The 445,897-nt window shown below is 48.0% G+C and carries 511 protein-coding genes, 2 tRNA genes, 16 pseudogenes and 1 riboswitch (1 of these 530 running past the window's edge); of the genes and pseudogenes, 257 read left to right on the top strand and 272 right to left on the bottom strand.

Annotated features, from left to right (window positions below; translation table 11 throughout):
- Positions 1 to 165 precede the first annotated feature (165 nt).
- The 13 genes from bshA to nth all read left to right on the top strand — a co-directional run bounded on the left by bshA (position 166) and on the right by nth (position 13,111).
- On the top strand, positions 166 to 1,308 hold the full coding sequence (gene bshA / locus EXIG_RS09160; RefSeq protein WP_012370653.1) for an N-acetyl-alpha-D-glucosaminyl L-malate synthase BshA: 1,143 nt from the start codon (positions 166 to 168) through the stop codon (positions 1,306 to 1,308).
- Positions 1,295 to 2,440: a CCA tRNA nucleotidyltransferase gene (locus EXIG_RS09155; RefSeq protein WP_041261641.1), complete on the top strand. Its 1,146-nt coding sequence runs from the start codon at positions 1,295 to 1,297 to the stop codon at positions 2,438 to 2,440. The genes bshA and EXIG_RS09155 overlap by 14 nt, the downstream gene beginning before the upstream one ends.
- A complete protein-coding gene (locus tag EXIG_RS09150) occupies positions 2,401 to 3,372 on the top strand; it encodes a biotin--[acetyl-CoA-carboxylase] ligase (RefSeq protein WP_012370651.1) in 972 nt (323 codons plus the stop codon). Before EXIG_RS09155 ends, EXIG_RS09150 begins: the two co-directional genes overlap by 40 nt.
- Before the next feature lie 238 nt (positions 3,373 to 3,610).
- Positions 3,611 to 4,450, top strand: a complete 840-nt coding sequence (gene panB / locus EXIG_RS09145; protein WP_012370650.1) for a 3-methyl-2-oxobutanoate hydroxymethyltransferase — start codon at positions 3,611 to 3,613, stop codon at positions 4,448 to 4,450.
- On the top strand, positions 4,447 to 5,277 hold the full coding sequence (gene panC, locus EXIG_RS09140) for a pantoate--beta-alanine ligase (RefSeq protein WP_012370649.1): 831 nt from the start codon (positions 4,447 to 4,449) through the stop codon (positions 5,275 to 5,277). The genes panB and panC overlap by 4 nt, the downstream gene beginning before the upstream one ends.
- Positions 5,278 to 5,279: 2 nt before the next feature.
- Positions 5,280 to 5,663, top strand: a complete 384-nt coding sequence (gene panD / locus EXIG_RS09135) for an aspartate 1-decarboxylase (protein ID WP_012370648.1) — start codon at positions 5,280 to 5,282, stop codon at positions 5,661 to 5,663.
- Positions 5,664 to 5,763: 100 nt separating this feature from the next.
- A complete protein-coding gene (gene dinG / locus EXIG_RS09130) occupies positions 5,764 to 8,577 on the top strand; it encodes an ATP-dependent DNA helicase DinG, 3'-5' exoribonuclease type (protein WP_012370647.1) in 2,814 nt (937 codons plus the stop codon).
- A gap of 61 nt (positions 8,578 to 8,638) precedes the next feature.
- Positions 8,639 to 8,809, top strand: a complete 171-nt coding sequence (locus tag EXIG_RS15750) for a YpmA family protein (protein ID WP_012370646.1) — start codon at positions 8,639 to 8,641, stop codon at positions 8,807 to 8,809.
- Positions 8,806 to 9,273 carry a hypothetical protein gene (locus EXIG_RS09125; protein WP_012370645.1) on the top strand — a complete coding sequence of 156 codons (468 nt, stop codon included), beginning with the start codon at positions 8,806 to 8,808 and terminating at the stop codon, positions 9,271 to 9,273. The genes EXIG_RS15750 and EXIG_RS09125 overlap by 4 nt, the downstream gene beginning before the upstream one ends.
- 15 nt (positions 9,274 to 9,288) lie before the next feature.
- Positions 9,289 to 10,470 (top strand): pyridoxal phosphate-dependent aminotransferase, encoded by a 1,182-nt coding sequence (locus EXIG_RS09120; protein ID WP_012370644.1) that lies wholly within the window; start codon positions 9,289 to 9,291, stop codon positions 10,468 to 10,470.
- 29 nt (positions 10,471 to 10,499) lie between these two features.
- Positions 10,500 to 11,789 (top strand): asparagine--tRNA ligase, encoded by a 1,290-nt coding sequence (gene asnS, locus EXIG_RS09115; protein WP_167315848.1) that lies wholly within the window; start codon positions 10,500 to 10,502, stop codon positions 11,787 to 11,789.
- A gap of 71 nt (positions 11,790 to 11,860) precedes the next feature.
- Positions 11,861 to 12,439 carry a DnaD domain-containing protein gene (locus EXIG_RS09110; RefSeq protein WP_012370642.1) on the top strand — a complete coding sequence of 193 codons (579 nt, stop codon included), beginning with the start codon at positions 11,861 to 11,863 and terminating at the stop codon, positions 12,437 to 12,439.
- Between the two features lie 3 nt (positions 12,440 to 12,442).
- Positions 12,443 to 13,111, top strand: coding sequence for an endonuclease III (nth, locus tag EXIG_RS09105; protein WP_012370641.1), 669 nt, complete (start codon positions 12,443 to 12,445; stop codon positions 13,109 to 13,111).
- Positions 13,112 to 13,156: 45 nt separating this feature from the next.
- Here the strand turns inward: nth and EXIG_RS09100 are convergent, their stop codons facing one another.
- From EXIG_RS09100 to EXIG_RS09090, 3 genes are all read right to left on the bottom strand, one after another.
- On the bottom strand, positions 13,157 to 14,047 hold the full coding sequence (locus tag EXIG_RS09100) for a DUF3800 domain-containing protein (RefSeq protein ID WP_148206622.1): 891 nt from the start codon (positions 14,045 to 14,047) through the stop codon (positions 13,157 to 13,159).
- A 397-nt stretch (positions 14,048 to 14,444) separates the two neighbouring features.
- On the bottom strand, positions 14,445 to 14,690 hold the full coding sequence (locus EXIG_RS09095; RefSeq protein WP_012370639.1) for a hypothetical protein: 246 nt from the start codon (positions 14,688 to 14,690) through the stop codon (positions 14,445 to 14,447).
- Positions 14,691 to 14,858: 168 nt separating this feature from the next.
- The gene (locus EXIG_RS09090) at positions 14,859 to 15,152 is read right to left on the bottom strand and encodes a DUF1798 family protein (RefSeq protein WP_012370638.1); all 294 of its coding nucleotides are present in this window, start codon (positions 15,150 to 15,152) and stop codon (positions 14,859 to 14,861) included.
- A gap of 74 nt (positions 15,153 to 15,226) precedes the next feature.
- Here EXIG_RS09090 and recU point away from each other — a divergent pair, with 74 nt between their 5' ends.
- The 6 genes from recU to gpsB all read left to right on the top strand — a co-directional run bounded on the left by recU (position 15,227) and on the right by gpsB (position 23,004).
- The gene (recU, locus tag EXIG_RS09085; protein WP_041261972.1) at positions 15,227 to 15,841 is read left to right on the top strand and encodes a Holliday junction resolvase RecU; all 615 of its coding nucleotides are present in this window, start codon (positions 15,227 to 15,229) and stop codon (positions 15,839 to 15,841) included.
- Positions 15,842 to 15,874: 33 nt separating this feature from the next.
- The gene (locus EXIG_RS09080) at positions 15,875 to 18,568 is read left to right on the top strand and encodes a PBP1A family penicillin-binding protein (RefSeq protein WP_012370636.1); all 2,694 of its coding nucleotides are present in this window, start codon (positions 15,875 to 15,877) and stop codon (positions 18,566 to 18,568) included.
- Between the two features lie 107 nt (positions 18,569 to 18,675).
- Positions 18,676 to 20,940, top strand: coding sequence for a DEAD/DEAH box helicase (locus EXIG_RS09075; protein ID WP_012370635.1), 2,265 nt, complete (start codon positions 18,676 to 18,678; stop codon positions 20,938 to 20,940).
- A gap of 17 nt (positions 20,941 to 20,957) precedes the next feature.
- Complete coding sequence (locus tag EXIG_RS09070) at positions 20,958 to 22,118, top strand: ribonuclease H-like domain-containing protein (RefSeq protein ID WP_234944523.1); 1,161 nt, start codon at positions 20,958 to 20,960, stop codon at positions 22,116 to 22,118.
- Entirely contained in the window at positions 22,115 to 22,675 is a 561-nt protein-coding gene (locus tag EXIG_RS09065; RefSeq protein WP_012370633.1) for an SLOG family protein, read from the top strand. The genes EXIG_RS09070 and EXIG_RS09065 overlap by 4 nt, the downstream gene beginning before the upstream one ends.
- Before the next feature lie 5 nt (positions 22,676 to 22,680).
- Positions 22,681 to 23,004: a cell division regulator GpsB gene (gene gpsB, locus EXIG_RS09060; protein WP_012370632.1), complete on the top strand. Its 324-nt coding sequence runs from the start codon at positions 22,681 to 22,683 to the stop codon at positions 23,002 to 23,004.
- A gap of 75 nt (positions 23,005 to 23,079) precedes the next feature.
- Here gpsB and EXIG_RS09055 read toward each other — a convergent pair whose 3' ends face one another.
- Entirely contained in the window at positions 23,080 to 23,388 is a 309-nt protein-coding gene (locus EXIG_RS09055; RefSeq protein WP_012370631.1) for a hypothetical protein, read from the bottom strand.
- A 33-nt stretch (positions 23,389 to 23,421) separates the two neighbouring features.
- Complete coding sequence (locus tag EXIG_RS09050; RefSeq protein WP_012370630.1) at positions 23,422 to 24,996, bottom strand: FAD-dependent monooxygenase; 1,575 nt, start codon at positions 24,994 to 24,996, stop codon at positions 23,422 to 23,424.
- Between the two features lie 89 nt (positions 24,997 to 25,085).
- On the opposite strand from EXIG_RS09050, the gene yvfG reads away from it, so the two are divergent.
- The 10 genes from yvfG (at position 25,086) to EXIG_RS09000 (ending at position 33,879) form a co-directional block, all read left to right on the top strand.
- Positions 25,086 to 25,307 (top strand): protein YvfG, encoded by a 222-nt coding sequence (gene yvfG, locus EXIG_RS09045; RefSeq protein WP_012370629.1) that lies wholly within the window; start codon positions 25,086 to 25,088, stop codon positions 25,305 to 25,307.
- Positions 25,304 to 25,915 carry an NUDIX hydrolase gene (locus EXIG_RS09040; RefSeq protein ID WP_012370628.1) on the top strand — a complete coding sequence of 204 codons (612 nt, stop codon included), beginning with the start codon at positions 25,304 to 25,306 and terminating at the stop codon, positions 25,913 to 25,915. Before yvfG ends, EXIG_RS09040 begins: the two co-directional genes overlap by 4 nt.
- Before the next feature lie 60 nt (positions 25,916 to 25,975).
- On the top strand, positions 25,976 to 26,182 hold the full coding sequence (locus EXIG_RS09035; RefSeq protein ID WP_012370627.1) for a hypothetical protein: 207 nt from the start codon (positions 25,976 to 25,978) through the stop codon (positions 26,180 to 26,182).
- A gap of 144 nt (positions 26,183 to 26,326) precedes the next feature.
- Positions 26,327 to 27,058 carry an ABC transporter ATP-binding protein gene (locus EXIG_RS09030; protein WP_012370626.1) on the top strand — a complete coding sequence of 244 codons (732 nt, stop codon included), beginning with the start codon at positions 26,327 to 26,329 and terminating at the stop codon, positions 27,056 to 27,058.
- Positions 27,055 to 28,572 (top strand): ABC transporter permease/substrate-binding protein, encoded by a 1,518-nt coding sequence (locus EXIG_RS09025; RefSeq protein WP_012370625.1) that lies wholly within the window; start codon positions 27,055 to 27,057, stop codon positions 28,570 to 28,572. The genes EXIG_RS09030 and EXIG_RS09025 overlap by 4 nt, the downstream gene beginning before the upstream one ends.
- Complete coding sequence (locus EXIG_RS09020) at positions 28,569 to 29,453, top strand: diacylglycerol/lipid kinase family protein (RefSeq protein WP_012370624.1); 885 nt, start codon at positions 28,569 to 28,571, stop codon at positions 29,451 to 29,453. Before EXIG_RS09025 ends, EXIG_RS09020 begins: the two co-directional genes overlap by 4 nt.
- 201 nt (positions 29,454 to 29,654) lie before the next feature.
- Positions 29,655 to 31,001, top strand: a complete 1,347-nt coding sequence (locus tag EXIG_RS09015) for a sodium-dependent transporter (protein ID WP_012370623.1) — start codon at positions 29,655 to 29,657, stop codon at positions 30,999 to 31,001.
- Between the two features lie 278 nt (positions 31,002 to 31,279).
- Entirely contained in the window at positions 31,280 to 32,026 is a 747-nt protein-coding gene (locus tag EXIG_RS09010) for a 5-bromo-4-chloroindolyl phosphate hydrolysis family protein (RefSeq protein ID WP_012370622.1), read from the top strand.
- Entirely contained in the window at positions 32,013 to 33,233 is a 1,221-nt protein-coding gene (locus EXIG_RS09005) for a toxic anion resistance protein (protein WP_012370621.1), read from the top strand. Before EXIG_RS09010 ends, EXIG_RS09005 begins: the two co-directional genes overlap by 14 nt.
- Before the next feature lie 64 nt (positions 33,234 to 33,297).
- Positions 33,298 to 33,879 carry a deoxycytidylate deaminase gene (locus EXIG_RS09000; RefSeq protein WP_041261966.1) on the top strand — a complete coding sequence of 194 codons (582 nt, stop codon included), beginning with the start codon at positions 33,298 to 33,300 and terminating at the stop codon, positions 33,877 to 33,879.
- A 259-nt stretch (positions 33,880 to 34,138) separates the two neighbouring features.
- Here EXIG_RS09000 and EXIG_RS08995 read toward each other — a convergent pair whose 3' ends face one another.
- Positions 34,139 to 34,621, bottom strand: coding sequence for a hypothetical protein (locus tag EXIG_RS08995; RefSeq protein WP_012370619.1), 483 nt, complete (start codon positions 34,619 to 34,621; stop codon positions 34,139 to 34,141).
- A gap of 147 nt (positions 34,622 to 34,768) precedes the next feature.
- Here EXIG_RS08995 and EXIG_RS08990 point away from each other — a divergent pair, with 147 nt between their 5' ends.
- From EXIG_RS08990 to EXIG_RS08980, 3 genes are read left to right on the top strand one after another with little or no spacing between them, the layout of a single operon-like run.
- A complete protein-coding gene (locus EXIG_RS08990) occupies positions 34,769 to 35,959 on the top strand; it encodes an HD domain-containing protein (protein WP_012370618.1) in 1,191 nt (396 codons plus the stop codon).
- An 11-nt stretch (positions 35,960 to 35,970) separates the two neighbouring features.
- Positions 35,971 to 36,930 carry a CobW family GTP-binding protein gene (locus tag EXIG_RS08985; RefSeq protein ID WP_012370617.1) on the top strand — a complete coding sequence of 320 codons (960 nt, stop codon included), beginning with the start codon at positions 35,971 to 35,973 and terminating at the stop codon, positions 36,928 to 36,930.
- A complete protein-coding gene (locus EXIG_RS08980; RefSeq protein ID WP_012370616.1) occupies positions 36,923 to 37,318 on the top strand; it encodes a ribonuclease HI family protein in 396 nt (131 codons plus the stop codon). The genes EXIG_RS08985 and EXIG_RS08980 overlap by 8 nt, the downstream gene beginning before the upstream one ends.
- A gap of 41 nt (positions 37,319 to 37,359) precedes the next feature.
- Here EXIG_RS08980 and EXIG_RS08975 read toward each other — a convergent pair whose 3' ends face one another.
- Positions 37,360 to 38,667, bottom strand: a complete 1,308-nt coding sequence (locus EXIG_RS08975) for a hemolysin family protein (protein WP_012370615.1) — start codon at positions 38,665 to 38,667, stop codon at positions 37,360 to 37,362.
- A 116-nt stretch (positions 38,668 to 38,783) separates the two neighbouring features.
- Between EXIG_RS08975 and fumC the strand changes: the two genes are divergently transcribed.
- Both fumC and EXIG_RS08965 read left to right on the top strand, forming a co-directional pair.
- Positions 38,784 to 40,178 (top strand): class II fumarate hydratase, encoded by a 1,395-nt coding sequence (fumC, locus tag EXIG_RS08970; protein WP_012370614.1) that lies wholly within the window; start codon positions 38,784 to 38,786, stop codon positions 40,176 to 40,178.
- 78 nt (positions 40,179 to 40,256) lie between these two features.
- Positions 40,257 to 41,777: a diguanylate cyclase gene (locus EXIG_RS08965; protein WP_012370613.1), complete on the top strand. Its 1,521-nt coding sequence runs from the start codon at positions 40,257 to 40,259 to the stop codon at positions 41,775 to 41,777.
- A gap of 77 nt (positions 41,778 to 41,854) precedes the next feature.
- On the opposite strand, the gene EXIG_RS08960 is transcribed toward EXIG_RS08965, so the two are convergent.
- From EXIG_RS08960 to EXIG_RS15610, 3 genes are read right to left on the bottom strand one after another with little or no spacing between them, the layout of a single operon-like run.
- The gene (locus EXIG_RS08960; RefSeq protein WP_012370612.1) at positions 41,855 to 42,340 is read right to left on the bottom strand and encodes a dihydrofolate reductase; all 486 of its coding nucleotides are present in this window, start codon (positions 42,338 to 42,340) and stop codon (positions 41,855 to 41,857) included.
- A complete protein-coding gene (locus EXIG_RS08955) occupies positions 42,337 to 43,131 on the bottom strand; it encodes a thymidylate synthase (protein WP_012370611.1) in 795 nt (264 codons plus the stop codon). The genes EXIG_RS08960 and EXIG_RS08955 overlap by 4 nt, the downstream gene beginning before the upstream one ends.
- A gap of 58 nt (positions 43,132 to 43,189) precedes the next feature.
- On the bottom strand, positions 43,190 to 43,807 hold the full coding sequence (locus tag EXIG_RS15610) for a hypothetical protein (RefSeq protein WP_012370610.1): 618 nt from the start codon (positions 43,805 to 43,807) through the stop codon (positions 43,190 to 43,192).
- 210 nt (positions 43,808 to 44,017) lie between these two features.
- Between EXIG_RS15610 and EXIG_RS08950 the strand changes: the two genes are divergently transcribed.
- Positions 44,018 to 45,691 carry a glycoside hydrolase family 13 protein gene (locus EXIG_RS08950; protein ID WP_012370609.1) on the top strand — a complete coding sequence of 558 codons (1,674 nt, stop codon included), beginning with the start codon at positions 44,018 to 44,020 and terminating at the stop codon, positions 45,689 to 45,691.
- Between the two features lie 131 nt (positions 45,692 to 45,822).
- Here EXIG_RS08950 and EXIG_RS08945 read toward each other — a convergent pair whose 3' ends face one another.
- The 3 genes from EXIG_RS08945 to EXIG_RS08935 form a co-directional block, all read right to left on the bottom strand.
- Positions 45,823 to 46,179 carry a PilZ domain-containing protein gene (locus tag EXIG_RS08945; RefSeq protein ID WP_012370608.1) on the bottom strand — a complete coding sequence of 119 codons (357 nt, stop codon included), beginning with the start codon at positions 46,177 to 46,179 and terminating at the stop codon, positions 45,823 to 45,825.
- A gap of 81 nt (positions 46,180 to 46,260) precedes the next feature.
- A complete protein-coding gene (locus tag EXIG_RS08940; protein WP_012370607.1) occupies positions 46,261 to 46,959 on the bottom strand; it encodes a queuosine precursor transporter in 699 nt (232 codons plus the stop codon).
- Between the two features lie 95 nt (positions 46,960 to 47,054).
- The gene (locus tag EXIG_RS08935) at positions 47,055 to 47,534 is read right to left on the bottom strand and encodes a GNAT family N-acetyltransferase (RefSeq protein ID WP_012370606.1); all 480 of its coding nucleotides are present in this window, start codon (positions 47,532 to 47,534) and stop codon (positions 47,055 to 47,057) included.
- Between the two features lie 215 nt (positions 47,535 to 47,749).
- Here EXIG_RS08935 and EXIG_RS08930 point away from each other — a divergent pair, with 215 nt between their 5' ends.
- Together EXIG_RS08930 and EXIG_RS08925 are read left to right on the top strand one after the other, a co-directional pair.
- The gene (locus tag EXIG_RS08930) at positions 47,750 to 48,064 is read left to right on the top strand and encodes a hypothetical protein (RefSeq protein ID WP_012370605.1); all 315 of its coding nucleotides are present in this window, start codon (positions 47,750 to 47,752) and stop codon (positions 48,062 to 48,064) included.
- A 57-nt stretch (positions 48,065 to 48,121) separates the two neighbouring features.
- On the top strand, positions 48,122 to 48,904 hold the full coding sequence (locus tag EXIG_RS08925) for a class I SAM-dependent methyltransferase (protein ID WP_041261962.1): 783 nt from the start codon (positions 48,122 to 48,124) through the stop codon (positions 48,902 to 48,904).
- 54 nt (positions 48,905 to 48,958) lie between these two features.
- Here the strand turns inward: EXIG_RS08925 and putP are convergent, their stop codons facing one another.
- Together putP and EXIG_RS08915 are read right to left on the bottom strand one after the other, a co-directional pair.
- On the bottom strand, positions 48,959 to 50,431 hold the full coding sequence (gene putP, locus EXIG_RS08920) for a sodium/proline symporter PutP (protein ID WP_012370603.1): 1,473 nt from the start codon (positions 50,429 to 50,431) through the stop codon (positions 48,959 to 48,961).
- Between the two features lie 338 nt (positions 50,432 to 50,769).
- Positions 50,770 to 51,948 (bottom strand): MalY/PatB family protein, encoded by a 1,179-nt coding sequence (locus tag EXIG_RS08915; RefSeq protein WP_012370602.1) that lies wholly within the window; start codon positions 51,946 to 51,948, stop codon positions 50,770 to 50,772.
- 148 nt (positions 51,949 to 52,096) lie between these two features.
- Between EXIG_RS08915 and EXIG_RS08910 the strand changes: the two genes are divergently transcribed.
- From EXIG_RS08910 to EXIG_RS15605, 4 genes are all read left to right on the top strand, one after another.
- Positions 52,097 to 52,294 (top strand): hypothetical protein, encoded by a 198-nt coding sequence (locus EXIG_RS08910; RefSeq protein WP_012370601.1) that lies wholly within the window; start codon positions 52,097 to 52,099, stop codon positions 52,292 to 52,294.
- Positions 52,295 to 52,406: 112 nt separating this feature from the next.
- Positions 52,407 to 52,477 (top strand) — tRNA-Thr (locus EXIG_RS08905).
- A 94-nt stretch (positions 52,478 to 52,571) separates the two neighbouring features.
- Positions 52,572 to 53,456, top strand: coding sequence for a helix-turn-helix domain-containing protein (locus EXIG_RS08900; protein WP_012370600.1), 885 nt, complete (start codon positions 52,572 to 52,574; stop codon positions 53,454 to 53,456).
- A 46-nt stretch (positions 53,457 to 53,502) separates the two neighbouring features.
- Positions 53,503 to 54,381, top strand: coding sequence for a helix-turn-helix domain-containing protein (locus EXIG_RS15605; RefSeq protein ID WP_012370599.1), 879 nt, complete (start codon positions 53,503 to 53,505; stop codon positions 54,379 to 54,381).
- Here the strand turns inward: EXIG_RS15605 and EXIG_RS08890 are convergent.
- Positions 54,378 to 55,007 carry an FMN-dependent NADH-azoreductase gene (locus EXIG_RS08890; RefSeq protein WP_012370598.1) on the bottom strand — a complete coding sequence of 210 codons (630 nt, stop codon included), beginning with the start codon at positions 55,005 to 55,007 and terminating at the stop codon, positions 54,378 to 54,380. The genes EXIG_RS15605 and EXIG_RS08890 overlap by 4 nt on opposite strands.
- Positions 55,008 to 55,162: 155 nt before the next feature.
- Between EXIG_RS08890 and EXIG_RS08885 the strand changes: the two genes are divergently transcribed.
- Positions 55,163 to 56,995 (top strand): putative bifunctional diguanylate cyclase/phosphodiesterase, encoded by a 1,833-nt coding sequence (locus EXIG_RS08885; RefSeq protein WP_012370597.1) that lies wholly within the window; start codon positions 55,163 to 55,165, stop codon positions 56,993 to 56,995.
- Between the two features lie 478 nt (positions 56,996 to 57,473).
- Here the strand turns inward: EXIG_RS08885 and EXIG_RS08880 are convergent, their stop codons facing one another.
- Together EXIG_RS08880 and EXIG_RS08875 are read right to left on the bottom strand one after the other, a co-directional pair.
- On the bottom strand, positions 57,474 to 58,160 hold the full coding sequence (locus EXIG_RS08880) for an amino acid ABC transporter permease (protein ID WP_012370596.1): 687 nt from the start codon (positions 58,158 to 58,160) through the stop codon (positions 57,474 to 57,476).
- Positions 58,157 to 58,999 (bottom strand): transporter substrate-binding domain-containing protein, encoded by an 843-nt coding sequence (locus EXIG_RS08875; RefSeq protein WP_012370595.1) that lies wholly within the window; start codon positions 58,997 to 58,999, stop codon positions 58,157 to 58,159. The genes EXIG_RS08880 and EXIG_RS08875 overlap by 4 nt, the downstream gene beginning before the upstream one ends.
- A gap of 284 nt (positions 59,000 to 59,283) precedes the next feature.
- Between EXIG_RS08875 and gltB the strand changes: the two genes are divergently transcribed.
- The 24 genes and pseudogenes from gltB to EXIG_RS08755 all read left to right on the top strand — a co-directional run bounded on the left by gltB (position 59,284) and on the right by EXIG_RS08755 (position 86,285).
- On the top strand, positions 59,284 to 63,762 hold the full coding sequence (gltB, locus tag EXIG_RS08870) for a glutamate synthase large subunit (RefSeq protein ID WP_012370594.1): 4,479 nt from the start codon (positions 59,284 to 59,286) through the stop codon (positions 63,760 to 63,762).
- The gene (locus EXIG_RS08865; protein ID WP_012370593.1) at positions 63,759 to 65,228 is read left to right on the top strand and encodes a glutamate synthase subunit beta; all 1,470 of its coding nucleotides are present in this window, start codon (positions 63,759 to 63,761) and stop codon (positions 65,226 to 65,228) included. The genes gltB and EXIG_RS08865 overlap by 4 nt, the downstream gene beginning before the upstream one ends.
- A 177-nt stretch (positions 65,229 to 65,405) precedes the next feature.
- Complete coding sequence (locus EXIG_RS08860; protein ID WP_012370592.1) at positions 65,406 to 65,693, top strand: PTS sugar transporter subunit IIB; 288 nt, start codon at positions 65,406 to 65,408, stop codon at positions 65,691 to 65,693.
- The gene (locus EXIG_RS08855; RefSeq protein ID WP_041261634.1) at positions 65,686 to 66,285 is read left to right on the top strand and encodes a BglG family transcription antiterminator; all 600 of its coding nucleotides are present in this window, start codon (positions 65,686 to 65,688) and stop codon (positions 66,283 to 66,285) included. The genes EXIG_RS08860 and EXIG_RS08855 overlap by 8 nt, the downstream gene beginning before the upstream one ends.
- Complete coding sequence (locus tag EXIG_RS08850; protein WP_081432753.1) at positions 66,200 to 67,720, top strand: BglG family transcription antiterminator; 1,521 nt, start codon at positions 66,200 to 66,202, stop codon at positions 67,718 to 67,720. Before EXIG_RS08855 ends, EXIG_RS08850 begins: the two co-directional genes overlap by 86 nt.
- Before the next feature lie 172 nt (positions 67,721 to 67,892).
- Positions 67,893 to 69,327, top strand: a pseudogene (locus EXIG_RS08845) (PTS mannitol transporter subunit IIBC).
- A 24-nt stretch (positions 69,328 to 69,351) separates the two neighbouring features.
- Positions 69,352 to 69,789, top strand: coding sequence for a PTS mannitol transporter subunit IIA (locus EXIG_RS16070; protein ID WP_012370590.1), 438 nt, complete (start codon positions 69,352 to 69,354; stop codon positions 69,787 to 69,789).
- A 3-nt stretch (positions 69,790 to 69,792) separates the two neighbouring features.
- A complete protein-coding gene (locus tag EXIG_RS08835) occupies positions 69,793 to 70,938 on the top strand; it encodes a mannitol-1-phosphate 5-dehydrogenase (RefSeq protein ID WP_012370589.1) in 1,146 nt (381 codons plus the stop codon).
- A gap of 269 nt (positions 70,939 to 71,207) precedes the next feature.
- Positions 71,208 to 71,978, top strand: coding sequence for a hypothetical protein (locus tag EXIG_RS08830; protein ID WP_234944522.1), 771 nt, complete (start codon positions 71,208 to 71,210; stop codon positions 71,976 to 71,978).
- Between the two features lie 85 nt (positions 71,979 to 72,063).
- Positions 72,064 to 72,585: a TraR/DksA C4-type zinc finger protein gene (locus EXIG_RS08825; RefSeq protein ID WP_012370587.1), complete on the top strand. Its 522-nt coding sequence runs from the start codon at positions 72,064 to 72,066 to the stop codon at positions 72,583 to 72,585.
- 210 nt (positions 72,586 to 72,795) lie between these two features.
- The gene (adh, locus tag EXIG_RS08820) at positions 72,796 to 74,316 is read left to right on the top strand and encodes an aldehyde dehydrogenase (protein ID WP_012370586.1); all 1,521 of its coding nucleotides are present in this window, start codon (positions 72,796 to 72,798) and stop codon (positions 74,314 to 74,316) included.
- 21 nt (positions 74,317 to 74,337) lie between these two features.
- The gene (locus EXIG_RS08815; protein ID WP_012370585.1) at positions 74,338 to 74,706 is read left to right on the top strand and encodes a DUF779 domain-containing protein; all 369 of its coding nucleotides are present in this window, start codon (positions 74,338 to 74,340) and stop codon (positions 74,704 to 74,706) included.
- Between the two features lie 130 nt (positions 74,707 to 74,836).
- Positions 74,837 to 75,178 carry a thioredoxin family protein gene (locus EXIG_RS08810; protein WP_012370584.1) on the top strand — a complete coding sequence of 114 codons (342 nt, stop codon included), beginning with the start codon at positions 74,837 to 74,839 and terminating at the stop codon, positions 75,176 to 75,178.
- Between the two features lie 29 nt (positions 75,179 to 75,207).
- Positions 75,208 to 76,224: a S66 family peptidase gene (locus EXIG_RS08805; RefSeq protein ID WP_012370583.1), complete on the top strand. Its 1,017-nt coding sequence runs from the start codon at positions 75,208 to 75,210 to the stop codon at positions 76,222 to 76,224.
- A gap of 20 nt (positions 76,225 to 76,244) precedes the next feature.
- Entirely contained in the window at positions 76,245 to 76,586 is a 342-nt protein-coding gene (locus tag EXIG_RS08800; RefSeq protein ID WP_012370582.1) for a hypothetical protein, read from the top strand.
- 22 nt (positions 76,587 to 76,608) lie between these two features.
- Entirely contained in the window at positions 76,609 to 77,553 is a 945-nt protein-coding gene (locus tag EXIG_RS08795; RefSeq protein WP_012370581.1) for an alpha/beta hydrolase, read from the top strand.
- Between the two features lie 62 nt (positions 77,554 to 77,615).
- A tRNA-Leu gene (locus EXIG_RS08790) sits at positions 77,616 to 77,699 on the top strand.
- Between the two features lie 192 nt (positions 77,700 to 77,891).
- Positions 77,892 to 78,656, top strand: a complete 765-nt coding sequence (locus tag EXIG_RS08785; RefSeq protein ID WP_012370580.1) for a transporter substrate-binding domain-containing protein — start codon at positions 77,892 to 77,894, stop codon at positions 78,654 to 78,656.
- Positions 78,657 to 78,692: 36 nt separating this feature from the next.
- Positions 78,693 to 79,337, top strand: a complete 645-nt coding sequence (locus EXIG_RS08780; protein ID WP_012370579.1) for an amino acid ABC transporter permease — start codon at positions 78,693 to 78,695, stop codon at positions 79,335 to 79,337.
- Positions 79,334 to 80,062: an amino acid ABC transporter ATP-binding protein gene (locus EXIG_RS08775; protein WP_012370578.1), complete on the top strand. Its 729-nt coding sequence runs from the start codon at positions 79,334 to 79,336 to the stop codon at positions 80,060 to 80,062. Before EXIG_RS08780 ends, EXIG_RS08775 begins: the two co-directional genes overlap by 4 nt.
- A 355-nt stretch (positions 80,063 to 80,417) precedes the next feature.
- Positions 80,418 to 83,279: a 2-oxoglutarate dehydrogenase E1 component gene (locus EXIG_RS08770; RefSeq protein WP_012370577.1), complete on the top strand. Its 2,862-nt coding sequence runs from the start codon at positions 80,418 to 80,420 to the stop codon at positions 83,277 to 83,279.
- A gap of 51 nt (positions 83,280 to 83,330) precedes the next feature.
- Positions 83,331 to 84,581, top strand: coding sequence for a 2-oxoglutarate dehydrogenase complex dihydrolipoyllysine-residue succinyltransferase (odhB, locus tag EXIG_RS08765; protein WP_012370576.1), 1,251 nt, complete (start codon positions 83,331 to 83,333; stop codon positions 84,579 to 84,581).
- Between the two features lie 177 nt (positions 84,582 to 84,758).
- The gene (locus EXIG_RS08760; RefSeq protein ID WP_012370575.1) at positions 84,759 to 85,649 is read left to right on the top strand and encodes a glycerophosphodiester phosphodiesterase; all 891 of its coding nucleotides are present in this window, start codon (positions 84,759 to 84,761) and stop codon (positions 85,647 to 85,649) included.
- 189 nt (positions 85,650 to 85,838) lie between these two features.
- Positions 85,839 to 86,285, top strand: coding sequence for an Rrf2 family transcriptional regulator (locus EXIG_RS08755; RefSeq protein WP_012370574.1), 447 nt, complete (start codon positions 85,839 to 85,841; stop codon positions 86,283 to 86,285).
- Between the two features lie 50 nt (positions 86,286 to 86,335).
- Here the strand turns inward: EXIG_RS08755 and mnhG are convergent, their stop codons facing one another.
- The 7 genes from mnhG to EXIG_RS08720 are packed head-to-tail and all read right to left on the bottom strand — an operon-like array spanning position 86,336 to position 92,128.
- Positions 86,336 to 86,716, bottom strand: coding sequence for a monovalent cation/H(+) antiporter subunit G (gene mnhG, locus EXIG_RS08750; protein WP_012370573.1), 381 nt, complete (start codon positions 86,714 to 86,716; stop codon positions 86,336 to 86,338).
- A complete protein-coding gene (locus tag EXIG_RS08745; protein WP_012370572.1) occupies positions 86,700 to 86,984 on the bottom strand; it encodes a Na(+)/H(+) antiporter subunit F1 in 285 nt (94 codons plus the stop codon). The genes mnhG and EXIG_RS08745 overlap by 17 nt, the downstream gene beginning before the upstream one ends.
- Positions 86,984 to 87,460: a Na+/H+ antiporter subunit E gene (locus EXIG_RS08740; protein WP_012370571.1), complete on the bottom strand. Its 477-nt coding sequence runs from the start codon at positions 87,458 to 87,460 to the stop codon at positions 86,984 to 86,986. Before EXIG_RS08740 ends, EXIG_RS08745 begins: the two co-directional genes overlap by 1 nt.
- A gap of 3 nt (positions 87,461 to 87,463) precedes the next feature.
- Complete coding sequence (locus EXIG_RS08735; RefSeq protein WP_012370570.1) at positions 87,464 to 88,948, bottom strand: Na+/H+ antiporter subunit D; 1,485 nt, start codon at positions 88,946 to 88,948, stop codon at positions 87,464 to 87,466.
- Positions 88,941 to 89,282: a Na(+)/H(+) antiporter subunit C gene (locus EXIG_RS08730; protein ID WP_012370569.1), complete on the bottom strand. Its 342-nt coding sequence runs from the start codon at positions 89,280 to 89,282 to the stop codon at positions 88,941 to 88,943. The genes EXIG_RS08735 and EXIG_RS08730 overlap by 8 nt, the downstream gene beginning before the upstream one ends.
- Before the next feature lie 3 nt (positions 89,283 to 89,285).
- A complete protein-coding gene (locus tag EXIG_RS08725; protein ID WP_012370568.1) occupies positions 89,286 to 89,726 on the bottom strand; it encodes a Na(+)/H(+) antiporter subunit B in 441 nt (146 codons plus the stop codon).
- Entirely contained in the window at positions 89,723 to 92,128 is a 2,406-nt protein-coding gene (locus tag EXIG_RS08720) for a Na+/H+ antiporter subunit A (RefSeq protein WP_012370567.1), read from the bottom strand. Before EXIG_RS08720 ends, EXIG_RS08725 begins: the two co-directional genes overlap by 4 nt.
- A 350-nt stretch (positions 92,129 to 92,478) precedes the next feature.
- Between EXIG_RS08720 and EXIG_RS08715 the strand changes: the two genes are divergently transcribed.
- The gene (locus tag EXIG_RS08715) at positions 92,479 to 92,751 is read left to right on the top strand and encodes a hypothetical protein (RefSeq protein WP_012370566.1); all 273 of its coding nucleotides are present in this window, start codon (positions 92,479 to 92,481) and stop codon (positions 92,749 to 92,751) included.
- Positions 92,752 to 92,794: 43 nt separating this feature from the next.
- Here the strand turns inward: EXIG_RS08715 and EXIG_RS08710 are convergent, their stop codons facing one another.
- The gene (locus EXIG_RS08710) at positions 92,795 to 93,088 is read right to left on the bottom strand and encodes a hypothetical protein (protein WP_012370565.1); all 294 of its coding nucleotides are present in this window, start codon (positions 93,086 to 93,088) and stop codon (positions 92,795 to 92,797) included.
- 331 nt (positions 93,089 to 93,419) lie between these two features.
- Positions 93,420 to 94,133 carry a YebC/PmpR family DNA-binding transcriptional regulator gene (locus EXIG_RS08705; protein WP_012370564.1) on the bottom strand — a complete coding sequence of 238 codons (714 nt, stop codon included), beginning with the start codon at positions 94,131 to 94,133 and terminating at the stop codon, positions 93,420 to 93,422.
- A 203-nt stretch (positions 94,134 to 94,336) separates the two neighbouring features.
- Between EXIG_RS08705 and EXIG_RS08700 the strand changes: the two genes are divergently transcribed.
- Positions 94,337 to 96,121: a glycoside hydrolase family 13 protein gene (locus EXIG_RS08700; RefSeq protein ID WP_012370563.1), complete on the top strand. Its 1,785-nt coding sequence runs from the start codon at positions 94,337 to 94,339 to the stop codon at positions 96,119 to 96,121.
- A 66-nt stretch (positions 96,122 to 96,187) separates the two neighbouring features.
- On the opposite strand, the gene EXIG_RS08695 is transcribed toward EXIG_RS08700, so the two are convergent.
- The 9 genes from EXIG_RS08695 to EXIG_RS08655 form a co-directional block, all read right to left on the bottom strand.
- A complete protein-coding gene (locus tag EXIG_RS08695) occupies positions 96,188 to 97,390 on the bottom strand; it encodes a DUF1015 domain-containing protein (RefSeq protein ID WP_012370562.1) in 1,203 nt (400 codons plus the stop codon).
- Between the two features lie 12 nt (positions 97,391 to 97,402).
- On the bottom strand, positions 97,403 to 98,560 hold the full coding sequence (locus EXIG_RS08690; RefSeq protein WP_012370561.1) for a phosphoglycerate dehydrogenase: 1,158 nt from the start codon (positions 98,558 to 98,560) through the stop codon (positions 97,403 to 97,405).
- The gene (gene serC, locus EXIG_RS08685) at positions 98,561 to 99,625 is read right to left on the bottom strand and encodes a 3-phosphoserine/phosphohydroxythreonine transaminase (RefSeq protein ID WP_012370560.1); all 1,065 of its coding nucleotides are present in this window, start codon (positions 99,623 to 99,625) and stop codon (positions 98,561 to 98,563) included. It lies immediately after the preceding gene.
- 194 nt (positions 99,626 to 99,819) lie between these two features.
- Positions 99,820 to 100,206 (bottom strand): nuclear transport factor 2 family protein, encoded by a 387-nt coding sequence (locus tag EXIG_RS08680; protein ID WP_012370559.1) that lies wholly within the window; start codon positions 100,204 to 100,206, stop codon positions 99,820 to 99,822.
- 88 nt (positions 100,207 to 100,294) lie between these two features.
- Entirely contained in the window at positions 100,295 to 100,495 is a 201-nt protein-coding gene (locus tag EXIG_RS08675; RefSeq protein WP_012370558.1) for a cold-shock protein, read from the bottom strand.
- A 202-nt stretch (positions 100,496 to 100,697) separates the two neighbouring features.
- Positions 100,698 to 100,898 (bottom strand): cold-shock protein, encoded by a 201-nt coding sequence (locus tag EXIG_RS08670; RefSeq protein WP_012370557.1) that lies wholly within the window; start codon positions 100,896 to 100,898, stop codon positions 100,698 to 100,700.
- Positions 100,899 to 101,100: 202 nt separating this feature from the next.
- Positions 101,101 to 101,301, bottom strand: a complete 201-nt coding sequence (locus EXIG_RS08665; protein WP_012370558.1) for a cold-shock protein — start codon at positions 101,299 to 101,301, stop codon at positions 101,101 to 101,103.
- 378 nt (positions 101,302 to 101,679) lie between these two features.
- Positions 101,680 to 101,880, bottom strand: coding sequence for a cold-shock protein (locus EXIG_RS08660; RefSeq protein WP_012370557.1), 201 nt, complete (start codon positions 101,878 to 101,880; stop codon positions 101,680 to 101,682).
- Between the two features lie 284 nt (positions 101,881 to 102,164).
- Positions 102,165 to 102,419, bottom strand: a complete 255-nt coding sequence (locus EXIG_RS08655; RefSeq protein ID WP_012370556.1) for an RNA polymerase sigma factor — start codon at positions 102,417 to 102,419, stop codon at positions 102,165 to 102,167.
- 157 nt (positions 102,420 to 102,576) lie between these two features.
- On the opposite strand from EXIG_RS08655, the gene EXIG_RS08650 reads away from it, so the two are divergent.
- From EXIG_RS08650 to EXIG_RS15745, 5 genes are all read left to right on the top strand, one after another.
- Complete coding sequence (locus EXIG_RS08650) at positions 102,577 to 103,119, top strand: GNAT family N-acetyltransferase (RefSeq protein WP_012370555.1); 543 nt, start codon at positions 102,577 to 102,579, stop codon at positions 103,117 to 103,119.
- 254 nt (positions 103,120 to 103,373) lie between these two features.
- A complete protein-coding gene (guaC, locus tag EXIG_RS08645; protein WP_041261628.1) occupies positions 103,374 to 104,357 on the top strand; it encodes a GMP reductase in 984 nt (327 codons plus the stop codon).
- 135 nt (positions 104,358 to 104,492) lie between these two features.
- A complete protein-coding gene (gene egtB / locus EXIG_RS08640) occupies positions 104,493 to 105,764 on the top strand; it encodes an ergothioneine biosynthesis protein EgtB (protein ID WP_012370553.1) in 1,272 nt (423 codons plus the stop codon).
- Positions 105,765 to 106,727, top strand: coding sequence for an L-histidine N(alpha)-methyltransferase (egtD, locus tag EXIG_RS08635; RefSeq protein ID WP_012370552.1), 963 nt, complete (start codon positions 105,765 to 105,767; stop codon positions 106,725 to 106,727).
- A 112-nt stretch (positions 106,728 to 106,839) separates the two neighbouring features.
- Positions 106,840 to 108,401 (top strand): IS3 family transposase gene (locus tag EXIG_RS15745; protein WP_234944521.1). Its coding sequence is split into 2 segments (ribosomal slippage): positions 106,840 to 107,470 and positions 107,470 to 108,401, totalling 1,563 coding nucleotides; the frame shifts between segments, so codons are not numbered across the junction.
- A 98-nt stretch (positions 108,402 to 108,499) separates the two neighbouring features.
- Here the strand turns inward: EXIG_RS15745 and EXIG_RS08620 are convergent.
- Positions 108,500 to 108,838 (bottom strand): hypothetical protein, encoded by a 339-nt coding sequence (locus EXIG_RS08620; protein ID WP_012370550.1) that lies wholly within the window; start codon positions 108,836 to 108,838, stop codon positions 108,500 to 108,502.
- A 100-nt stretch (positions 108,839 to 108,938) separates the two neighbouring features.
- Positions 108,939 to 110,039, bottom strand: a complete 1,101-nt coding sequence (locus tag EXIG_RS08615; protein WP_041261951.1) for an NAD(P)/FAD-dependent oxidoreductase — start codon at positions 110,037 to 110,039, stop codon at positions 108,939 to 108,941.
- A 270-nt stretch (positions 110,040 to 110,309) separates the two neighbouring features.
- Between EXIG_RS08615 and EXIG_RS08610 the strand changes: the two genes are divergently transcribed.
- The 3 genes from EXIG_RS08610 (at position 110,310) to EXIG_RS08600 (ending at position 112,894) form a co-directional block, all read left to right on the top strand.
- The gene (locus EXIG_RS08610; RefSeq protein ID WP_012370548.1) at positions 110,310 to 110,858 is read left to right on the top strand and encodes a hypothetical protein; all 549 of its coding nucleotides are present in this window, start codon (positions 110,310 to 110,312) and stop codon (positions 110,856 to 110,858) included.
- Positions 110,859 to 110,969: 111 nt separating this feature from the next.
- Positions 110,970 to 111,926, top strand: coding sequence for a magnesium/cobalt transporter CorA (gene corA / locus EXIG_RS08605; protein WP_012370547.1), 957 nt, complete (start codon positions 110,970 to 110,972; stop codon positions 111,924 to 111,926).
- 14 nt (positions 111,927 to 111,940) lie between these two features.
- Positions 111,941 to 112,894: a LysR family transcriptional regulator gene (locus EXIG_RS08600; RefSeq protein ID WP_012370546.1), complete on the top strand. Its 954-nt coding sequence runs from the start codon at positions 111,941 to 111,943 to the stop codon at positions 112,892 to 112,894.
- A gap of 45 nt (positions 112,895 to 112,939) precedes the next feature.
- Here the strand turns inward: EXIG_RS08600 and EXIG_RS08595 are convergent, their stop codons facing one another.
- Positions 112,940 to 116,527: a dynamin family protein gene (locus EXIG_RS08595; protein ID WP_012370545.1), complete on the bottom strand. Its 3,588-nt coding sequence runs from the start codon at positions 116,525 to 116,527 to the stop codon at positions 112,940 to 112,942.
- A gap of 261 nt (positions 116,528 to 116,788) precedes the next feature.
- Positions 116,789 to 118,243, bottom strand: coding sequence for an NAD(P)H-binding protein (locus EXIG_RS08590; RefSeq protein WP_012370544.1), 1,455 nt, complete (start codon positions 118,241 to 118,243; stop codon positions 116,789 to 116,791).
- A gap of 198 nt (positions 118,244 to 118,441) precedes the next feature.
- On the opposite strand from EXIG_RS08590, the gene EXIG_RS08585 reads away from it, so the two are divergent.
- The 5 genes from EXIG_RS08585 (at position 118,442) to EXIG_RS08565 (ending at position 123,511) form a co-directional block, all read left to right on the top strand.
- On the top strand, positions 118,442 to 118,831 hold the full coding sequence (locus EXIG_RS08585; protein ID WP_012370543.1) for a hypothetical protein: 390 nt from the start codon (positions 118,442 to 118,444) through the stop codon (positions 118,829 to 118,831).
- 268 nt (positions 118,832 to 119,099) lie between these two features.
- Positions 119,100 to 120,458, top strand: a complete 1,359-nt coding sequence (locus EXIG_RS08580; protein WP_012370542.1) for a phenylacetate--CoA ligase family protein — start codon at positions 119,100 to 119,102, stop codon at positions 120,456 to 120,458.
- A 230-nt stretch (positions 120,459 to 120,688) separates the two neighbouring features.
- Positions 120,689 to 122,035 carry a phenylacetate--CoA ligase family protein gene (locus EXIG_RS08575; protein WP_012370541.1) on the top strand — a complete coding sequence of 449 codons (1,347 nt, stop codon included), beginning with the start codon at positions 120,689 to 120,691 and terminating at the stop codon, positions 122,033 to 122,035.
- 96 nt (positions 122,036 to 122,131) lie between these two features.
- Complete coding sequence (locus EXIG_RS08570; RefSeq protein WP_012370540.1) at positions 122,132 to 122,863, top strand: DUF5694 domain-containing protein; 732 nt, start codon at positions 122,132 to 122,134, stop codon at positions 122,861 to 122,863.
- Between the two features lie 12 nt (positions 122,864 to 122,875).
- A complete protein-coding gene (locus EXIG_RS08565) occupies positions 122,876 to 123,511 on the top strand; it encodes a VOC family protein (protein ID WP_012370539.1) in 636 nt (211 codons plus the stop codon).
- On the opposite strand, the gene EXIG_RS15600 is transcribed toward EXIG_RS08565, so the two are convergent.
- Together EXIG_RS15600 and EXIG_RS15595 are read right to left on the bottom strand one after the other, a co-directional pair.
- Positions 123,485 to 124,078, bottom strand: a complete 594-nt coding sequence (locus tag EXIG_RS15600) for an MDR/zinc-dependent alcohol dehydrogenase-like family protein (protein WP_148206620.1) — start codon at positions 124,076 to 124,078, stop codon at positions 123,485 to 123,487. The genes EXIG_RS08565 and EXIG_RS15600 overlap by 27 nt on opposite strands.
- Positions 124,005 to 124,397: an alcohol dehydrogenase catalytic domain-containing protein gene (locus EXIG_RS15595; protein ID WP_052294387.1), complete on the bottom strand. Its 393-nt coding sequence runs from the start codon at positions 124,395 to 124,397 to the stop codon at positions 124,005 to 124,007. Before EXIG_RS15595 ends, EXIG_RS15600 begins: the two co-directional genes overlap by 74 nt.
- A gap of 230 nt (positions 124,398 to 124,627) precedes the next feature.
- On the opposite strand from EXIG_RS15595, the gene EXIG_RS08555 reads away from it, so the two are divergent.
- The 3 genes from EXIG_RS08555 (at position 124,628) to EXIG_RS08545 (ending at position 126,236) form a co-directional block, all read left to right on the top strand.
- A complete protein-coding gene (locus tag EXIG_RS08555) occupies positions 124,628 to 125,203 on the top strand; it encodes a hypothetical protein (protein WP_234944520.1) in 576 nt (191 codons plus the stop codon).
- Positions 125,204 to 125,522: 319 nt separating this feature from the next.
- Positions 125,523 to 125,720 carry a hypothetical protein gene (locus tag EXIG_RS08550; protein ID WP_012370537.1) on the top strand — a complete coding sequence of 66 codons (198 nt, stop codon included), beginning with the start codon at positions 125,523 to 125,525 and terminating at the stop codon, positions 125,718 to 125,720.
- Positions 125,721 to 125,840: 120 nt separating this feature from the next.
- A complete protein-coding gene (locus EXIG_RS08545; protein WP_012370536.1) occupies positions 125,841 to 126,236 on the top strand; it encodes an RDD family protein in 396 nt (131 codons plus the stop codon).
- An 81-nt stretch (positions 126,237 to 126,317) separates the two neighbouring features.
- On the opposite strand, the gene EXIG_RS08540 is transcribed toward EXIG_RS08545, so the two are convergent.
- The gene (locus EXIG_RS08540; RefSeq protein ID WP_167315847.1) at positions 126,318 to 127,193 is read right to left on the bottom strand and encodes an aldose epimerase family protein; all 876 of its coding nucleotides are present in this window, start codon (positions 127,191 to 127,193) and stop codon (positions 126,318 to 126,320) included.
- 193 nt (positions 127,194 to 127,386) lie between these two features.
- Between EXIG_RS08540 and EXIG_RS08535 the strand changes: the two genes are divergently transcribed.
- The 5 genes from EXIG_RS08535 (at position 127,387) to EXIG_RS08515 (ending at position 134,050) form a co-directional block, all read left to right on the top strand.
- Entirely contained in the window at positions 127,387 to 128,379 is a 993-nt protein-coding gene (locus tag EXIG_RS08535; protein ID WP_012370534.1) for a LacI family DNA-binding transcriptional regulator, read from the top strand.
- Positions 128,380 to 128,509: 130 nt separating this feature from the next.
- The gene (gene ganS / locus EXIG_RS08530; protein ID WP_012370533.1) at positions 128,510 to 129,784 is read left to right on the top strand and encodes a galactooligosaccharide ABC transporter substrate-binding protein GanS; all 1,275 of its coding nucleotides are present in this window, start codon (positions 128,510 to 128,512) and stop codon (positions 129,782 to 129,784) included.
- 57 nt (positions 129,785 to 129,841) lie between these two features.
- Entirely contained in the window at positions 129,842 to 131,098 is a 1,257-nt protein-coding gene (locus tag EXIG_RS08525; RefSeq protein ID WP_012370532.1) for a carbohydrate ABC transporter permease, read from the top strand.
- Between the two features lie 5 nt (positions 131,099 to 131,103).
- Entirely contained in the window at positions 131,104 to 131,952 is an 849-nt protein-coding gene (gene ganQ, locus EXIG_RS08520; protein WP_012370531.1) for a galactooligosaccharide ABC transporter permease GanQ, read from the top strand.
- Between the two features lie 46 nt (positions 131,953 to 131,998).
- Positions 131,999 to 134,050, top strand: coding sequence for a beta-galactosidase (locus EXIG_RS08515; RefSeq protein WP_012370530.1), 2,052 nt, complete (start codon positions 131,999 to 132,001; stop codon positions 134,048 to 134,050).
- Positions 134,051 to 134,119: 69 nt separating this feature from the next.
- On the opposite strand, the gene EXIG_RS08510 is transcribed toward EXIG_RS08515, so the two are convergent.
- Positions 134,120 to 135,001: a LysR family transcriptional regulator gene (locus EXIG_RS08510; RefSeq protein WP_012370529.1), complete on the bottom strand. Its 882-nt coding sequence runs from the start codon at positions 134,999 to 135,001 to the stop codon at positions 134,120 to 134,122.
- A gap of 112 nt (positions 135,002 to 135,113) precedes the next feature.
- Between EXIG_RS08510 and EXIG_RS08505 the strand changes: the two genes are divergently transcribed.
- Genes EXIG_RS08505 through EXIG_RS08490 form a run of 4 tightly spaced genes read left to right on the top strand, consistent with a single transcriptional unit; the run spans position 135,114 to position 137,311 of the window.
- Positions 135,114 to 135,851, top strand: coding sequence for an SDR family oxidoreductase (locus EXIG_RS08505; protein WP_012370528.1), 738 nt, complete (start codon positions 135,114 to 135,116; stop codon positions 135,849 to 135,851).
- Positions 135,852 to 135,856: 5 nt separating this feature from the next.
- Positions 135,857 to 136,432, top strand: coding sequence for a sugar O-acetyltransferase (locus EXIG_RS08500; protein WP_041261622.1), 576 nt, complete (start codon positions 135,857 to 135,859; stop codon positions 136,430 to 136,432).
- A 1-nt stretch (position 136,433) separates the two neighbouring features.
- The gene (locus tag EXIG_RS08495) at positions 136,434 to 136,904 is read left to right on the top strand and encodes a cyclophilin-like fold protein (protein ID WP_012370526.1); all 471 of its coding nucleotides are present in this window, start codon (positions 136,434 to 136,436) and stop codon (positions 136,902 to 136,904) included.
- Complete coding sequence (locus tag EXIG_RS08490; RefSeq protein ID WP_012370525.1) at positions 136,901 to 137,311, top strand: cupin domain-containing protein; 411 nt, start codon at positions 136,901 to 136,903, stop codon at positions 137,309 to 137,311. The genes EXIG_RS08495 and EXIG_RS08490 overlap by 4 nt, the downstream gene beginning before the upstream one ends.
- Before the next feature lie 75 nt (positions 137,312 to 137,386).
- Here EXIG_RS08490 and EXIG_RS08485 read toward each other — a convergent pair whose 3' ends face one another.
- Both EXIG_RS08485 and EXIG_RS08480 read right to left on the bottom strand, forming a co-directional pair.
- A complete protein-coding gene (locus tag EXIG_RS08485; RefSeq protein ID WP_012370524.1) occupies positions 137,387 to 137,857 on the bottom strand; it encodes an NUDIX hydrolase in 471 nt (156 codons plus the stop codon).
- Between the two features lie 44 nt (positions 137,858 to 137,901).
- Complete coding sequence (locus tag EXIG_RS08480) at positions 137,902 to 138,651, bottom strand: SDR family oxidoreductase (protein ID WP_012370523.1); 750 nt, start codon at positions 138,649 to 138,651, stop codon at positions 137,902 to 137,904.
- A gap of 147 nt (positions 138,652 to 138,798) precedes the next feature.
- Here EXIG_RS08480 and EXIG_RS08475 point away from each other — a divergent pair, with 147 nt between their 5' ends.
- Together EXIG_RS08475 and EXIG_RS08470 are read left to right on the top strand one after the other, a co-directional pair.
- Positions 138,799 to 139,341: a DUF402 domain-containing protein gene (locus EXIG_RS08475; RefSeq protein WP_012370522.1), complete on the top strand. Its 543-nt coding sequence runs from the start codon at positions 138,799 to 138,801 to the stop codon at positions 139,339 to 139,341.
- Between the two features lie 323 nt (positions 139,342 to 139,664).
- A complete protein-coding gene (locus EXIG_RS08470; protein WP_012370521.1) occupies positions 139,665 to 140,327 on the top strand; it encodes an HAD family hydrolase in 663 nt (220 codons plus the stop codon).
- Positions 140,328 to 140,391: 64 nt separating this feature from the next.
- On the opposite strand, the gene EXIG_RS08465 is transcribed toward EXIG_RS08470, so the two are convergent.
- Genes EXIG_RS08465 through EXIG_RS08455 form a run of 3 tightly spaced genes read right to left on the bottom strand, consistent with a single transcriptional unit; the run spans position 140,392 to position 142,231 of the window.
- Positions 140,392 to 141,096 carry a class I SAM-dependent methyltransferase gene (locus EXIG_RS08465; protein WP_012370520.1) on the bottom strand — a complete coding sequence of 235 codons (705 nt, stop codon included), beginning with the start codon at positions 141,094 to 141,096 and terminating at the stop codon, positions 140,392 to 140,394.
- Positions 141,097 to 141,098: 2 nt separating this feature from the next.
- A complete protein-coding gene (locus EXIG_RS08460; RefSeq protein WP_012370519.1) occupies positions 141,099 to 141,881 on the bottom strand; it encodes a creatininase family protein in 783 nt (260 codons plus the stop codon).
- Positions 141,878 to 142,231, bottom strand: coding sequence for a YciI family protein (locus EXIG_RS08455; RefSeq protein WP_012370518.1), 354 nt, complete (start codon positions 142,229 to 142,231; stop codon positions 141,878 to 141,880). Before EXIG_RS08455 ends, EXIG_RS08460 begins: the two co-directional genes overlap by 4 nt.
- Before the next feature lie 217 nt (positions 142,232 to 142,448).
- Between EXIG_RS08455 and EXIG_RS08450 the strand changes: the two genes are divergently transcribed.
- Together EXIG_RS08450 and EXIG_RS08445 are read left to right on the top strand one after the other, a co-directional pair.
- The gene (locus EXIG_RS08450; RefSeq protein WP_012370517.1) at positions 142,449 to 143,150 is read left to right on the top strand and encodes a hypothetical protein; all 702 of its coding nucleotides are present in this window, start codon (positions 142,449 to 142,451) and stop codon (positions 143,148 to 143,150) included.
- A gap of 92 nt (positions 143,151 to 143,242) precedes the next feature.
- Positions 143,243 to 143,611: a PH domain-containing protein gene (locus tag EXIG_RS08445; protein ID WP_012370516.1), complete on the top strand. Its 369-nt coding sequence runs from the start codon at positions 143,243 to 143,245 to the stop codon at positions 143,609 to 143,611.
- Between the two features lie 117 nt (positions 143,612 to 143,728).
- Here EXIG_RS08445 and tnpB (EXIG_RS08440) read toward each other — a convergent pair whose 3' ends face one another.
- The 4 genes from tnpB (EXIG_RS08440) to EXIG_RS08425 form a co-directional block, all read right to left on the bottom strand.
- On the bottom strand, positions 143,729 to 144,820 hold the full coding sequence (gene tnpB / locus EXIG_RS08440) for an IS200/IS605 family element RNA-guided endonuclease TnpB (protein ID WP_012370515.1): 1,092 nt from the start codon (positions 144,818 to 144,820) through the stop codon (positions 143,729 to 143,731).
- A gap of 5 nt (positions 144,821 to 144,825) precedes the next feature.
- Positions 144,826 to 145,224 (bottom strand): IS200/IS605 family transposase, encoded by a 399-nt coding sequence (gene tnpA, locus EXIG_RS08435; protein ID WP_012370514.1) that lies wholly within the window; start codon positions 145,222 to 145,224, stop codon positions 144,826 to 144,828.
- 370 nt (positions 145,225 to 145,594) lie between these two features.
- Positions 145,595 to 145,912: a YjcN family protein gene (locus EXIG_RS08430; protein WP_012370513.1), complete on the bottom strand. Its 318-nt coding sequence runs from the start codon at positions 145,910 to 145,912 to the stop codon at positions 145,595 to 145,597.
- Positions 145,913 to 145,997: 85 nt separating this feature from the next.
- Positions 145,998 to 146,618, bottom strand: a complete 621-nt coding sequence (locus tag EXIG_RS08425; protein WP_012370512.1) for a hypothetical protein — start codon at positions 146,616 to 146,618, stop codon at positions 145,998 to 146,000.
- 144 nt (positions 146,619 to 146,762) lie between these two features.
- Between EXIG_RS08425 and EXIG_RS08420 the strand changes: the two genes are divergently transcribed.
- Genes EXIG_RS08420 through EXIG_RS08400 form a run of 5 tightly spaced genes read left to right on the top strand, consistent with a single transcriptional unit; the run spans position 146,763 to position 150,957 of the window.
- Positions 146,763 to 148,241: a carboxypeptidase M32 gene (locus EXIG_RS08420; protein ID WP_012370511.1), complete on the top strand. Its 1,479-nt coding sequence runs from the start codon at positions 146,763 to 146,765 to the stop codon at positions 148,239 to 148,241.
- Entirely contained in the window at positions 148,238 to 148,969 is a 732-nt protein-coding gene (locus EXIG_RS08415) for a glycerophosphodiester phosphodiesterase (protein ID WP_012370510.1), read from the top strand. The genes EXIG_RS08420 and EXIG_RS08415 overlap by 4 nt, the downstream gene beginning before the upstream one ends.
- Positions 148,970 to 148,981: 12 nt before the next feature.
- Complete coding sequence (locus EXIG_RS08410; protein ID WP_012370509.1) at positions 148,982 to 149,458, top strand: hypothetical protein; 477 nt, start codon at positions 148,982 to 148,984, stop codon at positions 149,456 to 149,458.
- Positions 149,448 to 150,017: a guanylate kinase gene (locus EXIG_RS08405; RefSeq protein ID WP_012370508.1), complete on the top strand. Its 570-nt coding sequence runs from the start codon at positions 149,448 to 149,450 to the stop codon at positions 150,015 to 150,017. The genes EXIG_RS08410 and EXIG_RS08405 overlap by 11 nt, the downstream gene beginning before the upstream one ends.
- A gap of 55 nt (positions 150,018 to 150,072) precedes the next feature.
- A complete protein-coding gene (locus EXIG_RS08400; protein WP_012370507.1) occupies positions 150,073 to 150,957 on the top strand; it encodes a phosphotransferase family protein in 885 nt (294 codons plus the stop codon).
- 79 nt (positions 150,958 to 151,036) lie between these two features.
- Here EXIG_RS08400 and EXIG_RS15590 read toward each other — a convergent pair whose 3' ends face one another.
- The 3 genes from EXIG_RS15590 to EXIG_RS08385 form a co-directional block, all read right to left on the bottom strand.
- The gene (locus EXIG_RS15590; RefSeq protein WP_012370506.1) at positions 151,037 to 151,960 is read right to left on the bottom strand and encodes a tetratricopeptide repeat protein; all 924 of its coding nucleotides are present in this window, start codon (positions 151,958 to 151,960) and stop codon (positions 151,037 to 151,039) included.
- 68 nt (positions 151,961 to 152,028) lie between these two features.
- Positions 152,029 to 152,472 carry a MarR family winged helix-turn-helix transcriptional regulator gene (locus EXIG_RS08390; protein ID WP_012370505.1) on the bottom strand — a complete coding sequence of 148 codons (444 nt, stop codon included), beginning with the start codon at positions 152,470 to 152,472 and terminating at the stop codon, positions 152,029 to 152,031.
- A 63-nt stretch (positions 152,473 to 152,535) separates the two neighbouring features.
- Positions 152,536 to 153,615, bottom strand: coding sequence for a GTP pyrophosphokinase (locus tag EXIG_RS08385; RefSeq protein WP_234944519.1), 1,080 nt, complete (start codon positions 153,613 to 153,615; stop codon positions 152,536 to 152,538).
- A 133-nt stretch (positions 153,616 to 153,748) separates the two neighbouring features.
- Between EXIG_RS08385 and EXIG_RS08380 the strand changes: the two genes are divergently transcribed.
- Positions 153,749 to 154,888 carry a hypothetical protein gene (locus EXIG_RS08380; protein ID WP_012370503.1) on the top strand — a complete coding sequence of 380 codons (1,140 nt, stop codon included), beginning with the start codon at positions 153,749 to 153,751 and terminating at the stop codon, positions 154,886 to 154,888.
- 202 nt (positions 154,889 to 155,090) lie between these two features.
- On the opposite strand, the gene EXIG_RS08375 is transcribed toward EXIG_RS08380, so the two are convergent.
- The gene (locus EXIG_RS08375; protein WP_012370502.1) at positions 155,091 to 155,513 is read right to left on the bottom strand and encodes an organic hydroperoxide resistance protein; all 423 of its coding nucleotides are present in this window, start codon (positions 155,511 to 155,513) and stop codon (positions 155,091 to 155,093) included.
- 105 nt (positions 155,514 to 155,618) lie between these two features.
- On the opposite strand from EXIG_RS08375, the gene EXIG_RS08370 reads away from it, so the two are divergent.
- Complete coding sequence (locus EXIG_RS08370) at positions 155,619 to 156,053, top strand: MarR family winged helix-turn-helix transcriptional regulator (RefSeq protein WP_012370501.1); 435 nt, start codon at positions 155,619 to 155,621, stop codon at positions 156,051 to 156,053.
- A gap of 22 nt (positions 156,054 to 156,075) precedes the next feature.
- Here EXIG_RS08370 and EXIG_RS08365 read toward each other — a convergent pair whose 3' ends face one another.
- Positions 156,076 to 156,531 carry a hypothetical protein gene (locus tag EXIG_RS08365; RefSeq protein WP_012370500.1) on the bottom strand — a complete coding sequence of 152 codons (456 nt, stop codon included), beginning with the start codon at positions 156,529 to 156,531 and terminating at the stop codon, positions 156,076 to 156,078.
- 133 nt (positions 156,532 to 156,664) lie between these two features.
- Here EXIG_RS08365 and EXIG_RS08360 point away from each other — a divergent pair, with 133 nt between their 5' ends.
- The 4 genes from EXIG_RS08360 (at position 156,665) to EXIG_RS08345 (ending at position 160,438) form a co-directional block, all read left to right on the top strand.
- The gene (locus tag EXIG_RS08360) at positions 156,665 to 157,168 is read left to right on the top strand and encodes a PH domain-containing protein (protein WP_148206618.1); all 504 of its coding nucleotides are present in this window, start codon (positions 156,665 to 156,667) and stop codon (positions 157,166 to 157,168) included.
- Positions 157,165 to 158,619, top strand: coding sequence for a PH domain-containing protein (locus tag EXIG_RS08355; RefSeq protein ID WP_012370498.1), 1,455 nt, complete (start codon positions 157,165 to 157,167; stop codon positions 158,617 to 158,619). Before EXIG_RS08360 ends, EXIG_RS08355 begins: the two co-directional genes overlap by 4 nt.
- Before the next feature lie 37 nt (positions 158,620 to 158,656).
- Positions 158,657 to 159,583 carry an alpha/beta hydrolase gene (locus EXIG_RS08350; RefSeq protein WP_148206617.1) on the top strand — a complete coding sequence of 309 codons (927 nt, stop codon included), beginning with the start codon at positions 158,657 to 158,659 and terminating at the stop codon, positions 159,581 to 159,583.
- A 66-nt stretch (positions 159,584 to 159,649) separates the two neighbouring features.
- Complete coding sequence (locus EXIG_RS08345) at positions 159,650 to 160,438, top strand: PP2C family serine/threonine-protein phosphatase (protein ID WP_012370496.1); 789 nt, start codon at positions 159,650 to 159,652, stop codon at positions 160,436 to 160,438.
- A gap of 49 nt (positions 160,439 to 160,487) precedes the next feature.
- On the opposite strand, the gene EXIG_RS15935 is transcribed toward EXIG_RS08345, so the two are convergent.
- Positions 160,488 to 160,637, bottom strand: a complete 150-nt coding sequence (locus EXIG_RS15935; RefSeq protein WP_012370495.1) for a hypothetical protein — start codon at positions 160,635 to 160,637, stop codon at positions 160,488 to 160,490.
- A 145-nt stretch (positions 160,638 to 160,782) separates the two neighbouring features.
- Between EXIG_RS15935 and EXIG_RS08340 the strand changes: the two genes are divergently transcribed.
- Together EXIG_RS08340 and EXIG_RS08335 are read left to right on the top strand one after the other, a co-directional pair.
- A complete protein-coding gene (locus EXIG_RS08340; protein WP_012370494.1) occupies positions 160,783 to 161,376 on the top strand; it encodes a hypothetical protein in 594 nt (197 codons plus the stop codon).
- 19 nt (positions 161,377 to 161,395) lie between these two features.
- Positions 161,396 to 162,598: a hypothetical protein gene (locus EXIG_RS08335; protein WP_012370493.1), complete on the top strand. Its 1,203-nt coding sequence runs from the start codon at positions 161,396 to 161,398 to the stop codon at positions 162,596 to 162,598.
- Between the two features lie 58 nt (positions 162,599 to 162,656).
- Here the strand turns inward: EXIG_RS08335 and EXIG_RS08330 are convergent, their stop codons facing one another.
- Positions 162,657 to 164,120: a potassium/proton antiporter gene (locus tag EXIG_RS08330; RefSeq protein ID WP_012370492.1), complete on the bottom strand. Its 1,464-nt coding sequence runs from the start codon at positions 164,118 to 164,120 to the stop codon at positions 162,657 to 162,659.
- Positions 164,121 to 164,282: 162 nt separating this feature from the next.
- On the opposite strand from EXIG_RS08330, the gene EXIG_RS08325 reads away from it, so the two are divergent.
- The 9 genes from EXIG_RS08325 to EXIG_RS08285 all read left to right on the top strand — a co-directional run bounded on the left by EXIG_RS08325 (position 164,283) and on the right by EXIG_RS08285 (position 174,492).
- Entirely contained in the window at positions 164,283 to 165,155 is an 873-nt protein-coding gene (locus EXIG_RS08325; RefSeq protein WP_012370491.1) for an SDR family NAD(P)-dependent oxidoreductase, read from the top strand.
- A 233-nt stretch (positions 165,156 to 165,388) separates the two neighbouring features.
- Positions 165,389 to 165,874 carry a GNAT family N-acetyltransferase gene (locus tag EXIG_RS08320; RefSeq protein ID WP_012370490.1) on the top strand — a complete coding sequence of 162 codons (486 nt, stop codon included), beginning with the start codon at positions 165,389 to 165,391 and terminating at the stop codon, positions 165,872 to 165,874.
- Between the two features lie 73 nt (positions 165,875 to 165,947).
- Positions 165,948 to 166,997, top strand: a complete 1,050-nt coding sequence (locus EXIG_RS08315; RefSeq protein WP_012370489.1) for an oxidoreductase — start codon at positions 165,948 to 165,950, stop codon at positions 166,995 to 166,997.
- A gap of 174 nt (positions 166,998 to 167,171) precedes the next feature.
- On the top strand, positions 167,172 to 168,254 hold the full coding sequence (locus tag EXIG_RS08310) for a C39 family peptidase (RefSeq protein ID WP_012370488.1): 1,083 nt from the start codon (positions 167,172 to 167,174) through the stop codon (positions 168,252 to 168,254).
- Between the two features lie 146 nt (positions 168,255 to 168,400).
- Positions 168,401 to 170,065, top strand: a complete 1,665-nt coding sequence (locus tag EXIG_RS08305) for a DUF2339 domain-containing protein (RefSeq protein WP_012370487.1) — start codon at positions 168,401 to 168,403, stop codon at positions 170,063 to 170,065.
- Positions 170,066 to 170,194: 129 nt separating this feature from the next.
- Positions 170,195 to 171,025: an iron uptake system protein EfeO gene (efeO, locus tag EXIG_RS08300; protein WP_012370486.1), complete on the top strand. Its 831-nt coding sequence runs from the start codon at positions 170,195 to 170,197 to the stop codon at positions 171,023 to 171,025.
- A 3-nt stretch (positions 171,026 to 171,028) separates the two neighbouring features.
- Positions 171,029 to 172,270, top strand: a complete 1,242-nt coding sequence (gene efeB, locus EXIG_RS08295) for an iron uptake transporter deferrochelatase/peroxidase subunit (protein WP_012370485.1) — start codon at positions 171,029 to 171,031, stop codon at positions 172,268 to 172,270.
- The gene (locus EXIG_RS08290) at positions 172,254 to 173,936 is read left to right on the top strand and encodes an FTR1 family iron permease (protein WP_012370484.1); all 1,683 of its coding nucleotides are present in this window, start codon (positions 172,254 to 172,256) and stop codon (positions 173,934 to 173,936) included. The genes efeB and EXIG_RS08290 overlap by 17 nt, the downstream gene beginning before the upstream one ends.
- A gap of 94 nt (positions 173,937 to 174,030) precedes the next feature.
- Entirely contained in the window at positions 174,031 to 174,492 is a 462-nt protein-coding gene (locus EXIG_RS08285) for a general stress protein (protein ID WP_012370483.1), read from the top strand.
- A gap of 119 nt (positions 174,493 to 174,611) precedes the next feature.
- On the opposite strand, the gene EXIG_RS16170 is transcribed toward EXIG_RS08285, so the two are convergent.
- Positions 174,612 to 174,734, bottom strand: a complete 123-nt coding sequence (locus EXIG_RS16170) for a hypothetical protein (RefSeq protein WP_268741706.1) — start codon at positions 174,732 to 174,734, stop codon at positions 174,612 to 174,614.
- 392 nt (positions 174,735 to 175,126) lie between these two features.
- On the opposite strand from EXIG_RS16170, the gene EXIG_RS08275 reads away from it, so the two are divergent.
- Complete coding sequence (locus EXIG_RS08275) at positions 175,127 to 175,795, top strand: hypothetical protein (protein WP_012370482.1); 669 nt, start codon at positions 175,127 to 175,129, stop codon at positions 175,793 to 175,795.
- Here the strand turns inward: EXIG_RS08275 and EXIG_RS08270 are convergent.
- Positions 175,781 to 176,629 carry an alpha/beta fold hydrolase gene (locus EXIG_RS08270; protein WP_012370481.1) on the bottom strand — a complete coding sequence of 283 codons (849 nt, stop codon included), beginning with the start codon at positions 176,627 to 176,629 and terminating at the stop codon, positions 175,781 to 175,783. The genes EXIG_RS08275 and EXIG_RS08270 overlap by 15 nt on opposite strands.
- 112 nt (positions 176,630 to 176,741) lie before the next feature.
- Between EXIG_RS08270 and EXIG_RS08265 the strand changes: the two genes are divergently transcribed.
- Together EXIG_RS08265 and EXIG_RS08260 are read left to right on the top strand one after the other, a co-directional pair.
- The gene (locus tag EXIG_RS08265) at positions 176,742 to 177,767 is read left to right on the top strand and encodes a helix-turn-helix transcriptional regulator (RefSeq protein WP_012370480.1); all 1,026 of its coding nucleotides are present in this window, start codon (positions 176,742 to 176,744) and stop codon (positions 177,765 to 177,767) included.
- Between the two features lie 142 nt (positions 177,768 to 177,909).
- A complete protein-coding gene (locus tag EXIG_RS08260; protein ID WP_012370479.1) occupies positions 177,910 to 178,236 on the top strand; it encodes a hypothetical protein in 327 nt (108 codons plus the stop codon).
- A 174-nt stretch (positions 178,237 to 178,410) separates the two neighbouring features.
- Here the strand turns inward: EXIG_RS08260 and EXIG_RS16065 are convergent.
- Positions 178,411 to 178,701 (bottom strand): annotated as a pseudogene (locus tag EXIG_RS16065) (transposase); the annotation flags it as partial.
- Positions 178,702 to 179,605: 904 nt separating this feature from the next.
- Here EXIG_RS16065 and EXIG_RS15585 point away from each other — a divergent pair.
- Complete coding sequence (locus EXIG_RS15585) at positions 179,606 to 180,391, top strand: polymorphic toxin type 44 domain-containing protein (protein ID WP_052294386.1); 786 nt, start codon at positions 179,606 to 179,608, stop codon at positions 180,389 to 180,391.
- 267 nt (positions 180,392 to 180,658) lie between these two features.
- Here the strand turns inward: EXIG_RS15585 and EXIG_RS08250 are convergent, their stop codons facing one another.
- The 12 genes from EXIG_RS08250 to EXIG_RS08195 all read right to left on the bottom strand — a co-directional run bounded on the left by EXIG_RS08250 (position 180,659) and on the right by EXIG_RS08195 (position 192,908).
- Positions 180,659 to 181,636, bottom strand: a complete 978-nt coding sequence (locus EXIG_RS08250; RefSeq protein ID WP_012370475.1) for a hypothetical protein — start codon at positions 181,634 to 181,636, stop codon at positions 180,659 to 180,661.
- Positions 181,633 to 182,679, bottom strand: a complete 1,047-nt coding sequence (locus tag EXIG_RS08245) for a DUF58 domain-containing protein (RefSeq protein WP_012370474.1) — start codon at positions 182,677 to 182,679, stop codon at positions 181,633 to 181,635. The genes EXIG_RS08250 and EXIG_RS08245 overlap by 4 nt, the downstream gene beginning before the upstream one ends.
- Before the next feature lies 1 nt (position 182,680).
- A complete protein-coding gene (locus EXIG_RS08240; RefSeq protein WP_012370473.1) occupies positions 182,681 to 183,589 on the bottom strand; it encodes an AAA family ATPase in 909 nt (302 codons plus the stop codon).
- A 159-nt stretch (positions 183,590 to 183,748) separates the two neighbouring features.
- Entirely contained in the window at positions 183,749 to 183,964 is a 216-nt protein-coding gene (locus tag EXIG_RS08235; RefSeq protein WP_012370472.1) for a DUF3006 domain-containing protein, read from the bottom strand.
- 15 nt (positions 183,965 to 183,979) lie between these two features.
- Positions 183,980 to 184,852, bottom strand: coding sequence for a ComEC/Rec2 family competence protein (locus tag EXIG_RS08230; protein ID WP_012370471.1), 873 nt, complete (start codon positions 184,850 to 184,852; stop codon positions 183,980 to 183,982).
- Positions 184,853 to 184,854: 2 nt separating this feature from the next.
- Entirely contained in the window at positions 184,855 to 185,406 is a 552-nt protein-coding gene (locus EXIG_RS08225) for a histidine phosphatase family protein (protein WP_012370470.1), read from the bottom strand.
- 75 nt (positions 185,407 to 185,481) lie between these two features.
- Positions 185,482 to 186,276 carry a DUF3307 domain-containing protein gene (locus EXIG_RS08220; RefSeq protein WP_012370469.1) on the bottom strand — a complete coding sequence of 265 codons (795 nt, stop codon included), beginning with the start codon at positions 186,274 to 186,276 and terminating at the stop codon, positions 185,482 to 185,484.
- The gene (locus tag EXIG_RS08215; protein WP_012370468.1) at positions 186,273 to 186,920 is read right to left on the bottom strand and encodes a hypothetical protein; all 648 of its coding nucleotides are present in this window, start codon (positions 186,918 to 186,920) and stop codon (positions 186,273 to 186,275) included. Before EXIG_RS08215 ends, EXIG_RS08220 begins: the two co-directional genes overlap by 4 nt.
- A gap of 239 nt (positions 186,921 to 187,159) precedes the next feature.
- Positions 187,160 to 187,630, bottom strand: coding sequence for an NUDIX domain-containing protein (locus EXIG_RS08210; protein ID WP_233494529.1), 471 nt, complete (start codon positions 187,628 to 187,630; stop codon positions 187,160 to 187,162).
- Between the two features lie 340 nt (positions 187,631 to 187,970).
- On the bottom strand, positions 187,971 to 190,376 hold the full coding sequence (gene parC / locus EXIG_RS08205) for a DNA topoisomerase IV subunit A (protein WP_012370466.1): 2,406 nt from the start codon (positions 190,374 to 190,376) through the stop codon (positions 187,971 to 187,973).
- 1 nt (position 190,377) lies between these two features.
- A complete protein-coding gene (gene parE, locus EXIG_RS08200) occupies positions 190,378 to 192,339 on the bottom strand; it encodes a DNA topoisomerase IV subunit B (protein WP_012370465.1) in 1,962 nt (653 codons plus the stop codon).
- A 167-nt stretch (positions 192,340 to 192,506) separates the two neighbouring features.
- Entirely contained in the window at positions 192,507 to 192,908 is a 402-nt protein-coding gene (locus EXIG_RS08195) for a CoA-binding protein (protein ID WP_012370464.1), read from the bottom strand.
- 424 nt (positions 192,909 to 193,332) lie between these two features.
- Between EXIG_RS08195 and EXIG_RS08190 the strand changes: the two genes are divergently transcribed.
- The 8 genes from EXIG_RS08190 to EXIG_RS08155 all read left to right on the top strand — a co-directional run bounded on the left by EXIG_RS08190 (position 193,333) and on the right by EXIG_RS08155 (position 203,702).
- The gene (locus EXIG_RS08190) at positions 193,333 to 194,373 is read left to right on the top strand and encodes a tyrosine-type recombinase/integrase (RefSeq protein ID WP_234944518.1); all 1,041 of its coding nucleotides are present in this window, start codon (positions 193,333 to 193,335) and stop codon (positions 194,371 to 194,373) included.
- Between the two features lie 41 nt (positions 194,374 to 194,414).
- Positions 194,415 to 197,045, top strand: a complete 2,631-nt coding sequence (locus EXIG_RS08185) for a DEAD/DEAH box helicase (protein ID WP_012370462.1) — start codon at positions 194,415 to 194,417, stop codon at positions 197,043 to 197,045.
- A 350-nt stretch (positions 197,046 to 197,395) separates the two neighbouring features.
- Positions 197,396 to 198,073 carry a 50S ribosomal protein L25/general stress protein Ctc gene (locus EXIG_RS08180; protein ID WP_012370461.1) on the top strand — a complete coding sequence of 226 codons (678 nt, stop codon included), beginning with the start codon at positions 197,396 to 197,398 and terminating at the stop codon, positions 198,071 to 198,073.
- A 91-nt stretch (positions 198,074 to 198,164) separates the two neighbouring features.
- Positions 198,165 to 198,264, top strand: a riboswitch (TPP riboswitch).
- 105 nt (positions 198,265 to 198,369) lie between these two features.
- Complete coding sequence (locus EXIG_RS08175; protein ID WP_012370460.1) at positions 198,370 to 198,945, top strand: ECF transporter S component; 576 nt, start codon at positions 198,370 to 198,372, stop codon at positions 198,943 to 198,945.
- Entirely contained in the window at positions 198,945 to 200,504 is a 1,560-nt protein-coding gene (locus EXIG_RS08170; RefSeq protein ID WP_012370459.1) for an ABC transporter ATP-binding protein, read from the top strand. The genes EXIG_RS08175 and EXIG_RS08170 overlap by 1 nt, the downstream gene beginning before the upstream one ends.
- Positions 200,470 to 201,195: an energy-coupling factor transporter transmembrane component T family protein gene (locus EXIG_RS08165; RefSeq protein WP_012370458.1), complete on the top strand. Its 726-nt coding sequence runs from the start codon at positions 200,470 to 200,472 to the stop codon at positions 201,193 to 201,195. Before EXIG_RS08170 ends, EXIG_RS08165 begins: the two co-directional genes overlap by 35 nt.
- Positions 201,196 to 201,283: 88 nt before the next feature.
- Positions 201,284 to 202,315 (top strand): FAD-dependent oxidoreductase, encoded by a 1,032-nt coding sequence (locus tag EXIG_RS08160; protein ID WP_234944611.1) that lies wholly within the window; start codon positions 201,284 to 201,286, stop codon positions 202,313 to 202,315.
- Positions 202,316 to 202,628: 313 nt separating this feature from the next.
- Positions 202,629 to 203,702: a hypothetical protein gene (locus EXIG_RS08155; protein WP_167315846.1), complete on the top strand. Its 1,074-nt coding sequence runs from the start codon at positions 202,629 to 202,631 to the stop codon at positions 203,700 to 203,702.
- Positions 203,703 to 203,840: 138 nt separating this feature from the next.
- Here the strand turns inward: EXIG_RS08155 and EXIG_RS08150 are convergent, their stop codons facing one another.
- Complete coding sequence (locus EXIG_RS08150; RefSeq protein WP_012370455.1) at positions 203,841 to 204,659, bottom strand: alpha/beta fold hydrolase; 819 nt, start codon at positions 204,657 to 204,659, stop codon at positions 203,841 to 203,843.
- A 209-nt stretch (positions 204,660 to 204,868) separates the two neighbouring features.
- Complete coding sequence (gene tnpB / locus EXIG_RS08145) at positions 204,869 to 205,960, bottom strand: IS200/IS605 family element RNA-guided endonuclease TnpB (protein WP_041261938.1); 1,092 nt, start codon at positions 205,958 to 205,960, stop codon at positions 204,869 to 204,871.
- A gap of 294 nt (positions 205,961 to 206,254) precedes the next feature.
- Here tnpB (EXIG_RS08145) and EXIG_RS08140 point away from each other — a divergent pair, with 294 nt between their 5' ends.
- Positions 206,255 to 207,415: a hypothetical protein gene (locus EXIG_RS08140; protein ID WP_012370453.1), complete on the top strand. Its 1,161-nt coding sequence runs from the start codon at positions 206,255 to 206,257 to the stop codon at positions 207,413 to 207,415.
- Between the two features lie 2 nt (positions 207,416 to 207,417).
- Positions 207,418 to 208,641 (top strand): hypothetical protein, encoded by a 1,224-nt coding sequence (locus EXIG_RS08135; RefSeq protein WP_012370452.1) that lies wholly within the window; start codon positions 207,418 to 207,420, stop codon positions 208,639 to 208,641.
- A gap of 1 nt (position 208,642) precedes the next feature.
- On the opposite strand, the gene EXIG_RS08130 is transcribed toward EXIG_RS08135, so the two are convergent.
- From EXIG_RS08130 to EXIG_RS08100, 7 genes are all read right to left on the bottom strand, one after another.
- Positions 208,643 to 208,873 carry a hypothetical protein gene (locus EXIG_RS08130; RefSeq protein WP_012370451.1) on the bottom strand — a complete coding sequence of 77 codons (231 nt, stop codon included), beginning with the start codon at positions 208,871 to 208,873 and terminating at the stop codon, positions 208,643 to 208,645.
- Between the two features lie 108 nt (positions 208,874 to 208,981).
- On the bottom strand, positions 208,982 to 209,305 hold the full coding sequence (locus tag EXIG_RS08125) for an antibiotic biosynthesis monooxygenase (RefSeq protein WP_012370450.1): 324 nt from the start codon (positions 209,303 to 209,305) through the stop codon (positions 208,982 to 208,984).
- A 71-nt stretch (positions 209,306 to 209,376) separates the two neighbouring features.
- Entirely contained in the window at positions 209,377 to 209,988 is a 612-nt protein-coding gene (locus EXIG_RS08120; protein ID WP_012370449.1) for a hypothetical protein, read from the bottom strand.
- Positions 209,985 to 210,437, bottom strand: coding sequence for a GNAT family N-acetyltransferase (locus EXIG_RS08115; protein ID WP_012370448.1), 453 nt, complete (start codon positions 210,435 to 210,437; stop codon positions 209,985 to 209,987). Before EXIG_RS08115 ends, EXIG_RS08120 begins: the two co-directional genes overlap by 4 nt.
- Before the next feature lie 17 nt (positions 210,438 to 210,454).
- On the bottom strand, positions 210,455 to 211,168 hold the full coding sequence (locus tag EXIG_RS08110; protein ID WP_012370447.1) for a nucleotidyltransferase domain-containing protein: 714 nt from the start codon (positions 211,166 to 211,168) through the stop codon (positions 210,455 to 210,457).
- Positions 211,161 to 211,643 carry a hypothetical protein gene (locus tag EXIG_RS08105; RefSeq protein ID WP_012370446.1) on the bottom strand — a complete coding sequence of 161 codons (483 nt, stop codon included), beginning with the start codon at positions 211,641 to 211,643 and terminating at the stop codon, positions 211,161 to 211,163. The genes EXIG_RS08110 and EXIG_RS08105 overlap by 8 nt, the downstream gene beginning before the upstream one ends.
- Positions 211,644 to 211,794: 151 nt before the next feature.
- A complete protein-coding gene (locus tag EXIG_RS08100) occupies positions 211,795 to 212,199 on the bottom strand; it encodes a hypothetical protein (protein ID WP_012370445.1) in 405 nt (134 codons plus the stop codon).
- Between the two features lie 143 nt (positions 212,200 to 212,342).
- Here EXIG_RS08100 and EXIG_RS08095 point away from each other — a divergent pair, with 143 nt between their 5' ends.
- Positions 212,343 to 212,726 carry a hypothetical protein gene (locus EXIG_RS08095; protein ID WP_012370444.1) on the top strand — a complete coding sequence of 128 codons (384 nt, stop codon included), beginning with the start codon at positions 212,343 to 212,345 and terminating at the stop codon, positions 212,724 to 212,726.
- On the opposite strand, the gene EXIG_RS08090 is transcribed toward EXIG_RS08095, so the two are convergent.
- The 7 genes from EXIG_RS08090 to EXIG_RS08060 form a co-directional block, all read right to left on the bottom strand.
- Positions 212,723 to 214,060 (bottom strand): MATE family efflux transporter, encoded by a 1,338-nt coding sequence (locus tag EXIG_RS08090; RefSeq protein ID WP_012370443.1) that lies wholly within the window; start codon positions 214,058 to 214,060, stop codon positions 212,723 to 212,725. The genes EXIG_RS08095 and EXIG_RS08090 overlap by 4 nt on opposite strands.
- Before the next feature lie 158 nt (positions 214,061 to 214,218).
- The gene (locus EXIG_RS08085; protein WP_234944517.1) at positions 214,219 to 215,139 is read right to left on the bottom strand and encodes a methyl-accepting chemotaxis protein; all 921 of its coding nucleotides are present in this window, start codon (positions 215,137 to 215,139) and stop codon (positions 214,219 to 214,221) included.
- A gap of 167 nt (positions 215,140 to 215,306) precedes the next feature.
- Positions 215,307 to 216,065 (bottom strand): SDR family oxidoreductase, encoded by a 759-nt coding sequence (locus EXIG_RS08080; RefSeq protein WP_012370441.1) that lies wholly within the window; start codon positions 216,063 to 216,065, stop codon positions 215,307 to 215,309.
- Positions 216,066 to 216,221: 156 nt separating this feature from the next.
- Positions 216,222 to 216,665, bottom strand: coding sequence for an Asp23/Gls24 family envelope stress response protein (locus tag EXIG_RS08075; protein WP_012370440.1), 444 nt, complete (start codon positions 216,663 to 216,665; stop codon positions 216,222 to 216,224).
- Between the two features lie 47 nt (positions 216,666 to 216,712).
- On the bottom strand, positions 216,713 to 216,919 hold the full coding sequence (locus EXIG_RS08070) for a DUF2273 domain-containing protein (protein ID WP_012370439.1): 207 nt from the start codon (positions 216,917 to 216,919) through the stop codon (positions 216,713 to 216,715).
- 15 nt (positions 216,920 to 216,934) lie between these two features.
- Entirely contained in the window at positions 216,935 to 217,477 is a 543-nt protein-coding gene (amaP, locus tag EXIG_RS08065; RefSeq protein ID WP_012370438.1) for an alkaline shock response membrane anchor protein AmaP, read from the bottom strand.
- Positions 217,478 to 217,768: 291 nt separating this feature from the next.
- Complete coding sequence (locus EXIG_RS08060; RefSeq protein WP_012370437.1) at positions 217,769 to 218,212, bottom strand: hypothetical protein; 444 nt, start codon at positions 218,210 to 218,212, stop codon at positions 217,769 to 217,771.
- Positions 218,213 to 218,318: 106 nt separating this feature from the next.
- On the opposite strand from EXIG_RS08060, the gene EXIG_RS08055 reads away from it, so the two are divergent.
- Entirely contained in the window at positions 218,319 to 219,047 is a 729-nt protein-coding gene (locus EXIG_RS08055; RefSeq protein WP_012370436.1) for an SDR family oxidoreductase, read from the top strand.
- 37 nt (positions 219,048 to 219,084) lie between these two features.
- On the opposite strand, the gene EXIG_RS08050 is transcribed toward EXIG_RS08055, so the two are convergent.
- The 4 genes from EXIG_RS08050 to EXIG_RS08035 form a co-directional block, all read right to left on the bottom strand.
- Positions 219,085 to 220,074, bottom strand: coding sequence for an LLM class flavin-dependent oxidoreductase (locus EXIG_RS08050; RefSeq protein WP_012370435.1), 990 nt, complete (start codon positions 220,072 to 220,074; stop codon positions 219,085 to 219,087).
- A gap of 62 nt (positions 220,075 to 220,136) precedes the next feature.
- The gene (locus EXIG_RS08045; protein ID WP_012370434.1) at positions 220,137 to 220,829 is read right to left on the bottom strand and encodes an ABC transporter ATP-binding protein; all 693 of its coding nucleotides are present in this window, start codon (positions 220,827 to 220,829) and stop codon (positions 220,137 to 220,139) included.
- 93 nt (positions 220,830 to 220,922) lie between these two features.
- Positions 220,923 to 221,321, bottom strand: a complete 399-nt coding sequence (locus EXIG_RS08040) for a hypothetical protein (RefSeq protein ID WP_012370433.1) — start codon at positions 221,319 to 221,321, stop codon at positions 220,923 to 220,925.
- Between the two features lie 55 nt (positions 221,322 to 221,376).
- Complete coding sequence (locus EXIG_RS08035; RefSeq protein WP_012370432.1) at positions 221,377 to 221,793, bottom strand: Rrf2 family transcriptional regulator; 417 nt, start codon at positions 221,791 to 221,793, stop codon at positions 221,377 to 221,379.
- Positions 221,794 to 221,921: 128 nt separating this feature from the next.
- Between EXIG_RS08035 and EXIG_RS08030 the strand changes: the two genes are divergently transcribed.
- The 3 genes from EXIG_RS08030 to EXIG_RS08020 all read left to right on the top strand — a co-directional run bounded on the left by EXIG_RS08030 (position 221,922) and on the right by EXIG_RS08020 (position 223,886).
- A complete protein-coding gene (locus EXIG_RS08030; protein WP_012370431.1) occupies positions 221,922 to 222,548 on the top strand; it encodes an NAD(P)-dependent oxidoreductase in 627 nt (208 codons plus the stop codon).
- A 254-nt stretch (positions 222,549 to 222,802) separates the two neighbouring features.
- The gene (locus EXIG_RS08025; RefSeq protein ID WP_326930229.1) at positions 222,803 to 223,330 is read left to right on the top strand and encodes a recombinase family protein; all 528 of its coding nucleotides are present in this window, start codon (positions 222,803 to 222,805) and stop codon (positions 223,328 to 223,330) included.
- Between the two features lie 22 nt (positions 223,331 to 223,352).
- Positions 223,353 to 223,886 carry a DUF4256 domain-containing protein gene (locus EXIG_RS08020; protein ID WP_012370429.1) on the top strand — a complete coding sequence of 178 codons (534 nt, stop codon included), beginning with the start codon at positions 223,353 to 223,355 and terminating at the stop codon, positions 223,884 to 223,886.
- A gap of 50 nt (positions 223,887 to 223,936) precedes the next feature.
- Here EXIG_RS08020 and EXIG_RS08015 read toward each other — a convergent pair whose 3' ends face one another.
- Positions 223,937 to 224,461: a transcriptional regulator gene (locus tag EXIG_RS08015; protein ID WP_012370428.1), complete on the bottom strand. Its 525-nt coding sequence runs from the start codon at positions 224,459 to 224,461 to the stop codon at positions 223,937 to 223,939.
- A 181-nt stretch (positions 224,462 to 224,642) separates the two neighbouring features.
- On the opposite strand from EXIG_RS08015, the gene EXIG_RS08010 reads away from it, so the two are divergent.
- The 4 genes from EXIG_RS08010 to EXIG_RS07995 all read left to right on the top strand — a co-directional run bounded on the left by EXIG_RS08010 (position 224,643) and on the right by EXIG_RS07995 (position 227,624).
- Positions 224,643 to 224,885: a PLDc N-terminal domain-containing protein gene (locus EXIG_RS08010; RefSeq protein WP_012370427.1), complete on the top strand. Its 243-nt coding sequence runs from the start codon at positions 224,643 to 224,645 to the stop codon at positions 224,883 to 224,885.
- Positions 224,869 to 225,759, top strand: coding sequence for an ABC transporter ATP-binding protein (locus EXIG_RS08005; RefSeq protein ID WP_012370426.1), 891 nt, complete (start codon positions 224,869 to 224,871; stop codon positions 225,757 to 225,759). The genes EXIG_RS08010 and EXIG_RS08005 overlap by 17 nt, the downstream gene beginning before the upstream one ends.
- Positions 225,756 to 226,520 carry an ABC transporter permease gene (locus tag EXIG_RS08000; RefSeq protein WP_012370425.1) on the top strand — a complete coding sequence of 255 codons (765 nt, stop codon included), beginning with the start codon at positions 225,756 to 225,758 and terminating at the stop codon, positions 226,518 to 226,520. The genes EXIG_RS08005 and EXIG_RS08000 overlap by 4 nt, the downstream gene beginning before the upstream one ends.
- 207 nt (positions 226,521 to 226,727) lie before the next feature.
- Positions 226,728 to 227,624, top strand: coding sequence for a sensor domain-containing diguanylate cyclase (locus EXIG_RS07995; RefSeq protein ID WP_012370424.1), 897 nt, complete (start codon positions 226,728 to 226,730; stop codon positions 227,622 to 227,624).
- A gap of 1 nt (position 227,625) precedes the next feature.
- Here the strand turns inward: EXIG_RS07995 and EXIG_RS07990 are convergent, their stop codons facing one another.
- Positions 227,626 to 228,501, bottom strand: a complete 876-nt coding sequence (locus EXIG_RS07990) for an alpha/beta fold hydrolase (protein WP_012370423.1) — start codon at positions 228,499 to 228,501, stop codon at positions 227,626 to 227,628.
- Positions 228,502 to 228,629: 128 nt separating this feature from the next.
- Here EXIG_RS07990 and EXIG_RS07985 point away from each other — a divergent pair, with 128 nt between their 5' ends.
- Positions 228,630 to 229,187 (top strand): HAD family hydrolase, encoded by a 558-nt coding sequence (locus tag EXIG_RS07985; RefSeq protein ID WP_012370422.1) that lies wholly within the window; start codon positions 228,630 to 228,632, stop codon positions 229,185 to 229,187.
- Between the two features lie 133 nt (positions 229,188 to 229,320).
- Positions 229,321 to 229,716 (top strand): GNAT family N-acetyltransferase, encoded by a 396-nt coding sequence (locus EXIG_RS07980; protein WP_012370421.1) that lies wholly within the window; start codon positions 229,321 to 229,323, stop codon positions 229,714 to 229,716.
- 5 nt (positions 229,717 to 229,721) lie between these two features.
- On the opposite strand, the gene EXIG_RS07975 is transcribed toward EXIG_RS07980, so the two are convergent.
- Positions 229,722 to 230,549, bottom strand: coding sequence for a hypothetical protein (locus tag EXIG_RS07975; RefSeq protein WP_012370420.1), 828 nt, complete (start codon positions 230,547 to 230,549; stop codon positions 229,722 to 229,724).
- Positions 230,546 to 231,073: an RNA polymerase sigma factor gene (locus EXIG_RS07970; RefSeq protein ID WP_012370419.1), complete on the bottom strand. Its 528-nt coding sequence runs from the start codon at positions 231,071 to 231,073 to the stop codon at positions 230,546 to 230,548. The genes EXIG_RS07975 and EXIG_RS07970 overlap by 4 nt, the downstream gene beginning before the upstream one ends.
- Positions 231,074 to 231,166: 93 nt before the next feature.
- Between EXIG_RS07970 and EXIG_RS16165 the strand changes: the two genes are divergently transcribed.
- Positions 231,167 to 231,295, top strand: a complete 129-nt coding sequence (locus tag EXIG_RS16165; protein ID WP_012370418.1) for a hypothetical protein — start codon at positions 231,167 to 231,169, stop codon at positions 231,293 to 231,295.
- Positions 231,296 to 231,390: 95 nt separating this feature from the next.
- On the opposite strand, the gene EXIG_RS07965 is transcribed toward EXIG_RS16165, so the two are convergent.
- Positions 231,391 to 231,738, bottom strand: coding sequence for a potassium channel family protein (locus tag EXIG_RS07965; protein ID WP_012370417.1), 348 nt, complete (start codon positions 231,736 to 231,738; stop codon positions 231,391 to 231,393).
- 161 nt (positions 231,739 to 231,899) lie between these two features.
- On the opposite strand from EXIG_RS07965, the gene EXIG_RS07960 reads away from it, so the two are divergent.
- Positions 231,900 to 232,424 carry a shikimate kinase gene (locus EXIG_RS07960; protein WP_012370416.1) on the top strand — a complete coding sequence of 175 codons (525 nt, stop codon included), beginning with the start codon at positions 231,900 to 231,902 and terminating at the stop codon, positions 232,422 to 232,424.
- Positions 232,425 to 232,591: 167 nt separating this feature from the next.
- On the opposite strand, the pseudogene EXIG_RS16255 reads toward EXIG_RS07960, so the two are convergent.
- From EXIG_RS16255 to EXIG_RS07945, 3 genes and pseudogenes are all read right to left on the bottom strand, one after another.
- Positions 232,592 to 232,694: pseudogene (locus EXIG_RS16255) on the bottom strand (YkvA family protein); the annotation flags it as partial.
- A gap of 139 nt (positions 232,695 to 232,833) precedes the next feature.
- Positions 232,834 to 233,631 carry a phosphotransferase gene (locus EXIG_RS07950; protein ID WP_012370415.1) on the bottom strand — a complete coding sequence of 266 codons (798 nt, stop codon included), beginning with the start codon at positions 233,629 to 233,631 and terminating at the stop codon, positions 232,834 to 232,836.
- Positions 233,628 to 233,867: a hypothetical protein gene (locus tag EXIG_RS07945; protein ID WP_234944599.1), complete on the bottom strand. Its 240-nt coding sequence runs from the start codon at positions 233,865 to 233,867 to the stop codon at positions 233,628 to 233,630. Before EXIG_RS07945 ends, EXIG_RS07950 begins: the two co-directional genes overlap by 4 nt.
- Positions 233,868 to 234,002: 135 nt before the next feature.
- Here EXIG_RS07945 and EXIG_RS07940 point away from each other — a divergent pair, with 135 nt between their 5' ends.
- From EXIG_RS07940 to EXIG_RS07920, 5 genes are all read left to right on the top strand, one after another.
- Positions 234,003 to 235,001 carry an NADP-dependent oxidoreductase gene (locus EXIG_RS07940; protein WP_012370413.1) on the top strand — a complete coding sequence of 333 codons (999 nt, stop codon included), beginning with the start codon at positions 234,003 to 234,005 and terminating at the stop codon, positions 234,999 to 235,001.
- A gap of 160 nt (positions 235,002 to 235,161) precedes the next feature.
- Complete coding sequence (locus EXIG_RS07935; RefSeq protein ID WP_012370412.1) at positions 235,162 to 235,401, top strand: hypothetical protein; 240 nt, start codon at positions 235,162 to 235,164, stop codon at positions 235,399 to 235,401.
- 447 nt (positions 235,402 to 235,848) lie between these two features.
- Complete coding sequence (locus tag EXIG_RS07930; RefSeq protein ID WP_012370410.1) at positions 235,849 to 236,613, top strand: hypothetical protein; 765 nt, start codon at positions 235,849 to 235,851, stop codon at positions 236,611 to 236,613.
- A 119-nt stretch (positions 236,614 to 236,732) separates the two neighbouring features.
- The gene (locus EXIG_RS07925; RefSeq protein ID WP_012370409.1) at positions 236,733 to 237,080 is read left to right on the top strand and encodes a DUF2200 domain-containing protein; all 348 of its coding nucleotides are present in this window, start codon (positions 236,733 to 236,735) and stop codon (positions 237,078 to 237,080) included.
- A gap of 21 nt (positions 237,081 to 237,101) precedes the next feature.
- Positions 237,102 to 237,281 (top strand): hypothetical protein, encoded by a 180-nt coding sequence (locus EXIG_RS07920; protein WP_012370408.1) that lies wholly within the window; start codon positions 237,102 to 237,104, stop codon positions 237,279 to 237,281.
- A 44-nt stretch (positions 237,282 to 237,325) separates the two neighbouring features.
- On the opposite strand, the gene EXIG_RS07915 is transcribed toward EXIG_RS07920, so the two are convergent.
- Entirely contained in the window at positions 237,326 to 238,030 is a 705-nt protein-coding gene (locus EXIG_RS07915) for an alpha/beta fold hydrolase (protein ID WP_012370407.1), read from the bottom strand.
- A 104-nt stretch (positions 238,031 to 238,134) separates the two neighbouring features.
- On the opposite strand from EXIG_RS07915, the gene EXIG_RS07910 reads away from it, so the two are divergent.
- Positions 238,135 to 238,605 carry a site-2 protease family protein gene (locus EXIG_RS07910; protein ID WP_012370406.1) on the top strand — a complete coding sequence of 157 codons (471 nt, stop codon included), beginning with the start codon at positions 238,135 to 238,137 and terminating at the stop codon, positions 238,603 to 238,605.
- Positions 238,606 to 238,619: 14 nt separating this feature from the next.
- Positions 238,620 to 238,820 (top strand): hypothetical protein, encoded by a 201-nt coding sequence (locus tag EXIG_RS07905; RefSeq protein WP_012370405.1) that lies wholly within the window; start codon positions 238,620 to 238,622, stop codon positions 238,818 to 238,820.
- A 74-nt stretch (positions 238,821 to 238,894) separates the two neighbouring features.
- Here the strand turns inward: EXIG_RS07905 and EXIG_RS07900 are convergent, their stop codons facing one another.
- The gene (locus EXIG_RS07900; RefSeq protein ID WP_012370404.1) at positions 238,895 to 239,338 is read right to left on the bottom strand and encodes an Lrp/AsnC family transcriptional regulator; all 444 of its coding nucleotides are present in this window, start codon (positions 239,336 to 239,338) and stop codon (positions 238,895 to 238,897) included.
- Between the two features lie 20 nt (positions 239,339 to 239,358).
- Between EXIG_RS07900 and EXIG_RS16225 the strand changes: the two genes are divergently transcribed.
- On the top strand, positions 239,359 to 239,646 hold the full coding sequence (locus EXIG_RS16225) for a DUF1272 domain-containing protein (protein ID WP_148206614.1): 288 nt from the start codon (positions 239,359 to 239,361) through the stop codon (positions 239,644 to 239,646).
- 47 nt (positions 239,647 to 239,693) lie between these two features.
- Here the strand turns inward: EXIG_RS16225 and EXIG_RS07895 are convergent, their stop codons facing one another.
- Positions 239,694 to 240,158, bottom strand: a complete 465-nt coding sequence (locus EXIG_RS07895) for a DUF4188 domain-containing protein (protein WP_012370402.1) — start codon at positions 240,156 to 240,158, stop codon at positions 239,694 to 239,696.
- Positions 240,155 to 240,562: a PadR family transcriptional regulator gene (locus tag EXIG_RS07890; protein ID WP_052294385.1), complete on the bottom strand. Its 408-nt coding sequence runs from the start codon at positions 240,560 to 240,562 to the stop codon at positions 240,155 to 240,157. Before EXIG_RS07890 ends, EXIG_RS07895 begins: the two co-directional genes overlap by 4 nt.
- Before the next feature lie 333 nt (positions 240,563 to 240,895).
- On the opposite strand from EXIG_RS07890, the gene EXIG_RS07885 reads away from it, so the two are divergent.
- Positions 240,896 to 241,981: a hypothetical protein gene (locus EXIG_RS07885; RefSeq protein ID WP_012370401.1), complete on the top strand. Its 1,086-nt coding sequence runs from the start codon at positions 240,896 to 240,898 to the stop codon at positions 241,979 to 241,981.
- 56 nt (positions 241,982 to 242,037) lie between these two features.
- Here the strand turns inward: EXIG_RS07885 and EXIG_RS07880 are convergent.
- A pseudogene (locus EXIG_RS07880) lies at positions 242,038 to 242,457 on the bottom strand (SRPBCC domain-containing protein).
- A 163-nt stretch (positions 242,458 to 242,620) separates the two neighbouring features.
- On the opposite strand from EXIG_RS07880, the gene EXIG_RS07875 reads away from it, so the two are divergent.
- The 3 genes from EXIG_RS07875 (at position 242,621) to EXIG_RS07865 (ending at position 245,017) form a co-directional block, all read left to right on the top strand.
- Positions 242,621 to 243,229, top strand: a complete 609-nt coding sequence (locus EXIG_RS07875) for an ArsR/SmtB family transcription factor (protein WP_012370400.1) — start codon at positions 242,621 to 242,623, stop codon at positions 243,227 to 243,229.
- On the top strand, positions 243,216 to 244,424 hold the full coding sequence (locus tag EXIG_RS07870; protein ID WP_012370399.1) for an MFS transporter: 1,209 nt from the start codon (positions 243,216 to 243,218) through the stop codon (positions 244,422 to 244,424). The genes EXIG_RS07875 and EXIG_RS07870 overlap by 14 nt, the downstream gene beginning before the upstream one ends.
- A gap of 140 nt (positions 244,425 to 244,564) precedes the next feature.
- On the top strand, positions 244,565 to 245,017 hold the full coding sequence (locus EXIG_RS07865) for a GNAT family N-acetyltransferase (protein WP_041261931.1): 453 nt from the start codon (positions 244,565 to 244,567) through the stop codon (positions 245,015 to 245,017).
- Between the two features lie 132 nt (positions 245,018 to 245,149).
- On the opposite strand, the gene EXIG_RS16220 is transcribed toward EXIG_RS07865, so the two are convergent.
- The 5 genes and pseudogenes from EXIG_RS16220 to EXIG_RS07840 all read right to left on the bottom strand — a co-directional run bounded on the left by EXIG_RS16220 (position 245,150) and on the right by EXIG_RS07840 (position 248,068).
- Positions 245,150 to 246,061 (bottom strand): methyl-accepting chemotaxis protein, encoded by a 912-nt coding sequence (locus tag EXIG_RS16220; RefSeq protein WP_012370397.1) that lies wholly within the window; start codon positions 246,059 to 246,061, stop codon positions 245,150 to 245,152.
- A 299-nt stretch (positions 246,062 to 246,360) separates the two neighbouring features.
- Positions 246,361 to 246,837 (bottom strand): VOC family protein, encoded by a 477-nt coding sequence (locus tag EXIG_RS07855; RefSeq protein ID WP_012370396.1) that lies wholly within the window; start codon positions 246,835 to 246,837, stop codon positions 246,361 to 246,363.
- A pseudogene (locus EXIG_RS07850) lies at positions 246,834 to 247,655 on the bottom strand (hypothetical protein). The gene EXIG_RS07855 and the pseudogene EXIG_RS07850 overlap by 4 nt, the downstream one beginning before the upstream one ends.
- A gap of 18 nt (positions 247,656 to 247,673) precedes the next feature.
- The gene (locus EXIG_RS07845; protein WP_012370395.1) at positions 247,674 to 247,853 is read right to left on the bottom strand and encodes a hypothetical protein; all 180 of its coding nucleotides are present in this window, start codon (positions 247,851 to 247,853) and stop codon (positions 247,674 to 247,676) included.
- Positions 247,854 to 247,879: 26 nt separating this feature from the next.
- The gene (locus tag EXIG_RS07840) at positions 247,880 to 248,068 is read right to left on the bottom strand and encodes a PspC domain-containing protein (protein WP_012370394.1); all 189 of its coding nucleotides are present in this window, start codon (positions 248,066 to 248,068) and stop codon (positions 247,880 to 247,882) included.
- A gap of 142 nt (positions 248,069 to 248,210) precedes the next feature.
- Between EXIG_RS07840 and EXIG_RS07835 the strand changes: the two genes are divergently transcribed.
- Entirely contained in the window at positions 248,211 to 248,420 is a 210-nt protein-coding gene (locus tag EXIG_RS07835) for a hypothetical protein (RefSeq protein WP_012370393.1), read from the top strand.
- A gap of 70 nt (positions 248,421 to 248,490) precedes the next feature.
- Here the strand turns inward: EXIG_RS07835 and EXIG_RS07830 are convergent, their stop codons facing one another.
- Positions 248,491 to 249,801, bottom strand: a complete 1,311-nt coding sequence (locus tag EXIG_RS07830) for a right-handed parallel beta-helix repeat-containing protein (protein ID WP_012370392.1) — start codon at positions 249,799 to 249,801, stop codon at positions 248,491 to 248,493.
- A gap of 93 nt (positions 249,802 to 249,894) precedes the next feature.
- Here EXIG_RS07830 and EXIG_RS07825 point away from each other — a divergent pair, with 93 nt between their 5' ends.
- Complete coding sequence (locus EXIG_RS07825) at positions 249,895 to 250,509, top strand: hypothetical protein (protein ID WP_012370391.1); 615 nt, start codon at positions 249,895 to 249,897, stop codon at positions 250,507 to 250,509.
- A gap of 44 nt (positions 250,510 to 250,553) precedes the next feature.
- Here EXIG_RS07825 and EXIG_RS07820 read toward each other — a convergent pair whose 3' ends face one another.
- Both EXIG_RS07820 and EXIG_RS07815 read right to left on the bottom strand, forming a co-directional pair.
- Positions 250,554 to 251,057 carry a DUF1572 family protein gene (locus EXIG_RS07820; RefSeq protein WP_012370390.1) on the bottom strand — a complete coding sequence of 168 codons (504 nt, stop codon included), beginning with the start codon at positions 251,055 to 251,057 and terminating at the stop codon, positions 250,554 to 250,556.
- 20 nt (positions 251,058 to 251,077) lie between these two features.
- Positions 251,078 to 252,265 (bottom strand): hypothetical protein, encoded by a 1,188-nt coding sequence (locus EXIG_RS07815; RefSeq protein ID WP_234944598.1) that lies wholly within the window; start codon positions 252,263 to 252,265, stop codon positions 251,078 to 251,080.
- 189 nt (positions 252,266 to 252,454) lie between these two features.
- On the opposite strand from EXIG_RS07815, the gene EXIG_RS07810 reads away from it, so the two are divergent.
- The 3 genes from EXIG_RS07810 to EXIG_RS07800 all read left to right on the top strand — a co-directional run bounded on the left by EXIG_RS07810 (position 252,455) and on the right by EXIG_RS07800 (position 255,513).
- Positions 252,455 to 254,203, top strand: a complete 1,749-nt coding sequence (locus EXIG_RS07810) for a methyl-accepting chemotaxis protein (protein ID WP_012370388.1) — start codon at positions 252,455 to 252,457, stop codon at positions 254,201 to 254,203.
- 92 nt (positions 254,204 to 254,295) lie between these two features.
- A complete protein-coding gene (locus tag EXIG_RS07805) occupies positions 254,296 to 254,697 on the top strand; it encodes a VOC family protein (protein ID WP_012370387.1) in 402 nt (133 codons plus the stop codon).
- 45 nt (positions 254,698 to 254,742) lie between these two features.
- A complete protein-coding gene (locus tag EXIG_RS07800) occupies positions 254,743 to 255,513 on the top strand; it encodes a hypothetical protein (protein ID WP_012370386.1) in 771 nt (256 codons plus the stop codon).
- 68 nt (positions 255,514 to 255,581) lie between these two features.
- On the opposite strand, the gene EXIG_RS07795 is transcribed toward EXIG_RS07800, so the two are convergent.
- Genes EXIG_RS07795 through EXIG_RS15925 form a run of 4 tightly spaced genes read right to left on the bottom strand, consistent with a single transcriptional unit; the run spans position 255,582 to position 257,192 of the window.
- Entirely contained in the window at positions 255,582 to 255,947 is a 366-nt protein-coding gene (locus EXIG_RS07795) for a hypothetical protein (protein WP_012370385.1), read from the bottom strand.
- A gap of 33 nt (positions 255,948 to 255,980) precedes the next feature.
- Entirely contained in the window at positions 255,981 to 256,523 is a 543-nt protein-coding gene (locus EXIG_RS07790) for a nucleotidyltransferase family protein (protein WP_012370384.1), read from the bottom strand.
- Between the two features lie 14 nt (positions 256,524 to 256,537).
- Positions 256,538 to 257,014 (bottom strand): hypothetical protein, encoded by a 477-nt coding sequence (locus tag EXIG_RS07785; RefSeq protein WP_012370383.1) that lies wholly within the window; start codon positions 257,012 to 257,014, stop codon positions 256,538 to 256,540.
- A 16-nt stretch (positions 257,015 to 257,030) separates the two neighbouring features.
- Positions 257,031 to 257,192, bottom strand: a complete 162-nt coding sequence (locus EXIG_RS15925; RefSeq protein ID WP_167315834.1) for a hypothetical protein — start codon at positions 257,190 to 257,192, stop codon at positions 257,031 to 257,033.
- A gap of 334 nt (positions 257,193 to 257,526) precedes the next feature.
- Here EXIG_RS15925 and EXIG_RS07780 point away from each other — a divergent pair, with 334 nt between their 5' ends.
- Positions 257,527 to 261,237, top strand: coding sequence for an ABC transporter permease (locus EXIG_RS07780; RefSeq protein WP_012370381.1), 3,711 nt, complete (start codon positions 257,527 to 257,529; stop codon positions 261,235 to 261,237).
- Between the two features lie 127 nt (positions 261,238 to 261,364).
- On the opposite strand, the pseudogene EXIG_RS07775 reads toward EXIG_RS07780, so the two are convergent.
- The 4 genes and pseudogenes from EXIG_RS07775 to EXIG_RS07760 form a co-directional block, all read right to left on the bottom strand.
- A pseudogene (locus EXIG_RS07775) lies at positions 261,365 to 262,915 on the bottom strand (IS1182 family transposase); the annotation flags it as partial.
- A 167-nt stretch (positions 262,916 to 263,082) separates the two neighbouring features.
- Complete coding sequence (locus EXIG_RS07770; RefSeq protein WP_012370380.1) at positions 263,083 to 264,045, bottom strand: DMT family transporter; 963 nt, start codon at positions 264,043 to 264,045, stop codon at positions 263,083 to 263,085.
- Between the two features lie 104 nt (positions 264,046 to 264,149).
- Complete coding sequence (locus tag EXIG_RS07765; RefSeq protein WP_012370379.1) at positions 264,150 to 264,587, bottom strand: hypothetical protein; 438 nt, start codon at positions 264,585 to 264,587, stop codon at positions 264,150 to 264,152.
- A 61-nt stretch (positions 264,588 to 264,648) separates the two neighbouring features.
- The gene (locus EXIG_RS07760) at positions 264,649 to 264,951 is read right to left on the bottom strand and encodes a putative quinol monooxygenase (RefSeq protein ID WP_012370378.1); all 303 of its coding nucleotides are present in this window, start codon (positions 264,949 to 264,951) and stop codon (positions 264,649 to 264,651) included.
- A 119-nt stretch (positions 264,952 to 265,070) separates the two neighbouring features.
- Here EXIG_RS07760 and EXIG_RS07755 point away from each other — a divergent pair, with 119 nt between their 5' ends.
- Positions 265,071 to 265,418, top strand: a complete 348-nt coding sequence (locus tag EXIG_RS07755) for a hypothetical protein (RefSeq protein ID WP_012370377.1) — start codon at positions 265,071 to 265,073, stop codon at positions 265,416 to 265,418.
- 10 nt (positions 265,419 to 265,428) lie between these two features.
- Here EXIG_RS07755 and EXIG_RS07750 read toward each other — a convergent pair whose 3' ends face one another.
- The 6 genes from EXIG_RS07750 to EXIG_RS07725 all read right to left on the bottom strand — a co-directional run bounded on the left by EXIG_RS07750 (position 265,429) and on the right by EXIG_RS07725 (position 269,087).
- Complete coding sequence (locus EXIG_RS07750; RefSeq protein ID WP_012370376.1) at positions 265,429 to 265,749, bottom strand: hypothetical protein; 321 nt, start codon at positions 265,747 to 265,749, stop codon at positions 265,429 to 265,431.
- Between the two features lie 214 nt (positions 265,750 to 265,963).
- The gene (locus EXIG_RS07745; protein ID WP_012370375.1) at positions 265,964 to 266,737 is read right to left on the bottom strand and encodes an ABC transporter permease; all 774 of its coding nucleotides are present in this window, start codon (positions 266,735 to 266,737) and stop codon (positions 265,964 to 265,966) included.
- Positions 266,734 to 267,438, bottom strand: a complete 705-nt coding sequence (locus EXIG_RS07740; protein WP_012370374.1) for an ABC transporter ATP-binding protein — start codon at positions 267,436 to 267,438, stop codon at positions 266,734 to 266,736. Before EXIG_RS07740 ends, EXIG_RS07745 begins: the two co-directional genes overlap by 4 nt.
- Positions 267,439 to 267,547: 109 nt before the next feature.
- A complete protein-coding gene (locus EXIG_RS07735) occupies positions 267,548 to 267,922 on the bottom strand; it encodes a YciI family protein (RefSeq protein ID WP_012370373.1) in 375 nt (124 codons plus the stop codon).
- A gap of 248 nt (positions 267,923 to 268,170) precedes the next feature.
- A complete protein-coding gene (locus tag EXIG_RS07730) occupies positions 268,171 to 268,635 on the bottom strand; it encodes a GNAT family N-acetyltransferase (protein ID WP_012370371.1) in 465 nt (154 codons plus the stop codon).
- 14 nt (positions 268,636 to 268,649) lie between these two features.
- On the bottom strand, positions 268,650 to 269,087 hold the full coding sequence (locus EXIG_RS07725; RefSeq protein WP_012370370.1) for an NUDIX domain-containing protein: 438 nt from the start codon (positions 269,085 to 269,087) through the stop codon (positions 268,650 to 268,652).
- A gap of 163 nt (positions 269,088 to 269,250) precedes the next feature.
- Here EXIG_RS07725 and EXIG_RS07720 point away from each other — a divergent pair, with 163 nt between their 5' ends.
- Genes EXIG_RS07720 through EXIG_RS07710 form a run of 3 tightly spaced genes read left to right on the top strand, consistent with a single transcriptional unit; the run spans position 269,251 to position 270,767 of the window.
- Positions 269,251 to 269,721, top strand: a complete 471-nt coding sequence (locus tag EXIG_RS07720) for a GNAT family N-acetyltransferase (RefSeq protein ID WP_012370369.1) — start codon at positions 269,251 to 269,253, stop codon at positions 269,719 to 269,721.
- Positions 269,722 to 269,742: 21 nt separating this feature from the next.
- The gene (locus EXIG_RS07715; RefSeq protein ID WP_148206611.1) at positions 269,743 to 270,312 is read left to right on the top strand and encodes a hypothetical protein; all 570 of its coding nucleotides are present in this window, start codon (positions 269,743 to 269,745) and stop codon (positions 270,310 to 270,312) included.
- A 23-nt stretch (positions 270,313 to 270,335) separates the two neighbouring features.
- Complete coding sequence (locus EXIG_RS07710; RefSeq protein WP_012370367.1) at positions 270,336 to 270,767, top strand: hypothetical protein; 432 nt, start codon at positions 270,336 to 270,338, stop codon at positions 270,765 to 270,767.
- 46 nt (positions 270,768 to 270,813) lie between these two features.
- On the opposite strand, the gene EXIG_RS07705 is transcribed toward EXIG_RS07710, so the two are convergent.
- Positions 270,814 to 271,140, bottom strand: a complete 327-nt coding sequence (locus EXIG_RS07705) for a hypothetical protein (RefSeq protein WP_012370366.1) — start codon at positions 271,138 to 271,140, stop codon at positions 270,814 to 270,816.
- A 26-nt stretch (positions 271,141 to 271,166) separates the two neighbouring features.
- Positions 271,167 to 271,673, bottom strand: coding sequence for a GNAT family N-acetyltransferase (locus EXIG_RS07700; protein ID WP_012370365.1), 507 nt, complete (start codon positions 271,671 to 271,673; stop codon positions 271,167 to 271,169).
- A gap of 208 nt (positions 271,674 to 271,881) precedes the next feature.
- On the opposite strand from EXIG_RS07700, the gene EXIG_RS07695 reads away from it, so the two are divergent.
- Positions 271,882 to 273,108: an MFS transporter gene (locus EXIG_RS07695; RefSeq protein WP_012370364.1), complete on the top strand. Its 1,227-nt coding sequence runs from the start codon at positions 271,882 to 271,884 to the stop codon at positions 273,106 to 273,108.
- On the top strand, positions 273,105 to 273,593 hold the full coding sequence (locus EXIG_RS07690) for a hypothetical protein (RefSeq protein WP_012370363.1): 489 nt from the start codon (positions 273,105 to 273,107) through the stop codon (positions 273,591 to 273,593). Before EXIG_RS07695 ends, EXIG_RS07690 begins: the two co-directional genes overlap by 4 nt.
- A 43-nt stretch (positions 273,594 to 273,636) precedes the next feature.
- Here EXIG_RS07690 and EXIG_RS07685 read toward each other — a convergent pair whose 3' ends face one another.
- Positions 273,637 to 274,284 (bottom strand): hypothetical protein, encoded by a 648-nt coding sequence (locus EXIG_RS07685; RefSeq protein ID WP_012370362.1) that lies wholly within the window; start codon positions 274,282 to 274,284, stop codon positions 273,637 to 273,639.
- A gap of 151 nt (positions 274,285 to 274,435) precedes the next feature.
- Between EXIG_RS07685 and EXIG_RS07680 the strand changes: the two genes are divergently transcribed.
- The 4 genes from EXIG_RS07680 to EXIG_RS07665 all read left to right on the top strand — a co-directional run bounded on the left by EXIG_RS07680 (position 274,436) and on the right by EXIG_RS07665 (position 276,815).
- On the top strand, positions 274,436 to 274,729 hold the full coding sequence (locus tag EXIG_RS07680; protein ID WP_012370361.1) for a hypothetical protein: 294 nt from the start codon (positions 274,436 to 274,438) through the stop codon (positions 274,727 to 274,729).
- Between the two features lie 21 nt (positions 274,730 to 274,750).
- Positions 274,751 to 275,638: an NAD-dependent epimerase/dehydratase family protein gene (locus EXIG_RS07675; RefSeq protein WP_012370360.1), complete on the top strand. Its 888-nt coding sequence runs from the start codon at positions 274,751 to 274,753 to the stop codon at positions 275,636 to 275,638.
- Positions 275,639 to 275,678: 40 nt separating this feature from the next.
- Positions 275,679 to 276,050 (top strand): hypothetical protein, encoded by a 372-nt coding sequence (locus EXIG_RS07670; protein WP_012370359.1) that lies wholly within the window; start codon positions 275,679 to 275,681, stop codon positions 276,048 to 276,050.
- 111 nt (positions 276,051 to 276,161) lie between these two features.
- The gene (locus tag EXIG_RS07665; RefSeq protein ID WP_012370358.1) at positions 276,162 to 276,815 is read left to right on the top strand and encodes a homing endonuclease associated repeat-containing protein; all 654 of its coding nucleotides are present in this window, start codon (positions 276,162 to 276,164) and stop codon (positions 276,813 to 276,815) included.
- A 25-nt stretch (positions 276,816 to 276,840) separates the two neighbouring features.
- Here EXIG_RS07665 and EXIG_RS07660 read toward each other — a convergent pair whose 3' ends face one another.
- The 5 genes from EXIG_RS07660 to EXIG_RS07645 form a co-directional block, all read right to left on the bottom strand.
- Positions 276,841 to 277,281, bottom strand: coding sequence for a DUF4362 domain-containing protein (locus EXIG_RS07660; protein WP_012370357.1), 441 nt, complete (start codon positions 277,279 to 277,281; stop codon positions 276,841 to 276,843).
- A 13-nt stretch (positions 277,282 to 277,294) separates the two neighbouring features.
- Positions 277,295 to 278,587: a globin-coupled sensor protein gene (locus tag EXIG_RS07655; RefSeq protein ID WP_012370356.1), complete on the bottom strand. Its 1,293-nt coding sequence runs from the start codon at positions 278,585 to 278,587 to the stop codon at positions 277,295 to 277,297.
- A 170-nt stretch (positions 278,588 to 278,757) separates the two neighbouring features.
- Positions 278,758 to 279,009: an SRPBCC family protein gene (locus tag EXIG_RS16160; RefSeq protein WP_268741716.1), complete on the bottom strand. Its 252-nt coding sequence runs from the start codon at positions 279,007 to 279,009 to the stop codon at positions 278,758 to 278,760.
- The gene (locus EXIG_RS16155) at positions 278,919 to 279,272 is read right to left on the bottom strand and encodes an SRPBCC domain-containing protein (RefSeq protein ID WP_268741714.1); all 354 of its coding nucleotides are present in this window, start codon (positions 279,270 to 279,272) and stop codon (positions 278,919 to 278,921) included. The genes EXIG_RS16160 and EXIG_RS16155 overlap by 91 nt, the downstream gene beginning before the upstream one ends.
- Before the next feature lie 6 nt (positions 279,273 to 279,278).
- Positions 279,279 to 279,617 carry an ArsR/SmtB family transcription factor gene (locus tag EXIG_RS07645; protein WP_012370355.1) on the bottom strand — a complete coding sequence of 113 codons (339 nt, stop codon included), beginning with the start codon at positions 279,615 to 279,617 and terminating at the stop codon, positions 279,279 to 279,281.
- 143 nt (positions 279,618 to 279,760) lie between these two features.
- Here EXIG_RS07645 and EXIG_RS07640 point away from each other — a divergent pair, with 143 nt between their 5' ends.
- Entirely contained in the window at positions 279,761 to 280,627 is an 867-nt protein-coding gene (locus EXIG_RS07640) for a LysR family transcriptional regulator (RefSeq protein ID WP_012370354.1), read from the top strand.
- Here the strand turns inward: EXIG_RS07640 and EXIG_RS07635 are convergent.
- On the bottom strand, positions 280,609 to 281,241 hold the full coding sequence (locus tag EXIG_RS07635; RefSeq protein WP_012370353.1) for a hypothetical protein: 633 nt from the start codon (positions 281,239 to 281,241) through the stop codon (positions 280,609 to 280,611). The genes EXIG_RS07640 and EXIG_RS07635 overlap by 19 nt on opposite strands.
- 120 nt (positions 281,242 to 281,361) lie before the next feature.
- On the opposite strand from EXIG_RS07635, the gene EXIG_RS07630 reads away from it, so the two are divergent.
- The 3 genes from EXIG_RS07630 (at position 281,362) to EXIG_RS07620 (ending at position 284,506) form a co-directional block, all read left to right on the top strand.
- Positions 281,362 to 282,129: an SDR family NAD(P)-dependent oxidoreductase gene (locus EXIG_RS07630; RefSeq protein ID WP_012370352.1), complete on the top strand. Its 768-nt coding sequence runs from the start codon at positions 281,362 to 281,364 to the stop codon at positions 282,127 to 282,129.
- Positions 282,130 to 282,213: 84 nt separating this feature from the next.
- Positions 282,214 to 283,026 carry an SDR family NAD(P)-dependent oxidoreductase gene (locus EXIG_RS07625; RefSeq protein WP_012370351.1) on the top strand — a complete coding sequence of 271 codons (813 nt, stop codon included), beginning with the start codon at positions 282,214 to 282,216 and terminating at the stop codon, positions 283,024 to 283,026.
- Positions 283,027 to 283,654: 628 nt separating this feature from the next.
- Complete coding sequence (locus EXIG_RS07620; RefSeq protein ID WP_167315845.1) at positions 283,655 to 284,506, top strand: phosphotransferase; 852 nt, start codon at positions 283,655 to 283,657, stop codon at positions 284,504 to 284,506.
- Positions 284,507 to 284,535: 29 nt separating this feature from the next.
- On the opposite strand, the gene EXIG_RS07615 is transcribed toward EXIG_RS07620, so the two are convergent.
- The 3 genes from EXIG_RS07615 to EXIG_RS07605 form a co-directional block, all read right to left on the bottom strand.
- Positions 284,536 to 285,525, bottom strand: coding sequence for a hypothetical protein (locus EXIG_RS07615; RefSeq protein ID WP_012370349.1), 990 nt, complete (start codon positions 285,523 to 285,525; stop codon positions 284,536 to 284,538).
- A gap of 24 nt (positions 285,526 to 285,549) precedes the next feature.
- Positions 285,550 to 286,536 carry a hypothetical protein gene (locus EXIG_RS07610; RefSeq protein WP_012370348.1) on the bottom strand — a complete coding sequence of 329 codons (987 nt, stop codon included), beginning with the start codon at positions 286,534 to 286,536 and terminating at the stop codon, positions 285,550 to 285,552.
- A 153-nt stretch (positions 286,537 to 286,689) separates the two neighbouring features.
- A complete protein-coding gene (locus EXIG_RS07605) occupies positions 286,690 to 287,934 on the bottom strand; it encodes a polysaccharide deacetylase family protein (RefSeq protein ID WP_148206610.1) in 1,245 nt (414 codons plus the stop codon).
- Between the two features lie 190 nt (positions 287,935 to 288,124).
- On the opposite strand from EXIG_RS07605, the gene EXIG_RS07600 reads away from it, so the two are divergent.
- Entirely contained in the window at positions 288,125 to 289,540 is a 1,416-nt protein-coding gene (locus EXIG_RS07600) for an NAD-dependent succinate-semialdehyde dehydrogenase (protein WP_012370346.1), read from the top strand.
- 44 nt (positions 289,541 to 289,584) lie between these two features.
- Here the strand turns inward: EXIG_RS07600 and EXIG_RS07595 are convergent, their stop codons facing one another.
- Together EXIG_RS07595 and EXIG_RS07590 are read right to left on the bottom strand one after the other, a co-directional pair.
- Complete coding sequence (locus EXIG_RS07595) at positions 289,585 to 291,597, bottom strand: Na+/H+ antiporter (protein WP_012370345.1); 2,013 nt, start codon at positions 291,595 to 291,597, stop codon at positions 289,585 to 289,587.
- 82 nt (positions 291,598 to 291,679) lie between these two features.
- Complete coding sequence (locus EXIG_RS07590; protein ID WP_012370344.1) at positions 291,680 to 292,567, bottom strand: helix-turn-helix transcriptional regulator; 888 nt, start codon at positions 292,565 to 292,567, stop codon at positions 291,680 to 291,682.
- Positions 292,568 to 292,651: 84 nt separating this feature from the next.
- Between EXIG_RS07590 and EXIG_RS07585 the strand changes: the two genes are divergently transcribed.
- Positions 292,652 to 293,173 (top strand): dihydrofolate reductase family protein, encoded by a 522-nt coding sequence (locus EXIG_RS07585; protein ID WP_012370343.1) that lies wholly within the window; start codon positions 292,652 to 292,654, stop codon positions 293,171 to 293,173.
- Positions 293,174 to 293,260: 87 nt separating this feature from the next.
- Here the strand turns inward: EXIG_RS07585 and EXIG_RS07580 are convergent, their stop codons facing one another.
- The 4 genes from EXIG_RS07580 to EXIG_RS07565 all read right to left on the bottom strand — a co-directional run bounded on the left by EXIG_RS07580 (position 293,261) and on the right by EXIG_RS07565 (position 296,276).
- A complete protein-coding gene (locus EXIG_RS07580; protein ID WP_012370342.1) occupies positions 293,261 to 294,193 on the bottom strand; it encodes an NAD(P)-dependent alcohol dehydrogenase in 933 nt (310 codons plus the stop codon).
- A gap of 100 nt (positions 294,194 to 294,293) precedes the next feature.
- On the bottom strand, positions 294,294 to 295,514 hold the full coding sequence (locus tag EXIG_RS07575) for a cation:proton antiporter (protein WP_012370341.1): 1,221 nt from the start codon (positions 295,512 to 295,514) through the stop codon (positions 294,294 to 294,296).
- Positions 295,515 to 295,517: 3 nt separating this feature from the next.
- Entirely contained in the window at positions 295,518 to 296,018 is a 501-nt protein-coding gene (locus tag EXIG_RS07570; RefSeq protein ID WP_012370340.1) for a cation:proton antiporter regulatory subunit, read from the bottom strand.
- A 39-nt stretch (positions 296,019 to 296,057) separates the two neighbouring features.
- Positions 296,058 to 296,276: an AbrB/MazE/SpoVT family DNA-binding domain-containing protein gene (locus EXIG_RS07565; RefSeq protein ID WP_012370339.1), complete on the bottom strand. Its 219-nt coding sequence runs from the start codon at positions 296,274 to 296,276 to the stop codon at positions 296,058 to 296,060.
- A 203-nt stretch (positions 296,277 to 296,479) separates the two neighbouring features.
- Here EXIG_RS07565 and EXIG_RS07560 point away from each other — a divergent pair, with 203 nt between their 5' ends.
- The gene (locus EXIG_RS07560) at positions 296,480 to 296,959 is read left to right on the top strand and encodes a DUF2975 domain-containing protein (RefSeq protein WP_012370338.1); all 480 of its coding nucleotides are present in this window, start codon (positions 296,480 to 296,482) and stop codon (positions 296,957 to 296,959) included.
- Positions 296,960 to 297,152: 193 nt separating this feature from the next.
- Positions 297,153 to 297,815, top strand: coding sequence for a hypothetical protein (locus EXIG_RS07555; RefSeq protein WP_012370337.1), 663 nt, complete (start codon positions 297,153 to 297,155; stop codon positions 297,813 to 297,815).
- 47 nt (positions 297,816 to 297,862) lie between these two features.
- Here the strand turns inward: EXIG_RS07555 and EXIG_RS07550 are convergent, their stop codons facing one another.
- Positions 297,863 to 298,468 carry a GNAT family N-acetyltransferase gene (locus EXIG_RS07550; RefSeq protein WP_012370336.1) on the bottom strand — a complete coding sequence of 202 codons (606 nt, stop codon included), beginning with the start codon at positions 298,466 to 298,468 and terminating at the stop codon, positions 297,863 to 297,865.
- Between the two features lie 90 nt (positions 298,469 to 298,558).
- On the opposite strand from EXIG_RS07550, the gene EXIG_RS07545 reads away from it, so the two are divergent.
- Positions 298,559 to 299,029, top strand: a complete 471-nt coding sequence (locus EXIG_RS07545; protein WP_012370335.1) for a GNAT family N-acetyltransferase — start codon at positions 298,559 to 298,561, stop codon at positions 299,027 to 299,029.
- Between the two features lie 39 nt (positions 299,030 to 299,068).
- Here EXIG_RS07545 and EXIG_RS07540 read toward each other — a convergent pair whose 3' ends face one another.
- The 4 genes from EXIG_RS07540 to EXIG_RS07525 all read right to left on the bottom strand — a co-directional run bounded on the left by EXIG_RS07540 (position 299,069) and on the right by EXIG_RS07525 (position 303,822).
- Complete coding sequence (locus EXIG_RS07540; protein ID WP_012370334.1) at positions 299,069 to 299,776, bottom strand: 5'-methylthioadenosine/S-adenosylhomocysteine nucleosidase family protein; 708 nt, start codon at positions 299,774 to 299,776, stop codon at positions 299,069 to 299,071.
- Entirely contained in the window at positions 299,767 to 300,264 is a 498-nt protein-coding gene (locus EXIG_RS07535; protein ID WP_012370333.1) for a hypothetical protein, read from the bottom strand. Before EXIG_RS07535 ends, EXIG_RS07540 begins: the two co-directional genes overlap by 10 nt.
- Before the next feature lie 172 nt (positions 300,265 to 300,436).
- Complete coding sequence (gene bglA / locus EXIG_RS07530; RefSeq protein WP_012370332.1) at positions 300,437 to 301,897, bottom strand: 6-phospho-beta-glucosidase BglA; 1,461 nt, start codon at positions 301,895 to 301,897, stop codon at positions 300,437 to 300,439.
- Between the two features lie 26 nt (positions 301,898 to 301,923).
- Complete coding sequence (locus EXIG_RS07525; protein WP_012370331.1) at positions 301,924 to 303,822, bottom strand: beta-glucoside-specific PTS transporter subunit IIABC; 1,899 nt, start codon at positions 303,820 to 303,822, stop codon at positions 301,924 to 301,926.
- Between the two features lie 166 nt (positions 303,823 to 303,988).
- Between EXIG_RS07525 and EXIG_RS07520 the strand changes: the two genes are divergently transcribed.
- The 4 genes and pseudogenes from EXIG_RS07520 to EXIG_RS07505 all read left to right on the top strand — a co-directional run bounded on the left by EXIG_RS07520 (position 303,989) and on the right by EXIG_RS07505 (position 306,008).
- A complete protein-coding gene (locus EXIG_RS07520; protein WP_012370330.1) occupies positions 303,989 to 304,699 on the top strand; it encodes a GntR family transcriptional regulator in 711 nt (236 codons plus the stop codon).
- Positions 304,700 to 304,712: 13 nt separating this feature from the next.
- Positions 304,713 to 305,159, top strand: a complete 447-nt coding sequence (locus EXIG_RS07515; RefSeq protein WP_012370329.1) for a hypothetical protein — start codon at positions 304,713 to 304,715, stop codon at positions 305,157 to 305,159.
- A gap of 33 nt (positions 305,160 to 305,192) precedes the next feature.
- A pseudogene (locus EXIG_RS07510) lies at positions 305,193 to 305,513 on the top strand (YnfA family protein).
- Positions 305,514 to 305,567: 54 nt separating this feature from the next.
- Positions 305,568 to 306,008: a hypothetical protein gene (locus tag EXIG_RS07505; RefSeq protein WP_012370328.1), complete on the top strand. Its 441-nt coding sequence runs from the start codon at positions 305,568 to 305,570 to the stop codon at positions 306,006 to 306,008.
- Positions 306,009 to 306,052: 44 nt separating this feature from the next.
- On the opposite strand, the gene EXIG_RS07500 is transcribed toward EXIG_RS07505, so the two are convergent.
- Positions 306,053 to 306,406 carry a hypothetical protein gene (locus EXIG_RS07500; RefSeq protein WP_012370327.1) on the bottom strand — a complete coding sequence of 118 codons (354 nt, stop codon included), beginning with the start codon at positions 306,404 to 306,406 and terminating at the stop codon, positions 306,053 to 306,055.
- Between the two features lie 329 nt (positions 306,407 to 306,735).
- Between EXIG_RS07500 and EXIG_RS07495 the strand changes: the two genes are divergently transcribed.
- Positions 306,736 to 308,121, top strand: coding sequence for an MFS transporter (locus tag EXIG_RS07495; protein ID WP_012370326.1), 1,386 nt, complete (start codon positions 306,736 to 306,738; stop codon positions 308,119 to 308,121).
- A 97-nt stretch (positions 308,122 to 308,218) separates the two neighbouring features.
- Here EXIG_RS07495 and EXIG_RS07490 read toward each other — a convergent pair.
- Both EXIG_RS07490 and EXIG_RS15995 read right to left on the bottom strand, forming a co-directional pair.
- A pseudogene (locus EXIG_RS07490) lies at positions 308,219 to 308,947 on the bottom strand (glycoside hydrolase family 1 protein); the annotation flags it as partial.
- Positions 308,892 to 309,107 (bottom strand): hypothetical protein, encoded by a 216-nt coding sequence (locus EXIG_RS15995; RefSeq protein WP_200859022.1) that lies wholly within the window; start codon positions 309,105 to 309,107, stop codon positions 308,892 to 308,894. The gene EXIG_RS15995 and the pseudogene EXIG_RS07490, both read right to left, overlap by 56 nt.
- Positions 309,108 to 309,126: 19 nt before the next feature.
- Between EXIG_RS15995 and EXIG_RS07485 the strand changes: the two genes are divergently transcribed.
- The 3 genes from EXIG_RS07485 (at position 309,127) to EXIG_RS07475 (ending at position 311,849) form a co-directional block, all read left to right on the top strand.
- Complete coding sequence (locus tag EXIG_RS07485; RefSeq protein WP_012370325.1) at positions 309,127 to 309,948, top strand: hypothetical protein; 822 nt, start codon at positions 309,127 to 309,129, stop codon at positions 309,946 to 309,948.
- A 105-nt stretch (positions 309,949 to 310,053) separates the two neighbouring features.
- The gene (locus EXIG_RS07480; protein WP_012370324.1) at positions 310,054 to 310,632 is read left to right on the top strand and encodes a TetR/AcrR family transcriptional regulator; all 579 of its coding nucleotides are present in this window, start codon (positions 310,054 to 310,056) and stop codon (positions 310,630 to 310,632) included.
- A gap of 32 nt (positions 310,633 to 310,664) precedes the next feature.
- On the top strand, positions 310,665 to 311,849 hold the full coding sequence (locus EXIG_RS07475) for an MFS transporter (RefSeq protein ID WP_012370323.1): 1,185 nt from the start codon (positions 310,665 to 310,667) through the stop codon (positions 311,847 to 311,849).
- A gap of 73 nt (positions 311,850 to 311,922) precedes the next feature.
- Here the strand turns inward: EXIG_RS07475 and EXIG_RS07470 are convergent, their stop codons facing one another.
- The 6 genes from EXIG_RS07470 to EXIG_RS15920 form a co-directional block, all read right to left on the bottom strand.
- A complete protein-coding gene (locus tag EXIG_RS07470) occupies positions 311,923 to 312,528 on the bottom strand; it encodes an HAD-IA family hydrolase (protein WP_012370322.1) in 606 nt (201 codons plus the stop codon).
- Positions 312,513 to 313,025 carry an NUDIX hydrolase gene (locus EXIG_RS07465; protein ID WP_012370321.1) on the bottom strand — a complete coding sequence of 171 codons (513 nt, stop codon included), beginning with the start codon at positions 313,023 to 313,025 and terminating at the stop codon, positions 312,513 to 312,515. Before EXIG_RS07465 ends, EXIG_RS07470 begins: the two co-directional genes overlap by 16 nt.
- Entirely contained in the window at positions 313,022 to 313,144 is a 123-nt protein-coding gene (locus EXIG_RS16150) for a hypothetical protein (protein WP_268741713.1), read from the bottom strand. Before EXIG_RS16150 ends, EXIG_RS07465 begins: the two co-directional genes overlap by 4 nt.
- Before the next feature lie 78 nt (positions 313,145 to 313,222).
- Positions 313,223 to 313,756 carry a flavin monoamine oxidase family protein gene (locus EXIG_RS15580; protein WP_081432748.1) on the bottom strand — a complete coding sequence of 178 codons (534 nt, stop codon included), beginning with the start codon at positions 313,754 to 313,756 and terminating at the stop codon, positions 313,223 to 313,225.
- A 5-nt stretch (positions 313,757 to 313,761) separates the two neighbouring features.
- Complete coding sequence (locus EXIG_RS15575; protein ID WP_052294381.1) at positions 313,762 to 314,106, bottom strand: FAD-dependent oxidoreductase; 345 nt, start codon at positions 314,104 to 314,106, stop codon at positions 313,762 to 313,764.
- A 120-nt stretch (positions 314,107 to 314,226) separates the two neighbouring features.
- Positions 314,227 to 314,403, bottom strand: coding sequence for a hypothetical protein (locus EXIG_RS15920; protein WP_012370320.1), 177 nt, complete (start codon positions 314,401 to 314,403; stop codon positions 314,227 to 314,229).
- Positions 314,404 to 314,570: 167 nt separating this feature from the next.
- On the opposite strand from EXIG_RS15920, the gene tnpB (EXIG_RS07455) reads away from it, so the two are divergent.
- The 3 genes from tnpB (EXIG_RS07455) to EXIG_RS07445 all read left to right on the top strand — a co-directional run bounded on the left by tnpB (EXIG_RS07455) (position 314,571) and on the right by EXIG_RS07445 (position 316,659).
- Positions 314,571 to 315,662, top strand: a complete 1,092-nt coding sequence (gene tnpB / locus EXIG_RS07455) for an IS200/IS605 family element RNA-guided endonuclease TnpB (protein ID WP_012370319.1) — start codon at positions 314,571 to 314,573, stop codon at positions 315,660 to 315,662.
- Between the two features lie 314 nt (positions 315,663 to 315,976).
- Positions 315,977 to 316,186 (top strand): helix-turn-helix transcriptional regulator, encoded by a 210-nt coding sequence (locus EXIG_RS07450; RefSeq protein ID WP_012370318.1) that lies wholly within the window; start codon positions 315,977 to 315,979, stop codon positions 316,184 to 316,186.
- A complete protein-coding gene (locus tag EXIG_RS07445; protein WP_012370317.1) occupies positions 316,183 to 316,659 on the top strand; it encodes a hypothetical protein in 477 nt (158 codons plus the stop codon). The genes EXIG_RS07450 and EXIG_RS07445 overlap by 4 nt, the downstream gene beginning before the upstream one ends.
- A 4-nt stretch (positions 316,660 to 316,663) precedes the next feature.
- Here the strand turns inward: EXIG_RS07445 and EXIG_RS07440 are convergent, their stop codons facing one another.
- The 5 genes and pseudogenes from EXIG_RS07440 to EXIG_RS07415 all read right to left on the bottom strand — a co-directional run bounded on the left by EXIG_RS07440 (position 316,664) and on the right by EXIG_RS07415 (position 321,343).
- Positions 316,664 to 317,083, bottom strand: a complete 420-nt coding sequence (locus EXIG_RS07440; RefSeq protein ID WP_012370316.1) for a GNAT family N-acetyltransferase — start codon at positions 317,081 to 317,083, stop codon at positions 316,664 to 316,666.
- Positions 317,084 to 317,204: 121 nt separating this feature from the next.
- A protein-coding gene (locus tag EXIG_RS15730) for an IS3 family transposase (protein ID WP_234944597.1) occupies positions 317,205 to 318,766 on the bottom strand; the annotation gives its coding sequence in 2 pieces (ribosomal slippage) (positions 317,205 to 318,133 and positions 318,133 to 318,766; 1,563 coding nt in all).
- Positions 318,767 to 318,852: 86 nt separating this feature from the next.
- A complete protein-coding gene (locus tag EXIG_RS07425) occupies positions 318,853 to 319,356 on the bottom strand; it encodes a YusW family protein (RefSeq protein ID WP_012370314.1) in 504 nt (167 codons plus the stop codon).
- Positions 319,357 to 319,443: 87 nt separating this feature from the next.
- Positions 319,444 to 319,863 (bottom strand): annotated as a pseudogene (locus EXIG_RS07420) (universal stress protein).
- Positions 319,864 to 319,880: 17 nt separating this feature from the next.
- Positions 319,881 to 321,343 (bottom strand): annotated as a pseudogene (locus tag EXIG_RS07415) (SulP family inorganic anion transporter).
- Positions 321,344 to 321,682: 339 nt separating this feature from the next.
- On the opposite strand from EXIG_RS07415, the gene EXIG_RS07410 reads away from it, so the two are divergent.
- The gene (locus tag EXIG_RS07410) at positions 321,683 to 322,240 is read left to right on the top strand and encodes a hypothetical protein (protein ID WP_012370313.1); all 558 of its coding nucleotides are present in this window, start codon (positions 321,683 to 321,685) and stop codon (positions 322,238 to 322,240) included.
- A gap of 48 nt (positions 322,241 to 322,288) precedes the next feature.
- On the opposite strand, the gene EXIG_RS07405 is transcribed toward EXIG_RS07410, so the two are convergent.
- The 6 genes from EXIG_RS07405 to EXIG_RS07380 all read right to left on the bottom strand — a co-directional run bounded on the left by EXIG_RS07405 (position 322,289) and on the right by EXIG_RS07380 (position 327,095).
- The gene (locus tag EXIG_RS07405; RefSeq protein WP_012370312.1) at positions 322,289 to 323,950 is read right to left on the bottom strand and encodes an FAD-dependent oxidoreductase; all 1,662 of its coding nucleotides are present in this window, start codon (positions 323,948 to 323,950) and stop codon (positions 322,289 to 322,291) included.
- Positions 323,951 to 323,969: 19 nt separating this feature from the next.
- Positions 323,970 to 325,274 carry an arsenic transporter gene (locus EXIG_RS07400; protein WP_012370311.1) on the bottom strand — a complete coding sequence of 435 codons (1,305 nt, stop codon included), beginning with the start codon at positions 325,272 to 325,274 and terminating at the stop codon, positions 323,970 to 323,972.
- 103 nt (positions 325,275 to 325,377) lie between these two features.
- On the bottom strand, positions 325,378 to 325,695 hold the full coding sequence (locus EXIG_RS07395; protein ID WP_012370310.1) for an ArsR/SmtB family transcription factor: 318 nt from the start codon (positions 325,693 to 325,695) through the stop codon (positions 325,378 to 325,380).
- 89 nt (positions 325,696 to 325,784) lie between these two features.
- Positions 325,785 to 326,069, bottom strand: coding sequence for a hypothetical protein (locus EXIG_RS07390; protein ID WP_012370309.1), 285 nt, complete (start codon positions 326,067 to 326,069; stop codon positions 325,785 to 325,787).
- Entirely contained in the window at positions 326,059 to 326,520 is a 462-nt protein-coding gene (locus EXIG_RS07385; protein ID WP_012370308.1) for a VOC family protein, read from the bottom strand. Before EXIG_RS07385 ends, EXIG_RS07390 begins: the two co-directional genes overlap by 11 nt.
- Positions 326,517 to 327,095 (bottom strand): GNAT family N-acetyltransferase, encoded by a 579-nt coding sequence (locus EXIG_RS07380; protein ID WP_012370307.1) that lies wholly within the window; start codon positions 327,093 to 327,095, stop codon positions 326,517 to 326,519. Before EXIG_RS07380 ends, EXIG_RS07385 begins: the two co-directional genes overlap by 4 nt.
- Before the next feature lie 191 nt (positions 327,096 to 327,286).
- On the opposite strand from EXIG_RS07380, the gene EXIG_RS07375 reads away from it, so the two are divergent.
- Complete coding sequence (locus tag EXIG_RS07375) at positions 327,287 to 328,045, top strand: bacteriorhodopsin (protein ID WP_012370306.1); 759 nt, start codon at positions 327,287 to 327,289, stop codon at positions 328,043 to 328,045.
- Between the two features lie 52 nt (positions 328,046 to 328,097).
- On the opposite strand, the gene EXIG_RS07370 is transcribed toward EXIG_RS07375, so the two are convergent.
- Both EXIG_RS07370 and EXIG_RS07365 read right to left on the bottom strand, forming a co-directional pair.
- Complete coding sequence (locus tag EXIG_RS07370) at positions 328,098 to 328,538, bottom strand: hypothetical protein (RefSeq protein ID WP_012370305.1); 441 nt, start codon at positions 328,536 to 328,538, stop codon at positions 328,098 to 328,100.
- A gap of 110 nt (positions 328,539 to 328,648) precedes the next feature.
- Positions 328,649 to 330,355, bottom strand: coding sequence for a methyl-accepting chemotaxis protein (locus tag EXIG_RS07365; RefSeq protein ID WP_012370304.1), 1,707 nt, complete (start codon positions 330,353 to 330,355; stop codon positions 328,649 to 328,651).
- Positions 330,356 to 330,516: 161 nt separating this feature from the next.
- Between EXIG_RS07365 and EXIG_RS07360 the strand changes: the two genes are divergently transcribed.
- Positions 330,517 to 331,569 (top strand): C45 family autoproteolytic acyltransferase/hydrolase, encoded by a 1,053-nt coding sequence (locus EXIG_RS07360; RefSeq protein ID WP_012370303.1) that lies wholly within the window; start codon positions 330,517 to 330,519, stop codon positions 331,567 to 331,569.
- Positions 331,570 to 331,620: 51 nt separating this feature from the next.
- On the opposite strand, the gene EXIG_RS07355 is transcribed toward EXIG_RS07360, so the two are convergent.
- The 3 genes and pseudogenes from EXIG_RS07355 to EXIG_RS15725 all read right to left on the bottom strand — a co-directional run.
- Positions 331,621 to 332,094 (bottom strand): GNAT family N-acetyltransferase, encoded by a 474-nt coding sequence (locus EXIG_RS07355; protein ID WP_012370302.1) that lies wholly within the window; start codon positions 332,092 to 332,094, stop codon positions 331,621 to 331,623.
- An 18-nt stretch (positions 332,095 to 332,112) separates the two neighbouring features.
- Positions 332,113 to 332,694: a GNAT family N-acetyltransferase gene (locus EXIG_RS07350; protein ID WP_012370301.1), complete on the bottom strand. Its 582-nt coding sequence runs from the start codon at positions 332,692 to 332,694 to the stop codon at positions 332,113 to 332,115.
- Between the two features lie 50 nt (positions 332,695 to 332,744).
- Positions 332,745 to 333,053, bottom strand: a pseudogene (locus EXIG_RS15725) (VLRF1 family aeRF1-type release factor); the annotation flags it as partial.
- A gap of 29 nt (positions 333,054 to 333,082) precedes the next feature.
- Here EXIG_RS15725 and EXIG_RS15720 point away from each other — a divergent pair.
- Positions 333,083 to 333,295 (top strand): annotated as a pseudogene (locus EXIG_RS15720) (zinc ribbon domain-containing protein); the annotation flags it as partial.
- A 219-nt stretch (positions 333,296 to 333,514) separates the two neighbouring features.
- The gene (locus EXIG_RS07340) at positions 333,515 to 334,387 is read left to right on the top strand and encodes an AI-2E family transporter (RefSeq protein WP_012370300.1); all 873 of its coding nucleotides are present in this window, start codon (positions 333,515 to 333,517) and stop codon (positions 334,385 to 334,387) included.
- Here EXIG_RS07340 and EXIG_RS15915 read toward each other — a convergent pair.
- Both EXIG_RS15915 and EXIG_RS07335 read right to left on the bottom strand, forming a co-directional pair.
- Entirely contained in the window at positions 334,337 to 334,546 is a 210-nt protein-coding gene (locus tag EXIG_RS15915) for a hypothetical protein (RefSeq protein WP_167315843.1), read from the bottom strand. The two genes, EXIG_RS07340 and EXIG_RS15915, sit on opposite strands and share 51 nt — an antisense overlap.
- Positions 334,537 to 334,902, bottom strand: coding sequence for a hypothetical protein (locus EXIG_RS07335; RefSeq protein WP_041261597.1), 366 nt, complete (start codon positions 334,900 to 334,902; stop codon positions 334,537 to 334,539). Before EXIG_RS07335 ends, EXIG_RS15915 begins: the two co-directional genes overlap by 10 nt.
- Before the next feature lie 53 nt (positions 334,903 to 334,955).
- Between EXIG_RS07335 and cls the strand changes: the two genes are divergently transcribed.
- Together cls and EXIG_RS07325 are read left to right on the top strand one after the other, a co-directional pair.
- The gene (gene cls, locus EXIG_RS07330) at positions 334,956 to 336,395 is read left to right on the top strand and encodes a cardiolipin synthase (RefSeq protein ID WP_012370299.1); all 1,440 of its coding nucleotides are present in this window, start codon (positions 334,956 to 334,958) and stop codon (positions 336,393 to 336,395) included.
- A 272-nt stretch (positions 336,396 to 336,667) separates the two neighbouring features.
- Positions 336,668 to 337,711, top strand: a complete 1,044-nt coding sequence (locus EXIG_RS07325; RefSeq protein WP_041261595.1) for a Fic family protein — start codon at positions 336,668 to 336,670, stop codon at positions 337,709 to 337,711.
- 124 nt (positions 337,712 to 337,835) lie between these two features.
- On the opposite strand, the pseudogene EXIG_RS16235 reads toward EXIG_RS07325, so the two are convergent.
- The 3 genes and pseudogenes from EXIG_RS16235 to EXIG_RS07310 form a co-directional block, all read right to left on the bottom strand.
- Positions 337,836 to 338,201: pseudogene (locus tag EXIG_RS16235) on the bottom strand (NUDIX domain-containing protein); the annotation flags it as partial.
- Positions 338,202 to 338,321: 120 nt separating this feature from the next.
- A complete protein-coding gene (locus EXIG_RS07315; RefSeq protein ID WP_012370297.1) occupies positions 338,322 to 338,861 on the bottom strand; it encodes a YdeI/OmpD-associated family protein in 540 nt (179 codons plus the stop codon).
- Between the two features lie 15 nt (positions 338,862 to 338,876).
- Positions 338,877 to 339,539, bottom strand: a complete 663-nt coding sequence (locus EXIG_RS07310; protein WP_012370296.1) for a Type 1 glutamine amidotransferase-like domain-containing protein — start codon at positions 339,537 to 339,539, stop codon at positions 338,877 to 338,879.
- Between the two features lie 276 nt (positions 339,540 to 339,815).
- On the opposite strand from EXIG_RS07310, the gene EXIG_RS07305 reads away from it, so the two are divergent.
- The 3 genes from EXIG_RS07305 to EXIG_RS07295 are packed head-to-tail and all read left to right on the top strand — an operon-like array spanning position 339,816 to position 342,404.
- The gene (locus EXIG_RS07305; RefSeq protein ID WP_012370295.1) at positions 339,816 to 340,823 is read left to right on the top strand and encodes an ROK family transcriptional regulator; all 1,008 of its coding nucleotides are present in this window, start codon (positions 339,816 to 339,818) and stop codon (positions 340,821 to 340,823) included.
- Positions 340,820 to 341,998, top strand: coding sequence for an MFS transporter (locus EXIG_RS07300; protein WP_012370294.1), 1,179 nt, complete (start codon positions 340,820 to 340,822; stop codon positions 341,996 to 341,998). The genes EXIG_RS07305 and EXIG_RS07300 overlap by 4 nt, the downstream gene beginning before the upstream one ends.
- A gap of 25 nt (positions 341,999 to 342,023) precedes the next feature.
- Positions 342,024 to 342,404: a VOC family protein gene (locus tag EXIG_RS07295; protein WP_012370293.1), complete on the top strand. Its 381-nt coding sequence runs from the start codon at positions 342,024 to 342,026 to the stop codon at positions 342,402 to 342,404.
- Positions 342,405 to 342,495: 91 nt separating this feature from the next.
- Here the strand turns inward: EXIG_RS07295 and EXIG_RS07290 are convergent, their stop codons facing one another.
- The 4 genes from EXIG_RS07290 to EXIG_RS07275 all read right to left on the bottom strand — a co-directional run bounded on the left by EXIG_RS07290 (position 342,496) and on the right by EXIG_RS07275 (position 346,582).
- Positions 342,496 to 343,437 (bottom strand): sensor domain-containing protein, encoded by a 942-nt coding sequence (locus EXIG_RS07290; RefSeq protein ID WP_012370292.1) that lies wholly within the window; start codon positions 343,435 to 343,437, stop codon positions 342,496 to 342,498.
- A gap of 186 nt (positions 343,438 to 343,623) precedes the next feature.
- The gene (locus EXIG_RS07285) at positions 343,624 to 344,604 is read right to left on the bottom strand and encodes a FecCD family ABC transporter permease (protein WP_012370291.1); all 981 of its coding nucleotides are present in this window, start codon (positions 344,602 to 344,604) and stop codon (positions 343,624 to 343,626) included.
- Positions 344,605 to 345,597 carry a FecCD family ABC transporter permease gene (locus EXIG_RS07280; protein WP_012370290.1) on the bottom strand — a complete coding sequence of 331 codons (993 nt, stop codon included), beginning with the start codon at positions 345,595 to 345,597 and terminating at the stop codon, positions 344,605 to 344,607.
- A 55-nt stretch (positions 345,598 to 345,652) separates the two neighbouring features.
- Positions 345,653 to 346,582 carry an ABC transporter substrate-binding protein gene (locus EXIG_RS07275; protein WP_012370289.1) on the bottom strand — a complete coding sequence of 310 codons (930 nt, stop codon included), beginning with the start codon at positions 346,580 to 346,582 and terminating at the stop codon, positions 345,653 to 345,655.
- A 169-nt stretch (positions 346,583 to 346,751) separates the two neighbouring features.
- Between EXIG_RS07275 and EXIG_RS07270 the strand changes: the two genes are divergently transcribed.
- Together EXIG_RS07270 and EXIG_RS07265 are read left to right on the top strand one after the other, a co-directional pair.
- Positions 346,752 to 347,513 (top strand): arylamine N-acetyltransferase family protein, encoded by a 762-nt coding sequence (locus EXIG_RS07270; RefSeq protein ID WP_234944596.1) that lies wholly within the window; start codon positions 346,752 to 346,754, stop codon positions 347,511 to 347,513.
- 14 nt (positions 347,514 to 347,527) lie between these two features.
- Positions 347,528 to 348,007 carry an NUDIX hydrolase gene (locus tag EXIG_RS07265; RefSeq protein ID WP_012370287.1) on the top strand — a complete coding sequence of 160 codons (480 nt, stop codon included), beginning with the start codon at positions 347,528 to 347,530 and terminating at the stop codon, positions 348,005 to 348,007.
- 64 nt (positions 348,008 to 348,071) lie between these two features.
- Here EXIG_RS07265 and EXIG_RS07260 read toward each other — a convergent pair whose 3' ends face one another.
- From EXIG_RS07260 to EXIG_RS07250, 3 genes are read right to left on the bottom strand one after another with little or no spacing between them, the layout of a single operon-like run.
- Positions 348,072 to 348,782: a DUF554 domain-containing protein gene (locus EXIG_RS07260; RefSeq protein ID WP_012370286.1), complete on the bottom strand. Its 711-nt coding sequence runs from the start codon at positions 348,780 to 348,782 to the stop codon at positions 348,072 to 348,074.
- Between the two features lie 51 nt (positions 348,783 to 348,833).
- The gene (locus EXIG_RS07255) at positions 348,834 to 349,751 is read right to left on the bottom strand and encodes a DMT family transporter (protein ID WP_012370285.1); all 918 of its coding nucleotides are present in this window, start codon (positions 349,749 to 349,751) and stop codon (positions 348,834 to 348,836) included.
- Positions 349,736 to 350,404 (bottom strand): GntR family transcriptional regulator, encoded by a 669-nt coding sequence (locus tag EXIG_RS07250; RefSeq protein ID WP_012370284.1) that lies wholly within the window; start codon positions 350,402 to 350,404, stop codon positions 349,736 to 349,738. Before EXIG_RS07250 ends, EXIG_RS07255 begins: the two co-directional genes overlap by 16 nt.
- Positions 350,405 to 350,569: 165 nt before the next feature.
- On the opposite strand from EXIG_RS07250, the gene EXIG_RS07245 reads away from it, so the two are divergent.
- Complete coding sequence (locus tag EXIG_RS07245) at positions 350,570 to 350,755, top strand: hypothetical protein (protein ID WP_012370283.1); 186 nt, start codon at positions 350,570 to 350,572, stop codon at positions 350,753 to 350,755.
- Positions 350,756 to 350,798: 43 nt separating this feature from the next.
- Positions 350,799 to 351,041, top strand: coding sequence for a hypothetical protein (locus tag EXIG_RS07240; RefSeq protein ID WP_012370282.1), 243 nt, complete (start codon positions 350,799 to 350,801; stop codon positions 351,039 to 351,041).
- 70 nt (positions 351,042 to 351,111) lie between these two features.
- Here EXIG_RS07240 and EXIG_RS07235 read toward each other — a convergent pair whose 3' ends face one another.
- Together EXIG_RS07235 and iscB are read right to left on the bottom strand one after the other, a co-directional pair.
- Positions 351,112 to 352,347, bottom strand: a complete 1,236-nt coding sequence (locus EXIG_RS07235) for an MDR family MFS transporter (protein WP_041261590.1) — start codon at positions 352,345 to 352,347, stop codon at positions 351,112 to 351,114.
- A gap of 34 nt (positions 352,348 to 352,381) precedes the next feature.
- Positions 352,382 to 353,638, bottom strand: a complete 1,257-nt coding sequence (iscB, locus tag EXIG_RS07230; protein WP_012370280.1) for an RNA-guided endonuclease IscB — start codon at positions 353,636 to 353,638, stop codon at positions 352,382 to 352,384.
- 326 nt (positions 353,639 to 353,964) lie between these two features.
- Between iscB and EXIG_RS07225 the strand changes: the two genes are divergently transcribed.
- Together EXIG_RS07225 and EXIG_RS07220 are read left to right on the top strand one after the other, a co-directional pair.
- The gene (locus EXIG_RS07225; RefSeq protein ID WP_012370279.1) at positions 353,965 to 355,590 is read left to right on the top strand and encodes an ABC transporter substrate-binding protein; all 1,626 of its coding nucleotides are present in this window, start codon (positions 353,965 to 353,967) and stop codon (positions 355,588 to 355,590) included.
- Positions 355,591 to 355,768: 178 nt separating this feature from the next.
- Positions 355,769 to 356,923, top strand: coding sequence for a globin domain-containing protein (locus EXIG_RS07220; protein WP_012370278.1), 1,155 nt, complete (start codon positions 355,769 to 355,771; stop codon positions 356,921 to 356,923).
- Between the two features lie 300 nt (positions 356,924 to 357,223).
- Here EXIG_RS07220 and EXIG_RS07215 read toward each other — a convergent pair whose 3' ends face one another.
- Genes EXIG_RS07215 through EXIG_RS07205 form a run of 3 tightly spaced genes read right to left on the bottom strand, consistent with a single transcriptional unit; the run spans position 357,224 to position 358,392 of the window.
- The gene (locus EXIG_RS07215; RefSeq protein WP_012370276.1) at positions 357,224 to 357,568 is read right to left on the bottom strand and encodes a hypothetical protein; all 345 of its coding nucleotides are present in this window, start codon (positions 357,566 to 357,568) and stop codon (positions 357,224 to 357,226) included.
- A 21-nt stretch (positions 357,569 to 357,589) separates the two neighbouring features.
- The gene (locus EXIG_RS07210) at positions 357,590 to 358,102 is read right to left on the bottom strand and encodes an MFS transporter (RefSeq protein WP_012370275.1); all 513 of its coding nucleotides are present in this window, start codon (positions 358,100 to 358,102) and stop codon (positions 357,590 to 357,592) included.
- Positions 358,103 to 358,128: 26 nt separating this feature from the next.
- Positions 358,129 to 358,392 (bottom strand): hypothetical protein, encoded by a 264-nt coding sequence (locus tag EXIG_RS07205; protein WP_012370274.1) that lies wholly within the window; start codon positions 358,390 to 358,392, stop codon positions 358,129 to 358,131.
- Positions 358,393 to 358,627: 235 nt separating this feature from the next.
- On the opposite strand from EXIG_RS07205, the gene EXIG_RS07200 reads away from it, so the two are divergent.
- Positions 358,628 to 358,924, top strand: coding sequence for a hypothetical protein (locus EXIG_RS07200; protein ID WP_234944595.1), 297 nt, complete (start codon positions 358,628 to 358,630; stop codon positions 358,922 to 358,924).
- A 78-nt stretch (positions 358,925 to 359,002) separates the two neighbouring features.
- On the opposite strand, the gene EXIG_RS07195 is transcribed toward EXIG_RS07200, so the two are convergent.
- Complete coding sequence (locus tag EXIG_RS07195) at positions 359,003 to 359,761, bottom strand: SDR family NAD(P)-dependent oxidoreductase (RefSeq protein ID WP_012370272.1); 759 nt, start codon at positions 359,759 to 359,761, stop codon at positions 359,003 to 359,005.
- Positions 359,762 to 359,845: 84 nt separating this feature from the next.
- Here EXIG_RS07195 and EXIG_RS07190 point away from each other — a divergent pair, with 84 nt between their 5' ends.
- The gene (locus EXIG_RS07190; protein WP_012370271.1) at positions 359,846 to 360,226 is read left to right on the top strand and encodes a MerR family transcriptional regulator; all 381 of its coding nucleotides are present in this window, start codon (positions 359,846 to 359,848) and stop codon (positions 360,224 to 360,226) included.
- On the opposite strand, the gene EXIG_RS07185 is transcribed toward EXIG_RS07190, so the two are convergent.
- Positions 360,223 to 361,293: a threonine aldolase family protein gene (locus EXIG_RS07185; protein ID WP_012370270.1), complete on the bottom strand. Its 1,071-nt coding sequence runs from the start codon at positions 361,291 to 361,293 to the stop codon at positions 360,223 to 360,225. The genes EXIG_RS07190 and EXIG_RS07185 overlap by 4 nt on opposite strands.
- A gap of 132 nt (positions 361,294 to 361,425) precedes the next feature.
- Between EXIG_RS07185 and EXIG_RS07180 the strand changes: the two genes are divergently transcribed.
- Both EXIG_RS07180 and EXIG_RS07175 read left to right on the top strand, forming a co-directional pair.
- Entirely contained in the window at positions 361,426 to 362,097 is a 672-nt protein-coding gene (locus EXIG_RS07180; protein WP_012370269.1) for a hypothetical protein, read from the top strand.
- A 206-nt stretch (positions 362,098 to 362,303) separates the two neighbouring features.
- Entirely contained in the window at positions 362,304 to 362,600 is a 297-nt protein-coding gene (locus EXIG_RS07175; protein ID WP_012370268.1) for a hypothetical protein, read from the top strand.
- A 79-nt stretch (positions 362,601 to 362,679) separates the two neighbouring features.
- Here the strand turns inward: EXIG_RS07175 and EXIG_RS07170 are convergent, their stop codons facing one another.
- The 5 genes from EXIG_RS07170 to EXIG_RS07150 all read right to left on the bottom strand — a co-directional run bounded on the left by EXIG_RS07170 (position 362,680) and on the right by EXIG_RS07150 (position 366,031).
- Positions 362,680 to 363,822, bottom strand: a complete 1,143-nt coding sequence (locus EXIG_RS07170) for a GGDEF domain-containing protein (RefSeq protein ID WP_012370267.1) — start codon at positions 363,820 to 363,822, stop codon at positions 362,680 to 362,682.
- A gap of 165 nt (positions 363,823 to 363,987) precedes the next feature.
- The gene (locus EXIG_RS07165) at positions 363,988 to 364,254 is read right to left on the bottom strand and encodes an SPP1 phage holin family protein (RefSeq protein ID WP_012370266.1); all 267 of its coding nucleotides are present in this window, start codon (positions 364,252 to 364,254) and stop codon (positions 363,988 to 363,990) included.
- Positions 364,251 to 364,913, bottom strand: coding sequence for a M15 family metallopeptidase (locus EXIG_RS07160; RefSeq protein WP_012370265.1), 663 nt, complete (start codon positions 364,911 to 364,913; stop codon positions 364,251 to 364,253). Before EXIG_RS07160 ends, EXIG_RS07165 begins: the two co-directional genes overlap by 4 nt.
- A 15-nt stretch (positions 364,914 to 364,928) precedes the next feature.
- Positions 364,929 to 365,732 carry a helix-turn-helix domain-containing protein gene (locus EXIG_RS07155; protein WP_012370264.1) on the bottom strand — a complete coding sequence of 268 codons (804 nt, stop codon included), beginning with the start codon at positions 365,730 to 365,732 and terminating at the stop codon, positions 364,929 to 364,931.
- Positions 365,733 to 365,881: 149 nt separating this feature from the next.
- Positions 365,882 to 366,031, bottom strand: a complete 150-nt coding sequence (locus tag EXIG_RS07150) for a hypothetical protein (protein ID WP_234944594.1) — start codon at positions 366,029 to 366,031, stop codon at positions 365,882 to 365,884.
- 172 nt (positions 366,032 to 366,203) lie between these two features.
- On the opposite strand from EXIG_RS07150, the gene EXIG_RS07145 reads away from it, so the two are divergent.
- A complete protein-coding gene (locus EXIG_RS07145) occupies positions 366,204 to 366,992 on the top strand; it encodes a hypothetical protein (RefSeq protein WP_041261587.1) in 789 nt (262 codons plus the stop codon).
- A gap of 9 nt (positions 366,993 to 367,001) precedes the next feature.
- Here EXIG_RS07145 and EXIG_RS15910 read toward each other — a convergent pair whose 3' ends face one another.
- From EXIG_RS15910 to EXIG_RS07125, 4 genes are all read right to left on the bottom strand, one after another.
- A complete protein-coding gene (locus EXIG_RS15910) occupies positions 367,002 to 367,205 on the bottom strand; it encodes a hypothetical protein (RefSeq protein WP_041261585.1) in 204 nt (67 codons plus the stop codon).
- A gap of 135 nt (positions 367,206 to 367,340) precedes the next feature.
- Positions 367,341 to 367,757, bottom strand: a complete 417-nt coding sequence (gene arr, locus EXIG_RS07135; RefSeq protein ID WP_012370261.1) for an NAD(+)--rifampin ADP-ribosyltransferase — start codon at positions 367,755 to 367,757, stop codon at positions 367,341 to 367,343.
- 176 nt (positions 367,758 to 367,933) lie between these two features.
- A complete protein-coding gene (locus EXIG_RS07130; protein ID WP_041261583.1) occupies positions 367,934 to 368,200 on the bottom strand; it encodes a Txe/YoeB family addiction module toxin in 267 nt (88 codons plus the stop codon).
- A complete protein-coding gene (locus EXIG_RS07125; protein ID WP_012370260.1) occupies positions 368,193 to 368,447 on the bottom strand; it encodes a type II toxin-antitoxin system Phd/YefM family antitoxin in 255 nt (84 codons plus the stop codon). The genes EXIG_RS07130 and EXIG_RS07125 overlap by 8 nt, the downstream gene beginning before the upstream one ends.
- A gap of 158 nt (positions 368,448 to 368,605) precedes the next feature.
- Between EXIG_RS07125 and EXIG_RS07120 the strand changes: the two genes are divergently transcribed.
- Together EXIG_RS07120 and EXIG_RS07115 are read left to right on the top strand one after the other, a co-directional pair.
- Positions 368,606 to 369,730, top strand: a complete 1,125-nt coding sequence (locus EXIG_RS07120) for a GGDEF domain-containing protein (RefSeq protein ID WP_012370259.1) — start codon at positions 368,606 to 368,608, stop codon at positions 369,728 to 369,730.
- Between the two features lie 26 nt (positions 369,731 to 369,756).
- Positions 369,757 to 369,990 (top strand): hypothetical protein, encoded by a 234-nt coding sequence (locus EXIG_RS07115; protein ID WP_012370258.1) that lies wholly within the window; start codon positions 369,757 to 369,759, stop codon positions 369,988 to 369,990.
- A gap of 63 nt (positions 369,991 to 370,053) precedes the next feature.
- On the opposite strand, the gene EXIG_RS07110 is transcribed toward EXIG_RS07115, so the two are convergent.
- Positions 370,054 to 370,599, bottom strand: coding sequence for a GNAT family N-acetyltransferase (locus EXIG_RS07110; protein ID WP_012370257.1), 546 nt, complete (start codon positions 370,597 to 370,599; stop codon positions 370,054 to 370,056).
- Between the two features lie 166 nt (positions 370,600 to 370,765).
- On the opposite strand from EXIG_RS07110, the gene EXIG_RS07105 reads away from it, so the two are divergent.
- The 6 genes from EXIG_RS07105 to EXIG_RS07080 all read left to right on the top strand — a co-directional run bounded on the left by EXIG_RS07105 (position 370,766) and on the right by EXIG_RS07080 (position 374,840).
- Entirely contained in the window at positions 370,766 to 371,053 is a 288-nt protein-coding gene (locus EXIG_RS07105) for a hypothetical protein (protein WP_012370256.1), read from the top strand.
- Between the two features lie 128 nt (positions 371,054 to 371,181).
- A complete protein-coding gene (locus EXIG_RS07100) occupies positions 371,182 to 372,417 on the top strand; it encodes an MFS transporter (RefSeq protein ID WP_012370255.1) in 1,236 nt (411 codons plus the stop codon).
- A gap of 113 nt (positions 372,418 to 372,530) precedes the next feature.
- A complete protein-coding gene (locus tag EXIG_RS07095) occupies positions 372,531 to 373,031 on the top strand; it encodes a DinB family protein (RefSeq protein WP_012370254.1) in 501 nt (166 codons plus the stop codon).
- Between the two features lie 56 nt (positions 373,032 to 373,087).
- The gene (locus EXIG_RS07090; RefSeq protein ID WP_012370253.1) at positions 373,088 to 373,525 is read left to right on the top strand and encodes a MarR family winged helix-turn-helix transcriptional regulator; all 438 of its coding nucleotides are present in this window, start codon (positions 373,088 to 373,090) and stop codon (positions 373,523 to 373,525) included.
- Between the two features lie 61 nt (positions 373,526 to 373,586).
- Positions 373,587 to 374,108 carry an NAD(P)H-dependent oxidoreductase gene (locus tag EXIG_RS07085; protein WP_012370252.1) on the top strand — a complete coding sequence of 174 codons (522 nt, stop codon included), beginning with the start codon at positions 373,587 to 373,589 and terminating at the stop codon, positions 374,106 to 374,108.
- 27 nt (positions 374,109 to 374,135) lie between these two features.
- On the top strand, positions 374,136 to 374,840 hold the full coding sequence (locus tag EXIG_RS07080; RefSeq protein WP_012370251.1) for an SDR family NAD(P)-dependent oxidoreductase: 705 nt from the start codon (positions 374,136 to 374,138) through the stop codon (positions 374,838 to 374,840).
- Between the two features lie 84 nt (positions 374,841 to 374,924).
- Here EXIG_RS07080 and EXIG_RS07075 read toward each other — a convergent pair whose 3' ends face one another.
- Together EXIG_RS07075 and EXIG_RS07070 are read right to left on the bottom strand one after the other, a co-directional pair.
- Positions 374,925 to 375,455, bottom strand: a complete 531-nt coding sequence (locus tag EXIG_RS07075) for a GNAT family N-acetyltransferase (protein ID WP_012370250.1) — start codon at positions 375,453 to 375,455, stop codon at positions 374,925 to 374,927.
- 5 nt (positions 375,456 to 375,460) lie between these two features.
- On the bottom strand, positions 375,461 to 375,922 hold the full coding sequence (locus EXIG_RS07070; protein ID WP_012370249.1) for a MarR family winged helix-turn-helix transcriptional regulator: 462 nt from the start codon (positions 375,920 to 375,922) through the stop codon (positions 375,461 to 375,463).
- 170 nt (positions 375,923 to 376,092) lie between these two features.
- Between EXIG_RS07070 and EXIG_RS07065 the strand changes: the two genes are divergently transcribed.
- The 4 genes from EXIG_RS07065 (at position 376,093) to EXIG_RS07050 (ending at position 377,871) form a co-directional block, all read left to right on the top strand.
- Complete coding sequence (locus EXIG_RS07065; RefSeq protein ID WP_012370248.1) at positions 376,093 to 376,635, top strand: hypothetical protein; 543 nt, start codon at positions 376,093 to 376,095, stop codon at positions 376,633 to 376,635.
- Between the two features lie 23 nt (positions 376,636 to 376,658).
- Positions 376,659 to 376,880, top strand: coding sequence for a PLD nuclease N-terminal domain-containing protein (locus EXIG_RS07060; protein ID WP_012370247.1), 222 nt, complete (start codon positions 376,659 to 376,661; stop codon positions 376,878 to 376,880).
- A 174-nt stretch (positions 376,881 to 377,054) separates the two neighbouring features.
- Positions 377,055 to 377,480 (top strand): MarR family winged helix-turn-helix transcriptional regulator, encoded by a 426-nt coding sequence (locus EXIG_RS07055; RefSeq protein WP_012370246.1) that lies wholly within the window; start codon positions 377,055 to 377,057, stop codon positions 377,478 to 377,480.
- A 19-nt stretch (positions 377,481 to 377,499) separates the two neighbouring features.
- Positions 377,500 to 377,871 carry a hypothetical protein gene (locus tag EXIG_RS07050; RefSeq protein WP_012370245.1) on the top strand — a complete coding sequence of 124 codons (372 nt, stop codon included), beginning with the start codon at positions 377,500 to 377,502 and terminating at the stop codon, positions 377,869 to 377,871.
- 34 nt (positions 377,872 to 377,905) lie between these two features.
- Here the strand turns inward: EXIG_RS07050 and EXIG_RS07045 are convergent, their stop codons facing one another.
- The 10 genes from EXIG_RS07045 to EXIG_RS07000 form a co-directional block, all read right to left on the bottom strand.
- Positions 377,906 to 378,265 carry a hypothetical protein gene (locus EXIG_RS07045; RefSeq protein WP_012370244.1) on the bottom strand — a complete coding sequence of 120 codons (360 nt, stop codon included), beginning with the start codon at positions 378,263 to 378,265 and terminating at the stop codon, positions 377,906 to 377,908.
- Complete coding sequence (locus EXIG_RS07040; RefSeq protein ID WP_012370243.1) at positions 378,265 to 378,480, bottom strand: helix-turn-helix transcriptional regulator; 216 nt, start codon at positions 378,478 to 378,480, stop codon at positions 378,265 to 378,267. The genes EXIG_RS07045 and EXIG_RS07040 overlap by 1 nt, the downstream gene beginning before the upstream one ends.
- A gap of 113 nt (positions 378,481 to 378,593) precedes the next feature.
- Positions 378,594 to 378,845 (bottom strand): hypothetical protein, encoded by a 252-nt coding sequence (locus tag EXIG_RS07035; protein ID WP_012370242.1) that lies wholly within the window; start codon positions 378,843 to 378,845, stop codon positions 378,594 to 378,596.
- Positions 378,846 to 378,948: 103 nt separating this feature from the next.
- Positions 378,949 to 379,743 carry an ABC transporter ATP-binding protein gene (locus tag EXIG_RS07030; RefSeq protein WP_012370241.1) on the bottom strand — a complete coding sequence of 265 codons (795 nt, stop codon included), beginning with the start codon at positions 379,741 to 379,743 and terminating at the stop codon, positions 378,949 to 378,951.
- Positions 379,740 to 380,534, bottom strand: a complete 795-nt coding sequence (locus EXIG_RS07025) for an ABC transporter ATP-binding protein (RefSeq protein ID WP_012370240.1) — start codon at positions 380,532 to 380,534, stop codon at positions 379,740 to 379,742. The genes EXIG_RS07030 and EXIG_RS07025 overlap by 4 nt, the downstream gene beginning before the upstream one ends.
- A 14-nt stretch (positions 380,535 to 380,548) precedes the next feature.
- Positions 380,549 to 381,403, bottom strand: a complete 855-nt coding sequence (gene nikC, locus EXIG_RS07020) for a nickel ABC transporter permease subunit NikC (protein WP_012370239.1) — start codon at positions 381,401 to 381,403, stop codon at positions 380,549 to 380,551.
- Positions 381,400 to 382,344: an ABC transporter permease gene (locus EXIG_RS07015; protein WP_012370238.1), complete on the bottom strand. Its 945-nt coding sequence runs from the start codon at positions 382,342 to 382,344 to the stop codon at positions 381,400 to 381,402. The genes nikC and EXIG_RS07015 overlap by 4 nt, the downstream gene beginning before the upstream one ends.
- 15 nt (positions 382,345 to 382,359) lie before the next feature.
- Positions 382,360 to 383,973: a nickel ABC transporter substrate-binding protein gene (gene nikA, locus EXIG_RS07010; RefSeq protein WP_012370237.1), complete on the bottom strand. Its 1,614-nt coding sequence runs from the start codon at positions 383,971 to 383,973 to the stop codon at positions 382,360 to 382,362.
- A gap of 182 nt (positions 383,974 to 384,155) precedes the next feature.
- Positions 384,156 to 384,719, bottom strand: coding sequence for a DUF1349 domain-containing protein (locus tag EXIG_RS07005; RefSeq protein WP_012370236.1), 564 nt, complete (start codon positions 384,717 to 384,719; stop codon positions 384,156 to 384,158).
- Positions 384,720 to 384,770: 51 nt separating this feature from the next.
- Positions 384,771 to 385,157, bottom strand: a complete 387-nt coding sequence (locus EXIG_RS07000; RefSeq protein ID WP_012370235.1) for a DUF3139 domain-containing protein — start codon at positions 385,155 to 385,157, stop codon at positions 384,771 to 384,773.
- Between the two features lie 60 nt (positions 385,158 to 385,217).
- On the opposite strand from EXIG_RS07000, the gene EXIG_RS06995 reads away from it, so the two are divergent.
- Complete coding sequence (locus EXIG_RS06995) at positions 385,218 to 385,727, top strand: hypothetical protein (protein ID WP_012370234.1); 510 nt, start codon at positions 385,218 to 385,220, stop codon at positions 385,725 to 385,727.
- Between the two features lie 24 nt (positions 385,728 to 385,751).
- Here EXIG_RS06995 and EXIG_RS06990 read toward each other — a convergent pair whose 3' ends face one another.
- Positions 385,752 to 386,432, bottom strand: coding sequence for a toxoflavin lyase-like VOC family protein (locus tag EXIG_RS06990; protein WP_012370233.1), 681 nt, complete (start codon positions 386,430 to 386,432; stop codon positions 385,752 to 385,754).
- Positions 386,433 to 386,562: 130 nt separating this feature from the next.
- On the opposite strand from EXIG_RS06990, the gene EXIG_RS06985 reads away from it, so the two are divergent.
- Both EXIG_RS06985 and EXIG_RS06980 read left to right on the top strand, forming a co-directional pair.
- Positions 386,563 to 387,417 carry an alpha/beta hydrolase gene (locus tag EXIG_RS06985; RefSeq protein ID WP_012370232.1) on the top strand — a complete coding sequence of 285 codons (855 nt, stop codon included), beginning with the start codon at positions 386,563 to 386,565 and terminating at the stop codon, positions 387,415 to 387,417.
- A 22-nt stretch (positions 387,418 to 387,439) separates the two neighbouring features.
- On the top strand, positions 387,440 to 387,991 hold the full coding sequence (locus EXIG_RS06980; RefSeq protein WP_012370231.1) for a hypothetical protein: 552 nt from the start codon (positions 387,440 to 387,442) through the stop codon (positions 387,989 to 387,991).
- Positions 387,992 to 388,052: 61 nt separating this feature from the next.
- Here EXIG_RS06980 and EXIG_RS06975 read toward each other — a convergent pair whose 3' ends face one another.
- Genes EXIG_RS06975 through EXIG_RS06965 form a run of 3 tightly spaced genes read right to left on the bottom strand, consistent with a single transcriptional unit; the run spans position 388,053 to position 389,957 of the window.
- Complete coding sequence (locus EXIG_RS06975) at positions 388,053 to 388,559, bottom strand: DNA topology modulation protein (RefSeq protein WP_012370230.1); 507 nt, start codon at positions 388,557 to 388,559, stop codon at positions 388,053 to 388,055.
- Positions 388,560 to 388,581: 22 nt separating this feature from the next.
- Positions 388,582 to 388,833 (bottom strand): hypothetical protein, encoded by a 252-nt coding sequence (locus EXIG_RS06970; protein ID WP_012370229.1) that lies wholly within the window; start codon positions 388,831 to 388,833, stop codon positions 388,582 to 388,584.
- A gap of 50 nt (positions 388,834 to 388,883) precedes the next feature.
- Entirely contained in the window at positions 388,884 to 389,957 is a 1,074-nt protein-coding gene (locus EXIG_RS06965) for a DUF871 domain-containing protein (RefSeq protein ID WP_012370228.1), read from the bottom strand.
- A 134-nt stretch (positions 389,958 to 390,091) separates the two neighbouring features.
- Between EXIG_RS06965 and EXIG_RS06960 the strand changes: the two genes are divergently transcribed.
- A complete protein-coding gene (locus EXIG_RS06960) occupies positions 390,092 to 390,586 on the top strand; it encodes a DUF4825 domain-containing protein (protein ID WP_012370227.1) in 495 nt (164 codons plus the stop codon).
- A gap of 83 nt (positions 390,587 to 390,669) precedes the next feature.
- Here EXIG_RS06960 and EXIG_RS06955 read toward each other — a convergent pair whose 3' ends face one another.
- The 3 genes from EXIG_RS06955 to EXIG_RS06945 form a co-directional block, all read right to left on the bottom strand.
- Complete coding sequence (locus EXIG_RS06955) at positions 390,670 to 392,043, bottom strand: PTS transporter subunit EIIC (RefSeq protein WP_012370226.1); 1,374 nt, start codon at positions 392,041 to 392,043, stop codon at positions 390,670 to 390,672.
- 12 nt (positions 392,044 to 392,055) lie between these two features.
- Entirely contained in the window at positions 392,056 to 392,949 is an 894-nt protein-coding gene (gene murQ, locus EXIG_RS06950; RefSeq protein WP_012370225.1) for an N-acetylmuramic acid 6-phosphate etherase, read from the bottom strand.
- Positions 392,950 to 393,089: 140 nt separating this feature from the next.
- Positions 393,090 to 395,030 carry a glycoside hydrolase family 3 protein gene (locus tag EXIG_RS06945; protein ID WP_012370224.1) on the bottom strand — a complete coding sequence of 647 codons (1,941 nt, stop codon included), beginning with the start codon at positions 395,028 to 395,030 and terminating at the stop codon, positions 393,090 to 393,092.
- Positions 395,031 to 395,344: 314 nt separating this feature from the next.
- Here EXIG_RS06945 and EXIG_RS06940 point away from each other — a divergent pair, with 314 nt between their 5' ends.
- The 3 genes from EXIG_RS06940 (at position 395,345) to EXIG_RS06930 (ending at position 397,422) form a co-directional block, all read left to right on the top strand.
- Positions 395,345 to 396,007, top strand: a complete 663-nt coding sequence (locus EXIG_RS06940) for a type 1 glutamine amidotransferase domain-containing protein (RefSeq protein WP_012370223.1) — start codon at positions 395,345 to 395,347, stop codon at positions 396,005 to 396,007.
- 55 nt (positions 396,008 to 396,062) lie between these two features.
- The gene (locus EXIG_RS06935) at positions 396,063 to 396,350 is read left to right on the top strand and encodes a putative quinol monooxygenase (protein WP_012370222.1); all 288 of its coding nucleotides are present in this window, start codon (positions 396,063 to 396,065) and stop codon (positions 396,348 to 396,350) included.
- A gap of 247 nt (positions 396,351 to 396,597) precedes the next feature.
- Positions 396,598 to 397,422 (top strand): dihydrodipicolinate synthase family protein, encoded by an 825-nt coding sequence (locus tag EXIG_RS06930; RefSeq protein WP_012370221.1) that lies wholly within the window; start codon positions 396,598 to 396,600, stop codon positions 397,420 to 397,422.
- 238 nt (positions 397,423 to 397,660) lie between these two features.
- Here EXIG_RS06930 and EXIG_RS06925 read toward each other — a convergent pair whose 3' ends face one another.
- Positions 397,661 to 398,524, bottom strand: coding sequence for a LysR family transcriptional regulator (locus EXIG_RS06925; RefSeq protein ID WP_012370220.1), 864 nt, complete (start codon positions 398,522 to 398,524; stop codon positions 397,661 to 397,663).
- Positions 398,525 to 398,640: 116 nt separating this feature from the next.
- Between EXIG_RS06925 and EXIG_RS06920 the strand changes: the two genes are divergently transcribed.
- On the top strand, positions 398,641 to 399,153 hold the full coding sequence (locus EXIG_RS06920) for a hypothetical protein (RefSeq protein ID WP_012370219.1): 513 nt from the start codon (positions 398,641 to 398,643) through the stop codon (positions 399,151 to 399,153).
- A gap of 144 nt (positions 399,154 to 399,297) precedes the next feature.
- Complete coding sequence (locus tag EXIG_RS06915; protein ID WP_012370218.1) at positions 399,298 to 400,167, top strand: AraC family transcriptional regulator; 870 nt, start codon at positions 399,298 to 399,300, stop codon at positions 400,165 to 400,167.
- A 197-nt stretch (positions 400,168 to 400,364) separates the two neighbouring features.
- Here EXIG_RS06915 and EXIG_RS16145 read toward each other — a convergent pair whose 3' ends face one another.
- Both EXIG_RS16145 and EXIG_RS06910 read right to left on the bottom strand, forming a co-directional pair.
- Complete coding sequence (locus EXIG_RS16145; protein WP_268741712.1) at positions 400,365 to 400,487, bottom strand: hypothetical protein; 123 nt, start codon at positions 400,485 to 400,487, stop codon at positions 400,365 to 400,367.
- A gap of 70 nt (positions 400,488 to 400,557) precedes the next feature.
- The gene (locus EXIG_RS06910) at positions 400,558 to 401,481 is read right to left on the bottom strand and encodes a LysR family transcriptional regulator (RefSeq protein WP_012370217.1); all 924 of its coding nucleotides are present in this window, start codon (positions 401,479 to 401,481) and stop codon (positions 400,558 to 400,560) included.
- A gap of 131 nt (positions 401,482 to 401,612) precedes the next feature.
- On the opposite strand from EXIG_RS06910, the gene EXIG_RS06905 reads away from it, so the two are divergent.
- From EXIG_RS06905 to EXIG_RS06895, 3 genes are all read left to right on the top strand, one after another.
- A complete protein-coding gene (locus EXIG_RS06905) occupies positions 401,613 to 402,188 on the top strand; it encodes a LysE family translocator (protein ID WP_012370216.1) in 576 nt (191 codons plus the stop codon).
- Positions 402,189 to 402,280: 92 nt separating this feature from the next.
- Complete coding sequence (locus tag EXIG_RS06900; protein ID WP_012370215.1) at positions 402,281 to 402,535, top strand: hypothetical protein; 255 nt, start codon at positions 402,281 to 402,283, stop codon at positions 402,533 to 402,535.
- A gap of 15 nt (positions 402,536 to 402,550) precedes the next feature.
- Entirely contained in the window at positions 402,551 to 402,844 is a 294-nt protein-coding gene (locus tag EXIG_RS06895; protein ID WP_012370214.1) for a hypothetical protein, read from the top strand.
- A gap of 80 nt (positions 402,845 to 402,924) precedes the next feature.
- On the opposite strand, the gene EXIG_RS06890 is transcribed toward EXIG_RS06895, so the two are convergent.
- Complete coding sequence (locus EXIG_RS06890; protein ID WP_012370213.1) at positions 402,925 to 403,254, bottom strand: winged helix-turn-helix transcriptional regulator; 330 nt, start codon at positions 403,252 to 403,254, stop codon at positions 402,925 to 402,927.
- A 210-nt stretch (positions 403,255 to 403,464) separates the two neighbouring features.
- Between EXIG_RS06890 and EXIG_RS06885 the strand changes: the two are divergent.
- Both EXIG_RS06885 and EXIG_RS06880 read left to right on the top strand, forming a co-directional pair.
- Positions 403,465 to 404,666: pseudogene (locus tag EXIG_RS06885) on the top strand (MFS transporter).
- 320 nt (positions 404,667 to 404,986) lie between these two features.
- Positions 404,987 to 405,892, top strand: a complete 906-nt coding sequence (locus EXIG_RS06880) for a TerC family protein (protein WP_012370212.1) — start codon at positions 404,987 to 404,989, stop codon at positions 405,890 to 405,892.
- A 126-nt stretch (positions 405,893 to 406,018) separates the two neighbouring features.
- Here the strand turns inward: EXIG_RS06880 and sstT are convergent, their stop codons facing one another.
- Complete coding sequence (sstT, locus tag EXIG_RS06875; RefSeq protein WP_012370211.1) at positions 406,019 to 407,290, bottom strand: serine/threonine transporter SstT; 1,272 nt, start codon at positions 407,288 to 407,290, stop codon at positions 406,019 to 406,021.
- A 469-nt stretch (positions 407,291 to 407,759) separates the two neighbouring features.
- Positions 407,760 to 408,023: a type II toxin-antitoxin system RelE family toxin gene (locus EXIG_RS16230; RefSeq protein WP_012370210.1), complete on the bottom strand. Its 264-nt coding sequence runs from the start codon at positions 408,021 to 408,023 to the stop codon at positions 407,760 to 407,762.
- A gap of 106 nt (positions 408,024 to 408,129) precedes the next feature.
- Between EXIG_RS16230 and tnpB (EXIG_RS06870) the strand changes: the two genes are divergently transcribed.
- Positions 408,130 to 409,302, top strand: a complete 1,173-nt coding sequence (gene tnpB, locus EXIG_RS06870) for an IS200/IS605 family element RNA-guided endonuclease TnpB (protein ID WP_041261889.1) — start codon at positions 408,130 to 408,132, stop codon at positions 409,300 to 409,302.
- 107 nt (positions 409,303 to 409,409) lie between these two features.
- Here tnpB (EXIG_RS06870) and EXIG_RS06865 read toward each other — a convergent pair whose 3' ends face one another.
- The 12 genes from EXIG_RS06865 to EXIG_RS06815 form a co-directional block, all read right to left on the bottom strand.
- Entirely contained in the window at positions 409,410 to 409,727 is a 318-nt protein-coding gene (locus EXIG_RS06865) for a hypothetical protein (protein WP_012370208.1), read from the bottom strand.
- A 237-nt stretch (positions 409,728 to 409,964) separates the two neighbouring features.
- Positions 409,965 to 410,135, bottom strand: a complete 171-nt coding sequence (locus EXIG_RS15905) for a DUF6440 family protein (RefSeq protein WP_012370207.1) — start codon at positions 410,133 to 410,135, stop codon at positions 409,965 to 409,967.
- A gap of 207 nt (positions 410,136 to 410,342) precedes the next feature.
- Positions 410,343 to 411,194: a hypothetical protein gene (locus EXIG_RS06860; protein ID WP_012370206.1), complete on the bottom strand. Its 852-nt coding sequence runs from the start codon at positions 411,192 to 411,194 to the stop codon at positions 410,343 to 410,345.
- A 126-nt stretch (positions 411,195 to 411,320) separates the two neighbouring features.
- Positions 411,321 to 411,533, bottom strand: a complete 213-nt coding sequence (locus EXIG_RS06855; protein ID WP_012370205.1) for a hypothetical protein — start codon at positions 411,531 to 411,533, stop codon at positions 411,321 to 411,323.
- A 37-nt stretch (positions 411,534 to 411,570) separates the two neighbouring features.
- Positions 411,571 to 412,347, bottom strand: a complete 777-nt coding sequence (locus EXIG_RS06850; protein ID WP_012370204.1) for an ankyrin repeat domain-containing protein — start codon at positions 412,345 to 412,347, stop codon at positions 411,571 to 411,573.
- Positions 412,348 to 412,418: 71 nt separating this feature from the next.
- Positions 412,419 to 412,652: a hypothetical protein gene (locus EXIG_RS15835; RefSeq protein ID WP_012370203.1), complete on the bottom strand. Its 234-nt coding sequence runs from the start codon at positions 412,650 to 412,652 to the stop codon at positions 412,419 to 412,421.
- Between the two features lie 18 nt (positions 412,653 to 412,670).
- The gene (locus EXIG_RS06845) at positions 412,671 to 412,979 is read right to left on the bottom strand and encodes a hypothetical protein (protein WP_012370202.1); all 309 of its coding nucleotides are present in this window, start codon (positions 412,977 to 412,979) and stop codon (positions 412,671 to 412,673) included.
- Between the two features lie 127 nt (positions 412,980 to 413,106).
- Positions 413,107 to 413,790, bottom strand: coding sequence for a hypothetical protein (locus tag EXIG_RS06840; RefSeq protein WP_012370201.1), 684 nt, complete (start codon positions 413,788 to 413,790; stop codon positions 413,107 to 413,109).
- Positions 413,780 to 414,406: a hypothetical protein gene (locus EXIG_RS06835; protein ID WP_012370200.1), complete on the bottom strand. Its 627-nt coding sequence runs from the start codon at positions 414,404 to 414,406 to the stop codon at positions 413,780 to 413,782. The genes EXIG_RS06840 and EXIG_RS06835 overlap by 11 nt, the downstream gene beginning before the upstream one ends.
- 108 nt (positions 414,407 to 414,514) lie before the next feature.
- Complete coding sequence (locus tag EXIG_RS06830) at positions 414,515 to 414,772, bottom strand: hypothetical protein (protein WP_012370199.1); 258 nt, start codon at positions 414,770 to 414,772, stop codon at positions 414,515 to 414,517.
- A gap of 149 nt (positions 414,773 to 414,921) precedes the next feature.
- Positions 414,922 to 416,094 (bottom strand): IS200/IS605 family element RNA-guided endonuclease TnpB, encoded by a 1,173-nt coding sequence (gene tnpB / locus EXIG_RS06825; RefSeq protein WP_012370198.1) that lies wholly within the window; start codon positions 416,092 to 416,094, stop codon positions 414,922 to 414,924.
- Positions 416,095 to 416,866: 772 nt separating this feature from the next.
- The gene (locus EXIG_RS06815; protein WP_148206605.1) at positions 416,867 to 417,586 is read right to left on the bottom strand and encodes a hypothetical protein; all 720 of its coding nucleotides are present in this window, start codon (positions 417,584 to 417,586) and stop codon (positions 416,867 to 416,869) included.
- 59 nt (positions 417,587 to 417,645) lie between these two features.
- On the opposite strand from EXIG_RS06815, the gene EXIG_RS15900 reads away from it, so the two are divergent.
- Complete coding sequence (locus tag EXIG_RS15900) at positions 417,646 to 417,798, top strand: hypothetical protein (RefSeq protein WP_167315842.1); 153 nt, start codon at positions 417,646 to 417,648, stop codon at positions 417,796 to 417,798.
- 21 nt (positions 417,799 to 417,819) lie between these two features.
- Positions 417,820 to 418,176, top strand: a complete 357-nt coding sequence (locus EXIG_RS06810) for a hypothetical protein (protein WP_012370196.1) — start codon at positions 417,820 to 417,822, stop codon at positions 418,174 to 418,176.
- A 65-nt stretch (positions 418,177 to 418,241) separates the two neighbouring features.
- Here the strand turns inward: EXIG_RS06810 and EXIG_RS06805 are convergent, their stop codons facing one another.
- Both EXIG_RS06805 and EXIG_RS06800 read right to left on the bottom strand, forming a co-directional pair.
- Positions 418,242 to 418,859: a hypothetical protein gene (locus tag EXIG_RS06805; RefSeq protein ID WP_012370195.1), complete on the bottom strand. Its 618-nt coding sequence runs from the start codon at positions 418,857 to 418,859 to the stop codon at positions 418,242 to 418,244.
- 218 nt (positions 418,860 to 419,077) lie between these two features.
- Entirely contained in the window at positions 419,078 to 419,512 is a 435-nt protein-coding gene (locus EXIG_RS06800) for a hypothetical protein (RefSeq protein ID WP_012370194.1), read from the bottom strand.
- A 199-nt stretch (positions 419,513 to 419,711) separates the two neighbouring features.
- Here EXIG_RS06800 and EXIG_RS15710 point away from each other — a divergent pair, with 199 nt between their 5' ends.
- Positions 419,712 to 420,650 carry an IS30 family transposase gene (locus EXIG_RS15710; protein WP_012370193.1) on the top strand — a complete coding sequence of 313 codons (939 nt, stop codon included), beginning with the start codon at positions 419,712 to 419,714 and terminating at the stop codon, positions 420,648 to 420,650.
- Here EXIG_RS15710 and EXIG_RS06795 read toward each other — a convergent pair.
- The 12 genes and pseudogenes from EXIG_RS06795 to EXIG_RS06745 all read right to left on the bottom strand — a co-directional run bounded on the left by EXIG_RS06795 (position 420,554) and on the right by EXIG_RS06745 (position 427,582).
- Complete coding sequence (locus tag EXIG_RS06795) at positions 420,554 to 421,366, bottom strand: hypothetical protein (RefSeq protein ID WP_012370192.1); 813 nt, start codon at positions 421,364 to 421,366, stop codon at positions 420,554 to 420,556. The genes EXIG_RS15710 and EXIG_RS06795 overlap by 97 nt on opposite strands.
- 111 nt (positions 421,367 to 421,477) lie before the next feature.
- On the bottom strand, positions 421,478 to 421,957 hold the full coding sequence (locus EXIG_RS06790; protein WP_012370191.1) for a hypothetical protein: 480 nt from the start codon (positions 421,955 to 421,957) through the stop codon (positions 421,478 to 421,480).
- Positions 421,958 to 422,116: 159 nt separating this feature from the next.
- Positions 422,117 to 422,287, bottom strand: a complete 171-nt coding sequence (locus EXIG_RS15895; protein ID WP_012370190.1) for a hypothetical protein — start codon at positions 422,285 to 422,287, stop codon at positions 422,117 to 422,119.
- Positions 422,284 to 422,820 (bottom strand): hypothetical protein, encoded by a 537-nt coding sequence (locus EXIG_RS06785; RefSeq protein ID WP_041261574.1) that lies wholly within the window; start codon positions 422,818 to 422,820, stop codon positions 422,284 to 422,286. The genes EXIG_RS15895 and EXIG_RS06785 overlap by 4 nt, the downstream gene beginning before the upstream one ends.
- A gap of 172 nt (positions 422,821 to 422,992) precedes the next feature.
- A complete protein-coding gene (locus tag EXIG_RS06780; protein WP_012370188.1) occupies positions 422,993 to 423,559 on the bottom strand; it encodes a hypothetical protein in 567 nt (188 codons plus the stop codon).
- A gap of 29 nt (positions 423,560 to 423,588) precedes the next feature.
- Positions 423,589 to 423,981: a DUF5412 family protein gene (locus EXIG_RS06775; RefSeq protein ID WP_012370187.1), complete on the bottom strand. Its 393-nt coding sequence runs from the start codon at positions 423,979 to 423,981 to the stop codon at positions 423,589 to 423,591.
- Positions 423,982 to 424,156: 175 nt separating this feature from the next.
- Positions 424,157 to 424,441 (bottom strand): annotated as a pseudogene (locus EXIG_RS06770) (DUF2750 domain-containing protein); the annotation flags it as partial.
- 21 nt (positions 424,442 to 424,462) lie between these two features.
- On the bottom strand, positions 424,463 to 424,936 hold the full coding sequence (locus tag EXIG_RS06765) for an SMI1/KNR4 family protein (RefSeq protein ID WP_012370185.1): 474 nt from the start codon (positions 424,934 to 424,936) through the stop codon (positions 424,463 to 424,465).
- A 38-nt stretch (positions 424,937 to 424,974) separates the two neighbouring features.
- Complete coding sequence (locus tag EXIG_RS06760) at positions 424,975 to 425,631, bottom strand: hypothetical protein (RefSeq protein ID WP_012370184.1); 657 nt, start codon at positions 425,629 to 425,631, stop codon at positions 424,975 to 424,977.
- A 36-nt stretch (positions 425,632 to 425,667) separates the two neighbouring features.
- The gene (locus tag EXIG_RS06755) at positions 425,668 to 426,135 is read right to left on the bottom strand and encodes a hypothetical protein (protein ID WP_012370183.1); all 468 of its coding nucleotides are present in this window, start codon (positions 426,133 to 426,135) and stop codon (positions 425,668 to 425,670) included.
- 236 nt (positions 426,136 to 426,371) lie between these two features.
- Positions 426,372 to 426,953, bottom strand: a complete 582-nt coding sequence (locus tag EXIG_RS06750; RefSeq protein WP_012370182.1) for a hypothetical protein — start codon at positions 426,951 to 426,953, stop codon at positions 426,372 to 426,374.
- Positions 426,954 to 427,012: 59 nt separating this feature from the next.
- Positions 427,013 to 427,582 carry a suppressor of fused domain protein gene (locus EXIG_RS06745; RefSeq protein WP_012370181.1) on the bottom strand — a complete coding sequence of 190 codons (570 nt, stop codon included), beginning with the start codon at positions 427,580 to 427,582 and terminating at the stop codon, positions 427,013 to 427,015.
- 203 nt (positions 427,583 to 427,785) lie between these two features.
- On the opposite strand from EXIG_RS06745, the gene EXIG_RS06740 reads away from it, so the two are divergent.
- Positions 427,786 to 428,220, top strand: coding sequence for a hypothetical protein (locus tag EXIG_RS06740; RefSeq protein WP_012370180.1), 435 nt, complete (start codon positions 427,786 to 427,788; stop codon positions 428,218 to 428,220).
- A 277-nt stretch (positions 428,221 to 428,497) separates the two neighbouring features.
- Complete coding sequence (locus tag EXIG_RS06735; protein ID WP_234944593.1) at positions 428,498 to 429,520, top strand: DUF2268 domain-containing putative Zn-dependent protease; 1,023 nt, start codon at positions 428,498 to 428,500, stop codon at positions 429,518 to 429,520.
- 208 nt (positions 429,521 to 429,728) lie between these two features.
- On the opposite strand, the gene EXIG_RS06730 is transcribed toward EXIG_RS06735, so the two are convergent.
- Genes EXIG_RS06730 through EXIG_RS06715 form a run of 4 tightly spaced genes read right to left on the bottom strand, consistent with a single transcriptional unit; the run spans position 429,729 to position 431,987 of the window.
- Positions 429,729 to 430,604, bottom strand: coding sequence for an SMI1/KNR4 family protein (locus EXIG_RS06730; RefSeq protein ID WP_012370178.1), 876 nt, complete (start codon positions 430,602 to 430,604; stop codon positions 429,729 to 429,731).
- Between the two features lie 26 nt (positions 430,605 to 430,630).
- Positions 430,631 to 430,906, bottom strand: a complete 276-nt coding sequence (locus EXIG_RS06725; protein ID WP_012370177.1) for a hypothetical protein — start codon at positions 430,904 to 430,906, stop codon at positions 430,631 to 430,633.
- A gap of 46 nt (positions 430,907 to 430,952) precedes the next feature.
- Positions 430,953 to 431,279, bottom strand: coding sequence for a hypothetical protein (locus EXIG_RS06720; protein WP_234944592.1), 327 nt, complete (start codon positions 431,277 to 431,279; stop codon positions 430,953 to 430,955).
- A gap of 42 nt (positions 431,280 to 431,321) precedes the next feature.
- Positions 431,322 to 431,987 carry a hypothetical protein gene (locus EXIG_RS06715; protein ID WP_234944591.1) on the bottom strand — a complete coding sequence of 222 codons (666 nt, stop codon included), beginning with the start codon at positions 431,985 to 431,987 and terminating at the stop codon, positions 431,322 to 431,324.
- 158 nt (positions 431,988 to 432,145) lie between these two features.
- Here EXIG_RS06715 and EXIG_RS15830 point away from each other — a divergent pair, with 158 nt between their 5' ends.
- Complete coding sequence (locus EXIG_RS15830; protein WP_012370174.1) at positions 432,146 to 432,367, top strand: hypothetical protein; 222 nt, start codon at positions 432,146 to 432,148, stop codon at positions 432,365 to 432,367.
- Positions 432,368 to 432,580: 213 nt separating this feature from the next.
- On the opposite strand, the pseudogene EXIG_RS06705 reads toward EXIG_RS15830, so the two are convergent.
- Positions 432,581 to 433,474: pseudogene (locus EXIG_RS06705) on the bottom strand (RNA-guided endonuclease TnpB family protein); the annotation flags it as partial.
- 359 nt (positions 433,475 to 433,833) lie between these two features.
- Here EXIG_RS06705 and EXIG_RS06700 point away from each other — a divergent pair.
- Positions 433,834 to 434,589: a geobacillin-26 family protein gene (locus EXIG_RS06700; RefSeq protein ID WP_012370173.1), complete on the top strand. Its 756-nt coding sequence runs from the start codon at positions 433,834 to 433,836 to the stop codon at positions 434,587 to 434,589.
- Positions 434,590 to 435,323: 734 nt separating this feature from the next.
- Here EXIG_RS06700 and EXIG_RS06695 read toward each other — a convergent pair.
- The 4 genes from EXIG_RS06695 to EXIG_RS06680 form a co-directional block, all read right to left on the bottom strand.
- Complete coding sequence (locus EXIG_RS06695) at positions 435,324 to 435,590, bottom strand: hypothetical protein (protein WP_012370171.1); 267 nt, start codon at positions 435,588 to 435,590, stop codon at positions 435,324 to 435,326.
- A 21-nt stretch (positions 435,591 to 435,611) separates the two neighbouring features.
- Entirely contained in the window at positions 435,612 to 436,028 is a 417-nt protein-coding gene (locus EXIG_RS06690; protein WP_012370170.1) for a hypothetical protein, read from the bottom strand.
- A gap of 74 nt (positions 436,029 to 436,102) precedes the next feature.
- Positions 436,103 to 437,059, bottom strand: a complete 957-nt coding sequence (locus tag EXIG_RS06685; protein WP_012370169.1) for an SMI1/KNR4 family protein — start codon at positions 437,057 to 437,059, stop codon at positions 436,103 to 436,105.
- Between the two features lie 15 nt (positions 437,060 to 437,074).
- A complete protein-coding gene (locus EXIG_RS06680; RefSeq protein ID WP_012370168.1) occupies positions 437,075 to 438,022 on the bottom strand; it encodes an SMI1/KNR4 family protein in 948 nt (315 codons plus the stop codon).
- A 170-nt stretch (positions 438,023 to 438,192) separates the two neighbouring features.
- Here EXIG_RS06680 and EXIG_RS06675 point away from each other — a divergent pair, with 170 nt between their 5' ends.
- The gene (locus tag EXIG_RS06675; RefSeq protein WP_012370167.1) at positions 438,193 to 439,098 is read left to right on the top strand and encodes an EamA family transporter; all 906 of its coding nucleotides are present in this window, start codon (positions 438,193 to 438,195) and stop codon (positions 439,096 to 439,098) included.
- A 15-nt stretch (positions 439,099 to 439,113) separates the two neighbouring features.
- Positions 439,114 to 439,578, top strand: a complete 465-nt coding sequence (locus EXIG_RS06670; protein ID WP_012370166.1) for a hypothetical protein — start codon at positions 439,114 to 439,116, stop codon at positions 439,576 to 439,578.
- A gap of 84 nt (positions 439,579 to 439,662) precedes the next feature.
- Here the strand turns inward: EXIG_RS06670 and EXIG_RS06665 are convergent, their stop codons facing one another.
- Complete coding sequence (locus tag EXIG_RS06665; protein ID WP_012370165.1) at positions 439,663 to 440,142, bottom strand: glutathione peroxidase; 480 nt, start codon at positions 440,140 to 440,142, stop codon at positions 439,663 to 439,665.
- A gap of 72 nt (positions 440,143 to 440,214) precedes the next feature.
- The gene (locus EXIG_RS06660; RefSeq protein WP_012370164.1) at positions 440,215 to 440,433 is read right to left on the bottom strand and encodes a hypothetical protein; all 219 of its coding nucleotides are present in this window, start codon (positions 440,431 to 440,433) and stop codon (positions 440,215 to 440,217) included.
- Between the two features lie 236 nt (positions 440,434 to 440,669).
- Here EXIG_RS06660 and EXIG_RS06655 point away from each other — a divergent pair, with 236 nt between their 5' ends.
- From EXIG_RS06655 to EXIG_RS06630, 6 genes are all read left to right on the top strand, one after another.
- Complete coding sequence (locus tag EXIG_RS06655) at positions 440,670 to 441,641, top strand: DUF2268 domain-containing putative Zn-dependent protease (protein ID WP_012370163.1); 972 nt, start codon at positions 440,670 to 440,672, stop codon at positions 441,639 to 441,641.
- Between the two features lie 50 nt (positions 441,642 to 441,691).
- A complete protein-coding gene (locus EXIG_RS06650) occupies positions 441,692 to 442,129 on the top strand; it encodes a hypothetical protein (protein WP_012370162.1) in 438 nt (145 codons plus the stop codon).
- Positions 442,130 to 442,206: 77 nt separating this feature from the next.
- Complete coding sequence (gene relB / locus EXIG_RS06645) at positions 442,207 to 442,431, top strand: type II toxin-antitoxin system RelB family antitoxin (RefSeq protein WP_012370161.1); 225 nt, start codon at positions 442,207 to 442,209, stop codon at positions 442,429 to 442,431.
- Entirely contained in the window at positions 442,428 to 442,697 is a 270-nt protein-coding gene (locus EXIG_RS06640) for a type II toxin-antitoxin system RelE family toxin (RefSeq protein ID WP_012370160.1), read from the top strand. Before relB ends, EXIG_RS06640 begins: the two co-directional genes overlap by 4 nt.
- Positions 442,698 to 443,073: 376 nt before the next feature.
- Entirely contained in the window at positions 443,074 to 443,313 is a 240-nt protein-coding gene (locus tag EXIG_RS06635) for a hypothetical protein (RefSeq protein WP_012370159.1), read from the top strand.
- Between the two features lie 15 nt (positions 443,314 to 443,328).
- The gene (locus EXIG_RS06630; protein ID WP_012370158.1) at positions 443,329 to 444,246 is read left to right on the top strand and encodes a DMT family transporter; all 918 of its coding nucleotides are present in this window, start codon (positions 443,329 to 443,331) and stop codon (positions 444,244 to 444,246) included.
- Positions 444,247 to 444,471: 225 nt separating this feature from the next.
- On the opposite strand, the gene EXIG_RS06625 is transcribed toward EXIG_RS06630, so the two are convergent.
- From EXIG_RS06625 to EXIG_RS06615, 3 genes are all read right to left on the bottom strand, one after another.
- Positions 444,472 to 445,275 carry an SMI1/KNR4 family protein gene (locus EXIG_RS06625; protein ID WP_012370157.1) on the bottom strand — a complete coding sequence of 268 codons (804 nt, stop codon included), beginning with the start codon at positions 445,273 to 445,275 and terminating at the stop codon, positions 444,472 to 444,474.
- A 150-nt stretch (positions 445,276 to 445,425) separates the two neighbouring features.
- Positions 445,426 to 445,779, bottom strand: coding sequence for a GNAT family N-acetyltransferase (locus tag EXIG_RS06620; RefSeq protein WP_326930245.1), 354 nt, complete (start codon positions 445,777 to 445,779; stop codon positions 445,426 to 445,428).
- A 35-nt stretch (positions 445,780 to 445,814) separates the two neighbouring features.
- Positions 445,815 to 445,897, bottom strand: the final stretch of a protein-coding gene (locus tag EXIG_RS06615) for an SMI1/KNR4 family protein (RefSeq protein WP_012370156.1). The gene runs 532 nt beyond the window's last position; the window shows 83 of its 615 coding nt (coding positions 533-615); the start codon falls outside the window, past its right edge — the gene reads right to left on this strand; it ends in the stop codon at positions 445,815 to 445,817.

Genomic DNA, 445,897 nt, shown 5'->3' with positions numbered 1-445,897 from the left:
GACTCTTTCTCTAGGGTAACGGCAGACGTCAAAAAAGACTAGCTTTTCTGACGAAAATCGTTCGAAAAGTGGCGGATGTAGTTTTTAGTCGGCAATTTGATTACAATGAGCAGGGACAAGACATTACTTACAGGACATTATTTAATGAGGAGAGAGTGACTAGATATGAAAAAAGCGATTGGGATTCTCTGTTATCCATCGGTCGGCGGCAGTGGTGTCGTGGCGACGGAACTCGGAATGAAGTTAGCGGACCGGGGGCATGATGTTCATTTCATCACCTCGAGCATTCCGTTCCGCTTGACGGAATATCGTCCTAACATTACCGTTCATTTGGTTGAGGTGAATCAATATTCGGTCTTTAAATATCCCCCGTATGACATTACCCTGGCGTCAAAAGTCGCGGAAGTGATCGATCTGTTTGATCTTGACATCATTCATGCGCATTACGCGGTCCCGCATGCGGTATGCGCGGAACTTGGACGGAATATGGCGAAGAAAAAAGGGGTTGGTGTCGTGACAACCTTACACGGGACAGACATTACCGTCATCGGTCAGGACTTGGAAATGCAACCGGCCATCCGGTACGGAATCGAAAGTTCAGATGCCGTCACGGCGGTTTCAGAAAGCCTGGCCCTCGAAACGAACATAACATTAAACGGACAGTATGCGATCGAAGTCATCCCAAACTCGATTGACGAAAGTATGTATTATCCGATGCGGGATGAACGGTTGAAGCGGCATTACGGTATCGAGCCGGATGAAATCGTCGTCATTCATATTTCGAATTTCCGACCGGTCAAACGAATCGACGATACGATTGCCGCGTTTGCAATCGCTTCAAAAGACCGGGCGATGCGGTTATTGTTGGTCGGGGACGGTCCGGAAATGGGACAGACGAGACGCCGGGCAAAGGAACTCGGAATTTACGACAAAATCATTTTCGCCGGGAAACAGGAGCATGTCGCTCAGTTGCTGGCGATCAGCGATATTCATTTACTGTTGTCGGAAAAAGAAGCCTTCGGACTGGTTGTTCTTGAGGCGATGGCCGTTGGTGTCCCGAGTGTCGTCTCGAGCGCCGGAGGATTACCGGAAGTGATTCAGGACGGAAAAACAGGATTCATCGTTCCGACGTATGATGTCAAGACGGCAGCGGACCGAATCGGGAAGTTGGCTGATGACGCGGCCTTGCGGGAAGAATTGGCGGAGGAAGGAATCCGCGATACCCGGAGACGGTTTGATTCCAATCAGGTCGTTCGTGCTTATGAACTGTTATATGAACGGGTGTGTGCGCAATATGAAAATGCTTGAGTCTGCGAATCAGATCATCCAAACGATTGAAGCGGCAGGCGGCGAAGCCTATATCGTCGGGGGAGCGGTTCGGGATATGTTGCTTAAACGCGAACCCGGAGATTATGACTTGGCAACGTCGCTGCTTCCGGAAGCGGTCATGCACCTGTTTCCGGTCGTGATTCCGACCGGACTGGATCACGGAACCGTCACGGTTGTCCTTGATCATGTACCGTTTGAAGTGACGACCTTTCGTTCGGAAAGTACGTACAGTGACCGGCGGCGTCCGGACGAAGTGACGCTAGGTGTCAGCCTGGAGGAAGATCTGACGCGCCGTGATTTCACCATCAATGCGATGGCGCTGAAGCCGACCGGTCTCGTCGATCTGTTCGGCGGTCAAGCTGATCTGGCGACGAAAGTCGTCCGGACAGTCGGTCGGGCGGAAGACCGGTTTGATGAAGATGCCCTGCGGATGATCCGGGCGTTCCGTTTTATGAGTCAGTTGGAGTTTACACTCGATCCGGAGACAGAACGGGCCATCGAAAATAAAAAACAGCACCTTTCATCCGTTGCCGTCGAACGGATTGCCATTGAATTTGAAAAACTGCTGTTAGGTCCCGGACGCAAAGCTGCTTTAGCGGCGATGCGTCGGACGGGAATCGGACACTATATGCCGCACATGAACGATGTGATACTGCATCAGTTGATGCTGTTGCCGTTTAATGGGGTGTCGCCGGACGACGTATGGACGCTCGTTTTGGTGGCCGGACTCCATCCCGAATCTTTACGGGCATGGAAACGGTCTAAAAAACAAGAGGGACGGGCGAAGACATTCGCTCCGCTCGTTCATGAACAGACGTTATCCGATTGGCAACGTTACCGGCTGTCGGATGAAGAGTTGGACCATTTGAATCAGATGACGGGGTACCGTCACGAAGGCCGGGCGTCCTTGCCGATTCGGCGCCTACAAGACTTGACGGTCAACGGACGGGACATGATGGACCTTGGTTTACGAAAACATCAGATTAAAGAAGCACTCCATCATTTGGAGCAGCAAGTCGTGCACCGTCAGTTGGATAATGAACGCGAGATTCTGTTAAAGGAAGTGATGAATTGGAAAAATCAACACGGGACCGGGTCCTCCAGGCATTGATGAAGGCTGACTGGATATCCGGTCAAGAGTTGGCGGATCAATTTAATATTTCACGTACCGCTATTTGGAAACAAATTGCGGCATTGAAAGAGGACGGCTATATCATCGAAGCCCATAAGAAAACCGGGTATCATTTGGCGGATCGGGGTGACCGGTTGACACCGCTTGCGATTCAGCAGTATGTACGAACGGACACTTTGGGACAACAGATCATTCATCTCGAACAGACGGAAACCACCCAACGGATTGCGCATGAGCAGGCGCAACAAGCGGCAAGTGAAGGGACGTTAATTGTCTGTGACTTTCAAACCGACGGACGGGGACAACTTGGACGGACCTGGCACGAGACGCGGAGTGCAGGTATTGCAATGAGTTTAATTTTGCGTCCCACAGCACCGCTTCACCAGGCCGGGCAATTGACCTTACTTGCCGGAATCGCTTTAGCCGAGACATTACGGACACTAGACGTCCCGGCGACGATTAAATGGCCAAACGATTTGTTGATTGCCGGAAGAAAAGTTGCCGGAATCCTAACGGAAATGCAGACGGAAGCCGATCGCATCAATTCCGTCATCATCGGAATCGGTATCAATGTCCACCACACGCAATTTCCGGAACTCTTATCGGATCGGGCGACCTCTTTACATTTAGCAACAGGAAAATTAATCGCCCGCGCTGAAATCGTCGGATTGTTTTTAAACACGTTTGAACCGATGTACAAGAAATGGTTGACAGAAGGATTCGCATCGTTTGTCCCGGCATGGGAGAAATACGCCGACCGGTTAAACGATTTAGTGACGTTGCGGACCCGGCAAGAGACCGTGACCGGAATCTTACGCGGAATTCAGGCGGACGGTACCTTACAAATTGAAACAGAGACAGGACTGAAAGCATTTCATTCCGCCGAACTGGTTTACTGGACGGAGATGTAAGCTCGGACGTTTGCAGTCTGCTTTTTGAATCATGTATAATAAGTGCGAGGATGATAGCCACTTGGAGTCATACCGGTTAGAGGCTTATATTCATATTGTTTATTTGACTGCCTTGATCCTACTCGGACAGGGACAGAAGGATGATTTTGCACTTATTCATGCCTTCTTTCCTATGCTATTTTTTAGGAAGGAAGGCATTTCCTTTTGTCCTCTCTAAACTACGAAGGAGAGAACACACATGCATACGATGACACCTTTACTAAAAAAACAACAGGCGGGCGAAAAACTCGTCATGCTCACAGCGTACGATTATCCGTCCGCAAAATTAGCGGAAGCCGGACACGTCGATTTGCTGCTGGTCGGGGATTCGCTCGGGAATGTCATTCTCGGATATGATTCGACGATTGCCGTGACAGTAGACGATATGGTCCATCACGCAAAAGCTGTCCGTCGCGGAGCACCGGCAACCTTTATGGTCGTTGACATGCCGTTTGCCAGCTATCACGGTTCGTTTGACCGGACGCTTGAGGCGGCAGCCCGTATCTTCCAGGAAAGCGGAGCAGACGCCTTGAAACTCGAAGGGGCCGGAGACATCCTGACAACGATTCGTCGTCTGACGGAGGCCGGTATGCCTTGTGTTGCCCACTTGGGGCTGACACCACAATCTGTCGGAGTGCTCGAAGGATTTAAAGTTCAGGGGAAATCGCTTGCAGCAGCGGAACAGTTGATTGCCGACAGTTTGGCCGCAGAACAAGCGGGAGCGAAGATGCTTGTTCTTGAGTGTGTACCGCATCCGCTGGCGAAACGTGTTCAGGAACTCTTAACGATTCCGGTAATCGGAATTGGGGCAGGTGCCGATGTTGCCGGACAAGTATTGGTCTACCATGATATCTTGACGTACGGTGTCGGACGGTTGCCAAAATTCGTTAAAGCATATGCCGACTGGAACACATCCGGTACGGAAGCGATCGCCCGTTACGTCGAAGACGTCAAAAACGGGACGTTCCCTGAACTCGCCCACTCGTTCCTGATGGATGAAGAACTGATCGGGGCGTTATATGGAGGATTTAAAGAATGAAAATCATGCAGAGTGTGACACAATTGCGCGAAGCATTGGCAGGACAGACATCGGTCGGATTCATTCCGACGATGGGCTTCCTGCATGAAGGGCATGCTTCCTTACTCGAACAGGCACGGCAGGAGAATGACATTGTCGTATTAAGTATCTTTGTCAATCCGACACAATTTGGTCCAAACGAAGATTTAGACCGTTATCCGCGGGACGAACAGCGTGATCAGCAATTGGCCCAAGCTGCCGGTGTCGATTATCTCTTTTATCCGACGAACGACGTCATGTATCCGCTTGATATGGCGCGGGTGACGGTTCGTTCGGGTGATGACGTCTTATGTGGCACGTCGCGACCGGGACATTTTGACGGGGTCTTGACGGTCGTCAGTAAATTGTTTAATATTGTCCAACCGACGCGTGCCTATTTCGGATTAAAGGATGCACAACAACTGGCATTAATTGAAGGGTATGTCACAGATTACTTCGTCCCGGTCGAAATCAAGCGGTGTCCGATCATTCGTGAAGCGGATGGACTGGCGAAATCGTCGCGAAATGTCTATCTGTCGGAAACGGAACGGAAGCAGGCACCGGGTATCCAGCAGGCGCTCCAACAAGCCAAACAAGCGCTCGATGCCGGAACGCCGCTCGAAACGGTTCTGGAGCAAACACGGGCGTCGCTTCACTTTGAAGGCACGACGATCGATTATGTCGAAGCTGTCGCCTATCCGACACTCGGTCCGGTCGATGCGACTACGGACACGATTTTACTGGCGGTTGCCGTTCAATTTGAATCGGCCCGATTGATTGATAACTTACTATATACGAGAGGAGCATGATCATGTTACGTACATTCATGCATGCAAAATTACACAAAGCCCGTGTCACGGAAGCGAATCTGCATTACGTCGGTTCGATTACGATCGATGAAGATTTACTGGACGCGGTCGGGATTCTTGAAAACGAGAAGGTCCAAGTGACGAACAATCAAAACGGGGCCCGGATTGAAACATACGCCATTAAGGGAGCCCGTGGTTCTGGTGTCATTTGTCTGAACGGAGCAGCAGCCCGTCATTTCCAAATCGGTGATGAAGTCATCATCATGGCTTATGCGCAATTGACAAACGAAGAAATTGCGACACATGTTCCGAAAGTCGCGGTTCTTGATCAAGAGAATTCGATTAAGCAGATGTTATCGCAGGAAATCGCACATACGATCTTATGATTTTGAGGGACCCGAGATACATTCGGGTCTCTTTTTTGTTAAGATGGAACTTGAGATGCCATATACTTAAGATATGGATGGTTAAAGGTGGAGATGAGTCGTGGAAAAGAAGTTTGTTGTAGTGGATTTAGAGACGACCGGACATTCGATTAAATCCGGCGATGAGATGATTGAAATCGGAGTGGCAGTAATTGAAGATGGTCAGATTACAGAGCGTCTGTCGGCATTTGTCCGTCCACAAAAACCGATTCCGCCGTTTATTTCTCAATTGACCGGCATTACGGATGAGGATGTGGCACAGGCGGAATCATTCGCGACCATTGCACCGCGCGTACTTCAATTACTCGATGGTGGTGTGTTCGTCGCACATAATGTGCAGTTTGATCTGACCTTTTTGAACGAAGCTTTGGAAGAAGAAGGCTATTTGCCGTATACGGGTCCTGTCATCGATACAGTCGAGTTAGCGAGGATCTTGCTGCCGACTGCTGAAAGTCATTCGTTGTCGCATTTGACGGAAGCGTTACAGTTGACGCACCACGAAGCGCACCGTGCCGGGAGCGATGCAGAAGCGACGGCGGAACTGTTGCTTCATTTACTTACCCGTCTACAGGATTTACCGCTCGATACGTTACGCCACTTACGTCGGTTGGCCGGAAAGCTGTTTAGTGCGATTGAACAGGAGGTTGATCAGGCGATTCAAACGGTCGGACTGGAGCCGGATGACCGGTTTGATTCTTTTCGTAAGCTGGCTTTAAAGAAGCGAACCGAACCGGTAGAATGGGATACACGGACCGAGCTGGAACCGTTCAGTCCGTTCGTTGACCGATTGAACGAAACCGTGTTTCCGCAACTGTTCCCTGGGTACGAACCGCGTACGGGACAGCTTGAAATGATGCGTCATGTTTATCAATCGCTTGACCAAGAAACACCGCTACTTGTCGAGGCGGGGACGGGAACTGGGAAATCCCTCGGCTATCTTGTACCGGCGGCGCATTATGCGATTGAACATGAGACGCCGATTATCGTCAGTACCCACACGATTCAATTACAGGAACAGTTATTTGCCCGGGATTTGCCGCTTTTACGCCAACTGTTTGAAGCACCGGTCGACATTACCTTATTAAAAGGGCGCAGTAATTACATGGATTTACGCAAGTTTGAGTTTTTCCTCAGCGAAACGGAAGAACCGTATAATTTTACGTTGGCGAAAGCCATCTTGTTAGTCTGGTTGACACAGACGGAAACAGGCGACCTGGAGGAAGTCAGTTTACCCGGAGGGGCAGCGCAAGGAAATATCGCCATTAAGCAGCTGATCCAGTCGGACAGTCAGTCGCAACTCGGACGATTTGATCCCTGGTACAGCCGGGACTTTTTCCATCATGCCGTCCGGCGGGCGAAACAGGCGACGATCATCGTCACGAATCATGCCTTGTTGTTCAGTGATATTCAATATGAAGCCGGTGTCCTACCAAAGGGATGTCCGTTGATTTTGGATGAGGCTCACCAAATCGAAGAAGTGGCCAGTCATCATTTCGGTCTGGTTTTTGACGGCCATTCCTTTGACCGGATATTCAGACAGCTCGGATTCTCTTCCGATAAAAAACTGTTGACGCGGCTGATCAGTCTATCGGATCAATACGACTTGACGGAACTGGTCGAAGCGCACAGTGAAACGATCGATGAGACATTGACAAAATTACTCGAAGAAGCCGACGGACTGTTAACAATCATTCAAGCGTACGGTTTGGAACTGGCTTCCCGGAAAGAACGGCGGGAAGGACGTGTCACCGTTCGCTTCAAACGACTTGATCAGTCGATGCGGGCGGTGCAGGAGAGCGCGAAACGTGTGGAACTGGTTTTACGGCGTCTCCGCCAGGCAATCCGGGCAATTCATAAATTGTTCCATGATCAACGGGAACATATGAGTTACCGGGAACGGTCCGTCGTGGCGGATTTAAAGACGGTGATCGGTCAGTTGGAAGAAGTCGAACAAGCGATCTTTGAGACGATGCTCGCCCCGCATGATGAGACCGTCTCCTGGATTGAAACAACGGCTAAAAATCGGAAACTGACGCGTATTTATACGCAACCGATTGATATTTCAAATCGTCTGCATCGGGAAGTTTTTTCGAAACGGACCTGTATCTTAACGTCCGCGACTTTGACGGTATCAAATAAATTTCAGTTCATCGAACAGCGGCTAGGGCTGTCGGAGCTCGAGACACGGCGGTTCATCGTTCCGTCGCCGTTCGGATACGCCGAAAAAGTCCGACTGATGATTCCGACGGACTTACCGTTATTACAAGATGTACCGCAAGCCACGTATTCTGAAGTCATTGCGGATGCCATCATCCGGATTGCCGAAGTGACGGAAGGCCGGATGTTGGTGTTATTCACATCAAACGAAATGTTACGCCAAACACATGATGCAACGAAAATGGCATTGCCGGAACGGTTTACGTTACTTTCCCAAGGGATCACCCAAGGATCACGGCAGCGTCTGATGAAACAATTTAAACAACTTGATGCCTGTATCCTGTTCGGTACAGCGAGCTTTTGGGAAGGGGTCGATGTTCCGGGTGACGACCTGAGTTGTCTCGTCATCGTGCGACTGCCGTTTGCACCACCCGATCAACCGATTGTGCAGGCGCGTTCAGAACAAATTGAACAACAAGGAAAATCGTCGTTCTTCGAATACAGTTTGCCGCAAGCCATCATTCGCTTCAAACAGGGATTCGGCCGCTTGATCCGGACGACGAATGACCGGGGTGTCGTCTTCGTCTTTGACCGCCGTATCGAGACGACCCGTTACGGAAAACGATTTGTCACAAGTCTGCCTAACGTGCCGCTTTTGGCTAAACCGCTCGACGAATTAACGGCCGAGTTGGAATTGTTCTTAAATGAGACGGATTGAGTCTGTTAAAATAAGCATTATCGCATTATAATAGATGTAGAAAAATGAGGGAGGATATAAGATGGATTCGAAAATCGAGACGCTAGCAACCGTCAAGGTCAACCGCCATGACGATACGTACAAGATTGTAGACTTATTGAATCGCACGCTGAAAACAGAAGATTTGATGTTTGGTCTGGCACTGGACGAAAAAGATAAGGAGCAGATGGTCTTTACCATCTACCGCACATGAAGTGGAAGATCGTCATCGGTCTGATCGGCTTCATCCTTCTGATTACGCTGATTGGGACGGGCGTGTATCAATTCACCGTCGCTGAAGCGAAAGAACGTGAACAAACCGTCGCCATTCAAGCGGAAGCACGCTTGAAAAAAGAATTGGCGCTGAAACAGATTCAATTTGACCATGTATTTAACGGAAAAACCCAGTATAGTGTCTTTACGATTGAACAAGATGGTCAAGCGTTACGGGCATTCGTTCCGAAGACAGGAAAAATCGAGACGAGACGTGTCAAAGATGGAATGAAGATTGCCGATGTCATTCGACAAGCGGGTAATCCGGAAAACATCGTTTCAGCGAAATACGGTTTTGAAAACCGGGCGCTGATTGAAATTGTCACCAAAACGGCGACCGGCTACGACTATTCGTACTATACCTATCAAGAGGGATCCTTCATCAAACGATTACGGATCAATTAAAAAGGAGTGGACAGGATGTTATCGAAACGGGTACAACAACTGACACCGTCAACGACACTGGCGATTACTGCAAAAGCGAAAGCATTGCGTGAAGAAGGACAAGACATCATCGGACTCGGTGCAGGCGAACCGGACTTCAACACTCCAGAATTTATCATTCAAGCGGCCTTCGCAGCTGCGGAAGCGGGCGATACGAAATATACCCCGTCCGGCGGAACGGTTGCCTTGAAAGATGCCATCATTGAAAAAACACGCCGTGATTTGTGGGTATCCTATGACCGTTCGGAAGTCATGGTCGCGTCAGGCGCGAAACATGCCTTGTCGACGTTGTTCCAGGCGATTTTAGATCCGGGCGACGAAGTCATCGTCCCGGCCCCTTACTGGGTCAGCTATCCGGAACAAATCAAACTGAGTGACGGTGTGCCGGTCATTCTTGAGACGACGGAAGCCTCGCGCTTTAAAGTGACGCGTGATCTACTCGAACAGCACATCACACCGAAGACAAAAGCGCTTGTCTTAAACTCTCCTTCAAATCCAACAGGGATGGTCTATACGAAGGAAGAGCTTGAGATGGTGGCAGAAGTAGCGATTGCCCATAATCTGTTGGTCATCAGCGATGAAATTTATGAAAAACTGTTATACAACGGCGTGACGCACTTATCAATTGCAACGTTACCGGATATGCGTGAGCGGACAGTCATCATTAACGGCGTTTCGAAATCGCACGCGATGACGGGCTGGCGGATTGGTTATGCCATCGGACCGAAAGACATCATCAGCGCGATGACAAATCTCGCCAGTCATTCGACGTCGAATCCGACATCGATCGCCCAAGCAGCATCTGTCGCTGCCTATGCGGAAGGGGATGCACCGGTCGAGGCAATGCGTGTCGTGTTTGAAGAACGGTTGGAACAGATTTATGACCGCTTGATTCAGATTCCGGGTTTGACCTGCCTGAAGCCAGAAGGTGCCTTTTACCTGTTCCCGCACGCCTTACAGGCAGCAAAAATGTGCGGATTCTCAAATGTCGATGACTGGTGTACGGCTGTGTTATCCGAGGCGAAAGTCGCCTTGATTCCGGGCTCAGGCTTCGGAGCACCAGAATATGTCCGGTTATCGTATGCGACAGACCCGAAACGGGTACTCGAGGCATTAGACCGGATTGAAGGATTTATCACGGCGCATACTGCCGTTTAATAGAGAGAGGATGTTGACTTTTGAAAGCAATGATTCGGGATGTAGAAAAACACGTAGGTGAAGAAATCACGATCGGTTGTTGGCTCGCGAACAAACGATCAAGCGGGAAAATCGTGTTTCTTCAATTACGGGATGGTTCAGGGTTCATGCAAGGTGTCGTTGTCAAAGAAACAGTCGGTGAAGAACTGTTTAAGACGGCTAAAGGATTGACGCAGGAAACATCGATGTGGGTAACGGGTACAATCAAATCGGACGGCGGACGGACTGCCATCGGCCATGAAATGGAAATCACAACGATTGAAGTGATTCATGAAGCAGTCGATTATCCGATTACACCAAAAGCTCACGGAACGGACTTCCTCATGGATAACCGTCACCTCTGGTTACGGTCAAAACGTCAGCATGCCGTCATGGTCGTTCGGAACGAATTGATTCGGGCGACATATGAATTCTTTAACCAGGAAGGATTCATCAAAGTCGATCCGCCGATTTTGACAGGAAGTGCACCGGAAGGAACAACGGAATTGTTCCATACGAAATATTTTGATGAAGATGCGTACTTGTCGCAATCAGGACAACTGTACATGGAAGCGGCCGCAATGGCACTTGGAAAAGTCTTTTCGTTTGGTCCGACTTTCCGGGCGGAAAAATCGAAAACACGCCGTCACTTGATCGAGTTTTGGATGATGGAGCCGGAGATGGCGTTTTACGATCATGACATGAACCTCGAAGTCCAGGAAAACTATGTATCGCATCTTGTTCAGTCGGCGTTGAAAAACTGCCGTCCGGAACTCGAATTGCTTGAGCGCGACCTGACCGTTCTTGAAAACATCCAAGCGCCGTTTCCGCGTGTGAAGTATACGGAAGCGATTGATATGTTGAAAGAACAAGGATTTGACGACATCGAGTTCGGAGATGATTTCGGAGCACCACACGAAACGGCAATCGCCAATACATTTGCCCGTCCTGTTTTCATCACACACTGGCCAAAAGCCATCAAACCGTTCTACATGAAGGAAGATCCGGAAAACCCGGGCTTCGTGTTATGTGATGATTTGATTGCGCCGGAAGGCTACGGTGAAATCGTTGGTGGTTCACAACGGGAAGAAGACTTCGAGAAGTTACTTGCCGGCATGAAAGAACATGATTTGGATGAAACCGGTGCTTATAAATGGTACTTGGAAACACGTAAATATGGATCAGTGCCGCACAGTGGTTTTGGACTCGGACTCGAACGGACAGTCGCCTGGATCACAGGAGTCGAACACGTCCGGGAGACGATTCCATTCCCACGTCTGCTGAACCGGTTGTATCCGTAATAGTGATCGAAATCGACCCATCCCTCGGACGGGTCGATTTCTTGCTTACTTTAAAGAATCGAGGAAGTATCATGGATCATAATTTAATTCAGCTTTTTGAGGAAGGAACGGTTGTCCTCCCTAAGCGATTGTTCACAGAAGCAAAACGTCTTGGCATCAGTTTCGTCGAGTTTACGCTGATCGGACAATTGTTTGCCTGCCGTGCCGAAGGGATGGAGATGCCGTCACCAGAGGAACTCAGCAACCGGCTTGGACTCTCGGAGACGGAAACGATCGAGACGACACTTGGATTGCTTCAAAAAGGATTACTCGCGATGGAAAACGTCGCCGGTTCGGAACGCTATTCGCTGGTGCCGCTCTATGAAAAATTGATGGCACCCCCGGAACAGGAAGCACCGAACTTCGATACGATCAATCCATCGGTCTTCCAACATTTTGAGCGCGAACTTGGGATGATGTCCCCGTTTCAGATGGAACAGATCATTCAGTGGTTGACGATTGAAAACATTGCAGAAGAGCTTGTCTTGGCCGCATTACGGGAAGCCGTTTATCATAACGTCCGGAAAATGACCTACATCAATCAGATTTTGCGGACATGGGAACGGGAAGGGATCAAGACGCTCGAAGATTTGGCAACGAGAGGGGGCTGACACATGTTACGAAAATCAGATATTGAACGGATTGAATCCACCCTGGAGGAGATGTTTCCGGAAGCGTTTTGCGAACTGATTCATCAAAATCCGTTTGAACTGGTCGTTGCCGTGGCCCTCAGTGCGCAAGCGACCGACGTTTTGGTCAACAAAGTGACGCCGGGTCTGTTTGCCGCTTATCCGACGCCAGACCGCTTGGCGGCAGCGCCGGTGGAAGAGATTGAAGAAAAGATTAAGCGGCTTGGTTTGTACCGCAATAAAGCCAAAAACATCAAAGCGTTAGCGGAGCAATTGCTGGTTCTTCATGGTGGGGAAGTCCCGACGGATCGGGCGGGACTTGAAGCGTTACCGGGTGTCGGCCGGAAAACGGCGAACGTCGTATTGTCCGTTGCCTTTGATGTTCCGGCCTTTGCAGTCGATACACATGTCGAACGGGTCTCGAAGCGTCTTGGGATTTGCCGCTGGAAAGACAACGTTATGCAAGTGGAACAGACACTAATGAAACGGTTTAAGCGGGAACGGTGGTCGAAGTTGCACCATCAGTTCATCTTTTTCGGACGGTATCACTGTAAGGCACAACGACCGAACTGTCTCGAGTGTCCATTGCTCGATATGTGTCGGGAAGGGAAAAAGCGTACGAAAGGGTTACTGCCGCCTCTTGAGGGAAAATGACAATACAGCGTCCTGCCATTTTCGGCAGGACGCTGTATTTTTGTATCATCCGTTCCACGGTGTATCGGACCACTCGCGGCGCTTTTTCGTAATCGGAACCTTTTTGAAACCCCAGTTTCGGAAATCTTGGTCCGGACTGTCACGGCGGATATAAATCTTATTTTTGATGGCTTTGAAAATTCGGTTTTCGTCCCCATAATGGACAAACCGCGGTTTTACCTCAATCACGCCGCGGCGGACGCGGGAGAGAGGGAGACAGACAAGATCAGCAATCTCAAGACCGGATTGGTAGAGGTCGCTATCTTTTTCAGCAAAAATAAATCCTTTGATTTTTTGACGGCTTTTCTCCACGTCCAGATGAACGGTACCGGAATTGAAAATATCAAAAAATGCTTTTTGAATCAATAGGTTCTGATAATCGTCCCGGCTTTCGAGTACGACACGGGCGCTTGTCGCTTCCGTCTCCTCGAGAAACGCGTAAAACGATTTCATCAAATGGGCAAAGGCAACGACGTATGGATCTTTTGGTGTCGAATAGAATTCCTGCAATTTTTGTTTATCGACTTCGACACTGACAATCGTACAGTCGATATCGACCAAGAAGTCCGGCAAAGCGACCCAAAAATGACGTAACATATCAATCGTAATCCCGTCTTCTTTTCCATATGGGTGTTCCGCCTTTAAGATTTCTTTCAGGTGCAACGGAATATGCGGATCTTCGAAAACAGACGATTTGAATGCCATTAATCGTTTGCGTAATGGACTCGGTTCACCGGTTTCGTCTGAGTCGATGGCGTATTTATATTCCATCAAGACACCGGTCAGGTTAAATTGGGTGTTTCCTTTTGGTGTCCCGGTCTCATCGACGAACATGACATATTTTTTGGCTGTTGGGTTTGTAGTCCTAGGAAATCCTTTGACATCAACGTTTTTCACGTTTTTGGGTTCTCTTTTATTCAAGCGAATCTCCTCCAATTGCACACATACTGCACACTTTTATTAAAACCAAGCACATTTATTACCTCTTTATGTAACTTTACACTGACACGGCTATATAAATCCATGGTTATTACATAACTTGTATACCTGAATCTTTCCAGGACGACGCTTGATGATCGGGTGTTCAGGTAATCCATGTGGCCGGTAGTGGGGTTCGTTATTTTATATTCGTTATGGCGCCTGTCCTTCCTGCATGACGACACACGATTCTTGTTGAGTTCAATCAGCAGATTTCATGCGAGATGATGATTTTACAAGATGGATGATAAAAAAAGAGAAGATATTTCGGGAAATTTATTGTACAAAAAAAGCCGTCATCTAGACGGCCCGGGTGTTACCATTCGAATCCTTCATCACTGTAAGATCCGTTGGAATTGAAGAAACGTTCTTCTGTTTTACCGTTTACGGTATTCGTGTAAATGACATAGACGTCGAGGTGATCGAATGTATCCGCCATTTTTTTAGCCGCTTTACGCGCGTCGGCCTCGTTCGTAAACGATTCCGTCTTACTTGCTTTACGATGGGTTTCTACACCATTGTCTTCATAACCTTCTACTGACCAGACTTTTTTTGATGACATGAACAACATCCTTTCATAGCAAAGGGTATAGTAACGCTTTGCTGTTTTTCATTATGCTTTGTTTGATTGAAATCCGTCAAATTATCATCCTGATCCTTCATGAACCTTTCAAAGCATAGGATTATGAAACGTTCTAAATTTTCTATCTGAAAACAGGCGTCCTCAGACTCATTGCATCAGTTGATCAATATAACGGACCGACTTGATCGTTTCATTAAAGCGTTTTAAACTGGTTTTTGGCTGGAACGCTTGGACGGACAGCTGCTTCAGCTGATCGACGGCACTCTCGACCATTGCCGGACGTAAATAGGGGCTATTTTGTGCGTTCTGTTGCCAATCGGCAATCAAAGTGTCGGCTTTTGCGACGAAAGGTACAACCTCTGTCTGAAAGTCATATTCCTGCCCATTGCGGCCAGCCTGATAAATACGTTCTATCTCTTGAAGTAACGGTTCTATTGTCATTTGTTTTTAACTACTCCTCTCGGCCGATACGATACAATCACATATCATGGTACAATAAACGCGTTAGGAGGGGAATCCTTTTGAATTACCCGAATGGTAAGAAATTTCAGAAGCCTGCTGAGCCGCATGGTCTGGCGATTCAGAAAGCCCGCACGACAGGTTCGACCTTTTCGAACCGCGGGATGAAGCTTGAAAAATTGATTAACGAAAGTAATATGTTTTATCTGACCCATAATCGGGCAATCATTCACAAGAAACCGACTCCTCTTCAAATCGTTCAAGTCGATTATCCGAAACGGTCCGCTGCGGTCGTCAAGGAAGCCTATTTCAAACAACCGTCAACGACCGATTACAATGGAGTATACCGTGGAAAATACATTGATTTCGAAGCGAAGGAAACCAACCATAAAACGTCGTTCCCGCTGAAGAACTTTCATCTCCATCAAATCGAACATATGCGCCAATGCATTGCACATGGAGGAATTTGTTTTGTCATCATTCGATTCAGTATGTATAATGTGCAATATGTGTTGTCTGCCGAGCATCTGTTCCCCTGGTGGGAGCAACTGGAAACGGGCAGAAAATCGATTCCGCTAGATGAAATCGAACGGCACGGAAAAAAACTCGAGACAGGTGCGTTTCCTGCGATTGATTATTTACCGGCAGTGGACGAGTTATATTTCACTTGAGAAACTTTACAGATTGAAGGAGAAGGATAGCGTATGGAAAGAAGTCGTGTCGCACGTCGTGAAGAAACAAAGACGTCAGCCAAGCAAACGAATCGGACAAAGCGTCCGAAAAAGAAAAAATCAGGCGGGACCGGTGGTAAAGGTCCGCTTTGGAAAAAACTCCTATTAATCGCGACAGGATTATTTATCCTGATGATGATAGCAGGGGGCGGATTTGCGGCCTATGCCGTCGCTACTGCACCGGAGCTTGATGAGTCGAAGTTACGGGATGCCCTGCCGCTAAAAATTTATGCGAGCAACAAAGAAGAAATTAAAAAGGGCGGGACGAGCCGGGAATATGTCTCGATTAAAGAAGTACCGGATGTCGTTAAAGACGCATTCATCTCGATTGAAGACCGGCGTTTCTACCAGCATAACGGAATCGATTTCCGACGGTTAGGCGGCGCCATCATTGCTAATATCACCGATGGTTTCGGTTCTGAAGGAGCTTCAACGATTACGCAACAGGTCATCAAACAATCATTTTTAAGTTCAGACAAGACCATTACCCGGAAAGTTCAGGAACAATGGTTGGCAATTCGTCTGGAGCGGGACTATACGAAAGAACAGATTCTTGAGATGTATTTGAATAAAAACTATTACGGTCAAGAATCTTACGGAATTCAGACAGCATCAAAAGCCTACTTCAACAAGACAGTCGATAAGCTGAACTATGCTGAAGCAGCGATGCTTGCAGGACTTCCGCAACGTCCGTCCGCATACGATCCGATTCAAGGAGATCCGAAGTTGACGAAATGGCGTCAGACGCAAGTCTTGAACGCGATGTTAACGACCGGCGTCATCACAGAAAAGCAACGAGATAAAGCAGTCGATCAACCGATTTCGAAATTGATCAATCCGGCACCAAAATCGAAAGACGACGCGGCTTACGACAGTGTCATCTTTGACATGGTGTCGCAAGAGTTAGAAGATGTTTTTGGTCTAGAAGGTAAAGATATTTACGGTCAAGGATTAAAAGTGTATACGTCGATCGATAAGCCGATGCACGATTATATGAACGAAGCAATCAAAAAAGACCAAGTCGTCCAGTTGCCGGATTACGCGGAAGCAGCAGCGACAGCGGTCAATACACAAACAGGTGAGATTTTAGGAATCGTCGACGGGAAAAAGCCCGGTACGGGTACTGCGCGACGTAACTTTGCTAAAGAACCGCATCAACCCGGTTCATCGGCAAAACCATTTTTCGCATACGGACCAGCCATTGAAAATGAGAAATGGTCGACAGCTAAAATGCTGACGGACCAGGAAACAGAAGTAAACGGTAAAAAGATCGGTAACTATTATGACGGGTACCGGGGCACCAACACGATTCGCTACTGGCTGAAGATTTCTGCTAATACGCCTGCTATCCAGACGTTCCAACAAATTGGCGGCGATACCATCGAAAGCTTTGCCGCTAAGTCCGGATTGGGCTTAGAAAAAGATGAATCGATTTCACCGGCGTATGCGATTGGCGGGATGAAACACGGATTCAACACGACGCAAATGGCCTCTGCCTATGCGACGCTTGGTAATGGGGGAGACTACATCAAACCGCACATCATCAAAACGATTGAATACAGTGACGGCTCAAAAATCAAATCACCGGTCAAACCGAAAAAAGCCATGGAAGACTATACGGCTTACATGTTAACCGACATGCTACGTGATGTTCTAAAACCAGGCGGGACGTTCCCGAGTGCTGTGCTTGCTTTTGACGCAGCGGGTAAAACCGGAACAACCAATGCTTATAAAGATGTCTGGTTTGCTGGTTATACATCAGATGTCTCGATCAGTGTCTGGACCGGAACAACGAAGTCGGGCAACAACAATGGTGCCGGCTTAAGCGGACCGACCAACAGTACGATGGCACAAAACATTTGGAAAGATTTTGTCACGAAAACACGTGACCGGACACCTGCTCCGTTCGAACAACCGAGTTCTGTCCTCAGTATCGGTGAGGAACTGTACGTTAAAGGGACAAAAGAGCCGGTTGTCGAAAAAAAGGCAGTACCAGCTCCGACTGGCTTACAAGCATCCTACAATGAAGACTCGGAGTCTGGTGAACTGACATGGAGTTATAATGATTCGGCACTTCGGACGAACGGCTATGACAGTGTATCGTTCGAAGTATCGATGACCGATCCTGACGGAAAACAATCTGTACTCGGCACCAGCTCAACAAACCGGATCGGGATCAATCGACTTGATCCGGGACGGACGACATTTACAGTCGTCGCGAAAGCATCCGGAGAAAAATCCGGTCCTGTATCAACGACGGTAACTGTGGCAGACGTTGAAGCAGATCAACCGACAACGGACGAGCCGACAACGGACGAGCCGACAACGGACGAGCCGACAACGGACGAGCCGACAACAGATGAGCCGGAAACAGATGAACCGACGACGGATGAACCGACGACGGACGAACCGGCAACGGACGAACCAACGACGGATGAACCGACGACGGATGAACCGGCAACGGACGAGCCGACAACGGACGAACCAACGACGGATGAACCAACAACGGACGAGCCGACGACGGATGAACCAACGACAGATGAACCGGCTGCAAGTGACGGGGCATCTACTCAGTCAAACCGGGGGAATTCGTCGAACGGCAATCAAGGCCGAGGACAAGATAATTCGCCTGCTGATCAACAGTCCGAATCGGAAACACAGCAATAAATGAGTCAATGGATCAGGAGAAGAAGATAAGACCGGAGAAACGGGTGTGTTTCTTCGGTCTTGCTTCTCTTTTTTTGTATAATGGAGGTCAGGAAGGAAGTGGGGCAATGGAATCCAAACAATCACTTGTCACCTATTTAGAAGAACTAAAAGCCGATCGTTCGTTTATGGAACGTGTCACATATATGAAAACGATGGAAGCGACTGCCGGACGGTATGCACCGTTTCCAAAAGAAATGCCGGAACGGTTGCGTCAAGCGCTCGAAAACAGAGGCATTACGTCGTTGTACCGCCATCAGGAGTTAGCGTTTCGGACCGTCCAAAGCGGTGCTTCAACGGTAATTGTCACACCGACGGCATCAGGGAAAACCTATTGTTTTAACTTACCAATCCTATCGCATCTCTTAGAGAATCCGAATGCAAGAGCCCTGTATCTGTATCCGACGAAAGCGTTGGCTCAGGATCAAAACAGTGAATTGTTGGAACTGATCGATGAAATGGAAGCATCCATCCGTTGTTTTACCTATGATGGGGATACATCGCCGACGATACGGACAAAAGTTCGAAAAGCCGGGAATATCGTGATTACGAATCCGGATATGCTTCATTCCGGAATCCTGCCGCACCATACGAAATGGATCGAACTGTTTGAAAATCTGTCGCATATCGTCATTGACGAGCTGCATACGTATCGAGGGGTATTTGGAAGCCACGTCGCCAATGTCATCCGGCGGTTACGACGGATTTGCCGGTATTACGGCAGTGATCCGATTTTCATCATGACAAGTGCGACGATTGCCAATCCACAAGAACTGGCGGAACGGTTGACCGAAAAAAAAGTCCAATTGATTGATGACAACGGGGCTCCGACCGGCCGAAAACATTTTATCGTCTACCAACCGCCGATTGTCAATGCACAACTCGGCATACGCCGTTCGGCAACACTTGAGACGAAACAATTGGCATCACGTTTTATTAAAAAGAAGTTTCAGACGATTGTTTTTGCGAGGTCGCGTGTCCGGGTCGAAGTCTTATTAACCTATCTTCGTAGTCTCATCCGATTCGAATTAGGGCCGAAGTCGATTGAAGGCTACCGGGGCGGTTACCTGCCGAGTGAACGGCGTGATATTGAAAGACGATTGCGTAAAGGAGAAATCACGGGAATTGTTTCGACCAATGCGCTCGAGCTCGGAGTGGATATCGGGCAACTGCAGGTCTGTATTATGAACGGATACCCGGGAACGATTGCTTCGCTGTGGCAACAAGCAGGCCGGGCCGGACGCCGTCAGGATGATGCGCTCATCATTCTCGTCGCCTCATCCGGGATGCTCGATCAGTATGTTGCGGAACGTCCAGAATTGTTTCTAAATCAGTCACCGGAAGCCGCGCGACTCGATCCGGATAATCTGATCATTGCAGTCGATCATATTAAATGTGCGGCATTCGAACTGCCGTTTCGTCAGGGAGAGTCATTCGGAACACTGGAGACGGAGGACATTCTCGAGTATCTCGTCGAAGAACGTGTCTTACATCAACGTGGGGATCGGTATTACTGGATGAATGATGCGTTTCCGGCTCACGGTATTTCCCTGCGCTCGAGTGATCAGGAAAATGTCATTATCGTCGACCAAACCGAGGTTCCGAATCGGGTCATCGGCGAAATGGATACGTTCAGTGCGATGACTCTGTTACACGACGAAGCCATCTATTTACATGGGGCTGACCAATACCAAGTCGAAGTATTGGATTTCGAAGAGAAAAAAGCATTCGTGCGTGCAGTCGACGTCGATTACTATACGGATGCTAATTTTTCGGTCGAACTGTCTGTTCTCGATGAGGATGACAGCTATACGAACGGAGACTTCAGTGTCGCCCGAGGGGATGTCAGTGTCCGCGGGATGGCGACGATGTTCAAGAAAATCAAGTTCGGAACACATGAAAATATCGGATCGGGTCCGATTCATCTTCCGGAACGAGAAATTCATACGACAGGCGTCTGGTTTTCTTTACCGGAAGAAGCGTCCTCAAGCACGGAACTGGAGCAAGTCATCGAAGGCGTGGCAAACAGTCTGCGTAGGGTCGCACCATTGTATTTGATGTGTGATGCAAGCGATGTCTTCGTCGTACCTCAAGTCAAAGCGACGCACACGCAAAAACCGACAATCTACCTGTATGACCGTTATCCGGGAGGGGTCGGACTTGCCGAATCCATCTACAAACAACGCGGCATCATGCTCCGGGCCGCACGGGACTCGATTGAGACCTGCCCTTGCCAGGATGGTTGTCCGGCATGTATCGGAATGATCGGCTTGGCAGATGAAAAAGAGCGGACGGTCAGAATGCTAGCTGAAATGGAGAAGGAACTATCATGAAAAATAAGTTGAGACGGATGTTGAAGACGACAGAGAATGAACCGACAGCAAGCCCGTCAACCAATGAGGCGCAAAAGACAACAGCGGAACAAACCGCCTGGCTGGACCGAGGAGCAGACATTCTTACGTTTGAAGACGAATGGATTGTCCGGTTGGACCACCGGTATGCTCTTGAGGAAAAACATGGACACCGGTCATATGCGGAAGTATTTGAATCGTTGCAGTTGCCGCATCCGCCGCTTGCACTTGATGTCCCGCTCAATCAAGTCATCTTTTTTGATACCGAGACGACCGGCTTAAAAGGAACGGGAACAACGATTTTTTTACTGGGATTCGCCCGTTTTGAAAAAGGTCAGCTGCTGATGCGGCAGTATTTTTTACCGCACCCGCATTATGAAGCAGCACTTTATCATCATTTCCTGCATGATATCGGGGAAGATGTCCGTTTCATCACGTATAATGGAAAAAGTTTTGATTGGCCGCAGATTAAGACCCGGCACGTCTTCGTGCGGGAACGTGTTCCCCGTTTGCCGAAAGTCGGCCACCTGGATTTACTGCATGTCTGCCGGCGGATGTTCAAAGGATTGTACGATTCATTCCGTTTGACGGCGATGGAAGAACGGATTGGATTTGAACGTACCGATGATTTACCCGGATTCCTTGCGCCGATGCATTATTTTCAATATGTCGAACACCAGAATCCGGCAATCATGGAAGGGGTGCTTGAACACCATCTGCATGACTGTCTGACTTTGGTGAGTCTGTATGACGAATGCAACCGGCTCGTGACCCATCGTCAGGAAGCACCGTCACGTGTACGTGAGAACATCGGCATCTGGTTAGCCGATTTAGGTATTCATGAACAATCAGCGGAGCATTTCGGACAGGCGGACGAATTGACGGCCGAAGGTTGGTTGCGTCAAGGGCGGTTGTATAAAAAACTGCAGCAACACGAAAAAGCCAATACTTGTTTTGAAAAAAGTAACACTTATGAAGGATTCATCGAACTGGCAAAATGGGCCGAGCACATTGCCAAACAACCATCCGTTGCTTATGATTATACTGAACGAGCCAAACGTCTATTAGAAAATCGACAGTTGTTAGCTTCGCGGCGAGAACGATTATTTGCCGAGCTAAATCATCGGAGCTTACGCCTGCAAAGGAAGTGTCGCGAATGAACGTCGTCGCAGTAACCGGATATAAACCGATAGAACTCGGGATCTTTGATCAAAAACACCCGGGAATCAACATCCTGAAAGCCGCCTACCGGGAACGTATGATCCGCCTGATTGAAGACATGGGAACAACCTGGTTCATCACCAGCGCTGCACCGGGATGTGAACTTTGGGCGTGTGAAGTCGTTTTGGAACTCAAACACGACTATCCGGAAATCCGCTTAGGCATCCTGCTTCCTTTTCTGGAACAAGAGTCAAAATGGAAAGAGCCGGTTCAAGCCCAGTATCTGGCCGTGCTGAATCAAGCGGACTTCGTGGATGCCATCAGTCAAAAACCGTATGAAAATCCATCCCAGTTCCGAAATAAAACGGAGTTCATGATTCAAAAAAGTCAGGGATTGTTATCCGTTTATGATGAAGAGCACGGCGGATCTGCCAAGTATTTAGTGGAACGTGCTAAACTAGAGATGGAACGTTCGGATTATCAATTGTTTCTGATTACGCAAGATGATTTAGCGATGATGGAGCAAGAGCAGAACTACAATGAACAGTGGGAGTGAAGCATATGTATAAGCCGTTATTGACAGCAGATGATATTTACAAAAAAGAGTTCAAAACCGGATTACGCGGATATGTGATTGAAGACGTCGATGGTTATCTCGATCAAGTCATCAAGGATTATGAAGGATTCGAACGGGAAATCGAGCGGTTGACACGAGAATTAGCAGAAGCGAAATCTTCATCATCTTCCATCGGTTTCAAACGGGATGAGCGGAGAGCAGAACCAGAAGTGACAGCGCCACCTTCGAATTCGTCCAATTACGATATGTTGCGTCGAATTTCTAATCTTGAAAAAGCGGTTTTCGGACGTCCTCATCAAGAAGATTAATCTTGTCTTACTTAAAAAACACGTTGCTATGTAATAAAACACGGAATCTCCGGACGGAGATCCCGTGTTTTTGTGTTACGTCCGATGCAGAATCACTTCGGCTTCGGGCAACTCTTCTTTTAAGACATACAGCGCCACCCGATCGTCTAAATCTTTACTGAAGCGACGGAACAGAAATGAGGTTTTGACGCCTCGTTCCATCCGGACATGAAGTCCTGCTTGTTCGAGCCGATCGTGATCGCGTGCCAACCGTTCTCCTTTTTCACCAAACTCTTCGCCGAGTAAGACCCAACGTAAGGATTCTTTTGTACGTCGTGTAACGATGAAGAGGAAGCATAAAACAAGTACAACAATCAATAGAATTCGAATCGTGTTAAAGTCCATATAAAAACCTCACCTCATCTTTATCATACGTCCTTAACGGGCATAAAGTAAACGTTCAAGATAACGTGAGAAGGATTGAATCTTTAAACCCTGCTGGCGGTAAGCAATGTATCCGTCCGGGCGAATCAAATACAGGCCGGCTTGTTTAATCCCAAACTTTCGTGCCAGTTCGCCGCCCTGATCGACGACGCCGTCATCTTTCAGTTCCTGGTGAATCGAAACGGTTTCGAACAGGTCCGGATACGAATAGGCGAGTTCCTTAAACGGCAACAGTGTCTGTTCACCGGCTTCACGCGGCAGGAACAGCAGGAGCAGGAAGTTACGATCTGCCCGTCGCAACAACAGTTCATTTTTTTTCGTGCGCGGATTGACAACTTCACTGTACGGCATCGGTTCTCCCGGACGCGGCGTCAAAAGCGGGAAATTGCCTTGTGTGACAAACAACCGCGATGATTGATAATTACTGTTGAGTTGTGCAATCCGGTTCGTGACGTAATGGTGTAACGGTGTAATCTTTAAACTGTTTCGAATGACTTTTTCCTGAAGCGGCAATAAGAAGGGAACATTGATCTGTAACAGCTCAGTCGCGAGGTTCGTAGAACGTAAAATACCGCGCGCTGCTTCGCGTCGCTCGACGCTGTACGAATCAAGTAACGGGAAACTGGCTTTAAACCGGTGGACGCACCACAGTTTCCAGGCTAAATTCATCGCATCGGCAATGCCGGTGTTCATTCCTTGTCCGCCAACCGGTGAATTGATATGCGCGGCGTCACCAATCAAATAGATCCGGTGGTGTCCAAACTTCTCGATGATTCGATTATGAACGCGGAACATGGAATACCAATGGACTTTCTTTAAAGTGAACGGCACCTTCGCCCGATTTTTTAAGAAGTCTTCGATAGCGGAATGGTCGGTCGGAACGGTACCATTCGTTAAATTACCGGTAATTCGGAAAAGATTCGACTGTAGCGGGAAGGATTCGATGACACCGTGATCAGAGAAGAAAATATGCACTTCTTCCGATGACAACGGCCAATCGACTTCAATGTCGGCCAGTGCCCAGGATTCTTTAAAAGATTTCCCGCTGAACGGGAGTCCGAGTTCACGCCGGACAAAGCTGTTGGCCCCATCTGCCCCGATGATGAAGGAAGCATCGACCGTTTCCGTGACATCATGTTTTCGAATCGATGCGGTGACGAATGTCGGAAATTGTGCGAAGCCGGTCAACTCAGTTTCACGTTCGACCGTATGACCGTCTTCTTTTAAACGTGTCTCAAGAATTCGTTCTGTTTCACTTTGCGGCAACAAGGTGACGAAAGGAAACGGTGTATTTAAATCCGTAAAGTCAAGTTTTGCCTGCCAGGCACCATTGACATATAAGTTACCTTGATTGATTTTAATGGCGTTCTCCATTAAGGCATCGGCTACACCAAGACGTGCGAACAACTCGAGTGATCGTGCCTGAATACCGATGGCTTTTGAAACGACAGATGGACCGCTTGCGCGTTCAATGATCCGAAACGTCAGTCCGTAACGCGATAAGGCAAGCGCTAATGTCAAGCCGGTCGGTCCGGCACCAATAATCAATACATCTATTTTTTTCTTCACGGATAGCCCCCCTTATTTTACTTCTTAGCCGAAACTCGCTACCATTAAACTATCGACTGGACGGCAAACCGTCTGAAAGGATGAGAGCAGTGAACGAGCAATTATTTACGACAGAACGTCTGATGAGTAACTTCAGAGAATACATGCAGCAAAATGAAGCGTACATGACAAAAATCCAAGCATTAAACGCCTATTACAAGGTCGTCGCCGGATCGATTCTGGCGGATCGTATCGCCAAAAATGCCGATTTGATCGTTCGGATGCGTCATCTCGAAGAAGCGTATCAGAAAGTGGCGCAGGAAACACGATGAAAGAAATTCGATTACATGACGTCAAACGCGTGTTTGCGTCTTCTACGGAACAGCTTCCTAAAAATGCCGCAGCCGTTTTAGTCCCACTAGTAGAGCGGGACGGGGAAGTGCATCTCTTATTCCAAGTACGGGCGAAGACGTTGCGTTCGCAACCGGGAGAAATTGCATTTCCCGGCGGTCGGATTGATCCCGGAGAACAGCCGAGAGCAGCGGCAGTGCGGGAAACAACGGAAGAATTGAATATTCGCGAAACTGAAATTGAAATCATCGGAACATTGGAACCGCTCGTCACGCCCAATCGTTCCATCATCTATCCGTATCTCGGCATCCTGACAGCGGAGGATATTCAGCCGTCGCCGATGGAAGTCGACCATATCTTTTATGTGGCGCTTGCCGACTTGCTTGCAGCAGAACCGATTCAAGGTGAAATGGAGTGGCGGATTCGTCCCGGTAAAACCGTTCCAACGGATCGTCTGGCGAACCGGGATGCATATGTCGACCGGACATATAAAACAGTCGAACATTTTTACGAACATGAAGAGTATTTGATTTGGGGACTGACTGCGAAGATTTTACGGCAGATGTTACGTACCTTGACGCAATACTAGCTTTTTCACAGGTTCTTTTATATGATTAAGACTATCTGAACGTGTCAGGAGATGAAGAAGATGGAAGAAGAAGAGTTATTTGATTATATCGTCGGTGATATGGTAAAAACAAAAGAAGGTTGGGTGGCGGAAGTCACGGCTGTATTAACAAATACGGTAGTAGGCGATCTCTCGCATACAAAAAACTTCGAATCTCTTGGGTTTGAATTTGAGAAACAAGTTTTAATCAAATCAGAGATTGAATTATTAGAGCGTAAGACAAAATAAACAGTAAACCGGACAGAATCTTCTGCCGGTTTTTTTGTGTCTTCCAATCGTGTAAAGCAGGTTTCAGAACGGTTAAATCAGGGAAATTTTACAAAGATAATAAAGAATAGACTTGACTACATTAAGGTGCTGGAGGGATCGTACGTGATTGAATTTAAAGCAGTTGGAAAAACATATCCAGATGGAACGAAAGCGGTCCGCGATTTAAACTTTACAGTCGATCAGGGGGAAATCTTTTGTCTGATCGGTCCGTCCGGTTGCGGGAAAACGACGACGATGAAAATGGTCAATCGATTGATTGATCATACGGAAGGGCAAATTTGGATCAACGGTCAACCGATCATGTCAATCAATGAACACGAGTTGCGTCGTCAAATTGGTTACGTCCTTCAGCAAATCGCCTTATTTCCGCATATGACGATTGAAGAAAACGTAAGTGTCGTTCCGCATTTATTGAAGTGGGACAAAAAGAAGGTCGAAGAACGTGTCCATAACCTCTTCCAGTTAACCGGTTTAAATGAGAATTTAAGAAAAAAATATCCGGGGGAACTTTCGGGCGGCCAGCAACAGCGGGTGGGTGTCATGCGGGCTTTGGCGGCAGAACAAGACGTCATCTTAATGGATGAACCGTTCTCAGCCCTTGATCCGATTTCAAGAGACCAATTACAAAACGATTTGTTGCGCTTAAACGCAGAACTCGGGAAAACCATTTTATTCGTCACCCATGACATGAATGAAGCGTTAAAGCTCGGCAGCCGGATCTGTTTAATGAATGACGGCGAGATTGTTTTGATTGGGACAAAAGAAGAGATTTTGGCCAGCAAAGATGAATTTGTTCAAGAATTCATGGGTCAAGTCAGGGGGACTGTCCAATGACAGGATTGTTTGAGACGTACCAAGACCGAAAGACGGAATTGTTGCAGGCGTTGATTGAACATATTCAACTGTCTGTTTTATCACTGGTGATTGCCTGTGTGATTGCCATTCCCCTCGGTATCTATCTGTCGCGCCACAAAAAGTTCAGTGAATGGTCGATCGGGGTCACTTCAGTCATCCAAACGATTCCTTCACTCGCGTTACTCGGTCTGATGATTCCGCTCGTCGGCATCGGGACAGTCCCATCCGTCATCGCTCTTGTTTTATATGCCCTTCTTCCAATCGTCCGAAATACGTATACGGGCTTAGCGGAAGTAGACCCTTCACTGAAGGAAGCAGCGCGGGCTTGCGGGATGACACCGATGCAGAGTTTGATGAAAGTTGAGCTTCCGCTTGCCTTGCCGGTCATGATGGCCGGGATTCGGACGGCGATGGTTCTGATTATCGGGACGGCTACGATTGCCGCCTTGATTGGAGCCGGCGGACTTGGTTCGATCATCCTGCTTGGGATTGACCGCAATGACAATTATTTGTTATTACTTGGTGCGATTCCTGCCGCCTTGCTCGCTCTTTTGTTTGACGGATTGTTAAGACAGACAGAAGTCGCGACTAAAAAACGTCAAACCGGTCGACTTGTAGTCGCTCTAGCCTTGATTGCAGCATTAATCATTACACCATTCGCCCTCGGAAGGACGGAACAACCGGATCTGGTCGTTGCCGGTAAATTAGGGGTCGAACCAGAAATTCTAATGAATATGTATAAACTGGTCATTGAAGATCAGACGGATTTGAACGTTCAAGTCAAACCGAACTTCGGGAAGACGACATTCGTCTATAAAGCCTTACAGTCCGGTGATATTGATTTGTATCCGGAATTCACGGGCACAGTGCTTGCCAGTCTGACGAACGAAAAGCCGGTCTCGAACGATAAACAAGCTGTTTTTGAGCAGGCACGCGATGGTCTTGCTAAACAAAAGCTGGCACTGTTGCCTCCGATGAACTATAACAACACCTATGCTGTCGCCGTTCCGAAAAAGGTGGCAGACCAATATCAATTAAAGACGATTTCCGATTTACAGCAAGTAGCGGATCAATTAAAAGCCGGATTTACATTAGAGTTTAAAGATCGGCAAGACGGCTATAAAGGAATTCAAGAAAAATACGGTGTCAATTTCAAAGAAGTGGTGACGATGGAACCGAAACTACGTTATAAAGCCGTCCAGTCGGGTGATATTCAAGTCATCGATGCGTATTCGACCGATCCGGAAATCGCCAAATATAACATGGTTGTGTTAGAGGATGATCAGCAACTATTCCCGCCTTATGAGGGGGCTCCTCTTCTTCGACAAGAGACGTTAGACGAATATCCGGAAGTCGAACAGGCATTAAAGCAGTTGAATGGAAAAATTTCCGACAGCGAGATGTCAAAAATGAATGAAGCGGTCGCTTATGGCGGGAAAACAGCCAATCAAGTCGCACGCGACTATTTACAGAAAGAAGGAATTCTGAAATGAGATTGCTATTGATCAGTAACCCGACGGCCGGGTCCAACCGCGCCGGACTTTTACAGGATGTGATTGATCCGTTGGCAGCGATGTTTGACGAAATCGTCATTCGGCAAACTGCCAAAGTCCTTGATGCCTTACATTTTGCAGAAGAAGCGGACGGTTTTGATGCCCTCGTCGTCATCGGCGGGGACGGGACTGTTTTTGAAGTCATCAATGGAATCGCGAAACTTGAGACCCGTCCGGTTCTCGGTATCATCCCGGGTGGTACGTGTAACGACTTTGCCCGGACGCTCGGATTACCAATGGTGCCACGGTTAGCTGCCGGAATGATTGCGACCCAGCAAATCGTTGAAGTCGATCTCGGGCAGGTCAATGATACGTACTTCTTGAACTTCCTTGGTTTAGGTCTGATTGCGGAAGCTTCCATCGGAATTGATACAGAAGAAAAAGCCCGTCTCGGTAAGATGGGATATTATCTCTCAACGATTCGATCCAGTATGGAGGCAGAACCGTTTTCTTACGAGCTCAAGTTAGCGGAAGGTCAAAAAATGACGGGAGAAGCCGTGCTGATTTTAGCTGCGAACGGGGAATCACTGGGTGGCATCGGAACCAATCTGTCAGAAGGCGCTTATAACGACGGAAAACTTGATCTTGTCATCGTTGATGAAGTGAACTTGACGACAATCCGCGATGTCATCTTACAAAAAATAGGTCTGGCGACAGAACCGTCGTTTACACATATTTTGACAAGCGGCTTCACGTTAAAAACCGACTCTCCGAAAGTCATTGATACGGATGGAGAAAAAGCGATGCATTCGCCGATCGAAGTCAAAGTATTACCAGAGTTTTTGAAGATGTACAGTGGACGGATCGATGCATTAACATGAAACGAATCATCAATTAAATAAAGTGTTTTCGGATCGAAGTTCCTCATACGGACTTCGATTTTTTTTAGGATGAAACATCGTTAATTCAGCGCGGATATGCGGTTATGCTTTGGCGCTTTAAAGAAAATGTTTGATAAAGGATGACTTCCTGGATGAACTTTTGTACAATGGAAAAGTATTTTTGAAAAGGAGGGTGAGCACATGAAGGGAAATGCATGGGCTTCAAAGATTGGATTTATTTTGGCGGCAGCTGGATCAGCGATCGGGCTGGGCGCAATTTGGAAGTTCCCATACACAACGGGAACAAACGGAGGCGGGGCATTTTTATTATTATTTTTGGCCTTTACGCTTTTGCTCGGATTACCGGTATTGATTGCCGAATTCTTAATCGGGCGGACGAGTGGCAAAACCGCCTTACGAGCTTTTTCAGAGCTTGGTCATAAAAAATATACGTTTATTGGTTGGCTCGGTGTTATCGCGTGTTTTCTGTTGCTCTCATTCTACAGTGTCATCGGCGGCTGGGTTCTCATCTATATCGTGCTAGGGTTTTCCGGAAATTTAACGTCGATGAATGGGGCGGACTTGGGTGAATTATTTGCGACAGTCTCCGGTTCGCCCGGTTATGCCATTACAGGACAGTTAATTTTTCTGATCATTACGTGTGTGATTGTCTTACGCGGAGTGCAGGCCGGTATTGAAAAAATGAGTAAAATCATGATGCCTTTACTTTTCCTCTGTTTCATCGTTCTTGTCGTTCGTTCGTTGACACTCGAAGGAGCAGGCGCGGGAGTCCGCTTCTTCATCGAACCGGACTTCTCGGCCCTGAACCGGACATCGGTCCTTAGTGCGTTAGGGCAAGCGTTCTTTTCTTTATCGTTAGGCGTATCAGCGATGCTGACTTATGCTTCGTACATGAAGGAACGGGGACAAATCAATCGTTCCGCGATCTGGATCGTGTCGTTGAATGTGGTCGTCTCCTTGCTTGCAGGATTCGCCATTTTCCCGGCTGTTTTCGCATCCGGTCTCGATCCGGCGGAAGGCCCTTCGTTATTGTTCATCGTCTTGCCGACGGTGTTTAGTCAAATTCAATTCGGATCGTTGTTTTTGATCCTGTTCTTCCTCTTGTTCGCATTCGCATCGATCACTTCCTCTATTGCGATGCTTGAAGTGGTGGTGTCCGCTATTACGGACCGGAAAGAAACCACTACGTTCCGGGATAAAAAACGAAATACTATTATTGCCACGATATTAATCGGGGTAATCGGTATTCCATCAGCTCTATCATTTGGTATGGCATCTGACATCACATGGATGGATAAAACGGTTTTTGACTGGATGGACTTTACCGTTTCCAATATCCTGATGCCGATTGGTGCCTTGTTGATTTCATTTTTTGCCGGATTTAAATTGGACCGTGCTCTAGTCGAACAAGAACTTGTCACAAGTCCGCTGATGAAACGGCTTCTTCCGTTCTGGCGCTTCAGTATTTGTTATTTGAGTCCGCTCGCCATTTTGATTATCTTGATTTGGCCGCTGTTTGGTTCTTAAAAAGAAAAGGATAGTGACAGATCATAGTAAAAAGTTCGTCTGCAGTGTTTTGCGGACGGACTTTTTTTGGTTGCCGGTATGATGGCAGAAATCAAACTTGAGACGGATGTCACGCTCGATAGATTATGGTGAAATAAGAAATAGAGAGGACTAACATTTCTCTAAAACGGGAAACTTTTTGTTATATGATGCGTAATGGTAAGATATAAGTAACAAATAATTAAAGTGCAGACAGTGAAGACAGAATAGAAGAAACAATCAAAAGGGGTGGTGATGAGGTGAAGTCTTCTACATGGTGGATCTTTGGTTCCATCGGTCTGATGTTCGTATTTCTTCAAGTGGCGGATGCCTTGAATTTTTCCGGCATTTTTATTGCACTGGGTCTCTGGTTCATTTGGAGCGGTTATCGTGCAAAACCGGGAAAACGGTATCGGACTGAACGGAAATCAACGGAATTAAAACGAAAAAATGTGAAAAAGAAACTGTTGCTTGATGATGAAGATGAGTTTGTCGGAAGTGTCATCTTAAAACCGGAACAAGCAACGCGAAGGTTCGATGAAACGGATGATTTAGAGCTTCAGGTCTTACAGCGGACGGTCGAAGAAGGATTTGCTAAACTTCAATCCTTCGATAAAATCATTCCGGCGATCCGGGATAGTGAAGTCCGCTCTGAAATGCGGATTGTTTCCCGGGAAGCCCATGTCCTGTTTGAAGAATTGTTCACGGCGCCGCGTGAAGTCAAAAAAGTCCGTGATTTCTTTACATTTTATCTGGATTCGCTGCTCTCGATTTCAGAAAAGTTTGCGGATCTCGAACGGCGAGGAGCGCAAGTTCAACTTGACACACGGGAACAGTTGCAATCCAATCTGAAACTGATCGCCGAGAAGTTAAAACAACAGCAATCGTTGTTGTTAGAAGGCGATACAGTAGACTTAGAACGTGAATTGTTAACGATTGAAAAGGTTTTGGCACAAGAGTCAGAACAACGAAAACAGGAGGAGAGTTATAAACATGACCCATTCTGATAACAACAGTTGGCAACAATGGCCGGAAGAAGAATCAACGACACAACCGACAATTTCGGATCCGTCCGTTGACTTGAACCTTGCGGAAGCGACATCCCGTCCGGCTGCACCGGTCCGGCCGGTCGAAGACATGATCCCGAGTGACGTTTCGGCAGAACAACGCCAAAAAATTGAACGGTTGCTCCAAGTCATCGATTTAAACAAATCAGATGCCGTCATGCAGTACGGGGCACCGGTTCAACGCGAATTGTCACAGTTTTCAGATCAAGTGTTGAGTGAAGTGAAAATGAAAGACGGCGGCGATGCCGGCAAACTTTTGTCGGATTTAATGCAACGGGTCCGTCAGATGGATCCGGATACATTACAGGAAAAGAAAAGTTTCTGGTCCAATGTTCCGGTCATCGGCCGGGCGAAGAAAAAAGCAGAGACGTACTTTTTACAGTACGAAAAAATGAGTGCTTACCTGGAAGAAGTCGTTCATAATCTGGATCGTTCAAAATTCGGTTTGATGAAGGATATCACGCTGCTTGATCAGATGTATCAAAAAAATAAACGGTACTTCGAAGAACTGAACCTCTACATCGCTGCAGGGGAAACAAAGATTAAACATGTCAGAGAACATGAAATCGAACCGTTACGTATGGAAGTCGAACGGTCACAGGATCAGACGCGGATACAGGAACTCAATGACATGATTCAGCTCGCTGATCGATTTGAAAAGAAAATCCATGACTTAAAACTGTCACGGACAATTAGTTTACAAATGGCTCCACAAATTCGTGTCATTCAACAAAACAATCAGATTTTAGCGGAGAAGATTGAATCAGCGGTCGTCAATACGATTCCGCTTTGGAAAAACCAAGTCGTTCTCTCGCTCAGTCTGTCGCGACAAAAAACAGCCCTGCAGATGCAAAAAGACGTCACGAATACGACGAATCAATTGTTGGAACAAAATTCACGACTGCTCAAAGATTCATCAATCGAGATTGCAGAAGAAAACGAAAAAGGAATCGTGTCTGTCGAATCCTTGAAAGTGGCGCATCAAAATCTGATCGAAACGTTGGATGAAACGCTTCGGATTCAACAGGACGGAAAACAAAAACGTCGTGATGCGGAACACGAGCTTGAACGAATGGAAAATGAGTTGAAACAAAAAGTCATGGAAGTGGCTTCAAAAAATCGCGAATTACCAAACCGCCCTTACTAAGGAACACATTTATGTGTTCCTTAGTGGTTTTTTTAAAATAGTTATTCAGGGGGAGAACGTTATGATGAAAAAACAACATCAATGGGATACGACCTGGCTTTTGTTTGCACGGATGATGGCGGATCGCCATTCAAAGTGTGCTTCAAAGTCCGTTGCCTGTGTCATCGTCAAAGATGAGAAACCGATATCGATCGGAATCAATGGAACACCGAGTCAGCACGTGAATTGTAATGAAATCTATTTAAAGCAGGACAACATCCTGTATAAAGCCGAAGCTGAAAGACAACAGGAAAAGGCCGATGCCTTGTCAATCGTACATAACGGTCAAGTATTTTACCGCTGTGACAATCAGGAAGAACACCACGAGTGGTCGAAGATGAACGAGATTCATGCTGAAATCAATGCACTCGGAAAACTGGCAGCCGACTCGACGAGCGCCCGCCATGCGACAGCCTATGTGACCCACAGTCCCTGTCATGCCTGCAGTTTAGCCTTGATCGCCTCAAAGATTGACCGCGTCGTCTATTCGACAGGCTACGAATACGGGGATGGTTTGACACTGATGCGTCAAAGCGAGATCGAAGTTCTTCATCGTCCGTTAACAGAAGAATATTTTCTTGAAAGAATTTTCGATAAAGACTTGTAAACGCTTCCATTGCATTGTATTATGAAATTAAGCATTGCCATGGTAATTATTCACTCTTCCATTCGGGATAACTTCAGACGAAGTTATCCCACTTTTTTTTGAAAAATAAATTGACATATTTCCAATATTCTGCAATGATGTATATAGAATATGACGAAGCGGAATGCCGCATTTTCATTAGAAATGTCCATCAAGGAGCTGGAATGCCAGGTCGTTGAAAAAAAGTCCTGACTCATTTGAGTCAGGACTTTTTGTATGCTTAATGCAGGATGGCCCAAGCAGTTTGAAGGCGTTCGGCTCGAATGCGTGCCTTTTTCGCTGTCGCGCCGGCTAACACGGTCATCAAACGTTGGCAGAGAATGTCGGGTTGTGTTTGATGAAGAAATAGTTGCTGGATAAACCGCGAAAAGACGACATCGTTCGTTGCGAGTTGCCGTTTTAATGTCTCATGGGACATCCGATCGATTTCTACCGCATCAAAGCCCGCTCCCGGATTAAACGACGAAACAACCAATAGCTTAACAGGGGCTGCTTCAAGTGATAAACCAAGTGCCTCCACTTGCCGGCATGCTAAGACCATTTCTTGATCAATGAGTTGGTGTAATAAACAAGGATTTTTCAGAGCAAGCGGATCATAAACCGAAACGGCCTGACGAAGCTGTTCACGAGTTACAGTAATGAGTTCCGGCTCCAGTTCGGAAGCTCGAACGGTGTCGTAACAAGTCGATAATGAAAAAATCATCCGGCAATCCTCCTTATCATGGATAATTTATCTTCACTTGTCATTTTAAATCATAAATGAAGCGCTTACAATGAATGTTTTAGCATATGCAGGAATCAGGAAGATTTGTTATCATGAGAGGCAGAGTAAATGAGAGGAGTGTTGACGATGATTCGATTATTTAAAGCGATTCCCGAGCTTGAATTGCCGGTTTACAGCGGAGAAGATTCTCCGGTCGACGGAACTGAGAAGACGACCGGCTTTCTGATCTCGAACCATGTTCCTGGAGAACAGGTGGAAGAAACCTTGCTTGTCGCATCAGCTGAAATTAAAACAAGTCAGACAGGTCGTGAATGGTTACAGTTCACCTTCAACTCTCCAAGTGGTTCCTGCAAAGGGAAACAATGGTTGAACCAGGGAACAGCAGAAGAGGCAATGCGTCCGTATCTTGAAACCGGAATCGTCCATGTCTCGGCCAAGGTAGATGAATATCCCGTTGATTCCGGAAACAAATCTTTAACGGTCCAGACGGTGAAAGCTGTGCACGATCAATCGGGTACTGCCTATTTACCGCAAATGCCAGCAGGTGAATCCGCAAAAGACTACCGTGATCAATTGATTGGACTGATTGAGAAAATGGAGACACCACTCCGGCAAGTCGCACATCGTGTGGTATCCGCCTATTGGGACGATTTTTCGACTCGTCCGGCAGCCTTGTATCATCATCATGCCTATATCGGTGGATTGTTAAAGCATACGGCGTGTATGATGACGATTGGTTTTGGCATCTGTCAATCGGAACGGCCCGATTTGACGCTGTTACAATGTATTCAGGAAGCCGAAGCGGATCACAAAAATGATTTATTCCAAGCAGGTGAACGGGACATGCGCCAATTTGCCTGGGACGACAGCTTTGATGCGTTGTATCAGTCTGCACGTTCGATTGCCCTGTTAAACGAACGACCGCATCAGGATGAATTACTGTTGGGTATTTTATTGCACGATATTGGAAAAATCTTTGAATATACCCATCTCGGAGCAAGCGGAGACCGTTTTTCCCGTCTGGTCCAAACGGAACCGGCCAGTGAAAAATTATCCGGGATCGCTCTAGATCCGAACGGTGTGTTGATCGGTCATATGCCGTATGGATGTTTTGTCTTGGAACAAGCATTACAAACCGAAGCTGTCCGGCTTCCGGTTGATCAGTATCACCGGTTGATGCATATGATTTTATCCCATCATGGTAAAAAAGAGTGGGGTTCAAGTGTCACCCCGCAGACGACGGACGCCTGGTATTTGCACGCCATCGATTTACTCGATGCGCGAAAAGAAAAATGGCGCCAGTCGCAGTTAACGTAAGGAGTGAACCTATGTCTGAACGTATTCAAACGACCCTCGTCACCGGCTTTTTAGGCGCAGGGAAAACGACATTATTAAACCGGATTGTTTCGAATCCGATTGAAAAAGTAGCACTACTCGTCAACGAAGTCGGTGCGGTAAACATTGATGAGGCCTTGATCGAGCGAAGTGACGAAGAAGTCATCGAACTGACGAACGGTTGCATTTGCTGCTCCATTCGCGGGGACTTACGGGAGGCGTTACTTCGGATTGCGAAAAAAAGACGGCATGGTGAAATGATTTTTGATCGTTTGATTGTCGAAACGACAGGGATTGCCGATCCGGGCCCAATCCTACAGACGTTCTATTTTGAACCGGCAGTCGAACAGCAGTATCAAATATCAAGTGTCATTACGGTCGTCGATGCCTATCAACTGGAGCGACAGTTAACATTTGAAGAAAATGTCCGCCAAATCGGTTTTGCCGATACTTTGTTGCTGAACAAAACGGATTTAATTTCGGTGAATGATGTGACGGTTGCCATTAAACGTTTATCCGAACTGAATCCAACGGCATTAATTTTGCCGACGGTCGAGTCTGACACGCCGATCGAACAGTTATTTGAAACGTTCCATTTTCCGAAACAGGAAGAAGAACGGTTGGCCCAACAAACGGATGGTTTGCAGAAGGCGGCTGATTCCTTTACCGCGTTAACGATTACAGAACCAGTCCCGTTGCATCGGCAACGTTTCGGTGCTGTCCTGCGAGAAATTCTTGAGGCGTATGCGGAAGATTTATACCGTTATAAAGGTATTCTTCATTTCTCGGATACGGATCGGAAAACCATTTTACAAGGAACGGGCATGATTTACGGAACGGCAACACGCGGTGAATTTGAAGGACCTAAACAAACAACGCTGGTCTTCATCGGGAAAAATCTAGATGAACAAGCGATTCGAAAAGGTGTAAAGGCGGCGAGAGAACATGGTTGAGTTGTATTTTGACGGAGCGGTCCGTCCTTCGAATGATGATGCAGCAGTCGGTATTTTCTGCAAAAATTCAGAAGGTCAGGTCATTGAACGGACATTTCGGATTACGGCTGAAAATAATCACGAAGCTGAATTTCAGGCATTTTTAAAAGCAGTCGAATTAGCGGAAGAATTAGCCGCGCAAGGAGAAAGTGTGTTTTCTTTCCGGACGGATTCGGAAGCTGTTTCGTTGGCAGTCGAACGCGAGTTTGCCAAAAATAAGCGGATTCAGATTTATTTTGATCCGGCATTCGAACGGTTTTCCCGTTTACCGCTGGCATTCGTCAAATGGATTCCACGGTCGGAAAATAAAGCCGATCGAGTGGCAAAAGATGCTTTAAATGAATATTAATCAAAAAAACTGACCGGATCGCACAGATCCGGTCAGTTTTTTCATAGAGACGTCTCATCGACCGGATCTTCCAGTCGTTCGATTAAGATTTGATCGATCCGCCGACCATCCAAGTCAACCACCTCGAAACGATAACCATTGCTCGTCACGTGACTTCCGCGAACCGGAAACTCGCCGAGCAGATATAAGACGAGCCCGGCGACGGTATGATAACTGTTTTTTGCTTCGCCAGGTAACTCTGTTTTAATATCGAGTACCCGTTTTAAATCATCGATATGCAGTAAGCCGTCTGCTAAATAAGATCCATCCGTCCGCTGGACAAGTTCCGGTTCCTCTTCGACCGTCGAGATTTCACCGACAAATGCTTCCAAGATATCAAATAATGTAATGATTCCCAAAAAACCGCCATATTCATCGAGTACAAAGGCAATGGAAACCGTTTCCTTGCGCATCCGTTCGAGCAGGACAGTCGCTTGCAACTGTTTCGGGACGATGAGCGGAGTGTGAATCATGGACTCGATGACAGCGATCGGCTGCTCGGAAGCTAGAATTTCCTTGGCATCGACGTATCCGACGAAGTGATCCAAATCACCGTGACCGACAGGAAGATTCCGGTGTTTTGCGCTTCGTAAATCAGCTAAAATCTCATCGGGAGAATCCGTCAAATCAATCCATTCCGTCACCGTACGCGGTTCCATCAATTCATACGCCAACTGATCGTGAAACGCGAATACACGCGAGACTTGTTCTGCTTCTGACGTTGCGAACGTTCCTTCTTTTGTCCCGCGAATCAACAACTGTTTGACTTCATCTTCCGTCTCGTCTTCCGTTTGAAGCCGGTCAAGTCCGATCATCCGGAAAATAACGCTTGTTGACTTACTTAAGATGAAGATGAACGGCTTTAAGACACTTGAGAATATCCGCATCGGTTGTGCCAGAATCATCGTGACACGCTCCGGACTGACGAGGGCAATTCGTTTTGGGACCAGTTCACCGACGACAAGCGATAAATAAGTAATGATCGTGACGACGACGACATAGCCGATCGTACTGGCGTAAGGTGCCAGCCACTCAAAACCGGCGAGCCAGTCAATTAACGGAGCGGATAAAGCAGCACCGCCAAAGGCTCCGTTGATGATGCCAATCAAGGTAATGCCGACTTGAACCGTCGACAGCAAATCCGTCGGACGTTCCAAAAAGTCGAGGGCGATTTGAGCGGATTTTTTTCCATCGTCCGCATATTGTTGCAACTTGGATTTTTTGGAGGACAGTAAAGCCAGTTCCGTCATCGCAAAGATCCCATTCGCCAGAATTAAAAGTAAAACGATTGTTAAGTTAATCAACCACATCAAGCATTCACTCCTTTTCGATAACAAACTATTCCCCAAACCGGCGTCTATCATTCCCATTCGAGTCGGTTTCCGTTAAACTATTAATGTATCAGCAGATAAAGGGGGAAATGATTATGGAATACCGTTTAGAACATGACACGATGGGGGAAATTCGTGTCCCGGAAGCACAGGAATGGGGAGCACAAACACAACGCAGTCTGGAAAACTTTAAGATTGGCACGGAAAAGATGCCGATTGAAATCATTCGGGCATTCGCCGTTCTGAAAAAGGGCGCAGCACTAGCCAATCGTGATCTAGGGGTCTTGGATCAAGAAAAAGCGGAAGTGATTGCGGAAGTCTGTGACGAAATCATCGCCGGACAGTTCGATGCAGAATTTCCACTGGTCGTTTGGCAGACGGGTTCCGGTACACAATCGAACATGAACGTTAACGAAGTGGTTGCCCGGGTCGCAACACGGAAACTTGCCGAGCGGGGAAGTGACAAGGTCATCCATCCGAATGATGATGTCAATAAATCACAAAGTTCAAACGATACATATCCGACTGCGATGCATATTGCAGCGAAGACGATTGTCATCGATCAATTGTTGCCGGCAATCGATGCGATCCACGCAACGCTTGACGAGAAAGCCAAAGCCTTCTCAGACATCGTCAAAATCGGCCGGACCCATCTACAGGACGCCACACCGATTACACTGGGTCAGGAAATCAGCGGCTGGGTCCGTATGTTACAACTTTCGAAAAAAATGATTGAATTGACATTAGAACCGTTGACGGAACTGGCAATCGGCGGAACGGCTGTCGGTACCGGCATCAATGCCCATCCGGAATTCGGAGACCGGGCAGCTGAAAAAATGAGTGAAGAAACCGGAAAATCGTTTGTCAGCGCAGAAAATAAATTCCATGCCCTGACGAGCCATGATCAACTCGTCTTTTCCCATGGAGCCATCAAGGCACTCGCGATGGATGCGATGAAAATCGCCAATGACGTCCGCTGGCTCGCATCCGGTCCGCGTGCCGGAATCGGTGAGATTACGATTCCGGAAAATGAACCGGGAAGCTCCATCATGCCGGGAAAAGTTAATCCGACTCAAAGCGAGGCGTTGACGATGGTCGCTGCTCAAGTCCTTGGAAATGATGCGACAATCGGATTTGCTGCAAGTCAAGGGAACTTTGAACTCAATGTCTTTAAGCCGGTGATTATGTATAACTACATCCAGTCGGTTCGGTTATTGACGGATTCCCTTCAGTCGTTTAATGATCACTGTGCCATCGGAATCGAGCCGGAGCGGACTGTCATCGCTGAGAACGTCGAACGTTCCTTAATGCTTGTCACGGCACTCAATCCGCATATCGGGTATGAAAATGCAGCTCGGATTGCTAAAGCTGCGCACAAAGAGGGTACAACTTTAAAAGAGGCGGCACTTGCCACCGGTTTATTGACAGAAGAACAATACGATCAATGGATCGTTCCGGCGGACATGGTCCATCCGAACTTAAAAGCATAATCGAAAACGAGGGCCTTCCCTCGTTTTCTTTTCAGTCGAACGGATGATTTCGGCTGTATAGAAAGAGAGGGAAGACTCGTGGAAACAACCAAACAACAAATTGAAAAACAAATCGATCAGACGATTCTGATGGTCGAACGTTTACTCCGGATGGATACGGTTCCGAAATCGGAGTTGCTTGTTTTCGCACAATGGCTGAACCGATTCAGCGAATATGATCAAGCAAATTTCTTTGAGCGGCAGACAGCAGGCTGGGGAAGTGAATTGAACGGGGCAGCGGAAGAAGTCACGCATGAACAGATCGTGAAGCTGCTCGCACCGGTCATCGATCATTTGTCAGAACGGGGACGGAAGAAAGTCGTACGCAAGGAAATGATTCTTTCGGTCACGAAACGGTTTTTGGATAACATTCAATGGAAAAAAGCACTGGAGCATGAACGTTACATGACACGTTTTTTTGGTTCAATCGAAGATACACTGGAAGTCGGATACGATTTGCATGTCGATGCGATGCTGATTGATTACGAAATCATTCGCATGACAGAAGATACATTACTGAAGAAGCTGATTAGAAAATTGGAAACCGCGTTCATTCCGCTGATTTTGATTGGTCCGAATGACCCGACGGTCCGTCAGGTGTGTTATGCACTTGGAGCAGATGATTACTGGGATGAGACGGTAGGGATTGACGAACGTAAGATTCGCCTTCAACGGCTGCTACGGAAATTACGTGCCGTGTCTTCATCGATATTAGTTGATGAGTTAACGGGTGCCTTCAACCGGAAATACCTTCAAAATGCCTACCGGAGACGGACATCGCGGTTGGAACGCGATCATCAGCTGTTTGCTCTGGCCATTTTCGATTTAGACCACTTCAAACGAATTAATGATTTGCATGGACATCCAACAGGGGATCTTGTGTTGACCGAACTGGCAGCTTTGACGAAACAAGCTCTCCGACAAGACGACGAGTTGATCCGCTTCGGAGGCGAAGAATTTATGGTGCTGTTTAGTGCAGACAATTCGAAACATGCCGCAGAGATGATGGAAAGGGTTCGGTCACGAATTGAACGTCATACCTTTCCGAACGGGTTGAAAGTAACGGTTTCAATCGGATTAACGATCATCGATGATGTTCTGATGGATTTAGAAGAGATGACGTCTGAAGCAGACGAAGCTCTCTATCAAGCCAAGCGAAACGGACGGAACCAGGTCATCCTGTACGCGACGGCAACTGCCAAGGAGAAGCTAGAGGTCGTCATTAAGGTCGAAAAGACGTTACTGCCATCTCTTTCACGGATTGAGCTACCGTTTCATCCGAAATACGATTTTAATCTTGTAGCTGACGATCAAAAAACAACCGGATCGATTCAGCTTTACGTGATGCCGCTCGAACGGCTGGCAACGTCAGATTTTAAGCTGGTTAAGCAGTGGAAGCAGGCGCGTGAGGCCCTCATTGACGTGATTGCGATTGCCGATGAAGAAAATCAACTGCTGGGACAGGCGCTGGAACGCGGCGTTACGGATTATTGTTTATCTCCGCTTGATCCACATCAGTTGGAAGAGCAGATTCGCCAATGGGTGATTCGCCTGCCTTAAAAAGACCGAATTAAAAAAGCATCCTGACTTCTTGAAAGTCGGGATGCTTTTTGCTTGAAACGTCAATCGAATGATGTTTATTCAGGAACACGATCAAATTGCTTAATCGTAAAAGCTTCTGCATGTTGCGTATCCACAGGGTGGTACGTCTCGGAGGAACAAACGAAATGATCAGGAAGAACGGGATAGTAAACATCCCCTTCGATGTGGGCATCGATTTCAGTCGCATAAATCCGCTCGATAAGAGGCAGTGTCTGCTGGAACAATTCGCCGCCGCCAATTAAAAAGACTTCCTCGTCCGACTCCGCGTAATCCGCCAGTCTGTCTAAGTCATGCCAGATGGTGATGCCTTCCGCATGAAAGTCCGGATCACGTGTGATGACGATATTCTCGCGTCCCGGTAATGGGCGTCCGATTGAGAGGAAGGTTTTTCGACCCATGATGACCGGTTTGCCGTAAGTCGTTTTCTTGAAATGGGCTAAATCAGCCGGCAAGTGCCAAGGCATCTCGTTATCCCGTCCAATGACCCGGTTTTTTGTATAGGCAACGATATGCGAAATCATACGGCGACGACTCCTTTAATATGCGGATCAGGGTCGTAGCCTTCGATGATGATATCGTCAAACGTAAAGTCTTCAATGCGCTCGACTTCACGGGCAAATCGAATCGTCGGCAAAGGTTTCGGATTCCGGCTCAACTGGAGATTCACTTGATCCAGATGGTTCGAATAAATATGGGAATCTCCTAAAGTATGAACAAAATCGCCGACTTCAAGTTTACAGACATGAGCAATCATGTGCGTCAACAAAGCATAGGAAGCAATATTGAACGGGACTCCAAGGAAGACGTCCGCCGACCGCTGATAGAGCTGACAAGACAGTTTTCCGTCTGCTACGTAAAACTGGAACAACAAATGGCAGGGCGGTAAGGCCATCTCCTCCAGTTGTCCGGGATTCCAGGCACTGACAATCAAACGACGGGAGTCCGGATTGACTTTGATCTGTTCAATCACATCCGCTAATTGATCGACGGTCGTTCCATCCGGTTTCGGAAAAGAACGCCACTGGGCACCATAAACCGGTCCGAGATTACCGTTTTCGTCCGCCCACTCGTTCCAAATGCGGACACCGTTCTCTTGTAAATAAGAGATGTTCGTTTCACCGGAGATAAACCAGATCAATTCATGAATGATCGACTTCATATGTAACTTTTTTGTCGTCACCATCGGAAAACCATCCTGCAACGAGAACCGCATTTGATGACCAAAAATACTGATGGTTCCGGTTCCCGTCCGATCTTCTTTTTTTACGCCGTTCGTTAAAATTTCCTGACAAAGTTGATGATACTGTTTCATGAATAATGTCCCCCTATGAAAGCTATCTTCCTATTGTAGCCGAATCCGTTCGGTCGAATCAACCGTTGGAGGAAGTCGGAAGATGACGGCGGAACAGATAACTGAACAGTCCGAACAACGGCACGAGGTCCCGCCAACCGAGCCGAGTATTCTGGCGCGCCCGAATACGGTGTAACATAAACAGCTGTAAAATATAAAACATCACCAAATCGACGGTCATCGTCCGAACGAATTGATTTGTCATGAAATAGACTCCGAAAATGCTCCAGTCGGAACGTGCCAAAGCCAACCAGATGATGATTGCCGACAGAACGGCTAATACGGCGACGACATAAGGAATGAACTTCCGGCGCCGAAACGGTAAAAACGTTTGACGGGGAATTGCCAGCGCGAGATACGGCATCAGGATAAAAGAACCTAATGCAAATGCCCCGAAACTGGCCAACATCGGTGAAGGTTTCAAGAAGCGTTTTTCGTCCAAGAAGAGCATGAAAAAGGCTGCAGGATAGATCCCGAGTAATGTAAATAAACTGAGCGCAGACGTATCAAATTGGCTTTGGTCGAATCGTAAAAAGGACAGGAGAAAACCGGACGGGAAAACTCTGTTATTCCCGAACAACAGTATAAAGATGATGGCGACAGCCCAGACCAGAAATAATAAGTAACGACGATACATGTTGGTACGCCTCCTCTCTTAAATCATTTTCCTCAAACGGAAAAATTCAAACGTGAAACGATAGGTCCAGTATACCTGATTCCGTACAAGGGAATCTTCTTGTCCTGGTTACAAGATTCGTGATACGCTAACGATGAAATAAATGGAAGCGCTTTTATTAAATGCGCAATCGATTGCGCAAATTGTTCACAAGAGGAGTCGATCAATCACATGGAACGTAAATGGTGGCACGACAGTGTAGTCTATCAAATTTATCCGCGGAGTTTCAATGATTCAAACGGAGACGGAATCGGGGATCTCGTCGGTATCATTGAAAAACTGGATTACTTAAAAGAACTTGGAATTGATGTTATTTGGCTGAGTCCGGTCTATGACTCACCAAATGATGATAACGGATATGATATTCGGGATTATGAAGCCATCATGAGCGAATTCGGAACGATGGCGGACTTTGATCGTCTGCTCGATCAGGCGCATGAGCGGGGAATCAAAATCGTAATGGATTTGGTCATCAACCATTCGTCGGACGAGCACGCCTGGTTTGCAGAGTCACGAAAGAGTAAGGACAATCCATACCGGGACTATTACATTTGGAGAAGCGCCAATGAAGACGGGACGCTCCCGAACAACTGGGGCTCGATTTTTTCCGGACCGGCTTGGGAACTGGATGAGGCGACAAACGAATATTACTTGCACCTGTTTTCTAAAAAGCAACCTGATCTGAACTGGGAAAACGAAAAACTGCGTCAAGAAGTCTATCAGATGATTACGCGCTGGTTGGATCGCGGGATTGACGGTTTCCGGATGGACGTCATCAACTTAATCTCGAAGACACCCGGTCTTCCGGATGCGACGGTTCCTCCCGGTGCTCTATACGGGGACGGCGGACAACATTATATTAACGGACCAAGAATCCATGAGTTTTTAAAAGAAATGAATGATGCTTCTTTTGGTAATTATGATGTCTTGACGGTTGGTGAAATGCCGGGGGCGACAACTGACGACGCCATTCTTTATACAGATCCAGAACGCAAAGAAGTCAACATGGTGTTTACGTTCGAACATATGGACTTGGATTCCGGTCCGGGTGGGAAATGGGATGTAAAACCATTTGACCTTCAGAAACTGAAAGAAAACTTCACGAAATGGCAAGTCGCCTTACACGAAAAAGGGTGGAACTCGCTGTACTGGAATAATCACGACCAGCCACGCGTTGTCAGCCGATTCGGAAATGATACGACGTATCGCGTCGAATCCGCTAAAATGTTAGCGACTCTGCTCCACTTGTTAAAAGGAACTCCCTACATTTATCAAGGGGAAGAAATCGGCATGACGAACGTGGCCTTTGAATCGATTGAGGACTATGAGGATATCGAAATCCGTAATATGTGGAAAGAACGGACCGAGCAAGGGGCTTCACCGGCAGAGTTATTGCGTGCTGTCCATGTGAAGGGACGGGACAATGCCCGGACACCAATTCAATGGGATGCGACGGAGCATGCCGGATTTACGACGGGTACACCCTGGTTAAAAGTTAATCCGAACTATCCGACCATCAATGTCGAACAGGCCTTGGAGGATCCGGATTCCATCTTCTATTACTATAAACAGCTGATTGCGTTACGTCATCAGCACGATGTAATCGTATACGGTGAATATGCCTTGATTTTAGAAGAGGAAACGGACATCTATGCGTACACAAGAACATATGAAAATGAAACATGGTACATTTACTGCTCCTTCAGTCAGGAAGAAGTAACGGTTCCGCTGTCTCACGATACTTCTGATCCGGTCATCGGAAATTACAGTGAATCACCGGCAGGATCAAAAGAAGAATTGGTTCTTCGACCGTATGAAGCAATCGTCTACCGGACGACGCGGTAAAAATGAAATGCAAGTACTAAAAATCAGGGTGACGGACATCATGTCCGTCACCCTGATTTTTAATCGTTGAAGGCCGTTCTTTCTCAAAAGAGAGAACAGATCCTTCTCGTTCTAAGTAAAACACGAGTCATTCAAGACGTCGTTTTGACGAATTGTTTGATCATATCGATAATCTGCTGTTGTTCCTCTTTCATCGTTTCGAGCAGTATGCCGTACAAACGTTGGTCATCAAGCCATTTTTCATGTAAGATTCGTCCGTTCAGCTTCAAAGGTTCAAGGCCGGGTAAAAGAGAAAATTCAACGACGATTGACATCGAACGATCAATCGGCAGTTTCAGCGGTGTTGCAATCGCCATACCACTCGGGGAGAGATTATGAATTTTCATCGATCCGACCGGTGTCCGCCGTCCCTCTTTGACGAGATAGAATTCACCGGAAACCGGTTGATCAAATTGATACCGGAACGATTCGTTGCGTTTGATTTTCAAATGAACACCTCCTGATTCCCATTATCCGTTAAAAAAGAACAATCTTCTAGCGAAATGTAGAAAATCAGGAAGGTGTTTGCATTATGCGGCCAAATCTTTCGAAGGAGCAGTCGGATGAATCCGTTTGGCAATATACATGAAGGGAGTCGCGACCCAGGCAATGACGAATTTAGCGAGATAAGTGGTGATGAAAATCTGCCACCAGATATCAAACGGTAAATTGTGAAAGGCGATCGCACAAAACGTCAATGTATCAATTAATTGACTGAGGACGGTCGAACCGGTTGTACGTAACCAAAGTTTCTTTTCCCCCGTCTTCTGACGGATTTTCGAATAGATAAAGACATCAAACAATTGTGAGACAAGGTAGGCAGACAAACTGCCGAGCGCAATCCAAGGAAGTAACCCGAATAGAAGGTTCAATGAGTTTGACATGTCTTTTGCGAGTGTGTCATTGAGCGGCGTATACAGTAAACTGTATTGCATCAATAACGTTGTCGTAATCAATGAGAAAAAGCCCATATAGACGCCTTGACGCGCGACTTTCTTCCCGTACTTTTCATTTAAGATGTCGGTCGCCAAGTAACAGCTTCCGTACACGACGTTACCTAATGTGAAAATATAAGAATAAAGTTCGACTTGTTGTGTGACTTGGATATTGGCAATGATCGTTGCGATGGCAATCCACATCATCAGACCGGTTTTGCCAAACAGACGATAACTTAGTAATAATAATCCCATCGTAATTAAAATGGAAGGAAACCATAACCATTCGTTCATGTGAGAACTCCTTTCTGAATCATACAAACCAAAATTCTACGCTGTTTTTGATTTGATGTCAAAAAAAACCGACGCCGGATTGCGTCGGTCGAATTTCAAGGGCGTTGTAGGGCGTAACGTTTACGGCGACCCTTACTGAAGTAATCGTCCTGTTTGACGAATCCGTTCGTCTTCAAAATCTGAGAAGCGATCTCTTGATGGGGAGAGGTCGGCAGGATACGGGCACGCACTTCGTAAAGAGCCAATACGTTTGACTGCTCGAGTGCCTGTTTTACCGCCTTTGTTCCAAAACCTTGTCTACTGTAAGGATCGAATACCATCAAATCAAGTTGGAAATAATGCCCCATCTTTAATAAGAGTACGCGACCGATCAACTGTTCGTCGACGAGAATATCATAGTAGAAATCTTCGGCATAACTGTGTTCGACAGAATCGAAGGCACGTTCGGTTCCTAGCTCATGGTCGTATCCTTGAATTTCCTGACGAGATAATCCGTAAGCCTGTTCGCCGTACTTTAAAAAATGTTCGAATTCAGTCTGATCTACATGACGTAGTGTTCGACGTTTTAAATCCATGACGGTGTCCTCCTCTGATCGCATTTCACTCTGCTCATTTATTATAGCGACTTGAGGAAACAAATTGCAAAAGATAGCCGGAAGGAATCACGCACCCGGAAGAAACCGGGAAGAGCGAAAAAGCAAGTTGTAAACGGATTGTGATTGTTTCATTTCATGATGAATATGGTAAAGTAATGATGTAGACATCTGTATGCTGGAAGGGGTTGGAAAATGTGTTTACAGAACGCGATGGAATCAAATTACGCTTAGAACAAATCGAACGCTTATATTCTGATTTGAATCGGGAAGCGAAACAATTGACGGAGCGGTTACGCCAACTTGACGAACAAGGGGACGAAGTCCGTCACGATCTTGCCTTAAATAAAGAAGATCGCGATCATTTGAAATCAAGTATTGACGAGACGTTGCAGGCGTTATTACAACGGACGACTGTCGATGCTAAAGTCGAACAAGAAAAACAAGAAGATTTGATTTCTAAAAAAGCACTCATCGAAGACATCGAAGGGTTATTGAAGAAAAAGAAATAAGCTGGCGCAGGCTAGCTTATTTTTTTCTGGGAGTGAAACGGATTGGATAAACAAAAAGTGATCTTGACGACATGCTTAAGACCGACAGAGGATGTGAAGATCAGAAGACAACAACTTTTTGAAACAGAACAAAACATCGACTTTGCTGTCGTAGAACGAAAAAAAATGAGTCTGCCGGCACTTCACGAGCAACATCAGCTACCCGTTCTTGTCGTGGATAAAAACCGGTTGGAGTACTATCCGTCAGGAACGGACAGTTCCTTTTTCTTTCATCCGTCCAGTGCGGTTTTTCGGATCAAACAATTCGACCGCGACGGTCATGACCCCTTGATTGCGATTGCCCGATTGCAAGAGGGGATGACAGTCCTTGATTGTACGTTAGGTTTAGGAGCGGATGCAATCATCATGAGTCATGCGGTCGGCCGGTCAGGTCAGGTCACCGGTATAGAGAGTAATCCGGTCACGGCACTGATCGTCCGGGAAGGGTTGCGGCAGTGGATTGAAGGATATTCGCCAATCGTTGAGGCGATGCGTCGGATTAACGTTCAACTGACGGAACACTTCACATACCTCAAACAATGCACGAGTAATTCGGTGGATGTGATTTATTTTGATCCGATGTTTGAAAAAACGATTTCGGAATCCACACATCTAGACGGATTACGGCAATTGGCAAACTATGAACCGTTGACAGAACATGTGTTAGCTGAAGCGAAGCGTGTCGCGCGACAAAGAATCGTCTTAAAAGCTCATTTTGAGAGTGATCTCTTTGAACGGTACGGATTTGAGCGTACGAAACGAAAGTCATCCAAGCTGCACTATGGTGTTCTTGAATTATGACGGCCAGAAACCCCTCTGAGTCAGACTCAAAGGGGTTTTATCTGTTGCTTCAAATTATTCGATGGCTTCTTTTAATTCTTCTTCCATATCGTCAAATGTATCTTGAACCGATTCAACCGGTTGCTTCGTCAAGAGGCTGACAACGACAGTAAAGAGTAAGCTGGTAAAGAAACCGGGTACCATTTCGTACAATGTATCGCTGAGTCCGAGCTGTACCCAGGCAATAACCGTAATGGCACCGGATAACATACCGGCAAGTGCTCCTTGTTTCGTCATCCGTTTCCAATAGAGCGAAAGCAGAATGATTGGACCAAAGGCCGAACCAAAACCGGCCCATGCATAACCGACGAGTGATAAAATCGTAGCTGACGGGTTCCAGGCTAATATGGAACCGATGACAGCGATGACTAGGACGGCAATACGTCCTGTTAAGACTAACTGTTTATCCGTCGCTTTTTTGTTTAAGAACGTTTTATAAAAATCTTCTGTTAAGGCACTTGATGTGACGAGCAACTGGGACGAAATCGTCGACATGATTGCAGCAAGAATCGCTGCCATCAGGAATCCAGTGATATACGGGTGGAACAGGACGTCAGAGAAGCGGATAAAGACCGTCTCCGGATCACCTAGACCGTTGCCTTGTCCTTTAAAACAAGCAATTCCGACAAGTCCTGTCATCATGGCACCAAGAATCGAGATAAACATCCAACCGATGCCGATCCGACGTGCATTTTTCAAGTCTTTGACTGAACGAATGGCCATAAAACGAACAATGATGTGCGGTTGTCCGAAGTAACCAAGTCCCCATGCGAGGAATCCGATGATTCCGAGGAATGTCGTTCCTTTCAATGGATCAAACAAAGTAGGGTCTAAGTTTTCAGCGTAGCTGTAGGCCCCGTCAATCCCGCCGACATCTGTCAACGCGACGACTGGTACTAGAACAAGCGCGATGAACATGATACAACCCTGGACGAAGTCGGTCCAACTGACTGCGAGAAAACCGCCAAACAATGTGTAGGCGACAACGACCGCAATCGTCAAGAGCATACCATAGTGGTAATCAAAGCCGAATGAGCTTTCAAACAATTTCCCGCCGGATACGATACCAGCTGATGTGTAGAACGTGAAGAATACGATAATGACGACTGCTGAAACCGTCCGTAAGACACATGATGTATCTTTGAAACGATTTTCTAAGAAATCGGGAATCGTAATCGAGTCATTTGCCATTTCCGTGTAGAGACGAAAACGTGGCGCTAAAATCAGGTAGTTCACGTAACATCCGATCAGTAATCCTAAAGCAAGCCATAAAGCGGATACGCCAGTGGCATACATGGCACCAGGTAATCCCATCAACATCCAACCACTCATGTCGGATGCTCCGGCGGATAGAGCCGTAACACCGGGTCCTAAATCCCGACCGCCTAACATATAATCTTCTGTGTTTGTCGTTCGCTTGTAGGCAATGTAACCGATAGCAAGCATCATGACCAGATACAAGCTGATAGAAATCCATTCTTGCGTCATAACAATAAATCCTCCAATTTCAACTTTTTTTGCGCTGTTCATATCTTCGTCAAAATAAGCACAATCGATTCGTTCCCCACGTTACAAGGTCTAAAACAACAACGCAAGTCTTCACAAAGTCGTTAAAAGCGGCGTCAGCCCTCGTCCATCAAGGGGTTGGGACGGTTTTCGTCCCTGTTGAAGTTTAAACTTTCTGAATTCAGCCTTATGAACGTAACATGAAAGAAAAACCGTTGAAATAAATAACAGTGTAAAAAACGATACAATTGGAACTTTGTTTGCATGAAAAAACGATTCAAATGACGTGAAAGTCACTTGAATCGCGGGGTTCATCACTCTTAATCCGTAAAGACAATCGCTTCATAAGCCGTTCGAAGACGATTGAGTGCTTCATCCAATTGACTGCGCGGACATCCGAAGTTCAATCGCTCAAAGGCTGAAGCATTTTTTCCAAATGGTTGTCCGTGCGTCAAGGCGAGACCGGCCTGTTCCACTAACCATTCCGCCCGTTCCTTCGAATCAAACGGAAGTGCTCGGCAGTCAATCCAAAGCAAAAAGGTCGCGTCCGGTACAACGACAGTGAGACGTGGCATTTCTGTTTGAACCCGCTCGACGGCATGGTTTCGGTTCTCCTCAAGATAAAGCAGCAACTCCCGTAACCACGCTTCACTGTTGGGATCGGTATAAGCAGCAATGATGGCCGTTGTTGCAAAAGCATTCGGGTGGACAAAGTTTGCTTGCTGTACCTGCTCGATTTTGAGTCGCAAGTCTGCATTCGGTACAATCAGATAAGACGCATACAGCCCCGGGATATTAAATGTTTTAGAAGGTGCACTGACTAATATCACCTGATCATAATCAAAGGCAATGATCGGGTGATGGGTCGCTTCGGAAAACAGCAGGTCAGCGTGGATTTCATCCGATAACACATAAACGCCGTATTTTTTAGCGAGTGCAACCAACCGTTGCAATTCATCGTAACTGAATACACGGCCGGTCGGATTATGCGGATTACATAAAATAATCATGCGGGCGGTCTTCATTTGCTTTTCCAGCATAGAAAAGTCGATCTCATACCGGTCATTTTGCAAGCGGAGCGGATTTTCAATTAAACGTCGTCCATTTGCTTCGATGACATGATGGAAAGGCGGATAGACCGGAGTCTGGATGATGATTTCGTCGTTTTCTTCGGTCAAGGCCAATACACTGTGCGCGAGGGCGGGCACAACACCGTTTGAATAAAGAATCGTCGCCGGATCAACCGATTGATTGTATCGTTTTTTAAACCAATGCTGAATCGCGTATTTTGCTTCTTCTTCGAACAGGGAATATCCGAAATTGCCGCTTGCAGCCCGTTTCGTCAAGGCTTTCGTAATGGAGTCGGCAGGGCGGACGTCCATATCCGCAACCCACATCGGAATCAGTTCATCTGATCCGAACAACTGTTTCAAACCATCCCATTTGACGGAACCGGTTTGTCTTTTTTCCAAAATTTCATCGAACATATGCTCATTCATTCTGATCAGTCCTTTCTCTAAAAAAGTTACCATATCTTCACAGTACCGAATGCCTCTTATTTCGGCAAGCTGGAAAAATAGAGGTTTTAAAAAATGAGCCCATGGGAAAACTCAATATCGTACACAAAAAAAGGACGGGGTGGATTTTATGTTACATTCAAAAGTGTTAGTAGGACGATCACCAGAAGAACTCGAAGAACGACTTAACCAATTCTTTGAGGAAAACGGTGTCGGTTCAAATTCAATCATCACACTCAAATTCTCGACATTCGTCGCATCGAAAGCGGATGAACATTATTCTGTGTTGATTGTCTTTGATAACTCATTAACTAAAACAGTCCTTTAATGTATCATCAAAACGGTTAGGGGAAAGGGTTCCTCTAACCGCTTTTTTTCTATATTTGTGAAAAAGTTGAATTTCATATTGGGTTACGTTATACTAATATTAGAAAAAACAGGCTTCCGTAGGTTAATGGCAGACCTCAGCAATGGTAATGCTGCAGTGCGAGTTCGATTCTCGCCGGAAGCATCAAAATAAACAGGTCTTCCGTCACAAGTCAATCACTTGAACGGGAGGCCTGTTTTTTTGTCCAGAACAGGAACAGATTGTGAAGGAGACATCCATGAATCAATTAAATGTTTCGATTGGTAACGAAATCAAACGGATCCGGCAAGAGCGGAATTGGACACAATCCGAACTATGTCAGGGAATTTGCAGTCAGGCAGAAATCAGTAAAATCGAGAATGGACGCAACTCACCCACGGTTGATTTGTTGCAACAAATTGCAGAACGCTTTCATGTTCCGGTCTCGTCCTTTTTTATCAATGAAGAGAAAAAAACAAATTTTCGAATGCGCGATCAAGAAATAATCCATCTTACACGTCTGAATCAATATGCTGAAATATTTAAACGCATTGATCAATATTTGGCGGAAGAAACGGACAAAGAAATCATCATTTTATTGCGTTATCATAAATTGATTATTGAAGAACAAACGAACATTATCGATTACCGAACGTGTATCTCACAACTTTTGAATGTATCAGCAGAGGAAAAATTGATTGAAGAGTCGTTTCTGCTGTATTTAAGAATTCAAATGTCGATTGCGATTTTATATACGAATTACGGCGAGTATCGTCGTGCGGACTCCATTTACTCCCTGCTGTTTGAGATTGAATATGATACGATCGAATACAAGGAAGTTAAATTAAAAATTGTATACAACTACATCCGCAACTTGATTAAACAGAAGGAATTTTCTCTAATTTTAAAAAAAACAGAGGCAGCAATTACCGAAAGCAATCAGTTAAAGGATACAAGTTTGCTAGGACACTTTTACTATCAACGGGGATACGCACTGGAGCAGTTAAATAGTCCTTCAGAGCGGACTCAGGAAGCTTATACACTTGCCTATAGTATCTTCTTGGCAACCGGAAATACTTCATTCGCGACTATATTAGAAGTTCATTTATCAGATAGGATGTATTTTTCGTTAAAATCAATTTAAAAACCTGTTATGAGACAATAGTCAGAAGAGAATAGAAAGGTAAATTATGATGAAATCGTTACCCCATATGATTGGAAATGAAATCAAACGGATTCGTAAAGAAAAGAAAATGACACAAAAAGAATTGTGCGACGGCATATGTAGCCAGGCAGAAATCAGTAAGATTGAAAATGGACGCAACTCGCCAACGATTGACTTATTGCAACAAATCTCGAAACGATTGCGTGTACCACTTTCTTTATTATTTCGGGACCAATTGGAGAGTGACGCATTCCGGGAGGCCGATAATCATTTATCCAGTCTGTTTCGTGAGCAGAAATATCAAGAGATGAGACTAGAATTATTACGAACTGACGCGATTCATCACAATGAAATCCGGCTGTTGAAAGCGTATTTTACGATTTTGTTAGAGGTAAAGACGGAGAAAATTGATTACCGTACTGCTTCAGCATTGTTATCACGACTGACGGATCAAGAAGATATCTGGTACGAATCACCTAAAATGTTCATTCGGATCAAGATGGCAATATCAAATCTGCACGTAGAGAATGAACAGTATCATTTGGCGGAAAAAGTTTACGAAGAGTTGGAAGAACTGACGTACGACACGGAAGAATTAAAAAAACAATTGATTAAGGTTTATTACAACCATTCTCAATTGTTGACCTATGAGAAAAAATACAAAGCCGGCTTGAAAATTACAGAAAAAGGACTAAGCTACAGTTTATCTTTGAATGATGCTTCTTTCATCGCTCATTTTTATTATCAACGTGGTTATTATCATGAAGTGATGTTGGGTGATGACAGTTCACCGGCACAACGGGATTATACAATTTCATATGCGTTGTTTCGTGCCTTTCATCTGCATACCTATGAAGAAATCGTTCTTAAAGGAAAAGAACGATTTCTACTGTTTACATTTTAAAATGTTTCCCCGGCCTTCTCACATGCGGAGAGGGCTTTTTTAGTGAGTTCATCCGCGCGGTCCGGATATTGTTGGTGGCCTTCCAAAATGATCGTTTGAACATCTTCAATGCCGAAGAAACGGAGTATGTCGAGCATGTAACGAACGGCATGTTCGGAGTCCGCTTTATCGGATGTCGAATAGTCACCGCCGCGTGAATGCAGCAACAATACTTGTTTTCCTTTCACCAATCCGATCGATCCTTCTGCGGTATAACGGAATGTCTGACCGGCTTGCGCCAGATAGTCCATATAGTTATGGAGGGGAGCCGGAACGGTCAAGTTCCACATCGGGAAAGAGAAGACGATTTTGTCCGAGTCGAGAAATCCGGTCAGGTATTCTTGTAATTTTCCGATCGGAACATCGTCATCGGGATCTACCGATTCTCCGCGAAACAGTTTGGCGGCAGCGGATGCGAGGCGTAAATCAAAAAACGGTAACCGTTCCTCAAATAAATTGAGAACGACGATTTCGTCCTCCGGATGATGTGTCCGGTAGCTTGAAAGAAAGGCTTCATTCATATGCGAGCTGATCCCTTTCTTTTGATGGGTACTGTCATTGGCTTCGATAAATAAAAGACGGCTCATGATTTAACACTCCTTTCAATCTTTATTAGTCAATTACCCGAATGAAGACTTCTTTAGACGTGAGGAATTAAAACCAAATCAATGGAGGAATTAGGTTTTAATTCCAACTCGATAAGGAAAAGAAGAGGACGAAGTCACGGGAAGGAGAGAAGATTATGAAGGCACATGAACGTCCTTCATCGACGAATTTTCACTACCATCGCGAAGTAAACGCCAATTACCAGCTGTTCGGAATGATTATTTTTGTGCTGACTAGCTGTGGTTCCATTTTATATATCTTCTCGAGCAACATCAGTTCGTCTGGATTGCAGTGGTCTGAAGTGTGGCGTGCTTTTTTGATTTTTATTGTGGGTGGTGTACAGTTTCTGATTGGGAAAAGCAGTCTTAGCGACCGATGGAAACCGCATATGATGTCGAGTGTCTTCTTATTGATCCCGTTCATCAACTATCCGTATATAAACAATGGGGCACAGACTGTGTGGGCCGCATCGTTGTTATTTGTATTGGCCTCCCTGGTCGTCATTAACCGGACGATGTTACTGTATGCGACGGCAATCAGCGTTTTATCACTCCTGTACGTCTGGTTAAAAGCACCGGCAGGCATGTCAAACTTCAGTTCAACGGATCATATCGCACGGATCGGACTGATTTTGATTGCTACACTGATCAGTCTGTTGATTCATAGACAGTATGTTTCACGGCTGGAACGAAACATCGACTACTTAGCTCGATTTAAGGAACAAGCATTTTTTGATTCGGTCACGGAACTGGCGAACCGGTCTTTTTTTGTGATTGAAACGGAAAAAAAAGCGGTCGCGGGAGATATCATCTGTCTGATTGATTTGGATGATTTCAAGACAGTCAATGATGCATTCGGTTACCGAACGGGAGACCGGACGTTGCATATCATCGGAAAACGGTTGATGACGCGTTTTTCCGATTGTATCGTCGCTAAAGCGAGTGGAAGTGCCTTTTTATTACATGCGACGTCCGCGCAACCGGATCAGTTATGCGATGAGATTTTAGCCAGTATTTCTGAACGTGTCCAAATCGATTTTAAGCAAATTAATGTAACGGCAAGCATCGGGGTGTCATTCGTTAACGGGGAATCGATTGATCATGTCATCAATGATGCCGAGATTGCTTTATTTACAGCAAAGTCAAATCGTAAAAATACGTTTGCGATCACGGATCAGGTGACTCAAAATGAACGCAAACGAGCCATGCAACTGACACGTGATCTGTATGATGCTGATCTTGACCGGGACTTTTTCGTATTGTTTCAACCGCAAGTCAGCGCAACTAATCACTGCATCACGGGTGCAGAAGCACTAGTCCGGTGGAATCATCCGAAATACGGGTTGATTTCTCCGCTGGAATTCATTCCGTTGGCAGAACGGACACGATTCATCGAAACACTTGGAGGATGGGTAATGCGTAAAGCCTGCCTGCAAGGTCAGCAATGGTTGGAACAAGGACGAAAACCAATCACGATTGCCGTTAATGTCTCGCCTTCGCAGTTGCGTCAAGAAGACTTTACCAAAAAGGTATTGGAGATTTTACGATCAACCGGTTTTCCGCCTTACTTATTGGAAATCGAAATGACAGAACATATTTTTATCGAAGGAATGGCACAAATAATCGAGACATTAAATGAATTGCATCTCCACGGGATCCGGATTGCGCTTGACGATTTTGGAACCGGCTTTTCTTCGATGCAGACGCTCGTCGAATTACCTTTTGATCAGTTGAAAATTCCGAAAGAGATTGTCCGGGCGGCGATTGACTCGGAAGAAAAACGAGCCATCGTCAAGATGATCATTCAATTAGGAGATCGGTTGAAGATGACGATTGTCGCGGAAGGAATCGAAGCGATGGTGGAAGCGGAACTTTTGACAGGGTTAGGGTGCCAGACGCTTCAAGGCTATTTGTTCCATAAACCATTGGAAGCACTATCCGTCGAACCATTGCTCGACCAACAAGCTTGAACTACCTCCACCAACGCTATGCTAAGAGGTGAAGGATTCCTGAGTTATCCGACCTATTGGTCTGAAATTTATCAGGCTAACCCCGTCGTCCCGACGGTTGGATTTTAATCTTGTCAGTTTCTTTTGTGCGGACGCTTACTCTGCTTGGTTTTCGCTACTTCGGTCATCTGCAAGGTGAACGTTGAAGATTTTACGTGACAGACGAACTTCCAGTCACAACCCTATACCTTCAGTTTTCAAAGAACACGACGTATTGTTTTTTTCCTGGTTTTAAGTGTTTTCAAACCGAAAACGTCGGGCAATTGACGTGTCGTAAGACACGCCTTGCCCGAAGGCGATTCATCTCCCACCTACGCTGGGCTTTGTCCGAGACACTTAGAGGTGAGAGTATTCTCGCCTAATTTTGATAAAAAAAGCTCAACCTGTTTTCTACAGACGTCCTCGTGACGAAAGTGAAAAACGGTTGAGCTTTTTTACGTTATAGATAGCGGGCGAAACGCCGTTCGAGCATTTCTTGTCCGGCGGCGATGACGGCACAGATTCCCCAGTAGATGAAGGCGATGACAAAATAAACTGTCATGTAGTCAAACTCCCGTCCGCCGACGATTTTTGCCCGTTGAAAAATCTCCGGCACCGTAATCATGGCAGCGAGCGAAGAGGCTTTTACCAAATCAAGAAGGACATTTGATAACGGGGGGATTGCCAGGCGGACGGCCTGCGGCAAGATAATGCCGACGAACACACGGTATCTGGAAAGCCCGAGCGATTGTGCCGCTTCTTGTTGCCCGCGATCAACGGACAAAAGTGACGAACGAATGATTTCAGCCATATAGGCAGCACTGTTCAGACTGAAACCGGCAATGGCAGCGGTCAAGGCATCGAGTTGAATGTTGATGACCGGTAAACCAAAGTAAAACATGAATAATAAGACGAGAATCGGTACACCGCGCATGAAGGAGATGTAGAGAGTGGCGACTGTCCGTAACAGACGTGATGCAGATAAGCGTGCCAAAGCAAGCAATAAGCCAAGTCCAAGACCAATCAACATGCTGAGTATCGAAATCCAAAGCGTATGACCGAGCCCTCCTAAGATGTAGGGAAACGCTTCTTTTGCTAATTCCGGGTTAAAGACAGACCGCCATTCAATCTCAGAGAAACTGTTCAATTCACGTCGACGAGCGTCGTCTTGACATCAGGCATTTTCGAGACGTCTTTGTTGGCATAAAATGTCTTCGACAATTTGGCGAGCGTGCCGTCTTCTTTCATTTCATCGATTTCAGCATTGATGTTCGACTGTAACTCTTTGTTGTCCAAGTCCATGATGAGTCCGACTTGGCTTGGGTTATAGGCAATATCAGGGTGAATCGTGATGTCGAAATCTTTGAAGAAGTCGACGGCAAGGCTCTGGAGATAATAATCGTTTAAGATGACGTCCGTCCGTCCGTTAGAGACATCACGTAAATATTGATCATTCGTGGCATTATCATATGTGACTTCCTTGGCACCGTATTTCTTGGCCACTTGCATGTACGTTGTCGTCGCTTCTCCAGCTGCTTTTTTCCCTTTTAAATCTTCGAGGGACTTGATGCCGGATAAATCACTTTTACGGACGATCGCTGTCCCGTACGTATATTTGTAAGGTTTAGAGAAGGCAAACTTTCCTTTACGTTCTTCCGTAATCGTAATATCGTTGGCCGCTAAATCCACTTGACCGGTGTTCACACTTGTCAGCATTCCGTCGAAAGACATTTCTTTGAAGGCGACTTTTAAATCAAGACGTTTTGCGATTTCTTTGACGACTTCGACATCAAACCCGGTCAATTTGTTACTTTTTTCTTCGTGGAAAGATGTCGGATAAAGGGTACCTGCTGTTGCAACGGTCAAGGTTCCTTCTTTTTTAATTTTATCGTATGCGGTCATTTGTTTTTCTTCCTGACCACATGCACTAAGGACCAGGGCCGTTCCTGCAATCAAGAGACCCGTCCATTTTACAGAGTTTTTCATTTTAATATTCTCCTTTTCCAAACAAGCACTGATAATTTATTTTCTATTTAAAAATACCACGGAAAAAGGAATTACGGCAAAAATGAACAGCCTCTTAAAAAATATTTTATTCAAAAAAATTATTCATCTATATGTAAGCGTTATCATCACGATGAGACGGTCTATCAAGGGATGGGAGAACTCAAATTTTGGAAATATACATGGTAGCGAATAAACATAAAAGAGTGTAAAGTATATTTTAACAGAATATACAGAAAATTTAGAACGGTTAGGAGCGTGGTAACATGTCATTTCATCAAATACCGCAGCGGCAAGGACTTTATGATCCGAGACAAGAACACGATGCGTGTGGAATCGGGGTTTATGCTCATCGGACGGGACGAGCCAGTCATGAAATCGTTCAAAACGCCTTGAATATGTTGTGTCAGATGGAACATCGGGGAGGACAAGGAAGTGATGCGAAAACCGGCGACGGAGCCGGCATCCTCACGCAAATACCAGATCGTCTCTTCCGTCAAGCCTTACGAAATGTCCATCTGCCGCGCAGTGGGGACTACGGGGTCATGATGATGTTTTTACCGCGGGAAGACCGGTTGCGTCAACGGTTGGAACGGGCTTTGGAATCCATCATTTTATCAGAAGGACAACGCTTGATCGAATGGCGGACGGTCCCGGTCACGAACACTGTGATTGGAGAAAAAGCCCGTCAAACGGAACCTGTTATCCGGCAATGCTTCATTGAAGCAAACAAAGTGGAAGGACTGGCGTTCGAACGGGCATTGTTCCTGATTCGCCGCTTATTTGAACGGGAAGCGGAGCAGCTTGGCATTGAACAATACGTCTTAAGCAGCTCAAGCGAAACGATCGTTTACAAAGGACTTGTGACAACCGATCAGCTTGGTTTATATTTTGATGATTTACAGGATGAACGGTATCAGTCCGGCTTTGCGATCGTTCACTCGAGATTCAGTACGAACACGTTTCCGAGCTGGAAACGTGCCCATCCAAACCGTTATTTAATCCATAACGGTGAAATCAATACACTACAAGGAAACGTCCGGGCGATGCGGAGCCGTGAAAACGGGTTGGCCAAGACGACGTACGGCCGTCGAGGGAAAGATGTCCTGCCGATTCTGGACGAATCGGGCAGCGATTCCTCGATGCTGGATAATGCGTTCGAGTTTTTATATCTGTCCGGATTGACGCTTGCGGAAACTGCCTTGATGCTAGTACCGGAACCGTTTGAACACGCAGAGGTGCGACCGGCAAAACGGGCCTATTACGAATACCACAGTAGCATGATGGAGCCGTGGGATGGACCGTCGGCGATTGTCTTCACGAATGGGAAACAGATCGGCGCGACACTCGACCGGAATGGTCTGCGACCTGCGCGGTATATGATGATGCGGGATGGTCATTTTATGTTGTCTTCCGAATCCGGTGTCTTACCAATTGCAGAACACGATATTTTATTTAAGAAACGCCTTGTTCCGGGAGAGCTGCTACTGCTTGATTTTGCATCCGGTCAATTGATTTCAGATGAAGAGGTTAAGCGTGAACTGGCGATGCGTCATCCGTATGCCGAATGGTTGGCAGAAGAAATGATTACCTTACCGGCAGACGTCAGAACGGAAGAGGTCTCGAATCTCGGAACGTTACAACGTTTATTCGGTTATACACGGGAAGACATCGACCAATACTTGATTCCGCTCGTGGAAGAGAAAAAAGATCCGTTAGGGGCGATGGGAACGGATATCCCGCTTGCTGTCCTCAGTGAGCGGCCGCAATCCTTATTCCGCTACTTCAAACAGTTATTCGCACAAGTGACGAATCCGCCGATTGATGCATTGCGGGAACAAATTGTCACGTCGACGATGACCTGGCTTGGTCAGCAAGGGGAATTGTTGACACCGAACCGGCAGAATTGCCGTCGAATTCGTCTCGCCTCACCGGTTCTTACGCCAGCGGAAGCAGCGGCGCTCAAACAGACGAAACTTGCCCACAAGACACTTTCGACAGTGTTTGACGGTCAACTGGAGGAAGCACTCGAAGCGTTACTCGAGCAAGCTGTCCATGCGGTCCGGGGAGGCTGTGAACTGTTGATTCTTTCTGACCGGAATGTCCGGCCGGGTGCTGTACCAATGCCGATTCTACTTGTCACGAGCGCCATTCATCACCATTTGATCCGGGAAGGGTTACGGACGAAGGCCAGTTTGATCATCGAAGGCGGCGAAGTCCGGGAAGTCCATCATTTTGCCGCCTTAGTCGGATACGGAGCCGATGCCATTCATCCGTATCTCGTCTATGCGACGTTACAGGATGCGGTTGACGAAACGATGCCGGATTATGCCGAACGATACCGGTCGGCAGTGACGGAGGGTGTGGTCAAAGTCATGTCAAAGATGGGCATTTCGACGGTCTTCAGTTACCGCGGGGCTCAAATTTTCGAAGCGGTCGGTATTTCCGAAGAGGTCATCGACCGGTACTTCACGGGAACCGTCTCGCAACTCGACGGTTTGACCTTGGCATTGATTGAACAAGAAGCACTTCGTCAACATGAAGAAGGAGTCAAGCGGACACGGCTTGAGTCCGGCAGCGTTTTCCGCTATCGCCATGACGGCGAACATCATGCCTTCAACCCGGCAACGATTCATCTGTTGCAACATGCCTGCCGGACCGGACGGTATGATTTGTTTAAAACCTATTCTTCGCGGATCCAGGAAGAACCGGCGACGTTTTTACGTCACCTGATGTCTTTCCGGGAAACAACCCCGATTCCGCTTGCCGAAGTGGAACCGGTCAGTGAAATCGTCAAATATTTCAAGACGGGAGCGATGTCTTACGGCTCGTTGTCGAAAGAAGCGCACGAGACGTTAGCCATCGCGATGAACCGGCTCGGCGGTAAAAGTAACAGCGGTGAGGGCGGCGAAGAAGAGGAACGATACCAGTTAGATGAAAACGGGGATTCCCGGATGAGCCGGATCAAACAGATTGCATCCGGACGATTCGGTGTCACGAGTGACTACCTTGTTCATGCCGACGAATTGCAAATTAAGGTGGCGCAAGGGGCGAAGCCGGGAGAAGGCGGACAGCTGCCGGGTGAAAAAGTTTATCCGTGGATTGCGCGTGTCCGTGCCTCGACACCGGGTGTCGGATTGATTTCACCTCCGCCGCACCATGATATTTATTCAATCGAGGATTTGGCGCAGCTGATTCATGACTTGAAACGCGCGAATGACCGGGCGCGGATCAGTGTCAAACTGGTCGCAAAAGGCGGTGTCGGAACGATTGCTGCCGGCGTCGCCAAAGGACTGGCCGATGTCATCGTCATCAGCGGTCATGACGGGGGAACCGGTGCTTCACCGAAGACCAGCATTCAGCATACGGGATTACCGTGGGAACTGGGCTTGGCCGAAACCCATCAAACACTGGCCTTAAACGGATTACGGGACCGTGTCGTTTTGGAAACGGACGGAAAGTTATTGACGGGACGCGATGTCGTCATCGCTGCGATGCTCGGTGCCAATGAATACGGCTTTGCAACGGCACCGTTAATTGCCGTCGGTTGCATCATGATGCGGGCCTGCCATCTCGATACATGTCCGGTCGGCGTGGCAACACAAGATCCGAAGCTTCGTGAGAAATTTACAGGGTCAGCGGATCATGTCGTTCACTTCATGGAATTTGTCGCCGAAGAAGTCCGCGAATATTTAGCGCAACTCGGTGTAAGACGGTTAGCCGATTTAGTCGGCCGGACGGATCTGTTGCAATCATCGGACCGGTTAAAGACGCACTGGAAAGCAGCCAGTCTCGATTTATCCCGCCTGTTCGTCATGCCGGGATATTCACCCGAAAACCGGCAGTACCAGGAGCATCACGTCTCAGCTTCTTTTGACGGGCGTGAACTGGAAACGCTCATCACGGATCAATCGTTTACAGAACAACAAACCTTTACCTTCCCGGTCACCAATACGGACCGGGCAATCGGAACGAATACCGGATCCCGTTTGACACGGCTGTATGGAGCGATGGGGCTTCCGACGGATCGGTTAACGCTCAATCTGACGGGTTCAGCCGGTCAAAGTCTTGGTGCATATATCCCGCGTGGTATGACATTAAATGTGTCGGGAGATGCCAACGATTATGTCGGTAAAGGATTATCCGGCGGGGTCATTGCCGTGCGCCCGCAGGCAAAATCCAGTTTCGTCTCCTCGGATCAGGTCATCATCGGAAATGTGGCACTGTACGGGGCAACGAGTGGAGAGCTTTACGTCAACGGTCAGGCCGGGGAACGATTCGCTGTCCGGAACAGCGGAGCGACAGCAGTCGTCGAAGGAATCGGCAACCACGGTCTCGAGTATATGACGGGCGGAAGTGTCGTCATATTAGGAGATGTCGGACTGAACTTTGCCGCCGGAATGTCCGGCGGCGTCGCGTACGTCTTACCGAAAGATGTCACCCGTTTTGAGGCCCGGATCAACCGGGAGCTTGTCGTAACGGGAGCCGTTTCGGACCCTGAAGAGGCAACCCGCTTAAAAACATTCATCGAGCGGCATGTCGCCCGGACGAACAGTGAACAAGGTCATGCGATTTTAGCAAACTGGGATCATGTCCTCAGCTCATTCATTCGTGTCATTCCGTCGACATATCAAGCGGTGACGACTTTAATGGCGGGATATGCGCAACAGGGACACAATACGGAAGAAGCGATGCTGTTGGCATTTGAAACGCATATCGGACGCGGAACAGGAGGGAAACAATGAAGAGACGGGATCAATTCATGAACGTTCCCCGCCAGGCAGGCAAGGAACGTGACAGCAGTGAACGAATTGGTGATTTTAACGAGTATAAAGAACGTTTTTCTGAAACGGAAGCTTCGGAACAGGCGAGCCGTTGTATGGATTGCGGGACACCGTTTTGCCATGTCGGTGAGACATATAGTCAAGTCAAAATCGGTTGTCCGGTCTACAACTTAATTCCCGAGTGGAACGTACTGGTCGAACAGGGCAACTTCCAGGAAGCCCTTGAACGGCTGCAGGAAACGAATAATTTTCCTGAATTCACGGGCCGGGTCTGTCCCGCGCCCTGTGAAGGATCGTGTACGCTGTCCATCAATGAACCTGCTGTCACCATTAAACAGATCGAACGGACCATTATCGATATCGGTTTTGAGAACGGGTGGGTCCAACCGCGTATTCCGTCAGTCAGAAGCCAGCACCGGATTGCGATTGTCGGTTCTGGTCCGGCAGGCTTAGCGGCAGCCGATCAATTGAATCAAGCAGGGCATCACGTGACCGTCTTTGAACGGGAAGATCAAGTCGGCGGTCTGTTGACGTACGGGATTCCGGCGATGAAGCTTTCAAAAGATATCGTCGCCCGCCGTGTCCGATTGCTTGAAACGGAAGGCATCACATTTAAAACCGGTGTCACGATTGGTCTTGATGTCTCACTGGATCAACTGGAAGCCGATTACGATGCCGTCATCCTCTGTGTCGGTGCAACCGAGCCCCGCAAAATACCGGACGCACCGGGTCAGGGCGTCGGATACGCGATGGACTATTTGACGAGTGTGACACGGCAACTCCTGACCGGACAATCTTTGATTGACCTGCATGATACACGGGGGAAAGATGTCCTTGTCATCGGAGGCGGAGATACAGGCGCCGACTGTGTGGCGACGGCACTGCGGCAAGGTTGCCGCTCCGTCGTTCAGTTCGGCAAACACCAGATGCCGGGCTCAACACGGACAGCGGACAATATGTGGCCGGATACACCGAACCTGTTCACTCTCGATTACGGGTATGAGGAAGCACACGTGCAGTTTGGTCGCGATCCCCGGGAATACTTGATTGCAATCGAGCGTTATACGACGGATGAAGCAGGCCGATTGACCGGTGTCTGGACGATTTATAATGACAAAATCCGTCATGCCGACGGACGGGTGGAGTTTCAGAAGCTTCCCGGAACCGAAAAATATTATCCGGTTGATACAATGTTGATTGCCATCGGCTTCAGCGGCGTCGAGCAGGATGTTCTGCGGCACCTACCGGTTGCGTCACAAAACGGTAAGATTAAAACGATGGCATATGCGACCGACCGACCGGGGGTCTTTGCCGCCGGCGACGCCCGTCGTGGTCAGTCCTTGATTGTTTGGGCGATCCGCGAAGGACGGGAAGTCGCTGAAAAAGTCGAACAACATCTTTTAACCGTGCATAAACAAACCGGGTGACCCGGATTAGACATGGAAAACGTTCGAACCTCCTCAGGCGGGAGATTCGAACGTTTTTTTGATCTGTCAGGAATTTTGGACAAGATTAAAAAAAGAAATTAAATAAACCGGTTTATCATCGCCCCGTTTTTAAGCGCTCTCAGATAGGATAAAAGGGAAGGGGTGAATAGGATGGATATGATGACCATTATCTTTGTCTGCGACTCGGGCCTAGTCAGCAGTGTCATGGGGGCAAAAGTCTTACGGGATCGATTACAAAAAGAGCGATTATCTGTCACGGTTGAAACGTGTCGGGCCAAAGAAATTCCGGCAGATGTCAGCTTTTTGGTCGGTCCCCGGCAAATCGTTGTAAATCTTCCGGTTAATGCCTCGTGTCGGGTATTTGCCATTGATCATTTGTTGGCAACGGCATCCTATGATTTTTTAATTGAGACCATTAGAAATGAGTTGATGCAAAGTGACTGATTTTACGGCCCGTGAGCGAGAAATCTTGTTTTATTTACTGACGAAATCAGAACCGGTTCAGATTCAGGAAATCGCAGAAGCACTCGAAACTTCGGAACGGACGATTCAACGGGAACGAGACCGGCTTGGGCAAACCGTAGCACCGTTTCAGTTGGAACTGGTTTATGTACGGGGGCGCGGTTTACAGCTGAATGGGGATGAGGGACAGAAGCGGGAACTGCGTGAAGCGCTATTGTTATCCCATCGTCAGTTACCCTCAGCGGAAGACCGGCAAGTCGAACTCGCATACCGCCTTTTGCAGGAACAAGGAATGATCAAACTGCAGGCTTTGGCACATGCCATGTACATCGCGCCAAGTACGATCAGTCAAGATTTAGAACGGATTGATGAATGGTTCTGTCAGTATGCACTGGAATTAAAACGTAAAAAGGGGTTAGGGGCTGAAGTCATCGGCGAAGAAATCAACAAACGACGGTTGCTGGTCTCGTTGATTTTTACGCAATGGGATGTCCTTGTCCTTTTACCGGTTCCTGCAAGGTCATGTCGATCAACTGCCGCATCTGCTTCAGATTCAGCAGCGGGAGTGGATTGAAGCGATTAACCAATCGTATGCCGTGATTGCTCCTTTGACGAAACAGCAGGATATCAGTGATCGACTTCTCATGCGGGCGACGCTGAGTTTAGCCGTTCAAGCGATTCGGATGGACCAGTTTCCGATGGTCTATGAATTAAAAGCATATCCGCTCGAAGTCTTGCATCACGTCGATACGCTACAGCAACGGTTGCCGTACCCCTTATCGATTGCCGAGCGGCAATGGATTTCTGAAGAGTTGCGGAATTTTCAACAAGATCAGCTGGAGACCGGCGAAGAACTGGTTATTCGTCTGCGTGTCAAACGACTGATCGAACAGGTCTCCTTATTGTACGGAGAAGGTTTCACAGAGGACCGGGCGCTCGAACACGGGTTGGTCAGTCACATCATGTCATATACGAAACAAAACATCGTGAATCCGTCTTATGTCATTAAACAGATCGAACGGGAGTACCCGCGTTTGTTTGACGCTGTTAAACAAGCCGCTGAATTCGTCTTCAACGATCAAACGTTTGTGGATTATGACTTAGCCTTTTGGGTGATGCACTTTGGCGCTGTTTTAAGTAAACCGTTGCCGAAAACACCCTACCGTGTACTCGTCGTCTGTTCGGCGGGACTCGGATCGTCGAAATTACTGATGAACCGGTTACGGCATGAATTTACCGAACTCGAGCAAGTCGAAAGTTCGTCTCTCTTTGGCATTGGACGTCTCCAACTGAAGGATTATGACTTTGTGTTATCGACGGTGCCGTTGCCGGACATTAGTCAACCGCATCTGCTCGTCAATCCGTTACTGCCGAAAGAAGAAGTTGACCGAATCCGGAAATTACTTGTCTCCCTACCGAAATCGTTCCAATCTCCCGTCCGTCAGGAGTCATCGGGATGGCTGGATTTAGTTCGATTGGAAGAATTGGTCAAGACGGCCCGCCAATTGAGTGACGCGTTTTCCATTGAAACGATTGCTTCGCAAACGGAAGGGTTAGAAGAAATCCTTCTTGAAATCAGCAATGGACTGGTCGAAAAAAACGTCACCTCGTCGGCCGTCCAATTATCGGCGCAATTGTTACGGCGTCACGAGATGTCTGGACTCGGCATTCCCGGGACACGGTTGGCTTTATTCCATGGTCGCGACGAATCGATTCATCGTGGAGGGTTCTTCATCTATGAGCTGGATCAACCGATTGATCTTTTGGGGATGGATCAGCTCATTCAACCGGTCGAACGGATTTTAGTACTCGCGGCACCAGAAGAAGCGACGGATCAACTGCTGCAACTGCTCAGCTCAATCAGTGGTGCGATCATCGAAAATGATGAACAAACCCATCAATTTGAATACGGGGATGTTCATCAACTGCAACAGATTTTGAACCGGACATTCCGGAAGGTCATCGAAAGAGAGCTCGAGGCGGTCGAGCAACCGATTAATTTCTCATGAGGACAACAAATCAGAAGAACCATTCGTTGATACGGATGGTTCTTTTGGTCTTGTCCAAGTAATCTGACAAAACGTGAACTAGGAAAGATTGAGTAAGCGTTTCCATAGCGCATACAATAAGGGCATAGCAAAGCACTTATCATACAATGCAAACGAAATGGAGGGTACACCAATGACAACAACACAAGAAGGAAAACGTGGACTCCGTGTCCAGGTACAACGGTTTGGAAGTTTCCTCAGCGGGATGGTCATGCCGAACATCGGTGCATTCATCGCCTGGGGGGATCATCACGGCGTTATTCATTCCGACCGGGTGGGCATCGAATAAAAGTCTGGCGGAGTTAGTCGGTCCGACGATTACGTATCTGTTGCCGCTACTGATTGGGTTTACCGGCGGGAAATTGATGCATGACGTTCGCGTAGGAGTCGTCGGGGCACTGGCGACGATGGGGGTCATCGTCGGAACAGAAATTCCGATGTTCCTCGGCGCAATGTTCATGGGACCACTCGGCGGATTTACCATCAAGAAATTTGATCAACTAATTGAAGGCAAAGTTAAACCGGGTCTTGAGATGCTCGTTAACAATTTCTCGGTCGGGATTATCGGTGGTTTGTTGATGATCGGTGGCTTTAAACTGTTTGGTCCGCTGATGACGGGACTGGACGATATCATGGCAGCGGCTGTTGGAGCGATCGTCAGTGCTCATTTGCTGCCACTTGCGAGTCTGTTCATCGAACCGGCTAAAATCTTGTTCCTCAACAATGCCATTAACCACGGAATCTTAAGTCCGCTCGGTTTGGACCAAGTTAGTGAAGCCGGAAAATCGGTTCTGTTTTTACTCGAAGCGAATCCGGGACCGGGTCTCGGCTTGTTACTCGCTTATTCGGTCTTCGGTTCAGGTGCAGCGAAAAAGACAGCACCAGGGGCAGCCTTTATCCAGTTCATCAGCGGGATTCATGAAATCTACTTCCCGTATGTGCTGATGAAACCGGTTCTCTTGCTCGCCATGATTGCCGGCGGTATGAGCGGTATCCTCACTTTCGTCTTATTTGATGTCGGTCTGGTCGCACCGGCTTCACCAGGAAGTATCATTGCTGTCCTTGCGATGGCATCTCGCGGTTCATATGTCGGTCTTGTTGCCGGTATCCTAATTTCTGCATCCGTTACGTTTGTTGTTTCGTCTGTCTTGCTCAAAACGAGTAAAGCAAAAGAGACATCGCTTGAAGAAGCAACGGCTAATGTCAGCGCGATGAAAGGTAAAAATTCGATTGCTTCCTCGCTTGTTTCAGCGGAATCTGCAACTTCATTAGCAGAAGTCGAACACATCATTTTTGCCTGCGACGCCGGAATGGGATCGAGTGCAATGGGCGCATCCGTCTTACGCAACAAAATTAATAAAGCCGGACTGCCGATTAAAGTAACGAACACGTCGATCAGTCAACTCCCGACAGATGCCGAATTCATCATCACGCACCAGGATTTGACGCAACGGGCGAAGGAACGAGTACCGCAAGCTGAACATCGGTCCGTCGAAAACTTCTTGAATGCAGGTTACTATGATCAACTGGTTCACGAAATCGAAACAGCACGCAATAAAATTTCTTAAAAAATAGACAGGAGTGAATGAAGGATGGCAACTGCGATGAAACTGGAAAAAGAAATGGTGTTACTGAATCAACAGTTTAATACGGACGAGGAAGCGATTGAAGCAGCAGGAACATTGCTCGTCGATCATGGATATGTCCGTCCGAACTATATCGAATCGATGAAAACCCGTCACCGGTTATCGACGGTCTACATCGGAAACCATGTCGCGATTCCTCATGGGACGGAAGAGTCAAAAGAAGAAGTCTTAAAAACAGGATTATCCATTCTACAGGTTCCGAACGGTGTGTCGTTCGGAACCGAACAGGCAAAGCTGATCATCGGGATTGCCGGCATCGGTGACGAACACCTGGAACTGCTGTCGCACATTGCCATTATTTGTTCGGATGAAGAGAATGTCGAGCAGTTGGTCAAAGCGCAAACAGCCGAAGACATTATTCAGCTGTTATCTGTGGAGGTGTAAGCTATGAAAGCCGTTCATTTTGGTGCAGGAAATATCGGTCGGGGCTTCATCGGCTTACAATTGGTTAAATCAGGTTATGATGTCTGTTTCATTGACGTGAATGCCGAAGTCGTCGAAGCGTTGAAAACGCGCGGGGCGTATACGGTCGGTTATGCGGCGGAAGAAGCAGCGGTGGAAGAGGTGTCGCGCGTCACAGCATTGAACAGTCAGACTGAAGCCGAGCGGGTAGTCGAAGCCATCGCGACAGCCGATGTCGTGACGACAGCTGTCGGACCGACGTTGCTTGCGAGAATTGCTCCCTTGCTTGCGGAAGGACTCAAACAACGGACGACAACCCAAAACGTCTTTGTGATCGCATGTGAAAACATGATCGAAGGATCCAGTCATTTGCAGCAAGAAGTGATGCATTATCTTGAGTCAACGCCAGGCAATGTCTTTTTCCCGAATGCCGCCGTCGACCGGATTGTCCCGTTGCAACACCATGAAGATCCGTTATACGTCGAAGTCGAACCGTTTTTCGAGTGGGTTATTGAGACAAAGGCGTTACCGGATGATTATCCGGTGTTCGAAGGTGTGACATACGTGGCAGACATCACACCGTTCATCGAACGGAAATTATTCACCGTCAACACCGGACATGCGATCGCCTCTTACCTCGGTGCATTGTTTGGAAAAGAGACGATTGCTGAAAGTCTGCAGGATGTCCGTGTCCGGCGCGGCGTACAAAGTGCCTTGTATGAAACCGGATGGTTACTGCTTGAAAAATATGGCTTTGATCCGAAAGATCACAGCGCCTATATTCAAAAAAACATTAAACGATTTGAAAATCCGCGGATTCATGATGAAATCGTCCGTGTTGCCCGTTCACCGATCCGAAAGCTCGGGCCACGCGACCGGTTGGTCAAACCGGCCCGCGAATTAATGGACCGTGGTATCGAGGCGAATGGATTAGCTCTGGGGATTGCTGCGGCTTTAACCTACTCCGATCCAAATTATTCAGAATATTCTGAATTAAATACCTTTATTGAACAAAACGGCATCCAAGAAACCGTCGCGACTTATCTGGGACTGGAAGCAGACGAACGTCTCAGTCAACTGATTGTCAGTCAGTATGAACAGATGCACCCGATGAGTGATTCCATTGCCTGATCCCGTTTGACCTGAACCAGTTCCGGTGTTTGCCGGAGACTGGTTTTTTTGTCTTTAAATCCAATTGTTTTAGGAAAAGCACCCAAGTTTTCTAATTTCCAAATCTTTAACATAAATTCATAGTCTTGTGTATAACAGATTTAGAATATTCGTTATCGAATATTTTTAACGGTTTTTGCGATGTACGCTATAGAAACGGAACTATTCTCCGATCCGATTCTTAGTTAAGAGAAGGTGGAATTATGCTGAATTATAAAGTGAACGTATATATGGCTAAAGGAACACGATTAAAATCAAACCATTCGATGGCAGCAAAACACTTGATTTACACGAGTCAATTTTCATCTCATACACCGGTCGAACTGATTCATCAATTGCTGTTGAACCGCCTGACCCTCGAACAAGAACAGAACCCGCACTTGATGTATACACTCGAAGTCAATACTGTCGTCGACCAATACGTGATTGATGTCCGTCTTTCCTCTGAAGAGGACGTATCGGACACGGTGGAACGCGGACTGATTGAATTGATTGAACGGGAAGAAGTGAGACATATCCAGGCACTTGAAATCGGAAAACCGGATTACGCCGAATTTGCGCATCTGGTCCTGCATGTCAAACCGGGAGCTCTTCGCGTCGATCAAGAGAAAATGCAACATGTCTTTGATGGATCCGGCGTTCAAGGGCGAATCATCCTGCAAAAAGAGCGGATCGACAGCCGAGAACCGTGTCACTCGATTCAATTGTTGATAGGCGGGATGGAGAAGAGTTTATACAGTCTCTCGCATTACCAGCTGGATCCGCTGTTCCGGAAATTCGGTTTAGTCATCCAGTCCTTGAATCTGTTGCCGTTTGATCTGTTCTTGATTCGTGACAAAGTGGCGATGTTATCCTCCGCTGACGCTACCCGGCTGTGGATCGATGATATTACGACTTCTAAAAACGGCAGAAGCCATCAAATCTGCTTCAAGGATGGTCAAGAATTCATGACGGTCATCTGTGATTTACACGGCTCGATCCGCTCCTATAAATGCTCTTAAGACAGTCTTTAACGTTTAACATAGTTTCATTTCGGTTAAATCCTTTAGAGAAGAAGCTGAAGCTAAAGAATTGGAGATGAAGGCTATGTTATCAGAAAAGCAAATTGAGACATTCAAAACACGTTTGTTAAAGGAAAAAAATAAAACGGAAACAAATATTGAAAATCGCGAAGTCGACTATGATACAGGGGAACTGTCGAGCTACGACAACCACCCGGGCGATTCGGGAGACGAATTGTTTTTACGGGAACGCGATCAAGCAATGACAGACATGCAGGAAGAAATGTTATCGGACGTCGATGTCGCGTTAAAAGCAATTGAAGATGGCACGTACGGAATCTGTAAAGTCTGTGGCAAAGAGATTGAAATCGAACGTCTTGATATCATTCCGGAAACGTTATTATGTATCGAAGACGCGAAAAAAGAAGAAGAGCAGCTTGGAAACGATCCGACATCGCGCCCGAGTGAAGAGGCGGTCCTTGATCCATCCGTTACGGCAACCGGTAAAGACATCGACGGGGCAACTGACGGATTCAGTAAAGTCGGTGAGTTCGGAAACTCGGATACACCTTCTGATAAAGAGGACGGCATCGATCCGACACGCTGATTCGACCAATCCACACGTCAATCCTTTTTTTGGAGATGACGTGTTTTTTTTGTGAAAAAAAATCTTTAAAAAATATCGGAAAATTTTGACTTTTATAAAACATTTGGTACGATAGAAACAAGAAGACATTTCGATAGGGGTAAAATGAAAGCGCATACATGAGGTACCTTCTCGTCGGTTGACCATTTTATTTGAGGGAGGAACAATCAGATGATTTATGAGATTCCAAACACGCAAGGGTCAAAGGTACAATACAAGGATCGTTATGAAAATTTCATTAACGGAAAATGGACGGCACCGGTCGGTGGAGAATATTTTGATAACGTGACGCCGATTACCGGGAAAGTATTATGTCAAGTAGCCCGTTCAGGGAAAGAAGATGTCGAGTTGGCACTGGATGCGGCACATGCGGCAAAAGATGCCTGGGGCAAGACATCAGTCGCAGAGCGGTCAAACATCTTAAATAAAATTGCGAATCGGATGGAAGAAAATCTTGAGATGCTCGCCTATGCGGAAACGCTCGAAAATGGGAAAGCAGTCCGTGAGACACTGAATGCCGATCTTCCGCTTGCCATCGATCACTTCCGGTACTTTGCAGGTGTCATCCGGGCCCAAGAAGGTTCAATCGGGGAACTCGACAACGATACAGTCGCTTATCATTTCCATGAGCCACTTGGAGTCGTCGGTCAGATCATCCCGTGGAACTTCCCGATTTTAATGGCTGTCTGGAAACTCGCACCGGCACTCGCGGCAGGAAACTGTGTCGTCTTGAAACCGGCGGAACAAACACCGGCAAGTATTTTACTGATGACGGAACTGATTGAAGACTTATTACCTCCGGGTGTCCTGAATATCGTCAACGGTTTCGGACTGGAAGCCGGAAAACCGCTCGCCTCAAGCAAGCGGATTGCGAAAATCGCCTTTACGGGTGAAACAACGACGGGACGACTCATCATGCAGTATGCGTCGCAAAACATCATTCCGGTTACACTCGAGCTCGGCGGGAAATCACCAAACATCTTCTTTGCTGATATCATGGATGCCGATGATGCCTTTTTCGATAAAGCAATCGAAGGATTATTGATGTTTGCCTTGAACCAAGGGGAGGTCTGTACGTGTCCATCACGTGCCTTGATTGAAGAATCCATCTACGAGCCATTCATGGAACGGGTCCTCGAACGTGTCAAAGCGATCAAACTTGGTAATCCGCTGGATGCTGATGTAATGATGGGTGCTCAAGCATCGAGTGAACAAATGGAGAAAATTTTGTCGTATCTCGAAATCGGAAAATCGGAAGGGGCCGAGTGTCTGATTGGCGGCGAACGGAACCATCTTGACGGTGACCTCGCGGATGGTTATTACATTCAACCAACGATTTTCAAAGGAAACAACAAGATGCGGATTTTCCAAGAAGAGATTTTTGGGCCAGTCCTGTCCGTCACGACATTTAAAACAGAAGAAGAAGCACTGCAAATTGCCAATGACACGCTGTACGGCTTAGGTGCCGGTGTCTGGACGCGTGACATGAACCGGGCATACCGCTTCGGACGCGCGATTGAAGCAGGACGCGTCTGGACAAACTGTTACCACCAATATCCGGCACATGCTGCGTTCGGCGGTTACAAAATGTCGGGAATCGGCCGTGAAAATCATAAAATGATGCTTAACCATTACCAGCGGACAAAAAATCTTCTCGTCAGCTACAGCCCGGATAAACTTGGTTTCTTCTAATCGAAGAAAGGATGTGGCGACATGGTCGAACGTGTACTTGCGACCGATGCCGGCTTGGAATTGATTGAACTGCTAAAAGCAAAACACGGACCGTTAATGTTTCATCAATCGGGTGGATGTTGTGACGGCAGTTCCCCGATGTGTTTTGCGGAAGGCGATTTATTTTTAGGCGATCAAGATTTATTGATCGGTACAATCGGCGGCTGTCCGTTTTATATTCATGAGGATCAATACGCCTACTGGAAACATACGCAACTGATCATTGATGTCGTTGATGGTCGAGGCGGAATGTTTTCCTTGGAAGGCGTCGAGGGGAAACGGTTTTTAACACGTTCTCGTGCTTTTACGTCTGAAGAATATGCGGAGCTCACAGCTACTGCCAAACCATAGAACAATCAAAAGAAGACACCTCGCCCGAGTATTTAAGTGCTTATGACTTAGATACACCGGGTGGAAGGTGTTTTTTTTGTGGCATCACGTTATAATTAAAAGATATTTTACAAAAAGAGGAGGACGAAACATGGCGACTTTTCAAGAGTTGACGTCCATTGAAGCCGTGAGGGATTTTTATCTCGGGCAGCGGGCGAGTTTTATTTATGTTTCGAGTCCGGGCTGCGGTGTCTGCGCTTCGTTGTTTCCGCAGATTGAACCGATATTAGCGAGTCATCCCGAATTTCGGTCGGGACATGTCGATTTAGGAAGCGTCCCGGAAATTGCCGGAGAATTTTCCGTGTTTACTGCTCCGGCTTTGCTGTTTTTTGCGAACGGGAAAGAAATTCACCGGGAAGTACGAATCGTTCCCATTGAACCGTTTACTAAAAAAGTCGAACAGCTCAGCCGATTGGTGGCATCACTCGATTAACAATATCACATCGTCAGGAGGAAACAGACATGCGTTATCCTTATTTAGGTTGGACCGGACAAACAATCGGTGTGACGGCTCCGTCTTCCGGATTATCGGAAGAACTGCATCCGATGATTGAAGAGGCGACGAATCGATTACGGGATCGGCAAATGACTGTTCAAGTCGGACAAACCGTTTGGACACAACAGCAGGCGGCAAGTGCGCCGGTTCAAACGCGGGCGGACGAGCTGAATGCAATGCTGCAAAATCCGGAAATTGATGCAATCATTCCACCATTTGGAGGGGAACGGGCGATTGATGTGTTACCATTCCTGGATTTTGAACGAATTCCGGCAAAGTGGTTGCTCGGGTATTCGGATATCAGTACATTACTGTTTGCGATTACGCTCAAGACCGGCATTGCGACGGCGCACGGACCAAACTTCGTCGACATGCGCAGTGAAGAATGGGATGAAACGACGACAGCTTGGCGACGAGTTCTCGCGACGCCTGCCGGAGCAACCGTGACGCAGTGGACATCTGATTTGTATCAGACGAATTGGAATCATGCGGAACGGCCCGAACGTTATATGTACCACCTCGACGCGGCAACAGAGTGGAAAACAATCGATCCGGCCCAAAAACAGGTATCCGGCCGGTTGCTTGGCGGATGTCTTGAAACGATTCGTCATCTCATCGGAACACCGTACGGAGATGTGGTCACGTTTCAGACGGATCAGCTGAATGAAGAACCGATTCTTTGGTACTTTGAAGTATCGGAAGCGAGTGCCACCGACGTTCACCGTTCGCTGATGCAGATGTATCTCGCGGGGTGGTTCGAGCGGGCATCGGGCATCGTGTTCGGACGAACAGCCGGCGGGCGGACAGTTGAGGAGTATACCATCCTCGACGTGTATGAGACATTTAATGAACTGCTGGACATTCCGGTGTTTTACGATCTCGATATCGGTCACCAACCGCCGCAAATGACACTCGTCAACGGAGCATCAGCAACTATCATGATTCAAGGAAAAGATTCTAGATTAGACATGACATTTCAGTAATCTAGAAGAGGAGGACAGATATGGCGAGTCGGAAGTTTCAATCGTTAGCAGCGTACAAGCGGGTGCACATCAATCCGGAAACACGGCGGATGACCCTGCCTGAACCGTTTTATGATGCGTTACAGGTAAAAGATGAACTGATGTTAGCACAGGTCGGTCAAGTGCTGATTATTCGGAACCCACAGGAAATCGTCACGACGGAAACGGATTTGCTGTCGGACATCGTCGAAGAAGAGTTCACGGGACAAGAATTGGTTCAGGAATTTGCTTACCGAAAGGCACAACACGAACATCGTCTGCGGCAACAAATTTTACAAGAAGAGGATGCCGAGTCCTCAGCACAACTACAAATTGATCTTTAAGAGCAGATGAGGAGTGGGAGCAATGCGAACACGAACGAAAATCGGTTTAGGTGTAATCGGTTCCGGGATGCTTGCAGCGAGTTATTACTTTTATGAAATGGCGATCGCAACCAATCCGAAACCCTTTTTATCCAATAACCGTGATTTGAGTGACGAAATGGTCCGTCTGATGCAACCGGGGCAGACGTGGATTAAAGAACAGCCGCTGGAATTGATTGAAGTCAAGGCGCATGACGGATTAATGTTACGCGGGCATTACTTGCCGCCGCTTGTACCATCGGATCGGATTGTGATTTTAGTGCATGGATACGGCGGTGTCGGAACGGATTTGGCCGGATTTGCGTATCTGTATCACCAAGCCGGTTTCCACGTCATGATGCCGGATAACCGTGGACACGGAAAAAGTGACGGGAACTATATTGGTTTCGGATGGCATGACCGGGAAGATTGTCTCCGGTGGACCGAATATCTGGTAGCTCGTCTTGGCCGAGAAAGTGCAATCTTTTTGCACGGTGTTTCGATGGGAGGAGCAACCGTTCTGATGACCAGTGGGGAACTGTTGCCGCCGCAAATCAAAGGCATCATTTCCGATTGTGCGTATACGTCGGTCAACGCCGTTCTCGCCTATCAAATGAAGCGGATGTATCGTCTGCCGCATTTCCCGTTCCTGACGATGACAAGTATCTTGACGAAATTAAAAGCGGGCTATTTTTTCAGTGAAGCCTCGGCCATTAAGCAAGTCCAGCGGGCGACGGTTCCGATTCTGTTTATTCACGGCGAAGCCGATACATTTGTTCCGACTTCAATGGTCTATGAATTGTATCAAGCCTGTCCGACGGAAAAAGAATTGGTGGTCATTCCGAATGCAGCCCACGCGATGGCTTATTTCGAGGATCCGGACACATACGATACGGTCGTGGAACGATTCGTCCGGCGGATTTTAGACGAACCGACAGAAAAAGTATAAAAAAATGCATGAAACCGTTGACACGAAAAAAACTATTTAGTATTCTAATAACATAAATAGAAGTCGTCGTGGCGGAACTGGTAGACGCGCTAGACTCAGAATCTAGTGGTGGCAACACCGTGGAGGTTCAAGTCCTCTCGGCGGCATTTTAAAGTGAAAATAGGAGTACTCTTCGTCAGAAGGGTGCTCCTATTTTTTTATTTTGAAAAATTTTGATTCATGCTCTTAACAAGTTTGTTCGTAAAATTTGAATTTTTCTGATAAAATATGTGCTAAGGAAAAGTTTTTGAGGAAAATACATGAAAGAAGGCATTTGTCTTCAAGAGAGGAGTAACAACATGAAAAAGCATTTATCGGTATTATTTTTATTGCTCAGCTGTCTCGTGGTATTAAGCGCATGTAGTATCGGTTCACAGGACGAGGTCTCAAAAGACAAGACGTACAAGGTTGGCATCGATGTTACGTATCCGCCGTTCGAATATAAAGACGGGGACACATACAAGGGAATCGATATCGACCTCATCAAAGCGATTGCCAAAGATCAAGGATTTAAAATCAAGTTTGAAGCGATGGATTTCAGCGGAATCATTCCCGCTCTTCAAGCGAACCAACTGGATGTAGCGATTGCCGGAATGAGTATCACACCGGAACGGAAAAAGGTTGTTACGTTCTCAGCCCCGTACTTTAAAGCCGGGCTGATCCTGGTCGTCAAAGAAGATGAAAACAAAATCAAATCAGTCGATGATTTGAAAGGCAAGAAAGTTGCGGTTAAAAAGGGAACAACAGGTGCAAAATATGCAACTGACAATGCAGACAAACTCGGAATCACCGTCACTCAATTCAATGACAGCCCGGCCATGTTCCAGGAAGTCAAAAACGGAAATGCTGCCGCATTGATTGAAGATTATCCGGTCATCTCCTATGCAAACAAACAGCAAAACCTTGGTCTGAAACTTGTCGGAGACCGTTTGAATGGTGATAATTACGGAATTGCCGTCCTCAAAGGTGAAAACGAAGAGTTGATGAAAAAAATCAACAAAGGACTCGCAAACCTGAAAGAAAACGGGGAGTACGACAAAATCGTCGATACGTATTTAAAATAAGCCATTTGAACGAATGACAAGGGAGTTGAGTCACTGATGGAAGTCGCAAAAACGGCGTTTCCGTTTTTTCTAGAAGGGTTACAGATCACCCTCTATATCTTTATCATCGCGGTCATCGTCGGATTTTTAATCGGCTTGATCGTCGCCTTGATGCGTTTATCACCACTTAAGATTTTAAACGGGATTGCCATCGTCTACATCGATGTCATCCGGGGAACGCCCTTTATCGTCCAATTGTTCTTCATTTATTTTGGACTCAATTCACTTGAGTGGCTGTCGATGGACCGGATGTATGCCGGGATTCTCACTGTCGCCATCAATGCCGGAGCCTATTTCGCCGAGATCATCCGGGCCGGGATTCAATCGATTGATAAAGGGCAGACAGAAGCGGCACGTTCTCTCGGTATGACGGGGCGTCAAACGATGACACAAATCGTTTTACCGCAAGCCTTCCGCCGTATGCTGCCGACGATTACGAACCAATCGATCATCAGTTTAAAAGATACGTCGTTGCTATCGATCATCGGTATCGCGGATTTGACGCAACAGGGACAAGTGCAACAAGCAACGACATTTGAACCGTTCATCGTCTGGACGGTCGTCGGTCTGATGTACTTCGTCGTCATCTATCTCCTTTCACTATTAGGGAAATTCTTGGAGCGGAGGTTTACACTGCGATGAGTATCATTGAAGTCAAACAATTAAAAAAATCATTTGGTTCGAACGAAGTCTTAAAGGATATTTCGGTCGAGATTGAAGAAAAAGAAGTCGTGTGTGTCATTGGACCTTCGGGATCGGGGAAAAGTACGTTTCTCCGTTGCTTGAACCGGCTCGAAGATATCACGGGCGGTACAGTAATCGTCGATACCCATGACATCACAGATCCGAAAGTCGATATCAATAAAGTCCGTGAAGAAGTCGGAATGGTGTTTCAACATTTCAACTTGTTTCCCCACAAGACTGTGCTTGAGAACGTCACACTTGCACCGATGAAAGTCCGGAAAACGGACAAAACGCAAGCGAAACAGCGGGCGCTCGAATTGTTGGATAAAGTCGGATTGCGGGAGAAAGCCGATAACTATCCGGGGGAACTGTCCGGCGGTCAAAAACAACGGGTTGCCATTGCCCGTGCCCTGGCCATGAATCCGAAAATCATGTTGTTCGACGAGCCGACATCCGCGCTCGACCCGGAAATGGTCGGCGATGTCCTTGCTGTCATGAAACAGTTGGCACTTGAAGGGATGACGATGATTGTCGTCACGCACGAGATGGGATTTGCGCGTGAAGTCGGGGATCGGGTTCTTTTTATGGATGGTGGTTTCATCGTCGAAGAAAACATTCCGAGTTTATTGTTTGATTCTCCACAACACGAACGGACACAATCGTTTTTAAGTAAAGTGTTATAACACAAGACATTGAGCAGGAATGGCCTTCAGGGAGGTCGTTTCTGCTCTTTTTTTGACGAATACAGCTGTTTTCCCCTAGAGAGGTTTCATTCATAAACAACACAGGGTACAGTCATAAGAAAAACTTATACATTTATGACTGAGAAATTGGGAATTCGAAACGCACTGACCTAAAAGAAGTAGTAATATAATAACTAAGGCAAACACTTTTGACATACAGGCCATCGTTAAGGGTTATGTTCGGCCTCGTTGCAAGGAACATGACGATTATCGAATTTTTATGTCATATGATTTGAAAGCGCTAACAGGTAGAGAGCTGGAAATGTACTGATTTTCAGTACATTGAGTGGAATGAATGAAACGGGGGGAACCGTACATGGCAAGCCGGGAACAGGAACAGCAAACATTTTATGGACCAAACCTTGGATACATCATTGAATTGTATGAACGCTTTTTAGAAGATGCTTCTTCTGTTGATGAAGAAACACGGGCCTATTTCGAACAAAATGGTGCTCCGGTCGCAGAATCAGTAACTCAGCAACCGATCGAAACGGGAGATTTCGAAAAGTACTTGGCAGCGAGTCGCTTAGCGGATCAAATTCGAGCGAAAGGTCACCTTGCGGCTGACATCTATCCGCTGAAAGATCATCCGCGGGAAACGGAATTGCTGGAGCTTCGTCAGTTCGGATTGACGGAAGCCGATTTACGCGGCATGCCGGTCACGCTTGTTTGTCCGGAACCGCCGGGACATCTGAAGGATGCCTATGAAGGGATCGAACATTTAAAAGCACAGTATACAGGTGCCGCAGCCGTTGAATTCCAACACGTCGATGATTTGGAAGAAAAGAAATGGTTACGCCAAAAAATTGAACAAGGTGCATTGACGGCACGTTTATCAGTCGAACAGAAAAAGCAGTTATTCAAACGGCTCGCCGAGACGGAGTTATTCGAAAAATATCTTCATAAAACGTACGTCGGACAGAAGCGGTTCTCGATTGAAGGTCTTGACGCGATGGTTCCATTGCTCGACACGATCGTTGGACATCTGATTGCCAATGGGTCGGAAACAATCAATATCGGAATGGCGCACCGGGGACGATTAAACGTCTTGGCACATGTATTAGGCAAACCGTATGAAATGATTTTCGCGGAATTCCAGCATGCACCGAACCATGATCTTGTCCCTTCCGAAGGATCAATCGGCATCACGTACGGTTGGACGGGTGATGTGAAGTATCATTTAGGGTTAAACCGAAAAATGGAACAACAGTCAAGTAACGTCCGGATGACGCTTGCCAACAATCCGTCTCACCTCGAGTTCGTCGATCCTGTTGTCGAAGGATTCACACGGGCAGCGCAAGATGACCGTTCACAAAAAGGGGCACCACGTCAGGAACAAGGGAAGGCTGCCGCTATCCTCATTCATGGAGATGCTGCTTTCCCCGGACAAGGAATTGTTGCTGAAACGTTGAACCTGACGAATTTGAAAGGTTATAACACAGGCGGAACGATTCATATCATTGCCAATAACACAATCGGCTTTACGACGGAACCGACGGATTCCCGTTCGACCCGTTATTCAAGTGACTTGGCAAAAGGGTATGAAATTCCGATTTTCCACGTCAATGCAGATGAGCCGGAAAGTTGTTTGGCAGTCGCCTTGCTTGCCAGCGAATACCGCGCGACATTCAACAAAGACGTCTTGATTGATTTGATCGGATACCGTCGTTTCGGACATAACGAGATGGACGAGCCGATGAATACGAATCCTGTCCTTTACGATTTGATCCATAAACATGACTCAGCCCGTGTCTTATATGCGAAGCAACTGGTGGAACAAAATGATGTCACGAAAGAAGATGTCACGACGATTGAAACGGACATCAATGACATGATGAAAGCGGCTCGCGAGAAAGTTCCGAATGTCGAAAAAGAATACGGCGGCATCATGCCGGATGTTGTCTTCAAAGGTGTCCCGCACATCGAGACCGGTGTCGCAGTTGAAAAATTGACGGCTTACAATGAGCAGTTGCTCGAATGGCCAAGCGGATTCAATGTCTTCCACAAACTTGAAAAAGTGTTGAAACGCCGGACCGACGCGTTGACGACTAAAAACGGCATCGACTGGGGACATGCGGAAACGTTGGCATTCGCCTCGATTCTTTCCGACGGTACACCGATTCGACTCAGTGGTCAGGATTCAGAACGGGGAACATTTGCCCAGCGGAACATCAATTTAAATGACGTGAAGACAGGCAAAGCGTTTTCACCGATGCACAGCTTGAAGTCAGCAACAGCATCATTTGCTGTCTACAACAGTCCGTTGTCGGAAGCAGGCGTTCTCGGATTCGAATACGGCTATAATGTTTTCGCACCGGAAACACTGGTGCTGTGGGAAGCCCAATACGGCGACTTTGCCAACTCGGGTCAAGTCATCTTTGACCAGTTCATTTCGGCAAGCCGTGCTAAATGGGGGCAGACGTCCGGACTTGTCATGCTGTTACCTCACGGATATGAAGGACAAGGACCGGAGCACTCGAGTGCCCGCCTGGAACGTTTTCTGACCCTGTCAGGCGAAAAGAACTGGACGGTCGCCAATGTATCGAGTGCGGCCCAGTATTTCCATCTGCTACGCCGTCAAGCTGCGATTCTTGGAAAAGAAGAAGTACGTCCGCTTGTCGTCATGACACCAAAAAGTTTACTCCGCCATCCACTGGCGACGTCCGATTTGTCGGAACTGACAGACGGTTCATTTAAACGGATTGTCGAACAGGACGGTCTCGGGCAATCACCGGAACAAGTGGAACGAATCGTCTTCTGTAGCGGAAAAGTGGCCATTGATTTGGCGGAAGCCGTTTCGAAATCAGATGATGATTTCAACTGGTTGCACATTGTCCGGATTGAAGAAATTTATCCATTCCCGGCCAAACAGTTAAATGCTTTGCTTGAACGTTATCCGAATGTCAGTGAGTTTGTCTGGGTTCAGGAAGAACCGAAAAACATGGGGGCTTGGACATACATCGAGCCGCGTCTTGAATCGGTTGCCGTTAATGGCATTACAACGGTCCGTTATATCGGCCGTCGTCGACGTTCGAGTACGGCGGAAGGTGATCCGACAGGACATAAAGTCGAACAGGCGCGGATTCTGACAGATGCCTTAACACGGACGACAGTCGATCAACCGAGCACATCAGCTACTTCCGAAACAAATGTCTAAGCTAAAATCAAGTGGGGTCAAACACGAAAAGTCTTAGGGGGACGAATTAACATGGAAATCAAAGTGCCAGAACTTGCAGAATCGATTACAGAAGGTACGGTCGCATCGTGGTTAAAACAACCCGGCGATCAGGTAGAAAAAGGGGAAGCCATCGTCGAGCTGGAGACAGATAAAGTTAACATCGAAGTCCCATCTGATGAAGCGGGCATCCTGTCCGAAGTAATGGCAGCCGAAGGGGATACAGTCCGTGTCGGAGAGACGATTGCCATCATCACGGCAGGCGGAGAAGCGGCACAACAGGCAGCAACAACGCCGGCACCGGAGCAAAAAGAAGCACCGGTTGCACAGGAAGCGAAAAAAGAACAGCCGGCACCTGTTGCTGCGACAGAAGCGACGTCGGTTGCCGATCGTCCGATCGCATCACCGGCTGCTCGGAAAATGGCACGTGAAAAAGGAATCGATTTAGCACAAGTCGCGACACAAGATCCACTCGGACGGATTCGTGTACAGGATGTCGCGACGTTTGAAGTCGCGCCACGTGAACAAGCAAAAGCACCGCAAGCGCCGGCACCACAAGCAACACCGTCTGCAGCTCCGGGTAAACCGGAAGAACGGATTAAAATGTCACGTCGCCGTAAAACGATTGCCAACCGTTTAGTAGAGGTTCAACAAACGGCAGCGATGTTGACGACGTTCAACGAAATCGATATGTCGGCTGTCATGTCATTACGGAAGCGCCGCCAGGAAAAGTTCGTCAAGGACAATGAAGTTAAGCTCGGCTTCATGTCATTCTTCACGAAAGCAGCTGTTGCCGCATTGAAAAAAATGCCGTATTTGAACGCAGAAATTCAAGGGGACGAAATCGTTCTCAAGAAATTCTACGATATCGGAATCGCAGTTTCTGCTCCAGACGGCTTGGTTGTACCAGTCGTTCGTGACGCCGACAAAAAGAACTTCGGTGAAATTGAAAAAGATATCATCAATCTGGCTGTCAAAGCCCGGGACAACAAACTCGGCTTATCTGATTTGACAGGTGGGACATTTACGATCACAAACGGCGGAACGTTTGGATCATTGATGTCGACACCAATCCTGAACGGACCGCAAGTCGCGATTCTCGGGATGCATGCGATTAACCTGCGTCCGGTCGCCATCGACGCCGAGCGGATGGAAAATCGTCCAATGATGTACGTTGCACTTTCCTATGACCACCGAATCGTTGACGGGAAAGAAGCCGTCACGTTCCTGAAGCACATCAAAGACTTGCTTGAAGATCCGGAGTCATTGATTTTTGAAGCTTGATTCAATCATTTTTACTCCCTGTTTCCGTCGCGGAAGCAGGGAGTTTTTATGCATCTGTTCAAGTGGATGTGACAACTTTGTCACGGAATCTATACGGAAGATTACATGGAGTTCATAAATCCTTCATCAACAGCCTATAAGATACATCTGTACGTTACTTCGAAGGGGGAACTAGAAATGTTGAAACAAATCGGTGTCACGGTAGTCGCAGGAATGATCGTCGCAAGCGGTACAACGAGTATTGAAGCAGCGGGGAAAGCGAAAGGGTTGCTTGATCCAAATCGAGTTGTCAACATCGCTCACCGCGGAGCATCCGGTTATGCACCGGAACATACGATGCTTGCCTACGATATGAGCCATAAAAAGTTTAAAGCGGATTATATTGAAATTGATTTACAAATGACGAAGGACGGTCAACTGATTGCGATGCACGACGAGACGGTTGACCGGACGACGAATGGTACCGGAGCCGTCAAGGATAAAACGCTTGCGCAAATCAAGCGTCTCGATGCGGGCAGCTGGTTTAACGAAACCTATCCGGCATATGCCAACGCGAAGTATAAAGGACTGAAAGTACCGACATTAAATGAAATTTTCGACCGGTACGGCAAACAGGCAAACTACTATATCGAAACGAAATCTCCGGAAGTTTACCCGGGGATGGAGAAAAAACTGTTGGATACGTTACGACGTCACGGATTATCGAGCAATCGGATTAAACCGGGACAAGTCATGATTCAATCGTTCAGCCGGGACAGTTTACTGAAGGTCAAGCAGTTAGATCCGAAACTTCCGCTCGTTCAACTTCTTGAGGCACCGCAAATGACGGATGTTACGAACCAGGAATTAAAGACGATTAAATCGTATGCTGTCGGTGTCGGACCATCATTTAAATCGTTGACACGACAAAATACGAAACAAATCCGGAATGCTGGATTGTTGCTTCATCCGTATACAGTCAATGAAAAAGTAGATATGCAACGGATGCTCGATTACGGTGTGACCGGCGTCTTTACGAACTTCGCCGACCGGTTCAATGAAGTTCTGAAACATACAAAAAAGAAATGATTCCTTAAAAAGTCAGTTTCCGGATCCGGAAACTGACTTTTTTGTTCGGATGGCATCCAAATCTCTTTCCGTTACGTATACTGTTAAAAGCACATCCTTTATTTTCGATTAGGATCGAACATGATACGATGAAACAGCAGTGTGAAGTGGGATTTAAATGGGTTCCATGAACAGAAAGAGAGGAAAAACATGCGAATCACTCAATATACAGACTATGGACTTCGCGTCCTGATTTATTTAGGTCTTCACCGAGATGAAGTAACACCGATGCCGGCGATTGCCAATCACTACGGTATTTCTTCCAATCACTTGATGAAAGTGACACAACAATTGACGAAACTCGGATACGTGGAGTCGACACGCGGGCGGACCGGGGGACTTCGGCTGATCCGTGATCCGGAAGAAATCAATATCGGAAAAGTCGTTCGCGAGATGGAGCCGATGGATATCGTCGAATGTTTTGCGGCAGATGGTCATTGTGTCATTGAACCCCAGTGTCAGCTCAAAGGGATTCTTGCCCGTGCCTTGCGTGCTTTCATTCGGGAACTGGAACAACATACATTAGCCGAATTACTCAAAAATCCATATGAACTGAATTTGTTATTCGCAAAAACGGATGCGAACCCTTCACGTTAAGTGAACGGTCGCATCCGTTTTTTTGTGCTCGTAGAGAAAAAGAACTGGGCTCATTTTAATTTAGGAGCAGGTCGTTTTTTAGGGGTGACATGCTCCGGATTTTTGGCAAGGTCATCCTGAACCGAACCTTTCCAAAGCGGAACATCACTGTAATAGGCGGCACGGGCAATTAAATGTCCGCCAATCGGTGCTGTGATTAAGACAAACAGGATGCCGAGTACGACTCGGGACGAGAAAAATCCGTCTTCAGCGACGAAATAGATGATGACGCTGATAAGAATACTCATGACGCCGAGTGTTGCACTCTTGGAGGCGGCATGCGCACGTGTATAGAGGTCAGGTAACCGGATAAGACCAAGTGCCGTCACGAGGCTAAAAAATGCTCCGATCAATGCAAAGGCAGCTACAAAAAAATCACTGATTGCGGTCACGTTCGATGATCTCTCCTTTCTCGATGAATTTCGAGAAGGCGACCGTCCCGATAAAGGCTAAAATCCCGATCAACAAAATGACTTCGAGGTAGTTACTCGTCCGAAGAATAATTGAGACGAGACCGACGACGGAAATCAGGCTGATTCCGATCGAGTCAAGGGCGATGACCCGGTCGGCTACGGACGGTCCTTTAATGACCCGGTAAAATAAACCGAGCATGGATAGGAAGACGCCTCCTAAGGCAATGAATAAAATCGTCTCTAACATCAGCGGCTCACCTCCAGGATGGCTTTCTCAAAACTGTTTCGGATCGAGGCCACTGCATCATCCGCTTCCGGCATGTGCAGAGCATGGATGTACAATGTCTTGTTATCGTCCGAGATATCGACGACCAACGTTCCGGGGGTCAACGTAATCAACAGTGACAGCAATGTAATCTGCCAATTGTGTTCGAGTTCTGTCTCATAGGCGAAAATCCCCGGTTTAATGTCGAGGCGTGGCTTTAAAATGATGGACAACACTTCCAAATTCGCGACGACCAGTTCATACAAAAACCGAATGAACAATCGGATCAAGGCGATGAACGGTCCAATATAAAACCGGGTGCTGAACCCTCGCCGCATCGCGAACATCGCAATCAAACCGAGTAAGTAGCCGATGATGAACGATGAGGCGGAGAAGGAGTTAGCAAGAAACATCCAGAGGAATGCAAGCAAGATATTGAGTAATAACTGAAACGGCATAGGTTAATCCTCCCTCAGTACAGCTTGGATATAGAGTGTCGGATCAACTAGCGGATCGACAGCTTGCGAGATGAGCGGACGGACGGCTTCCGTTCCGATTCCATATAAAACGGTCATTGCGACTAAAGCGAGTGCAGGAGCCAGCAACTGTTTGGTCAGATGGCGTTTTGGACCGCTGTAAGTTTTCGGTGTCCCCCAGAAGCCGCGGATGAAAATCTGCATCACGGAATAAAGCACAAGCAGACTCGAAATCAAGACGACGAACGGACCAACGAGATCGCCGGCTTCAAAACCACCGCGGACGATCAACAGTTTCCCGATGAATCCGCTGAGCGGTGGAATGCCGGCAAGTGATAATGCCGCAATGAAATACGTCCAGCCAAGCAACGGATAGTCCTTGATCATACCACCCATATCTTTTAAGCGGCTGGATCCGGCAATACCAATCATCACACCGATCAACAGGAATAACGCAGCTTTGATCAGCATGTCGTGAATCAGGTAGAAGACGGCACCTTCAAGCGACTGCCGGGTCATGACAGAGACGCCGTACAAGATGACACCCACCGCAACGATGATGTTGTAAATCAGAATCTGTTTCACATCACGTGTGGCAAGTGCCCCGATGACACCGATGACGATCGTTGCGAGCGCCAGCCAACCGAGCAGTTGATGCGTGAACTGTTGCTGGTGCGAGAAGAACAGACTGTATGTCCGTAAGATACCGTAGACACCAACTTTTGTCAGCAAGGCACCAAACAGGGCAAGAACAGGTGTCGGCGGCACTTGATACGAACCGGGAAGCCAAAAGTACAACGGGAAGATGGCGCCCTTTAAGCCAAAGACAATTAAAAACAGAACCGCGATGACGCTTAGGATACCGGGTTGATTGATTTCAGTGATCTTTTGTGAAATATCAGCCATGCTGAGTGAACCGATGACCCCGTATAAAAAGGCGACGGTCATGACGAACAAGGCGGACGAAATGACGTTAATCAACAAATACTTCAACGACTCCCGAAGTTGAGCCGGCTTGCCGCCGAGAACAATCAGGACGTAAGACGAGATCAGAAATACTTCGAAAAAGACGAACATGTTGAAAATATCACCTGTCGTGAAGGCACCGTTGACACCGAGCAATAAAAATTGGACGGCGATGTAATAATAAAACCGTTGGTGCAAGTCGGACAAATAATACATTGAATACCAGATGACAAAAAAGACGAGCAGACTGGTCGTTAAGACAAGCAGGGCGGACAACATGTCCGACACGAGCGTAATACCAAACGGAGCCGGCCAGCTGCCGAGTGTCACGGTCAGAATGCCGTCTTTTCGGACACTGTACACGAGATAGATTGTTGCAACGATCGTCAAGAAAGTCGAAACAAGCGACACCGATCGTTGCAGGCGGAGTCGGTTTGGAAACAGCATCAAGATGACTCCGGTAATCAGCGGAATTAACAGCGGTAGTAATGGTAAATTAATCATGCGTATCGGTTCCTTTCATTTCCTCCAGATTATCTGTTCCCAGTTCCTGATAAGCCCGATAAGCAAGTACAAGGAAAAATGCAGTCACACCAAAGCTGATGACGATCGCTGTCAAGACTAAGGCTTGTGGCAGCGGATCCGTATACTGGGTGATGCCGTCCTTGATGACAGGAGCGGCACCGGTCTTCAGACCACCCATCGTCATGACGAGCAGATGAGCAGCATGACTGAGTAAACCGGTTCCGATGATGATTCGTAAGACACTTTTTGAAAGAATGAGATAGACGGCACACATTGTCAAGATGCCTGCTGCAATCGCCATGATGATTTCCATGCGTTAATCACTCTCCCCAATCGTTTGAATAATTGTCATTGTCACACCAACGACCACAAGATAAACACCTAAATCGAATAACATCGCTGTATGCAAAGATGTTTTTCCAAACAGCGGTAAATTGAAGTAACCGTGGGCATGTGTGAAAAACGGTTTGTTGAACAGCAGGGCACCAGACGCTGTCAGCACGGAAATCAACATGCCGACTGCCGTCATCTGTTTGTAATCAATCGGAAGAATCTGCCGAAGTGTCTTGATGTCAAAAGCCAATAGGACGAGAACCAGTGCCGAGGCGGTCACAAGACCGCCGATAAATCCGCCGCCCGGTGTGTAGTGACCGGCGAAAAACAGGTAGACGGCAAACAAAAAGATGATAAAAGTGATGAATGTCGTCGAAGATTCCAATATGACGTCATTCGTATGCTTTTTGATCGGGTTTTTCATTTGTCGATTCCTCCTGTCTTGCGGAAATTGATCATCGCGTAAATCCCGAGTCCGGCAATCGCGAGCACACTGATTTCAAACAACGTATCAAAACCACGGAAGTCGACGAGAATGACGTTGACCATGTTCCCGCCGGCAGCAAGGTCCGCTACGTTGTCGATATAATACTGGGCAATCGAAGCAAATGACCGTTGGCTGAGCGAAGCGAGTGCAACGAGTGTGACACTTAAGCCGACAAGTGCGGAAATTGCTGCGTTTCCGAGTTTAAATTTAATCCGTTCCTCTTTCCGGCTGATTTCCGGCATGTGATAAAACACAAGCAGGAATAAAGCGACGGAGACGGTTTCGATGACGAGTTGGGTCAAAGCCAAGTCAGGTGCCCGGAATAAGACGAAGAACAGAGCGACCGTATAACCAACGACACCAAGTAAGATGATCGATGTCAAACGCGACCGGGCAAAGGTAATTGATAAGGCACTGCCGACAAGGACCAGGACCAAGACGACTTCATAGGCATGAACCGTACTGAGTGGGTTCACATCAAACCGGAAGGCATCGAGGAAATAAAGGCTCGATAATACCAGGACGACGATGAAACCAAAGATATACACGAGGTAGGAACGCATATAGCCGGTCATGACCGTGTCATGGATAGCGGTCGAGGTCCGCTCACCGCGACGCAACAGGGCATCATATTGATGATTGAGCGAGACCTGCTTCGGCATCCGGTGATACAGGGAGCGCCATTTTGGCAAGGTCAGGAATAAAACGGTTCCGGCTGAGATGATCAGGACGGTTAAGAACAGTTCCAGATTAAATCCATGCCAGAGCTTGATCTCGACCGGAATCGTACCGCCGTTTGCGATGACTTTCGGTAAAATCGCTTCCGCCGCCGGACGAATCAAGGTGTTTGACAACAGGTTCGGGAACAAGCCGATCAAGATGACCAATGAAACAAGAACGAGCGGCGGAATCAGCATGCCAATCGGTGCTTCATGCGGTTTTTTCGGCAACTTGTCGAGTTGCTTCGGACCAAGGAATGTCCGGTAGACGATTAAAATGCTGTAGACGAACGTAAAGATACTACCGACGACGGCGAAGAACGGGAACAACAGACCAAATGTATCGAGATGGAATAAGCCGGACTCTGATACTTGAAGAACACCGGTCAAAAACATTTCCTTACTTAAGAAACCGTTGAACGGCGGTACACCCGCCATCGACAACGTGCCGATCGTCGCAATTGTGAACGTCACCGGCATCAGTTGCGATAAACCGCTGAGTTTCCGGATATCCCGTGTGCCGGTCTCATGATCGACGATTCCTGCCATCATGAACAGACTTCCTTTGAACGTGGCATGGTTAATCAAATGGAAGACGGCAGCGACGGTTGCGACTGTATAGAGGCTGTCCGGTATGATGTCGACCTGCAATGCAGCTGCTCCGAGTCCGAGCAATGACATGATCAGACCGAGTTGTGAAATGGTTGAATAGGCTAAAATCGCTTTTAAATCAACCTGTTTGACGGCGTTCAATGATCCCCAGAAGAGTGTGAACATTCCGACAGACGACACTAGATAAAACCAGAGCGGTGTTTCCGCAAAGATCGGACTCATCCGGGCTACGAGGTAGAGACCGGCCTTGACCATCGTAGCCGAGTGGAGATAGGCGCTGACCGGAGTCGGTGCCTCCATTGCGTCCGGTAACCAGATGTGAAACGGGAACTGGGCGGATTTCGTAAAAGCCGCCAGTAAAAACAGGACAAGCGATACGGTGAAGAGCGGATCACCGGAATAGGTGCCGACCGTCGCAAGCGATTCACGGATGCTGAATGAGCCGGACAAGAGCGACAGCAGGGAAATCCCGCCGAGCATCGACAGACCACCAAAAACAGTGATGAGCATTGATTTTTGGGCACCATAACGGGAGCGTTCCCGTTCGTACCAATAGCCGATCAACAGGAAAGACGAAATCGATGTCAATTCCCAGAACAGATACATGACGATCATATTGTCGGACAAGACGATTCCGAGCATCGCCGTCATGAACAGGAGCAGATACACATAAAAATTATGAAGTGCTTCTTTTTTGGCATCGAGATAATAAATCGAATACAGCACGACGAGCGAACCGATTCCGGTAATCAATAACGCAAATAGTAAACCAAGCCCGTCGACGTAAGCCACGAAATTGATATCGAGCGAAGGAATCCATTTCATCGTCGCAACGACTGTTTTTCCGGCCATCGTCTGGCTGAGAAATTGACTGAAGTAAGCGACGAGCGTCAGCGGAACAAGCAGGACGAACCAGCCTGTGTGCACCGATCGAATTTTTTTATACAACAATGGAATGAAGAGACTGACGAGTAACGGCAACAAGATTGCCAAATGAAGCAATGACACATGATTCCCTCCTTTTCATATCGTTCATTTCATCGAAAAAATGAAAGAAGGACACAGTACGCAAGCGAGCAGTCGTGCTTGTGACGAGTCCTTTTTTATCCAATCATTCGATTCTTATGAAGCATCTGTTAAAAGTATAACGTAGATTTCGGCTCTCTGCATGACCCGAACCTTCTTGAGGTAGTGCAGAAAAGCGGTTTTTGAATAAATTATTAAATATGTAGGAACACGGCAGAAAAACTTGAAAAAAAGTTCGAAAAAATTTTTGAAGACGGCGGAAATTTGATTACAATAGTCTTTTTCAGGGAAAACCAATAAAGTCTAAAAATTCAGCGAACAGAGGTGTCGTCATGAAAAAGTCATTTAAACAAGGTTTAGTCATTGGGGGGCTCGCAGCCTTATCTGCGTTAGCTATCAAACGTTATAAGCAAGCAGGGAATTCGTCGCAAGGATTCAGTGATCCGACTGCACTCGACCGTCAGCAGAGTGTCGATGCAAAAAAAGATGAAACGGAAGTTGGATTAACACAACTCGATTCCATTCATCGCGCGGATTGGCAAGCCAATGGTTTCCCGCAAACACACGCTGAACTGGAACGTCTTGAAAAGGAAGAAAATCAGTAAAAAAACACGCTCTCCATTGGAGGGCGTGTTGTCATATAAGGAATTAAGCACTGGTTGAAACGAGCGCTTGAATCCGCTCGCTGTGTGCAGTATAAGAAGAGAGATGTTCGAATTGATGTAGAGTCAGTGTCGTCATCCGACTGTGACCGGTACTCGATTCAAGGAACAGGTACGCTTCGTTTTGATCCTGACCACCACCGTCGAAACGAATTTTTGCTGTGATCGTTCGTCCGTCATTTGCTTGCATATAGATATCGTAACCGCCGAAATCAACCCGGTTAAAGCGATTAGCTTCACTTACGATTCGTTTAAAAGTTTCAATCAATGAATAAGACATACCATTTCCTCCTTATGTGAAAAGCACGTGACCTAAAAATATATCACCTATCAGTATCGAATATGTCTTTTCCCATTATATTCAAAAATTAAACCTCCAAAAAGAATCTTTTTTTTGTGTTGATATGAAACGCGTTTCATACTTTATCATTAATCCTGACAGCGCGTGACTATCCGGATGATGGGCGTCAGCTGAGTTAGAACATTTGAAAGAATCTGGTTTTTTTTTGCACAGACGAACGGAAGCTAAACAAAAAGGAGTCGGACGTAGATCCGACTCCTTTTTGTGTATCAAAGCCGGTATGAGAACCGGCTGATGGATAAAACGACGATCAAAGTTCGACGTTGTGATAGACTTGTTGGACGTCTTCGAGGTCTTCGAGCGCATCAATCATTTTTTCAAACTGTTGCACGTCTTCGTCAGACAGCGTCACTTCGTTTTGCGCAAGCATGACGAGTTCAGCGACTGAGAAGTCAGTGATTCCTGCCTCTTTCAACGTCTCTTGAACGGCATGGAACTGTTCCGGCTCGGCATAGATGATGACCGATTCCTCTTCTTCCAAGATGTCACGGACATCGATGTCCGCTTCCATCATTAATTCCAAAATATCGTCTGCCGTTTTGCCTTCAAAAGCAAAGATCGCTGTTGCATCAAACATGTAAGCGACCGATCCGCTGACTCCCATATTCCCGCCGTTTTTACCAAATGCAGCCCGGACGTCAGACGCTGTCCGGTTAACATTGTTCGTCAATGTCTCGACGATGACCATCGAACCGCTTGGTCCAAACCCTTCATAACGTAAGACGTCAAAGTTTTCTTCCGCGCCGCCTTTTGCTTTTTCGATGGCACGATCGACGATGGCGCGAGGAACGCTATACGTCTTCGCACGCTCGAGAACGACTTTTAATGCCTGGTTGGATTCCGGATCCGGCTCACCTTGTTTAGCGGCCACATAAATCTCCCGGCCGAACTTCGCATAGACGCGACTAGTATTTTTGTCTTTCGACGCCTTTTTTTCTTTAATGTTATTCCATTTACGACCCATCAGAATCCACTCGCTTTCACATGACTTCGAATTAGTTAGGAACTGCTTGGTTCCTTCTGCTTCATCAGTATACCGCATAAGCTGTTGATTGCTAAACTGAAAAGATAGCAAATCCGCTGTTTTTTCGTGATTGACGTTTACATACAGTCTGAAATCGGGAAGTAAAAGAAGATGAAATGAAGAGGATGAAAGGGGAGGGACTTATGAATAAAGCAGCTGTGTTTCACCGGGCCCTGTCTCCGTATGTCTATACATACGATCAAGAAGCGGTTCATATCCGCTTGATGTCAGCCAAAGGGGACCTGGACCGTATTGAACTGATCCACGGGGATCCTTATGAATGGGATGCAGAAAAAGAGGAAGATCGGGACTGGAACTTTGATCCGGATAAAGAAAAATTTTGGAAAACGGAGACGACAGACATGACGTTTGCCGGATCGGATGCGACACATGATTTTTGGTTCGTTGCCATCCGGCCCCCAAAGAAGCGGGTCCGCTACGGCTTTAACGTTCATGCTAACGGTGAATCGGCCGTCTATACGGAACGCGGCTGGTACGATGAAGTACCGCTCGATCATCCGGGCTACTACTTTGCCGTCCCATATATGAATGCGGTCGATGTATTTGATGCGCCGTCATGGGTCAAAGACACCGTCTGGTATCAAATTTTTCCCGATCGGTTCGCGAACGGGGATTTGACGAATGATCGTCCGGGTACCATCGCCTGGGGTGCCGAAGCACCGGCGTTTGACAATCATTTCGGGGGCGATTTTCAAGGAGTGATTGATCATATCGATTACTTAAAAGAGCTGGGGATTACCGGAATTTATTTTTGTCCGGTCTTTGTCGCACCGTCGAATCATAAATACGATACGTTAGATTATTTACGACTCGATCCGGCCTTTGGAACAGAAGAGACGTTCCGGGAAATGATTCATTTGCTCCATCAAAATGGGATTCGGATTTTACTGGACGCCGTCTTTAATCACGTCAGCGTTGATCATCCGGCCTTCCAAGACGTCATTGCGCATGGCAATGAGTCGCAGTATGCGAATTGGTTTATGATGGACTCGTTCCCGGTCCAATCGACACCAGTGCCGAACTATGAAGTTTTTGCCTTTGAAGGGAATATGCCGAAACTTAATACGGCGCATCCTGATGTAAAAGAGTACTTGTTAAAAGTTGGGCGTTACTGGGTGGAAGAGTTCCACGTCGACGGATGGCGACTGGATGTCGCGAGTGAAGTGGATCATGCTTTTTGGCGTGAGTTCCGGCGTGAAGTCCGGGCAGCGAATCCGGAAGCCTATATTGTCGGCGAGTGTTGGACAGATTCACAACCGTGGTTGCTCGGCGATCAGTTTGATGCGGTCATGAACTACGGATTGACGGAAGCTTTCTTAACATTTTTTGCGACGAATGAAAGTACGGCGTCTGAATTCAGTCATGCAATCGTCAGGAATCTGAACAGCAATACGATGAATGTCAACGAAGTGATGTTCAATCTGGTGGATTCGCATGATACACCCCGTGCCTTGACGCGGGCGAATGGGGACCGTGATCGGATGAAACTGTTGATGCTGTCACTGCTGACATTCACGGGAAGTCCGGTCATCTATTACGGAGATGAAATCGGTATGACAGGCGGTCAGGATCCGGATAACCGGAAGTGTATGGTCTGGGATCAGGCGGAACAGGACAGGGATCTCTTGGCGTATATCACAAAGTTGGTTGATTTACGGAAATCGCACCCCGCTCTCGCCAACGCGAGCGGCTATCAATTCGAACAAATGGATGATGAGACGGCAAGTTTCCTCGTTCGTCGTCAGTCTGATGAAGCGACCTATTTGATTGGATTTAACAATGGTTCAGAAGAAATCCGCTTTGACTTGGACAAAGCAGCGGTTGATTTAATGGACGGACAACGGTATTTGGGAACCGTCACCGTACGTCCGTTGTCCGGAAAAATTCTCCGGGTGGAAACAACATAACCAAACTAAAACATCCGTTCAGGAAAAATTAATTTCTTGAACGGATGTTTTGTTGTCTAAAAACGATCAGAAAAACGGGTGAATCAGCAAACCGCTTCTTAGTTTGGGTTCAAACCAGGTCGATTTCGGCGGCATGACTTCACCGGAGTCAGCGACCGCCATCAATTCGGTTAAGCTCGTCGGATGAAGGTGGAATGCGACGGCCATCGTGCCTTGGTCAACCAGTTGCTCGAGTCCATCATATCCGCGAACACCGCCGACGAACTGAATCCGTGCATCTGTTCGAGGGTCTTCAATTCCGAGGAATGGCGTCAATAATTCGTCCTGTAAAATGGCGACATCGAGATCTTCCTTGACGGATCCACGATTTTTCTCGTAATCCAGTGTATACCATTTTTGTTTGACATACATTTCGAAACGGTGTTTTTTGGTTTCCGTCGCACGTCCTTCGGTCACGTTAAACCGGCTGCTGAGTCTTTCAAGCAAATCATCAACCGACTGACCGTATAAATCTTCGACGACACGATGGTAGCCTTGAATGTTTAATTGATCACTTGAAAAAGAGACGGCGAGAAACAGACCAGCATCTTCATGAGGATTCAGTCGGGCGACTTGTGAAGCGGCTTCAGCCCGATGATGACCGTCAGCAATATACAGGTGATCGTGACGGGCAAACTGGCTGCCGATCGTCATCATCGCATCACGGTCCGTAATTTTATAGATAGTATGCTCAATCCCGTCTTCAGCGGTAAATTGATAAAGCGGGGATTGACTCGTCTGTTCCGAGACGACGCGATTCAGTTCATCATCCGGATGATGGGCCAGTAAAATCGGACCGGTATGGGCAGCGAGCGACTGAACGTGACGGACGCGGTCCCGTTCTTTATCCGGTCGTGTGAATTCGTGTTTCCGAATGATACCTTGGTCATAGTCCGCGACAGAGACACAACCGACAAAGCCGGTCTGCGTATGCGTCCCGTCGGTCAGACGATAGAGATAATAACTTTCGACGTCATCGGTCAGGAGAATCCCGCGTTCAATCGCTTCTTTGAAATGAAGGACTGCTTGCTGATAAACACGCGAATCATGATCATCAATCAAGTCCGGTAATGTCACTTCGGCCTTATCGATTCGTAAAAAAGACAACGGACGGCGCCGGACTTCCAACCGTCCCTCCGCGCGATTGAAGACATCGTACGGGAGAGACGAGAACGCTTCTGCATATTTCGGATCAGGTCGCAAGGCATGGAAAGGTTCAAACGTAGGCATAGTCATCGCTCCTTAAAGTAATCTTGTTTTCAGTACACCGGGAATGGCGTTTAATTGTTCCAGTGAAATCGTTTCATCCAGATGGTTATCGATATCGATGATCGTGTAGGCGATACCATCCTTACTGCCGTTGATCATATTGGCAATATTGATTTGTTCGGTCGCGAGGACCGAGGCGATTTGACCGACCATGTTCGGAATATTTTGATGGGCGATTGTCAGGCGACGTTTACCGGCATACGGTAATTCGACCGATGGGAAGTTCACCGCGTTCCGGATGTTGCCGGTCTCAAGGAACAGCTTCAATTGATCGACAGCCATGATGGCACAATTTTCTTCTGCTTCCGCCGTTGACGCGCCGATATGCGGCAGTGGAATGACACGAGGAAGAGAAAGAATGAAAGCATTCGGAAAATCAGTGACATAGTTAGATAACCGCCCTGATTTCAACACCGTTGCCAAAGCCTGTTCGTCAATTAATTCACCACGTGAAAAATTGAGTAATGTTGCTCCTTGTTTGACTTTTCCGAGTAACCGTTCATCGAGCAGATGTTGGGTGGAATCAATCAACGGCAAGTGGAGTGTAATGTAATCACTTGTCGTGAGCAATTCTTCAAGATTGGTGACGCGGTGAACCTGATTCGAGACGCGCCATGCAGATTCGACGGACATATGCGGATCGTATCCGGAAACCGTCATCCCGAGTTCGTGCAGTGTATTCGCTAAGCTGGCCCCAATCGCACCGAGTCCGACGATACCGATCCGTTTTCCGAGTAACTCTGTGCCGGCAAATTGTTTTTTGTTCGCTTCAATCCGTTCCGGGATGTCCGGTCCACGCAGGTTGTTGGTCCATAAGATACTGGGGATTAATTTCCGGGCAGTCAGGAATAAGCTTGCGATGACCAGCTCTTTCACAGCGTTGGCATTTGCGCCGGGGGTTGAGAAAACCGGAATTCCCCGATTCGCCAATTGGTCGAGCGGGATGTTGTTGACGCCGACACCGGCGCGGGCGACCGCTTTTAAGGAAGGCGGGAACTTCATGCCGTGTAAATCTTTGCTGCGGACGAGAAAAGCGTCCGCGGCCTCGATGTCTTGTTTGACGACATAGTGGTCGGTGAAGCGTTTTAACCCTTTTTCAGACACGTCATTCCATAGTTGTACATGATGCATTTACCGTTCCCCCTGTTCGAATCGTTCTAATACGGCAATCAGGGCATCGACGCCCGCCGTTGGCATCGCGTTATAAAGACTGGCACGCATTCCTCCGACAGAACGATGTCCTTTTAAATTCACGAGCTGATGACGTTCTGCAAATTGCAGGAATTGTTCATCTAACTCTGTTTCACTGGTCGTAAAAGGAATATTCATTCGGCTTCGATCCTGTATAGCAACAGGATTTGAGAATAAGGTAGATTGGTCCAAATAAGCATACAGGGAAGCGGCCTGCTTGCGGTTACGCTCGACGATTGTGTCGAATCCCTGCTCTTTAATCCATTCGAGGACCAGTTTCGTCAAATAGATGCTGTATGTGGGTGGTGTATTGTATAAAGAATGATGAGTAGCATGCGTATCGTACCGTAAATAGGATCCTAAACGGTCCGGTGTTCGTTGTAACAGATCCTCCTTTATGATGACAAGCGTCATACCGGCCGATCCCAGATTTTTTTGAGCCCCGGCATATATCACGTCAAACTGACTGACATCAATCGGTTCCGACAAGATGGAGGAGGAGAAATCTGCCACTAACGGGACATCGACTGTTGGAACCGAAGTAAACGTGGTTCCTTCGAGTGTATTATTCCAGGTGATATGGAGGTAATCGGCGTCAGAACGGATTGTATCGGTCGGGATCGAACGATAGCGGTCCGCTTTTGAGGAAGCAACGATATTGGTCTGAATAAAAGCCTCGGCATCCTGCATCGCTTTTTGTGACCAACTTCCGGTATCGATAAAGTCGACACGCTGACGGACAGTCGCTAAATTAAGCGGTAACATAGAAAATTGAAGGGTTGCACCGCCTTGTAAAAACAAGACACGGTAATGATCCGGAATTTGGAGAAGCTCCCGAAGCAGAGACTCTGTCTCCTCGATGATATGTTCAAATAAGCCGGAACGATGACTCAATTCTAAAACAGACTGTCCAGATCCTTGATAATTCAGAAGCTCGGATTGAGCTTTAAGTAAGACCGGTACCGGTAGGACTGCCGGACCGGCTGAAAAGTTAAATACAGTCATCGCATTCCGCCTCCAATAATTTTCAGAAAATATTCACAACTAAAGTGTAACGGAATGAAAACAGTTTATCAAACTTCATTTCGAGTATGATGAAGTTTCTGAAAGAGGAGGGCGAATCAATCCGTGCATTAAAAAAGACCAACCCTCCTGAAGAGTGACTGGTCCGATCGGGAAATCCGTACAGCTTATTGTTCTTAAGAAGGATCAAGAGGTGTCAGTTGGTGAAAATGCCATTTCCATCCTTCGTTTGCCCAGTGATAAAGTGAAACACTTCGGAAACGGCCGATGTACATGCTACGACCGTATGAAAAATGATCTTCGACGATTTCCTGGACGAGAGCCGTCGTCTCGAAGACTTCAACCACCATCGATTCACTGATTTGATTACTCCATTGAATTTGGTCCGGATCGACATAATGATCGAGATACGTCTCAGCATCAAACTGCCGTCCCTGACCGTCAATGAATGAGAAATCACTTGAAAGCAGCTGATGCATCGCTTCTCGGTTTCCTTCCATCAAATAAGCATGTCGTTCGCTCAAGAGTGTTTGCAGTTGAAGGTGTTTAGCTGATGGTTCCATGAATATCATCCTTTCGGTCTTAGAATGAACAGTCAGTTCAAAGAAAAATCAAACAAAAAAGACCCTGCAACAGCAGAGTCTTGGAAAATTAAAGTTTAGTAACGTTAGTTGCTTGTGGTCCGCGTTGGCCTTCTTCAACTTCAAACGAAACTTCTTGACCTTCGTCAAGTGATTTGAAACCGTCTGTTTGAATAGCTGAGAAGTGAACGAAAACGTCGTCGCCGTTTTCACGTTCGATGAAGCCAAAACCTTTTTCTGCGTTAAACCATTTTACTGTACCTTGTTCCATGTGTGTTGCCTCCTGCGTATGACTGAGTCATACTGATTATTACTACCGTGATCAATTTCATCGAGTCAAAAGTGTAACCTTTGTATCTCCACCGAACAACAATAATTACTTAATAATATACCATGTCCGGTTTGAAAAAGATAGTGGAGATTGAAAAAAATTAAAAAAAGAGGAAACGCGGCTGCGCTTCCTCTCAGGAAAATTAAAGTTTAGTAACGTTAGTTGCTTGTGGTCCGCGTTGGCCTTCTTCAACTTCAAACGAAACTTCTTGACCTTCGTCAAGTGATTTGAAACCGTCTGTTTGAATAGCTGAGAAGTGAACGAAAACGTCGTCGCCGCTTTCACGTTCGATGAAGCCAAAACCTTTTTCTGCGTTAAACCATTTCACTTTACCTTGTTCCATGTGTGTTGCCTCCTGCGTATGACTGAGTCATACTGATTATTACTACCGTGATCAATTTCATCGAGTCAAAAGTGTAACCTTTGTATCTCCACCGAACAACAATAATTACTTAATAATATACCATGTCCGGTTTGAAAAAGATAGGGGAGATTGAAAAGAATTAAAAAAAGAGGAAACGCGGCTGCGCTTCCTCTCAGGAAAATTAAAGTTTAGTAACGTTAGTTGCTTGTGGTCCGCGTTGACCTTCTTCAACTTCAAACGAAACTTCTTGACCTTCGTCAAGTGATTTGAAACCGTCTGTTTGAATAGCTGAGAAGTGAACGAAAACGTCGTCGCCGTTTTCACGTTCGATGAAGCCAAAACCTTTTTCTGCGTTAAACCATTTTACTGTACCTTGTTCCATGTGTGTTGCCTCCTGCGTATGACTAAGTCACACTGATTATTACTACCGTGATCAATTTCATCGAGTCAAAAGTGTAACCTTCATATCTCCACCGAACAACAATAATTGTTCATAATATACCATGACGAGATATAAAAAGATAGGGATAGGCAAAAAAAGATTGAATTAACTCTACATACGCTTCATTAAGAGGTAGTAGATTCCTGAGTTATCCAACCGAGCGGTCGAAAATTGACGTGTCGCAAGACACGCTTTGCCCGAAGACGAGAATACTCCCACTCGCACGAGGACTTCGGCCTGAATGTTAAAAAGTGGGAGTATTCTCGTCAAATTTTGATAAAAAAAAGAGGATCCGCATCAGCGAATCCTCTAAGAAAATTAAAGTTTAGTAACGTTAGTTGCTTGCGGTCCGCGTTGACCTTCTTCAACTTCAAACGAAACTTCTTGACCTTCGTCAAGTGATTTGAAACCGTCTGTTTGGATAGCTGAGAAGTGAACGAAAACGTCGTCGCCGCTTTCACGTTCGATGAAGCCAAAACCTTTTTCTGCGTTAAACCATTTTACTTTACCTTGTTCCATGTGTGTTGCCTCCTGCGTATGACTAAGTCACACTAAATTATTACTACTGTGATCAATTTCATCGAGTCGAAAGTGTAAACTTTGCATCTCCACCGAACAACAATAATTGATTATAGTGTACCATAACTAAATAGAAAAAGGAAGTAATAAACAAAAAAAGTAGAAGTTCTCCCTAAAATTATCAAACTGATCTTTAAAAGATAAAGGGATTAATTTAAATTTTTCGAATATCTATAACATCAATCATCTTCTTCTATAGAAGAAATACATCGTAAAAAGAAGAATTAATGAATCGGTTCGCGTTGCGATCGAACTTGTTTCACGGCTTTGATCAAATAACCGTGAATGGATGGGTATTGATTAGGACTTGTCCAGACATCCTGAAAGATTTGTCTTAAAGTAAGTTGGACTCTGTTTTCGTCATTTAACATACGTGTAAGGAATAAGTATAAGGATTTCTCGTAACGGTCGTACAACGCTTCGAGAGCTTGCTTATTTTTTAATTCGATTTGTTTGAATAATTCTGTATCTGTACGCATGCTCTCCTCCTTTTGATGGTTTACATCCCCTCTGTAAACACTTTGTTACTTATTCAGGTTTTTATATTTTTCCCGAAAAACGAATTGTCAAACGCTTTAACTGTCTAAAGTTGAAGAATTATGAATTCATACTATTTTTTAATGGAGGAAATTAATCATGGGAACTATTTTTCTTCGCCCGTACCAGCTGTCTGATGCAGAACAGCTGCTCGAGTTAAACGTAAAAAATCAATTACATTTTGAATACTGGATGCCGGTGAAACCGCAAGCAAATGCTTACACGTTGACAAAACAACAAGAACGAATCGAACAGATGATGGAAAACAGCTTGTCAGACCGCTCGTATGCCTTTGGAGTGTTTTTAACGGAAAACAATCAACTGATCGGTGATGTATCTGCTGTATTCGTCGAACGGTTTCCGGCAGAGACCTGTATGATCGGATACCAATTGGACCGGGAACATAACGGGAAAGGGATCATGGCAGAAGCGGTCCGGCAAGCCGCAAGAATTTTGTTCGAGACGCATCAGTTTCACCGGTTGCGGGCAGAGGTCATGCCGGAAAATATTGGTTCCATCCGTGTGTTGGAAAAAGTAGGGTTCAGAAGAGAAGGCCTTGCTAAAAAAAGTTTGTATATTAACGGAGCATGGGAAGATTTTATTTTATTTGCATTGTTGAAAGAAGAATTTCTATTCGATTGAACCAATATCGGTTAAGCTTTTTTCTGAACATGTTGAAAAAAAGGAGTAGATTCTATTTTTATAAAAAATTCCTCTGAAATTGTTCTCTGAGGGTTTTTTTGATTTAAAAGACGAACATTAAATAAAATTAAAGGTAAAAAGTATGTTTTTTAGCAAAATATTTTTGACAAACCTTTAATCGTTCGTTATAGTATTATAGTCCGAACATTAAGAAGCTATTTATAAAAAAATATTCGTTATTTGGGGTGTTAATGATGGATGTAGTATTTGATTATGAAGATATTCAATTGATTCCAGCTAAATCGATCGTCGGAAGTCGTTCAGAGTGTGATACGACGGTTGAATTTGGAGGACGACGCTTTAAATTACCTGTCGTTCCAGCCAATATGCAAACGATCATCGATGAAAAAATCGCAACTTTTCTGGCTGAAAACGGCTATTTTTATATCATGCACCGGTTCGAGCCGGAAACGCGACTGAACTTCGTTCGCGAGATGCAACAGCGGGGATTGATTGCTTCGATCAGTGTCGGTGTGAAAACAGAAGAATATACGTTCATCGAAACGTTGGCGCAAGAAGGATTGACACCGGAATATATCACGATTGATATTGCCCACGGACACTCAGAAGCAGTCATCCGGATGATTCAACATATCAAACAAATACTACCGGAAAGTTTTGTCATCGCAGGTAATGTCGGTACTCCGGAAGCGGTCCGCGAACTGGAACATGCCGGCGCAGACGCTACAAAAGTCGGGATCGGACCGGGGAAAGTCTGTATTACGAAAATCAAAACAGGTTTCGGTACCGGCGGCTGGCAATTAGCCGCATTAAGATGGTGTGCAAAGGCCGCCAGCAAACCAATCATCGCAGATGGTGGAATCCGGACACATGGAGATATTGCCAAATCAGTCCGGTTCGGGGCAACGATGGTGATGATCGGTTCCTTATTTGCCGGACACGAAGAGTCACCGGGTGAAATGCAGGAAGTTGACGGTCTTCAAGTGAAAGAATATTTTGGTTCGGCTTCGGAATTTCAAAAAGGTGAAAAGAAAAACGTTGAAGGTAAAAAAATGTTCATTGAATTTAAAGGCAGTTTATCTGATACGTTAACTGAGATGGAACAAGATTTACAATCGGCGATTTCATATGCCGGCGGTAATAAATTGCAAGCCATTCGAACAGTTGATTATGTAGTGGTTAAAAATTCAATCTTTAATGGTGATAAAGTTTACTAAAGAGATCGGAGTAAGGCCTATCCAAGGTCTTGTTCCGATTTTTTTATATTTATGAGAGCGCTTACTTTGACTGATACGCGGTAAAGATAATAGTGTATATTTTCAGAATATTTCATAATAAAGGGAGTGAAGGCGTTGAGTCAGGAAACAACAACCTACTTAGCAGACAAATTTTATACAGTCAGGAACCAGACACTTACGTTGATTGAACCGTTAGAGCAAGAGGATTTTGTGATTCAGGCAAGTTCTGACGTCAGTCCGCCAAAATGGCATATTGCCCATACGACTTGGTTCTTTGAACGAATGATTCTTCAAGAATATGCTGATACGTATCAAGTGTTTCATCCCGCATATAACTATTTATTTAACTCATACTATAATTCAATTGATCCTTATCAACCCCGTCACCAGCGGGGTATGTTGTCCCGTCCGACAGTTAAGGATGTCATTGCTTATCGTAAACACGTCGATCAGGCTGTCCTGACATTTTTACAGGAAGAACGGGACACATCGCTTCAACAGAAGATCGAGCAATTGATTGAAATGGGGTTGCAACATGAACAGCAGCATCAAGAGTTGATTCTGATGGATGTAAAATATAATTTCTTTACCAATCCGTTGTTACCGGCTTATCAGACGCGACAAGTCGAGCGTACTGAAACTGATCATTCTCTGTCACTTGAGTTTACACGATTTGAGGGTGGACTCGTTGAAATTGGTCATGACGGTCGCGGATTTGCTTTTGATAATGAAAGTCCGGTGCATAAAGTCTGGCTCGAACCCTTTGAATTGGGGACACGCCCCGTCACCAATCGTGAGTTTTTAGCCTTCATCGAGGCGGGAGGATATGAACAGTCCGAATATTGGCTGTCGGACGGTTTCCAAGTCGTCAAGCAACAACAATGGAAGGCACCTCTGTACTGGATGAAAGATCAACAGGGAGACTGGTCGATCTTTACATTAAACGGCGTTGAGCCGTTGCAGTGGGATGAACCGGTGTGCCATGTCAGTTTTTATGAAGCGGATGCATACAGCCGGTGGTGCGGTAAACGTCTGCCGACAGAAGCCGAATGGGAATATGTCGGACGGCAAGTCGCTCAACAAGGAAACTTCATGGAACAGGGATCCTTCCATCCGCGTTCGGTTTCGGATGCGGACCACGCGATGCACGGTATGTTTGGTGACGTCTGGGAATGGACGGCGAGTGCCTATGCCCCGTATCCGAAAAGCCGCCCGCTTGAAGGCGCGCTTGGAGAATACAATGCCAAGTTCATGTGTAACCAAATGGTTCTTCGGGGCGGAGCGTGTGTGACCCCGGGTAACCATATCCGAGCGACGTACCGGAACTTCTTCCCGCCTGATAAACGTTGGCAGTTCAGCGGCTTCCGATTGGCGGGTGATCTTTAAATGCGGCAACAGGTTGAAAGTTTTGATATGTATACGGATCAGCAGAACATGCTGCAGGAAGTGTTGCACGGTTTGGCACAACCTCAAAAGGTATTGCAGGCAAAATATTTTTATGACCAAACCGGTTCCGAATTGTTCGAACAGATTACACAACAGCCGGAATATTATTTGACACGGACGGAAATCGACATTTTATCCGAGTACCAATCCGCTATCGCAGATTGTATCGGACCCGTTCATACATTGATTGAGTATGGGAGCGGCAGCAGCCGTAAAATCAAAAGTTTACTCAGCTCCCTTCATCAGTTGGAACAATATATGCCGATTGATATTTCCAAAGATTTTTTAATTCAATCCGCGCATCAATTGTCGAAAGATTATCCGTCACTCCGGATTAAAGCGGTTTGCGGCGATTATTCCGCGCCTTTACTTCTACCCGTCGAGGAAAAACAGAAAAAGGTAATTTTCTTTCCCGGTTCGACCATCGGGAACTTCCATCCGCAGGAAGCAGCCGACTTTTTACAACAGTCCAGTCAATTACTGGAGAAGGGAGACGGCTTCCTGATTGGAATTGATACAAAAAAAGAAGCCAGTGTGCTTCATGCGGCTTATAACGATCAAGCAGGCATCACGGCTCAGTTTAACTTAAACATTTTACGGCATATCAACGGATCGCTCAATGGAACGTTTGACGTCGACCTATTCGAGGATGTCGCTTTTTATAATGAACAGCAGGGACGGATTGAAATGCATCTGAAAAGTCGAATCGATCAAATCGTCACGATTGCCGATCAGCGGTTTACCTTTAAAAAGGACGAAACAATTCATACGGAAAATTCTTATAAGTACAGTCAGGAAGAGTTTCAATGGTTGGCCAAGCAAAACGGATTTACACCAATCAGATGTTTCACGGATCCGCAGCATCATTTCAGCGTGCACTACTTGGAAAAAACACGGGTCTGACTTATCTTTCCGTTCGTAAACGAAAAAAGAGGGAATTGCGCATCTGATATGCTCCCCAAAAAGTAGACAGTTGAAATAACAAAAACTGTCTACTTTGAAGGGAGCTTTTTCTATGGCTACATCTAGATTTTCGATGGATCAAAAACTACACATCATTCAGATGTGTGAGGACGGAATCGACTCAATCAAGTCGATCGCCTCGCTCTTCGAGCTTTCAGTCACAACCTTGAATAGATGGAGAGCAAAATATCGTACGGGCGGTCCCTCCGCACTTCGGAGTCGATCAAAGTGGACCCGCTATCCCGAAGACCTAAAGATGAAAGCTGTGCGCGCAGTACTCGACCAAGAAGAATCGCTCACTAGCGCTTCGGTACGGTTTGATATTTCGAACATAAGCGTACTTGCGAAGTGGATCGAGAAGTATACTAGTCATAGTACTCAAGGGAAACCATTGAAGGAGCGATTCATTATGACTAGAGGTAGAACCACTACATTCGAAGAGCGTGTCCAGGCAGTTATGGACTGTATACAAAACGGAAAAGACTATCAACGCATCATGGAGACCCATCGGGTCTCGTACCAACAAATCTATAGTTGGGTAAGAAAGTTCGAGAAGGATGGAATCGACTCACTGATAGACCGTCGCGGTCGTCAGAAGCCAGTAGAAGAATTGACGGATACAGAACGTTTCGCGCTGGAGCTGAAACGACTCGAGCGAGAAAATGAGCGTCTACGTATGGAGAACGATTTCTTAAAAAAGTTAGAGGAGATCGAGAGGAGGTCACGTTAAATCAAATTCGACTTCAAGATAAATATGAAGCCATCCAATCATCGGTAGAGCAATTTGGTTATCCAATCATTGCCCTATGCCACCTCGCTTGTGTCTCGCGCGCTGCCTACTACAAGTGGTTACGTCGGATAGATATGCCGAAAGCACGTGAGACGGAGAACATGAAAATCACCGAAGAGATGAACGAGATTCACCTTGCGGTGAACGGAATCTATGGCTATCGACGAATGACATTAAACTTAAAACGCCGTTTCGGAAGAAACGTTAACGCGAAGCGTGTCCGTCGTCTGATGCATGTCGCTCGTATTCATTGCGTCATACGCCGGAAACGTCCTTTGTACATTCGTAATCGTCCTCAACAGACCGCAGAGAACATTCTGAACCGTGATTTCAACGCGGCAGGACCGAATCAAAAATGGGTAACGGATGTCACGGAATTGAAGTATGGCGCCTCTCAGAAGGCGTATTTGAGCGCTATTCTAGACCTACATGATGGATCTATCCGTGCCTTCGTTCTTGGGCACTCAAACAATAATCAGCTCGTGTTCGATACACTCGAACTCGCCTTGAAAGGCGCACCCGGAAGCCGTCCCTTACTTCATAGTGATCGAGGATTTCAATATACTTCGCATACGTTTCGTCACATGACACGCGTGGCGGGTATCACACAAAGTATGTCTCGGGTTGGTAAATGTATTGATAACGGTCCGATGGAGTCCTTTTGGGGAGCGTTGAAGTGCGAAAGTTATTATCTACATAAGTTTACGGAGTTCGACGAACTCCAACTTGCAATCCAGAAGTATATTCATTTCTACAATGAAGAACGGTATCAACAACGATTAAACGGCTTGGCTCCATTAGAATACAGAGCTCAAGCCGTTTAAAAGATTTTTATTATTTATCCTGTCTACTTGACGGGGAGCAGTTCAATCTTTGATGGCGATTCCTTCTTTTTTAAGTCAGACCGGAGGTTCAGACAGTGTTAACTTAAGCGACTGCCGTCAGGGATCGGATGTTCCGGACAGGCGAGTACCGGCATCAGATGATCCCGTGTCCCGAGTTCCAATACACGACCGGTCGTACCGGCGACGATGCCGGGAACGTTGAGCAGGATCAAAGCTTGTTTCCCGATGATTTCTTCATACTCGAACCGTGTTTCTTTCCAATCCAGAAAGACGGATTGCTGAAAATCTTCAAACACAACCGACAGAACTAAAAAGTCTGCTTGAGTGTCTGAAAAGCTGAGGGAACGGATAGTGCCGACACGAATGTCCAACGCTTCAAATTGTTTAAGGGTCACCATAGCTTTTATCGGATGCACATCCAGAACTCCTTCATAAGTCAAATTAAAAGAACGTTTGTTCTTGTTTTGTAAAGGGTATATCTACTATACAGATGATAATACGTAAACCGTGAACAGGTTACTGTAAAAGATAATCGTTCAAATCAATTTCTAACTCCTGATCGAGTGCCAGTTTCGCCAACTCTTGACCGAGATACGGACCAATCGTTAGGCCGGAGGCTCCGAGACCGTTAGCGATTAAAACATTCGGATGATTCGCCAGCCTGCCGATGACAGGTAAGGAATTACTTGTATACGGGCGGAGACCAACACGCATCTCATTAATGTTGGCTTCTTCGAGTGCCGGTGCCACGGGAATGGCGCGAGTCAACAAGGCGTACATGCCTTTGACGGTCGGCTGAAGGTTATAATCGAGTTGTTTTTCATGTGTCGAACCGAGGGCGAGTTTGCCGTCCTCGATCGAGACGAGATATAAACCGCGCTGTCCCATGATGACGGGCCATTCTTTCGACTGGTCATTCGAGATATCCAAATGAAGAATCTGTCCTTTTTCGGCTCGAATATCAAGCTTTGTTTGCAACGGTTCAAGTAACTCGTTGACCCAGACACCTGCAGTCAAGATGACCTGGTCGGCATAGTGGATGTCCTGACCGATTTGAACCCCTTGAACGTGACCGTCGACGACGACCAGCGAGGCGTCCGCTTCAAGGATGGTAGCCGCGTGTTTGATCGCTCCGCGTTCCATGGCAGCCCGTAAGGCACGACCGTCGACACGGGCGCCTCCTGAGACGAACAGAGCATCTTCGACGAACTCAATCAAAGGAAACATCGACCGGACCTGATCAGCCGTCAATCGTTCGATGCGTTGAATGGCCGGTGCTTCCGGGAAACGATTTTCCGCAATCATCTGCATTTTTTCGATTTTTGATGTTTCATGCAAGGCGATGGTTCCGACTTTTTGATAGCCTGTCGTTGTTTCGCCGAGCGCCTCCAGTTCCGGGATCAACTTATCGTAGTAATGGGCTCCGTTATTGGCGAGGCGGTACCAGGCTTTATTTCGTCGCTGTGTCATCCAGGGACAGATGATACCAGCTGCGACATGTGTGGCACGTCCGGCTTCTTTCCGGTCGACGAGGAGGACATTCGCTCCTTGTTTTGCTAAATGATAAGCGGTCGATGTTCCGAGGATTCCGGCACCGACAATGATGTGGCTGTACATGTTTTTCATCTCATTTCCAAAGTGATCTTTATCAAGTGTAAAGAAAAAAATCAAAATCGACAAATTTTGATGAGGCAGCACATTATAAATATGGGGAATGATGGGAAAGTAAAACTTTTTATTAAAATATTTCGTATACTGAATATAAACCGATATTTCACACGAAATATACGATTAGAAACGCTTCAATGAGGAAACATACCCTTATAGGCATCAGAACCCGACATCATCGACTCGAACATGTAGTCATCACTGAAGGAGGGGAAGGCAATGAACATTAGTCGCGCCATCGTACGCAAACGCTACACGGATCACACTTTGTTTTATTCCGCCATCCTAATTTGGAAGTTGCTCTTCTTCCTGCCCTTGCTCATGTATGTCAATAGTGGGTCGGACAACATTTTTCGTCTTTATTTTGTACCATATTTGACGGTCATTGTTTTATTTCGTGTCATGACGTATTTTGCAACGTATAAAGCTTCCTTTATGGAAATGACCGAGATGGGGTTATCCGTCTTTTTAATCGTTGCGGACTTTTATTTAATCGCGTTGTTTGATATACCGTTACCGTTCGGTATGATCATCATGCTGTTATCGATCCTACACTTTACAGCTGCGTTTAGTCGGTTCCGCTGGTTCCGTCGCCGGTTGTGGTTGAATCGTCATCTAGAGATTCTAAACTTCTTGACGGATCACGGGGAAACACCGGTTAAGATTGCTGTCGTTTCGGAAGATGAAATGCTTGTGACGACTAAAAGCGGTAAAGAATTTACGTATCGTCATGTCTACTGGAGTGGCTTTTACTTCGAACGAGGATAAAGGAAGGGACTGTAGGGCTTGATAAAACCTGCAGTCTTTTTTTTATGGAAATCGAACAGATTGTTTGCGATACTGATTACACAAACCGTGACGAAAAGAAGGTGAATGTTCATGATACGCTGTCTTTTGGTGACGACGGATCATCAAGTTGTAATGGACGATGGCTTGGGTCGTATTCACGCACCTGACATCAAATGGTATTTCGTTGATTTCAATCAGCCGACGGAGCAAGAAAAACAACAGTTGATTTCCGTCTTTGATTTTCATCCGCTGGCCCTCGAAGACTGTTTTCAATACTTACAACGTCCGAAGCTGGAATATTACGACGGATACAGTTTTTTTGTGCTCCATGCCCTGGATACGGAGTCATTGAAAGGAAAAGAAATCAACCTGTTTGTCAATGAGAACTATGTGGTGTCCTACCACGAGCAGCCGTCAAGTGAAATTGACGTAGTGTTCCAAGCTTTCCAGCGTCTACATGATGATTCCGAGCATTGGACCATTGAAATTGTACATAAAATCATGGATAAAATCGTCGATGGTTATTTTCCGATCGTTCATGCGTTGGAAGACAAGATTTTTGCACTGGAAGGACGGTATGAACAGCGTGGGAATGATAAACGGATCATGGAAGAGATATTTGAGATTCGGTCCGATTTATTAGTTGTTGCCCGAACGCTCTTACCGATGCGGGATTTGTTATACCGGGTCGTTGAATCCCGTCGGCTTGCGATTCATGCCAATAAAAAAGCATTTTTCCAGGATATTTACGATCATCTGCTCAAACTGAACGAAATGATTGAGTATAACCGGGAAATGACGTCCGAATTCCGGGATAATTTCATTTCCCTCAACTCGTACCGGATGAATAATATCATGAAAACGTTAACGATTTTTACAACCATCTTCATGCCGTTAACGTTCATTGCCGGCATCTATGGGATGAACTTTGAACATATGCCGGAACTGACGACACGTTTTGGTTATTTCTTTACACTCGGGGGGATGGCAGTCATTGCGTTGGGGATGATTGTGTACTTTAGAAAAAATCATTGGTTTGATGAGTAAGAGGGGGGAGTCCGGTGGATATCCGGCAATTGACGTTTTTTACGACGATCGTAGACCATGCGTATAATTTAACGCGGGCATCCAAACATCTGCATATTTCGCAACCGGCGCTCAGTCAACTGGTGCGAGAATTTGAAGAATTGGAACAAGTGGAATTGTTTTTGCGGCACCATGGACGACTGACCGGTCTGACAGACGCCGGACAACAATTTTATGAGGATGCCCTCAGTGTCCTGCACGGACATCAACAAATGATGGAACACCTGCACGAGCGGTCGCGTGTACTACGCGGGAAAGTCCGGCTCGGGATTCCGCCGGTCATTCTGCCCGTTCTCTTTTCGCAACTGATTCCGAAATTGATGGCGGAACATCCCGGTATCGAGTTGGAAATCATCGAAGAAGGGGCATTTGAATTGAAACGCCGGCTGCTGCTTGAAGAATTGGATCTGGCGATTTTAATTGAACCGGGGGAGACATACGGAATCGAACGGCATCGGTTGATTGAAGATGAAGTCGTCGTCGCGGTCAGACCGAGCCATCCGTTAAGCGAATCTGAAAGCGTGTCTTATCGTGATTTGGCAGAGGAACCGCTCGTCATCCTCAATGACAGTTTTATGTTGCATCATCAAATTTTATCCCAGTTCCGCCATGTACAGGTCGAACCACAGATCTTTTTTACGTCCGGTGCCTGGGATTTATTGATCGGGATGGTGCAAGAACTCGACGTTGTGTCGATTTTGCCGGAACCGATTCTCCGGTTTCATCATGCCGATGATATCCGTATCTTACCGTTTGACCCGCCGATGTTATGGGACGTCTCGTTAAACCGTTTGTCGGGAGTCGAGCAGCGTCCGCTTGTGCGCCACGTCGAAGACTATGTGCTGCATTATTTCAAATCGTATTGGCCGCATCCGTCTGATCGCACAGCAGACGCTAAAAAGAACCCGGACCAGCCGCATCTTCTGTAGAAGAGCAGCTGATCCGGGTTCTTTGTGTACCGCCTACGGGAAAAATTAAACGGTTTGATTGAGATGGCTGATGCTGGTGTAAGCTTGTTTGAATTGCTCGAGATGGTCGGTCGTCGCCAAACTGGTTCGTTCCATCTCGATTTGTTTATGCAGGGTTTCGGAAATCCGGGCATACATCTCGTCGAGCAGACGGGCGACATGTTGCTGCGCGAGTTCGCGCAACCGCTGTTCTTCCGTTTCCAGATAAGAGGTCGCATCCGGTTTCGTCAACTGAATCAAAGCATCTTTCAATTGTTCCTTTTCATTGCGTTCAAAAAAGGCTTTTGGATTACGGAAATACTGTTTCACGGACTGATACGGCGTCGCATCCTGGAACGGCCCCTCGAAATGAACGGACGTCATCGCCGGCGCTTCGAATGGGGACAGTTGGAAAGAGGGATTCAACTTCACCGCATACCGTTCCTCTTCCTGGAAACGTTGGACGAGCGCAGCTTTGATCCAGCCGTCAATCCGGAAGTGGGTTACACGTAATTCTTGTTCAAAATCATATTTCAAAAAGCCGAGCAGCTCGACAAGCGCTTCCTGCAACGCCTGCTGTTTTGTGGCATTCGCAAAGCGGACGGGATGATACGCTTCCTTGAAGAAGTCAGGGAAACGATAATAGATCCGTTGGTTGACATGGTGCAGCAGCTCATGAATTTCCGCAAACAAGGCATGACGAAGTAACTCGGTTCTTGGATCCGAAAAGTGTGCTTCAATCGTCTGTTTCAAGTCATCCAGTTCTTCGAGACGTGTTTCTTTACGGGCGATGTTGAACTCGGTCTGATCCATCAATTGACGTAACCGGTGCACGGTTTTCTCCGTTTCCTCCGACAATACTTGGACAGCCAGTCCTTTCAGATCCCGTTCCAAAAACTGATGGAAGGCGTCTTCGAAGACAGGAAGACCCGAGTCGAGAGCTCGGTCCGTCTGCTTCTTTGCCAACGCCTGAAGACTCGAGACGCCGAACAGACGAGGGGTCCGAATGCCGAACCGCTGTAGTTCCGTCTCGACATACTGCAGCACCGCTTGTTTTTCACCCTCGTTTTGTGCGAGGTCAATTGCATTGACGATGAAAAACATCTTGTCCAGTTCGAAGGCATCCTTGACACGGCCGAGCTGAATCAGAAACTCCCGGTCCGCACGGGCGAACGCGTGATTGAAATACGTCACGAATAAGATGGCATCTGCATCCTTAATATAGTCGAACGCGACATCCGTATGACGGGCATTGATCGAGTCGGCACCCGGCGTATCGACCAATGTAATTCCGAGACGGGTCAACGGGCTGTCAAAGTACAAATCGATGACATCGACGAAGCAACTGAGGTGCTCTTTTGCGACGTAATCGGTGAACGTCGTTTGATCGACTGTTTGTGTCGTTCCGACGAACGGCGCAACAGTCGGATAACCGGTTGCAAAGGCCCGTAAGAAAGAAGCATCCCGTAATGTATGTGTCGGCTGGGATTCGATCCAATCCGCCGCTTCTTTCAAAGAAGTGACTGTGGCATTGAACGCCTGAAGGAGGTCGTTTAATTCAGCAACGAGTTCCTGCTCCGTCTTAAAGCAGATGGTCGCCGTCCCGTGCAGATGTGCTGCACTGACGGGATTAATCCGGTTAATCGAAGCCGTCGTCGGATTAGGCGAGACAGGCAAGACTGGTTGTCCGAGCAGCGCGTTGCAAAAAGATGATTTTCCGGCGCTGAACGCACCGAATAAAGCAATCGTAAAGGTACTCGAAGCGACCCGCTTCAGTTTGTCTTGCAAGTAGGCGACCGTCTCTTCGAATCCGGGAACGGACGACAAAATCGTTTGAATCTGGTGCATTTCTTCCGGCGTATAGGCACGTGTGTCCTCGACATCGGTTAACCGAACCGCTTCTGCCGCGACGGCGACTTCCTCCAGCGTTTCCTGCGGTTGGAACGGGATTAACGCTTGCTCGGCCTGAATCAGTTCCTGTTGCCAAAGCAAAACCTGTTGTTTTGCGGTTTGCAATTGCTTGTCCGTCGGTGAGTCGGCCTGTTCGAGATACGTGTTTAAGACTTGCCGGGCGTCTGCTTCGGCTTTCAATAGGTCACATTTTTGACGTAAACGGGTTTGTTCTGTCAGCACCTCTTGTTTGACGCTGCCATCTGTTTGTTCGAATTCCGCTCGAATTCCGTCCCGCCAGCGGTTCGTCTCTTTCGTATACCAGTCAGCCGTCAGACTGACGACACGATTCGTAAACTGGAGGACGGATTCACCGGTAATCGTAATGCCTTCCTGGACAGCATCCTCGATGACACGAAGCGGTGGATCAAGTGGATAGTTGTCGATCTGCATCGTATGCTGATCAGTTAAGATACCGGCTTCCGCCAACGATTGTTTCATCAATTTCCGAAGATGCAAGGCAATTTCGGATGTCGTGACGGATTGATACGCCCGCAAGAGTTCGTCTGCTACCTGTTGCTGGGTGGACTGTGTCTTTTTCGCACTTCTGAAGAACCCGACTTTAAAGGACGCTTGTCGTGTCTCTAAAAAGGTCCGCATTTTCTCGCGAAGTTCAAACGGCATCAAAGTGGCATTTCGCAACAAGCTTTCCCGGTGCTGTGAAAACCGGCTGACCCATTGTTCGGGAGCCATCAGTTCGAGTTGTAAATCCAGTTGGTGCAGCTGTTCAAGCAATGCATCCGATTGTCGCCGTTCTGCCGGTGTCAATCCTTCATTTGTCGATTCGGCGGCTTCCTCGATCCGTGTTTCGAGGTACGCCACGTGTTCGGCATGTAAGGATTCCAGTGTAGTAGCCGCTGATTGCAACAGTTTCGGCTGGACGTCCCGGATGCTGTGATCGACGAGTTCTTTAACGGTCTGGAAGTCATTTTCCGGATGATCCGCTTCCCGTAAGCTCGTAAAGAAGATTCCTTTTGGTTCCACGCCGTGGGCAGCAAACGACTGAACGACGGAACGCTTAAAGGCGGCAAAAGATAATTCGCTGGACTGGTGTTTATCGATTTGATTAACGATTAAATACAGTTCAGGTACGGAAGTCAACAATTCACGAGTGACGGTGAAGTTCAGCTCGGACTGGACATGGTTGTAGTCCATGACATAAAAAATCAAGTCAGCCAGGTGTAAAGCGGATTCGGTGGAAATCCGGTGGGCGTCATCGACGGAATCGACACCCGGTGTATCCATTAAAACAAGTCCTTGCGGTAAGTTTGAGCCGGCATGGGTGATATCAATCCGTTCAACGGTACCGTCACGTCCTAACGTCTCGAGATGCGGTAAATCGGCCGCTGCGAGCTTTACGGCAGGGCGGTCGTGAAAATGAATGATGGCAGCATCCTGTTCTTCCCGGCGTAATGTGACGATGTTGGCACTGGTCGGAATCGGACTGGTCGGTAAAATCGACTCACCGGTCAGTGCATTGATCATGCTTGATTTCCCGGCCGAAAAATGTCCGGCAAAAGCAATCGTAAATTCGCGTTTTAATAATTTCTCGGAAAATTTATTTAACTTGTCGAGCCGGAGTTGATCCGACGAGGGTTGAATCAATGTCGTGAGAAGCGCGGTCGCTTCAATGTGATTCGTTAACCGTTCTTCAAATGAGCGCATGCGTGTGAAACCCCTTTCTTACAATCCAGCTTCAGTGTATCACGCTTATTTTGGTTCCGTCATCTGTTCATCGGTAAGTTCCGCAGTCAAGCAACAGGCAAGACATTAAAACTTACGGATTCCGCAAAATGCTATATGATAATAACAGACTGATTACCAAGCGGTCCGTCGAAAACCCGGCTGGTGAAAAGTCATTAAAAAAGACTGAATCCCCGCTTCTCGGGGAATTCAGTCTGGTAGGAAATCTGAGTTTGTTTAAAATCAAGCGTTTGTTTCCGGGACAATCATATCCGACTCGTCAGGAGCGTGTTCCGTCGTCTGCATCAGACGGAGAAGATGGAGCTTAAACAGGTACATGACGAGCAAATGAATATTGGCTTGCGTCGATTTGTAAATGATCCATGGTAAGGCCGGTACATATTCATGAATGGCAATCAGGCACTCCTGGGATCCGGGAATTTGTCGGAATTCAATCCGCCCTTTGCTGCCTTCCTGAACTTGCGCAAACATTCCGCCGGTAATCCGGTACGTAGCTTGCTCGGCATCCTGAAACGGTTCTTTCGTCAATTCGAGAAGCGGTGCATCGAGAAACGGCACTTGAATCTTTACGACGGTCTCGTTCGCAACAGAAGTGAGGAACGGCTTAGCGAAAGAGGAGAGCCAAGATACATAGTTATCTGCCGCCCAGTTGGCATCGCGTCCTTCCGGCAGACGGACACGCTGAACGGACCGGACATCGAGCACTTCGTCTTTTTCTTTTTTAGACGAATGACCCGATTGTTTTTTCTGATCCTTTTCCTTCTGCTCTTCTTTTAACGCCATCCGAACGGATTCCTCGAATGTGACTTTCCCGTCGCTGATGCCGTCCACCATTTTATCCGGATCTGCGACCATTTCGTGGACCATGCTCTCGACGAGCGGATAGACCGTCTCCTTCGGCTCTCCGGAAACTAATGTCACCCAAAGGCGGGACAGTTTGACTGTCATTAAAGGAATATCGAACGTCGGTTGGTTTTTCCCCATGACTTCGGCTGTTTTCAAAATCATTTCTTTATACGTCATCGATTCCGGACCGCCGATATCAATGGCGCGGTCTTTCAAATCTTCCCGTCCGACGCTTGCTCCGAGGGCATGAATGACATCTGGCAATGCAACGGGATGCGTCTGATTCCGTGTCCATTCCGGCAACAACATGACGGGAAGCCGTTTGACGAGCTTCGATAAGATCGGGAAGGAAGATCCTTTTGGACCGACGATCAACGCAGCCCGGATGGTCGTTACGGGAGTCCCGTAAGCACCAAGCACACGTTCCACTTCCAAACGGCTTTTCAAATGGCGGGACAAGTCCTCCGTTTCTTCCGGAATGATGCCGCTCAGGTAGATGATTTGCTGAATGCCGTTTTCTTTGGCGGCACGGGCATAATTGTCCGCTAAAATCAAATCCATATCTTCGAATGAGCCCTGTGTCAGTTTAGCGGACGGCATCATCGAATGGACCAGATAGATGGCGATATCCGCGCCCTGTAAACCGTCGATGGTATCATTCAGCGAAAATAAATCACACGAGCGCCACTCGACATGGTCTTCATCATCCTTGTCATCACCGTTTCGCGATAAGGCGATGACATCATATTTTTTCTTGAGTTCGTTTAAGAGATTATGTCCGATATATCCGGTTGCACCTGCAAGTGCCAACCGTTTGCGTGTTTGAGTCATGAGTTTTCCCCCTCGATTAATGTTACTTGTTGAATTTACCCGAATCAATCGGTTCGTAATCCCTTCAGATGTTTTCAGGAAATAACAGGCTTGAGGCATAAAAAACAGGGAAAAGAAAAAGAGACCGAATAGGAGTGGTGACCTCCACCAACTTCCATGTACATATTACTTAATTTCTACTTTAAGGAGAGGGCGAAGATGAACGCAGTCTGTTTCTTAGATGAGCAACACCAGAAGCGGTACCAGATGATATTAAAACGTTTGAGTACGCGGAATCGTGTGAAACCGCCGTTTCAAGCCATTTTGTTTTTGGCGACGGGAAATTTACAATTGATGCAATTATTCAGTGACTATTTTTTTCCGGAAACGGGTGAGTTTTTTTATCAGGAAATGTTGGCGGAGTCGATTGATGACCGGATGATTGACGTGGAGCGTCAACTCCTCGTGCAATTGTATAATGGGCGGACGACGGTGACTGTGATCGAAATCATCGATCAGTTGAGTCCGACGGATTTGAAATTGGCACTCGGAGCCATTCAGGTCCGGATGTTTGGAACAGATGAAGAGGCGGGACGGCGTCAAACGTAACCGGAATTTGAACGAAGGAGAAGAGGCTGAACGCAGCCTCTTTTTTTGTTTTTTACCGGAAACGGTAAAGAAAAGATAATTATAAGAATTTTATTAAAAGATGTTTGTGATGTAAGTTTACTATCATAAAACGGTATCCGAATAAAAGTTAAGCTTGTTTACTAAGATTTGATTGAACCGCCGAATCACTGGAAATAAGATGTAAGTAACAGGAAATGGATAACGGCTCAACTGAAATTTCTGACTGAGATGTGAGAGGAGTGGACGTATGCAACTCAAGCAATCGATTTACTTTCATTCACCGATTTTTCTTCAAAATATCTTAACGACGATTTATGGTCGCGTGCTGTATCAGGAACGATATGGTCCGGTTTATCAGAAACGGTTACAGGAGTTGAAGGAAAAAGAACGTTTTCAGACGAATGCACAGGCAGAACAGTTGGCGCGTCTGAATCAATTTCTGCTGTTTTGTCAGACGTACAGCCCCTACTATCAAGAGCTGTTTGAGCAACACCGGATCACTTTACCGCTTGAAACATTAGACGAACTAAAACAGATTCCGATTTTAAGCAAGGAAATCCTCCGGACACGTAATGCGGACGTGCATGCTAAGATCCGAGCGCCGATCCTCGGGAAAACGGGTGGAACGACGGGGAAGTCGATTCAAGTTCATTACACAAAGGAAGACATGCAGATCCGGATGGCGCACCTCGATTACTTTAAGTGGACACACGGGATTGAACGCGGCATGCGGCGCGCCAGCTTTACGGGACAGACACTGGCGGCAGAATCACAGAAAGCACCTGTTTACTGGCGGATGAATAAAGCCATCAATCAGATGCTTTTTACGATCAAAAACATTAATCCGCAAACGGCAGCCTTGTACATCGAACAATTGAACCGATTTAATCCGGAATCGATTGACGGCCTCCCTTCAGGTATGATTGAAGTGGCACGTCATGCCAAAAAGTACAATATTCCGTGTACGTTCCGACCGAAGGCGATTTTCCCAACAGCGGAAATGATGACGGCGGCGGAACGCCAATTGATCGAAGAAGTGTTCCATGCGCCGATTTTTGATCAATACGCATCGTCTGAAGGAGCACCGATTGTCGCGGAATGCCGTTACGGAAAAAAACACCTTCACTATGAAATGGGCATCATCGAGGTTGAGGAAGATGGTCAGATTCTCGTGACGAGCTTTGATACCCATGGCACGCCGCTCGTCCGGTACCGTGTCGGGGACCGGATGACGTTAAGTGAAGCTACGTGTCAGTGCGGACACGCCGGTCCGGTCATTGCATCCATTGACGGACGGGGACGAAGTTTCATTCAGCTGAAAGACGGTCATCGGATTTTTGAAGGAGAACTGGCCGGGATCGTACGGGCCTTCCCGAACTGTATCGAACGGGTCCAGTATATTCAATCCGACAAAGAAGAAATCGTCATGTTGTATGTACCGGACGAACGTTGTTTCAAAGAAGAACATGAAAAAGAACTGTACTTCGTCTTAAAACGTTTGTTCGGCGGACAAATGGAAGTGTTGTTACGGGCAGTGCCGGAAATTCCGAAAGAAATCAGCGGAAAAACATTATTGATCAAACAACTATTGCTGGAAAAAAGTTGAAGAATTCGCTATACGACGCGAGCAGACTCCCTTTATTTTCAAAAAGGTCGTCTGCTTTTTTGATGTCTTTTCAAAAAAAGAAGGAGTTTGCTAAAGGAGGAAAAAAATCGAAGTGAAAGTGTAGTGCGGTAGATTTTGTCATGTGATTGTCAGAATACCGACGTAAGCTGAACCTATTAAGAATATGTTCAGTGAAGGCGTCGAGTCGTTGTTCGAAAGGACGTGCGCAGATGGGAATCAAAGAGCAAGTCTATCTGTATTCACCGGTGTTCATGCAAAATCTTCTTACCACTTTGTATGGCTATCGACTTCAACGGGAACGTTATGGACCGGCGTACCAAACACGATTTCAGGAATTAGCAGACAAATTAGAAAAACCAATCGATGTGGAACGGGATCAATTGGCGCGTCTCAATACGTTTTTGCTGTTTTGCCGGCAACATAGCCCCTATTACCACACGCTGTTTAAAGACTTGAATCTGCAATTGCCTTTTCGAGCGTTAACGGAGCTTCTGCAGATTCCGTCACTTGAAAAGGAGATGTTACGGCAGCAAATCGAATCGATTCGTACGGACCTCCCTGCACCGATTCTCGGGAAAACAGGCGGGACGACAGGGAAGTCGATTCAAGTCCGGTATACGAAAGAAGATATGCAGGTGCGGATGGCGCATCTCGATTTTTTTAAGGCGACTCACGGTGTAAAAAAAGGAATGCGCCGGATCAGTTTTACAGCACAGGCGCTCGTTTCGGAACGGCAACAAAAACCTGTCTACTGGCGGATGAACCATGCGCTGAATCAACTGCTGTTCACCGTCAAGAAACTCAGCGCTGAAACGATGACTGCTTATTTGCAGGCAATCGACCGGTTTGATCCGGAATCGATTGACGGGTTGCCGTCAGCGATGATTGAGTTGGCCTACCATGCCAAACGAATCGGAATGGAGTTGCAGTGCCGGCCGCGCGCTATCTTTCCGACGGCAGAGATGATGACCGCGACGGAACGGAAATTAATTGAAGACGTCTTTCACGCGCCGGTGTTTGATCAGTATGCCTCATCGGAAGGGGCACCGATCGTTTCCGAGTGCCGTTTCGGAAATAAACACCTGCACTACGAGATGGGCATCATTGAAATTGAACCGGACGGGCAAATTCTTGTCACGAGCTTTGATACCCATGGGACGCCGCTCGTCCGTTACCGGGTCGGGGACCGCATGACGAGCAGCGGCAAAACCTGTTCCTGCGGCCATCCGGGTCCCGTGATTGATTCAATTGACGGTCGGGGACGGGGGTATATCGTCAAACAAAACGGACAAAAGGTTTTTGAAGGTCAGTTGTCCAGCTTGGTCAAAGTGTTGCCGAACAGCGTCGAACGGGTCCAATATATCCAAAACAGTGAACGGGACATCACGTTTTTATATATTCCGGACCGGACCCGGTTTTTATCGGAGCACGAAGAACAACTGTACCGGTTTTTAAAGACTTTACTTGGTTCCGAGATGAACGTCTCGTTACGTGCTGTCGATAACATTCCGCGGGAAGTCAGCGGTAAGACGCTTCTAGTCAAACAGTTGATGTAAACGGAACACGGATCCAGTTGAGGATCCGTGTTTTTTGATGGATTTTTTTACAATTGTTGTAGTATAAAAGAAGATCATCGAAAAAGGAGGAAGACGATGAGGTCACGTGCCGCGGTACTACTGCTTGGAACGATACACTTCGACCGACCGGATAACGGAGACTTACTTCATTTGCGAGGCGTGTCGATGCTGACGCCGGACCGGCAAAAACAAATTGAGGACGCATTAAATGTCTTGTCCGACTTTCGTCCGACGAAGATCATGCTTGAAAGCCCTTCTGAACATCAACAGGACTTGACGCGTGAGTACGCGGCGTATCGCGCCGGAAAATTGACGTTGACCGCCGACGAACGGCATCAATTTGGTTTTCGTCTCGCCTCTCAAAATGGTCTCGATGATATTCAAGCAGTTGATTGGAACCAGTTGATTGACGGGATACCATCGCTCGACCAGCTGAGAAGGGAAAAACCGGAACAATTTGACGAAATCATTGCAAGGGAGACCACACGGATGCAACAGATGGAACAGGAGTTTACTGAACTACCGTTGCTTTCCTTTTTACAGAAAATCAATACTGACGGACGTGTGCAGGAGATGCACCAAACTTATTTAAAACTTGCTTGTCTTGGTGAGTCCGGAATGGAGTGGGTCTCGCGATATTGGTATTATCGCAATCTGATGATCTTTAAGAGCATCCTTGCGGGTGTTACAGAACCAGATGAACGGGTTATGGTCATCTATGGTCTTGCACACGTTTACTTGCTGCAACAGCTGTTGACGGAGAGTGGCGAGGTCATGCTTTTGACGCTTGACGATATTATGATATAAGGAGCGATACATATGTTATTTCATTATCATCTTTGGACACCGTTCGTGGAGGAAACAGAACGGTTTTATCAACAGCTTGGTTTTCAGGTGACACAACGGATTGGGAAATACGCGGGGGAGTTCACTTCGTTTGATCCTCCGCTTGATTGGGACGATTTTCGTGAGCAACAGATTTTGTTTCGGATCATCGAGATGAAACGAGGAGCCATCAATCTTACATTTGGTTACGGGAAAAAAGTGATGTTTGACCATATCGGCTTCCTTGTAACGGAAGCCGAGCGACTGCAGGTCCTCGGCCGGGCGGAAGGTCTGGGACTGACGATTCAGGCGAACGAACGTCGGACGTTCATCGGAACGCCGTTTGGTTTCCGTATTGAATTGCAGACCCATCCGGATGCCGTCGAGTCAGAAACAGGGGACCGGCTCCTGCAGCTTGGAATCACGACACCGACACCGAGTCTTGAGCCGTTGCTGTCTCAATTACTGGCTCGACCGGTTACGGAAATTACGACGTCTGTTTCGGAACGGATGCACGCCAGACATGTTGTATTTTCCGGAATACCTGCGCTGCCGGTGCAAGATCCGAACGGTCTCGAAGTCCGGACGGTGAGTCCGCTTGCATTAATCGACGGACGGATAGAGGACTAAAACCTTTAAAGGCGTCGCGTCTGTCAGCAAACGCTCGAAGCATCCGACTAAGTCACGGGCTGAGACTGTTCTTTCAAACAACTGTTCGAGATGTGGAACATGTGGTGCCGTCTTGAAAAACCATGCGGCATGTTTCTGGTAATCCCATCCGTCACTCGAACCGACAAGCCGCAACTCCTTCTCGTAAAAGGCCGGCGTCAACGACAAGATTTCATGATTCCCGTCTGAAAGAATGCAGAGCTGTTCGTGGGGAACAAACTTTTCCTGTAATAAGGCGAAAGCGTCCTGTCGTGCAGAACACTCCAATGCGTGTGTAAACGACTCATCCGAATCTGAGTATGAAGCATGCGCCCCGAGTGACAGTGCAAGCGATGAGCGGACGGGATCAGGGTCAAAGACGACGATCCGGTCGACATGATAGAAGTGCCGCAGATAGAAAACGGCCAGCAGTCCGATGACACCCATTCCGGTCACTAAAACCGGGTCCGTCGGTTTAGGGACCAGTTTCCGGACGCCTTTCGCAGCGTCGCACGATAAGATGTTCAGCAAGGCGAGTTTGGCGGACACACCGTATGGCTTTGGCTTCGTCGACGAGTGCGATATCCTGATGACCGTAAAAGGCAAGTAGACGGTCGCCGACTTGAAACCGGGTGACCTGATTTCCGACGGCAATGACAGTGGCGTAGCTTTCGTAGCCAGTCTCCTTCGGATAGACGGGAGCCGGATCGGTCGGATCGTTGCCCCGGACTTGCGGCAGTTCAGCCCCAATGCTGATTGCACCGGCAATTGTCCGGACAAGCAGTTCGTGTGCTTGGACCGGAGGAAGATGATGTCTCGTCCAGGTGACAGACCGGGCTGCCGTGACCTGTAAGCGTTCTTGATGCATAAAAACCCCTCTTTTCTAAAAACATAAAACTTCTTTCTATAGTATAAGGTAAAAAATCCCTTATCCAAATAAAAATATGACAATTTTGTAAGGTGGAAACTGTTCGGACAGTGTCAGTTTACGAACAAGTCTGTGTTATTCTGAAAAAAAGACAAAAACAGAAAAAGGACGTGACCCCCATCGAACGAATCGAAATGTCAATTCATCGCGGATTAGTGGAGTTAAAAAATTTGGATAAACGGATTCAAAAAGCACAGGCGAAAGCGTTTATCGGTGTGCAGAACGGCAGTCAGGCGCCGGCGGGATATCCTTCAGTCGCGACGTTTGCGGAAGAAGCGAAAGCCAACCTGCAGTCGATTCGGGATTTGATGGAAAGGCGGAACCGGATTAAGTCTGCCATCACGGCATCGAATGCTGTAACGGTCGTCCGGATTAACGGCCGTGAGATGACCGTTGCGGAGGCGATTGACCGGCGGGATGCCGGGCTTGTCTATGAACGGCAACTGTTGCAGACATTACGGGAGCAACTCCTGCAAGTCGAACAGACCATCGAGACAGAGCGGCAAGATATCGTACGGCGGGCAGACAGCCACATCGAGGCAACGTACGGTTCCCGGGAAAAAGGGAATGCGGACGAGATGGAAAAATCACGTCGACTGTTCATCGAGCGCCTGGAGCCGAAGTTGATTGATCCGTCGAACTTGCGCCAGGTCATCGCTGAACTGGATGAGACGATCGATACCTTTGAAACGGAAGTGGACTTTACATTGTCGGAAAGCAATACCGTAACGAAAATTTTTGCGTAAGAATCATACCCCTGTTAGTCTGATATTCCTGCGACCAAACACGCCTGTTTTGTGCGATAACAAAACAATCCGTGCTTCGGCACCTCACATCGGTTCCACTGAGAACCGGAAGTGAAAGTTCAATGTTCACAGCTCAAGGAACAACGAACAAAGGTGAACGCTCAGAGCATGAAAGCTAAACCATCAACGAGCAAAGAGTGATTAAATCCACGATTAAACGGGATAAGAGAGGGCTTGTTTGTTGCCTCTGGGAGTACCGCGTGGCTGGGCTGACAGGGAACCTACATATAAAAACGTTAACCGGAAAGGATGGAGAGATATGCTGAATCTGTATTTGACTTTGCTTGACATGCCGAGCCTCGCGCTTGCAGCACTTGTCATCGGCCTTGTTTTAACCATGAAGTACGGACGGCTGTTCGTCCGTCGGGATATTCCGGGATCCAGTAAACGAATAGCAGCTGTTCTGTATACGGGCTGTCTGTTCGGTTTGGGCATTATCGTCCTGTTGTATACTTGACGCACGAACCTTTTTTGATCGGTGTCATCCGTTTCAAAGAAGGTTTTTTTGATTTCGGCACGAAGGACATAGAAACAGATCTGCCAGTTGAAGTTGAAGTGAAAAAAGGAGGAAGGGAAGATGGATGGCTTATTAAAACGCCGAATCGGAGCGGGCGTCGTCGATGTCCTTGTCCAGGGAATTGTGTCCGGTGTCCTGGAAAAAACTTTGTTAAAGCGCGTTAAAAACAAAACAGTACATGCACTGATTACGGAACCGGCCGTTAACTGTTTCATCGAGACGGTCCAATTGTCGACGGGGAGCGGGCAAACCGTCGGACAACGCCTGTTTCGGATTCAAGTCGTCAGTGAGAACGGACAACCGCTTGCCGTAAAACAGATTGCGAAGCGGATTGTATACCGGGAAACGATTGCCCCGATCAAGACATGGAAAAACCGGAAAGTATATCTGCGAGACGGATCGATTCTGCCGGAGGATGAATTTGCCGGAACCCGGGTCATCCGGAAAATCAACTAGGTTTGCGGGTGGACCCGTAAAACAAATCAAACGGAGGAGGATGACAGACGCACAGTCTGCTGTCCTCCTCTTGCTGTGAAATCAATACGTCGTGCTAAACGAATAAGTCGTCTCGTGAAAGTAGGGAATTGAACCGCGGATGAGAGATGACAGCAGGAAATCCGTTGAATCAAAACAAATACCGGAGAAGGACGTGTCGGTATGATGCGCTGCTGCAGACAACACAAAGCCGGATTGGGAAGTTTCGATTGTCATCCAGCGCCCGCTTACGGCTTCATGAACAGAGATGACCGGTTGTTCATGAAGTAAAAAATAGGTATCGGCAGGAGGCCTTGAAATCATCTTGTCTAAAAAGAAATGGTGCAGACGACGCCCTAACCGAAAATCAAAGGGGGTCCCTTTCGTCTGTTGCAAGCAGGGATTCATCGACAACGCCGGTACGGGGTGGATGAAACAAGAACTGGCAAACTTTAAATCATGTTGTGTAATACTAGCTTTTAAATTACCGCTTAGGTTAAAGAAAATCGGAAGCGCCAAAGAGAGGCGAAGAGGCTGGTTGGTCGTCGCTGCATAACGGAGAATCAATTGATTGTTGTTAGTCAGCACATAAAGCATGTCGATTGCGATCACCTGTCCATTGACAGCGATTTCCGCCGACAGACGAAGTCCGGATTCTTGTGTTGTCGAAAACGGTTCAGCTGTGAATGAAAGCTGATGTAATGACAGATCGATTTCGTGAACGGAACCGGATGACGTATCATACAACCGGCCGGATAAACCGCGAGGAATCGTAGGAACCGTTACCAAAGAACAGTCAAACATAATATCTTCCGGATGCCCATTCCGGTCAGGCACGATCAAACGTTCAATGCTTCCTCCTTTGCTTGAAATCTCGACTTCCATTCCCCGATCATTTTTCACACAATATCGTGTCGACCGGTCTTGTTGTAGATTCATCCGGACCTGCAATTTCTTTCCTCCTCTTTTCGTATGAAATAAAACGCTTTTTAACGGTATAATACAAATACAACTATTAACCATTCAATGAGTAAAATTATTTCCTCTCATTTTACCATATGTTAAAATTTAAAAAATTAAAATTTACTAAATTGTTTTACTTAAAATAATTCAAAAAAGAGGCGGATGTATGATGGCGACGATCAAAGATATTGCAAAAGAAGTGGGTTGTTCGATTTCGACGGTATCCCGCGTATTGAATAACGACCCGACGTTATCAGTGGGTGACGAGACAAGATCCCGGATTTTTGAAGTGGCGGAAGAAATCGGATACCGGAAAAAAACATTAAAAACACTCGTGAAGAACATCGCGTTTTTATATTGGCTGACCGATAACGAAGAGCTCGAAGACGTCTATTTTCAAACGATGCGGGTGGAAATCGAAAAAAAAGCACGGGAAAATAACATCGAATTGACGACCTACAAACTCGAAGGCGGGATTGAAAAAATCCCGCTGGATATTGATGGATTCATTGCTGTCGGTTCATTCATGAACCGTGAGTTGGAGTATTTGAGAGAATTGACACCACATGGCGTATTCATCGACTCGACACCTGATCCCGCACATTACGATTCGGTTCGTCCGGATCTTGCACAAATCACCCGTCAGGCAGTTGAAGTGCTAGTGGAGCAAGGTCATGAAAAGATTGGGTTTATCGGCGGCACGTACCATAATCTTGATACGGATGCGGAAGAGATGGATGGACGGGAGCGGGCGTTTCGGCAAACGATGGAGGAACGTGACTTGTTACGGGAAGACTTCATCTTTTGCCGGCGGGGATTTTCGGTCGACAATGGGCATTACTTAATGAATCAGGCTGTCGAACAACTCGGGGAAGAGTTGCCGACAGCGTTTTATGTAGCGGCGGATCCGATTGCAGTCGGTTGTTTGCAAGTCTTGAACGAGCAACAGATCGAGATTCCGAAACGGGTTAGTCTGATCAGTGTCAATGATACAAGTATTTCGAAATATGTGTCGCCGCCTCTGACGACGTTTCATATTGACCTCGAGGAGATTTGTCAAAATGCGATTCAACTTTTACTAGAACGTGTGTTAAAGAAACGAAATATCGTCAAAACGGTCTATATCGGTGCAGAATTGATTACTCGGAAAAGCACTTTGTAAATAAATTTAGTAAAATTTTTTACTAAATTTATTTACAAAGTTTTCTTGTGGTGCTATATTTTGATTATTAAAGCGCTTACAAAAAGTGTTCTAATCTTTTCATAATATGATCCACAGGAGGAAAAAGAAGATGAAAAAAACCATTACATATATGACAGTCCTGAGTAGTCTGGCATTGACAGCCTCGCTCGCGGCGTGTGGTCCCGGGGAAGAAGCGCAGGGAAACAAGGAACAATCATCAAATAAAGAAGCGAAGCTGATCGTCTGGGAAGACATTGAAAAAGGCGAAGGAATCAAAGACATCGTTTCAAAATTCGAACAGGACAACGATGTCGACGTACAGGTCATCGAAAAACCGTACGCTAAGCAAATCGAGGATTTACGATTAGATGGTCCGGCTGGTACAGGTCCTGATTTGTTGACGATGCCGGGGGATCAGATTGGCACAGCGGTAACGGAAGGAATCATCAAAGAGATGAATGTCCCGGAAGAGGTCCAGTCGATTTATACCGATGTTGCCCTTGATTCGCAAAAAGTGAACGGAAAACTCTACGGTGTCCCGAAAGCGGTGGAAACGACGGTTTTATACTACAACAAAAAACTGGTCTCAGAAGACAAGCTACCGAAAACACTGGAAGAATGGTACGCCTTATCGAAAAAAACGACAACTGGGCAATCGTTCGGGTTCCTCGCTTTATTTGATCAAATCTATTATGCCCAAAGTGTCTTAAGTGGATATGGCGGTTATATTTTCAAACAAGATAATCAAGGAAAATACCAGACAAAAGAAGTCGGTCTTGCGAATACCGGAGCCATCAAAGGTGCGTCCTATATTCAAAAGTTCTATAAGGAAAAATTATTCCCGGCAGGTATCATCGGGGAGCAGGGCATCAATGTTTTGGAATCCTTGTTTACGGAAGGGAAGGCAGCCGCCATCATCTCCGGTCCCTGGAATGTCGAGCCCTTTACGAAAGCGGGCATTGATTTCGGAATTACGAAACTGCCGGAATTGGAAAACGGAAAAAACATGAGTTCCTTCATCGGTGTCAAAAGTTATAATGTCAGCACTTACTCCAAACAGTCGGAAATGGCGAACAAGCTAGCGCTTTACCTGACGAATGCAGAAAACTCGAAAAAGCGTTTTGAAATCACAAAAGAAGTCCCGGCCGTCAGTGCGTTGGCAGAAGATCCTGCCGTCACAAAAAGTCCAGCCGCACAGGCAGTCGCCGAACAATCGAAATTTTCCGAATTGACACCGAACATCCCTGAAATGAATGAAGTCTGGAAGCCGGTCGATGCCGCCCTTCAAACGATTGCGACCGGAAAAGCTGAACCGGCAGCCGCGATGAAGCAGGCCGTCAAAACGATCGACGGGCAAATCGAAGCGAAACACGGAGCGAAGTAAGAACGCTTCATATGATACGACCAGACAGTCAGAGATTCTAGTAAAGAGGTGAAGGACGTGCAGCACCGGAAAATTGGATTGATGTTATCGATCATTCCAGGACTTGGCCAATTGTATCACCGGCAATGGATGAAAGGCGGACTCCTGCTTATAGTCAGCATTGCTTTTTGGATTACGTTCGCCGACTTGCTCAATATGGGATTATGGGGAATCGTGACGCTAGGAACGGAAGTCCCGCGCGACAACTCGATTTTTCTGTTGGCGCAAGGCATCATTGCCATCATCGTCTTGTTGTTTGGGACAGGAGTCTATGTGTTTAATTTACGCGATTCCTACCGCAATGGACAAAAGCGGGATCAAGGGATGCGGCCGGATTCGCTGTTATCGGATTATCGGAATTTGATCAATCAGGGATATCCCTATCTGGTCAGTGGTCCGTCCTTGTTTCTGTTGATTTTTGCCGTAATTTTTCCGATCTTATTCAGTTTCGCCTTGGCATTCACAAATTATGATTTATATCATTCTCCGCCTGCGAAACTGGCGGATTGGGTCGGATTTTCTACTTTTGCTCAAATTTTCACAGTTGATATTTGGCGATCGACGTTCTTTGATGTCTTGTCTTGGACTGTAGTCTGGACCTTGGTCGCCTCGACGTTACAAGTGTCGCTCGGTATCCTGATGGCAGTCCTCGTTAACCAAAAAGAGGTCCGGTTCAAACGGGTCATTCGGACGATTTTTGTCCTGCCGTGGGCGGTTCCGGGATTTGTGACGATTCTTGTTTTTGCCGGTCTCTTTAATGACAGTTTTGGGGCCGTCAACATGGATCTGCTGTCTCTGTTCGGTCTTGATCCGGTCCCATGGTTAACAGATGAGAAGTGGACACGGGTCGCGCTCGTCTTCATGCAGGGATGGCTTGGATTCCCGTATGTCTTTTTAGTGACGACGGGTGTGTTGCAATCGATTCCGGAAGATTTATATGAAGCGGCAACGATTGACGGTGCCTCGATGTTTGCAAAGTTCCGGCACATCACGATGCCGATGGTGCTGATTGCGATGTCGCCGATCATCATCACCCAGTTCACCTTTAACTTCAATAACTTTAATATCATTTATCTCTTTAACGGCGGCGGACCGTCCGTGCCGGGTTCGAATGCCGGCGGAACGGACATCCTCGTCTCCTGGATTTATAAATTGACGATGCAGTCCGGTCAATATGCGTTAGCGGCCGCGTTGACGATCTTACTGTCGATTTTTGTCATCGGCATTGCCTTATGGCAGTTCAGACGAACAAATGCATTTAAGGAAGGAGCGTGATCAAGATGGTGACACGGAACAAAACGCGGACGGTTCGCCTGACGCTGACCTATTTGATTCTGCTGTTCGTTGCGACCTGTATCATCTATCCGCTCCTGTGGACGATCGGTGCGAGTTTTAATCCGGGCAACAGTTTAGTCAGCACATCAATCATCCCGAAAAATCCGACACTGGATCATTACCGGGAATTGTTTGCCGGAAAAGAAAGTCTGCAATACAGTCACTGGTATATGAATTCGTTAAAAATCAGTCTCTTTACGATGCTCGGGACGATCGTCAGCGTTTCCTTTACGGCCTATGCCTTTTCGCGCTTCCGTTTTAAAGGACGTCAGCAGGCCTTAACGCTGTTTTTGCTGTTACAGATGATTCCGCAGTTTTCCGCCTTGATTGCCCTGTTCGTCCTGGCCCAGATGCTTGGCATGATGAACAGTCACTGGCTGCTGATTCTGTTGTATATCGGCGGTCAGATTCCGATGAACACCTATTTGATGAAAGGATACATGGATTCGATTCCGGTCGATCTCGATGAAAGTGCCAAACTCGACGGCGCCGGTCATACACGGATTTTCATCCAAATTATTTTACCGCTCTGTCGGCCGATGCTTGCCGTGGTCGCGATGAACGGATTTACGGGCCCGCTCGGGGACTTCGTGCTCGCTTCGACGATTTTACGGACGCAGGAAGCGTATACGTTACCGATCGGTCTGTTTAATCTCGTCAACGAAGCGATGGGTGCAAGTTATACGACGTTTGCTGCCGGGGCGATTTTAATCAGCATCCCGGTTGCCGTTCTGTTTGTCCTGCTGCAAAAACATTTTGTGTCCGGGCTAACGGCAGGGGGAACAAAAGGGTAAGAGAGATAGAGAAACGAAATAGAGGATTAAGGGAGAGGCTTAAAAAATGAGGCAAACGATTTATACGACAAAAGCGAGACATCTGTTGCACGGCGGGGACTATAATCCGGATCAATGGCTCGACGTACCGGACGTCTTACAGGAAGATTTACGGTTAATGCGTCTTGCGCATACGAATACGTATTCCATCGGCATCTTTGCCTGGAGTGCGCTCGAACCGACCGAAAATCAGTTCACGTTCGACTGGCTTGACCGGATTATTGACGATATTCACGCAAACGGCGGACAGGTAATTTTGGCGACACCAAGCGGGGCACGTCCGGCCTGGCTGTCGCAAACGTATCCGCAAGTGTTACGTGTCGACGAGCACCGTATCAGACAGTTGCACGGCGGGCGTCATAATCACTGTCTGACGTCTCCGGTCTACCGTGAAAAAACACAACGGATCAACCGCTTATTGGCCGAACGGTACGGGAATCATCCGGCACTGCTGATGTGGCATGTTTCGAACGAATACGGTGGCGAGTGCCATTGTCCGCTTTGTCAGGCAGCCTTTCGCGACTGGCTGAAAGTGAAGTATGAGACGCTCGATGCACTGAATGCTTCCTGGTGGAGTGCCTTTTGGAGTCATACGTTTGACGACTGGTCGCAAATCGAGTCGCCATCACCGATCGGCGAAAGCATGGTCCATGGTCTGAATCTCGACTGGAAACGGTTTGTGACCGATCAGACGATTTCGTTTTTTGAGCAGGAAAGTGTTCCCCTGCGCGAGTTGACACCCAATCTTCCGATCACGACCAATTTCATGGCAGATACGGAAGACCTGATTCCATTCCAGGCCCTTGACTACAGTCGATTCGCGAAACACGTCGATGTCGTCAGTTGGGATGCCTATCCGACCTGGCACAATGACTGGGAAACGACGGCCAATTTAGCGATGAAGGTCGGGTTCATCAATGACTTGTTCCGGAGTTTAAAGCAACAACCGTTCCTCTTGATGGAATCGACGCCGAGTGCTGTCAACTGGCATCCCGTCAACAAAGCGAAACGTCCGGGCATGCACCTGTTGTCCTCGTTGCAAATGATTGCCCACGGTTCCGACAGCGTGCTGTACTTCCAGTGGCGGAAATCCCGCGGCTCGTCAGAAAAGTTTCACGGGGCGGTCGTCGACCATGACCGGTCGGAAGAAAATCGGGTCTTTCAAGAAGTCGCCCACGTCGGACAAACGCTGGAGCAACTCGACGCCGTCGTCGGTACGACGCGTCCCGCAGAGGTCGGGATTCTTTACGACTGGGAAAATAACTGGGCATTAAATGATGCGCAAGGGTTCGCAAACGACACGAAACAGTATCCGCAAACGCTGCAGGAACATTATCGTTTCTTTTACGAACAGGATATTCCGGTCGATGTCATCACGAAAGAACAGCCATTTGATGCTTACAAACTGTTAATTGTGCCGATGCTGTATTTGGTCAGTCGGACGACGCTGCGGCAGTTGCAACAATTCGTCGAACAGGGCGGTACGGTAGTTGCGACGTACATGACGGGTCTGGTCGATGAATATGATTTGGCGTATGCCGGATGGCCGGAAGAACTGCAGACAATCTTTGGTCTGAGACCGGCGGAAACAGATACACTGTACCCAAGCGATCGAAATCACGTGATGTTTAACGGGAAACAGTATGAACTGCAGGATTATGCGACGGTTATCGAGGTTGAGCACGCGGAAATCGTCGGCCGCTATACGGACGACTTTTATCGACAGGCGCCGGCCGTGACGAAACATCAGCTGGGACAAGGCGAAGCCTGGTATATCGGCGGACGACTCGAGGCAACGTTTCAACGTGACATGTATGCGATGTTAACGGATCGGTTAAACATCAAGGCATCTTTCGACACGACGCATACGGCAGAAGTATCGATTCAAGTGCGACGTGGACAGGAGGCGGACTACGGGTTCATCCTGAATTTTTCCGAAGTCGAGCAAACGGTTGAACTGTTCGAGCCGTTGCTTGAGTCTGCAACACAAACGGAAATCAGCGGTCAGCTGATGCTTAAACCGTATGAAGTCAAGATCGTTGAACGGAAGAAAACATGAATGCAATACAAAACGGCTTTTTAGACAGAGATATGTTCTGTCCGAAAAGCCGTTTTTTGGATGTGTCCGTTAAAAGGTTGTGTCCTCTTGCGGACGGCTCATCCATTCGAGCAATGTTTTAGCCGGACGCGACAGGATTGCTTGTTTTTTCCAAATCAAGTAGGTGTTGGCAGTGAGCGCCGGCGCAAGCGGAACGAAAATGAGTTCACTTCCACTTGTATTGATGATGCGATCGAGACACACGGCATGACCGATTCCTTCCTTGACGAGGAGCGAAGCATTAAACAGCAGGTTGTAGGTTCCGACGATGTGGACCGTGTCCCAGTCCAAACCGGTCCGTTCGGCAAACGTCCGGTTTCCTTGGAGTTGTTCCGAAACGATTAACGGAAGGTCCCGCAAGTCGTCTGCCATTACCGTCGCCTGTTGACCGAGCGGATGATCGCGCCGTGTCAAAATGCCCCATTGATCCGTTTGATCAAGTTTCAGGTGATGATAAGCGTTGACATCAAACGGCTCAATGACCAGTCCGAAATCAAGAATCCCTTTATCGAGCTTATCGAGGATATCTTGACCGTTCCCGCTGTGAATCCGAATCGTGACGTCCGGATGCCGCAACTGCATCTGTTTGAACGACCGGATGACCGGTAACAGGCTTTCCGTCTCGCCGCCACCGATGTAAAGTTCACCACGTAATGTTTCCTGTGCCGCGAGGTTCGTGACGATTTTATCTGCCAGCGTCACAAGTTCACGCGCCCGTTCCGCCAGATAATATCCGCTTTCTGTCAGGACGATGCCTCCCGGTGTCCGGTCGAACAACGGACCGGTTTCGTCTTCCAACCGTTGCAACTGGCGGGACAGAGCGGGCTGTGAAATCCGAAGAATCCGTGCCGCCCGGGTGATATTTTTTTCCTCGACAACTGCTAAAAAGTATCTTAATTGTTGAATTTCCATGGGGTCCTCCTATGCTTTTTGGTTATGGTATATGATTTTATATTAGCATTAGACATGGAGTGTGAATACTCGTAACCTTGTAGACAAGCAACAACTAAGAGGAGGAATACAAATGAACACACCACTAGATAAAGTCATTGTCATCATGGGCGCGTCAAGCGGGATCGGCGAAGCGACTGCACGTCTGCTCGCAGCACGCGGAGCCAAATTAATGCTCGCCGCCCGGCGGCTCGAGCGGTTAGAAGCCATTCGGAAAGCGTATCCCGAGGCGGATATTCAAATCAAACAGGCGGACGTCACTGAGTTTGATCAAGTTGAAGCTGTCGTACAGGAAGCAAAAGCAGTCTACGGCCGGATTGATGTTCTCTTCAACAACGCCGGTATCATGCCGACTGCTCCACTTGCGGCTGGACACCGGGAGGACTGGAAAAACATGCTCGACATCAACGTGATGGGCGTCTTGAACGGAATTGCCGCGACACTGCCGATTATGGAACAGCAACAGGCCGGGTATATCATTGCGACAGATTCGGTCGCGGGACATATTGTTTATCCGGAATCAGCCGTCTATTGCGGGACGAAGTTTGCCGTCCGGGCAATTATGGAAGGATTACGTCAGGAGCAACGCGAAAATAATGTCAAATCGACGATTATTTCACCGGGTGCCGTCCAAACGGAACTCTATACGACGATCCGGGATCAGGCAACAGGCGAGTCGCTCCGGCAAGCGCAACAAGAGTGGGGATTGACAAGCGAAGATGTCGCGCAAGCCGTCCTATATGCCATTGATACACCGGACCGGGTCTCAATCAGTAACTTAATCATCCGGCCGACACAACAACAAGTGTGATACTGATGGAATCATCATCACTTCTTCAACAGATTCAAAATCGACTGATTGAGGCGGACGATCCCCTGCTCGAGCAGATTCATGCCGTACAGCGGGACGGAGAGCGGCTGCTCCACCGGTTGAATCAGCAGTTGTTGTCACCAATGGAGTTTCGCGAGACGCTGGGTGAACTGATTGGTCAGCCCGTTGATGAGAGTGTGGTCGTCTTACCCCCGTTTTATACAGACTTCGGGCGACATATCTCACTCGGGACAGACATCTTCATCAATCGTGGAGTCATGTTGACGGATCTCGGTTCAATTCAAATCGATGATCACGTGCTGATCGGTCCGTTTGCGAAGCTGTTGACCGTCAATCATCCCGTCAGTCCGTCCGAGCGACGGGGACTGTCCGTCAAACCGATTCATCTGAAAGGAAATGCCTGGATTGGAGCGGGGGCAACGATCCTGCCAGGTGTCACGATCGGCGAGAATGCAATCGTTGCGGCGGACGCGACCGTGACGAAAGATGTGCCGGACTTGGCGATTGTCGCCGGAACCCCGGCGCGGATCATCCGTTATATCAATGAATCGGAGGACTGATATGAAGCGTCGAGTCGGGGCTGTCATCGTTCTCCTTTCGCTTGGACTGGCAGGTTGCAGTCCGGCGGTTCCGGTTTCGACCGAAGTCACACAAGAAATTAAAGAGAGTGCTATCATGAACATCACGATCAACGGTCAGGTTGCTTCCGTTCAACTGGAAGATAACGCGACGACAAAAGCAATACTTGCAGAAATGCCGTTTACGATTCAGATGGATGATTTACATCAGAATGAGAAATACTATTATTTCGACAAGTCGTTTCCAACGCAGCCCCAAGCAATCCAGTCGATTGAAGCCGGAGACGTGCTGCTGTATCAAAATAACTGTCTGGTGATCTTTTATCAAGCGGTTGAACCGGTTGTTCCGTATACGCGGATTGGAAAAATCCATTATTTTCAGGATATCCGGGCATCGTTCGGAAACGATTCCGTTTCCGTGCAGTGGTATGAAGGAGAGGGAGGACAATTATGACAAAATCGAAGATACCTGTAGAACATCCTTTTGAGCGGGGAGAAAAAAATGAAGCCTTTGCGGCGTATTTCACGGGACAAAGTTACCTGAAACCGTTAGTCGATGATTCAACGCTCGAAATTTCGGTCGGTCAGGTGACATTCGAACCGGGCTGTCGCAACCATTGGCACATTCATCGAGGAGGATACCAAATCTTACTCGTGACAGACGGAGAAGGGTGGTATCAAGAGATGGGGAAGCCGGCCCGTCTGTTGCGAAGCGGCGATACGGTCGTCACCCATGACGGCGTCAAACATTGGCACGGGGCGACGTCAGACAGCTGGTTTTCGCACCTCACCATCACGGCAGGGACTCCGGACTGGCTGGAGCCGGTTTCGGAACGGGAATATGACTTGCTGAAGGCATGAATTAAAAACGAGATCTACCTTCAGTCCGTCATCTGGACCAGAGCGTAGATCTCGTTGTCGTTTGAAGTGAAAAAATTAAAATGAACTTCCGAGTGTCCAAAAGGAATCACCCAGTTGCTGCATCAGTTCGTTGGCCCGGCTTTCAATACTTTCCGGTATCGTCGCTTGACTAAAGTAGGCCAGGTCAAGACTTTCCCCGTCAAGCATCGCCAGCGTCCCCGTGACGTTTTGGGCATGATAGAGATGAATGACACCGTGCACTTCATCGCCGTTCGGGTACTGGTAGTAAAAGCGAGGACCAGAGAAGACACCGATCAGTTCCAGTTGGTTTGTATGTAATCCAGTCTCTTCCTGCAGTTCACGGATGGCGACTTCTTCGAGCGTTTCGCCGAGTTCCATCGATCCGCCAGGCAGTCCCCAGTCGAGCGTATCGGACCGGTGTTGGAACAAAACTTCCTGCTGGTCATTCGTCACAAGGACGGTAGCGCCGACACTGATGATCGGACGACTGCCGATGAGTTGCCGTAATTCTGAGATGTATCCCATTTAAATCAATCCTTTCTTTTTCATCGTTTTGACAATATGGACGTTTACCGTGCGAATCCGCCTTCGGCATGGATGACTTGACCAGTGATCCATGCCGCGTCTTCACTGACGAGAAACGCAATCGTCCGGGCAGCGTCCTCCGGTGTCCCGATCCGTCCGAACGGAAACTGCGGTATCAGGTGGGTCCGGATGTCATCCGTCATCCAGGTCGAATCGGTTGGTCCGGGATTGAGGGCATTGACGGTAATGCCGAATGGTGCGACAGCTGACGCGAACGAAGTCGTAAAAGCCGAAACGGCTCCTTTTGTTGTCGCGTAAGCGATTTCATCCGGCATGGGTCCGAGATCCTGACCGGATGTCAAATTGACGATTCGCCCGTCCGACAAACCGGCCGCAGCAAACGTCCGCGCGAACAACGTCGACAACAGGACGGTACTTCGGACATTGACGGCGTAATGGGCATCGAGCGACGAGACGTCAAGCGTGGTGAGATCCGTTTGTGTCGAATGCGCCGCATTGTTGATCAGGACAGACGGGGTGCCGAGAGTCGAGCACGTATACGCAAGCACACGTTCTGCAGCATCCGGCGCCGACAGGTCAATTTCGAGCGCCTCGCTTTGAAAACCGTTTACCGCCAGTTCTGCTTGGAACGTCTTGATCCATTCGAGATCCGCCTTCCAATATGTAAAACAAATCGTCATCCCTTCGGCTGCGAGCTTCCGGCAAATGGCTGTGCCGATATCACGCGGGTGGCTTGCACCGGTGACGAGGGCGATCCGGGGAGTATGTGACATAACAGCGCCTCCAGTTCAACTAAGTATATGCTTGTTCATCTTACCGCTCCCGAAGGAACAACGTCTAGAGAAAAGAGGGATTTTTTTACAAAAAAGACAAGAGGTCTTAATTTTCAAGTGATATGATGGAATATGAGGTGGTCGAACATGACACAACGTAAATATGCCGCCCGATCATCGTGGAAGCGGATCGTAAAACGGCATTACCGGGAACGGTATCTTGAGACGACATCGTTTACGGGATACGTGACCCGGCTTGATCTTATCGAAGTGACGCATCCGTTATTGGTTCGTTATTCAGAGCAGGAGATTCAGATTGTTGGCGACGGTTATTCCTGGCTCCAACAGTTTCCGGCAGGGCAGAAGCACGTCGTCACGACGATGTTCAATGCACACGGACAGCTTATTCAATCGTACATCGATATTTGTCTTCGACATGGGCGGGATACGACCGGGATTTTCTGGGACGATTTATTTTTGGATCTGGTTTTGTTGCCGTCCGGCGAGTGCCTGATTTTGGATGCGGATGAGTTGGAGACGGCGCGGGAAACAGGATTGGTCAATCAGGATCAGTACGCGGCAGCATGGATGGAAGTCGAGATGTTGCAACATCAAATCAGGACGAAAGAGCTGTTGTTCCAACCGCTAGCCCTAGCCCGTGTGCACCATGATTTACTGAATGAAGCGTGACTAAAAGAACCCCATCCCGTTGATTAGATAGATCGTCAACAGGATGGGGGATTTGAAGTAATCGCAGTCTCGCGAGTTACGTCTAAACGATTTTGTTATGGTTATTATAGAGGACAAACAGAACGATACTGATGACGGCTAAGGCGACCACGATGAGCACCATCATGATGGTTCATCTCCTTTTTTCTACTGCAACCCGATAAATTCCGTTAGTTATCTTTACCCGAAAATCAGCAAAATGAGTAAGGTGTCTGAAGAAATCTGTTACCAAATGGAGACAACTGATGAGAAGTCGTCTCTTAATCGTCAAGGAGGACATCAATATGAAACAGGCGTATATCTTTGATATGGACGGCACGTTATTTCAAACGAACCGGATTCTTGGTCATGCGTTAGAAGATGCATTCGACTTCTTACGCATGAATGGTCGCTGGACCGGGAAAACACCGCTGGCTGAGTATCAGACGATCATGGGAGTGTCGTTACCGGAAGTTTGGCAAACCTTACTGCCGGGGCATTCGGACGAGGAACGGGCACTCGTTGACCGGATATTCCAAGACGCATTGATCCGTCACATCGAACAAGGGCAAGGTGCCTTGTATTCCGGAGCGGAAGCGACACTTCAGGCCTTAAAAGAAACAGGGCATCCGCTCTATATCGCAAGCAATGGCTGGAAAGTTTATTTAACGGCCATCGTCCGGCAGTATGGGCTGAATCGCTGGCTCGATGGCGTCTACAGCATTGAAGACGTCGCTTCGTCGCAAAAAAGTGATCTTGTCGCCTACATCCTGTCCGAGCATCAGTTAACGGACATGGTCGTCGTCGGAGACCGGATTTCCGATTTCCAGGCAGCCAAGGTCAACCGATTACCCGCCGTCGGTTGCCGGTTCGATTTTTCGAACGAAGCAGAACTAGAACAGGCAGATGTGATCATTGACGATTTACGGGAGCTCTTTCAAATCGATTTAAAAGCTGTAACGAAGTGACAAAACAGATCAAAACCGGTACCTCCTCCAAATGCTGAAGGGGACACCGGTTTTGTTTATCTGGTCATTTTTTTCGGAACAGGGCCGTCCACAGTCCGGACAGTCCGAAGACGGAATCGGTCGGAGCCGCTTCCTGCATCAAACGGATATCAAGAACCTCGAACGGTTCGAAAATCGACCGCAGTTTCTCTTCCGTGAAGCCGAGATCGCCGTTTAGACTTCGTTGCCGGTACACATCCCAGTCCGTCATGTCGGATCCGCCGTACTGTCCGCCTTCGACAAAGCAGGTCAAGGCAAAACAGCCGCCCGGCCGCAGGGCATCGGAAACGACGCGGATATAGTCGGGTCGGCGGTGCGGGGCGATATGGTGGAAACAACCGGAATCATAAACAAAATCATAGGCGCCCTGTTCGAACAGCAATTCAAACAAGTTTCCTTGGCGGAACGAAATGTCGAGTTGCCGCTCCCGTGCCCGTTCATTGGCCCAGTCGATCGAAGTCTGGGCAAGATCGATTGCGTCGACCTGACTACCGTGTTCCGCGAGATACAAGGCATTTCGTCCGGGACCGCTTCCTAGTTCGAGCACCCGGTTCACCGGAATCTCCAGTTGTTCGACATAGCGGACCAGATTCTCATCCGGTTTGTCGACGAAAAAAGGAATCCGTTTTGTCCGGTCGGCATAAAATCCGTCCCAAAAAGCGGTCGGTTCCCGGAGTAAAGCGTCAAGCATCTGTAACAGATCGTCGTGCGTCCGAATCGTTTCGTTCATCATCAGTCCTCGTTTCTTCCCGGCAGGTTTCGCAGGCGGACTGCCGTCGTTAGTGTTTCTTTCAAGTGTTCCGCCCGTTTTTCGGTAAAGGTCGTCCAAAACGTCTCACCGATCGTTGCCAGTTCGTCCGGCGAATAGACACCGGGTTCAAAGCTTCCCCAGCAACCGTCCGTCGTCAGTTGATCCCAAAAGACATAATCAGCAACCGGATAATGGGACAGCGGAACGTCGCCGCCCATCGGTTGCAGGTCAACGAGCTCCCGACAAAGCCACATCGCGGTCGCGACGGACAACAGACCACCGTGCCGTTCGTTTAAGCCGTCGAGTCCCGCGGCGTGTAACGCTGCCTCGAATGCCCGGTAGCGGTGCGTCGTGATGACGACGAGCTCCGGATACTTAAAGTTAATCTGTTTGACGAAAGCCGACTCCCAGTACGCACCGCCGTGTCCGTTGCAGAGGATGAATTGAGTAAACCCTTGCCGGTGCAGATTGACGATGATTTCTTCGAGCATCATCGATAACACCGTCGGGCTGACGGTGACGGTCCCGATTTGATTGGCATGTTCTTCGGAGGTGTTAAACGGAAGCGTCGGTAAGACATAGGCGTTTAACCGTTCACCGAAGACAGTGGCCTGGTGCTCGGCAATCAATGTATCAAGATGCATCGGCAGATACGGTCCGAACTGTTCCGTCGCTCCGACCGAGAGAATTGCGGTGACAGTCTGACTGTCCTTAATAACCTTCGTACTGTTTTTATAACTGAGCATTAATTCATTTCCTTTCATTCAAATACTTGGCGTAACTCGATTTGTCCTTCACCGTGACCTTGCGGATCCGGCATACGTCTGGCCCAGATAATCGCTTCCTCTCTTGACGCCACATCGATCAAAATAAATCCTGCCAATTGGTCCGACGACGGTTCAAACGGTCCGGATGTGACGTCCGGTTCTTCATTTGGTTGGTGAAACGAAAAGCGAACGGCTTCCCGCGTCGGGTGCAGTCCTTTTGCCATGACCCGGACGCCGGCTTCGACCAGGTCCCGGTTAAAGGCGGTCATCGCTTCCTGAAGGAGTGGATCCGGAAACAGACCGGCTTCAGAGCGATTTGACGCTTTAACGAGCAATAGGAATAACATGGACCAACCTCCTTGCGATAATTGAACATATAGGTAAAAAAACTTCTACTGTTTCTTATTCGACAAATGGGTTGTAAATCCTGTTTTTTAACTAAAAAATGGGTGTTAAAATTCTTTTGATGGAAGAAGAAAGGAAAAAAATTGCTCTGTCTAACCCCTTCGTTTAGCATAAAGTCAGAAGAATGAAATCAATTCTTATCAGGAAAGGAGCGGGGAAATGGTCTATTGTATCGGCATGTTTGTACTCGGTGTCGTTGCCCTGACGGCGCGGGGACTGTATTTTGACATTTTCCGCATCACGGAGAGGGGGAGTCTCGTTGCTTTTCTCCCGGCGGCCCTGTTGCTCTTTTGGATTGAGCGGTGGCAGCAAAAACGGGATACCGCGTTTAACGGAGGCGGAACCGGTTACACGTCGCTGCTCAGTGACCGTCAATCGACGGGCATCAAACAGATCTACCGGTCGGAGACGATTGTCGGTTCCTACCGCCGGACGTTTGAACAGGCCTGGCACCGCTGGTTCGTCGCTTTTCCGAAAGTGGAGAATTTTTTTCTGAATCTCGATTTTGATCTGTCGCAGCGCGAACTCCGGTTCGAGGAAAAAGCGGGTCAACGACTGTGGAGCAATCAGACCGAATGGATGATTGAGGAAGGTGGCGAAACCGTCGGGGACATCCAAACCGAAAATACGGTCCGGCACGCCGTCGAACTTACTGAAGTACTAAATATGACATATCGTGGCGAGACGTATCAGATCCGGTCGCCCCGGTTATCCCGACGGATTGAAGTAAGACGCGACAAGAAAACGATTGCGACAAGTCACCGGAAACGGCACCTGCTGACGTTTGATGTCCCGGATCTTGAGACACGGTCGGTCCTACTCGCCGGCATGATTTTGTTTCGTCTCCATTTTCGCGAGTGAAGCCGGACCGTTCCGCCTGACTTGGTACAGACAAGAAAATCAGCTATCCTAGACAGGTAACCCAATCAAAAGCAGAAAGCAGGCGATGTTTGATGAGCAATCCACTGAGCCAACTCGCATGGACCTTTGTCTCCGAGTGTGACATCCCGCAAGACGTAACAGGATTATTGATTCAAGGGGAAGACGCGTTGTCCGCCTATAAGACGATCCGGGACGTCGCGATTTTTACGACACACCGGTTGATCATTCGCGACGCGCAAGGATTGACGGGCAAGAAGGTCGAAGTCTATTCGATTCCTTATAAGTCGATCAACATGTATTCAACGGAAAACGCCGGTGGGATGTTTGACATCAATTCGGAAGTCCAACTGTTTACACGGGCCGGAACGATCAAAATCAATCTCAACAAAAAGGTCGATGTCCGTAAAATTGACTTGCTGATTGCGAACGCGATTCTGTGAACTACTCACCACTTATTTGCTTCGCAAATTGAAGGGGGAGCTTCTTGGGAAGACCGTACTTTTAAGAGCTACGATTATTTGCCAAGCTCATCGGGTGGTTCCCACCCTGAAGGGTTTTCAGTCTGCTAACAGCAACAAGTTGATACTTGCATTGATATCTCGATCATGATGCGCACCGCAAGTACACATCCACTCGCGTACATCGATTGTTTTCTTCTCGCCTTTTACTCCACAAGAAGAACAGATTTGGGTCGAGGCGTACCATTGATCCGCCTTGATAAGTGTTCGTCCGTAGAATGCGCATTTGTATTCTAACTGTCGGACGAACCCATACCAACTGACATCTCCAATCGATTTGGCGATCTTATGGTTCTTCATCATGTTCTTCGATTTAAGTGTCTCGACGACGATGACTTGGTTATCGTCAACCATCCGTTTCGACAGCTTATGAAGAAAATCTTGACGTTGATGTGCAATCTTTTCATGCTTCTTGGCGAGGATGATCCTCGCCTTCTCTCGGTTCTTACTCCCGATCTTCTTGCGGGACAAGGCGCGTTGCGCCTTCTTTATCTTCTCTTCGGACTTTCGAAGAAAACGAGGATTGGCAACTTTCTCAGAAACCCACTCATCGTTTGTCAGGATGGCGAAGTGCTCCAAACCAAGGTCGATTCCTACTTTATTTTGGGCTGGAACCCATTGCGCTTCGGCTTGATCGACAAGGATGGAGATGAAGAATTTCCGCGTCTTCGTCATCGAGACCGTCGCGGACTTGATCACACCATCAAACGGACGATGTTGTTTCAACTTCACAAAACCGATTTTAGGAAGTTTCACCTTACGATCTTCGATGCGGATGCTTCCCTTCAGATTGTTTGTTGTGTAAGAGGCTCGGTCGTTGTGCTTCGATTTGAATTTCGGAAACCCGACAGACTGATCTCGAAAAAAGTTTTGATACGCCTGGTTTAAGTCCATCTGAGCGTTCGCAAGAGAAAGACTGTCGACTTCTTTGAGGAAAGGGAATTCGGGCTTGTACTTCGCCGGGGTTGGGAGCTTCTGCTTCGCGTCAGGATTGAGCTTCGAATCTTCATACAATTGGATCCGCTCTTCGAGCATCTTATTGTAGACGAAACGGACACAACCGAACGTCTTCACGAAATATTCTTGTTGTGGTTTCGTCGGATAGAGTCGAAACTTGTACGCCTTCAGCAAAGCAATCACTCCTTTCCTTGTTTTTCGATATAGTGTCTGATGACGTCGCTTGTCGCACCTCCGGTCGTCACTAGACAGTAACTTCGAGACCAAAACATTTCTTTCCATAGTTGTTTCTTGACATGTGGAAAGTCTCGTTTGATCAGTCGACTGCTTGCGCTCTTGTAAGCGTTCAGAAACTTTGACATCTCCGTGTTCGGGTGTGCTTTGAAGAGCACATGGATATGATCGCCGTCATGATTCCACTCGTTCAGCGTGATGTGATACGACGCGCCGATTCGTTCGAACGTCTGTCTCGCGAACTCCGAGATGGCGTCATCGATCACTTTGCGTCTGTATTTCACTACTAGGACAAGGTGATAATTCAGAAGGAAGACTGAATGTTTATTTGTGTCCATTTTCATTGATATATCAGTCCTTTTGGTTAGTCACACTGATTGTATCAAACGATTGCAGTCTTGCCAAGAGGGGCGATTCATCTCCCACCTACGCTCGACTTCGCCCCGGTACGCTTAGAGGTGGGAGAATTCTCGCTAAATTTAGTTAAAAAGGGGGACTGGACGATGAAACGAGGAATTCCAAAAACGGCGGTGCTGGTTGTCTTGACGTTACTTGCAAGCCTCTGTCGAGCCAAACGAGTCCGTTAATTTTATTTCAATTCCCGTAATCTATGTATAAAATGATTTCATACAGGAACGAACAATTCTACTCCTTCCAAACCGTCAGCTGTCATAACAGGTAAAAAAAGAAACATGTTCAAAAAAAACGGATCCTTCAAGGACCCGTTCCGCAACTGACGCTATACTGTTGTGCTGTTTTTTTACTGTAACAGATCGTCGGCGTCATGCCGGTTTCACTGTCATAGTCGTACCACACGACATCATACATCCGGCCGTATTCCGGATCAAGCATTCGTTTATCGAGGATGGCGGTGTAACTTTGGTACGGATGACCCGCTTCATACAGATAATGCCGGATGGCACCGCGCTCGGTCTCATTCGAAAATACGACCGGAGACAGCAGGGGTAAGACGATTAACAAGGTGAGTACGGATCCACCAATCCACAGCCCGATTTTTTGCCAACGCTTCATTTGAAAATCACTCCATTTCAGTTAAAATATTGAAGTTGTATGTAAAACAACGACCGACAGTCACCGGATTGTCGGTCGTTTTGGTTTACCCTGTCTTTCGCATCGACTCAAACAAACGTCCCTTGTAGACGTCCGCGATCGTGTTCAGGAAGGATTCGGAAAAACGTTTCGGGAAGTAAGGTTTCGCATAAAAATACTGATAGGCCCGTTTTAAGTCATCCCACTGCGTACACGGATCCGTCTGCCGGAACCGTGCGACATCAATGATTCGCGTGCCGGTCGGCGTCAACAAGATGTTTCGTAAGTGAATGTCGGATGGGTTCAAGCCGACCGAGCGGGCTTCTGCTAAAGCCTGATCGACGGTTTGGATGACATCGTCCGTAATGAGCGTGCCGCTGATCAAACATTCGAACAACGTCTGTCCTTCGATGTATTCGATGACGAGGTAGTCTGGACCATATTCATACTGTTTGGCGTACGTCGCAAACGAATCCAATTGATCGTAAATCGATCCTTCGATTGCTGCAAGATGTCGGTGCGACGGGAAAAACTTTTTAATGACCCGGTCGGTTCCGGTGACTCGAAACACAAAAGCACTACGACCTGTCCCGATCCATTCCAGTTGGTCCGGATAGGACATCACCGTAAATCCCTCCGGCGTCTCGGCCAGATGGATGGCACAAGCCAGTTCGGAGTCTGTCTTCACACATGCCACTTCCTTTCTCTTCTTTTATATTATACGACGTTTAAGCGGGGATGGTTTCATAAAACGACTCCTGTGTGAAAGTTTTGAACATTTTGTGATATGCTGAAATCGTAAGGCAACTACTTAGCTCAAGGGGGCATTTTAATGACTACTTTACAACAATGGCGTGACCATTTTGAGGCGCTTCGGGCATACGACGAAGCCGTCGCGTTACTTTACTGGGACATGCGGACATACATGCCGGAACAATCGGCCGACAACCGTTCGAAATCGATCGGATTCCTGTCGACGGAAAGTTTTCGCCGCCGGACGGGGACAGCGTATCAGACCTTGCTTGAAGCGATGGGCCAAGAGACGTTGACAGGCGTTGAAGCGGTCTCATACGCGAAAGCGAAACAAGCATACGACCGCGACTCGAAGATTCCGGAAGCGGAATACCAGACGTTCATCACCTTGATTTCAGAAGCGGAAAGTGTTTGGGAAAAGGCGAAGGATGCGGATGATTGGGACTTGTTTGCACCATACTTGGAAAAAATCGTCGCGATGGAACGGAAGTTCGTTGAGTACTGGGGGTATGACAACCATCCGTACGATGCGTTACTCCATGATTACGAGCCGGGCATGACGGTCGCGGAACTTGATCCGTTGTTTGCGGAACTCCGTCAAGCGATCATCACATTGTTAAAACAGCTCGACGGAAAAACATTCCCGACACTCGACTGGTCAGCCGACCGCGAAACACAGATTCGATTGAATCACGAATGGTTACAGGACATCGGTTATGACTTTACGGCCGGGCGACTCGATGAGACCGTTCATCCGTTCCAGACGACGATCAACCGGAAAGATGCCCGTGTCACGACGAAGTACGATGAAAATGATTACCGCAATTCCGTTTTCGGAACGATGCATGAAGCCGGACACGCGACGTATGAGCAAGGCATCGCTCCGGAGCTCGATACGCTCGGACTCGGTGAAGGAGCTTCGATGGGCATTCATGAATCGCAATCGTTGTTCTTTGAGAACTTCATCGGCCGCAACCAAGGCTTCCTGTCGGCCCGCTATGCCGGTCTACAACGAGCGATTCCTTCTTTGACGGATGTTCCGTTTGAGACGTTTTATGCTGCTGTCAACGAAGTCAAACCGTCGCTGATCCGGATCGAAGCGGACGAATTGACGTATGCACTGCATATCATCATCCGTTACGAGCTCGAAAAACGCCTGATTACGGGCGAACTCGAAGTCAAAGACTTGCCTGCGGAATGGAACCGTCTTTATAAGGAATACCTCGGAGTCGATGTTCCGACGAACGCAAAAGGTGTCCTGCAGGATGTCCACTGGTCCGGCGGATCGTTCGGTTATTTCCCAAGTTATGCGCTCGGACTCGTCTACAGTGCTCAGCTGAACGAAGCGTTGCGCCGTGACGTCGCGCATGTTGATCAACTGATTGCCGACGGGACACTGGCACCGATCAAAGAATGGCTGAACGTCAACATCCATCAGCACGGAAAAGCGAAGACACCGGCGGAATTGATTCAAGCGGCGACCGGACAATCGATTTCCGTCCAACCGTTAATCGATTACCTGACTGCGAAATATACACGGGTCGTCGAAGCATTATGATGAAGTGGTTCGCCCATCGCGGAGCAAGTGATCGGTTTCCGGAAAATACGCTCGAAGCGATTGAAGCGGCGATCCCGTATGTCGACGGCATTGAATTCGATGTTCATTTTTCGCGCGACGGTGTCGGGGTCATCATTCATGACGAGACGGTGAACCGGACGACGGACGGAACGGGACGGGTCGTCGATTTGACACTCGCTGAACTGAAGCGTCTGAATGCCGGAGCGCGGTTCAAAGGGAACGGCGGACCGATGCAAACGACGATTCCGACGCTAGACGAAGTCCTCGAATTACTTGCGCCGACCGATCTTTTACTCAATATCGAGCTGAAGACGGATACGATCCGGTATCCCGGCATCGAAGCTTACACGCTTGAACGGTGCCGGGCACACGGCATTGCCGGTGAACGACTGATTCTCAGCTCGTTTAATCACTATTCGATCGCGACGGTCCGTGAACTTGATCCGTCGATCGAAACCGCGATTCTGTATCCGTATCCGTTGTATCATCCGGAGCAACAAGCGATTCTGCTCGGAGCCAAGGCAATCCATCCGGATTACCGCCGGGTGACAAGGGAAGATGTCGTCCTTGCTCATCAGGCCGGGATCGAGGTCCGGGTCTATACGCCGAAAACGGCTGCGGATGTCAGACGGATGATCGAGCTCGGAATCGACGCCGTCATCGTCAACGATCCACAAGCATTTCAGAAAAGTCTATCCATCCCATAAGGAGGTAGCGTCATGCGGAAGGAGCATCTGTTCATCATTTTAGCGTCATTGGTCGCACTCGTCATCGGTCTGCAGATTGGTTTCGCCAGTCTGCCGGAACCAAAACCGAAACAGGTGGAGGAATCGGTGACACGACCAAATGATTTTCAGGCAGGACTCCGCGACGCAAAAACCGAATTGAAGATGGTACAAAGGTTCAGCCGATCGAGCACGATCGAGCATAACCGATCGAACCAGACCTGGATTTACTCCAGTCCGACATCGACACGTATTGCCGTTGATTGGTATTACGTCGCGAGTTATCCCGAAAAAAATGTTCAGATGACTCGAAATGAGGTATCCCGGATTTTAACGTATGACCGGTATCTTGTTGTCATCCGCCCGATTTACGGTGTGGTCGAAGACAGTGAGCTTGAACAATTTGCACTTCGCTTTTCGAGCTACTTCATGGCAGTGCAACAACAAAAGGAGGAGAACGATGTCAGGTAAAATCATTCTGTTGATTGGGGGATCGGGCAGCGGGAAATCTTCCTTGATTAAACGATTACGCCAGGAATATGAACGAGTCCGCTTTATTCCGTCCGTGACGACACGTCCGAAACGTCCGACGGAACACGACGGGGAAAGTTATCATTTCGTTGATGTCAAAACGTTCCAGCAACTGATCCAGGAGAACGGATTCATCGAATATGCCCACGTCCACCGGGCATGGTACGGGACGCCGCGCCAGGCGTATGAAGAAATTCTTGCGACCGATGGAATTGTCATCAAGGATATTGATCCGAAAGGGGCGACAGCGTTCAAAACGTTGTTTGCCGATCACGTCATCACGATTTTCGTATCCGTTCCGCCGGATTTGATGAAGGAACGGTTGCTGATGCGGGGGGATACGCCGGAGTTCGAGGCACGGCTCGTCGACTATGCGGATGCCTGGAAAGAGCGCGATCATTACGATTATATGATTGAAAACATCGACTTTGAACAAGCCTATGCGGATTTGTTGAGCATCATTTCCTCCTATATTCCCGGACAACCGTCCGAATCGTAACAGCAGGGAACCATCCCTGCTGTTTTTAGTATCGTTAAGGAGAGGGGGAACGTGGATGGATGTCTGGCTACAGCTTTTGCAGGCGGAACCGGAGCTCAGGTCCTTGACCGACTGGAACCGTCTTGCGACGCGCTATACCGATTCACCGAAATACACGGCGCGTGACGCAAGCGGAGTATTCATCATTCATACCGCTCCGTTGGCATCATTGGCACGGAAAAAGCGGGAGTTTGAGCTTTTGCAGCAGTTACGACACGACGGGTTGCCGGTCCCAGAACCACTCGACTTGAAGCAGATTTCGGCAACCGCTGTCTGTTACAGCCGCTATCGTTTTCTGACCGGTAAGACGATCCAGGCATGTTTACCGCTCTGCCGGGACAAAGCATACAGACTCGGTCAGGAGACGGGCCGCTTGTTACAATGGATCCATCAGCATGAGGTGCCCCGGGCGACGGAGTGGGCGATCCGCTGCCTCGAAAAACACAAGCGGTATGTTGCGCTGTACCAAGCAGAAAGACCGTTGACCGACGATTCAATCATCCTGTCCTTCATCGAACGAAACATCCATTTGATCGCGGGACGGCCGAACCGGCTGCAACACGATGATGTTCACCTCGGAAATCTGATTACGGACGGGGAACACCTCGTCGGACTGATTGATTTCTCGAATCACGATGTCGGTGACCCGTGGCATGACTTCGTCAAAATGGGACTGTTTCAGGTCGACGACAGTATTCCGTTTGCCGTCGGTCAAGTCGACGGTTATTTTGCAAGGGATGTTCCGGAGCTATTTTGGCGTGTCTACAGCGTCTATCTGGCGATGGCTTGTATTTCATCGATCGTCTGGACAAGCCGGCATGCACCGGAGGAAACGGACCAAATGCGCCGGCGGTTTGAGTGTGCCGTCCCGATTTGGTATGCAACGTTTGACCGGACGTGATCGTCTGAGTAGACTTTTCGTTCGACCGGAAAAGCCGTGCCTTCACCGATTGATTCGGTCAGGGCACGGCTTTTTTGGTTCAGTTTCCGTCCCAGGTCTCGTCGACACGGGAGGCATAAAAGCGCAGGGCGCGGGCATAAGCATGGATTTCCGGATTTCCCGTCGTATCGACAAGCGTTCCGATCAACCGTTCGATTGCTTCGGCCGATCGGTCGAGATTATGTAACGTCAGTGCTAAAAATGTCTGCAAGACGGCATGCTGCGGAAAGTGGGCGAGTCCTTCCGTCAACGTCCGGTAGGCATCATCGTAACGGCCGAGGGCACGGTACGTACTGCCGAGTCCGACGTACGCCTCCTGTAAATCGGGCGCAGCCAGACCCTGTTCGATGGCAGCGACGTAATGCGGAACGGCAGCGGCTTCCTCTCCGAGATTATCATGACACCAGGCCATCTGATAATGAATTTGTGGATCGTCCGGAGCCTGATTCAGGTAAGAGGCGACGACGGCTTTTGCGGCGTGATACTGTTTCGCTTGACGAAGACGCGAGACGGCTGTCCGGTCAAACCCGACCGCAGGGGAGAGATCATCTGACGGACGGTAGACGAAGGTCAGCTGCTGACTCGATGGTCCGTATGAAACGCTGGAGCGAAACGGCAGACCGGCCCTGGAGGCGACAACGAGCGCCGGTTCATTATCCGGGTCCATCGTGGCCACCACCTGTTGATAATCGAGTGTCTTGAAACTGAGCGTCAGCATGGCAGGAAATGCTTCCGTGGCATATCCTTGTCGTCCAAACAGCGAATCGATCTCGCAGTCGATTTTGGCCGAGCGGACTTCCGCCTGACGGATTGGCGAGATTCGGATTGTCCCGACCTTCGTTTCATCGTTTGAACGAAACAGACCAAACGTGGACGTGTCTGTTGCAGACCGGACCGGTTCGTGTCGGAAAGGCAACGGTCGAATTTGTAAGCGCGCAGTTTGAATCGTGATGGCATCTGTCATGTCAAGGCACTCCTCGCGTTGGGTATCATACAAAAACCCTTCAACCGGTCAGGCTGAAGGGTTGAATGTTAATTTTGCTGTTCGAGTTTCGTTAACAGTGTCCGGAACGTATCGAGTTCGGCATCCGAGAAGTCAGCGAAGACGTCCGACAGGTATTCCATCTTCATCGCTTCAAGCTTCCCGTACAATTCAATCCCGTCTTTCGTTGCCCGGAGTTCGACGACACGACGGTCGAGTTCACTGCGTTCGCGTGAAATCAGCCCTTTTTTCGTCAATTCATCGGCCAGTGCCGTGATCATACTCGCTGAAAACTGAAATTCGTTGGATAAAGCCGATGCGATTTGGGGACTGCTTGTGCAAAGCGACTTCAGGATAAAGAATTCGTTTCGCGTCAAGTAAGTCGTGAACATGCTGCGGACATCTTTTTTGATGGCGCGGTAGTTCATCCGTAACCCTTTTTCTGTATCCACGATCAACTGATCGCGATTTGCTACTTCTAATGTAGTTGCCATAGTTTCACTCTTTCCATACCGTAGTTTCTTCTTCCGTGATTTAGTATAGTGAAAAATTTTAGTTTAATCAATATTTTTCTCTTGAATCATCTGTTTACTTAACGGTTGGACCTGCTTGATGATGTCCTCGACGTTCCGGAGCTCCGGATAGAACCGGCGGAAGAAATAGTCAATCCGGTGTGGATCGTTCCCGGCGATTGTCACGGCCATACAGATGTAGGCGATGCCGATTCCTTGGCGAGGGAGGAAAGGGTTCGGCATGACCTGGGCACACTTCAAGGCGAGCGGGCTGTGGGCGGCGACGGCTTCAATCAATTCTCCGTAATTCCGGATATCGACATAATGGAACATCCGGATCAGTTCATTGATCAGCTGCTGATCGGAATCCAGCATCATCTGGGACGTGACCAGCTGTTTGTCGAGATCGTTGATGACAGCGGAGTGGTCGATGAAATAGTTTAAGTTATCGGAAGTGATCCGGACCTTTTGCGGATCCGACAAGATTTGCTGGACCGTCTCGTCTTCGAATTGTTTCAATTGTTTTTTGATGTTGACGAATTCCTGATCGGCGATTTCAAGGAGTCCGGCGACCCGGCTGAAACTGCGGCGGACTTCGGCCGGCACACTGTTCGGATTTTTATATCCTAAATCGTGCTCGATTTCCGCCCAGGCATGTTGCAGAATCGACCGGATCTGGATTTCGGCGGTATGGTCCTTAAAACGGCCGTATTCACTGAGCGCGAGCCGCTGTTCATTTAAGGCGGCGACGAAATGGACCGACAGATAACCGAACTCGGTCGTATCGAGCAGAGTGGATTTGTCGACGGATTGATCCCGGTCGATTGAAAATTCATTTTCGATGATCCGGGCTGCTTCCCGGACATCATCGTGAAAGTACGTCACGATCCGGATTCCCGTCAAATCGTGCACATCCCGGAGCGATTGGTATTTATTCGGTTGCCGTAACACTTTTTGGTACAGGCTGTCGGACTCTTTCGTCCGGGCGACGATCGAATGGTATTTGATGCCGGCTGCATCGAGCAATTCCGATAATAAGACTTTTAATTTATCGGCAAAGGCGTCATAGTCTTCCTTGTCATTGACATATTCGAGCATCATCGTATTTAAGTCCTGCGATTGCACGGAATTCACCTTCCTCATCAATTCTTCTTGCTTTATTGTAGCATTCGTTTTCAATGGACGCACGAAAGGACCCTGTTTCAAGGAGGACGCTTCGTGGGAAAGACAGAGTAGAACATCTGGGAGGGGTGCTAGAATGGAAATTTTGGACGCGCGGGCGTTGCCAGCTGATCATTCTGATATCTTACATGTCACACCATCATCGGTTTATTTCCGCCGCCGACTCAACGACAGTCAATTTCATATCAGCCGGTTTGATTTAAAAGATCAAGAACAGGTCGATCTGACGCCTGAAGTGTTGCAGGATCATGGACCGACCCGGCCATTCGTCAAAAAGGGAAAAGTGTATTGCCTGAATGAAAAAGACCGGGAAGAGGGCGGCGAGACGCAATTAATCGCGATTGACCTGCATTCAGAAAAAAGCGAGCACCTCGCTTCGTGGCGCCTTGGGGGCGATTTGACGCTCTACTGGGTCCTGAATGAGCGGTATATGGTGCTGTTGCATGTCGATGACGGGACGACGGCCTTTTTGTATGACGTCGAGACGACGCGTCAGCATCCGATTAAAGATGAACGGTTGTACGGTATCACGGAAAACTACCGTGAACTGTATTTTTTCCTCATCACGTTAGCGGATGCCGATTATATCGTCTGCAATGCCCGGCTCGATGAGTTCTCCTTTTATGATGCGCTGGAAAGCGGAGTCATCTCACCGGAAGATCCGATTGACCATTCGGAAAGTCTGTTGATTGCTCCGTTGTCGACGATCGTCACGGAAATCGAGCAAGGCGTGGAACACCTGTCCTTTCGGACGTTATTGCGGCTCGACGGGGAAGGGGATACCGTCCAGTACCTGGGCGAACAGGACGGCCATCTCGTGTTTAGTGCCTATTCGGAACGCCTCAATGAAGAAGTGTTTTATGAAATCAAGGAACAAACGGCCGTTACGGAGCGGGAACGGATTCGGTGGAGTGATTTCGAACCGCTGGACTTCACCTATGACGATGTCGAGTCGACGATTTTCATCGTCAATGACCGGTCGGATCAGCACCATGAAGTGATGAATCTGCGGACGGGTGCCCGTTACCTGGACCGTGACCCGTTTGAGCGGGTGCTGCGCGACCGGTTTTACCTGCATGAATCGATCGGGACGGATGCTGAACCGATGGTCACGGTGTATGACGGTGAGCAGGCAGTGCGTCACCGTTTCGAGGATGCTTATTATATGATTGTCTCCGGAGAATTGGTCATCCTTTCCGTCAATCAGTTAAAATGAACGAAACAGCCGAACAATTCAGGGAATCACACTGTGAAAAAGGCAGTGTGATTTTTAAACAGAAGACCTATTTATTTCATATACCGTAATCGTCATATAAAAACAAATTAGAAAACAAGAAGTATAAGCTTATATGCGTCAAAAACAATAAAAACTCCTCCCCGTCAGCGAAATACGCCAAGCAAGAGGAGGAGTGGTATGCTTATTCTGAGTCAGTCGTCCGTGTGAAGATGTCGACCTGAATGTTGCCAGCTGTTGCGCGTGAGTAAGGGCAAACGCTGTGGGCAAGTTTACCAAGCTCCGCAGCTTGTTCTTCTGAAACGCCACGGACAAGAACGTCCAGTTCCACTGAAAGTGTAAATCCGTCTGTTGCTTCGTTCAATGTGACGTGTGCCGTTACTTCACTGCCGTCATGCTTGATTCCTTGTTTACGAGCGACAAGATTTAAAGCGGAATCAAAACAAGCAGAGTATCCGGCAGCAAATAATTGTTCCGGGTTTGTCGCTTGTTTCTTTGATCCTGGTACAGGCATGGCAAGAGCGACGTCTAAAATACCGTCTTCCGATACGACGCGGCCGTCACGGCCTCCGACAGCTGTAGCAGATGATGTGAACATTGGTTTCATAATGATAACTTCCTTTCGGGTTGGCTGATTAATTTAAGTAGCTTACAATTAGATTGTATACAATCTATAAAAGAACGCAACTATTTTGCTTAAAGGAGGATATATATGTCGAATCCCTTATTGCTTGAAGAACAACTCTGTTTTCCGTTTTATGCGATTTCCCGTGAAATCACGAAACGATACCGTCCGTTGCTGGAGCCGCTCGGATTAACCTATCCGCAATATCTCGTCATGCTCGTCTTGTGGGAGCAGGATCAACAATCGTTAAAAGCGGTCGGAGAGCGATTGCATCTCGACTCAGGTACGTTAACGCCCTTGTTAAAAAAATTAGAAGCTTCCGGTTTAGTCGAACGGGTCAAAAATCCGGTGGACGAACGTCATATCCAAATCACGTTGACGGCAAACGGTCAAGCCCTTCGAAATGAGGCCGAACAAATTCCGCTGGCTTTAAAAGAATTACTGGGTGTATCGGACGAAGACATGGAACTGGTCAAGCAGACATTAAATCGCCTGACCATAAAAATGAACGGGACTGATTGACAGTCCCGTTCATTTTGACTATTTATTTGCGGCGGAATCCTTCTTCTTCAAGGTAGTTCGCTGCTTCTTTATACGAATTGAACGCTCCGTCAAGCAAGTCGCCCGCGTACACCAACCAAGTATCGAGGTCTTCGTTTAATAACGTCAATTCGAACTGGTTGTCGTTGATCCACGTTTCTTCCAGCGTTTCGACCGTTTCGACTGTCTCTAGCGCTTTGATCGCATCTTGTAACAAGAGGATTAAAGCGGGCTCGGAGAATTCACGAATGTTGACGAAACCTTTCCGGTCCGTCTCATATCCCGGTAATCCTGCAGCGTAGACAAAACCGTTGCCGTTCGGGTGAAGATGATAGACGACGATTTTTTTCTCGAACTGACTCTCCGGGAAGTGGAAATTGACACGGTTAAGCGAGACTTCTTTCCGGACAAGTTGCGGGAAAGTCTCGATGATGTTTAATTTTTCTTCAAATGTTAGCATGGTTCCTCCTTGAAATACATTTCTACTCTCTTATATATGCGATGATTCACAACGAAATGTCAACGTCTGTTTGATGACAGTGAAACTTGAGCAAGTCTCTTCCCGTATGAAAAAAGGAAAGGCAGGGGATTGGATGCAACCAAATCAACCGACCGGGGACTGGCAACACTTGCCACGTGCCTCGATAACCGCCGAACGTCAATACGTCGGCATTAAGTATACCATTTATCTGTTGCTCATCGGAACGGCGACCGTGGTTCAGATCAAGTGGCTGGATTTATCTCCCTGGTGGATGTGGATTCTGACCGGTTTGTGGACAGGATTCTTTTTGCTTCAGTTCGTATACGTCCCGAAGATGAGACAACGGTATTTTAAATACCGGGTCGATGATGAATTTTTAGTCGTCGAATTCGGAATCTTTATCTTACGACATGTTGTGACACCACTGGTCAAAGTACAAATCATCGATACGTCGTCCGGCCCGTTGCTCCGCCGCTTGAAGCTGATGAATATGAGCGTGCATACGGCGTCCGGGCAAATTGAGTTACCCGGACTTGAGGTCACGCAAGCCGGCATCTTACGGCAACGGATTGAACGATTCGCGAAACTCGAGGAACAGGAGGAGGAGTCGTTATGACACGGAGGGTCCACCCCTTGTTCATCTTAATGACGACGTTGACGCAGCTCCGATCACTCGTCATTCCGATTGCCGTCATCCTGTTCAATGATTTAAAAAATGACGGATTCGGCATATATACGATGATTGGTGTCGTGGTCATCAGTTTTCTGTTACTCGTGTTCGGTATCATATCCTGGTACTTTTATACGTTTACGATTGATGAACAAACGATTCGGGTCAATAAAGGGATTTTCCGAAAAAGTGAGCGGACGACGCAACGTCAGCGGATCGAGTCAATCGGCATCAATCAAAATCTGCTCGAGTGGATTCTCGGTTTGGCGACACTGGCGGTCGAAACGTCATCCGACAGCGGCAAACCGGAAGTCGAATTAAAAGGGGTTCGGCTCGAGTTTGCCAAACAATTGAAATCGACGATCGGAACAGCGGTCTTGCCATCCGCGGAAAATGCGGAGACAGCCGTCACTTATACGGTCGGCTTAAAGGATTTAGTGACAGCAGGGGCATTATCCGGCCGGCTCGGTCTTGCACTCGTCGGATTCGGAGCCGTCTATCAGTTCGCCAACCGGTTCATCGAGCCTTACATCAGCCGGGCGTTTGACGAATTGTTGCATTTATCACTTATGATTTTGCTGATTCTCGGCGGAATGCTTTTACTCTTGATTTACCTTGGCTCGATTTTAGTATTCGTCCTCCGGTACGGTTCTTTCCGGGCGACGCGTGATAAACAGCGGATGACGATTGGATACGGCCTCTTGAACCGGACGGAAATCGTCTTTCATCAAGATAAGGTGCAGGCGCTGGTCATCGAGGAAAGCTGGATCAAGCGGCGTTTGAAACGGGCGCACCTCTCGTTACACATTATCTCGGCAAGCGGTGAAGAAGAGAAGCTGCTCTTGCACCCGTTTATCCGCACGAGTGAGATCGACGATTTTTTGAGTCGGTTTTTACCGCGGTTTCAATTGCAAAATCCGCAGAAACGAGCTGTCGAACGGGGATTTGTTTACATCGTCCGTTGGCCGCTGCTCGGCTACAGTCTGGGGTTACTTCTGTTGAACGGGGCGATGCTCTATACGTTACCGGAACCATTCCGATATTTCGGATTACCGTTTCTTCTGCTGTTGCCTGTTTATTACGCGGTCGCACGGTCGGGCTATCAAAACACCCGTTACGGGCATCAGGATGATTTGTTTGTCCTCCGCAAGGAACTCGTCAACCGGGAAACGATTTATGCGCCGCGCCTCAAGATTGAAGCCTTCTCGAGTCACGTGTCCCGTTTTCTGGAACACAAAGATATTCTGAAGTTTCATCTTACGTTACGCGGTTCAACTGTTTTTCATGCCGGTTACTTTACACAGGAAGAGTTTGAAGACGTACTGCGTTGGTATCAACAGACATTTCTCAAACCACCGGCTTCACCGGCAGGGACACGGCTGTCGGATGACGAATAGCTTCTGAAAGAAACAGATGACAAAAGGAGTGAACGTGGTGCGCAAATGGATTTTGATACTCTTGCTGATTCTTTTCGGAATCGGAGGTCTGATCGGATATGACGGCTACCGGTTACAGCAAACTTTAACAAAAGCGTCTGACCGCTCTCGTCTCCTCCCTGCGAAGCCAACCAATCCGGACACAGCGGATCAGGCATGGATGAAGCGGCAGGATCTGAAAACCATCCAATTAAAGACGACCGGGGAAGCGCGCGTCGGCCGTTACCTGCCCGCTTCTCCCGCTTCCGACAAGACGGTGGTGCTCCTTGCTGATGATGTCCGCCTCGGTTCCTCCGAAACGGAACCGCTCATCCGCTTTTATCAGGAACAGCTCGGATACAACGTATTTGTTCCGGACCGCCGCGGTCAGGGAGGCAGCAAAGGACCATTGAACTATGGTTGGCTTGACCGGCTGGATCTGATCGAGTGGACCAATCAATTGATTGAGGAGACCGGAACGCGTCACATCATTTATCACGGACTGGGTGTCGGAGGGGCGACGGCATTGCTCGCAGCAGGAGAACCGACCGTTCCAAAACAAGTCAAGGTCGTCATTGCCGAAGGCGCATATGCCCGTCTGGACGATTGGCTCCAGTCTCTTGCACAAGCAAATCTGTCGTATCCGGCCGGTCCGTCGCTTGCTGCGGCAAGTATCTTGAATAAAGTTGAGCAGGACTTCTTTTACGGGGATGTTTCCGTCACGCGGCAGACGAGCCGGATCATGGTGCCGACGTTGTTCATCCAGGGAACGGGGGACAAGATCGTTCCCCCGCGGATGGTCTATGAGCTGTATCAGGCAAAACCCGGGATCAAACAACTGTATCCGGTCCGCGGAGCGGGTCACGGCATGACCTATTCCGAAAATGCTGGGAATTACGAAAAACGTCTGCGTTTGTTCGTTCAACCTTTTGTCACGACCCCTTAACCGGTCGTGTCACGAGGGCGGATGACCGGGCAGTGAACAAACAGATTGAAAGGGGCCACAACAGAAATGACGGATTTGGTTTGGGTAGGCAATGAAACACCATTCGTCGATGTCATCTCCATTGAATCGGTCGGACCGATCACGGTCGGACGATTCGGAGGATGCAGCCGTTCCGGACAGACTAAAAATGAAGACGGTTGTGTCGTCTGGATCGGGGGGGACTGGGAATGGACCATGCTCCTCGACGCGCATGATACGGCGGAAAGTGCCGTCTTATTGACCGACTACTTTACCGCGCATCGTGCGAAAATTGAGCGGATCCTGAATGAACCTCTAGAAACGATGTTCTCCACGCTCGAACAGCAGGTCGTATCCTTGTTGCAAAACGAAGCCTTCCGGTCCGCCTGTCAAGACGTACAGGGCGAGACCGCCTGTCTGTTTCTTGTCCGGAAAGGAAAATATGTCTGGTGGTTATCGGTCGGTGATGTCGTCGCTTATCTCTTCCATCCTGATTTAAGTAAACATCTGCAATACAAGTTAAACGAGCGGCAATTTTTTGAATGGATTGGACGGGTCAATACATTTGATTTACCGGTTCCGTGTTACGGGCGGGGGATTCGTGAATTACGTCGGGGAACCAATCAGCTGTTGTTGACGACGGACGGATTGATTGAATGTCCGGGAGCCCCGTTTCAGGACGGAAAACAGATGGAAACGATTCTGAACACTTCAACGGCTGGCGTTGAGACGTTACTGACGACAATCAAGCAGCTCGGTGTTCGGGACAGCACGACCATCTTGGCCTGGACGGTCAAGGTGGAGGAGCATGTGACAATGCCTGGAAATGCAAAATAATAAAAGCATGACCCGTCTTTTCCGTTGATCAGGGAAAGGGGTCATGCTTTTATTCGGTCGTTGCTGATTCAGCATCCGTCTGGTTCGTTTGTAACGGGATCGGCTCCTGTGCCTCTTTTTCGGTATGTGCCAACGGCAGGGCAATCCCGACGCTCGTCAGTAAAGCGATCAGCGCCGTATTCGTCAAGGTTTGGTACATCTGTATCCCTCCTTTTCTGGAAATTGTGTCACCTTTTTAACTATTCTGAATATTTATTCGTGATTCGTCAAGTAATCGTCATCTTCCCAGTAGTCTTTTTTTCCTTGAAACCGGTATACTTAAACGTGAAAAAGGGGGATCTCGCTTGAAACTTACTAAAGCCAACACACGTATTTTGGAGTCATTGTTACCACGGTTGAACCTGAACGTCGAAGAACCGGAACGGACGGATATCGAACGCCGTCTCCAAGCGGATCTGTATGAAGCCCAGCGCTTGCAAAAACCGTTTGAAACCGTCCACGGACAATTACCGGAAGAACGGTTGAATCAAATGATTGCCGAGATTCCGGAATTGCGGCGGAACGAAACTCAGAAGCGCTGGACCCGGAATTATATCTCGACGATTTTGATGTTTATCTTCATCGAAGGAATCGATGGAATCTTCCAGTTCGCTCTCGCAGATTACATTTTATTTTCGATCATCGCCTTATTCCTGATTGATGCGATGTCGATTCTAATCACGTCGCCGAAAATCCGTGACGTCAAAAAACGGGTCTGGCTTCAATTTTTAGTCAGCTTCATCTTGTTTGCGACGTACAAAGCGGTTTTGATTCAATTCGTGCCGAATCCCGTCGTCCTGATGCAAGTCAGCGGCACCCCGGCGTATCTGATCGGAATCGCCGGATTGGTCGGTCTTTATCTTTACTGGTCCAAAAATCCGCTTCGTAAACGCGCATAAGGCAGAAGGAGGGAAAAAGATGGAATTCACGCACTGGAAAAGACGTTTGCAAGATCATCTGGAACGGATGGGGTTTGATTTACGGATCGAGCGGCTTGCCATGCAGGATATCCTGAAACTTGAAGCCACACATGGTGCTTTCTTATTTTTCCCGATTACGATCAACTTATATGAACGGATGGGGTGGCAGATGGTGGCCATCGAATCCCATCATCCGGAAAGCGTCGACGATTTGTTTGCTGAAGCCCAGGTCCAGTCCCTGTTTCAAATGACGATGATGACGTTCGAAGAGGAAGAGCGGGAATACATTTTAGGTTTTTACAGCAACACCGGCCGTTATCTGACGGATACACTCTCGTTGACCGGACAGCTCGTCCGTGTCATCGAAGAGGAGTGGAACGACGGCGAACCGCTCCGGATTGCTACGTTCGAACCGTTCCCGGGTCTGTTCGTCGCTCCATCCTTTGCCCATCAGACCTATGCCTTTGCGGCGGTTGAAGACCACTGGCAACTGTTCGTCGGGCGGACGGGACGTCCGGCAAGTGATTACCGGCTTGACGGGACGGTCCTCGCACCGCACCGTGTACCAGAAAGCGAATTGTTCACGCGGATTCCATTGGCTGTCCCGCTTCACGAGTTCGAGGATGTCCGGACCCGGTTGCAGGCGGAACGAACGGAAGTGCAATCATTTCTTGCACAGGTGATGGCGGTCATGCAGGTTTACGATCCGTCGTTCGGTTTCGCCTGGCGCGGGACAGTAACGTTTTTCCATGGTATTCCGGTCAATCCGTTTGCCCAGCGCCTGTGGCTTGACGACGGACATAAGCGTTTCCGGATCATGCAGCAAGGATCGCGACGGATCTTGGCGCTCGGGGACACGGCACCGGAGGCCATCGAACGACTCGACGAAGCGGTCGGGGCGGGGGAGCCGGACGGAACTCCCGTCAGTGCCGTCGGTCAATTGCTGTTAGGGATCTGGAAACAGTTCGAGTCCGACGAGACGACCTATTTGACGGAAGTCTCCTGTGAAGGGATTTCGAGACAACAGGTCGAAAACCGGGTCCACAACGCCTTGGCACGGCAGGAAACGATTGATTGGATCGTCCGGGCACAAAACAGTAATGACAGTTGCCGATTTGCGGGACTGACGATCACGTTCCCGCATCGTCCGCCGGGTCTTGTCCGGATTCAACGGACGGAAGATCTGACCGGAAACCGGTGATTGCCGGAAAAAGAAGAAATAAAAAGACCGGACGCCCTCAGGTGTCCGGTTTTTTGTCTTAGATTCCAAGGGACGCAATCAGTTTCCGGATCCGTTCTTCCGATTGTTTCGGCGTCAGGATCAACAGTTGATCGCCTCCGATTAACCGGGTTTTTCCCCTCGGTGTGATGATGGCATTCTGCCGGATGACGGCGACGACCAGCAAATCCTGCGGCATCTCAATCTCCTGCAGTGTTTTCCCATCGATGCGGCAATAGGACGGGACACTGACTTCGACGATTTCGGCATTCGGATTCGCGACCGTCATGAACTGAATCAACGGTTCAATGTCGATGGTCGGTTTCGCATCAAGCTTCATCAGCTTGACGACCCACGGCAAGGCAGTCCCTTGCAGGAGAGCCGATGTCATGACAGTGAAAAAAACGATATTAAATAACGGATAGGCGTCCGGTAAGCCACTCGACAAAGGATAGGTCGCAAGGATGATCGGCACAGCGCCGCGTAAGCCGGCGGCCGTGATGACACTCTGTTCGCGGAAGTTATAACGAAAAGGTAACAGGGATAAATAGACGGCGAGTGGACGGGCGACGAGAATCAACGTCAAGACGATGATGCCGGAGACGAACAGCGTCTGTGGATCGAACAGTTGCCTCGGGAAAACGAGCAGTCCGAGCATGATGAACATGCCGACTTCCGCCAAGTGAGACAGGCTGCCACTGAACCGGACGAGAATATCCCGGTAAATCAAATCATGGTTGCTGAGCCATATTCCAGTCACGTAGACGGCTAAAAAGCCGCTCGCATGAAGGCTGGTTGCGACGCCGTAGGAAAGGAGTGCGCCGCTGATCAAAAGCGTCGGGTAGAGGGCCGACGACTGCAACTGGATGCGGTTCATCAAGGACGTCAACAACCAGCCGACGAACAGACCGATTACAAGACCAAGGCCCATCTCGTAAAATAACAGCAAGATGCCGTGTAAGGCGGAAAAGGCTGCCGGATCCAAAGCGAATTCCGTGAACAGGATCGTCAGGAAAACGGCCATCGGGTCATTTGTTCCGGACTCCGCTTCGAGCGTATGCTTCACTTTTTGATCGATCGGACGACCGTTCAGCAGGGAAAAGACGGCGGCTGCATCGGTCGAGCCAATCAGGGCTCCGATCAGTAAGGCGATTGGCCAACTGAAATCAAGCAGGTAATGCGCGACGCCGGCAATCAGTCCGGTCGTGACGAGGACACCGACGGTTGCGAGGGATAACGCTGCCGGCAGTACGGTTTTGAAATCCCGCCATTTCGTATTCAAGCCGCCGTCAAACAAGATGATGACGAGTGCGATCGTACCGAACAGACGGGCTTGTTCGAAGTCAGCAAAATCAATCAAGCCGGAGACATCTGTTCCGGCCAGAATGCCGACAAACACAAACAAAATCAGGGTCGGGACGTTCAGACGGACAGAAAATTTCGTCGTGACGATGGCAAGCAACAAGAGAATACCGGCCAGCAACAGGACGGTTCCTTCGTTCATAGGCGATCCCTTCCTTCAATGAAAGACGTCTTTTCTTTAGTATACGTCATTCGTTGCGGTTGCTTCCGAAAATAGTTTGCCGGAAGATGTGTATAAATCCGTAAAAAAAGGAAAACACGTATCATAATGGATCATTGATTGAAGAAAGAGGAGGCATCTTATATGAACATCTGTGTAGTCACAGGAGCAAACTCCGGTATGGGTATGGTAACGATTCAAGAATTACTGGAACGCGGAGACCGTGTCATCGCAACCGTCCGTTCGCAAAAAAAAGCGACGCTGTTGATTCAACTTTTACGGGAACATGCCGTTTCCGATGCGAATCTGGAAGTGGAAATCGTTCAACTCGATCAGCTTGATTCCGTACGGCGTTTTGCAGATGTGCTGTTTGACCGGATTGGTCGGATTGATCGCCTGATTTTAAATGCCGGTATCATGGTTCCGCCGTATCATGTGACGAAAGATGGATTTGAATCACAGTTCCAAGTCAATTACCTCAGTCACTTTTATTTGATTGAACGGTTGCTGCCGTTAATCGAGCAGGGACATGATCCCCGTGTGATCTCGATTTCTTCCTTGGCGGGAGAAGGCGGGATGATCCGGACCGATATCGAGCTCGAGGCGATTGCACATGTCAGAAAAGAGCAGTATAACCCGATGAAGTCATACCGGGAATCAAAGCTTCTGCAAATGGTTCACATGCGGGAATTAGCGGAACAATACGGCACGCTGGCGACGTTTGTCAGTGTTCACCCGGGAATCGTCAACACAGACCTGTTTTACCGGGGCAAATACGGAAAAGTGCTTAAAACCGTTCTGAAGCCGGTTGCTCAGGTCGGCTATTGGACCGGAAAGCTGTATACCCCGGAATACGGGGCAAAAACCGCCCTGTATCTGGCAACGACCGACGATGTGATTGACAACGGCGGGTATTACGCGGATTCCGCGCCGCGACTCAGTAACCCCGTCGTAGAAGATGAGGCATACCGTCAACAAGCCCGCGCACTGTCCAAACGTTGGGTCGGATTGGACTAAACGGTTTAAAAAAAGGTCTACCGACTCGTGGGAAGTCGGTAGACCTGTGTTGTGCAGACTGGGGGTCTGTTCACTCCTTGACTATACAGTATCGAGATATAGAATCTGAAACTATGAAAAAATTTACAAACTCATGCGTTTTTGTGATTTTTGCAGGACTTTATGCAAAACGGTTTTCTTCTGGGTTCACTTTCGTTAGGATGAAGGAGAATTTTTTTTACAGGAGGAACACTATGATACGACTAGCTACTGAACAGGACGTTAAACAGATTGCGACCCTGTTGCGCGAAAAAGCCGAATTGTTTCAAGCACGCGGGAGCCAGCAGTGGTCCGCTTATCTGAAGGAAGATTTACAGCAACTGGTCGCAAACGATTTGGCAGCCGGGCGACTGTATGTCTTTGAACAGGGGGCGGAACTGCTCGGTTCGATTGCGCTGTTACCGTCGCTCGCCTGGGATCAGACGTTGTGGCCGGATACGGAAGGGCTGTACATCCACCGGATTGTCGTCAGCGAGACGGCAAAAGGTCTTGGCGTCGGCAAACAACTGTTGCGGCATGTCATCGCGGTCACGACGGCAGAGCAGGAACGGTTGCGTCTCGACTGTCTTGCGACAAACGACTTCTTGAACCGTTATTATGCGTCCTTTGGTTTTGAGCCTCAAGGGATTCGTGACGGTTTTGCGACATATGAGTATAAGGAAACACCGGTTCTGAAATAACGGGACATTTAGATAGGACAAGTTCTGTCTGCTTTGGTATGGTTAGAAAAAGAATGTTTCGAGGAGTGATCGGATGCGACTTCAGATTGGTTTTATCGGCTTTGGAAAAAGTACGACCCGGTATCATCTGCCCTACGTCATGATTGAGGACCATTTTGATATCACCTGGATTTATAATCGAAAAGCAAAACCGGAATTAGAGACAACCTATGCGTCTCGATTGCCGCATGTCCGCTTTACAACGGATTTGGACACGATGCTGAACGATCCCGAGCTTCAGGTCGTTGTCATCAACACCCCGCCGGCGACGCATTTCGCCTACGCCCTGCAAGCCTTGCAACACGGAAAACATGTGTTGGTCGAAAAACCGTTCACCGTGACGGAGCACGAGACGCACCGGTTGTTCGAGGAAGCAGACCGGCAAGGGGTCAAGCTGCTGGCGTATCAAAACCGGCGTTTTGACAGCGATTTTCAAGTCGTCGAACAAGTCATCCGTTCAGGCAAGCTCGGACGACTCGTCGAAGTGGCCTCACACTTTGACCTTTACCGGCCGGACGCGGCTCCGGCCATTCCGCGTCCGGAAAACGGTGCCTTATACGGTCTAGGTGTCCATACGATTGATCAAATCGTCGCCCTGTTCGGGAAACCGGACCGGGTCGGTTACGATATCCGGACGGTCCGCCTAGCTGGCAATCCGGATGATACGTTTGCCCTCGATTTCTATTATCCGGACTTAAAAGTCAGCGTCCGGACCAGTCATATCGCGTTAGCGGGTGCTCCGCGCTGGATGCTTCACGGCACAAACGGAACGTTCATCAAACAGCATATCGACCGGCAGGAACTCGATCTCAAAGCAAACTACTTCCCGGGAGAAGAAGGATTTGGTGAAGACTCAGAAGATGATTTCGGTCGTCTGTTGTACTATGACGATCACGGTCATCTCCAGGATGTCCGGATTCCAAGCCCGGTCGGAGACTACGGCAAATTATACCGTGCCTTTTATGAAAGTATCGTCCACGGGACACCGTTGCCCGTCTCCGAAGCCGATACGAAACTCGTTGCACACTTGATGGAGCAGGCTTTTTCAAAACCGTCCCCGTTCATTTTAGAGCTTCAAAACTGATTTTTACTAAATATCAATATAATTACATCTCAGCAATGTGTCTATACAGAGCTGAGATTTTTTGTTATAAAGAAAAAGATATCGCAATTTTTCAGAATTTTCTTGTGGAATATTGATTAAAATTCCAAAAAGATGGGAAAAATGTGTGTATTACAGAAAATAAGGGGGTTTATCATGAAAAAAATCATTACGTCCTTCATTTTGGCAGGTGTTTTGTTCGGTGTGTTCAGTCCATCGCTCATCGCAGAAGCTGCCACGAAGCTGACGGTCACGACAGATGTATTACGTGTGCGTGAGAAACCATCGACAACAAGTAAAATCTTGGGGAAAATCACAAAAGGAGCCGTCTATACTTCAAACGGGACGTCCGGCAGTTGGTATAAAATCACGTACAAATCAAAACCGGGTTACATACACAAAGATTATGTCCGGACGTCGATGACATCGAAGTATACGTCGACCGGGGCACGTTATACGACGGTCGGGACATTAAACGTCAGAACCGCTCCGAGTACGACGGCGAAAACCGTCACACAACTGAACAAAGGTGTAAAGGTTGCGTCTTACGGAACATCCGGCAGCTGGACACGTATTTTATACAACGGCAGCTACCGTTACGTGTCGACACAGTATTTGACGAAAACGGCACCAAGCAGCAGTTCGTCGAAACAATTGAACGTCCCGTATTACAACCAGTATACGCTCGGTTATCCGTCAGGCTGTGAATTCGTTTCACTGAAAATGGCACTCGAATACAAAAAAAAGGCCGTTTCCGCGTCTTCCTTATATAACCAGATGCCAAAAAGCATGACAAATGCGACCTATAAAAACGGTAAGTATTACTGGGCCGATCCGGAAAAAATGTTTACCGGAAATCCGGCAGGAACACTTGATTATTATAAAAACTGGGGTATTTATCCGAAAGGCATCCTGCCGCTCGCGAAAAAATACCGCAGCGGTGCTGCTGATATCTCGAAACAAGGGGTCAGCAAAATTGAAAGTGAAATCCGTAACGGAAACCCGGTCATTGTCTGGGCGACCGTCGATTTCAAAAATCCGTACGGTTACTTCTCTTGGATCAAGCCGGACGGTAAAACGTTTACCGGTTACCGCAACTACCATGTCATGCTCGTGACAGGTGTCTCAAGCAGTGCGTTTACGGTATCCGATCCCTACCGTGGAAAATATACGGTCAGCCGTTCACAATTTACGTCTGTTTACAACACGACAGGACAGTACGCGTTATCTGTCCGTTAATCAATTGACCGGTGAAGCGGTTGGCTTCACCGGTTTTTTTATGCGGTCGACCAAGGGCGCTTTTTTAAAGAAATGGGAATCGATTTAAAAATCGTGTAAAATAATGACAACCTCTGTAAGTTCTTCTTGAAAGGAGTGGTGAAGAAATGGATGACCAACGACTGGAACAGCTGGAACAGGAAATCGTCCGCTTAAAGGCTCGTGTCGATCAATTGGAACACCAATCGGCAAAAGAATTGCCGCCGGAACCGGTCTCTTCCGTGACGCGCCCAGCCGTCCGACCGGCGTTCGTCAAAAAAAACCGGACACCCGTCGTGAAAAAAGCCCGAACACGGGAGGAATGGGAAAACGTCCTCGCGACGGTCTGGTTACCGCGGATCGGGGCGATTTTTGCAGCAATCGGGGCGATTTTTCTGTTTTCCTATGCGTCACTTGCCGGACTGATCAGCCCGGCGGTCCGGATCGGAAGTGGTGTCGTCATCGGTCTGCTCGTCATGGCGCTCGGAGAATTTCAGTATGAGAAGAAACGACGTGAGCTCGGCGTCGGGCTTGTCGCGACCGGAACGATCGTCTCCTTGTCGGCGTTATTTGCCGGTATGGCCTTATATCAATTTTATCCACCGCTGTTGGCCTTTTTCTTAGAGATTGTCGTACTCGCGATCGCATATGGATTAATGTTGTGGATGCGTTCGACGGCATTGCTGGTGCTGGTTTCGATTACCGGCTTTTTATTGCCGTTTCTTCAGTTGACGGACGAGCCGAACGTCTTCCTCTTTTTACTGTACGAAGTGCTGTTGTTTACCGCCTTGCTATTTGCTGTCCTTCGTCTGAAAGCGGTCAAGGCGTACCCGGTTGCTGCCGGCGTCTTTTTCCTGGCGCTTGTTTTCGGCAGTCTCACTGTCAATTTTGAGACACGTCCTCTGATTGATGAAGTGACGTTACTCGTTGCCTCTGTTATGGCTTATCTCGGTCTCGCCTATATCGGGACGCGACTGCCGCTCACGTATAACTATCCGAGCTGGATAGCGGGCGGGTTCGTCCTGCTCAGTCTGTCCGTGATCGATTGGCCGTTTGGTTACGGACTCGCGGTTCTGTTTGCACTACTCGCTTACGTCGTCGCGAATCAAACGAAAGACGCGTGGCAAAATGGTGTCGGTCATGTCGCCGTTCTGTTTGCGATTTCGCAGATACCGGTCGATCCACTGAGTTTCGGTGATCAATTCCGTTCAATTCTCTACGCTCTCGTGATTGCCGGTTTATTGTTCGTCAAACGTCAGCAAGTACCACACCAACGGATTTTCGGTATTGTCGTGTATGTGATGTTCGTGTTGTATACGATCGGAACATATGAAACGTACCGCTTCAACGATCAGTCGTGTGCCGTCTCCGTGTTCGGTCTGACACTTGCAACAACAGCGTTCATCGTTCTGCTCGTTCGGACGCACGAGGAAGCAGTGTGGCGGAAATATTGGCAGCTTGTGCTGTTTTTCGCCGCTGCCGGTGTGTTCGTCACCTATACACTAATCGTGATGGAACTGCCGTTTTACGCTACGCTTGATCAAACGGATCGCAGTACGACGTTATCTGTTGCCTACATCCTGTTATCGTTTATCCTTGTGGCGATCGGCCGGATTCGCGGGACAGCGGCCTGGCGCCTGTCCGGTCTGCTGTTGTTGTCGGTCAGTGCCGTCAAACTGTTGTTGTTTGACTTGTCGTTCTTGTCGTTGATTCAAAAAGCGTTTGTATTTATCGGCTTCGGCATCGTGGCCTTTATCATTTCGCGGACGTATTTCAAGAAACGTGAATCCTGAATCAGTCATCCTCCCTCCAGACAGCGCCGTCTGAAAGGGAGGATTTTTTTATTGAAATATATTGATAACGATTATCATTATCGACTATACTGATTGATGAACTTACTTAACGATCAGGGGGAACCATCCATGCGACATACAAAAACACTGGCCATCGGACTTTTATCGATGACGGCTTTACTGGCAGCCTGTAACGAACAGACCGCGACGACGAAACCGGCGACGCCTAATCTAGACCCGTTCAAACAGGTCGTGGCCGATTACCGGACCTATGCGATTGCAGAACTGGAACAGTTTACGAAACAGACGGAAGCGTTCACGACAGCGGTCAAAGAGGGTGACTTGGCAGAGGCGAAAGCGCTCTACGCACCAACGCGGATGCATTATGAACGGGCGGAACCGATTGCCGAAGTATTCGGGGATCTCGATCCGAAAATCGATGCCCGTGAAGGGGATGTCAAGGAATCGGAATGGGGCGGTTATCACCGGATCGAACAAGGACTGTTTGAAAAAGGAACGACCGAAGGATACGAAGGATACGCCGATCAATTGATGCAGGATGTTCATCTGCTCCGGGCAAAAGTCGAAACCGTCGAGGTGACGCCGGAACTGCTTGTCACCGGGGCGACTGATTTATTGAACGAAGTTTCGACGTCGAAAGTAACAGGGGAAGAAGACCGCTATTCCCACACGGACTTGTATGATTTTGCAGCCAATGTTCAAGGGGCGGAAAAAATTTATCAACTGTTGAACCCAGCGCTTCAAAAACAGGATGCCGCTTTGTCAAAAGAGATTGCCGCCCGCTTTGCTGATGTCAACGGTTTACTGGAAGCCAAAAAGAAAGAGGATGGGTATGTTCTCTATACCGCGTTATCCAAAGCGGACGTCAAACAATTGAGTCAAGCCATCAACGAGCTGGCCGAGCCGCTCTCGAAGATGGGGATCGTACTGGAGGGCTGATCGATGACACGAACTACTTTAGAAGCGGGCGTTACACGGCGTGACGTCCTGAAAGTTGCCGGACTGACCGGACTCGGAGCTGCGCTTTACGCGAGCGGGCTCGAACGGTGGTTACCGCGTGCCTTGACGGCCGAAGCGACGAATCAGGTCCCGTTCTACGGCAAGTATCAGGCGGGTATCCTGACACCGCCCCAAAATCATGTCCAGATCGTCGCCTTTGATGTCCAGACGACACGACGCGATGAATTGATTGACCTCTTGAAACGCTGGACACGGGCATGCGCCCGGCTAACGGCTGGCTTGCCGCTCGGTGACTCGGACAGTCTGTACGTCCCGCCGGAAGATACGGGGGAGGCGGAAGGGCTGTCAGCGAGCCATCTGACGTTTACATTCGGTTGCGGACACGGTCTGTTTGCGGACGACCGGTTCGAAATCGGTCATAAGCGTCCGAATCTGCTCCGGGAGTTGCCGGCTTTTGATCTTGATCAGCTCGACCCGAAATGGGCGGGCGGAGATCTTGTCGTTCAGATTTGTGCCGACGATCAACAAGTCGTGTTTCATGCGTTGCGGAACTTGACCCGAATCGGTCGGGGCATCGTCAAAATCCGCTGGACCCAGACCGGTTTCCAACGGTCAAAAGCAGCGGATGCAACAGGAGGGACACCACGGAATCTGTTTGGATTCAAGGATGGAACCGGAAATCCGGATGTCTCGCAGCCTGCTATTCGGAATAAACACCTCTTTTACCAGTGGCAGGACGGGTCACCATGGATGACAAACGGCAGTTTTCTTGTCGTCCGCCGGATTCAGATGCATCTGGAGGTCTGGGACCGGACGATTTTGAAAGAACAGGAGCGCACCTTCGGCCGGGACCGGGCATCCGGCGCACCACTCGGTTCAAAAGACGAATTTGCATCCGTGACGCCAAGTAAACGAACGGCACGCGGGGAAGCCTCACTTCCGAAAGATTCGCATACGGCGGTCGCGCACGGATCAGGTGAAGCACAGTTGTTACGCCGCTCCTACTCCTATCAGGCGGGCATCAATGAAACAACCGGGGCACTCGATGCCGGCTTGTTGTTTTTATCGTACCAGCGGTCACCGGAACAGTTCATCACGATTCAGCGGCGTTTAGCGGCGTCCGATCGTTTAAATGAATACATTACCCACCGCGGCAGTGCTCTTTTCGCCTGTTTCGGCGGGATTCAAAAAGGAGGCTACATCGGTGATGCGCTCTTTGCTTAACGTGTTCCTGGCACTGTTCCTCTTCACGGCAATCGTCAGTCCGGTTATCCACGCGGATTCCGAGACAGATGCGCTGTACGTCTCGATTGGTCAAGCGTTGTCAGCAGTCAATGACAACGACCGGAGTACGCTCGGGACGACTTTGAACACACTTGAAAAACAGATTGACCGCCTGACGGCTTCTGCCGAACAAAAGGTCATTCAACATCGGTTGACAGAAGTTCAGAAACAAACCGCCCTCCCGGAGATCAGACAACGCTTGACGGAACTGTCGACGGCCGTCCGGACGCTGGAGGAAACAGATCAGCCGAAAACAGATCCTGCGGCTAAAAAACGCTTAACAGAGTTGTTCGGCTGGACGAAACAGCTCCGGCAGGCTACGACGATGCCTGAATGTCAGCAGTTACAATCCGAATTACTGCAGGCGTGGACGGACCGCGAGACCGTCGTCCGGGAGACAAGCATCGGTCATTACGGTCAAGTCGAGATGGGGTTGTCTGCCATCCGGATCGCTTTGGCGCGGGAAAATTTTGATCAGTCGGAGCTGAATGCAGCACTCGATCAGTTTGACGCAAGCATCCGTTCTTTCCTGCAAGGTGATACCGTTCAAGCGGCGGAACAGACAGGATTGTCCGAACTGACAGCCTTGCTGAAACAAGCCGATCAGCAACTCGCTGCCGGCAATGTTCCGGCGGCGCAGAAGACGCTGACGACGTTCATTGAACGTTGGCCGAGCGGAGAAGGGGAGGTCCGGACCCGGAGCAGTTCTTTATATACGACGATTGAATCGGAAGTGCCGGTGCTGTTGTCGCTTTTAGACGAGTCGACGGTTGACTCCACCCGGACCGATTTGGCACCGATCATCACGTCACTTCAGGTCTTGGCGCAGAAAACGACGTATTCTTTTGTCGATGCGATGCTCGTCATGTTACGGGAAGGGCTCGAGGCGTTGCTGATCATCAGTGCGCTGGTCGCTTTCACCCGAAAAGCCAAGGTGATCGGGGAACGGATGATTTGGAGCGGAGCACTGTTCGGATTACTCGCTAGCGGAGGACTGGCGCTCGTGATTCAACAGTTCTTTTCGACGGCACTCGCTGCTGTCGGTCGGGAACAGATTGAAGGATGGACCGGACTGGTCGCGGTATTGATGATGCTGCTCGTTGGTTCCTGGTTACATTCGAAAACGGCGGTTGCTTCACGGCAAACCGGACTGGCAATGAATCTTGCGGGACGGTCATTGTTTGCCGTCAGCTTCTTGACGATCTTTCGGGAAGGGGCCGAGACACTGCTGTTTTATGTCGGGATGGCTCCGGCGATGACGACGACTGCTTTGGCCGGGGGAATCATTTTGGCGATCGGACTGATCGGTATCTGTTCAATCGCAGTCATTTATTTCGGAGTGCGTCTGCCGATCAACCGGCTCTTTTTAGCGGCGACCGGATTGATTTATCTTATGGCCTTTAAAATCTTAGGCGCCAGCCTGCATGCGTTACAAGTGACGGGCATCGTGCCGATCCATGCCGTCTCCTACCTGCCAACCGTTTCCTGGATCGGTTTTTATCCGACGTACGAAACGATGATACCGCAAATCTTGTTATGTCTGGTGATTGGACTGATGTTAGTATTGAAACGGCGTCCGGCGGTCCGGTTGCGAAAAGTCGGTTGATACGTTTTGGTGATTCATGTTTTATTCATTATGTTTCGGGAATAACTTTATATCGAGAGTAGAAAGTCGGCTCGCATGAAGGAGAGGAAACAAGATGATTGAAACTAGAATCGTACGGAACATGACAGCCGTCGACGCAGAAGTGACGAGCTTGAAGTCAAGCGGTTATTCGAATAAACAAATTTACATTTTTGCGAAGGATGAAGAGTTGGCGGAACGGATTGCCAACGACACGCAGACGTTAGCATATCGTATAACCAAAAAATCATTTTTTGAGACATTGATGTCGACCGTCCGCAGCAACCGGAAAGACCGGATTGCCCAGCTGTCGGAACTCGGGATGACGAAGGATGTAGCCGAAGATTTGGAAGAGGAAGTCCGCCACGGCCGGATCGTCATCGTGGGTTCAAAATCCGATCTGCTGAATCCGGCATTTGCTGCCTCTTATGTCGAAGACGAGACGACAGAGTACGGAGCAGGCGTACCGAAGCTCGAAGAGGAAGAAACAACGACAACCTTACCGGCGGACCAAAACGTCAAGCTGGATAAAAAATAAGGATTGTCCATGAAAGCAGGAACAGACAATCCGGTCAGTTTTTCAATAAACAAGGGGAACGGATTCAAATCCGTTCCCCTTGTTTGCATGTATAGGAAGATTCTTGGATGGCCGAACTTTTATTTGACGGATTCACGGACGTCCATTACCGCGTCATAAGGAAGATGACGTCGTAAGCCGGTCGAGGTCTTGATTTCAATAAGTCCGCGTGCATGAAAAAGAGCCGTAACCGATCCGGTCAACGTGGTTTCGTTTCCCTGATCCAGATAACGGACCGCCCGCTTCGAATAGCATCTTCCAACAGTTTGGAAAAAACCATTTTGGTTTGTGTCGTCGTTCGGACAGGATGTGCTTTGTACAAGTGTTCCAATTGCAGGATATGATTACGTGTCGTGCGTTGTCTCCACTTCCGCTCCGTGCGCTTTTTGGACTGTAACACGTTGTTCCACCTCCGATTGAATCGTTTAGACCACTGCATCAAAAATATTCCCGATTTATTTGGGAGATAAACCCGCTTCAGGAAGAACAAGTCATCCGGTACCGGGAGACAAACAGAAGATGGTTTTGAATGTCCGATTTGCGGAAAAAGACTAAAAGACTAGAAGTATGCCACGAACAGAGGAGGAACTGTCTGATGGAACGAAGTACATTGATTGCTCTTGAAAAACACTTATATGCCGTTCAGCTCGAACTGGACGGACTTGCCCGTCTCATCACGAAACAGTTGATGCAACTCAGTCAAGTCGCCGGGTCTGTCGAACACTTCCGGCGGATGAGTTTTGATTTATATCAAAAACGGGAGACGCTTGACCGGATCCCGCCCCAGGTCTTATATGAAACTGCGTTGGATTACGAAGACTTTCTCGATGAAGAGTTTGACGACATTCCGGCATCCTGGGCATTACGGCAAGATGAAGCGGAAGCGCTCGATCAGTTATGGTGGTTTGAATTTTTCCGGATTCAGGCGGACGTGGAATACTGGTTGAGTCTCTACCTCATCCGGCGCATCCGGGAGGACATCCGGTACGTCCCGCCAGTCATCGAAAAAAATGCATATGCGCTGTCGGATGATGCCCGGCAAGTCTTTTGGCGTCTGTTGCAACGTTCCGTCGCCAAACCGTCGTCGAAAATCAAGGCGAATCAGCTGTCCTGCCGAATGGGCATAGCGGAGATTGCCCGGTATGCCCGCTTTAATTTGGAACGGACCCGCTTGGCAATCGAAGAACTGACGGCGCGGGGAATCATCTCCATTGAGGAAGAAAACGAAAAGCTGAACCTCCGTGTCCGCCTACAAGTGATTTAAGGCGATAAAGCGTTCAATCATTCGTTCGTCGCGACGCGCAGACGGGCCGATCCAAATCAGGTGACCAGGGCTCGCCGACTCGATGAACTGGGCATGCGCAATGGCACGCCGGGCGTAAAGGGCATGTTCGAACGGGACGGCCCGGTCCGCTTTGGAGTGAACGATCAGCACCGGACAACGGATGGCCTGCAGGAGCGGACGATCAATCTGTTGCGTCAAGTCAAACAACACCCCCCGGCCCGGTCCGTTCTGCAATCCGACTTGATACAACAATTGCTGGTCGGCTCCATCTAATTGACGGCGGATCTCGTCCCGTTGCAACAGACTCGTCATTTCAACCATCCGAACGGATGCTTCCTGTGGAAACTTAACCAATTTATCTTTCACGTAATGCCACAGGATCCATTGCACGAGTTGCAGCGGACGCTGAAGGAGCGGTTGGACAAGCCAGTCCTGATAAGGAAGTGAAATCTGGTGTGTCATCGCACAGGCTAGTACGAGCGAACTGACAGCTGGATTACCGCTCGCCAAAGCAATCGCGGTCGGTCCGCCGGCAGAAATGCCGTATACGGTGTAACGTTCGAGGTGACGAGAAGCCAGCCATCTCCGGTAAAAAGCCGCTAACTCGCCGGGCGACGAGGCGACACGGAGCGGCGTTTTTCCATATCCAGGACGAGATGGGACGATGATCCTGTAGCCGGCTTCGATTAATCGTTCGACGTGATAGACTTCCCGGTAATCGGATTGTGTCCCATGAATCAGTAAAATGACGGGACCGGTTCCGCTGTCCCGGTAATCAAATCGGTAACCTTCCCAATCGGCAATGTGTTGCATCCAAATTCTCCTATCTCTTAAATATTTCCATATTATTGTTATTCTTAATTTCTTTTTGAGGTATAATCCAAGTATAATCAAACATCTTATGGATAGGAAATGAGGATGCCCCGTGCCAAATGAAAAATTATCCAATCGGGATCGGTTGTTAGCCGTTCGAGACATTTTTGAGCAGTATTCAGATGAAGAACAGACGTTGACATTAGAAGAATTGAGTACCGAACTGTCGAAAAGAGGACTGATTGAAAAGCTGTCCCGAAAGTCCTTAAAAGAGGACATTGCTGCTTTGGCTAAATCAGGATTCGATATTCATGCGGAAGAAACCAAAAACGGTCTTGCGATTCCGTATCATCTGGTCAGCCGTCCGTTCGAATACCATCATTTACGATTACTCGTGGATGCGATTGCCAGCGCCAAGTTCATCTCTGAGAGTGAAACGGAGGTTCTGGTCCGTAATATTCATACGTTAACGAGTAAACGTCTGGCAAAAACGTTGACGCCGGTCATACATACCGTCAAGAAACCGAAAGGCGTCATCCCGTTTTCGATTGATACCATCCAAAAAGCGATCATCGAACAGGACATCATCAGTTTTCAATATCAGGGCAAATTTAACGAACGGACCCGAAAGTTCGAGTTGCGTCGCGACGGGGATTACTATCTCGTCACGCCGGCTCATCTGATCGTCGATAACGGGAACTACTACTTGATTGGACGGGATGAACGGGTCGAAGAGATCCGGACCTACCGCGTGGATCGAATCGTTAATTGCAGTGTCTTTGAGCCGGCCCAGACACCGGTCGAGGTCGAAGCCACTTATTTGAGCAGTATGTTCAATATGTACGGTGGCGAACAGGAACAGTTGACGTTAAAGTTCCATGAGAGCGTCATGCCGACTGTCGTCGACCGGTTCGGGACGGACATTCGTTGCCGGCGTCTCGAAGGGGACTGGTTTGAGGTCAAGGTCGGAGCGCTGTTTTCCCAAGGTTTCATGATGTGGTTGATTCAGTTTGCGGAGCAAGCGGAGATTTTGGAGCCAGCTCTTTGCCGGGAGGCCTTCAAGAATAAAGTGTTGGAGCTTGCCAAGGTGTATCAAGCAGGTGTTCCGGTCAGTCCACAGATGAATGAAAGTGTCTAAAACGAACAGAGAAGATTTTTTGCTGAAGGGAGCAGAAGATCTTTTTTTGTCGTTTTTTGTCGTATATTCATATTTGAATATTTTTAAGAACTTTTTCCGATTACCATTAAGGATATCTTATTTTTGTTACAGGAGGGGCATCATGCAACATATGGAAAAACCACGGATGGGAAGCGTTATTGCGGGCGTGTCATACCTCTTTTTCATCTGTTTATCCTACACGTCTTGGTATTTATTATCGATTTTCGCCTTTAATCTACTCTTTAGTACAGAGCTTTTAATGTCCATGGATCTTGTGGTCTTCGGCTTTAGTCCTTTATTTGCATTAGGAATCACGATGTTTTCACTGAAAGTGCTGAAACGGCATGCTCAGCCGAAATTCGCACCCTACATATTGTTAGTCTATAGTGTCTCGACTAGTGTCTTGATCTATTATTCCGTCATCTACTCGATGTTGCCGCGGATCTGACGACGCTTGCATGGTCCCGTCTTTTGGAATATGCTACGTGTAGAGTACCAGCATGTCTTGGAGGAGGGGATACGATGAATACACAGTATATCCTGGACTGGATGCCACTCGTGCTTCCGGTTGCTGCCATCGTCTTTATTGTTATCATAGCGCGTAAAGCGTCTAAAATTGATTCTAAATAAGAAAAAGAAATCGGAGCACCTTTTCAGATTGTAGACAAACCCTCATTTCAACGTTGAAATGAGGGTTTGTCTTATGTAGTCGTATAAAATAGTATGAAAAACAAGGATTCCCACCGGAATCCCATAACCAGTTCGCCAATTTTTTGAGGTTCAAGGCACTAAAAGTAAGCATCGCTTGTAGCGTTGTTTTTTTCAGACCACGATATCGGGCCCAACGCATGCCATGCTTTTCTTTTGCATCTGCGAAGACACGTTCGATGGTCTCCTGTCGTTTTTGATACAATGCCCGATTCACAAGAGTATGCCGTTTGAATAAGGAAAGAGGTGGCCCGCAGTAGATTAATCCACTGCGGGCCATAGAAGGTTTGTTTTCAGCTCATGTGGATTCACGGAAGATGCTAGATGTTATTGAAGAAATTGGGGAATAACTATGTGTACCTATATAGCTTTAATATCTTTTGCTATCTTTGAGTAGTTTACTTTCTGTAAGCTTTTATCTCTCTTAAAAAGAGACGATTGAAAAGCTTTCTGACTGATGTAAGGCATTACACTGCTATGCACCTGCCGGAACGGTAGAGATACGAGTCACTGATTGGTGCGAGATATTTCTAAGTTCTTCTAATCCTTGCGAGGAAAGGAAAGGAATGAAGCGTTAAACGACAAATGGTCTTGTTTAGTATCTTACTTACAGATACATATCGATTTTTTTAATTACGTGCTGAATGAACATTATCCATTTCAGCCTATGTTTTGTACCTAGTCTTCATAATAATTTAAGAGAATAAAGAGCCGATCAAATCCACTATTCCTGTTACGAATAAGAATGCTAAGTTAATTATAAGGGTAACTAACATCCCAATAGTTGCTTTTTTATCATTGAATGAACTTACTTTTATTAATAATAATATTGAACACAAACAAGTAATAAAGCTGAAAGCGAGACCAAGATGTATAGGTGCTGTTGAAAAAATAGATGAAATAAATTTAAAAAAATCATAATTAAAAAAAGAATTATAAATAAATAAAAATAACAAAAATGTAATAGTATATAATAACCAGCGTATTTTTTTCATAAACGCTCCTTTCTAAAGAGATATTCAAAAAAAGATATTCCTAAAAAATTAATTTAAATCTATCTCAAGTCAATTTAATCCTATAATATTTGAGGATGGAAGGGGAGTTTTATTTTGAAAAGAAAAATAATGATTAGTTTATCTATGTATTTTTTAATTACATCATCTTCTCAACACTTGGTAAAGGCCGAAGACTCTGATGTAAATGATGATCCTGTAGGTACATACAGTGCAATTAATCCTGGTGGGGATGTGACGGCATCGTTTTCCTCAAAAATGTTAAAGAATGCCGCATCACTTTATCAATATACAATATCCGATAAAACATATCCTATAGGCACGGGATACTATTTCACTGGAAAGGTTAATAGTAGAGGTCCTTGGGATTACAAGCATGCGTATGGAGTAAATGACAGATATGTATTCGGTGGAAGAGTGATGAAAGGTGAAGATTTAGGGAATATGCATTTTGGATATGTTGGACGGTTTGGTGGATTTCAGCCGAAAGTACTTTTAGTAGCAGCAGGTGCAGTGCAAATTAAATGTAAAACTTCAAATGTAAATTGGTATAAGTCTTATTTCGATGATCCAAACGACCAAAAAAGTATAAAAATAGGAATCAACTATGCAGATAATAAAAACTTGCCGACTAAGTCATCTAATTCTAGTGTTACATATCAATCTTTATCTAAAACAAATCTTAAAACAGAAGCAATTCAAGAAGGAATAAATCAAAACAATATGAGTTTTCCAAACGGAATGACAGAATCTCAGTTCTTGAATCAATTAAGTTTTAAAGAAAGAACACAAATAATCAATGAAGCAAATAAAAATTCTGAAGAAATTTTAAATGACCCTGCATATGAAAATATTTTAAACGAATATGATATTGTTAATTAAAAGTTGACAATGTATTAAGTGACTATTAATACGTTGTCTTATAAACAAAATCAGTCAGGATATTTCATATCATACTCTTACGACATGAGTAGCTAGATGAACATAACTGCTTACATTTGTTTAAATCTTTTTATACCTGGAACAGACCTCTTGAAGGTCTGTTCAGACTGAAGACAAAGTAGTGGTTTTTCTCTTTATCGAGAAGAACCACTACTTTGTCTTCAGTCTGAGAAGGTGTTCCGATATCGGAGCACCTTCTTTTTGGATTCAGCGTTCGATTTGTTCGCGGACATATTTCCGGAACAGTTGAAGATCGTACGCCGGCTCGCTGCGGCTGAATTCAATGCCGTCGAGAAGCCGTGCATGGGCAACAGCTTCCGGAAATTCAATCCGTGTCAGCCATTCGACGGTCGTCTCGTCATGGCGTCGCGGGAAAGCCTGTTCGAGTTGCGAGGCGATTTTCAGAAGCGGATGCTGGCTGTGTTTTTTGACAGGCGCTGCCTGCTTCGGCACGGTCATCCGGGCGACCGGTTCAGCCTCCGTTGCCACGACCCGGCGTTTACGAATCAGGTAGAACGTGAGACCGACGGCGAGAAGCGCCAGGATAATTCCTGTCATGTTCAAATAAAACAGCGTATCGGAACTCATGCCGGCCGCTTTTAGACTTTCTTGCGGGGCGATGTCTGATAACCCGGATGTACTGTCGGCTTTCGTTTTTTGATCGATCTGTTCTGCGAGCGGTAATGTCCAGGTGAAGAGGGAACCGAACGCCTCAAGTGCCGGACGGGTCAGGTTCGCGACAGAACCGAACAGCGCTTCTTTCAGCAGCCGGATTAAGGTGACGAGGACCAGACTGGCACCCAGAAACAACGAGATACCTGCGACAATCCGGCGCCATTCAATCAGGTGCTGCCTGAGGAAGGGAATGCCCCAGACGAGACCGAGCAGAAGATACGCACCGAGCGGAGGGTGGAATCCAGGTAACAGTAAACACAGTCCGGTCAGAACCGTCGCACTGACGGCAAATTTATACGGGTGATCCACGGTCTCGAGCCATGCGCTGAGTGCAATCGCAAGTAACAGCAGGATACTGATCAGCGGAGAAATCAAAAGAAAAGCAACAGCTGCCGCCAGTTGAACGCCGATTCGGATTGGGCGCGCCGGAATAACGGCGAGCAACGGGAAAATCAGAATGATGAGCGGGGCTTGCAACAAGCTGATGACGAGAATCCACCAGATGATCATGCGCTCACCCCCTTATGGCGGTGCCCGAGATGAATTTCGGCTGTCGTCGACGGGACGGTCCGTTGAAGCCGTTTTGTGAAGTAACGGCGTTCGAGCGGTAAATCATATTCTGAAATCCGGGCGAGACATTCCATCGTCCGCAAGAATTGTTCTTTTCCTTTCCCGGAAGGTACGTGATACCACTGTCCGTCCCGGTTGACCATTGAAATCCAGAGGCTGTATGAGGCGCCTTGTTTTTCCAGTTCGCGGATAATCGTTGCCGCCCGGGAGAGCAATTTTTCAAAGTCGCCGCGTAAAGCCAAACCGTCCGCGGACAGTCCGTCAATGATGACGGCATAGTCATGATTACGCATCCGGTCATACTGATAGGAATACAGTTCCCCCGTCTTGGCATAAGCAGACCAGTAAATCGTCTTCGCATCGCCCGCGTAAGGGACGACCGAATGAAAGCTCGAGCGGTCCGTAAACGGACTCGACCGGTCAATCGTCTCGCCAGGAATTTGGCGTTCATTCCATTCGACGGAGGCCGGTGCGAAATCAGGGAAGACATGACCAAGCTGTTGAATCGGTAACGTCAAGTACAGTGTCATCAGATGAAACGGATCAGAAATCATGATATCAAACGACTGGATCCGAATCGTTCCCCGTTTGGCTGCCGTGACATCGATTTGAAACGGCACATGAGCCTGACGCGGCACATAGACATGTTGCCGCCAAAACTGACTGCTGGCGTCCTCAATCCGGACCTGTTCCCCGAGAAGACCGGACACGGTCACCTTCCCAAGAGCAAACCGTGTCGGATTATGAATTTCGAATGGAATGGCGAGTGGATCGTCACGGAACGCTCGGACGGTTTCGACGAGCCGGACGCTCAGACGTTCTCCGAGGTATTCCAGGTACTTCGGCAAGAGATACCCGTACAACGTGTAAGCGACGAGCAATGTCGCAATCAGGATCGAACCGTACAGTGTACAAATACCGGCCGCAACGGCAATCCAAAATAAAATCATCGGATGAAAGGACTTCGGTGTAATCAATTGCATATTACACCTCGGTCGGAACAGTCAATGACTCCAAAATCTGCTGGACCAAGCGACCATTCGTCATCTTTAATGTCGCTTCAAGTGTCAGGACGAGCCGGTGGGCAAGCAACGGATTTGCCAACTGCTTAATGTCTTCCGGTGTCACGTATGTCCGGTCGTGCATCCAGGCTCGCGCTCTTGCCGCTTGTAGAAGCGCCAAGGTAGCGCGAGGACTTGGACCGATCTCAACGTCCCGGTGCGCCCGTAAGGCATCACAGACGTCAAGCAGGTAATCTTCGACGGCATCTTCAATCGTGACCGCCTGGACTTCCTGTTTCCAGGTATTCAACTGCTCAAGCGGTACCTGGAATGGACTCGGTTGTAAGTGAGCCCCCTGTAACAAGGCTTTTTCGACCTGTCGATCGAGCGGAGCAAACGACAGTTTGAACAAAAAGCGGTCGAGTTGCGCATGAGGGAGGGGAAACGTCCCCTGACCGTCAAACGGATTTTGGGTCGCGATGACTAGAAAATGTTGCGGTAACGTATAAGAGGTATCTCCGATCGTCACCTGAGCTTCCCCCATCGCTTCGAGCAGGGCGGACTGTGTCCGCGGCGTCGTCCGGTTGATTTCGTCGACAAGGACGATATTTGCGAACAGCGGACCAAACCGTTGTTCGAATGAACCGGTTAATGGATTAAACAATTCCATTCCCAGCAGATCGGTCGGTAACGTATCCGCGGTACATTGGATACGGGAAAATTTGGCATCGAGTGTATTGGCCAGTGATTTGGCGAGTGTCGTTTTTCCGGTACCCGGCCGATCCTCAAGCAGAACGTGACCTTCCGACAACAGTCCGATCAGAAGATGATCTATGACATGTTCTTGTCCGAGGACCGCTTGCTTTAAGTTCGTTCGTAATTGTTGGAACATGGATAAATCCCCCTTTTTGTTTCGTATTCCTAAAGTTTACGAAAATTCAGAAAAAACTGCTAGTGATTTAAGTCGATTTTTTAGATTTGCTGTTTATTATTGGAAAAACAAAGGTGAATAAAAAAATCCTTGACCACTGACAGGCCAAGGAACGGAGTTTTAGTCTTCAAACAGTTCATTCATCAAATCATCAATTTCCTGCCGACGGTTCTGCGTTTCCTCCCGGAGAATCCGGATCGAACGACCGCGCCATTCGAGCCAGTCGCCGATCGTCGCAGCATGAGGCAGACGCGAGCGGGGGACTTGCACTGTTTCACGATTTTCCGTCTCACAAATCGCCTGGTCCCCGTCAAATTCCGTGACGGTCATTTTCATCGTGTATCCTCTCCTTTACTCGGGACGTAAGTCGGTCCGGCTTTTGACCTGAATCGTCTGCCCGTCCGACGTGTATTGAACGGTGCCCATCCGGTCCGTCCGGTCGACATGGATGCTTTCCGCCGCGAGCGCATTCATGACGGTCGGCCGCGGATGACCGTATGCATTACCTTCGCCCGCTGAAATCAAGGCGCGGGAAGGGTGGACTGCCTGTAAAAAAGGAATCGAGGACGAGGTATCCGCACCGTGATGCCCGACTTTTAACACATCAGCTTTTAAATCCACTCCGGATTCGAGTAAGTCCTGTTCCGTCCGAATCGGAGCGTCTCCCATGAAGAGAAAGGTAGTATCGCCATGAACGAGTTGCAGGACCGTACTCCAGCTGTTTAAATCACGGGTGCCGTCGCGGAGCGGGGCGAGTAAGTTCAGTTTCACTTCGTCACTTGGAATCGAAACACCGGCTTTAGCTGTTTTAATGGTGATCCCTTGCCGTTTGACGGCGAGCAGGAAGTCCCGGTAGGTTTCTGTCGTGTGATTGACGCGTGGTGCGTAAACTTGATCGACAGGCAGGGCATCGAGAATCGTATCGAGCCCGCCGATATGGTCTGCATCCGGATGTGTTGCGATGACCGCTGTCAGACGGGTGATACCCAGGTTCTTCAGGTAGCGGACGACATCGTCTCCTTTGCCGTTATTCCCGCCGTCGATCAAAATCGTTTCGTTTTTCGTCTGAATCAAGGTACTGTCGCCCTGACCGACATCAAAGCCGTAGACGTGAATGACAGTAGACGATCCCGGACGATCACCAGGTAACGGCTCGTCGTCGCGTGTCATATAAAAGATGACAATCAGACAGAGCGCAAGTAGCAGAACGGAACCCCATTTCATACCTAGCCCTCCCGTTTCTCAAACAAATACAACATACCGTTGCGTGGATGACCGAAGCGGGGACCGACATATCCGCGTTTTTTCAAGGCGGTCCGCATCAGAATCATCATCCCGCCGTGTCCGACGAGCAAAACCCGTTCATGTTCTTGTTGTTCAAACGTCAATTGATTCAGGAGTACCGCAATCCGCTCGTTGGCATCTTTGATTTCCGCCTGAATTCGTTTACTGAATGGCGCGACAAGCCGTCCAATCAGTGCCCAGGCAAGGAAGGGGAGACGAATCCGTGAACGGATCGTCGGGAATGGGACTTCCCGTAACAGATCCGTCACGATGATGTCTTTCCCATAGACGCTTTCCGCCGTTTGAACGGCTCGCGGCATACTGCTGGCGTAACAGATCGTCCAGTCGATATTTCCGAGTTCAACCGGTTGGACATCGATGGTCGAGACATCATAACGCTCAATCCAGGCTTCGATGTCGGCTGCACTGATCCAGCCTTTGGTCGGGTAACCTTCCGTCACCCGGTGGTGTCTGACTAATCCAATCTGTTTCATGATTTTACGACGGTTCCTTACCTTAAGAGACCGTCCACCTCTCTTTCTGTATCTCAATCTATCGTCTTGCTGTCGTTAAAAGGCAAGGCGGATCGCCATTCCGCACAGTAAGGCAGCAAGAATGCTCAGTAAACTGCCGATGATATAGTATTCCGCAAATCGGCGGTCATCAAACTGTTTAAATCGGGCCAACGCTTTTAAAGCGATGATGAATCCGATGGCTCCTGTTGCGTTTACTGCTACGAGGCAAACGATGATGGCGCGTTCGACGAGTCCGATGTAGCGGCCGACACCGTTGATTTCCGTCGTGTAACTCCGGGCGGAATCTTCGACTTCATGCGTAACGGACCGTTTCAGACCGTCCAGTTGTTCTTTCCGCGTCACTTTCCGTTCAAAATGTGACTCAATCAGACGGGGAGCGAAGGGTGCAAGAAGCGGGGCAATCCCGCGGCCGATCAATTCCGTCGCAATCAAACCCCAGACGCTGACCCATAAGACCTGGTCCAGCAGCGGAAACGTTGTCGGCCAATCAACGGGTGTCAAATAGATGACAATCCCTGTCAGAATCGCAAGATGGAGCAGTTGATCAATCCAAAATGCGAGCGCCGGATGTAAAAGACGTTTGAACGGCGAGCCGTCCAGCAAGACATGTGTCCCGATGATGACACCTCCGATGATCCAGGCAGTCGCGCCACTCAAATCACCCCACGTATAAAAGATGCCGAGGACAACAGCTGTCCCGATGCTATGTACCGTCATATGTCCAAGTAATACCCGGAGTTGCCGCTGTTTCAATTTTGCCATCCGTTGACTTTGGAACGGAAAATCCGCCAACAGATGGACGAGGAGCAGACTTAAGAGTAAAGTCATCCGATCGCCTCCCAGACCTGCAATTGGTTTAAAGCATCGACGAATGCCTTTTCCAGGCGTTTACGTTGTTTACGTTGGGAGCGGGCAACAAGTTTCGCAACATTCATGCGCGCATCTTTTTCATGAAATCCCATTTGTAAGCCGATTTCTTCGTAAGTGGCCTCCGGATGCTGATCCATCAGCCGGTGTAATTCGATTTGGCGGTCTGTTTTACCGAAATACGCCGGGTATAACATCTCGATATAACCGTTCAGCAGGGCGGTCGGCAAATAGGGCGGCCCGGCAAAAGCAATCCGGTTGGCCGTCTGTTTGGCGGCGTCCTGGGCTTCAAAAGCGAAAATAACGGCACTGCCGTTGGCTTCGTCGGCATGCGTCGTCGACAGCGTCTCATATTGGCCGAATCCGATCCCGATATAACCGTCTAACGGCTGATTCAGCAGCATCAGCATGAGCGGATAACTGACGGCATACTCGTTAAACACACCAAGCAGACTGTCACCGGACTTAATTTGAAACGGTACGAGCGCCGCCGGAAATGCATCGTTCAACTGATCCGCCAATTGATGCAGATCGGTTAACAACTGTTCTTTACTCGAATAGCTCCGGGAGTTTTGAATATCAAAGGAAACCGCAACAGCTTGCATAAAAAAATCCTCCTTGTTACCGAATGTACGGTTACTTAGCAATTGTTACCGGTTAAGAGGTAACAATAGATATGTTACTGTATTTAGAGTAACAGGGAAGCGTAGAAAATCAAAGACCAACCAAATAATTTTTATTTTTTTCTTTAAGTTAACATAACATATATTATCAATAGTTAATAATTATTGTCTCATAAGTCAGGTGAACTTAAGATAGTGAGACAAAACAAAAAAACACGGGATTAACCGTGTTTCCGACAATCGTAATGATGTGTTCGTTCCAAGCGGCTCATCAAACGATCCAAGAAAATATGATGCCGGCGTTCGAGTTGCGTGATTCGTTCAAGCGGTAACCAGGCAAAATGGAAAAAATCACCGCAATCTTGACCGTCACCAGCGACACAATGCGTCCATCGGTTTTCCTGACATTCGATATGAGCATGATAGAAATACGTGTAATGCACCCGCATTCGTTCCGGATAACGCATTTCCTCTTCACCTACGTACTGAACGGTCGCAAGCGATAAACCGCTTTCCTCGAGTGTTTCCCGAACTGCCGCTTCCTTGGCGATTTCAGCATCCTCGATGGTGCCGGCAGGAATTTGCCAATCACTGTCTGGAGCGGATTGCGGATGAAAAACAAGTAGTTCCCATCCCTCTGGTTGCTCCCGTGTGATATAGATTGCTACTTTTTCGCGTCTTCTGAATTTCATCGTCATCACCTCTCCAGTTGGCAGATGGCACAAAAGCAGCCGAGGAACATGTCCGTAGCTGCTTGATGAAACGAATCCTATAAGCTAAAGCTCCGAACTGCCCGCTCCACAACCTTCGTGGTAATCTTGCCTGACCATTTTCTTTTATTGTAGCGGTTATCGGCAGTCGTTTCAATTTGTAAACGGGTGATTTGGCGATAATTCGAAGAAAAGTCTGAAAAAGCGGTCAAAACAGGCGTCAGAAAGCTAGAAACGAACAGGAAGGAGCGACGAAACACCATCTAACCTAAAATAACCTAAAAAAAGACACCCCTCTTTAAAAATGAGGGGCATCTGACCATCAAACGGTATACCAATCAAGAAGTGGACCGAATTTTTCTTCGTCATAGGCAAACGAACCGTTTGATAACCGATCGAGGAAGGACAAGGATGGGACTTGAATCGTCTTTTCCTGTTCTTTTCCGATCAAAATCAGTTCTTTTGCTTGTGTGACGTCAATCAAGGCGGCCACTTGATGCGGTTTTGATTTTAAATCGCGCAATAATTGCGTACCGCGTAAGGCACGATTCGAGACTTGGAACTGATCCGCAAGGCGCATTTTCTTCAACGCACCGCGTTGCGTCAGCAAGACGATATTCGGTGCCTGTTTAAAGCCGATGGCACCGGCAACGACGTCCTGATCGCGCAGATTGATCGCTTTCACACCCGCTGCCCGGACACCGACGACCGGGACATCGTCTTCCGTGAACCAGAGGCCGAAACCATGCTGGGTCGTCAAGAAAAGTTGCTCCTGTCCGGTTGAAATTTTGGCATACAGGACTTCATCGTCTGCCCGTAAACGGACGCCCTGGAGCGGTTTTGATTTCCGCTGGGCGTTGTAATCACTCAGCTTCGAGCGTTTGACCATTCCTTGGCGCGTGACGAACAGGCAGTGTGATGTTTCATCAAACGTCCGGACGAGATCGACGGATAAAATCCGGTCGCCCGGATCAAGCGGAACGAGATTGGCGACGTGTTGTCCCCCGTCCTTCCACTTCGTATCCGGCAACTGGTGGACCGGAATCAAGAGATAGTTCCCTTGAACCGTCCAAACGATGACATGATCCGTCGTCATGGCTTGTCCTTGATACAGCAGGCGATCCTGCTCTTTCATCTCCGGCAAGTCGTTGGTCGCTCCGAATGAACGCATCGAAGACCGCTTGATATAGCCGTTTTTCGAGACGAAGACCATCGTTTCTTCGACCGCGATCATAACTTCCGTCTTCAGTTTCAACTCTTCGACTTCCGCTTCGACCGTCGAACGCCGCTTGTCCGCGACTTGCTCTTTCAGAACGGTTAATTCTTTGATGATCAACCGGTTCCGTGTTTTTTCGTCGTTCAGGATTTTTTCAAGGCGGGCGATTTCTTTTTCAAGCTTCGCCGCTTCGTCCTGTAATTCGACGATATCGGTGTTCGTTAACCGGTACAACTGAAGCATGACGACGGCTTCCGCTTGGCGGTCCGTGAAACTGAACCGTTCAATCAGCTTGTCCTTCGCTTCCGATTTGTTGGAGGCCGACCGGATCAAAGCGAGTGTTTCATCAAGGACGGAAATCGCCGTCATCAGGGCCGAAACGACCTCCTGGCGGCGTTTCGCCTGCTCGAGATCAAACGATGTCCGGCGGATGACAACATCCTTGACGTGGCTGAGATAGGCGTCCAGTAACGCGAGAACGCCCATCTGACGCGGTGTCCGCTCGTGAATCGCGACCATGTTGTAGTTATAGGCGATTTGCAGGTCGGTCTGTTTCAGGTAAAAGTGTAGCACCCCTTCTGCATCCGCTTCTTTTTTCAGCTCGATGACGACACGAAGACCGTCGCGGTCCGTCTCGTCGCGGACTTCCGCGACCCCTTCGACTTTGCGGTCCAGGCGGAGTTCTTCCATCCGTTTGACAAGGTTTGCTTTGTTGACTTCGTAGGGCAGTTCCGTGATGATGATTTGCTGGCGTCCGCCGCGTAATGTTTCAATCGTTGCCCGCGACCGGATGATGACTTTGCCGCGGCCGGTTTCAAACGCTTTTTTGATGCCATCAAGACCTTGGACGACACCGCCGGTCGGGAAATCGGGACCTTGCATATGCGTCAGTAAGTCATCGACAGTATGAACCGTTCCTGAAATTCGACCGATTGCCGCGTCCAACACTTCACCGGCATGATGCGGCGGAATTTCCGTCGCATAACCGGCCGAAATCCCCGTCGAACCGTTCATCAGCAGGTTCGGCAAGAGGGACGGCAAGACGAGCGGTTCTTCCGTCGTATCATCAAAGTTCAACGTGTAATCAACAGTCTGTTTATTGATGCCTTCGAGAATCAGGCTCGATACTTTCGATAAACGGGCTTCCGTATATCGCATCGCAGCCGCACTGTCGCCGTCGATCGAGCCGTTATTCCCCTGCATGTCAATTAACGGATACCGGAGTTTCCACTCCTGACTCAACCGGACCATCGCTTCATAGACCGACGAATCGCCGTGCGGGTGGTAGTTACCGATGACGACACCGACTGTCTTGGCAGACTTCCGGTAAGCGCGGTCAAACATGTTGCCTTCCGTATGCATTGCATACAAGATACGGCGTTGAACCGGTTTTAATCCGTCACGCGCGTCCGGTAAGGCCCGGTCTTGGATGATGTATTTCGAATAACGTCCGAACCGGTCCCCGACGACTTGCTCGAGGGACAGGTTGAGGATGTTTTGTAGGTTAGACATATCAGTTCACACTCTCTTTCGTCACATGTTCATTTTCAATGATCGAGAGGTCTTCCGTCAGCCCAAACGCTACATTGTCTTCAATCCAGCTTCGGCGGTGTCCGACGTTATCGCCCATCAGGACAGATACACGTTTTTCAGCGACAGCTGCATCATCGATCGTGACACGAATCAACGTCCGCGTCTCGGGATCCATCGTCGTTTCCCAAAGTTGTGGTGCATTCATCTCACCCAGTCCTTTGTAGCGCTGGATCATATACCCTTTTCCGAACTTTTTCGTTGTTTTGGCAAGGGTTTCTTCGTCCCAGACGTACTCGAACTTCTCGGATTTTCCCTTCCCTTTCGAGACGCGGTAGAGCGGCGGCAGAGCGACGAACACTTTTCCGGCATCAATCAACGGACGCATGTAACGGAAGAAGAACGTCAATAACAAGACTTGGATATGCGCCCCGTCCGTATCGGCATCCGTCATGATGATGACTTTGTCGAAGTTGCAATCGGACAGGTCAAAGTCTGCTCCGACACCGCTCCCGATTGCGTGGATGATCATATTGATTTCTTCATTTTTCATGATATCCGCGAGCTTCGCTTTTTCCGTGTTCAGGACTTTCCCGCGTAACGGTAAAATCGCTTGGAACGTCCGGTTGCGTCCTTGTTTCGCTGAACCACCGGCAGAATCCCCCTCGACGAGGAATAATTCGTTTTTCTCGGCGTTTTTTGACGCGGCCGGTGTCAGTTTCCCGTTCAGGATGCTAGAACGTTTCTTTTTCTTGCCGTTCCGGGCTTCTTCGCGGGCTTTACGCGCTGCTTCCCGGGCCTGAGCGGCGCGGATCGCTTTTTTGATCAGGAGTGTCGCTGTTTGCGGGTTTTCCTCGAGATACGTCGACAAGCGGCGTGTAATGACGGCGTCACAGCTCGTCCGGGCTTCCGGTGAACCGAGTTTTGATTTCGTCTGCCCTTCAAATTGTAGGAATTCTTCCGGAATTCGGATCGACACGATCATCGTTAATCCTTCGCGGATATCGTTGCCGTCGAGGTTTTTATCTTTTTCCTTGAGCAGCGTGTTTTTACGGGCATACTCGTTCATCACCCGAGTCATCGCTGTTTTGGCACCGACTTCATGTGTTCCGCCGTCCCGTGTCCGGACGTTGTTGACGAACGACAGGACGTTTTCCGAATAGGCATCCGTGAACTGGAACGCGATATCGACTTCGATGTCATTTTCCGTACCTTCAAAGGCGACGGTCGGATGTAACGTATCTTTGTCGTCGTTCAAATAGCCGACGAATTCGCTGACTCCGTCTTCGTATTGGAACGTGTCCGCTTTGTCCGACCGTTCGTCGGTCAGTGTGATTTTCAATCCTTTCAACAGGAAAGCTGATTCACGCAGGCGTTCCGCTAACGTATCGTAATTGTATGTCAGCGTGCTGAAGATTTTTCCGTCCGGTTTAAAGTAGACGCTTGTTCCTTTTTGGCGGGTCGTTCCCGTTTCGAGCAAGGTCGTTTTCGGAATTCCCCCGTCTTCGAACGTTTGCTCAAACTGTTTCCCGTCGCGGTAAATCGTGACTTTTAACTGCGTCGACAGGGCGTTGACAACAGATGCACCGACACCGTGCAGTCCGCCCGATGTTTTATAACCGCCTTGACCAAATTTACCGCCGGCATGAAGCACCGTGAAGATAACTTCTGCCGTCGGTTTTCCGGAAGCGTGCATCCCGGTCGGCATACCGCGTCCATGGTCGCGGACGGTAATTGCGTTATCTTTATGGATGATGACATCAATCTGTTCCCCGAATCCGGCCAGTGCCTCATCAATCGCATTATCAACGATCTCATACACCAAATGGTGGAGTCCGCGATGATCGGTCGAGCCGATATACATACCTGGGCGCTTCCGGACTGCTTCGAGTCCTTCGAGCACCTGTATGGCATCATCATTATAATTATTTAAATCTGTCGCCATGTTTTTCACCTCAAATAGAAAAACGCCGAATATTCCAAACGTTCGTTCGTTTTTCCAGTAGTCTGTATCTAATTGTAGGCATCTTCTTGCTATCTGACAAGGATAATCTAGAAAACAAGAAAAAAAGACACCTACTGTCAAGGAGTAGATGTCTTGCCGGATCACGATTACAAGTACTGGTGTTCAATTTTAATGCAACGATTTTCGATGTATGGAATGCCGGCCCCGAGTGCTAAACTTTCCGCTTCGACACTCGATAATCCAAGCTGGTTCCAAATCATGCCGACGTCACCGTGTGCGACGGCATCTTTTGCGACGTCCGCCAGAAATTCCGAACGGCGGAAGACATCGACGATATCGATGTGTCCCGGGATGCTGGCGACACTCGGATAGACTTTCTGCCCGTTCCATTCATTTAACGTCGGATTGACCGGAATGACTTCGTAACCGTGTTGGACCAGGTAGTCCGCAATCCAGTTGGCCGTTTTGCCGGAGTCGCTCGAAACACCAACGACCGCAATGCGTTTTGCATCTTTTAACAATTTACGTGCTTGTTGATCTGAAATCATGTTATGTCCCCCTCGTGTTAAATACAGGATAGTCTTAGACTATATACCCGATTCGATTTGGATTAAGCCTTCCAACTGGAGAAAGGAACGATTCAAATACGTAAAAACTAAAAACGCTCTGTACGAAAACGAGACGACCAACTACCCGTAGGAACGAATTTCGATGCAACTGAGAGCGAAATGGTTTTCTGCGGAAAATAATCGTTTTAACAGTTTACATAATACTATTATTGTCTTTTATTGCAGTTATAACGATGAGATGCTGATTTGCAACGAGTCGAATGGTTACCCATCTGCGTAGTTTTCGATGCAACTGAGCGCTCCCTGTCTGACAATTTAACGTTGCGTGAAATAACTATTTCACGCAAACTAGTGTGCCGTCTACCAACGTTTGGTATACTCATGACAGAGAGGGGATAGAATGATGAGTTTGTTTAAAAACCTAGGAAAAACAGTAAAACCGATACCCCTTCCCGCCCATACGATGGATCTGCCGGGGTATGTCCGGATGCCGGACTTCATCCGGTCCTATATCGATCACTTGGCGTCAAAAAATTTCTCGAAAGCAACGATGCGGCGGTATGTCTACGATTTTGATTCGTTTTTCCAGTTCGTTGCGGAAGCATCGGGAGAATCAATTCAGGCGCGGGATATCACGCAAGAAGCGTTTCTTGAAATTGACGGGTCCGGGATTGCCGCTTATGCGGAATACTTAGCGTTAACGAAACAAAATGCCCCGAGTGTCATCAACCGGAAACTATCGGCCTTGCAGTCGTTATTCCGGCATTTGATTGATATCGGCGTGCTGTCGGAAAATCCGGTCGCGAAAATCAATCGTCCGAAACAGGCGAAGCGGGATCCGGTTTACTTAACAAAACGCGAATGGGACGAACTGATGCAGCTGTTGCCGTCGAACGTCGAGATGAATGCCCGGGAAGCCACGCATTATGAGCGGGATCGTGTCCGGGATATCACGTTGTTTCAGCTGCTCGGGTACAGCGGGATGCGGCTCAGCGAAATGACACAATTGACCTGGAATGCCGTCGATTTCCATGAAGGGACGATTCGCGTCATCGGGAAAGGCAACAAAGAACGTGTCATCCCGCTCGCGAAACCGGTCCGGGTCGCTCTGCGAAAATTTGCGGCGCATTACAGTTTGACGATGCGGGGACCTGAACCGATTTTTCAGAAGCAAGGAAAAGCACTGAGCCCCCGGGCGGTCCAACATATCTTAAAGCGGCACGTCGACCGCTTGCGTCCGGTTTTGCCGTTTTTGGAACGGAAACAGATCACGCCGCACAAATTACGGCATACATTCGCAACGCGCCTCGCGACCGGCGGGGTCGATGTCTTGACGATTCAACAGTTGCTCGGTCACGAATCAGTCGCAACGACCCAGGTTTATGCCCATATTGGTGATCGAGAGAAAAAACGGGCGATTGAATTATTTGATAGTGAACGATAATTGTATTATGTCACCTATATCCTGATGAAAGGAGTTACGAGATGAATTATGGACTAAGCGAACGGAAAATCAAACAAATGTCGGATACCTATGCGTTCCGTCGCGGCAAACGCTATGTCGCCGCTAAAAAAGTCACGCTGCGAAACTACCAATCCGGTGACTTGCTTGTCGAAGCCGCCGTTCAAGGCGAAGACCTGTTCACCGTCACCGTCCGCGTCAAGGAACACGGCGTCGATGCCGGTTGCAACTGTCCGTCACTTGCGATGGATCAATCGTTTTGCGGACATATCGTTGCCGTGTTGCTAGCGATGCATCATGTGCAAGTCTACGGCACACCTGGCGGAAATCAATCATTAATCCGTCCGTTTGCGACGACGCGGCAGACCGAAGATGCCGCGGTGACGGCTTATTTGCAAACATTAAGTAAAGCAGAACGGGCAAAAATCAGATTTGATGTCAACGGTTCGGCGATTGTGATGGAAAGCATCACGGCGCAACAACGTTTTATCATCAGCCCAATGTATTTTGACCGACTTTTACAAAGGCGTGACCACTTACGGAATCTTGCCGATGTCTGGCTCAGTCCCCCGCTCAAACAACGGCTCGTCAGCGGTCCGCCGACGGTCGAGCTGGCGCTGGACCGGGAAGCTGGTGGACTTGAACTGCTCGTGACGTTTAGCTATCAGGGAGTTCGGATCAATCCGTTGCAAGAGACAAATTGGCTCGGGCGCGATGTATCGCTCGAAGGAGCAGTCCTCCGCTACGTGACGGAGAGTGGCTTCCTCGAGCGGAACGGTCGCTATCGATTAGAGGAAGAAGCGGCGGAATATCAATTTCTGAAAGGTTTGCTCGATCCCCGTGTCGTTTACGGTGAACTCGTCGTTCAAGTGACGGAAAGTATCCGCCAATCCTTACCGAACGGACCGTTCCATCCGCGGATCGATGTCGACACGACGGACCGCCTGGATTGGTTAACCTTCCGCTTTTCCATGGACGGGATTCCGGAAGTCGAACTGAAACAGGTCTTGCAGTCGCTTGTCACCCGGAAAACGTATCACCGGTTAAAGAACGGTCAGTTTGTCTCGTTTGAGAACCGGGCGTTTGAACAGTTGCAACGCGTCTTTCGACAACTCGAAGCCGCGGAACAGGACCAACTTGAAGCGGTGTTGCGCGCGCCGGCTCTGCCGAACCTCAAACATCTGGTCGGCGCCTCCTTCTTGCATGTCCATAAACAATTAACAGAACGATGGCTCGAGCTGAAAAATGGAACAGGAGTCTACCTGAACTTCCCGGAAGTACTCGACCGCCACTTGTATCCATATCAGCGGGCAGGGATCCAGTTCATGGCGAATCTCGCCGGACACGACGGGCACGGGATTTTAGCGGATGAGATGGGACTCGGGAAAACGATTCAGGCGATTGGGTATCTTGAGACGCTGCCGCCGGGACGGGTCTTAATTGTCGCCCCGGCCTCCCTGCTCCATAACTGGCAGGCGGAACTCACGCGATTTGCCCCGACGAGAACGGTCCATCTGTTGACCGGAGCGCGAAAGCACCGCTTGGACCAAATCGAGACAGTACCAGCGGACGGGATTTTTCTGATTTCCTACCCGTCGTTACGAGCCGACATGGAGGCACACCAGGCCGTCGAATACGACGTCGTAATTTTTGATGAGGCACAACATCTGAAGAATCCGGCGTCACAAACCGCTGTCCGCTTGCGCCGGATTCGGGCGAAACGTCGGTTTGCCTTGACCGGAACGCCGCTTGAAAACAGGACCGATGATCTCTGGTCGATTTTCCGAGTCATCTTCCCTTCCTTGCTGCCGGACTTACAGACGTTTCAAACGTGGTCGCATGACGAGATCAAACGATTCATCCGTCCGTTTCTGATGCGGCGGACCAAAGATGAGGTGTTGCAGGATTTACCGAAGAAGCAGATTGTCCATCACTATACAGACCTTGGTCCGACGCAAAAGAAACTCTATGCCTCGTACCTTGCGAAACTGCAACTCGAAACGTTGCAGCACCTCGATGAAACGAAACGCGAGGACCGGATCAAGCTGCTCGCCGGTTTGACGCGTCTGCGGCAGATTTGCTGTGATCCGGCGCTGTTTGTCGAAGATTATACAGGCGAATCCACAAAACTCGAACGTCTGCTGACGTTAATTGAAGAAAAATTAGCCGCCGGACATCGGATCCTGATTTTTTCCCAGTATACGAAGATGCTGGCCCGGATTCGGGAACGACTGGCAGCACAACAACGTGCCCACTTTCTGCTGACGGGTGAGACACCGGTTGAGGACCGGGTCGCACTGTGTGAAAGGTTTAATGCCGGTGAAGTTGATCTCTTCCTGATTTCCTTGAAGGCCGGCGGGACCGGTCTGAATCTGGCGACGGCAGATACCGTCATTTTGTACGACAGTTGGTGGAATCCGGCCGTCGAGCAACAAGCGGCTGACCGGGCTCATCGATTGGGACAGCAGTCACCGGTCGAAGTGATCAAGCTGTTGATGACCGGAACGATCGAGGAAAAGATGGCGGAATTACAAGATCGCAAAGCGACGATGATTGATGCCGTCTTATCGGATCAGAAGCCGGATATTTTAACGATTCGTGAACTCGTCCGTCTGCTCGATTCCCCCGCTTTTATCGATTCAGCAGGTGAGTAACCACACAAATCAAAGAAAATCTTAAAAAAATGAAGGACCTTCAATCCGTTGTCTATCAACAGGTTTGAAGGTCTTTCGACAATCAAATTCAGAAAAAAAGGTTTTAACTTTTGAAAGACAGGGGTATATCTACATTAGCACCGTACAACACGGTCGCTTTTCAATTATTGTTTCTCAATATCAGCGTAATGACCTGGGAGAGAAATGCTACTTACTCACTTCGTTTTTCATTTCTGAATGAAATCCAGTTGAACTAGCATTTAGCGCATGAATTTCTGTTGGAACCTATTGTTCCACTCCTACATTCATTACCTTTTGAGGGCTATACCAAATTCAAGGGGGAAATGAACATGTCAGTAACATTAAAAGTAGAAGAACGCGAAGTACGCCCGCGCTCACTTAGAAAGCAATTACGTCATGAAGGAAAAGCTCTTGGTGTCGTGTATGGCTACAAAGTGGAAAGCACACCGATTTCATTCGACGAAAAAGAATTGGTCAAAGTCATTCGTGATCACGGCGAAAACGTCTTGGTTGCTCTTCAAATCGGCGGTAAAAAGGTCAACACATTGATCAACAAACTCGATATGGACATCTTTACACCAACAATCAAACACGTTGAATTCATCGCTGTTAAAATGGATGAAGAAACAGAAGTCGAAACGGATATCGTCCTGGTCGGCGAAGCAGCTGGCGCGAAACTTGGCGGATTCCTTTCACAAACACTCTTTAAAGTAACAGTTGCCGCAACACCAGATAAATTACCGGAACGCATCGAAGTGGATGTAACGGAACTTGCAATCGGAGATTCGATTACAGTCGCTGATCTTCCGGAAGAAAAAGATTTCCGTGTCGTCACAGAAGGTGACATCCAAGTTGCAGCGGTCGTTGAATCGACACTTGAAGCTGAACTTGAAGAAATCGAAGAAGCAGAAGCTGAGGCACAAGCAACTGATGCGGATACAGCGACAGACGATTCAGAACAAACTTCTGAAGAGCAAGCTGAAGAAAACAAAGAAGATAAAGAGTAATCTTTTCTCCCCTCCCCTCGTGGGAGGTTTTTTTATGCATATTGACAAGTCGCGGCGACAGCCGTACAGTGAAGAAGGTACACATCATTGACACATCCACTAGGGGAGCCCGCTCGGCTGAGACGATTTACTTCGGACCCTTTGAACCTGATCTAGTTCATACTAGCGTAGGAAAGTGGAGCGGAATCCTCGTGCTCTTTTTCTGCATCTTGCAGGTTACACGACCGCTCTCTTTTCATAGAGGGCGGTCTTTTTTGTGGTTTCTTTGTGGGTGTGCATTCAAAGGAGAAGTGATTATGAACAGTTGGAAAATGAAAGAAATCATCGTCATGATGATGCTCGCCGTAGCTTGTGGTGTCCTCTACTTAGGATGGTCGACGTTATGGTTGCCGATCTCGGCCATCTTTGGACCGGTCGGAGCAAACTGGATGTTCGGCATCTGGGTCATCGCCAGTCCCCTTGTCGCCTACATCATTCAAAAACCAGGCGCGGCATTGATTGCAGAAGTCGTCGCTGCTGCCGTCGAGTTGTTTACAGGGAGTCACTTCGGTTTATCGGCTTTATTGATTGGACTTGCGCAAGGCATTGGCGCTGAGGTTGCTTTTCTGTTAGTCGGCTACCGGAACTTCAACACCTTCACCTTGATGCTGTCGGGCATGTTTGCGGCTGTCGGAAGTATGGTCTATAGTCTGGTCGTCAATGGGTTCGCCTACTATACGACGACGACACTGCTATTGACGTTTTCCCTGCAACTGGTCAGTGGGGCATTACTTGGCGGATTGCTCGCGAAAATCATCGTCGACTCACTCGTCAAGACGGGAACGCTGAACGGTTACGCCGTCGGACGACAACAGAAACGGCGGGCTGCCTGATGTGGTGCCGGAATCTGACCGTCCGCTATCCGGATCAAGACCGAGATGTTTTAAACGACTTGACCGTGTCGCTCCGGCAAGGAGAGACGACCTTATTGATTGGTCCGAGCGGCAGCGGCAAAACGACCTTCTTGCATACGCTTGCCGGTCTGATGCCGGAAACGATTGAGGCGGAAGTCACCGGTGAATGGCGCGCAGACGGAACCGTCGGCATGCTGTTTCAACAGCCGGACGATCAGTTTTGCATGCAGACGGTCGGGGCGGAAATCGCCTTCAGTCTGGAAAACCGGAGTATTCCCCGCGATGAAATGGAAGAACGAATCAGAACGGTGTTGAAACGGGTTGGACTCGACCTCGCCTTGACGACGCAAATTGCCGGACTGTCCGGCGGGATGAAACAACGGCTTGCTTTGGCCTGTGTGTTGGCACTCGAACCGGACATCCTGTTACTCGATGAACCGACGGCGCAACTCGATCCGCACGGCCGCCGATTGATGATGGAGCTGATTGAAGAATTGCATCACAATCCGAACGTGACACTGGTGTTGATCGAACATCAACTGGAAGAATGTGTGACGTTTGCTGACCGTGTGTTGGTCTTTCGGGAAGGACAGCTGAGGCTTGACGGTTCCCCGCTTGATGTCTTCGAGGAGAAACGGGAGGACCTGACCCGACACGGTATCATGTGCCCACTGCTCTATCCCTATACACTCGAGACGATTCCACTGACGATCGCAACAGCACGGTTCCTGGATGGCCCGCCGGTCGCAAGACGTCCGGTTGCAAACGAAACGACGCTTGATTTGACCGATGTGACGATCGCGCATGGCAAACGGATGATTCTAGACCAGATTTCGCTGACCGCGTCCGCCGGAGAATGGATCATGCTCGTCGGGCGCAACGGTGCCGGTAAAAGCACCCTGCTTGAGACGCTGGCAAAACTGTTGCCGGCGCAAAGCGGGACGATCAAGCTGTTTCAGACACCTTTGAAAAAATGGCGGGACCGGACGTTTTACCGGCAGGTCGGTTTCGTCTTTCAGCAACCGGAGTTTCAATTTCTGAAACAGACGGTCGCCGATGAACTGGCCATCAGCTCTCCGTCACCGGCACGAAGTCAAGTAGCTGACGCTCTGCAACACTACCGTTTGGAGGATGTCGCCGCTCAGTCCCCGCTGGCACTCAGTCTCGGGCAAAAAAGACGCTTAAGTGTCGCGACGATGCTGCTGGAACGAAAAGCTGTCCTGTTACTCGATGAACCGACCTTCGGACAAGATGCTGAGACGACGGCTCAGATTCTCGATGTGTTACACCAAGCCCGGGAAGCGGGAACTACGCTGATCATGGTGACGCACGACATGGAGCTGGTCTACCGTTACGCCGACCGCGTTGTCGTCATCGGCGAGAAGCACGTTCAGTTTGACGGGGCACCGGATGAATTGTTCCGGAACGAATCATTGCTTGAGCATAACCAGTTGATCCGCCCGGTATCGGTACGCTATCAGCAACTCGAGGAGGTGAAACACCGTGCAGGAAAACAATTCGTTGCTCGCACGCCTTAATCCGGCCGTGAAGCTCGGAACACTGGTGTATGTCATGCTGTTGCTGATTACGACGTCACGTCTGCCGGTGACAGTCGCCTTGCTTCTGTTTGCAGCCGTCGGTGTAGCCTGTTCCGGATGGAAGCTGTCCACGCTGGTCTTCCGTCTTGTGCCGTATACGGTATTATTTTTGCTGACGTTTTGGATGATGGCGGCGTTCGGAAAAGGGGAAACGGAACTGTGGGCGTTCGGTTGGTTCCGGATCACGGAAGAGAGTCTTGCTCATGCCTGGCTGGTTGCAACGCGGATGCTGGCTTTTGTCCTGCTGAGCATAACGTTCGTCGCAACGACCGATCCGACCCGGTTCGTCATGAGCCTGATTCATCAATGCCGTCTGCCGGTCCGTCTGGCTTACGGATTTTTAGCCGGACTTCGCTTCATCCCGATTTTCCGTCAGGCGATCCGGACCATCCGCCAGGCACGCCGGATCCGGCAACAACGGTCGATTTGGCCGTGGCAGACGTTTTTCGCAATCAGTCTGCCGCTGTTTACGACGAGCATCATCCGCTCGGAACGGATTGCGATTGCGATGGAAGCCCGTCAGTTCCAACCGGACCGGACCTATTATGTCCGACCGGTCGTCACCCGCGTTGATGGATTGTTTTTCGGTCTCGTCTGCAGCATCACGACGTCGCTTCGCCTTTTTGTCTGACAAGCAGAAGATTATGTCCACTCAGTTGAGGGAATCATATTCTCAGATGCAGAGAATTCAAAAAAAGCAGGTGAATGTCGTGAAGCGAATGGTCTTAGTCGGCGCAGGTCATGCGCATTTAGAATGCATCAAACAAGGGAGTCATCCGGAAATCGACTGGATTGTCGTCACCCCCTCCCGTTATCAGTATTATTCCGGCATGTTCTCCGGATTAGCAGACGGCACCTATACACTCGACGAAACCCGCATCGATGTCAAAGCATTATGTGAACGGCACGGTAAGACATGGATTGAGGACCGGGTCATGCGGATCGATGCCGCGGGCAAACAGGTCATTTGTCAGTCCGGACGGGTCGTCCCATATGATATCGTGTCCTGCAACATCGGTTCGAGCGACTGGGAAGCAAGCACCCCGATTCATGTCACGATCAAACCGAACTATCGGGTGGAAGATGCGTTCCAGACGTTCCGGAGTGCCGACTCCCCTGTCATCGTCGGCAGTGGTGCAGCGGCAGTCGAGATGGCCGCATCCTTTCAGTCAAACGGTACACCGGTCACCCTGATTCATGAAGAGCCGTTGCTCAGCGGTCATCCGGCAGGACCGGAACTGACCGCGCGGCTCGATCAGCTCGGTGTCATCCGAATCGTGGACCGGTTCGAAACGCTGGACGGTCAAACGGCGCACTTGCGGTCCGGGCATTCCATTGAGACAGATGCCGTCTTATTTTTAGGCGGCGCCAGTGCAACCGAACTGTTCCGGGCATCCGACTTGTACTGTGATGCGCGCGGATTTTTACTGGTGCACGAGACACTGCAGTCGCTCGAGGATCCGTCGATTTTTGCCGTCGGGGACTGTGCGACTCTGACCGCATACCCGGAAACACCGAAGAATGGGGTGACGGCGGTGCGCCAGGCTCCGCTGTTGTTTCAGAATTTAATCCGGTTCGTGAACGACGAACCGTTACGGACGTTTCGACCGCAACGGTATTATTTGACGCTGCTTGCACTCGGTCATCGCCAGGCCACCCTGCTGTACGGCCGATTTTACCGAACCAACCGGCTCAGCTGGTACTTCAAACAATGGATCGACCGACGATTCATTAAGAAATATACGGTCTGAATCAACAGGCAGAAAGGTGAATCGCTCATCTTTTCTGCCTGTTTTTCGTTTAGGGAATATGTTTAAAAAAAGGAAGATGATCTCGTGAACATGGTAATATAATGGATAATTCATTAAAGGAGGAATTATCATCAAGAATAATGTACGGATTCTCGCGCTTCTATCCAGCGTCGTGTTAACCGGCTGCGGGCAAGAACGTTTGCTGGATCTTCAGCCTGTCCCTTCCAATTGGTCCGCCTATTCCTTTGTTTCCGACGAATACTCGGATCAGGAAGTCCCCGTTGAACAAAAGAACCAAATGTTGCGGACCTGTATGCAGAACAAAACGGTGTCTCTTCCGAAATCATATCGGACATTAGAGACATTTGGCATGTTTTTTACGTTAAATAATCTGGGAATTGCGCCGTTTCCGACCGAGATTGTTTATTTGGCACAGGGCAATCAGATGTACCTGTCATGTCGCTCGCCGAAGACACAGGACTTGCGTGTCCATCCGGTGAAAGCGTCGGACCATCCGTGGGTCCGCTTGACGAAGGATTCGGATCATGTCGCCCTTCAAGCACCTGTCTCGATTCCGTTGACAGAAGAACAAATGGACCGACATGTATCCGTCAATCAGGAAATGAGCGCAGACAATGAATGTGCGAAGGATTTGAAGCCGTACCATGCGTTTCAATTGCCGATTTCGGGACAGTTGTTGTTTGTCATGACAGAGTCCGGTCAAGAGCACATCATTCGAAACATTCCGCTGTCGTCCCTTCACCAGCAAGGCGAGTTTTATTTGGTGAGCCGCCGTCATATCGACGGATCAACGTCCCGCTCGTTGACTTTTTCACGTGACGGTTGGGACATGACGGATCGACAAATCATGACAGCCGACAAATCGACCCGGATCAAAACGAAGCAACTTTCCTTGCCGAAAACATTACCGGTCAATCAAACCGTGCCCTTCGTAACCATGCAAGGCGTAAAAAAAGAACGGGTAGTGGAAGAAAAGACGCTGTCTGTTCGTTATCGGCCACTTTACCGTCCGGTCAAGGAATACCAACTTGAAGAGGAGCCGCACGGAATCACGGCTTACTTCCATCCGACGATGAAATCGTTTGAAAAGGCGAAACTCAGTGAAATGGTCATCCTGCCGGAACGACTTTCCCGGGCGATGACGGAAGAGTTAAAGGCTGTGACGTTGGAAGAGCCGCAAGGTACGCGGACACCCTTTTCGTATATGACATTGCTTGAATACGGCAACACGCAAACGTTTAACGTGTATCTGAAAAAACGTGCGAATAAGACGGATCTTTATTTGCAGGATCAACGGACGAAAAAAAGTGCACGATTGTCAGGGGAATTGGCACGACAAGTCAGCGAAGAATTAGAAGCACCTTAATTCGAAACGGATCGAGACGTCATCTTTTCCGAAAACGGATTGTTATATTCAAAAAGAGATCAGGGAAACAGATTTAGAATCTGTTCCCCTGATCTTCGTAGAAACGGACTTTTGTGTCCGCCTTTTTGTGTCGAATAATTAGACCGTTTGACCTGATTTTAAATACGCAACCAGTGTTTCCGTGAACTTCTCGCGTTCGTCGAGGAACATCCCGTGTCCGCTCTCTTCAAAGACTTCAAGACGTGAACCGTTGATGTTTTTATGCATGACTTCGGCAAATTCGAACGGACAGACTTGATCTTTTTTACCGTGCATGATGAGCGTATCGACCGAAATCTTCGGCAGACCGTCGCGTAAGTCTTCGTCCCGTAAGGCAATCGCCGACTGGATCGTACCGTGGGAAGAGGCGTCGACACTGAGGTTATGGAACCATTGCAGGAGCGGTTCCGGATGCTCTTTCGCAAAAAAGATTTCCCCAAATCCTTTCAGCATCGATGGACGGTCCTGTTTCGTGTCCTCAATCAAGGCATCGACTTCCTCTTTCTTCATACCGTACGGATAACCGTCGCGTTGCGTGAAGATCGGTGCGGCTGCGCCTGCTAAGATCAATTTTGAGACATTGGACTCTCCGTGATTCAAGAGGTATTTTAAAGCGATTCCGCCGCCCATCGAGAAACCGAGTAAGGTGACGTTCGTTAATTTCAATTGCTGAATCACTTCGTTGATATCCGACGCCATCGTCGTATAGTCATAACCTGTAGCCGGCGCATCCGATTTTCCGTAGCCGCGGTAATCGACGCCGATGTAACGGTACCCTTCTTCAAGCAAACGGTTTTTTTGATATTCGAACATGTTATTGTTGGCCGGCCATCCGTGTAACATAACGACCGGTTGTCCCGAACCGATATCTTCCACGTAAATCTTTGTTCCGTCAACTGCTTGAATAAATGTACCCATCTGTGAAAACCCCCGTTGTTTTAGTTGGTCGAACTTCCGTGCATAATTACAGAATACCCGGTTGCACCATAAAACTAACATCTTAACTGTGAACTACTCACCACTTATTCGCTTCGCAAATTGAAGTGGGAGCTTCTTGGGAAGACCGTACTTTTACGAGCTACGATTATTGACCAAGCTCATCGGGTGGTTCCCACCCTGAAGGGGTTTTAGTCTGCTAACAGCAACAAGTTGATACTTGCGTTGATATCTCGATCATGATGCGCCCCGCAAGGGCATGTCCACTCGCGCACATCCAACGTTTTCTTCTCGCCTTTCGTTCCACAAGAAGAACAGATTTGCGTTGAGGCGTACCATTGGTCCGCTTTGATCAGTGTTCGTCCGTAGAAGGTGCATTTATAGGCCAACTGCCGGACGAACTCATACCAACTGACGTCTCCGATCGATTTGGCGATCGTATGGTTCTTCATCATGTTCTTCGACTTCAGTGTCTCGACGACGATGACTTGGTTCTCGTCAACGATCCGTTTCGACAGCTTATGAAGAAAATCTTGACGTTGATTTACAATCTTCTCATGCTTCTTGGCGAGGATGATCCTCGCCTTGTCTCGATTCTTACTCCCCTTTTTTTTGCGGGACAAGGCACGTTGTGCCTTCTTGATCTTCTCTTCGGACTTTCGAAGGAAACGAGGATTTTCAACTTTCTCAGAAGTCCACTCGTCGTTTGTCATGATGGCGAAGTGTTCCAGACCAAGGTCAATTCCTACTTTTTTCTTAGCGAGAACCCATTGCTCTTCGGATTGATCGACAAGAATGGAGATGAAGAATTTTGAGGTCTTCGTCATCGAGACCGTAGCGGACTTGATCACACCATCGAACGGACGATGTTGCTTCAACTTTACGAAACCTATTTTAGGAAGTTTCACCTTACGATCTTCGATTCGTATGCTCCCCTTCAGATTATTTGTTGTGTAAGAGGCACGGGCGTTGTGCTTCGATTTGAACTTCGGAAACCCGACAGACGGATCTCGAAAAAAGTTGTTATACGCCTTGTTTAAATCCATCTGAGCGTTCGCAAGGGAAAGACTGTCGACTTCTCTGAGGAAAGGGAATTCCGGCTTGTACTTCGCCGGGGTTGGGAGCTTCTGTTTCGCGTCAGGGTTCAGTTTCGAATCTTCATACAATCGGATCCGCTCTTCGAGCATCTTATTGTAGACGAAACGGACACAACCGAACGTCTTCACGAAATATTCTTGTTGGGATTTCGTCGGATAGAGTCGAAACTTGTACGCCTTCAGCAACGCAATCACACCTTTCCTTTTGATTCGTTACACTGATTGTATCCAACAATCTCAGTCTGGAAAAACAGGGCGATTCATCTCCCACCTACGCTGGGCTTCGCCCTGAGAGGCTGGAGAATTCTCACTAAATTTAGTTAAACTGTTTTCAGATTTGAATCTTTATGGAATTAAAAGGGTATCATCATGGTAAAATATTGTTAAAAGAATGAAGGAGCGATTATCATTAAGAAATCTGTACTCGCAATCAGTCTCATCGGCAGTTTATTCTTGACCGGATGCGGAACGGAGCGGCTGTTGGAGTTAAAACGATCCTCCACATATTGGGAAGCCATTAATTTTACAGATGAAGCCTATGAACCGGTTTCAAAAAAACAATCTGCCCGCCTGCTGCAGACATGTGAAGAAAAAAAGCATATCGTTAAGATGCCGAAGCGTTACCGGACGCTCGATACATATGGTCTTTACTTTAACTTACAACAACTCGGAAACTATACCGCGCCGATCGAGCTGCAGTATATTGCGACAGGCGATGACTATTACCTGACGTGCCGTTCGCCGAAGACATCTCGTCTGACCACGCATTCGATTCAGCTGAACGACCATCCGTGGCTGAAGCAGACGAAAGGGCAAGAGTTCTCAGCAGTCGCGGAACCGGTTTTGACGACCCGGACCTTTGAAAAGGCGATGAAACGGAAACATGAGGTCATCGACGGAACCGGACAAATCCGACGGGGCTTCGTTCAATTTCCCGTAACGGGTCAAGTCGTTTTTCTGGAGGAGGAAGACGGTCAACAGCAACCGCTGTTTGGATTACCGGCTTCGTTTGTCTATCAAAAGCTGGAACTGTCCGTCGAAAAGACGACAGATGGTCTCCCGTCTACGACCTATACGCTGTTACTGAAGGATGATTTGTATGAAAATCAGCAGGATCTGTTGACACAACACGGGAAACAACCGGCCCGATTAACCTATCACTCGCTCCCTGACGTCTTACCGGCAAACAAAACGATTCCCTACTTGACGCTCCAATCCAAGGATCCGGAAGAGCCGATGCATAAAACGATTTCCCTGCGTTACGAGACGATCGTCAAAGACCTGCCTGTCCGCGGGTTTAACGGCATCGGCACCGATAACAAAGAAATACACGGGTTCCTTCATCCGAACGAGGCAGCATTACGTGACGGCAACTTCCGGCAACTATCGTTAATATCCGACAAGTTAGCAAAGCAGATCGCAGATGAATTAAAAGACGTCACACTGGAAAAATCGCAAGGCAGTCGGGCAGATATCCGTTACCTGACCTTGATTCAAGACGGAAAAGTCCAGACGTTTGATTTGTATCTCAAAACACGGGCGAACAAAACGGATTTCTATGTCAAAGACATCCGAACCAAAAAAACGGCGAAGCTGTCCGGGAAACTGGCGACCGCTTTAGCCGCTGAACTGGAGGACTGAAGATGCGGAAAATCGTGCTGTTAAGCATAGCGGCCATCCTGTTGAGCGGATGCAGTCCGGACGCCAAACCGATTGAATATACGTATCTGCCCGAAGTGTACGATACATTGAATCTGACAGACTTCAAGGATGACGACCCGGCCATTGGCGTCCTCATCAAACAGGTATGTGCGACAAAAAAAGTTCCGGCTCCGAAGGAGTATTCCGTCGGGACACAATACTTTGTGAATCTGGTCAGCCAATTCCCGGAATCGCGCGGGGTGCAGGCAGTCTATTTGAAAACGAAACAGGACCGTTTCTTATACTGCCATGATTATATTTCAAAGCCAGGATTCCACAAATTAACGAAAAAACAGGACCGCTTCTCATCGGATGATCTGACGACACCTGAAAGTCAGGTGAAGATTCATCCGCTATCGCCGGACTTAAAGGAATCGGTCCGGGTATCCGGGTACGCCTTCATGAAGTCCGCGCGGCAGTTGACCGTTCCGACGACGGGGTATCTTGTCGTCCGAGCCACGAACGAACAGACGAAACAGACGATTGTCACGAATGTGATGGAACTGACACCGTTCGTCGGGACCGTTCCGCTTGTTCTCGAATCGAATATTCAAATTCAGGAACCGTACGAACTTCAGCTGAGTCTGATCGGTCAAGCACGGTATCGTGCCGCGATTCACGCTTCGAAGGAACCGGCTACCATCGAGTTTACGGAGACGCCGCATACAGACGGGGTTTACGGTACGGTCACGGTCAAGGAAAAAACGGGAAAAACGACCCGTTATCAGCTGACTGTCACGCAGGAACAACAGATGCCGTCCGGTCTGAACGTACCGCCGGACGAGCTGATCGACGCGGACTATTCGGTACCGCGGCTCGCCCTGTTTCATGACCGTCCATTCCCGAAAATGAAATTAGACCGGGACGGTGGCCAACACGAGACGAATCTGCTGGCACCGGAGACGTTTATCGAGACTTCACTCGAAGAATCGAAACAGCTGGTTCGTTTGATTAACACAAGCGAAGAGACCGAACGGAAAGGACGACTCGCCGAGCGACCGTACTTAACGTTGATGAAGGACGGAAAAGCGCAACAATTTAAGATTTATCTCGACCGGCGGATCAAAAAAACCGATGTCTATATCGAAGATGTCCACCGGAAGATCAGTTTTAAGTTGCCTGCAGAAGGGCGCGATTTGCTGCTTGATACCTATCAGGTCAAATGATTTAAAAAATCAGCTGTTCGACGAGGAAAATGACCGCACAAAACAAGATAAAGGCGATTCCTTCCTGCAACCACTCCCCGCGCGTCAGCCGCTCCCGTAAAAAGGACGCGCAGGCAATCAGCAGGGCAAAAAAGTACAGGTAGACAAAACCGCCGGACAGGAAAAAATCGATGATGAACATCATGCCGAACAAAACTGTCAAACCGGAACCGATGCCTTTACGTGTCGCCATCTTCCGTCACCTCTCGAGGTTCAATTTTAATTCTTTTACCCGCTTTCCGAATCATCCACTCCAGACAAAAACCGTCTCTTCCCCATTCATGGGAAAAGACGGTTTTGCTTAAGCGTGGGTATGATCGGCGACGACGGCATATTCCGTGACAGCGTTTGACAGGACAAGCGGTTTGACTTCCGATGTCCCTTCATCCCGTTTCTTATGGACACCTTTATAGGCCTGGCTCGCCTGCCAGGCATGGAAATGCTCCTGTTTGTCCCACGTCGTCATGATGGTGACGATATCATGCTCATCCTGACTGAGATCCACTAAGACCTGCATCCGGACAAATCCTTCCATCTGCTCAATTCCTTTTGTCGTCTGAAAACGTGCCGCGACTTGATCGGCTTTTCCGTTTTGTACACGCAGTTGATTCATGACAATCCACATACTATGTCCCCCTCTGTCTTAACTATCTTCAGTATACCGAACGCAAGACGGCTCTTCCCAGTCCGGAGACTTCAGTCAAGCGTATTCGACAACCGGCGCAACTGTTCGTTGCCCTGTGCATCGACAGCATGAATATCAAAAAAGAGCGACCGGGGAAAGGCTTCCGGCAAGGCTTGAATCGTATGGAAACTGTCCTTTTTCCGGACATCCAGCGTCCGTTTGATGTCTTTCAGCGGTACGTTCCGTTCCTGTTTCCCGTCGTACGTCGCTTTATACGGATCAAACGTCAACCGGTTCAGGTTTTGGGAGCGATTTTCCCCGTAAACGGCCAAATAACGTTTTTGCTCGATTTCCAGTAACCGTCCTTCAAACCAGTCGTTTGGTTGCGGCGCTTGGCGGATCAGGCGGACGATCCGATAGGTCGAGTCCGTTTGTTGCAACACGAGTAACAGATGCGCTTTTTCCGTTTTGACGAATGCAATCGTATGGCTGTCACCGAGCGGTTCGATCCAGTACACCTGTTTGGTCGAGAACGGAACCTTCGCCGGATACTGATTCATGACATCGATCAACGTTTGAGGCGTCACGCCATAAGCAGCAATCTGTGCCGTTTGTTTCAGTGAGGAGAGCAATCCGCCAGCGAGACAAATCATAGCCAAGAACAACCAAATCCGTTTCTTCATGCCGAACCTGAAGACGGAATAAAGTGTTTGACGAGTGTGTAGTGCGAGAATCCGGGTGGATAGTCCGCGATCACGCCGACTGTCTCGTATCCGTATTTTTGATAGAAGTCATACGCCTGAAAAGAAAACGTCGTCACAAGAACGCGGTTAACCCCGGATTGACGCGCTAACGTTTCGATTCGGTGTAACAGTTGACTGCCGAGACCTTGCGCACGTAAGCTGTCCGGTAGATAAAGAAATTCAATCTCAAGCCAACCCCAATAGATTTCCCCATAGATTCCTCCGACAATCTGTTCTTCCTCGAATACCATCACATGGACGGGATATACCGCAGCACGGCGTTTTTTGGCATGGTGCGGGGATTGTTCATTATTATACGTCCGAATTTTTTCCTGCAGAAACGTTTTGTAGGGAGCGGATTCTTCCGTCCCTTCCCGAATAGTCAGCATCCGCCTCTCCCCTTTTCTCACTTTCCGATTGAAAAACCGTCAAAATAACGACCGCCATGCGAATCGAGCCACTGTTCCACCAAATCGATGACAGCCTGTTTTTGATCGGATCGGAAATACACATTAAAAGCGTCCGTCAATCGTTTGGCCTCGACCGGATCGACGATTGCCAGACTGCGGATCAGCCATTTCCCTTGTCCCGTCCAGTGACCGGAAGCCCGCAACCGGAAGTCCGTCGCTTGTTCGAGCAACCGGGCAGCGATTCCGAGCCCGTCCGTCCGGTCGCTCACGCCGATGAAATCATCGAGCAGATCGGTCAGAAAGTACCGGGCCCGGTTCATTTCAGTAAGCGAAAGAACCGGCGGACCGGCAAGTAACTCTGTTTCGGCTTGTGTTTTCAGAGGCACAAGCATCGGATGATCCCGTACGACGAGACCTTCTGCGACCATCCGTTGCATCGACGGACGTCCGCGTTCCCGGTCCTGCCGGAAAAACTCCCGGATGGTCGTACTCGAATGGATGAATGCTTCGACCGGATATTGATCGAAGGTGAACGATTCCCGGTAAGAAGCTGCAACGGATTCATAAAACACGACGAGATCCAAATCGGATGTCGCAGTCGCCTGTCCCCGGACAAAACTTCCGGCGAGTAAAGCGGCGTCACAATCCGGATAACGGTTTTCGATAACGGAGCGTGCGGTCAGAAGTGCCTTTTGAAGCTGATCACTCATGTGTCTGATTATGCAAAAGCGTATTGTCGGAAGCGAAAACTGCCAGTTCATCGCCCGGTACGGCGACAATCGAGACAAGGCCTTTATCAGGTAACGTCATATCGATGGCCCATGATTCGTAATACGTATCCGACCCGTTGATCACAAGCGTTTTTCCCGAACTGAAGGTGATGAACAGATGAGGAGCGGCTTTTCCGATTCGGACGGCAATGATTCGTTCGGTATGTAACGTCACAATCAAGTGAAGCATCTCTTCTTTCGGCATATGGCGGACGACCCAGTCCTTCGAAGATTCGACATCCCCGTAATACAAGCGGTCGGTTTCAATCCGGATTGAGATATCTGGAATCGTGGCATCATAAAGATTAATCAGTTCGATGCTGATAAAGCCTGTCAGGTGAATCGTCGAGATTTGAGTCCCTGTTAAATACGTAGACACGAGCTTGCGGGCAATTTGATGATCTTCTTTGTTCATAATTCCACCTCTTCACGAAATAGTTGACGGTGATGTCGATCTGGTTGTCATTTTTCTATCCTCTAAATTTACCACATATTTGCAGACGACGGGAATGGCAACAACAAAAAAACAGATGACCGTCCCGTGAACGCCATCTGTCTGTAAAAGGTCAATTCGCTTTTTTCAGGATATTTAGCAGCCACTTCTGCAAGTCTTTGCCACCTTCGTAAAACGAACAGTCGCGGAGCTCAATCGTATGTCCGCCTGCTTGAATCAATTCGTTGAACGTATCTCCAAGATCGCGGTTTTCCCACTTCCGTTCATCGTTGAGGTACTTGAAACCGAAGTTGCATTCCACATTAAAGATGATATGGAACGGCTCTTTAAAGGACTGCACGGCGCGGATCATCTCGAGGAGAATCATCCGTTTCGGCGTTGATTTTTTAAACGTATCGATGACGGTCGTCCGGCGTCCGTGAAATTCGACGACACGGACGGCACGTCCTTCATCGGCTTTGAAATCGTAACTCGTCCGGATGGAAACGATGATTTCGCGTTGATCTGTCTGTTGCATGTTTTACCACTGCCTTTCTCTCGCTTGAGTATACCATCACCCACGGCTTGTCTTGAAGGGTTATTTCAGAATCCGTCCCGAGAATGATTGAACCCTCCCATTATTTGTCTTATAATGAAAAATATGCTGAAAGGAGCTTGATTGTGAAACCGTTATTTTCCATTATCCTCACTGTTTGCTTACTTTTCACCGGGTGTTACTGTACGCTCGACGAGCAGACGGACGGCCCCCACTTCAAGTCTCGTGCGCGGACGATTTCGAAGTATCATACGTTTGATATCGAATTCTCGAAAGGACTGCGTCCGGAACAAGTCTCGGACCGGACGGTCACGATCACGGATTCGACCGGCGAACGGATGCAGACGGAGCTTGAAGTCATTGACGGCAAGGAACTCCGGATCAAGCCGCCCCGCTCGGGTTATCAAAAGGGACGCCGTTACATCATACATATCCGGGATTCGGTTGATGCACGAAAACAAATTAAAAGTAATACGATAAAAGAACGGATCTTCACTGTTGATCGTTAAACAGGAAGATCCGTTTTTTTGTCCGGTCGTTCAAATGTCAGGTTCAGCCGGCGCTCCGCCAGATGGAGTGACAGCGATCGTGCCAGACCGAAACCAATGAATGCGAGCCAGACCCCGTGATTGCCGATCCAGTAAATCGACAGCAGTAATAGTCCGAACACAAGAAAAGCCTGAATCATCGAGTTCCGGACCGGTTTTGCCCGGGCCAGTCCCGAAAAGACCCCTTCGTACAGCATCGCAAATCCACCGGTCAACGGAAAGACGAGAATCCACCCATAATACAGGGCGGAGACGTCGAGCAGGAGCGGATCGGTTGAAAACAGCCGCAGGAAGGCATCCTGGAAAACGGCTAACAGTCCGATCATCAACACGATGGAAGCGATCCCGAATTGCCGTGTCAATGAAAGACTTTTCCGGTAACCGGCTTCATCACGCCGCCCCCGCGCCCGTCCGACGAGAATCGTCGAAGCACTGCCGAGTCCTCCGAACCAGTAGGCGATCACATACTGGATTTGCAACAAGATGGCGTTGGCCGCCAGCACATCCGGTCCGAATTGCGCACCGGTCCGGGTAAACCAGCCGGTCACGAGCAACAGAAAAATAGTCCGGACGAATAAATCGGCATTGACGGTAAAAAACTGCCGGTACGCCTGGACATGAAATAAGAGATCGCGATAGACGGCTTTCCAGGCGAGTTGCCGGAACATGATCAGGAATCCGGAAGCGACGATACTGATTTCAGCGACGAGTGTCGCAATCGCGACACCGGCAACACCGTATCCGAGGCCGAGGACAAAGACGACATCGAGGACGATATTGATGAGGTTGCTGAATATTTGAATCAACAGAGCACGTTTCACCTGCCCCTGCCCGATCAGCCAGCCGAGAACCGCGTATCCGACCAGGACGAACGGTGCCCCGTAAATCCGGTAATCAATGTACGTCGTGACATCCGGCAACAAGGATTCAGGCGCTGCCAGTAAGTAAAGTCCCCCTGCCGTCAACGGAACACGTAAAAGGATCAATACGAGTCCGATCATGAATCCGAGCAAAACCGGGCGGTATAAAGCAAAGTGCAACGCCGTTTCATCCTGATGGACACTCGCTTGGGCACTGAAGCCGGTCGTACTGACTTTTAAAAATCCGAACAGCCAATAAATCGTGTTAAAGAACACAGCGCCGATCGCTATCGCACCGATGGCGATCGCATCTCCGGTTTGTCCGATCGTAATCGTATCGGTGACGCCAAGCAGCGGTGTCAAAATACTCGACAGGATCAGCGGATAAGCCAGCAGTCCGTACTGGCGTGCCGTAACAGTCGTCGGGACTGACATGACCAGCCCTCCTTTTTTGAGTAGCCAGGCTACTTTCGATTTCATCAAACATCTGCTTAGTATAATGTATTTTTGACGTAAAAAGACCTTCTTCCGGATGACTCTTGTCAGAATCACACGAAAGAAGGCAGGAATGAGTCATTAAAACCATGCAGGCGTCATAACACCCGCACAAATTCTTTTGCCTGTTGCTCCAATTGCTTGGCAGAATCCGCCAAGAGATCAAATTCGCGGACCGTCTGTTCGAGCTGTCCGCTGCTTGTTTTAACTTTTAACGAGATGTGTTCAATGCTCGTTGAGACTTCCTCAATCCGTTGAACGATCCCTTCGATATTCTCCTTGATTTCACCGATCGATAGCGAGACTTTATTGGACAGATTGCGGACTTCTGTCGCGACGACGTTGAACCCGCGTCCGTGTTCACCGGCGCGCGCCGCTTCGATCGCTGCATTCAGGGCCAACAGGTTGGTTTGGGCGGCGATGTCACGGATTGTCGTGACGATATCGGTGATTGAATCCGTCTGCGCCTGGAGTTGGACGAGATTCGCGAGATTTGCTGTCGATTCCGCTTCGACCTGCTGAACGGTTGCCAATACATGGAGTCCATCCTGGCGTCCGCTTTCTGATTTCACCGTCAAAAAAGCTGAGGTGGCATTCAATTCGTCTGCCATCCGCAAGACATCCTGTTGTCGAACGGTGATGTCGGTTGCAATTTTTGACACGCCGACGACACGCCGTCCGTCCTCCGAGAAAATCGGCATATACGTCGCTTCGAGCCACTTTTGTTGTCCGTCCGCCGACCGCCGCTCGATTTTGTCTTGATACGTGATGCCTTGCATCAGCTTGCGCCAAAACAGTTCATAAGCCGGACTGTCCGCGAATCCGGGGAAACAAAGGTCCCGGTGGTACCGCCCGATTAACTCATCGACCTCATACCCCATCGTCCGGGCAAACAACTCATTGACGTAAGCGACCTTACGTCGGTCATCAAATCGGATAATCGCCAGGTTCTGTTCAATTGCCCGGATGACTTGGGTATCCGTCACGCGTGTCGTCTGTTCTTGCATCGATTGATCCACCCTTTCCCGTCTGCTGAAGACTCCTCATTTGGATTACACTATCTTATTATTCCTTTTATCGACTAATTCCTTCCATATTGAATAGAGTTCCGTCAATTAATGACTGCTCTAAATTATTATTCAATCAAAAAAGGCCCCCTTTGATCAGGGAACCTTAAGAAATCTCTTTAATAAGCACTCCAGCCGCCGTCCGCGATGACAATTGCCCCGTTGACGAAACTGCTCTCTTCGGAAACAAGGAACAACGCCAACCGGGCAATTTCTTCCGGCTTCGCTGACCGGGGATTCAGTCCCATCCCGAGCATCGTCCGGCCCATCCCGAATTCATTGATGTTCGTCATCGACTGACCGATGTTCGTCTCGACTGCACCGGGAGCAATTCCGTTGCAACGGATTCCTTCCTTAGCGTACAGATAGGCGGTGTTTTTCGTCAAGCCGACGACGGCGTGTTTCGACGCCGTATAGGCGGCTCCGGCCCGCGCACCGTTCAACCCGCCGATTGAAATGTTATTGAGAATGACACCGTGACCCTGTTTCTGGAACAACGGAACGGCAAGCCGCATCGCACGCATGACGGCGGTCGTGTTAACGGAGAAAACACGTTCCCAGCGCTCGTCCGAGATATCCCCTACGCCTTCCATTCCGTCCATGATGCCGGCATTATTGACAAGGACATCCAGCTTCCCGTACGTCGTAATGGTTTGATCGATCAATTGCTGAACGGCGGTTTCTTCTGCCACATTCGTTTCCACTGCGAGTGCCGTTCCGCCGTTTTCAGTAATCGACTGCGCGACTTGTCGTGCTGCTTCACCGTGAATATCCGAAACAACGACATGTGCCCCCTCCGCTGCAAATATCTCTGCCATCGCCTTACCCATTCCGGAAGCGGCTCCGGTAACGATGATGACTTTTCCGTCTAAACGCATGATCATCTCATCCTTTCCGATTGGATTGAAGTCTTCCTTTGTCTTTTCCCGTTTTCCATCCGGACAGTCACTCTAATTGATGGCAATTCGGTAAACGTTTTTATGAAAAACACAAAAAAACCGGGACCCTCTGATGAGAGCTCCCGGACGTTTCGATTATTTTAATTCGCGGCTTGTTTTTTCTTCCGCCGCTTCATTGTTTTTGCTTTTCGCCTCGAATTCGGCCCGTGTCATGACGTCTTCGACATGCATGTTGACTTCGACGACTTCAAGACCTGTCATATCGCCAATCGCTTTTTTGATTTTTGCGACTGTTTCCTGGAAAATCGTCGGGATGTTTTTGCCGTATTCGACGATGACGCGAAGGTCAAGCGCCACCTGGCGTTCACCGACTTCTGCGCCGACACCTTTTGTAATGTCTTCCGTGCTGCGGAGGCGATCCGTCAAACCGCTCATGAATCCACCACTCATTGATAAAATGCCTTGGACTTCGTTTGACGCAATCCCGGCGATTTTTTTAATGACCTGATCTTCGAACGTTAATTTGTTTGAACGTACCTCTTCCGTTTGTCCAGTCGTGTTTAATGATTCGTTTGCCATTTGAAATCTCTCCTTTTGAATGATGTGTAGGTTGTTTTATATATGAATCAGTCCCGGTTAAAGAACTGAATCCATCCTTCAATATCAAGTGCGCCGTCCTGCCACTTCCCGATCAAAAAGCCGATCGCGGTAAAGACGAGCAACAGCATCGTGGGTCCGAAACCGATTGTCAGGAACAGAACCGCGATCACGAGTCCAACGAGACCGCCGATTAATCGGAACCGGTACGGATACAACTGTTCTTTCGTACTCATGTTCAATTCCTCCCTTTAAACGACTCGTTCCGACGTTTTTGTTTTTGTATCACTGATTTTGACTTTCGTGCTCGTTACCGGTAATTCCAGTAACGACTCGACCGCGTGTTTCGCCCGTTCTTGAATATCTTTCCCGATCGTCGGCAACCCTTCCTGTCCGAAAACTGAACAGTCAACGGTCAGAGCGACTGTTTCTTTCTTCGAATGGATATCCGCATGGACACTTGGTGTCCGGACGCCATTAATCCCACGAATCGACTCAAGTGCCGTCCGTTCGATGGTTTCTTTCGAAATCGTGATGTTGCCATCTCCTGTCCGGATCAACAACCGTTGACCTTTCGAGCGGCTGAGTAACCCGGTGAATAAGAGAATAACGAATACGAAAGCTAAAAACCCACCAATCGAGAGCACTGTGTAGCTGTACCATTGTTGATCCTGCCATTGTTCAAGTAACGGGCTGAGTCGTGGAACATCGTAGACGCCGAGAACCAGTAAGCCGACGCTCACCAACCCAAGCAGACCGATGAGAACGAGTAAGAAACGATTGAACCCATTCATCTTCATCTCTCCTTTTACATAACGTTGTAAGATTCTTTCACATAAGACTTTCGCCAGCTGAAATATTATGTGTATGGTGTGTTTATTCCCGTTCGCTAGACCTTAAAAAATCTAAGTGCACTTTTAATTAATGTTCCATTATTCTGATAATTTAGCTTTTAGCAAGTGAAATCCAGTGCTCCATTTACTATATTTAATAAAAAAAAGTCCCTTTCACCAAAAAAAGATGAAGGAACTTTCGTTTTTGAACAGTTTTTCACTTTTTATCACACTGATATAGCGCTGTCAACATCATTTTACTTGAACAGAAAATGCGACGTTTCCATCGCCTTTCTTCCACCAGGCCGAAACGTGATAGATATACAGACCTTTTTCCGTAGGTACGGTTAAGTCTTCATTCTTCAGCTGAACGGTTTTCGTCCTTCCATCCTTCAACCATTGTTCCGTCTGAATCCGTTCCGGCGCGGGACCGTCGTTAAAGGCGACCTTAATCTTCTGACCGGGTTTGACGACGGTTGGTGTCTGGTCGGCTGCCATGTCGAGCGGGGTCGTATCACTCAGGTCGATACATTTGCTGTTCAACAGGCTGTGCCAGCAAGACGATCCGCTGGTCACACCGATGTTTCTTCCATTGACGGAAACATCCGGTTCCGGCGGCGACCCGCGAAACGGCTCGACGTATAAAACCAATCCGACTACTACTATAAGAAGAACGAGCCAAAAGCCTTTTCGCATCGTATTCATCCTTTCCGTCTTCGAACTGTCCGTTCGAGGTTTGCTCATGTTTAAAAGAGGTTAATACTTCTAAGTTGAGTTAAAAAATATGTAGGAGGTTTTCTAAATGATCGAAAACAAAGTCGTCATCATTACAGGAGCATCAAGTGGCATTGGGGAAGCTACTGCTAAGTTACTCGCTAAACAAGGTGCGCAACTGGTCCTCGCAGCGCGCCGGGAAGATCGTTTGAAAACTTTGCAACAGGAAATCGAACAACTCGGTGGTAAAGCCGTCTATCAAGTGACGGACGTCACGGATTCGGCGCAAGTCGAGCAACTCGCAAAACTCGCGCAGGATACGTTCGGTTCGGTCGATGTCCTCGTCAACAATGCGGGCCTGATGCCGCTGTCGAAACTGAACAAAAACAAGCAGGACGAGTGGAACACGATGGTCGACGTCAATATTAAAGGTGTGCTGTACGGCATTGGTGCCGTCCTGCCATACATGCGTGAGCAAAAACGCGGACATATCATCAACATCTCGTCTGTCGCAGGACACGACGTCATGCCGTCGAGTGCCGTTTACAGCGGGACGAAATTTGCCGTCCGTGCGATTACGGAAGGTTTGCGAAAAGAAGAGTCGGTCGAAAACAATATCCGCGCGACGATCATTTCACCGGGAGCCGTTGATACCGAGCTGAAAGATCACATCACGGACGAAGAAATCAAACAAGGCATCGGCGACTTAAAAGCGATGGACGCTGACGCCATTGCCCGTGCGATTGCTTACGCCGTCAATGAACCGGACGATGTCGCGGTCAATGAAATCCTGATCCGCCCGACTGCCCAACAATAAGTCAAAACGAACACCGCCTGTACGCAGGCGGTGTTTTTTAATGGAGCAATCGTTCGGCAATCAACTGATAGGACCGGAGCCGCTTGTCCTGATCAAACGCATTATTGATCAACAGAAACTGATCGGTCTGGTAACGGTCGGACAACTCCTGCAATTCTTGCGCGACGGTTTCCGGTGTCCCGACGATCGTCCGCCGGCGGTCGTGCTGGATTCGTTGTTGTTGCTCGGCATTCCACGACTTGCTTTCTGTAGTCGCAAACGACGGCACGATCGAATGGCCAAGCCGGATTCCTTGAATCCAGGCGTCTTGCGTCCGTGCCAAGGCTTCCGCTTCTTCCATCGTTTCGGCACAGATGACGAAAACGCAGACGATGACATTCGGTGTCCGTCCGTCGACCGGAACGAATGCGTCGCGATACGTCTGCAGCGTTTCTTCCCACTTGTCGGGATTGATGAAATGACCAAACACGAGTCCGTGTCCCCGCTCGGCAGCAAGTGCGGCACTGCGCGGAGACAGTCCGAGCACGGATAACGGTAACCGTTCCTTAATCCGCGGTGTCGTCTTGACGATCCGGTACGGGTGGCGCGATGATAACCGGTCGGTCAAAAAGCCGTCGACTTCATCAAGCAGTCGCGGAAACTCAGCAGCGGCATTCTCGGCCCCGTCCGTCAAGGCACGCCGGGTCCGTTCACTGCCACCGGGTGAATTGCCGATTCCGAGCTCGATCCGGTTCGGATAAAATGCGGCAAGGGTCGAAAATGACTCGGCGATTTTGAGCGGATGATACTGCGGCAATAAGATCCCGCCGGAACCAAGTTTAATCTTCGAGGTCGCGTCCCCCATCCGGGCAATGAATAATTCCGGTGCCGCACTGAGCAAACCGTTCGTGTTGTGATGTTCGGCAAACCAGTACCGGTCATAGCCGAGACGTTCCGCCTCGACGACCAGTCGTTTTGTTGACTCCATCGTCTGTTCGATCGTATCCCCCTCGTGAAGCGGGACCTGATCCAAGATTCCTAAGCGCATACGCTCGCCTCCTCTACACATTCAGTGTACGCGGTCGCTGCGGTGAATTCAAAAAGAAGGGATCAGGCGCGGATGAGCCGGCGGTCTTCGATGACGAGACCGTCACGCATCTCGATTTTCCGGTCGGCCCGTTCGGCGAGAGCGGGATCGTGGGTGACGAACAGAACGCCGCACCCCTTTTCTTCATTCAAACTGCGCAACAGGTTAAAAATAATTTCACCGGTTTCGGTATCGAGATTGCCGGTCGGTTCGTCCGCCAGCAACCATTTCGGTTCGTGGACGAGAGCCCGGGCGACGGCGACCCGCTGTTGCTGACCGCCGGATAACTGCGACGGGAGTGAACCGGCTTTATCCGCCAGTCCGACTTTCTTGAGCAGCGACAAGGCCCGCTCTTTTTTATAGTACGTCACTTTCCGCCCGAATAACGGCGCCATGACGTTTTCAAGCGCGGTCAGTGTCGGAATCAGATGAAACTGTTGAAAGATGAAGCCGACGTTCTCAAACCGGAAATCGGACAGTTCTTTGCTCTTGAGCTGATGAATCGCCTGATCCCCGTAGGATAACGTACCGCTCGTCGGACGATCGAGTGTCCCAATCAAACTGAGCAACGTCGATTTGCCGGAGCCGGACGGACCGATGATGGAAATGAAGTCGCCGGCATCCAGTGTCAGGTTGATATTAGATAACGCATGTGTCTCGATGCCGTCACCGGTAAAGGATTTTCCAAGTTGCCGGCAAATGAATGTATTTGGCATGCGTGTTCTCCCCCTTTAAATGTAGCTGTCTACCTGTTTCTCCTTTTTATTGGGAATTCCTGCAAAAAAGACCTTCTTTTCAGAAGGTCAGCGTCAAGAAGACATCGAAGGGTGATGTGGCGACGATTTTTTTTGATACAGCCATTCATACGGCACGATATAAAACAGGCAGGCCAATGTCGCGAAGCGGACGATGCCGCTTAAGTTTTGCCGGGACTCGACAAAAGTCTCCTGACCGAAATAGTCATAAAATCCGACGAACAATAAAATCGTAAAGACACCGGCCGTCACATAAATCAAACAGCGTAAGGAAAACGGATAATGCCTTGTAATGAAGAGCATCGGCAGACCGACAGTAAAGGTAAACAAGGTCGTCGCAAACGTACCAAACTGATACAGGAATTCATTTTCGATATTTGTCAGGAAGGCATAGGCAGTGAACAGCAAAAAGGATCCGATTGCACTGACGGCTGAATAACTGATCAGTCGCATCTTGACATTTCCCCTTTCAAAAGTGAAGGCGTTTTCATTAAACGGCAGACGACCATCATCTTGTCCGGACAAGACGATGGAGGATATCCGCAAGCGTTTCGGTTCCGAGCTCTGCTTCAAGAGCCTGTTGAGCCCGGGTAAATGACTGGTTGAGTGTGGACTGGATGTCGCGGCCGACCGGACAGGCCGGATTCGGCTGCTCGTGCATGGAAAATAAGGTCTCTTTCGGTTCGACGGCCCGGTAAATCATTAGTAATGTAATGTCCTGCGGATCTTTTGTCAAAGTCGCCCCGCTTTTTCCGGCGACCGTCGACAGTAATCCCGCTTGGCGTAACGAGCCGATCAAGCGACGGATGACGACCGGATTCGTATTGACACTTCCGGCGATGTAGTCCGAAGACAAGGCTTGATCCGGATGTGTCGCGATCAAGGCCAGGATGTGGACAGAAACCGCTAGTCGACTGTTAATCATTTGTTTCACCACCAATGCATTTAGTGTAATGAGCATCCCGTTTAATGTCAATTGGCTTGACAATGATAAATTCTGTAACTAAAATAATTACATGTAAAGCTACATATAATCCCAAGGAGGCGTTTTTGGTGAAGGTTGCCATCATTGGAGCGAGTGGAAAAGCAGGACGGGTTATCTTAGAAGAGTTGGCAGAACGGGGTCACGCCTTGACGGCCATCGTCCGTGATGCCGCGCGTACGCAACACGATACGGTGCTCAAGCGGAATGCGTTCGCACTGACGACGGAGGAATTGACGGATTTTGATGTCGTCATCAATGCCTTTGGAGCGTCACCCGGAAATGAACACCAACATGTCGATCTCGGTCGGCACTTGATTGATCAGTTACGCGGTACGCCGACCCGCTTGATCATCGTCGGCGGTGCGGGCAGCCTGTATGTCGACGAGGAACAGACACTCCGTCTTGCGGATACACCGGATTTCCCGTCTGCTTACCTGCCGACAGCAAAGAATCAGGCGAAAAACCTGGAAGATTTGCGACAGACCGTTGATTTACACTGGACGTTCATCAGTCCGGCCGCCTTCTTTGATCCGGAAGGACCGAGGACCGGAAAGTATCAATTGGCGAAAGATGTCCTGACCGTCAATGCCGCGGGTGAAAGTTACATCAGTTACGCTGATTATGCCGTTGCGTTAGCGGATGAAGTCGAGCATCACCGCCACGACAAGGAACGGATTTCTGTAGTATCCGTCTAATTTTAGGCATCTGCGACGTTCCCGTCCGACGGGAACGTTTTTTTGTATATCCAATCCGCGAATGACTCACCGGGATCCCCTTCCTTTCTTCCAATCTGTTTTTCCCTTATACTTGAAGGTGACTCAGTGAAAAGGACTCAATCAATCTTGCATCCGCGTCACTCCAATCGTTCATGAAAAATGGGACGACGTATTTTTTTCATGGCAACAGGCAATATGATTCGAGCGAGGAGAACATTATGAGAATTGGCTATATGCGACCATTTTTTGAAGATCCGACTTGTGAAAAACAGGTTGAGGTACTGAAGACATATGAAACAGATGAAATTAAAACAGAGGAACACGGAGCCTCGAAACGCCGGTACGTGCTCGATCAACTGTTGGAAGATCTGACGCCGGGTGATATCGTCCTGGTCTCGCATTTGTATGTGCTGGCAGATTCGACCCGTCATTTGATTGATGTATTAAACGAGCTTGATACGAAACAATCCTATCTTTTGTCCATCCGGGAAGGGATCGACACCCGGAAGCCGCTTGACCAGTCCTTCCGGGACATCGTTCAGCACCTGGTCGCCCTGCAGAGCGACGTCGTCAGCATGGCGACCCGTGAAGGCTTGTCCAAAGCAAAGGAACTCGGCAAACAGACAGGACGTCCGCGAAAGCCGGATGAAAACGTCAAACGGGCGATTGACATGTATCAAAGCAAAGAGTATAGCCTGGCCGATATCCGGGAACAGACCGGAATCAGCAAAAGTACCCTTTACCGTTATTTAGAAAAATAACAGGCAGAAAGGCGGAAGAAACATGGACAAGGAGACGTTACAGGAAAACCTGCACCAACGCTGGCTTGATCATCCGGATCGGCATCCAGGTATCCGGTGGGAGGAAATCGTGACACGGTTATCGCCGGAAATGCTCGAAGCGCTTGACTGGATGGAACAGACCGGCGGTGAACCGGATATCCTGTTGCTGCCGGACAGTCAGTTGCTTCTCGTCGATTGTGCACCGGAAAGTCCGGTCGGTCGCCGCAGTTTGTGTTATGACAATCTTGCGCTCGAAAAGCGGAAGAAAAATAAACCTGCCGGCAGTGCCGTCGCTAGCGCAACCGAACACGGCGTCCGGTTACTGACGGAAGAGCTCTACCGTCACTTGCAGACCGTCGGTGAATTTGACCTCAAGACGTCTAGCTGGATTGAAACTCCGGACGCCATCCGGACGCAAGGCGGTGCTTTATATTGCGACCGGAGATACGGTCATGTTTTTCTCTATCACAACGGTGCCGATTCCTATTACGCCAATCGCGGATTTCGAACGTATCTCATGCTAGGAACGATTTAAAAAATGGTCCTCAAGCTTTCCGGCCTGAGGACCATTTTTTTGATCTTCCGTCATGGGATGATGACTAAGGATACGGTTCTTTTCGTCTCCACCTCTTCGTGATGTGCGGATAATCCGTGATACTTTTCCAGTAAAGCGGCGAGCTCGGATTCAAACGTCCGGAATGTTTCATCTGGTAAATTGAGTTTTACAAGCGAGAATGTCGCCTGATCCGGGCTGTCGGTTAAAGAAAGCGTCTCCTGATAGTTCTTATAATTTTGCAAGATATACATAAAATAAAGCGAAACGAAATTGACTTTTTCGTCGTACGTCGCAGAAGTCCAGTCTTCCTCTTTAATTTTATATCCGGAAGTGTTCAAGGCATAAATTTTTTCCTCGACTTTTCCTGCACGCTGGACGCCGATTACTTTCAATAAAGAATCTTGAAGCATCGCATTCACATGACGGTACAGCGTAGCTTGGGGAACATCATCGAGCCGTTTGTTCAGCTGCATGATGGACATTCCCTCATCACAATCAATCAATTCCAGTGCGATTTTGAACCGGACCTGATTCTTAAACAAATCTAAATTCATTTCATTGCTCCCCTTCCTGCAATATTAAATGTGCCGTATTTCAAACAAGATACGTTCCGCTATATGAACATACCATATGTTCAGCGCAATTTTTAAAGCTTTCACTGATTTGATCAAAAGTAAAAACAGGTTGACTTATTAATTATCATTATCGATAATGATAATAGAAAGGAGTGACTGTATGAATACAGAGATAACGCCTTTACTTGAGATTGACTGGCTGCAATGGCTTCCCCTCCTCATCCCGATTTTCTCCTTACATGTATTGTTGATCGGAATTACCCTTTTTGACTGGTCGAACCGAAAAAAACAGATTGCTTTGCCGTATGTCTGGTTATTCGTCATTTTAAGTATGCAACTGATTGGCCCGATCCTGTACCTGATCGTCGGAAGGAGGAGCATCCGTCATGATTACCATTCATAATCTCCACAAAACGTTGAATAAACGAAAAATTCTCGACGGAATTGATTTTTCATTTCAGGAAAACGAATGCATCGGCTTGCTTGGCCCCAATGGAGCAGGTAAAACAACGCTGATCAAATGCCTGATGGGAATTCTTTCATATGAATCAGGTGAGATTTCATTTCAGGATCAACCGATTGAACGTTACAAAAAACAGATCGGTTACTTATCGCAATACACGGATTTTAAACCCTGGATGACGTGCCGGGAATCTTTGCTCTTTTTCGGAAAATTATCCGGCATAAAAAAAGAGTTGCTAGAGAAGCGTATTTCAGAAACATTAAAAGAAGTCGGTCTTCAGGACAAACAAGATGTTCCGGTCGAACAGTTATCAGGCGGAATGAAACAACGCCTCGGAATTGCGCAAGCCATTCTGCATGAGCCGCAACTTTTAATTTTAGACGAACCTGTCGCCTCCCTCGATCCAATCGGGCGAAATGAAATCCGGAACTTGATCGGGCGTCTGAAGCAACGGATGACGATTTTATTGTCGACGCACATACTGCATGACATCCGGGAGATTTGTGACCGTTATATTATCATGAAAAACGGCCGGATCATCAAACACCTTTACCGGGAGGATCAAACGATTGATCTTCAACAGGTGCGCCTTCAGTTCAGGAATGCCGTATCAGTCGATCAGGTCCTGAATTGCTTTCCATCCGTCACCGTAGAAAAACTATCCCCTGTTGCCTTTCTCATCACCGGAACACATGCGTTCAATTTGAAACACGTCTTAACCGCCTGCTCTTTAAAACAGTTGGACGTGATATCCGTCGGTTTCCATGAAGTGGGACTGGAAGACACGTTTCTCGAACTGGCGGCGGATGTATGAGTCAGTTCACAGCACTTGTAAGGGTAGAACTGACAGAAGCGGCAAAGGAATATAAATACGTCTGGTTGACGATTTTTTTTGTTCTACTCGGTTTGACCCAACCGTTGATTAATCTGTATATGGACCTCATTCTGCAACAGATGGGCGGTTCGATCGGAGTCATCCTCGACCCGGACAAACCGGCTCCGACAGCAAACGAAGTATTTTTATCGACCATTTCCGGTCAATTTAATCAAATCGGACTGATTATCTTACTGATCAGCTTCATGGGACTGATTGCAACGGACCGTCAAAACGGGATGCAGGATTTTATTCTGACGCGCCCGGTTTCGATACACTGTTATGTTTCCGCCAAACTGATTGCCCATTGGTTCATCAGCATGTTCAGTCTTGGATTCGGGATTCTGACCTCCTACGGCTGTACCGTGTATTTGTTCGGCGCGTTCCCGATGACAAAATTGATTTCTTTTTCCGTTCTCTACAGTTTGTGGATTCTTTATTTGATCAGTCTGGTCATCGTCATCAGTATGTATGTAAGACATCAGGTCCTGATTGCGATCTCTGCCATCGGAATCAGCTTTCTGCTTCTGGTCCTCAAGAACCTTGATCCTGTTTTTTCTGATGGGTTCCCCTCGTCGATCCTAAACGTCGCGGAGCATCAACTGGTCAGATCGTCTGTTGTGTCATATCGAAGTATCTTTTCGTGTTTGCTGTTCACCTTTTTGAATCTCATGTGGGCTAGTAAAAAGCTCAAAAATTGACGATTTTCCATCTCCCTTTTCATGGCTACGACAACACGGCACCTGCCAAAGCGGGTGCCGTGTTTAGGATGTTCGAGACTTTCGGAAATGAAAATGGGATTTTCTGTATATCAAGAACGGTTTCTTTGCTATACTTTACTGTGTCTGGTTTTACAAATCATTCCATCTTCGGATTAAGGAATAACTACATAAGGCAGGTGAACCCGTGTGCTGTGGGTCGGAATCATGATTGGGGTTGTATGTACGCTGCTTGGACGCTTCATGTTCCAAAAACGGTCGTCTTCGGTCCAGCCGACGATCGCGACATTCGGAAAACATTCGAAAGATATCATGTACATTTTTGAAGTGAGACCGGTCTATCGGTTCCGTTATATCAGCCCTGCCCTCGATGAACATATCGGTGCCGGGACGGTCGAGGCGAGTTATGCCGACCCGTCGGATTGTTTCGACCGGATTCATCCGGATGATGTCGAGATTCTGATGTCGAAAATCTCCGGCAACTGCAACTATGACGAGCCGTTTCCGCAACGCTGGCGGACGAACGATGGAATCTACATCTGGTTTGAGGAATACACGACACCGATTTATGAAAACGGCGAAATCGTTGCTGTCCAGGGCGTCATCCGGAATATGGATGCCGCGAGAGCACGTCAGAAGGAACTCGAGCAACTGTGCGAACGTGATTCCTTGACGGGACTGTACAACCGGCATGCGTTTGACGGGCTGGTTTCGGAGTTGCAAGACGGTCCATTGCTTCCTCTGGGTTTAATAACCCTTGACCTCAATGACTTAAAGCAAGTGAACGACCGGTTCGGACATGTGGCGGGAGACGCTCTGCTCGAACAGACGGCTCTTTGTTTAAGCCGATTCAGCCCAGACGCCTTTCGTCTCGGCGGGGATGAATTTGTCATCGTCAGTCAAAATGGGACAGAACAAACTGTGCTCGATTTAATCGCCGCCCTACGATGCGATTTCGATCGTCATGAGTTGTCGGTTTCGCTTGGTTTTGCTTACCAAACAGCGACGACAGACGTCCTGGACTTGTTACGAAAAGCCGATCAGATGATGTATCAAGAAAAGCAACGGTCGAAAACGTTGGTATGAGTCATGTGACGTCGAGCTTGGTTACAGCTGAGATGACAAGATCAGGACGGTCAAGATGAATCGCGTGACCTGCGCCTGTTGCCGTGATGAAATCAGCTTGTTTCGTTAATGTTGCCTGCCGTAAGACTAACCGGTGCCATGTCTCCTCGACCTGCCGCAGCTCGTCTTCCGGTAAGCCGTCGTTGATGCCGTCCTGGATGGAAAGCTCCGGATCCCGCCCAATCACAATCAAGGGAACGTCCGGAAACGGGCCGGTGCGGATCCGCGCCGCATCCGTTTTCCAGTGTTCCACTTCAGAATCCATCATCGCATACAGGTCTGGTTCGGTCTGAAAGTCGACCAGAGCATCCTGGACTGCTTGGGGTAATCGCTTTTGAGCCCCGGTCAGGACCGGTTGCAACAACTGTTTGAGTTGTTCTTTTGTTTTGATAGCGTAGTCCCGGCATAACGCTTGCCAGGCGGCATCCGATGATACCGCATCGAGAACCGGCGTATCGAGCGCATCAAGTTCATGTAAATCGACGGATGTGGAATCAACCAGTATCAGGCCTTTGATACGTTCCGGGAACAGTTTCGTAAATTCCTGAGCAATCAATCCCCCGTAGGAATGACCGATCAGCAGAATTGGTTCATCAACGTTTGATCCGCTTAACAGAGTTTGCAACTGTTGGATGGCGTGACCTGTCCGGTGAATACCGTCCCCTTCTTTCCAGGAATGGCGGTGGAAACTGAGAATCCTGTGGGCGGGTCGCAGCGACTGGATGACTTCATACCATTCTTCATAGGAACAGCCCATTCCAGTTAAAATGACGACCGGTGTTCCGGCTGATTTCGTGTCGAACCATTGTTTCGGGTATGATGGAGCATTGAAATGCATGGTGGACCTCCTTTTTGTGGACAGGACTGGTAGTATAGAAACAATTGAATTATCCTTTTTGGCTTGATTTTATTTAAATTAATATTACGGTAGTTGAAATATTTAATATGTATAGCAGTTGTTTTCTGATGCCGATTCAAGCCCTCTTATTTGATCTCGATGGCACGTTGCTCGATCGCGAGATGTCTTTAGTGCGTTTTATCGCCGATCAACATCTCCGCTTGATCGCTCCGATCTCGAACTGTCCGGCTGATGTCTACCAGACCCTGTTCATCGAATGGGATCAACGTGGTCTCGTTTGGAAAGACCGCGTCTACCAGCAACTCGTCGCTCACTTTCAGCTGGATGTCTCCCCGGAAGTGCTGCTCGACGATTACTTGACCGGGTTCGCAAAAACCAGTGTCCTCTTCCCGGGAACGATTTCTTTGCTCGAATCTCTGTCGTCCTCTTACCGTCTCGGGCTGATTACGAACGGGCGGAGCGATCTGCAACGGTCTGTCATCGAAGCGCACGGCTTACAGCACTTTTTTGATCCGATTTTGATTTCGGAAGAAGTTGGTCTTTCCAAGCCGGAGCCTGCGTTGTTTTTACGTCCCGTACAAGCCTTTGGACTGGAGCCGGAACAGGTTCTGTTCATCGGCGATCATCCGTTGCATGACGTCGCCGCGGCTAAAGCCGTTGCATGACGTCGCCGCGGCTAAAGCCGTCGGGATGCCGGCACTTCTGAAATCGACCGCTCCCGTTGAGGGCACGTTACACGACTGGTCGCAGCTTTTACCTTTCATCACACGACTCAACCAGGAAAGCAGGTTTTAACACATGAAATCAGAATATCAGATCCGCCCCTATCAGGAACAGGACTTCCCCGCGATTCAGCGCTTAAATGCGGCGGAAGGCTGGAATCAGCTCGTCCGTCTGCATGACCGGACAAAACTGGCCTGGCAACATTCCAATGCGGCGTTTGTCGTCGAACATGCGGGGGAAGTCGTCGGGTATGTCCGCGGAATGACCGACACTCAAGTGACGTTATACATTTGCGAATTACTGATTGATGCCGAATTCCGGGGCCAGGGTCTCGCACAACAGCTGTTTGCCCGCCTGCATGAAGCGTATCCGACGACGCGAATCGAAGTCCTCGCGTCGAGCAGTTCGGAGAGTTTTTACCGCGGTCAGGCATTCCGTCCGTTTTACGGATTCCGGAAATCCTTCGAATAAACGGTTCATCGCATGTCGTTCCAAACGGTCTCAAAAGCCGTCCCCTTCACGTCAAAATAAGCATGGAGCGGTTCATACAACGCATATCCGCCTTCAATCAACTGGAACTGGTTCGTGACCCCATCGGTCATCGTCACGTCGACAACCCGGATTTGTCGATTGTTCTGTACGTCAACCGGCAGTTCAGCGTCTGAAAGCGGCACGGTCGCACTGAGACCGGTCAACAGATCCATCCAGGCTGCGGAAGGAGCAAGCAACTTTTTCTGCCCCGTTTCCCGCGTCCGTTCAGTCTGATAGCTGATTTGCGTGATGCCTTGATCGAGCCGGAGTTTTTGGAAATAGTCCGCTTCGTAGGTCGTCCCGTCCAGGATCCGGATCATTGACTTGCCCTCTTCCCGACCGATCGCAAGCAACCGGACCGTCGGCGCATATCCGTCCAGTTCGTAAATCGTATAGTCTGTCAGGTTTGAGGCAAAGGAATCGTTTAACCGTGCCGTTTCATTTTCTTCCGTCAACGTGTTTTCGGACGTCCCTAGCTTCTGTCCACGCAACTGTTGCGCTGCTGCTTCCGAGACCGTCGTTCCGGTCTCGGTATACATCATCCCTTGATAAACAAGTCCCGGGACCATCGAAGCGGTCGTTTGTCCGGTCGGCGGATGTATCCACGACTCGATCCGGTCATACTGCATCAGACCGATCAGCAGGATCGCTGCCAACACCAGTTGCGGTACCCGGTGCTTCCGTCTGTTCCGGTGGATCCCCTGTTTCATCCGCGTATGGACGCTGTCCGGTACGGAAAGTTCTTCTAACGCTGACTCCAGTTGCTGTTTCATCCGGACTCTCCTCCTTTTAGTTGTTGCCGCTGTAATTTTTGAATTGCCCGGTACAACGTACTTTTGACGGTACTGACCGGAATGTCGAGCAGGTCGGCGATCTCCTGAAGGGAATAGTCGGCTTGATACCGTAACGTCAAGAGCGAACGTTCCTTGACGTCGAGTCGTTCGAGCAGATCAGCCAGAAACAGTTGATTTACGACGACGTGTTCAAACGAAGCGGTCTGCGGTTCTTTCAAGTTCTCCATACCGTCGGTCGTCCAGACGAGCGTTTGGTGTTTCTTGAGCTGATCGAGTGCCGCGTTGATCGTGATCCGCGTCAGCCACGTTTTAAAATACGTGATTTCCTTCAGTGATTTGCGATACTTCCAAGCCCGAAAAGCGACTTCCTGCACGTTTTCGAGTGCTTCCTGTTCCTCCTTCAAATACAGAAATGACATCCGGTAGATGTAATGTTCTTCGGCATATAACGTTGCAAGGAACGTTTCATCCGTCCAACTGCCGGCACGCTTTTTTCGGAACACGGGACTTCCCTCCTTTCTTCTCTCTTCATTAGACTGAGCATACACCGTTTTAGTTTCAAAAATCTGTAAAAAAATCAGATAGGAGATCAACACATGAACTTTTATGCCTTGTATGATCTCGTGCCCTGGGATGAGCCGCTGTTAATTGGTGTCTCCCTGCTTTTGCCGGAGCATATCGCAGCTCGCGTCAATCCGCATCAGGAGCTTAAGGATGCTGGGTGAATCGAATCGATAAACAAAGAGGAAGACCGGCTCTCGATATACGAGGTCCGGTCTTCCTCTTTGTTTTTAATTGCGTCAGGAACAGGATTTTTCTGTCACTTCTGCTTCGCCTGATCTTTCTTGGCATGAAATTCTTTTAACGCCCGGTTAAAATTAACGATCAGGGCACTGATGATACCAATTCCGAGCAGAACATACCCCATCGTAAAAATCTTGCCGATCGGCGTGACGGGATGAATATCGCCATAGCCGACCGTCGTCAGCGTCATGACGGAAAAATACAGCGCATCGAGATAACTCAGCTGTTCGACGCTGTGATAAAAAAACATCCCGACCGCAAGGAGAAAAGCGCCCGATAACATGACGGCTTTTTGCTCATCTTGCCGAAACAGAATACGTAACACGTGGTACATGTTGCGCATCAAGATGAAAAACGGAATCATCCTCACTGCTCCCTTCACAGGTAAACACGACCGTCCGCTGTTTTGCTTCTCTGTTAGACAAATACCCGAAAAAAGGGAGAACGATTCTTCCGTCGTCTCCCTGCCTGCTATGGTAAAATCGTTTACATCAACTGCGCCTTATGCGCTAAGGAGGTCACCTCTTGCGGATTCAAATCATCGGTGGTTCCGGCACCGGCAAAAGTACGCTTGGCAAGTGGATTGGGCAACAAGAAGGTATCCCCTGGATTGACACGGATCATTACCTGTGGAAGGACCGCACCTTTACCGAAAAACGTTCGATTGCAGAGCGGTATGCGTTATACAGATCGGATATCGAACAACATCGGCACTACATCGTATCCGGCTCCGTGTTCTCATGGAATCCCGACGGTTTTGCCGACCGGGAATTGCTTGTTTTTTTACGTTTAAATGAAGACATGCGGATGGAACGTTTAATCCAGCGGGAACAGGCACGATATCCCGATTTCACCGGCTCCAATGAATTTCTCGATTGGTGCCGGACATATTTGACGGCGACCGATCCGGCGATGATCGGGACGCTCGCCGAACACCGCTTTCAAATGGAACAATCCGTTTCCCCCATCATTCAGATTGATGCCGCTTTACCGACGGACGTTATCTACCGACACATTAAATCCGCCTATGAAACACTTTCTGAAGCTTAATCATTGCATCATGTCGTACACCTTTAGACCTGTCCAGACACTAAGCCCGCACCAAAGCAACACGATGCAGCCGCCGACAAACCAGTTTTTCGGTTTGTCCGCACGCACCAAGGCTTCCGCTTTGGCGGTACAGTCCTCAATGACGTCCTGCGGCAACATCTTCAGTGCCAACAGGATACCTAACGGGACTAAAATCAGGTCGTCGAGGTAACCGAGTACCGGGATGAAGTCCGGAATCAAATCAATCGGACTGAACGCATAAGCGACGACACCGGCCGTAAATAATTTCGTATACTAGGCGACCCGGTTGTCCTGATAGGCGAAATACAAGATGAACAGCTGTTTTTTTAACGTTTTAGCGGTCTCCTTTAACGTGTGCAACATGATGAGTCTCCGTTCTTCGATGTATTCATCGGAACCAGTCGGCTCCTTCTCGCTTTAAAAAGTCGATTTCCTGTTCATAATGCGTGACGTGTCCGTCATCAATCATCCGTTGAAACGCGTCATCGCCTTCCGCCGCTCTCCGGTGAATCGTTTTGATCAACGCTTCCACGCGTAGCAGCACGGTTTCATACATCTCATCCTTCAGCTCCGCTTTGCCGTAAGCAGACAAAAACAGAAGGACCCGACGCCGGATCCGTTCTTGATCGTTGACCGGATTGTAATGAGCCGGCTCACCGTCTTCTGTCATTTGATGCCTGCTTAACGGAACAAACGTGTACATCGTATAAGCGATATCCCAAATCCGTGGTCCCGGGGCAGCGACTTCGAAATCGATGATCCCGACCGGACGCTCGTTTTGGAAAATGACATTATAGACGGCGAAATCATTATGACAGATGAGTTCAAGCGGTTCCGGTGTTCCGTCGAGCGGCTGCCAATCGGTTGGTATTGGAAAATCCGCAACTGCCTCGTGATAGGAACGTAACAACCGTGCTGTTTCTTCCAAAACGCGGTCTGACTGCATATACGGCTGAAGCGGATAATTCCCGGCCTCTCCTTCGATGAAGGACAAGATTTCACGTCCCTGTGGATCGATTCCTAAATAGCGTGGGCTTCCTTCAAATCCTTTTTGCTCAAGATGTTGCAGTACCCGGTGGACCCGAAGACTCTCCGGTTTCTGTTCCCGTCTGACCGTCTCCCCGATCCGCGAGACGTCGGAGACATTCCCGCCCGTCAATGGTTCTTCCTGCTCCGATTGTTTCATGTTTTATCCTCCCCTTTTGACTGATTGAATACCGGGACAAGAATCGCCGCTCCGGCTAAACTGATGATGAGATCGCGCCACGAGAACAACTCAATATTAAAATGAAGAAGCGTTGTTATCCCGTTCGTGACAATGAATAAAAGGACATACAATGTCAGGCTGAGCGGCACCATCCGTTTCACGAACCGTGGTACACGGATCCACAGCCGCAACAATCGTTCTCCTATCTGATCCATCCCATTCACCCCAAACTCCAAATTTTCCCTGTTCCTGTTCAGCTTATCATGCCTGAATGAATCACTCAAAGTGTTCTCATGCTTAATCAACTGTTAGACTAAAAGCAGCAGAACCAGGAAATGGAGAGGATTTTCATGAAAGCGATGACGATTTCAAAATACGGACAGGTTCCGCTCGAACAAACCGAACAGCCCCGCCCGGACGTCCGCCCGCATGACGTTCTTGTCGAAATTCACGCGGCGAGCATCAATCCGGTTGATTTTAAGATTCGGGACGGTGACGTCAAGCTGTTGATCCCGTATCAGTTCCCGCTGATTCTCGGGAATGACTTCGCCGGCATCATTGTTGAAGTGGGTCATGCCGTCAAGCAGTTTCAAGTCGGTGATGCCGTCTACGGACGGGCCGAGAAAAATCGAATCGGTACCTTTGCGGAATACATCGCAATCGATGAACAGATGCTTGCCCTAAAACCGGCGTCGCTCTCCTTTGAGGAAGCAGCCTCCATCCCGCTCGTCGGCTTGACGTCCTATCAGGCATTACACGACGTCTTGCAGGCGACGCCGGGACAAAAGATCCTGATCCAGGCCGGTGCGGGCGGCGTCGGCACGTTTGCCATCCAACTAGCGAAAGCAATGGGCTTGTACGTCGCAACGACGGCGAGTTCCGCCGGACATGATTTGGTTGCGTCACTTGGCGCTGATGAAATCATCGATTACCGGACGGAAGCGTTTGACGAAGTCCTGCATGATTATGACGGTGTCTACGATACGATCGGCGGTGAGACGCTCCGGCGTTCGTTTAAAATCGTCCGTCCGGGCGGACACATCGTCTCGATTTCCGGACTGCCTAACGGCCGGTTCGGGAAATCCTACCGGTCCGGTTTTCTGAAGACCAACCTGTTCCGCCTGCTGACGCTCCGCGAAACATGGCTTGAACGGAAACACCGGGTCACGTACACGTTTTTATTCATGCGACCGAGCGGACGCCAACTGGAACACATTACAGAATGGATTGAGACCGGACAAATCAAACCGGTCATCGACCGCATCTATCCGTTTGAAGAGGCACAGGCTGCGCTCGAGTATTCCGAGTCCGGTCGGGCCAAAGGAAAAGTCGTCTTACAAATGAAATAAGCCGGTCAAACGGTCAGGAAGACGACAGCCCAGCTGGTAACTTCCTGACCGTTTTTTTTCATTGATGACTTCTTTAAATCTTTTTATCTGACCAAACTATAAATGATATAATATGTTAAATATAGGATATTAAATTCTGAATTTGGAAAGGAGTACACTGATGGACGTCAGTAGCGGTACTTCGTATAAGTATTATTTTTGGAAACGGTTTTTTCTGCTGTTCATTCCTCTGTTTTTGATCGGTGCGTTACCCAACCCGTTTATTATGGGTAATCCGTTCGCCAGTCTTGAGGATTATGGCGAGTTTGCTTTCGCCATCTGTTTCTATTTAGTTACTTTGTCCGGCATTTCTGCTTTTTTCGTCTCGATGCGTTGGCGAATGAAACACAACCGCCGTTGAGCTCGATTCCCCCACTTTAGGTAAAAGGAGACCACCTACTATGTCCCGGAAGACTTTTTTTACGGCGGCGTTGACGTTGACGCTTGTCGTCACGGCAGGATGCACCGATTCGAATGCAACGAAGCAACAACCGAAAGTTTCGGCAGATCAGGCTCAAGCTGCGCCAATCGTTGAACCGGTCACTGCTTCGTTTTCCTACTATGGAAAATACATGCCGCTGAGCGACAATCCGAAACGGTTACGCTTGGAAGCCATCAGACATACAATCTGGCCCCGTTCTTTACCGGACAAACCGTCGTCATTGCGCCGGACTATCTGTATGAGCAATCGATCTACTATACGCACGTTAAACAAACGAGCGATACAACCATTAACAGTTATATTTACCGCTACAGCCAAGGGTCGAACGATAACCAGGTGCTGCATACAGTCAATAGGACGATTGGTATGACGACCGGAGTATCGCATTACCTGTTTTGGGTCGAATACAATCAAACCAAAACCGGACAAAAATGGGCGATTCGCTTGCTGGACTTGAAGACGGAAAAAATCAATACGCTTGATCAAGGGATCAGCCGTTATGACACGGCGATTCCTTATCTGGATACGTCGTCCAAACGGGTATCCTGGATGACGCATGAAGCGACACCGACCCGAACGAAAACCATTCTCAAGTCGTTTGATGTGGCGGAAGACGCCATCATCATCCATCAGCAGTATATTTTAAAAGAAGGCGCAAAACGGAATGGACCGTATCCATTTGACTTCCGCCGGAGCGATGCCGGGCTGATTTTGCATACAAGTACTTTCAAAAACGGTCATCAAACGCCGACACTCGAGACGTTTGACGGCACGTTCAAACGACGGATGAACGGGCTGATTGATTTTGAACACAACAAAAAGTATGTTTCGATCGGCGAAGAAGGCTCCGCCCTCTTCATGCCTAAGAAAGGACGACAACCGGGGTACCAGTTCAAACCGTCGGACAACCGCTTGACGGTTGACGCGTTCCGTTTTTTATCGGCTGACCGCGTCATTTTTCGGGAGAGTATGACGCGACTCTGGTACGCCGATCTTGCGCGCGGCACCGTTTCTCCCTTGACGAAAATGACCGATACGACGTCCAAACCGATTTATGCCAACGGGAAGCTCGCATACGGGGTATCGGACGACGAACAGATTGAATTCCATGTCATCGATATAAAAAAATGATTGGTTAAGACCGTTCTTTTCGTGTGAAAAGGACGGTCTTTGTTTTGTCCGGAGGGGTCCATTTCGAGCGTTCGGTATGCTACACTTTTGGTAATAATTAGTCATGAGGAGGAAATACGATGACGAAACATCGGTTGTACACGACAGCGTTTTCGAGTGTCTATCCGCTTTACGTGACAAAAGCGGAACGCAAGGGTCGGACGAAACAGGAAGTCGATACGATCATTTGCTGGCTGACCGGTTACTCGGAGCAACAACTCGCAACATTAGCGACGGATCAGACGACATTCGAAGCCTTTTTTGCGGATGCCCCACAGATGCAGGAACGTCGATTGTTAATCAAAGGTGTCGTCTGCGGCGTCCGGGTCGAAGACGTCGAGGATCCGTTGATGCGGGAAATCCGCTATCTCGACAAGTTGATTGATGAACTGGCAAAAGGAAAAGCTCTCGAAAAAATTCTGCGGTAGAACACAAGGAGGACAACCCATATGCTGATAACGATTGCGTCATGTTTCGCCATCGCGACACTGGTGATAAGCGTTCTGTACGGATATTTCTACGTTCAGAAAAAACAACAAGGCATCCCGCTTTCTCCCCGCACGAAAGCTGTTTTTACATCTTTGATCATTCTTTTCGGTACGGCGTCTCTTCTGATCACTCAGTACTAAAAAACCGGACATCTCAAGCAGGTGTCCGGTTCTTCTGTCTAACGTTAAAAGCGCTGATTTAACCAAACCATGACATCCGAAATCATCTGATCGGATACCGTATGATTGATGGACGGATACGTGAGGAACGTCAAATCACGATTCAGTTCCGTTGCTTGCTGCACGCAGTGTTCCTGCGTCTCGATCGGAATGACCGTGTCGCATTGACCATGAACGAATAATGTCGGTGCGGACATTGCTTGCAGGACAGGATCATACGCCTTCAAACGTTGTTTTTCTTCCATTGTCAACTCAGCTCTGTTGTCGCGCTGTCGAAAAAGCTGTTCCGTAAATAAAAAGGATCCGGAGCCGTTGATATTGATTATCCCGGCGCTGCCCTGTTGTTTCGCAGCGATACCGCTCGCGATGAATCCGCCCATCGAAACACCGAGCCAGATGATGTCTGCTTGTGTTACGTTCAACTGCTTCACGAGCGTAACGGACTCCTCAATGCTCTGAAAAACGATCGGCCAGAAATGTCGTTCAACGACACCGTGATTAAAGTATGCCTCCAGCCGATCGCGGCTGTCATGCAGGTGGAGTTCCGGCACAATGACCGTAAACCCTTGTTCCGAAAGCGTTCGGGCGAAGTCTTCATATTTTGTCACGCTTGATCCCCAGCCGTGGTACAGGCAGATGGTTTTGCGATAATCCTGACGCTGAGCTGGAAATATCCGAAGTGGCAAAGTGGAATCAGTTAACAGGTTCATTTAATAAGTCTCCTTTTTTAATCTCTAGATGAGGAAATGACAATTATGTAAGTTGCTTGAAACATCCATTTTTTGTTATGTTTGTGGATGAGAGGAGGAAGAACATGGGTTTACTCTGGTTCAATCTAATCATGCTAGCCTTTTACTTACCGAGTCTGATTCTGCATGAGTACGGGCATGCATTCGCCGCCCGCTTAGTCGGTCTACGCTTACAATCAATTTCCATCGGCAAAGGTGAATCCTTCTTACAAATCGGTCATTTTTCCCTCGCCCGAAAGCAATTTTGGGAAGGACTGCACCGGTCTCAACCGTCAGAGATTTCGCTCAGCCGTGGACAACGAGCTGTTGTATTACTCGGCGGAGTTGGTGCTAACTTGACAGGTGGTGTATTTGTTTTGATCCTGAGTCTGCTGTTTCCGAGTCCGATCATGCACTTGTTGGCTCAGCCATTCATTCAAGTTTCTTTGATTTTTATCGTATTTAATCTTCTTCCGATTCGCTTATCCAGTGGTATTGCGAGCGACGGCCTGCAATTGAAACAGCTGTTTTTTAACAAAAATCAACATACGTCCTGATAGGAGTCGAGTTCATGCTGAGACCTTTACTGCTCGCAAGCAGTTTATTGCTCGTCGGATGTACTGCCGAGCAACCGAAAACCGTTCCATGGGGAGAAGAGACACCGGCTCAAATCGAGCGGTTAAAAGCTCACGATATTGAGTTTACGGTTAAAGACGGCCAAGTTCTGATTCAGGAAAATCAGGTCGAAGAAGCAATGAAGTGTTGTACTTAACTTAAAACATGATCATACGGTTATTTCCTTTAAAAGTTCAGGAGATAGCCGTTTTTTGTTACTGAATTACAACATTAAATCAAAACACCATTCCCGACTGTAAAGGCCTTAAACGCGACAGGTGACGACAAGCGGATCCAGGTCGATGGTTTTCCGTATTTCATCGAAGCATCGATAAACGTTTCCAGTGTCTCGACGGACGGCGTATACAATTTGACCATGAAGTTAAACGTTCCGGCGAGCCGGTGGCACTCGATGACATCCGGATGATCTTGGCAAAACGCGATAAACGCGTCGCATTTTGTATCTTCGAACATCAAAATCGCCATGATGGTTTTTTCAAGCGCAACGGGATTAATGACGGCCCGATATCCTTCGATGACACCACGGTACTCGAGTTTCTTGACGCGCTCGTTGACGGCCGGTGTCGACAGACCAACCGTTTTGCCGAGTTCCGTCCAGGACATCCGTCCATCTCCCTGCAAGGTTTGGATAATCGCATAATCAATTTCGTCCATTTTTCAACCCTCCTAATATTATGAAGACATATCTTAAAATTACCATTCATTTTCAGGTGAAGCTACTGAATTCCAAGGAAAATCGTCTGTCCGGTTCTGTTCTGCTTTCGTACAATAAAGACAGATCAAACATAAGTGAGGTGAACGACATGCAGGCAACAAACTGTACCCGCTGTGCGGAGACATTTGAAGAAGGTCAGGAAACGTATCATTGTTCGCACAACTGTACTTTTTGCAAAGAGTGTACCGAAACAATGAATTCGATTTGTCAAAATTGCGGGGAAACATTAGTCCGGGTAGAACAGTAATACATACATCAAGGGAGCGGATCATTGGAAACCGCTCCCTTCGTTCGTTATTCACGTGTCGACACCTTGCGTTCTGCCAGCCGGTCCTTCGCCTGTTCCTGATGTTTCTGAATCGTACTTTCTCCGACCGCTTTTGCCAGTCCCCGTGTCGGCAGATTGACATACATCGTCTCGTAGTTGCTGATTTCAAACGTCTCATGGAAAATCCCGACGGCGTTACTTGCCCGCGACAACTGATTAAATTGTTTCCAGGCGGTCAGATGGCGGTTACAGTGCGAGTAGGCAATCAGAGCGTCGGAGGAACGCCAATATTGAATCAACGTGACCGACCGCCATCCGACGAGCATCTCATGCGACAACAAACCAACCTGCTGCTCATAACATTCCTCAATCATCGGTGTCATCGCCTGGACGGCCGGCCACCATTTCCGGACCGATCGCAGACGGTTGATCCGTAAGCCGATTATGAATACGACGATGTCTTCATTTGGTGTCGCGATCACGCGTTTCATGACGATGTTCCTCCTTCGAGTGTCTGAACGGACGCTTCACACCATTCGAGCAAGGCTTGTGTCTTTCGTTTACCGTAATCGAGCGTCAACAGCCAATACATCGCTTCGTTTGTTTCAGGAGAGGCACGAATCGTTTGTTCAATCATCTGGTACGTCTCCAACCGTTCACGGAGCAGAGCGGCATGCTGATCGATTTTTTGAATCGTAGTTTCTTTTGACTCATGACGGGCAAAATAGAGTTTCAGTAACAGTTCATTCCGCTGGACCGGTAGTTCGGTCGTCGGCTCCTGGACCCAGCGTTCGAGTTCCGCCTCGCCGTCCGGTGTCAAAACAAACGTCTTCCGGTCATCCCCTTCTCCGGTTTCTTCAACGATTAATCCTTCCTGCGCCAACGTCTTCAACATCGGATAGACCTGTCCGAAGCTGATCTTCCAAAATGATTAAGGCTCGTATCAATCGTATGTTTCATTTCGTAACCGGACGTACAGCCGCTTGCCAGCAATCCTAAAATCGCATATCGTGTCATGTTTTCTTTAGGCATCGGATTCTCCTGTATCTTTTAGATATATATATATATTCCCGGTCATTCAGTTACTAAATAAATATTCAGAATATTTATGAAAGAAACATCAGCTTACATTCCTGTAAGCTTGCTTTCTTTTTTAGGGCAATGGATTCGTTTCGCTATACACTAATAGAGTTTTCATTTTCCTAAAACAGAACGGGAGTTTTTTGCTATGCCTTATTTTTTAAAACTCAGCTTATTCAGCCTTGTCCTGCTGCTTGTAGGATGCAGTCAACCGGAATCGGAACCAACGCCCCCGGTTCCAGCACCAAAAGAATTGATCCGAAGTGAGACGTTTTCGCCGCTCGGACAAAGCAATAGTTACGATTTAACGGCTGTCTATCAGCGGTATCCTTACCTGTCCGGTCCGAGTTACATCGATGAAACCGCCTTGTATTTTTACGCCTCAAACGAGAAGAACAGCTTCATTTTCCGTTATTCCTTAACGGATCAAAAGCTGCAAAAATTGTATACGACGAAGCAATCCATTTACAAACTGGTCGGTGTCGGACGGCAGTTATTTTGGATCCGTTATCAAGATCATGCGAATGACAGCACATGGACACTGGAGACCATGGATTTAGCGACCGGTTCCATCCAACAACTGGATCAAGGAACCGAGCCGAAGCATTTTTACCCGGATTTGCAGACGACAGCGACGCATGTCTCCTGGATCAAGCATATGAAAAAGAACCGTCAGATACACTCGCTTGTGCAAAAATATGATGCGGCGACCGGGTACGTCACGACACAAAAAACACTGACGTTGAAGGAAACAGCAACCCGGACCGGAGCATATGCGCAACATCTCCGGGACGGAGACGGTGGAATTCTTCTCGATCAAACCACGTACAAAGCGGATGAAAAAACGACCGCCTACACGACACTTTCCGGAAAAACGATCAAAAAAGCCACGATGCCGCTTGATTTTGCTTATGGGCGGCACTATCTCGCAACGGGTGCGGAAGGAAACGCTCTGTTCCAGTCGCATGGATCGAACCGGACATCGTACTACTATACGACACCGGAACCGTATGATCTGACTGATGCCTTTTGTTTCCTGTCAGCCGATCGTGTCGTCTTCCGGGAAGAACAGCATCAACTCCTTTATGCGGACCTGATAAACGGGACGGTTGTCCCGCTGACGGACAAGGAAGGCGAGTATTCGAAACCGGTTTTCACGAACGGTCGACTCGGTTACAGTGTGCTCCGGGATGACGGAACATTACATTTCCACCTCATACAACTCAAAAAATAAGGAAAAACACAAAAACCCGTCCTGTCATGGAACGGGTTTTGTCGTCTTTCTTACATTCACTGTTGCTCCGCGTACGCTTTAAAACGGTCAAGAATCGCCTTCCAGCCCGCTTGTTGCATTTCGGGCGGATTCGTCGACTCCGCTTCAAACGTTTCAACGACCTCGGTCTCATCACCGTTCGCCGAAAACAGAATCGTCACGTGGCGTCCATCGTCGATCGTGTACGCTAATTTTTCATAAAGAATGACCTCTAGCTAGACGCCGGAAAAATCAAAGCCGACACTTCCGTCCTTTGCCGCCATGTGACTGGAAAAATGTCCCCCCGCCTGGACATCATTCGTTGCTTCCGTCGTATGCCAATCGTCAGAAGCCGCGTTCCAGGCTTTAATGTGTTCCGGTTCCGTCCAGTACGTCCAGACGTCTGCGACCGGACGTTGGATGACGGCGTTGATTTCAAGTGTTTGCGATTGCTCCATTTGACTCGCTCCTTTGTCAGTAGAAAATCCGTTCTTTGTTTAACGTTCTGCTTTAACTGAACAAATTCTTCTTTTTGAAAAATGGTTTATTTTGTCAATCATTCAGGTATACTAGCTTTACAGTTAATAAAAGTTAATCGGTTAATAAAAAGGAGTGCTAATAATGGAACAGCAGGCGATTTTGATTCTCGAACAGTATGAACAACTCAAAGTCATCAGCGATCCGATGCGGACGAAGATGCTGATGCATCTGATTGAACAGCCGCATACTGGCCAGCAATTGGCACAAAAGCTCGACGTCTCCCGGGCGAAGATTTTGTATCATCTGCGGGAACTCGAAAAGTATCAGTTGATTCGCCTTGTCAAAGAAGAAGTCCGGGGTGGCAATGTATTGAAGTATTATCAAGCTGTCGCCCGCGGATTCATTCCAGCTGATCATCTGCTCAATCTCGTCGAGACGAAACAGGCGACACGCCAGTCGTACATCGAAGTGCTCGACCGGGCGAAAACACGTGTCTTGACGGCGCCTGAACGTTCGTTTGCCCCGAGTTCCCCTGACGTCGAGAACTGGGAAAGTCTGTCGCTGCAAAAAGAACTCCGGCTTACACCTGAGCAATTCTTGACGTTTACGAAACGTTACCGCGAATTGTTATTGGAAGTCGAACACGATGCATCAACGGATGAGACAGATCAAAAATTATATTACGTCATGGCGACAGCCTTTGAAATCGAGGCCGCCTTATTTGAGGAGGGACGAGATGCAGGCGACTGACTCGGGACACCATCAACCGCTGTTAAAGAACCGTTCGTTTCGAGCACTTTGGCTCGCCAGTACCTTTTCCTTTCTCGCCCTATCCACTTACCTGTTTGCCGAGCAGTGGTATATCCTCCGCGTCTTGAAACTTGATACTTATTTAGGTCTCGTCTTGATACTGACATTGTTGCCGCGGATTTTTTTAATGGTGTTCGGCGGTGTCATTGCCGATCGGTTCAAGAAATCGAGCATCTTACGGTATTCCAGTCTGCTGCGGCTCACTTTTGTTCTGTTATTGCTGTCCGTTTATCACCTCGAGCTGCTGACGATTGTTCCACTTGCATTATTTGCTTTTACGTTCGGTTGCATCGATGCCTTTTTTTCCCCTGCCAGTGCGTCCCTGTTGCCACTCCTTGTCTCAAAAGATGACCTGACGCGGGCCAATTCGATTCTTCAAACCTCCAATCAGATGGCGTTATTCTCCGGACCGTTGTTTGGCGGTGTACTGCTGACCTTCTCATCCTTCCATTTCTTATTTTTGACGATTGCACTGTTTCTTTTGCTCGCATCGCTCGGTACCTTTTTCATTCGCGAACATCCCATCGACAATCCGACTCGGACATCTGCCCGGATTGAACTTGCTCAAGGATTTCATTATGTGTTTGCCGACCCATACTTAAAACGGATCCTCTTCCTGCTGATTATCATCAACTTCTTCTTTTTTGGTCCGTTGCTGATGGGTATACCATTACTCGTCGATCGGGTTTTAGGTGGTCAAGCGCTTGACCTCAGCTATCTCCAAGGTGCGTATCAGCTTGGCATGTTGCTTGGTGCGGCCTGGATCGGCTTCAGCAACCTCATCAATCAGTCTTTCCGTCTGTTGCTGTCGTTGATTGGTCTGCTTGGAGTCGGCCTTGGGTTGCTGGGACAAATCGGACACGTCTGGCAAGGCGTTCTGCTGCTGCTGACAATGGGTGGGATCTCCTCCATCATCAATGTCCTGATTTTGACGACAATTCAAACGACGACACGACCACAGATGATGGGACGGGTCATGAGCCTTGTCAATGCGTCGTCCAACGGTCTGGTTCCATTGTCTTACGCTGCCCTGTCCCTCACCTTGTCGTTTGAGGTCCGTCTCGAACAGATTCTTTTCTTCTGCGGTTGCGGAATCGTTGTTGTCGTATGTACTGCCTTCGTCCGGATCAGGTGAACACATCAAAAAAAGTCGTGTCCCGTTTCAGGGGATATGACTTTAACTTGTAGAAATGAATTAACAGGAACGAAAAATCTTGAGACATTGACAAAAGTGAGTGCATCAAAACTAACCGTGAGGAGCATACGTGTATGAATATAAACATCCGTCAATTGTCAGCTCATGAGAATCCGCCGATGGAGCTCTTGCTGACAGCGGACCCGTCTCAGAAAATAGTCGAAGAATATTTGAAAAGAGGTCGTTGTTTCGTTGCTGAAATAAGGAATCAACTGATCGGTGTGCATGTTCTTCTACACACAAGACCGCACACAATCGAAATCGTAAATATTGCAGTAGACGAGAAGTATCAAGGAAGCGGCATCGGAAAATTTCTCTTACAACATGCCATCGAAACCGCGCAAGCGATGGGATACGGAACCATCGAAATCGGGACAGGAAATTCAAGCATTGGTCAGTTGGCACTTTATCAAAAATGTGGATTTCGGATTGTTGGAGTCGACCTGAACTTCTTCTTGCGGCACTACGAAGGGGACATTATTGAAAACGGTATCCGGTGTACCGATATGATTCGGTTATCTCAAGACATCTAAGAGTCTTCCGCTAAAACAACTTGATGGATCAACGTATGTCTCAGGAAAACGACAAAAAAGCGGTCCTTCTCGATAAAGAGAAAAACCACTTCGTCTTCAATCATGTCCGGGCTTAGCGTATGGCGTGTCCATTTAAATAACTGTCGTAAATTTCTTTGCCGTTTCATTCAGTTCATGCGCCGACTCGCTGACGGTCTCGAACCGTTGCAACGTCTCTTCCATGACGGAGACACTGGACGAGGCATCGGCGTTTGCCCGCGTGATGCCCTGTTGAATCCGCTCCAGTTCCTTGTTCATCTGTTCCGTCGTATTTCGGACGTTGACGACGGCGAGTTCAACGAGCTTCGAGAGATTACGGACTTCCGTCGCGACGACGTTAAATCCGCTGCCGTGCTCACCAGCACGTGCTGCTTCAATCGAGGCATTCAGCGACAGTAAGTTCGTCTGTGCGGCAATCTCTTTGATCGTCCCGGTGATTTTTGTGATTTCGGAAGACTGTTCCTGCAGATTCGCGAGTGTCCGTAAATTTTCTTTGGCATCATCCGCCATCTTCTCGATCGTTTGTTTGAGTTGCCGGCTTTCCTGTTTGCCTTGCACGGAGCGGGCATCCAGATCCGTTGCGATGCCGGCAAAAGACGTCGCATACTCCTGGATCGTTTCTTGCCGGTCCGTGATATCAGAAGCAATCTTGACGACGCCGACGACTTTGTTTGCTTCATAAATCGGCATATAAGTTGCTTCAAGCCATATCGAGTCGCCACGGGCGTCAATCCGTTCGATTTTATCAGCCGAGCTGAAACCGGCCAGTAGTTTGCTCCATAATTTCTGATACGCCTCACTGTTTGCAAAATCCGCTCGGCAAAACAGGTGGTGGTGCATGCCAATCATCTCATCGCGTTTGTACTTCATCGTCTTCGCGAACAAGTCGTTGACATCAACGACCCGGCGTTGCGTATCAAAACGAATCATTGCGACATTGTGGGTCAGGGCTTCCAGAATATCAGCAGAAGCAAGGGTAGGGTTTGTTAGTTGGGGTGTCGTCATGTGGTTAATCTCCTTCAGGTCATCATTTCAAATTTCATCCATTTAGTTACGAAACTATTTTGTGAAAAAACGATTTTATCTGCCATTCATCATAACAAGTCCCATTTCCGCTTTACATCAATCTGCTCATTTCGAGAAAAACATTGACCATTATCTCAAAATAGGTCTTTTTTAGGAATGGTTTCTCCCTTCTTTAGAATTTAATACCAAACAAGAACTTTTGTCGTCAAAAAGTGGTTCTTAAAAATCTGATACAAAAAAAGTCCTCTCCGATTCACAAGGAATCGAGGAGGACTTGCTTATTTCAGAATGAAACCACGGTCATTTATAAGCGTTTCCCATTCACTTAAGTACATATAATCTTGTGCACCGAGCGGATTGTCGAGTTTCGTAATGAACTCAAGACTGTTGCCGTCCGGATCATTGAAATGGATCTTCGCATGAGCATACTGGGCGATCGGCATGACGAACGGTTCCGTCCTTTCAAAACCAAACGCCTTACGCGGCGTGAATCCGCGTTCCGTCAGCCAAGCGACTGACTCACGCAAACCGTCGAGTGAAACGTGAAACGCGATATGCCGGATCGACGGATGATACGGCAACCCGACTTGGACCGCCTGCCAAAGACCAAGCCAGCTTTGCTCTTCAACAATCCAAAGAAAGGCGATTTTTTCATCCACGATGTGATCAAGCTTCAATCCGAGTCCCTTATAAAACGCGATGGACCGCTGTAAGTCGCGGACGGGCAGATGTGCTTCATATAGGCCAAGAATCATCGCCGTTCACGTGCCTTGACGTGTCCGTTCAATGCCTCGATATAGCGGCTTGCCGAACGGGCGACGACTGCCTTCGCATCCGTAACGACGATTTTATGGAATGCATCGTAGATTTGATTAAAACGGACGTCTGTTAGGGCGGACGCCATCTCAGCGACAGTCGCCGCCGGTAACGGAATCAGGTTCGGATAACTGTACATGAAGCTGACCCACGCGCGGTCGGCGACGACACGGACAATATCCCCGGTCAGCAAAATCCCGCGTCCTTCGTTCCCTGCCATCCACTCGAGCACGGTCGCTCCGTCAAAATGACCGCCGATCCGGTGTAAGATGACATCCTCACTTAACGCGAGTTGATCGCCGGACCAGAAAACGATCTGTTTACTCGGTCGTGTCACCCACTCTTGATTCGCTTCGTGGATATACAGCGGGATACCAAATGTTTCCGCCCACTCGACCTGGGTCGCGTAATAGTGCGGGTGCGACAACGCCATCGCGTCGAGTTGTCCCACGTCCTCGATGACTGCCTGATCGAGATAGGTGATACAGTCCTAAAGAATCCGTTTTGTCCCCGCAACGAGGTAAGCGGTCTGCCCGATCTCGAACTTCGGTGTCGTGACGAGACTTTGAAGTCCCGCTTGTTCTTCTGTCACCGTCGTCTGATACGTCCCGGACGAAATCAGATCCGGAAGGGTTGTCCACGACTGACCGTTTGGATTCACATATTGCCGTTCATCGGTACAAATCGGACAGATGTCGTCCTGTGTTATGTTTTCATCCATCTGCACTCCACATGTCGTACAAATTAAGTAAGTCATTCCATTCCCCCCTTCTGTTTAAGATTTTCTGACGCGTACCCAGATGATATTGATCAAGGCAAAAATCAGAGCCCCGGCTACGAATCCGAGCAGAACACTGACATCAAATGTCCCTTTCGCTTCGTAAACAATCAGTAAACCGACGATCGCGCCAATCAAAACGCCTAACACACGAAGTACAATCTTTCCGTTTGTCATCGTCATGCCCCCTTTGTTCATTTGTTTTACAACGTTCTTGGTGCATCCGCCATCGCGTTCGCGAGAATCATGTAAATGATTAAATTGATCGGAAGCGGAATGACAATGAAAATCAGACGGACGGCCAATGATGAAATACCGAAGTGTTCCGCGAGTCCACCGCATACTCCCTGAATCGAGCGGTCGGTAGCTGATCTGCGTAATGATTGTGCCAATTGTCTCCCCTTCTTTCATTGATTCCATGTTGGGTGATTCATCCATATGTTACAATAATTAGTATAACGCAACGGAGTCCGATTTTGCAGGGGACAACCCCTTTGATTCGGAATCTGACAGAAAGGACGTGAGCAGTTGGACATGTGGTATTTGATTCAGGAACGGGCGTTACCGTTCTCGATTTTGGCTTTACTGATGATGGCGAGTGCCGTCGTCGTGTATGTTGTTTGGAAAAGACAGGTCAGCTTGCCGTTGCCGCTGCGTATTTTTACGACCGTCGTCTGTCTGATCTGCATCGTCGGTTCAGCCGGTTTGATGCTTTTCACACTGTTCGTCGGCTACAACAGTTAAAAGAATGCGAGTCCGTTAAACAAACAGACGTCACTTTCCCTCAAGGAGGAGAATGACGTCTGTTTTTCATTCATCGTGTGACTGCCCGCTCAAAAGCGGACGGAGTACGGTATTCTTGATCCTGCCAAATCCAACGTTTCGCTGTTCCATTAGCCAATCGATAGGTGTTCTGTTCGAATTGATTGCCGGAGCTTATCTTAAAAAAGTGGGCGACAAATAGATTATCTTGCCCCGTCGTAAACGTATTATGGTCAATCCGGTTATCCCGGACATCGTGCTGGACCAACAGTTGACCGCCTTCGAGTCCTTTCGTATCATTGCCGGTGACCTGATTCTGTGTAATCCGGACCTGCTTCGTTCCGCCCCGCTTCTTGTCGTAGCCGCCGATTGAAATGCCGGTGAACCGGTTTTGTTGGATGAGATTGCCGCGGACCGTGACTTGTTCCGCATATTTTCCCGCATGTTCACTCGTCACTTCGATGCCGATATCATTCCGTTCGACGGTATTTTTTTCGATTGTCAGCTGCTTTCCACCGTCGACATAAATACCGGCTGCATTGTACTCTTTGCCGTAGACCGGATTGCCGTAACTTGAACTGTCGGAGACGTGATTGCCAGCAATCGTCCCGTTCCGTGCATAATCCTCGGCCGGATTCGTTGCGACGCCTTCATATCCGATCAAGTCGATCCCGATGTTATCGTTCCGTCGTACAGTGTTGTCCGTGACGGAGAAACCGTTGATATTGCCGTTCAGAACCAAAGCTTCACTGGCCCCGAGCCGGTTATCTTCGACCCGGTTACCCCGGACAGTGATCTTCTTCAAACGACCGGTGCCGTAAATTGCAATCCCGTGAGCGTTGCCGTCTTTCGCGTTCGTCTTGATTCGCCGGACCTGATTGTCGATCAACTCAATGTTCCGGCCAGTCCCAGTCACAAAAATTCCGATCGGAGTCTCATTGGTTCGTGTCGTTTTGATATCGGCGACCACCAGTCCTTGAATCGTCACGTACTGCTTGTCCTCGATCCAGACGAGCGCCGTGTCTCCGTCTTTTTGCTTCAGCGTTTTACCACTTAAGACCACTTTCTCCTTTTGATAATTCCTAAAGACGACCGGTGCTTGTTTCGTCCCGCTGTACTTGACGGTTAACGCTTCCGGATATGTTCCTTTACGCAGATAGACCGTTGTCCCGGCTTTCGCAAGCTGACTGGCTCGTTTCAGTGTTTTCAGCGGTTGTTTGATTGAACCGGCATTCGTATCCTTGCCGGTCGGCGCTACATACAGAACTTTTTTCGCGGCTGTCGACTCCGCCGGTTGTTGTTGCCAGGTCGCTGAACAGCCAAATAGTCCGAGCGACAGTAAAAGAATAAAACGTTTTTTCATGTAATCCGTCCTTCCTGTGATACCTAATCAGATTGTAAATATCATCCATTCCCCTTACACTGAATATACTTACAGATGAAGGACGTGACGTGGATGTTGAAACAACTGCTTGTCTGTTCACTATCGGCACTTTTACTTGCCGGTTGCACCGCAGAAGAAACCGGTCCGAAAAAAGTCATCAAACCAACGGAACTGCCGTTGACACTTAAATTCGTTGAGTCCAAAGAACCGGAAGATGCCTTTGTAAATAGCGCGACCTATGTCATGACCGGTCAAACGGATCGCCCCCTTTACCTGACCGGAATCGAATATTTTGCGTCGGGTAAGCAGAAAATCTGGTTTTCCGAGACCATCAAACCCGGTCAATATGACGGAAAATCACTGAAACTCAGTCAACAGTCTGATCGCGCAAAAGGCTACCGGTCCTACAGATATGAGCTTGAGGATACGATGAATGAGTGGTCCGAAGAATCAAATGATTTAAAAAAATTCTTGATGACGGGTGTCGAGTTTCAGAACCAATCATTCCACGCATCTGAATATGACCTGTTGATGTTAGAAAAGTCGACCGTCCATGAGTCCATGATGGGAAGATCATTAGCTGCTATCGATTCTCCTGCAGGCATCAAACTCAAAAAAGGCGAGCATGCTTTTACGATTTCATTATCGACCAAATCCTTCGGTACACCAAGTGCACGTACACTATGAAAACAGACCTGTCTCTTTATCGAAAAGAGGCAGGTCTGTTTCGTTCAGTGCCGCTGATGCGGCAAGGGAATCGTCAATGGTTTAAAGTCCGGTCCGAGCAGGATCTTCATTAAAAAAATCAGCTGTCCGGTGTGATAGGCATAATGCGCGAGTTGCCGTTCAATCGCGTCGACGACGAGATGCGGTTCGCCGCGGATCAAGACGGTCCGTTCCAAATCGTCCGGTGTCAAGGAAACAAGCGTTGATTCGACGAGTTTCCAGCCGTCGTTCCATAGTGTCAGCAAGGTCTCTTTATCATGCCCCTGGTCGACAAACTCGGCGTCCCGGTTGCGGTCCGGCTTTTCCCCGTCTGTCGTCAAAAAGTCGGTCCAGCGTGACGTCATATTGTTTGTCATATGCTGGATCAACAGTGCCACACTGTTCGTATCCGGCGCCAGTGTCTGATGGAACTGTTCCTCGTTCAGCCAACCGAGTGCCTGCTCCGCCGGTTCGCGGACGGCCCGGAACCGTGCTTGAATTGCTGTCAAATACACCTCTTCAAACGCCATTTCATTCCCTCCCTTTGCTGTTAATCGATCACGAAGTCCACGCCGTTTGCTCCTGCGACCGGTATCGTCCGTAACGTTTTTAAGTTGTCATCCGTGACGATCAATCGGCCTTTTCCGGAAAGTGACGTTTTACTTTCCGTGAAATACGACGTCTTCTGATACGGGTTCCGGTAGAGGTACCGATAATAGTGACCCTGTTTCCAAAAATCCGGTCGGACTTCTTCAACCTGGAACGCTTGTCCGAACGTCCACTTCACGAGCCGTTGATCGGTATCATTTTCACCGGTGCCGATGATTTGATAACCGGTCCGTTTATTGATCATCCGCATCGGTGTCCTCGACGAGTAACTAGCACCGTCTAAAGTTGAAAACGACTTTTGCTGCATCGTTCCGTTCGTCTTCAGCCGGATCATCACGCCGTCGGTCGTTGCAAAATACGCTGTGTCTTTCGCACCGTATAACGCCGTATAGGCATACGGTTCGTCCGCTTTTCGAATGACGCGTGATTTTCCGGTCGTCTGGTCGAGCAGGACCATTCCGGCCGCCCCTTCTTGATCATCCTCGGTACCGTTGTTGGCATAAGCAATCGTCTGATCCAGTTCAAGAATCGGTGAATCAAAGACCGGCATCAGCCGATCTTCAATCGGATACCGCTTGTCTGTCCGGACGTTGATTAACTGAATGTTTTCCTTTGGCTTCGAGGCATTCGATTCCAGCCAGACATCTTTCCCGTAATGGGCAACGGACGTGATCGCTGTATTCGGCACTTCGTGTTTTGTAAACGTGCCCCGTTTTAAATCGTACGTAAAAAAGTGATCGGCTTCGATGCCATCCGGGTGATGTGCATAGATGTGCCGCGGATCCGTTCCTTTTTGTGACAGCCTCATCCAATAGAAATCCGGGTCAGCAATCGTTTCCCTTTTCAGTTCTTTACCCGTTTTCGACAGTGTCGTCATCAATCCCGGTTCCTGCGGATCGTCCTGTGTTTCTTTATGACGGTTAATATCGCTTCCATACAGCAGGATGACCTGACCATCTTTTGGTGTAAACGTCATCGTCGTGAGATCCTTCGAAATGACCGGGTAGGAAACGGCTTTTGGTTCCTCCGGACGTAATCCGAGATATACAGCACCTGCACTGACAAAAACGGCCAGTCCCGCCGTTCCGTACAGCATTCGTTTTTTCCATGGTTGAAGCATCTTCATCATCCTTTTTCTGTATCGTTATCCTCTTTATTATAGGTGTCATTTGGAAAATTGACCCTAATTGAAATAGAGAAAGACCAAGGATTTATGGAATAAATACCCAGTACTTTTTTTATTCAGGTGTCATTCATTTTTTTGAAAAACTGTCCGATAGATTAGTAAGCAACACGAATTACTCATCAGGAGGTTTATATGAACACGACTCGGACTCATTCCATCAGAACACGTTTACTGCTCATCATCAGCTTGATTCTCATCCTGTTCTTTGTTTTCAGCAGTGTCTCGCTTTACCTGACGACGAAACAAACGGCGTTATCGACGCTTAAAAAGACAGCGGAACAGGATGCGCTCCGGATTGCCAAAACGGTTGATTCCGACGCCTACCAAACATTTTTAACGAATCCGACGAATGACGCGACGTATGACCAATTACGCGAATCGCTTGATCAATTACGCAAACAAAACGGCTTGTTGTATGTCTATACGGCAAAAATCGATCAAGGTAAGGTCAAACTGTTGATTGACGGTCTTCCGATTGCTGACGCCGCGAAAATCAATGATCCGGCAACAGGAGCCGTCGCCTCTGACATGAAAGAAGTTTTACAGGGAAAAACCCACGCAACTGATGTCATTGATGATCCAAAGTACGGAAAATATATCAGCGTCTACGTCCCCTTAAAAAGTCCGACCGGTGACATCATCGGCATTTTAGGAACCGACATTGCCGCGAAAGATGTTGAGAACTTGACGTCTGCGATGCTCAAACAATCGTTGCCGCTCTTCATCGGTCTATTGGTCTGTTTACTGGCTATGACACTGGGGCTCCTCTACTACATACTCGGACGGAAATTAAAACCGCTCGAGACCCTGCAATCCGTCGCTAAGATGATTGCCGACGGAAAACTCGATCAGGCACAGCAAACGATGCATCATTTAAAAATTCCGGCAAAAGATGAAATTTATGCACTCGCCCGCTCGATTCAACAGATGAATGAAACACTTCGAACGATGATCGTCGACATTAATCGGACGACGGTACTCGTCACGGAAACGAGTCAGGCGATTGATGCCGGAACAACGGAGGTCTTGGACGGTTCGACGCAGATTGCCGAGACGATGTCGGAAATCGCGACCGGAACGGAAAGTCAGACCCATACGACACTCACCTTGACGGATGAGATGACCGGTTTCTCAAGGCTGGTCCAAAAAACCGCAGCTGACAGTCAAGAAATCGAACAGACGGTCGAGACGATGCGCAGCACGACGCAAGACGGACAAACCCAGATGAAGCAGTCCGTTGTCCGGATGAATACGATTCATGCGCATGTCGCGGAAGCTACGGAACAGGTCCGGCAATTAAAACAACAGTCAAGTGATATCCAAGCGCTCGTTACGATCATCCGGGACATCGCGGCGCAAACGAATTTACTTGCCTTGAACGCCGCCATCGAAGCGGCGCGTGCCGGTGAACAAGGCAAAGGATTTGCGGTCGTCGCAACCGAAGTGAAGAAACTGTCGACACATGTCGCAAGCAGCGTTGATCAAATTGCGGCAATTGTTCAGAACATCACCGGCAATTCGTCCCAAATGGAAGTCCGGTTTGCTGAGACGTTACAGGAGACGGTATCCGGTCAACAGGAAATTCAGGCGACGGACAACTCGTTTTCGCACATCGCGGCACAAGTCGGATTAGTGGCCTCGTCCGCTGCCGGGATGCGGCAACAAATGCTGGCTGTTGCCCGGACGGAAGAACGGATCCGCAGTGCCTTGACTGAAATCGCCGCTGTCGCCGAAGAACATACGGCAGGTAACGAAGAAGTCGCCGCCGCCTCCGAACAGATGATTGCGACGATTACCGGACTGCATGTTCTGGTCGAGACGTTGAATGAAACATCGGCTTACTTGACAGATCAGACAGAGAAGTTTGAACTGGAATCTTGAAAAACGTCCGTTTCCTCGATGGGAAGCGGACGTTTGTTTGTGCTAACATTTAAATCGAAAGCGCTGAACACGACTTGAAAGGAGTTTTTCCATTGAAACAAATCCATCACCTCTGTATCCAAACGACCGATTACACCGCGTCGAAAACCTTTTACGAACACCTCGGCTTCGAACTGGTCCAGGAATCCCCTGATTTCCACAGCCGTGCGTTTAACAGCTGGCTGAAGCTCGGTGACTTCTACATCGAACTGCAGACGAACAAAGTCGACGAGACCTTGACGTCCTATACGAAACATACGGCAGGTCCCGTTCATTTCGCGCTGTACGTCGATGATTTACAGGCAGAAGTCGCCCGGCTCGAACAGCTCGGGATTCCGTTTTTACCGAAACACGGCGGCAACATCTATTTCGTCGTCGACGGTCACCTCAGTAAACTGAAGGCACCGGAAGGAACGATCATTGAACTGCGGGATACATGGACGATTAAAGAGTAAATAGATATTTATTGTTTCTCCATAAAAAATTAAGGAGTCGAGCACGTGGATAAAAACGAATTTAACATCTCTCAAAAAATGCAAAATGAATCTGTAGTATTTTTTAAGACATTACTTTCAAAAAATGCTACTAGCGATCTTATGTTGGAAACGTTAGAAAACTTTAGTTCTATCAAGGGGATTATTCAAGGACTTCAGAATTTTTCAAAAGAGTATCGAATAAATTATTTAGACGTATTAATATCTCAATTATATATTTCAGGAAATTTCTCAGAAGAAAATATAGAGCAATTAAAGGAACGACTTCAAAATGACGAAATCGTTAAATTTTACATAAGCAGATGTCTTGATATTGCAGACCGTTCAAATTCGCCACGTGCAAAAGCAATGCTCGCAATTTACAGTGGTCGTGTTATTAATAATACAAAATTACTTGAAAGTCCTGAATCAGCTGTAATGCTAGATATATTAGGGAACGTTAATGATTTTGATTTAAATCACTTCGAAATGATTTATAAATATATGAATCACCATAACGATTGTAAAGTTAATGTGCATGAAAAAGCATCTGATATTATTTCCTTTGCAAGCCAAAATCAATCAGAATCTAAAAATATTTATATTGAAACTGTAAGTGATAACGATAAGTTATCTTTTGTTTCTAGTGTAAAAAAATTGATTAACAATATGGCGCTTGAACAAGTTACAGGGACCTATGAATCTCTTCAATATTTTCTCATTGAGAAATCTCCTTACTCTGAAAAAGTAATGGAGTTATGCCAAGAATATAAGGTTTTATTCAATAAAGAATTATGAAATATAAACAAACGCTGATGCCGGTCACTTCTGGCATCAGCGTTTTTCTGATTTCTTTAGCTGTTCCTTCACTTGATTCCCAAGTTTTCGATATACGTCGTGTCCGACTGATCGAGTTGATCGGAAACCGTCTTTATATTTGTCACCCGCACGTACCGGTCACCCTGCTTTTGGTAAACACTTTTTTTATCTCCCTGCAGTGGTGTATCATAGTACAGCTCAATCCAGTCCCCGTCATCACTGACTTCAATACCCGTTTCTTTTCGGACAATCGGATCGTAGTTCTGCCGAACGAGTTCTTCGTTTTCCAGTTCAATCACGGTCTCGATAGAGGCATTAAATTTCTTTTTATAGTCAGGCGCCGGTGGTTCCCGGAACAGATAAAAAATCATTAGGACACCGAGCCCGGCAACAAGCATCTTCCGAAAATCCATCTCACCCCTCCTTTGACGGTTAGTCCTGATTTTTCAGAACCGGTCGACGATTCGTAAATCAGACCGCTTGTCCCACCCCTTACCGGTGACACGTTTTTGAAAAATCGTATGACGCGGTAACCCCTTTGAAAACAGCGGTGTCGGACGGATCGTCCGGGTCTGTAAATCGGCTGCGCCATACGGCAGATACAGCTGCAACTGTCCGTCCGTTAACTTCGCCGCAATCGCCGTCACCGTCTCTGGAAAATGTGCAATGGCATCACACGTCGATTGATACGGCGGCAACTCGTTTTTCAAGTGCATCCGTGCCTGGTTTTTGACCGACCACGGCAACGGTTGCCATGATTTCAACTGTTCCTTATACTGTTTTTCCGTCGCTTCCGACGTATCAGTCGCGTCGTAATAGACGACATCGATATCCTGTTCCTCAGTCAAAGTCAGCCCCCAAATCAACGACCGGATGTAACCGGCGCAAATCCAGGCATCCGGCAGTCCGAGTCGGTCGACGAGAATTAACTGTTCGCGCAGTGTTTCATTTTCATACAATGACTGGTACATTTCGTTTGTTTCCTGCACGGATAGCCTCCTAATTATGTCTTAAGCTTTTTCCACGTCTTCGGATAGGTCCGCAACTCTTTTTTTGTCGGATGCTCGGGATCGAGTACTTTTCCGCGGCGTTCAAGAATCGTATCCGTCAGTAAGAGTACAATGGCAAGCAACAGATAAACCCCGATACTCGTGAAAAACGGCAGACCCAGGTTTATTACAACCGGCAGAAAAAGACCGACCAAGACGATGAAACAATAATCAATCACGTACTGGACTTGAATGACCCGCTTCATTGCCGGATGCGGTGTCAGCGCCATATCCCGGTTGACTTCTTTTGAGTGCAGGCGGGCAATCAAGACCAGCGCAACGATGAGAACGGCGAACGGCCAGTAAGCTCCCCGATTGGCGACAATCAGGACGATACTTGTTCCGTACAACAGTGCACTCAACATGCGTTGTTTCATCAGACGCCGTTTTGCCTCCTGAATGAACCGGGTCCGCTCCTGTTTATTTTTCATGGATATTTCCTCCCCCTTACCAGGACGGCGGGTCATTTCGATGATGGATATCCAATTCGTGATCGTTTGACGTATATGCACGATCATCCATTGACCGTTCCCGGTAACCGCGTCGTGCCGCTAAAATCGTCATTCCTACAGCAATCACGGCAAATATGCCAATCATGATCATCGCCATTCCTCCTTTTAGAAATCTTCTACTTTTATCCTATTCGCTTCCATTTACCGGATGTCCTTTAACCAGATTAAGCGCTCCTCCTGGACGAACCCCAAAATAAATTGATGGAATTTTTAGATAATTATCTCCATTACGAACCAAAAAGGTTCTTTAATTGTATATAATGGTAAAATAATCATTTTTTAATGAAAAATATGACATACAACATGCAAGGGAGGAACTGTGATGAGCGATGTAAGTAGACAACCAATCGTCATCCGAATGAATGAACCATCATTTATTGAACCTGTCGTTTCGTTTTTTTATTGCCAAAGGATGATCGGAGGAACGGCCGATGCTTAAATTCATCTGGAATTCCTGGTGGCGGAACAAGGAGCGGTTCATCCTGCTCCTCGTCGGTGTCCTGATCGTCAGTACCGGCCTCAGTTACCTGATCGGGACGACGCAGGCGAACAACGGTACCGTCGTCGACGAGTTGCAAAAACGCTGGGGTTCGTCTTACGACATCGTCGTCCGGCCGCCCGGCAGCCGCAGTGTGACCGAAGACCTGAAGCTGCTTGAGCCGAACTATATGAGCGGGCTCGACGGCGGCATTACGCGAAAACAATACGAAACCGTCAAACAGATCACGGATGTTGAAGTCGCGGCACCGATCGCGATGATCGGGAATTATTATGCAGATGCCCAGCTGGGTACGTACGATTTCAAAGAGCCCGGTATCTATAAAGTTACGATTCAAGACGTTCAGGATACCGGTTTACAGCAGGAAAAGCAGACAAACTCCTACTTTTTAGGTGCCGGGTGGTCTCCTTCCGAAAGTGATGGCTTAAACCGGGATCTTTCGCCGCAAGAGTTGGGAAAACAACCACTGATGGAGTTCGGCAGTGCGACGATGCTCGCCGGAATTGACCCGGAAGCAGAAGCCCGGCTCGTCGGTCTCGATCAAGCGACGAAAAAAGCGACACACAGCCGTTACTTTACAAAAGATGACATCGCGACAGACAACGGAAACGATGTCTGGAATATCCCGTTGATTTTAAACAGTCATGAATACGTCGATGCCTACCGGAAGTATCGTTACGAAAAAGTCGATGTGTCCTTAGTCAATGATTCGATGACGGAGACCGTCCAAGACATTATGAAAAAAGGCGGGAAATCGTATCTAAAGACGCTTCCGCTTCAACCTGCGAAAGTCTACAAGATTACGACAAACCAAACCTCTGAAGAACTGGTCAACGATATCTTAAAAGGAACGGTTCCGTCCAAATCAACCGGAAGTTTCGATTGGATGTACTTAAAACCTTCCTCTGTTGAATACCAGGCGCTCGCGAGTCCGTTCGCAACACGATGGCCGTTTGCCTATCAGATTACACCACAGGAAGTGCCGGAAGATATTCAATTGGCCAAACGAACGATGTACCGAAAAGCACGGACATTTGGAGATACGTCCATCAATTTTAAGTCCGTACCGAAGATGACTTTAAATTTCATCGGTGTCTTTGATCCACAAAAGCTGAACATTTCAAAGGATCCATTGACGGAGCTGCCGATGGAAACGTACTTCCCGGCGAAAGCCCAGTGGGTTATGGACAAAAATGAACGGCCCGTTAATCCCGTCCGTGACGTCAAGCCGACGAATGACCCGTATGACTTCCTGACGAAACCGCCGTCGATGCTGACGACGCTCGATGCGGCGTTCAAACTCCGTGGCGACAAAGCCATTTCAGCGATCCGGGTCAACGTCAAAGGGGTCGAAGCTATGAATGCGATGAGCGAAAAAAAATTACAGGCGGTCGCGCAAGAGATTGAAGACAAGACAGGACTGATTACTGATGTGACACTCGGGTCCTCGCCACAACTCGCCCTGACCTACCTGCCCGGCTTAAAAAATGAATCGGCTTTAGGTTGGGTCCAGCAACCGTGGATCAAACTCGGTTCCTCAATGGCGATTTTCCAGGAAGCAAAAGTCGGGATGAGCGGCGTCATTGCGAGTGTGATTGCGGTCGCGCTCGTTTATGTCTTCAGTTCAAATTTCATCTTGCTCTATGCCCGTAAAAAAGAGTTTGCGATTTTACTGTCACTCGGCTGGCGTCCGCGTCAGATGTCGAAGCTGCTGTTTTTAGAGGCGACACTGCTCGGAACGTTCGTCGCCCTGATTTCCTGGACGATTCTCGGTTCGTTCTGGCTGACGACGGATCACCCGATCGCCCTCGGCCGGATCCTTTTGATCGGACTCGCCGGTCTGTTGATTTATTGGGGCGGCACGCTCGTCCCGATGGCTCTGATCCACCGCATCCGGCCGTTTGAAAGCATGCGGTCCGGTGAAGTCTCAAAAGGCCGCCGGTTTGTCCGGTCGCAATCGATTTTCGGGATGAGTCTCAATCAACTGTTCACCTACTGGCAACGGACGTTGCTGTCAATCGTCGCAATTGCCCTGCCGACCAGTCTGTTTATCTTCTTCCTGTTCGTGACGTTCCGACTGAAAGGCGTCTTATATGCGACCTGGCTCGGTGAATATGTCGCGCTTGAAGTCGGAACGATGCATTACGTCGCGATGGCGGTCGCCCTCTTGATTGCGATCCTGACAACAACGGAAATCATGTGGCAAAACGTCAATGAGCGAAAACCGCAACTGGCCGTCTTAAAAGCAACCGGTTGGCGCGACGGTTGGATCCGGCTGCTCGTCCTGACAGAAGGCATGCTGACCGGGTTGTTCGCCGGTGTGATCGGTCTCTTGCTTGCTCTTGCGATGATCGGATACGTCTACAACCAGTTCCCGGTCAATGAGCTGTTGTTCCTCAGCATGATGCTGTTCATCCCGGTTGTGACCGGGGTCATCGGTGCCCTGTTGCCGGCGCAACGGGCTGTCCGGATTACGCCGAATGCGGCAATCGGCAGTGTCGCCGTCAATATCGAGGCGACGGAACGACGCTTTAAACTGACGCTCGGCACGATCGGCGTCGTCTTAGTCGCCGGTGTTACGAGCTTGTTCCTGTTTGCCTCAAACGAAGATATCACGCAAGCACCAAAGCAGGCGCAGGATAAACCGCCTGCCGTTCAAACGACCGGTGCGAAAATCGCTGATGTAAAACAAAATGAATCGAAGAAAACAGCGGCCGTTTCACAGTCGGAAACCGATAAAAAAATCAAGAAGTTGATGAAAAAAGGTATGGTGCAGACGACTCCGGGCGGCGAACAGATCAACAATCAGTTCTTTTATGTCGATCCGCTGATCGAGACACCAAAAGAACTGGATTTAAAAGAAAAACCGGGTTACCGTTTTGTGACGGTTCCGGTGATGTTGGAACTAGATGTTGATCCTGAATTTAAAAATGCCATGTCTATTTATCGGCCAAGTACCTATGCGATGACCGCTCCTGACGGAAAGGAATACTTGCCGATTGATTATGTCAATCGTAATGAAAAAGCCTGGAAATTCAGTTATCAGTATTTTTCGGGCAAAAAATCACATGTCGATCTCGTCTATCAAGTACCGGAAGATGAAAAAGTATTGGTCCTGTATGCATCGGATAGTGCGTTCCCGAGAACGGTCACCGTCAAAATCGAGTTGCCTCCGGTAGCAAAGGCTTTGACGGATCAAGAAGAACAAGCGGTAAAACAGATGATGAATAAAGGTGTCGTCAAGACCTATCCCGGTGATCCGCTTCAGAAAAAAGCAGTGTTTCATGTGGACGCTATGTTGCCGAATCCGCCGAAAGAGTTGAAATTAAAACCGTGGAGCGGTTACCAATTGGTCACGTTGCCGTTGATTTTTCAGGATACGTATTACGATCATGACGGAAGTTCCGTGAATTACCGGCCGAATACGTTCACGCTGCAAGCACCGGACGGAACCGAGTATGAACAAATCGATTACGTCAATCGAAACGAAAAAGCATGGAAAAATGGATTCCAGTATTATCCTCCGTTTCGTTCGCAAATCGATTTTGTTTATGAAGTGCCGGACGATCAGTCTGTTTTCGTCATGTATGCGTCAAGTGAAGCGTTCCCGAAACCGACGACCGTCAAAATTGGACTGGATTAAAAAGAGGCTGGGACATAACTAGCTGGCTTTTAAAGAAAATAAGGGATTGCCATCGTCACGATGGCAATCCCTTATTTTTTTTCATCACCTCTTGTTAAAATGCCCCTCGGGCAATACTTTGGGTGAGCCACTTTCTCAGATTTACTGCCATAAGGATGAAGCCAAGCTCACGTTTCACCTTTGCTTTTCCTCTTACGGAAAAACGAGTGAAACGCAAATTAGCCTTCAGATTCCCAAAAACTGGTTCTACGTCTATCTTACGTTTCGCGTAGATTTTCCCGGTTTTTTGATCTGAAAGCAGGTCCTTTACCTGTTCCTTTTGCTCTTCCCACGAAACGTTTACTCGGACTTGGCGATGACGACCCTTCTCTGCCTTGGTACAGAGGGATCGAAGCGGGCAGTCATCACAACTCTCACTTTCGTACACCTTGAAATCGCGGGTAAAACCATATCGATCCGTTCTCTTAGACATGTAACGGAACGTCACGTTCTGCCCGTTCGGGCATACAAAGTGATCGGTCGTTTCATCGTAGGACCAGTTGACGAGATTAAAAGGATCATCACGCCATTTTCGCGTCTTCTCTTTTTGAAACATCGTATAGGGAACGAGCGGAATGCGCCCTCGGCGCATCAGAATCTCCTGATAATTTTCTTGGCTTCCATAGCCGGCGTCCGCAACGATATGTTTCGGTAAAGTAAGATACGAGGAAACCTCATCTAAAAATGGGATTAACGTGCGGGCATCGGTCGGATTGGGATAGACATCATAAGCGAGGGTATATTGACCTTCGGTCGCAATCTGCACGTTGTACCCCGGCTTGAGTTGTCCATTTTGCATATGATCTTCCTTCATCCGCATAAACGTCGCATCCGTATCCGTTTTCGAATAGCTGTTCCGTCCATCGAACGTTTCCTTTTGGACGGCATACTTCCTTTTTCTTTCCACGAACTCAGCGAACTTTTTTCGGAAAAGATGGGGTTGCTTTCGTTCGGAACGAAGCCGTTTTCTCTCCTGCGTATCTGAACTTGCCTCGATTTCTTGATTGATAGAAGCGATTCGTCCCTCCAAAACATCACCGATGTGCTCGAGTTCAGGAAGGGTCAGTTCGTCTGGACTTTCTCGTTCAATCTCCGGTAAGATTTCTTGTGCGACGAGTTCTTCATAGAGAAGATTAGACTTTTCAACGAGCGACGCACTATATCGCTCGACGGATTTTCGCCAGACGAACGTATATCGATTCGCATTCGCTTCTAGTTTCGTACCATCAATGAAGATCGCTTCTTCCTTAATTTCTCCCATCTCGACGAGATGGCAACGGAAGGTGACGAACGCCTGCTTAAGGATAGGTGTGACTGCCGGGTGCACTCGAAAGCGATTGATAGTACGATAGCTCGGTTCATTCCCTTGAGCGAGCCACATCATACGCAGGCTGTCTTGAAGGAGTCCTTCGATCTTCCGACCAGAGAAGACCGATTGCGTATAGGCGCATAAAATGATCTTCATCATCATGCGTGGATGATAGGCGGGGCAGCCTGTCGTTCGAGTAAAAGGTTCAAAGGCATCGTCGGGAATGGACTCGACAAGATGATGAACGGCGAATGCGATATCGTTTTCTTGAAGACGAATTTCTAAATCTAAAGGTAGAACCAGCTGGTTCATGGTATAATTTTTAAACATAAGGACACCTCCGATAGTTATGGTTTGGTCACTTTAACTTTATCAGAGGCAGTCCTTATTTGTTTACTTAAAATCGGTTTTTCATCATAGAAGAAGGCCCTTGAAACGAAAAACGTTTCGAGGGCCTTCTCATTTATAAAACTGAGTTATGTCCCAGCCTCTTTTAGTTAGAGCCGGATCAGCACGATACCAACAATCATCAGCCCGAGGCTGACCAGTTGAACACCGGTGACCGGCGTTTTCGCTGCGCCAAACAAACCGAACCGGTCAATCAACAGACTGCCTGTCAACAGACCGATGGTGACGATGACGACAGCAGCACCCGCTCCGACAAGCGGCACGATGACGGCATTGCCGGCGATGAACAAAGCACCGATCAAGCCGCCGATCCAAATCCACCATGGTGTCGGGAGCGACCGATCGAACTGCCACTTCGTCCGGACAATCAGATTGACAAGCAACAGGGTCACCGTTCCGACGACAAAGGAAATCAATGCTGCTTTAATGGCGGAATCAAGCACCACTCCGAGATGCCCGTTGATCGCGGCTTGGGCGGCACTCATCATTCCCATGACGACACCCATGATCCGCCACCCGTAAATCGTCGGATCGACAGGCTTCGCTTGTTCCGGATGCCGGCGTTTTGCGAGCCAGTCACCGAGCGCAACGGTACCGACGACACCGAGCAGGACAAATCCGGCGCCGAGCAGACGACTTGGGGAAACCGGAGTGACGGCGGTCGAAAACCAACCGAAATTATCAATCAACAGACCCATCAAGACCTGTCCAAAAATCGGCATGATGACGGTCTGAACACCGCCGATTCGCGGGAACAGTAGAATGTTTCCGGTTAAAAAGATGACACCGAGCACACCGCCGATCCAAATCCAGGCGGGTTCCGACCAGACACCCGGATTCAGACGGAAATTCTGTTCCACGAACAGCGTCAGGACGATCAAAAAAACCGTCCCGATGCTGAAAGAGAGCAGAGAGGCAAGGAACGGCGAGCCGACGATGCCGCGTAAGCGTGTGTTGACACTCGTTTGAACGGGCACGAGGATCCCGATGATTAATCCGATGATAATGGCAAGAATAAGAAGCCCTCCTTTTGTACGAGTCGTTCCTATCATATGCCAGAGCCGGACAGGAAAGCGATTTGCCTGCTTATACCGTCAGTTGAACACAAGAAAAAGCACCCGAATGCTACAGATGCTTTTTCAACAAATGGATGTAGTCAGCGGTATTCTTTGCTCATCGGCTGTTCCGGATCGGCTCGATGGATTCGGTACTCGAGGACGATTTCGATGACGATTCCAATCAGCATGAATCCTGCCACGTATAGCAGTGCCATGTCCGTATCATCTCTAAGTTCAGTCGTGACGATCATGAGCAGCATGAGTGAAATGATACCAAAACCCATGATGGACCGGAGTCGAATCAATCGTTTGGCACGTGTCGAATCTGACAGTCGGCTGATTTCAAAACTTTCGCGACCTAACATCACGCCGGAAACCGCGAGTGCACAGATCAGTACCAGCATCGACCAAATGGATTGGTCAAAAAAATGAGCCGCTAAAAAGGCGCCGCCGGTAACGACGGCCGATAGAATCCGGGCCGGCTTCGTTCTCTTGCGGATGGTTTGAATGGTTTGGATCCGTTCTTGTTTGTTCATCTTCTCACCTCATGACGATCATACGTGTTCTGGCTATAATGATTCCCTCTTTTTGTAAAAATTATGCCAGTCCTTTGCCTCCGTGCGGCTGATCTTCCAGCAACCGCTCGACCTTTAACAGAATCGGTCGCGCCTGTTCAATCAATTGCCGGGTCGCCGGCAACTGCAAAGACGCAGCATGCGCCGCTTGATCCGTCCAAATTTCCCGGACCATTACGGTATCAGCTTCTTCAGTCGTACTGACGATATACTGCTCACAATCTGAGACATCTTGTAAGGACGTTGCTGCTTCTAACAGTACCTCCACCAATCGGTGTCCCTCACCGGGTTGGGTCGTGAACTTTGTCCATAATCCGTAAAACATCTTGATTTCCCCCTTCATGATTGGATGATTACTTATTTGAATGAAAATTCCTGGGAACACTTGGGTAATACGAACGTATAGAAAGTAACAACTTACATAAGAAAAAGGAGGATGCTCTATTGAAAAAACGTCTGCTTGTCACGACTGGTTTGTATCTGCTCGTCATGATGATGACGATTTACGCCATCTTTTTCGAACAATCCGATTCGACTTTTCTGCTGATCATTCAACTCGGACTGTTGGTCCACTTCTACTTCCAGTACCGGATGGCATACATTGTACCTGATCAGGATCTTCCTACTGCACCATTTCGATTGAATGTCCTTCGAACCGGCTTGATTGTAGCAGCCTTCGTCTCGTACATAATGCTTGATTCCGTGCCGCTCCTGCTCGCAACGGTTGTCGCTTTGGCGCTCGCTGTCCCGACGCTTGTCTCCTACGTCCGGTTACGAACACAGAAAAACTGACGCGTTCAGCTTATTCCCGTTCCGGTAACGAGCGGGTCCGGCCGACGAAAACGACCTGTTGTTTCACCAGTCGAAAGACCTGGTATTCACCGCGCGGATCGGTGTTCAATTGAACGGCGACCTGATGCCGGGCTTCTTTCGAAGAAGCTGTCTTGTCATAGGCAGACCTGACCGCAATGATCGTCTCTTTGCCATATTGCGCGGCGACATGTGTCGTCACCCGGGCCCGTACGATTTGTTCAAACGTCTCATCCTGTTCCTGCTCAAGAAAAAACCAACCGATGCCGCCGATCATTCCTAATAAGAGTAGTGCCAGTACCGTCTTTCGCATTTCGAACGCCCCGTTTCCGTTTTGTTCTCTGTAGACAGAATTCGCTGTTCATTAAAGATTTCCTGCTTTTTAAAGAAAGACCGCGATGGAAAGGAATCCTTCAAAAACAAGCCGTGCAACCGATTCCCGAAAAGGGAGTGGTTGCACGGCTTGTTTGTTACTGCTTTAATTCTTCAACCCGCTAAGCGTCTCAGGGGCTGTTTCAAAATTCAAATCAGTTCTGTTTGTCCTTCCGGTACGTCAGACCGATGAACTGTGATTTCTGATTAAACAATTTCCGGTACGACATGTAACCAACGAGGACAGCCGACGTCGCTGCCGTCGTCAGCAACAGGAATAAGATCAGCAATTGGTACAGGACGGCTTCCATCGGATTGGCCCCGCCGATGATCAGACCGCTCATCATGCCCGGCAGTTGAACCAAACCCATCGTCTTCTGCGCTTCGATCGTCGGAATCATACTCGTCCGGATGGCACTTTTTAGACTGGTATCAATTGCCGTTTTCGTATCACCGCCGAGGGATAAAATCAATTCGATCACTTCGTCACTGCGTTCGACCTCGTCCTTAAACTTGTTCAAGAATAACAGCGACAGAATCATACAGTTCCCGATCACCATCCCGCTGATTGGAATGACTTGCTGGGCTTCAAACGGAATGATGTTTAGACCGAGCATCAGCCCCATCGTCAGCACTTCGACCGAAATCAGCGTCGCAAGAACAATCCACTGGATCCCGGGAATCCCGTCGCCCTTGCGGATGACGTTGAGCGTCGCCGCTCCGATCATCAGCAGAATCATCAACAGGATATAGATCGGACTGTCGCTCTCGAAAACAAACGTCAGAATATAGCCGATGATCAGCAATTGAATGATGGAACGGACTGTCGCAATCAGGATGTCTTTTTCGAGACCGAGTTTCAGTGTAAAGGCAAGAATCAGCGGAATCGCAATGAAAATCAGCGACGTCGCCAGTTGGACGTAACTCATAACGATTCCCCCTTCAAGAACGCTTCGATGTCCGGGCGTGTTCCGTCCGGTTCAAGCAACGAGACGTCCCCCTGCTCGAGCAATTGACCGTCCTTTAAGAACCAGACTTCTTCACTGACCCGCCGTGCCTGATCGAGATCATGTGTGATCCAGATGACGGTCACCTGAAGCTCGCGTTGCAGACGCTGAATCAGCTGTTCGATTTCCTTGACCATCCGAAAATCAAGACTGGCCGTGATTTCGTCGAGTAACAAGACATCCGGTTGATTAACGAGTGTCCGGGCAATCGCGAGCCGGCTTCGTTCACCGCCCGACAACTCTTTGACCGGCTGCTTCAAGTCAACATGGAGATCGACTTGTGCGAGTAGACGCTTCGCTTCGTCCTGTGCCAAAGTCTCGTGAAAAATTGTTTTCGGCAAACTGAGATTATCCATGACGGACCCCGGCAGCATCGGCGCACTTTGAAACGCCATTCCGATCTGTTTCCGCAGTTCGACGAGGTTCATCTGTTCCAAGTCCTCGCCACGGTAACGAATCCGACCGCTGTCCGGGGAAATCAATCCGTTGATTTGTTTTAAGCACGTCGATTTACCGGCACCGCTTGGTCCGACGAGCGTCGTGATTTTTCCTTCCGTAAAAGCACCTGAGATGCCACGGAGTATGTGTTTGTACTGCACGTCTTCAAAGGTAATGATCGACACGTCTGCTTCACCTGACTTTCTGGTTTCAATTAATCCGCTATGAAACAGGTATACCCGAAAATCACAAAAACATACAACGCCTCGATGCGCTGTATGTTCAAAAAACCGTTTATTTGGCTTCTTTTGGGTCAATCAGCGGCCGCACTTCCATCCGCCAGCCGTACTTCTGTGCTTCCGGTAACTGGGTCGTCGGATGAAGTAACGCCAAGTCGACCGCCCGTTCCAAATCATCCGCTTCAAACACGATCAGACTGCCGATCTGTTCCGTTTTGTCCGGATCCGGTCCGTCCTGATGCTGAATCTGACCGTCGAGAAGCCGGGCCCGTTTCGTTTCGGCTCCCGGATGCCATTCATACAGAACGTTGAGCTTCGTAAAAAACGTTTCGAGCGGTGGATTACACCGTTCCATGACGGCATCGAGCTCTTGTTGCGAGGACTGATTCATCTTTTCTGCATCGTAATAACCGATGAATAGAAATAACATCTGATCCCTCCTAGTTCCAAGGCTTTCCTGAGACGTCGTTCATTATTTAAGTACCCTGTTTTCAATCGATGTAATACAAAACACCTTGTCTCCGTCGAGGAAACAAGGTGTCGCTTATTTATTAGCAATCTTCCGCAACAGATACAACGCGTACACCATTGACGGGATCGCCATGACGAGAACTGCTATGCGCAGCAAACCAAAAATGAAATTCAAGTCTGTATAATCCATTCGTACTTCCTTCTTTCTTAATTTAACGATTTTGCGACGACTTGGCGCATCTTTTCAAAACCGAGCCGTTCGTAAAAGACGTCGACCCCGTCGTTGCTCATCCAGTAATCGAGATCAATCTTATGTATACCTTGTTCAAGTGCCCGTCGCTCGACTTCAAGCAATAACTGACGGCCGAACCCTTGTTGCTGTTTGTCATCGACAATACAAAGATGATGGACACGGACTTTGGTATTGGCAAAGTTGAAGGCACTTTCCGGACGCCGGAGATATTCGATCCAGACGTAGCCGATCGCTTCTCCGTCCAGTTCCGCAATTAAAAACTGATGTTGATCCTTCCCGACCATTTTCGCAAAAAACGCCCGGACCGTCGCAAAGTCGTACGGTTTAAAAAAGTCCGGCTGTTGCGCGACGTGCGGCTCATGGACGTAACGATTCAGCCGGGCGAGTGTATCGAGATCCGTTGTTTCAACAATCTTCATGCCTACCCCTCCGCTCAGTGTGTGATTTGTCCGTTGAAGACATACGGGACCGTCTGTTGCGTCGTCAGAATCTGTTCGTATTCTTTCGACAGATTCATGAACTGAACGGCGTCGGCAATCGTCACCCACGATATCTCTTCGATTTCATCCGGAAAAATCGTGCCAATTTCGCCCCCGCGAATCTCCGACTGGAAAAAGAAGAACAGACAATGTTCATCGACTTGCGGAAAAAACGCTTCGCTGACGTGTAACAGTTCCCCGACCGCAACGTCATATCCGGTTTCTTCCTTCGCTTCCCGGACGGCTGCTTCCGGTAACGTCTCCCCCGCTTCGACTGTTCCCCCGGGCAACGTGTAATACGAATAAGACGGTCCGATGTTTTTGACCATTAACACTTGATCCCGTTCCTCGTTCAATAAGACGTTATAGACGATATTTTTTTGACGTGTCATGCTCATTCCCCCCCCTCAAATCGGTAGATGGTATTTTTTAACTTATCTACTATACCATAGTCTTTTTCAGACAGGGAGAGCCCTCTATAAAATAGGAAAAATAATTCCATATGAATGACCTTATGGTAAAATAATTCCATTACGTCAAAAAAGGAGGATCAGGATGATTCATTTGGAACCGGCAACCGACAGCGATGCTCTTGCTTTATTTGAACTGCAAGTCGCAGCGTTCAGTCCTTTGCTTAAGAAATATCAAGATTACGACACGAACCCTGCCAATGAAACGATTGACCGGGTCTACGCGCGCATTCATCATCCGACAGGCTGTTTTTTAAAGATCATCGCGGACGGACAGCTCGTCGGCGCGATCTGTATTCGCTGGAACGAAGACGTTTATTTCCGGATCAGTCCGTTGTTTCTGGCACCGGATGCGCAAGGCAAAGGATTTGCCAAACAAGCCATGCTGCTCGCGGAAGCCTGTTATCCGCAGGCTGAGACATGGGAACTGTCCAGTCTCTTCGAAGAGACGAAGACATGCGAGTTGTACGAAAAGATGGGATACGTCGAAATCGGTGTCCGAAAATCGTTGAACGGCAAAGCGACGCTGATTCAGTATCAAAAAATCATGGCCTGAAAAAGGAGAACTCGAATGTCGATGAAAAACACAATATCTACTGCTTTATTGTCCCTTACGCTGCTCGTTCCGTTGTCGCCGGACGCGATTGCTGAGACAAACGGACCGACGACGGAGCAAAAAAATGAGTGGTATCAACAATACGAGATCGTGATTGAATCCGTGAATCAAAGTCATCAGGATGGTGAGCTGGAGTTAGCCCCGATCTATGCCTTTCGGGATGAAGACTGGCGTCCGGTCGAGGAATTCAGAAAAATCGCGGAAAAGCGGAGTACGTTCAGGATTGCTTTGACGTCAAACGAGAAACAGGCGGTCAAGGAGGAATCGGCAAGTGACATTAATGTCCGACCGGATATCACGACCGCCTACAGTCAAAGTGCCGGACGTCATCTCTGTTCGGATACGGTTTCGGTCACGTCCGAATCCCGGACGAAAGGAAAATGGATTCAAAAAGGTTATACAGCGACGCGCATCGATGCCAATCAAACCTATGAAATCAGTCTCGGCGGTTACTATACGAAAGACGGCATCGTGACGGGACACATTCCGACAATTGAATTCCATTGCGGACGGAACGGTGAAATCAGCTGAAACAGAAAAAAGGAGAGTGCTGTATGTTGAACAAATTATTATCAGCTGCTCTGACCGCAATCGCCACATCCGGTCTGTTGACGTTAGTTTTATCCGTTCATGCATTTTTCGAAGATTTAGGAGATGACATCTATTTCTCATCTTTCGATCTTTTCGTCATTTACACGATCTATTCGTTTCCGATCATCTTCATTTCAGGAATCCTCGTCGACTGGCTGAACAAACGATTCATTTCAATCTTTCCTAAGCACCGGAAGGCTGTCGCTTTGCTATATGGTGTATCCGGCATTCTAATCGGCTTGCTCATTCTTTTAATGCTTCATGATGGAGCTATTCGCTCAAGTGAGCTGTCTGGTCTGTTGTCTCTTCTTATGCTTTTTTGTGCATCCGCGACTCTGTATTTTTGGATTTCGCAGAAAATCCTCAAAAAATCGCATAACCCCCCTAAAAAATGACTCACGGTTTGAATACCGGAGTCATTTTCTAAAGGTGCTTTTTCAATTATTTCGCAGCCTTTCGCACCGGACGTTTCCGGAGCGAGAGCAACGCCAACACCAGCGCAATCAATTCGAGCGGGAAATAGAGTAAAATCGCGACGTCAATGACGGCGTCTTGCGGATTCGAATTTTGGACATACAAATAGCCGGGAATGAGTGCAGCAAATCCAATCACTAAAAGAAGACCACCGATCCAAAGGCTGCGTTTTGAGAATCGCGCGAACGCCCAGTACAAAAGGACGAGCACCAACAGTTCACCAAACAAGACAAGGCGCAGTGCGGTATCACTCAAAATAACACTCGATGCATTGATTAATGTCAGGGTTAGCATAAACATCCTCCTCGATTCAATCGATTTTAAACGATTCGTTTAAACTGAATGAGCGTCACCTGTTGACCGTTTAATTCCGCTGTTTCCTCTTCATTGACTCGTTTGAATCCGTTACGTGACAAGATGATTTGCGAAGCGGTGTTTCCGTCCGTCGTTTTGGCCTGGATTTCTTGAATATCAAGTGCCGGACAGTATTCCATCAACAAGCGGACGGCTTGTGTCGCAATACCTTTTACCGTGTTCAACCGCCCGATCCGGTAACCGAGCTCGGCCCGCTTGGTGATCGGATGCCGGTCCACCAAGTTGATTCGGCCGAGAATGGATCCGGTTTCGTTTTTAATCAAAAAAAAGAACGATTTGCCGTCCAGCTGTTCCTGCAAGAGAGAGGCATGCCGCTCCCGGAATGTCTCCGGTTCGTAGTAATCATCCCCTCTTGACGGAATCGATTGTTCGAAATAACGTCGGTTATCACGTTCAAACGCGAATAATTCATCGGCATCTTGTGCCGTACAGGCTTGCAATTGAATGTTCATAGAAACCACCTTCTCTTTGTCATTTGGTTACCGATTGTCGACTCCCCCTTTCAAATCAGCGGCTGATTTGATCCTCTGTTATGATTATCTGTTGTATTCTCGTTTCCTTTCGCTATTCCTTTCTGAACTCCTAATTATTCCTTTCAAATTCCATATATTATCATTATAATTGTGTAGAATAACATTACAGTTCAAGTTAGGACATATCATGTTCATCAAACGAAATCATCATAATCTGGCTACCCATAATGTCCGTGTGTTTTATTTCATCACCTTGTTCGGCACGATCAATCTCCTCGATCCGGTCATCACCTTGTTTTATTTCCAGCGCGGCTTGTCGGCATCTGACATTCTGATCATTCTCTTCATGTATTGTGCCGCGACGTTAGTATCGGAAATCCCGACCGGTGCCTTTGCCGACCTCTTCGGACCAAAAGCATCGTTTTTAACCGGCAGCCTGATCAGTATTTTCTCAACCAGTCTGTTGCTGATTGCGGATGACCTTTGGTGGTTTTCCATTCAGGGACTGCTGTGGGGATTATCAACGTCCTTCTTTTCCGGTTCAGACGATGCTCTGATTTACGAATCCTTAAAGGAAAGTGGACAGGAAAAGACGATGAGTCAGGTCATGGCGAAGATCTCGTCTGTCATGTTTTTCGTCACGATTTTTACCAGCCTGATCGGCGCCTTTCTCGTCCGGGACTTGGCGGAAAGTCAGTTCCAATTTCTGATCCTCATCGGAATTCTCTTCAAAATCATCGAATTCCTGTTGATTTTCAGTCTGATCAACCCTAAATCTTTTGACCAGTTCCGGGACAACCCGTATACCCATGTCAAAAACGGTTGGCAGATTATCCGCCGATCACCGGATCTGATTAAAGTTTTTCTCAACTTCACGATTGTGTTGATTCCATCTGTCGTCATTTTCGGGAAATTTGAGCAACCGAACGTGACGGGAGCCGGACTTCCCGTTGCATGGCTCGGCGTTTTGTATGCAAGCGCCGCTCTACTCAGCATGCTGATCACCCGACATCTCGCCTGGCTGTTGCTCCGGTTTAAACGGACGACGTTGATGCAACTGTCCGGCGTCGTCACACTGCTTGCTGTTACGTTGGCCAGTTTCCTGTTTGACAGCTTATGGATTGCCTTAGTACTCTTTTTTGTCCTGCGGATGCTTCGGTCAATCCGCCAACCGCTTTATTCCGGAATCATCAACGAACACATCCCGTCCGGCAGCCGGGCGACGACGCTCTCGTTGCTCAATCTCGTCGATTCCGCGTTCGACTTAATCATTCTCGGAACGATGTCGTTTGTTGCGACATTCGGACTGTCGGCCATCTTTATCGGTTGTGCTCTGATTATCGGAGTCGGTCTGTTGTTTCCGGTACGGGAAGCGAAACATGTACAGGAGCAAGAAGGGAGACATATCGTATGATTTACCGGAAAGTAATTTCGGCTTCGATCTCCGGCGCCATCTTTGCCATTTTGTTCGGTCTGTTCGTTCCGGATCCGACGAGCGCTCCTGCCAACTCGATTTGCCAGTATCTTTCAAGTGTTATAATCACCATCCCGTTCCACCTGATGTACAGTTTTCCGTTCATCCTGATTTACGGCGGGATGAAGTCACTGCTCAGTGAGGTCATCAGCCGACGGATCACCAAACATCAAAAAGCTGAATTCATTGTATCGGGTGTATTGCATCTGGCATTCGGATCTGTTTTTTTCCTGATATTTAATCCTTACGCCGGTATCCTCAGCTTAGCTGCAGCACTCCTGTTTTTCGTGACAGATCGTTACTTACAAAACAAACGAGCTTCGTACCGGCTGACGCAAGCCTTGATGAGTCTTGAAATTCCGATTGGTGTTTGGATTTTGTTCATGGGAATCGTTTACCTTCAAAGCCTGGTAGCTGGAAACTGAACAAGAGCGGACGACCTGACACTCCAGGTCGTCCGCTCTTTTATTAAAAGTACGTATTAAATCCGATTTCCTCTTCCTGCAGAACACCATTTACATTTATGTATTCCGTGGTCAGATTTCCGTGCCGGAGTAACTTCTTTTTCTTTATAGCCGTTGCCAGCCGCATCAGATTTTTTTCTTCCGTCGGTAACCGGTCCCGTTGCAGTGTAATCGTAATGAATGGCGGGATTTTTGCTTTTTGATATTTGCTTGACGATGTCGGATCCAATTTCAACTGTTGGACATCGTCCTGATAATAGACGGCCCTGTACACCGTCCCTTTACCGAAGATGTTTTCAACAAGCGGACGAATCTGTTCCGTCAGTTCCTGTGACCACTGCTCAGACAAGTACGTATCCGTGACCTGCTTTGTCTGCTGATCGATGTAGACGAAAAATTCCGTATTGGTTTTTGGCTCCTGTAATTGTACGGCATAATCAAACTCAGAGTATTTCCCCGCGGCATCATAAAAGACACCTTGCAGTTCTGCCTGTTTAAAATACTTTGCGATGTATGATTTTGTCTCGCGCCCCACACGGTCGGCTTCCGGTTCGTCCGGTTCCATCGACTGGACATACAGGAAAACCACCAGACCGGACATCACGACCATGACACCGAAAAGGCTCAGTACTTTTTTAGCAAAAGCATTCATGACACTCCTCCTTTTTTTCTTAATATTACCATCCTTTTTATTAAATTGACTAAATTCATCCATATTGCACTTTCGCATTTCGTTTCCTATCCCTACAATGAACATAACCGATTGATCTCTGAATTCTACTAATTGAAAGCGTGGTGGAGACATGCGCCGAATCATTTGGCTGATGCTGTTGAGTCTATTCATAGTAGGCATTTTATCCGGTTGTTCCGATCAGGCATACGTGATCGAAGAACTGAACGGCAATCAGCTTTCGCTCGGTCCGGACGACCAAAATCCGGAGGAACAGTATGCCTTGACCGAAGTCACACTGGACGGCGAGACAACAATTGACGGGCGGACGAATCAATTATCCGTTCTCCAAAAGGGGGATATTATCCGCTTTGCATACCGGAACGGTAAAAAACCGCTCGTCGCAACGATTGAGCGGGTGAAATAATTTAGAAAGAAGGTTGAACAGATGGAACTGTCCGGAAAACGGATTCTCGTCACCGGTGTCACCGGGACGCTTGGACTGCGCATCGCAAAACGATTATTGTCAGAGGCGCTTGAAGTCCGGGGATTGATACGACAGGCGGAGCGGTTCAACGAATTCGAATCACTCGGGATCACGCCGGTTTTTGGTGATTTGACCAATCAAACGTCACTTGAAAAAGCGATGGATCAGATTGACTGGGTCGTCCATTGCGCCGCCTATCTCGGTGATGATGAAAATCTTGCCCGCCAGTCGAATGTTGAAGGTGTCATTCATTTAGCAACGGTCGCGTTAAATACCGGAGCACGTGTCCTTCACATCTCGACGACATCCGTTTACGGGGAACCGGCAGATGGTCATTTGACGGAGTCGTCGCCGCTCGCGGTTGAACATCCGGCACCCTATATCCAAACAAAAATCCGGTCGGAACAGATTCTAAACGATTACGCCGCCCGCGGCTTGGACGTCCGGATTCTCCGCCCCGGTGCCATTTGCGCCGAACAGGATTCCCACTGGGGCGACCGGCAAGTCAGACGGATGCAGGAAGCGGATTGCGTGACCTGGGTCCACCCGGACGATCTCGTCAACTGGGTCCATGCCGATAACATTGCCGAGATGGTTTTCCTCGTCCTGACACGTGGAAAACCAGGTGATGTGTTTCACACCGTCGATACCAACATTCCGGAAACGGACTTCCGGATGCGGATGGTTGAAGCCTCCGGCAAACCGTATCAAATCCCTGATCGTGTCGCGGAACGTCCGACCTATGCAACAGACAAAATCAAGACACTCGGTTACGAACCGGTTCGATCGTTTGACGAGACAATAGAGCGGTTGCTCCAGTTGTTCTCACTGCAACCGAACGCCAAATAAAAGAGCTTCTTCTGCCTGACTAACGAAACGGAGGACTGAAATGAAAAAACAGTTGATTTTCATCCTGCTGAGCAGCATTTGTCTGACTGCCGGCTGTGCGCGGGAAACCGAAACGATCTCAACGACCGACATCATTGCGAAGGAAGCCCGCCAGGATCAATCAGCGGATTTAATCCGGATCCATGATCGTGTCTATAAACGGAGCGGCAAAGATATGACCATCGTGAAAAAAGATCTGGTTTCCATTACGACCGTCCAAAAACAGTTATCTGGAAAAGAAGCACTTGCCGACCGGACAGCAACCGACTGGCCGAAAGGAACGAAGTTGTACCAGTCAAAAAATTCAACGGGCGAATTGTACGTGTTTCAAGGGACTGTCGCGTTTCGGTACGAAGCCATTGCAGAGGGCTGAACCCGTTTCAGGACATCAGTCCGAACCTTACGATTTTGTTAGTTAAATCTCTTAAGGCTAGATGGTACACTAGCGGCATTATGAACAGCCATCCGCTAAGGGAGACTTCCTATGAAAGAAACCACGCCTACATCCACTTCTGTAACGACCAATGAAAAAATCATCCGCTTGATTCAAGGACTGCACCAATTGCACACAGCACCGATGAAAGCTGCCCACTATCAAAAGTTAGCCCGCTATTTACCGTATCCGTCCCTGTCGGAAATCGAACGGCGGTTCGGCTCCTGGACCCGTTTGCTCGAACAGGCGGGAATCATCCGGACTTCCGAACTATCGACTGAAAAACGGGCGGTGCTCGACCGCTCGAAAACCGATTCGGCAAACAGTGACCGCTGGAGTGTTGATGACAGCATCGCCTTTTATGTCAAAACATGCGGCTCCCGGATAACCATCCGGTCCTATTCCGAACTGAGGGCCAATTATCCGCAAATGATGAGTGCGAATACCATTATCCGCCATCACGGAACCTGGAAACAGGCGTTGGCTCATTTTCAATTATCGTCAAGCGGCCTCTACTCAAATGAAGACTGCTTAAATGCCTTACGCGAAGCCTATGACGCGATTGGTCCGACTATCACGAGCCAGGAATATGTCCGGTACTCCCGGACACATCAAGCTCCTTCCTTAACGTTATTGATTGAACGCTTTTCCAGCTGGCGGGAAGCCCTGCGACTGCTCGAGGAGACACTGGACACAAAAGGTTGATCCCCGTCTGAGGATCAACCTTTTGTCATCTGTCAGATAATTCACCTGGACGTGCAGTAAAAACAATATGATCCTGACCTTCCTGACAATCGGTCAATGTAAAGACATATCCTTCGTTTTCAGCTTTCTTCTGCATGTTTCGACAGACTTCTTTTTCCCGGTCGTCGGCCTGGGAACAGTATTCGTCGCGCGATGAATCCAGTGAATAGACGAACTGTTTTCCGTCGTAGGTGATGTCTTCCAGAATTGCATCTCCTTCCGTCGTATAGTTCGTGATCCGAATTGTGTCTTTTTTATTCGCCTCCACCCGCTGTAAAAACGTTTCAAACTGGTCAACGTTCGCCCGTTCCGGTGTCGTGACGATATCGCCGTTTTTAATGGCTTCCTCTGACGGGTAATCGTTACTTGCACAACCGGCAAGCATCAGAATTCCAACTCCAAACAACAGATAGATTCGTTTTCTCATCCCCATCCCTCCTTCAGAGTGTCGTCGCAACGGTTTGTAAATCGTCAGCCGTCTCGGCAATCGATTCCGCGATATGGCGCATCCCTTCAATCGTTCCGGCAACCTGTTCCGTATCCTGCGACAGCGTAATGATCTGTTTCGAGACATCGACCGTTTGGCGGGAAATCGTCGTAAAGGCGGTGACGACGCGCGCCAGCTCCTCCGTCGTTTGCACGACCGATTGTTCTGTTCCGTTCATCCGCCGTGAGACTTGTCCCATTTTCGAGGTGATTTCCTGCGCGATGCTTGATGCTTCTGACGCGGAACGTTTACTTTCTTCCGCCAGTTTCCGGATTTCCTGGGCGACGACGGTAAAGCCACGTCCCATCTCGCCGGCCCGTGCGGCCTCGATCGAGGCGTTGAGACTCAACAGGTTCGTCTGATCGGAAATCGCCGTCACCATTCCGGCAATTCGTTCGATTTCTTGCGATAAAAAAGCAAGTTGCGTCATCTGTTCCGTCGTCTGCGTCATCTCGTTGACGACGTGCTCGAACCGTTTCGTTTCCGCCTCGACCAAATCGACGCCATCCTCTGCTTCTTTCGCGGCTTGGCTTAATTGCGTCGCAATCGTTCCCGTCGTCAACGAAACCTGTTGGGCATGTCGCTCCATTTCCTGAAAACTGGCGGACGATTGTTGACTCATCGCGGCCAGTTCCTCTGTCGACTTTTGAACGGTCTGTCCGACACGCTGTTTCGCATCCGTCACCGTCTGCCGCTCGGCATCGACCATCTCCTCATACATCGTCAAAACGATCTGTTGTTCGAGATTAAACAGTTTCCCGGCGGAGCGGACAATCCGGACCTGTTCCGACTCCGGTAACGTACTGTCCTCGATTTGCCGGCTCAAGACGTTTAATACCTTTTGGAACGCGGCGATGTACCACTTGTTTTGCAGGCCGATCCGGACATGCCGGTCGGCGATCCGTTTTCGGACGTTGATGTAGTCCGGTGTGACCTGTCCGTCAAACATTTGGAGGATATGCTTGGCGAGCGTTCCTTTTAACCGTTCAAGCGTCGAATGCCGTTCAATCAGTTGTTTCAGCTCCGGCACCCGGACCAACTCCGCATAAAACGCATCAACCATCTGCGGCATCCACTCCGCGACATCGTGACGGATCAAACGAACGATTTGTAAATCCTCGACCGTCAAATCAATCAGCTGGAGTTGTTGCGCAAATGCTGACCCCGCTTCTAAGCGAACATGTACCTGTTCTTGTTGCATCCGTTCTGAAAACGTCATCTCTTGTTGTTTTGCCCACCATTTCACACTATCGATCCCCTTTTTCAATCATCTCATCTTGTATAACGGCTCCATACTGCCAAAGATGAAGCATTTTCCTTTGAATTCCCAATATGGAAGACCTTTTTTCCAAAAGAGTGACAGATATGACCGAATATTCGAAAAAACAATCCGTCCGTGACGGATTGTCAGATCTTTTAGGATACGGTTCGTTGAAGAAGCCATTGATCGAGACGATGCAGTTGTGACGTAAACCCTTCTTTCATCCCCATCTCAAGGACTTGTTTTACCGCTTCCTCGGTCTTAAAGTCCGACCGGAACACTACCCGAGTCCGGTCACCGACGGCTTCGAACGTCGTCACGTTTTCACTGCCCGGCAATTCTTCGGAAATTGTTCCGGAAGCATCCGAAAAATAATCGGCGTGGGCGTAACTTTGCGGGGCATCAATTTGTCGGAAGATCGCTTTTCCCCACGACTCCATTCCGTAGAATTCCCTTGCGCGGGATCCTTGCAGCGCATACAGTAATGCCAAATGCCGCCTTCGACGAAATCAAAGGTCGTGATTTCCGTTTGCCAGCCTTCCGGTCCCCACCAGGCTTCGAGATACTCTTTTTCCGTAAATGCGGCAAATACCAGCTCACGTGGAGCGTTGAACGTCCATTCCATCTGTAAAATGGAACCGTCGACTTTCGTTTTTAATTTTTCCTGCATCTTCATTCACTCCTTTAGGTTGACTGTGTCCTGTATCTGTTCCAAATATCCTTCAAGTCGTGTCATCCGGCTGACCATCTGCTGTTCAAACGATTGGCTCCACGCAGTGAGACCTTGGAACGGCTCTGTTCGCAAATGATAAATCCGGCGGTTCGCGGCCGGTTCGATGCGAACGAGATCTGCTTCGAGCAAAACCTTTAGGTGTTTTGATGTCTGCGGTTGGTTAAGACCTAACTGTGCGGCAATCTCACCGACCGGCAACGGACCTGTCTTTAACAGTTCGACGATGTTCAGGCGATTGGTATCGGATAATGCAAATAACGTACGTGCAAGCCTCTCTGACATAATTTCCACCTCTTCTTATTTATATATACCCTTAAAGGAATATTCCAAACAAAGAATATATAAAATTGAGCGAAACAGTTGTCAGATGAAACGAACGTACAGTATCGTCAAAGCACACGCATGTAAAGAGAGAGTGAAGTCTGATGAAAACCGAATGGCTCGAAGCCTTTCACGTCACGGCGGAAACATCCAGCCTGACGAAAGCGAGCGAACTTTTGCATATGACGCAACCGGCGCTTAGCAAACAAATCAAAAATCTCGAACAGGCGGTCGGCGCTCCCCTGTTCACACGGACGACGAGCGGCGTCTCATTGACGCCGGCAGGAGAAATCGTCTTCAAAGACGGACAAAAAATTCTCGAACAGCTCGATGACATGCAACGAAAAATTGATCAGTTGCAGGGACAGACGTCGTTTACACTCGGTTCATGGCCGAGTGTCGCCATGTCTTACCTGCCGCAACACTTCGCCAACCATCCAACAGTGGGCGGTCCGGAACTGAAGATCAAGACGGCCCATACGTACATCGAACTGATGGCCGGTTTGGAGCAGCATCAGTACGATGCCGTATTGCTCGACGATCGGCAAATCGAGCATCCGTATCCGTCGACGCATCTGTATACGGAACCGTTTTTACTGTACTTCCATGAAGCCGATGAACGGTTCGAAGGCTGTGTCGATGTCCGGTTCGATCAAATCGAAGCCTCGTCGTTCCTGTCTTTGCCGATTGACTGTGACTCGACGAATATCCTGAAAGCCGCGTTTGCGGAACGCGGGGCGACCTATACCGTCGCCTCGGAAATGGAATTTGGTTCAAGCGTCCTTGGCTTCATCCGGGCAAAACTCGGGATCGCGATTTTACCGGCAATCTTTCAGGATGGTCTCCCGCCGGAAGTCCGGACATTGCCGATCACCGGCTTTGACGTGACACGGGAACTATCTCTCGTAACACGGGATGCAGAACACCATCAGACATTACTCCGTTTGATTGGTCATCCGCGTAGCCGTTGATTCAGTCGGTTCCGCAGAGCGTCGATTTCGGAACGGTCGAGCGTCTGATCGTCGATTTCACCGTAACGGACCACATGATAGAGCATCGGATCAATCGTCAACTTGATCCGGTCGAGCCAGTCCTGGACCGTTTCTTCCGGCCGGCGTTTTGATCCGTCCGGCAGCTGCCGGTCAAAAGAAGCAATCAATTGACGGACTTCGGAAACGGAGTCCGTTTGTTGTCGTTGTTGCTCCGGATGCCAGTCAAGCGGTGCTATCTTCGGACGTAAGATTTGCGAATCCCCCTCTTCCGTCGGTTCATGCAACTGTTTACGCCGACGGTATCCGAGTAACCGGCGGAACACAAACACAGATAAGAAGGCTGTGACCAGTGCTCCGACCGGCAGCAGCATATCCGGCAAGAACAAGGAGGCACCTTTGATCATTGGACCTTTCGGGAACGGTTTTGCTCCAAATTTCGGCCCCTTCATTGCTTTGCGCGGCTTAATTTTGTAATGGAAGGTATAATCTGCCGGTTTATAAATATAAGTCGTGTAGACATAACGTTCAAAAGCAACCAGCGATGTGGCCATTACCAAAACGGATAGAATCATCAGTCCGAGCTTCCGTTTCATGTCGCCCCTCCTTTTTTACCAAATAATAACGTATCGTTATCAGTCCATCAGCATTTTTCTTTCTTTTCAGTCAATTTGAGCGTACAGTAAAATTACACTGTCAGAATAGGATGTGATCATATGTACTTACCTTCGTTTCAACTGGATCAGAAAACCGTTCTTGTGACCGGTGCCGGTCGCGGCATCGGCCGTGCCCTGGCGATCGGAATGGCGGAAGCTGGCGCGGATGTCTTACTGGTCGCCCGGACGGAATCCGATTTACAGGAAACCGCAAAACAAATCGAACAGCTTGGACGACGGGCCTTTGTTTTGACGTGCGACGTCACCGACCGGACGCAGGTCCAGGCGACAGTCGACCGTGCCTATACATATGTCGACCGGATCGATGTGCTCGTCAACAACGCCGGAATGAACATCCGCTCGAAAGCACTGGATGTCACCGAGGACGAGTGGGAAACAATCCAGCAGACGAACTTAAAGTCTGCCTTCCTATTCTCACAGGAAATCGGTCGCCGGATGCAGGACACGGGCGGCAGTATCCTGAACATTGCTTCTGTTGCGGGACATGTCGCCTTACGGACCGGTGTCGTTTATGCGACGACGAAAGCCGCCTTGATTCAGATGACAAAAGTCCTAGCGCTTGAATGGGGTCCGAAAAATATCCGCGTCAATGCGATCGGACCGTGGTATTTCAAGACACCGCTGACGGAACCGTTGCTCGCCGATCCCGCTTATTTGCAGGACATCGTTGACGTGACACCGCTCGGCCGGGTCGGTGAACTGACGGAACTCGTTGGACCGGCTGTGTTCCTTGCGTCGGACGCCGGAACGTACGTCACCGGACAGACGCTGTTCGTTGACGGCGGGATGACGATTAAAGGATTTTAACGTGAGACGAAAAGGACTTCCGATTTTAATCGAAAGTCCCTTTTTCTGTCGTGTCCTATTTTTAAAGTGAGGTGGGAAAACCAGATGGATTCATTAAGAGATACGATTGCTGTCGTTACCGGCGCATCCCGCGGCGCCGGTCGCGGAATCGCTTACGAACTGGGACGATCCGGAGCAACCGTCTACGTGACGGGTCGCAGTAAGCAGGAAAGCTCCACCGACGGTCGTCCGGAAACGATTGAACAGACGGCCGCCGGTGTCACGGCTCGCGGTGGTTTCGGTATTCCGGTCCGTTGTGACCATACCGATCCGGACGAGATAACTTGCTTGTTCCAACAGATTCAAGACCAGCACGGGCGGATCGACCTGCTCGTCAACAGTGTGTTCGGTGGTTCGGAAGCTTCCCTTCCTGCGGGGCAAGGCAAACGATTTTGGGAACGTCCCCCGGAACACTGGGACGCGATGATGGTCGCCGGCCCGAAAGCCTATTTGCTGACGACGAGGGCGGCTGTTCCGTTGCTTCAGCAAAGTCCAGCAGCATTGATCGTCAATTTGACGTCGTTCACGCCGGATCAAGCCGCCGGCAATTTGTATTATGACTTAGCGATGCAGTCGATCAATCGGATGACATTTGTGATGGGTCAGGAACTTCGAACGTCTCGCATCGCTTCGATTGCGCTCTGTCCCGGCTTCATGCGGACGGAACGGGTCGTCGACGCAGGCTTCAGCAGTGATGCGACTGAAACAACTGCTTATGTCGGACGGGCTGTTGTCGCCCTTGCCCAGGACCCGGATATCCTGCAACGGACCGGGCAAGCTTTGTTCGTGTCGGATCTCGCACGTGACTATGGCTTTACGGATCAGGACGGAACGCAACCGGCGACGTTTATAACGTAACTTACGCTTTCCGCTTTGATATTTGAATGGCCATAATAACCGGATAGGCGGTAATCGCTAAAATCCAAATTAGCTTCATCATCAGAGGTTTGCTCCTTTTATATGCGATTTATTTGATTCGCTTACACTTTTAACGATTGAGCTTGTAATCAACAAGAAAAACGGATAGATCAGGAGTGAGCCGATTAAAATAAAGCCGACAATCGGCCCTGGTGCATCCCCTTCATAAGTCACTTGAGATTCCTGTCGTACGGTTTAACCGATAGACGTTGAGAAACGCTTCTAACGGAATAAGTAAGGCGACCGCATACATGATGCTTATTGCATTGATTTTCAAAAACGTTTTTATAATGCCTTCTCCTCTCTATAACAGATTTTCATAGTATACATACGTGTCTAAACAGAAAAAGAAACACACAAGGAGGAAACGAAGATACTTCATTCAAGCACTCATGACTTAATCTACCAAGCTCTTACAAATTACGGTCTCGATTTCCACTCATTCGAAATCGAACCCGTCTCTTTAACGACCTACGGCAAACACGGAGATTTACACTACAAAATCCTGGTCGATGAACGACCTTATTCGATTCGTCTGTTACCAAAAAAGCGTTATGTCAATTCTGATTTGTCCCAATCTACACCGGATCTACTTACAAAACAGTTGCGGTACACCGATTATCTGCGGGCAAACGGCATTCCTTTCATGAAGTGCGTGAAACCAACAGATGAGGCTCTTTTTACGACAATCATGGATTCAATCGGACAGGAGTGGACATGTTGTCTGTTCCACTGGATCGACGGACACCACGTGACGGCGAATACAGAACAGACAGCCGCTCGGATGGGTCAGTTAGCCCGTCAGTTACATGATGTTTCGCTGCACGAACAGGAAATTCAGTTTCCGTTTATTGATCATACGGTTACCTATCAGCGTTGGCTCGGCGATTTACAACGGCTCTCGGCTTCTCGAATGCCGGAACCGGTCCAAAATTCATTTCAGGAGTACCTGACTTTGGCACAACAACATCTCGACACCGCAAGACTCCCAAAATCTTCTTCACTTCAACCGGTCATTTCGACTGACTTGAATTCGCTCAACGTCTTATGGGATTCTGATCAACACATCGTTGGAATCGTTGATCACGAACACATCGGTGCAACCGACCGTGTGCAGGATTTGGCCTGGTTGATCAAATGGTATGCCCGGACGGAAGGGATTGACTCGCATGACGTGTCCGGCCGTTTAGCCAAAAGTTTACTGACCCACTATAATTCGCCGACCCTCCTCGTACCGAAAGAGGATCCGCGACTGGCTTCGTTGCTCTGGCTCTCGGGCTGCATGAATCTTCATTTCGTCGAACGGACGAAACAGCTTGCGTTCGATGCAGAAAACAATCCGGTCGGTTATGATCAGTTTCAGCTTCATTTGCAGACATACCGTCTTCGGGGCGAGCGACTGGTCGGTCTGTTAACCTAACAAAAAAAACAAGTCACAGGACTTGTTTTTCATAATACGCGGAACGGACTGACGCTGTCGGATGATTTTAAACGATATGTAGCAATTGGTTTAAAGTGGCTGTTCAGTGTCTTGACCTGGTACTTGCCTGTTTGCGTAACTAACTCAAGGACATGATAGGTTTTCGTTTTGCTGTCGTACGTGTAGTCGATCAAATCATGATCATTGTTATACAAAAGACGGGCTTGTTTCGTCCGATGATTGATTTCAAAGAAACAGTCCATATTAAAAATCAGTTCGGTTTCCCGTGAGAGCATCTGTGTTTTCTCTACTCCACCTTTTACATACTGGTTCGAAGTCATCGTTTTCGTGCTGTGTTGTTTTTTTGTATCGTAAGACAGAATCGTTAATTTATTATCGTTCTTAGGTGAGGTACCGTAAATCTTCAGTTGTGAACCGGCCAGGCGAATGTAATCGGCATAAATTAATTCTTTGATGGTCTCATGCTGGAGAGGCTTCAATGATGTTGGATCAAAGGTATGGAGTTTGATTGAGTAATCGATTCCTTTCATATGATCTGCCAGTACATACAATTTATCACCGGTCACGATCAAATCTTTTCCGAAGCCGGTATAACGTTTCGTTGCCCCGATTTTCTTGAAATCCAATGTATATTTCGAGAGTGCAAATTGATTGATTGTCGACAAACTCATCACGTAATACACATTTTTGTATTTCTTAATCCGCATCGTTACCGGCTCAATTTGCTTGATGGTCGTCTTACTATTTTTTAAATTGATGACACGGTTATGATACGAGCTGTACAACAGTCCGTCATGCAGACGATCAGCGCCTTTCAGCGCATAGCGCACCGTTTCAATCTTTTTATTGCCGATATAAGTCTCGAATATCGTAAGTGGTTTTTCATAACTTGTTGAAACGACTTGATATGTATCGCTTTGTGCTGATACCTGATGATTTAATCCAAATGAAGAACTGACAATCGTTGCTGCTATCAGCAGCTTATAAGCTTTTTGCATAAGTTAGACCCCTTCCTGAATTTGTCACAACACCTGAAACGGCATCAAACGACCGGTCGGCTGAAACCTATAATCGGCAACCGGTTTGAAGTGACTGTTCAGTGTCTTGACACGGAAATCTTTTGTCTCGAAATTCCCTTCGAGCACGTGATAAGTTTTGGTTTTGCTGTCATATACATAGTCAATCAGTGCCTGTTTACTGCTGTACAGAACCTGGACCTGCTTCGTCTTTTGATTGACTTCGAGCATGGAATACATATTGAAGACTAAATCTTTTGTCGGCGATAAGGCTTTTGTCTCGTTGACCCACATGACGGGTTGCTTGGACGTCAAAACGATTTTGCCCTGTTGTTTTTTTAAGTCATACGACGCAATCGAGAGTTCTTCCCCTGCTTCTGTTTGATTACCGTAAATTTTCAACTCATTACCGGCATGCCGGAAATGAAATGCAAAAACCATCGGCTTGATTTTTTCAAGATGAAGCGACGTAAAATGTGTAGTATCAAACGTATGTACTTCAACCGAATTCGTTTCCGTTTTCATGTTATTCGCGAGAATATACACTTTATCTCCGGTTACGATCATGTCCCGCCCATGACCATCAACTCGTTTCGTCTGGCCGATTTTTTTGAAATCAGACGAATATTTTGTCAGTGAAAATTCATTGAGATTCGACATCGACAAAGCGTAATAAGCATTTTTATACTTCCTAATCCGCAGTGGTGAGTCGGCGACTTTTTTAAGTGTTGTCTTACTATTTTTCAGATTAATCACCTGGTCACCGTAGGAACTGTATAACAAGCCGTCATGCAGACGGTCGACACTGCCGAGTTTGTAACGTACCGTTTCCACTTTCTTTCCGCCGATGAAGCTCTCGATTTGGGTCAACGGTTGACTGTAGCTCGTCGAAGCAATTTTGAAGCTGTCCGCCTGGGCAGACGCTGCTTCACTGAAAGCGAATGTACTGCCGGCAACGATGAAACCAACCCATAATGTATTTCTGATGGACACGTCTTTTATCCCTCTCCACGCAAACTGTATTGAGGTTTAGGCAACCGTCACATCCTGACGTCCACTTTCTCCTCTATACAAATAATACCCATTTAATGTCACTTAGAAAGTCGTGAATCATTAAATGGGTCAATTCGTTTTTCAGGAACAGAATTATTTTTTAACGACCGGCCGCATCGGATCAAAGACGGTTTTCGAGTCAAAGAACGGATCCAAGACTTTGGTCTTCCCGGCAATCGCCTGGCGGAGCCGGATCCCGTCGACATTAATCCGCGCCTGACGGTAATAGTCTTTGCCTAACTGTTTCCAGGCATGCTGCGACGCATCGACGTTATAAAAATAATGGAACCCTTGTTGCGTCAAATAACGGTATTTATCCCCCGTATACCCATGCCAATTCTGAATATCACTGCCAAATGGATAAATCAACTGCCGCGTCGTTCCGATCAATGGAGCGACGTCACGGTTATAGCGCGCCGTATCCGCCTGAAGCGTTGCTAGACTGACTTTTCCGATCGCGATGTGACCATACGTGTGGCTGGCAAATTGCCATCCGTCCTTCTTCAAGGCCGTTGCAGTCGCTTTTGCCTGTTGACGCGCCTGCTCAACTTTAGAAGAACTTCCGTACTGCGCATACGACGACCGGTACCCGAGAACGCCGTTATAGCCCGTGATACCAAGCAATCCTTTTGCGCCGTGGTAAGAGAAGTCTGGATGGCGGTTGACGAACGCATCCACGATCGGCACGAGATCATACGCACCGTCCGGTTTTCCGGTCATCGAATTGGTGAGCCGCCCGTTTTTCACTTTCAACGTCGTCGCAAAACCGTCTCCCGTCATATATTCATAGTAGTTGACATCATCCTGCGACAGGACAAGCGGCTTTTTGCCCTTTGGAAAAGGGAGCCCCTTTTCCGTCATCCGTCCTTCTTTCCACGCCGCAAGATCAGTCGGTCGGACGAGGACATAGTTCCGCTGATACAAAGCGGTTAACATCCGTTCGAACTCCCCTTGCGTCACCATATAATCATCGTAGCCCTGCTGTTTCCGGTCCCCGTCAAAGGCGCGTTTCGGTTCGGCGATCAAGGAGTGGAAAAACAGGTGCGGGACGGACGTACCGGCTTTAATCATACTGAGATCCGCCTGTTTCGCCGCGTATTCCTTCCGCTTTTGTTTGGCTTCCGTCGTCTTTAACCGGTCGACAATCCGGATCGCCCGGGCGTAATCATACTGAGCGGCAATGAAATCAGCGCGCTTTAACTCCTGCCGTATGTAATCCGTGTCTGTCGCCTGTCGCTCGGTCTGTTTTGCTTTCGTTGCCGATACGGCCGACTGTTGATTACATCCACTGACCAGCACAATTCCGGCAAGCGTGACTCCGATCCACTTCCTGTTCATATTCATCCCATCCCTTCTTCGATCTGAGGTTTTCTGTCATTATTCTTTATATTCCCGATTATTCAGTTGCTTAACGGTTTTCCCGGGGGTATTCCAGTTCGTTATGCCCTCCATCCAAAGCGGAAGTACACAAACCGGCCGGATGGGTGTTTAATAAGGGACGTAATGAAAACACACGGAGGTGCCACACATGATAGAACAAAATGTAATCAATGGAGTATGGTATGACACAGAGGAAACGATTCCGGTCTTCAACCCGGCAACAAAAGAATTGCTCGGACACGTCCCGAGCAGTACAGCAGACGATGCGCAACGTGCCGTCGATGCAGCAAGTACGGCATTCGTCGACTGGTCGGAACGGACGGCCGATGACCGCGCTGATAAAATCGATGCCTGGTACCGCTTGATTCAGGAACACCGCGATGAACTGGCAGACATCATGACACGTGAACAAGGAAAACCGTTCATCGAAGCACGTGGAGAAATCGATTACGGGAACCAATACGTCCGTTGGTACGCAGAAGAAGCACGCCGGATTTACGGCGAAACGATTCCGGCATCTGTGCCCGGAAAACGGCTCTTCGTTGAAAAAGAGCCGGTTGGTGTCGTTGCGGCGATCACACCATGGAACTTCCCGGCGGCGATGATTACACGGAAACTCGCTCCGGCGCTTGCTGCAGGCTGTACGGTCGTCCTCAAACCATCGGAAGAAACACCGTATACAGCACTTCGCCTCGTCGAACTGGCGATTGAAGCGGGTATTCCGGCTGGTGCCATCAACGTCTTGACGGGAGACGCTGCAACCATCAGTGGTGTCTGGCAAGCCGATTCCCGCGTCCGGAAAATCACGTTCACGGGCTCGACAGCGGTCGGTAAATTAATCATGCGTCAAGCGGCTGATACAATGAAAAAATTATCACTTGAACTCGGTGGTCACGCTCCGTTCATCGTCACGGAAAATGCGGATCTCGACAAAGCCGTTCAAGGTGCCATCCGCTCGAAATTCCGCAACGGCGGTCAAGCCTGTGTCGCAACGAACCGCTTTTATGTCCAGGCATCGGTTCTCGACACCTTCACTGAAAAATTCGTCGCCGAAGTCAAGCGGTTGAAAGTCGGCAACGGACTCGATGCCGATTCAACAATCGGACCGTTGATCAATGCAAAAGCTGTTGCTAAAGTCAAAGCACATATTGACGACGCCGTCGCAAAAGGCGCCACGATTTTAACAGGCGGCACAATTGACGACTCCGTCGGTTATTTCGTCGAACCAACTGTCCTCGGTAACGTGACAGAAGACATGATTTGCATGCAGGAAGAAACGTTTGGTCCGCTCGCACCGATTTCTGTCTTCGAAACACTCGACGAAGTCATCGAACGCGCGAACAACACACCATACGGTCTTGCCGCATATGCGTTCTCTGAAAAAATCGACGAAGCGCTTCGTCTCGGTAAAAAACTCGAGTACGGCATCGTCGGCTTAAATGACGGTGCTCCATCCGCTGCTCAAGCACCATTCGGCGGTTATAAAGAAAGTGGACTCGGTCGTGAAGGCGGCGTCTACGGCATCGAGGATTACCTCGAAGTCAAATACTTGTCACTCGGTTAATCGCAAAACAGCCCCTGTCCAATGGACAGAGGCTGTTTTTTCGTTTACTCGACGTACTCGTAGAGGACGACACTTTCGATATAGTGGATGAACCGGCGTAACTCTTTTTCTTCTTCGCCGGACAAATCGCCTTCCTTCGACATCGAAGCGATTTCCTGACGCTGGACTTCGATTGCCCGTAAACAGAGTTCTTCTTTTTGTTGATCGACGTCGGCTTTCCCGCCAACCGGTGACGACCAGCGCGTATGCTTAAACCGTAAGCGTTTGTAGAATTCGAGCACGCTTTGGACGACATCGGCCGGATAATCGCCGCGGCATCCATCGAGACGGCTGATGACTTCCCCCATGACCTGTTCGTACAGCTCATGTTCGACCTGCGTCAAGTGAATCAACTGATCGGACGACATGTTTGACCGTTTCCGTTTCCAGAGGATTTTGCGGATCGGTTGCGACAGGCGGAAGCGTGCTTCCTTCTCAATCGCTTCACGCCGGTTATCGATCGACCGGAAAACTTCTTTTTTCAGCTGATCGGGCGTCTTATGCTCCTGCAGGAACTGCTTCGTAAAGTCGCGTTCCCACTGGACAGCCTCAAGCCGCAGTTTTTTCAGCTGTTGGTTGAAATGGGTTAATTCTTCCTCACTTTTCTCCTGGGCCCGTAGAAGACGCAGCATGACATGATATTCATTTAATAAATCAAAGGCGACGGTCGAGTTTTCTTCCTGCACGACCTGTTTGATTTCCGTGATCGCCCGTTTGACCATCCGCTGTTTATACGAATTCAAATCGAGTTCCGGCTGGGCATCGGCCTCTCCGCGGTTAAGCAACGGCAGAAGAATCGTTGCAAGCACCAGCGTAAAGATGATGACACCGGCCGCGAGGAAAATGATCAGCGACCGTTCCGGGAACCCTTCTCCTGATTCGGTCACGAACGGTAATGACAAGACCCCGACCATCGTGATCGTTCCGCGGACGCCGACGAGTGTCGTGATGACATCCTGCTTAAACGACGGTTTGCGGTGATCCGCTTTTTTCAGGAAGCGATGGTCGAACCAGTTAAAGAACATCGTCCAAATCAGACGAATCAACAGAATGACCGTTCCAATCTCAATAACGAACGACATCAGACGCCAGTTATTGATCGCATCATCGGCAAAGATTTCACGTGTCGCTTCCGGTAACGTCAGACCGAGCAACAGGAAGATGATCCCGTTTAAGATGTAGGCAATCATCGTCCAGATATTGTCCGTCAATGTCTGTTCCTGAGCGAAAAACGTTTCGGTCCGCTCTTTAATCAACGCGTGCAGGATTCCGCCTGTGACGACGGCGATGACGCCGGATGCATGCAGAATTTCTTCCGCGACGAAAAAGATGATGAACGGTGTCAGGATTTGCAGTAACGCATAGAACACGACATCTTCAATCCCTGTCCGCCGTAATTTCATCTTCAGCCAGTTCATCGCGATGCTGATCGTAAGACCGACGACCGCTCCGACGGCGAACATGTAGACGAATTCCGTCGTTGCCTGCTGGATCGAGAAGTAACCGGTGACGACGGCTGCGACCGCGTAACTGAAGGCAACCAATCCCGAGGCATCATTGATCAATGACTCACCACGGACAAGATTTAAGATCTGTTCCGGAATCTGGACGCGTTTTGCAATCCCGTTGACGGCAATCGGGTCGGTCGGTGACAGGATCGCGGCGAGCGCAAAGGCAGCCGCGACCGGAATGACCGGTACAAGCCAGTTGATGAAATAACCGCCGATGACCGTCGTCAATAAGACAAGGACGATGGCATTACCGAAAATCGCGGCGCGCATCTTCCACAACTCATCGCGCGGAAAGTGCGAACTGTCGTTATAGAGTAATGGTGCGATGAATAATAACAGGAACCATTCCGATTCGACTTCAATCTTCAGTCCGCTGATCAGCAATGCCGTAATCGTCCCGACCAGGATTTGAATCAAGGCGGTCGGAATGAAGCGGATGTAATGACCGAGTACCTGTGTCAAGATGATTAAGGCAAGCATTAACAAAATAAGTGATAACGTTTCCATAGAAAACCCCTTCCATTCTTACCATGTTTCTCTGGTTATATCGTAACATAGTTTCTTACTGACTTAGGAACAGGACCCCTTGTCAATGCTCATATAAAGCCAGCACTTCGCTTGCGTGACCCCGGATTTCTTCCTGTAACGCTAACGGTTCAAGTACCTTGACTTCCCGACCGAGTCCAAACAATTGCCGGCCGAGAAACGGGAGTTCCAGTCGAGGTACCGACCATGTCCGTTGCTCGTTGAGCGGTAAAATCCCTTCGAGCAACCGTTCGCCGAGCGGTGTCAACTCAAGAAGGACCGTCACCTGTTCTCCTGCTTCATTTAAATGTTCTGCTTCTTCGAACGTCATTCGTTTCGACGGGATCGTCGTCTCAGTCACCTGTTCTATCCGGTCAACGCGGTACTGGCGCAATCCCCGCTCCGTCTGCGCGAGCAGATACCAGCGGTTGCGATCAAACGTCAAACCAATCGGATCGATTAGGATTGTTCTACGACCGCTTGTCGTCTCGTAAGTGATTTCGCCTTTCACTTCCGCCTCCATCAAACGCAACAAGTTACGCGTCAAGGGAGACGCCGGTGTATCCGGTCGCGCAAAGCGGACCCGTCCTTTGAGACGATCGAGCTTGACTTCGAGATCCCCCGGCAGTTCATGCAGATACCATTCGGCAAGATTGCCGCGTAATGCCCCAAACGGCAAATCGGGAATCTGACCGACCCAGTCGATCATCAAAAACAACGTGATGGCTTCCTGTTCCCGTAAGGCAAGCGGCGGCAACAAACGATTTGGTAATACCCGGTATCCACCGGCCGGTCCGCGTTCACTGTAAATCGGGTAGCCGTTCGCTTCGAGTTCGAGCAAATCACGTTGAATCGTCCGCAAGGAAACACCACATGCTTCCGCCAGTTCCCGTGCCGTCAACAGCTGCTGCCGGTTGAGCAGACGCATCACTTTTAAATGTCGGCTTTTCATAAAATATTCCTCCTCTAATTACGACATCTTTTGTCATGATTATACCGTAGACTAAGTATAGATTGAACATAAGGAGGAGTTACGATGACCAAAACCGTTTTATATATTGCCTGCAGTCTGGATGGAAAAATCGCGCGTTTGGACAATTCCCTCGATTGGTTGTTTGCCGTCGAAGGAGACGGTGACAATGGCTACGCGGCGTTCATGGAAGACGTCGGAGCCGTCATCATGGGTCGGAAGACGTTTGACGAGGTCTTGGTGCTGAGCGAGGAGTACCCCTATCCCGCAATCGACAACTACGTCTTGACCCGACAGAACGGTAAACAGTCGGAACATGCGACCTTCACGAATGAACCGCTCGATGTGTTGCTCGAACGGATCAGTCCGTCGATCGACGGTAAGATTTGGCTGATCGGCGGCGGTGAATTGATTCAAGAAGCCTTACGGTTGCAACTGATTGATCAGCTCGAACTGGCGATCGCTCCGGTCGTCCTCGGCAGCGGGATCTCGCTGTTTCCGGAAGGGACGCTTGAAACCCGCTTCCGCCTGACCGGTTGCCGTCCGTCCGGACAGTTCATCATGGCAACCTATGATGTCTTGAAGTAATCTACAGCACAAGCAAAAAACCTTTGAAACGATGCATTTAATCCCTGCATCGTTTCAAAGGTTTTTCTTATGATGACGGTCGATTATTTAGTCCGTTCTGTCGTAGTCATCGACCACCGACACGATGACATTACCAAACTTCCGTCCGGCATCGACGTACCGGTGGGCGGCGACAATCTCCTCAAGCGGATACACCGTATCGATGACCGCTTTCAGGTCTCCTGCTTCAAACCACTCATTCAGCAGCCTCAAATCTTTCTTCAGCGCCCGTGCGACGCCTTGTCCGGCGACTGAACGAAACGCTCCGTCCGCTTCGACGTGCTGACGCGCTGTCCGTTTATCCACTTTCCCGGAGGCATCAAACACGGCGTCATTCCTCGTTAACGAAGCATCGTAGCCCGGTTTTGTATAGTCGACGACGACATCTGCGCCAAGACGTGTGACCAGTTCAGCATTCCGTCCGCTGCAGACGGCCGTCACATGAAGACCATATTGTTTCGAAATCTGGACGGCAATTGAACCGACGGCTCCGGACGCCCCGTAAATCAAGATCGACTTTGACTGCTCGAGGTTCAGTTTCCGGAAAAAATGGAGGACGGTCGTTCCGCCAAACGGAAGACCGGCTGCTTCTGCGAAATTCGCGTTGCGCGGCATCTGCTCCACACATTTGTTTTCCTTGATGCAGGCATACTCGGCGTAGCCGCCAAAGCGCATCCCGGTCAGGGCGTAGACCCGATCGCCGACTTTGAAGTCCTTCACTCGGTTGCCCGTCGCAACGACTTCGCCTGCTAAGACAACTCCTAAAATCGGCTGTCTCGGTGCTTTCCATCCGACGACGAGACGCATCGGAAGCTTTCCTGCTGCCGGGACATCGAGTGCCCGCATCCGCCGGTCTCCTGAGTGAACAGCGGATGCATATACCTGAATCAGCAGATCAAATGCTTTCGGGACAGGTTTTTCGACCTCTTGCAACTTCAACACATCCGGTGGACCATAGGCAGTACAAATGACGGCTTTCATCGTATCCCTCCTCAAGCAGATTTGTTACTTAAAGGAATACGACAACGGAGCCTTGAAAGCCTGCTTGATGCCTGTTCGTTTTACCTGAGACACGACATTATCATGCTTTCGGTTTTGTCTTTTTCGGTTTCGGTTCCGTCCATTTAAAGATGCCGTTCATGAAGTTATAAATCCGTTTTGATTCCTTCGTCATCAGTGGTCCGAGAATTGCGAGAATCAAGACGTACAAGGCGGAAAACGGTGACAGGATATCCATCAGTCCGCCGGCGATCCCGAGATTTGCGACGATAATCGAAAATTCACCGCGGGAGACGATTGTCAGTCCAATGTTCGAGGATGCTTTGTGCGACAGTCCGGCTCTGCGTCCGGCAATCATCCCGGCGACGTAGTTTCCGACAATCGTGATGACGACGGCACCAAGTGCAAGCCAAACGGCATCGAGCAACATTGTCGGATCAATGCTGAGCCCGAAGCTGAAGAAGAAGATCGCTCCAAAGAAATCACGGAACGGAACGACGAGGTGTTCAATCCGTTCCCCTTGATCCGTCTCGGAAAAGACGAGTCCAAGCAGTAAGGCACCGATCGCTTCCGCGACATGAATCGTTTCCGAGAAACCGGCGACGAAGAACAAGGCGGCGAAGACGACGATGATAAACACTTCGTCCGAAGCAATCTTCAGCATCCGGTTGAGGAGTGGTGTCGCCTTTCGGGCAATGACGAAGAACAGCAGCATGTAACCGAGGGCGATTAAAATTGACGTAACAGATGACAATAACGTCGTCCCGTCGCCAAGCAGGAGTCCTGATAAGACGGACAGGTAGACGGCGAGGAAGATGTCCTCGAACATGATGATGCCGAGAATCAATTCCGTTTCCGTGTTCCCGGTCCGGCGCAGGTCGACCAGGACTTTCGCCACGATGGCACTGGATGAGATCGTGATGATTCCGGCGATGATCAACACTTCATATAATGGGAAGCCGGCGATGAAGCCATACAGCAGACCACCGGTAAAGTTAATCGATAAATAAATTGTTCCACTCGTAACGATTGATTTACCCGACCGGATCAATTTACCGATCGAAAACTCCAATCCTAGATAAAATAAGAGGAACAGGACACCGATGCGTCCGAGGAAGCTGATAAACTCAGCACTTTCAATGAACTTGAAGTCTAGTATCCCGATTGTCGGAGCGTGCGGCCCAACGATCATTCCTAAAACGATTAAAAACGGAATGATCGAAAAATTCAATTTATTCGCAAGCAATGCTGCGATCGCCACTAAGATAAGCGCGGTACCGACTTCAAATATTAAATGATCCATCTATCATCCGCCTCCTTCAATTGAGAATAGAGCTTTCGTGATGTGGCGGACGTTTTGACGTTCTCCGGACAAGACGATGGTATCACCCGCTTCAAGACGTGTTTCCGGTCCCGGATTCAATGTTTTTGATTTATCGTGTTTCAGAACCGCGATGATCGAGATGTCATATTGATTGCGAACATCCAGCTCACCGATCGTCCGGTTATTGACGGCTGAATCCTGCCCGATCTTGAACCATTCGATGACGAGATCGTCAAACGCCAGTTCAATTTTTTCCAAGTCTTTCGGTTTATAGGCCAGCCCACCTAAAATACCAGCCATCTGACGGGCTTCGGCGTCATTAAACGTCACGCTCGAGATGCTCTCATCAAAATCGTCATCATCGTAATGGTGCATTTCCCGGCGTCCGTCGTCATGGACGATCACGACCACCTTATCTCCCCGTGTTGTAATGCCTTCGAACTTCCGTCCGATTCCCGGTAAATCTACTTCGCGCATATCCATTTTTCTATTTCCTCCTTTGAGTTGGTCAATCTGATTGGTTCACAGATGATGATGTGCTTTTTGGATGAGCGACTTGAACTTTTCGTCGCTCAATATATCTTGAAGGTCATGCAGCTGTTGTAAATCCGCTTTCGCCATGATGACAAACCCGTCTTCCTCGATGAATGCAACGCGATCTCCTTCCTCCACCTGTAACGCTTGTCTGATTTTTTTCGGGATCGTGATTTGTCCTTTGGACGTCAACTTGGATAGCTCCATTCCGAACTTCCTTCTTTCTTTTTCTGATTTTCCTTACTTCCTTACTTTTCTTATTCCTAGCATAACATGCTTCCAGTTTAATTCCGAGTACTTTGCTTTGAATTAATAAAAAAGAATCAATTTCCTCGCTTAAATCCGTCTTCAGACGGGCAATCTTTCATGTGGGTTGTTCTATACTGACAGAAAGAAAGGAGAGATTGATCATGAAAAAATGGCGTTTAGTTTATTTGCAACTGGTTTTCGCCGGAATACTGATTAGTTTGTTCGGATTAGCAGGAGTCGCTATTTCAGTGCTCATCAAAGGGTCACAAAAAGGATTTTCGATCCCCTTTTTACTCGATAAGCCGGGCTATTTTATTTTGATGGCGGGACTATTGGCATTCATCCCATGTCTGATTGCCTTAATCCATATCTTGAAAATTCTTCGTTCCTTCAAATCGAACGCAACCGCTGCTGCAGTTGCTTCTTCATTCGGAATCATCACAATTTGTGGTTATATCATCAGTGCCGTCGCAATTTGTTTGTTCCCTGTTATGTTTATTGTCGCCGACCGTGATGATGCGCCCGGTCTCATTCTTTTTGCCTTTTTACTGATTTTGATTCCCTTTACGTTGAGCGTAGTCAGTTCTCTTTTTCAATCAATCATCAGAAATTACGTGAGGACTGACCTTACAAATCCTTAACAGAACAAAAAGTATATCTGATTTAGAACAAGGGATTTAGAACAAAGGACGGATTTTAAAATCCGTTCTTATTTCGTCAAACTACTTTTCAACTAAACAGATGAATATCCTGAGCGAATCAATTTACAATTTATGTTAAAATAGGATGTAAACTATATAACTTAATTTTACTTAAGGACGGTGTGAATACTAAATGAAGATCCTGATCGGCCAACCAAAACAGGAAACCCAACTCGAACAATTACGACGTGAGATTGCTGCTCATCCTGAAATAGATCTGCTGCTGTATCCGGAAGGGTATTGCCGCGAGACGGATGTCGCGACGTTGCGTCAGTTAGCAAAACAGTATGCAACAATCATCGTGACCGGTTACCGCGATGCAGATCGATTAGACCGGGCACTGATCATCAATACAGCCGGCGACATCCTGCTCGACCGGGCGAAAACACCGGAAGCGGGTCCACTCTATACACCGTCGACGGCTATCGTTGCCGGACAATCAGCCGGGTATTTACTTTGTCGTGAAATCTTTCTCGGACTCGATGGTCTGAAGAACGACAACATTGATATCATCTTTAATCCGATCGGTGTCGGGATGTTCAGTGAGGAACAATACACGGACTGGTCGGGGGAATCTCAAAAAATCAGCCACCAGCAGTCAGCGCTGTTCATCGGAACGAGTCACGCCGACGGCTCTTACCGCAATTGCGGTTTCTCGATTCCGACGGCATTTGCGTTTGATGCGACCGGCGAAGCCATTTTCCTTTCAAAAGATGATCCGCAGACACGGATTCTCGATACCGTGACGAAAACGGTTGAAATCATAGATGTTTTTTCCTTCGAGCAGACACTTTAATCAGAAAACCCCCCCAATCCGGCTCACCGGCTTGGGGGGGGTTCGTCTCATTGATGCTGTTTCGTATTGTACTCCGAACCTTGACGCATCGTAACGTACTCATCACGTAACAGCGAATACATTTTGACGTCGTGAAATGCTCCTTTAATAAAGATTAACCGGCGTAACGTTCCTTCGTACGTCATGCCGACTTTTTCCATCACCCGGGCGGAACCGATATTACCTTCCATGCACCGCGCCTGAATCCGCTCGAGCTTGAGTTCTTCAAAACCGAATGTCATGACGCATTCGACCGCTTCCGTGACGATCCCTTTGCCCCAGAACTGACGCGATAACGCATAACCGAGTTCTGCTTGTTTATTCTCATCCAACAACAGATGAATGAAATCGATTGTCCCGATCATCTTGCCGGTTTCTTTCCATTCGATGGCCCAAGGTGCTTCTTTCCCTTGCGCGTAGTTCGACAAGACATAGTTCAAAAACTGTTCCGCCTGTTCGATCGTCTGATTGGCATTCCAGGTCACATAACGGGCGGTTTCATCGTCTTGTGTATATTCGAATAAGTCATCACGATCACTTTCTTGAAGCGGCCGCAGGATCAATCGTTTGGTCTCAAGGACCGGTAAGTGCTGGTAAAATTCCGTTGTCGTCATATCAGTTGCCCCCGTTCCTTTTTACCATTATACGGAAAAAATATCGTGAATGCGATATAGTAAAGAAAGAATTTTGAAGGAGGTAAAAAAATGCCTTTTCAAGCTGTCCCGATGACATTTGACTATGCGACCACCATTTTAAATTGGATATATTCTTCCCCTTACGATTTTTACAATATGGAGACGTCGGAGGAAGCATATGCCGAACTGCTGGACGCTTCCTATCAGGCCGTCATCGATCAAGCACAACTGGTCGGCTTCTTCTGTACCGGCCGATCCGCTCAAGTACCACCCGGTTGTCCGCTCGGACTGTACCCAGATGATTATTTGGATATCGGACTCGGACGCCAGCCTGAACTGACCGGGCAAGGAACGGGCTTCGCGTTTTGTTCGTTTGTCCTCGAGACCGTCAATGCCAAATCGTCGTTACCACTCCGTTTGACGGTCGCTTCGTTTAACGAACGGGCGATTCATCTGTACGAACAGCTTGGATTTCGACGACAAGCCACTTTTTCGACGACGCACGCCACGTTTCTCATCATGACGCAATCTCATACGTAAAACGCCATTCCGATTTTATTCCGGGATGGCATTTTCCTCTTAAATAAATAACTGAAGATAATCGTCAAAAATCCGTGTCATGACTTTTGGTGTATTTGCGATATAGACGTTGATCTGCTCCTGATTCGATTGAAGCGGATCAAGACCCGTCTCATCGGTCGGAAAATCTGAGATGCCTTTGATGATGATGCACTCGATCTCATTTTTCCGGCAGATGTAAGCGATTGCCGCCGCTTCCGTATCAGCGACCGTGATACCGTTTTCCTGCAGTTCCAAATAATCGCGCCACATGACGACAGCGCGGTCAGCTGTCCCGATTGTAGCGTTCCCGTCGATGCCGTATTTCGTGACATCGATTGGCACGACAAACGACGGTTTTAGCAACGGTTCAATTTCCTTGACCGTACAGTCATATTGAACGGCACGATCCGGAATAATGATGTCGAGTACGTCAAACCGTTTATCGATGCCGGCACACGTTCCGACGACGAGCACTTTCGTGATTGGAAAATGCGCCAGCATGTACTGATTCCCGCCGACACCGTTTACTTTGCGGACACTGGTGCTGTAAAAGACGACCAGTGTCCCGTTGATTACCCGGAAAAAATATTTTCCATACGGATACGTCATCCGTTCCGTTTCTTTCACGTGAAAGTAATCTAACGTCGCTTCGAATTCCCAAACCGTCGCGATGCTAATACCAACCATGAAGCGGTGTTTGCCAACCGTCTCCAAACTCAATCCCATTTTTCCTCTTCATCCATCCAAATCTGCCGCTTCAAATCAAACGTTTCTCCTTCGTCATGGACATTAAAATAGGCTGGTAGTTGAACTCGCTCACCACCTGCTTGTTGCCAACACGTTCTGAACCAATCCGCAAAGAGTTGTCGCTCCTGTTCAATCAAGATTTCTTCATTTTCCTCATGGAACACATCAAAGTCATCCGCTTGTTTCGGTGTAACGTGATAATACCCCGCCTCGTCGAGCATCGATTTACTGCCGGCAAACCCGGGTGTCCCTGCTTCTTCAAACACTTCATTGGCTTCCCGGTCCATCGAAAAGAACATGATTGATAGATCATGCCGCGACGGTTCGATAAATGCTGAAAAATCAAGAATCTCGACATCCGATGCAAAGGTTGCCTCTGCGATCACCTTCAAATTGTGGACCAGCACGTCTGTGTGCTGCGCAAGATTCGTTTTGATTGAAGCTAAATATTCATCAACTGTAAACATGGTTATAACCTCCATTACTATTTTGAATCATCCTGTATTTAGGATGATATCTGTTTATCCATACAAATAATGGATAACCATCTTCTTATCATCACGTCTTTTCCTTATTCAAGCAAGCCTTTTTTAGGGACAACAAATAACCTCCACCCGCTTCAGGTGGAGGTCTGTCTGATTAACGTTGTGCTGCTTTGTCATATGCCAAGTCTTGTCCGTTTGTTGCGATGACCTGTTTGTACCAGTCGAACGAATCTTTTTTCATCCGTTCCATCGAGCCGTTCCCTTCGTTGTCACGGTCGACATAAATCATCCCGTAGCGTTTTTTCATCTCACCTGTCGTGAACGACACGATGTCGATGATGCCCCATGGTGTGTACCCCATTAATTCGACGCCGTCTTCCGTGACCGCTTCCGTCAATGCTTCGATGTGCGTCTTCAGGTAATCGATCCGCGCAGCATCATGAATCTTGCCGTCTTCAATCGTATCGACGGCCCCAAAGCCGTTTTCGACGATGAAGAGCGGGAGTTGGTACCGGTCATAGAGACGGTTCAGGACGTAGCGGAGTCCAATCGGATCAATCGCCCAACCCCAGTCGCTCGACTGGATGTACGGATTCTCGACACCGTTCGCCAGTCCCCCGTTGACGATGTTGCCTGTATTGTTGACAGTCGCGTCGTGCTTGACGGTCGTCGACATGTAGTAACTGAAGCCGATATAGTCGACCGTTCCGTTTTTCAGGATCTCGTCGTCACCGTCGAGAATCGGAATCTGATACCCTTCGCGTTCGAACTCTTTTAAGGCATAGTTCGGATAATAACCGCGCGCTTGAACATCCGGGAAGAAATAGCGCTGACGCATCGATTTTTCCGCCAGCATGACGTCTTCCGGATGCGACGAGTACGGATAGATCGGGACGTGTGAAATCATCGCCCCGATCTGGAAGTCGGGATTGATCGCTTTTCCTTTCGCGACGACAAGGGCACTCGCAATCAGCTCGTGGTGACCGGTCTGATACATGACTTCCATCGCGTTTTCACCCGGCTCGACTTTGACACCGGAGTTCGTCCAGAGGAACAACGGATTTTCGACATCCATCTTATTATTGATTTCGTTGAACGTCATCCAGTACGTTACTTTGTCTTTGTAACGTGTGAAGCAGACTTCAGCGAACCGTTCGAAGAACTCGGCGACTTTCCGATTGCGGAACCCGCCGTATTCGCGGGCCAGATGCAACGGCATCTCGAAGTGTGATAACGTGATGATCGGTTCGATACCGTGTTTCAACAATTCGTCAAACACATCATCATAAAACTGCAGTCCGGCTTCGTTCGGTTCCGTTTCATCGCCGTTCGGGAAAATCCGGCTCCAGCCGATCGACGTCCGGAGACATTTCAGACCCATTTCAGCAAACAGGGCGATGTCTTCTTTATAGCGGTGATAAAAATCGATCGCTTCATGGTTCGGATAAAACGTTCCTTCTTCAATCGTCTCGGTGATCCGGCGGGCAACCCCGTGTTCACCAGCCGTCATGACATCGACGACGCTTGGTCCTTTGCCGCCGGCGTTCCAGCCGCCTTCAAATTGATGGGCAGCGAGTGCCCCGCCCCATAAAAAATCGTTTGGTAATGTCTTCATCTTCGTTTCCTCCTTGTATCTTTCTCTTATTTGACGATCGTTAAAATCGCTGTATTGGTTTCGACCGTTTCCTGTTGTACGACAATCACTTCCGCGTAACTCGACGCGTTCGTGACGATGACCGGTGTGATCGTCTGTAAGCCGTGCTGTTCGATGGCAGATGCGTCAAACGTCAATAACGTTTGCCCCGCTTCGACATGCGTTCCGTCTTCAACGTGTAACGTAAATGGCGTTCCGTCCAAACCGACCGTCTCGAGCCCGACGTGAATCAAGACTTCGACACCACTCGTCGACCGCAGACCGATCGCGTGTTTTGTCGGCGCAATCATGACGACAGTACCGGTGAACGGTGCGACGACCGTGTTTCCGGTTGGACGAATCGCCAAACCTTGCCCCATCGCTCCCGATGCAAAAACCTCATCCGGTACGTCCGACAGTGGCACGACTTGTCCCGCCAGTGGTGCTTGAATCGTTTCTTCGTTCGTCAACGTTGCACTGACTTCTTGTGCCGGAACCGGTGTTGTCGGCGTCGTCGTCACCGGGACGACTTTCTCTTCGCCAAAACCGAGAAGTTGAATCAAGACGATTGGTAAAATCAAGGCAATCGCCGTTCCGATCAATAATCCGACGATCGAAGACGGATAGTCGGAACTGATACCGTTGACGAGCGTCAATGGTCCCGGCAGACCGGCATAAGCGAAGTAATACGGTTTGAAGAAACTCGCGACGACCGCTCCAACCGCGCCCGAGATACAGCCATAGATGAACGGTTTCTTAAAGCGTAACGTCACCCCGTAGATCGCCGGTTCCGTAATCCCGAAAATCCCGGTCAGACCGGCTGAGACACCAACCTTTTTCGTTTCCTTGTTGCGGGTTTTTAAAATGACACCAATGACGGCACCGACTTGAGCGATGACAGCAATCGTCTGGTACGCCTGGAACGAATCCCGGCCGTATTGTTCGAAGTTCGACAGGACCATCGGCGTGACGCCCCAGTGAACGCCGAAGATGACGATGATCTGCCAAAAACCGCCGATGATCAGTCCGGCCAGCGCCGGTGCATTTTCCGCCAAATAATTGTATCCGTTTGCAATTCCTTCCGCTCCGAGGGTCGTGATCGGACCGATGACGAGAATCGTCAACGGCACCATGATGACCATGCTGAAGAACGGGACGAATAATGGTTTGATGACGTCATTGATCGTCCGGTTCAAGAACCGTTCGAGATAGGACAGCAACCAGACGAGGAACAACGGTGGCAAGACCGATGACGTGTAAGTCGTTCCTGATAAGGCGATGCCGATGAACGAAATCGATTCACCGGACGTGATCCGTCCGGCTATCTCGGCCCAAGTCGGACTGACGAGTGCCGCACTACAGGCAACAGCGATGAACTGATTGACTTTAAAGTGATTCGCTGCCGTGATCGCAATGAAAATCGGCAGGAATGTGAACGGTGCCCACGAGATAAAGCTGAACACTTCATATGTTCCCGTCGCGGCAAAGTCTTTAAACACAAGTGAAATTAAGATGAGTGCCCCTTGCAGGATACCGGCTGCCGCCAAGATATAGACGAACGGTGCAAAGACAGCAGACATCGTTGCGATGATCCGGTTCAAGATGGTTCCTTTGGGTGTTTCGGTTCCCTGATCCGAATTCCCGTCCTCTAATGAAACAAGTGGTCGAAACGCTTCATAAACTTCCCCGACATGCTGTCCGATGACGATCTGGAACTGACCGCCTGATTCGACAACCGTGATGACGCCCGGTAAGGCAGCGACTTGATCTTTCGCTTTCGCATCCGACCGTTTCAACACTAAACGCAGCCGGGTCGCACACCGCGCGACACTGATGATATTGTCCTCGCCGCCAACCGCCTCCAAAATCGAATGCGCCAGCTGCTGATAATCCCGCACTTTACTCATCCCTGAACCTCCTTATGTTGTAAATTCGCATCGTACGTTCTTATTATAATTGTACATGCACAATTTATCAATCCATATTTAATTTAATTATCCATATTATTTAGTTTGAAATCGTCTTATGCTATAGTAAAAAAGCAGAACAATTACTGGAAAATGAGGGTGAACCATGCTGAAATACCAACAGACGGCAACGGAAATAGAAGCCTATATCGAGCAACACGCGTTACAGCAAGGAGATAAATTACCGGTTCTTGATCAATTAATCCGTCAATTTGAAGTTAGCAAGACGACGATGACGAAAGCACTGGAATTATTGGAGCGAAAAGGCATCATTTTTCAAGTCCGCGGCAGCGGGATTTTTGTTCGGAAGACGAATCGGAAAGGCTATATCGAACTGTTTTCGACGCAAGGTTTTAAACAGAATCTCGTCGAGCACGACATCCAGTCCAAAGTCCTGTCGTTTGAGCTGATTCCGTGTCCGGAAGCGATCGCTGAAAATCTCGGCTGCACGACCAGTGACATGGTTTATTTCATTAAACGGATCCGCTACATTGACGGCAACATCATGTGCCTTGAGGAATCGTATTACCGTCAGATGATCGTGCCTTACTTAAACCGGGAAATCGTCGAACAATCGATCTTCGAGTATCTCGAAACGGCACTTGGACTGAACATCGGGTTCTCGGACATGTATATGCATGTCGGCAAGTTGCCGGACTCGATTGCGGAACACTTGGAGCTGACAGCCGGTGATCCGGCCTTAACAGTCGAGACGATCTTCCACCTGACGAACGGCCGACCGTTCGACTATTCCGTCATCACTTATCATTATGAACACTCGCAATTCGTCGTTCAGGCGAACGGCTTGTATTTATGAGGGGGATGGTCGCATGAATGAAGAAATATTGTTTTTTTACGCACTTTTCGCAGGCGGGATCGTCTGTATAATCTTGAGCATCTTGTTATACTTCTGGCTCCGCGAGGATACCGGAATCGAATTTTCTACGTTTGGCCGACTCGTTTTCATGTGTTTACTCGGCGTCGGACTCATCTGGTATACGGCTCCGAGTCTGAAATACGTCTTCTATCATGACTATGCGACAATCAAAGGAACATGTACGGTGGAATACGATGATCAATCCTCACCGCGAACGATGGACCTTTATTACGACAAAACAGATGACTATTTCAGTTTCTTTGACCGGGCCGACCTCGGCGCTTATGGTCCGGATGTCCCGTATACGTGTCATGTGACCACCACAAAAGATCAGGAATTCGAGATTTCTTACCGGCTCTATGATGTTAAGACAAACCGGTTACTCTATTCGTCTGAATAATGGATCCGTTTAAAAAGGAGTACCGTTTAGATTATGTCATTACTATTTTTTACACTGGCCGGACTTGCTGAAATTGGCGGTGGTTATCTAATTTGGCTGTGATTGCGGGAGGGACTGCCTGCTTATTTCGGATTGCTCGGCGGACTTTCGCTTGCATTGTACGGGGTCATCGCAACCTGGCAGACGTTCCCGACTTTCGGCCGGGTCTATGCCGCATATGGCGGAGTATTTATTGTCCTTTCGCTGCTTTGGAGTGCCGGCATCGATAAAAAAACACCCGATTTTTACGACTGGCTTGGTGGCGGGATTTGTCTGATCGGGGTAGCTGTCATCTTATTTGGTCCGAGGAGTTAATACTTACAGGAAATTCGGATTGACGAACTTGTTTCTTGAAAAGGACGTGTCCAGATGAATGCTGAAATCATCACTTATTTTTTCATTTTTTTATTGGGTATCGCGTTTGTCTTACCGGCCTGTTACTTTCTTGTACTTCACTTCGACAATAAGCAGTATGCTTTCTTAAAGAAGCTCAAATGGACAGGTGTCCTGTTACTCGGATTGCTGTGTCTTTGGATGACAATGCCGAGTTTCACCGAGATGGTGTTTCGGGATTACCGTGTATTAGAAGGTGCCTGTGTTCTAGAACCGTCGGAGTCAAAAGGAACATCGATCGACATCACGTTAACGGAGACCAACGATACGTTTTCTTTCCGTGACGCACCTGACCTTGAGGCTTACGGGAAGAAGGTTCCGTATTATTGCCAGGTAACAACGACCCGGAATCTGGCTTTCGAAATCAATTACCGGGTCTTCGACAAAGATACGAAAAAGCTGCTCTATGCGAATTGAGGACACAAACAAGCGGAGTTCCTGTGAATAGGAACTCCGCTTGTTTACTGTTCGATACCCGCTTGCACAGCCGGTTCAAGAAACAGTTCATCATCAAAAGTTGTCAGCTCAATCATCCGGCCGTCTTTTTCGTACCAGGCAGCCAGTCCTTCCCGGTCGACCCATTTCCAGCCAGCTTGCCGAATCCGCATTTCGTATAATACGCCAGGTCCTTCGACTTCCGACACGAGATGCGTCTTGACTAATAAACCCTCCGGCTTTTCCTCGACCGTCCCCGTTCGTGGAATCGGAAAACCATTTACGTTTGACGTTTCAAACAGATAATACCAAGCCGTTCCGCTGATGATCGCTACACCTAATAAACCTGCCAGCCACTTTCCCATGCGTCGCGTATTCATGTTATCCCGCCCTCTTCATTCATCTATGTATCCATTTGATTTTACCAATCATTTCCTTAACTTGACCTCCTGCTTAGGGCGGATTCTTGACGGACAAACAAAATGAAAACGAATAAGAAACGTGTCATTTTTGTGAAAAGAAATGAAAAAAATTAATATTTTTTCATTTATCTTGACGACAAGACGTCTTCCTTACAGTCTCAACGGTTTGACAACTCCCGGCACAGAGCCGTTTTTAGTCATTTCCAAGTCGTTAAGCGGCTTAGCGACTTGACTTCATTTCCTACTATGTTACGATACGAACTTATTAAAGGGAGTGAACAGAACTTATGAAATTCAGAAAAGAAAAAGTCAATGTCGTCGACATGAAGCAAACCAAAAAAAGTGTCTACGCGACCGGAATTGGGAATGCGATGGAATGGTTCGATTTTGGTCTTTATTCCTATCTCGCAATCATCATCAGTCAAAACTTCTTTAGTGCTGTTGAAAATGATGAACTGAAGCTTGTCTTTACCTTTGCGACGTTTGCGATCGCTTTTTTAATGCGACCAATCGGCGGAATCGTTTTCGGACGAATCGGAGATCGCCTTGGACGAAAGGTTGTCCTGACGACGACCATCGTCATGATGGCAGCGTCCACCCTGCTCATCGGTCTGTTACCGACGTATGATCAAATCGGGATTTGGGCACCGATTCTACTGTTACTGGCTCGGATTCTACAAGGTTTCTCAACCGGCGGTGAATATGCCGGCGCGATGGTTTATATCGCGGAATCATCACCGGACAATAAACGAAGCGCCCTCGGAAGTGGTCTTGAAATCGGGACACTCGGTGGTTACATTTTAGCTTCGATTCTTGCGACCGTGCTGTTCGTAACGTTATCCGACGATCAAATGGCATCGTGGGGCTGGCGGATTCCGTTTATCTTAGGGGCACCGCTCGGACTGTTTGGTCTATACTTGCGTCGCCACCTCGATGAATCACCAATTTTCGAAAATGAAATTAATGAAAATACGGAAGAACCGGCGTCGTTCCGCGAAATCCTCCGGGACCATAAACGCGATATCATTGTTTGTTTTATCGCCGTTGCGTTCTTCAATATTACGAACTACATGTTACTGTCGTATATGCCGTCTTACCTGAATGAAGTCATGGGCATCTCAAGCTCAACGAGTACGATTTTGATTACCGGTGTCATGTTCATCATGATTCCACTCGCCTACTTCTTCGGTAAACTCAGCGACAAAAAAGGCAATCGTAACATCGTTCTGTTTGCATTGGCCGGTCTGTCGATTCTTTCGATTCTCTCGTTCTACCTGATTGGTCTGAAGCCACTCTTGTTCGTCGGAATCGGAATCTTCATTCTTGGGTTCTTCCTCGCGATCTTCGAAGGAACAATGCCAAGTCTGTTGCCGAGTATCTTTTATACAGACGTCCGTTACCGGACATTGTCTGTCACGTTTAACGTGTCCGTCTCGATTTTCGGCGGAACGACACCACTCGTCTCGACATGGCTCGTCCATGCGACACAAAATCCGCTCGCACCGGCTTATTATCTGACAGCAGTCAGCGTTATCGGCTTCATCACGTTCTTCTTCTTCTTCAAGAGTACATCGGGCAAAGCCTTAAAAGGTTCGCACCCGACCGTCTCGACGGAAAAAGAATTGCAAGCCGTCGCTAAAAAACCGGATGATGCTTTATGGTGGGCTGAATAATCGATTAAAAAAAGGACCGGTGTCGCTTGTGCGATGCCGGTCCTTTTGCTTATTTTGAAACTGATGTCTGCGTCAATGTCGCACCGTTCGAGGCGATGATTTCATCGTAGGCGCCGAGTCCATTTTCGACGATGAACAACGGAATCTGATAGCGGTCATACAACTTGTTCAGGATAATCCGCAACCCGTCCGGATTGATTTCCCAACCCCAGTCGCTCGCTTTCAAATAGGGATTTTTGACGCCGCTCATGATGTTTCCGCCGGCCTCGTTTCCGTCTTTCTCCGCTTTTTCTGTCCGTGACATGTAGTAACTGAGCGAGAAGAAATCAACGGTATAGTCCCGCAGTAATTCAAGATCACCGTCTTCGACCACGAGTTCGATGTTGTTTTCAGAGAAGAACCGGCCGGCAAACGCTGGATAGGCGCCGCGGACGTGGACATCCCCGCAGAAATAGTTCATCATCCGTTCTTCTTCAAGCGCAAACTGGACGTCGACCGGGTTTGAGCTGAACGGATAGACCGGAGCGGCAATCAGCATGCATCCGATTTGCATCGTCGGATCAATTTCCCGGGCAGCCTTCGTCGCCAGACTGCTCGCGACGAACTGGTGATGCAGACCTTGATAAGTCGACTGCAACATGTTTTCGTCTTCACGGACCGCCATCCCGAGGCTGAGCATCGGCATGAACTGGGCGCCGTTGATTTCGTTGAACGTCAGCCAGTACTTGACCTTACCTTGATAACGCTCGAACAAGACACGGCTGTAGCGTTCAAAGAACGTCACGAGCCGGCGGTCGCGCCAGCCGCCATATTCTTTCGCCAGATGGTGCAGGTCGTAACATTTCCTGGAGCTCCATCATCGCGGGAGTCGTATCATTTTTCGCACTTTTAATTACATTCAGTTTAATCGGTTCAGCCATCGGCTTTGGTGTCACGGACGTCACGTCCGACAAACCGTTTGACGGCGTCGGCATCGGCTTAGCCATCTGGGCGATTCTCTCACTCTTGATCTCATTGTTCGTCGCCGGCTTCGTTTCCGGTGTGACATCATCGCGTGCCGGACTCGTTCACGGGTTCCTCACATGGTCGACAAGTGTCATTCTCTTGTTCGCTTTGTTGACATTCACGACAATCAACACGTTCCAAACAGTCGGTTCTGTGCTTGGTACAGTCGGTGGTGCAGCAGGTCAAGGTGTCGGCGCCATCGCCAGCACAACATCAGATGCTGTCTCAAAGGGATTCAGCTCAGTGGCGGATAACGTCTCAAACGTCGATACAAAAGAACTTGAAGGAAATGTCGATGAGATTCTGAAAGATACAGACATTCCAGAATTACAACCGAACTACCTGCAAGGTCAGCTCGATGCCGTCAAAGATGACGCAACAGCAGCCGGTAACGACGTTTTAACAAAACCGGAAGACTTCGACAAAATCGTCAGCGATCTCGGTGACAAATTGACAGCACGTTCAGAAAAAATCCAAAAATCAGTCGATGAAGATAAAATCGCTGAAGCCGTTGCTCAAAACACAGACCTTTCACAAGCAGAGGCTGACAAAGCAACGAAAAATATCGTTGACGGTTTAAACCAGGCAACAAGCGAAACAAGCAAACAAATCGAAAACGCAAAACAAACACTTGATGAAACATCAGCTGATCTCAAGAAAACAGTTGAAGATGTTCGTGTTCAAACAGAACAAGCGACACAAACAGCATCTAAAGTTTCAATCTGGGGCTTCGTCGCTCTCATCTTAACGATGATTGTGACATCAATCGCCGGCATCACAGGTTCACGTGTTGCTTCACGCGGTCGTATCGCCAACAAATAATTAAATGTTTGCAGCCGAAGGTCCCAGTGACCTTCGGCTTTTTTGTTTGACAATCGTTTTAAATCTGTTAGGCTGTTAACTAACGACCGTTAGGAAGGTGACGAAATGAAAGCTTCATTATTATTGCAAACGGCCCTGCGGCACTTTGCCCAGCATGGTTATGAAGGAGCGTCCTTACAGGAGATCGCGCAGGACGTCGGCATCAAGAAACCATCGATTTATGCGCATTACCGCGGAAAAGATGATTTATTTTTGACAGCGATGCGTTACGCCCTCGACACACAAAAAACGCATCTCGCCACGTACTTTATCTCGACCCGTCATCTGTCACTCGAGCAGAGTCTGAAAGGTTTTTTTGACTGGTTCCTCGAGGAGAGCACCCAAAATGATCAATTGAAGTTCATTTTACGGATTGCTTATTTTCCGCCCGTCAAACTCGAACGGGAAGTGACGGATTTGATTAATCCGTTTTTTGATACGATGCAACGCCATTTGACGCGTTTGTTACGGGAACGCAATCGGACGGAACAGATTTTATATTCGGATGATTATGCCAGTGCCGCCCTCGCCTATTTGACGGTGACGGAAGGGACGATGACCGAGTTCGTGTTCAATGGCGTCGCCGCGTATGAACGGCGTTTCACCGCCGTTTGGCCGATTTTTTGGCGCGGACTTGTCCGCTGATGATTTAAACTACAGAAACAGAGGAATTCACCATGCAAAACAACAAATTGATCTTAGGCACCCTGTTGCTTAACCTGTTTATCGCCTTTCTAGGGATTGGTCTTGTCATTCCCGTCACGCCGACCATCATGAACGAGCTGAACATTTCCGGTTCGACCGTCGGTTACATGGTCTCGGCATTCGCCTTTGCCCAGCTTGTATTATCTCCGCTCGCCGGTCGGGCCGTCGACAAGTACGGCCGCAAGCCGATGATCATCATAGGTCTGTTCATCTTCAGCATGTCGGAACTGCTGTTTGGTCTCGGTCAATCGGTCGAAGTCTTATTTGCGTCGCGGATTTTGGGCGGTGTCAGTGCCGCCTTCATCATGCCGGCCGTCACGGCGTTCATCGCTGATATTACGACAAACGAAACCCGTCCGAAAGCGCTCGGCTATATGTCCGCGGCGATTTCGACCGGATTTATCATCGGACCGGGCATCGGCGGTTTCCTGGCCGACATCGGAACGCGGATGCCGTTTTTCTTTGCCGCCGCATTTGGTCTGACCGCGATGATCTTGTCCATCTTTACGTTACGCGAACCGGAACGCCATTATGAACAGACGACAACACCGCAGCAAAAAACTGGTTTCCGGAAAGTCTTTTCACCGCTCTACTTCATCGCTTTTATGGTGCTGCTGATTTCTTCATTCGGACTCGCGTCGTTTGAGTCACTGTTTGCGCTGTTCGTCGACCGGAAGTTCGGCTTCACGGCAAAAGACATCGCGCTCGCGATTTCACTCGGTGCCATCGTCGGTGTCATCGTCCAGGTCGGTTTATTTGAGCGCCTGACACGCTGGTTCGGTGAGATCCGTCTCATCCGCTACAGCCTGATCGGCTCAACCTTGCTCGTCCTCGTCATGACGTATGTGACAAGTTACCTTGCGATTATTCTCGTGACGATGGTCGTCTTCGTCGGTTTCGACTTGATGCGCCCTGCCGTCACGACGTATTTATCGAAAATCGCCGGAAACGAACAAGGTTTCGTCGGCGGGATGAACTCGATGTTTACGAGTATCGGGAATATTCTCGGACCAATCATCGGTGGGATCCTGTTTGACGTCGATCTCAACTATCCGTTTTATTTCGCGACCGTCATGCTTGCCATCGGCATCGCCCTGACGTTCGTCTGGCGGGAACAACAGCCGGCTGATCTGACGGCTGAAGAAAAAACATCATGACAAAAGGCCCGCACATGTTACGTATTCTTAAAAGAATTCGTGTCCGTTCGGGCCTTTTTTTGAGTTGTGATTATCAAAAAATCAATTTAGCCAAATCTTTCATATCGGATACAACATACGTTGCGACAGTTTGATCCGCCGGCATGTCCGCAACCAGGCAGGAGTCAATTCCGGCTTGGTGTCCCGATTGTACGTCAAGTTCTCGGTCACCAATCATGATGGTTTCAGCTGGTTCCATCTGATAGTGTTTCATCAAATACTGAATTGCGGCCGGATTCGGCTTTCGGGCAAATCCCCGCTCCGCCGTCACTACATCCCGGAAGATCCCTGTCAATCCGTTCGCCTGTAACAGTTTAAACGTCGATGCTCCGCGATGCGTCAGGATGTAGTTATGTCCGTCGTGTTTTTGAATGGAGCGGCAAAGCTGCGGTATTTCTTTAAACGGTTGAGCCGCTTTAAGTTCTGTTTGTGCTTTTTGTTCTTTAAACCGTGAAATCGCGTCCGCATCAAGCCCATACTTTTCATAGGCCGTTTTCGCCGAGATTTTCATCGCTTCCAAAATCGACTCAATTGCAACATTCTGTCCCTGACTGCGTAACGTCTCCTGCAAGACATTAGCCATGACCGGATAGGTATCAAACAGCGTCCCGTCAAAATCCCAAATCACATGCCGGTACATGGAATCGCCTCCTGCCGGACAATCCAGTCCTGTACTCGGGTCAGTTTATCCGTTTCCGGATTTTTCAAATAGTCGAAGGCTTTTAAGACAAGCGGTGACGCGTTCGACGCTTCGACGTCTGTCCGGCTGACCCAGGACGAACCGGTCGAATCCTGCCCATCAAATGTCTTTGGTACAGACCGTTCCCCAATTGCTTCTAACACGCGGAAAAATACGCCGATATGATGCAGATGCGACGCCCGGTGCCAGTCGGACTGAAGGAAAAATTCAAACGTTCCAAGCAACTGTTTGGAACGGACCGTCAGCCCGGTCTCCTCCTGGAATTCACGGTCCAGTGCATCCGGCAACGTCTCGAAATCTTCCAGACTCCCGCCCGGCAAATCATACCGGTACGTGTACGGTCCACCCTGCTTATGAATGACGAGCAGTTTTCCTTCATTATAATAGATGCCGTATGTACCAAATGCCCGGTGAAATGTTGGTTCGTTTGTATTCATGATTCATCCTCCTCCGTATACGCAGTTAACCACCGCTCGACCGATTGTAACGCGCCTTCCAAATGTCCGCCGAACGTCGGATCACTTTCCGTTCCAAGCAGCGTGACCTTGTTCTGCAATGCACCTTCCAGTCGAATCGGTCGGTAGACGGGAAAATCGATTAACGGTTCAGCATCTGCTTTCGCTGCCGTCTCCGGTTATTTTGCCCAGTCCTGATACAAAACGGCAATCGGATGACCGGCTTCCTCTCCGAATAAACGGATCAACTGTTCGATGACCTGCCGCTTTACTGCTGTTTCTCCAAGCGTTGCACGCTCCGTTGCCGTCAGGCGGAAAAATCCGAATAGGGCTCCGGGGCCGGTCGGCGGTGACGCATCATGGATTTCCTGCAGCACACCGGACCAGCTGGTGGCGAAACCGGATCGACCACTTTGCCGCCAAAATGGGGTATCGTACACGGCGACCACCTTCGCTTTCCCGGCCATCCAGGTCGGTGTTGTCCTCAGTTGATCGTGCACGGATTCTGGTAAAGCGGGACGCCATTGGATCAGTCCACTGAGTCGCGGCGGGAGTGTCACGATAACGTGATCAAACGTTTGCCGGAATCGGCTCCCACTCTGCTCCATCGTCAGTTCGACCTGCTCGGTGACCTCAATCGCCGTCACACGGTGCGCCAGTTGAATCGTTCCGGGATGCAGCCGTTCCGCCAGCGCCTCCGTCACGCTGTGCATTCCGTTTACCAGTCTGTGCGACAACACCGTTTGACCGTCCGGTAACCGGTGTTGTTCGACTTGCCCGGTGACCGTTCGAGCATCATCGTCCCTTCGGTCGCCTGAACAAGGACCGGCAGTTGCAGACTCTCAATCAGCGTCTTCATCAAACGTTCTGTTTCCGGCCAATACCAGGTTTGTCCGAGATCAAACGCATAGGACTGATCTTTAAGCGTCACCGTTTTCGTCAGGACCCGGCCGCCGATCCGGTCACGTGCTTCAAAAATCGTGACCTCATCTCCCCTTTCCTGCAGACGCCAAGCGGTGTACAAGCCGGTCAGACCGGCACCGACGACAGCGATTCGTGGCATGTTGATCCCTTCTTTCCAGTGATTTCCTTCTCAGTGTACCGAAAAACAATTCGACCGCCTACTCTTTAACATAAGCAAACAAAAAAACAGAGCGTCATCCGACACTCTGTTCGTCGTTCTTTAGGATGATTGCATATGTTGCCAGTCGTCTTCATCAAAGATCGACTGGACCCATTCGGTGGAAACATATAATGATTTGGCGATGGCTTCGTCGGATTTCCCGAGTTTACGCAGCAAATGGACGATTCGAATCCTTCGCTCGAGTTCACGCTCGTCAGGTAACAATTCCGGCATCATGTCGGCGCCTCCTTTCTCTCTTTAACTAAATTTAGCGAGAATTCTCCCACCTCTAAGCGTAACGGGGCGAAGCCCAACGTAGGTGGGAGATGAATCGCCCTGTTTTTCAAGACTGAGATTGTTTGATAAAATCAGTGTAACGAATCAAAAGGAAAGGAGTGATTGCGTTGCTGAAGGCGTACAAGTTTCGACTCTCTCCGACGAAATCCCAACAAGAATATTTCGTGAAGACGTTCGGTTGTGTCCGTTTCGTCTACAATAAGATGCTCGAAGAGCGGATTCGATTGTATGAAGATTCGAAACTGAACCCTAACGCGAAACAGAAGCTCCCAACCCCGGCGAAGTACAAGCCGGAATTCCCTTTCCTCAGAGAAGTCGACAGCCTTTCCCTTGCGAACGCTCAGATGGACTTGAACAGAGCGTATACCAACTTTTTTCGAGATCCGTCTGTTGGGTTCCCGAAGTTCAAATCGAAGCACAACGCCCGTGCCTCTTACACGACAAATAATCTGAAGGGGAGCATCCGAATCGAAGATCGTAAGGTGAAGCTTCCTAAAATCGGTTTCGTGAAGTTGAAGCAACATCGTCCGTTCGTTGGTATCATCAAGTCCGCGACGGTCTCGATGACGAAGACCCGGAAATTCTTCATCTCGATTCTAGTCGATCAATCCGAAGAGCAATGGGTTCCCGCTAAGAATAAAGTAGGAATCGACCTTGGTCTGGAACACTTCGCCATCATGACGAACGACGAGTGGACTTCTGAGAAAGTTGCCAATCCTCGTTTCCTTCGAAAGTCCGAAGAGAAGATCAAGAAGGCACACCGTGCCTTGTCCCGCAAAAAAAAGGGGAGTAAGAACCGAGACAAGGCGAGGATCATCCTCGCCAAGAAGCATGAGAAGATTGCACATCAACGTCAAGACTTTCTTCATAAGCTGTCGAAACGGATGGTTGACGAGAACCAAGTCATCGTCGTCGAGACACTGAAGTCGAAGAACATGATGAAGAACCATACGATCGCCAAATCGATCGGAGACGTCAGTTGGTATGAGTTCGTCCGGCAATTGGCCTATAAATGCACATTCTACGGACGAACACTGATCAAAGCGGACCAATGGTACGCCTCAACGCAAATCTGTTCTTCTTGTGGAACGAAAGGCGAGAAGAAGACGTTGGATGTGCGCGAGTGGACATGTACTTGCGGTGCGCATCATGATCGAGATATCAACGCAAGTATCAACTTGTTGCTGTTAGCAGACTGAAACCCCTTCAGGGTGGGAACCACCCGATGAGCTTGGTCAATAATCGTAGCTCGTAAAAGTACGGTCTTCCCAAGAAGCTCCCACTTCAATTTGCGAAGCGAATAAGTGGTGAGTAGTTCACGCCAACCGTCATCGTTTTGTGTAAGTTACCCGTTTATCGGTTGAATATTCCGATAATTCAAGAGATTCGATGATTTTTGATAAAGAGTCTCAAAAAAGTAACAGTCTGTTTTTTATTCAAATGTAAAACCAACTTTACAAAATGTAAAACATACTTTACAATTTAAGTATCAACTAATGAAGGAGAAACTGTGATGAAGCTGACGAACCGGGTTAAATCGTTGCGGAGCAGCAACGGATGGACGCAGGAACAATTTGCTCAGATGATTGGTGTTACGCGTCAAACCATCATTTCGCTTGAAAAAGGCAGTTACACCCCATCTCTGTTGCTTGCGATGCAGATTACACGGGTGTTCGAGCGTCCGGTCGAATCGATTTTCTACTTGGAGGAGGAATCGGAATGAAACGTGTCATCATTCAGTCGTGTTTAAACATTTGTATGTATTTTTTGGCAGCTATTTTCATTAGTTCTATTCACGATCAACTAAATGTTTTTCAAAATGATCCGGTCAAAGGAACCGGCTTCAATCTGACACTGGACCTTTCCATTATTCTTCCTGTCATACTGGTCGCAATTGGTCTTTCGGTCACCGGCTACTGGATGCGAACAGATAAGAAGAGTTCTTTTTCCAAGTGGTCGTCGTCGACTACAGAGTTTTCTGATCAAGATGAACGGGAAGAAGCGATCACAGGAAAGGCAACACGCGCCGCCTATGTGACTTTTTTAATTACTTTACCCGCTCTAATGATTTGCTTTTTATTTGACGTTCCGCTGATGTCGATTTTTCCAAACTTTTCATTTTACGCCATTGCGCTCGTCTTAACAGCAGGAACGCTTTCCTATATGGCGGCCTGGGTCTATCATTACCAACGCTAAACACTCATAAATGCTTCACGAAAAAGTACTGGGTCTGTCCTTCCGCCGGATGATCGGGCAGACGACCGTATTCCTCGAATCCGAGTTTTTCATAAAAGCCCGGTGCCTGAAAGCTGAACGTATCAAGCAAGATCTTACTGCATGATTTTTCTTCGGCAATCGATTCGATTTTTGCCATCAGCTGTTTTCCGGTACCGCCGATTCGGTTTTCCGGGTCGACCCACAAAAAGTGCACCTGCAGATGATTCCACACATAACTTGCCGTAACACCGCCGAGGAGTTGCTCGTCTTCATCCCATGCCAAAAAGCAATATGGTTCCGTTTCCGTAAAGAGCGTTGCCGGAACGTGTTGTCGGTTATAAGCAATCAGTTGCTCCCGGATCCATTGCCCATCTTCCGTCGTACCGCTTGTGATTTCCATCATTCAAAACCCCCGATTGAAATATTTTACAATACGTTCTCATCATATCATAGAGAGAAAAGAAAAAGAGGCGCCGCTTTGAACTGCTCCCCGTCAAGTAGACAGGATAAATAATAAAAATCTTTTAAACGGCTTGAGCTCTGTATTCTAATGGAGCCAAGCCGTTTAATCGTTGTTGATACCGTTCTTCATTGTAGAAATGAATATACTTCTGGATTGCAAGTTGGAGTTCGTCGAACTCCGTAAACTTATGTAGATAATAACTTTCGCACTTCAACGCTCCCCAAAAGGACTCCATCGGACCGTTATCAATACATTTACCAACCCGAGACATACTTTGTGTGATACCCGCCACGCGTGTCATGTGACGAAACGTATGCGAAGTATATTGAAATCCTCGATCACTATGAAGTAAGGGACGGCTTCCGGGTGCGCCTTTCAAGGCGAGTTCGAGTGTATCGAACACGAGCTGATTATTGTTTGAGTGCCCAAGAACGAAGGCACGGATAGATCCATCATGTAGGTCTAGAATAGCGCTCAAATACGCCTTCTGAGAGGCGCCATACTTCAATTCCGTGACATCCGTTACCCATTTTTGATTCGGTCCTGCCGCGTTGAAATCACGGTTCAGAATGTTCTCTGCGGTCTGTTGAGGACGATTACGAATGTACAAAGGACGTTTCCGGCGTATGACGCAATGAATACGAGCGACATGCATCAGACGACGGACACGCTTCGCGTTAACGTTTCTTCCGAAACGGCGTTTTAAGTTTAATGTTATTCGTCGATAGCCATAGATTCCGTTCACCGCAAGGTGAATCTCGTTCATCTCTTCGATGATTTTCATGTTCTCCGTCTCACGTGCTTTCGGCATATCTATCCGACGTAACCACTTGTAGTAGGCAGCGCGCGAGACACAAGCGAGGTGGCATAGGGCAATGATTGGATAACCAAATTGCTCTACCGATGATTGGATGGCTTCATATTTATCTTGAAGTCGAATTTGATTTAACGTGACCTCCTCTCGATCTCCTCTAACTTTTTTAAGAAATCATTCTCCATACGTAGACGCTCATTTTCTCGCTCGAGTCGTTTCAGCTCCAGCGCGAAACGTTCTGTATCCGTCAATTCTTCTACTGGCTTCTGACGACCGCGACGGTCTATCAGTGAGTCGATTCCATCCTTCTCGAACTTTCTTACCCAACTATAGATTTGTTGGTACGAGACCCGATGGGTCTCCATGATGCGTTGATAGTCTTTTCCGTTTTGTATACAGTCCATAACTGCCTGGACACGCTCTTCGAATGTAGTGGTTCTACCTCTAGTCATAATGGATCGCTCCTTCAATGGTTTCCCTTGAGTACTATGACTAGTATACTTCTCGATCCACTTCGCAAGTACGCTTATATTCGAAATATCAAACCGTACCGAAGCGCTAGTGAGCGATTCTTCTTGGTCGAGTACTGCGCGCACAGCTTTCATCTTTAGGTCTTCGGGATAGCGGGTCCACTTTGATCGACTCCGAAGTGCGGAGGGACCGCCCGTACGATATTTTGCTCTCCATCTATTCAAGGTTGTGACTGAAAGCTCGAAGAGCGAGGCGATCGACTTGATTGAGTCGATTCCGTCCTCACACATCTGAATGATGTGTAGTTTTTGATCCATCGAAAATCTAGATGTAGCCATAGAAAAAGCTCCCTTCAAAGTAGACAGTTTTTGTTATTTCAACTGTCTACTTTTTGGGGAGCATATCACTTGGCACCTCTTTTTTTTTACTTCTTAAATTCTTTTTCTGTACCATCGGCAAACTCGATCTCGATTTCAAGACGGGTCGCGTCATTGATGCCAAAGACTTTCTCGACTTGAGCAATCGCGTCATCATTTGACGTATCGGCATCAAGGTTCAGTTCGTCGAGCTTGGCATCCAGCGTCTTCATCGCTTCATTGCCTTGCGCCTGCTCACCGTTCATCTTGTAATCGGCTTCCGTCCCGTCGTTATCACGGTCATAACTAATGTCGACGGCGTCCATCATGTCCGAAGTATCTGCCTCGACTGACAGACTGACGAATCCGTAATCTTTGTCGGCATTGTCCGTCACTGTATCCTGATCTTGTGTACCTGACGTATCGTCGTTCATCGTGCTGTCATCCGTCATCGAATTATCATTTGTCGTTGTCGTTTCCTCGACTTTTTCCGTTTCCTGATTGTCCGAATTGCCGCATCCTGCGGCAAACAGGGCAAGACCAAGAACCGGTACCAAATATGTCTTCTTCATTAGAATGACCCCCTCTTTTTTTGACTATACCCCGGGTCAAGACACATAAATCATTTTAATGTGCGATTTCAGAAAAAGATTCACTCGTCACTTCACAATCAAAACCGGACATTTGACGCGTTTGGCAATCTTATGACTGACACTACCGAGCATCATTTCCTACAGACTGTTTAACCCCCGGCTGCCGATAATCGTTAAATTGACCTGCTTTTGATTGGCGTGATCCACAATTGTCGGACCCGGCTCACCGCGAAGAATCGTCACGTAATAGGAGACATCTGCTGCTTCGAGCTTTTCTTCGACCGGTGCCAGTCTTTTTCTGCGGGCCACTTCAAGCCCTGCCGTTCCTTTCGTATGCAGGACATCGTCTTTAATTTTTCCAAAATCGGCGACGAAAACGACTTCCACCTGACTGTCCGGACTGAGCCGGGCAATCTTAATTGCTTCTTCCGCCGCCCGGACGGAATGGTCCGAACCGTCGACGGCTAATAAGATATGTTGATACATAACCGTTCCCCCTTAACTCAATGTGTGGAAATTTTCGGGATCGGATCCTGATGAACCGCCAACCGATCAATCAGTTTCTTACTTTCCGGATTCAATCCGATCAGTTCGACTTTGTTTTGATTCGCCATCAAGCGGAGCATCACCTTGTCAATCGCTCCGACGGCCGAATCATCCCAAATTTGGGTGCTGCTGAAATCAATCCGGATTTGTTGGTTCGTCCCCTCATAATCAAACGAAGCGATGAAATGATCAACCGACGCGAAGAATAACGGACCTTTGACGGTATATACCGTTTTTCCGGACGTTATCTGTTGCTTGATCTTGATTTTCGAGACTTTTGCGACAAAGAACAGGGCACTTAACACGACACCTGCCATGACGCCGATTGACAGATCATGTGTGGCAACGACGATGCTGACTGTCGCGAGCATCACGAAGGCATCGGCTTTCGGAGCTTTACGGAGATACGTAAACGACGACCAGTCAAACGTGCCAATTGAGACCATGATCATGATTCCGACAAGAACCGGCATCGGAATTTGAACGACCCAGTTTCCGAGGACGATGATCAAAAACATCAGGAACAGCCCGGCGATAAGTGTCGACAGCCGCCCACGTCCTCCTGACTTGACGTTGATGACCGATTGACCGATCATCGCGCAACCCGCCATTCCGCCGGAGAAACCGGTGATGAAGTTCGCAATCCCCTGCCCGCGGGCTTCCTTGTTTTTTTCGCTTTCCGTGCCCGTCATATCGTCGACGATCGTCGCCGTCAGCAATGATTCAAGTAATCCGACAATCGCGAGTGCCAGTGAATACGGGAAAATAATTTGAAGTGTCTCGAAGTTCAACGGGACGTCCGGCAAGAAAAACGACGGTAACGACCGTTGAATCGTTCCGAGATCACCGACCGTCCGTAAATCGACGTTTAAATAAATCGCCGCAATCGTGAGCACGATGATTGCAATCAGTGGTGCCGGAATCGTTTTAAGAAAACGCGGTAACAGATAGACAATTGTCAGCGTAATGGCGACGAAGACGTACGTCATCGTGGAAATCCCGATGAAATGCGGGACTTGGGCCATAAAAATCAGAATCGCAGTGCATTGACGAACCCGATCATGACGGCACGCGGAATGAATTTCATGACCCGTGCAATCTTGAAGACCCCAAAGAGAATTTGAATGACTCCGGTTAAAATCGTTGCCGCAAGCAGATAATCGAGTCCGTGTTCCTTGACGAGCGGAACCATCAACAGGGCCATCGCACCGGTCGCTGCTGAAATCATCCCCGGCCGGCCACCAACAAAGGCAATGATGACAGCGATACAAAACGAAGCGTATAATCCGACCATCGGATCGACTCCGGCGATGATCGAAAAGGCAATCGCCTCCGGAATTAACGCCAGGGCGACGACGATGCCTGCCAACACATCACCTCTGATATTTGAGAACCACTGTTCTCGTAGACTCATTTTCATTTATTTCTTCCACCTTTCTGTTGAGAACTGTTTCTTTCTCAACATCCTGTCCTGTTTTGAATATCCACAGTCTAGCACCATTAGTTTCAAAAAGGAACACTTTTGGTCTTTTTATTTTCAAACGATAAATTTGATCCATACTAAAAAGGAGTTCATCCGAATCGATGAACTCCTTGTGTAGTACCGGAGTTGGATTTGAGTAGGTCGCTTAAACGTCTTCGGAAATCCTATCCTGAGCATACAGTGGTGATGACCAAAAAATGATTCATTTCAGTGCGCTTGTTTGCTAAGCTGAATGTAATTTCACAGAATCAATAGTTTGCACAGGAGGAATTTTAAATGATTGAATCCGTGATTTCTCTCCTTTCCCCACTCTTTGCCTCTGCTCACGTCAGATGGGGCATTGGTGGTTCGGTTCTCCTCGCCCACCATGGGTTGGTGGAGCATCCAAACGATGTGGATTTGCTCTTTCATCCGGACGATTTCGCTGTGGCTGAACGGATTTTGAAGCAGTTCGGTAAACAACAGCCGTCTCAAGATAAAGGAGTTTTTTTGACACGCCGGTTTGAAGAATACACGATTGGAAGCGTTGAACTGGATCTCATCGTCGATTTCAAAATTCAACATAAAGCAGGCGTTTTTTCATTCATTTTTGATGAGACGGCTATGACGGAACAGGTCAGTTTCGGTGGACAACGCTATCCGTTCATGCATCTTGAGGATTGGTACGTCTTCTATCTATTGATGCCGGGACGCGAATCCAAAGTCCGTCTCCTTGAAGACTACTGGCAGTCTCACCCGCTCGACGCGCCGGAACGGTTACAAACCGCACTCGCTGCTTCCTTGCCGGACAGCATCCGTCAACGGATTGAGCATACTTACCGGTATGCACAGTAAAAAAAGCGGCTCTTCTGCGAAGAAGAACCGCTTTTTGTCATCGGACCATTACTCGGTCAGACACTTTTTGCAATGTTGATAGTTTTTATTACCGCCGGATAAGTTACAGACATCCGTAAAACCTAGGTTTTTGAGCACGTTTTGTGCGGCGTTCCCGGTCACCCCTTTGTTACAGTAAACAATCGTCGGCAACGTCGGATCGAGTTCCTTCGCCCGTGTCCGCAGTTCACCGAGCGGGATATGAATCGCGCCGTCGACGTGATTTTTTTCGAACTGGGCTTTCGAACGGGTATCGATGATTTGGAACGACTTGCCGCCGGCGACCTGTTCGATCAACTCATTTGGTGTCATCAGACGGGCTGTTTTTTTAATCGCATTGTCGAGTGCCATTCCGGTATAGAGCACCGGATCCTTTGTTGTCGCAAACGGCGGCGCATAGGCAAGATCAAGGTGGAACAGATCTTCTGCTTTTGCCTTGAACGTAATCGCTGTCGCGAGGACATCAATCCGTTTGTCGACCCCTTGCGGACCAACGATTTGTGCGCCAAGGACCCGTCCTGTCGCCCGGTCGGCAATCGCCTTGATCGTCATTTCTTTTCCACCCATATATTCCGGACGATCCGGTTTAATATTGTGGAGAACTTCGATGTCGTATCCGGCTTCCCGCGCTTCTTTTTCCGTCAAGCCGGTTTGGGCGACCGTCAGATCAAACGCTTTGAAGATGCCGGTTCCAAGAATTCCGCGGTGTTCCGCTTCTTCCCCGGTGATGACCATCCCGGCAATCCGGCCCATCTTGTTGGCGGTCGAGCCGAGCGGACGATAAATCGCTTCTCCGGTAATGACGGAGAAACTTTCCGCGACGTCACCGACGGCATAGATATCTGCCACGTTCGTCTGCATCTTCCGGTTGACGGCGATTGCGCCTGTCTGACCAAGCCCAACGCCGATCTGTTTGGCGAGCTCCGTATTCGGTTTGACCCCGACTGACAGGATGACGAGCTCTGTCGCAATTGATTTGCCACTTTCAAGGGCGATGTCCGTGACCCGCTCCGTCCCGTTTAATGCCGTCACCGATTCTCCGAGCAACAGTGAGACGCCTTTATCTCTTAAATGATCAGCAACCCGTTCTGCCATGTCACGGTCAAGCGGTGGCATGACTTGCGGCAAACGTTCGACGAGTGTCACCTGAATCCCGCGGTATGACAGTTGCTCGGCCATCTCAAGACCGATGAAACCGCCGCCGACAATCGTTGCCGTTTTTGGATTATGGGCGTCGATGTATGAGCGGATCGCATCGGCATTCCGGACATTGCGCACCGTGAAGACGTTGTCGTGATCGACACCCTGTAAGGGCGGAACGATGCTTGATGCACCGGTCGCAAGCACCAGCGTATCGTACGTATCCGTCAACCGATCACCGGTCGCCAGATTAACGATGGTCGCCGTTTTCGTTGCGTGATCAATCGATTCGACTTCGTGTCTTGTGTGGATGTCGATGTTATAACGTTTTTTGAAGAATGCGGCATCGCGCGGTGTCAATTCGTCGATGTCGGCAATCTCACCGCCGACGAAGTACGGAATCCCGCAACCGGAATAGGAGATGTCCTGATCGCGGTCATAAATCGTAATCTGTAAATCTTCACTGTTCCGGCGTGCTTTTGCACCGACCGATGTTCCGGCGGCAACTGAACCAATGATCAACAATTTCATGTAAGTGTCCTCCTGAAAATTAATAAAGTAACAAGCTGATGTACAATCCGAGCAACGTAATCGCAAGCGTTGGAATCGTCAGGATCGTACCGATTTTAAAGTATTGTCCCCAGCCGATTCTGACACCTTTCGAGCGTAAGACATGCAACCACAGCAGTGTTGCCAGACTGCCGATCGGTGTAATCTTCGGACCTAAATCGGAACCGATGACATTGGCATAAATCAAGGCTTCACGGATGATGCCGGTCGTCTGACTGTGCTCGATTGCCAGGGCATCAATCATGACGGTCGGCATATTGTTCATAATCGATGACAGAATGGCGGCGAGGAAGCCCATCCCGAACGTCGCACCGGCAAGCGTCGTCGCAAAACCGTCGATGACTTCGGCAAGCACTTGCGTCAACCCGGCATTTTGCAGACCATAAACGACGATATACATTCCGAGCGAGAAGAAGACGATCGCCCACGGTGCACCGGCGATGACTTTTTTCGTCGGCACACTAGGTGAACGACGCGCCATCAACAGGAAGAACAAGGCGATGACGCCGGCAACGAGACTGACCGGAATGCCGATGAAGTCACTCGTGAAGTAGCCGACGACAAGCAGCACGAGAACCAGCCACGATAACTTGAACATCCGCTGATCCTTAATTGCCGTGCTCGGTGCGACAAGTTGCGTCACGTCGTAGGTCTTCGGAATACTTTTGCGGAAGTAAAGATACAACACAAGCAGACTGCCGATGACGGAAAAGACGTTCACGAAGACCATCCGTGAGGCATATTCCGTAAAACCGATGTCAAAGAAGTCGGCCGAGACGATATTGACGAGGTTGGAGACGACGAACGGCAGACTCGCCGTATCGGCAATGAAGCCGGACGCAAACACGTACGCCAAAACGACGTAGTCCGGTAATTTTAAGTAGCGGACTATGGCAAGAACAATCGGTGTCAGGATCAAGGCAGCCCCGTCGTTCGCAAACAAGGCGGATACGAGTGCGCCGAGCAATGTCAGGTAAACAAACAGTTTGACGCCGCCGCCTTTTGCGATACGTGCCATGTGAAGCGCCGCCCATTCGAAGAAGCCGATTTCGTCCAAAATCAACGAGATGATGATCAGGGCGATGAAGGTAAAGGTTGCGTTCCAGATGATGCCCCAAACCGTCGAGACATCATCCAGATTCACTGCGCCGGTCAGTAAAGCAATCAATGCCATTCCTATCGCGGAGTAGCCGATGCCTAGACCTTTTGGTTGTTTGATGATTAAAAATAAGGTGATCAGGAAAATCCCGATCGCAAGTAGATGTGTTCCGGTCAATGCGTTCACTTCATTTCTTGATTAATTTTTTCCTCTGTTTTACAACGGCTAAATACATTTTTTCTTACATAACATTTCCGTTATGTATCAGCTCTGTTTATTTACTTAAAACTCAGCAACTCTTTGGTAAAGAAACTGGTAATGGTTCCATCGAGTTTAAGATCGTCAACAACAAGTCATGTTGCGGATGATCCGGATTCAATCGGAAATAAATCCATTGCCGTTCACGCCGTTCCAAAATCACCTGTGCTTGACGCAACAATTTTAAGTGACGGCTGACGGCGGGTTGTGAGATATCAAACATTTCGACAAAATCACAGACACAATGTTCCCGGGCATGCAACCGACGCAACACTTCAAGACGTGTACTGTCACTGAGCAGTTTCAAGAACTGGCTCATCTCTTCGACAGGGTTCGCCGTACGAATCAAGTCAATTCCTCCTTTCCGGATTGAGCTTCAACGGGAAAATCGTCAGCCGACACGTTCAGACTGACGATTTTCTCTATATAACCAATTTATTATATAACCTCTTTGTTATTCAAGTCTTTTTTTAGCTGACGTCTATTAAAACGGGGATACAATTGATTTACGATTAAAAAATAGGCAAAAAATGCAGAAAAATAAAAGGTGATGAATTTGTTCATTTCCGTTGTACTCAGCCAGATTGATTCATCGTACATCAACCGTCCAGATGCCGTGATGACGACAGGATACGTCGCAAGCGTCAGACCGATCAGGACGAATAAACAAACACCAAGATCATTGAGCCAGACTTGCGTGCTGCCTTTTGAATTACGAAACATCTTTTCCCTTCTTTAGTTTAAGATAGTTTTCTGCTATTTCCAGTATGATGCCTTCCGGTCCCCTGACATAACAAATTCGGTACGTTTCTCCAAACTGCTCTGCCGGACTGATTGAAGTATAGCCCTGCTCGTTCACGATTGTCATCATCGCGTCAAGCGACTCGACATTGAGACAAAGATGACGAAGACCTGCCGCGTGAACTTCGTTTGATGATTGACCAGTATCGACTGGATTCTGATATTGAACGAGTTCAAGCCACGTCTCTCCGTCGGGTACGCCGAGAGCGGCACATGAAGTCTTGACGTTACGCAGACCGGTAATCCGGTCGAGTTGCGGTCCGGACGATTCCCATTCACCTTTTACGACGAATCCCAGGCTGACGAAAAAATGTGTCACTTCCACTAAACTCAGTACGTTGATACTGACATGATCAATCCGGTTCACTTTCATACCGGTTTTTCCTGTGCGTGTTGTTCCCGTACCATCAACTGATAATCTGGTTGCAGCAATGAAAAAATCCGTCCATCGTGCGACGAGCCGTCTTGATAAAGATAACCACGCAAAATCCCTTCCTCTTCGAATCCGAGTCGTTTTAACAGTTGAACGGATGCCTCGTTTTCTAAAAATGTCACGGCACCCATCCGGTGTAATGCCAGTGTCTCGAAGGCATATTCCAACACAGCTTGAATCGCTTCTGCTGCATAACCACGCCGCCAGTGCGCAGGATCAAGTTCAAAGCCGATCTCCGCCTTTTTGCTGTACAGGCTGAGGTGATTCAGACCAAGCGTCCCGATAAACGTCCCGCTGTCACGGATCAGGATACCCCAACGAATGCCTTGTTGCGTGTCATACGTCTGTTTGAAAGACCCTATGATGTTCAACGCATCGTTTTGTTCACGAAGCGGATCCATTCCGTAAAAGCGGGTGACGGTTTCGTTCGATAAGATATGAAAGAGTGACGAAGCGTGTTCCGGTGTTACTTCCACCAGTGCGAGACGGGATGTTTCTAAAGTGGGAAAAGGCATATTGATTCCTCCAGTTTTGATGTCTTGGTTTCGGTTTGAATCTTTCGTCTAACTTGTGTCTTTTCAGTACCTCACCGCACATCACGCAACGGTTGAAGCACTTCGTTGTTGCCAGTGTCGTCCTATACTAAATGTATAGAAACGCGTGTTTTGTGTAATGAAGGAGTGACTGATCGAAGGAGTGACTGATCATGGAAGAAGTCAATTTACTCGTTCTTGCCACGCAGTATATGTTTTGGGTCGGATTCGTCGGAATGGCCGCCGGGACACTCTACTTTTTAGTCGAACGGAATTCACTGGCACCGGAATACCGCTCCACCGCTACCGTCGCTGCACTCGTCACCTTTGTCGCGGCCATTCATTATTACTTTATGAAAGATGCCGTCGGAACGTCCGGTCTGTTGTCAGAAATCGACGGTTTTCCAACAGAAATCCGTTATATCGACTGGCTCGTCACGACGCCTCTGTTGCTAGTCAAGTTTCCATTGTTGCTCGGTCTGAAAGGTCGGCTCGGCCGGCCCTTGCTGACGAAACTCGTAATCGCTGACGTGATCATGATTGTAGGCGGCTACATCGGCGAATCCTCAATCAACATCGCCGGCGGTTTCACGCAACTCGGACTGTGGTCGTATCTGATTGGATGTTTCGCCTGGATCTATATCATCTATCTGCTGTTTACGAATGTCACGAAAGCTGCGGAAAACAAACCGGCTCCAATTCGCGATGCTCTTCTGAAAATGCGGTTGTTCATCCTGATCGGTTGGGCCATCTATCCGATCGGTTACGCTGTCACGTTGTTTGCGCCGGGAGTTGAAATCCAGCTCGTCCGCGAATTGATTTACAACTTTGCCGATTTAACGAACAAGGTCGGGTTCGGTTTGATTGCCTTCTTCGCCGTCAAAACGATGTCGTCGCTATCGTCTTCCAAAGGAAAAACGCTGACGTCCTGAACGGATGTTTGAAACAGTTCCGCCTCGCGGTGGGCTGTTTTTTTGATTCTTTTCATTTTTCCAAGTGGTTAAACTCATGGTAATCACTTTTACTGGAAAACCCGACCAGTTCGACGCGTCCGTTGCGATTAACATTGTACTCATACGCAGCATCCGGTTCATTTTGAAAGACGACGGTTATGAAATAAGGATTGACGTGCTGATATTCGTCTTTTTGAAAAGGAACGGTTGAGATGGTCCACTTTTCGCCTGGAAACTCTTTCGCAAGATATGGTTTGACGGCTGCCACGTTTTCCTGAATCTGCGCTTTGATGTCTTCGTCATCCGGCTGGCTCATTAAAAAACTGCCGAACATCAGACAGAGCACTCCTGCCGTCATCAAAGCCAACATCCGTTTTTTTCCCGTCTTCACGAAGCCGAACACGACAATTGGAAGCACAATCAAACCGAATATCCCATATAAAATCCATTCAATGATTTCATGTGATCCCATATCCGTAACCTCCCTTACTCACTTTTTCTACCTATTACTGTTCACCACCTCAAATACCTGCTTTTTCCATTAAAAAAACAGATACCTGTTTTAGGTACCTGTCTGATTTATTAGACGTTAAAACGGCTCGACAACCGTTTTAGGTCTTCTGCCATGGTCGCCAGTGATTGCGACGCGGACGAGATTTCCTGCATTGAAGCCATCTGTTCTTCCGTCGAAGCCGAAATATTTTCCGTTCCGGCGGCCGTACTTTCCGTCACACCTTGAATCTCCCGCATGATTGCGGAAATCTGTTCACTACCGGCCGCCATTTCCTGAACGGCACCGGACACTTCTTCGACTTGCCCCGTCACATCACTAATGGACCGTTCGATTGCTTCAAATGAAGCACTCGCTTCGCCGGCAACCTGAATGCCGTTCGTCATTTCCGTCGTGACTTTTTCCATCGAAACGACGGACTGTTCCGTTTCTTGTTGAATGACTTGAATCAAACTCTCGATTTGTTTCGCGGCTAGTGCCGATTGTTCAGCGAGCGTCTTGACTTCGGCAGCGACGACAGCAAATCCGCGCCCTTGTTCTCCGGCTCTCGCTGCTTCGATTGCCGCGTTCAGTGCGAGCAGGTTCGTCTGCGCCGCAATACCCGTGATCGAATCGGTGATTTGTCCGATTTCCTGCGACCGGTTGCCGAGTCCGACGATGACGTGACCGAGTTCCGTAAAGTCGGTGTTGATCCGTTCCATCTGCTGTCCGAGCTGGCGGACGACCTGACCGCCGTGGGTGACCTTGTCCATCGCATCACCCGTCGCATCCGTCATCTGTTGGGCATTCCCGGCGACCTGACTGACACCGGACGTTAAGTCCTGGACAGTCCGCGATGCCCCGGACACCTGGTTCAATTGTTGGCTGGCCCCGCTTGCGATTTCTTCCATCGTCACGGCGACCATTTCCGTCGCTTTTGTCGTCGCTTCCGCATTCGTACTTAATTCGTCCGATGCTGTCGCAACGTGTTTCGACGTATCCGTCATTTCGATGATGACGTGATGAAGTTGCTCCGTCATCGTATTAAACGACGTCGTCAATTGTCCGAGCTCGTCTTTGGAAACGTAGTCTCCGCGGACCGTCAAATCACCTTCACCCGACTGCTTCATCCAGCCTTGCAGCGAACGGATTGGTTTGGTGATCAGACGCGTGATATAGAGTGCAAGACCGGCAAACAATAACAAGGCGAGCAGGAAAATCCCGAGCATGATGTAAAAAGCAGTCTGCTTTTCCTGTTGGTTCAGTGCGTTGATGTCTTTCGACTGTTTTGTCATTGACATCATCAGACTCTTCGCCGTATTGGCGACTTCGTCCCGTGTTTTCTCGAGACTTTCCGAATAGAAGCGGTAGCCCTGTTCCTTATCTCCCTGTGTGACCAGATCCTGAATCGTGCTCAAGCCGTTATCATATGCCAAGACACTATCCTTTAAGTTCTCGACTTGTTTTTCTGATTGTTTCGTCGGTACAGATGTACGTTCGAATTTGTTGAGGGAAGAACGGATTTGCGCTTGCCGTTGATCGATTTGTGCCCCCAATTCTTCAATCCGGGCCGGATCTTTCGTCAGCATCATTTCGACGAGGAACGAATCAAGCGCCCGTGTATCAATCCGGATTTGCGCCACTTCCTGGACCGGAATCAGATTTTCCTTATACATCGCCTGCGAGGCATTTGACATCTGATTTAAAAAATAGAGTCCTGCACTGGCTAATAAAATCATCGCGACGATGGCCGTCGCAATCAACAGTTGAATCTTTTTCCGTACTGATAAATTTTTCATTATGTAGACCCCTCCCACCTGTTTATCGGTCAGTTCCACAAATGATTCAGTCTTTTCTCATTTTTCATATTCCGGATGTGTTGTACTAAGCCCTGGTTTACGACAGGTCGTGGCAGATTCGATATAATCAGAATCATACAGAAACAAAAGGAGTGAACGCTGTGCAGTCTGTCTCAAACGAAATTACGCAGTTCCGCGGCACGCACTATGAGTTCGGTCGCGAACAGGGCCGTTACGTCAAACGCAACGAACTGTTGCATAACCGTGAAGATAACTGGAAAATCCGGGTTCCCCGTTTTCAGGTCGATCCGGTCGAAACAAAAGAGATGTTTCTCCGCTACGCCCCGTATATCTGGGATGAGTTACTCGGCTTACAGGATGAGCTCGAATTATCGCTCGCCGATACGTTGCTTCATTTTGGCCATTACCGCGTCGAAGGACCGAGCAGCGGCTGTTCCATCATGACGGGCGATAACTTCCTCGTCCGTAATTATGATTATCATCCGATGACGTACGATGGACGCTTCTCTGTCTTTCAACCGACGGATGGCGGTTCCGCCATCATCGGCCCGGCGTCCCGTGTCACCGGGCGAATGGACGGGATGAACGAACATGGTCTAGCGATGGGCTATAACTTCATCAACCGCCGTCGTCCGGGAGACGGCTTCGTCAGTTTCATGATTGGGCGGATCATCCTTGAGACATGTACCTCGGTCGAAGATGCGATTTCGCTCGTCAAAGAAATGCCGCACCGGGGATCTTTCAGTTATGTCGTCCATGACCGGTCGAACCGGTCATTCGTCATCGAAGCGACAGCCCGCGACATCGAAGTCCGGGAGACGAATCTCTGTACGAATCATTTTGATCTGCTGCAACACGAAAACCGGTTCCACCTCGACGATTCGAAACGCCGGATGATGGAACTGAAGACGCACCAGCATTTGATTCAGGATGCGGAATCGGCATTCCGTCTGTTAAACGATTCCGATAAAGGGGTCTTCTCCGAGTTGTACAGTCACTGGGCAGGCACGATTCATACGTCAGCCTATTTCCCGACCGACATGAAAGTCTGGTTCGCTCTCGGCAGTGATCAAGAGCCGGTTACGTTTGATTTTAAAGATTGGCTGGCCGGAAACGACTTTTCGTCCACACACATTCATGGCGAACTTGAAACGGATATCCAGTTCGCAAATACCCTTCAGACGTGGCGCTGAAGACAACAAACACCTCTGTCGTCCATTTTGGACAACAGAGGTGTTTGTTTGTCAGTTCAAGGTTTTCGTCATATGTAAATCCGTCGTGACGAATCCGGTTGTCTCATAAAGATGAATCGCCCGCGTGTTATGCGCAAAGACATGCAATTTGATTTTTTTAATGTTCATCCGTCGGGCGACCTGCTCCAGTACTTCCATCGCTTGCCGTCCGTACCCTTTCCCTTGATGACCTTCTTCGATTTTGAAATCAAAGATAAAGGCGGTTCGACCGTGCGTCGATTCACTTAATTGAAACCAAATCATACCGACCGGCGGCTGTTCGGGATCGTCAACGATCGAAAACAGATAATGCTGTTTCGTCTGGATACCGTCCGGTAATAATTGGCCGTACTCGGCGGCTGACCGGTCAAGCGCTTCTACCTCTGCCCATGTTCCGGCCTTGACCTTCTCTTCGGCATATTCCTTAATGGCTTCCGGTAAGTATGCAGCATAGGCTGCTTCTGTCATTTTTATGAATTGAACCATTCCGTGGCACCTCCTGCTTTAATTCATTTGCTGATTTTGTACGGATGATACGCACGTGTCGGACCAGTCTTTTGCGAGCATCGCATAAACGGCAATATCATGATACGCCCCGTACAAAAGCTCCGCGTCACGCAGAATCCCTTCCTGCTGAAAACCTAAACGTTCAGGAATCTTCCGGCTTCGGGTATTATCAACGGCACACTCGATGACGACCCGGTTCAGTTGTAATTTCGTGAAACAATAGTCGGTGATGAAAGCGACGACCGTCGTCATCAATCCTTTGCCGCGTCCGTTCCCGGTCAGGTAATAACCGATCGACGTTTGCCGTAACATCTGATTGATTTCGTGTAAGGCAATCGTCCCGACGAGTTCGCCCTCAAAATAAATCCCACAGGCAAAACCGTTGCCGTTCGCATAGTCTGTCAACCAGGCTGGAATGATTTCGTTCCGGTAGATGTCGGGTCCGGTCGCTCCGTCGACCCAGCCGAGCCATTCCCGCAAGTGATCCCGGTTGGCGTCAATCAGCGCGTAGAGCGTCTCGGCATCCTGGCGCTCAATCAATTTCACACTTAGTTGATCGGTAATCTGGTGCATGAACATGTTTCTTCACTCCCTATGTACGTCTAAAGCTATACTTTAGACGTCGACGCTCAAAATACCTGCTTGAGAATCTGTTGTTGGCTCGATTGCGACAAATTTTTATGAATGACCTGTTTGGGTTTTGTCGTTAACGCCTGCTCGAGGAAATTCGCTTGTGACCGCTCGCCGATGACGATGATCTGATCCCAATCCAGTGATCGGTTTAGTTTTTCGACCTCTCCCGACAACTCGCGGTAAAACCGTTCTGCCTGCTTTTCAACCCGATCGCGGAAATCATCCGTCTGATTGCTGCTTGAAGCACCACTTCGTCCGCTTCGTCCCTGATAACGCCGCCACTGTCCAGTATCGAGATCCAGCTCGTAGTCATGCGTCGCCTCGACTTCTCCAAGTCGTAAAGGTCGGCAAGACCTTTTCTTCTAGTCAACTGTGTTCCAGTTGCGGACATCAACACCAAGACGTGAAACATCTTGGCTTGCGGAAATGGACATGTCCGATTTGCGGGATCCATCACGACCGGGATGTGAACGCAGGACTGAATCTCAAACAAGAAGCCGAACGTATCTTAGCTTCTTCAACCGTCGGGACGACGGGGCTAGCCTGATCAGGTTTCAACCATTAGGTCGGATAACTCAGGAATCCTTCATCTCTAAGCGAAGCATAGGTGGAGGTAGTTCAACCGCTGTTCGTTCTGTTTACAACGATCTTCACTCCGTTCATCGTCGCCGGTATCCTGTTTTATCTGTCCGTCGGCTGCGCTCGCGCAAGCTGGCTATTTTCATCGTCCTCGTCTTACTACTAATCATCGTCACGGGTTTTTCTGTTGACCTTATTTCCGCTCATCACGAAACAGCTTTTCGCTTTCATCGGTGCCGTACCCGGTTTTGCCGAGCGTCTCTATACCCAATCGTTATCCCTCTATGCGAAATATGGAACCTCCATCCCGACACTCGACAATCAATTGTCGTCTGTCGAGAACTCGATGAAAAGTGCGACCGCGCTTCTTGGAAACGTCTTTTCCTCAATTGCCGGTTCTGTAATTTGGCTGATTCAATTCATCGCTTCGACCGTCTTCACATTATTCATCGCCCTGTTTTTATACATTTTCATGCTGTTCGACGGGAAAAAACTACCGAATGCCTTAGTCCAGTTCATCCCGGTCGGTTATCGCAAGGAGGCGCTGTTGATTTTAAAAGACATGAACGGAACGATCCGCTCGTATGTCCGAGCGCAATTGATTGTCTGTTCCTTCGTCTGGAGTCTCGCGACACTTGTCCTCTGGTGGCTCGATGTTCCGTACTTCTTACCGCTCGGTCTGTTCATCTTCGCGACGAACATCATTCCGTACCTCGGACCGTTTCTCGGTGCGGCACCGGCCGTCTTGATCGGCTTTTTGGACGAACCGATCAAAGGACTGTATGTCATCATCGGCATTACGATCGTCCAGCAACTGGATGCCAATGTCATCTCGCCGCTCGTCCAGGGAAAATCCCTGAAGGTTCATCCGATTACGATCACGGTCGTCTTGCTCGTCGCCGGTCAACTGGCAGGGATTCTCGGCATGTTGCTCGCCGTTCCCTTTTACGCCCTCGCAAAAGTGACGGTCCTCAACATCATCAAGTTGGCACAACTCCGGAAGACCGCGTTACGGGCGGACAAACCAGTTCCGGATCGTGTCCCGGAAAATCCAACCTAATACACCCGTCAGAATCAGCAGGCCGGGTAACAGGATGACACCGCCATGGGTCGCCCACCACATCGAAAAGCGGTTTAACAGACCATAGGCACCGAGACGATTGACGAGAATCGTCCACAGCATCGCATAAACGCCAGTTCCGGCTAGCGTTACCAGCACATACGGACGGTATGGATAGGCCAGCAGTCCGGACATATAGTGGATCGGCGCCGGACACCGGGCAGGAAAAACGACATCGCGATGGCGACCGTACCTTTTTCCTGTAGAATCGCTTCCGCTTTCGCCAGATGTTTATTGGTCAATAACTTTTGAAAGAAGGGCAGTTCCCGAAAGAACCGGGGAATCGCATAAAACAGATTAAAACAGATGAAGCAAGCCGACCAGACCAACAGAAAAATCACGGCAGGGTTTTGATTCTGCCGGAGCCAACTGCTGATTTGACGGATGACCAGCAGATCATCCGAAATCGGGATGAATAGGATACTCGAGATGAACCGGATCCATTCCGAAAACATGCTGTTCCCCTCCCGTCAAAGTCCTATTTTCTGAAAACGAGGTGTTCGTATTGATGGACTATACCCTAATCCTGAAGATTTTGCTCTATGTCGTGTTGATTGCCAACTTTGCAGCAGCAATCGCCATCCTGTTTTTTGAGCGGCGCGATGTCAGTGCAACCTGGGCCTGGCTGATGATCCTCTTGTTCCTGCCGGTCATCGGCTTTTTGATTTACTTGTTGTTCGGCCGCTCCTTGAAACAGGATTCGTTTTATCATGTGCCGGAAGATCGCCGGTTGGCGCGCGAACAAGACCTTACCGAACAGGCAGCTGAAGCGATTCCCCCCAATACACCACTTTATCCGTACCGGAAGCTGATTCAGGCGAATCGTTCATCAGGTGCCCTGTTGACGGAGGCGACGGTCGTCCGGAGCCTGTTCGACGGTCATCAGAAATTCGATACGTTACTTGCTGACATTAAAAGCGCGCAAGTCGAAATCAATATCCAGTATTTTATCTTAAAACGTGATCCGCTCGGCGACCGTCTGCTGAACGCTTTGTTCGAACAGGCCAAGCGCGGCGTCAAAGTCCGGATTCTGTATGACGCCGTCGGTTCGTGGAAACTGAAAGCCAAGGATTTCGCGTCGTTCAAACAGGACGGCGGCGAGGTCCGCTCGTTCTTCTCGTCGCCGCTCGGTATCTTCAACCTGCGCATCAACAACCGGAATCACCGGAAACTCTGTACGATCGACCGGCAAATCGGCTATATCGGCGGCTTTAACGTCGGATCGGAATACCTCGGGGAAGACGAACAGTTCGGCTACTGGCGGGATACCCATCTGCGGGTTCTTGGTCCGGTCGTCGAAGAACTCGAATTTCATTTCGAACAGGACTGGGACGCTGCGAGCAACGAGCGGACCGACTGGTCGACCGCACCGATTCCGCCGCATGCTGCAGCGACGGATCATGTACCGGTTCAAATCGTGACGTCCGGTCCGACATCCGAGACGGAGTATTTGAAAAATATGCTGATTCAGATGATTCATTCTGCCGAAAAATCGGTTTACATCCAGTCGCCCTACTTCATTCCGGATGCCAGTTTCATGGACGCCTGCCAGATTGCCCTGGCTTCCGGCGTTTCGCTCAAAATCATGATTCCGAATCAACCGGACCATCCCTTTGTCTACTGGGCGACGTACGCGGCAGTCGGCGAATTGATTCAACACGGGGCCGAAGTCTACACGTACGAAATCGGCTTCATGCATGCGAAGACGATTGTCGTCGACGGGAAAATCGCTTCGGTCGGGACGACGAATATCGATGCCCGGAGCTTCCGGCTGAACTTTGAAATGAATGCGATTTTGTACGATGCGGCGATTGCAGAAGAACTGGAGCTGCTCTTCTTATCGGACGTCGCCGACAGTGCCTTGCTGACACGAGAAAAATACGCCGCCCGTCCGCGGATGATCCGCTTTAAAGAAAGTATCTCGCGTCTGTTGTCACCGATTTTGTGACGTTACGAGTAGCTGCAATCGTTTAAATCATAAATTAGCTCATTTTCATGTAAACATGTTCATTTTAATTGTTTTTGACTATGTTTAACTGTTTTAAATCCATATTAATTAGTTCATTTTTGAATAAACATACTCATTTCATCCTAAAATGAGTATGTTTATTCTTTTTGAACACGTTTAAATACGTTATAGTTTAATTAAACATATTCATTTCTTTAATAAATGAATATGTTTAGCTATCAATGAGTCTATTAATGAAAGAGGCGCTACATGTGAGAAACTATACGTATCGTTATTTAAATACCATTGCACTACCGATGGAAACAGTCCGCTTGATCAGCCGGATCAATGAATATAAAGGAAAACAAGATTTATATAAACAACAGGCTCCTCAAGTTCTCGATACGTTACGAGACGTAGCTGTCATTCAGTCGACAAAAGCATCGAACGCGATTGAGGGAATTGTCGTTACAGAAAGCCGCCTCCATACCATCATGTCGAAATCAGCCGATCCCGCCGACCGTTCTGAGGCGGAAATTGCCGGTTACCGAGATGTTTTGAATTTAATTCATGCTTCAGCACGAGATATCCCGATCAATGCGAACGTATTATTACAACTTCACAAGGAGCTTTATAAATTCGTTCCCGTCGAGGGTGGACGATGGAAGAATGTCGATAACGAAATCAGTGAATCCTTTCCTGACGGGACACGACGAACACGTTTCGTTCCGGTGCCGGCATTCGAGACTCCTGCCTCAGTCCAGGCATTATGCGATAGTTTGCGTGAGCGGCGACAACAAGAAGATGTCGATCCACTTATCTTGACGAGCCTCTTTGTACTCGATTTCTTGTCGATTCATCCATTCAATGATGGAAATGGTCGGATGTCACGCTTATTAACACTATTACTACTTTACCAGGAAGGTTTCGAGGTTGGACGGTACATTAGTCTGGAAAAGATCGTCGAGTCGCGTAAAGAAGATTATTATGAATCGCTTCGACTATCCTCTATCCACTGGCATCAGAATCAGCAAGATCCTTTCCCGTGGGTAAACTACCTGTTGAGCACAATCCTTGCCGCGTATAAGGAACTCGAGGATCGGGTCGGACTGATTACGACCGGCAATCAAAATAAGGCGGGACGAATTCGTCAATTTGTCGAAAGCCGAATCACACCGTTTACGAAAGCGGATGTCCGTAATGCCTGTCCGGATGTCAGCGAAGCCACCATCAATCGGCTTCTGCGTGAACTTCGGGATGAGGGACTCATAAAACCGTCAGGACGTGGACGAGGAGCAAAATGGATCAAAAGATAACCTTGATCTTACCACTCGTCCTAGGATTCTAAAAATGAAAAAGCATCGAGTACACGTGACAATCCCGAATACCTGATGCTTTTCATTTTTCTAGGTATTAGATTCAGAGGTGTTCTTCCTTATACTATAACCCTCCCCTGACTGCCCACGCCTGATGTGTATGAAACAATTCATTCACTGATTGAAGTGGCTGCCAGACTAGACGATGATTCAGTTCACGGGAAACTTGAATCTGCTTTAGCAATCGTATCTCAAAAAAGGATGCATCATTCAGGATCGCTTCTCCGCTTGGTGCCATTAGATACTGTTCGGCACGGCCGATCAACGCATCAATTTGAATCGTAAACCTGGTCTCTTCAAGTAGCTCTCTGTGGAGTGCTTGCTCCGGTGTTTCTCCTCGCTCGACTCCCCCACCCGGCAACAAAAGATTGTTCCATTTAGTCTCGACGGTTAAAAATGTCTGCTGTCGTTGATCGTATGCGATGCCATAGACACTTTGCTTATACTGGTAGTATCATCCCTTCAGTTTCACACCAAAAGTCGGTTTCTCCTGTTCAGAATCCATCATCAGTCATCTCCTTTATAGTCTCCCGTCAATTTCCCTCCGTCGTCATAGCGACCAAACAGTCGCCGTTGCGCCGTATAGTTCAAAAACTTGGTCAGACGTTTTTTCATACTCCGCGCTGTCTCGCTTGCAGTCCTGGATATAACTAATCCTGACACGGATGTAGAGCTCCGGCAACGTCCGGAAAAATTGATAGGTGTCCGGATCTTTTTTCAGTTCCGTGATGATGATGTGATCAATTTCAAACGGTACTGTCAAGTCAGGTGTCACCTTTATCCCTTGTTCTCGCATCTTTCCGAGTGCCATCAGTCGACGAACCCGTTCTTTATTCAGTTCGGTCCAGTGACTGTTTGTCCGACGCGGTGTAAATCGCTGAAGCAGACGGTCCCCGTCCTTCTTTTTAATCCCGTCAATCCAACCAAAACAAAGTGCTTCTTCGACGGTTTCGATATAATCCAACTGATATTTTTCTGCATCTTTTTTATCAAATACGAGCCAAACTTCGGTCTCTGTCAGATGATGGTTTTCCAGCCAACTCCGCCATTGCCCGATATGTTCGACGTACAATTGTGTCGTGATCTCCACTGGTCTCACCTCAGTTCAATCAAATCGTTTCCAGTGACCTTCTGAGATCACTTTCACTACGCCATCAACAACCTGAATCGCCGTTTGATCATCAATCGCATAGGATGGTCCTGTGAGATCAGCCGCCCATTTGACGGCTTCGTCCAATGTATTTTCCGGTAACAGTTCGTGATCCAGATGGGGGAAAATCGAAAATTCAACTAATCCAAGGGTTTCATCTGTCGTTGTATGAGGTGCTGTCCACTCCACGAACGCATGACCAATCCTTGGTGTCAGCACCATACTGCCGGCACTCAATCCGACGTAGACTGCTTTTAGCGAAGGCAATCGGTCGGCAAGTCCCGACTTTTTCATCCAGTAGTTTAAAAATAAGGGATCACCGCCATTTACCAACAACACATCGGCCTGTTCGACAAGCGGCACCCAGAGTGATTCATCGAGAATGGGCAGTGCCGTCAATTCGAGAACACCCACCGACTGAAATCCTAATTCACACATCGGAGTGGAACCCGTTCCTGTGATGAACAAGTATGCGTGGTACGGTCCTTCTTTCATTCCGTAGACGGCTGTCGGAATGCAGAGGGCATGTGCTTCCTCAATCGGTTTTCCGAGTAGATCGACGAGCGCCCGACGTTGGCTGTCATTTTGAATGCCGCCTGAAGTCAGCAATAATTTCATAAGAACCCTTCTTTCTGCTTAAAATATCGAACCATGCTGTGATTTTGTATATTTCTCCATTTTCAAAAGATTTCCCTGCCGGTCATCCAGCCCCTTTCAGCCGTGCGGGTCATGTGTGCAAGAACTTTGGCAGCCGTTACCTACATCATGGTCCTCTTGATTCGCGTACGACAAACAACTTAAGTTTTTAAAAGCATTTGCTTTTTAAACCTCTGCTTGCTACACTCAATCCGAGCACTTATTAAAATATTTTAAAAAGTATAAAGGAGGTCCCTCATGGCCGGTATGAACACGGATTTATTAATCCAGTTGCGGCAAGCCCTCTTATTCGATCGGCTTCAGACGATTCCGGAACTGAGCCGGACGCTTTCGACGAGTTTCCCGACAATCAAAAAACATTTGGACATTTTAATCGAGCACGGTGAGGTCGATGAAGAGGATTCGGATGTATCGAGCGGCGGACGTCCGGCTAAACGCTATCGTTCCCGGGCCGATCACACTCACGGATTGGCGCTGTATCTCGAACTCGATGCCATCGGTTACCGGATTTTCGACGCTGTCGGCACATTACTGACGAACGGAACGGAATCCGTTCCCCGTCAGCAACCGCACGTTCCGGCTCTCGTCTGCCTGATTCACCGGTTGCTTGCGCAAGATCCGCGTATCACTTTTTTAAGTGTCGGCGTGGCGGCATCTGTCGAAAACGGGCAAGTCTTTTTTGCACCGGATTATCCGTCTTTGCAACAGGTCGATCTGAAACAGACGCTCGAATCCGAGTTCCACTTGCCGGTCGTCGTCGAAAATGACATGAATGCCGCCGTCATCGGCTTTCACGAAGCCTATCAGCAGCGGCAACAGTCCCTGATTTATTTGTACTTAGGAAAAAACGGACCCGGTTCCGGGATTTTAATCAACGGACAACTCGTCCGCGGCAGCAGCCACTTTGCCGGTGAAATTTCCCTTGTCCCGCAGTATGACAAGGCGACGTTCGGACAACGGATCGCCGAACGAAGTGATGTCTTGAACGCGGACACGATTGATGCGATCAGCCGGTTGACGACGACGTTCGCCGCGACACTGAATCCGCATCTGTTGATTTTTAACAGCGCGGAAGTGACGGCGTCAGATTTGGAACAAATCCGGACGACAACAGCCCGCTATATCCCGGAAACCCATATTCCCCGGCTCGTCCGGAGTAACTGGGAAACCGATTATCTGAACGGCTTGACACGTCTCGGATTACAACTTCAGATAGAACAACCAATAAAGGGGACATCAACATGAGTGGAGTCTGGTTACTCAGCATCATCTATCTTGCCTTCATCAGTTTAGGATTACCGGATTCGTTACTCGGCGTTGCCTGGCCCGTCATGCGGACAGAGTTCGGGGCGAATCTCGAAGTCGCCGGCTGGCTGTTCATGACGATTGCCGGCGGAACGATCATCTCGAGTCTGTTCAGCGGCAAAATTCTCAACCGGTTTGAAACGAGTCATATCACCGCCTTCTGTGCTGCAGTTACGGCTGGCAGCCTGCTCGGATTTTATTTTGCCCCTTCGTTGCTCTGGCTGTTCCTGCTCGCGATTCCGCTCGGTCTCGGTGCCGGCGTCGTCGACGCGGCACTCAATCATTTTGTCGCGACCCGTTACAAAGCACACCATATGAACTGGCTTCACTGCTTTTGGGGCGTCGGCGCTACGGCCGGACCGTTGATTATGGCAGCGATGATGAGCGAATCGGGCGACTGGCGCAGCGGATATCTGACTGTCGCACTGGTCCAGTTCGGTCTTGCCTTGCTGCTCGTTTTAAGCGTTCCGCTTTGGAAACAGGCACCGGTCGCAATTGCAGTACCGCCTGAAGAACTGTCCTTACACGGAACACAGGCGAAGCGTTTGACCGGTCTCCCGTTCGCGCTCGCCTCGTTTGTCCTCTATTGCGGTGCTGAAGCATTGATCGGTTTATGGGGCAGCAGTTATCTCGTCCAGGTCAAATCTTTTTCCGTCGAAACAGCGGCCACCTGGATTTCCGTCTATTACGGCAGCATCACCGTCGGCCGGTTTTTGAGCGGCTTTTTATCGCTCCGGATGACGAACCGCCAGTTGATTCGGTTGGGGCAAGGGACGGCTCTGCTCGGCAGTCTGCTGTTCTTCCTGCCGCTCGACGGTTTGATGCTGACCGGATTTATCCTGATCGGACTCGGACTCGCGCCGATTTATCCGGCCATGTTACATGAGACGCCGGTCCGGTTCGGCCAGGACGCGGCGAAACGGCTGATGGGGGTTCAGATGGCCTTCGCCTACAGCGGCAGTACGTTTTTGCCGCCGTTGTTCGGTGTTCTCGCCTCGTTCCTGACGTTACAGCTGTTCCCGGTGACAGGTTTCCTGATGATTCTGTTCCTGTTGCTCTGTTCCGAACGGCTGAACCGTGTCCTTGCGAAACGGGCATTGTCCCGCGCTTCCTAAATCATTCAAAAAGGAGTCTGCTCTCATGAAGATTGAACATATCGCCGTTTGGGTCAAGGATCTCGAACGGATGAAACACTTTTACGAAACGTATCTCGAGGCGCAGGCCAATGCGTTGTACCATAATCCGCTCAAAGGATTTTCGTCCTACTTTCTCCACTTTAAGTCAGGCGCCCGGCTCGAGTTGATGCACCGGACGGATATCGATCACGATGCGCCGCGCGACCGGTTCGGTTACGCCCACATTGCCTTTTCGCTCGGCAGCCGGTTCGCTGTCGATCAGCTGACGGCACGGCTCGAGGAGGACGGCTATAACCGAATCGACGGTCCGCGTCTGACAGGCGACGGCTACTATGAAAGCGTCTTTCTTGATCCGGAAGGACTGACGATCGAACTGACCGTCTGACACTAATTCAAAAACACCATGCTGTTTCGTACGCTTCCGGTCAAGGAGACGTCGAACTTCATGGTGTTTTCTTTTGCATGTGTCCGGCCAATCATTCTGTAAACAGTTTGTACCTGTTTTTTCCTGATGATTTTGCTTCGTATAACGCGATATCCGCTTGGCGGAGCAGCGTTTTCAGACTGCTGTCAGCGTCTTTGTAGGCGACGATTCCGATGCTGGTCGACAGTTCATATGTGTCCCACGTACTCAACCGGACAAGAATTTCATCTGCTTGATCGATCAATGCTTGCTGAGAATCAAAGTGCGTAAACCGAATGACGAATTCGTCTCCGCCCAAGCGGACGGCATAGGCTTCTTTTTGTCCTGCAATCAGTGACTTCAATCGTCTTGCGACCTCCTGCAGAACAGCGTCCCCGGCATCGTGTCCGTACACATCGTTGACATTTTTGAAGCCGTCCAAATCAAGGAAGAACAAGGCCCCTTCCGTCTCCGGTTGCTGGTCGAATTGATGCGTCAAATACCGCCGATTGTACAGATCCGTCAACATGTCACGCCAGGCAAACCGCTCGAGTTCCAGATAATACGAAAACAGGCGGACGATCCGTTGCAGTAACTCGATACTCTTGCTCTCGAACAAACTGACTTCATCATTGATGGCGCACAATGTACCGAACTTTTCTCCGTTCGCAAGCGAAATCGGAATCCCTAAATAGGACTGAACATTCGCCCCTTCCAGTACTTCCCTCATGCCGTCGAGACTGCGGTCTTTTGTGACATCTTCGTATATAAGCGGTTGTTTCGTTTGAAAATCGATTCGTTGGCAGAGCGAGTAATTCAAATCAATGACCATTCCTTCTGTGACCGGCATCCGGGTCTGCTCTTCGGACAGTTTAATGATCAATTGCTCGGTCTCATTGATAGCTGATAAATAAAACAGCTGTTCCGGCAGAATCTCTTTTGCAAGATCCAGTAAATCATCTGCTAAATCATCAAATTTCGTGTACATTTTCAGTTCTTCAAAGTGTATGTTCATTCAGCACCTCGACACGTCATAGTTTTTAAACACTTCGTCTGAGTTTTTTTATAGACAGCATCTGCTAATCTATTTCATTTTACCATATATCGGATATTGATTTACTGTTCAACTCAAAAAAACACCGCCTTGTCGCACAATCTCTCAACAGAGAAACGGGTACAAGGCAGTGTGTTTTGGTCGCATTCACGCGCGGTTTTTCCGCAGCAGATACAAGAAGTACGGTACACCGATGATCGCTGTGATCAATCCGGCCGGAATTTCAAGCGGCGGATGAATCCCGCGCCCGATCGCATCGGCGACGACCAACAGTCCGCCGCCGACGAGGACGGCCATCGGAATCAACAGGTGGTGCCGGTGACCGATTAAACGTCGGGCTATATGCGGGGCAACGAGTCCAAGGAACCCGATTGATCCGACCATCGCGACGGCGACACCAGCGAGAACAACAGCAAGCGCGAGAAAGACATACCGGGTCCGTTTCATCCGTAACCCGAGACCGATCGCTGCGTCTTCACTGAGTGACAGAATATCGAGTTGCCGGTGTCCAGACCAGATAGCGAGTCCGAGAATCAGAAAGACCGGCGCCAGGACATACACTTCCGTCCAGCCTTTGCCGAACAGACTGCCGGCAAGCCAAACGAGTGAATCATTCGTCTGGAGCGGAAACTTGATCAACAGATATTCCGTTCCCGACGCACAAATCGCACTGACGGCGATGCCGAGCAAAGCAAAGGAACTGTGTTGCAGCTTGCCGTGATCGGCAAGTAACATCAGGGCAATCATCACGAGTGCCGCTCCGCCCATCGCTGCAAGCGGCGTCAAAACGAGCGGACCGTCCGGAAGTAACGCAATTGTCAAAACGGTAAACAAGGCCGCTCCGTTCGTCACGCCGATGACGTCCGGGGAGACGAGCGGATTCCGGATGATCGCCTGCAACAAAACACCGGATAGGGCAAAACAACCGCCGGCGAGTAACGCGAGAAGTGTCCGCGGCAACCGGTAGTTCAAGACGATGAAGGCACTTCCATCTCCTTGCAAGGCTGCGACGATTTCACCCGGTTTCAAGTAGACGGAACCGACGCCGAGCAACAAAAAACTGAGCACAGTGACAAGGAGCGACATGAGGACGAGACCAAGCCATGGTTGTTGACGGAGTCTGTTCATTTACGCCACCCCTTTCGTCTGACGTTTCGCTAAATACAAGAAGAACGGCGCCCCGAGTAATGCCGTCACGATCCCGACCGGTGATTCATAGGGATAAGCGATGAACCGGGCGAGGACATCGGCAGACGTCAGCAACAGTCCGCCGCATAACGCGGACACCGGCAGGACATACCGGTAATCCTCCCCGACCAGGCGCCGGACGATGTGCGGGACCATCAGACCGATGAAGCCGATGGCTCCGGCGACGGCAACCGTCACACCGGCCAGCAAGACAACAGCGACGGCTGCCAGCATCCGGATCCGGGTGATGTTTTGCCCCAGTCCGACGGCGACGTCCTGACCGAGTTGGAAAATCGCCAGCGATTTGGCCAGGCTGAAGGCTAAGATCAAGCCGATGATCGACCACGGCACAATCAACCGGACTTCAAGCCAGCCGCTGTCACTGATCGATCCGGATAACCAGTACAAGACATTCGTGATCCGGTCATTGAATAAAATCAACCCTTTCGTCAAAGACGTCAGCAACAAGTGGATCGCCATCCCGACGAGGGCCAGTTTCAGACTCGTCATACCGCGGACGGACGCAAATGAAAAGACGAGCAACCCGCCAATCATTGCACCAAAGAAAGCGAAGTACACGAGATTGGCCGTCCCGAGCGCCGGGAACAGCAATAACGCGAGAATCACGAACAACGAGGCTCCGGCGTTGACACCAAATACCTGCGGCGAGGCGAGCGGATTCCGGGTGACGGCCTGCATCAATGCTCCGGCGACGGCTAGGTTTGCCCCGAGTATCAGTCCCAGTACTAATCGTGGTAATCGAAGTGTCGTCAGGACCAATGTTTCTTTTGACAAATCACCGGATGACCATTCCCGGATGGCTTCGAGCGGCCGAATCGTCGTTACGCCGAGAAACAGACTGAGATAGGAGCTGAGTCCAATCAGCACAATAAGTAGAACGAGCAAACGGATCAATCGTGTTTTCCGAATCATCAACGGCTTCCCCTTTCATCAACAAAAGCCAGATTGCTCTGGCTCGTGTCGTCGTTTATGATTTTTTCGGATACAGCAGTTGAATCGCTTCGTCGACGATTTGTTCCGCTGCGTCCAGTCCGCGGTAACGGGTCCACAAGTCACGATTGACTTCGTAGACTTCACCTTTTTTCACAGCCGTGATCTGATTCCAGAGCGGATTCTTTTTCCACTCGTTGAGCAGTTTCGGGTCGGCTTCCGCCATGAAGATGACGTCCGGATCCCATTTGACAATCTGCTCCAGCGTAATCGTCACGGTTGGTTCTACTGTTTTCGTGATGGCATTATCGATGCCGAGTTTTTCAAGCAGTTCCCCGTCAAACGATGTCTCTCCGTGTGCCGTCAATGAATCGGACCGGAAGACACCAACCATGATTTTGCGTTGATCGTCCGGATCGACTTTTTGTTTGGCAACTGCGAGTCGCTTGTCATGCAATTTCAGACGTTGCTCCATTTGATCGGTCTGCCCGACGGCTTCCGCGATGCTCTTGAATGATGCAAGGTTTTCCTGATAGGTCGCATTCCGGCTTTTTAAGATGATCGTCGGTTCGATTTGCTGCAATTGTTTGTAGATGCCTTTATGCCGGTTGAAATCTCCGATGATCAAGTCCGGTTTCAGCGAGCTGATGACTTCGAGATTCGGTTGCTGGCGTGTCCCGACTTCCGTAAAGGAAATCTTCTTATCGAGCAGCCCCGATACATCATCCTTGTTTTCCTGTGCGATGCCGACCGGTTCAATACCCAGTTCGTCGAGCGCGTCGACGAACGAGAACTCAAGGGCCACGATCCGTTTCGGATGGTCCGGCACGTTCGTTGTTCCTGCTTCATGCGTGACAGCGTGCGTCTTTTTCGTCGTCTCTTCTTTCGCTTGTCCGGCACACGCCGCAAGCATCAGACAACTCATTACTAAAAGCGCGAATGCGCCGGTCATTCGTTTTCGTAACATGAGGAGCCTCCTTCTTCATCCGGAATGAGAATCATTCTTAATTAATCCTGTTTCAGCATAACAAAGTTCATCACGAAACAAAAGACCAAATCTTATTTTCAGATAACATGTATCCTGTCATGAACGGGAATATGCGATAATGGAATCATCGATTAAAGGAGGAATTGTCTTGTCTACATTTATTAAAGACGTAGCCGGCCGGATCCATTATCCGCTCGGTCATACGTTAACGTTTGCCGATTTACCGGCGCTGCTTGAAGCCTTTGCCTATCATCTGGCGTTTGACAATCAAGCAGTTCTTGAAAAAGAGTCGGTTCCGTTTGACCAGAACCGACTACGACAGACCTTCATCGAACGTCAGGCGGGCGGTGTCTGCTATGATCTCAACCATTTGCTGTACGAAGTGTTACGAATCAAAGGGTTTGACGTTTCACTTCTCAAGGCGACCGTCTTCGATCAGGAAAATGACGTCTGGTCCGCGACCGGTCCGACCCACGTCGCCGTCCTGTTGTCGCACCAGGAGCAGACCTATCTCGTCGATACGGGATTCGGTGTCAATCTCGCCTTACGCCCAATTCCTCTGACCGGAGAAACGATCACATCACCGAGCGGCAGCTACCGGATTGCCCCGAACGGCGCCGGTTATCAGCTGGAGATGTTACGGACCGGTCAGGATGACGAGTTTGTCATCGGGTACCATTTCTACACGCAACAGACGATCGAACCGGCTGCTTTATCCGACATGGAACAAATCATCCAGGAACATCCGGCTTCCCCGTTCAACAAACGTAGTCTGCTCGCCATCCGCAAAGCCGATGGCCACCGTATTCTGACACGACAGGCGTTAACGACCTGGACCGAAGGCAAGAAAACGATTCAACCGGTCACGTCCGATGACCAGTATGCGGCCTTTAAACACGACTTCTTTTAAGGAGATGAGGAGACTTGTATCGTTATACCCTCTGTTTGATTCGCAAGCACGATCAGTGGTTGCTGCTGAACCGGCAAAAACAACCGGCGATGGGGATGTGGAACGGGGTCGGCGGTAAAATCGAACCCGGCGAGTCCCCGGCGGAATCCGTCATCCGGGAAACGTTTGAAGAAACCGGTCTGACGCTGACCGCTGTCCAGTTCTCGGGCACGATTCTCCTGCAGGCGGACGAGACGGTCGGAATTTATTTGTTCCTTGCCGAACTGCCGTCTGATCAGCTCCTCGTGACACCGCTCGCGACCCGGGAAGGTATTCTCGACTGGAAACAGCTTGACTGGATCCTTCATCCGGATAATACCGGTGTCATCAGTAATCTGAAGACTTACCTGCCGCACGTCTTGAAACAGACGACACCACAGCTCCACACGTTTCACTATGACGGGCACCGGCTGCTTGAGCACCACATTTCTGCCTTGGAAAAAACCATCCACTAAAAAAAGACATCCGTTTGCCTGCTGCTGACCGAAATCAACAGTGCAAACGGATGTCTTTTAAGTTTCAGTTAAAACCAAGCAGTTCCAAACCGGTCACGATCAATGCGACCATCACGATACCGGGTAGGAGATTCGCGACCCGGATTTTGGTGATGCCGGCTAGATTCAAGCCGATTGCTAAAATCATCACACCGCCGGTCGCCGTCATCTCCACGATGAATTGCTGAAGGATAGCGTCCGGAACAAATTGCGTAATCGCCACTGCGCTGAGAGCAATTGCTCCTTGATAAACGAGAACCGGAATCGCCGAAAAGATGACGCCGATCCCGAGAGTCGAGCTGAGGACAAGTGCCGTGAAGCCGTCAATCAATCCTTTTGTATAGAGGACGTCATGGTCCTGACGTAAACCGCCGTCAAGCGCCCCGAGTACGCCCATTGCTCCGATGACGAAAATCAACGTGGCTGTGACGAAACCTTCTGCGATATTCGATGGATGACCCCGTCCGATTTTTAGTTCAAGCCATTCGCCGACTCGGTTCAGCTTTTCATCAATTCGTAACCATTCACCGATTGCCCCGCCTAAGACGAGACTGCCGATGACGATCAGGAAGTTCTCACTCTTCAGTCCCATCTGAACACCAAGCACGACGACAGCGAGTCCGATTGCCTGGACAACCGTTTCCTTCGTCCGTTCGGGAATTTTATGAAACAGCAGACCGAGTAATGTACCGATGATGATTAATCCTGTATTGACAAGTGTGCCGGTTAAGACCATCCTGTGTCCTCTTTTCTAAGTAATAAAATTTATATATGGTATTTGAAATAATTATATTTCCGGTACTTCTTTTGACTGAGCCTGCTTTAAACTGTGGATCGTCATCCCGAGCATGACAAGCAACATCCCGAACAACGCGAGACTGTTCGGAAAGACAGCGTGTAAAAACAGCATCTCCCCGAGGACGGTGAACAGGATTTCAAACGACTGCGTCGCTTCGACCGCTGCAAGACGGACCGGTTCCGTCCGGACGAGTGTCGTCGCATAAAAGAACAGTGATGTCGCGATGACGCCGGAGAATAAGGCGACCAGTCCCGACTGACCGACTTGTCCCGCGGACGGCAAGCCGACCTGCACGTACGCGACCGCGGATAACACGAACCAAAACGGCAGACTGGCCACCGTCATCCCGAGAATCCGGTCAAAGACATCAAGTTCGTCCCCGTACCGTTCCATCATCTTCCGGTTGCCGAGCGGATACGCGATTGCGGCACAGATGACCGGAAGAACACCAAGCAGCAGCGTCGAAACGGATACCCCATCCGCGACCGAGAGTTGCATCAGGCAAACACCCGCGACGATTAACAGCGAATAACGGAGCGATGCCCACGGAATCGTCTGTTTGAACAGCGGTGCCAGCAGCGGTCCGGCGAGAATCGTCACCTGCCACGTTCCGGCAATCAGCCAGCCGGGTGAATAGTCAGCAGCAAGACAAATCCCGCTGTAAAAGATCCCGAAGCCGATCGTCCCGTACGTCAGCCAAAAGTACGGTGCTTCCCGAAGTGCCGACCAGACACGACCTAGCCGACGCCGGTAGGCGACAATCACGACGAGCAGCGGCAACATCAGATAAAACCGTAAGGCGGCACTATAGATCCAGTGTCCCCCGTTTCCTTGCATCGATTGATTCAGGATGAAGGTGACGGCAAAAAACATCGCCGCCAAAATCCCGATTAGGATGGGTCGCATGGCGTGTCCTCCTCTAGGGAAGCAATCAGATGGCGCCCGAGACCGTTCCAGTTGTGTTCCGTCGCACGGACAAGGTCTTCAATCCTGCCGTTTTGACAGGCTTCGATGATCGTTCGATGATCCGTGACCGAGTCATGCCCGTGACGGCTGAACTGGGCATACTCGAGCCGGCGGATCAGCGGTGTCAAACGGTTTAACGTATCCGCCAGTTGCCCGTTTTGACTCCGCTTGAGGAACAGACCGTGAAAGGCGTCATCAAGTTGCAACGCCGTTTCAGCATCTTCGTGCATAATCGCGTCCTGAAACGCTTGATTGAGTTCTATTAAACGGGTGATATCCGCTTCCGATAAGGGAAACGCGAGACGTGCCGCAAGCGCATGCAGTGTCGCGACGATCGGAAACGTCTGCCTTGCCTGCGTCGCGTCCAGCATCGTGACATTCGTCCGTGATCCCCGTTTCGTAACGACGAGTCCCTCCTCCTCCAGTTTTTTCAACGCTTCGCGAACCGGTGTCCGGCTGACACCAAACGTCTCCGCGAGTTGCTGATCGTTTAATTTTTGACCCGGTGCCAAGGTCAAGGTGATGATTTGCTGTTGCAGTCGTTGATACACTTCTTCACTTAAGGAAGTTCGTTGAATCGGTTGAGTTTTCATACAACTAATATATTACATATCAATTAAGAATGTACAGATTTTTCCTGTTAATGTGCCGCGAGATTTTTTAACATGCTGTTATAGGATGTAAACCGCCTTGAAGTCATCGCTTATTTAATTTACAATTATTTGGTAGATCATTCTTGATAAATGGAGGGTTACTCGATGTCCAGTCTCGGATTATTTCTAATCATTATCTTCTCAATCGCCATCTGGATGACCGTTTCCAAAGAAGCCACAAAGGATTCTGAGGAAATCAGTCGTCCGAAAATGTTGACGTTGCTGACTGCGGGATCGATTTCGACCATCATCCTCGTCATTACACTTGTTCAGTCTTTAAATATCTTCTGACCTTATAACAGTTGATCACGCTTTAAGAAACGGGGCATATCCTATGAATATGAAATCCTTTCTTCTCAGCTTCATCCTGATTTACCTGCTGCTCAGTCTTCCCGCCTTCTTCGGAATCGGCTACGTGATCGACTGGGTACCGGAAGCGACGCTCGGTCAGAAGTTCAACGGTTATGTGATCGCAGGGCTCGGAAACCAGTTCCTGCTGAAAAGCTTATGTGCCGTGATTGCAAGTATCGTCCTGAGTCTTCTGCTGTCTAACCGTAAAGTAGGAAAACGTATGTAATGCCACACGAAGACGTCCCGCTCTGTTGGAGTAGGACGCCTTTTGCTGTATTTCTTGAGTAGAATCGGGATTAAGAAGCCTGTTGTTTCTCGACGACTTTTTCTTTCCGGAACAAGCCGAGATAGACCAGCCCGAGTCCGAGACAGACGATCAGTCCGATGTAGACACTCATCCTGAACGGTGCGAGCATCGCTCCGAGAATGATCGTCGAGCGGGACAACAGATCGGCACCGGCATGTGACGTACTGGCAAATGCCGAGTAGGCGCCGCGTTGGTCGGCCGGCATCATGTTCGCTTTTTCCGCATTCAGCGTCGGGGAATAGAGCAGCTCCCCGATTGTCGCGATGAAGATGAACGTCAAGAGCAGCGTCAGTGAATTCGCACTCGTCACGGTCGCATAACCGATGATGTAGAGGACCAGTCCGCCGACCAGCGCCTGTTTATTCGTAAACCGGTTCGAGAACCGTTGAATGAAGAATGTCAGACAGACGACGAGAATCGTATTTTCAATGTTGATCAGACTGAGCATCCGGACGCCGTTGACGGTCAGGTCGCCGATCGTCACCGTGTCGAATTCGTCCGCCAAGCGGACGGCGACGTAACTGCCGATCGAAAATTCGGCCGCGAGAATACACATCGAACCGAAGACGACTTTGACGAACGGCCGGTCACGCCAGGCGATCTGATAACTTTTTCCGAGATCTAAAAATACATTCCGGAGCGGTTGTTTCTGCCAAACGTGTTTCGATTCGTCGAGCAAAAAATGATAAGCGACCGGCAACAGCAACGACGTACACGTCAACAGACTGAATAAAAACAACCGGTTGCTGACGTAAAGCCAGCCGCCGAGCGCCGTTCCGAGGGCAATCGACAGATTGATCAGCCAGTAGTCGATCGCATACACGGCGCGCCGGTTTTCCGGCGTCGTCGCATCGATGATGATTGCGCTCATCGCCGGCCGACCGATATTGCTTGTCACCGTGAAAATCGCATAGGCAATTGTGAACAGTAACATCTGATCGATGGCGAGACAAATCGTCATGACTAAAAATATTAATCCGGTCGCCGTCGTCGACAGGACGAGCAACCGTTTCCGCGGGAAGCGGTCGGCGAGGTAGCCGCCGATCAGACCAATCAGGAAACTGAGTATGACTGTCCCGATCAAAAAGATTCCGGCAAACACTTTATTGTAGGCTTGGACGAACAGCAATGCCATGAACGGCATGATCGCAAACGATATCGTCCGGTTGATAAACGATGTGACCAATCTTACTTTAATTGGTCGAGGCATTTCTTTCCATTTCATTTTTTTATAGATCGGCGGAAATCCCCGACTTTAGTCAGGGGTGGGACCGACCTTCACCTCCTTCTGGTTGGATATCAACGAGCCAGGTCTTCGCTTTCTCGAGCAATATCAGTTTCTTATAAGAAGCAGATTTATGAATGCTGAAGCCTGCTAGCGTTCTGAGGTCGAAGTAGCCGTTCTTGCGTCTTCCGAAAACGAAACACGTTTGCTCCTCGTATTGCACCTTGTCGAACAGTTGATAGCCGTGGACAAGGCGCTCCGCTTTGTTCGCCTTTCTCTTACCCTTTTTACCGACGGTCATCTTATGCAGTTGACGGTTGTTCGCGCGTACCTGTCGGAAAAGATACGACACCTTTGGTTCTTCCGCTAATGGATTACCGCTGATGCAACGTGCGTCGACAGCATGACGCTTCTCGAGTCCATTTTGAATGCGTCTGTTCTTCGTTAGGAAGCCATAGGTCAGTTTGACGTAAGGATACGTTTCTTTGACAGCGTTGTAGATGAACCAACGCATGACTGTCATCTGCGAGGCATCACGGAAAGAACGTGATTTCCGTTGGAAAAGATGCTCTAAGTTTTCCTTGTGAATCTTTTTGTGGCACGTCTCACAGAGTGTGATGAGATTGTCTGGTGCATCACCACCGGTGCGACGGCTTTCGATATGATGGACGTTCAAGATTTTGTCCTTCGATTTTCCTTTGCAGTGCTGACACATGTGCTTGTCGCGGAAGAAGACATACTCCCGGACGTTCCAAAAGCCGAGTTGGTCTCCCTTCCGATACAGATCACCCGATATGTCAGGGCTCTTGATCTTTTGGATGTCGAACTGAGCGACTTCAATCGTTAGATGTTTGATCGGCAACAGACGATGAATCATCCGGATGAGTTTCAGATGGGAATCGACTTTATGCTGAACGGATGGCGCAAGCCATCCGTTAGGTTTCTTACGATTAAGAAAACGAGCTTGACGGTAGCGTGTCTTTCGACTTCTTCTTGCGCTTCGCATGGCACGTCGTGTCGCCAACAAGTCTTGGATGTCGGTACGCAGTTGAACTTCTCCTTCGAGCAAGACCTTCGTGGATGTTGTCGCTGAGAAACCGATATGTTTCGTTCCGGCATCAACGCCCAGTGAAATTTCTTGCTTATATCCACTTGATCCGAACAATAGCTGGATTGTGAATGGAGTTTGTTTGATCAACTTCGCTTTGCCATTGTTTAATAATTTACGCGCTTTACTTGGTTTGCATGGCATCAATGGTTCACCATGATAGTTTAGTACGAAAACGAACATCACGTTTTCCTCCTTCGAGTTTGTTGTTCTTCGTCAATGTTGGAAAGGCTTTTTCCATCTGCAACACCGCCCCGACCTAACAGGACTTTTAATAACAGACGACAGGGCAAACGGCTAGAACGGGCACCGAGAGGTGTCATGACCCAACCAACGTAGTTCGTGAGAACCTAGACTAGTCAATTTCAAGCTGTATAAGCCCGTCACTTTAGTGATAGGTAATTGACATTGTCACCTTCCATTCTCTACCTGTATGATAAATAAGACACAGCAACTAAAAAATGGACATCATTAAGGAAAGATGTCCCCTTTTAGAACGGAGGAATGAGATGGACGCGTATCTGTTCACGTTATGGAAAACCTGCCGCGAAGGATTGTATTCGATTGCCGAACTGGCCGACAACATCCATTTAAGCCCCAAACAAACGAAACGGTATTTAACGCGCTGGCAGGAAGACGGTTGGCTTGCGTATACGAGCGGTCGGGACCGCGGTCATTTGACACAGCTCGTCTGGCTCCGTCATGTCGAACGCGAATATGCGAAACAGATGCTCGAACGGATTGAACGGGAATCGGTCGACGCCGTGACGGAAGAACTGAGCTGGGACTGGTCTCCCGCTCAAACCGGTCGTTTCATGCGAAAGCTCGAGCAAAAGTTCGGCTATACGCAGGAGTCGTCCGATGCCCTGCTGATTCCACGCCGACGTCCTTTTTTAACGACCGATCCGCTCGAAGCCGCCGACATTCACAGTGCCCACCTCGTCCAAAACGTCTTCAGCCGGTTGTTCGCGATTGACGCCGACGGCAAACTGCAAGGTGAACTGGCCCATCATTATGCCTGGAACGGTCCCGTCCTGTCACTCTATTTACGAAAAGACGTCCGCTTCCATGACGGGTCGCTCTTAACAAGTAAGGATGTCACGAAAAGTCTCCGGAAACTGGTCGCTTATCCGGCGTATGCCCGGTCGTACCGGCATGTCGAACACATTCAATCCAACGGACCGTACCAGGTTGATATTACATTAGACCAGCAGCGCCATTCGTTGCTGCCGAAACTGGCGACCATCCATACGAGCATCAGCAAGGACGACGTCGGGACCGGACCGTTCCAGCTGACCCGAAATGACCCGAAAAAGACGATTTTGTCCGCTTTTCCGAACTATTACGGCATCCGCGCCCTGCTCGACCGGATCGAGTTCATTCAAATGTCAGATGCGTATGACCCCGTCTACCGGACATCCCGTTCAGACTCTGGTGAAACGGATACGATCGCGACTCAGTCCGGCTTTGGACTCGTCTTTTTGAATCCGCGTCCCGGTGGTCCGTTCGAGCGACCGGAAGCGCGGCACTATATTCACCGGTTGATTGCGGCGATCCGTCCGGCGATCCAGTCACTCAATGAGCGGGGTTTTCCGAACGACCGTGGGTTTCTGGAACAGTTCAGTTCCGTCCATCCGCTTCCGGAGGGTCCAACCGTTTTGTTTACGCAACCGCTCCGGATCAAGCTGACCGACTTCACGGACAAGGTGACCCGCTGGTTATGCGAGACGTTTGACGCGCACGGGATTCCTTATGAGTTCGTTCCGATCGGTTTTAAAGCAAGCATCACCGATTTCCATGCCTTTGAGACGATTGATCTCGCCGTTCACGCGGAAGTCTTTGAACGGAACTTACCAGTCGCCTTTCATCAGTTTTTAACGAATGATTTTTCCCCGCCGGCGAAGATGTTCCGGCAGATGCCAGAGATGAACAAATGGATTGACCGGTACGACGAAACGCCTTTTGAAGACTGGATGAGACTGCACCAGACGGTCGAACGATATTTGATCGACTCGTCTTACTTCATCCCGCTCTATGATGACACCCGGATCATCCCGTTTCCGATTGAATTACAAAATATCACGATTGATTCGTTCGGCTACTTCGATTTCTCAAAACTGTGGATTTCTTCTTAACCTCCGGTATTCTCCGGAGGTTTTTTGTCGGTTACTTGACGAAATGATGGCATACTTGTGACAAATATCACGTACTTTTTTAAATCTAGTATTTTATCTATTGCATTAAAAACAGATGTGACGGATACTGAAATCGAACCTGATCCGATCACCCATTATCCAAAAAGGAAGTGTACTTATGTTAACTCCATCTGCGATCACCATCATCAAATCAACCGTCCCGGTGCTTGCCGAACATGGTCACAGCATCACACGTGTCTTCTATCAGCGCCTGTTTGAAAATCATCCAGAAATGAAACATATCTTTAATCAATCGAACCAAAAAAATGACCGTCAGTCGCAGGCGCTTGCGACAGCCGTCTATGCTGCCGCCGCTTACATCGATCAGCTTGAGACGTTGAAACCGACGTTACTGCCGGTCCTTCACAAACACCGCAGCCTGCAGATCAAACCGTACATGTACGACATCGTCGGAACGGAACTGATTGGTGCGATTCAAGATGTCCTCAAAGACGCAGCGACACCGGACATCATCGACGCCTGGACAGCCGGCTACGGGGAAATCGCCAAGCTGTTCATCTCGCTCGAAGCGGAACTGTATCAACAGGATGAACAGGCAACGGACTTTGAAGGGTATCAACCGTTCGTTATCGAAACGATGACGACTGAATCAAGCGACATCAAAGCGTTTACGTTACGTCCGGCAGACGGACGACCACTTGCTCCGTACCAAACCGGTCAATACGTCACAGTCCGCCTGCAGGCACCAGACGGCTTATGGCAAAATCGCCAATACAGTCTGACGACAGTCGCCAACGGCACATCGTACACGATCGGTGTCAAACAGGACGGGTCTGTCTCACGTCAGCTGCACGGTCTGTCCGTCGGTGAAAAGGTCCTGCTCAGTGCACCGGCCGGTTCGTTTACATTAACGGACGCTTCGACTCCGTTCGTCGGTCTTGCCGGCGGAATCGGTTTGACTCCCCTCCTCGCGATGACCGAAGCGGCCCTTGCGGTTGGTCGTAAAACGACGTTATACGTCGCCGTCCAGGACGATCTCGACCGCCCGTTCGCCGAACAATTGGCCCGGTTTGAAGAACAGGGAGCAACAATCATCCGCTATGCGGAACGTAATGCCTTACCGGGTACAACACCGGGACGCTTGTCGGTGGCTGATGTCACGAACATTGATCCGGCGGCCGACACGTATGTCTGCGGACCGGAAGCGATGATTCAGTTCGTTCGCCGCTACTTTAGCGGTCAAGCGGACAAATTGCACTTCGAAGTGTTCGGACCAAGTCTGGCACTCGAAGCACCGACCGCCGTTTCTTAACGCCTCTCTTTTCTTGTCGACAAAAAAACGGACGAAACTGCCCTTTTTTCAAGGGTTCAGTCTCGTCCGTTTTTTCATCATACCGACCGCTTAAACGGTCCTATGTAAGATGTTATTTTTCAAGCTCCGGTGTCATCCGTCGCCATAAGACATTCAACATGACCGTCATTCCACCGATCGGAATCAAAAACATCAACGCAAGCATCGCCATTCCATCCATCTTTTGCATTCTCCTCTGTAAGCGTTTTTTTAAGTATAACGCCCCCCGTTTCTCCTGCCCTCCGCCTGAAGGCCGATTTGTCATCCGACCTCGTCCCGTCGCACTTCCGTCGCCGGTGATTTACGCTGAAGTCGTAGGATCAGCAGAATCAACAGACCGCTTCCGGAAAAGAACAGAAACACGGTATCAATCGCAAACATGGTCGTCAAATAGGCCGACAATCCGAAGAACAACGCCGAACGAATCCGTCCGAGCAAGGCATCCGGTGTCGTCTGTTGAAGCAGCGTCGAAAACGGAATTCCGAACAGACTGAGCGCCATCCCAAGCAACAACATCCCGCTGAAGGCAAACGGCAGAGATGTCGTCAGTCCGATCAGCAGGGTAAAACCGCCCTGCAAGACCATCGACAGATAAAACATCTGCATCAGATCAATCCGGTTCGCAAGTCACGCATACAACAGCGACATGCCGATCCCGCCGATGACGAGGGCCAGTTCGAGCAGCGAAAACGTATTCGCTCCGCCCCATATGACGTTTTTCGCAAACGGCGCGAGTAACGCGTTGACCGGTGTAATCATCCAGTTGGCGAGGATACCGAAGACTAAAATCCGGATCAATCGGTGGTCCCGCGCTAAATAAGTAAACCCTTCCCGTAAATCGTTCCAATAAGTCAGTTTCGGTTTAACTGCCTTGTCCGGTGCCGACCGTAACGGGAACAACAGGAACCAGGCGATCAGGTGGACGACGGCTTCCATTCCTAAAATCACCGTAATCGAAAATCCACTAATCAACAAACCACCCGCCAGTAGTCCGGCCAACGTCCCGACCCGGTCGAGCGTACTTAAGTAAGCATTGGCAACCGGCAACTGCTCGGACGCGACAATCCGGGTGACGACTTTAAACGCCGTATTGCCGCCGATGACCTGTAACAGTGTCTGAACCGCAAGCAGACTCAGCAACGGCAGAAGGACCGCCTCCGTTTGCGTCAGAAGATACCAGACGGCACCAAGCAGTAAAACCGGATCAAGACGGTCGCTTTCAGCAGACGGACCGGCTCGATCCGGTCAATCCACGGTCCGACCAGACTCGAACTGATGAAACGGATGACAAACACGGCACCGATGACTAACGAGACGGCTGCCGGCGACAGCAGTCCGGCACACGTCCAGTAGATCGCGATATAGGAGATGCTCGCTCCGACAGTTGCAATCAGGTCAGAGACATAAAAATAACGAAACAGGCGGTTCATTCCAACTTCTCCTCTCACAAGCGGGTTCTCTCCCCCGACATTTTCTCTTTCATCAGTTTACACTTTTTTACATAACCGGGATAGAAGCATTTCCATTTTTTACAGAACGTGTTTTTTCCGACATCTGTTCGTCATATTCGACGAATCTTGTTATCGACTTCTCATCGGACTGTAACGCAGAAGTCGTCCGAAGTCCTCTATACTGAACATAGAAGGAAGTGAAGAGCCAATGAGAATGCATACACGTACAGTCACCCATCATGAATCGACGGATCATCCATCGGAAACACGGCTCGGCTATTACTTTTTATTGATCGTCTTGCCGCTAGGTCTGGCGCATCTCGCCCAGTCGCTGATCCCGTCAGTCGATTCCCATCAATCGTTTTTATTGTCCACGCTTACGATTTGCGCGATCAGTCTGTTTTCGATTCTCGGACGCCGGACCGACGGCAGTGCTAAAACTACCTTTTTCAGCTACGCGCTGTTTTTAGTCGTCAGTTTAACGTCGACCTTTGTCATGCCGCTGATTTAAGATGAACTACATACCGTTTCATCTGCTCAGACACAAAAAAAGCCAGTTTTCGCATTGCGAAAGCTGGCTTTTGATCTCTTACTTATTCGCACCGACATACGTAAAGAGTGGTCCGCGCAGTTCAAATGAATAATCTTCGGCGTTGACGATGCCGACGATTTGATCGCTGTTGAGCAGTTGATCGAGGAACGTCGCCATCTCTGCCGCCGTGTGGTATTTAGCGACGTTTTTGCTGTAATCAAATCCAGCTTCCCCGCGTGACCGGTCGGCGAATTCCGTTTCCGTTGCCGCCGGTGCGAGAACTTTCGCCTGCAGTTTCGCCCCGGAATTTTTCAATTCTTGCGCGAGTCCTTCCGTATAGGCGCTGACATAAAACTTCGTCGCGCAGTACGTGACCGCGTTCGGGACGATCCGATAGCCGCCGCCAGATGAGACGTTCAGGACCGTCGTGCCTTCGACGTCATGATAATCGTGGACATAGCGGCTCGTTAAGACCGTCAAAGCTTCGATGTTCAGCCGGAGCATCTTCTCGACTTTCGGGACTGACACATCTTTGACATTGTCGAAATCACCGAATCCGGCATTATTGATCCATGTCTCGATGTCGAGATCTTTCAACGAATCATACAGTTCGTGGACGTTGACCGATTCCGTCAAATCAACGGACCGCAGAATGACATCACTGTCCGGTGCCAGGGCTTTGACTTCATCGCGTAATTTTTCCAGTTCATCCGTCCGGCGGGCGACGAGAACCAGTGATTTTCCTTTTTTCGCAAGCACTTTCGCTGTTTCGTAACCGATACCGGAGCTGGCTCCTGTAATGACCGTGTATTTCATGAACAATTCCCCATTTCTGTTTGGTATAGTGAAAGTCTACAAGTTAGAGTCAACTCTAAGTCAAGCAGGAGAGGTGCGATTAAGATGTATACGATTTCAGAAATCAGCCGATTAACCGAAACAACGGCCCATACGATTCGCTATTACGAAAAAGAAGGACTGTTATTCCCGACCCGCACCAAAAGCGGCGTCCGGCGTTATGATGAAACCCAACTGACGTGGCTCCGCTTTGTCTTGCGGCTCCGGGCGACGCATATGCCGATCGACCAGATCCGGGAATATGTCAAACTGTTCCTCGCATCGTCCGAGACGCACGACACGTCGCTTGAGCGGCTCCGTCTCCTCGAAGCACACCAGCAAAACGTGCGTGCTCAGCTCGCGGAACTCATCCGGACGGAACAGATGATTACGGAAAAAATTTCCGTTTACCAACAGCTTCATCCGTTAGTCAAAGAAACGTTTTAAGAAAAAGCTTGCCGGAGCCGGGCAAATCCGGCGTCTCGCGTTTGCTGATCCAGCTCTCCGTAAGCATCGCCGACACTGATTTCTGTTGAACAATACCCGTCTTTGTCGACGAGATAACCTACGAACCCGAGCCCCGTCTCTTCCTGGACCTGCTCGAGTTTCGGGGAAATGTCCGCCGCCTGTCCGTCAAAATGAAGGTGGAACATGTTCGAGACCGGAACTTCCGGTGTCGTATGGACGCCCGGTAAGGCATTAAACTGCTCTGCCAGTTGTTTTGCCTGCTCATAGTACTGCCCCATCCGGTCCTTTCGCAGTTCATAATAATAATCGGCCGAAACGATGTACGGATACAAACTGATTAAGTCCCCGCCGTACCGCCGCTTCCAAATTCGCGCCGTCTGACAGAATGCTGCCGGGCCTGCGAGAATCGCACCGGCAATCCCGCCGAGTCCTTTATAAAACGAGATATAAATACTGTCAAACAAGCCGGCAATCTCCGCTGCCGTCTTTTCATAATACGGTAACATCTCAAACAGCCGTGCGCCGTCGAGGTGCAGCCGGATTCCCCGTTCGCGGCAATACCGGCTGATCGTTTCGAGTTCACTGAAAGCCGGAGCGACACCGCCGATTTCCCGTTGCGGCAACTCGAGCAACAGACAGGCGATGTCCGGTAACGCCTTAATTTCGTCGAGCGTCATCAGCCGGTCCGCTGCGCCGACCAGAATTGTTTCAATCGGGTGCAACTCCTTCAGTCCGTCCTGCTCATGGATTTCGAGATGACAGAGCGGATGGTAAGCGACAGTCCGGTTGTCCGTCTCGTCCGACCAGATTCGTAACGCCACCTGTTGCGCCATCGTACCACTCGGGAAAAAGACGGCATCGTCCATTCCCAGTACATCCGCAAATTTTTGTTCGAACGGTTCGATAATCGCCCCCGTCCCGTATTGATCACTCGCCATCTCGTCTGCCACTGCTGCAAAAGCAGTTTTTAAGACCCCGACATTCCGTTTTCCGTGTCCGCTGATTTGACCGGTTGTTTGTTGAAAACTTGTGCGTAAGCGATTCATTTGATACCCTCCATTTATTTAGGAAATAATGACTATTTTTTGAAAAAAATCAAAACGATGCCGTGTCGTATTTGCTATACTCAGTTCAGACTCATGCAACCGCCGTTTTGACGGTATGAAAGAGGTGATCCCATGCAGACTTCGTTCCGATTGAAAATCGGTTTGTTTCTTTCCAGTGTTTTATTGATTCTGTTTGTCATCCAGTCGTTCATCCCCCATTTTCTGACATCGTTCGTTTCTCTTTTCGACAGTCGGACGTCAGGCTCCTGTACGACACGTTGTGGTGACACATCTCATCTTACCCTTCCATCGGATCCGCTTGTGATCGACTTTGAACCGTTTGTCGAGACCGTCGCGCCGGATCCGGACCCGCTGTTATTACGGACGGGCTTCGATTCCGCTGTCGTCGCACCACCATACCCGTTCATCTTTATTTTCCTGATGATCGCATCAATCGGACTGCTCGTTTATTACATCAAAATCATCCGTCCGACCCGCTTCCAGCCGCTCCTCTTCACACCAAGCCGCGTCGAAGTGATCCGCTACGGACATTATGAACTGCCGGCGGAAGACATTCGCCAACATATGCTGCTGTTTAACCGCCGCCTTCCTCAAGCGCTGCAACGGCGGGAACAGGAGACGATGACGGAATGGTTCGCACGGATCAAATTTCCGTCTCCGGTCAATCCGCATTACTTAGAAGTCCGTTACGGCGGACATGTTTCGATTCCGGTCCACCAACTGACGTTTTTTAAACAGACGACCGAAGACTTTTTACGACGTGTCGGCTCGACGATCATTTGATCCAGCAGTGCCTGATTCCAGATCAGCCACTCCTGAATCAAGTGATTTTTTAGTGGTCATAAAAGTATTCCCTAATCCACCAATATTCGGTCTTTTTCAGGCAGAAACTGATATTCCTCAAGAAAATCGGGTATTAAATACTATATAGCTAACTAACATCTTATAATCTTTTGAACTGTTTCTGAAAGAGAGCGAGGCGAAACGAGATGATTACAGCACAAGAAGCTTACTTCATAAAAAATGGTCTGAATGAACAGTTTGAAGACCCTCGAATCGACTGCGACTTTTCCATTTTCTCGCTCGAACCGTTTCAACTCTTGTTACATGTACATGATGAAGAGCTTGATGAATTGAGTACTGAAACCCGGTATGTCCTGAGTCGAAAGATTCGGTCTCAACTGCATCAACTGGACGCGAAAGTCGGCGGTACGCCGGTCAAGACGGTTTTTGTCATTTCTGCACCGTTGATTTCCGAACGGTCCTATTGCGTGATTTTGCAATGATTCGAACGACCATTCATGGATTTCAAAAAAGCTCTGATCCCATCTCGAAATGGAATCAGAGCTTTTTTAAGTAATCCGATTAACTGGCTTCATGGCTCGAAATTTGATTGCGGCCGCTCGACTTTGCCCGGTACAGGGCCTGATCGGAGAGGACAATCAAATCGCCTTCCGTCAACGTCTCGCTCGGCCGGACGACGGCCAGTCCGATGCTGACACTGAGCTGGCAAAGCGGTTCGTACGCTTTGTGTTCAATCTTCATCCGGAGAATCTCGCTGCGGATCCGTTCCGCGACATGTGTGATCTGTTCGACGTGTTCCGTCAAGATGACCGCAAATTCTTCCCCGCCGTACCGGGAGACATGCCCGAACTCGCCCGCTTGTTTCTTTAATGTCCCGGCGACTTTCTGCAGACACCAGTCACCTTTCAAGTGACCGTACGTATCGTTGTACAGCTTGAATTCATCGACATCGATCAAAATCAAGCCGACGTCCGTCTGCAGTTCCCGGGCAGCCGTGAAGGAAGCTTCCAGATGCTCGTCGAACGCACGCCGGTTCGGAATCGCGGTCAAGGCATCGTGCAAGGAGCGGTGAATCAGCGCCTGCTGACTGCGCTCGAGCCGGAACGTCTGCAGGAAGATCATCAGCAACAGGACGGCGACACTGACGACAATGACGATGACCCATTTGGCGGACGCCGACGCCCGTTTGGACCGTTCCGTCGCTTCCCGGATGATCTTATCGATGTCCTGATTGATTTTCGCATTGATCGGCCGGAACTGATTGACGTAGTCCATCCCGCTGTAGCGGTTTAAAGCCGCCCGTTCGATCTGATTGCTCTGAATCCATTTAATCTGTTGTTCGTAAAATCCGTCCGTCTGTAAAATCAACGGAATCGCTTCATCTGCCAGTAACTGCTTCAGAATCGGGTGACGTTGATCGAGCATCTTCAACCGGGCAATCGTTTCATTCAGTTCCGCATTGGTACTTTTAAATTGCTGAAACGTCTGATCATTTTGATCGAGTAGATAACTGCGGACGGTAAGCTCTTGATCGAGCAATAACGGAAACAGTTGCGAAGCGGCATTCGAGATCGGAATCGCTTCCGTCGTGATCCGGTCATTCTTTTGTTCAATTTTCAGGAAGGCATTGTAACTCCAGATACTCGTAAACATCAATGAAAACAATGCAAGTAATAAATAAAATTGCAACGTCGATAATTTCAAGTTCAGTCTGACCTCTTTCTTTTCCGTCGGCAGCGACTTCAAGACGCTGACGATACGGGACGCTACCTTATTATCGGTATCTTGGGATCAAACCATTAGCGCTCTACTCGAAATATTGCCCGTTGTCTGCACATTTCAAACAAATTACCAGTTCAGGCGGCACATTCATCCTGATTTTTCCTGTCCTTCGCGCCGAACCTGTCCTTTCCACTCTCGTAACATCACTTGCGCCTGTTGCGCCGCCTCGGTCAGATTGTTATTTTTCCACCAGGCATAGAGGAGACTGCCTGCCCCGAGCAGTGCCGTCAAAGCGGTTTCGATTTGATTCGTCTCAAACGGCAACGGGGTATAACCGAACGCAAGCAACGTTAAATTGACGAAACTATAGAGCGGCACGAACAATCGGATGAGGGCAATCAAACGTTCCTTCATCGGCGGGCCCCAAACAGATGCCGCCATGTGACCGGACCGATGATTCCGTCCACCGCTAACCGGTGCTGCCGTTGAAACTGTTTGATGCGTTGCGTCAACTTTTGATCAAATCGTCCGGTCAACGGCAGGCGGAGCCGTTTTTGAATCAGCCGAATCAGCGTCCGGTCCATCCGCTCGGCTCCCGCATAAAGCGGTTGACCGGGATAACGGGGTCCGAGCAACGGTTTTGTTTGACCATTGACGGCATCGTACAGTTGAAAATGCGGATAATCCGGAAAGCTGCCCCAGTCCCCGCCCCATTGCATCTGATACCGTTTCATCGCGGCAACGATCCGCTTCAACCGTGGATCGGGCGGTGCCGGAAACTCGGCCCGTTTGCCGCCGTCCGCGTAAACAAATAGATCGACGGCGACACCGAAGTTATGATTCGATTTCCCTCCTTTGGCATAGGTGACGATTTTCCCCGGACGTGTCCGCCCGCTGGCATACAAGTCGTCCTGTTCCTGTTTTGTCCGAAAGCCTTGCGCGATGCCGATTGGTAATCCTTCTGCCGCCAGTTCCGTGATGACGGTCCGTGTAATCGCGGCGACGTCCGGGTCCATCCCGTTCGTCAGTTTTCGGTTCGCTTGGTCAAGTAACCAGTCAAGTGACGGTGTCATAAAAGTCCTCCTTCATCAGATCAGTTCTGCAAGCAATAAAGCCAGTTCCCCTTGGTCGGGAACGGTTTGTTCAAACCGTTGTTTTTGCTCCGCCTCTGCTTGTTGCTGTTGTTGGCGTTCCCGTTCGACCCAGTCCGGTAATTTCCCGTGTTTCTTCCGGCGGGGTGATCGCGTCACAGCGTTCCGGCGGCGTTTTTCATGCGTGTCGATTTGTTCCTGCGTCAATAGATTCCGCTGTTTCAGACTGTCGATGACGACCTGGATGTAGTTAAAGTTACGAATGTTCGCCGCCGATGCCTGTTCGATTGCATGATGCAGGACGGCAGGACTCGTTTCTTTCAACAACGCCTCCAGTTTCCTGCGAATCGACGGTGTGACACGACCGATTTCCGTCTCAAAATGAGTGAGGATTTCCATGACTCCGGGAGGTGGTGGTTCTTTTTTTAAAGACGGTTTCTTAACCCCTTTTTCTTCGGAGGCGACAGATGGCTGCCCGGTTGCCGTCTCTTGACCCGGGTCCTGTCCGGAAGTGACCGGGGACACCATTCGAATCCGGTAGCCGTTCGACGTTTGTCCCCCGTGCCGGTCGAACCGCTCGACCTTTTCGATCCATCCTTTTTCGACGAGCGTCTGAAGACAGTTTTTGACGGTCGTTTTGCCGCACGGAACAGCGTCCGCGAGCGTCTGATGCGACGGGAACGCGAGTCCGTCCCGACCGGCATAACTTTGCAGCAGCAGATAGACCATTTTTTCATGGACGGATGAAAAAGCCGCTCCGTCGCGTAACAGTTGATGCTCGACACGTAAGTAAGGGTGCATGATGTTATCCTCCTTTAAATTCAGGAGGAATTTCCTCCTTTCTATCCAGAAATAACAGGACGATCGATCCGGTTGTTCGGAAGTTTTTAGACAACAAACAGACCCGATGTACGCGGAATAGACGGTTCCGGATACATCGGGTCTGAAATTCAGAGAAAACGGAGATAGATATACGGCAGCACACCGGCAAGCAGGATGCTGAAGACCGTCATACCGGTTGTGATGAAAATAGCCTTTGCCATTGATAGCTGTTGGTTTCGATAAGCGGTCAGGACGGCTTTGATAATCGTCCAGAGCATTAAGCCACTTAAGAGAAATGAGCCCACTAGGAGGATCAGCACTTCCATACCTTTCACCCTTCCTGTTTTTTAGTCATTCCATTTTGAATACGACAATCTTTTCTTGACGCCCCACTCAAGCTTGCTAGACTGAACAAGAGAACGCTTACACCAAATAAAAGGAGTTTTGATGATGTCACGCCAACAGACGCTACTTGCACGCCTTGATCAGATCGGTCAGCAACTCGAACACACAAACAACGCCTGGTTATTACTCGGACTCGGTTCCGTCGGTCAGGAGCTGGAACGGCTCGACCGCTATTCCGACCTCGATTTTTTTATCATTACGAAACCAGGGCAAAAGCAACGGTTCCTCCAGCAACTTGACTGGTTGGAGTCGGTCCATCCGCTCAGCTTCATTTTCCAAAACACGGTCGACGGCTTTAAATTGTTATTCGCGGACGGGATTTACGGTGAATGTGCGATTTTTGAACTCGACGAGATGCCGGAAATCGCTTTTTCACCGGGGCGGATTGTCTGGCAGGATTCGACATTCCTGGGCGTCGACTTGACGGTTTCAAAACAAGCACCTCCACCGATCCGTCGGGATACACTCGACTTCGCACTGAACGAAGCCTTGACGAATCTCTATGTCGGCTTGTGCCGGTATGCCCGCGGCGAACGGTTATCCGGTCTCCAGCTGGTCGAACAGCATGCTTTTTCACAACTCCTGTCCGTTTTGCACCTGCTCGAGTCGGAAGTCGTGTATTATCCGGACCAGTACGGCAATGAACGCCGGGCCGAGCAACGATTCCCGCAAGCGCAGGAACGGTTTGCCGATGTCCTGCAAGGATACACCCGAGTCCCAGAATCAGCGCTTGCGCTGCTCGAGTGGCTCGAACAGATTCAGCCGGTCAATTCCTCGATGGCGGCTGAAATTCGGCGGCTCGCTGCGGAATGCAGGTCGAAGCAAAATGGGTGATAACAGGCTTCATGGCAATGGCGTGGTGTGACGGTCGTGCCGTAATCGGCCCAGCCAACCGGTCAAAAATCCGTCAAACGGAAACGCCTGTCGTTGAATCTTGTCCTGCAGACGACGAAGCATCTGTTCCGCTCCTGTGATGACGTCTACCGGATAATGATACACTAACTGATTTTCCAAAAATTCATCTTCGTCGACGACCGTCCATTTCATAGCTGTTTGTAGATTAAGATATGTTTTTTTTAGTTTCCTGTAACAAGGTCATGTGTCATTCGCAATGAAGCAATCTGTCATATTTAACGGCTTGAATCAAGAGCTCCAATTGCTTCATATCTTCATTTGTCTGGTTCAATCCAAAATGACATTTTTCCCTTCTTTCGCTAACCGGGCTAGGGAATCCTTCATTTGCTGAATCATTTCATTCGAGTGCCGTTCCCAAACAGCAAGCTTCGCGACGATGAGAAGCGGCTCCTTCGACCGGTAGGACCGTGTTGGATTACCGGGAAACCGCTGATCGGTCAAGTTTGGATCATTTTCGAACGTCCCGAGCGGTTCGACGAGATAAATCCGTTCCATGCCGTCACCTTTGGCAAGCTCGGCTCCCCACTTCGCAGCTTCAAGTGTTGCCGTGAAATAGATATAATTTGACCGTTTCTCCTGATAGTTCGATTGATAATCGGGTGTCAATTGATCGCCGACCTGCAAAACGGCTTTCGTCCCGTGCAGAAACGGTCCTTGGTCGAGCACTTTGATTTGTCCGGTCATTACTGTTCACGTCCTTTTTCAGTAGTCTTGTTAGTAGTGTAGGGCAGAACGAACTGTAAAAGTAGTCTGTTTCCGTCTAGCGATTCGCGGTATAATTCGAGTAGAGAAGAACAAAAAACTCCCGAATATACGTTGCGTTCCATAAGGAGCGGTGCGTTTCGTTCGGGAGTTTTCGTTTAATAATGATAACGGCATTGAAGGATTTCCACCTGTTCACTCGTCGACCTGTAAACGAGGCGATGTTCCGAGTCAATTCGCCGGCTGTAAAAGCCTTGTAAATTTCCTTTTAATGCTTCCGGTTTACCAATGCCAGTTAAATTGCCGTTTCGTTTTACGTCTTCAATCAGCGTATTGATCCGTTTTAGCTTTTTTCTGTCTTCCCGTTGCGAATACAGATAGTCTTCCCATCCATGATCCGTAAAAAGTAGACGGACCTTACTCATCAATCAACGTTCTTTCTGTCAACTTTTCTTGTTGGAGCTGGTCAATTGACTCCAGTAGACGGACTGAATTTTGAGGACTTCGCATTAAATAGATGGTCTCCATCAAACGATTGTATTCTTCTTCAGAAAGTAACACGGCATTTTCGTTATTTTTTCGTGAAATGATGACTGCTTCCTTATCATCATGCACTTGATCTAAAATCTGTTTAAAATTTTTACGGGCATCACTGTATATGACAATCGACATGTTAGTTCCTCCCTACTTGTTTTCTCTATTTTTATTGTAAATGATTTCGTACAACTACTTAATCTTTGTTTCTGATTTCTTTCACAATCGAAAGCCCAGATTTCTTCCTGATTGACAACTTTTGTCAGCATGGTATCGTAAAAGTATCACGGTCAAGGATGTGGAAAATCATATTCATCGTCGAGCTGCTCGTCAACGCCTGTATCGCGTTCACCGGGTTTTACATCATTTCAAAAATCATCCATTCCACCCGATTTTCATCCTATGCCGTTAAGTCGTTGATCATTGGTCTTGCGACCGGTTTACTTGGTGTCGTACTGATGTTCAAGGGCATCCAGGTCAATGACTCGTTACGGATGGACTTACGTCATTTGCCGCTCGTCCTGCTCGCTTTTTACGGCAACCGTTTCCCGCTTGTCGTCGCCACGTTGATCATCGCCGGTTCGCGGTTTTTATTTGGCGTCACGCCCCAAGCGTTTATTGCGTTCGTCTCCATCATTGCGATCAGTACCGGGATGATTTGGATTCATCGCCAGCTCTTGAATCGGCCGTTTCGTCAGAATCTCGCCCTCAACGTTTGGGCGCTGTTGATGATTACGTTCGCCGTTCTGATTAATTTAGGCTTTAACGATGCCTCGCTTCGTTTGTTACTTGCGACCTGGACGATCGGTCTTGCCGTCGGTGTCCTGTCGAGTATGCTGACGCTTGATTTCCAAACATTGAACCGTCAAGTCGAACTATACAAACAGTCATCCGAACGTGATCATCTGACCGGACTCTACAACCGGCGTGTCTGGGATACGCGCACAGCCGGTTTGGAACAGGAAGGCCGCATTTACAACGTACTCGCCCTCGATATCGACCACTTTAAGCATGTCAACGATACATACGGTCACGGAAACGGGGATTTCGTATTGCAACAGTTCGCAAACATCCTGATGGAAGAAACGCGTCCCCACGATATCACGGTACGGATTGGCGGAGAGGAATTCATGATTCTGATTTATGACCTGACTCCATCCAAAATAATCAAGGTCGCAAACCGGATCCGTGAACGGATTGCACATGAACGGTTCCAACTGGACGGATTTCCCGACATCACCGTCACGGCTTCGATCGGAATTGCTCACGGAAAACAGATTCACATCCAGCACATGAACGGACTCGCGGACGAAGCCTTATACACCGCTAAACAACAGGGGCGAAATCGGACGATTCTGTTTAATCAACTCGATCAGCAGAGTATTGCTGCGTCACACTCCTCAACGGAAACAAGGATTTAACTACATACTATTGGAGGTTTTACTTAATGTACGAACCAAAACGGGAATTCATCACGACTTCGGAAACGATTCTTTTTGTCAGTAGCCTGTTCATGTGGATATATGTGATCCAATACTTCGGTGCGATCGATTCTGCATGGTGGATCTTGCCAGCAGTAACATTCGTCTTATTTTTACGTTCGTTTATTGGCAGACGGGTCGATTTAAGTTTTAACTGGGCCGAAGAAGAAGAAGAAGCACGCAAGTCCGAACAAAAATAACGCAAATCAAACAACAGCCCGGTTTCTCCGCTTGTTCAGGAGAAAGACCGGGCTGTTGTTCATTCACTGCTCTAAATAACGTTCCCGCGTCAAGACCATCAGAATCGACTCGACTCGTCGTCCGTCAACTTCGAAATCGTCCTCTTCTACACCGGACACTTGAAAACCCAATTTTTCATAGACGTGCCGCGCCCGTGGATTAAAGTCAAAAACGCTTAACGTCAAGCGGGCAAGCGATGTCTGCCGAAACAGGTAATCCATCAGCAACCGGGTCGCTTCCGTTCCAAGCCCGCGGTTTCTGCCGGCTTCCCCAATCAGAATCCGGAAGTTCATGCTGTGGTCGCTTGACTGATACTCATTGACGACAACCTCACCGACGAGCGTTCCAGTTGCTTTGTCGACGACTGCCAAATCCAGACGGTCCGGCTGGTCATGTCTCGTTCCATACCAGGTTTTAAGTGTCTCCCGGTCAAAATCCGCTTCACTTCCGGTCAGTTGAAGGACTTCAGGATCGCGCAAACACTGTTCGATTATTGGAAGATCTGCCGTCTCAAAAGGTCGGAGGATGACCGATTTTCCTGTCAAGACAGGCTTAACCGTTAAATTCATAATCAGATGGCTCCTTTTCGATTGTATCGGATTCACTTTTCATTCACTATACACGATGTCAAATCAAAAATGACACTTTCTTACAATTTTTTACGTTTCATTTACAATTTCCGTCCTTTATAATTGGATGTATTCTAGCTGTATTCAAAAAGGAGTAATGTTCTCTATGAAATTCCCTAAATGGCTCCTTTACCTCGGCGCTCTTCCTACATTCGTTTTCGCCTTTTATGCCATCACGAGTCCACCCTTTCGAGCCGGTATCGCAGGATCGTTGCCGCTTGCGGCGCCTGTCCTTGCTGTCATTCTCACTTTATTTGTCGGCTACTGGACCCTGTTCTTTATTTTTGCGAACGGGCTTCGCCGGCACCTCGACCTAATCGTTTTATCCGCCCTGTTGCTGATTTGTTTTTTGTTAACGAGCTTATTCGCGACACTCGACTATTTTCTCACGTAACAGATTTTACTCGAGCCATCTTCCGGATGGCTTTTTCCATTTTCTTCTTGCTTTCTTACTTTGCTTCCCGTAGTATCAACTGTAATAAATTTCTATATATTCAAAAAACATTTAGGGGATGATGATGTATGCATGGAATGTGGAAACACCCTGCTCTATTGTTATCAAGCGTCGGCATCTCCAATCTCGGGGCGTGGGTCTATTTCATCGCCCTGAACCTGATTGTCCTCGAACGGACGAATTCAGCGTTCGCCGTCTCGATTCTCTACATGCTTGTCCCGATCGCTGCCCTGTTATCGAGTTTTTGGTCCGGTACGGTCATCGATCGCGTCGATAAGCGGAATCTGATGGTGCTGCTTGATGTATCCCGGGCCGTCCTGATTGCCGTCTTACCGTGGATCGATTCGTTATTCGTCCTGTATGCACTGGTTTTCTTCATCAATATCGGCAGCTCGTTGTTTGAATCGGCTTCCCTCATCTATATGACAAAACTCGTCTCGAAAACTAACCGCCAACGGTTTAATGCCTTAAAAAATTTCATCCAATCGTGCGGCTTCATTCTTGGGCCGACAATTGCCGGTCTCTTGTTCCTCGTCGGATCGCCGACGTTCGCCATCTATCTGAATGCCGGTGCTCTCGGTCTGTCGGCTCTGATCCTGTTTTCCTTGCCGGACATCGAAAAACAAACGACAATCACCGGTGCCGAACGGCTCAGTTTCGCTATGATCGTCGCAGACTGGAAAGAAACGTTACGGTATGCGCACAAACACCGCTACATCACGCTCGTATATGCCCTGTTCTGTGTGATGACGATTTTCATGTCCGGTCTCGATTCACTGGAAGCGACGTTTGCGACCCGCGTCCTTGATTTTTCCGAGAGTACGTACGGCTTTCTCGTCAGTATCGCCGGGCTCGGTATCATTGCCGGTTCCGTCATTAACGCGACGTGTACGAAATGGCTCAGTTTACGATTCCTGATCGGCTTCGGAGCCATCGCGACACCGGTCGGCTACCTCATTTTTGCGACGTCAACCGATTTTGTCATCGCAGCACTCGGCTTTTTCCTGCTGACGTTTGCGTTATCGTTCGCGAATACCGGGTTTTTGTCGTTTTATCAAAACAATGTCCCCGTTTCGATCATGGGTCGATTCTCCGGCGTCATCAACGTCGCAGAGTCGATTCTCATCATCGGACTGACGTTATCGATTGGTCTGCTCGCTGAAACGTTCTCGATCCGCTCGACCTATATCGTCTTTTCGCTTGGTTTCCTGGTGCTTGGTCTGATTACGTTCCCAGTCGTCTTTCAACGTTCCAAACAGGAGTTGTATACGATGACGGTCGACGACGAAGCCAAAGTATCCTGAACCGGACAGGACCATGAGGAATGATTCCTTATGGTCCTGTTTTTTAGTCGCCCAGACGCCGGCCGGACATGCTATAGTCAAGAAAATGGATATCTGCTGAAGGAGGGATTGATGTGACGGGAATCGACTGCCTGTTACACCTGTATCAGGAACTGGACCGGTATACGGAAGATCAGATTCATCACATTTCGCAACCCGGCGTCTGGTCGCTCGGTCAAATGTATGACCATATTTTACTTGTCGCCCACGAATACCTGGACGAAGTCGGAAACTGTGCTTCACTGACGACCGATACAGCGGACGGTAAAACACCGTTTGGCGAAGAATTATTCCGCCAGCAGGCTTTCCCACCGATCAAAATCAGACTGCCGGACGAGATGAATGCCCCGCCGGACAATACGGACAGCCGGGATCGCTTAAAACAGCGTCTGCTTGAACTTGTTAAACGGATGGAAGACTGGTCGCAGCAGCTCGGTCAAATCGAACCGCAACGGAAATCAAGACATGGCGGTTTTGGCTGGTTGAATGCGCAGGAATGGTATCAACTGATTGAAATGCATACCCGGCACCACTTCCGGCAGAAAAAAGAATTGGAACAGGTTCTTCCGGATTGACGACAGGCTTTTCAATATGTTAATTTGTATATGCAAATGAAAGGAGTTGATTTTCGATGCGTTCCGAAGAGGAAGAGGTGTTAATCCATTGTCTTTACTTTACAGCCAGTCGCTTCGCGCGAAATATCACGAAGATGGCGGAGAAGTCGTTTGACCTTGATGACTTGGCCCCCTCCTATCTCTATCTGATCATGATCGTTAAATTCCGTCCGCGGATTACTCAAAAAGAGTTGTGCCAGGAGTTATCGATCGCACCGTCGACGAGTACCCGATTTATCGATAAGCTCGAGAAAAAAGGTCTTGTCCTACGTGAAATGGACGGAAAACAGTCGCTGATTTCCTTGACGCCTGAAGGGGAAGAGATTTATCGCCGATTCCGGCTTTCGTTAAAGGAATTTTTCCAGGCCTACTCGGATATTCTCGGTAAAGAGTTCAGCAAAGACTTAAGTAAGACGTTACATGAAGCGAGTAATACATTAGAAAAAGAACTCTAGTTCTTTTTTTTGACCTTTCATTTGCATATACAAACGAAATTTACTTAGAAGGAGCCTGAATATGAAAAAAACATTAATCATCGTCGCTCACCCGAATCTTGAAACTTCCGTCGTCAACAAGGCATGGCGAGAACAATTGTCGAAAGAGGTGGAAGGAACGGTCCATGATCTCTACGCGAGTTATCCAGATGAAGTGATCGACGTCGAAAAAGAACAGGCGTTGCTGCTTGCACACGACCGGATCGTCTTTCAGTTTCCGTTTTACTGGTACAGCAGTCCGTCACTTTTGAAAAAATGGCAGGACGAAGTGCTTTCGTTCGGCTGGGCATACGGTCCTGGCGGGACGAAGCTAAACGGAAAAGAGTTTATGCTTGCCATCTCGACAGGCGGTCCGGCGGAAGCCTATCAAGCCGGCGGACATAACCGCTACAGCATGAGTGAGTTGACACGCCCCTTCCAGGCGATGTCGAATCTGACAGGGATGCAATTCCTGCCGTCCTTTATCGAACAGGGCGTCCGGTTCCTGTCCCCGGAACAAGTCGCAGAAAGTGCTGTACAGCTCGTCGCGCAAGTCAAAAAATAAACTCCAACAGAAAAAGGAGTTTTCACCATGTCCACACAGTATGCGCTCGTCACCGGTGCCAACAAAGGAATCGGACTTGAAATCGTCCGTCAATTGGCAGAGCAGGACTATCATGTCTTTTTAGCAGCACGCGATGAAGCGAACGGTCAATCGGCCGTCGCCTCCCTTGCCTCGGACAAAGTCACTTTCGTTCAACTCGACGTAACGGATCCGGCATCAATCGAACACGCCAAACAACAGATTCTTGCTGTGACAGACCGATTGAATCTGTTGATCAACAATGCAGGCATCGCCCTTGATTTCGGACAGACACCGATTACCGTCGACGTCGATGTCTTGCGTCAAATCTTTGACGTCAATTATTTCGGGACGTTCCAAGTGACACAAACGTTTTATCCTTTGTTATCAAATGGAAAAATCATCAATGTCACGACGGATATGTCATCTCAGACTTCGTTTGCCGAAGGACGGATTCATCCGCTCAACGTGTTAGGTTACAATTCGTCAAAGACTGCCCTCAATGCCATCACGTTGTCACTCGGCACACAGTTTCAGGAGAACGGACCAGAGATTTTCGGTGTAACACCCGGATTCACGAGTACAGACCTGAACGGCAATGCGCCCGGAGGCAAGACGACAGCCGAAGGAGCTGCCGTCATCGTCCGCTATGCGCTTGATGAAACGAATTACAACGGAAAAATCCTGAATGATCAAGGAATTATGCCTTGGTAAAAAGTTTCGAATGGAAAGAATCGCTCTGTTATACACTAAAACCTCCCGATCTCATATCCGGGAGGTTTTAGGTCTTACTGTTCCTCATTCCGCTTCAAGCGTCTTCGTCATGATCCAATCCACTTGTTCATCTTCTCCCATGAAGAAAGAGTGTGCCCCTGTCTTTACAAAATCGAAACGTTGATAAAAACGAATCGCATGATGATTTTCTTCCCATACCCCTAACCAGACCTGGTCCATCCCCTGCCCCTGAGCAATCTCCAGAGTTTTTTCCAGCAATCGCTTCCCAAGACCTGTTCCCTGGTACGCCGAACGAATGTAAATCCGTTCAAGTTCCAATGTGTTTCCTTCCATCGGTTCAGTTTGAGCAGCACCGACATTCAGCTTTAAATAACCGGCAATCTCCTCGTTACTTTTGATGAAAAAGAAAAAGGAATCCTGACGTTCCAGCTCCTGTATCAATTTTTCGCGTCCGTAGGATTGTTTGAGATAATCCTCGAGGTGCTGCGGATCATTCTCAGATCCGAATGTATCCGTAAATGTTTCCACACTAATTGCTTGCAATGCTTCAACATCTTTGACGTCACAGCGGACAAACTCAATCGTTTGTGTCATTCTGTTCACTCCTCCAAATAATTTCGTATTCCGCCTTTTTTGACGAAGTCCCACTCCTGTTCGATATTTTTACGAACCCGCTTCGTCAACTGGTGTAACTGCGTCTGTTCCTCTTCACTCAGACCAGCCAGAGCAACGCGCTTCGAATACGCATGCTCCTGAAGGATTACCGGGCATGTCGCCAGTCCTTTTTCAGTCGGATACAATTTCTTGATTTTTTTGTTCACGACATCCGCCCGTTTTTCGATGAATCCGGCTTTTTCTAATTTTTGAATCGACCGGGCTGCCGTCGTCCGGTCCACAAGAATCAGTTCAGCAAGTTTTTCTTGAATGATACCCGGATGCTCACAAATCCGGACAAGATAAATGTATTGTCCTTTTGTCAGTTCCAACTCTTTAAATTCCACATTGCTGATGGAATCAAGTGCTCGCGCAATCATTCCAATCTCACGTAATAGTTCTCCCATATCGTCCCCTGTTCTTTGTTTAAAAAATTATATAGTTTTATTATATTATTTTTTGTTGCAAATGCAACAAATTTTCAATTGTATGATTTTGTTAAAAAACTCTTTTCTCCATTTGACAAAAAGTGTATATTAAAACCATCTATTCATTTAAAGGAGGATCTACCTACCCCGTGAAATTCTTTAGAACAACCCGGACCCCTGAATTGTCGTGGATTCCGGAGCAGGAATGGCAAACCGTCTGTGCCAAACGATCCATTCATATTCAACAGCATCCGAACGAACAACTCGTCGGTCTTGCTTACAATAATCAACAACAGATCGTCCAAGTGACACGCAACATTCATGTGCCACTATTCAGTTACTACGTCACGTTACTGGAAAATCGTCATACGCATAAAACGGTTTTATCCAAACGGTCCCATATGACGATTCAACATCTCTCGTCGCGTCTGTACGGCTCGAGCGAATTTGCTGAATTCAGCTTGCTCGATATCCATGTGCGGGAAGAAGGTCTTGGGGAACGCGGTTTATTGCTCGAGTCCCTGATTCACGATATTCAACATCAATACACCCATTACCGGGTCAGCGGAGACTTTACCGCCATTTCTTACGACGGCCGCGTCTCTGCCGAATGCTTCACCCGATACGGCTTTACGATTGAACAGGATCGGTTGATTTTGAAAAATTTTCATGACCGATTATTTGTTAGCTAATCATTGCTCAGGAGGTAACTGGTTTGGATCTAATCAACCGAAAGTGGTTCAACAATGTCATCCATCTGCTTGGATTCTTTTTAATGGTCACGGCCTATTGCGACTTATGGAAACGTCCGAAGACACGCGGTCCCAAATGGATCTGGGGCATCCTGATTTTTCTCGTTAATTATCTCGGACCAATTGGTTATTTGATATGGGGACGGCATGTCCCGCCACCGAAAATAACATCACGTGCTAATTAAAAAGCTTCCTTCGTCCGCCCGGTTGATCGGGTCTACTGAAGGAAGCTTTTTTGTCAGGCGCAAGTGATAGGAGAACGATCGATTTTGTGTTAATTTGAATATATGAAAACGCTTGATAAAAACGGCGTTTCTCATTATTTTACCGTTTACACGGTGACAGAAAAGAGGGATCTGATGACTTCACACCTGTCTACTCCATCCTACCGTCATTGGCAGGCCATCCAAAAACTGCATCACCGCTATATGAAGGAAGTCAACGCGGTCCTGAAGGATTGGGGCTTATCGAAATCACAGTTCGATATGCTCGATACACTATACCGGGAACAAAGTGCGACACAAAAATCACTTGAGACGACACTTGAACTGTCGAGTGGGGCCATCTCTCAAACCTTAAAAAAACTATTTGACCTTCACCTCATCACCCGTAAACGGATTGACCGTGAAAAACGGCTGGTCCTGACACCGTCAGGCGAGACGATCGTCGAGGAATCCGCTCCTGTCGTCGAAGTCATTCACGAACAGTACTTTAAACAGTTTACGATGGACGAGCATGAGTCGTTTGACCGTCTGCTCCATAAGATGCAAAACAATCATATCTAATCAGGAAGGAGCTGTTCTGATGATTCTCAGACATTTGACACACCGTCGCTTTTTACCGGCCATCGTTGCCCGCGGCGGACTTTCCGTCAAGGATACGGGCGGAGATTACTTACAATTCGAGTTCGAGCCGCCGAGTGACCGGCTGTTCAAGACGATCCATGATACCCGCTCCTCGAATGAACTGCCGTGGGACGAAACCGATACCGTTGCGCTTGACTTCGATTTCGTCAAGATGCAGGCAGCTGACATCGAAGTTCTGGAGCAGGTAAAGGACGCTACATGGACCGTCGAACCCGAGTCGAATGTCGGTCCTTCCCGATTCGTCAAAAGTTTTTTATCACTCGGCTACTTAACGGAAGAATCAAGAGAACAGCTGTCCGAATATTACTAAAGAACAGGTCGCTTGACCTGTTCTTTTTTTGTTGTCAGCTGCGCCGATTGTAAATAAACAGCGTCACCGGGAACGTCATCACCTGAATGAACAGCACACACAACAACGCTGTCATGATGTCGTCGACGACTTTCCACTGGACGAGTGTCAGCACTATAAAAACGTAGACGATACTCAAGACATACGAGAGTTGACCACTTTTCATCTTAATTTTTTCCTGCCGTTCGTCATACGTTTCAGCAGCCGGGAAAACTAAATCGACTGCCAGTTGACTGATTCCGACCAGCATAAGGATGATACTGTACGGACTGGGTCCGTCGAACAGCGTCAGATACCCTCCGTATATCAGCAGAACCGCGAACAGTAAACGATTGATCATCGGCATGTGTTTCATCAGGCATCTTCTCCTTTTTTCTTTGAATCGGGCACAAAAATCTCTTCAATCGGGCAATCAAACAACGCAGCGATTGAAAAAGCCAGTTCGAGCGATGGATTATAGCGCTCTTTTTCAATTGAAATGACGGTCTGTCTTGATACACCAAGTGCTTCTGCAAGCTGCCCCTGTGACCACTGACGGGCTTCCCGTAACCCCTTCATTCTGTTTTTCATCCCAGTCACCCCTCAATTCCAATAATAGGTAACTTACATTCGAGTGTCAAGTTTCCTTTACAAGCAGGATAAAAGAAAAACCACTCAATCCCCATGGACTGAATGGTTGGCACTCAAGAAGATTTAACCGGTTGACCAACAGTTTCCTGTTGTTTTTTCAGATCCTGTTTCCACCAGCCGGCAATATAAAATAAAGCAGCCATTACGAAAAAGGCCATTGGATAGTAGATCAAACCAAACGCCGCTAGACCCTGGGCCGATGTTTCCTGTGTTAAAGTCATATACGTTCCAAACAGTTTAATGACAAACAGCATGACAATCCCGATTGCTACCGCAAGTGTTCCCAACAGATAGTGTTTGTTCATTTTAAACGCTCCTTCTCCACTTTTGTTAACGATACCAATTTAATCCATTATTTACCTGATAATTAAAAAAATAAAAACACCTCCTGCCCGATGGAAGGAGGTGTTACTTTCGAATCGTCCGGTCCCGTGGATGAATGGCGAGGACGGCCTGACGGATTGCCTGAACGTGCTCATCCGTCGCTTCCGAAAACGACCGGAGCGTCGGGTAGTCACCGACCAGCTGACCTTGATCGAGAATCATGAACCGGTCGCTCAGCGCTTGCGCCGCCTGCACATCATGCGTGATGAAGACATAGGCAAGACCAAGCGTCTCTTTTAAATTCCGCAATAAGTCGAGAATCAGCGCTTTATTGACCATGTCGAGACTGCTGACGGCTTCATCGAGGATAATCAGCTTCGGATTCGTCGCGATCGCCCGGGCGATACAGATCCGTTGCAACTGACCGCCGCTGAACTGATTCGGATACTTCGTTAAATCCGTTTTTGATAAACCGACCTGTGTCATCAGTCCGCCTAACCGTTCGTCTAATGCATCGGGTGACAACCCGAGGAAATTCGTCAACGGTTCGGCGATGATCTGTCCCGCCGTCAGCTTCGGATTGACGGCCGCAAACGAATCCTGAAAGACGACCTGGATGTCTTTCCGGAAATCCTTTGACGCCGCGTCGTAAATGTCTTGTCCGTTAAACAGTACCCGTCCTGCTTTCGGACGCTCGAGTCCGAGTAAAATCCGTCCGAGCGTACTTTTTCCGGCACCGCTGCGACCGAGTAAACCAAGACACGTTCCGGCTTCAAGCGTCAGTGAAACGTCCTGCAAGACCGTCTGCTCCGCCTGGCGCGCCAAAAACCGTTGATTGCCGTAGCGGTGGGAGACGTGCTCCAGCTGCAACAGGCTCATGCCTTCATCCCTCCTGCCTGAATTCCGTGTTGTGTCAACAGTTGCCGGGTATACGGGTGACTCGGCTGGTCGAACAGGTCAAAGACATCCGCCTGTTCGACGATTTCGCCGTCCCGCATGACGAGGACATGGTCCGCCATCTCAGCGATAACACTTAAGTCGTGCGAGATTAAGAGAATCGCCGTGTCATAGGTAGCCCGGACTTTCTCGAGATAATACAGGACGAGCTTTTGATTGTAGACGTCAAGCGCCGTCGTCGGTTCGTCGGCAATCAGGACATGCGGCCGCAGACAGGCGGCGAGTGCAATCATGACCCGTTGCAGCATGCCGCCACTCAGTTCAAACGGATAGGCTTTTAAAATCCGGTCCGTCTGTTCAAGATTGACTTCAAGCAGCGCTTCAATCGCCCGCTCTTTCGCTTCACGTTTACTGCACCGGTCGTGCGTCCGGATTGTCTCCATTAATTGATGACCAATTGTATAGACCGGTGTGAAGGCACTCATTGGATTTTGCATGATGAAGGCAATCTTCCCGCCGCGGACACGCCGGAGCGTGCGGTCGGACAATGTCATCAAATCGGTCGCATCGAGCACAATCCGTCCAGACTGACGGATGACCTTTTCGTCGAGCAGACGGAGGAGAGCCAGACTCGTCACCGTCTTACCGCAACCGCTCTCCCCGACCAGACCGACGATTTGTCCGGCTGCCAGTGAAAAAGAAAGATCACGGACGAGCGGCTGACCGTTCGTCGTTTCGATCGTCAAGTGTTCGACGGATAATACAGGTTTCATCCGAGTCTCTCCTTTCATTTCGTTTGTTTGGTCACTCCGAACCGTTCCGATAATGATTCCCCGAGCAGATTAAAGCTCGCAATGACGAGCATGATCAGCAGACCGGGATAAATCATCAGTTCCGGATTCGTCCGGATATATGATTTACCTTCGTGAATCATCGCTCCCCATTCGGCTCCCGGCGATTGAACACCAAGTCCGAGAAACGACATCGCCGAGATGTCCATGATCGCCCAGCCCATCTCAAGTGTCCCGATGACAAGCAGCGGGGGCAGAATGTTCGGCAACAGATGCGTCCGGAAGATTTTCCAGTGCGAGGAGCCGTTGACACGCGCCGCGGCAATGAAGTTTTTTTCCTTCAGCGTCATGATCAACCCCCGGAACATCCGGGCGTAGTAGACCCACTGGACGAGCATTAAGGCGACGATGACCTGTTTCAGTCCCGGTCCAAAAATCCCGACGAGACCGAGGACGAGAATCAGACTCGGAAATGCCATCACGCCGTCACAAAACCGCATCAGCAGTTGGTCGACCCAGCCGCCGATGTAGCCGGCCAGCGTCCCGATTAATAAACCGATCAACAATGACGAGGCAAAAATCAGGACGGCAAATCCGAGCGACACCCGGGCACCGTGCAACAGTCGCGACAACGTACAGCGTCCGAGATGATCGGTTCCGAGCGGATACGTCCAGGACGGCTCCTGCAGTTTGACCGCCAGATTGACGAGATACGGATCATGAGGGGCAAGCCACGGTGCAGCCAGAGCCGCGAGAAACAACAGCCCTAAAAATACGGAACAGCCGATCAAAATCAGCCGTTGATTCGACAGGCGGTCGAGCAGACGCGGTCGTCCAAGCGGAACATTCATCGTCTGTTCCCTCCTTTCCGGGCAATCCGTGGATCGATTGCCAGTTGCAATAAATCAACGAACAGACTGCTACCGATAAACAGCAAGGCGGCGAGGAAGACGTAGCCTTGAATGATCGGCATATCGCGGTCAAAAATCGCTTCAATAAAATAACGGCCGAATCCCGGCCACGAGAAGACGGTCTCGACGATGATCGTTCCCGTCAACAGTTTCCCGAGATTCATCCCGAGTCCGGTCAACATTGGCGGTATCGCGACCCGCAAGACATGTTTTCCTAAAATGATCGTTTCCCGGATGCCGCGTGTCCGGGCAAATAGGACGTACGGTTCGCGCATCGTCTCAATGACACTCGTCCGTAACAGCCGGGTATAAAGGGCAATCAGCGGCAACGCCAGCGTGATCGCCGGCAAAATGACGTGACTTGGACTGCCAATTCCGCCGACCGGTAATAAATCAAGCTGGACGGAAAAAAAGAAAATCAGCAGGTAGCCAAGCCAAAATGACGGAATCGACGCACCGATGAAGGCAATCCCCCGGCTCAATTGGTCAAAAAAACCATTCTTTCGAATTCCTGCGAGAAAGCCGAGCGGGATACTGACAAAAATCGCGAGCAACAGACTCGACAGCGCCAGCTGGACGGTCGCCGGCAGACGGAGCAACACTTCGTCGAGGACCGGTTTTCCGGAAACGTACGATGTTCCGAAATCAAAACTGGCCAGCCGGACGACGGTCGTCACGTACTGGGTCAAAAACGACTGATCGAGTCCGAACTCGGCCCGCTTTTGCGCGAGCACCTCTTCCGTCGGTTGGATGTGGGCGGCAGACAGATACGCTTCTGCCGGATCAACCGGTGACAAATGAATCATCACCGTCAGTAATAAAATAGCGAGGAGCAGGATCGGAATGACCGACCCGACCCGTTTCAGAATATAGACGCCCATTCCGTACACCTCCTTTTACTTGATGCCGATTTGGGCGAACGGACTTTCATCGCGGTTCGCGGCAAATTTAAAGTTCGTGACCCCGTTTTGATAAATCGCCATCTTTTTCAAATACGAGATCGGAACGAGTGCACCTTGATCCTGGAGCGATGGCAGAATTTCAGCATACATCTTCTGACGTTTCGTTTCATCCGTCGTTTTAAGGACATCTTTCATTTCCTGTAACAGTTGATCCTTGTTCGGATAAGCGGAAATCGCTTCTTTGAACCCAAATCCGTCCGTCCCGATGATGTTGACGAATGTATGCGGATCGTACGGTGCCCCGAAGTTACTGTACATGTTGATATCGAATTTATTGTCTTTGAAGCGCTGGACTTGATCCGGCAACTCGACACCGACGATTTTCAAATCGACGCCGATACTCGCCCACTCTGACTGTAACGTCTCCGCCATCGCTTTTTGGACAAGTTCCGCAGCATCATACATCATCTCAATCTGTAACGGTTGCCCGTCTTTTTCACGGATCTTTTTGCCGTTCGGCAATTTCCAGCCGGCTTCGTCAAGCAACGACTTCGCTTTTGCGACATCAAAGTCCCGTTTTTCAACGTTCAGGTTCGATGTGTACGGCAGATTCGGCGGCAGGATGAAGTCGGCCGGTGCTTCGAGGCCGGACGTGATGCCCTCAACAAGCGTCTTCTTATCAAAGCCGTATTGCAATGCCTGACGGACGCGTTCGTCCGCAAGCTGTTTTTTCTTCGTGTTCATGATCAAAAGACGTGTCGCGACCGGTTCTGACATCGTCGTCTTGTAAGATTTCGTTTCTTTCAGCTGATTGTAAGCGTCGACACTGATTGCCCCTTCGCCGAAAATCAAATCGATGTCGCCTTTTTCAAAAGCGAGTACGCGGCTTTCGGCATCGGGAATGATGTCGACCTTGATTTTCTTCACTTTCGGCATCGGACCCCAGTAGTTTTTGTTGACCTTAAACGTCGCGTATTGATCCGCTTTGTACTCGTCAAGTACCCACGGACCGGTTCCGACTTCCTGTTCGACGCCTTTTGACGTATCGCCGTTTTTCGGGAAACCGGCTTCGCCGAGGAAACGGACCGGACGGACGACCGCCAGTTCCTGAATCGTCGGGTAGTAGGCTTCCGACAACGTCATGCGGAACGTCTGCTTGTCGACGGCTTCCGTCTTGTCGATTTTTGAGATGAAGCCAAGCCAGCTATGTAAGGCTTTGTTTTTGAGAACGGCGTCAAAGTTCTTTTTGACGATTGTCGCGTCAAACGTCGAGCCGTCCGAGAACTTGACATCGTCACGCAGTTTAAAGGTATATGTTTTTCCGTCTTTTGAGATGTCCCATGATTTCGCGAGGAACGGCTCGAGCTTTCCGCCTTCTGCGTAATGGACGAGCGGTTCATAAACCATCGACTGGGCAAACAGTTGTGATGGGTTGTAGACATGCGGATTCATCTCGCCGATGTCACGCGGCCAGGCCATCGTTAATGTATCTTGATTTGATTTATTGTCAGCACCTTCGTTCGGGTTCGAGCAACCAAACAGCAGTGTCGTAATCGAAAGGATGGAAACAGCTTGAATGATGGATTTCTTACGGCGTGAAACGTTCATAGTGGACAGGACTCCCATTCGTATTGATAATCATTTTCAATTGTAAGAGTCGGTACTAAGAATTGTCAATGGATAATCGGTGAAAGTGTTGATTTTGCTGTGTTTTAAGACGTTTTAATCTGATCATCCATAAAAGAAAGCACTCATCAAATGGCATGAGTGCTGAACGGTTCGGATTCTTTTCATTTGGTCCGGCAATCAAACGCCAATACTTCGACATCACACCCTTGCCCCTCAAGATTCGGACTGCAGGCATACGGTCCGACTTTCCAGTCCCCTTCCGCGTGCAAGTGGGCAATCCGTAACTGCTCCTTTGTCTCACCGTCGATAAAATACAGTTCGACGTCCTGTTGGTTGCAGACGAGCTCAAACGTCAACGGCTGATCAAAGACCGTATTGTCGATATCACGCGACGACCAATCGGAGTAGCCGAACGACGTGACGACCGCTCCGAGATGCGATTTTCCGTCCGGAATGAATTCCGCTGAAACTTTTAGCCAGTTGTCTTCGTTTAAATAGAGTAAGATGCCTGCCTGGTCATACGTCTGGTGCGGATGCAGCTTCACTTCGATTCGGCAGGAGAAAGACGGTGCCGGAACCGGTTTGAGTAAGGCATGTCCCGTCATTCGGTTGAACCCGTAATACGTGTTGCGCCAAAAGTCGGTATCGCCCGCTGTCGTAAATTTCAATTGTTGTTGGTTGTCGATTTCAGTTGGTTTGTTGAGCCATTCGTAGTTTTGCCACATGTGAATTCCTCCTATTTTAAAATTGAGTATATTTTTTAACATCTCACTCGCTTACGGATCATCTGTGAATTGTTCAAACTCGGGATGTTTCGGTTCTCGAAAATCAATAAATTCTTCGGATGGATCTAAAAAATTATGTCCTAAGTATACTGCAAAGTAGTTCCCGTCTTTATCCCTGACACTAAACAAATAGGATGTTCGCGGTTCATCTTTTAGAAATACATTGTATCCATAACCAAATTTTGTAAATTGGCCGAACATCTGATACTCGTCTTTTTTCATCCCGTATTGCTGTTCTAATCTGTCTTCCAAGTACAACTGACGCAGGATTTTCTGATGATAGGTATACAAAAAAAATGAAATCAACACCAACAATATCGCAAGTAAGACAATCAGCCCGATCCGCCACTTGCCGTTCACTTTCCAAAAATGTGTCATCCGTGCTCCTTCCCTCTTATCTTCACGTATGATACGGTACGGATAAGGAAGATATTGTTAATGAAAGTTCCTACTCTTACGAAAGAAGTGATTCACTTGAAAAAACATCTTTTGAGCCTCTGCTTCCCGGTCGTCTTTTTAATCGTTCCGTTCTGGACCGATCAACTGTCGCCCCTCCTGCAGGCACTCTTTTTCCTGATGTTGTTCATCTCGATTTGTCTGTCATTACATACGGCTTGGACGTTACTCAGCCCACGCATTCCGAACTGGACGGCGCTTGTCAACCGGCTTCATCCGGCGCTCGGGATCCTGCTTGGTCTCATCCTCCTGGCAGGATTCGGTTATCTGTTCTTTACCGTGTTTTCCCTCGTCACGTTCGGCATTATCCAAAGTATCCTGACGATTGTCCTGATGTATATCGGCCTGGCGATCTTCGTCTTCCTCCTCAGCTGTTTCGTCGAAGGGATTACCCGTCAATCCAAAGACTCGCTCTTTCAGCCAGTCTTGATTTTTGTCTCGGTCTCTTATGTCGTCTTGACGACGTTCGGGATTTTACAACTCATCGCCTGACCCTTAACCCGTCACAGGACGGGTTTATTTTTCGTGATGCAACATCCCGTCTGCATCAAGCCGGACGTGCAAATTCCCGTCCAGTTCAAGCACAAGCGGGCTGGTAATGGCCGGTTTCGGTGAGAACAACCACGTCCGGTCTTCTCGTCCGAGCAACAGATGGGTGCCGTCTTCCGACGCGCCGAGGAAATTCAGGAAGTCGACGTTGATCGGCTGATGGTACCGGTGAAAGACACCAAGTTCGGCGAATTGTGCACCGACACTGGCGACATCCGGTGTCGTGACGTTCATTTCACCAATATCGAGAATATCTCTCACGGTAAACTTTTCAAGCGACTTGTCCGGATTGACATCATGGCGGGCAATCAATTCGACGACATTTTCGTCCGTATCATAAAAATAGACGGAATGGGCATTAATGTTTTCAAAAAAGATTTCGTCTTCGCCGTCCTCGTTCAGTAACGGGACACAATGCCGCAACCAGTCCTTCGCTAGTCTGAAGGCATCTCCGGGCACGTTAAACGCAAAGTGATATTGTTTCGGTTGCTGTGTCGTGTCGAGCTCAAACCGAAGCTGACTCGTCCCGATTTGCACCGTAAATGCGGTCGCTGTCTCCTCGACGAGCGGAAAACCGAGTGTCTCCGTGTAAAAGTCCTGCATCGGTTTGACATCATTCGTCCAAAGTGTCGCTGCTGTAATTCTCATCGTCTATTTCCTCCATCTCATTTCAATCCATTTGCTAGTTTCAGTATACAATAATTGATGTATAATACTGGTTAAAAAGTAAGTACATACCTATTTTAAAATGGAGGCAGAAAAATGAAACGATATACCATTGCATGCGGCGGCATTTCAACACAAATTACCGAATGGGGGTGAACCGGACCGACCGGTCATTTTTTGCCTGCACGGCCTCGGCGGAACAAGCCTCAGCTTCATCGAACTGGCGGACGCCTTACAAGATACGTACCGGATTGTCTCGATTGATGCCCCGGGTCACGGAAAAACCGACCCGTTTCCGGACGAACGCGACTATCAATTTGCCCGTTTTTCCAATTGGCTGAACCAGCTGTTTGACCAGATCGATGTCCAGGACTTTTATTTCCTGTCCCATTCCTGGGGCAGCTTCATCGCTCTTTATTATCAAAAAGAACAGCCGGACCGGGTCCGCGGCTCGATTTTGATTGACGGCGGATATCAGAGCAAACGGTTACGCGGCACCCCGCTCGAGCAGGAATCCGCCTTTTACAGCACCGGTTTCGAAGAATCTGTTGCAACGTGGGAAGAGTTCCGCGACGTCGCCGTCTACGGTCCTAAAATGCGCCGGTCGCCACTGCTTGATCTGGCCGGTAAGGATTTTGTCCGGATGCAGGACGGCCGGTACTACTGGCATACGCGGGCGAAGACGGCACGGTCGATTCTAACAGCGATGTATCAGGATGAGATTCTCGATTTCCTCGATGACGTTCCGGGTGACAACCTCGTGTTGCTCCGGGCGACGTTACCCGTTTCCGATGAACCGTTCCGTCAAGAAGCAATCGCCTTGTGGCAGGAGAAAACCGGCGGTACCGTCATCTCTGTTCCGTCGACTTCCCACATCACGCATTGGGACGATCCGGCATTTGTACTGCAGGTGATTCAGAAACACTGGACCAGAACGCTTGCCGTTGACGAAAGACAGCAGATTTAATTACGTAAAGGAATGAAGTCATTTGAAAAAAAAATCTTTGTTTTGGCTGATCAGTTGTTTCCTGACGATCGGTGTCGCTGTTTGGTTTAATCCCAACACCGTTTCGGTCGATACAGCATCTCAAAAACTGCCGAAGCCGCGTTATTCGTCCATCGGCGATTACCCGGCCGCTCTAAACGGTGATCAGTTTAAGCGGACACCGCTGCATATTCATGTCCAAGACGACCAGACCATCGACCTGCAGATGAAACTGAAACTATCGAAGGCATTGCTGGAAAGATTCAAACAGACGGCCCATCCGCCGACGTTCAGTTTTGCCGCCAATGTAAATCAGGACGTCCTCAGTCCGTATGTGAAACGTAAACAGCCCGCTCACGTGACGGTCGATTTTACTTCTATTTCAAACAGGACGATTGTAATTAAGCAACGGTTGTCTTTAAAGTCAGCGTTGACGCCCCATCAGAAAAAACAGTTTCTTGATGCCGAAAACTATCAATTTTTATTTTTAAATGAACACGATGCCGCTGCCGGCATTGTGTTTGATTTGGATCTGTCGACATGGGACTCCAGATGATCTGTACTATTAAAAACGACTCCCGGACGTCCGGGAGTCGTTTGCTTTGTCTATTCCTGGATTAAGCGATATTGTCGATGAACCCCCGGACTTCTTTCCGTGATTTTAACACGACAATTGTCTTCATCGCTGTCACTTGTGCGAGTCTTGCTTGAATGCCCGGCCGCTGTTCAACCGGATAACGCCACACCCACTTCAAAAAAGCAACATCGATTTTTTCCGGACACCCGGCTGCCATATCCGGTCGTGCCTGATGCCGGTACCGGATTGACCGTTTCAGAATCCGGTAGACACAGGTCGTTCGCGGCAAATCAAGAAAGATGATCGTATCCGCTGCGTTGAGCCGAATATCCATCGTCCCGCCGTAATTTCCGTCGATGATCCAGTCATCCCGGCTGATCAAGTCCGTTTGAATCTGTTGTTGTTCTGCGCGCGGTACTGCCTGCCAGTCCGCCCGCCACAATAAGCTGTCGAGGTGGTGGACACGGATTCCGAGCCGTTGACCGAGTTGTCTCGCAAGCGTCGACTTACCCGATCCGCCGGAGCCGATCAACATAATCTTTTTCATTCTGTTTCCGCCCTTTCTTTCCTTACACGTTATTTACCGGCTCGTCTTCTTGCGCGTATCGTTCCATATAAACAGAAAGCAATTCGTTTATTTGAAACGTCAGTACGTTACCACCGTTAACGGAAAGTCTGAAAAATGGTGTCGTATAATGCTCAGCCGTCTGATGATGTTCTAAAAATCCATCAATTGCTTCCATGAACATATTTAAATCAGCAAAAGCGTCCACCGAATAGGTGTCTCCATTTTTCAATTTCAAAAAGAGCTGCTTCTTCACACTATCTCTCCTTCTCTATGTAAATCATTTTTTTATTATTTATGATTCAATTACTGAGAATTGATAGCGACTTCCGCATTGATGCACTCCAGTCGAAACCGTCCGCCGGGACCAATTTGTTGTAGCAACGGTCGGTCAACTTCAATCACGCGTCCGATGACATTGACCCGTTCGTCGGCCGTAAGATCCCGTTTTGTGATTTGCAGCTCCCCGGCATACCGGCCGTAACGCAGATTATCGATCGTAATCGATCCAACAGGTCGGTCTGCTAGTGTCGCAGGTTCGAGAAGTCCGTCGCCCGGTCGGCCGTAGGCACGTGACTCGACCGAGCGGATGACATCGCGTGCCGGATCCATCCGGTTTGTCTGGACGCTTTCTAACAGCGGATTGTCTTGTCCCGTTGCCCGGAGAACAATGATCCCCTCCTGATAGACCGCAAATTGACGCATCGAGCTGTCCGACAAGCCGGGGTCCCCGACCAGTATCCGGTCGACGGATACTTCAAGCTCCAGATAACAGGCAAATGGTGATTGTCCACGATGATCTTCGAGCGTCGGTAACGTCTCGTAAAGCGGACCGCGCAGTTGTCCGTCACCCGGGATGAAGGCCTGAACACGGATTCCTTGTCCGTGAAGCCACCGGTTTTTATCGTTGAACCAGTCACGATCCAGTCCTGTTTCCGGTCGCGGATAAAAGTTGTGCCACGCCTCGACCTGCTCAAGCACAAGTCCCTCCGCTTTCATCGCGTCGAGTTCTTCTGCCGTCAGCGTACTGGCGTTTAAGGCGACCATCATCTGTTTTGATAAATCCGCGACCTGTTTCGGTGTCATGCCGTAGTCGACCCGCAGTCCGGTCACTCCCCATTCGGTTAAGGTATCGGCATCCTCCCACGTCTTGCCGAGCGCGGCAAGGGAAGTCGGGGCGATATCCGCGACGAGTTCCATCTCGAGTTCTCGTGCCAATTGTCCTAAAGTTCGCAATCGCTCTGTATATAACGCCGGATCATCTTCCGGGATATGTAATGAAGTAAAGATCGAGGTAAAGCCGATTGCCCGCATCTGTCGGATGCTGTCTTTCGCCTCATCTGTCAGTGGTTCACTCAAATAAACGGCAAGTCCTTTCATCTGTTTCACTCCTTCTTGTCAGCGTAGTGTTTAAAAACCGTCAATTGTTACTAAAGTTCCAATATAAGAAATTTTTAGGAGTCTATTCCTGAACTATGATACCATTAAAGCACGTTACATAAGGGGGAAATGAAATGAAACGCATCTTAATCCCGTTCCTGTCGGTCGCCTGTCTCGTGCTGATGTGGAACGGCTACAGCCAACATGCCGATTCGAAGACGGACCTGTTCCACTATAAGCATTCCGTTGTCGGCAATAACAGTGCCGTCACAAATATCGTCAAGGAACTGGCCCATCACCAGGAATTACGGCAGATTGCCCTGCAAACGAAACAAACACCGTATGGCATGCATTTGACTTACAAGGACATCGAGACAGAAAACATCGAACAGGAAATCAAAGAAACGGTTCTGTTTAATGCCACCTACCTGTTTGTCCTCGTCGATAATGTCGAGCGGATCACCTTTACGTTTCCGGACTACAAGTATACCGTGACACGGGATCAACTCGACCACTGGTACGGTCAACCTCTCAGTACGATCAAACAAGAACAGGAAGTAAAACAGCTGCTCCAACACCAGTTGAAGTCGGAAACCAAGATCAACCAGTTTTTTGCCGACTTATCCTGAACATGATTTGAGTCGAAAAAAGATGGAACATCACTGCGACGTGATGTTCCATCTTTTTGTTGTGTTCGTTTCTTGTGCCGATGTTAAATTCCGTCCGCCATTTCTTCCTTGAATCCAAACCAGAAGGTAAACAGGAAACCGAAGACGTACGAGATGACAAGACCGCCGATATACGTCAGGTACATCCCGTTATCGATCAACGGTGTCAATGACAAACCGGACACACCGACCCCAAGCGCCGCCTTTTTCATCGTCGCCTGGAAGGCACCGCCGACTGCGGCTCCCATACACGCTGTCAGGAATGGACGGCCGAGCGGTAACGTGACCCCGTACAACAACGGTTCGCCGATTCCGAGGAAACCGACCGGAATCGCGCCCTTGATGATGTTGCGCAAACGTTGATTGCGTGTCTTGACGAAAATCGCCAGTGCGGCCCCGACTTGTCCGGCTCCTGCCATCGCAAGGATTGGCAACAGTGCTGTATTGCCGACCGTGTTCAGCAGTTCCAGATGAATCGGTGTCAATCCGTGATGCAGTCCGACCATGACGAGCGGCAGAAAAAATCCGGCGAGGACGGCCCCGGCGAGTGGTCCGCCGACTTCGAGAATCACGTTGATTGCTTTCATGATCCCGTCAGACAGGACACCGGCGACCGGCATGATGGCATAAAGTGCTGTAAAGCCGACAATCAAAACGGTAAAGAGTGGCGTAAAGATGATATCAATTGAGACCGGCATGAACCGGCGGATGTGTTTTTCGAGATACGTCATCAACCAGGCAGCGAAGATAACCCCAAACAACCCTCCCCGACCGACGACAAGCGGTTCGCCGTAAATAATTATATCGACAAGTAACGGATTAAATAAAATCCCCCCGGCAATCGCCCCGAGGACCGGCGTGCCGCCGAATTCCTTCGCCGTATTCCAACCGACGAGAATCGCTAAGTAGGCAAAGACGGTGCTGCCGATCAGTAATAAAATCTGCATCCACGTTTCCGTCGCATCGACTCCGGCGTTTTTCGCAAAGTTCGCTGCTCCGTTAATGATTCCCGACGCGACCAGTCCCGGAATGAGCGGGATGAAGATATTTCCTAAGCGCCGTAAAAAGCGTTTGAACGGTGATTTTTGTTTGTCCTTCACTTTTTGCCGTTCGATGGCGGCCCGTTCCTCAAACGTCAGGTTCTCATCGACCGACTCTTCCCCGATGGCAAGCCCCGTTTTCCGGCTTAAATGATCAGCCACCCGGTTGACCGTTCCCGGTCCGACGACGATTTGCAGGGTCTCGTCATCGATGACGCCCATGACGCCGTCCAGTTGTTTGAGTGCCTGGATGTCCGCTTTCGTCGGATCCTTCAGCGCCAACCGGACGCGTGTCATACAGTGGGCCAGCTGGCGGAGATTGTCTTTTCCGCCGACATGTTCCAATATCCCTTCCGCCAACACTTCTTCCTTCTTCATCTGAATCCCCCCTTAGAGCGCGTCGCGGACGAATCCGTGCGCACGTTGTAATCGTTCGACTGCCTCAGGATACGAAACGTCCGCTAAAATCATGACGATCGCCGTCTTAACGTGACCATTCGCTGATGTGAAATAACGCGCGGCCGTCTCAAGATCGACCCCTGTCGCTTCCACGATCATCCGTTTAGCCCGGATTTCAAGCTTTTCATTCGTCGATTGAACATCGACCATCAGGTTTTGATAGACTTTTCCGATGCCGATCATCGCTGCCGTTGAAATCATGTTCAGGACGAGCTTTTGTGCCGTTCCGGCTTTGAGCCGGGTCGAGCCGGTCAAGACTTCCGGTCCGGTTTCGACTTCGATCCGGAGGTCGGCGTGCTGGCTGATGACGGCGTCTTTATTGCAGGACAACGCAGCTGTCGCCGCGCCGATTTCACGGGCGTAATCGAGACCGCCGATCACGTAAGGGGTCCGGCCGCTTGCGGCGATGCCGATGACGGTATCGTTTGCGTTTACTTTGAGCGCCTGTAAATCTTCGACAGCAAGCGTTTTGCTGTCTTCCGCCCCTTCAACGGCCTTGATGAGCGCCCGTTCGCCTCCGGCAATCAAACCGACGACCATCTTTGGTGAGACACCAAATGTCGGCACACATTCTGCCGCGTCGAGCACACCGAGGCGCCCGCTCGTTCCGGCTCCGATGTAAATCAGGCGTCCGCCCGCTTGAAACGATTGAATGACTTGCGCGACGACTTGCTGGATGACCGGGATTTCCTGTCGAATCACACCTGCGACCGACTGATCCTCCTCGTTCATCACCGTCAAGATCTCCTCGACCGTCATATCGTCAAGCTCCATCGTTCGTTGATTCCGGCGTTCTGTCGCCAATTTTTCTAACATGATTTTCATCCTCTCTCCACAGCTCCTTTTTATCCTGACCATAACGAAACATTAATTCAAAAATAAATTGATTTAATAGAAATAAAATTGCAAAAGAAGTCAATAGGGAAAGCCCAACCGCGTCGATTGGACTCCCTCAAACGAGTCTGTTACTTATTCCAATTGCGGAATCCGTCCCCGAACTCCCGGTACAAATCGGTTTGGAACGTACCGTCCTTAAACTTCGGCACATCGACCGGTAATTTCCCTTGTGGTACGAATTCACCAAAAATGGCGCGGATTCCTGCCGGTAAATTCGGTCCGGCTGATTTTGTGTTTCCCGCTTCCGAATCCGGTCCGTTCGGATCCCCTTTGAAGCCGTAAACGAGCAGTTGGGCATCAGCGTCCGGTTGTACGGCGACATCATACGGATTCCGCAGACTGAGCAGGACGGATTTCTTTCCTGTTCGGTTAGCCTGACGGAAGACTTCCGCCGGCACATAATGATCCGCGGAGGATGTTCCGAGCTTCGCACTGTTGTTGACGTTCGAGCCAACAATCAGATAATCGGCTTGATTGATTTTCTCCTGAAGTGCCGGATTTTGATTGAGATGCGGCGTCGAGGCTCCGTAATTTTCCGTCAGCACGTTCACCAGCTTCAGGTTCCCGGCATTTTTCTCAAGCGACCGGATCGTCTTGACCATACTGTCCGTCTGATCTTTTGTCGGTGACAGGACGAGGACGGTCTGCCCTTTTTTCGGCTTGAACGGTAATGTCTTGCGATCATTTCTGACGAGCGTGACTGCCGCTTCCGTCATCTGCCGCTCAAGCACCTTATGTTCAGGACTGCCGACGACCGACTTCGCCTCGTTCAGTTGTTCCTCAAGTGTCACCGGATCATTTGTTTCCTTCCAGATGCCGCGTGTCGCTTTGAGCGTCAGAATCCGCTCGACGGAACGATCGATGTCCGCTTCTTTTAAGTCACCGCTTTCGACGGCTTTAATCACGTCGTCAAAAATCGTCTCGAGTTTCGTCACGTCGCTCGCAGACCTTAAAATCGTCGGCATCAACGCGATATCGACACCGGCTTTAAACGTCTTGATGACGGCTTCCGACTCCGTAAAGTTGTCTGCAATCGCCTGCATGTTCAAGGCATCAGTAATGACAAGTCCCTGATACCCGAGCTCTTCCCGTAAGACACCGGTGATGACGTCATCCGACAACGTCGCCGGTAGCGGGAACGTTCCTTGTTTTGACTCGACGACCTCATCTTCAATCTGCGGCATGCCGATGTGTCCCGTCATCACCATGTCGATTCCTTCATCAATCGCCCGTTTAAACGGAATCAGTTCGAGCTGCTTCAGTTCAGCCAGTGATTTGTCGACGACCGGTAAGCCATAATGCGAGTCGACTGCCGTATCGCCGTGTCCCGGGAAGTGTTTCGCCGTCGCAGCGACTCCTTGCTCCTGAATGCCTTGCGTCATCGCTGAACCGAGTTCCCCAACCAGGTTCGGATCACTTGAAAACGACCGGACCCCGATGACGGGATTACCCGGATTGTTGTTGACGTCCAGGACCGGACCAAAGTTGACGTTGATGCCGAGTGCATGCAGTTCGGAGCCGATGATTCCGCCTGCCGCTTCCGCATAAGCCGAACTGCGGGTCGCCCCGAGCGCCATGTTGCCCGGTAAATTCGTTCCCGTACCGAGTCGTGTGACGATGCCGCCTTCCTGGTCAATCGTCACGAACAACGGAATATCGTTGCTCGGATCCTGCTCGACGACCTCCCGCAAGTCATGGACCAGTTTCGTCGTCTGCTCCGTCTCGCTGACGTTTTCTGCAAACAGGATGACGCCCCCTAAGTCAAACCGGTCGATGATCCGTCCGACTTCCGGTGCCAGCTTCGTATGATTGGCCCCGTCCCATAACCGGAAATCCGGCATGATCATTTGTCCGATCTTCTGCTCAAGTGTCATCTGTTCCAGTTGTGTGTCGACCCGTTCCGTAACGGATGCTGTCGTTTCCGCCGCGACCGGTTGCATTGGCAGCGACGCGGCGAGTAGCGCCGTCGTCAATCCGAGTGTTGCCGTCCAGTTGAGTTTCTGTCCCATATGCTCAGCTCCCCTTTTGTTTTGACCCCTGCTTGAACTGCTTCTACATCCACTGTTTGGCGTTTTTCCAACCGCCGTTGGTACTTTCCCCTGCGTTCACCGTTAGTATAACAATCACCCCAAATAGAAACAATGTTTTATTTGCAAGCGTAATCAAATTAAAATATTGTTTCTAGAGGTATTTTCCTTTTCTCCAAATTTAACTATAAATTTATTTATAGATAGACCTATTTTTATTAATTTGTTTTTACATCAACTACGCGCTATTCTAATCACGTAGCGAACTACTGAACACATCCAAGCAGGAAATAAACATGAGTAAACACGTCTTAATGGTCGTCACAAACGCCAGTGAAATGAAAGAAGGACATGCAACAGGCATTTGGTTATCCGAGTTCGGCGAAGCCTATGTCGCGTTCCAAAAAGAAGGTTATACGATTACGGTCGCCAGTCCAAACGGTGGACTTTCGCCAATCGACGCCCGCAGCCTCGAAGACGAAGTACCGGCAGACATTCAAGCCACGGCCCCGCTGCTCGAAAACACACTCGATCTGGAATCGATCAGCGACTTCAGCGCGTTTGATGCCATCTTCATGCCGGGTGGTCACGGTACGATGTTCGACTTGCCACACAGCGATGCCTTGAACCACGCACTGCGGACGTTGTTTGAAGCGGGTAAAACCGTTGCTGCCGTCTGTCATGGACCAGCCGGCCTCGTCAGTGCGACACTGACAGACGGAACACCACTCGTCGCCGGTAAAACGATCGCAACGTTCACGGATGAAGAAGAACGCGCGACAGGACTCGACATCTACATGCCGTTCCTGCTTGAGACACGTCTCCGTGAACTTGGTGCGAACATCATCGTCGCCGACAACTTCACAGAAAACTTTCAAGTCGACGGAAATCTTGTGACGGGTCAAAACCCACAATCTACAGTTGCCGTCGCAAATGCCGTCATCAAGACACTTAACTAAACAATCAAGGGAGATCCTTTTCACGAAGGATCTCCTTTATTAGGAGGTTCGATTCATGATTCAACTGATCGCCCGTATCAAAGCGCATCCCGGACAGGCGGAACAACTCGCTCATGTCATCGAAGGTGTGATCCTGCCTTCCCGTGCCGAAAGCGGTTGCCTGACCTATCAAGCACACCGCGCTAAGAACGATACGCATGTTTTTTACTTTTATGAGCAGTGGCGTGATCAAAAGGCGTTTGATGATCACGTTGCTTCGGCGCATTACCAAACGTACCGAACGGATAGTGCCAACCTTGTCTCCGACCGCTCGTTGACGTTTTTACAAGATGTTTCTAAGTGATTTCGAAAATGAACCTACTCGAGAACTCTTGGGTTAGTTTCAGACGGAAGACAAAAAAACGATTTTTCACGTAATCGAGAAGAATCGTTTTTTTTGCTGGCTTCTAATCGTTTTCACTAAACAAACACCGTTTTTGAACTTTATGATTTCTACGTTTGTTCATCTGGAATGCTAAGTATGAATATGTCATACTACTCTCCAATAACACGGAGTTCATACATAATACTGAGGACAAAGGAGCAATAATATGTTGAAAGAAGCCTTTCACATTGCTGTGCCAACTGCATTTTTTCCAGATGAAACTTTGAATGTAGACGGAACAATTGAACATATTCGATATTTGGTCGACCAAGGAGAAAAGTCGATTCTTGTGTGCGGATCGACTGGAGAGCAACATAGCCTGGAACTGAAAGAAAAATTAGTTTTACTCGAGGCATTGATGAATGAATCATATTTACTTAATGACGAGATAGAGGTTTTATTTGGAGTATCCGCAATTAGACAAAAAGAAGCCGTTGACTTAGCTCACGCCATAAAAGAGACTCGAATTGCGGGAATATTGCTAGGATATAGTCCGTATCTCCTGCCATCACAAACAGAAGCTCTACGCTACTCTGAAACAATCATTCAAGCTAGTCAAAAAGATACCATTCTCTATAATAACCCCGGTCGGACAGGATTTGATTTATCCATTGAAAGTATCATTCAATTAAGTTCTCAAGACAAAGTCATCGGAATAAAAGAAGCCGGTAATAAGAATAAAGTAGAACGATTACAAGAACACATCAGTGACTTTTATTATTATGCGGGGGGAGAAGTGGATTTGAAAGATAAAGTCGCTTTAGGGTTCAATCGATTATCTTCCATATCAGGTAATGTATATCCGAAGGAAATAAGAAAATGGTTTTTTTCTTTGATCGAAGATACACCACTTACAGAGAGCGAGCAAAAAGAGGTCACCGCCTTGATCAACAAAGTGTTTGCCGGTTCTCCTATCGTTCATCTTAAACGAGAGATCAATGCAAAAGGAATTGCGATAGGCATTTGTCGAAGCCCTTTAGGAAATTGTTAATCGATTTCTTGCGCCTTTTCTTTACCTCAGACTAAAGGGCATTCTTTGTACAGTTTCCGAAATGACTGTTGGTTCGTCCAGTATGCTTTGAAGCACATTTCATCATCATCAGATGCACCGGACGTAAACAGATCCTGTTTTCCTGGTGCGGAAGATGATATTTTCGAATTGAACTGACCTGAACAATCTATGTTCCGCACCATACATCGATTAAAAAAGTAGGATCCGCAATTGGATCCTACTTTTTGTGTTGCAGGGCGGCTAAAATATCGAGCATCAACGGATCATGCCGTGACTCCGTCCGGTACGCCATGTAGATATGGTTCGTCGCAAAACGCTCCGGTGCGATGACTTGAATCGTTTCGTCTTTGAGCGCTTGACGAATCAAATAATCCGGCAACACACTGACACCATGCGATGAAGCGACGGCTTTTAATATGGCATCGACGTTCGGCAACACCATCTCCGGTCGAATGTCCGGCCGTTCCCCGAACTGAGTCTGGTAATACCGCCGGATGATCGGCAGTTCGAGTCCGTAACTGATCCACGGCTGACGATCCATCCAGCCCTTCAAATCATCGTCCGGTTGCTCCCAGGCGTAAGGGGCGACAAGGAAAAAGGTTTCGTCGGCAATCGGAACATACTGAATACCTGGTTCCTCGATCCGTTTCGTCGAGATGACAAAGTCGAGTTCACCTATTGCGAGCCGCTTCAGCAATTGGTCGGTCAAGCCGAAATCGCCGATGTACTGGGCGAGATCAAGCGGCAGGACCGGAATCACTTCGTGGGTGATGAATTCGGTCGGCCCACCGAACTTCAACAGCGGACGAACCTGTTCACCTGCGACATATTTCATTTCGAGTGACAGTTCTTCCAAGCGGTCAATCAAACCGACGACTTGCGTATACAGCTCCTTGCCGGCATCGGTCGGAACCATCTGCCGCGGAGCCCGGATGAATAGCGAACTCTGCAACTCGGCTTCAAGTGCCGCAATGTGTTGGCTGACGGCGGGTTGCGTCAAAAACCGGATCCGTGCAGCCGCCGAAACCGAACGTTGTTGATACACATGGATGAAGCTTCGGTACCATTCAAAATCAATCATTGTCTTCGCTCCTTTTCCTGCGATACTTTAAGTATAAGGAGCCGTCAGGCATTAGACAAATAACATTTCAAGCAGACATCCATAATAATATTTATAGTTAGAAAGGATTGATCCAGATGAAAAAATTCAGAGGCAAACGCCGCTACTTCCGAAATCTTCAAAAAGAACAACAACTCAGCGCCTATCCGCTCGATTTCAGTCCCGACAGCTGGTTCAATTTTTGGCACGTCCATCTTGATTTTGACGGACGCGGAAACGGTCACCTTAAAATGCGGAAAGCACATGTCCAGGCACTGTTCCATCTGATGGATGAGTTAAACGCTGCCCTTCAAACGTGGGGGCAGCCGTATCAGCTCTGGATCGAACTGTCCCGGCTGGATGCAGGACTAGACGCCGTTTTTATCCATACAAACAATCCGAACGATGATAATTTTCCGTTTACCTATCCAACTTTAACGGAACCGACTGAAAGATTGCCGGACTATTTGCAAACCGTCGAGGGTTTGGAGCAATATCAGATCCGTTCATATGAACAGCGAAACTATGATGAAGTTGACGATGTGCCGGTAGAAACCGCTGATCAGATCCTCGTTATTGAACGACGAGATCACCACTTATATCCGCTTTAATTCACTGGTCTCATATATCTTGATAATGAATGAAGTCTTTTCTTACTGTTCGATTCAATCACCATCCGACTTCATCCGTCCAAAAATCGTCAAGTTCGTTTATTTTGAATCCTCTACACTGATATCAAGAAAGGAGGAATGACGGTGTTAAAAGAACTGAACCAACTCATGGACCATATTGAACGCCATCTGACCGAAGAACTTTCAGGAATGGACATTGTCCGAATTACTGGAGTTTCCGAATATCATTTCAGACGAATGTTTTCGTATATGTCCGGCATGACACTAAACGAATATATCAGAAACAGACGTCTTTCGCAGGCGAATATCAATCTCGTCAATCAGCATTCGGTTACCGAAGTCGCTTACGAATACGGCTATCAATCGATTGAAGGATTCTCACGTGCCTTTCGTGAGTGGTCTGGTTTCTTACCTTCAGAAGTCATTAAAAATAAAATTCAAAAATCTTTTCCCCGTTTTACTTTTTATATTGATATTAAAGGAGGAGTTTCCATGGAGTTTAAAATTGAGCGAAAAAGTCAGTTTCATGTCGTCGGCGTCTCCAAACGTGTTCCGATTCAATTCGAGGGCGTCAATCACTCCATTGTGGAGTTAGCTCAATCGATTACGCCACAGCAACGCCAAGAAATGCAACAATTAGCCGATCTATATCCGGAAACCGTCTTGAATGTCTCGTTTGATTTTGATGAGGGTTATCTAGAGGAACAAGGAAGTTTGACTCATATGATTGGTTTTGCGACGAGTAGACAAAATCCTTACGGAGATTTAGAGCAAATTACGATTGAGGACAGTCTATGGGCCGTTTTTCCAAACACCGGACCGTTTCCACAAATGCTTCAAGAGACGATGGCAAAAACCTATGCAGAGTGGCTACCCACTTCAGGCTATGAACTCGTCGATTTACCAAGTATCTTATTCACGAATCACGAAGACGATTCTCTGAACGTCTATAGCGAAGTGTGGGTCCCGGTCAAGGAAAAGACAACGTCTTAATTCATCTTGTAGATAATGAGAAATCTGGGGTTTTCTAGACGTACTCAATTCGTTATTCCAAAAAACACCTGACGCCATCGGTACAGTTGGCGTCGGGTGTTTGATTGTATGACGCTCTTCACCTCTTTATCCCATACGCTTAGAGATCACTCGCATCTTTCAGAAAAGTGATTTTTGTATTTATTTGAATACGCTATTTACTGCTGAATCCCTTTCGCCTGATTATACAAATCAATCGCCTCTATCATCCGGTCCTGCATCTCGATGCAATCCAAGACGACGAGTCCCCCGCTGTTTCGACATGATGAAGTCCACTGCACAACTCCCTTTTTATAGCGACACCTAAAAAAAGCTTAGATGACTAAACTTTTTCCCTTCATCCAAATGCCCTTATTCTTTGAACGAGTTCGCCTCGACATCAGCCGTCCAATCAACTTGTTTCGGAATCGCATCGATGACCGCTTCCATAAACGCATGGGCGATGGGTGAGACCCATTTCTTTTTCTTGATCAGGATATGCGAATAGATTGGTTCGAACGCCTCGTCTTGCTTGATGATTTTCAGGCTGCCGTTCTCCAGTTCCTCTTGGACCGTGATATACGGTAACACGGCGAATCCAAGACCGCTCATGACCATTTTCTTGATGGCACCGATACTCCATAACTCCATTGTCTGAAAAGAAAGCAGATTTTGTTTGGTCAGGTGTTGCTCAAACATCGTCCGGTAACTGCATCCTTGTTCATTGGTGATATACACATGGTCCGATTGCTTTTTTTGGATGTCCTTAAAATGTTCAGGTGCGTCCGGGGCACCGACCATCACGATTTTTTCTTCGGTCAAAACATGATGGAGACATTTTTCGACTGCCATGGCAGGAAACAGCATCATGGCCACGTCGACCCGTCCATTCAAAAGTTCCTCCTGGTTTTCGCCGCACGTCCCGTTCGTCAAAATCAGTTTGACATCGGGATGGTGTTGCGAAAATCGTTTGATGACGGGACCGAGGCGGGAGATCGTCAAGGATTCCGGAGCGGCTACGCGCAACGTTCCGCACAATACGTCCGTTTTTTGCATGTTTTTAATCTTGTCATGAGTCGCAAGCAGGTCTTCCGCTAACGGAATCAGCTCTTTTCCTAAAGCGGTCAGCTGTAATTTCCGATTGAAGTACGTGAACACTTCGCCCCCGACACTTTGTTCCAGAGTTTGCATATGGGAGGTAATCGTCGACTGCGTGTACCCCAGCTCAGCAGCTGCTGCCGTGTAACTGCCGGTCTCAATGATTTTCAAAAATGTGGCAAGATGCCTGATTTCCATTCAATTAAACACTCCTTTCGTTCATCCATCGAAATAAATGATGGTTCCATTTTTTATTTCAATTTTATTAATCTATAGGTTCATCATACAATAATGAAAAATAGAGCGATAGCGATCAAAGGAGAATTTTCATGAACGTAGCAGCATTTTTGTCATATGTCATCATCACTTCCATCACCCCCGGTCCGAGCAACCTGCTCATGATGAACGAAGCACGTCATTTCGGATTCGTCGGCGCGTGGAAATTCAACGGCGGCATTCTGACCGGTTTCGCCTTTCTCGGACTGCTGAGTGCCGGGTTCACAGCAGGTTTGGATCAATTGTTGACGATGCTGGAACCCTATTTGCAGCTGGCGGGTGTGGCGTATTTACTGTATCTCGCGTGGAAAATCGGTTTTCCGAAACCAACCAGCGGTAAAACGATCGATGTGCAGGCAACGTTTTTATCCGGTTTTGTCTTTCAGATGATCAACATCAAAAGCATCTTATTTTTTCTGACGGTCCTGTCGACCTTCATTCTGCCGCACAGCGGTTCGGCTGTGCAAACGATGGTCTATCTGGGGTATACGATTCTGTTGGGATGGGCGGCTCTTTTATTATGGTCGGCTTTCGGTTCCCTGTTCAGCCGCTTCTTCACGCGGTATGACCGCCTTTTCCGATTCACGATGTCCGCCTTACTGGTCTACTCGGCTGTGACGATCTTTTAATTAAACGGACGGATGCTCTTGTCAGATGAGCATCCGTCTGTTTTTTGTTATGATAGATATGGGAATTTCAGGATAAAAGGAGTGGTTCGAGCATGTCGATTCGTTGGAAAGAAGAAACCATCGTATTTGAAACCTTTCGTGAGGCAGACGTCTGGGCCGATGCATTCGCAAACGAAATCTACGGTCGTACGATTAACGGGTACTGTACACCAGACCATAAGATTGCCTGTGCCCTGACCTTTTATTTGGCACATGTGCCGGAATTCCGGGTTCAAACGGCAGAAATACCATTTGAAGATCTCACCTATTATCAAGTATGGGTAGAGATCGTTGAACTCCAGGCGTAAGGAAAGGAGAACATCATGAGCGATCCCGTTGAACGATTACCGTTCTACTTAAAACGCTTTCCGTTTTTTGTGATTTCCTATATTGTTGCTCCTTTGGCCTCCTTGTTGCTGTTGATCCACTGGAAATCGCTCCGTCCTCAAACGCGGGACGCACGGCTGATTGTCTCCTCCTTGTTCCTCTTGTTGTTCCTCGTCGATTTTTTCCCGAGAGGATGGTACCAAAATGCGATGCTCGCATTTGCCATCACCGTCGGACTGTTCATCACTTTCATCGGACTTGAAGGAAAACGATCGAAACATGACAAATAGTACGAACCATTGCACTGTCCGTCATTACTATAGAAAAAGACCCCATCCAAATGTGAGGTCTTTTTCTTTTTGTAGTTGATTCAAGAAGACACGACTTCCTCGCCCGTCAAATCGATGTGTCCTTCGCCCCAGGCGCACATCGCGTCTAAGATTGGGCGCAACGACCAACCGTAGTCGGATAAGGAATAGATGACTTTCGGTGGGACTTGTTCATAAACCGTCCGGATGATGACACCGTCCTGTTCGAGTTCGCGCAGTTGTTGCGTCAACATTTTTTGCGTGATGTTCGGCATCAGCTTCTTCAACTCACTTGTCCGGCGTTCGCCTTTGATGAGATGACACATGATGACGACTTTCCATTTGCCTCCGATGACTTGCAGGGTCGCTTCGACCGGAATATTGTAGGCCATGCTGATTCTTCCTTTCGATTCTTGAAGTACAGCGGGACAGGTACTTTTTAGTGCCTATCACACTTAAAAGTACGTACTTCCATAAAAAACAATGCCGCTCTATGATGGGATCACGCAGAAGTGTCCCTGTTTGAAAAACGATCCGGGCCCGGTCGTTCGGAGCATGGTTGCACTATCTCACTTTAGCTCATTTATCCAGGAGGAATTATCATGAATCAATTAAACCCGCGTGCTGAACAGGAACAGGTCCCGCAAAACGGCCGCTTCGCCCTGCTCGCACTTGCTATCAGCGCCTTTGGTATCGGAACAACGGAATTTGTCCCGGTCGGTCTGCTTGCTGCGATCGCCGGTGACTTAAATATCGGCATCACTCTGGCCGGACTGATCATTTCCGGTTACGCAATCGGTGTCGCCGTCGGTGCACCGATCTTGACTGCCCTGACGAACCGGATGAACCTGAAAACATTACTGATGGCGTTGATGGTCGTCTTTATCGCCGGAAATCTCGTATCAGCCATCGCACCCACTTTCGAACTGTTGATCGTCGCCCGGTTCATCACCGCGTTTTCGCACGGTGTCTTCTTCTCGATTGGCGCAACGATCGCCGTTCAGCTCGTACCGGAACATAAAAAAGCCAGTGCCATCGCTTTGATGTTCACCGGTCTGACGGTTGCGACCGTAACCGGCGTCCCGCTCGGCACATTCATCGGTCAATCATTCGGCTGGCGTGCGACGTTCTTTGCTGTCGCCGCACTCGGTGTCATCGCCATCATCGCAAGTTTTTTCCTGATTCCAAAAGACTTGAAACAATCACCGCCGGCGAAGTTTTCCGATATGTTTAAACTGTTGACGAACGGACGCCTGATGCTCGGTTTCCTGATTACCGCCCTCGGTTACGGCGGAACATTCGTCGCCTTCACGTATCTGACACCGATCATGCAGGACCTCACTCACATCAGCCCGAGCCTAATCAGTATCATCCTGCTTGTCTACGGCATTGCTGTCGCCATCGGCAACACCGTCGGCGGAAAACTCGCCAACGGAAATCCGATCAAAGCGTTATTTTATATGTTCATTCTGCACGCGATCGTCATGATTGCCCTGTCGTTCATGATTCCGTTTAAAGTCGCCGGGATCATCGGGATCATCCTGATGGGACTGCTTGCTTTCATGAATGTCCGGGACTGCAACTGTATATCGTGCAGCTGGCGGAAAAATACGTTCCGGCAGCCGTCGATGTCGCTTCCGCGTTGAACATTTCCGCCTTCAATATTGGGATCGCCCTCGGGGCAACGATCGGCGGACTCGTCGCCGACACGATTGGCCTTGTCCACACACCGTGGGTCGGCGGAATCATGGTCATCCTCGCCGTCATCCTGACTGCTGTTTCCCGTCGTCTGGAACGTCTGTAATATGACGTCTGATTAACTAGGAGCCATCGAAAGATCAAAACATTTTCCGAGTACCTTCTCGAAAACATGCCGGTGATTTGAACTGATCTCCCTTCAGCCCTCTAACGGATTGCCCTGTCTTTTTACGGAAACTTTTTCCGGTAGAAGACAGGGCATTTTTGTGCACCCGCTTGCCTTAGCCCCGCCACTTCTTTCGAATCCACAAATCGATCGATCGCACATCCAAATAAAAAAGCAGCACACTTATCTCTTTACTTTGAGTTCTTATGAACTTATAATCAAAATATGAAAAGCACATCACTTCAAAGGAGGAAGCGCTGTTGACACTATTGATTGTATTTTTAGCCATCGTCTTCATCATGCTCGCACTGGACCTTGGCGTGTTTCACAGGAAAGCCCATGAGGTCTCGCTCCGCGAAGCCTGGACGTGGACGTTCGTCTGGATCGGACTCGCCGTCGCCTTTGGCGGTTGGTTGTTCTACGCACAAGGTAGTGACGCTGCTATTGAATACACGAGCGTTTATTTCATCGAGAAGGCACTCGCGATTGATAACGTCTTCGTCTTCTCACTCGTCTTTGCGTACTTCGCGATTCCGTTGAAGTACCAGCACAAAGTCTTGTTCTGGGGAATTCTCGGTGCCATTCTCTTCCGCGTCATCTTCATCGTCGCCGGAGTATCGCTTCTTGAGAACTTCGCATGGGTGTACTACATCTTCGGGGCATTCCTTGTCTACACGGGTTACATGATGTTTAAGAACATCGGTCAGGAAACGTCGCTTGAAGAAAACAAAACGATCCGTTGGCTGGAAAAACGCTTGCCAATCACACAAGACATCTCGTCCGGTAAATTTACACAGCGAATCAACGGTAAATTGTTCTTTACACCACTGTTAATCGCGTTGATCTTCATCGAAGTCTCGGATATCGTCTTCGCCGTCGACTCGGTCGCAGCAAGCTTCGCCTACTCGCGTGATCCGTTCATCATCTTCTACGCGAACATCATGGCAATCCTTGGACTCCGCAGTCTCTACTTCGTCCTCGCGAACCTGATTGACCGCTTCTACTACCTGAAACACGGTCTCAGCTTCATGCTCGTCTTCATCGGAGCAAAGATGATTTTCAGTGATGTCTACAAAATGCCAATCTGGATGTCACTCGGAACAATCGTCCTTGTCATCCTGATCAGTGTCATTTACAGCTTTAAAAAGACAAGAACACAAAAGTAACTTCAGGCAAGGAGGGAATCACATGATTCTCTCCTTGTTTTCCGTTCCATCCATGACGACAAAAAAGATGATAGACATCTCTTCTTACGGGATGTCTTTCATCTTTTTTGACAGCATCAATGCAAATCAGCTGTTGACGACTTGTTCAGTTGGTTCTTCCGCAATGGCTGTACGATTGATTGATAAGTTTTCGCCTTCTTTTAACCGCTTTTTGAATTCAGCAGTCGCTGTAAACAGCACATCCGTTGAAGAGTTGAGTCCTGTTTCAAACGAATCCTGCAAGACACTGATGATGAATCCGACAGCGATGACCTGCATCGCGATCTCATTCGGAATCCCGAAAAGACTGCACGCAAGCGGGATCAGCAGGAGTGAACCACCGGCCACACCGGAAGCTCCACAGGCACAGACAGCAGCTAAGACACTCAAGATAATGGCTGTCGGAAGATCGACCGGGATGTTCAGCGTATTGACTGCAGCAAGCGTTAAGACCGAAATCGTAACGGCTGCTCCCGCCATGTTGACGGTCGCGCCAAGCGGAATCGAAATCGCATACGTCTCTTTATCGAGACCAAGTTTTTTACACAGTTCCATGTTAACCGGAATATTGGCAGCCGAACTCCGTGTGAAGAAGGCTGTAATTCCGCTCTCACGGATACATTTAAAGACGAGCGGATACGGATTTTGACGAACGTTGATGAAAACGATCAGTGGATTGACGACAAGCGCTACAAATAGCATCGTCCCGATCAACAGCACAAGCAGTTGACCATAGTTGAGCAGCGATCCGAGACCGTTTTTTGTAATCGACTCAATGACAATCCCCATGATTCCGAGTGGTGCGAGTTTAATGATCCAACCGACCATCTTCGCGATCGCATCCGAGAAATTAGAAATGAACGTTTTCGTTGAATCGGAAGCATTTTTCAGTGCTAATCCCAGCACGATGGCCCACGTTAAGATCCCAATGTAATTGCCTTGGACTAACGCATTGACCGGATTGTCCACCATATTCAAGACGAGTGTCCGGATGACTTCAATCGCATTACCCGGCGCAGCTAATTTCTCCGTACTCTCCGTCAGCGCGATGTTGACAGGGAACAGGAAACTGAATACGACAGCAACGGCTCCCGCTAAGAACGTCCCGAGGAGATACAAGAAGACAATCGACTTCATGTTCGTCTGTTGTCCTTTTTTATGCTGGACGATTGCTGCCATGACCAGGAAGAATACTAAAACCGGCGCAACGGCCTTCAGCGCGGAAACAAACAGTGTTCCAAAGATGGTGATGGACTGGGCAGCTTCAGGAATCGATACAGCTAAAATAATACCAATAATCAAACCGACTGCAATTTGCTTCACTAAACTGATTTGGTTCCACATCTTCAACACTTTCATACGTTCCCCTCCAGGTTCAAAACGAATAAGTTATTTAGAATTTGAAAAACAACGATTCTCTCTCCTATCCAAAAGACAGATAGTTTACTCGTTTATTTTTCTAAAAATTCTCTCAGTTTGTTGTGTTCTATTTTTACATAAATCCGGTGAAATAAAAACTAGTTTTTTGCAAGAAATCCGATTCGTTTAAGACTAGGTGTTAAAAGAATAGGTATGCAATCGATTGCATTATTAAGAAGGAGAAATACTCTTTAAGGAACTTGTTCTTACGAAATAGAAATCAAAACTAATCGATTTTAACGACATACAAAAAGACGATTCCTCGTTCAATACAGGAATCGTCTTCTTTAATTATCACAATTTGTACTTACTTTTCTTTTCGATTTAAAGCATCTCTATAGACGCGTTCTCTCGTACGCTCTCCAATTGCTAAAATACTAACAATTCCTTCAATCTCTTGCTGAATTTCCTAATCATCCGATATTTTTATAATCGTTAATTGCTCGTCACGAATCGTGTAAACGAGCCGAAGATTCAATGATTTGTACTTTAGCTTATAACAACCAGTTAATGGAGCACGTAGCGGTTCACCATGATTTTTTGGATCAACTGCTAATTTTTCCTGTACATCACGCTGAATAATTCGAATGATTTGTCGATCAAGTTTTTTAAGTTCTTTAACAGCTTTAGGGTGAAAATTAACTTTATCGAATTTAGGCGAGAATACTCCCACTTCTAAACGAAGTGAAAGTGGGAGATGAATCGCCAGCCTGTCTTTCGGGTATAGTCCTTTTAAAGATCCTTTTGTTTGAAGGTCCTTTTGAAGGAGGTGAAAAATGGTGTTGAAGCACAAGGCCTACAGATTCAGAATCTATCCCACAAAAGAGCAGGAAATCCTGATCGCGAAGACGATTGGGTGTTCGCGCTTCGTCTTCAACCATTTCCTGGCGAAGTGGGAGGAAATGTACAAGACCACTGGGAAAGGGCTGTCCTACGGTTCTTGTTCCAAAGAAATTCCTTTGTTGAAGCAGGAGTTCGACTGGTTGAAGGAAGTCGATAGTACATCTGTACAGATCAGCGTCAAACACCTTGCCGATGCGTTCGACCGCTTCTTCAAGAAGCAGAACGATCACCCTCGTTTCAAGTCCAAGCGCCATCCCGTCCAGTCGTACACGACCAACATACAGGGCAAGTCTCAACTTCCTGAAGTCTCGATTGTGTGCAACAAGCTCAAACTTCCGAAGCTGAAATGGGTTCGTTTCGCCTATTCGAAACAGATCACAGGCCGTATCTTGAATGCCACGATCCGACGTAATGCGTCAGGCAAATATTTTGTCTCCCTGCTCGTCGAGCAGGAAATCCACGAACTGCCGAAGACCGGTTCATCTGTCGGTGTCGATGTCGGACTCAAGAACTTTGCCACCCTGTCAGACGGCACGATCTACAAGAACGACCGTTACTTCCGAACACTTGAGAAGAAATTGGCGCGCGAACAGCGTAAGCTCTCCCACCGTCAACGAATCGCCCTGGCCAAGAAAGTGAGGCTTTCTGACTCTAAGAACTATCAGAAGCAGAAGCGGAAGGTGGCCCGTATCCACGAGAAGATCGCCAACAAGCGCACTGACTTCCTGCACAAGGTATCGACCGAGATCGTCAAAAACCACGATGTCATCGGCATCGAGACTTTGCAGGTGAAGAACATGCAGAAGAACAGCAAGTGGAGCAAGGCCATCTCGGACGTCAGCTGGTCGGAGTTCTTCCGCCTGCTCGAATATAAGGCGGGCTGGTACGGGAAAACCGTCGTGAAGGTCGGCAAGACCTTTGCTTCGAGCCAACTGTGCTCCAGTTGCGGCCATCAACACAAAAACGTGAAACATCTTGGCTTACGGGAATGGACATGCCCGAGTTGCGGGATCCATCACGACCGGGATGTGAACGCAGGACTGAATCTCAAACAAGAAGCCGAACGTATCTTAGCTTCTTCAACCGTCGGGACGACGGGGCTAGCCTGATCAGGTTTCGATCGTTAGGTCGGATAACTCAGGAATCCTTCACCTCTAAGTAAAGCGTAGGTGGAGGTAGTTCAAACACGAGCATTCCACACTTTCAACATTGATTTTTAGTCAATGCTCAGAGAAGCAAACACGTCGTCAGCATCAATGAATGTTTCCGGCGAATTTTCCGCATCTCGCAGACGAGAAAGAAGCTCAAATTCTTCAATTAAAGCTGCTTGTTTGACAATCATCTCGCTCATTTCTTCGAATTGATGAAAACCTACAACGACCGTATCAATTTCTCCTTGCGCATTAGTGACGAAGAGTGGCACCTCTTGTGCTTTTTCTCTTGTTTGTTTGAAAGAACGTGAGACAGCAGTCGTTGAGATAATTTGATCCGCAGTAAGCATCACAACCGACCGTTCTTTTGATTTCGAAATCATATAAAACTCCTCCTCAATCCCACTCTGCTCTTCACCTCGTTACAGTAATCTCAGTTTTCATAGATAGGCACCAGGCCATTGAAACGTTTAGATGAATGAGTGAAAAGCACGTGGATAGTTTTAAATATGATATAGTAGATAATTTCTTTACTTTAATAACTATATACATCGTATCGCACGTTTCAAAAAACGTATAGATAAACGTTTTAAAAGACACATAAAAATGTGTATAGAGATTTAATTTCTATCGACAACCACATTTCCTTCTTTGTCTAATAAGGGTGTCATGCCACTGAGACCAAGACCGCTTGTCATTATATAATTCACACCGGTCTCTGTATCGACGATGATTTTAATGATTCCTCCGCTCAGATGTTGTTTGGACTTCACGGTAAACCGCTTTTTCATTTCGTGCACACTCCTTGCTTCATTTTTTAATCAAGACGTATATTTTCTCGGGAACTTCGAGCTCATCAATGTTCAAAAGCTGTAACTCTAACATCATCTTCAACTCCCTGTCTTCTCCGCCCCAGCAGAATAGAGCTTAAAGTAAAAATAAGCATAACAATAACAGCATCCGAAAAGGATGCTGTGCATTGTAAACCAATTCTGTTGTTACTTTTCCGTCATGTAGACTTCAATAATTTTTGTGTATAACGCATCTAATTTCGCGTTTTCTTCAACCAGGATCGTTTCTTTTGTATTCACAAACAGTTGATTTGCTTCTTCAAATTTACCGGCGTAAACCAGCAGTCTGATTGCACCGCGTTTGTCTCCGACGATTTCTGATGAGTCTTCACGAGCATACAAAAGCCGATCATATACTTGATCCATGATTTCGATTTTCTCGTCTGCACTGAAGTTATTGGCATCCAGGTAGATTTTCAAACGATTGGCGTAGTCCTTATAGTCGAGTACGGTTAAAGCTTTTGTAATCGATCCGTACTGACCTTCAAATAACTTGATTTGCTTATTTTCGTAGTCAACAATCACTTTATAAAGAGCCTGTCCTTCTTTGGTCAACACCTTTTCCGCCTTCGTCAAACGAATCGTTTCTTTTTTCAAAGTATCAATCCGTTTGTCCGCAGCCTTTCTTTCCTTCTGCGTGTTCACTTCTTTAATCAGCTTTTTCAAGGCTTCCGCTTCTTTTCGTGCCTTCTTCCGGTCCGTCATATACTGTTTTGATTTTTTGTTATACGCTTCCACTTTGGCGCGGTACACAGAATCCGTGATGTAGTCCGGTACTTTGATTCCGCCCAGATTCCCCATATGGAAGAGTGTGCTGCCGTACGATGCTACGACTTTCGTTTGTTTGGCGCGATACTTTTTGTAGTCGAATTTTTTCTTCGCGACTTGCGTCGTCTTGGTCGAAGCGTCCGCTACATTGCTGTTTACTCCGACTCCCGTCAATACAAGAGCCGTTACAAGCGTACTCGCCATTGCTTTACGAACCGTTACTTTTTTCATACGTTCACGTCCTTTTTTATGTGGATTATGTTTCAGTCATTTTTTATTCCAAGGAAATAAGTAAATATATTCCATGTCTTCAGTTTATCACGTCCGGATGCCGTTGTTGAACAGAATTCATGTGGATTACTGCTTTATTTTCCCTTCCGGTATGAGAAGAACAACACCTAAGAAAATCAAGATTCCAAACAGGACATAATCCGTTGTCGGTAATCCTCCTCCCCAGGCAAGATCCCCGTCTTTCGTAGCAATCATTGATCCCACAGCCGCAATCGTCTCCGTCATTTTATTGAGCTGGATGATCAGCATACTAAACAAAACCGTCTGGACGATAATCAAGACCCCAATCCATTTCTTTACATCGATTTCCTCCTGCTCAAGTTTGTAATAAAGCTACAATTTCCGGATAACGGTGTTTGACGGCAAAGTCGAGTGCCGTTCTTCCTTCCGTGTCTGGATGCTGTCGATCTGCACCATTCTCCAACAATAATTTGGTGATTTCGGTTAAGCCGTACTGACTCGCCAGCATCAACGGGGTATTGTTCTCATTTAACGGATTTTCGATTTCCATGTCGGCTCCTGCTGCCAATAATGCCTCTACCGCTTTGACATGCCCTTCCCCGGCCGCCAGATGGAGCGGTGCGAAGCCGTTCATTCCCATCCGGTTGACATCGGCCCCCGCTTCCGCCAGCATACGAATTTTCTTTGTTTTTCCTTCTTGAGCCGCATAATGCAGCGGTGTATGCCCTTCTCCACTATCTGTCTGCCAATCCACACGTGTCCGGTCTTCGAGTAATCGCCGGAGAACCCGTTTATTCCCGGAACAGGCAGCGATAAAATGCAGTGCCGTAAAGCCGTCCCCGTCAAAATCAAGGGCAGCACCGCGGTCAATCAGTTGGATTGCGATTTCACCCTGCTTTTCATACAAGGCGAGATGCAACGGTGTCAGACCATCCTTATCGCGTTGGTTGATATCCGCCCCATGATCAAGCAACAGCGTGACGATTTCGTCATACCCTTCCTCGACTGCCCAGTGCAGTGCGGAAGATCCTTCTTCATCGAGCGTATTCAAATCATCTCCGCGCGCGATACAGGTCTTCACCTTTTTGATATTTCCGAAAAAAGCATAATCTTGAATGGATTTTTTAGTCATGTCGTCTCTCCTTTTTCGACTGTCGTCAAAGCGAATGATATCGTGACGTATAGAAAAAGAAGAAAACGATTTTACTCGTTTTCTTCTTTTTCTATACGTCGGATCAATAAACGTTTCCATCTGAACTCAAGCCTCTTGACTGTCCCGACAAGATACAACATACCGATATGGAGCAACATACTCGATTTTGCTCTCGGTTCTTCCAGACGCACGATGTGTTTCACTAATAATGAAATCGCCCGTCGTCTCATATCGAGCATGGACAGTTGTGTAGCAATATGGGTGACCCAGGTGTATCGATTCACGCTTAACTCCATTATGTGTTAAAAGTTCGTTAGTTTTTTACGTTTAACCAGCAAGAGAACAATCAGGAGAAACGCCTCAAGAATCAGAAAGATACCAACGAAGAAATAAACGACCAGAACCTGACTGACTCCATCAATCGCGACTTCAAAAAACCAGATTAGGGAGATAATCAGTGTATAGATAAAGTTGACAAGTGTTCCTCTGAACAGACTTTCTTTTAAAGTTTTTGTGTTCCGAGCTTGACTAGTGATGACAACGATCGCTCCTATTACCCAGATGACCAACAAAAGCTCAAAGATAAAATCAGAATTCCGTTGTACGTCCATGACATCACTCCCTTTTTCGATAGACTGATTCAGTTCATGAATCGTGCATATTAATGTGCTACCTATATTTTACAGGATTGTTCCATCCACCAGTCTTCCGAAAGTTGAGTGCATGGGATTTTCAGTTTCACTCATCGAAATCCGGATACTCTGTAATTTTGCGTCTACTGACACGTTTATCTTGTCCGATTTGATCCGTTTCTTTCAAATGGTACTGCACGACAAGTAACACCAACATGACCGCGGACAAAACAGATAAACTGGCGTAGTATGGCTGTACTTCCCGCTCCAGTTCAAAAGCGGACAAGACTTGCAATACCATCAATGCACCAAACATTCCGTGAAAATACCGCCGGAAAAATTTCGGCAGACCAACCTGACCAAATGTCTCATACCAGACGTAAAGTCCTAAACCGAATGCAAAATTATTAAGCCTCTCGTAAGGAAGGACGAACAAGAGAATCCCGAGTCCAAGGAGCAGCCACGCCAAACGAATGGCCGGCTCAAAAAAGCCAGGATCAAGAGGTGGTTCTTCCGGTTCATCAATGACGTGCGCTGCCTGTTCTGCCTCTGTCAGCGGTCGAAAGCCGAGTGCTTCTTTTTCTTCGGCCAACTGACGCATCCGCTGTTTCATGCCAAAATAGAACGGGAACCGCTCTGTCGTGACCTCCCCTTCGTTCGTTTGACCATTGGCCTGCTCTTGGACGGAGACCTGATAAAGCGTCCGCCCCACCCGGTAACAGACCCAGTAATCGACGGTTTGACTGATCTCTCGTTTTAATTGAATCAGTGATTCTTGTTTATCCTTCATGCGGTGTGATCTCCTTCGTCGTAAGTTCCTTTAATTGTTGAGTCGTGTACAGCAAGAGGATGAATCCTGCGATAAGGCAGACGGTTCCGTTGGCAGAAAGATTAAATGGTTCTAAATAATCTTTTGATGAACCGGCCAATACAAAAAAGAATACGCCTCCCGACCAACGATAAAAACGGGCACGGGCTGTTTTCCCTTCAATATAGATCGGATAAAAGAAAGATAAGAACACAAGCGGAATATATCCCGGGATCGGTAACAGACCGGTCAATGTCGATAATCCGCACAGCATGAGCAAGAGAGCACTCAGGAGACGTAATTTGATGTTGCGCCGATCTGCGCGGTAGTTCATCGCCTCAGATTGAGAAAAAGGTGCTTTCAAGTACCCCTCCTCCATCTTTTGACGCATCCATTCTTTTTTCTGACGATAGGCGGCGAATGTATTTTTTAAAGGAATTCGAACAGTCGCCGTCTCCTCGTTAATTTCAATCATGTCCTCACTATTCAGGGCCGGTTCTTTCCGGGCAACACCTTCCCTGACGAATAACGTGCGTCCTTCTTGGTGATAGACGACATGATAGACTTCATCGTCAATTTGCTTCAATAATTGCACCATGCTGGTAGCTCCCTTTACATTGCTGTATATATAATTTTTTAAGACTGCATCCTACACCTTCAGTCGTGTGTGATGAATGATGCCCGCCTATTATTTCTTCTCTTTTCCTTACCAAACTTCGTTGACACCATACAGTAAAAGTACCCCTCCTGCTAAGCAGAAATAACCGTATTGTCTGACGGATAATGAACTAAAGAGGATGACACCAATTGATAAGAGAAGACTGAGCAAAAACGAATCGACATGATCGACCCCGTCTCCATGCCCGGATAGCGGCGTTTTGTTCGCATGCTTACATCGGATGAAGTACGTTCCTAACATCAACAAAAAGAGTCCGGCGGCAAGACCGATGAATGGTAAGATCACGAGCGGTTCCTCCAAGATATATATTCATTTTCATTAGATAGCAAGTTTATTTTGATAAAGATATTATACTACTATTGAACTACCTCCACCTACGTTTCGCTTAGAGGTGAAGGATTCCTGAGTTATCCTACCTAACGGTCGAAAATTGATCAGGCTAACCCCGTCGTCCCGACGGTTAAAGAAGCTAAGATACGTTCCGCTTCTAGTTTGAGATTCAATCCTGCGTTCACATCACGGTCGTGGTGGATCCCGCAATTCGGAGATGTCCATTCTCGCAAGCCTAAATGTTTCACATCCTTGTGTTGATGACCGCAACTCGAGCAGAGTTGACTCGATGCGAAGGTCTTTCCGGCCTTCACGACGGTTTTCCCATACCAGTCCGCCTTGTATTCGAGCATGCGGAAGAACTCTGACCAACTGACATCAGAGATGGACTTGCTCAATTTGCGATTCCTCTGCATGTTCTTCACCTGCAAGGTCTCGATGCCGATGACGTCGTGGTTTTTGACGATCTCGGTCGATACCTTGTGCAGGAAGTCAGTGCGCTTGTTGGCAATCTTTTCATGGATACGGGCGACCTTTCGCTTTTGCTTCTGATAGTTCCTCGCCTCGGAAAGTTTCACTTTCTTGGTCAGCGCGATGCGTTGACGGCGGGAGAGCTTACGCTGTTCGCGTGTCAGTTTCTTCTCAAGCGAACGGAAGTAACGGTCGTTCTTGTAGATTGTGCCATCCGAAAGGATGGCGAAGTTCTTCAACCCGACATCGACGCCAACGGATGAACCGGTCTTTGGCAGTTCGTTGATCTCCTGCTCGACGAGCAGGGAGACGAAGTATTTTCCTGAAGCGTTTCGTCGGACGGTTGCGTTCAATATACGGCCTGTGACCTGTTTCGAATTGGCGAAACGAACCCATTTCAGCTTCGGAAGTTTTAACTGGTTCCCGATGATAGAGGCTTCGGGAAGTTGAGATTTCCCTTGAATATTGGTCTTATACGATTGGACGGGGTTCCGCTTCGACTTAAATCGAGGGCGTTCGTTCTGTTTCTTGAAGAAGCGGTCAAACGCATTGGCAAGATGCTTAACGCTCGTTTGAACAGAAGTGCTATCGACTTCCTTCAACCAGTCGAACTCCTGCTTCAACAGAGGAATTTCTTTAGAACAAAAACCGTAGGACAGTCCTTTCCCAGTGATCTTGTACATTTCCTCCCACTTCGCCAAGAAGTGATTGAAGACGAAGCGCGAACATCCAATCGTATTCGCGATCAGGATTTCCTGCTCTTTCGTGGGATAGATTCTGAATTTGTAAGCCTTGTGTTTCACCACTATTTTTCACCTCCTTTGAAGGGAATGTACCCGAAAGGCAGGCTGGCGATTAATCTCCCACTTTCACTTTGCTTAGAAGTGGAAGTATTCTCGCCTAATTTTTGATAAATACGATATTTTCCTTTATTAAGTTTCACTCATGAAAAAAATCCCAAATTAAATATTTAGAGATCGTAATCAAGGAACGTGATTCTCCCAATCGGATATCGACAAGATGTTTAGAAATACCACATAAAGAAAAAGCCGACATCGCTGATTGGATGTAGGCTTCGTTTGATTATCGTGAGTTTTAATAGATTGACCGTACTTCTCTTGATCGCAACAATTAATTATGAAGTTTTAAAACCTCTTATACGAAAGGATTACGGGTGAAGTTTACTAGTTCATCCGTATCGAACAATCGATCTTCGAATTGATCCGCTCGATGCTTTTCGATATATTTTTCTTCGAATTTAAATATTTTTACGGGAATACGACTATAAGTACAGAAAAACAAATAATAGTGATTAAAATCATACCAAGCGTCATTACTAGGTTAAACGTCCAATAGGGTATCGGTTGATTCTTATAAACATCCAGTCTCTTGATTGGTAAGATAAATATTAACCAAATGGTGATCATAAAAAAAGCAGATAAAATACGTTTATCAGAAACTAACTCATCAATTGAAAATCTTATGAAAATCCACAAGCCTATGTTAATTACAAATACTGCGATGAAAGATCTTATTAATATTGATTGATTCATATTGTCCCCTCAGTTGTATCAATCGTTAATTCTTATTTGCTCTTCTTTTCTTGTGTTCAAAAATGGCCCACGGAAACCATAGTACGGATTCTGTCTTCTCACCCAATGCATTACAATAATCTGAATAACGATCAGCTTCTTCTATCGAATCAATCAACCCATAACGATTTGGTGAAAAATTAAAATGCTGATGCAAATCACGCTCTAATCCATTACATAAATAAGAGTGAAACGAGCCAGAGTCAAATCCCAAAACTTCGTATCCTATTTTTTTTGCTCCCTCTATCCCAGGTGGGTGGTGCTGTGACAACATTTTTTCCACTCCATATGGTTCAGGATTTTTACTGTTGAATAATTCTACATCTTTAAGAAAATCTACTATATACTGCTCAGGTAATCCGATGCTGATGATGCGTATACCAGGTAGATGAATCAAAAAACGCTTTAAAAAATCTTCCGCAGTATGTAAATCAGAAAATACTTGAGGAAACAAAACATCACCAGTATTCCTATGTTCTTCCATCCATTGTTCGAATAACTGAACGGTGTTGAGCGAAAGACCGAGTTGATCCATATAGCGTTCTTTTTTCACTTCAGAATTTCCCCATAAAATACTGGTATCAGGATATTGCTTACAGAGACAATCACTCACTGATAGCAGGGTTTCAGAAACAATATTTTCATCCATATAATCTTTGCGGGGTGTTGGCATAACAAGAAAATATCCTGCAGATATGTAATTCAAATGTTCATCTCCTTCTCATACGGGATTGCTATAATAATCATAAAGTATTTGAAATTTTAATGAATCTTCATGCCGGAGTGCTTGAACACGCCGTTGGATTTGGCTTTTCTTCCATCATTTCCTGCATTCCCGGTGAACTGGCTTACTTTGAGACAGAACAATCATTTGGAGCACCACCTCGTTATTTATTGAAGAAACCTGCTTATCATTAAAACACGAAGGAGAACTTGCAGATGTTTTTAATTAGAAACGATTTAATCGATATTTCAGATCAAGAGGGGACGTTAATCTATCCCGATCGCCTACAAATTTTTTTATCTCAGGATACTGAGGTCATTAAACACCGCTGTGCTTTACTCATCCAACTGGATGAATACGAAGATAAACTATTCAAGCCCACTGAAGTCCTTGAACTCCTTGGTATTTGTGAGGTTCTTTCTCATCGACATTGTTTCCCTCATGAACCATGGAGATTGAAGTCGGCAGACCCTCTCATTCAAGATTTGCATTATTTTTTGCAAAAATTAAAAGGTATGTGTATACAGGCTGTTTATCAAGATCGACTGATTTTTTTCCTAGGATTATCCTGAGACTGATTTTAAGCAATTAATTTATGCTCTTACTGATACCAAACATATTTTTGCCTCCCTTCTGCCTACTGTTCGATTTCATCCTCAGGAAAGAATGCTTCGATTTTTTCCAATGCATCGAAACATGCTTCGTTTGAGAAGATCAGGACATTCTCCAAATCAAATCCGATTTTCAAAAACGTCGTCGGTTCTGTCATATCGACCACTGGTACGAGTCTTTCTTTTTTGACGAACCACCGTCTAGTACGCCGCGTTTCAAATTTCAATAGATTCGTCAAAGAAATCAAATAGTAGCCATTGTAACTAGCCAATGAAAGTGACTTCTCTAGCACTTGAAGCAAGTCTTCTGGTTGATTTACTTCAATGATCATATAAGTCTCACGTTTATTAACCGAAGTCTGCGTATAAAGTAACTTTCTTTGCTTAACCGTAGATATCACATCTTCTATTCCTGAATCAGTCAGTTCATGTAACCCAAAGGATAGATAGACGGGAAAACGATTCAAACGCGTAAATAATTGCGTTAAAACTTCCTCATCCGAAATGATTTCATCTTCATTGGAATCCTCGTTATAATACTCGAACGAAAAAATAGTTTTCAGTCGTTCTTGTCCTTTCATCACTACATAGTACTCTTTGATCGTTTTCACGTGATCCAGCTTTTCTTCGATATAGATGTGCATGTTGCTTCTCTCACTTTCGCTGGATTGTCAAAGTCATCTTCAGGATTGTTTGCTAAACGGTAATAGATTATATATCGATGGACTTCATTTATGTTCAACAATGAGACATATCTATTTCATTTAAGAGGTAGTTTCGATGAGACAATCCATGACATCGCAGATATTGTCTTAAGGGGAAAGCGAATCACTTGAATCATCATCTCTGTTAATAAGCAGTTTTAGTTCCCACGAGTTTTTGTGATTAAGATATGTGTTCTTTCAGGAATCTGAATATCCTCCAGCTGTTCAAGTTCTAAAGAGAGCGTCATACTTTTTTCTTTTGGATAGGACTCTTCTCCAAGCCAACATGTATATAGTTCAAAGGATTCCCCCTCGTCTAAGAACTCGTTCATGAGCGTAAATAAATGACGTAATTTTTCTTTTGACCTCACTGAAACAACGGAATCGAAAGGTTCTACGATTTCGCTGCCCCAGTGACTTGAAATCTCATACACATACCATTTATGAAACTGTGAAGTTTTAACATTGTATAGACAATTTTCATCTGCAAAACACCGCCCTATATAAAATGGAAGTGTTTCATCTTCGTCATCCAAATCTAGATACTTATCAGGTATCTGCCTATCCATACAAATATACGAAGCTAAGCTCATCGCTTTTTCCTCCTTCTTCTTTTTTATCTGTGTTGACCTGGATTTGTCTCTACATCATCTATACTTCCAAAATGCGCAATCTTTTCATTGGTGACGAATTGTAATATTAAGTGCAACACCTAGCTGAAAACACAAAAAAAACCCATAACGGCCTCGTGTAGAATAGAGTTACCACACAAAATTCAACGGAGGATTCGTTATGAGCTATATTCATCTTACCATATCAGAAAGAGTCAAAATAGAGACGTATCTCGAGCTAGGTTTCTCTGTCCGAAAGATTGCGGGACGCCTGGGGCGTCAACCTTATACGATTTCACGAGAATTGAAACGAAATCCTCATTACGATTCTTCTCATGCTGACCAGCGTTATGTGGAGCGAAAGAAGAAGTGCGGTGCACGTACGAAGTTTACGCTCGAAAAAGGAATCTGCATCCTCGAAAAATTACGGGAGACGTGGTCCCCTGAACAAATTGCCGGACGATTATTCCAAGAAGAAGGACTCTCGTTCAAGACAATTTATCGTTGGATTTATAGTGGCCTCGTCGAGGCCGATTCTGGACTTCTTCGGCAAAAGGGAAAGCGTCAGAAACCACGTGAGACGCGCGGACGCTTCAACGTCGGACTGCCAATCAGTAAACGTCCGTCCGACGTCAAAGGGCGTCAAACGTTTGGACATTGGGAGCTTGATACTGTTGTATCGGGTAGAGGAACGTCAAAAGCCTGTGTCGCAACGTTCGTCGAGCGAAAGAGTCGTTTTTATCTCGCTGTACCGATGGAAAATCGGTCCGCTCAATCGATGGAGTCTGCGATTCAAGCATTACATCTTTCCTTCCCGTTGGGAACGTTCCAAACTGCGACGACAGATCGTGGAAAAGAGTTTAGCTGTCATGAACGAATTCGTGACACGTTAGGCTTACCCATGTATTTTGCAGATCCGTATTCTTCTTGGCAGCGTGGTAGTAACGAGAACGCCAATGGTCTTCTCCGTGAATTTTTCCCGAAGGGGACAGATTTCGGAAAGGTCAGTCGTTCTGAAATCGCTCAAGCGCTCGCCTGGATTAATGGGAGACCACGAAAATGTCTTAACTGGAAAACTGCATACGAGGTCTTCACGCAAGAAGTGTTGCACTTAATTTGACAAACCGTCTTGGTACAAAAATGATCGAGCATACCAAACCGTCCATTTGCATCACGTGTCACAATGAAGTTATACGGCATGCACAACATGAACTCTGTCATGAAGTTCTCGAGCGTTCGTCGAGAGGGCTTTGAGTAATTCGTTGGCAGGAATCCAGAAGTGATTTCTTTTCGGTTCAGCAAATGCAACAGACGATCTTCGAAGACCGCTTGCCAATTCGTATCGGTCAATGTCATCGCATGTATCGAGTCCTCATCATTTAAAACGCCACGGCCGCAAAAGACGACCTCAACCGGGAACGTCGCATACGGTAAGACAGCATCAAAAAAGTTTTCGTACTCCGTACCCGACTCGCTTAGTTCCTCATAGACGACACCATACATCGAGACACTATCGTTAGTAACGCAAACGATTTCCTGCCCGTGTTTCCGAATGCTGAGAATCGTCTTCGACTCGGCTGACATCCCTATCTGTTCGATTTCGAGTTGATTTAGAAATGTCTTCAGTTGCGACGTTTCTGTCATAATGATATGCGACAAGACTGTCCAATCTGATAAATCGTAGGTATTGCGGTTTTGTTTCACCGGACGTTCCAACAATTTGACTTCAAAAGGATAGTTATCCTGAGTCACTTGAATTCGGACGAGCTCTTGCCAATCGTCATGCGGTAACAGTTCCCGGTAGATATCAATCCATTCACCACTCTGAAATTCCACTTTTGCTCCTCCTAAAACTTGGCTTACCTCATTCCTTAGTACGTTGCAAACCCAAAACCCCATTCATCAATCGCAGCGTTCGTGAATTATCTTTGTGATTTTTCTATCTAATCAACCCCACCGACAGGTCACGCTTTCGTCTACTTCAAGCCGTAGGTGAATCAGGGTATTTGCGTTCAGACCTGAGAGAGTCAGAGCGCGAGTTTCTCCACCCGTATAGGACAATTCGAAAACGACACCTGTCATCTCTATTAGTAAAAAGAATGTCCAGTGAAGGTTGTATTCACTCTCATACAAAAGATCCCACAATGGTTCATTAAAATCCTTTTCGTTTACCGCATACAATTTCATGAAATCATTTTCGCCCAACAGTTGAAGCGCAGCGAACACTTTCTCGTTTGGAATTTGCGGTTTTTGAATGATCAAGGAGTAACCTTCCGCCAGCTTCTCAAGTAGTTTTGTTTTACTGTCCGGGATATCCTCTTCCACCACGGTTGAGGGCAGGTTATTGATCTTCAACGGGAGACCCAATTCATATTCAAACGGGTCGTCAAATTTCAAAAGTTCTTCATAAGAATAAGTTGTCTTCATCGATATAATCCTCTCTAACATCCGTTGTGCTTAAGATTTCTAGTAAGCATATTAAAAAATCTCACCTTCTACTTGAATGGTTACTTCAACAAGCTTAGGCGAGACGCTTTCAATCGCTGGTATTCAATTATTCGAAGTCCGCTTCAAAATCCTATTTACTCAGTTTCCCTTCTCTGTTAGGCTAGATGATACTTTTTGACAGAGGTATCCGACGATATGATTATGGGTCGTCCGTTCTTTCAAGTCATCGTTTTCAACCAATTCGTCAATCGCTTCCGAAATGACGTTCCACAGTTCCGTATTCTTGTATGGATCGTATGGCGTTTTCATTGCTTATTCTCTCCCTGCTTTTCTTGTCGCTCCCGCCACTCCATGAACCCTGCCGTCTCTTCTTTTGAAAAACGCAACCAAAGTTCATACGTCCGGGCGTGTTCCTGCCATTCCTCCATGAACTCGGTCTTTTGAACCGAATCATCGAGTTGATCAATCAACAAACGTGTTTCTTTCAGCGTCTCCGCATCGTCTTCCGTCTCACTTAAATACAAATCTTCATTGAGATGATGGAAGGCATACCATAGCCAATTCAACAGATGACGAATCATCGTCTCAATTGCCAATTGTTCCTGCCGACCTCCGCGGTCAATCGCCGTCTGCAGGTACTCAAGACGGTTATCTTCTTCAAAAGAGAAGACGCCAAACCACCGATACGGTCGTACGTCTTCCGGCAAATCATTCATCCACTGCTTGAGGACAGGTTTCAATAACCGCTCATTCAAGGGATGAATCAACAATTCGTGTACCTCTTCCTCCCGTTCACATGCAGCAACCAGTCCGTGAACTGCCGTTGTCGCTGAATGTCCCATACGAGTGCTTCCGCTATGAATTTGTTCATCTGCTGTAAAAACACGTTTCGCAATCCCTGTTGTTTCGCAAGATAAGCGGAACGTAATGATGAGAAGTCTGAACTCTCTTTTTCTTGCAACAACTGCTTTAAAAATGTTGTCGGCATACCTGACCCTCCCGTTCCTTGTCAGCTTACGTGTCAAAACGTTTTTTGCTTTTTTTCATATACACATACAGGAACACACCCGTTACGAGTAACAGACCGGCGTCCAGATATTTTATGCCCGGTGCATGTCTGTAACTGATGTTAATCAGGACATAACTGATAAAGCACATCGTTTTGACCCAAAACGGCAGCATTTTTCCGCTCGTCGACATGATGAGGAAGGGTACTGCAAGGATGACTATCACGTACGGAGATAAAGTCCAGGTTGTTACAATCGGAATCAATACCACTCCGAAAAGTACATACGCAAACCATGTCGCCCTCTTGTGAAACGTCAACTGTTCTTCTTGAATCGGCACCGGATCCGGTGTGATTTCCTGTTGATACCCGTCCGCCTGCTTCTCGGCAATCAGTTCCTTCACGCGACGTCGGGCTTGAAAACGAAACGTAAACCGTTCTTCCGTTTTTTCATCAATATCTTCATCCAGCATCCACGGTTCATTGACTCCAAATAATGCCTGAACCGTCCGGCCGTCGCGATAAATGGTCCAGGAATACATCAAGCTGCCGATTTGTTTTCTAAGTATGATCATCAGGATATTTCATCTTCCCTTCATAAACTCTATTTTGCTGGATAAATCGGTTGATCCAACCTGAAATCATACACCTCGGTCCAAATGTTTAAGCGGGTGTCATTAATAATGACAACGTCCCGTCGCCATTTCACACTTACCTCTCTACACGGATATTCCCAGTAGATGCGCCGCTGTTCTTTAGTTTTTTGATCTTCCATGATTCCGAGCATCGCAAATCCCGTCGTCGCCCCTCCGCTCGAACGATAAAACCGTAACGTATACCGCTCGTCCGGAGAAGTGACCGTCTTGTATAAATCGCCTTGCGGTACGTATTTGATATCTACGGCGAAGAGCGAGATATAGATTTGCCAGGCCAAATATCCCGCCAGCAGTATGACAAGTAGACTCGCGATGATTCTAATTTTTTTCCACACGTTCATTTCCTCTTTTCTTGCTTTTTACCATGACGCACCGATCCAGTACAGCAGTAGAAAGCCGCCGGCAAAGCACAGGTAGCCATACTGTTTGACGGATAAGGAGCAAATGATGCAGTCATGTTTTCTCCTCGATTCGTTAACTTGTTATATCAACTACGTCTCGTTCCAAAAGTCGGTTTCATAAAAAAACCACTTTTCCGCTCGTCCGGCCGGAAAAGTGGTGCTTACTCTGTCGTTCCCCTTCGAGTTCCTCGAGAACGTTCTCCGGGTTCAGCTCCAGTCCCTGTAAACTGGCATCCCAGTTCAGTCCGCAATACAAACCGTCTTGAATCATGTTCGGCAGCCAGCCGTCTGTAAAGACCTCGAGATCGAGTCGAATCAGATGATAATTCTCCCATCCGTTCCTCTGACAGGCACGTGCGCCTTCTTCCGTCGAGAAAAACAGCGGCACATCCGTTTCCTCTTGATTCGATGGACAATAGGCCTAGCCCGACTGCTTCAATTTCGATAAACCGTAAACAGTTCCTGTCTCAATTACCGTCTGAAGAAAGTCTTCCGCCTGCATGGCACTCTCTAAAAGCTGTTGCTCTTGTTCCAAAAAGACTACGAGCGTCGGGGCGACCGGGAACAACTCCTGTTCTTCGTGATCCCACAGGACGATGGTTTCTGTGTCCGGCAAGAGATAGCCGAGTTCATCCCCGGAACCGTCCGCGGCAATCCGGAAAAACCCGTCCGGATAGTCTTCTGCATCCGTCGAGTTGACATGGACGACGTCTTCCCACGTCCGCTTGATATACTGTTCGTCCTTGATCGGATGGAATTGCCACTCACCGGCTTCAAACTTATTTTCCTTTTTAAAGTACGTCCGCAGCTCGGAAGGCAGCGAAAATCCGAGTTCTGTCTCGACTTCCTGCAACCGTTCTTCTGTAATGCCTGGTAATCCGATCTGGTGTTCCATTTTCACTACTCCTTTATGTACAATTTCGTTTCTTGCATTTACGTTTCTGTATCAATGATGTGGTCCATCTCATAACTATCCGGTAATATCGTTTTTAGCTGATCTACCGTCTTGAAGGCATCTCCATTTGCGAACCACATGAAACCAAGCGCGTCATGAGAAGGAAGAATGAACGGCAACCCATCATGTGCATCGAGCACATGCGTAAATTTCGCTTCTTTGAATATCCATTTTCCTGAGGTTTTTAATTGATACGCGGGTCGTGTGAACGTGATGATGAACGTTTCACTCCAAGCGGCTCGAAAAAATGTCTCGCTTAACACGAAATGTAGATCATTCGCATTCAACACTTCGATACAACAATAAAAACCCGTGCGACGCTGATCGCCTTCATATCGTGGATGTTTATGACAGTTTAATGGTCGCGCTTTTAAACGCTCCAGAATGTGCAACTCATCCTCTCGAATCTCATCAAAATTCGTCGTGATGTATAAGGGAAAACGATCATAGCGCACTAGGGCGTCATATAACACTTCTTCTGTCAGTTCACTCATGTAGCCGCCTACTGCATGGTCATAACACATGACTTCATATACGATTTGCATTTGACCAAGCACGTTGATCTCATACGCCTGAAGTTTCCGTTGGATACTCTTTGTCTGAAAAGAGATTTCGAAGATTGTCAGCTCATTCATGCCTTTTACTCCCTTTAGATTCGTCACTTCTCAATTTTACCGATTAAAGTTCTTTCCTGCAGGATAAAGTCCAATCAAGCGCCTGCCGTAATGAACTTTTGCTTGACCCATCCGGATCTGAGTTACGTCATATTGTTCCTTAAAATATTCAACGACTGCCTCGACGATATGAGACGGGTCGAGGACATGGAGGACGAATTCGATTGCTTCCGGTCCATAGTCATCTTCTAAGAAATAACCGTTCCCGGTTACTCCAAGAAATTCTTCGAGATCTTCCTCGATTTTCGTGCGACTCTTCCAAACGGCATCATACTGTTCCTCGTTGCAGGTCAGCTGAACGACGACTTCCTTAAAGTCCTGTTCATGGATTAACCGGTAGCCGTCTGCAACCTTTGCCTCCGCCAGCTCCCGGATATAGCCATCCATGTTGAAAAAACGGGAGAATTTCTGTTCACTTTCCGGTTCTTCCGCTATCTCTTCAACAATACCTTGCAACGTATACAACTTCCGGCCGTCCTTAACGAATAACCAAAAGTGATTCCGACCATCAATCGATTTGATGACTTGCCCCCTAACATCCTCTCCTTCACATCCGCTCCATTTCTTATGAAGTGAGATAAACTTTTCATTTCCATGTATTCAAGCGAATATTCTGCTTCGAATCCTGTATTCGCTTGACCAACCTTTTGAACTTTCGTCGATCACAATAAAATAGTTAAGGATCATATGCTTTTCTGCATCTATCTATTTCGTACTTTCCGATACAGCGGAATGATCCGTTCCCTCGGTCCGATGACATCTACACCTTCTCCATCCGGTCCGACCGAGACGACGGCGTATGAGACATCGATTCCCGGAAAGTCTTCTGTGGCTGATAATACATCTGTTCCGTACGTGATCACGGAATAGAGATAATTTTTCTGACCGTGACATCCGCATGCGTGCAGGAATGGAATCATTTCTCGCAACGTTTTTTCCTGATTAACGATGAGCCGTATGCTGATGTCATACGAAGCTTCTCCTCCATCAACGAGCTCTGTTCCGTTATTTCTTGACGTCTGATACGGTATGTCGAAGGATTCGAGAACCTCAATTGTTTCATTTATCGAAAAATCAAATACATCAAAGACCATGCAGATCGGGAATGCATTCGTTTGTCCAAGTAACCACATCGCATCCTCGCTGGCAACTTCTTCGGTTGATTGGTTGATCGCGAATCCCCACTCAAAATAAATATTGAGATGTTCATACTTTTGAAAACGCTCATCCTTCGGTATATTGACTTCTAGATGATGAACCTGTTTGTAGTGATCGACGAACATGTTGCTTTCTTCCTCCCTACAGCAACGTATGATTGCTTTTCGTTCTATGAATATGATCCTCAAATCAATGGCTGACGTGTTAAGTCAAGCAGTTCATCCTCTGTTGCATCAATAATTTCGTCGAAATCTTCCGCACCGTGTTGCTCAAGATAATCCGCCTCCGATTCAAAAATCGGAACAAACCAAACCGGCAAAACGTGTTCCGGCTCATCAAAATCGTCGTCCCCATGATGGATGAAAAAGCTCTCATCAAAATAAATCGGTGCCGTCACGTAGACTCCTGCAAATCCATATTGTCCGAACACCGTCTCAGGCATACTGTAGAATTCGCCCAATTCAAAAGCCTGTCCGGTTTCCAAAGCATGCGTCGTCAGACGCCATAGCAATTCGATGACATCTTCCTTCGCTTCCGGCTGCTTGACCGACATCATCACTTCCTGGTGGGCTATCCGTCCGTCTTCGAACTGAAGCGAATGCCAGATCAACCCGAGCGATGTCGCCGTATAGGTAGCATTAATTGGTGCGTTCTCGAACTTCAGGAATTGAATATTTTCTTCCATCATATCTTCTAGTTCTAAACTTCCTTTAATCTCACCACAGTGCTTTTCCAAATGCTCAATGTAATTCATATGTCCTCCCGTTTTCTTTCTTCACCGACCAAACAAGGCCAAAAAGAAATTCCATTTATACTTCATATTATATAATCAGATAACATTATTGGGAATTTTTATTTTAATTGTTAAATCTCGTTTTTTCATTTCGATTTAGGGGCAACTTCCAAATAATTAGTATAATCACAGTGATATTAAACGAACGTGAAAGGAACGTGTCCATGAAAAAAATATTAATGGGTTCACTGATTGCTGCGAGTGCACTTGCAGGCTGTGATTCAGGTGAATCTACGGAAGTAAAAGCTTCTTCCTATGATGGAACATACTTAAAAATCGGTGTAATTGGAGAACAGCCTGATCTGAAAGAGAAAAATGTAAAGTTCATGACACTCTCGTTTGAAGAACTAGAGGACACAAACCGGATTTCCTCAAAGTTTGATGCGGTGTTCATCACAAAAGATAACTTAAAACAGGCAGATGAAGAGAAGTACGTGAAGGTGTACCGGAAACTTGATGTTCCGATCTTCTTCTTAGAGACAACAAAGGGGTTTCTCCCCTTCGTGTTTGAAGATTTAACGTATGCCAATGCGAGCGAAGTGAATGATGCCTATGTATCCGGTTATCTGCAAGAGAAAAAAGATAGCTATCGCTTCTAGGAATATGGGTTAAACAACAATCAAAAGAACGATAAAAATGTCAAAGATGTCTATTCACGAATCTTCGAGACGATTGCAGAAGTGAAAGAATAACAAAAGGAGTGCTAACCGGGTCTGTTTCCATCGCCCGTTTGCACTCCTTTTACCACATCCGCTCATTCAACGTCCTCGATTTCAATCGTCTCGTGTTGATACGGATGATCTGAAAAATTCGCAACAAAGTCAAATCCATTTCCACCATAGTTTATCTACAGAGAGAAATAATGACTAAAAATCATTGATTACGCCAACTGACATTACAGATATTAAGAAAAAAATGGAGGTCATCTTGTTGAAAAAAATAATTGTTCCTGTACTTTGCATGCTTTTACTTTTGTTATCCGCATGTACAGAGAATAAAGAAGAAGCAGAAGCTCATCAAAAGCCTGTAGAGATCCAACCAGAAACCGTGAAAATTGCTCGCAACAGCGAATTAACAATCGTGCCGCTCTATACGCCCTATCAAAAGTATTTGAAGGCATCTCTTAAGACCGATGATCCAGAAATGGATAAAAAATATTATGCAAAATATGTTCTCAGTTACATAGACGAGATTGGAGAACAGGAGAAGTTCAGCACAGCAGATTTGAAAGGCAATTTTATGCTACAGTCGACATCCTATGAGCAAGAGCTTTTAAATCGCATTGACACGTTGATGAAACAACACGACAAAATCAAAGAAGTCATTACGGAAAACTATATCGCTGCACATAAGATACTTCCTAAAAAGAAGAGTACGATTTTCATTGTACCCTCCAACTCGGATTTTCCGACCATGAGTGAATCATTGGCTGGAGTGACCGGAGCCGCATATAAAGACGCTTTCGTTCTTTATTTAGATCAAACTTTTGATAAGAATGTTCTTGCGTATACGATTGCCCATGAATACCATCATTTAATTCTTCATGATACACCAGATTTTAAAATCAGTTCTGTTCTTAAGTCTGTGATTGTCGAAGGTAAGGCGGATGCTTTTGCTGATCGTATTGTCAAAGGTGTCTCACCACCGTGGGATGTGCCGATGGATAATACGACCAAGAAACACGTAGCCGGTCTTGTAAATAATTATGAAACAACTTTTAACGATGTTACATTCGGGAATGAGCAAAAAGATATTCCAAGATGGAGCAACTATATCCTAGGGCGAGATATCTTAAATCATTACTTGAAATCAAATCCAAATCTTTCAATCAAAGAGTGGACATATAAAGATGAACATGAAATCTTAAAAGACTATAAGTATCAAAACATCCTTGAATAATGACTAAAACGAGCAAAACACCTTCCCTTCTAATAGAGAAAGTATTTTGCTCGTTTTGTTTTGAACGTTTGATTTTCAATTCCTTCATTTAAAGCTGATTATTCGAAAGACACGATGTCTACATTAATTCAGCTATATCTTTTGTCTTTTGAAGATAAAACTCCATTGAAGACACCCTATTATCACTAATTTATTTTTTTGTGAATTATTAATACGAGTCTTCCTCTGCGAAGTTCACCCGTACACCGACGATTTGCCTCGAGACATCATACTGTATGTCCACATCATACAGTCCGTCTCCAAAACCCGACGTTGAGACGGCACCGAATGAGACGATACCGGCCTGATCGTCGACAGAAACAACTGTCTCGAACTCCGTTGCTTGATGCTGACGATAAGCTGTCCCATCAAAAATACCGACAAGTGCCGAGTCCACGCCGATTGGTTGTTCCTGCCGGTGCCATTTGCCGCTCCGCTTTTTGTTCCCTTCAAAAACAAGCAATTGCTTAACCCAATCGTCTTCCGTGTAAATGATAGCTGCCGTCCAACTTCCTGATTTCACATTCGGCAAAATCAGCTGTAGATCGGTACCTTCCTCTAGTCCGTAATAAGGATCCGTCACGATCAGCTCGTCGCTCTCTACCGTGAAACAGCCAAGTCGGTGTACCTGATTCGTTTTTCGTTTTGGGACATGCCAATCGACGAACTGTTCCAAAGAAGACGACGGATATTTTGCGATTCCCGTCTTTTCATTCCATCTAAAGACGAGTTCCTGCAGAAAACGTTTCCGAATCCGGTAACACAGCTTGTCCCCGGTCATATTTTCACCGATACAGATCAAGTCATCGGGTAAACCAGCCGGACGCTTCTCATTGTGACGAACGAGATCGATCGAAACTGTTCGTCTGGTTGGTATAGGATACAGGGTCCATTCGCCAAACTGTGCACCGTTCGTCTGTAAAAAAAGGTCTTTGTATTCATCTGGAAACAAAACACCTAAGGCATGTTCCGCTTTTTTCAGGTCAACGGCTGATACCCCGGGCATTTTTGAATCGGGATGGAGGCGTTTAATGAGTTTGCTCACGATATCATCGCTCCTGTCCATGTTGTTTAGACGACTTCAGGCAACCAAATAATTAATACAAGTGCCAGCACCGTTTTCGAAAATTGTTTTTTCTCCAGAAACCATGGCAGTAACACCAGCCCGATTAGCGTCATGGTAAGCAACACCAGTCCTAGATTAAAGTAATGCGCTCCCGCTGCTAACGGAATACTCATAATCCGAAAATCTGCATTCGGAAAATAACCGAGTCGGGTAAAAAGTATGTTTCCAAATACGCCGCCTACCATCAACAGAATGGAGATGATCAACATTTTTTTCTTCAATATGAACAGCTCCTTTTTAACGTCTATGTACGATTTCTATCCTATGTCATTCTAAAATTGTTCCGAACACCAATACGACCAACGCCAGCGTCAGTGACCAGACGATTGTTTTTCGATTGTTCCCCTCAATTCGTACATACCAGAGCGGAAAGATATTCATGACTAACAAGCCAAAGGACCGGTATAGCTTTTCCTCTGCAGCATCCCACCCAAGCAATGCGGTTACACCTACTAAAACTAGCAATAAAACGTTTAGACTGATACTGATCGTCCGAATACGACTTCCCGGTTGCAACCGATCAAACAGAAAGGCCGCGACCGTTCCGATACAGGTAGCTATACACAGATAATACAAAACGTGCTCCACTCTCATTCCTCCATATTCAGTTTCATCCTTCTTTTACGTGTACCAGGATCAATCGGTTTCGTCATCCAGTAACCAGTCGTCATTGATTTGCGAAATGACGGTCCCTTTCGGAAACCGGGTCACCAGGTGTTCGATTGGTATATAGCTTTCATCGTTTGACAGCAGGTAAAAACCGTCGCCATCATGGGCAATCTTAAAACAGGTCATGTTCGGATGCATGGTCAGAACACCAATCGGGCGAATCAGTTTCAACCGCCACCAGTTCGTCTCCCCCAATTTAAATGACAGGTTGTCTGAGTACGAGATGGTATATAACAGATTTTCCGATGCCAGCCAGTAGGTTTTGTTCAGGACAAGACGCAGTTCTTCCGCGTTTTGAACGGTAATCGTATAACACGGATGGTATTCCTTATAACGGACTTTCACCTCTCCACTTCGAAACTGTGTATCTAAATCCAATACGACATATGAAAGCTTATGTTGTTTGAAAAACGCGTCATGTTCATCATGTAATCCATACTCATCCACGAAACTGACATAGAGTGGAAACACCTGTTGATGAATTAAGAAGTCGATTAAAAACTCTTTGTTTTCATCTGCTCCGTCTTTTTCAATACGGCTTACATCAATGAGATAAGCTGTCGTCAACTCTCCACCCACTTCAAACGGGTATCCTAAGTTCATCGCATCCTTTTCGATAATCTTTTCTTCCATAATCATGATTTCTGCCATTTTGTTCTCCTCACCCCATCATCGTATCGTTCTATTCTTTTAAGCATAACGAACCTGGCTTAGGCTTTCCATTTTTTCTAGTATCCAGTATGCATTTTGATATACTAAAAGAAGAACTGACATATGAAAGGATGAATTATATGTGGAAACCACTGTTGTTTTTTTCTGTTTGGCTCAGCCTCAGCGTACCATTACAGTTGATTGCAGTCTTTACCATCTTCCAACCGCTTCTCGCTGTTGATAAGAGTGGCATCATCATGCTCGGTCTCCTCTTGCTTAGTACGATTCCAAATGTGTATCTTGCCACACGTGTTTGGAAATGGATCGAAGACAAACTGTACAAACGAAAGACTTTCATGTGAAAAACGCAGATTCTCCTGTTCACGGAAGAACAGAGGATCTGCGTTTTTTCGTTTCCTTCACATAAGGGATCCGACGGGATACTTGACACGTGTCGTTGCACCGCTCGCCATGTCTTTGATGTCAAAGAACCCGTTTTGGAGTTCGTTTTCGCCAAGGACGAGGACTTCCGGAATGTGTTTCCGGTTGGCCCGTTCCATTGATCCGCTTTGATATTTGTATTCTAACTGCCAGACGAATTCATACCAACTGACATCTCCAATCGATTTGGCGATCTTATGGTTCTTCATCATATTCTTCGATTTAAGTGTCTCGACGACGAGGCTTGGTTATCGTCAACCATCCGTTTCGACAGCTTACGAAGAAAATCTTGACGTTGATTTGCAATCTTTTCATGCTTCTTGGCGAGGATGATTCTCACCTTCTCTCGGTTCTTACTCCCGATCTTCTTGCGGGACAAGGCGCGTTGCGCCTTCTTTATCTTCTCTTCGGACTTTCGAAGAAAACGAGGATTGTCAACTTTCTCAGAAACACGCTCATCATTTGTCATGATGGCGAAGTGCTCCAAACCAAGGTCGATTCCTACTTTATTTTGGGCTGGGACCCATTGCGCTTCGGCTTGATTGACAAGGATGGAGATGAAAAATTTCCGCGTCTTCGTCATCGAGACCGTCGCGGACTTGATCACACCATCAAACGGACGATGTTGCTTCAACTTCACAAAACCGATTTTAGGAAGTTTCACCTTACCATCTTCGATGCGGATGCTCCCCTTTAGATTGTTGGTTGTGTAAGAGGCCCGGTCGTTGTGCTTCGATTTGAATTTCGGAAACCCGACAGACTGATCCCGAAAAAAGTTGGTATACGCCTTGTTTAAGTCCATCTGAGCGTTCGCAAGAGAAAGACTGTCGACTTCTTTTAGGAAAGGGAATTCGGGCTTGTACTTTGCTGGTGTCGAGAGCTTCTGCTTCGCGTCAGGATTGAGCTTCGAATCTTCATACAATCGGATCCATCTTATTGTAGACGAAACGGACACCGCCGAACGTCTTCACAAAATATTCTTGTTGGGGTTTCGTCGGATAGAGTCGAAACTTATACGCCTTCAGCAACGCAATCACACCTTTCCTTTTGATTCGTCATACTCATTTTATCGAACGATTGGAGTCTTGCAAAGTCAGGCGATTCATCTCCCACCTACGCCGGATTTCACCCTGATTTCCTAGAAAAACCTGCTTTTTTTCACTCCTCCTTACAAATAAAAATCACCATTTTCACGAGATTTACTACTTTCATAATGAGTTACCCTTTTTAGAATATAGAAAATAAATTTCATCCATTCGATGCCACTCTCAAAATTCTTAAAGTACATCAATCGATTTCATCTTACAAAACAGTAAGTGTAATTTCTAAGACTTAAGTGTTATAAATATATCTGAATTAAAAATATTCTATAAAGGATTGATATGCTATGAAAATAAGTTCTAAAATTTTAATTTTACCTATGTCTGCATCAATTTTATTAACACCATTTTCTAACTCAGTAAATGCTGAAGAATCAACGATTAGTCAACAAGAGAATGATACAGAAATACTTAAAGCAATGTCTGACTTCGAAATTCAAAACTCCGATTTTAAAATAATTAAAAGTAATCCTTTGGAGAACGTTATTCAAGTTACTGAAGATGATATTACTTCGATAATTTCATTCGATAAAATAAATCAGATAATGACTATCGAATCACAAAGTTATTCCACTAAAGTTATAGATTTTAACTCGACTGATAAAAGTAATGACTTTTCAGATGAGAATTTTTTAATGAAGTCAGCTTCCGTTTCTAAAACTTCAGAAAATACATTTAGTAACTATGAATATACAATTACTCACAGCAAGCCAGAAAAATGGAACATTCGCATGCCTAAGGGCGATTCACTGTTAAGCAAGAATTCAAAAAGCGTTACATATAAATCCTCTACCAAAGGGAATTTAAATAGTTTTAAATCACAAGTGGATAAAATCAATTCACTCGAATTAAATATTATTGGTGGTGCTTCAGTTTCAGTTTTAATGTCAGGTTTAGCTGTCGTTTTATCAATTCCAACTGCAGGTGGTGCGACGGCTACAGCTGCATTTGCTGCCGCAGGAATATATGGTAATACCGTTAAGCAGTTACTTTCACTTATGAACGCGATGAAAAATGCTAAAATTTATTATATGCGTGCATAGAATTAGGGAGATGACAAAATGAATATGCTTATATTTATATTAATGACCGTTATTACATTAGTAATTATCAGTACAGGAATATTCCTCTTAAAATTTTCCAATACTAAAAATAAATCAACACGAACATCAGGATATATTTTAACTAGTGTTGGTATTGTTGGTTTTCTCGTTTTCATTTTAGCAACTCTCTTATAATGTTTTTGTCCGAGCATTATTGATAACTAGCAACTAACATATTTTCAAATCTTTCTGATAGAATTAAATCTTAATTGACTCTATATAATTTAGACATTCTATCTAAATTATATAGATTTTTTGTATTAAAAAACCATTTCCAAAATGCAATCAATTTAAGCCTTCTTTACAAATAGAAGTAGATTATCAATATTTTTCATTTATTTTGATAATGTGTCTTATCACATTTCTATGTGAAGCCTTGATTTTTGAGAGAATGTCCATTAAAAATAAGTCCAACGATATCCTCTAACTGGACATCATCGGACTTATTTTTAATGGATTGCTCATTGGATTTATTTTAGTTGATTTTACAATTGTTTCTTCTTTTGTTCATACCCCATCACCCAGCCATGCAAGATCATGACGAGTCCGACAAGTGTCAGAACAGTCTTCAAAAATGGTCGACAAGAAACGCATGGATACGATACCCGCTACTCTCAGCATCAGTAAACTCGAAAAATTCTTAACCATTATCATTGCTCCTCCTAAAATCACAGTTACTCTGCCGGTTTATCCGCTTCGAGTGCTGCTCGTTTTTGTGCTTCCTGTTTGAAGTCCTCATTCCACCAACCGCCAATCAGGAATGTACATCCCACAATCAATGCGATAACCGGGAAGTAGATCAAATGATATTCTTCGAGTGCCTCTCCATCAAACTTGGGTGACAGTTCGATATAAGCACTATACATTTGAACGATTAAGAATAAGAAAAAGCTGACAATCAATGACCATATTCCATAGCGGTAACTTGGATTCTTCCACATTTTTATTCCTCCTGGATTGAATTAGTTTAATCTTATTTCTATATCGCCACCGCTACTTTCACCTTTATCGTCACGAACGATATAGTCGATGTCATAGACACCCGCCGGAATGACACCGGCTTTGACTTTTCTCTTCAGCGTCACCGTTTTATGCGGTTGCACTTCTTTCGACAACCGTTTCGGCTCCACCTCTTCGTACGAGTCATAGACGACTTTTTGCGAATCGTGCTTTCGGACCTTGACGTTGAGCAGATGACCGGCACGGGAGTCGACTTTCACCGGATAATCGCCGGTATTGGTCAGTTTGTATTCAAATACAAACCCGTCTTTGACACTTCCTGTGTACCCCGTTTCGATTGTCTGACTGCTCGGTTTCATATCGAGGGACATGCATCCGGCTAAACTGAATAACAACGGAATAATCAGTAGTTTTTTCATTTCCATTTCTCCTTTTCGCATGCGTTTCAAAAGAGTTGAATAAATGAAGGTGCTCTTTGAACGTAACGCTTTGCTTATTTCCAACCCGGTAATGGACGCGGCAACTGGTCCGCAAAGGCCCGGTAGCCGTCATAACTGAGCCCTTGTTTTTGCGGGCTTTCATTTATAATTAATGAGTCGCCTGTTTCTTCTTCATTTTCCCAAAATCGAGATTCTGTCTGAAAGACATTAATTAATGAATAATGAAATTGTCGACCAGACAGCCGGTTACGGACATCCTCAATTAGCTTATTAAAACGGGATCCGCCTTCATGACGCGACATCAACCGTTCTTTACCAGACTTTCCTTCGTAGATCGAAACAGTATATTCGTAATCTGAATCAGTTTTTGAAATCGGATATTCGATTTCGACCCGGACGGAATCGACAAATTTGATCGGCATTGGGGGTTTAACGGTCGCTTCCGGAGTCTCTTCGTCGACGAAATAATTATCCTTTTCAATGCTGAAGTCTTTAAATTCCCAAAACACGTTCCCTTGGGCAATGATCGAATACTCAAGAAACGTGCCGAAGTTTTGGCCGATTGGATCGGCCTCCTCGGTTGATAACTCATGGAACACCCAATACATATAGGGTGTATCCTCCGTTTTCGCAAACTCCCGGTTAATCAACAGGTACCCTTCATTGATTTCCCCAATCACCCAGTAATGGTCGAAGTCTTCATGAATCAATTCATATTCAATCGCTTCATTCGTCGCTTCAATTACCTGGTCCAGTGAATGCAAGACCAGCCCAAGACCATCATCGAGAATAAACAGATTCGCTCCATCATGCAGTTCAAGGAACGTTTGGTATTCGCTCGGCAGTTTTTGATTAAATTCGGCTTCGAATGCCGCAAGCGATGCTGCCGTCACCGGTTCCGGGAGATTAAATTTCGCCTGACCGATTTCATTGTACTTCCGTTGAATGAACGTTGAACCATGACTGATTTTCTGCTGAAGCCCGCCGAGTACTGCTGCGATTTGATTCATATCATTCTCTCCCTATCATGCTTTTTCCCAGCCCGGTAACGGACGCGGCAAGTCATTCACAAATGCTTGATAACCGTCATACTGCATAATTTGGGTTTGCGGATGTTCGACGCGTCTCGCAATCTGTTCACCGGATGCATCTTCACTTTCCCAAAGCGGTGCTTCTTTTTGGAAAACGACGATTTCAGAATAGTAGTATCCTGGTTCATCCAAAGTACCCACTAGATAACGATGGATTTGTTTAAAATTATCGAAACCGTTTGATTCCGACCGTAACTGGGCTTTTCCATTTTCATATGTATAAAAAGAAACGATAAACCCTCCCCGGCGGTAAATCGGATACTCGATTTCGATCCGGACCCGTTCCTCAGATGCAATCGGTACACCAGCCTGCTCGTGCTCGGTTTCGTCTTCGACATAGTAGTCGTCTTCCCGGACATCGAAAATGTTAAATTCCCAATACATGTCGCCCTGGGCGATGATCGACCGTTCAAGAAACGTCCCGAAGTTTTGACCGATGGCGTCGGTGTCTTCCGTTGACCCTTCATGATACTTCCAGTACATGTAGGGTGTATCTTCCGTTTTTGCATGATTCGTGTGAATCAGTAGGTACCCTTCGTTCACCTCACCGATGATCCAGTAATGATCATAGTCTTCATCAATCAGACCGTCTTCCTTGGCTTCGATCGTCTTTTCGATCACTTCCTCGAGCGGATACAAGACCAGTCCCTCGTCACCTAACATAAACAGTTTCGCTCCGTCATGCAGTTCGAGAAATGTCTGATATTCGCTCGGTAACGGTTGCTTGAACTCGGCTTCGAACGCGTCCAGTGTTTCCGATCTAACCGGTTTTGGCAGATGGAACGTAGCGTGACCGATTGAATTGTAACTGCGCTGGATGAACGTCGATCCATGGCTGATTTTCTGTTTGAGTCTATCGAGGACAACTGCGATTTGATTCATAATATCCATCCTTTTGTCTCTCTATGTATGAGCCGTCTTGCCTCATCTTCCTTTAGTCTACCATTTTACCAATAATTTGGGTGGTTCAAGCTTCCTGTTTCTGTGGTATTCTTTTTCTAACCAAAATGATGCCCGAACAGCATCTATGTCTATCCATCTGGAGGTGAACCATGCAGAAACAGTCTTCGATGCTGCTGATTTTACTGGCGGCAATGCTTTGGGGTACGACCGGCACGTCGCAAGCCTTTGCGCCGGAAGCAGCCCATCCAATTGCCATCGGCGCAGTCCGATTAGCCGTCGGCGGCTTCTTTTTACTCAGTCTCGTCTTATTGACCGGAAAGCTGACGCTGAAAGATTGGCCGCTGCCAACGATTTTCCTTGCTGCCATCAGTATGGCCGCCTATCAGCCGTTGTTCTTTTCCGCGGTTCTCATGACCGGAGTCGCCGTCGGAACGGTCGTCGCGATCGGCAGTGCGCCGATTTTTTCAGGAGTGATCGAATGGCTGGTCTTAAGAAATCGACCGGGCACGATTTGGTGGCTGTCGACATTGCTTTCGATTGCCGGTTGTTTACTGTTAGTCATGAATCAGGCATCCGTTTCCGTCGATCCATTCGGGATCGTACTCGCACTCGGTGCCGGAATGTCCTTTGCCGTCTACACGTTTGTCAGCCGGGACTTAGTGAAAACACACCCTCCGCTATCCGTCGTCGCAGTCGTGTTTACACTCAGTGCTCTCTTATTATCGCCACTGTTATTCCTGTTTGATCTGTCATGGGTCTTCAGTCTGCGCGGCGCCGGCATCAGTCTGCATCTTGGTGTTCTCGCAACAGGTATCGCCTACTTATTGTTTGCACGAGGTCTTGCGCACGTCTCGTCGTCGACAGCCGTCACACTCTCTCTTGGTGAACCTTTGACCGCTGCCCTGCTCGGCGTGTTTGTCCTCAGGGAAACGCTCAGTCTGTTGTCGTGGGTCGGCATCTTACTTTTATTCTGCGGTATCGGTCTACTCATCTGGTCGTCGCGTTCGACACGTCAGCCGGACATCGTCGAACTCGCCAAGGAAAAACACTCTTAAAGGAGGGCATCAGTCATGCACATTACATTCGAGAAACTGTTGTACCGGGAAGACTATCAGATTAAACTTGATCACATTGTCATGAACGAGGAAAACGGCAATCGGCTGGCACTCTATTTTCGCGGTCATACGGACGAAGTCATGGTGCTCATCGGCGACTATTCCTGCAATTATTTTGAACTGTCGTTTGAAGCAGATTGCGTCCTGCTTCGATCGTCGGATTTGCATGAACTGGATGACGGGGTGGAGTTTAATACGATTCCGCTCGTCCTGTATAAGGACTCGGCACTTCTGACCTTTGCGACGGCCTGGATGGGCTTGAAGCGGGACACGTCGCGAGACTGGACGCACTACGCCATCCGGGCATTCGAACAGGACTTTCATGTCCTGTCCCCGCGTCCACCCGTTTTTACTGATCTTGGTCACAAGATGAGTGATTTTACCGTCCGACATTCTTTTAATCTTCCGACGGAGAGTTGACATAAAAAAAGCCCTACCTCGCCAAAGGTAGGGTGATGCGACTCGTCTCGCCCGACGTCTTGCGCCGGACGGGACGTGGTTTAATTATACATAGCGCGCCAGTGTTTTTTCAATCGTCTGAATCGAATCGACCGGCGCAAAGCGTTTGACGACCCGTCCTTCGCGATCGACAAGAAACTTCGTGAAGTTCCACTTGATGTTCGACGACAGCAGACCACCCTGTTGCTGCTTTAAATACGTATACAACCGGTGTTCTGCCGGGCCGTTGACGTCAATCTTCTGAAACATCGGAAACGTCACACCGTAATTCCGCTGGCAAAACTGCATCGTTTCTTGCTGATCGGCAAACTCCTGATTGTTGAATTGGTCACACGGGAATCCGAGCACTTTGACACCTTGATCCGCATACTTGTCATGCAACTGTTGCAGGTCTCCGAGTTGCTTTACGAGCCCGCACTTACTTGCAGTATTGACGATGACAAGCACCTCTCCGGCGTAGTCGTTGAGTGAAACAGTCTGACCGGTTGCGTCCTGTACCTCGATTTCATAGAGCGATGTATTCATTTTCATTCCCCCTTTGTCATCAGTATACCTCGCTGAAAAAGCACCGTCTTTTTTGAACACGCGTCAACTTACTTACCAGATGTGTTCTTCCCGTTCGCTCAGCTTAATGACAAACGGCATGATCAACAGAAAAAACAGACTGATGTATCCGAGTGACAGATAATGTTGGGTATCTTTTGATAGATACTGTTTCTTTCCGCAGTTCGGACAGGCCTTGCCATGGTTTGCAATACTGACAGCAAGCACATCCTTCGTCTTCCACTTAGAACCACAATTCGTGCATCGTACCATCTCATCATCCCCTTTCCTCTTTTTACCTGTTTTTTTGAACAAAGGTTTCATGAATACGATGATTGCTTGAGAAAATTCAATCAGCGAAATTAACTATTCTCCTTTAATAGCCTCAAGCATCATTAAACTCCTTAATTCCCATGGTATAATTTTACATATGAAGTTCTGAAATTTATCCTCATTAATCAACGAGAACATTCATCAGTCTAACGAATTCGAAATGGAGGTCATTCCCTTTGAAAAAAGTAATCGCTCCTTTACTTTGCATCCCGTTCCTGCTGTTAGCAGCCTGTACAGACGAAGCAGAAAAAGCCGTGACGCACTCCGAAAGTAAAGAATTTAAACCAGAAACTGTGAAGATCGGCGAGGACGGTGAATTAAACATCGTCCCACTTTATGCGCCCTATCAAACTTATTTGAAAGCATCGCTTAAAGCCGACACTTCAGAAACGGATTCAAAAAATTACGCAGAATACGTCCTTCGTTACATAGATAAGATTGGAGAGAAGGAAAATTTTGATCCGACCACCCTAGAAACTTTCTTCATGTTAAAGGCAACAGCTTACGAGCAGGATATGCTGAACCAAACAAATGAATTGATGAAACAGCATGACGAAATCAAAGATATCATTACGAAAAACTATAGCGCTTCCTATGAAGCGCTCCCTAAAAAGAAAGCTACGATTTTCATCGCACCGTCCAATCTGGAATTTTGGTCAATGACGGATCCTTTGGCCGGAGTGTCAGGAGCAGCTTTTCAGGACTCGATTATCATTCAACTGAATCCAAACTTCGATAAAGAAGTTTTGGCCTATACAATCGCTCATGAATATCATCATCTGGTTTTAAATGATACACCCGAGCTAAGCAGAATTGACACATCCCTTGATTCGGTCATCTTCGAAGGAAAAGCAGATGCCTTTGCCGATCAGATCGTCACGGATGTCTCGCCTCCTTGGAATATACCGATGGATGATACGACCAAAAAACATGTGGCGCGTTTGATCGGGAATGGTGAAGCCGATTATCAGGAGATTACAATGGGGAATACTGAAAAAGACATTCCTTTATGGAGCCGTTACTCTTTAGGTCGCGATATCTTGACGCATCATCTGAAAGCAAACCCTGATCTTTCCATCAAAACATGGACGTATGAAGAGAATCACGCTATTTTGAACGGGTATAAATATCAAAAGCTCCTTGAATGAAAAGATTGTTGACACAGAAGAATACCACTTACGAAGGAGGACAGTTTCACATGCGTAAATTTTTATTAATCGGCTCCGTTATAATCATCATTGCTTTTTTCGTTCAATTCGAACCATTCCGTGATGAACCACCCGATCCCCGTGTCGAGATACAGGAAAAAAGTATTCCAACGGTTCAAGGGACATTTTGTTGGAGTGGTATGTTTAGCGGCCAATGCGTCGATAAAATTTATGTCGACGGTTTGCACATGACTGAAAAAAGTAAACCGGTCACCGTCATGCCGAACGAGAAAATCCAGATTTCCTTCGATCCAGAACCTGATACGATCAAAATCCTTCGATTTAATAAGGAGACCGGTAAGCGGGTTACATTAAAAAATAATCAACTCGTAACACCGAAAGAAGCCGGCACATATGCCTATGAACTTCAAGCAAGATGGTCCGAGAATGGTGACGGTCAGTTTGCTTTCTTAATCAAAGTAGATTGAAGGAAGAACAAATAAACCTCGTGTCTGTACTAACATCTGAATATGTATTACAATGTATTACAAAGGAGATGATAAGTATGAGTACGATTTCTGTTCGACTCGATGATCAGGATACGCGACTGATCAAAGAATATGCGAAAGCAAAAAACATCACGATTTCTACACTTGTTCGCGATGCCGTCCTCGATCGAATTGAAGACGAGATTGATTTACAACTCTATCATGATTCCATGGCAGCACACCGCAAAAAATCAGAAGCAATCTCGTTTGACGATATGATGAAGAAACTTGATTTAGAATGACAACATATACAGTGGAGTTTGAGCGTGGAGCTCAAAAGTCCCTTAAGAAGATGGATCCTCAACAATCGCGGATCATCATGTCCTGGATCAAGAAGAACCTGGTCGGGACGGATGATCCGCGTCGTCATGGAAAGGGACTTATCTCGAATCGTTCGGGTGAATGGCGGTATCGCATTGGCGACTATCGTCTGATTGCTGACATCCAAGATGACAAAGTCTTGATCTTGATTCTTGAGATCGGACATCGTCGAGATATCTATAAATAAGGGAGTTAAGACTCACGAATGAGGAAACATATTCGTTTCTCTTTTTAACGACCGTTTTTGCAAACATAACTTAAACATTATTTATACGTATGATGAAAAGGAGCAACGTGCCTTCACCTCTAACAGAGAAGGAATTTTGCTCCTTTTAAGGTGTTACTTAGTCTACGCTGTTCAGATTCCCATACCATTTCTTCTATCCTAAACTGTCTTCTATCCGTTAGCTATTACCGGTACACCGTCCTCTTCTCGATTCATAATACAAAAATCCGTAGTTTTAGAGGATTACAGGCAAAGACATTTAAGGTGCCCCTTCCTCAGTTGGCAATTTTATGTAAAAATGTATAATAATATAATAAATCAAACAGGATGTGATTGGATGCAAAAAACATTACTCTACCTTTCGATACTGAACAGTGTTTACCTCGTAATTAACTCATTCACGTATTCCGACAGTTTCCTTAACGCTCCGCTCGGCTTAACAACACTGTTCGCTGTCGTTTTGATGGTTCTTAATGACAGAGCAAAGAAAACGGGACGCTCGTTCTTTACCAAAACAACGGATGTCTTCAGTTTTATCAACATCCTGATTGGATTTTCGATGATTGTCTTGATTTAGGAGTGGAGAATACCGATGACGATTTTTATGTACATGTTTTGTTTGTTGATCTGGGGTCTTAATTTCATTGCTGTCAAGATTAAAGGGACGCCGGTCAGCCTGGAGCTATCATTGACCTACCGTTTAATCCTGACTGCTGTGTTGTTCAGTCTTCTGGCATGGTTCATGAAACCGGTCGGAAAACCTCTGAAACAGGATCTTCCGTATATTTTGGTGTTTGGTATCTGTAATTTTGCACTCAGCTATCTCTGTCTCTATTACGCAACGATGCTCAGTTCAGCCGCAATCGTCACGTTGATTTTTTCACTGAAAGTGATCCTAACACCCGTTGCCTTGCGAATCTTTTTAAAAGAACAGTTACATCTCCGCATCCTGATTGGCGGACTTCTCGGTGTGCTGGGCGTTTTGATGTTGCTTTATCCGATTCTACACGACATACATACGAATGATGTGAAAGGAATTCTCCTTGCCCTGCTTGGTACTGTTCTTACAGCAATCGGCGACGCCAGTTCCGCACGAAATGCGAAGCAGAAAGTAAATCCGGTTTATGCCAATGCCATCGGATTCACGGCAGGAGGTATTTTGCTCGGATCCGTCGTATGGTTTCAGAGGCAGACAATCAGTATCCCGCCATCCGTTTCTTACTTGTCCGCGCTTCTTTACCTCACGCTGCTCGCATCGTTTGGTGCCTGGTTCTTTTACCTGAAGTTGGTCGAGAACATCGGTGGTGCCAAAAGCGGCTACATGGTAGCCCTGTTTCCGACAATTGGAGGAGTCGCTTCCTTGCTGATCGGTGAATCGAATTTATCTATTTACTTAGTGCTCGGTTGCTTGTTCAGTTGCATTGGTGCCGCTGTTGCGTTAGGAGTCGGGTCTTACCTTCGAAAGCGGTTGGCAAGTAAAAGGCCATCCACGAATGCCGATTTGAAATAATCAAACACTATCTGCTTCCGGCTGTCAGTCGGAAGCAGATAGTGTTTCCTGATATTAAAACGGATAATACGCAAAGTCAGATAAACAGATATAGTCACTTTTATATCGCCTTTCTTAGTGACAACAATATCGGAAATTATTATCAATAAATTAATGATCTTAGTTTCTATATCCTTGTAAAACAAAAAACTTAAGTAGTTATTGGACATAAGATATTATGTTATTTTAGACTTCAGACTCAAGTTGAACGATAACATGACTTAAATCCGATACATCTTCTTTTTTATTAAACAATGCGATCGCTTCTTCGTAGGTCATAAACTCTTCACTTGTATAATTTATTAAAACTTCGGCTAATAGCTCAGCATAGGAATCTAATTCGTCCTCCTCATCTGAATGTTCTACTCGTTGACGTAACTCAGCGATTAGTCCTTCAAGATCCTCACAACGCGTCAACCACATACGATACGCTTCGAGTCGTGCATCCTCATCAGTACCTTTAATTGTTTCTCGAATTTCACACATACTAGGATAGTCAGCAAATACATCCTCATGTGTTAGCACGTCATCGTTAGCTCGTTTTTTGAGATTTGGTAGTAATGCTTCAAAAGATTCTGCTACAAGATGTGCAGTCTCGTCAGAAATGTCCAAACACCATACTTCTGGATTTTTTGGATTTTCATCAAAATCAAAGTACCACAGATAACTTCCTTCACCTTCACCAAATATCATTTTTTTCCCAGCTAAGCCCCACTCATTTAAGACAGAGGTATTTTCTACAAATTTTCCGATCGTTAATGGCATGAATTCATATAAAGGTAAGTAAAGTCCTGTTTCTTCATCGGACCAGCTGTTTTTAAAGTTTACAACAACTGAATTAAATGCAATATCCCCACCATTTTGTTCTTCCATTTTTTTGAGATAGCTTTTTGGTAAACGACTACCCAATTGCTTTTCAATATGTTTAATCTCTTCTTTTTTTAGAGGTGTAATAGCTTTTCCACCAGATAATCCATCCCAAAATTCCAATTAAATCCCTCTTCCTTGTAAAAAAATTATTCATTTCATGACTCATATATGCAGACGCATTTTGACGAATTCATAGCTCCCGCCGTTCGTTCCCTGTTGAAACCGTTCGACCGGCTCAAAACCGCATTTCGCATACAGGCGGATAGCCCGTTAATTAAACGTCGCGACAGCTAATTCGATGTGATGTGGTTGATATTTCTCGATCGCGAAAGCGGGACCGCTTTCCAAAAACGCTACGCCGTTTCCCTGTCCCGTCAAATCTGGTCGCATTCCCAGTGCCAACTCAAGACTATTCTGTCCAGGCCCAAATACAAAAAATCCGATTAGTTGTGTTTCATCCATCACCGCATAATAATGTTCCGTCCGTTGATCGGGATCCAAAAATTCTGCCAAGTCGTCCTGATCGTTCGGCATATCATAAAAGGCAAAGTCGCCTTCGTATGTCCATTCATAGGCAATCTCTTCCGCCTGACTTTGTGTCAGTGGCAGATAAGTATAGCTCATCACGCATTCTCCTTTTTAAAACTACTCACAATGTTTTATTTCTTATCTTCAAGATAAAGTGTTTCGTCGACTTCTTCATACGTCAAAGTATCATCATATATTACAGTCATTTCAAGGT

It is taken from the genome of Exiguobacterium artemiae 255-15 (assembly GCF_000019905.1).
In the GTDB taxonomy this organism is placed as follows: Bacteria; Bacillota; Bacilli; order Exiguobacteriales; family Exiguobacteriaceae; genus Exiguobacterium_A; species Exiguobacterium_A artemiae.
This window is presented reverse-complemented; position numbering and strand designations above follow the sequence as displayed.

Bases quoted from the DNA above. Each gene is read 5' to 3' on its own strand.
- bshA (WP_012370653.1), top strand. From the start codon at position 166: ATGAAAAAAGCGATTGGGATTCTCTGTTATCCATCGGTCGGCGGCAGT.
- EXIG_RS09155 (WP_041261641.1), top strand. From the start codon at position 1,295: ATGAAAATGCTTGAGTCTGCGAATCAGATCATCCAAACGATTGAAGCG.
- panB (WP_012370650.1), top strand. From the start codon at position 3,611: ATGCATACGATGACACCTTTACTAAAAAAACAACAGGCGGGCGAAAAA.
- panC (WP_012370649.1), top strand. From the start codon at position 4,447: ATGAAAATCATGCAGAGTGTGACACAATTGCGCGAAGCATTGGCAGGA.
- panD (WP_012370648.1), top strand. From the start codon at position 5,280: ATGTTACGTACATTCATGCATGCAAAATTACACAAAGCCCGTGTCACG.
- EXIG_RS15750 (WP_012370646.1), top strand. From the start codon at position 8,639: ATGGATTCGAAAATCGAGACGCTAGCAACCGTCAAGGTCAACCGCCAT.
- EXIG_RS09125 (WP_012370645.1), top strand. From the start codon at position 8,806: ATGAAGTGGAAGATCGTCATCGGTCTGATCGGCTTCATCCTTCTGATT.
- EXIG_RS09120 (WP_012370644.1), top strand. From the start codon at position 9,289: ATGTTATCGAAACGGGTACAACAACTGACACCGTCAACGACACTGGCG.
- asnS (WP_167315848.1), top strand. From the start codon at position 10,500: ATGATTCGGGATGTAGAAAAACACGTAGGTGAAGAAATCACGATCGGT.
- EXIG_RS09110 (WP_012370642.1), top strand. From the start codon at position 11,861: ATGGATCATAATTTAATTCAGCTTTTTGAGGAAGGAACGGTTGTCCTC.
- nth (WP_012370641.1), top strand. From the start codon at position 12,443: ATGTTACGAAAATCAGATATTGAACGGATTGAATCCACCCTGGAGGAG.
- EXIG_RS09095 (WP_012370639.1), bottom strand. From the start codon at position 14,690: ATGTCATCAAAAAAAGTCTGGTCAGTAGAAGGTTATGAAGACAATGGT.
- EXIG_RS09090 (WP_012370638.1), bottom strand. From the start codon at position 15,152: ATGACAATAGAACCGTTACTTCAAGAGATAGAACGTATTTATCAGGCT.
- EXIG_RS09080 (WP_012370636.1), top strand. From the start codon at position 15,875: ATGGAAAGAAGTCGTGTCGCACGTCGTGAAGAAACAAAGACGTCAGCC.
- EXIG_RS09075 (WP_012370635.1), top strand. From the start codon at position 18,676: ATGGAATCCAAACAATCACTTGTCACCTATTTAGAAGAACTAAAAGCC.
- EXIG_RS09070 (WP_234944523.1), top strand. From the start codon at position 20,958: ATGTTGAAGACGACAGAGAATGAACCGACAGCAAGCCCGTCAACCAAT.
- EXIG_RS09065 (WP_012370633.1), top strand. From the start codon at position 22,115: ATGAACGTCGTCGCAGTAACCGGATATAAACCGATAGAACTCGGGATC.
- gpsB (WP_012370632.1), top strand. From the start codon at position 22,681: ATGTATAAGCCGTTATTGACAGCAGATGATATTTACAAAAAAGAGTTC.
- EXIG_RS09055 (WP_012370631.1), bottom strand. From the start codon at position 23,388: ATGGACTTTAACACGATTCGAATTCTATTGATTGTTGTACTTGTTTTA.
- EXIG_RS09040 (WP_012370628.1), top strand. From the start codon at position 25,304: ATGAAAGAAATTCGATTACATGACGTCAAACGCGTGTTTGCGTCTTCT.
- EXIG_RS09035 (WP_012370627.1), top strand. From the start codon at position 25,976: ATGGAAGAAGAAGAGTTATTTGATTATATCGTCGGTGATATGGTAAAA.
- EXIG_RS09025 (WP_012370625.1), top strand. From the start codon at position 27,055: ATGACAGGATTGTTTGAGACGTACCAAGACCGAAAGACGGAATTGTTG.
- EXIG_RS09020 (WP_012370624.1), top strand. From the start codon at position 28,569: ATGAGATTGCTATTGATCAGTAACCCGACGGCCGGGTCCAACCGCGCC.
- EXIG_RS09015 (WP_012370623.1), top strand. From the start codon at position 29,655: ATGAAGGGAAATGCATGGGCTTCAAAGATTGGATTTATTTTGGCGGCA.
- EXIG_RS09005 (WP_012370621.1), top strand. From the start codon at position 32,013: ATGACCCATTCTGATAACAACAGTTGGCAACAATGGCCGGAAGAAGAA.
- EXIG_RS09000 (WP_041261966.1), top strand. From the start codon at position 33,298: ATGAAAAAACAACATCAATGGGATACGACCTGGCTTTTGTTTGCACGG.
- EXIG_RS08995 (WP_012370619.1), bottom strand. From the start codon at position 34,621: ATGATTTTTTCATTATCGACTTGTTACGACACCGTTCGAGCTTCCGAA.
- EXIG_RS08990 (WP_012370618.1), top strand. From the start codon at position 34,769: ATGATTCGATTATTTAAAGCGATTCCCGAGCTTGAATTGCCGGTTTAC.
- EXIG_RS08985 (WP_012370617.1), top strand. From the start codon at position 35,971: ATGTCTGAACGTATTCAAACGACCCTCGTCACCGGCTTTTTAGGCGCA.
- EXIG_RS08980 (WP_012370616.1), top strand. From the start codon at position 36,923: ATGGTTGAGTTGTATTTTGACGGAGCGGTCCGTCCTTCGAATGATGAT.
- EXIG_RS08975 (WP_012370615.1), bottom strand. From the start codon at position 38,667: ATGTGGTTGATTAACTTAACAATCGTTTTACTTTTAATTCTGGCGAAT.
- fumC (WP_012370614.1), top strand. From the start codon at position 38,784: ATGGAATACCGTTTAGAACATGACACGATGGGGGAAATTCGTGTCCCG.
- EXIG_RS08960 (WP_012370612.1), bottom strand. From the start codon at position 42,340: ATGATTTCGCATATCGTTGCCTATACAAAAAACCGGGTCATTGGACGG.
- EXIG_RS08955 (WP_012370611.1), bottom strand. From the start codon at position 43,131: ATGAAACAGTATCATCAACTTTGTCAGGAAATTTTAACGAACGGCGTA.
- EXIG_RS15610 (WP_012370610.1), bottom strand. From the start codon at position 43,807: ATGTATCGTCGTTACTTATTATTTCTGGTCTGGGCTGTCGCCATCATC.
- EXIG_RS08950 (WP_012370609.1), top strand. From the start codon at position 44,018: ATGGAACGTAAATGGTGGCACGACAGTGTAGTCTATCAAATTTATCCG.
- EXIG_RS08940 (WP_012370607.1), bottom strand. From the start codon at position 46,959: ATGAACGAATGGTTATGGTTTCCTTCCATTTTAATTACGATGGGATTA.
- EXIG_RS08935 (WP_012370606.1), bottom strand. From the start codon at position 47,534: ATGGATTTAAAACGTCGAACACTACGTCATGTAGATCAGACTGAATTC.
- putP (WP_012370603.1), bottom strand. From the start codon at position 50,431: ATGACGCAAGAATGGATTTCTATCAGCTTGTATCTGGTCATGATGCTT.
- EXIG_RS08915 (WP_012370602.1), bottom strand. From the start codon at position 51,948: ATGAATGAGCATATGTTCGATGAAATTTTGGAAAAAAGACAAACCGGT.
- EXIG_RS08910 (WP_012370601.1), top strand. From the start codon at position 52,097: ATGTTACATTCAAAAGTGTTAGTAGGACGATCACCAGAAGAACTCGAA.
- EXIG_RS08900 (WP_012370600.1), top strand. From the start codon at position 52,572: ATGAATCAATTAAATGTTTCGATTGGTAACGAAATCAAACGGATCCGG.
- EXIG_RS15605 (WP_012370599.1), top strand. From the start codon at position 53,503: ATGATGAAATCGTTACCCCATATGATTGGAAATGAAATCAAACGGATT.
- EXIG_RS08890 (WP_012370598.1), bottom strand. From the start codon at position 55,007: ATGAGCCGTCTTTTATTTATCGAAGCCAATGACAGTACCCATCAAAAG.
- EXIG_RS08885 (WP_012370597.1), top strand. From the start codon at position 55,163: ATGAAGGCACATGAACGTCCTTCATCGACGAATTTTCACTACCATCGC.
- EXIG_RS08875 (WP_012370595.1), bottom strand. From the start codon at position 58,999: ATGAAAAACTCTGTAAAATGGACGGGTCTCTTGATTGCAGGAACGGCC.
- gltB (WP_012370594.1), top strand. From the start codon at position 59,284: ATGTCATTTCATCAAATACCGCAGCGGCAAGGACTTTATGATCCGAGA.
- EXIG_RS08865 (WP_012370593.1), top strand. From the start codon at position 63,759: ATGAAGAGACGGGATCAATTCATGAACGTTCCCCGCCAGGCAGGCAAG.
- EXIG_RS08860 (WP_012370592.1), top strand. From the start codon at position 65,406: ATGATGACCATTATCTTTGTCTGCGACTCGGGCCTAGTCAGCAGTGTC.
- EXIG_RS08850 (WP_081432753.1), top strand. From the start codon at position 66,200: ATGTCCTTGTCCTTTTACCGGTTCCTGCAAGGTCATGTCGATCAACTG.
- EXIG_RS16070 (WP_012370590.1), top strand. From the start codon at position 69,352: ATGGCAACTGCGATGAAACTGGAAAAAGAAATGGTGTTACTGAATCAA.
- EXIG_RS08835 (WP_012370589.1), top strand. From the start codon at position 69,793: ATGAAAGCCGTTCATTTTGGTGCAGGAAATATCGGTCGGGGCTTCATC.
- EXIG_RS08830 (WP_234944522.1), top strand. From the start codon at position 71,208: ATGGCTAAAGGAACACGATTAAAATCAAACCATTCGATGGCAGCAAAA.
- EXIG_RS08825 (WP_012370587.1), top strand. From the start codon at position 72,064: ATGTTATCAGAAAAGCAAATTGAGACATTCAAAACACGTTTGTTAAAG.
- adh (WP_012370586.1), top strand. From the start codon at position 72,796: ATGATTTATGAGATTCCAAACACGCAAGGGTCAAAGGTACAATACAAG.
- EXIG_RS08815 (WP_012370585.1), top strand. From the start codon at position 74,338: ATGGTCGAACGTGTACTTGCGACCGATGCCGGCTTGGAATTGATTGAA.
- EXIG_RS08810 (WP_012370584.1), top strand. From the start codon at position 74,837: ATGGCGACTTTTCAAGAGTTGACGTCCATTGAAGCCGTGAGGGATTTT.
- EXIG_RS08805 (WP_012370583.1), top strand. From the start codon at position 75,208: ATGCGTTATCCTTATTTAGGTTGGACCGGACAAACAATCGGTGTGACG.
- EXIG_RS08800 (WP_012370582.1), top strand. From the start codon at position 76,245: ATGGCGAGTCGGAAGTTTCAATCGTTAGCAGCGTACAAGCGGGTGCAC.
- EXIG_RS08795 (WP_012370581.1), top strand. From the start codon at position 76,609: ATGCGAACACGAACGAAAATCGGTTTAGGTGTAATCGGTTCCGGGATG.
- EXIG_RS08785 (WP_012370580.1), top strand. From the start codon at position 77,892: ATGAAAAAGCATTTATCGGTATTATTTTTATTGCTCAGCTGTCTCGTG.
- EXIG_RS08780 (WP_012370579.1), top strand. From the start codon at position 78,693: ATGGAAGTCGCAAAAACGGCGTTTCCGTTTTTTCTAGAAGGGTTACAG.
- EXIG_RS08775 (WP_012370578.1), top strand. From the start codon at position 79,334: ATGAGTATCATTGAAGTCAAACAATTAAAAAAATCATTTGGTTCGAAC.
- EXIG_RS08770 (WP_012370577.1), top strand. From the start codon at position 80,418: ATGAAACGGGGGGAACCGTACATGGCAAGCCGGGAACAGGAACAGCAA.
- odhB (WP_012370576.1), top strand. From the start codon at position 83,331: ATGGAAATCAAAGTGCCAGAACTTGCAGAATCGATTACAGAAGGTACG.
- EXIG_RS08760 (WP_012370575.1), top strand. From the start codon at position 84,759: ATGTTGAAACAAATCGGTGTCACGGTAGTCGCAGGAATGATCGTCGCA.
- EXIG_RS08755 (WP_012370574.1), top strand. From the start codon at position 85,839: ATGCGAATCACTCAATATACAGACTATGGACTTCGCGTCCTGATTTAT.
- EXIG_RS08745 (WP_012370572.1), bottom strand. From the start codon at position 86,984: ATGTTAGAGACGATTTTATTCATTGCCTTAGGAGGCGTCTTCCTATCC.
- EXIG_RS08740 (WP_012370571.1), bottom strand. From the start codon at position 87,460: ATGCCGTTTCAGTTATTACTCAATATCTTGCTTGCATTCCTCTGGATG.
- EXIG_RS08735 (WP_012370570.1), bottom strand. From the start codon at position 88,948: ATGATTAATTTACCATTACTACCGCTGTTAATTCCGCTGATTACCGGA.
- EXIG_RS08730 (WP_012370569.1), bottom strand. From the start codon at position 89,282: ATGGAAATCATCATGGCGATTGCAGCAGGCATCTTGACAATGTGTGCC.
- EXIG_RS08725 (WP_012370568.1), bottom strand. From the start codon at position 89,726: ATGAAAAACCCGATCAAAAAGCATACGAATGACGTCATATTGGAATCT.
- EXIG_RS08715 (WP_012370566.1), top strand. From the start codon at position 92,479: ATGAAAAAGTCATTTAAACAAGGTTTAGTCATTGGGGGGCTCGCAGCC.
- EXIG_RS08710 (WP_012370565.1), bottom strand. From the start codon at position 93,088: ATGTCTTATTCATTGATTGAAACTTTTAAACGAATCGTAAGTGAAGCT.
- EXIG_RS08705 (WP_012370564.1), bottom strand. From the start codon at position 94,133: ATGGGTCGTAAATGGAATAACATTAAAGAAAAAAAGGCGTCGAAAGAC.
- EXIG_RS08700 (WP_012370563.1), top strand. From the start codon at position 94,337: ATGAATAAAGCAGCTGTGTTTCACCGGGCCCTGTCTCCGTATGTCTAT.
- EXIG_RS08695 (WP_012370562.1), bottom strand. From the start codon at position 97,390: ATGCCTACGTTTGAACCTTTCCATGCCTTGCGACCTGATCCGAAATAT.
- EXIG_RS08690 (WP_012370561.1), bottom strand. From the start codon at position 98,560: ATGCATCATGTACAACTATGGAATGACGTGTCTGAAAAAGGGTTAAAA.
- serC (WP_012370560.1), bottom strand. From the start codon at position 99,625: ATGACTGTATTTAACTTTTCAGCCGGTCCGGCAGTCCTACCGGTACCG.
- EXIG_RS08680 (WP_012370559.1), bottom strand. From the start codon at position 100,206: ATGGAACCATCAGCTAAACACCTTCAACTGCAAACACTCTTGAGCGAA.
- EXIG_RS08675 (WP_012370558.1), bottom strand. From the start codon at position 100,495: ATGGAACAAGGTACAGTAAAATGGTTTAACGCAGAAAAAGGTTTTGGC.
- EXIG_RS08670 (WP_012370557.1), bottom strand. From the start codon at position 100,898: ATGGAACAAGGTAAAGTGAAATGGTTTAACGCAGAAAAAGGTTTTGGC.
- EXIG_RS08665 (WP_012370558.1), bottom strand. From the start codon at position 101,301: ATGGAACAAGGTACAGTAAAATGGTTTAACGCAGAAAAAGGTTTTGGC.
- EXIG_RS08660 (WP_012370557.1), bottom strand. From the start codon at position 101,880: ATGGAACAAGGTAAAGTAAAATGGTTTAACGCAGAAAAAGGTTTTGGC.
- EXIG_RS08655 (WP_012370556.1), bottom strand. From the start codon at position 102,419: ATGCGTACAGATACAGAATTATTCAAACAAATCGAATTAAAAAATAAG.
- EXIG_RS08650 (WP_012370555.1), top strand. From the start codon at position 102,577: ATGGGAACTATTTTTCTTCGCCCGTACCAGCTGTCTGATGCAGAACAG.
- guaC (WP_041261628.1), top strand. From the start codon at position 103,374: ATGGATGTAGTATTTGATTATGAAGATATTCAATTGATTCCAGCTAAA.
- egtD (WP_012370552.1), top strand. From the start codon at position 105,765: ATGCGGCAACAGGTTGAAAGTTTTGATATGTATACGGATCAGCAGAAC.
- EXIG_RS08615 (WP_041261951.1), bottom strand. From the start codon at position 110,039: ATGTACAGCCACATCATTGTCGGTGCCGGAATCCTCGGAACATCGACC.
- EXIG_RS08610 (WP_012370548.1), top strand. From the start codon at position 110,310: ATGAACATTAGTCGCGCCATCGTACGCAAACGCTACACGGATCACACT.
- corA (WP_012370547.1), top strand. From the start codon at position 110,970: ATGATACGCTGTCTTTTGGTGACGACGGATCATCAAGTTGTAATGGAC.
- EXIG_RS08595 (WP_012370545.1), bottom strand. From the start codon at position 116,527: ATGCGCTCATTTGAAGAACGGTTAACGAATCACATTGAAGCGACCGCG.
- EXIG_RS08590 (WP_012370544.1), bottom strand. From the start codon at position 118,243: ATGACTCAAACACGCAAACGGTTGGCACTTGCAGGTGCAACCGGATAT.
- EXIG_RS08585 (WP_012370543.1), top strand. From the start codon at position 118,442: ATGAACGCAGTCTGTTTCTTAGATGAGCAACACCAGAAGCGGTACCAG.
- EXIG_RS08580 (WP_012370542.1), top strand. From the start codon at position 119,100: ATGCAACTCAAGCAATCGATTTACTTTCATTCACCGATTTTTCTTCAA.
- EXIG_RS08575 (WP_012370541.1), top strand. From the start codon at position 120,689: ATGGGAATCAAAGAGCAAGTCTATCTGTATTCACCGGTGTTCATGCAA.
- EXIG_RS08570 (WP_012370540.1), top strand. From the start codon at position 122,132: ATGAGGTCACGTGCCGCGGTACTACTGCTTGGAACGATACACTTCGAC.
- EXIG_RS08565 (WP_012370539.1), top strand. From the start codon at position 122,876: ATGTTATTTCATTATCATCTTTGGACACCGTTCGTGGAGGAAACAGAA.
- EXIG_RS15595 (WP_052294387.1), bottom strand. From the start codon at position 124,397: ATGCATCAAGAACGCTTACAGGTCACGGCAGCCCGGTCTGTCACCTGG.
- EXIG_RS08550 (WP_012370537.1), top strand. From the start codon at position 125,523: ATGCTGAATCTGTATTTGACTTTGCTTGACATGCCGAGCCTCGCGCTT.
- EXIG_RS08545 (WP_012370536.1), top strand. From the start codon at position 125,841: ATGGATGGCTTATTAAAACGCCGAATCGGAGCGGGCGTCGTCGATGTC.
- EXIG_RS08540 (WP_167315847.1), bottom strand. From the start codon at position 127,193: ATGAATCTACAACAAGACCGGTCGACACGATATTGTGTGAAAAATGAT.
- EXIG_RS08535 (WP_012370534.1), top strand. From the start codon at position 127,387: ATGGCGACGATCAAAGATATTGCAAAAGAAGTGGGTTGTTCGATTTCG.
- ganS (WP_012370533.1), top strand. From the start codon at position 128,510: ATGAAAAAAACCATTACATATATGACAGTCCTGAGTAGTCTGGCATTG.
- ganQ (WP_012370531.1), top strand. From the start codon at position 131,104: ATGGTGACACGGAACAAAACGCGGACGGTTCGCCTGACGCTGACCTAT.
- EXIG_RS08515 (WP_012370530.1), top strand. From the start codon at position 131,999: ATGAGGCAAACGATTTATACGACAAAAGCGAGACATCTGTTGCACGGC.
- EXIG_RS08510 (WP_012370529.1), bottom strand. From the start codon at position 135,001: ATGGAAATTCAACAATTAAGATACTTTTTAGCAGTTGTCGAGGAAAAA.
- EXIG_RS08505 (WP_012370528.1), top strand. From the start codon at position 135,114: ATGAACACACCACTAGATAAAGTCATTGTCATCATGGGCGCGTCAAGC.
- EXIG_RS08500 (WP_041261622.1), top strand. From the start codon at position 135,857: ATGGAATCATCATCACTTCTTCAACAGATTCAAAATCGACTGATTGAG.
- EXIG_RS08495 (WP_012370526.1), top strand. From the start codon at position 136,434: ATGAAGCGTCGAGTCGGGGCTGTCATCGTTCTCCTTTCGCTTGGACTG.
- EXIG_RS08490 (WP_012370525.1), top strand. From the start codon at position 136,901: ATGACAAAATCGAAGATACCTGTAGAACATCCTTTTGAGCGGGGAGAA.
- EXIG_RS08485 (WP_012370524.1), bottom strand. From the start codon at position 137,857: ATGGGATACATCTCAGAATTACGGCAACTCATCGGCAGTCGTCCGATC.
- EXIG_RS08480 (WP_012370523.1), bottom strand. From the start codon at position 138,651: ATGTCACATACTCCCCGGATCGCCCTCGTCACCGGTGCAAGCCACCCG.
- EXIG_RS08475 (WP_012370522.1), top strand. From the start codon at position 138,799: ATGACACAACGTAAATATGCCGCCCGATCATCGTGGAAGCGGATCGTA.
- EXIG_RS08470 (WP_012370521.1), top strand. From the start codon at position 139,665: ATGAAACAGGCGTATATCTTTGATATGGACGGCACGTTATTTCAAACG.
- EXIG_RS08465 (WP_012370520.1), bottom strand. From the start codon at position 141,096: ATGAACGAAACGATTCGGACGCACGACGATCTGTTACAGATGCTTGAC.
- EXIG_RS08460 (WP_012370519.1), bottom strand. From the start codon at position 141,881: ATGAAAGGAAATGAATTAATGCTCAGTTATAAAAACAGTACGAAGGTT.
- EXIG_RS08455 (WP_012370518.1), bottom strand. From the start codon at position 142,231: ATGTTATTCCTATTGCTCGTTAAAGCGTCAAATCGCTCTGAAGCCGGT.
- EXIG_RS08450 (WP_012370517.1), top strand. From the start codon at position 142,449: ATGGTCTATTGTATCGGCATGTTTGTACTCGGTGTCGTTGCCCTGACG.
- EXIG_RS08445 (WP_012370516.1), top strand. From the start codon at position 143,243: ATGAGCAATCCACTGAGCCAACTCGCATGGACCTTTGTCTCCGAGTGT.
- tnpA (WP_012370514.1), bottom strand. From the start codon at position 145,224: ATGAAAATGGACACAAATAAACATTCAGTCTTCCTTCTGAATTATCAC.
- EXIG_RS08430 (WP_012370513.1), bottom strand. From the start codon at position 145,912: ATGAAGCGTTGGCAAAAAATCGGGCTGTGGATTGGTGGATCCGTACTC.
- EXIG_RS08420 (WP_012370511.1), top strand. From the start codon at position 146,763: ATGACTACTTTACAACAATGGCGTGACCATTTTGAGGCGCTTCGGGCA.
- EXIG_RS08415 (WP_012370510.1), top strand. From the start codon at position 148,238: ATGATGAAGTGGTTCGCCCATCGCGGAGCAAGTGATCGGTTTCCGGAA.
- EXIG_RS08410 (WP_012370509.1), top strand. From the start codon at position 148,982: ATGCGGAAGGAGCATCTGTTCATCATTTTAGCGTCATTGGTCGCACTC.
- EXIG_RS08405 (WP_012370508.1), top strand. From the start codon at position 149,448: ATGTCAGGTAAAATCATTCTGTTGATTGGGGGATCGGGCAGCGGGAAA.
- EXIG_RS08400 (WP_012370507.1), top strand. From the start codon at position 150,073: ATGGATGTCTGGCTACAGCTTTTGCAGGCGGAACCGGAGCTCAGGTCC.
- EXIG_RS15590 (WP_012370506.1), bottom strand. From the start codon at position 151,960: ATGACAGATGCCATCACGATTCAAACTGCGCGCTTACAAATTCGACCG.
- EXIG_RS08390 (WP_012370505.1), bottom strand. From the start codon at position 152,472: ATGGCAACTACATTAGAAGTAGCAAATCGCGATCAGTTGATCGTGGAT.
- EXIG_RS08380 (WP_012370503.1), top strand. From the start codon at position 153,749: ATGGAAATTTTGGACGCGCGGGCGTTGCCAGCTGATCATTCTGATATC.
- EXIG_RS08375 (WP_012370502.1), bottom strand. From the start codon at position 155,513: ATGAAACCAATGTTCACATCATCTGCTACAGCTGTCGGAGGCCGTGAC.
- EXIG_RS08370 (WP_012370501.1), top strand. From the start codon at position 155,619: ATGTCGAATCCCTTATTGCTTGAAGAACAACTCTGTTTTCCGTTTTAT.
- EXIG_RS08365 (WP_012370500.1), bottom strand. From the start codon at position 156,531: ATGCTAACATTTGAAGAAAAATTAAACATCATCGAGACTTTCCCGCAA.
- EXIG_RS08360 (WP_148206618.1), top strand. From the start codon at position 156,665: ATGCAACCAAATCAACCGACCGGGGACTGGCAACACTTGCCACGTGCC.
- EXIG_RS08355 (WP_012370498.1), top strand. From the start codon at position 157,165: ATGACACGGAGGGTCCACCCCTTGTTCATCTTAATGACGACGTTGACG.
- EXIG_RS08345 (WP_012370496.1), top strand. From the start codon at position 159,650: ATGACGGATTTGGTTTGGGTAGGCAATGAAACACCATTCGTCGATGTC.
- EXIG_RS15935 (WP_012370495.1), bottom strand. From the start codon at position 160,637: ATGTACCAAACCTTGACGAATACGGCGCTGATCGCTTTACTGACGAGC.
- EXIG_RS08335 (WP_012370493.1), top strand. From the start codon at position 161,396: ATGGAATTCACGCACTGGAAAAGACGTTTGCAAGATCATCTGGAACGG.
- EXIG_RS08330 (WP_012370492.1), bottom strand. From the start codon at position 164,120: ATGAACGAAGGAACCGTCCTGTTGCTGGCCGGTATTCTCTTGTTGCTT.
- EXIG_RS08325 (WP_012370491.1), top strand. From the start codon at position 164,283: ATGAACATCTGTGTAGTCACAGGAGCAAACTCCGGTATGGGTATGGTA.
- EXIG_RS08320 (WP_012370490.1), top strand. From the start codon at position 165,389: ATGATACGACTAGCTACTGAACAGGACGTTAAACAGATTGCGACCCTG.
- EXIG_RS08315 (WP_012370489.1), top strand. From the start codon at position 165,948: ATGCGACTTCAGATTGGTTTTATCGGCTTTGGAAAAAGTACGACCCGG.
- EXIG_RS08310 (WP_012370488.1), top strand. From the start codon at position 167,172: ATGAAAAAAATCATTACGTCCTTCATTTTGGCAGGTGTTTTGTTCGGT.
- EXIG_RS08305 (WP_012370487.1), top strand. From the start codon at position 168,401: ATGGATGACCAACGACTGGAACAGCTGGAACAGGAAATCGTCCGCTTA.
- efeO (WP_012370486.1), top strand. From the start codon at position 170,195: ATGCGACATACAAAAACACTGGCCATCGGACTTTTATCGATGACGGCT.
- efeB (WP_012370485.1), top strand. From the start codon at position 171,029: ATGACACGAACTACTTTAGAAGCGGGCGTTACACGGCGTGACGTCCTG.
- EXIG_RS08290 (WP_012370484.1), top strand. From the start codon at position 172,254: ATGCGCTCTTTGCTTAACGTGTTCCTGGCACTGTTCCTCTTCACGGCA.
- EXIG_RS08285 (WP_012370483.1), top strand. From the start codon at position 174,031: ATGATTGAAACTAGAATCGTACGGAACATGACAGCCGTCGACGCAGAA.
- EXIG_RS08275 (WP_012370482.1), top strand. From the start codon at position 175,127: ATGGAACGAAGTACATTGATTGCTCTTGAAAAACACTTATATGCCGTT.
- EXIG_RS08270 (WP_012370481.1), bottom strand. From the start codon at position 176,629: ATGCAACACATTGCCGATTGGGAAGGTTACCGATTTGATTACCGGGAC.
- EXIG_RS08260 (WP_012370479.1), top strand. From the start codon at position 177,910: ATGCAACATATGGAAAAACCACGGATGGGAAGCGTTATTGCGGGCGTG.
- EXIG_RS08250 (WP_012370475.1), bottom strand. From the start codon at position 181,636: ATGATCATCTGGTGGATTCTCGTCATCAGCTTGTTGCAAGCCCCGCTC.
- EXIG_RS08245 (WP_012370474.1), bottom strand. From the start codon at position 182,679: ATGCAATTGATTACACCGAAGTCCTTTCATCCGATGATTTTATTTTGG.
- EXIG_RS08240 (WP_012370473.1), bottom strand. From the start codon at position 183,589: ATGTTCCAACAATTACGAACGAACTTAAAGCAAGCGGTCCTCGGACAA.
- EXIG_RS08235 (WP_012370472.1), bottom strand. From the start codon at position 183,964: ATGAAAATGACCGTCACGGAATTTGACGGGGACCAGGCGATTTGTGAG.
- EXIG_RS08230 (WP_012370471.1), bottom strand. From the start codon at position 184,852: ATGAAATGGGGTTCCGTTCTGCTACTTGCGCTCTGTCTGATTGTCATC.
- EXIG_RS08225 (WP_012370470.1), bottom strand. From the start codon at position 185,406: ATGAAACAGATTGGATTAGTCAGACACCACCGGGTGACGGAAGGTTAC.
- EXIG_RS08220 (WP_012370469.1), bottom strand. From the start codon at position 186,276: ATGACTTTACTCTTAAGTCTGCTCCTCGTCCATCTGTTGGCGGATTTT.
- EXIG_RS08215 (WP_012370468.1), bottom strand. From the start codon at position 186,920: ATGCAAGCTGTTGCGGTTTCCTTTGATATTCAAAACTCCCGGAGCTAT.
- EXIG_RS08210 (WP_233494529.1), bottom strand. From the start codon at position 187,630: ATGAAATTCAGAAGACGCGAAAAAGTAGCAATCTATATCACACGGGAG.
- parC (WP_012370466.1), bottom strand. From the start codon at position 190,376: ATGTCTAACCTACAAAACATCCTCAACCTGTCCCTCGAGCAAGTCGTC.
- parE (WP_012370465.1), bottom strand. From the start codon at position 192,339: ATGGCGACAGATTTAAATAATTATAATGATGATGCCATACAGGTGCTC.
- EXIG_RS08195 (WP_012370464.1), bottom strand. From the start codon at position 192,908: ATGATTTCAGATCAACAAGCACGTAAATTGTTAAAAGATGCAAAACGC.
- EXIG_RS08190 (WP_234944518.1), top strand. From the start codon at position 193,333: ATGAGTTTGTTTAAAAACCTAGGAAAAACAGTAAAACCGATACCCCTT.
- EXIG_RS08185 (WP_012370462.1), top strand. From the start codon at position 194,415: ATGAATTATGGACTAAGCGAACGGAAAATCAAACAAATGTCGGATACC.
- EXIG_RS08180 (WP_012370461.1), top strand. From the start codon at position 197,396: ATGTCAGTAACATTAAAAGTAGAAGAACGCGAAGTACGCCCGCGCTCA.
- EXIG_RS08175 (WP_012370460.1), top strand. From the start codon at position 198,370: ATGAACAGTTGGAAAATGAAAGAAATCATCGTCATGATGATGCTCGCC.
- EXIG_RS08170 (WP_012370459.1), top strand. From the start codon at position 198,945: ATGTGGTGCCGGAATCTGACCGTCCGCTATCCGGATCAAGACCGAGAT.
- EXIG_RS08160 (WP_234944611.1), top strand. From the start codon at position 201,284: ATGGTCTTAGTCGGCGCAGGTCATGCGCATTTAGAATGCATCAAACAA.
- EXIG_RS08155 (WP_167315846.1), top strand. From the start codon at position 202,629: ATGCAGAACAAAACGGTGTCTCTTCCGAAATCATATCGGACATTAGAG.
- EXIG_RS08150 (WP_012370455.1), bottom strand. From the start codon at position 204,659: ATGGGTACATTTATTCAAGCAGTTGACGGAACAAAGATTTACGTGGAA.
- EXIG_RS08135 (WP_012370452.1), top strand. From the start codon at position 207,418: ATGCGGAAAATCGTGCTGTTAAGCATAGCGGCCATCCTGTTGAGCGGA.
- EXIG_RS08130 (WP_012370451.1), bottom strand. From the start codon at position 208,873: ATGGCGACACGTAAAGGCATCGGTTCCGGTTTGACAGTTTTGTTCGGC.
- EXIG_RS08125 (WP_012370450.1), bottom strand. From the start codon at position 209,305: ATGTGGATTGTCATGAATCAACTGCGTGTACAAAACGGAAAAGCCGAT.
- EXIG_RS08120 (WP_012370449.1), bottom strand. From the start codon at position 209,988: ATGAAGAAACGGATTTGGTTGTTCTTGGCTATGATTTGTCTCGCTGGC.
- EXIG_RS08115 (WP_012370448.1), bottom strand. From the start codon at position 210,437: ATGCTGACTATTCGGGAAGGGACGGAAGAATCCGCTCCCTACAAAACG.
- EXIG_RS08110 (WP_012370447.1), bottom strand. From the start codon at position 211,168: ATGAGTGATCAGCTTCAAAAGGCACTTCTGACCGCACGCTCCGTTATC.
- EXIG_RS08105 (WP_012370446.1), bottom strand. From the start codon at position 211,643: ATGAACAAAGAAGATCATCAAATTGCCCGCAAGCTCGTGTCTACGTAT.
- EXIG_RS08100 (WP_012370445.1), bottom strand. From the start codon at position 212,199: ATGCAACAGACAGATCAACGCGAAATCATCGTTTCCATCCGGACGAGT.
- EXIG_RS08090 (WP_012370443.1), bottom strand. From the start codon at position 214,060: ATGTCAGTCCCGACGACTGTTACGGCACGCCAGTACGGACTGCTGGCT.
- EXIG_RS08080 (WP_012370441.1), bottom strand. From the start codon at position 216,065: ATGCGTTTAGACGGAAAAGTCATCATCGTTACCGGAGCCGCTTCCGGA.
- EXIG_RS08075 (WP_012370440.1), bottom strand. From the start codon at position 216,665: ATGGCAAACGAATCATTAAACACGACTGGACAAACGGAAGAGGTACGT.
- EXIG_RS08070 (WP_012370439.1), bottom strand. From the start codon at position 216,919: ATGAGTACGAAAGAACAGTTGTATCCGTACCGGTTCCGATTAATCGGC.
- amaP (WP_012370438.1), bottom strand. From the start codon at position 217,477: ATGAATGGGTTCAATCGTTTCTTACTCGTTCTCATCGGTCTGCTTGGG.
- EXIG_RS08060 (WP_012370437.1), bottom strand. From the start codon at position 218,212: ATGCGAAAAGGCTTTTGGCTCGTTCTTCTTATAGTAGTAGTCGGATTG.
- EXIG_RS08055 (WP_012370436.1), top strand. From the start codon at position 218,319: ATGATCGAAAACAAAGTCGTCATCATTACAGGAGCATCAAGTGGCATT.
- EXIG_RS08050 (WP_012370435.1), bottom strand. From the start codon at position 220,074: ATGCGCTTAGGAATCTTGGATCAGGTCCCGCTTCACGAGGGGGATACG.
- EXIG_RS08045 (WP_012370434.1), bottom strand. From the start codon at position 220,829: ATGCCAAATACATTCATTTGCCGGCAACTTGGAAAATCCTTTACCGGT.
- EXIG_RS08040 (WP_012370433.1), bottom strand. From the start codon at position 221,321: ATGCGACTGATCAGTTATTCAGCCGTCAGTGCAATCGGATCCTTTTTG.
- EXIG_RS08035 (WP_012370432.1), bottom strand. From the start codon at position 221,793: ATGATTAACAGTCGACTAGCGGTTTCTGTCCACATCCTGGCCTTGATC.
- EXIG_RS08025 (WP_326930229.1), top strand. From the start codon at position 222,803: ATGCGACCATTTTTTGAAGATCCGACTTGTGAAAAACAGGTTGAGGTA.
- EXIG_RS08020 (WP_012370429.1), top strand. From the start codon at position 223,353: ATGGACAAGGAGACGTTACAGGAAAACCTGCACCAACGCTGGCTTGAT.
- EXIG_RS08015 (WP_012370428.1), bottom strand. From the start codon at position 224,461: ATGAATTTAGATTTGTTTAAGAATCAGGTCCGGTTCAAAATCGCACTG.
- EXIG_RS08010 (WP_012370427.1), top strand. From the start codon at position 224,643: ATGAATACAGAGATAACGCCTTTACTTGAGATTGACTGGCTGCAATGG.
- EXIG_RS08005 (WP_012370426.1), top strand. From the start codon at position 224,869: ATGATTACCATTCATAATCTCCACAAAACGTTGAATAAACGAAAAATT.
- EXIG_RS08000 (WP_012370425.1), top strand. From the start codon at position 225,756: ATGAGTCAGTTCACAGCACTTGTAAGGGTAGAACTGACAGAAGCGGCA.
- EXIG_RS07990 (WP_012370423.1), bottom strand. From the start codon at position 228,501: ATGCATTTCAATGCTCCATCATACCCGAAACAATGGTTCGACACGAAA.
- EXIG_RS07985 (WP_012370422.1), top strand. From the start codon at position 228,630: ATGCCGATTCAAGCCCTCTTATTTGATCTCGATGGCACGTTGCTCGAT.
- EXIG_RS07980 (WP_012370421.1), top strand. From the start codon at position 229,321: ATGAAATCAGAATATCAGATCCGCCCCTATCAGGAACAGGACTTCCCC.
- EXIG_RS07975 (WP_012370420.1), bottom strand. From the start codon at position 230,549: ATGAAACAGCAACTGGAGTCAGCGTTAGAAGAACTTTCCGTACCGGAC.
- EXIG_RS16165 (WP_012370418.1), top strand. From the start codon at position 231,167: ATGAACTTTTATGCCTTGTATGATCTCGTGCCCTGGGATGAGCCGCTG.
- EXIG_RS07965 (WP_012370417.1), bottom strand. From the start codon at position 231,738: ATGATTCCGTTTTTCATCTTGATGCGCAACATGTACCACGTGTTACGT.
- EXIG_RS07950 (WP_012370415.1), bottom strand. From the start codon at position 233,631: ATGAAACAATCGGAGCAGGAAGAACCATTGACGGGCGGGAATGTCTCC.
- EXIG_RS07945 (WP_234944599.1), bottom strand. From the start codon at position 233,867: ATGGATCAGATAGGAGAACGATTGTTGCGGCTGTGGATCCGTGTACCA.
- EXIG_RS07940 (WP_012370413.1), top strand. From the start codon at position 234,003: ATGAAAGCGATGACGATTTCAAAATACGGACAGGTTCCGCTCGAACAA.
- EXIG_RS07935 (WP_012370412.1), top strand. From the start codon at position 235,162: ATGGACGTCAGTAGCGGTACTTCGTATAAGTATTATTTTTGGAAACGG.
- EXIG_RS07930 (WP_012370410.1), top strand. From the start codon at position 235,849: ATGACGACCGGAGTATCGCATTACCTGTTTTGGGTCGAATACAATCAA.
- EXIG_RS07925 (WP_012370409.1), top strand. From the start codon at position 236,733: ATGACGAAACATCGGTTGTACACGACAGCGTTTTCGAGTGTCTATCCG.
- EXIG_RS07920 (WP_012370408.1), top strand. From the start codon at position 237,102: ATGCTGATAACGATTGCGTCATGTTTCGCCATCGCGACACTGGTGATA.
- EXIG_RS07915 (WP_012370407.1), bottom strand. From the start codon at position 238,030: ATGAACCTGTTAACTGATTCCACTTTGCCACTTCGGATATTTCCAGCT.
- EXIG_RS07910 (WP_012370406.1), top strand. From the start codon at position 238,135: ATGGGTTTACTCTGGTTCAATCTAATCATGCTAGCCTTTTACTTACCG.
- EXIG_RS07905 (WP_012370405.1), top strand. From the start codon at position 238,620: ATGCTGAGACCTTTACTGCTCGCAAGCAGTTTATTGCTCGTCGGATGT.
- EXIG_RS07900 (WP_012370404.1), bottom strand. From the start codon at position 239,338: ATGGACGAAATTGATTATGCGATTATCCAAACCTTGCAGGGAGATGGA.
- EXIG_RS16225 (WP_148206614.1), top strand. From the start codon at position 239,359: ATGAAGACATATCTTAAAATTACCATTCATTTTCAGGTGAAGCTACTG.
- EXIG_RS07895 (WP_012370402.1), bottom strand. From the start codon at position 240,158: ATGAAACGCGTGATCGCGACACCAAATGAAGACATCGTCGTATTCATA.
- EXIG_RS07890 (WP_052294385.1), bottom strand. From the start codon at position 240,562: ATGTTGAAGACGTTGGCGCAGGAAGGATTAATCGTTGAAGAAACCGGA.
- EXIG_RS07885 (WP_012370401.1), top strand. From the start codon at position 240,896: ATGCCTTATTTTTTAAAACTCAGCTTATTCAGCCTTGTCCTGCTGCTT.
- EXIG_RS07875 (WP_012370400.1), top strand. From the start codon at position 242,621: ATGGAACAGCAGGCGATTTTGATTCTCGAACAGTATGAACAACTCAAA.
- EXIG_RS07870 (WP_012370399.1), top strand. From the start codon at position 243,216: ATGCAGGCGACTGACTCGGGACACCATCAACCGCTGTTAAAGAACCGT.
- EXIG_RS16220 (WP_012370397.1), bottom strand. From the start codon at position 246,061: ATGACGACACCCCAACTAACAAACCCTACCCTTGCTTCTGCTGATATT.
- EXIG_RS07855 (WP_012370396.1), bottom strand. From the start codon at position 246,837: ATGATTCTTGGCCTATATGAAGCACATCTGCCCGTCCGCGACTTACAG.
- EXIG_RS07845 (WP_012370395.1), bottom strand. From the start codon at position 247,853: ATGACAAACGGAAAGATTGTACTTCGTGTGTTAGGCGTTTTGATTGGC.
- EXIG_RS07835 (WP_012370393.1), top strand. From the start codon at position 248,211: ATGTGGTATTTGATTCAGGAACGGGCGTTACCGTTCTCGATTTTGGCT.
- EXIG_RS07830 (WP_012370392.1), bottom strand. From the start codon at position 249,801: ATGAAAAAACGTTTTATTCTTTTACTGTCGCTCGGACTATTTGGCTGT.
- EXIG_RS07825 (WP_012370391.1), top strand. From the start codon at position 249,895: ATGTTGAAACAACTGCTTGTCTGTTCACTATCGGCACTTTTACTTGCC.
- EXIG_RS07820 (WP_012370390.1), bottom strand. From the start codon at position 251,057: ATGGCGTTTGAAGAGGTGTATTTGACAGCAATTCAAGCACGGTTCCGG.
- EXIG_RS07815 (WP_234944598.1), bottom strand. From the start codon at position 252,265: ATGATGAAGATGCTTCAACCATGGAAAAAACGAATGCTGTACGGAACG.
- EXIG_RS07810 (WP_012370388.1), top strand. From the start codon at position 252,455: ATGAACACGACTCGGACTCATTCCATCAGAACACGTTTACTGCTCATC.
- EXIG_RS07795 (WP_012370385.1), bottom strand. From the start codon at position 255,947: ATGGATTTTCGGAAGATGCTTGTTGCCGGGCTCGGTGTCCTAATGATT.
- EXIG_RS07785 (WP_012370383.1), bottom strand. From the start codon at position 257,014: ATGAAAAATAAACAGGAGCGGACCCGGTTCATTCAGGAGGCAAAACGG.
- EXIG_RS15925 (WP_167315834.1), bottom strand. From the start codon at position 257,192: ATGGCGATGATCATGATTGGCATATTTGCCGTGATTGCTGTAGGAATG.
- EXIG_RS07780 (WP_012370381.1), top strand. From the start codon at position 257,527: ATGCTTAAATTCATCTGGAATTCCTGGTGGCGGAACAAGGAGCGGTTC.
- EXIG_RS07770 (WP_012370380.1), bottom strand. From the start codon at position 264,045: ATGATAGGAACGACTCGTACAAAAGGAGGGCTTCTTATTCTTGCCATT.
- EXIG_RS07765 (WP_012370379.1), bottom strand. From the start codon at position 264,587: ATGAACAAACAAGAACGGATCCAAACCATTCAAACCATCCGCAAGAGA.
- EXIG_RS07760 (WP_012370378.1), bottom strand. From the start codon at position 264,951: ATGTTTTACGGATTATGGACAAAGTTCACGACCCAACCCGGTGAGGGA.
- EXIG_RS07750 (WP_012370376.1), bottom strand. From the start codon at position 265,749: ATGCGAAAGACGGTACTGGCACTACTCTTATTAGGAATGATCGGCGGC.
- EXIG_RS07745 (WP_012370375.1), bottom strand. From the start codon at position 266,737: ATGAGTTACGTCCAACTGGCGACGTCGCTGATTTTCATTGCGATTCCG.
- EXIG_RS07735 (WP_012370373.1), bottom strand. From the start codon at position 267,922: ATGTTATTTCTATTCATCGGTTATTACGATGCAGAAAAGATGAATCAG.
- EXIG_RS07730 (WP_012370371.1), bottom strand. From the start codon at position 268,635: ATGAAGATTGTTGAAACAACGGATCTCGATACACTCGCCCGGCTGAAT.
- EXIG_RS07725 (WP_012370370.1), bottom strand. From the start codon at position 269,087: ATGACACGTCAAAAAAATATCGTCTATAACGTCTTATTGAACGAGGAA.
- EXIG_RS07720 (WP_012370369.1), top strand. From the start codon at position 269,251: ATGATTCATTTGGAACCGGCAACCGACAGCGATGCTCTTGCTTTATTT.
- EXIG_RS07715 (WP_148206611.1), top strand. From the start codon at position 269,743: ATGAAAAACACAATATCTACTGCTTTATTGTCCCTTACGCTGCTCGTT.
- EXIG_RS07710 (WP_012370367.1), top strand. From the start codon at position 270,336: ATGTTGAACAAATTATTATCAGCTGCTCTGACCGCAATCGCCACATCC.
- EXIG_RS07705 (WP_012370366.1), bottom strand. From the start codon at position 271,140: ATGCTAACCCTGACATTAATCAATGCATCGAGTGTTATTTTGAGTGAT.
- EXIG_RS07700 (WP_012370365.1), bottom strand. From the start codon at position 271,673: ATGAACATTCAATTGCAAGCCTGTACGGCACAAGATGCCGATGAATTA.
- EXIG_RS07695 (WP_012370364.1), top strand. From the start codon at position 271,882: ATGTTCATCAAACGAAATCATCATAATCTGGCTACCCATAATGTCCGT.
- EXIG_RS07690 (WP_012370363.1), top strand. From the start codon at position 273,105: ATGATTTACCGGAAAGTAATTTCGGCTTCGATCTCCGGCGCCATCTTT.
- EXIG_RS07685 (WP_012370362.1), bottom strand. From the start codon at position 274,284: ATGAATGCTTTTGCTAAAAAAGTACTGAGCCTTTTCGGTGTCATGGTC.
- EXIG_RS07680 (WP_012370361.1), top strand. From the start codon at position 274,436: ATGCGCCGAATCATTTGGCTGATGCTGTTGAGTCTATTCATAGTAGGC.
- EXIG_RS07675 (WP_012370360.1), top strand. From the start codon at position 274,751: ATGGAACTGTCCGGAAAACGGATTCTCGTCACCGGTGTCACCGGGACG.
- EXIG_RS07670 (WP_012370359.1), top strand. From the start codon at position 275,679: ATGAAAAAACAGTTGATTTTCATCCTGCTGAGCAGCATTTGTCTGACT.
- EXIG_RS07665 (WP_012370358.1), top strand. From the start codon at position 276,162: ATGAAAGAAACCACGCCTACATCCACTTCTGTAACGACCAATGAAAAA.
- EXIG_RS07660 (WP_012370357.1), bottom strand. From the start codon at position 277,281: ATGAGAAAACGAATCTATCTGTTGTTTGGAGTTGGAATTCTGATGCTT.
- EXIG_RS16155 (WP_268741714.1), bottom strand. From the start codon at position 279,272: ATGCAGGAAAAATTAAAAACGAAAGTCGACGGTTCCATTTTACAGATG.
- EXIG_RS07645 (WP_012370355.1), bottom strand. From the start codon at position 279,617: ATGTCAGAGAGGCTTGCACGTACGTTATTTGCATTATCCGATACCAAT.
- EXIG_RS07640 (WP_012370354.1), top strand. From the start codon at position 279,761: ATGAAAACCGAATGGCTCGAAGCCTTTCACGTCACGGCGGAAACATCC.
- EXIG_RS07635 (WP_012370353.1), bottom strand. From the start codon at position 281,241: ATGAAACGGAAGCTCGGACTGATGATTCTATCCGTTTTGGTAATGGCC.
- EXIG_RS07630 (WP_012370352.1), top strand. From the start codon at position 281,362: ATGTACTTACCTTCGTTTCAACTGGATCAGAAAACCGTTCTTGTGACC.
- EXIG_RS07625 (WP_012370351.1), top strand. From the start codon at position 282,214: ATGGATTCATTAAGAGATACGATTGCTGTCGTTACCGGCGCATCCCGC.
- EXIG_RS07615 (WP_012370349.1), bottom strand. From the start codon at position 285,525: ATGCAAAAAGCTTATAAGCTGCTGATAGCAGCAACGATTGTCAGTTCT.
- EXIG_RS07605 (WP_148206610.1), bottom strand. From the start codon at position 287,934: ATGAACAGGAAGTGGATCGGAGTCACGCTTGCCGGAATTGTGCTGGTC.
- EXIG_RS07600 (WP_012370346.1), top strand. From the start codon at position 288,125: ATGATAGAACAAAATGTAATCAATGGAGTATGGTATGACACAGAGGAA.
- EXIG_RS07595 (WP_012370345.1), bottom strand. From the start codon at position 291,597: ATGGAAACGTTATCACTTATTTTGTTAATGCTTGCCTTAATCATCTTG.
- EXIG_RS07590 (WP_012370344.1), bottom strand. From the start codon at position 292,567: ATGAAAAGCCGACATTTAAAAGTGATGCGTCTGCTCAACCGGCAGCAG.
- EXIG_RS07585 (WP_012370343.1), top strand. From the start codon at position 292,652: ATGACCAAAACCGTTTTATATATTGCCTGCAGTCTGGATGGAAAAATC.
- EXIG_RS07580 (WP_012370342.1), bottom strand. From the start codon at position 294,193: ATGAAAGCCGTCATTTGTACTGCCTATGGTCCACCGGATGTGTTGAAG.
- EXIG_RS07575 (WP_012370341.1), bottom strand. From the start codon at position 295,514: ATGGATCATTTAATATTTGAAGTCGGTACCGCGCTTATCTTAGTGGCG.
- EXIG_RS07570 (WP_012370340.1), bottom strand. From the start codon at position 296,018: ATGGATATGCGCGAAGTAGATTTACCGGGAATCGGACGGAAGTTCGAA.
- EXIG_RS07565 (WP_012370339.1), bottom strand. From the start codon at position 296,276: ATGGAGCTATCCAAGTTGACGTCCAAAGGACAAATCACGATCCCGAAA.
- EXIG_RS07560 (WP_012370338.1), top strand. From the start codon at position 296,480: ATGAAAAAATGGCGTTTAGTTTATTTGCAACTGGTTTTCGCCGGAATA.
- EXIG_RS07555 (WP_012370337.1), top strand. From the start codon at position 297,153: ATGAAGATCCTGATCGGCCAACCAAAACAGGAAACCCAACTCGAACAA.
- EXIG_RS07550 (WP_012370336.1), bottom strand. From the start codon at position 298,468: ATGACGACAACGGAATTTTACCAGCACTTACCGGTCCTTGAGACCAAA.
- EXIG_RS07545 (WP_012370335.1), top strand. From the start codon at position 298,559: ATGCCTTTTCAAGCTGTCCCGATGACATTTGACTATGCGACCACCATT.
- EXIG_RS07540 (WP_012370334.1), bottom strand. From the start codon at position 299,776: ATGGGATTGAGTTTGGAGACGGTTGGCAAACACCGCTTCATGGTTGGT.
- EXIG_RS07535 (WP_012370333.1), bottom strand. From the start codon at position 300,264: ATGTTTACAGTTGATGAATATTTAGCTTCAATCAAAACGAATCTTGCG.
- bglA (WP_012370332.1), bottom strand. From the start codon at position 301,897: ATGAAGACATTACCAAACGATTTTTTATGGGGCGGGGCACTCGCTGCC.
- EXIG_RS07525 (WP_012370331.1), bottom strand. From the start codon at position 303,822: ATGAGTAAAGTGCGGGATTATCAGCAGCTGGCGCATTCGATTTTGGAG.
- EXIG_RS07520 (WP_012370330.1), top strand. From the start codon at position 303,989: ATGCTGAAATACCAACAGACGGCAACGGAAATAGAAGCCTATATCGAG.
- EXIG_RS07515 (WP_012370329.1), top strand. From the start codon at position 304,713: ATGAATGAAGAAATATTGTTTTTTTACGCACTTTTCGCAGGCGGGATC.
- EXIG_RS07505 (WP_012370328.1), top strand. From the start codon at position 305,568: ATGAATGCTGAAATCATCACTTATTTTTTCATTTTTTTATTGGGTATC.
- EXIG_RS07500 (WP_012370327.1), bottom strand. From the start codon at position 306,406: ATGAATACGCGACGCATGGGAAAGTGGCTGGCAGGTTTATTAGGTGTA.
- EXIG_RS07495 (WP_012370326.1), top strand. From the start codon at position 306,736: ATGAAATTCAGAAAAGAAAAAGTCAATGTCGTCGACATGAAGCAAACC.
- EXIG_RS15995 (WP_200859022.1), bottom strand. From the start codon at position 309,107: ATGGCTAAGCCGATGCCGACGCCGTCAAACGGTTTGTCGGACGTGACG.
- EXIG_RS07480 (WP_012370324.1), top strand. From the start codon at position 310,054: ATGAAAGCTTCATTATTATTGCAAACGGCCCTGCGGCACTTTGCCCAG.
- EXIG_RS07475 (WP_012370323.1), top strand. From the start codon at position 310,665: ATGCAAAACAACAAATTGATCTTAGGCACCCTGTTGCTTAACCTGTTT.
- EXIG_RS07470 (WP_012370322.1), bottom strand. From the start codon at position 312,528: ATGTACCGGCATGTGATTTGGGATTTTGACGGGACGCTGTTTGATACC.
- EXIG_RS07465 (WP_012370321.1), bottom strand. From the start codon at position 313,025: ATGAATACAAACGAACCAACATTTCACCGGGCATTTGGTACATACGGC.
- EXIG_RS15580 (WP_081432748.1), bottom strand. From the start codon at position 313,756: ATGCACAGCGTGACGGAGGCGCTGGCGGAACGGCTGCATCCCGGAACG.
- EXIG_RS15575 (WP_052294381.1), bottom strand. From the start codon at position 314,106: ATGCCACGAATCGCTGTCGTCGGTGCCGGTCTGACCGGCTTGTACACC.
- EXIG_RS15920 (WP_012370320.1), bottom strand. From the start codon at position 314,403: ATGATGCCGGAATTGTTACCTGACGAGCGTGAACTCGAGCGAAGGATT.
- EXIG_RS07450 (WP_012370318.1), top strand. From the start codon at position 315,977: ATGAAGCTGACGAACCGGGTTAAATCGTTGCGGAGCAGCAACGGATGG.
- EXIG_RS07445 (WP_012370317.1), top strand. From the start codon at position 316,183: ATGAAACGTGTCATCATTCAGTCGTGTTTAAACATTTGTATGTATTTT.
- EXIG_RS07440 (WP_012370316.1), bottom strand. From the start codon at position 317,083: ATGATGGAAATCACAAGCGGTACGACGGAAGATGGGCAATGGATCCGG.
- EXIG_RS07425 (WP_012370314.1), bottom strand. From the start codon at position 319,356: ATGAAGAAGACATATTTGGTACCGGTTCTTGGTCTTGCCCTGTTTGCC.
- EXIG_RS07410 (WP_012370313.1), top strand. From the start codon at position 321,683: ATGATTGAATCCGTGATTTCTCTCCTTTCCCCACTCTTTGCCTCTGCT.
- EXIG_RS07405 (WP_012370312.1), bottom strand. From the start codon at position 323,950: ATGAAATTGTTGATCATTGGTTCAGTTGCCGCCGGAACATCGGTCGGT.
- EXIG_RS07390 (WP_012370309.1), bottom strand. From the start codon at position 326,069: ATGTTTCGTAATTCAAAAGGCAGCACGCAAGTCTGGCTCAATGATCTT.
- EXIG_RS07385 (WP_012370308.1), bottom strand. From the start codon at position 326,520: ATGAAAGTGAACCGGATTGATCATGTCAGTATCAACGTACTGAGTTTA.
- EXIG_RS07380 (WP_012370307.1), bottom strand. From the start codon at position 327,095: ATGCCTTTTCCCACTTTAGAAACATCCCGTCTCGCACTGGTGGAAGTA.
- EXIG_RS07375 (WP_012370306.1), top strand. From the start codon at position 327,287: ATGGAAGAAGTCAATTTACTCGTTCTTGCCACGCAGTATATGTTTTGG.
- EXIG_RS07370 (WP_012370305.1), bottom strand. From the start codon at position 328,538: ATGGGATCACATGAAATCATTGAATGGATTTTATATGGGATATTCGGT.
- EXIG_RS07365 (WP_012370304.1), bottom strand. From the start codon at position 330,355: ATGAAAAATTTATCAGTACGGAAAAAGATTCAACTGTTGATTGCGACG.
- EXIG_RS07355 (WP_012370302.1), bottom strand. From the start codon at position 332,094: ATGGTTCAATTCATAAAAATGACAGAAGCAGCCTATGCTGCATACTTA.
- EXIG_RS07350 (WP_012370301.1), bottom strand. From the start codon at position 332,694: ATGTTCATGCACCAGATTACCGATCAACTAAGTGTGAAATTGATTGAG.
- EXIG_RS07335 (WP_041261597.1), bottom strand. From the start codon at position 334,902: ATGTTTTCGGAATGGATCCGGTTCATCTCGAGTATCCTATTCATCCCG.
- cls (WP_012370299.1), top strand. From the start codon at position 334,956: ATGGACTATACCCTAATCCTGAAGATTTTGCTCTATGTCGTGTTGATT.
- EXIG_RS07310 (WP_012370296.1), bottom strand. From the start codon at position 339,539: ATGAAATTATTGCTGACTTCAGGCGGCATTCAAAATGACAGCCAACGT.
- EXIG_RS07305 (WP_012370295.1), top strand. From the start codon at position 339,816: ATGGCCGGTATGAACACGGATTTATTAATCCAGTTGCGGCAAGCCCTC.
- EXIG_RS07300 (WP_012370294.1), top strand. From the start codon at position 340,820: ATGAGTGGAGTCTGGTTACTCAGCATCATCTATCTTGCCTTCATCAGT.
- EXIG_RS07295 (WP_012370293.1), top strand. From the start codon at position 342,024: ATGAAGATTGAACATATCGCCGTTTGGGTCAAGGATCTCGAACGGATG.
- EXIG_RS07290 (WP_012370292.1), bottom strand. From the start codon at position 343,437: ATGAACATACACTTTGAAGAACTGAAAATGTACACGAAATTTGATGAT.
- EXIG_RS07285 (WP_012370291.1), bottom strand. From the start codon at position 344,604: ATGAACAGACTCCGTCAACAACCATGGCTTGGTCTCGTCCTCATGTCG.
- EXIG_RS07280 (WP_012370290.1), bottom strand. From the start codon at position 345,597: ATGATTCGGAAAACACGATTGATCCGTTTGCTCGTTCTACTTATTGTG.
- EXIG_RS07275 (WP_012370289.1), bottom strand. From the start codon at position 346,582: ATGTTACGAAAACGAATGACCGGCGCATTCGCGCTTTTAGTAATGAGT.
- EXIG_RS07260 (WP_012370286.1), bottom strand. From the start codon at position 348,782: ATGGTCTTAACCGGCACACTTGTCAATACAGGATTAATCATCATCGGT.
- EXIG_RS07255 (WP_012370285.1), bottom strand. From the start codon at position 349,751: ATGCGACCCATCCTAATCGGGATTTTGGCGGCGATGTTTTTTGCCGTC.
- EXIG_RS07250 (WP_012370284.1), bottom strand. From the start codon at position 350,404: ATGAAAACTCAACCGATTCAACGAACTTCCTTAAGTGAAGAAGTGTAT.
- EXIG_RS07245 (WP_012370283.1), top strand. From the start codon at position 350,570: ATGTCCAGTCTCGGATTATTTCTAATCATTATCTTCTCAATCGCCATC.
- EXIG_RS07240 (WP_012370282.1), top strand. From the start codon at position 350,799: ATGAATATGAAATCCTTTCTTCTCAGCTTCATCCTGATTTACCTGCTG.
- EXIG_RS07235 (WP_041261590.1), bottom strand. From the start codon at position 352,347: ATGAAATGGAAAGAAATGCCTCGACCAATTAAAGTAAGATTGGTCACA.
- iscB (WP_012370280.1), bottom strand. From the start codon at position 353,638: ATGTTCGTTTTCGTACTAAACTATCATGGTGAACCATTGATGCCATGC.
- EXIG_RS07225 (WP_012370279.1), top strand. From the start codon at position 353,965: ATGGACGCGTATCTGTTCACGTTATGGAAAACCTGCCGCGAAGGATTG.
- EXIG_RS07220 (WP_012370278.1), top strand. From the start codon at position 355,769: ATGTTAACTCCATCTGCGATCACCATCATCAAATCAACCGTCCCGGTG.
- EXIG_RS07215 (WP_012370276.1), bottom strand. From the start codon at position 357,568: ATGCAGATGTTTTATCTGTCGATGGTCTTGCAGGGCGGTTTTACCCTG.
- EXIG_RS07205 (WP_012370274.1), bottom strand. From the start codon at position 358,392: ATGAACCGCCTGTTTCGTTATTTTTATGTCTCTGACCTGATTGCAACT.
- EXIG_RS07200 (WP_234944595.1), top strand. From the start codon at position 358,628: ATGCATACACGTACAGTCACCCATCATGAATCGACGGATCATCCATCG.
- EXIG_RS07195 (WP_012370272.1), bottom strand. From the start codon at position 359,761: ATGAAATACACGGTCATTACAGGAGCCAGCTCCGGTATCGGTTACGAA.
- EXIG_RS07190 (WP_012370271.1), top strand. From the start codon at position 359,846: ATGTATACGATTTCAGAAATCAGCCGATTAACCGAAACAACGGCCCAT.
- EXIG_RS07185 (WP_012370270.1), bottom strand. From the start codon at position 361,293: ATGAATCGCTTACGCACAAGTTTTCAACAAACAACCGGTCAAATCAGC.
- EXIG_RS07180 (WP_012370269.1), top strand. From the start codon at position 361,426: ATGCAGACTTCGTTCCGATTGAAAATCGGTTTGTTTCTTTCCAGTGTT.
- EXIG_RS07175 (WP_012370268.1), top strand. From the start codon at position 362,304: ATGATTACAGCACAAGAAGCTTACTTCATAAAAAATGGTCTGAATGAA.
- EXIG_RS07165 (WP_012370266.1), bottom strand. From the start codon at position 364,254: ATGAAGGAACGTTTGATTGCCCTCATCCGATTGTTCGTGCCGCTCTAT.
- EXIG_RS07160 (WP_012370265.1), bottom strand. From the start codon at position 364,913: ATGACACCGTCACTTGACTGGTTACTTGACCAAGCGAACCGAAAACTG.
- EXIG_RS07155 (WP_012370264.1), bottom strand. From the start codon at position 365,732: ATGCACCCTTACTTACGTGTCGAGCATCAACTGTTACGCGACGGAGCG.
- EXIG_RS07150 (WP_234944594.1), bottom strand. From the start codon at position 366,031: ATGCTCTGGACGATTATCAAAGCCGTCCTGACCGCTTATCGAAACCAA.
- EXIG_RS07145 (WP_041261587.1), top strand. From the start codon at position 366,204: ATGTCACGCCAACAGACGCTACTTGCACGCCTTGATCAGATCGGTCAG.
- EXIG_RS15910 (WP_041261585.1), bottom strand. From the start codon at position 367,205: ATGAAATGGACGGTCGTCGACGAAGATGAATTTTTGGAAAATCAGTTA.
- arr (WP_012370261.1), bottom strand. From the start codon at position 367,757: ATGACCGGACAAATCAAAGTGCTCGACCAAGGACCGTTTCTGCACGGG.
- EXIG_RS07130 (WP_041261583.1), bottom strand. From the start codon at position 368,200: ATGAGTAAGGTCCGTCTACTTTTTACGGATCATGGATGGGAAGACTAT.
- EXIG_RS07125 (WP_012370260.1), bottom strand. From the start codon at position 368,447: ATGTCGATTGTCATATACAGTGATGCCCGTAAAAATTTTAAACAGATT.
- EXIG_RS07120 (WP_012370259.1), top strand. From the start codon at position 368,606: ATGTGGAAAATCATATTCATCGTCGAGCTGCTCGTCAACGCCTGTATC.
- EXIG_RS07115 (WP_012370258.1), top strand. From the start codon at position 369,757: ATGTACGAACCAAAACGGGAATTCATCACGACTTCGGAAACGATTCTT.
- EXIG_RS07110 (WP_012370257.1), bottom strand. From the start codon at position 370,599: ATGAATTTAACGGTTAAGCCTGTCTTGACAGGAAAATCGGTCATCCTC.
- EXIG_RS07105 (WP_012370256.1), top strand. From the start codon at position 370,766: ATGAAATTCCCTAAATGGCTCCTTTACCTCGGCGCTCTTCCTACATTC.
- EXIG_RS07100 (WP_012370255.1), top strand. From the start codon at position 371,182: ATGCATGGAATGTGGAAACACCCTGCTCTATTGTTATCAAGCGTCGGC.
- EXIG_RS07090 (WP_012370253.1), top strand. From the start codon at position 373,088: ATGCGTTCCGAAGAGGAAGAGGTGTTAATCCATTGTCTTTACTTTACA.
- EXIG_RS07085 (WP_012370252.1), top strand. From the start codon at position 373,587: ATGAAAAAAACATTAATCATCGTCGCTCACCCGAATCTTGAAACTTCC.
- EXIG_RS07080 (WP_012370251.1), top strand. From the start codon at position 374,136: ATGTCCACACAGTATGCGCTCGTCACCGGTGCCAACAAAGGAATCGGA.
- EXIG_RS07075 (WP_012370250.1), bottom strand. From the start codon at position 375,455: ATGACACAAACGATTGAGTTTGTCCGCTGTGACGTCAAAGATGTTGAA.
- EXIG_RS07070 (WP_012370249.1), bottom strand. From the start codon at position 375,922: ATGGGAGAACTATTACGTGAGATTGGAATGATTGCGCGAGCACTTGAT.
- EXIG_RS07055 (WP_012370246.1), top strand. From the start codon at position 377,055: ATGACTTCACACCTGTCTACTCCATCCTACCGTCATTGGCAGGCCATC.
- EXIG_RS07050 (WP_012370245.1), top strand. From the start codon at position 377,500: ATGATTCTCAGACATTTGACACACCGTCGCTTTTTACCGGCCATCGTT.
- EXIG_RS07045 (WP_012370244.1), bottom strand. From the start codon at position 378,265: ATGAAACACATGCCGATGATCAATCGTTTACTGTTCGCGGTTCTGCTG.
- EXIG_RS07040 (WP_012370243.1), bottom strand. From the start codon at position 378,480: ATGAAAAACAGAATGAAGGGGTTACGGGAAGCCCGTCAGTGGTCACAG.
- EXIG_RS07035 (WP_012370242.1), bottom strand. From the start codon at position 378,845: ATGAACAAACACTATCTGTTGGGAACACTTGCGGTAGCAATCGGGATT.
- EXIG_RS07030 (WP_012370241.1), bottom strand. From the start codon at position 379,743: ATGAGCCTGTTGCAGCTGGAGCACGTCTCCCACCGCTACGGCAATCAA.
- EXIG_RS07025 (WP_012370240.1), bottom strand. From the start codon at position 380,534: ATGAAACCTGTATTATCCGTCGAACACTTGACGATCGAAACGACGAAC.
- nikC (WP_012370239.1), bottom strand. From the start codon at position 381,403: ATGAATGTTCCGCTTGGACGACCGCGTCTGCTCGACCGCCTGTCGAAT.
- EXIG_RS07015 (WP_012370238.1), bottom strand. From the start codon at position 382,344: ATGGGCGTCTATATTCTGAAACGGGTCGGGTCGGTCATTCCGATCCTG.
- nikA (WP_012370237.1), bottom strand. From the start codon at position 383,973: ATGAACGTTTCACGCCGTAAGAAATCCATCATTCAAGCTGTTTCCATC.
- EXIG_RS07005 (WP_012370236.1), bottom strand. From the start codon at position 384,719: ATGTGGCAAAACTACGAATGGCTCAACAAACCAACTGAAATCGACAAC.
- EXIG_RS07000 (WP_012370235.1), bottom strand. From the start codon at position 385,157: ATGACACATTTTTGGAAAGTGAACGGCAAGTGGCGGATCGGGCTGATT.
- EXIG_RS06995 (WP_012370234.1), top strand. From the start codon at position 385,218: ATGAAAGTTCCTACTCTTACGAAAGAAGTGATTCACTTGAAAAAACAT.
- EXIG_RS06990 (WP_012370233.1), bottom strand. From the start codon at position 386,432: ATGAGAATTACAGCAGCGACACTTTGGACGAATGATGTCAAACCGATG.
- EXIG_RS06975 (WP_012370230.1), bottom strand. From the start codon at position 388,559: ATGAAAAAGATTATGTTGATCGGCTCCGGCGGATCGGGTAAGTCGACG.
- EXIG_RS06965 (WP_012370228.1), bottom strand. From the start codon at position 389,957: ATGAAAGGACTTGCCGTTTATTTGAGTGAACCACTGACAGATGAGGCG.
- EXIG_RS06960 (WP_012370227.1), top strand. From the start codon at position 390,092: ATGAAACGCATCTTAATCCCGTTCCTGTCGGTCGCCTGTCTCGTGCTG.
- EXIG_RS06955 (WP_012370226.1), bottom strand. From the start codon at position 392,043: ATGAAGAAGGAAGAAGTGTTGGCGGAAGGGATATTGGAACATGTCGGC.
- murQ (WP_012370225.1), bottom strand. From the start codon at position 392,949: ATGAAAATCATGTTAGAAAAATTGGCGACAGAACGCCGGAATCAACGA.
- EXIG_RS06945 (WP_012370224.1), bottom strand. From the start codon at position 395,030: ATGGGACAGAAACTCAACTGGACGGCAACACTCGGATTGACGACGGCG.
- EXIG_RS06940 (WP_012370223.1), top strand. From the start codon at position 395,345: ATGAGTAAACACGTCTTAATGGTCGTCACAAACGCCAGTGAAATGAAA.
- EXIG_RS06935 (WP_012370222.1), top strand. From the start codon at position 396,063: ATGATTCAACTGATCGCCCGTATCAAAGCGCATCCCGGACAGGCGGAA.
- EXIG_RS06930 (WP_012370221.1), top strand. From the start codon at position 396,598: ATGTTGAAAGAAGCCTTTCACATTGCTGTGCCAACTGCATTTTTTCCA.
- EXIG_RS06925 (WP_012370220.1), bottom strand. From the start codon at position 398,524: ATGATTGATTTTGAATGGTACCGAAGCTTCATCCATGTGTATCAACAA.
- EXIG_RS06920 (WP_012370219.1), top strand. From the start codon at position 398,641: ATGAAAAAATTCAGAGGCAAACGCCGCTACTTCCGAAATCTTCAAAAA.
- EXIG_RS06910 (WP_012370217.1), bottom strand. From the start codon at position 401,481: ATGGAAATCAGGCATCTTGCCACATTTTTGAAAATCATTGAGACCGGC.
- EXIG_RS06905 (WP_012370216.1), top strand. From the start codon at position 401,613: ATGAACGTAGCAGCATTTTTGTCATATGTCATCATCACTTCCATCACC.
- EXIG_RS06900 (WP_012370215.1), top strand. From the start codon at position 402,281: ATGTCGATTCGTTGGAAAGAAGAAACCATCGTATTTGAAACCTTTCGT.
- EXIG_RS06895 (WP_012370214.1), top strand. From the start codon at position 402,551: ATGAGCGATCCCGTTGAACGATTACCGTTCTACTTAAAACGCTTTCCG.
- EXIG_RS06890 (WP_012370213.1), bottom strand. From the start codon at position 403,254: ATGGCCTACAATATTCCGGTCGAAGCGACCCTGCAAGTCATCGGAGGC.
- sstT (WP_012370211.1), bottom strand. From the start codon at position 407,290: ATGAAAGTGTTGAAGATGTGGAACCAAATCAGTTTAGTGAAGCAAATT.
- EXIG_RS06865 (WP_012370208.1), bottom strand. From the start codon at position 409,727: ATGATTTCGAAATCAAAAGAACGGTCGGTTGTGATGCTTACTGCGGAT.
- EXIG_RS15905 (WP_012370207.1), bottom strand. From the start codon at position 410,135: ATGAAAAAGCGGTTTACCGTGAAGTCCAAACAACATCTGAGCGGAGGA.
- EXIG_RS06860 (WP_012370206.1), bottom strand. From the start codon at position 411,194: ATGAAAAAAGTAACGGTTCGTAAAGCAATGGCGAGTACGCTTGTAACG.
- EXIG_RS06850 (WP_012370204.1), bottom strand. From the start codon at position 412,347: ATGACTAAAAAATCCATTCAAGATTATGCTTTTTTCGGAAATATCAAA.
- EXIG_RS06845 (WP_012370202.1), bottom strand. From the start codon at position 412,979: ATGGACGTACAACGGAATTCTGATTTTATCTTTGAGCTTTTGTTGGTC.
- EXIG_RS06840 (WP_012370201.1), bottom strand. From the start codon at position 413,790: ATGAAGGATAAACAAGAATCACTGATTCAATTAAAACGAGAGATCAGT.
- EXIG_RS06835 (WP_012370200.1), bottom strand. From the start codon at position 414,406: ATGGTGCAATTATTGAAGCAAATTGACGATGAAGTCTATCATGTCGTC.
- EXIG_RS15900 (WP_167315842.1), top strand. From the start codon at position 417,646: ATGAATCTTCATGCCGGAGTGCTTGAACACGCCGTTGGATTTGGCTTT.
- EXIG_RS06810 (WP_012370196.1), top strand. From the start codon at position 417,820: ATGTTTTTAATTAGAAACGATTTAATCGATATTTCAGATCAAGAGGGG.
- EXIG_RS06805 (WP_012370195.1), bottom strand. From the start codon at position 418,859: ATGCACATCTATATCGAAGAAAAGCTGGATCACGTGAAAACGATCAAA.
- EXIG_RS06800 (WP_012370194.1), bottom strand. From the start codon at position 419,512: ATGAGCTTAGCTTCGTATATTTGTATGGATAGGCAGATACCTGATAAG.
- EXIG_RS15710 (WP_012370193.1), top strand. From the start codon at position 419,712: ATGAGCTATATTCATCTTACCATATCAGAAAGAGTCAAAATAGAGACG.
- EXIG_RS06790 (WP_012370191.1), bottom strand. From the start codon at position 421,957: ATGAAGACAACTTATTCTTATGAAGAACTTTTGAAATTTGACGACCCG.
- EXIG_RS15895 (WP_012370190.1), bottom strand. From the start codon at position 422,287: ATGAAAACGCCATACGATCCATACAAGAATACGGAACTGTGGAACGTC.
- EXIG_RS06785 (WP_041261574.1), bottom strand. From the start codon at position 422,820: ATGGGACATTCAGCGACAACGGCAGTTCACGGACTGGTTGCTGCATGT.
- EXIG_RS06780 (WP_012370188.1), bottom strand. From the start codon at position 423,559: ATGATCATACTTAGAAAACAAATCGGCAGCTTGATGTATTCCTGGACC.
- EXIG_RS06775 (WP_012370187.1), bottom strand. From the start codon at position 423,981: ATGAACGTGTGGAAAAAAATTAGAATCATCGCGAGTCTACTTGTCATA.
- EXIG_RS06765 (WP_012370185.1), bottom strand. From the start codon at position 424,936: ATGGAACACCAGATCGGATTACCAGGCATTACAGAAGAACGGTTGCAG.
- EXIG_RS06760 (WP_012370184.1), bottom strand. From the start codon at position 425,631: ATGAATGAGCTGACAATCTTCGAAATCTCTTTTCAGACAAAGAGTATC.
- EXIG_RS06750 (WP_012370182.1), bottom strand. From the start codon at position 426,953: ATGTTCGTCGATCACTACAAACAGGTTCATCATCTAGAAGTCAATATA.
- EXIG_RS06745 (WP_012370181.1), bottom strand. From the start codon at position 427,582: ATGAATTACATTGAGCATTTGGAAAAGCACTGTGGTGAGATTAAAGGA.
- EXIG_RS06740 (WP_012370180.1), top strand. From the start codon at position 427,786: ATGAAAAAAATATTAATGGGTTCACTGATTGCTGCGAGTGCACTTGCA.
- EXIG_RS06720 (WP_234944592.1), bottom strand. From the start codon at position 431,279: ATGAGAGTGGAGCACGTTTTGTATTATCTGTGTATAGCTACCTGTATC.
- EXIG_RS06715 (WP_234944591.1), bottom strand. From the start codon at position 431,987: ATGGAAGAAAAGATTATCGAAAAGGATGCGATGAACTTAGGATACCCG.
- EXIG_RS15830 (WP_012370174.1), top strand. From the start codon at position 432,146: ATGTGGAAACCACTGTTGTTTTTTTCTGTTTGGCTCAGCCTCAGCGTA.
- EXIG_RS06700 (WP_012370173.1), top strand. From the start codon at position 433,834: ATGAAAATAAGTTCTAAAATTTTAATTTTACCTATGTCTGCATCAATT.
- EXIG_RS06695 (WP_012370171.1), bottom strand. From the start codon at position 435,590: ATGTGGAAGAATCCAAGTTACCGCTATGGAATATGGTCATTGATTGTC.
- EXIG_RS06690 (WP_012370170.1), bottom strand. From the start codon at position 436,028: ATGAAAAAACTACTGATTATTCCGTTGTTATTCAGTTTAGCCGGATGC.
- EXIG_RS06685 (WP_012370169.1), bottom strand. From the start codon at position 437,059: ATGAATCAAATCGCAGCAGTACTCGGCGGGCTTCAGCAGAAAATCAGT.
- EXIG_RS06680 (WP_012370168.1), bottom strand. From the start codon at position 438,022: ATGAATCAAATCGCAGTTGTCCTCGATAGACTCAAACAGAAAATCAGC.
- EXIG_RS06675 (WP_012370167.1), top strand. From the start codon at position 438,193: ATGCAGAAACAGTCTTCGATGCTGCTGATTTTACTGGCGGCAATGCTT.
- EXIG_RS06670 (WP_012370166.1), top strand. From the start codon at position 439,114: ATGCACATTACATTCGAGAAACTGTTGTACCGGGAAGACTATCAGATT.
- EXIG_RS06665 (WP_012370165.1), bottom strand. From the start codon at position 440,142: ATGAATACATCGCTCTATGAAATCGAGGTACAGGACGCAACCGGTCAG.
- EXIG_RS06660 (WP_012370164.1), bottom strand. From the start codon at position 440,433: ATGGTACGATGCACGAATTGTGGTTCTAAGTGGAAGACGAAGGATGTG.
- EXIG_RS06650 (WP_012370162.1), top strand. From the start codon at position 441,692: ATGCGTAAATTTTTATTAATCGGCTCCGTTATAATCATCATTGCTTTT.
- relB (WP_012370161.1), top strand. From the start codon at position 442,207: ATGAGTACGATTTCTGTTCGACTCGATGATCAGGATACGCGACTGATC.
- EXIG_RS06640 (WP_012370160.1), top strand. From the start codon at position 442,428: ATGACAACATATACAGTGGAGTTTGAGCGTGGAGCTCAAAAGTCCCTT.
- EXIG_RS06635 (WP_012370159.1), top strand. From the start codon at position 443,074: ATGCAAAAAACATTACTCTACCTTTCGATACTGAACAGTGTTTACCTC.
- EXIG_RS06630 (WP_012370158.1), top strand. From the start codon at position 443,329: ATGACGATTTTTATGTACATGTTTTGTTTGTTGATCTGGGGTCTTAAT.
- EXIG_RS06620 (WP_326930245.1), bottom strand. From the start codon at position 445,779: ATGAGCTATACTTATCTGCCACTGACACAAAGTCAGGCGGAAGAGATT.